This window comes from Georgenia sp. Z1344 (assembly GCF_057652375.1).
The window spans coordinates 1,654,311-2,106,560 of record NZ_CM172728.1; the positions used below are offsets into that span (position 1 = coordinate 1,654,311).

A 452,250-nucleotide genomic window follows, 5' to 3' on the forward strand; every position below is an offset into this window, starting at 1 on the left:
CTCGTGGGGCGCGCCGAGTCGTGCACGCTCGTCCTCGAGGACGACTACGCCTCCTCGCGCCACGCCCGGTTCTTCCCGCGGGACGGCAAGTGGTTCCTCGAGGACCTCGGCTCCACGAACGGCACGACCGTGGCCGGCCAGCGGATCGGCACGGCGATCCAGGTGCCCGCCGGCGTCCCGGTGCGCATCGGTCAGACCGTCATCGAGCTGAGGCGGTAGCGGATGCCCATCGTCACCCGCTTCGCCGCCCGCTCCGACGTCGGGCTGCTGCGCTCGAGCAACCAGGACTCCGGCTACGCCGGGGAGCATCTGCTCGTCCTCGCGGACGGCATGGGCGGGCCCGCGGGCGGCGACATCGCGAGCTCCGTCGCGGTGGCCCACCTCGCACCGCTCGACGACGAGCACGGGGCCGACGAGCTCCTCGGCCTCCTCCGTGGCGCGGTGGCGGACGCGCACGCCGACCTCGTGGCCCGTTCGACGGCGGACCCCGACCTCGCCGGTCTGGGCACCACGTGCATCGCCATGCTGCGCACGGGCACCAAGCTCGCGATGGTGCACATCGGCGACTCGCGCGCCTACCTCCTGCGCGACGGCGAGCTCACCCAGATCACGACCGACCACACGTTCGTCCAGTACCTCGTCTCCACCGGCCGCCTCACCCTGGAGGAGGCCGAGCGCCACCCGCAGCGCAACATGATCCTGCGCGCGCTCGGCGACACCGACGGCGAGGTCGACCTCGACGAGTCGATGCGCGAGGCCCGACCCGGTGACCGGTGGCTGCTGTGCTCGGACGGCCTGTTCGGGGTGGTCTCGAAGGACACGATCGCCGAGACCCTGCGGGACACCGAGGACCCGGGAGCCGCCGCCCAGGCGCTCGTCGACCTCTCGCTGCGCGCCGGGGCGCCGGACAACGTCACCTGCGTGGTCTCCGACTTCCTCGCCACGGCCGACGCCCCCCACCTTCCGTCCGCCGACCCCCAGGTCGTGGGCTCCGCAGCCGAGCGCCCCACGCAGCGACCGGGCACCGGGACGACGAACGGTACCGGGACCGGCACCACCGCGGCGACGGGTGCCGGTGCCTCGTCCGCCGAGCGCGCGGCCGCCCTCCTCGGGCCCGACGGCGACGAGCCGGACACCCCGCGCCGACGCCGGCTGCCGCGCGTCCTGCTCAGCGTCGTCGCCGGCCTCGTCCTCCTCGGCGCGGGCGCGTTCGCCGGCTGGACGTGGACGCAGCAGCAGTACTTCGTCGCGCCCTCGGGCGACCACGTGGCGATCTACCGGGGCATCCCCCAGCACATCGGGCCGCTCGGCTTCTCCGACCTGCACGAGCGCACCGACCTGCGCGTCGACGACCTCACGCCGCTGGCCCAGCAGCGCCTCGACTCCCCCATCACCCGCGGCTCGCTGGCCGGGGCCCGGGACGTCGTCGAGAACCTGCGCGAGTCCGTCGTGCCCGAGGAGCCGCCGGAGGAGTCGCCCAGCGAGTCGCCGAGCGAGTCGTCCAGCGAGTCCCCGAGCGAGTCCGGCAGCGAGTCCGGCACCGGGACCACGTGAGGGGCGCCGTCTGATGGCGGTCGTGCGTCAGCAGTCCGCCCGGTCGGGCCGGTGGCCGGAGCTCGGCCTGCTGGCCCTCGCCGTCGCGCTCGTGCTGCTCGGGTACGTCCAGGTCGCCCTCAACACGACCGAGGCACTCCCGACCGACCTCCACGTCCGCGGCGGGATCTTCGCGGGGATGGCCCTCGTCGCCCACCTCGTGGTGCGCTGGCGCGCCCCGTACGCGGACCCCGTCATCCTCCCGTCGGTGGTCCTGCTCAACGGCATCGGGCTGACGATGATCCACCGCATCGACATCGCGGAGGGCTCCGCCTCGGTCGACCGGCAGCTGATGTGGACGGGCATCGGCATCGGGCTCTGCCTCGCGGTGCTGCTCCTCGTCCGCGACCACCGCGCGCTGCGGGGCCTGACCTACACGTCGATGATCGTCGGCATCGTCCTGCTCCTGCTCCCGATGGTCCCCGGGCTCGGCCGCACCATCAACGGCGCGCGCATCTGGATCGGCGTCGGCCCGCTCAGCTTCCAGCCGGCCGAGGTCGCCAAGATCGCGCTCGCGATCTTCTTCGCCGGCTACCTCGTGGCCAACCGGGACAACCTGGCGTTCGCGGGCCCGAAGGTGCTCGGGATGCACCTGCCCCGCCCCCGGGACCTCGGCCCGATCCTCATCGCGTGGGGCGTCGGCATGGCGGTCCTCGTCCTCCAGCGCGACCTCGGTACGGCCGTCCTGTTCTTCGGCATGTTCGTCGCCCTCATGTACCTCGCGACGGAGCGCATCAGCTGGGTGGTCCTCGGCGGCCTCCTCGCGGTCGGCGGCGCGATGCTGGCCGCGACCCTGTTCCCGCACGTCGGGGCCCGCGTGGACGTCTGGCTCAACGCGCTCGACCCGGCCGTGTACTCCCGCAGCCCGGGCGGCTCCGGCCAGCTCGTCCAGGGCCTGTTCGGCCTCGCGTCCGGCGGCCTCATGGGCTCCGGCTGGGGCCTGGGCTACCCGCAGCTCGTGCCCTACGCCGAGTCCGACTTCATCATGGCCTCGCTCGGCGAGGAGCTCGGCCTGACCGGCCTCATCGCCATCCTGCTCATCTACCTCATCGTCGTGCAGCGCGGCATGCGCGCCTCGATCGCCGTTCGTGACGGCTTCGGCAAGCTCCTCGCCGCCGGCCTCGCGTTCACGATGGCGCTGCAGGTGTTCGTCGTCGTCGGCGGGGTGACCCGGCTCATCCCGCTGACGGGACTGACGACCCCGTTCCTCGCCCTCGGCGGCTCCTCCTTGGTGGCGAACTGGGTGATCATCGCGCTCCTGCTGCGCGTCTCCGACGCCGGCCGCCGCCCGGCGCCGGTCGCCGACCCCTCCGCGGTCGCCGCGCTCGGCGTCGGGTCGACGGCGCCCTCCCCGGACGTCGCCCGCGCCCCGGCCTACGCCGGCGCCGGCCGGCACGACGCGACCGCCACCCAGGGCGCCGTCGCCGCGGGCGGACCCGCACCCGTGTGGGACGTCCCCGACGACGCGGCGGGCGGCAGCGGGACCGCGGGCGCGGACGGAGCGGCGGCGGGATCCGCCTGGGACGCCCCGGCCCCGCCGATCGAGGAGCCCGGCTGGACGACACCCGGGCAGGAGGACTCCCACGGAGCCGGCCCGGACGGCGGCACCCCGGCGCCCCGCGGAGGCTCCGAGGGCGGGTGGCGGGCGACCGGTGACGCCTGGGACGACGCCGCGGACGAGGACGAGAGCGGCGACACGCTCGGCGACCCGCCGCGGTCGGGCTACCGGCCGGTGGCCGGTGCCTCTCGGACACCCGGGCACGACGACGAACGACCGACCGTGGCCGCCGCCCGCCGCGACGCGGACGCGGCACCGACCGCCGGGCCGACCGCGGACGACGTCCGGTCCGACGACCCCGGCGCCACGCTCCTCCCCGAGGACGAGACCGAGGACGACACCGGGAGCGACCCGCGCGAGCAGGAGGACCGGCGATGAACGACCAGATCCGACGCCTCACCGTGGTCATCGCGCTGATGTTCCTCGCGCTCATGGTCTCGGCGACGACCGTGCAGTTCGCCCAGGCGGGCGACCTCAACGCCGACGGCCGCAACGTGCGCACGTTCTACCGCGAGTTCGGCCGGGACCGCGGGCCGATCGTCGTGGCCGGCACGCCCATCGTCACGTCCGAGCCCGTGGACGACGCGTACAACTACCTGCGGCGCTACGAGCAGGGTCCGGCGTACGCGCACCTGACCGGCTACTTCTCCGTGGTGCACTCCTCGATGACGGGCCTCGAGCGCTCCGGGAACGAGGTCCTCAACGGCAACGACCCGGGCCTGCTGGTGGCCCGCATCCAGGCGCTCGTCACGGGCAACCAGCCCCGCGGCGGTGCCCTCGAGCTGACGATCGACCCCGCGGCGCAGGCGGCCGCCATCGAGGGTCTCGGGGACCAGCGCGGCGCCGTCGTCGCGCTCGACCCCCGCACCGGGGCGATCCTCGCGATGTACTCCTCGCCGTCGTTCGACCCGAACCCGCTGGCCTCCCACGTCCGCGAGGAGGCGACGACCGCCTACGACGAGCTCGCGAACGACCCGGACCGGCCGCTGCTCAACCGCGCGATCGGCGGCGACCAGTACGCGCCGGGCTCCACGTTCAAGCTCGTCACGGCGGCCGCGATGGTCGAGAACGGGCTGACGGCCGACTCGATGGTCGAGGCGCCGACCGAGTACCAGCTGCCGCAGACCCAGACCTACATGCACAACCCGGGCGAGGCCGCGTGCGGCGACGGGTCGGGGAGCACCACCCTGCGGCAGGCGCTCGTCCAGAGCTGCAACACGCCGTTCGCCATCGGCGCGGTCGACCTGGGCACGGACGAGATCAACGAGCAGGCGGAGGCGTTCGGGTTCGGTCAGGAGCTCGCCGTCCCGCTGCCCGTGACCCCGTCCCGCTTCCCCGCGGACGCGACGCCGCCCGAGCTCGCCCAGTCCTCGATCGGCCAGTTCTCGGTGCGCACCCACCCGCTGCAGATGGCGATGGTGTCCTCCGCGATCGCCAACGACGGCGTGCTGATGACCCCCTACCTCGTCCAGCGCACCCTGACGGCGGACCTCGAGGAGGTCGACACCCACGACGAGGAGGTCTTCTCGGAGCCGATCTCCGAGCGCACGGCCGAGGAGATGACGTCGATGATGATCGACGTCGTCGAGCAGGGCAGCTCGAACCCGGGCGCGATCCCCGGGGTGAGCGTGGCCGGCAAGACGGGCTCCGCCGAGATCGACGCGAACACGCCGCCGCACGCCTGGTACACCGGCTTCGCCCCGGCGGACGACCCCCAGGTCGCGGTCGCCGTCATCGTCGAGAACGGCGGGAACGTGGGCTGGGGGGTCGGCGGCGCGCAGATCGCGGCCCCGATCGCCGCCTCCGTGATGGAGGCGGTGCTCCAGTGACGGACCAGTCACATCGCCCGCCCTCGCCGCAGCCGGGCGACGTCCCCGGGCCCCGCCTCGCGGTCGGCGACCTCGTGGTGGACCGCTACGAGCTGACCGTGCACCTCAACACCGGCGGGTCCGGCGAGGTGTGGGTGGCGCGGGACCGGCGGCTCGAGAGGCAGGTGGCCATCAAGTGCCTCCGGCCGGACCTCGCCGCCCAGCCGCACTTCCTCGAGCGCTTCCGCAAGGAGTCCCAGAACACGGCCCGGCTGCGGCACGTCAACATCGCCGCGCTCCTCGACCACGGCCGCGCGGCGGACGGCGGCGCCTACCTCACCCACGAGCTCGTCGTGGGCGACGACCTGGCGGACATCCTCGCCCGCGAGGGCAGCCTGACGCCGAGCTCGGTCGTCCGCATCCTCGTCCAGGTCCTCGACGGCCTCCAGGCCGCGCACGCCGCCGGGGTCGTCCACCGGGACGTCAAGCCGGCGAACGTGCTCGTCTCCACGCGCGGCACCGTGAAGATCACCGACTTCGGGATCTCGCGCGCCGTGGGGCAGGAGACGATGACGTCCGCCGGCATGGTGATGGGCACCCCGGATTACCTGGCGCCCGAGCTCGCGCGGGGCGGCACCGCGAGTCCCGCGGCCGACCTGTACGCGGTCGGGGTCGTCGCCTTCGAGGCGCTGACCGGTCAGCGGCCCTTCGGCGGCGAGCGACCGCTCGACGTGCTGCTCGCCCACGTGGGCGAGCCCGTGCCCGAGGTGACGGCCGCGCCCGAGCCTCTGGCCGCCGTCGTGCAGGACCTGCTGGCGAAGGACCCGGCCGTCCGGCCGGCGTCCGCCGCGGCCGCCGCCGGCCGGCTGCGCGACGCGCTGAACGAGATCCGACGCCCTCGTCGGGCGACCGACGGAGGCGTCGGTAGAGTGGACGGCACCGCGCCCGCCGCGGGAGACCGGGCGGAGAACGCGAAGGAGGACGCACGTGAGTGACCACGGGACCGACGGACCCCTCGTGCTGGCGGACCGGTACGAGCTCGGCGGCCTCATCGGGCGCGGTGGGATGGCCGAGGTGCACGTCGGCCGGGACACCCGGCTCTCGCGCACGGTGGCCATCAAGATGCTCCGCGCGGACCTCGCGCGAGACCCCTCCTTCCTCGCCAGGTTCCGCCGCGAGGCGCAGTCCTCGGCGGGGCTCAACCACCCCGCGATCGTGTCCGTCTACGACACCGGCGAGCACGTGGTAGGCGCGGGCAGCACCGACGAGCGGCGCATCCCGTTCATCGTCATGGAGTACGTCGAGGGCCACACGGTCCGCGAGCTCCTCGGCGACGGCGACCCGGTACCGATCAGCGAGGCCGTCGAGATCGTGGTCGGCGTGCTCAACGCGCTCGAGTACAGCCACCGCGAGGGCATCGTCCACCGGGACATCAAGCCCGGGAACATCATGATCACGCCCACGGGGGACGTGAAGGTGATGGACTTCGGGATCGCCCGGGCGCTCTCGGACAACTTCGCCACGATGACGCAGCCCCACTCCGTCGTGGGCACGGCGCAGTACCTCTCCCCCGAGCAGGCGCGCGGCGAGGTGGTCGACACCCGCTCCGACCTCTACTCCACGGGCTGCCTGCTCTTCGAGCTCCTCACCGGGCGCCCGCCGTTCTCGGGCGACTCGGCCGTCGCCGTCGCCTACCAGCACGTGCGGGAGATCCCGCCGACCCCCTCGACGATCGCCTCGGACATCCCCGAGACGCTCGACCGGGTCGTCATGCAGGCCCTCGCCAAGGACCGCGACGAGCGCTACGCCGACGCCGCGCACTTCCGCAGCGACCTGCTCGCCGCCTCCCGCGGGAGCGACGTGAGCGCCCCGCCGACCTCGGCCTGGGCCGCCGCCGGCGCGGGCGCGGCCGTCGCCACCGCCGAGCCCACCCGCGTGGTCCCGAAGACCGCCGGGGTGGCCGCGGCCCCCGCCGGGGAGCCGGAGCCCTACCGGCGCACGCCGCAGCCCGTCGAGGACGAGCCGAAGCGCTCCTGGGCGTGGCTGTGGATCCTCCTGGCCGCGCTGCTCGTGGTGGGCGGCGTCGTCACCTACCTGCTCGTCACCGGCAACGGCGGTGGCGACGAGGAGACGACACCGTCCGTGACCATGGTCGAGATCCCCGACCTCGAGGGGCTCGACGAGGACGGGATCACCGCCGCGCTCGACGACCAGGACCTCGTCCCCAACTTCCTCGACCCGGAGCCGTCCGACGAGGTCGAGGAGGGCCTCTTCCTCAGCGCCAGCCCGGAGACCGGGACCTCGGTCGAGTCCGGCAGCGCCGTCGACATCGTCCTGTCCTCCGGACCGGAGGAGGTCACGGTGCCCGACCTCGAGGGTCTCGACCGCGCCGAGATCGTCGAGGCCCTGCAGGAGGTCGAGCTCCAGCCCGAGTTCGTCGAGCTGCAGAACGACGACGAGGTCGAGGCCGACCTGTTCCTCAGCTCGACCCCGGCACCCGGCGACTCCACGCCCCGCGGGAGCACCGTGGAGATCGTCCTGTCCGCCGGCCCCGGCGACGTGCTGATCCCCGACGTGTCCGGGCTCAGCCAGGAGGACGCGCGCAACATCCTCCAGGAGGCCGGGCTCAGCGTCGGCAACACGCGGACCGTCGACGAGCCCGGGGCCGCGGCCGACCATGCGCTGCGCACCGACCCCGCTGCCGACACGTCGGTGCCGCGCGACACGGAGGTCACCCTCTTCCTCGCGTCCGGCAACGTCGAGCTCCAGGACCTCACGGGCCTGTCCCGTGAGGAGGCGGAGACGATCCTCGGGGACCTCGATCTCAGCTCCCAGTTCACCGAGGAGTTCTCCGACGACGTGCCCGACGGGGAGGTCATCAGCCAGTCGCACAACGGGCTCATCCCCCAGGACACCCGGGTCGACGTGACGATCTCCCGCGGTCCCGAGGAGACCGAGGAGCCGACGACGACGGAGCCGCCGTCGGAGTCCCCCACCGACGAGGGCTGACCCCAACCCCGTCGTCGAGATTGCGGTTGGTGCACGTCGAGATTGCGGTTCGTACTCACCGAGATTGATCCTTCTATGTTTCGTCAAGCGGCCATGGTGGGTTCGGGGGTGCTGTTGAGGGTGCGGTAGATGCGGCGGGCGAGGTAGCGCTTGAGGCAGCGGCGGATCTCGGCCTTGGTGCGGTGCTCGCCGGCGCGGCGTTCGACGTAGGCGCGGGTCTCGGGGTCGTGACTCATCCGGGTCACGACCGCGGTATGCAGGACGCGGTTGAGTTGCCGGTCGCCCCCGCGGTTGAGGCGGTGTCGCACGGTGTTGCCCGAGGAGGCCGGGATCGGGCTGACCCCGGCCAGGGCCGCGAACGCGGCCTCGGAACGCAACCGGCCCGGGTGGGAGAACACGGTCAGTGACACGGCCGCGGTGATCGGCCCGACACCATGCATCTCGAGCAGCGGCGCGGCCAGGCTGGACTTGACCAGAACGGTGATGCGCTTCTTGTTCGTGGCGAGCTCGACGTCCAGGGCCAGGATCTGGGCGGCCAGGCGGACGGCCTCGCTGCGGGCGGTCGCGGTGGCGATGTCCTCATCGCGCTCGCGCCACCGGCTGATCATGGCGATCACCTTCTTGCCCGGGGCCCGGCGCGCATCGATACCCAGGTCGCTGACGCGCAGCAGCGCGGTCAGCGCGTTCGTGGCCGCGGTACGTTCGCTGTTCATCTGCTCGCGGGCGGTGAGCAGGACCCGCAGCGCGGCCCGGACCCCACTAGCGGCGCGGAGGTGCCGCAGCCGGCTGACCTGAAGCGGGAGGACGGCGGCCGCGATGCGGTAGGCATCCAGGGCATCGGACTTACCCACGCCCCGGTTCCCGCGCGGGTTCATCCGCGCGGCCTCCACGACCTGATAGCCGGCGTCCTGGACAACGCCGGCCAGGGTCGCGCCGTAGGACGCGGCGCCCTCGATGACCCACAACGCGGCCATATCGGCCCCGGTGCGGCGAGCGGCCCAGGCGATCGCGCGGGCCATGCCCGCAGGCGTGGTCGGGAACTGGGCAGAATCGATCAGCTCGCCGCGGGCGGCCAGCACCGCCAACGAATGGGTCTGGGCGTGGGTGTCGACCCCGATGACGAACGGATGGGAGTGCGCGACGATAGCCATAGCGGCCTGGTGTCCTTCCTACCAATGAGTGGATGGTCTGGTCGCTGGTGGCCGGTGCCGTTCTGGGTAGGAGTCACCTCGGGACAACACTGTGACGAGTCACGCCACACCAGTGGCGGACAACCTTCTGATCAGGTCTCCGAGATGGGCCAGGACGGTGCCGGCCACCCCACCCATGGGCGGACAGATCAATCTCCAGACACCCCCAACAAGGGGTCTGCGGTTCGCCGAGTCACACCCACGAGCGGAACGACCAGCCACCACCCTGCCAGCCAGTCCCAGACCAGCCACCCCCACACTCACAGCGGTTCGTGCCCGGAGGGACGGAGCACGCACCGGGCGCGCGGCTCGTCGTCGTGCTCGAGAGTGCGGGTCAGCACCCGCCCCCGATGTCGAGAGTGCGGCTCAGGCCCGGACGAGGGGCGCGAGCCCCGCGGCGGAGGCGACGGCCCCGCCCTGCCCGGCCAGCTCGAGCCAGTTGGCCAGCAGCCGGTGCCCGCCCCGCGTCATCACGGACTCGGGGTGGTACTGCACGCCGTGCAGGGGCAGCTCGCGGTGGGCGAGCCCCATGATCACCCCGCCGGGCGTGCGCGCGGTGACGACGAGCTCGTCCGGGGCGGACTCCGGCACCACGGCCAGCGAGTGGTAGCGGGCGGCGGTGAAGGGGCTGTCGAGGCCCTCGTGGACCCCGGTCCCGTCGTGCTCGACCTCGGAGGTGCGACCGTGCATGAGCTCGGGCGCGTGCGTGACCACCCCGCCGTAGAGCTCGGCGAGCACCTGGTGCCCGAGGCACACGCCGAGCATGGGCACCGCGGCCGCGGCGCACGCCTCGATCACCTCGCCGGACCTGCCGGCCTCCTTGGGCACGCCGGGGCCGGGCGAGACGAGCACGCCGTCGTACCCCGCGACGTCGAGGTCGGCGTCGTCGTTGCGTCGCACGTCCGTCTCCGCGCCGAGGTGCTGGAGGTAGCCGACGATCGTGTGGACGAAGCTGTCGTAGTTGTCCACCACGAGGATGCGGGCCACGGTCACTCCACTGTCAGGTCGGCGCTGGGGAGCATCGACTCTACCCACGGGAACACCCAGACGAAGAGGGCGGCCACGGCCGCGAGGATCAGCACCGCCATGAGCACGGCCCGCAACCAGCGGGGCCCCGGCAGCGCGCGAAAGATGGCGGCGTACATCAGGCCTCCTCGGACGCCGCGACGAGCTCGGCGGGCATCCCGTCGGAGCGGTCGACCCAGTGGTCGAGCTCGGTGTAGGTGATCCAGCGGTGGGTCGAGTAGTTGAAGGGGTGGCAGGTCGTCAGGGTCATCAGCCGTTCGCTCGGCTCCGCGGACGGGTCCCCGGGCACCGGCGCGACGACCTCGACGTCCCAGGGCCGCACGATCTCCGAGCCCGTGACCCGGTAGACGTAGAAGGTGTCGGCGGTCTCGACGACGATCGGGTCCCCCACCTCGAGGTCGGCGACCTGGCCGAGCGGGGAACCGTGGGTCTGCCGGTGCCCGGCGACCGCGTGGTTGCCGATCTCGCCCGGCAGCGCCGTGCCCGGGTAGTGCCCGAGCGCACCGAAGTCTATGACGTCCATGCCGACCCCCTCGAGCAGCGGCAGGGCGTGGTCCTCCCCCCACGCGGGGACGTGCACGACCCCGAGCGCGGTCATCCCGTCGGGAAGCTCGAGGTCGGCGGACGCGAACGGGGGCGCGTCGTCGGTCCGTGCCTCGCCGACCCCGTCCGCCGCGGCACCGATCGCGCCCGCGATGGCGGCCACGGACTCCTCCTGACGGGCGTGCCCCTCGAGGTCGGTCCACCAGAGCTGCCACACGACGTACAGCCCGAGCACGACCCCGGCCGTGAGCAGCAGCTCGCCGAGCACGCCGACGGCGCCCCACACCCGCGACGGCCGTCGCCCCCTGCCGCGCCGTGTCCCCCGCGCCTTCCCGGCGGTCGCCGGCGCATCCCCGGTGGACGAGCTCGGCGCCGTCACGACCCGGACTCGGCGTCGTCGGACCCGGCGCCACGCGCGTCGTCCGCGCCCGGATCGGTGGACGCGCCCGGATCGCCGGTCTCGAGCGGCTCGGCGTACCTCGTCGACACCGACGTCGACGGCGGGACGTCGAGCTGGTCGTGGACCGTGACGGTGTAGCCCAGCCCGATGAGCTCGACCCACTGCCGGTAGACGTCGACGGCCTCGGACTCCTCGAGGGCGTCGGTGAGCTCGTCGGGGTCACCCACGGCCCCGACGACGAACGGCGGCGAGTAGACGCGCGTGCCGACGTAGAGGACGTTCCCGACGCACCGCACCGTGGTCGTGGGCAGGAGGCGCTGCCCCTGGACGGTGAGCGCCTCCGCGCCCCCGGCCCGCAGCGCGTTGATGACCCCCTCGACGTCCTGCTGGTGGACCACGTAGTCGTCCGCCACCCGGTCGGCGGGCATCCCGGACTCCGGGACCGGCGCGTCGTCGAGCGCGACCTCCACCCCGGGACCGCTCACGGGCGCGGCACCGGCGGCGACCAGCACCTCGTCCGGGGGCGCGCCGACCTCGGCGTCGTGGCTCTCGAGGTAGGGCTCGATCTGCTCGCGCAGCTCCTCGTTCTCGCCCTCGAGCGTCTCGATCCGCGTGGTCTGCGCGCGGGCGAGCGAGACGAGGTCGGTGGCGGCGCGCGCGGGGTCCTCCCCGGCGTCGCGGGCGTTGACGGCGATGACGAGTCCGGCGAGCACGCCGACCGCCGCCACGCGGAGCGACGCGGGCGGCACGCGGAACCCGGCCATCGGGCCACCTCCTCGACGTCGCCGCTGCTCTCGAAGACTAGGCTAGGTCCGGGTCGCGCCGCGTGCGCGCACAGACATTCCGCAACCCGCCCCGACGGCGGGACACCACTGGAGGACGACGTGCCGGTCTCGAAGAAGCGCAAGCGCAAGGACGGCTCCCCGGTCAGCCGCACCCCGCAGGAGGAGGCCGAGCTCGAGGCGGCCGCCGCGGGCGAGCCGAGCCCCAGCTGGTGGGCGCCCACGATGGTCACGCTCATGCTCGTCGGCCTCGTCGTCCTCCTCGTCACCTACCTCACGTCCGCCGCGTACCCGGTCCCGGGGATCGGCAACTGGAACCTCGCGATCGGCTTCGGCATCGCGATGATCGGGTTCCTCATGACGCTGCGCTGGCGCTGACGCCGGCACCCGCTCCCCGCTCCTCCGGAGAACGTTCCCGCCGAGCAACCGGTCGATCGACCCCTCCCCGTCCACAGGGATACCCACAGGTGGGGAGGAATGACAGCCGTGTCGTTCGCCCCGACCCCGCCGCTGGGGACGAACGAACGACAAACGTGTGATTCCCACAGGGATACTCACACCTGGGGACGAATGACAGCCGTGTAGTTCCACAGCTGTGAGTTCACATGTGGACGGCGAGCACGGTGCCCGACGACGACGCACGGCCCGGCGTCGAACTGCGTCAGGGCGCCCGCAGGCTCGGGGCGGCGAGGAGTCGCGATCGTCCGACGGCGGCGTCGCAGGTGTGTGTTCCCCGCCCGCGCGGACGCACGGGAGCGTGGAGGCGGCGGGGCTCAGGCCCCGACGGCGCCGAGGTAGACGAGGCAGGCCGCGACGAGTGCGGCAGCGACGGCCACCGACGAGAGCACGGCGACGGCGGTCGGCCGGCGTCGCCAGGTCGACCAGGTCAGGCCGAGCGCGAGCCCGACCACCATCCCGCCGAGGTGCGCCTCCCACGAGATGTTCCACCCGGGGACGAACCCGATGGCGATGTTGATGACGAGGAGCACGAGGAGCTGGCTCGACTCCTGGCCGACGCTCCGCTGGATCGCGAGGACGGCGGCGAACAGGCCCATGACGGCGCCGGAGAACCCGACGACGCCGGTGACCCACCCCTCCGCACCTGGACCGCCGGACAGGAGGAGGACCGCGGTCGAGCCGCCGAACGCGCTGAGGAGCATGAGGACGGCGAGCCGCCACCGCCCGACGACGGGTTCGAGCGCCTGTCCGGCGATCCACAGCGCGTACATGTTGAACGCGAGGTGGGCGAGGCCGCCGTGGAGGACGGCAGCCGTCAGCATGCGCCAGGGCTCGTGCTCGGTCACGGCCGGCCAGTAGAGGAGGTCGGCCTGCAGGCCGGTGGCCCGCTGGAGCAGGTAGACCACGCCGAGGACACCCATGACGGCGAAGGTGAGGTACGGCGTCCCGCCACGCACGCGGACACCGACGGGCGCCGAGCGCCGGGCGGCGCCGCGCTGCGGCCGGTTGTCGGGGTGCGGGGGTCCCGGCACGGGGTGCGGCGGGGGCTGCTGCCCCGGTGCGACGTAGGCGCCGAACCCGGGTGCTGGCGCGTAGTGCGGGGAGCCGGGCGGGGCGTCGGCCCGCCCGGCGGGGCCGTTCGCGCCGCCCCCGTACGGATCGGCGCCGTGGGCGCTTCTCCCGTACGGATCGGCGCCGTAGGCACCGGCGCCGTACGGGTCGGCGCCGTGCACGCCCGGGCCGTCCGGCCGGCGTGGGTCGCGCGGCTCGTCGGGCCCGGGCGCGGAGGTCACTCGACGATCTCGACGGACTCGATGACGACCGGCTCGACCGGGCGGTCGGCGGCACCGGTCGGGACGGCCCCGATCGCGTCGACGACGGCGCGCGAGGCCTCGTCGGTCACGGCGCCGAAGATCGTGTGCTTGCCCTGGAGCCAGGTGGTCGGCTGGGTCGTGATGAAGAACTGCGACCCGTTGGTGCCGTGGCCCATGCGCTTGCCGGCGTTGGCCATGGCGAGCACGTAGGGCTCGGTGAAGCCGAGCTCGGGGTGGATCTCGTCGTCGAAGGTGTAGCCCGGGCCACCGGTGCCGGTGCCCTCGGGGCAGCCGCCCTGGATCATGAAGTTGGGGATGATCCGGTGGAACGTGAGGCCGTCGTAGAACGGCCGGGTGACCTTCTCGCCGGTCTCCGCGTCGGTGAACTCCTTGGTCCCGCGCGCGAGCTCGACGAAGTTGCTGACCGTCTTGGGGGCGTGGTTCGGGAAGAGTCGGATCGACACGTCGCCGTGATTGGTGTGGAGGATGGCGTCCATGGGTCGATCCTCGCACGGTCGGGGGCCCGCGCACACGACTGCCCCGGTGGGTCGGGGCGTGGCGACACCCCGCCGGGGAGCCACCTGTTGTCCAGGTCCGTGTCCTGACTCACCTGGTCTACTGGCAGCACCGGTCCTGATACGGAACTATGGGGGTGGGGCGGATCCAGGCCCGCCGCGAACGACGCGCAGGTCGGGTCCCGACCGCACGACCGCTACGAATGGAGATACGCACATGTCGCGCAAGACCAAGCGCACGTCCACGACGACGGAGCCCGAGCAGGCCGACGTCGGCGCGAAGCTCGCCGAGCTCGGCACGGCACTCTCCGAGCAGGCGAAGATCACGGGGGCACGCGCCGCCGAGCTCGCGCAGGAGGGCGTCGACTGGGCGACCCCCAAGGTCCAGAAGGCCTTCGAGGACGCCCGGACCGCCGCTGCTCCCACGATCGAGCAGGCCCGCACCTCGGCCGCGACCGCGCGGGACAAGGTGAAGGACGACTACGTCCCCCGCGTCCAGAAGGCGGCCCAGTCGGCCGCCGAGGCCGCCCGGTCCGACGCCCCGATCGCCGACCGCGCGAAGGAGGCCTCGAAGGCTGCCCGCTCGTCGCTGGAGAAGCCCGCCGACAAGAAGAAGGGCGGCGCCGGCAAGGCGCTCGGCTGGGTCCTCGTGGGCACGGCCGTCGCCGGTGCGGGCTACCTCGTGTGGCGTCGCACGCAGCCGGTGGACGACCCGTGGGCCGAGGAGTACTGGGACGACACGACCGTCTCGAGCCCCACCGACTCCTCGGGCTCGCTCGGTGACAAGGCCGCGGGCCTCGCGGGCAAGGCGAAGGACGCCGCCTCGTCGGCCGCCGGCGCCGTCAAGGACAAGGCCGCCGACCTCACCGACCGCGGCTCCTCGGAGACCGGCGAGGTGAGCGACGCGGCTGACGCCGCGGACGACGCCACGGCTGCCGACCTTCCGGTCCAGGCCGCGGGCACCGGCGTGACGACCGAGGACACCCCGGTCTACAACGACACGGTGGACCCGACCACGGGCACCACCCGCTCCTGACCCACCGACGACGGGGGCCGACCACGAGGTCGGCCCCCGTCGTCGTGCCGGGACACGGGTCGCTCCCCCCGGCGGTTCAGGCGGCGCGCGCCCCGGCGAGGACGGCCTCGAGGTCGGCGCGCTCGAGCCGGCGGCCGAACACGGGGCCGGACGGCTCGAGCAGGTGGGCGTCCGACGCGGGGACCGGTAGCGGATCGAATCCCGCGCGGTCGACGACCTCGGCGGCCACGCGCACCGCATCGACGTCGTCGCCGGCCACCGCGAAGGCCCGGCGCCCGGGGGCGCCCACCGGTCGGGCGTCCGCGAGCAGGTCCGCGTAGGCCGCGTGGTTGAAGGTCTTGACGATCCTCGCGCGGGGGTGCGTGGCGGCGAGGGTCGCGGTCGTGCCCACCTCGTGCGCCGTCGTCGCGTCCGTGTCGTACCAGACGTTGGTCGCGTCGACGACGACACCCCGGAACGCCTCGATGTCGAGGCCGCGCGCGGCCGCCATGGGCACGGCGAGGACGACCACGTCGGCCCGCTCGGCAATCTCGTCGAGACCCACCAGCTGCGCCTCCGGCAGCACGCTGCCCACCACGAGCTCGAGGTGTGCGGCGTCGGGGCGGTCGGTGACGAGGAGACGGTAGCCGGCGTCGGCGACGAGCCGGCCGATCGCGGTGCCGAGCCGGCCGGCGCCGACGATGCCGATGGTCGTGGTGCTGCCGCCGACGGGAAAGGTCATGCCGGGGGAACGTCGCCCGCCCGGCGCGCTATTCCGCGCCGGAATAGCCCTGGTGCGCCGCGGGTTGGCGCTGTCATGGCACTCGAGCTCGGGATCGACACCTTCGGCGACGTCACCATGGGGGCGGACGGCGAGCTCCTCAGCCATGCCCAGACGGTCCGCAACGTCGTGGAGGAGGGTGTCCTCGCCGACCAGGTCGGGCTCGACGCGATCGGTGTCGGGGAGCACCACCGGGACGACTTCGCGGTGTCCTCCCCCGAGATGGTCCTGGCCGCGATCGCGGCGCGCACCGAGCGGATCCGCCTGGCGTCCGCCGTCACGGTGCTCAGCTCGGACGACCCGGTCCGCGTGTACGAGCGGTACTCCACGCTCGACGCGATCAGCTCCGGCCGCGCCGAGGTGGTGCTCGGCCGGGGCTCGTTCACCGAGTCGTTCCCCCTGTTCGGGTTCCGCATGGAGGACTACGAGGCGCTGTTCGAGGAGAAGCTCGAGGTGTTCTCCCGGCTGCGCACGGCCCAGCCGGTGACCTGGCGCGGGACGCACGTCCAGAACCTCGACCAGGTCACCGTCTACCCGCCGGTCGAGCACGGGCCGCTGCGGGCCTGGGTGGCCGTGGGCGGCAGCCCGCAGTCGGTGGTCCGGGCCGCCCACCACGATCTGCCCCTCATGCTCGCCATCATCGGCGGGCCGGTCCCCCGCTTCGCCCCGTTCGCGGACCTCTACCGCCGGGCGCTGGAGCAGATGGAGCGCGAGCCGCGGCCGGTGGGCTACCACTCCTACGGGCACGTGGCCGAGAGCGACGATCAGGCAAAGGAGGAGATCTACCCGCACTACGTCGAGCAGGTCGAGCGGATCGGTCGCGAGCGCGGCTGGAGCCGGCCCTCGCGCGCCTCGTTCGAGCACGAGGCCGAGCACGGCGCGATGGCGGTGGGCTCGCCCGAGACGGTCGCGCGGAAGATCGCCGAGGGTGTGCGCGCGCTCGGCGCCGAGCGGTTCGACCTCAAGGTGAGCACGGGCCGGCTCCCGCACGAGAAGATCATGCGCAGCATCGAGCTCTACGGCACGACGGTCGCCCCGATGGTGCGCGACATGCTGGCCTGAGGGTCCGCGCGACACTCCCCCGTGGACCGCTGCCGCGCCCTACTGGACGGCGTCGCCGGTCTCGGCCGGGTCGATCGGGTCGGCGCAGTAGGCCAGCGGCCCGTCACCCTCCCCGTGGAACCGGAACTCCTCGCCGTCGACGGTCAGGACGAGCAGCCGCCCCTCGACGAGCGCCTGCGTGTAGGCCTGGCCCGGGGTCGGGCAGCCGATCGACCCGTCCGACCAGGTGACCTCCTCGAGGGAGACCACCTCGATGTCGGCGTCGGCGCTGCCGGTGTCCGCGGCGAGCTCGTTGATCGCGGCTGCGACGTCGGGGTCCTGGTCCGGGCCGGCCGCTCCGTCCGACGGCGTGCCTCCGGTCCCCTCCGACGGTGCCTCGCCGGTCGGGCTCTCCGCGGTCGGTGACTCCCCGCTCGGCAACTCCTCGCCGGGCCCCCCCGACGGGTCGTCGGGCGCCTGGGTCGTCGTCGGCTCGTCCGGTTCCTCGGTCGGGTCCTCGCTGCACGCGCCGAGCGCGAGGAGCGCGGCGGCCGCCACGGCGAGCAGTCTGGGGTTCGTCCTCATCGTCGATCACCTCCGGTGCTGACACCGTAGGCGGTGGCACTCCGCCTCGCACGGGCCGAGGTCCCCACCTGCGCCCGGGCCGACGGCCGCTGCCGTCAGTCCCGGTTGCGGGCGACCGTCAGCACGCACGCCGAGTCCTCGAGGGCGCGGACGCCGTGCCGCTCGGGCGGGATCTCGGCGAGGTCGCCGGCAGCGAGCTCGACCTCGTCGTCTCCGGCGTGCAGGATCACCCGTCCGCGCAGGACCTGGAGCGTCGCCTCACCGGGGCTCTCGTGCTCGGCCAGCTCGGTCCCGGCGAGGAGCACCATGAGGTGCTGCCGGAGGCGGGAGTCCTTGTCCCCCACCAGCGCGGTCGAGGACCGACGGGCCCGGGCCTCACCGGCGAGGGCGAGGTGCTTCTCGGTCAGCGCGGCAAGGTCGATGCGGTCCATGTGGTCTCCCTGGTGTCGGTCCCGTGTCGTCCAGTCACTGCCCGCGTGCGCCCGCTCCCGGCGGGGCGCCCGCGACGAGCTCGGTGTCCACGCCGAGGCGGCCGAGGCGCTGGGCGCCGCCCGGCGACCCGATGGGCTCGTCCCGGCCGGGCAGAGTGTCGTCGAAGAAGCCGGCGTTCTCCACGAGGTACGGCCGCAGGGTCTCGGGCAGGTCGTCCTCGTAGTAGATGGCAAGGACGGGGCAGACGGGCTCGCAGGCCCCGCAGTCGACGCACTCGTCGGGCTGGATGTACAGCATCCGGTCGCCCTCGTAGATGCAGTCCACCGGGCACTCGTCGACGCACGCCCGGTCGAGGACGTCGATGCACGGCTGTGCGATCACGTACGTCATCCGGCCAGCCTAATGACGCCGCCGGATACTCTCGAGGCATGTCGGCAGGCGGATCGAGGCGTCCACGGGTCGTCACGTCGACGACGTCACTCACCCCCGCGGTCGGCGATCGGCGGGCGACGGGCGCCCTCTGGAACCTCACCGGCCCGGACCGCGGGCTCGACGCCAACGTCGTGCAGCTGCCACCGGGCGGGCGGATCGAGCCCCACGAGGGTCCGGCGCTCGACGTCCTCTGGCACGTCGTCGCCGGCACCGGCACACTTCTCACGGCCGACGACGACGAACCCCCGCTCGCTCCCGGCGACGTCGTCCACCTCCCGCGCGGCACGGTCCGCGGTGTGGCGGCCGGCGCGGAGGGGATCCGCTACCTCACGGTGCACGACCGCAAGCCACCGCTCGGGATCGGCCCCACGCGCGGCTGACGGCCGGCTCCGCGCCTCGGCCGACCCCGCGCCTCGGTCAGGCCGGCGGCGTCCCCGCGACGTTGAACGCCCACATCACCCCGTACCGGTCGAACATCTGCCCGTAGTGGTCGCCCCACGGGGCCTCCTCGAACGGCATCTGGACGCTCCCGCCCGCCTCGAGCATGGCGACGCCGACCCGCTGCGCCTCCTCGACCGAGTCGAAGGTGAGAAGGAACGAGTAGGCAGAGCCGCGCAGGGGGTACTCGCCGTCGTCGACGGCGTCCGAGCCGGCCAGCACCCCTGCCGGCGTGGCGAGCATGGCGTGAGCGACGGCGTCGGCGGGCATGTCCACACCGGGCATCGGCATGTCGCCGTACGTGACGATCTCGAGCTCACCGCCGAACAGGTCGCGGTAGTGCTCGAAGGCCTCGCGGGTCTGGCCCTGGAAGGCGATGTAGGTGGCGATGGTCGAGAGCATCTCGGATCTCCGTCGATCGGGGCGGTCAGCCGCGGGCGCCGCTGCCAGAAGAAGTGTGGCGACCGCGGCCGCAGGAGCGCCAGCCCTTCGGGGGCACATTCCCCACGACGAACCCCTCGTCCGGCACATCCCGACCACCGACAAGCCTCTCCCACGCCCCTCTCCCGAACAGGACCCGGCGTCGCTAGCCTGGGTGCGACGGTCGGGCGTCGCCACCGGCGGCCCGCGGCGCCGAGGAGAGGAACGATCATGGACATCCGCTCGAACGCCGCGGCGGTCCGCGGGCCCGAGGACCGCTTCACCGGCGACGTGTGGCTGACCCCCATCACCACCGGTGACACGCCGTCGAAGGTGCACTCGGCGGTGGTGCGCTTCGCCCCGGGCGCCCGGACGGCCTGGCACATGCACCCGGTGGGTCAGACGATCTACATCACCGAGGGCCTGTGCCTCGTGCAGGTCGCGCAGGGCCAGGTGCAGGTCTTCCGGGAGGGGGACGTCGTCCGCTTCCACGGCGGGCTGTGGCACTGGCACGGCGCCGGCCGCCACACGTTCATGAGCCACATCGCGGTGACCGACGGCCCCGAGGTCGGCGCCGAGACCGAGTGGGGCGCCCTCGTGCGGGACTCGGAGTACAACCAGCACTGACCCGTCCCGCCCACGGGTGCGAGGCTGCGCCCGTCCCGGTCGGCACCGACGAGCACCGGGCCGGCGCGGGTGCCCGGCATCCGTCCTGCTCGAGCGGTCAGTCGCGCTTGACGAGAGCGCGGAGCGTGACCGTCAGCCCGAGCACGCACCACACCCCGAGGACGAGCACGTCACGGCCGCTCGCGTCGTAGCTCTCCGACAGCAGGCCGGCCCGGACGAGATCCCCGGCCGGCTGGACCGGGAGCCATGCGTGCACGTCCTGGAACCAGCCGGGCAGCCGGTCGGCGGGGAACGTGATCGGCGAGAACAGCAGGACGAAGAAGACAAGCACCTGGCTGATCACCTGCGCGAGCATCGGCGGAAGCACCACCGCGATCCCGTACCCGACGGCCGTGGCCGTCAGCGCGGTGAGCACCGACGCCAGCACGAGCACGGGCCAGTCGATCGCGAGGTCGAGGTCGAACCGGAGCTGGGCGACGATCACGGCGACGGCCACGCCCGGCAGCGCGACGAGCAGCCAGACGAGGAGGTCGGCGAGGAGGACGAGGGCGCGCGGCACCGGGAGCGCCCGCTGGTAGGTGAACGTCCCGTTCGCCTTCGCCTGCGCCACTCCCTGCGGGACGACGACGAGCCCCACCGTGAGCAGGAGGACCGTGGGGGCACCCGTCGAGAGGAAGGCCGCCTCACCACCGTCGACGTCGGGGATGAGCAGTCCGAAGCCGATGATGATGCCCGCGGCAAGAAGGGCCTGGACCACGATGATGAGCGGCAGCATCGGGCCGGTCTGCGCGAGCGTCCACCGCAGGAGGGTGCCGAGGATCGTGCCGGTTCCGGCGCGCGGCGGGATCGCCGCCGGGCCGCCGGACGTGCGGGGGGCGAGCGCGGTGTCAGTCATGGTCGGCCTCCGAGCCGGTCGTGGCGAGGGCGCCGGGCCGTTCTTCGGCCGCGTCGTCGTGGTTCGCCGAGGTCAGCCCGAGGTAGGCGTCCTCGAGGGTGACGGGCGCGAGCGTGTAGCCGTCGATCAGGCCGTCGGCGCGCAGGGCGGTGGCCCAGGCGACCGCCCGCTCGGCGTCGTGCGCCCCGATCGTCAGGAGGACGCGCCGCCCCACCCGGACGTGGCGCGTGAAGGTGACCGGGACGTCGCCGTCGGACGGATCCGTGCCCTCCGGCACGAGGGCGAGCTCGAGACGCAGCCCGGAGTCCTCGCCGCCCCGGATGCGGGCGGGCGAGCCGGCGGCGACGACTCGGCCGCGGTCGAGGATTACGAGCTCGTCGACGACGCGCTCGGCCTCGGTCACGTTGTGCGTGACGAGCAGGACCCCGGCGCCCTCGTCGCCGATGCGGCGGACCGTGTCCCACAGGCGGCGTCGGCGGGACGCGTCGACGTCGTTGGTCGGCTCGTCGAGGACGAGCAGCGGCACCGGCGCGACGGCGGCCATCGCGAACGCGGTGAGCCGGCGGACGCCGCCGGACAGCCCGGTCCCGTCGGTGGCGGTGCGCCGCGTGTACCACTCGTGGAGGTCGAGCTCGTCGGCGAGGGCGTCGGCGGCGGCGCGGGCGTGCCGCGGGCTCATCCCTCGGAGGCGCCCGGCGATCTCGATGGCCGAGCGCGGGCTCAGTCCGTCGAGGGGCGCCTGCGACTGGCCCTGGAGGGCGACGGCGCGGCGCGCGACGGCGGGGTGGGCGATCGCGTCCACGCCGGAGACGGTGATCCTTCCGGCGTCGGGCCGCAGGAGGCCGACGACCTGGGAGACGAGCGTCGTCTTCCCGGCCCCGTTGTGGCCGAGCAGGCCGACCACCTCGCCGGGCCGGACCCGCAGGTCGATCCCGTCGTTCGCCACCACCTCCCCGAAGCGTCTCGTGAGGTTCTCGATCTCGAGCACGGCGTCGCCCATGGCTGTCCTTCCGTCGGGCCGCGTCGACATACTCACGGTATGTCGATACTGACAGTATCCACGTACTGTCGGTACGTCAACTAGGTTGAGGGGATGGCGAACGACGAGACGGCGACACCGGGACGACGCACCCGGGCCGAGCAGCGCGAGGACACGCGCCGGCACCTCGTCCTCTCGGCCCTCGCGAACTTCACGAGCGACGGCTACCACGGCGCCAGCCTCGAGAAGATCGCGGCCGACGCCGGCTACTCCAAGGGCGCGGTCTACTCCAACTTCGCCGGCAAGGCGGAGCTGTTCCTCGCCGTCATGGACCACAACATCGCGTTCGCCGACGACGCCGGGTGGGACCCGATGACGTACCCCGGTCGCCACGGGCTCGAGGACCCGCCCTCCCCGTACGACGGGGTCGAGGAGCACGATCCCGACGAGCCGACCCCGGCGGAGGCGGCGCAGGCGTTCGGGCTCGCCACGCTCGAGTTCATCGGCGCGACCGCCCGGGACCCGGCGATGCGCGAGGCGATCGGCGAACGGATCGGCGTCCTCGTGCGGACCTACTCCGGCTACGTGGCCGACCGCCGACCGGTCGGCGAGGACCTGACGGCCGAGGAGGTCTCCTTGCTGCTCACGGCTCTCGACCAGGGCACCGCGGTCCTCTCGCTCGGTGGCGTGGAGGTCGATCCCGCGCTCCTGCGCGTCGGTCTCCACCGGCTGATGGACCCGGCCGCTGCCGCAGCCACAGGACGCGAGGGCGCGGCCGCCGGTGACGACGCGCCGACCTGGAGCAGCATCGAGAAGGTGCGCGAGCTCATCGAGCAGGTGCGGGCGGAGGACCAGGAGCTGCGCGGTCGGCGGGACGCGACCGACGGCACCGGCAACGGCAACGGTCACGGCGACGACGACAACGGCGACGAGCGATCCGGCTGATCACCCCCGTCCGTCACCGTGGGTCGCGCCCGCTACCGTGCCGGGCATGACGCCTCGCCTCAGCCCGGACCAGGCCCGGCGCGCCCGGCTCGACGCCCACCTGCTCGCCGGTTCCGACCTGTCCCCGACCGAGGTCGTCGACCGCGCCGTGGCCCTCCAGGGGCAGGACCTCGCGGGCGTGCTCCGTGCCGTCGCTATCCGCTCCCGCCCAGGGACCACGCTCGACGACGTGCGCGCCGCCTTCGACGCCGGCGAGATCGTGCGGTCCTGGCCGATGCGCGGCACCCTCTTCGCCACCACTCCCGCGCACCTGGCCACGCTCCTCTCGCTCACGGCCGAACGGATCCAGCGTCAGGACGCTCGGCGTCGGGGCGAGCTGGGCCTCGACGACGCGGTGGTCGCACGCGCAAGGGAGGTCCTCGGTGCGGCGCTGGCCGAGCGGCCCCGGACCCGCGCCGAGGTGCTCGAGCTGTGGACGGACGCCGGCATCCCCACCGACGCCGGCCGCGGCTACCACCTCATCGCGCACCTCGCGATCGACGGGGACGTCCACTGGGGCTCGTTCGTCGACGGCGGGTCCGAGCAGCTGCTCACGGCGTCCTCCCCGACGTCGGCGGCGGACCCCGAGCAGGCGCTCGCCCAGGTGCTGCGGGGGTGCGTGGCCGCCCGCGGGCCGGTCGCCGAGGCCGACCTCGCGTGGTGGCTCAAGCTGCCGAAGACCCAGGTCCGGCGGGCAGCGGCCGAGGCTGAGGACGTCGTCGAGGTGGAGGTCGACGGGACGGTGGCGTGGATGATCGAAGGCGCGCTCGGGCGCGACGAACGGGCGTCCGGTCGTGAGGAGGAGTCGTCCGGTCGTGGCGCCCCGCGGGTCGACCTCGCCCCCGCCTTCGACGAGTGGATCCTCGGTTACCAGGACCGCTCCCTCGTCGCTAGCGCGGCGATGCTCGACGCGATCGTGCCGGGCCGCAACGGGGTCTTCCGCCCGACCATCCTCGTGGACGGGGTCGCGGTCGGGACGTGGAGGTTCCCCGCGGGTCGAGGGCGCGCCGACGCCGGGCCGGTCGTCGAGATGGTCGAGCGGGTGCCGGCGCGCACGCGCACCGCGATCGACCGTGCGCTGGCGGGGTGGCCGCACCGGTAGCCGCGCCCGCGCGGTGACGGGCGGGGCAGGGACGCCGGACGTCGACACCGTCAGCCCAGGTGCAGCTCGAGGACGACGGTCTGGAGGTCGGCCTCGTCGGGCTCGTCGTCAGGCTCGTCGTCGGGCTCGTCGTCGGGCTGGTCGTCGTCGTCCGGGAAGGTGCCGGTGGCGACGGGACGCGGGGCCGACCCGGCGTCGTCGTTCTCCGCGACGTCGTCCGTGTCGATCGTCGAACCCTGCCCGACGACGACCAGCCCGTTCGCCCGGGCATGCGTCGCCGCGGCCGCAACCTGGGAGCGGTGGAGCTCGAGGAGGAGCAGTCCGTCCGCGGCGAGGAAGCACGGTGCCTGCTCGACGAGAGCACGGGCGAGGTCCAACCCGTCCGCGCCGCCGAGCAGGGCGGCGTGCGGCTCATGGTCCCGGGCCTCGTGCGGGAGGAGGTCGAGGCGGCCGTCGGGAACATAGGGCGGAACGGCCGCGATGACATCCACGCGTCCGCGCACGTACTGCGGGAGGCCCACGAGGACGTCCCCCCGATGGACGCCGCGACCGGCACCGAGGTTCGTCCGTGCGTGCCGGAGCGCCGCCGGGGAGCGGTCGATCGCGTGGATCTCCGCGTCCGGGAACGCCCGCACGATCGCCGTCGCTACGGGTGCGACGCCGCAGAACGCCTCGACGACCACCACCGACTGCGACGACGCGCGCGGGCGCCGGCCCCGAGCGGACGCCTCACCCACCGCTTGCGCCGCCCGCACCGTGTCGAGAGTGCGGTTGAGGAGCGCCCGCGTGCGCTGCCGGGGGACGAAGACGCCCGGTCCCACCGACAGCTCGAGGCCGGCAAGCTCGACCCGGCCGACGACGTGCTCGAGCGGCTCGCCCCCGAGGCGGCGGCGCACGAGCGACTCGAGGGTGTCGTCGTCGTGCGTGGATCGCCGAAGGAGCGCCGCCTCGTCCTCCGCGAAGACCGAACCCGCCGCGCGGAGCCTGTGGACGATGTCGTCCGACGTCACCGGGTCAGGCCCTCGGCGTGCTCCCCGGCACCTGTGGTCCCGCGCCCATCGGTGTCGCGGACGGCGGCGAGGAGGGCGTCGATCGGCGGCGGGACGGCGTCGAGAGCGACAGCCTCGGCCAGGAGCGCCGCATAGCGCACCTTGTTGCCGCTCCTACCGGCGAGGAACCGCACGAGCTGGTGCGCCTGCGAACGGCCGCGCAGCTGCGGCTGGCGCTGGAGCCGGCGGAAGGAGCCGAGCTCGCCCTGCGCGTCGATGACGGCCTCCACACCGGTGACGCCGAGGGCACGGATGAGCTCGGACTCCAGATCGGGGTCGCAGACGAAGACTCGGTCGATGACGCGCTCGAAGTCGCGGCGCTCGGGGGCGTCGACGAGGCCGAGCAGCCGGTCACCCATGTGGTGGGCAACCGCGCGGCGCGCACCCTTGGACCCGCGGACCGGCAGCACTCGCGGGGCGCTCATGTCCAGGCGCCGGGCGAGGGTGCGGACGGCGACGGCATCGCTCTCGCCCTCGACCAGCACGATCGTCACCTGTGCATCGTGGCATCCCGCCCTCTCGGGCGTGCAACGACCACGCGGCTGCTGCCCCGGAACGGCGAAACGGCCGGACCTCGTGGTCCGACCGCCGTCGTGCCGATGTGCTGGTGGAGCCACGGGGACTCGAACCCCGAACCCCCTGCTTGCAAAGCAGGTGCGCTACCAGTTGCGCCATGGCCCCTCGGTGCCGGTCTCCCGGCCGGCCGACCTGCCGGTCGTGCCGTGCGACGACCCTAGCGGTCGGCGCCGCCACCGAGGAGGACTCGGCGGCGTGAAGCGGGTCAGCCCTCGGTCGGCTGCGTCGGCAGGGTGACGCCCGGGGCGTCCGCCGGGTTGGGCTCGTCCGTGACCTCGGCCCAGATGGCCCGCTCCTCGCGGTCCTGCTGCACCTTGATCCAGACGGCGTATCCGGCCACCGCGGCGGCCAGGACGATCAGAACCTTCTTCATGGTGGTCCTCCGGTGCGACGAGGGTGAGGAGAGTGGGCCTGAATGGACTCGAACCATCGACCTCTTCCTTATCAGGGAAGCGCTCTAACCGACTGAGCTACAGGCCCGTGCCCGCGTCGTGCGGGCGAGGCGCGCACGTGGCGCGCCGACGTGCGAGTTTAGCCCACGTGCGCGGTGCTCCCCAACCCGATCGGGCCGCACCGGTCGTGAGTTCCCGCACTGCCGCTCCGTGCCGAACGTCCGGGTGAGCCTCTGCTCCGCACTCTCGACCCGTCTGATGTCGAGAGTGCGGTCGGGGCCAACCGCACTCTCGACGCGCACCAACCGCAGTCTCGACGAAAGAGCCGGGTCAGTCGTCCGTGAAGGTGACCGAGAGGCCGCCGACCAGGGCCGCCACGAGGTTGTAGAGGAACGCGGCGAGCGCGCCGAGCACGGTGAGCAGGAGGACGTCGAGCACGGCGATGATCGCGGCGAGCGACATCACGCGGTCGAACTCGAGGAGCTGCATGAGCTCGAGGAAGCTCGCCGACCCGATCGTGGCGAGGAGCTCCTCGATCTCCGAGAAGACGTACATCCGGTCGAGCACGAACCACACCGTGGCGACCGCGACGACGAGCATGATGCCCGCCGCGATCGACAGCAGGAACGACAGCCGCATGGCGGACCAGGGGTCGATGCGGGCGAGCGTGAGCCGCGCGGTGCGAGCCCCGGCAAACCTGCCGCTCGGCCGCGAGCTCGAGGAAGGCGCACGACCGGAGCCGGAGGAACGGGCCGGCGCTCCGGAGGAGGACCGCTGCGACCGCTCGTCACCGGGCGGCGGCGGTGCGGTATGCGACCGACCTCCGTCGCGGGTCGATGCCTCGCTCACGCGTCACCTCCGTCGTCGTCGGTGCCGACCCCCGGCACCTGCTCGCCAGACGCTACCCGCTCGTCGTCCGCTGCCGGGGACGGGGTGGCCCCGTTCTCACCGGAGTCGCGGTTCTCGCCGGCGTCGGCAGTCTCGCCGGTCTCGGCGCCGGTCTCGGTCTCGGTCTCCGCGTCCGCCTCGATGCGCTCGACCTCCTCGGCGACCTCGCGCTCAGCGTTCTTCGCCACGGCGATGATGCGGTCCCCGTCGTCGACCCGGGCGAACGAGACGCCCTGGGTGTTGCGGCCGGTGAGCCGGACCTCGTCGACCCGCGAGCGCACGATCTTTCCGCCGGCCATGATGACGAGGACCTCGTCGTCGTCGGTGACCGTGAGGGTGGCGACGAGGTCGCCGCGCGCCTCGACGAGGTTGGCCACCTTGATGCCGAGGCCGCCACGGCCCTGCACCCGGTACTCCTCGACCTCGGTGCGCTTGGCGAAGCCGCCCTCGGTGACGACGAAGACCTGGTCGCCGGGGTGGACGACGTCCATCGACAGCAGGTGGTCGCCGTCCCTGAACTTCATGCCGGTGACGCCGGAGGTGGCGCGGCCGGTGGCGCGCAGGGCGTCGTCGGTGGCCGTGAAGCGCAGGGACTGGCCCTTCTTCGACACGAGCAGCACGTCGTCGCCCTCGTCGACGAGCCGCGCGGCGATCACGCGGTCGGGCTCGCCGTCGCCGTTCTCGCGCAGGTTGATGGCGATGAGGCCGCCCTGGCGGGCCGACTCGTAGTCGGACAGCCGGGTCTTCTTCACCAGGCCCCGCTCGGTGGCGAGCACGAGGTAGTCCGCGGCCTGGTAGTCGGCGATGTCGACCACGGACGCGATCGACTCGCCCGGCTGGAACGCCAGGAGGTTGGCCACGTGCTGGCCCTTGGAGTCACGCCCGCCCTCGGGCAGCTCGTAGCCCTTGGCGCGGTAGACGCGGCCGAGCGTGGTGAAGAACAGCTGCCAGTTGTGCGTGGAGGTGACGCCGAAGTGCTCGACGACGTCGTCCTCCCGCAGCTGCGTCCCACGGATGCCCTTGCCACCGCGCCGCTGCGCCCGGTAGGAGTCCGTGCGGGTGCGCTTGACGTACCCGCCGCGGGTGATCGTCACGACGACGTCCTCGCGCGGGATGAGGTCCTCGACCGTCATCTCACCGTCGAACGGGAGGATGGTCGTGCGTCGGTCGTCGCCGTAGCGCTCGACGATGGCCGCGAGCTCCTCGGACACGATCGTCCGCTGCCGCTCGGGCCTGGCGATGATGTCCTCGAGGTCCTCGATCTTCGCGGCGAGCGCGGCGTGCTCGTCGAGGATCTTCTGCCGCTCGAGCGCGGCGAGCCGGCGGAGCTGGAGGGCGAGGATCGCGTCCGCCTGGTCGGTGTCGATCTCGAGCAGGTCCATCAGGCCCGTGCGCGCGTCGTCCGCGGTGGGCGAGCGGCGGATGAGCGCGATGACCTCGTCGAGAGCGTCGAGCGCCTTGAGGTAGCCGGTGAGGATGTGCATCCTCTTCTGCGCCTCGCCGAGCTCGAACTCCGCACGACGACGAACGACCTCGAGCTGGTGGGTGACCCAGTGGCGCACGAACCCGTCGAGGGAGAGCGTGCGCGGGACACCGTCGACGAGGGCGAGCATGTTCGCCGGGAAGTTCGTCTGCAGCTGGGTGTGCTTGTAGAGGTTGTTGAGCACGACCTTCGCGACGGCGTCCCGCTTGAGGACGACGACGAGACGCGTGCCGGTCCGCGAGGAGGTCTCGTCCCGGACGTCGGCGATGCCAGGGGCACGGCCGTCGCTCACCGACTCGGCGATCTTCTCCAGCAGCCGGTCGGGGTTGACCTGGTACGGCAGCTCGGTGGCGACGAGGCAGGTGCGCCCGTCGATCTCCTCGACCTCGACGACCGCGCGCTGGACGATCGAGCCGCGTCCGGTGCGGTACGCCTCCTCGATGCCGCGCGTGCCGAGGATCGTGGCGCCGGTCGGGAAGTCCGGGCCCTTGATGCGCTGCATGAGCTCGCCGAGCAGCTGCTCCTTGGTGGCGTCCGGGTTCTCCAGGTACCACTGGACGCCGGCCGCCACCTCCCGCATGTTGTGCGGCGGGATGCGGGTGGCCATGCCGACCGCGATGCCCTCGGAGCCGTTGACGAGCAGGTTGGGGAAGCGCGCCGGCAGGACGACCGGCTCGGAGTCGCGGCCGTCGTAGTTCGCCTGGAAGTCGACGGTTCCGGAGGTGATGTCCCGGACCATCTCCATCGCCAGCGGGGCCATCCGGACCTCGGTGTACCGGTGGGCGGCGGCGCCCTGGTCGCCGGGCGAGCCGAAGTTGCCCTGCCCGGCGGCGAGCGGGTACCGCATCGTCCAGTGCTGGACGAGGCGCACGAGCGTGTCGTAGATGGCGCCGTCGCCGTGCGGGTGGAACGTCCCCATGACGTCGCCGACCACGCGGGTCGACTTCGAGAACGCCGACTCGGGACGGTAGCCGCCGTTGTACATCGCGTAGATGACCCGGCGGTGCACGGGCTTGAGGCCGTCACGCACGTCGGGCAGCGCGCGTCCCACGATGACGCTCATGGCGTAGTCGAGGTACGACCTCTGCATCTCGTCCTGCAGGTCGACCTGCGTCACGCCGGTCTGCTCGGGTGTCTCGCTCACTGGTGTCCTTCGGTCGGCTGGTGTGCCAGAGGGTGGGGGCCGCGACGGCGGTGCGCGGCTCGGGGTCCCGGCCCGGCTGGGGCGGACGGGGACCGCGGGGTCAGATGTCGAGGAACCGGACGTCGTGCGCGTTGCGCTGGATGAACCCGCGGCGCTGCTCGACGTCCTCCCCCATGAGGATCGCGAAGATCTCGTCCGCGGCCGCGGCCTCGCCGAGGGTGATCTGCTTGAGGGTGCGCGTGTCCGGGTTCATCGTGGTGTCCCACAGCTCGGAGTCGTTCATCTCGCCCAGACCCTTGTAGCGCTGGATCGGTCCGTCCTTCTCCTTCGGCAGCCGCTTGCCGTTCGCCAGGCCGTCGGCCACCACGGCGTCCCGCTCCTTGTCCGAGTACACGTACTCGTGGGGCGAGTTCGTCCACTTGATGCGGAAGAGCGGCGGCTGCGCGAGGTAGACGTGGCCGCCCTCGAGCAGGGGTCGCATGTAGCGGAACACCAGCGTGAGCAGCAGCGTGGCGATGTGCTGGCCGTCGACGTCGGCATCGGCCATGAGGACGATCTTGTGGTACCTCAGCTTCTCGATGTCGAACTCCTCGCCGACACCCACGCCGAAGGCGGTGATGAGGTTGCGGATCGTCTCCGAGCCGAGGGCCCGGTCGAGGCGCGCCTTCTCGACGTTGAGGATCTTGCCGCGGATCGGCATGATCGCCTGGATCCGCGGGTCGCGGCCGCCCACGGCGGAGCCGCCGGCCGAGTCACCCTCGACGATGAAGATCTCGCACTCGCGCGGGTCCTTGCTCGAGCAGTCCTTGAGCTTGCCCGGCATGGACGCCGACTCGAGCACGGTCTTGCGGCGCGTGGCCTCGCGGGCCTTGCGGGCGGCGAGGCGCGCGGCGGCGGCCGACTGCGCCTTGCGGATGACGTCGCGCCCCTCGTTCGGGTGCTGGTCGAGCCAGTCGGCGACCTGGGAGTACACCTGGGTCTGGACGTAGGTCCGGGCCTCGGTGTTGCCCAGCTTGGTCTTCGTCTGCCCCTCGAACTGCGGCTCGCCGAGCTTGACCGAGATGACGGCGGTGAGGCCCTCGCGGACGTCGTCGCCCGTGAGGTTGTCGTCCTTCTCCTTGAGCAGGCCCTTGTCGCGGGCGTACTTGTTGATGACCGAGGTCATCGCCGAGCGGAAGCCCTCCTCGTGGGTGCCGCCCTCGGTGGTGTTGATCGTGTTCGCGTACGTGTGGACGGACTCGCTGTAGCCGCCGGTCCACTGCATGGCGAGCTCGAGGGAGATCTTCTTGTCCGTGTCCTCGGACTCGAACGCGACGACCTCGGGGTGCACGACCTCGACCCGCTTGGCCGCGTTGAGGTGCTTGACGTAGTCGACGAGCCCGTCGTCGTAGCGGTAGGTCACGGTGCGGAAGCCGGGCACCGGGTCGTCCGCCGTGCCCTCCTCGTCCCCCGTCACCTCGTCGCCGGAGTCGACCGCCTCGGGGCGCTCGTCGGTCAGCGAGAGGGTGAGGCCCTTGTTGAGGAACGCGTACTGCTGCAGGCGCGAGCGGAGCGTCTCGTAGTCGTGGTCGACCGTCTCGAAGATGTCGGCGTTGGGCCAGTACCGGACCGTCGTCCCGGTCGCGGTGGTCTCCTCGCCCTTCTCCAGCGGGCCGGTCGGTACTCCGTCGACGAACGACATCCGCCAGACGTGCCCCTCGCGGCGGACCTCGACCTCGAGACGGTGGGACAGCGCGTTGACCACCGAGACGCCGACGCCGTGCAGGCCGCCGGAGACCGCGTACCCGCCGCCGCCGAACTTGCCGCCGGCGTGCAGGACGGTGAGCACGACCTCGACGGCGGGCTTGCCCTCGGTCGGGTGGAGGTCGATCGGGATGCCGCGGCCGTCGTCCACCACGGTCACCGAGCCGTCGCCGCCCAGGGTCACCGAGATCTCGCCCGCGTAGCCGGCGAGGGCCTCGTCCACCGAGTTGTCGACGACCTCGTACACGAGGTGGTGGAGCCCCCGGGGGCCGGTCGACCCGATGTACATGCCGGGCCGCTTGCGGACGGCCTCGAGCCCCTCGAGCACCTGGATGTTCTCGGCGCCGTACTGCCCCTGGGGACGCGCGGAGCCGGCCGGGTCCTGGCCGGGGGTCGACGGGGAGCCCGGTGCAGCTGCGGCCGTCCCGTCGGCAGGGGTCTCGGGGGACGATGCGCTGCTCTCTGCTGCCACGGTCGACGGTTCTCCTCGGCTCTCGAACGACACGGGGACGGGTGCCCGCCCCCTCGGTCGCCTCGTGTCCGACCCCGGGGCGCGCTGCCCCGGACGACGCCGGACCGGTCAGGGGATTCTACCGCGGACAGCGCTCACCACCCAATCATCCACAGGCTGTGTCCACAGGCTGTGGGGTGTTATGTCCCACGCCGGTCCGCGGGATCGTCGGGACCGCGCGCCACCGCGCCGCGAGCCCCGCCGCCCCGCGTCCCCGCCACTGCTCGCAGCCGCATCCACGGTGTCGCACGCCGCTGCCGGCGAGCGAGGGTCAGCCGTACGTGTCGCGTGGCCCCCGCCCCCCGCGCACGGCGAACCGGCCGTGCTTCCAGCTCGGGCCGCCCGGTCCGAGCACGGTGATCGACGTGACCGTCCCGGCGCCGGCCTCCTCCTCGATCCGCCGCTCGAGCTGCGGGAGCAGCAGCCGCACCTGGGTCGCCCACGCGGTCGACGACGTGCGCAGGACGAGCTCCCCCTCGGCGAAGGTCTCGACCTCGCAGTGGTCCGCGACCTGTTCGCCGACGATCTCCCGCCACCTGGTGACGACGGTCGCGAGGGAGAGCTCGCGTCCCCAGCCCCGACGTCGCACGAGCTGCGCCCCGATGCTGCCGAGGAGCTGGGGGTCCCGGCGGGACGGCGAGGATCCTGAGCCGGCCCACCCGAGTCCGGGCCCCGGGCGCCACGGCCGGCCGGACCCGCTCTCCTGCGGCGCCGTCCCGTCGTCGGTGTCGTCCGTGTCGTCCGGCCCTCCGCGCACCCACCCCCCACGACGACGAGGGGCGGGCGTGGTGCGCAGCCCCTTGTCCCATGCTGCAGCGCGCGCACGCGCGAGCACGGCGTGCGCGAGCGCGTCGGGCGAGGCGGGCAGGACGTCCGCCGCGTCGACGTCTTCGCCCGTGGTCGGCCCGTCGGCGCTCATGCCGCACCTCGCACGGTCGCGGTCCCGTCGGCGACGTCGACCCGGGTGCCGGCGAGCTCCTCGGGAACGTCCTCGTCGACGGCGGCGGTCAGCAGCACCTGCTCGGCCTCGGCGACCATGCCGGCGAGCCTGCTGCGCCGGCGGGAGTCGAGCTCGGCGAAGACGTCGTCGAGGACGAGTACCGGGTCGCCCCCACCGGTCTCGGCCGCGGCGTCGCGCAGGACCCGCCAGGCGGCCAGCCGCAGCGCGAGGGCGTAGGACCAGGACTCGCCGTGGCTCGCGTACCCGCGCGCCGGCAGCGGACCGAGGGCGAGGGCGAGGTCGTCGCGGTGCGGGCCGACGAGGCACACGCCCCGCTCGACCTCCCGCGGGCGGGCCTCCCCCAGGGCGGCGAGCATCCGCTCGGCGACGGCGGCCGGTTCCATGAGCGCGGCCTCGAGCTCGGCCGCGCGGTCGCGAGCCGCGCGGGCGGCGTCGTCGTCGACGGTGTCCGGCCCCGTGACCCCGGCGAGGACTGCCGCGTCCGGGTCGGGCCCGCCCTCGGCACCCACCAGCGAGGTCCGCGCGTCGATCCGCGCCTCCCCCTGCCCGCCCGAGACCTGCTCGTACGCCTCGGCGACGTGGGGACGCAGGCGCGCGACGAGGTCCGCGCGCGCGGCGACGATCTCGGCACCGGCCTCGGCGAGCTGGGCGTCCCACACGTCCAGTGTGGACAGGTCGACGCTGCGACCCGCACGGGCGGCGGCCCCGGCGGACTTCAGCAGCGCGACGCGTTGACGCAGGACCCGGTCGTAGCGCTGACGCACCTCGGACAGTCGCGGGCGCAGCTGGACGAGGAGGTCGTCGAGGTACCGCCGCCGCCCCGAGGGGTCGCCGCGGACGAGCTCGAGGTCCTCGGGCGCGAACACGACGAGCCGCAGGTGCCCGAGCAGGTCCCGCGGGCGGGCGGGGTGCCGGTCGAGCCGCGCGCGGTTGGCCCGGCCGGCGATGATCTCCACCTCGAGGAGGGTGTCCCGGTCGTCGTCACGCACCTTCGCCCGCACGACGGCGCCGGGCGTCCCTCGGCGGACGAGCGCCGTGTCCGCCGCGACGCGGTGCGAGCTGAAGGTGGCGAGGTAGCCGACGGCCTCGACGATGTTCGTCTTGCCCTGCCCGTTGGGTCCGACGAACGCCGTGACTCCCGGCTCGAGGGCCAGCACGAGCTCGCGGTAGGAGCGGAAGTCGCTCAGCGCGAGGTCGGTGACCCGCACCTAGCTCGTGGCGGGCCCCACCGGCGGTTCCCCGGCGGGGTCCTGCGCCGGCTTGGTGGCGTGCGCGCCGAACTGGTTGCGCATCGCCGCGACCATGCGCATCGCGGGCGAGTCCTCCTGGCGGGAGGTGAAGCGGGCGAACAGCGAGGCCGAGATCGCGGGGACCGGGACCGCGGCGTCGATGGCGGCGTCGATCGTCCACCGGCCCTCGCCGGAGTCCTCGACGTAGCCGCGGATGTCGTCGAGGTCCGGGTCGCTGTCGAGCGCGAGCACCATGAGGTCGAGGAGCCAGGACCGTACGACCGTGCCCCGGCGCCAGGCGTTGAGGACCGCGCCCGGGTCGTCGACGAGGTCGTCGCGGGCGTGCATGAGCTCGTAGCCCTCGGCGTAGGCCTGCATGAGGCCGTACTCGATGCCGTTGTGGACCATCTTGGTGAAGTGGCCGGCGCCGACCGGGCCGGCGTGGACGAAGCCCTCCTCGCGGGGACCCTCGGGGCGCAGCGCGTCGAAGACCGGCATGAGCCGCTCGACGTCCTCGGGCGAGCCGCCGACCATGAGCCCGTAGCCGACCTCCTTGCCCCAGACGCCGCCGGAGACCCCGGTGTCGACGTAGTGGATGCCGTTCTCCGCGAGCCGGGCGGCGTTCGCCTGGTCCTCCTCGAAGTGCGAGTTGCCGCCCTCGACCACGAGGTCGCCCTCGTCCAGGAGCTCGGCGAGCTCGGCGAGGGTGCCGCGCGTCGGGTCGCCGGCCGGGACCATCACCCACAGGTTCCGCGGGGCGGGCAGGGCCTCGACCAGCTCGGCCAGGGTGGCGACGTCGGACACCTCCGGGTCGCGGTCGTAGCCCGTGACGGCCAGTCCCGCGGTACGCAGCCGCTCGGCCATGTTGCCGCCCATGCGGCCCAGACCGATCATCCCGAGGTGCATGCGAACTCCTTCGTCTGACCGGCCGATCAGCCGGCGAAGCGGATGGGCATGAGGAGGTAGCGGAACTCTCCGGAGTCCTCGCCGTCGGCCTCGTCCTGTCCCGTGAGGGTCGCCGGCTTGGAGGGGTGGGTGAAGGAGAGGCGGGCGAGCGGGCGCGTGAGCGCGCCGAGGCCGTCGAGCAGGTAGACCGGGTTGAACGCGGTCGTGATCGGCTCGCCGACGAGGGTGGCCTCGAGGGCCTCCGACGCCTGCGCGTCGTCCCCCTGCCCGGCCTCGAGGACGACCTGCCCCTCGGTGAACGACAGGCGGATCGGGGTGTTGCGCTCGGCCACGAGGCTCACGCGCTTGGCGGCGGCGATGAGCTCGGCCGCGTCGACGACCGCGTGGGTCGGCGTCTCGTCGGGGAAGAGGCGGCGCACCGGCGGGTAGTCGCCGTCCACGAGCAGCGAGGTCGTGCGGCGGCCGCCGGCCTCGAAGCCGATGAGCGATCCGGCGCCGGAGGTGTCGAGGTCGACCTCGACCGCCCCCGCGGAGGTCAGCGACTTCGCGACGTCGGAGAGCGTGCGGGCGCGGACGAGCGCGACGGCGGAGACCGGCTCGTCCCCGGCGGGGTGCCAGGGCAGCTCACGCATCGCGAGCCGGTACCGGTCGGTGGCGAGCAGCGTGATCGTGTCGCCCTCGATCTCGACGCGGACGCCGGTGAGCAGCGGCAGCGTCTCGTCGCGGGACGCTGCGGTCGTCACCTGGGCCACGGCCTCGGCCAGCACATCGGCGTCGATGGTGCCCGCCGTGTCCGGCATCGCCGGCAGCGCCGGGTACTCCTCGACGGGCATGGACGTCAGGGTGAACCGCGAGGCGCCGCAGGTGAGCGTGACGCGGGTGCCGTCGACGTCGACGTCGACCGGCCGCGCCGGCAGCGAGCGGCAGATGTCGGCGAGCAGGCGCCCCACCACGAGGACCGTCCCGGGCGTCTCGACCTCGGCCTCGACCACCGACCTCGCGGAGATCTCGTAGTCGAAGGTGGCGAGCGTCAGCTGCCCGTCGGCCGCCTCGATGCGGACACCGGCGAGGACGGGGACGGGGGGACGTGCCGGCAGCGAGCGTGCCGTCCAGGACACGGCCTCGGCCAGGACGTCGCGGTCAACCCTGAACTTCACGGTGGATCACTTTCTCTCAAGACTGGTTGCGCTCTCCATCGGCGAGGGTGCGGCGCACCGCACACCTTACGTGCTCGGGAGCTCCTTGCGGTCGGTGGCGGGGGCGGCTGGGGAGAGGGACGGTCGATGTCGGTCCGAGGGGGGATCGTCGGCATGTGCGGATGAACGACAAAGTCCGAGATCTAGGGTTCGTCATCGTCATCGCACCTGTGGAACCTGGGGATCATCGTCGTCGTGCCTGGTCAGAGGCTTGTCATTCATGTGGACGACGCTGCGGACGGCGGCGTGGACGAATGACACGGTCCGTGGATGTCATTCGTCCGTCCACGGGGACGGCGCCGTCGTCCCCAGCTCGTGCACGGATCGGGGCCCGCTCGTCCACGCCGACCCACAGGCTCGTCCACACGGCCGGCCGGTGGTGTGGTTCTCACCGCCGCGGCCGACGTCACCCCTCGCGGGCGCGGGTCTTGATGCGGGCGGTGAGCTCGGAGACCTGGTTGTAGATCTGGCGCTTCTCCGCCATGAGGTCCTTGATCTTGCGGTTGGCGTGCATGACGGTCGTGTGGTCGCGCCCGCCGAACAGCTGGCCGATCTTGGGCAGCGAGAGCTGGGTGAGCTCGCGGCACAGGTACATCGCGATCTGCCGCGCGGTGACGAGGACGCGGGAGCGGTCGGCGGAGGTGAGGGCCTCGAGCGAGATCGAGAAGTAGTCCGCCGTCTGCGCCATGATGAGGCTCGGCGTGATCTCCTCGCTCGCGGGGTCCGTGATGATGTCCTTGAGGACCATCTCGGCGAGCGGCCGGTCGACGTCCTGCCCGTTGAGGTTGGCGAATGCGGTCACGCGGATGAGGGCGCCCTCGAGCTCGCGGATGTTGGTCGAGATCCGGGACGCGATGTACTCGAGCACCTCGGGCGCGGCGTTGAGGCCGTCGTTCTCCGCCTTCTTGCGCAGGATCGCGATGCGCGTCTCGAGGTCGGGCGGCTGGACGTCCGTGAGCAGCCCCCACTCGAAGCGCGAGACGAGCCGCTGCTCGAAACCGTTGAGCTGCTTGGGCGGGACGTCCGAGGTGATGACCACCTGCTTGGAGTCGTTGTGCAGCGTGTTGAAGGTGTGGAAGAACTCCTCGACCGTCTGCTCCTTGCCGCCGAGGAACTGGATGTCGTCGATGAGCAGGACGTCGACGTTGCGGTAGCGACGCTGGAACGACTCGGCCTTGTCGTCCCGGATCGAGTTGATGAAGTCGTTCGTGAACTCCTCGGAGTTCACGTAGCGCACCCGGATCCCGGGGTAGAGGTTGCGGGCGTAGTGGCCGATCGAGTGCAGCAGGTGCGTCTTGCCCAGCCCCGACCCGCCGTAGATGAACAGCGGGTTGTAGGCCTTCGCCGGCGACTCGGCGACGGCCGTCGCCGCCGCGTGGGCGAACCGGTTCGACGAACCGGACACGAAGGTCTCGAACGTGAACTTGGGGTTGAGACGCGAGGCCTGCTCGCCGTTGTCCTCGGCGTGCGAGATGCCCCGGCTCTGCGAGGACCGGTCCGGGGTGGGGCGCTGCTCGTTCCCCCGGTCGGCGGGCGGGACCGACCGCGGCGGGGTGGCCGCGCTCGGCGGGACCGGGAGCTCGGTGACGGTGGGCCGCGGGGGCGTGGGCTCGTCGAGCAGCGAGGGGTCGACCGTGACCGCGATCCGGACCGTGCTGCCGTGGATCTGCGACATCGCGGCGATGATCTGCTCGCGCGCCTGCATCTCGAGGTAGTCCTTGGCGAGGTCCGAGCCGACGGCGAGCAGCAGCGTGTCGTCGATGATCCCCAGGGCCCGGGCCTGACGGACGAAGGCGAGCTGCGCCGGGCGGATGTCGCCGCTGTCCGAGAGACGCGAGACGGCGAGCTGCCATGCCTCGGCGATGGATTCCGCCACGCCCACACCACTCCTTGCGCACCAGTCGCCCGACCGGTGCCGGACGGGTCCCTTACTGTGTCACGGAACGGCCACATCCACATAGTTCTCCACAGTTGTGCGCATCCGGTCGGGGCGCACGAGGCGCGGCACCGTGCCGATCCCGGAGCCGGGCGCCGGCGGGCGGGGGGCAATCCGTGGACGACGACGTTCCACAGGTCACGCCCGCACGCCGTTGACCGGGTGCGGCCGCCGCCCGTAGCCTGGGGCGTCCACTCGTGTGGACACCACTCAAACCTGGGCCCGAGGTCGGGCCCGTGCGCGCGCCCGTCAGGGCTCGAGCGCGGGGGTCGGATCCTCCAGGGCCAGCCAGCACGTCGAGACACGTCAGGGGTACCAGCCGTGAGCAAGCGGACTTTCCAGCCGAACAACCGTCGCCGGTCCAAGGTGCACGGCTTCCGTCTGCGGATGCGCACCCGCGCCGGCCGCGCCATCCTTTCCGCGCGCCGTTCCAAGGGCCGCGCGAAGCTCTCCGCCTGAGTCGTGCTTCCGGCGCACCACCGGATGCGCCGCGCGGCCGACTTCACCGCGACCGTCCGGAAGGGCGTGCGGGCCGGCAGCGACCGACTCGTCGTCCACAGGCGACCGACCGCCGACGAGGACCCCGTCCTCGTCGGCTTCGTCGTCTCCAAGGGGGTCGGCGGGGCTGTGGTCCGCACGGAGGTCAAGCGGCGCCTGCGGCACCTGATGGCTGACCGGGTCGCCGGCCTCGAGCCGGGCACGCGGGTCGTCGTCCGCGCCCTGCCGCGCGCCGCCGGGGCGACCTCCGCCGAGCTCTCGGTCGACCTCGAGCGGGCGCTGCGCGGCACCGCCCGGAAGATCGAGCGGACGCGGACCACCGACGCCGTGGCACCGGGGCATGCCTGAGGAGGGCCCGGGCCGGGAGCGATCTCCGGGAGGCGGTGCACAGCGGCGGGCCGACGACGATCGCCGGCGCGTGGTCGGCGGGGACCAGCACGCCGAGGGTGACGACCGAGGGGGCAGCCGCTTGGAGCGCGGCCGGGTCGGGCCGATCACGTGGCTGCTCCTCAAGGCGGTCCGTGGCTACCAGCTGATCGTCTCCCCCTGGTTCCCGCCGACGTGCCGCTACTACCCCTCGTGCTCGGCGTTCGCCGTCGGGGCCCTGCGGACGCATGGTGCGGGCAAGGGTTTGCTCCTCGCCGTGTGGCGGGTGCTGCGGTGCAACCCCTGGTCACGGGGCGGGGTCGACCACGTGCCCGAGCGCGGAGCCTGGGTCGGCAGGCGTGTCCCGCTGCCCGACCCGGACGAGCCGGGTGAGCAGCCTCACCAGGCGGGCACGGGTGGCCCCGGGCACCCGACGACGCCCGGACCTCCCGGTGCGTCTACCCTCGGGGGGACAGATCGAGGGGCGTGCGACGGCACGCCGCAGGACCTATAGGGAGTCACCGGGCTGATGGATGCCATTCTCGCGCCGATCAGGTGGGCCGTTGCCTGGGTGATGGTGCTGATCCACGACGGCGCCGTCGCCGTCGGGTTCCCCGAGGGGTCCGGCTGGGCCTGGATCATCTCGATCGTCGGCCTCACGGTCGTGGTCCGGATCCTCATCATCCCGCTCTTCTTCCGGCAGATCCGTGCCTCGCGGGCGATGCAGCTCGTGCAGCCGGAGCTGAAGAAGCTCCAGGACAAGTACAAGAACAAGAAGGACCCGGCCTCCCGGCAGCGCTTCCAGGAGGAGATGCAGGCGCTCTACAAGGACGCCGGCACGTCCCCGTTCGCCTCCTGTCTGCCGCTCCTGCTGCAGATGCCGATCTTCTTCGGTCTGTTCTCGGTGCTCAACTCGCTCGACAACATCGCGGCCGGCACCTCCGACGCCATCGGCCCGCTGACCCAGGACCTCGCCCGCGAGGCCGAGAACTCCCTGCTCTTCGGCGCACCGATCTCGTCGACCTTCATGCAGACGTTCGGCGACAGCGCGGCGAACCTCGACGCCGACCTCACGTCGGTCCGGGTCGTCACGGTCGTCCTCATCATCGCGATGTCGCTGTCGACCTTCTTCACGCAGCGTCAGCTGACGATGAAGAACATGCCGCCGGCGGCGCTCGAGAGCCCGATGTTCCGGCAGCAGCAGATCCTGCTGTACATCCTCCCGGTCGTCTTCGCCGTCACCGGCGTCAACTTCCCGATCGGTGTCCTCATCTACTGGTTCATCTCGAACCTGTGGTCGATGGGCCAGCAGTTCTACACGATCAAGCGGCAGCCGACCCCGGGCTCCGACGCCTACAAGGCGATGGTGGAGAAGAAGAACGCCAAGCGTGCGCGCAAGGGACTTCCCCCGCTCGAGGAGGAGATCCCGACCCTCAAGCGGAGCGCGTCTGCCGGTCAGCGCAAGCCGCAGCCCAAGCGTGGGACCGAGGTGGCGGGCGCGACGGCCGCCGACGACGCGGCAGGCTCCGCCGATGAGGCCGGCGACGACGGCGAGTTCGAGGTCCGCGGCAAGGATGGTCTGACCGCCGCCGAGCGCGCGCAGAAGCGGTACGAGCGCAGGCAGGCCGAGCGCAGGCTCGCGGCCGAGAAGCGGCGCAAGCGCGAGGGCGGCTCGTCCTCCGGCGGCGCGAAGAAGAACTGACACCACCGGCCCGGACCGGGGTTGGACACCCGGGCGAGGCCCCACCACATGGCAGGCGCCCCCGAGGGCGTCGGACGAAGGAGCACATCGTGAACGACGACCTCACCACCGAGGAGACCGCTGCCGGCGACGACGCCGGTACCACGCAGGAGACGACGACGCCGGATGAGCAGGCGACGGCGGCCCCGACGAAGGAGACGGCCGACGACGGGCAGACGGCCGACGACGCGAAGGACGCAGAGCCCACCCGGTCCTCTCGGGTGAGCCGGCTCGAGGAGGAGGGGGACGTCGCGGCGGACTACCTCGAGGAGCTCCTCGACATCGCCGACCTCGACGGCGACATCGACATCGAGGTCGACCACGGCCGCGCGGCCGTCTCGATCGTGTCCGAGGAGGACGGCGACCGCTACCTCTCGCGCCTGGTCGGCGACGACGGCCACGTGCTCGATGCCGTCCAGGAGCTCACCCGGCTCGCCGTGCAGGCGAAGCTGGGTGACCGGTCGCGGATCATGGTCGACATCGCCGGTTACCGGGAGGGTCGACGGGTGTCGCTGACCGCGCTGGCGGAGGAGGCGATCGAGCGGGTCCGTACGAGCAAGGAGGACGTGGCCCTCGAGCCGATGAACCCGTTCGAGCGGAAGATCGTGCACGACGCGGTCTCCGCCGCCGGGCTCGTGTCGGACTCCGAGGGCGTGGAGCCGCGCCGGCACGTGGTCATCCGACCTGCCTGATCCCGTGCGTCACGACGACGAGCAGCCCGACCGCTCCCTCGCCGGCGCCCCTGCGGGTGACGGACCCGAAGGTGTCGAGAGTGCGGCTCAGACGGCCGGCGCCGGTTCACCGGCTGCTGTCCCTTCCGGTGTCGCGAGTGCGGCTGAGGACGGTGATCCGGTGTCGTCTGACGTCGACCTCGAGGCTGCCGAGAGTGCGGTTGAGGTCCCGGGCGCCGGGGTCGCCGAGCTGTTCGATCTTGCCTGGGCACCCGCCCAGCACTTCGCCCAGATGCTCGCCGAGGAAGGTGAGCTCAGAGGTCTCATCGGCCCGCGGGAACTACCGCGCCTGTGGAGTCGGCACATCGTCAACTCCGCCGCCGTTGCTCAGTTCGTGTCCGAGGACGACTCGGTCGTCGACGTGGGCTCAGGTGCGGGGTTCCCCGGTGTGGTCGTGGCGATGTTGCGACCGGACGCAGCGGTCCACCTCGTGGAGCCGATGGAGCGGCGGGTCGACTGGCTGCACGACGTGGTCGATGAGCTCGGTCTCGACAACGTCGAGATTCATCGGGCTCGTGCGGAGGAGATGCACGGGGTCCTCAAGGCGTCGGTGGTGACGGCGCGTGCAGTCGCGGCTCTCGACAGGCTCTCCCGATGGACGATGCCGCTGGTGGCAGGTGGCGGGCGTCTGGTCGCGCTCAAGGGTGAGCGGGCGAGCATCGAGGTGGAGAAGGCGCGGAAGGTCCTGCGCAAGCTTGGTGCCGCGAGCACGACCGTCGAGTCGGTGACTCCGGTCCCGGGCGGCGAGAGCACGACCGTGGTAGTTGTCAACAAGCGTTGACTATCTTGCGTCCCCGGAACGCGCGGACGGGCCGCGCGGTTGGCCTCGTCGATCTCGGTGGATCGATGCCTATGCATGGTTTGTGTGACTGCATGAGTTTTGCGCTCGGCCAGTTGAGTGGTGCCGCGAGGCTGCCTTCTGGGAGTGCTGCTGGCCACGGAGCCGCCTCCAGGTTGGGGGGCGTCCCGAGAGATCGCGGTTGAGTTGTCTCGGCTCTGCACTCCGCAATGTCGACCCATGGTGGTGTGCATGCCACAGGTGCGCCGGGTGGCCGGCGCCGAGGCGCGCTGCGTGCGGATCGTGGGGGTGCGTCGGTGCCGGGTACTGGTTCTCAAGAGGGTGGTGCGGCGGTCCCCCGGTCTCGGCCCGGATCCCTGTGGGCATCCTTTGCCGGCAGGCACGTGCGCTGCTTCTGCTGTTGAGCTCCCCGGGTCGCCAGCAATCCTGGCCCATAGGTCGGAGGCCATGTGTCTTCCAGGAGTCCGTCGATGAGGCGTGGCTCCGCTAAGCCGCCTGGTTCAGTGCTGGGCCCGAGCGGTCAAGTGGCGATCTCGAGTTTCACGTGAAACCGGTGTCGCCCAAACTCTGAAGCGAATCAAGCTGCAGATGCGCTGTCGAACGTCCGGTGACCGCGTCGATGACTCGGTGGTGGCACGACAGAAGTAGTGCTCGTGCTGGCACCTGACCATGAGTGCTCACGGTGCTCGAGGCGCTGCCTCGCGACGGACGGTGGAACCAGGCACGACGCGGTTGGTCGATGTAGGCACGACAGCACGGTTTCACGTGAAACGGGATCAATCCATTGGAGCGGTGCTCGAGCACTGAGAGTAGAACTCCGAACGGGCGAGCCAGGTGGTCCCCGAGTGAACGCCGCAAGAGGCCGGCACCCTGCTTCTGGCGTGGCCGATATATCGCATCGTTGCTGGATGTTCGAGGCGGCGAAGACCTGAGCATGCGTCCCGTCCCGTCGCGTTTCACGTGAACCAAGTACGCACAGTGTCGTTGTGCAACCTCGGAGCTTGGTCGGCGGCTACGCAACGACAGATGGTTCATGCTGCACTAGCTCGAGGTACAGGCGGGGGCGACGGATGTGTCCATACGACGGTGAACAACACTCTGGTGGCGGCCGATAGGTGCCCTCGGCCGGAAGGATTCACGTGAAACAGCCGGCGAGCACAAAGCCGCGACTAGTAGCCAGCGGAACGCGACGCCTGGCTGCAGAGGTGCACTCACCATATGTGGTCGGTGCGCTCATGTTGTCGACCGATTGCGCGCATCAAGTGCCCCACCACCGAACGTCCTACATCCTCGTGCGCACAGCTACGGCGATGCGTGCCAAGACGGGTGCCCGGCGAACGGACAGATTGGTGGGTGACAACAGTGCCGTCACCACCTCTGTGCACGATGACGACTACACGGGGGTGGTGTTCCACGTGGAACACCACCCCATGGAGCTGCTCCTCCGTGAGTGGCAAGCCACGGGACAGGCTGTGGACGGACATCAGTTATCGCCAGAACCGGCATAGACTCGGACAGCCTTACACCTCAGGGTCTGGAGACAGGACGCATGGCAGATCGTACGACCGACGCCGCTCAGGACGACGTCCACGGACTTGCGGCCGTGCCGGAGGACGACCAGGACGACGCTCTCTCGCACACCACGTTCGATGCCGACGAAACGACGCCGCTCGCACAGGAGCTCGCTCAGCAGGCGGAGCGCCGACGGCGCCTGTTCGGCAAGGACATGCCAGAGCCCACACAAATGCGGACCATAACGGTAGCCAATCAGAAGGGCGGTGTGGGAAAGACCACAAGCGCCGTGAATCTGGCTGCTGCGTTGGCCGAGGGCGGCCTGCGGGTTCTCGTCGTCGACAACGACCCCCAGGGAAACGCCTCGACGGCGCTCGGCGCCGGGCACGACCCCGGGACGCAGTCGCTGTACGACGTCCTCATGGGGGAGCTGACCATCGCCGACGTCGTGGTGCCGGCACCGTTGCTGCCGGGCGTCGAGGTCGTGCCGTCGACGATCGACCTGTCGGGTGCCGAGATCGAGCTGGTCTCCGAGGACAACCGCGAGCGTCGGCTTGCCGATGCGCTCGACGCCTACGTTCAGCATCGCAAAGACGCAGGTCAGGAGAACATCGACTACATTCTTGTCGACTGTCCCCCGAGCCTCGGGCTGCTGACGATCAACGCCTTCGTCGCGGCTCGCGAAGTTCTCATCCCGATCCAGTGCGAGTACTACGCGCTCGAGGGACTGACGCAGCTCGTCCGTAGCATCGGCCTCATCACCGAGCACCTCAATCCTGACCTCGTCGTCTCGACGATCCTGTTGACGATGTACGACAAGCGCACCAACCTCTCGCGGGAGGTCGAGCACGAGGTCCGGACGCACTTCCCGGACCAGGTCCTCACGACGGCCGTCCCGCGCTCCGTGCGAATCTCCGAGGCGCCGAGTTTCGGGCAGACCATCATCACGTACGACCCGACGTCGTCGGGAGCCCTCACCTACCGTGAGGCCGCGCTCGAGATCGCCGTACGCGGCGCTGCACCGAAGGAGTAGGGCATGGCGGAGAAGCGACGCGGCCTGGGCCGCGGAATCGGCGCGCTCATCCCCACCGGACCGCCCGCAGGTACCCGTGCGGCACGACCGGCGGACATCTTCTTCGATGGACCTGGAACGGCGCAGGCTGAGACGAAACAGCAGGTCACGGGCCCGGCTGACGCGCTCGAGACGATGCCTGGTGCAGCGCCCGACGAGTCGGTATCCGCCGAGTCGCCGGTGACCGCCGCTCCGGACAAGGCGACGGCGGGTTCCATGCGCACGAGCACGACGGTCGACGCAGCAGCGACGCCGGCGGAGCTCGAGCAGTCCCGCTCCGGCAGGACCGCGATACCTGACGACGCGGGGACGTCGACCGGAGCGATCGGCACCCCGAGCTCGGACGGTGACCGCACCTATCCGGATGCTGGTGCCACCGCAGTGCGCCGGTCGGAGGACGCCTCGGTGGCGGTCGACGACGATGGCCTCCGGCCGGTACCCGGGGCGACCTACGCCGAGGTGCCCGTCTCCTCGATCGTCCCCAACGCCCGCCAGCCTCGGCAGGTCTTCGACGAGGACGACCTCGACGAGCTCGCCGCATCCATCCGTGAGCTGGGCGTGCTGCAGCCGGTGGTCGTCCGTCCGATCGCGACCCAGGACCCGCGGCGGAGCGACGACGTCCGGTACGAGCTCGTCATGGGTGAGCGGCGCCTGCGCGCATCGATGCAGGCGGGCCTGACCGACATCCCCGCGGTCATCCGCTCCACGGATGACACCGACCTGCTGCGCGACGCGCTCCTCGAGAACCTGCACCGCGCTCAGCTCAACCCGTTGGAGGAGGCCGCGGCGTACCAGCAGCTGCTCGACGACTTCGGCGGCACGCACGACGAGCTCGCCCGGCGGATCGCCCGGTCCCGGCCGCAGATCTCCAACACGCTGCGGCTCCTCAAGCTGCCCGCGCTCGTTCAGCGGAGGGTGGCAGCGGGCGTCCTGTCGGCCGGTCACGCCCGGGCTCTGCTCGGTCTCGAGGACGGTGCCGCCATGGAGCGGCTGGCGCAACGGATCGTGGCCGAGGGGCTGTCGGTGCGTGCGACGGAGGAGGCTGTCGCGATGGGCGAGGGGCCGACGAGACCCGAGCTGCGTCGGCGTCGGGCGCCTGCTGCCCACTCTGAGCAGCTCGACCGTCTCGCCGGCCGGCTGTCCGACCGGCTCGACACCCGCGTCAAGGTCTCGATGGGTCAGCGCAAGGGTCGGATCACGGTCGACTTCGCCTCGGTCGAGGATCTCGACCGGATCCTGGCGACGTTGGCTCCGGGCGAGCAGGTCGACTCGGACTAGTCCTCCGTGCTGGACCGCGGGCAGACAGATCTGCCCGCGGCCTGACGTCAGATCTCGACGTCGAAGCAGGTCAGGGGGATGGCTGGCGACATTCTGTCGCCATTACCGCCGGTAGGGCCCTGCGTCAGCCGTTCGCCCCGCGCTCCACGGCGCGGCGGGCCAGTGCCAGGTAGAGCTCTTCCGCCGTCGTCGGGCCCTTGGACGCCGCCTGGGGGAACAGCGAGGTCTCCGTCATGCCGGGGGCGACGTTGATGTCGATGACCCAGGGGCGCCCGTCGTGGTCGACGATCAGGTCGATCCGGGAGAGGTCACGCAGCCCCAGGGCGGTGTGCACGGTCGTCGCGGTCCGGGCAACCTCGGCCGCCACGTCGGCGGAGAGCCGGGCAGGGACGAAGAACTCGGCGCGGCCGGGGTTGTACCGGGCGTCGAAGTCGTAGGGGCCGTCCGATGTCGCGATCTCGACGGGCGGCAGGGCGACAGGCCCGTCCCCGAGGTCGACCACCGAGACGGCGACCTCGGTCCCGTCGACCGCACGCTCGATGAGCGCGTCAGGGCCGTAGGCGAAGCAGGCCACCATCGCGCCCGGCAGCTGAGCCCGGTCCTCGACGAGGGTGACGCCCAGGGCGGAGCCACCGGCCGCCGGTTTGACGACGAGCGGCATTCCGAGGCGGCCGACCACGGCGTCGAGCACTCGGCGCGGACCGACCTCACGGAACAGCGACTGGGGCAGTGCCACGTACGACGGCGTGGCGACCCCGGCGTGCTCGAGGACCGCCTTCGACACCGGCTTGTCTGACGCGAGGCGGGCCCCGGCGGCACTCGAGCCGACGAACGGCAGGCCGAGCACGCCCAGGAGGTCCTGGAGCGAGCCGTCCTCACCCTCGGCGCCGTGGACCACGGGCCACACGACGTCGGGGTCGAGGGCCGCGAGCCGCTCGAGCAGGGCGCCGTCGAGGTCGAGGATCTCGACGCGTGCGCCGGCGGACCGCAGGGCACCGCCCACGCGCCGTCCCGACCGGATCGAGACGTCACGCTCGTGGGTGAGCCCCCCGCTCACCACGGCGACGGTCAGCTCCTCGGGGTTTCCTGCACCTCCGGGCGCCGGTGCGGCGGCCGCGTCGTCCATCTCCTGCTCCTCGTCTCCGTGCGGTCCTTCGACCGTCGTCGCTGTGGGCTGTCGTGGGTTGCCCGGGCCGGCCCGGGCGTAGGGTCAGCTGGCGTCGGCGCCCGGGACGTCGATCGTGCGCTCACCGGGGGTGGGGATGTCGTCCGCCGTCCCGAACATCTCGACGAGGTCGCTCTCCGCGCGGACCACGTCCGCGAGGCGACGGACCCCCTCCCGGATGCGTTCCGGCGTCGGGAAGCAGTAGGACAGTCGGATGTGGTCCTGGCCGGTGCCGTCCGCGAAGAAGGCGGTGCCCGAGGTGTAGGCGACCCGGTTGGTGACCGCGCGGGGCAGCATCGCCTTGGCGTCGAGTCCGCGGGGGAGGGTGAGCCACGTGTAGAAGCCGCCGGTCGGGACCGTCCAGGACAGGTGCGGCAGGTGCTCGCCGAGCGCGCCGAGCATCGCGTCGCGCCGCTCGCGGTACATCTCGCGGAACGACTTGACCTGCCCGTACCAGTCGAACTCCTGGAGGTAGCGCGTCACGATCATCTCGTTGATGACCGACGGCGAGAGGATCGCGGACTCCGCGGCGAGCACGAGCTTCTCGCGCACGGCGAGCGGGGCGTACGCCCACCCGACCCGCAGGCCGGGGGCGAACGTCTTGGAGAAGGAGCCGAGGTAGACGACCGCGTCCTCGTCGTACGACTTGAGCGCGGGCAGCGGGTCGGAGTCGAAGCCGAGCAGCCCGTACGGGTCGTCCTCCATGATGAGGACACCGTGCCGGCGCGCGATCTCGACGATGCGGGGGCGCCGCTCGAGGGTGAGCGTGACGCCGGCCGGGTTGTGGAAGTTCGGCACCGTGTAGAGGAGCTTGACGGTGCGGCCGGCGGCCTTGAGCTCGCCCAGGATCCGCTCGAGCTCCTCGGGGATGAGCCCGTGGTCGTCCATCGGCACGTGCACGACGTCGGCCTGGTAGCTCCGGAACACGCCGAGCGCACCGACGTAGCTCGGCGCCTCGGCCACGATGACGTCGCCCGGGTCGATGAAGATTCCGGTGACGAGGTCGAGCGCCTGCTGCGACCCGGTGGTGACGACGACGTCGTCCGGGTGCGCGTGCATCGCGGAGTACCGCATGACCTCGACGATCTGCTCGCGCAGCTCCTCCTCGCCCTGCCCGCCGCCGTACTGCAGCGCACGGGTACCGGACTCGGCGACGATCCGGCCGATCATGTCGCCCAGGTTCCCCAGCGGGAGGTCGGCGATGTTCGGCATGCCCCCGGCGAGGGAGACCACCTCGGGCCGGTTCGCGACGGCGAAGAGCGACCGGACCTCGGACGCGCGCAGGTGGTGGGCGCGACCCGCGTAGCTCGAGCGCCACGGGTCGAGCCGGGTGCCGGCGGCCGCAGCAGCGGCGGCAGCCGCGCGCTGCTCCTGCTGCTCGACCTGGCCGTCCTGGCTGTCCGTGGTGCTCATCGCCTGCTCCTCGTGGCTCGGTGCGCTTCCGCGCGGAGGTGCCAGTGTGCCACCGCGTGCCCCGGCGGCCCGGGACGGCTCACGTGCGGGTGCTCGACGGGTCGGTCGGCGGGGGGCGATGGAGCAGCGGGACGGGAGCCGACGACGAAGGGCAGCCCTCAGCCGCACTCTCGACCACACAGGGGTCGGCGGCGATGAGCGGCGCCTCCCAACCGCAATCTCGACGACGACGAACCGCAATCTCGACGAGGCGGGGGTCAGGGGGTGAGGGCGTCGTCGATCGCGGACAGCAGCGCCGGCTTGGTCTGCGCGCCGACGAGGACGCCCACGCCCTCGCCGGCCCGGCGCAGGTGGTAGGTCGGGATCGTGCGCACGCCCCAGCGTTCGGCGATCTCGGGGTGCTCGGCGGTGTCGACGGAGACGACGCGGACGCCCGGTCGCGCGCCGGCGACCTCCTCGAGGACCGGGGTCATCAGCCGGCACGGGCCGCACCACTCGGCCCAGAAGTCGACGACGACGAGGCCGTCCGACGCGAGGGCACTCTCCAGGCCCTCGGCGTCGACCGGGGTGACGTGCACGCGCTCAGCCGGCGACGGGCGTGGCCGAGCCGACGGCGCGGGCGGCCGGCTCCGCGTCCTCGACGGTGGCGGACTCGACCTCGGGAGCGCCCGGGGACACGGTCCCGTGGGCGAGGTCGCCGAGGTAGCGCTCGGCGTCGAGGGCAGCCGAGCAGCCGGTACCGGCGGCGGTGATCGCCTGGCGGTAGGTGTGGTCGACCGCGTCGCCGCACGCGAAGACGCCCGGCAGGTTGGTCGCCGTCGTCGGGTGGTCGACGACGATGTAGCCGTCGGTGTCGAGCCCGACCTGGCCGGCGACGACGCCCGTGCGGGGGAGGTGCCCGATGGCGACGAACATGCCGGTGACGGGGAGGTCACGCTCCTCGCCGCTCGTCGTGTCGCGCAGCGTGAGCGACTCGAGCCGCTGGTCACCGTTGATCTCGGCGACCTCGGAGTTCCAGGCCATCTGGATCTTCGGGTGGGCGAGCACGCGGTCTGCCATCACCTTCGAGGCGCGCAGCTCGTCGCGGCGGTGGATCATCGTCACCTTGTCGGCGAACTTCGTGAGGAAGAGTGCCTCGGTGGCCGCGGAGTCGCCGCCCCCGACGACGGCGATGTGCTGCTCCTTGAAGAAGAACCCGTCGCACGTGGCGCAGTAGGAGACGCCCCGACCGGAGAACGTCTCCTCCTTCTCGAGGCCGATGTGCTTGTAGGCGCTGCCGAGCGCGAGGATGACGGACCGCGCACGGTAGGTGCCGTCGTCGGTCGTGAGGACCTTGACGTCGCCCGTCAGGTCGGTCTCGACGACGTCCTCGTACAGGACCTCGGCGCCGAACCGCTCGGCCTGCTCCTGCATCTTCGTCATGAGGTCGGGCCCCATCACGCCCTCGGGGAAGCCGGGGAAGTTCTCCACCTCGGTGGTCGTCATGAGCGCGCCACCGGCGTCGATCTGGCCGGCGATGACGAGGGGGGCGAGGTCCGCGCGGGCGGCGTAGATCGCGGCCGTCCAGCCGGCGGGGCCGGAGCCCACCACCACGACGTCGTGGATCTTGTCGGCGGCGCTGGTCTCGGTCATGACTCTCCTCGGATGTGTCGTGTGCTCCTGCGCGGGGCAACAGCGGAGCCGCTCGCGATGTTCCCGCGCGCGGCCGCCGGTGGTGCTCGCCCCGCTACTGGACGGTGATCTCGGCGATCTCCGCCCGGTTGGCCCCGTCGGTCCCGGCGGTCGGGAGCTCGGTGATCCAGACGATGAGGTGGGCGGTCTGCGCGGGCGTGTCCCACGTGAACGTCGTCTCCCCGGCCTCGAGCGGTCCCTCGGCCAGCAGCGCGCCCTCCCCGGGGGTGGCGGGGTCGGAGACGCGGATCTCGACGTGACCGCCCTCGCCGTCGGCGAAGGTGTCGATCGTCAGGCCGCTGACCGCGCTGATGTCCTCGAGCCAGACGAGCAGCCCGGTGCCGGACTTCACCCCGTAGGTGGGGGACTGGTAGGACAGCGACCGCCAGTAGGTGTCGATGTCACCGTCCGCCGCCAGGGGTGCCGTGTCCGCGTTGTCCGTGCCGCCGCCCTCCGGGTCGACGAGCTCGGTGCGCGAGAGGACCGGGGCCGGCAGGTCGGAGTCGGCCCCGGCGGTCGGCGCCTCCGACGGGCTCTCCTCGACCGGGTCGGGTGTGACGACGGGCGGGGTCTCGCTCGGGAGCTCGACCGCGGAGGTGGGCGTCATCAGGGTCCGGGTCGCCCACCAGGCGCCGAGCACGACGACGACGAGGAAGAGCACGACGACCCACGGCATCGGGTCGATGGTCCCGCGGCCGACCTCGCGACCAGCCACCCGGTCGTCCATGAGCGAACCGTCGTCGCGCGCGTCGGCACCGTCGTCGGGCCGGTACGCGGCCGCCCCGCCCCGCGCGGATCGTCCGGAGCGGCCCGCGGCGGAGACGGGGACCTCGCGGGTCCGCTCGTCGACGGCAGGGAGCTCGTCGGAGCCGGACGTGCCGTAGGGGACGTCCAGCGGCTGCTCGCCCGCCTCGTCGTCCTCGAGGCGGCCGGGGTTCGAGAGCCGCTCCTGGATCGAGCTGCGCGCGCGGCCCACCGAGCGGCCGAACGAGGCGGAGGCACCGCCGATCCCGGCCGCAGCCGCTGCCGCGGCGGCGGAGGCCTTGGCCCCGATGGACGGTCCGGCGCCGGCAGCGCCCGGGCCGGCTGCGGTTCCCGCAGCCGCGGGGTGGCCGGACCCGCGGCCGGTGCCGGGCGCGTGCTCGTCCCCGTGGGTGGCGCCCGCACGCTGGACGGTGCCGGTCGTCGCGCCCGGGTGCTCCCCGGGTGGGGGAGGGGGCGCACCGGCCGCGCCGTGCGCGGACGCGGGACCCGCACCCGCTCCGGCAGCGCCGGCGCCTGCGCCGGCTGCACCAGCCGCCCCCGCACGTCGGTCGCGGCCGGCACGGCGCCCGTCGCCCTGCTCGGGGGCGCTCCCCGGTGCGTCGGGATCGGGCAGTGGCAGGTGGGCCGTGGCGACCCGTGCATGCCGGACCGGCGGACGTGCGCCGCCGACGACCCGCCGGGTGAGCGCGTCGAACCGTGCCGCGGTGGTGGTGGGGACGATGCCCTCGAGCGGGTCGGGCGCGCCGTCCTGCCCGGGTCGGCCGTGCGGCGCGGAGCCGTCGGGGGCCCCGGTCGCACCTGCGGCGGTGCCCGACGTGCCACCGGGCGGCGTGCCGTACGGGGTGGGGCCGCGGCGTCCACGCGACGTCCCGTCCGTGGGCCGGGACGTCGGGTCCTGCGAACGGTTCGACGGGTCCTGCGGACCGGCCGGTGCGCTGTGCGGGTCGCGCGGCGCACCGGCCCCCGAGGCAGATCCCTCGGTCGGACCGCCCGAGCGCCCGCCCTGGGCGCGGTCGTGGGAGTCGGTGGTGCCGGACCGGTTCTGAGCAGCGGCCGCACCGGCGGCGAGCGTTCCGGCCGCCGCCGCACCGAGACCGGCGGCACCGGCGGAGGCAGCAGAGCCCGCGGTGGAACCGGAGCCCGCAGCGGCGCCCGCAGGCGCGGAACCCGCGGACCCGTCGCTCGGCGGGATCGACGGCGGTCCCGGGCGGCGGCGCAGGCGGCCGCCGAGCGTCGAGGACGGGCGCTGCTCCGCGGGGGCGGAGGCAGGGGCCTCGGGCCGGTCGTCGTCGACGGCGGAGATCTCCTCGGTGGAGGCGTCCGCGGGCGGAGGCGGAGGGGGCGCGGGTGTCGCCCCAGGGCCGGAGGCCGAGCCGGACGTTCCGCCCGCGGCACCGGTCGCGGCAGCACCCGCAGCGCCGGCAGCACCCATACCTGCAGCGCCCGCACCAGCGCCCGCGGCGGACGCGCGCGAGCTGCGCTCCGGCGTCGTCCCCCCGGCGGGCGGAGGCGGCGGGGGAGCAGCGCCCGCGCCGGCGGACGAAGTCGCGGACGAGCGGCGCACGGACCGCGGTGGCGGGTCGATGTCGCCCCACGGGGCGAGGGTGTGGAAGAGGTCGCCGGCGCTCGACGGACCAGCGCCCTCGTCGAAGGTGCGCACGCACAGGTCGTCGAGGTCGGGCGGGACCCGGTCGACGAGCGTGGCCGGCGGGGGCGGGGCCGAGCCGTCGTCGGTGCCGACGGGACGTCCGGTGAGCGCGAGGTAGAGGAGCCCGACGAGGTCCCCGGCATCCTTCCGGGAGGCGCGGGCCGGGGTGAGGACGAGGTTCTCGCCGAGCGCGTTCGCGACACCGGTTCCGGTGACCATGACCTCGCCGTCGTCGGTCACGCGGACCGACCGCGCGTCGAGGGCGAGGTGCCGGACGCCGTGGCGACGCGCGGAGTCGAGGGCGGCGGCGGCCTCGCCCACGATGGCGCGCGCCTGCTCGGGCGGCACCGGTCCGTGGCTCGCGTAGTCCGCGAGCGTGGTGCCCCGGGCGGGCTCGCCGACGACGAACGCCCGCCCCTCGCTCGTGGCCACCTCGTAGATCCGTCGCAGGCGCTCGTCCTCGACCAGCGAGGCGCGGCGCGCGGCGTCGAGCACCTCCTCGGTGGCCGGCTGCGCCGGGTCGAGGAGCAGGACCTCGACGGGCCGGTCGAGCACGGTGTCCTGCGCCGCGTACCGGGTGGCGCCGGGCGAGGCGGGCTCGAGGGCGTGACCGAGCGCGTACCGCCCCGCGAGCAGCGGGCCGGGTGCGGTGCCCTGGTTCGTGTCCAGGTCTCCCCCTCGATCGTGGCGGGCGGTGCGCCGGTGCGTGGTCCTGCGCGAGTCTAGTTGCCGGAGGTCCAGCCTTCCGGTCGCCTCACCGGCTCGGTGGGTCGGAGCGCCTCGACGGCGGCTCGTCAGGCCCCCGCTCCGGCTCGGGATCGGCGGGTGGTGGGGGTGGCGGCGTCGGGCTCCCGGGTCCTCCCGCGTGGCCGCCCGACCCGGCTCCGCCGTGCCCACGCCCGCTGCCGTCGCCGTCGGTGGGACGCGCGCGGCGTGCGCGGCGCGGGTCGTGGGGCGTTCGTCCCTGCGAGTGCTCACCCGCGGGACGGACCGGGCGGACGACGGTCTCGTCCGGCGCGCCGTCGAGCGCGTCGAGGTGCGTGAGCGGGTCCAGCTCGGCCTCGGTCGGCGAGGGAGGTACGTGGCGCCCCGGCCGCTCACGCCGGTCCGCGCGCTCGCGTCGGGGCATCGTCGGGGACGCGCCGGTGGCGGCGCTCGTCGCCGCGGGCGCGGACGGAGTAGGTCGGGAGGACATCTCGTCCGGGCGGGTGCGCGGCCGGTCGGTCGGCGACGAGGTGCCCGACGACGACGATCCGCCCACCGGTGCGCCGGCGCCCGGTACGGCATCTCGAGGTGCGGCGGACCCGTACCCCGTTCCCGGTGCGACCGCGCCGGGTGTGCCGGTCCCTGGTCCGCCGACGTCGGGCGCGCCGGCTCCCGGGGTCTCGGGGCCCTGATCGGCAGCCTCGGGGCGACGACGCCGCCCCGGGTTCCAGACCGGCTCCCACGCGGACTCGATGTGCGGGGCCCAGGGCAGGTCGCGGGAGGCGTCGACCGCGTCGTCGGCCTGGCGGGAGGCGTCGGCGGCGGACCGTGCCCACAGCGGCCGCTCGTCGTCGGAGCGGGGGTCCGGGCCCCACGTCGACCCTGAGCCGGTCCCGGCACCGCGCATCCGGTGGTCGAGGACGTCGGCCTCGGCCGCGCCCGCGCCAGGACCGCCGGCACCAGGCGCTCCCGGGCCGGACACACCCGCGCCGGGCTCACCAGCACCGGTCCCGCCCGCAGGTCCGCCCGCACGGCCGCCCCGCAGCCCGGGGTTGAGCACCGCCGCGACCCACATGACGCCCGTGCGCAGGGGCCCGGGCAGGCGGCGGGCGATCCCCGCCACCATGTTCCCCAGCGGCCGCGCGACGACCTCGAGCTCGTCGACGTGCAGGGTGCGCAGCGCCACGAAGTAGCCGAGCACCATGAGGACGCCGACGAGCACGACCCGCAGGAACGCGCCGGGCAGGTCGAGGTCGGCCTCGTCGGTGCCGAGGAGGGTGAGCAGGCCCCAGCCGAGCAGCACCGGCCCGGCCGCGGCGATCGTGATCCGCACGTGGGCGCGGACCACGCGGCCTCCGTCGGTGTGGCCGAGCCGGGGCCGCAGGCCGAGGAACGACAGCGCGGCGCCGAACACGTTGGAGACGGCCATCGCCACGCAGGCGCCGACGAGCACCCAGCGCGGGGGCAGCAGCAGGGAGGCGAACGCGCCCACGACCACGACGGCGGTGAGCGGCAGCTGGAGGAAGAACAGCCGGCGCGCGTCCTCGAACGCGTAGTACACGCGCTGGATCACGGTGAACGCGCCCACGCCCACGAGGCCGAGCAGCATGGCCACGAGCACCATCGCGATCGACTCGACCTCGGCGAAAGCGGCCGCGGGCGTGATGACCCGGACGAGCGGCAGCGCGAGCACCATGAGGCCGCCCGAGCAGAACACGGTGAACAGGCCGACCACCCGCAGGCCGAGCGAGAGGTCGGCGCGCACGGCGCCCAGGTCCTGGTGCGCCGCAGACGTCGACATCCGGGTGAACAGCGCGGTGATGAGGGAGACGACGACCAGCGAGGTGGGAAGCGAGTAGAGGAAGTAGGAGTTCGTGTAGGCGGCGTTGCCGGCCACGTCGATCGCGTAGTCGCCCGCCGCCGACGCCGCGGCCGCCACGTTGGAGATCGCGAGCGTGGCGAGCTGCCCGACGAGGAGGGCGGCGAACACCCACATGGCCGTCGAGGTGGCGGAGCCGAGCCCGCGGCCGCGGAACCCGAACCGCGGCCGCAGCCTGACGCCCGCGCTCCGCAGCGGCCACAGGAGCACGAGTGCCTGGGCGGCCACGCCGGCGGTCGCCACGCCCGCGAGCAGGATCGTCCGGTCCTGCGTCCATGCCTGGGCACCCTCGGCGGTGAGGTCGGCGACCGACCCGTGCAGGCCGAGGAACACCACGAGCCCGATGATCGCGACGACGTTGTTGAGGACCGGCGCCCACGTGTACGGGCCGAAGATCCCGCGCGCGTTGAGCACCTGCCCCAGCAGCGTGTACATCCCGTAGAAGAACAGCTGGGGGATGCACCAGTACGCGAACGTCACCGAGAGCGAGTACCAGGGGTCCTCCATCCCGAACGCGAACAGCCGCACGAGCAGCGGCGCCGCGAGCGTGAGCACCACGGTGAGTCCGGCGAGCCCCAGCGTGATCGCGGTGAGCAGCCGGGAGACGTAGTCGTCGCCGCCGTCCTCGTCCTTGGTCATCGCCCGGACGATCTGGGGCACGAGGACCGCGTTGAGCACGCCACCGGCCACGAGGAGGTAGATGAGGTTCGGCAGGCGGTTGGCCACGTCGAACGCGTTGGACGCACCCGTGTTCGCCCCGAGGACCGCGACGAGCAGCACCGGGCCCTTGACGAGCCCGAGCACGCGGGAGACGAGCGTGCCGGCGAACATCGTCACCGACGACCCCGCGAGTCCTCGCCTCCCGTTCATCGCCCGGTCCTCCCGCTCCCGTGGTCCTCGTCGTCGGGCACGTCCGCGTTCTCGCCCGTGCTCCCGTCCGCGTCGGTCCCGACGCGGGGGACATCGTCCGTGACGGCCGGCTGTTCCCCGGTGACGTGCACCGTCGGCGCGCCGGGGTCCCCGGCGATGACGGGGGTGGCGTCCCCGGTCGGGACACGGACACCTCGGCGGATGCGCCGCACGAGCCCGACGACGACGAGCAGCGCGAGCACGAGCCCCGCGATCCGCACGCCGGTGCCCTCCCAGCCCGCGCGGACCCGCACGACGATCGTCGCGGCGTCGCCGATCTGGTCCCCGTCGGGGGTGACGAGCCTGACCTGGACCGGCAGGTCGCCGGACCCGATCGCGGAGACCGGCACGAGGGCGGTCTCCTGACCGCCGGCGGGGACGACGATCTCGACGCCCTCGGGCGCCTCGAGCCGCGGGTCGTCGGGGTCGACGACGACGGTCACCCGCGCGTCGGTCTCGCCGTCGTTGACCACCCGCACCGGCAGGTCGGCGGTCGACGCGATGAGGTTGATGGGGGAGGTGGGGGTCGCGCGGACGGCGTGGGTGGCCGTGGTCAGCGTGTGGAACCAGCCGCCGACCAGCGTCTCCCGGCTCGTCGGGTCGTCGCGCCACCCGGCCGAGACGGCGGTGCGCACGGCGAGCGCGGCGCTCGCGGTCACGGGGTGGGGCGGGTCCGTCATCGTGGCGACCGCGGCGGCCAGACGCTCGGTCGCCTCCGCGCGCTCGAGCTCGGCGCTTCCCAGCTCGCCCGCCCCGACCACCCGGTCGGGGAGCGAGAGCGGGTCGGTCGACGCGGCGGGGGCCAGCCGGAGCTCGGCGAGGGAGGTGAGCTCGACCCACGGCGCGTCCGCGAGCGCGTGCGCGACGTCCCCGACCACCGCCGCCTCGGGAGCGGTGGTGCGGTCGTAGGCCAGGAGGAGCGGGCGCGGGTCGCTGGGCCGCTCGCGGAACACGACGGCGAGGTCGGCGAGGAGGAGCTGGCGGGCCTGGACGTCGGACAGGGAGGTCTCGTCGCCGGTGGACCAGGGCAGCACGGTGCCCTCGAGCAGAGCGCTCGCCCGCTCCTCGGTGACGAGCGCCGGCGCGGGGAGGGCGCGGGCGCCGCCGAGCTCGACGTCCGCCCGGCCGGACACGGTGTACGTGAGGTCCGACGCGGGCGTGAGGACGGGGCCGGGCAGCACGGTGACGCCCGCCGAGGCGTCGTGGGCGAGCTCGACGGTCTCCGTGTCGACCTCCTCGGTCGCGGGCCACGCGAGGGAGGGCACCACGTGGCCGGTGAGGACCCCGATGCGGTCGACCCCGTCGCTCGTCAGTCGCTGGGCGAGGTCGGGCCGGTCGAGGTGCGCGAGCGCGGCGAGGTCCGCGTCGCCGGCGGGCAGCGCGAGCAGACGGTCGTCCTCGGCGAGCTCCGGCAGCGCGGTGCCGGCGGCGGTGCCCGTGCCGTCGAGGAGCACGGGGTCCAGCGCCAGGGTGGCCCCGGTGCCCGCGATCGCGTCCGCGAGGGCGAGCACGCCCCGTCCGGCGGGGGGTGCGTCGGTGTCGGTCGTGGTCCCGGTGCCGGCGGCGTCGCTCGGCGACTCCGCGGGTGGCACCTCGTTCGACGACGGCGCCTCGCCCGAGGGCGACTCCGCCGACGCCGACTCGTCGTCGTCCGGCGGGGGCGTCGCCGGAGCAGTGTCGCTCGCCGCGGGATCGGGACCGAGCCCGGGCACGAGGGAGTCGTCGCCGACGGTTCCCGACGTCGCCGGGACGAGGAGCCCCACGGGCAGCGGCTCGAGCGACCCGGCCGGAGCACCCCAGACGACGGCGGTGCGCAGGACCTCGACGACCTCGCCGGCGTCCGTGAGGACCACCTCGAGCCCGCGGGGACCCCACTCGTGGACGCCCTCGACCAGGCCGAGGTCGTCGGCGGGGACCTCGAGCTCGACCGTGCGGCTCTCGCCGGCGGCCAGCGGCTCGTCGAGCTCGGCGGTCTCGACAGCCGGGTGGCCCGACGGGTCCTCGCCCGACTGCCAGGCCGCGAGCACGGACCGGGAGATGGGGATCGACCGGTCGAGGGCGAGCGTGAGCACGCCGTCGTCGACGTCGGAGGTGGGGGTGAGCGTGACGGTGACGGTGAGGTCCTCGCCGGGGTCGAGCGCGGCGGGCGAGACGTCGTCGAGACCGAGCGGCGGGGCGGGGTCCGCCGGGTCGCCGGGAGCGGTCCGGGCGGTCCTGGCGTTCCGTGGATCGTCCGCCGCGGCGCCCGCGTGCCGTCCGGAGTCGGCGGACCCTGAGGCACCGGCGGACCCGGGGGCACCTGCCGACCGGGCGGCGTCCGCCGCGACGGGTGCCGTGAGCGCGAGGGAGCACAGGAGGGTCGCCGCGAGCGCCGCGACGAGGGCTGCCCCCGCGGCCCGGCCCCGCGGGGCGTCCAGGGTCATGCCCGGCCGGCCAGCACGTCCCGCGCCGTGGCGACCACGCGCCGCTCGTTGGGGTAGGCCAGGCGGGCCGAGACCTTGTCCAGCCGCACCCACGCCACCTGCTCCGCCTCCTGGTCCGGGTCGTTCTCGATGGTCAGCGTGCCGCCGGTGGCCTCGAGGAGGTAGTGGTGCACCACCTTGTGGACGCGGCGGTCGGTGCCGGCGAACCAGTAGTCGATCGTCCCCAGGTGCCGCAGGACCCGGCCGTCGATGCCGGTCTCCTCGGCGATCTCCCGGACCGCGGCCTGCTCGGCGGTCTCGACGCCCTCGAGGTGCCCCTTGGGCAGGCACCACTCGAGGCGGCCGCCCCGGTTGCGACGGGCGATGACGGCGACGTACGCGACGCCGTCGGCGACCTTGACGATGATCCCCCCGGCCGAGGTCTCGTCGACCACGGGCAGGCGGGAGGAGCGGGAGCCCGGGGTCCGCACCCGCAACGGGCGGGGGGCCCGAGGCTGGGGTATCGGTGCGGCAGGCATGCGGTCCACTGTAAGAGACTCCCGCGCCGGTCAGAAGGAGGGCGGGCCGGGCGACAGGGGCGGGAACGGTCAGGAGGCGGTGCCCCGGTCGGCGGGAGGGCTGCTCGGGTGACCAGGACCGCTGCGGCCCGAGGTGGCGGCCGTGGCACCCTTGGTCGGTGCCGGACGACCTCCCTGACGACCTCGCCCTCCAGGTGCGCGCCATGAAGGTGCTCGCCGACCTGCCGCGACCCGTGCTCGACCTCGCCGCGCGGTTCGTCGAGGCGGGCGAGGAGATCGCGCTCGTCGGCGGCCCGGTCCGGGACGCGTTCCTCGAGGTGCCGCCGAAGGACATCGACCTCACCACGTCCGCGAGCCCCGAGGTCACCGAGTCCCTCCTGCGCGCCTGGGGCGCCCGCACGTGGGACATGGGGCGCGAGTTCGGCACGATCGGCGGCGCGCGGGACGGCCTCGAGGTCGAGGTCACCACCTACCGCACGGACGAGTACGAGGTGGGGTCGCGCAAGCCCGTCGTCGCGTTCGGGGACACCCTCGAGGGGGACCTGTCCCGCCGCGACTTCACCGTCAACGCCATGGCGGTGCGGCTGCCCGACCTCGCGCTCGTCGACCCGCACGACGGCCTGGGCGACCTCGCCCGCGGGCTCCTGCGCACGCCCGTCACGGCCGAGCAGTCCTTCGACGACGACCCGCTGCGGATCATGCGTGCCGCCCGGTTCGTCTCGCAGCTGGGCTTCGAGGTGGCCGACGACGTGCGCGCCGCGATGACGGCGATGGCGGCCCGCCTCGAGATCGTCTCCGCGGAGCGGGTGCGCGCCGAGCTCGAGCGCCTCCTGGTCGGCGGCCACCCGCGGGCCGGGCTCCGCCTGCTCGTCGACACCGGTGTGGCCGAGGTCGTCCTGCCCGAGCTCGCCCTCCTGCGCGAGACGGTCGACGAGCACGGCCGCCACAAGGACGTCTACGAGCACACCCTCACCGTCCTCGACCAGGCGATCGCGCTCGAGACCGGTCCGGACGGCCCCGTCCCGGGTCCGGACCTCGTCCTGCGCCTCGCGGCGGTCATGCACGACGTCGGAAAACCCGCCACCCGCCGCTTCGAGCCCGGCGGGGGCGTCAGCTTCCACCACCACGAGCTCGTCGGCGCCAAGCTGACGTCGAAGCGGATGCGCGCGCTGACCTTCGACAAGCAGACGACGAAGGACGTCTCCCGTCTCGTCGAGCTCCACCTGCGGTTCCACGGCTACGGCGACGGGGCGTGGACGGACTCGGCCGTGCGCCGGTACGTCACCGACGCCGGCCCGCTCCTCCAGCGCCTCCACCGCCTCACCCGCGCCGACTCCACGACGCGCAACCGCCGCAAGGCCGCCCGCCTCTCGGCGGCCTACGACGACCTCGAGCGGCGGATCGAGGTGCTCGCCGAGGAGGAGGAGCTCGCCGCGATCCGGCCCGACCTCGACGGCTCGCGGATCATGGAGATCCTCGGAATCACGCCAGGCCCGCTCGTGGGCCGCGCCTACCAGCACCTCCTCGCGCTGCGGATGGATCAGGGGCCGATGGCGACCGAGGACGCCGAGGCCGCGCTCCTGGCCTGGTGGCGCGAGCAGCCCGAGTCCGGGGACTGAGCCCGGGGCCGCGCGAGCAGCTCAGACCGGGGGCCGCGCGAGCGACCGTGCCCGTGACGGGGCGGAGGCTGCCCGCCGGGTCGTCGTCGTCGGGCGTGGGGGTGCCTGAAGAACCGGACAAACGGCAGCGGGACGCCCGGAACTGGCCCCGGAGGGGGACGATGGGGGTATGGCGGACTCCGCACCCCCCGAGCCCCTCCTCGACACCGCGCGACCGGCGATCACGGACCCGTCCGTCCGTGAGCCGGCCGAGATCGCCGACCTCCTCGGCGTCGACCTCGAGACCGGCCTGAGCGATGCCGAGGCGGCCTCCCGCCTCGAGGCCGAGGGGCCGAACGAGCTGCGCGGCACACCGCCCACGCCCTGGTGGCGCACGCTGCTCGCCCAGCTGCAGGACCCGCTCATCTACCTCCTGCTCGTGGCGATCGGGATCTCGCTGGTCGCGTGGATCGCGGACGGTGCCTCGGGCGCGCCGGTCGACGCGATCGTCATCGCGGCCGTGGTCGTCCTCAACGCGGTCATCGGCTACAGCCAGGAGGCGCGGGCGGCCGACGCCGTGGCCGCGCTCGGCCGCATGACCGCCGCGACCTCGACCGTGCTGCGCGAGGGGCGCCTCGTCGACGTCCCCTCCGCCGAGCTCGTCCGCGGGGACGTCCTCGTCCTCGCCGAGGGCGACCAGGTCGGCGCGGACGCCCGGGTGCTGACGGCCACCGCGCTGCGCATCCAGGAGGCCTCCCTCACCGGGGAGTCCGAGGCGGTCGAGAAGTCCGCGGCGGCGCTCGCGGAGCCCGGCCAGATCGGCGACCGCACGTCGATGGTCCACAAGGGCACCGCCGTGGCGCAGGGGGTGGGTCGCGCGGTCGTCACCGCCACCGGCATGGGCACCGAGATGGGCGCCATCGCGGACATGCTCGACCGCACCGAGTCCGAGCCGACCCCGCTCGAGCAGGAGATCGCGGGCGTCTCGCGGACGCTGGGGATCATCGTCGTCGTCATCGCGGTCGTCGTCATGGCGGCGATGCTCCTCGTCAACGGGATCGAGACCTCCGACGACCTCGTCGGCACCCTGCTCCTCGGCGTCTCCCTCGCCGTCGCCGCGGTCCCCGAGGGCCTGCCCGCGATCCTCTCCCTCGTCCTCGCCATCGGCGTGCAGCGGATGGCGTCCCGGAAGGCGGTCGTCAAGGAACTGCACTCGGTCGAGCCCCTCGGCTCCGCGACCGTCATCTGCTCCGACAAGACGGGCACCCTGACGAAGAACGAGATGACGATCGAGCAGGTCGTCACCGCCTCGGGGACGATCGAGATCACCGGGGTCGGCTACCGGCCCGAGGGCGAGGCCGTCCTCGACGTCGCCTCCACCGCGGCCGAGCACGAGGCGCGGCTCCTGCTCAGCGCCGGCTCGCTCGCGAACAACGCCCAGCTCGCCGAGACCGGCGGCGAGTGGCAGATCCAGGGCGACCCCACCGAGGCCGCGTTCCTCGTGGCCGCGCGCAAGTTCCCCGGCGTGACCGACGAGGCGGGGCGGTTCACCCGCGCCGCCGAGGTCCCGTTCACGTCCGAGCGGAAGAAGATGTCCGCCCTCGAGGTCGACGAGGACGGCCGGCGCGTCCTCATGAGCAAGGGCGGACCCGACGTCCTGCTCGCCGACTGCACGCACGTCCAGGTCGGGGACCAGGTCCTCCCCCTCGACGAGAAGAGACGGGCCGACGCCCTCGCCGACGTCGAGTCCCTCTCCGCGCAGGCCCTGCGCACCCTCGGCGTGGCCTACCGGGCCGAGGGTGCGGACCTGGCCGACGGCACGGACGCGATCGACGACGACGCCGAGCACGACCTCGTCTACCTCGGCGTCGTCGGCATCATCGACCCACCCCGTCCCGAGGCCGCCGTCGCGGTGCGGGAGGCCCACCGGGCCGGCGTCCGGGTCACGATGATCACCGGCGACCACCCCGCCACCGCGAGCCGCATCGCCGCCGACCTCGGGATCGCCGAGCCGGGCGCGGCGGCGGTCACCGGAGCCGAGCTCGCGCGGATGGACGACGAGGCGCTCGGTGCGATCGTCGAGGAGACCCGCGTGTTCGCCCGGGTCGCGCCCGAGCACAAGCTGCGCATCGTCGACGCGCTCCAGGCGCGCGGGCACGTGGTCTCGATGACCGGCGACGGCGTCAACGACGCCCCGGCGCTGAAGTCGGCGGACATCGGGGTCGCCATGGGGATCACCGGGACGGAGGTGACGAAGGAGGCGTCGACGATGATCCTCGCCGACGACAACTTCGCCACGATCGTCGCCGCGATCCGTCAGGGCCGCGTCATCTTCGACAACATCCGCAAGTTCCTGCGGTTCCTGCTCTCGTCCAACCTCGGCGAGGTCCTCACCGTGTTCCTCGGGGTGGTCCTCGCCGGCGTCATCGGCCTCACCGACGGCTCCGGCGGGACCGTGGTGCCGCTCCTGGCCACCCAGATCCTGTGGATCAACCTCGTCACCGACTCCGCCCCGGCGCTCGCCCTGGGCATGGACCCCGAGATCGACGACCCGATGGCGCGTCCCCCGCGCCGGCCCGACGACCGCATCCTCGACCGCGGGATGTGGGCGGGGATCCTCTTCGTCGGCGCCGTCATGGCCGTGGTCATGCTGACGACGATCGACATGTTCCTGCCCGGCGGGCTCATCGAGGGATCCGACAGCGTCGAGGTCGCCCGGACGGCCGGGTTCACCACGCTCGTCCTCGCCCAGCTGTTCAACGCTCTCAACTCCCGCTCGGCGACGAGCTCGGCGTTCCACCGGATGTTCGTCAACCCGTGGCTGTGGGGCTCGATCGTCCTCGTGGTCGTCCTCCAGGTCCTCGTCGTCGAGGTTCCGTTCCTCCAGACGGCGTTCGGCACCGCGTCGATGGACCTCGCCCACTGGGCGGCGTGCACCGGGATGGCGGCGCTCGTGCTCGTCGCGGTCGAGCTGCGGAAGCTCGTTCTGCGGGTCAGCGCTCGATCTCGCCGCGGATGAACGCCTCGACGTCGGCCCGGGCGGCGGTGTCCTCCCGCTGCTCGGGCGGCGACTTCATGAGGTAGGCGCTCGCCGCCAGCAGCGGGCCGCCGATCCCGCGGTCGAGGCCGAGCTTCGCCAGCCGGAGCGCGTCGATGACGATGCCGGCCGAGTTCGGCGAGTCCCACACCTCGAGCTTGTACTCCAGGGACATCGGGGCGTCCCCGAACCCGCGGCCCTCGAGCCGGACGTACGCCCACTTGCGGTCGTCGAGCCAGGCCACGTGGTCCGAGGGGCCGATGTGGATGTCCCGCGCCGGCAGGTGACCGGCGATGTTCGACGTCACGGCCCGGGTCTTCGAGAGGCGCTTGGACTCGAGCCGCTCGCGCTCGAGCATGTTGCGGAAGTCCATGTTCCCGCCCACGTTGAGCTGGAACGTCCGGTCGAGCCGGATCCCGCGCTCCTCCAGCAGGCGGGCAAGCACCCGGTGCGTGATCGTGGCACCCACCTGGGACTTCACGTCGTCGCCGACGATCGGCAGCCCGGCGTCCGTGAACTTCTGCGCCCACTCGGGGTCCGAGGCGAGGAAGACGGGCAGGGCGTTGACGAGTGCGCAGCCGGCGTCGATCGCGGCCTGCGCGTAGTGCCGGGCGGCCTCCTCCGAGCCGACGGGCAGGTAGCAGACGACGACCTCGGCGCCGGCCCCGCGGAGCTCGGCGGCGACGTCCACCGGAACGGCGTCGGACTCCTTGATCGTCTCCCGGTAGTACCGCCCCAGCCCGTCGAGGGTGGGGCCGCGCAGGACCTCGACCCCCGTCGGCGGGACGTCGGCGAGGCGGAGGGTGTTGTTCTCGGACGCGCCGATCGCCTCGGCGAGGTCGGCGCCGACCTTGCGGGAATCGACGTCGAAGGCCGCGACGATCTCGACGTCCCGGACGTGGATGCCGCCGAGCTCGACGTGCATGAGGCCGGGCACCGTGCCGCGGGGATCGGCGTCCGCGTAGTACCGCACGCCCTGGACGAGGGAGGAGGCGCAGTTGCCCACCCCGACGACTGCCACCTTGACCACGACGGGACCTCCACCCTTGTTGCCTCCGACGACGGTAACCGGGCCCCGGCGCCGCGATCGACCGCATTCCGGCCGATCCGGTGTGGTGCCGCGCACGGCGCGGCCGGGCGCCCCGTGGCACGCGGGTGGCGGGGCAGGACCCGCGCGATCGTCGTCGTCGGGCCGTGTGATCGCGCACAGCCGCGCGCGCGGGAACGGGAGCGAGCTCCATACTGTTGAGCTCACGTCACGACGAAAGGTTGGCGCGGATGTCGAAGGACACCACGGGCACCGCACGCCGGGCCCCCGAGGACAAGGGTCGCGTGCCGGTGTGGCGACGCATCCTGTTCTGGCTGGTCGGCCTCTTCATCGCCGGGCTCGCCGGTGCCGCCGGCCTGTTCGTCGCCGCCTACGCCTCGATCGACGTCCCCGCCCCGGACGACTTCGCCCTCGCGGAGGGCACGACCGTCTACTACGCCGACGGCGAGACCGTCATGGGCCGCTTCGCCGAGTACGACCGCAGCTCGGTCTCCCTCGACGACGTCCCGGACCACGTGACCGAGGCGATCATCGCGTCCGAGGACCGCCGGTTCTACGAGAACCCCGGCGTCGACTGGCGCGGCATCGCGCGCGCCCTGTGGAACAACATCCAGGGCGAGGCGCGGCAGGGTGGCTCCTCCCTCACGCAGCAGTACGTCGAGCGCTACTACACGGGGACCACGACGTCCTACATCGGCAAGTTCGAGGAGACGATCCTCGCCCTGCGGATCGACCAGGAGCAGTCCAAGGACGAGATCCTGCAGAACTACATGAACACCATCTACTTCGGCCGCGGCACGTACGGCGTGCAGGAGGCCTCGATGGCGTACTTCGGGCACGGCGCCTCGGAGATGACGATCAGCGAGTCGGCGATGCTCGCCGGGATCATCCCCAGCCCGTCCGCGTGGGACCCGGCCAACGACCCGGAGCGGGCCGAGCAGCGGTTCGAGCGCGTCCTCGACCTCATGCTCGAGGACGGGTGGATCACCGCCGAGGAGCACGCGGCCGCCGAGTTCCCCGAGGTCGTCGAGCCCGAGGCGAACGAGACCTACGCCGGACCCAACGGGTACCTCCTCGCGATGGTGCGCGACGAGCTCGTGGCCCAGGGCGACCTCACCCTCGACGAGATCGACACCGGTGGCTACGACATCGTCACCACCATCGACCAGCGCAGCCAGCAGGCCGCGATCGACGCCGTGGGGAACCTCCCGGAGGACCGGCCGGAGAACAACCACGTCGGACTCGTGTCGATGCGCCCGGAGTCCGGCGCGATCGTCGCCCTCTACGGCGGTCCGGACTTCGTCACCGACGCGCGGAACTCGGCCACTCAGGACCGCGCCCAGGCCGGCTCGACGGCGAAACCCTTCACCCTCGTGGCCGCCATCGAGGCCGGCGTGTCCATGGACGAGCGGTTCCCGTCCTACTCGCCGATGGAGGTCGAGGGCTACGACGTCCCGGTCAACAACTACGACTGGCACGACCGCGGCTACATCACCCTGCGCGAGGCGACCGCGCAGTCCGTCAACACGACGTACGCCCTCGTCAACCAGCAGGTCGGCCCGGAGACCATGGTGGACGTGGCGACACGCGCCGGCTGGTCGGAGGAGACGCCCGGCCTCGTGCCGACCGTGTCCAACGTGCTGGGCCCCGCGTCCCCGACGACGCTCGACTCCGCCCGCGCCTACAACACGTTCGCCGCGCGCGGCGTGCGGCACGAGCCGTACATCGTCGAGGAGGTCGTCGACCGGGACGACAACCGGATCTACACCGGCGGCGACGAGGGCGTGCGCGCCTTCGAGGAGGCCGTCATCGACGAGGCCACCTACGCGATGGAGTCCGTGCTCGAGCCCGGCGGCACCGGCGCGACGGCCGGCGAGATCGGGCGGCCCGCGGCCGGCAAGACCGGGTCGTCCAACGCCTACCGGTCGGCGTGGTTCGCCGGCTGGGTCCCCCAGCTGACGACCGTGGTGAGCATGTACCAGGTCGGCGAGGACGGCACCGAGGAGGAGCTGACCGGGTTCGGCGGCGTCGACCTCGTGGCCGGCGGGACCTTCCCCGCCCAGATCTGGCGCGACTACATGATGGTGGCGACCGAGGGCATGCCCGTCGTCGACCTGCCCGAGCGGCCCGACCCGGACGACCTGCCCGGCTCGCAGGGGTGGTCCGACCAGACGCCGACGCAGGCGCCCGACCCGACCGAGGCCCCCACCACGGAGGAGGAGACCACCACCGAGGAGGAGTCGACGACCGAGGAGGAATCCACCACGGAGGAGGAGACCACCGAGGAGCCGACGACGGAGGAGCCCACCACCGAGGACCCGACAACCGAGCCGCCGCCGGAGCCCACTCCCGAGCCGACGCCCGAGCCGACACCCGAGCCGACGACGCCGCCCTCGACCCCGCCCGGCAACGGCGGCGGCAACGGTGGCGGTAACGGCGGCGGCGGGAACGGCAACGGACGCGACCCCGGCGCGGGCGACGGCGGCTGAGGACGCCGGACGCGGGGTGACCCGCGTGCCCGGGGTGAGTGCCGCCGTCGGGCGGTGATGCTCCCGGGGTGAGTGCCGCCGTCGGAGGTGACGGGCGGCACCAGACCTGCCTCTCCACGGGGTGCCCGGAGCGGGTACCGTTGACGGTCGGCCCCGGTACGCACCGGGGACACGCATGACCCTCCTGTCACGGAGAGACCGTGACCGCCCAGTCCGAAGGAGGTGGGGATACCCATGCGGCAGTACGAACTGATGATCATCCTCGAGCCGGAGGTCGACGAGCGCACCGTCGCCCCGTCGCTCGACAAGCTGCTGTCGGTCGTCACGACCGGTGGTGGCACCGTGGACACGATCGACATCTGGGGCAAGCGCCGGCTCGCCTACGAGATCGACAAGCGCACCGAGGGCATCTACGCGGTCGTCGACATGACGACCACGCCCGAGGTCGCCAAGGAGCTCGACCGCCAGCTCGGCCTCAACGAGGCCGTCCTGCGCACGAAGCTCCTGCGCCCCGACGCCAACTGATCCGACCGACAGCCCCCGTACCGACAGCCACCGTCAGGAGCTCTCATGGCAGGCGACACCATCATCACCGTGGTCGGCAACCTCACCGCCGACCCCGAGCTGCGGTTCACCCCGTCGGGGGCTGCGGTCGCGAACTTCACCGTCGCGTCGACCCCCCGCACGTTCGACCGCCAGTCGAACGAGTGGAAGGACGGCGACACGCTGTTCATGCGCTGCTCCGTCTGGCGTGACGCCGCGGAGAACGTGGCGGAGTCGCTGACCAAGGGCATGCGCGTCATGGTCCAGGGCCGGCTCACGCAGCGGTCCTACGAGACCCAGCAGGGCGAGAAGCGGACGGTCGTCGAGATGCAGGCCGACGAGGTCGCACCCTCGCTGCGGTACGCGACCGCCAAGGTCACCCGCACGCAGCGCGGTGGCGGCGGAGGCGGCTTCGGCGGCAACCAGGGCGGCGGAGGCGGCTTCGGTGGCGGCGGCAACCAGGGGGGCGGCTACGGCGGCAACCAGGGCGGCGGCGGCTACGGCGGCGGCAACCAGGGCGGCCAGGGCGGTGGCTACAACGGCCCCGCCGGCGGCAGCCCCGAGGACCCCTGGGCGACCCAGGGCGGCGGCACGGCGTTCCCGAACGACCCGCCGTTCTGATCGATCACCCGCCGAGCTGATCGGCGGACCGCCGCGGGTGCGGCGGACACACACATTCCACGAAGGGCGCTCGCGCGCGAGAGATGCGCGTGAGGGCCGGTACTGATCCACGAGGAGAACCCCATGGCGAAGCCCGTACTTCGCAAGCCGAAGAAGAAGGTCAGCCCGCTCAAGGCTGTCAAGGTCGGAAAGATCGACTACAAGGACACCGCGACCCTGCGGAAGTTCATCTCCGACCGCGGAAAGATCCGCTCGCGCCGCGTCACCGGCGTGTCCGTCCAGGAGCAGCGCCTCATCGCGAAGGCCGTGAAGAACGCCCGCGAGATGGCCCTGCTGCCGTACACCGGCGCCGGTCGCTGAGGAAGGGGATCGAGATGGCAAAGCTGATCCTCACCCACGAGGTCACCGGTCTCGGTGCCGCGGGCGACGTCGTCGAGGTCAAGGACGGGTACGCCCGCAACTACCTCGTCCCGCGCGGTCTCGCGACCCGCTGGACCAAGGGCGGCCAGAAGCAGGTCGACCAGATGACGTCCGCGCGCCGCACGCGTGCGATCGCCACCGTCGAGGAGGCGCAGGCCACGCGCGACCGCCTCCAGTCGGGCCCGGTCACCGTCAGCGTCCGCGCCGGCGAGGCCGGTCGTCTGTTCGGCGCCGTGTCGAGCGTCGACATCGCCGAGGCCGTCGTGGCCGGCGGCGGGCCGCAGCTCGACCGCCGCAAGATCGAGATCCCGGCGCCGATCAAGTCGCTCGGCGAGCACCGCGTGCAGGTCCGCCTGCACGAGGACGTCTCGGCCAGCCTGGTCGTCGAGGTCGTGCCCGAGGCCTGATCCTCGGTCGGCCTCGCGGGTCCGGTCATAGAGACCTGGTCCCGACGAGATCCACCTGTCCGACGCCCCCGGAACCCGCGCGGTTCCGGGGGCGTCGTGCTGTCACACGAGGGCGAGGCGGGTGGCGGCCGCCGCCGCGAGGCCGAGCGCGACGTCGAACGTCACGTTCCAGCCCATGCTCACGCGCTCGGCCTGACCGGGCGTGACCGCGCGGCGCATCATCACGGTGAGCGCCGCGGTCTGGACGGCGCCCGAGAACGCTCCCACCAGCGTGGCGGCGACGACGAACCGGACCGGGTCGTCGTCGGCCACCGCCCAGGCCAGCGCGCCCGCCACCGCGACCGCGGCGACCAGCAGCGTCCCTGCCCCCGACCAGCGGTCCGCCAGCCACCCCGCGACCGGCCGACCGACCGCCACGGCTCCCTGGACGCTGAACGCGGCGACCACGGCCGCCGTCCCGCCGCCGGCCTCCGCCAGGGTGCCCGCGGACGTGAGCATGAGCCCGTAGGCGATCACGGCGAGCGAATGGATCACCAGGGTGGGGGCGACGACGCCGAACGGCCCACGCCGGCGGGGGTGTGCGTCGTCGTCGGCGTGGACGGAGCGCGGGCTGCTGCCGGGATCGTCGGAGTGGACGGAGCCGTCGCGGTCATCCTCGGCGACGCGGGACCGGGCGGGTGGTTCGTCGTCGGAGAGGTAGGTCGTCGCGTCCCCGACCGCGAGGGACGCCTCGGTCTCCGGCGCGGGCCCGGTGCCGGAGCGGGGGAGCGTGGGGACGTGGTCGGTGGGGGCGTCGGTGAGGCCGGGGCGGCCGTGCTCGCCGATGCGCCGCGCGAGGGCCACGGGGACGAGCCCGAGCGCCGTGACCAGGGCGCCACCGGCCGCGACGCCGACGACCCCGACGCCGTCGGCCAGGGCGAGCGCGGCGGGGGCGGCGACCGTCGCGCCGACGGCGGAGGCGAGGCCGTAGATGCCGAGGGCCCGGCCGGCGGTGCTTGCGTCGGCGAGCTCGCGCACCCAGGCCGCGCTGGTCACGACGAACACGCCGAACCCGAGGCCCGTGAGGACGAGGCCCGGCCAGCCGCCGGCAAGCGGGAGCACGGCGAACCCGAGGGCCATCGAGGCGAGCCCGCCGCCCACCGATCGCGAGCGCACGCGCATCCACCGGCCGAGCACCGTGACGAGGGGCTGCACCGCGATGACGCAGGCCATGAAGACGGCGGTGCGGGTGCCCGCGGAGACGCCCCCGCCGGCGAGCGCGACCGGCGCCGAGGTGTACAGGCCGTAGAAGGTGCCGAAGCCGCAGGCCGACGCGATCGCCACGAAGATGACGGCGCGCAGGTCGGGGCGCTCGAGCCTCGTGCGTCCACCGGTGGTCATCCGGCCAGGGTGCCCGACGGGCCGGCCGCGATCAGGTGATCGCCCGGCGACGTCCGTCACCGCCCCTCCCCGAGGACCATCCACCGGGTCCCGCGCGAGCGCAGGTAGGTGGTGACGGCCCGCGCGCCCATGAACACCCCGGCGAAGGCCACCCACAACCAGACGAGGCCCCACGTCCCGCCCGGGCCGAACGCGGCGACCGCCCACGCGGCCGGCAGGTAGACGACGAGCGTGACGATGCCGGACACGGCGAGGAACGGCCCGTCGCCGGCGCCCATGAGGATGCCGTCGAGGATGTAGACGAGCCCGGCCAGACCCATGAGGGCCCCGACGACGACGAGGCACCACACGGCCGCCGAGCGCACGTCGGGGTCGGCGGAGAAGATGCGCACGAGGAGCGGGGAGCTGGCGGCGACGACGATCCCGATGACGATCCCGGCGAGGATGCCCCAGCGCAGGCAGCGGCCGACGAGGCGGCGCACGGCCCCGGCGTCGCCGCGGCCGAGCCCCTGCCCGACGAGGGCCTGCGCGGCGATCGCGACGGCGTCGAGCGCGAACGCGCACAGCGACCAGATCGAGCTCGTCACCTGGTAGGCCGCGAGGCGGGCCGGGCCGAGGGCGGTGGCCACGGCGACGGTCACGAGGATCGCGGCCCGCAGCGAGAGGGTGCGGACGAAGAGGGGGAGGCCGGCGCGCGCGGAGGCGAGGACACCGAGGCCGGAGGGGGCGAGCGGGACGTCGTGGCGCCGGGCGCCGCGAACCACCACGGCCGCGAGCGCCGCGCCCATCCCGAGCTGGGCGATCGCCGTGCCGAGGCCGGAGCCGACGATCCCGAGGCCGGCGCCGTAGATGAGGATCGCGTTGAGCACGGCGTTCGCGACGGCTCCACCGGCGGCGACGTACAGCGGCGTGCGGGTGTCGAGCAGGCCGCGCAGCGTCCCGGTGGCGGCGAGCACGACGAGCATGCCGGGCAGCCCGAACGCCGACGCGCGCAGGTAGGCCACCGCCTCGGACGCCACCTCGCCGCTGCCGCCGAGCGCGCCGACGAGCCACGGCCCGGCCAGCAGCAGGACCACCGCGAGCACCACGCCGAGCCCGACGGCGAGCCACATCCCGTCGATCCCCGCCCGGATCCCGCGGCCCCGCTGGCCGGCCCCGACGAGCCGGGCGGTCGCGGCCGTCGTGGCGTACGCGAGGAAGACGCAGACCCCGACGATCGTCGTGAGCACCGCCTGCGCGATCGCGAGCCCGGCCAGCGACGCCGTCCCCAGGTGGCCGACCATCGCGGAGTCGATGATGAGGAGCAACGGTTCGGCGATCAGCGCGCCGAGCGCGGGGAGCGCGAGGCGGAGGATCTGCCGGTCGACCTCGCGCGGGGTCATCTCCGGCCCGACGCCGGAGCCCGGGTCCGCGGACATCTCTCCTCCTCGGGCGCTCGCCGGCCGGTACCCGGGTCACCGTAGGTCGGCCCCGGGGGCGGGGCGACCCACGCCCGCAGGGCGGGCGCCCGGACGGGCCGGCTTCCCTGCTCACGACTGGCCGGACTTCCTCCGTCCACACGACACGCCCGACTAATTCCGTCCACACCCTGTGCGGGGAGGGGTGGCGTCGTCGTGCGTCCCGGGGCTCCCCGGCGCCGGTCATACCCACACCTTTGTCCACAGCTGTGCACAGGCTCACGGTGTTGGTCCACAGGCCGTCCACGGATGTCGGCCGGTTCGTGCACAGTGTGGGTTTGGCGACGGGGGAGCGGCCCCGTAGCGTCGCCTGGCCGGGCGTTCGACCGGGCACGAGAAGGAGCGAGCGTGGCAGAGGATCCGGGCGCAGCACGGGCCGACTTCGACCGGACCCCGCCGCAGGACGTCGCGGCCGAGCAGTCGGTCCTCGGCGGCATGCTGCTGAGCAAGGACGCGATCGCGGACGTGGTCGAGGAGGTCCGCGGCGTCGACTTCTACAAGCCGGCGCACGCCCTCGTGTACGAGGCCGTCATCGACCTGTTCGGGCGCGGCGAGCCCGCCGACCCGGTGACGGTCGCCGCCGAGCTCACCCGCCGCGGCGAGATGACCCGCGTGGGCGGGGCGCCGTACCTGCACACCCTCGTCTCCTCGGTCCCGACGGCGGCCAATGCGGGCTACTACGCGCGGATCGTGCGCGAGCAGGCCGTGCTGCGCCGGCTCGTCCAGGCGGGCACCCGCATCGTCCAGCTCGGCTACGCGACCGACGGCGGCGACGTCGAGGAGATCGTCAACTCCGCCCAGGCCGAGGTCTACGCCGTGGCCGACCAGCGCAACGCGGAGGACTACCGCCCGCTGCGCGAGCTGGTGGACCCCACGCTCACCGAGCTGCAGCGCATCGAGTCCAAGACGGGCGACGACGGCGCCGTCCCCACCGGCTTCGCCGACCTCGACGGCCTGACGAACGGCCTCCACCCGGGCCAGATGGTCATCATCGCGGCGCGGCCCGCCATCGGTAAGTCGACCCTCGCGCTCGACATCTGCCGCAACGCCTCGATCCGCAACAACCACGCGTCGGTGATCTTCAGCCTCGAGATGGGGCGCACCGAGATCACCATGCGGCTCCTGTCCGCCGAGGCCGGCGTCTCGCTCAAGCACATGCGCGAGGGCTCGATGCGGCAGGACGAGTGGGAGCGGGTGGCCGGCGCGGCGAGCCGTTCGTCGTCGGCCCCGTTGTTCGTCGACGACAGCCCGAACATGTCGCTCATGGAGATCCGCGCCAAGTGCCGGCGGCTCAAGCAGAACCACGACCTCAAGCTCATCGCCGTGGACTACCTCCAGCTGATGAGCTCGGGCAAGCGCGTGGAGTCGCGGCAGCAGGAGGTCTCGGAGTTCTCGCGTGCGCTCAAGCTCCTCGCGAAGGAGCTCGAGGTGCCGGTCATCGCCGTCGCGCAGCTCAACCGTGGACCCGAGCAGCGCGGCGACAAGAAGCCGATGATGTCCGACCTGCGCGAGTCGGGCTCGCTCGAGCAGGACGCCGACGTCGTCATGCTCCTGCACCGCGAGGACGCCTACGAGAAGGAGCACCCGCGGGCCGGCGAGGCGGACATCATCATCGCCAAGCAGAGGAACGGGCCCACCGGCACGGTGACGGTGGCCTTCCAGGGGCACTACTCGCGCTTCGTCGACATGGGGCGGTGACCGAGGGCCGGCAGCGTCGACGTCATCGGACGTCGAGTCGGTGCGGGATCGCGTCGCCGGCCGGACGGTAGGGCGTGAAGCCCATGGCCGCGTAGTAGGACAGGGCGGGCGGGTTGTCGGCGCCGATGGTGGCGTCGATGTGACGGAGTCCGGTGGCCCGGGCAGCGGCAAGGGTGGTGACGAAGAGACGGCGACCGAGACCGCTCCGAGCGGCGTCGGGATGGATGTGCGTGCCGATGATCCCCCACCCCACGGTCACGTCGTAGGGGTTGCCCGGCCACGCCCGAGTGAGGGACTGGAAACCGACCACCAGGCCATCCCGCTCGGCGACGGTGCACGCGACCACGTGCTCGAGCTCGAGGTAGCGCTCGCGAACCGACGCGACGTCGACCGGGCTCTCCCGGAGGCCCGCGCGATGGATCGCGTTCTGCACCTCGGTCATGTCCTCGGCGTCGGAGGGCCGTGCCGGCCGGATCGTGGTCATGGGTCCATCGTGCGCGGGCCCGGCAGTCGGGCCAAGCCGAACGCGTCGCGGCTCCGGCGTGCGCCCCGGAGTCGTTCCGACCCGGCCCGGCGGAATTCCCGGTCGACGGCCGGATTTCTCACAGCAGTGCGCGGCGGCCGAGGATCGCGAGCCGGACCGGTCGTTGCGACGATGGATCTCGGAATCTCGCGGGCTCCAGACCCGAGCCACGTGAGCCCGAGACCGGAAGGGGCGACCCGTGACAGACATACCCGCGCAGGCCGGCGTGATCGGCGAGTGGTTCTCCTCGCGCTCGGGGGAGATGGTCTCCAGCCTCATCAACGTCGTCATCATCCTCCTGGTGGCGATCATCGCGCGCGCCGTCCTCGGCCGGGTGATCATGCGGCTCGCCGAGCGGATCGTCCAGTCGCGGCAACAGCTGGACCGGGCCGCGTCCAACGCCAGGCGCAAGGTCGCCAGGCCGGGCACCGACGAGACCGCTCGCGTCCGTCGCCAGCAGCAGCGGGCGCAGACGATCGGTTCGGTGCTGCGCAGCATCGCCTCGTTCGTCATCTTCGGCGTGGCGTTCATGATGATCCTGGGCGAGTTCGGGATCAATCTCGCTCCGATCCTGGCCAGCGCCGGCGTGGTGGGTCTCGCGATTGGCTTCGGCGCGCAGAGTCTGGTGCAGGACTTCATCTCCGGCCTGTTCATGATGTCGGAGGACCAGATCGGCGTCGGTGACGTGGTCGACGTCGGGGACGCCGTCGGCACGGTCGAGGAGATGACGATGCGGATCACGAAGATCCGCGACCTCGACGGCAACGTCTGGTACGTGCGCAACGGCGAGATCCGGCGGGTCGCCAACATGAACCAGGACTGGGCGAACGCGCTGATCGAGATCCCGCTCGACTACTCGGTCGACCTGCCCCGGGCGAAGCAGGTCATCGAGAGCGGGTTGGAGGAGTTCGCCACGGACCCGGAGTTCGCGGCCGAGATCCTCGACGCCCCCGAGGTCAGCGGCGTGACCGCCATCGGGAACGGCGCCGTGACGATGCGGATGATCATCAAGACCCGGCCCGGCTCGCAGTGGGCGATCGGCCGCGCCGCCCGCGCCCACCTCAAGGTCCGGTTCGATGAGGAGGGGATCCAGGTCGCGGTGCCGATGTTCCCGCAGAGCGGGGCCGGGGCGACCAAGCAGGGGTGATCGCGGGGCGTCACGGCACGGACACCTTCCCTGCCGTGCCCGACGCCGTCGGCACGACCGGATTTCGCTGGCGCCGCCCCTCCGGCCCGGCGACGATCGGAGCATGACCGACACCCCCTACCCCCTGCGGACCGACCGGCTGACCGTGCGCATGGTGGCCGAGCGGGACGTCGACACGCTCACGGCCTACCGCAACGACCCTGAGGTCAGCGCGCTCCAGGACTGGGACCTGCCGTACCCGCGGGAGCGGGCCGAGCGGCTCGCGGCCGCCCACGCGGACCGGACCGACGTCGTGCCCGGCGGCGGCACGCAGCTCGCGATCGAGGCCGGGGGCGAGCTCGTCGGCGACCTCTACGTCGGCCTCGACGCGCACTCCGGGATCGCCGAGATCGGGTTCACCCTCGCGACGGCGCACCAGGGCAAGGGGTACGCCGGCGAGGCCGCGTCCGCCGTCGTCGACGACCTCGTCGACCGGGTCGGCGTCCACCGCCTCGTCGCCGAGCTCTCCCCGGAGAACCGCGCCTCGGCCCGGCTCCTCGAGCGGCTCGGCATGACCTTCGACCACCTCGCGGAGAAGTCCTTCTGGTGGCGGGGTGCGTGGGACGACAACCTCCACTACTCGATGACCGCCGACGACCGCCGGGCCTGGCGCGACCGCCCGCGCACGCCGCCGGAGACGGTCCGCCTCGTCGAGCTCGACCACGAGAGCGTCTGGACCTACCGCCGGCTGCGCACGCACCGCACCCAGGAGCGCTTCGTCGCGAGCGTCGACCAGTCCTTCACCGACGCGCTCTTCCCCGAGCCGGAGGCCGGCCATCCCGTGGTCCCGTTGCTGCGTGGCATCGAGGCCGACGGCGAGCCCGCCGGTTTCCTCATGTGGGCGGACGCCGTCAACGACGGCACGCCGGACCCCTACCTGTGGCGCTTCCTCGTCGACCGCCGCCACCAGGGGAGGGGCATCGGTCGGCGCGCCCTCGAGGCGTGGACCGCGGAGCTCCGCGCTGCCGGGCACACGGCCGTCGAGACGAGCTGGGTGCAGGCCCCCGGCGGGCCCGAGCCGTTCTACCTGGCCGCCGGCTTCGAGCTCACCGGCGAGTACGACGACGGCGAGGCCGTGGCCCGGCTGTCCCTCTAGCCGCTCGTCGGGGTGGCCCGCCCCTGATCGCGCACTGTCGCCCACCGGTCCGCGCGACAAGCCGACCGGCGCCTACCCGCCGCGCAGCACGTCGACGTGCACGTGGTCGAGGTGCCGCAGGATCTCGTTCGCCGGTTCGGGTGCGTCGTAGGGCTGCCACCGCCCGCGCCGGCTGTGCGCGCTCCAGATCCGGTCGTCGAAGATGACGTACTGGATGTCGAGGGTGTCCTCGTGCGCCACGAGCCAGTGCGCGAGGATCCAGCCGCGCCGGCGGTTCTCCTCGGACACCGGCTGGAAGAAGACGTCGATCGCACGGCCGTCGTTGTGGGTCGACTCGCCGGCGCGCTGCACCCCGCCTGGCGCGAACCCGCCGAGCACCTGGTCCCCGAACACGTCCGTCATCGCGTCGAGGACCTCCTGGGCCCGCGGGGTCAGGCCGGTGTCGGTGATCTCCTCCTCCGGCAGGTCGTCGGCCGCCGAGCCGCGGCAGCTGAGGCTCGGTCCGGCGTCGTCGGCCGGTCCGGTGGCGAGGAGCTCGAGCACGGTGTCGTCGACGTCGGAGGTGTCGGGCGCTTCGATCGTCGGACCGTCCTGGGCACCGACGGCGACCGCGGTCGTCGCGCGTCGCGCCTGGTCGCGGGTGAGCTCGACCTCCCCGTCCGGCGTCCGCACGACGCACTCGGCACTCTCGCCAAGAACCGGTACGCCCTCCTCACGCAGGTACTGAGAGACACGCGGGGCAAGGACGACCACGGCCGTGACAACCAGGACGAGCACGACGGCGAACGCCCACCCTCGCCCCGGCCCGCCCGCCCGGGGCGCCTTGCGGTCGCTGTCCGGCCCGTCGGTCACGCCCTCGAGTCAACCATCGGCGCCGGAGTGGGAGGGGAGGGGTTGACGCGCGGCGCGGTGGCTCATAGTCTTCCCAAATCGATTCATGCCAAATCGATTTGAGTCCATCCGCTCAGGTCCCGGTCCAAAGGAGAACCGCATGACCCGATCAGCAGAGGTTCGTACCCCGCATCCCGTCGACGAGATCCCGCCCGCCCGCAAGATCATCCCGTTCGGCCTCCAGCACGTCCTCGTCATGTCGGCCGCTCCGATCTCGTCGGTGTTCCTCGTCGGCGCCAGCCTGCAGCTCGATCCGGACCTCATCGTCCAGCTGCTCAGCATCACGTTCGTCTTCTCGGGGATCGGCTCGATCATCCAGTCGATGGGCCGCTGGGGGTTCGGTGTCCGCCTGCCGTTCATGATGCTGCCCGGTGGTGCGCCGGTGGTGATGTTCATCGCCATCGCCTCCGAGCACGGGCCGGCGACGGCGACCGGCGCGGTGCTGCTCACCGCGGTCTTCTACTTCATCGTGCTACCGGTGTTCAGCCGCATCATCAAGTTCTTCCCGTCCCTGGTGATCGGCACGATGATCGTCATCGTCGGCGTCAACCTCATCCGCATCAACGCGCTGCTCATCACGGGCCAGCCCGACTCCGACGCGTTCGGCGACCCCATGGCCATCGGCCTCGGCGTCATGACGATCGTGCTCATCGTCCTGCTCTTCCGGGTGCTGCGCGGCATGGTGCGCCAGCTCGCGGTGATGATCGGCCTGGTCACGGCGACCGGCATCGCAGCCCTGCTCGGACAGGTGGACGTCCCCGACCTGTCCGGACCGGTCGCCACCGTGCCCGAGCTGTTCCCGTTCGGCCGCCCGGAGTTCGACCTGCTCGCCTCGGTGCCGCTGCTGATCTTCGCCCTCGCCTCGATGGCGGAGGCCACCGGCCAGACCGCGATCAACGCGGAGATCGTCGGCAAGAAGATCGACATCACCAAGGCGGCGCCCCGCACCATCCGCGCCGACGCGCTCGTCTCGCTCTTCGCGGGCATGTTCGGCACCTCGCTCATGGTGACGAGCGGCGAGAACATCGGCATCGTGCGGGTGAGCAACGTCAAGAGCCGCTTCGTCACGGCGGCGGCGGGTGTCATCCTCATCGTCATCGGACTGATCACCCCGGTCGCCCGGATCATCTACGCGATCCCTGCCCCCGTCGTCGGCGGGACCGGCGTGGTCGTGTTCGCGATCCTCACCGTCATCGGCCTGCAGATGCTGGGCCGCTCCGACCTGGGCGACCAGCGGAACATGCTCGTCGTCGCCGCGGGCCTGAGCTTCGGGCTGCTGCCGATCGTGGTGCCGGGTGCGTACTCCGGCCTGGAGTCCACCCTCGGCAGCATCCTCTCGAGCGGTGTCGCCATGGGCGCCCTGGTCGCGGTGCTCGTGAACATCCTGTTCAACCACATCGGCCGGTCGCGCTCTGCCGACGCCGACGAACCGGGCGCGAGCACCGATGACGCGCCCGACGACGACGCACCCCGCGGCGGGCAGGCGGACGAGCGTGCCCACGCCGATCTCCCCGACCACGACGAGGCGCCGACGCATGCTGAAGCGGAGGCCTCCGACCCCGGGCGGTCGAACCCGCGCACGACCGCCGAGCACGACCCACGTCCGCGCACGACCAGCCGCGCAGACCACGACTCACATGGAGGAACTCCGTGACCGACCGCGTCGACCTCGCCGACCTGCACGAGCGGCCCACCGTTCTGCTCCCGGAGCGCACGCTCCTGCACGACGGCATCCGCACGGGTCAGGGCGTCCTCGTCGCCGACGGGCGCGTCGCCGAGGTCGGGGAGGCCGATGTGGTCCAGGAGCGCCACCCGGGGGCGGCCGTCGTCCGACTCCCGCGCCGGCTCCTCATGCCGGGGCTCGTCGACGCCCACCACCACCTCACCCAGTCCTTCGGGAAGTCCCTCGTCTTCGGGGAACCGTCCGAGATCTTCCGCCGGGTCTGGGTGCCGATGGAGGCGCACCTGGACGAGGAGGCCATCGACGTCGCGACCCGGCTGGCGGCGTGGGAGTCGCTCCGGGGCGGCTTCACGACCGTCGCGGACGCGGGGACCAGAGCCACGGTGGACGGCGGGGTCGAGCGGCTCGCCGAGGCGGCCGGCGCGGTCGGCGTGCGCTGCGTGCTCGGCACCATCTGCAACGACCTCGTGGGCGGCGAGCGGGTCGCGGAGGTCGACGACGTCCTCGCCGCCGCCGGCGAGCACCTCCACAAGTGGGAGGGGCACGACCTCGTCCAGCCCTCGCTCGCCGTCTCGATCCCCGAGGTGGCCTCCGACGAGATGCTCACCCGTGTCACCGCCCTCGCGCGGGAGGCCGGTGTGACCTTCCAGACGCACCTCAACGAGCACCTCGCCGCCGTCGAGCGGTCCCTGGAAGCCACCGGGATGCGTCCGCTCGAGCGCCTCGCGCACCTCGGTGCGCTCGGTCCTGAGCTGCTCGCCGCGCACACCACGCTGCTGACTCCGCGCGAGATCACCCTCCTGCGCGACTCCGGGGGAGCGATCTCCTACAACCCGGTCGCGAGCGCGTGGAAGGGTAACGCGGTGGCTCCGGCGCTCCTCATGCACGAGCTCGGCGTACGGGTCGGGCTCGGCACCGACGGGACCCGGGGCGACGCGTTCCGGATGCTCGACGCGGCCGAGACCGCGCAGCGACTCGTCCACGGGCTCCCCTCGGGCGACTCGTCCGTGGGCGGCGGGTGGACGTGGCTCGAGCGCGGGCTCACGGGCGGTGCCGACGCCGTGGGGTTGGCCGGCCAGATCGGCGAGATCTCGGCCGGTGCCCACGCCGACCTGCTCGTCCTCACGCTCGACGTCCCTGAGCTCGTCCCGTCGTGGGACCTGCCGTGGGAGCTCGTCCGGCTGGCCGGTCGCGACCAGATCGAGTCCGTCGTCGTCGGGGGTCGTCTCCGGGTCCGTGACGGCCGGCCGCTCGGTGTCGACGGCGACGCGCTGCTCGACCGGGCGCGCGAGATCGCCGAGCGCGCGGTCGAGCGGGCGCCGATCCACAAGATCCACCCGTTCTCCGCGGACCACCGAGCGTCGGGTCAGGTCGCCCACGCATGAGCGAGACCGCGTTCGTCGTGTCCGCGGTCACGATCCTCGTGGCCGCGTTCGTCCAGGGCTCCACGGGGATGGGCTTCGCGCTCGTGGCGGCGCCGGTGATCGGCCTCGTCGAGCCGCGGCTGATCCCGGTGCTGCTGCTCGTGCTGATGATCCCGCTCAACGCCTACGTCGCCTGGCGCGAGCGGGAGCACCTGGACTGGCACGGCGTGCGGTGGATCAGCGCGGGACGGTTCGCGGGGACGTTCGCCGGGCTGTGGATCCTGGTCGTGGTGACCGAGCACCAGCTCATGCTCCTCATCGGCTGGTCGACGATCATCGCCGCCGTCGTCGCACTCCTCGCCCCCGCGTTCGACCCCAATCGGACCGGCCTGGTCAGCGTCGGCCTCATCACCGGCGTCACCGAGACCTCGACCGGCGTCGGGGGACCGCCGTTGGCGCTCGCCTACCAGCACAAGAGCGGACCGACCCTGCGCGCCACGGTCGCCGTGTGCTTCCTCGTGGGAGAGGTGATCTCGCTCGTCGTGCTCGGTATCGGTGGGCAGATCGAGCTCGGCACGCTCGGGATGAGCGCCGCGCTCGTGCCGTTCGTGGGCATCGGGGCGTTCGTCAGTCGCTGGGTGCACCACCGTCTGGACGGCAAGCTGCTGCGGATGATCGTGCTCGTGTTCGCGATCGTCTCCGGGATCGTCGTCCTCCTCTGAGCGGGGGTAGCCTGCGAGCACCGTGACCAGCTCCCCCGCCCAGAAGCGACCGACGATCGCCGACGTCGCTCGCGTCGCCGGGGTCTCGCGGACCACCGTCTCGCACGCGCTCAACGACCGCGGCCAGGTGCACGCCGGCACCCGCGAGCGCGTCAAGGAGGTCGCGGCCTCGCTCGGCTACCGGCCCAGCGTCCGCGCCCAGCGTCTCCGCTCCGGCCGGTCCCGTGCGATCGCCCTGCTGTCCTCGATGCCGACGGCGGTCTCCGCCGGCCCGGCGCGGCTCGGCTTCTTCACCGAGCTGGCCGTCGGCTGCGCCGAGAACGCCCTCCTGAGGGGCTACAGCCTCGTCCTCGTCCCGCCGTCGGAGGACCCGGGCGCGCTCGGCCTCCTCGACATCGACGGCGCAATCCTCCTCGAGCCGCCGGCCGACGACCCGCTCGCGACCGAGCTCGCCCAGCGCGACATCCCCTTCGTCACCATCGGAGAGGACCTGGACGGCGCCGGGTCCGGCCGCTCGGTGGACCTGCGCCACCACGACGTCGCCGACCTGCTGCTCGCGCACCTGACCGAGCGGGGGGCGCGGACGATCGGCCTCCTCGTCGGGTCGAGCGGGCGCCAGTCCCAGGAGGTCTTCCGCTCGCTCTACCTCGAGCGTGCCGAGGCGTCGGGTGCTTCGCCCGCGATCGCCGTCGCCGACGAACGGGGCGGCGAGCAGGCCGGCTACGAGGCCGCGCGCTCGCTCCTGCGCGAGCGCCCGGACCTCGACGCGTTGTGCGTGCCGATCGACGCCTTCGCCAGTGGTGCCGTCGCGGCCGCGGGCGAGGCGGGGCGCACGGTGGGGGAGGACCTCCTCGTCGCCACCCGCTACGACGGCATCCGGGCGCGGTCGGCCCGACCGCCGCTCACCGCCGTGGACCTCCACCTCGGCGACGTCTCCCGGGTCGCCGTCGACCTGCTGCTCGCGGAGCTCGACCGCGCGGACGGCGGCGACGCCGTCGGCGCCGTGAGCGCGCGCGCCATCCCCGCGCCGGTGCTGCTGCCCCGGGCCTCCACGGGGACCGGGCCTGTCAGCGATAGACGTCCGAGCGGTGCTCGATCGCGGTGATCGTCACCCGGTCATCGATGCGGTAGATGATCCGGTAGTCACCGCGGCGGGCGCTGTGCAGTCCTTCGAGCGTGAAGCGCAGCGCCTTGCCGACCCGCTGAGGATTGACGGCGAGGGGTCCGTAGATGAACTCGATGGCTGCCGTCGCCACCTTCTCCGGCAGTCGTTGAAGCGCGCGCCGGGCGGAAGGGGTCCACGCCACCTCGTACTGCTCGGACATCAGGGCCGAAGCGTCGCGAGGATGTCGTCCTTCGACAGCACCTCGGCCTCGCCCGCAGCAATCTCCTCCAGGCTGTCCCGAACCTGGGCGAGGAGCTTCGGACGGCCCGCGATCTCCAGCGTCTCCTCGAGCGACGCGAGGTCAACGGTGCTGATGACGACTGCTGCAGGCTTGCCGTGCCGCGTGATCACGACGCGGTCGTGCTCCCGTTCGACCTGGTCGACAACCTCGGACAGGCGGTTCTTGACGTCGCGCAGAGCCATCGCATCATCGATAGTCATAGCCACAAGTGTAGCCACACGGAATGTGTGACGACAGGGCGCCCGCCTACCGCTCGGCCTCGTGCTCGGCGAGCAGCTCGGCCGGCACCAGCGAGGCGCCGACCACCCCGCTGAGCAGCAGCGGGTCCACGGGCTCGCCGCGGCGGAGCACGCTGATGGTCCCGGTCGGCTCGAACGTCACCGCCGCCACCTGCCCGTAGTGGCTGATACCGGCGAGCCGGAGCCGGGACTGCAGCTCCCCGGGCAGCACGTGGCACTTGCGCATGTGCTCGTCGATCACCTGCGAGCCGGCCATGAGCAGCACGGGCCGCGCCACGAGCGCCCGGTTCCCGCCACGCAGGTGGCGCACGAGGCCGACGAGCGCCTGCATCGAGATGAGCGTGAGCAGCGCGACGATCCCCCCGGCCAGCACGGGTGCCTCGCCCAGTGCGGCGCGCCCGATGACCGACCCGAACGCGATGACGGCCACGAGGTCGAAGCTCGACATGCTCGACAGCACCCGCTGCCCGAGGACCCGCACGAGCAGAACCATCGCGAGGTACATCCCCGCGGTGGCCACCGCCACCGCGAGCGCCTCGGTCGGGGTGATGAACAACAGGTCGCGCACAGGTCCTCCGTCGACTCGCCCGGGGCTCGGACTCCCGCTCCCGTCGCCCGCGACGCGGCGTCCCGGCCCCCTTCCTGCCCGACATCATGCCTCCGGTCCGCGCCGGGGGACCGCCGCCGGAGGACACCACGCCCGACGACGACGATCGACCCGCCCCCGACCACCGTCGTCGCACGGCGCGCGCCCCGCCGTCCGTGCCACGCTGGCGCCATGGGTGCGAACGCCTCGACCGTCCATGCGCTGTCCGTCCCCGGCTCCCCCGACCGCGAGAACGAGGACGCGTCCTGGGTGGGCGAGCGCGTCGTCGTCGTGGCCGACGGGGCGGGACTCCCGAAGGAGTTCCGCGCCGGCTGCGAGCACACCGTCGCCTGGTTCTCCCACGCGCTCGCGGAGGCGTTCGGCTCGATCCTCGAGCGCGGGGACTCCTCGATGACCGACTCCCTCGAGGCGGCGCTCGCCGACGTCCGCGACCGGCATGCGACGACGTGCGACCTCGCGTCCGGATCACCCAGCGCGACCGTGGTCGCGTGGCGCATCGGGGACGACGACGTCGAGTGCCTCGTCCTGTGCGACTCCTCGATCGTCGTCGTGCGTGAGGACGGCCCGCTCCACCTCACCGACGACCGTCTCGACCAGCTCGTGCACCGCCTCGCCGCCGACCGCGAGGAGGCAGCGAGGGTCGCCGCCGCGGGCGGAACGCCGGCCCCGATCCCCCGCGCGGCCGACCTGCTCAACACGCCCGGCGGCTACTGGGTGGCGAGCCACGACCCGGACGTCGCGCACCGCGCGCTCGTCACCACCGTGCGCCGCGCGGAGGTCCGCCACCTCGTTGCGGCCTCGGACGGCGCGACCCGGTCCTTCCTCGAGGTCGGCACGCACACCCTCGAGGAGTTCGCGCGCGAGTGTGCGGCCGGACGCCTGACCGAGCTCCGTGATGCCGTCCGGGCCGCCGAGACCGCCCGCACCGACGTCGCGCCGGGGGAGAAGCGCCACGACGACCTCACGGTCGTGTCGACCGCCGTGTAGGTGAGGAGACCCGGCCCGGGTGCGGGTCGGAGCGACGTCCCGGCGCCGACCGGTGCGGCGCCGACTAGCCGAACAGGTGGTCGCGCACACCCAGGAGCATCGTGTCGCCGGGCTGCGTCTCGCGCAGGTAGCGCGAGACGAGGTGCTCGGGGATCGCGATGCACCCGGCCGTGGCCACCGGGTTGGCGTGGAGGAAGATCGCGTAGCCCATGCCCTCCCGGATCGGGCTGTCCGGCGGCCGGTTGTAGTTGATGACCGCGCCCTGACGGTAGTCGCCGCCGCGGGTGTGGGCGAGGCGCCACATGTTCTCGTCGGGCATCGTGTTGGCCATGCTCGGCGAGGACGCGTCGTAGTACTGGTTGTAGTTCCGCCCGGGCGTCCCGCCCCAGCGCGAGTACGGCGTGAGGATCCGGTGGTCGAGCGCCGTCCCCGGGTCGTAGAGGCCGAAGGACTCGGTCACGGAGTACGCGCCGGTCGGCGTGCGGTAGGTGTGCCAGGCGGCCGGCTGCCCGGGCCGCGCGGTGCCGTTGGCGCCGATCCGGGCGGAGGTCGACCACCGCTCCCGGTAGGCCTCGGACCCGGGGACCCGCTCGCACACGGTGAACGTGGCCCACGAGGTCGACCAGTTCTCCGCGACTGCCATCGACACGCGATCGGTGAGCCCGGTGTCGTACCGGGACTGCCCGAGGGAGAGCGGCGCGCAGCGGCCCCAGCTCGACCGGTCCGCCGCGCGCGCCCCGATGGTGTCGGTGCCGTTCCCGTCCCAGTCGCCGAGGATCGCCACGTCGTAGGCGGCGGCGAAGGTGAACGTCCGGTCGGCGGTGGTCTCGCCGTGGGAGTCGCTCACGTAGACCGTGCTGCCCCGCCGCACGTGGAACGTGTCCGTGCCGTCGCCGTCCGTGTCGCCCACGAGGACGCTGTCGGTCGCCCGCCCGTAGGGCCACTGGACGCTCGCGGGTCCGCTGGTCAGGGTGTTGCGGACGTGGATCTGGATGCCGCGGCGGATGGCGATCGTGTCGAGCCCGTCGGCGTCGTAGTCGCCCACGTGCACCTCGTCGCCCACCCGGCCGTAGTCGAACGACGACGTCGCGAACCCCGCCGAGTTCTCGTTGCGCACGAGGAACGTGTTGCCGCGCCGCACCGCGGGCGTGTCGACCCCGTCGCCGTCCCAGTCGCCGAAGAAGACCTCGTCCCCGGCCCGCCCGTAGACGAACCGGTGGGTGGTCACGGCGGACCCGCCGGAGCCCGACACGTGGAACTCGGCCCCGCGACGGACGATCATCTCGTCCGTCCCGTTGCCGTCCGTGTCGGCGATGAACACCTCGTCCCCGGTCCGCCCGAAGATCACCTGCCGCGGCGAGGCCCCGGTGGGGGAGTTCGAGAGGTGGAACGTCGGCGAGCTGCCGACCGACCCGATCGTGCCGCCCTGGTCCGGTGCGGCGCCGGTGTCGGTCGCGGCGGACCCGGGCACGACGACGGGTGGCGCGTCGTCGTCGGCCTCCTCCCCGTCCGGCACCGGCGCGGCGCCCGCGGGCAGGCCGAGCGCTGTGACGCCGAGGAGGGCGGAGCCGAGGACGGCGACCAGCCGGTGCGCGAGCGGACGCCGCGATCGGGTGGGCGTGGACGGGTGGGCTGGGTGGCGCACGGGGTGCTCCGATCGGGCCGGGGGAGACGACGTCGACGTGGTTCCGCCGTCAATCTAGCCGTGTCCCGCCGCCCCCGGCCCCGCCGCGCTCATTTGCCGGAGACGAACCCGTGGATCGCGTCCGTGAGGGTCGCGTCGTCGACCCCGTGCCACTCGCCGGGCAGGACCGCGGCGGTCGCGGACGGGACGGCGTCGGCGAGCTCGCGCACACCGTCGAGCATGCCCGGGTCCGTCGCCTCCGAGGCGATGACGAGCGTGGGCGTGGTGATCGAGGCGAACCGCGCCGCGGACGTGCCGGGGAGGAAGGTGAGCTCGTGGACGATCGTGCGGGTGTTCTCGAGGTCCTGCGTGCTCAGGGGCGGCAGCTCGGCAAGGACCTCCGCGGGCACCCCGACCACCTCGACGTTGAACCACCGGTGGGCCGCCTCGAGGTCCTCGTCGATGAGGCGCTGAGCCTCGGCCCGCGCCGCGTGCTCGGGGTCGGCGGGCATGAGCGGCGGCTCGAGCAGGGCGAGGCGGGCCACGGGAGCCCCGGCCTCGGCGGCCAGGAGCAGGAGGGTGGCGCCCGAGGAGAAGCCGTAGGCGGTGACGGGCCGGCCCTCGGCCAACGCGACGATCGCCGCGAGGTCCTCGAACTCGCGCTCGACGGCGTAGGGCTCGGTGGTGCCGCTCTCGCCCGTGCCGCGCCGGTCGTAGGTCCACACGGTGAAGTGCTCGGCGAGGGCGCCGGGCAGGTCGGGCTGCGGCGTGGCGGTGCGGGAGGTGGCCACGCAGTGGACCATGACGAGGTCCGGGCCGGATCCTGTGCGGCTCCAGGCGAGCGTCGTCCCGTCGGCCGAGGTGACGGTTCCGTGGGTGGTGGTCGCGGACGTGGTGGTGCTCGAGGTGGTCACGATGGCTCCTTCGTCGTCGGTGTGTCTCGTGCGGTCGTCGGTCGTGCAGCTGGTGTTCGTGCGGGTCGTACCGGTCGATCGGTCCGTAGGGGTCGCGCGGTCGGGTCCCGGTGGGTGGTCCGGTCTCGGTCGATGGTCGTTCGTGCTGGGTCAGTGGCAGGCGGTCGCGTGCGCGACGGGCTCGTCGGTGCGCAGCCACTGGGCCACGGGGCGGCCGTCGCGGCGCCACCACCCGCCGGCCGGGGTCTGCGGCCAGCCGGCGGGGGAGTCCTCCCACTCCTCCTGCCGCCCGAGGAGTGTCCGGTCGAGGAGCAGGTTCGCCATGTCGAACGGCTCCGTCCCGCGCGCCACGGTCTCGAACGCGAGGTAGACGTCCTCGCCGTCGCGGACGAAGGAGCGCAGCTGCCCGCCGCCGGCCACGGCGGGCTCGTCCAGTGCGTGCTCGACCGAGTACCAGGGCATCGTCCAGCCCATGAAGTCGCGGTAGGCGGCCAGCTCGGCCCACGTCCCCTCGCTGAGGACCGCGAACGCCACGTCGCGCTCGGCGAGGTAGGCCTGGGTGGCCTCGGAGACCTGGCTCATCGAGAACGTGCAGCCCTCGCACTGTCCGTGGTGCGGCCGGCCGTGGTGCCACATGAACGAGTAGGTGACGAGCTGGCGGCGTCCCTCGAGCAGGTCGACGAGCGGGACCTCGCCGGTGGCGCCGACGAGCCGGACCGGCCCGACCCGGGTGACCGGCAACCGGCGGCGCGCGGCGGCCAGCGCGTCCCCGGCCCGGGTGTGCGCCTTCTCGGCGGTGAGGTGCTCGGCCTGCGCGGTCTCCCACGCGGTGCGGTCGACTGCCCTGTCGGCGATGTCCATGGCGATATGTTTAACAGAGCAATCACTACCGTGTCCATAGCGAATGTGGAATGATGAGGTCATGCCGATCAAGCGCAGCTATGCCGAGCTCGGGGACGCGTGCGCCACCGCGCACGCGGTCGAGCTCATCGGCGACCGCTGGACCTATCCGATCCTGCGCGAGCTCATGCTCGGGCCCAAGAGGTTCGTCGAGCTCGCCGAGGGCCTGATCGGCGTCACGCCCGCCGTGCTGACGGCGCGGCTCCGGGCGCTCCAGGACGCCGGCCTCGTCGAGCGCGTCGACCTCCCCGCACCCACCCGCGCCACCGGGTACTGCGTGACGCCGTGGGGACAGGAGCTCCGCCCGCTCCTCAACGCGCTCGGCCGGTGGGCGATGGACTCGCCCACCCGGGACGACGACGGCGGACTGACCCCCGACGGCACCGTGCAGTCGATGCTCACCATGGCGCCGTCGACCCCACCGACCGCTCCGGTCGAGGTCGGGCTGCTCCTCCACGACGCGCGGATCGAGGCCCCCCGGCCGTACGAGTTCCGCCTGACGTGGGACGACGAGCTCGCGATCGTCCGGGAGCCGGCGACCGACGCGCCCGCGCGGGTGACCGGCGACTCGACCACGTGGGCGGGCGTCCTCTACGACGGCGTCCCGCTCGACGAGGTGGATGTCGACGGCGACGTCGACGAGGTCCGCCGCCTGGTCGCGGCCTTCGCCGCCTGACCGGTGACCGGCACCTGCTGACCGGTCTCGACGACCTCTCCCGGCAACCGGCTTGTGCGGCCGGCGCCGTCTCACCGGTCCCGGTGGGCGAGACCGTCGGGCGGGACCACGCGTGGTTCGTCGTCGGGCCGTTAGCGTCCGTCCCCGTACCGGGGTGCCGACGCGCGCCCCGACGACGACCGACGAGGCGCGACGACAGGAGCAGGCCGGATGGCACAGAACGTGATGTTCTCGGGCGGGATCCCCGCCGACGGTGCGGAGGGCGTCTTCACCCTCATCGCCGACACCGTGGGGGACCGCGCGCTGAGCTGGCCCGACGGCGAGACCACCCCCGAGCGGCGCGGCTGGATCGGCGCCGTCAACAACGAGGTGCTCGCGAAGGCCCCGTGCTTCGAGGAGGTCGACGCCGATCTCGGCCAGTCCGAGGACCACGCGTACACGGTGTTCAGGACCCTGCGCATCCGGCCCGGCGAGGCCGTCGACCTGCGCGGTCGCCTGCCCTACGCGAAGGATGCCATCGACTCCTACCGCACGTTCACGCGGCTGCGCGAGGAGGGGCGCATCCCCGAGGGTGTCCGCTTCCAGGTCTCGGTCCCCGGCGCGCACGACGTCGTCTCGATCACCTTCCCCGACGTCGAGGAGTGGCCGGTCGTCGTCGAGGCGTGGCAGCAGGCCCTCCAGGAGGAGTACCGCCGCATCCTCGAGGTGGTCCCGGCCGACGAGCTGTGCGTCCAGGTCGACTACTGCACCGAGCTCATCCACATCGGCGGCGAGTGGTCGAAGCTGTTCTCCTGGGTGCCCGACCTGCCCGCCGAGGAGCTGTTCGCGCAGTACACGTCCGAGGAGTACATCCGGGGCCACCTCGCCGGGCTGCCCGAGGAGGTCCGGATCGGCATCCACGTCTGTTGCGGCACCTCGCCGAGCTTCCCCGTGCAGCCGCTGGACGACATCGCGCTCCCGGTCCGCCTCTCGAACGCCATCCAGCGCGCGTCCGGCGGCGTCGTCGAGTTCTTCCACCTGCCGGCGATGTCCGACTCCGACGAGGCCTACTTCGCCCCGCTCGCGGACCTCGAGACCGGCTCCGCGACGATCTACCTCGGCCTCGAGTGCAACGACGGCATCGAGGCGATGGACCGCCGCATGGTCGCGGCGCGCAAGGCCCTGCCGGACTTCGGGGTGGCGCACTACTGCGGCTACTTCTGGAACCAGGCGGTCATGCCCGAGCTGCTGGCCACGCTGGCCGCGGGGGCCGACCGGCAGGCGGCCGCGGTGAACGCCTAGCGGGCGTCGACGGAGGTCGGCGAGCAGCGGCCTCCGTCGGACGCACCAGGTGCCGACGGGGTGTCCCGAGCGTGGTCAACCGTTCAGCGTTCGATGTATAGTCAGCGCATGCTGACCATTGCCTCGCGTGTGGACGTGATGAACCGGCTCGGCCGAGCGATGGCCGACCCGACCCGTTCGCGGATCCTGCTCGCCCTCCTCGAGGGGCCCGGCTATCCGGCGGTGCTCGCCCGCGAGCTCGACCTGACGCGCACGAACGTGTCGAACCACCTGGCCTGCCTGCGGGGCTGCGGAATCGTCGTCGCCGAGCCGGAGGGGCGGCGGACCCGGTACGAGATCGCCGATCCTCACATCGGCGCGGCGCTCACGGCGCTGGTGGACGTGACGCTGGCGGTCGACGAGAGCGAGCCGTGCATGGACGCCGAGTGCTCGGTGCCCGGCTGCTGCGACCCGGAGGGGGTGCGATGACCGCCGTCGAGCTGTCCGCCGACCGGACCGCGGTGCTGCGGCGACGCATCAGGATCATCGTCGCCGTCACCATCACCTGGAACGTCGTCGAGGCAGTCGTCGCGCTGATCGCCGGCAGCGTCGCCTCGTCCGCCGCGCTCATCGGGTTCGGCCTCGACTCGATCGTCGAGGTGCTCTCGGCGGCGGCGGTCGCCTGGCAGTTCGCCGCGCCCGATCCGGACAGGCGGGAGAGGGTCGCGCTGCGCGTGATCGCCGTGTCCTTCTTCGCCCTGGCCGCCTATGTGACGGTGAACGCGCTGCTGTCGTTGTCCGGCTGGCGCGAGCCGGAGCACTCCCCGATCGGCATCGGCATCGCCGTGCTCAGCCTGCTCGTCATGCCGTTCCTCAGCTGGTTCGAGCGACGCACGGGCCGCGAGCTCGGCTCGGCCTCCGCCGTGGCGGACTCCAAGCAGACCCTCATCTGCACCTACCTCTCGGCCGCGCTGCTCGCGGGTCTGCTGCTCAACAGCCTGCTCGGCTGGGCCTGGGCGGACTCGGTCGCGGCCCTGGTCATCGCCGTCGTCGCCGTCCGTGAGGGGATCGAGGCATGGCGGGGCGATGCCTGCTGCGCCACGCCGGTCGCGGTGCTCACGGGTGAGCACGAGGGCGACTCGTGCGGCGACGCCTGCTGCAGCTGAGACCGGCCGGCGCTTCAACTGATCGACATAAGTACAAATACTCACTTGTGGTACGTTGGCGTTCGTCGATCAGGGAGGCGAGCGATGGGCGCAGCGACGGCGGACAGCCTGGACCTGGCGCTGCGCGCGCTCGCCGACGGGAACCGGCGGGAGATTCTGCGGGTGATCCGGACCGCCCCGCGGCCGGTCGGGGCGATCGCCGAGGAGGTCGGCCTCTCGCAGCAGACGACCTCGCACCACCTCGGCGTGCTCCGCAGGGCGGGCCTCGCCGTCGGCGTTCGCGAGGGAACCCGTCACCTGTTCGCGGTCGACACCGACGGGCTCGCTGCCGTGCGCTCCTACCTCGACGACTTCTGGCCGAGGCGGCTGGCCGACCTCAAGGCCGTCATCGAGTCGAACGAGGGGACGGTTCATGGCTGAGTTCCGGGACTCCATCGACATCGCCGCCGCACCGGAGACGGTGTTCGAGTACCTGACCACCAACGACGGCCTCACGGCCTGGATGGGCCGGCACGCCGATATCGACCCCACGCCCGGCGGGCGGTTCGCCGTCGACATCGCCGGACATCCCGTGCGGGGCGACTTCCTGCACGTCGAGCGCCCGAACCGGGTGGTGGTGTCGTGGGGATTCGTCGGCAGCGACGACCTGCCCGCGGGAGCCTCGACCGTCGAGTTCCGTCTCACCCGGACCGCCGCCGGAACCCGTGTCGACCTGCGCCACTCCGACCTGCCGGACACCGAGGTGCGCGGCCACGCCGACGGATGGGCGAACTTCCTCCCTCGACTCGCCACGGTCGGGGCCGGTGGTGACGCCGGACCCGATCACTGGCAGCCACTCCCGACCTGACCCTCTCCACCGCCGCCCCGACGGCACGACAACAGGAGCACGCCATGACTCCCGAGCAGACCGTCCTCGTCGAGCGCCTCCGCGCACGTCTGACCGACCAGTCCGCGGTGCGCGAGGTGTCGATGTTCGGCGGCAGGTCCGTGATGGTCAACGAGAAGATGATCGTCAGCGCCCTCAAGGACGGCGGCCTCCTCGTCCGGGTCGACAAGGACCGGCACGACGAGCTGCTCGACAGGCCGGGAGCGGCCCAGGCGGAGATGGGGCCGGGCCGCGACATGGGTCCGGGATGGATCGAGGTCTCCTCCGACGTCGTCGACGGCGACGACGCGCTCGACACCTGGGTCGAGATCGCCCTGGAGCACAACCGCCGGGTCACGGGTGGCGGAGGATGAGCGCGTTCCACGGTCTCCCGCCGGGCCTGTTCCAGTTCTTCGAGGACCTGGCGGCCGACAACACGAAGACGTTCTGGCAGGCGAACAAGCGGCGGTGGGAGGAGGACGTCCGCGCGCCGGTGCGGGCGCTGCTCGCCGAGCTCTCCGACGAGTTCGGGACGCTGCGCATGTTCCGACCGAACCGGGACCTGAGATTCTCCGCCGACAGATCGCCCTACAAGCTCTGGACGGGGGCGACCAGCGTGTCTCGTGCGGCCCGCGGGATCGGCTACTACCTCGAGGCCTCCGCCACGGGCATCGTCGCCGGGTACGGCGCCATGCTCATGTCACCCGCGCAGCTCCGCCGATACCGCGCCGCGATCGACGACGACGCGAGCGGCAGCGAGTTCGAGCAGCTGACGCGCACCCTCGAGGCACGGTCGCTCCCGGTCTCGCACGGCGCCGAGGAACCGTTGAGGACAGCCCCGAAGGGCTACAGCGCAGATCATCCCCGCATCCAGCACCTGAGATGGAAGGGTGCCGCCGTCGTCCAGGAATGGGCGAAAGACGACTGGATGCACACGCCTGAGACGCTCGACGCGATCCGCACCGTCTGGCGAGGCGCGGCACCGTTGAAGAGTTGGCTCGAGACGCACGTCAGCGATCCGGTGGAGAGCCGGAGCTGATCGGCCGGTCGCCACCGGAGCTGCGCTCGCCGGCGGTGACCGGAGCGAGGGGCCCGGTGCCGGCGCCACACCTGGTGGGCCGAACTACCCCCGAACGAGGTCCGGGGCCGGCGGGTCGAGCGTGAGCCCGGCCGAGCGGTAGGCGCCGACGCCGGCGGCGTTGTGCCCCTCCGTCTTGACGAGCACGGACGAGGCGCCCAACTCCCGTAGGTGGGCGGCGCACGCGAGCGTGATCGCGCGTCCGTACCCGCGGCCGCGGTGGTTCCGATGGGCACCGAGCGGCTCGATGAGCCCGGGTCGGCCCGGTCCGGCCGACCACACGCTGGCCGCAGCGACGGCAGTCCCGTCTGCGTCGCGGGCCAGCAGGCACGCGGCGTCGGCGTACGGCGGGGACGCCGCGAGCGTGTGCCACTGGTCGAGCGTGAACCTCGAGACGTCGAACGACGCGCGCTGGAGCTCGACCCGCTCCGCCGCGGTCCCCGGACCTACCACCTCGATCGCGATCCCGGGGTCCTCGACGGGGTCCGTGAGGTCGCGGCGCAGGGCCGCCCACGCCGGACCCTCGCGCCACCCGTCGCGGAGCAGCGCGTCCGAGAGCGCCGTGCCGGCCGTCACCTCGACGGCGGCCGCGCCCTCGGCGAGGAGCCCACGGGCGGGGTCGGCGACGTCGTCGGCGATGGTTCTGGCGAGCCCCTCGTCCCCGGCGTGCTCGGGGTCGACCCCCGTGCGCACGAGCCCGGGTCCGTCGAGGAACCCGACGGCGACGAGCCGGCCGTCCAGCCGCCAGGTACGGAGCGCGGCGGCCACGGTCTCCGCGCCGAGCCGCCAGTGCCAGGCGACGTCGCCGGGGTGCAGCTGGATCGGGGCGTCGTCCAGCTGCCAGGGGCGCATCGCCTCGACGATGTCGGGCAGCTCGGCCACGGTCGGGGTGCTCAGCTCCATCGCCATGGGGAGATCACAGCGGACCGCGCGTGCCGGGTCGACGGAAATATGCCGGAACTGGTGGCTGGAGCTGGTCGACGCGGGGGTTGTGCATGACCCTGGTCAGGGTGATAGGAGATGCTATCGTCATCACATGGGTGACCTTGCGGAGCTGGCGAGAGCCAGTGACGAGACTGTCGCTCGAGCTCGTCGTGAGCTCGTCGACGGGGTTCGCCGCGCTGCCGCGCGGGGGATGTCGCAGCGGGCCATCGCGCGCGAGATCGGCCGGAGCCAGCCAGAGGTCTCTCGGCTGCTGCGGTTCCACGCCTCCACACCACTGGGTCTGAGACTGCGGGCGGCGAGGGACGACGTGCGTCAGGCGGTAGCGAATGCCGGAGGGAGCAACGTCCGGGTCTTCGGCTCGGTCGCCCGGGAGTCCGATGTCGACGGCTCGGACATCGATCTGCTGTTCAGTCCGGATCGACCACTCAGTCTGATGGAGCTCAGTGCGTTGGAGGACGAGATCTCCGTACTGGTCGGGCATCCGGTCGATCTGGTCCCCGACACCGCTCTGCGGGAGTCCATGAGGCAGCGCATCCTCGACGAGGCGGTAGCGCTGTGAGCGCGCGCGGGCGGCGCAGCATCTCCGAAGTCCTGACGGACGCCCGAGTTCATCTTGAGGCGATCGACAACGCGCTGACCGAGGGGTGACGGCCGGCTGCCAGGAGCCGGCGCACCTACTCCGTCGAGCCGAGCCGCTCCGGCAGGCCGAGCTCGGCGAACCGGCCGGCGGCGTCGAGCCAGGTGATGGTGCGCCGCACGCGGCCGCCCTCTGCCTCCACGCCGAGCACGGCGAACGGGACCCAGACGGCGCCCTCGGGGCGGTACTGGCCGAACATCGTCGTGCCGCTCGCGGCGAACGGGACGAGCCGGTGGCCCTGGCAGCCGCCCGGTTGCGCGAACGCCTCGAGGACGTCCTCCCGGCCGTCGAGCCACCACGAGAACGGCGGCATCGAGTTGCGCACGTCCTCGTGGAGGAGCGCACGCATGAGGTCGACGTCGTGCGCCTCGAACGCCACCCGGTAGCGCTCGAGGAGGTCGGTGTCGACGGGCGCCCCGTCGACGAGCGCGTCACCCCGGTCACCGGGATCGAGCGCCCGCCGTGCACGCTGCAGGGTGCTGTGGGTGGCGGACTCGCCGAGCCCGAGCGCCTCCGCCGTCTGCCGCGCGCTCAGGCCGTACACGTCGCGGAGCAGGAGCACCGCGCGCTGCTGGGCCGACAGCCGCTGCAGCGCCACGACGAGGGCGATCCGCAGGCTCTCGCGCCCGACCGCGGTCTCGGCGGGATCGACGGCGCGGTCGTCGGCGACCGGCGTCACCCAGCGCTCGGGCTCCGGCTCGCCGATCGCGGTGCCCGGCCGGGCCGGCCCCGTGAGGTCCATCGGCAGTGCGCGCCGCTGGACGCGGCGGTGGAGGTCGATGCACACCCGCGAGGCCGCCGCGTAGGCCCACGTGCGCAGCGACCCGCGGGCGGGATCGAACCGGTCGGCCGCCTGCCACAGGCGCACGAGCGTCTCCTGGGCCGCGTCCTCCGCCTCGTGCGCGTCCCCCAGCATCCGGTAGCAGAAGCCGGTCAGACCTCTGCGGAGGCCGTCGAGGTCCTCCTCGCTCACGGCGGCCGGGCCGGGGCTCGCGTCGGTCGTCACCACTCCCACGACGTTACGCGGCGCCGTTCCGCGCGGGGAAGGGCCGTCGGGCGGTGAGGATCCTGAGCACCTCGGTGACGGGGCGCTCGACGAGGCGCTCGCCGTCGCCGACGCTCACGTCGGCGTCCGTCGCGACGAGCCGGTACCCGGCGAGGTCGACGCCGAAGAACCCCCAGTTCTCGGGCCCGCCGCCGGAGATCGCCCGCTCGACCGCGTCCGTGGCAGGTCCGGGCAGCCCGAGCGGCACGGTGATGTCGAGGCCGTGGATGACGTCGTGCGACAGGGCGCCCTCGAGGCCGCCGCCCTCAGGGGCCCAGCGGCTCTCGATGCCGGAGCGGTAGAGCTCGAGGAGCTCGGCGTCGGTCCGGGCGGCGGCGTCGGACCGCGCCCAGTCGTCGAGCATGGCGTTCATGTCCGCGATCGACGTGATCTCGGCCGACCCGTACTCCTCGTCGGGGTGGATGAGGTGCGCGGTCATGTGGGCCACCACCTCGCGCACGGACCAGTTCTCGCACAGGCTCTGTGCGCGCCACTGCTCGGGGGACAGCCCGGCGAGCAGCTCCGTCAGGCGGGTGCGTTCGGTGACGAGCAGGTCGTAGGTGTCGGTCATCCGTCTCTCCCATCGGTGCCGGGCCGTCGGTCGACGGCCTCATCGGTAGGTACGCGGGCCGGCGCGCGGATTCGTCGCGCTGCCGAGTCGCGCTGGTGCGGAGGACCTGGAGATCGCCCTCGGCATTGCGCGCCGGTACGGATACCGTCGGGAGCACCATGGCCGCCCTGCCCGCAGCTCACGACGCCACGCCCGCCCCGCTCCCGGTCCCGATCTCCCTGCTCGACCGCTCCCGCACCCGCGACGGCGAGCCGGCCGGCGACGCCCTCGCCACCACGATCGAGCGCGCCGTCCGCGCGGAACGCCTCGGCCTGCCCCGCGTGTGGGTCGCCGAGCACCACGCCGTCCCCGGCATCGCGAGCGGCGCCCCGATGCTGCTCATGGCCGCGATCGCCGCGCGCACGGAACGCATCCGGGTCGGCTCGGCCGGTGTCATGCTGCCCAACCACCGCCCGATCGTCGTGGCCGAGCAGGCGCGGATGCTCGAGGCGCTCCACCCGGACCGGATCGACCTCGGCATCGGCCGCTCCCTCGGCTTCACGGCGCCGGTGCGGCACGCCCTCGGGGTCGACGAGTACGCGACCGGCGACCTCGCCCGGGACCTCGCCGAGCTGTCCGCCTACCTCGACGACGACGGACCCGTCACCGCCATGCCCCGCGACGTCCAGGCGCCCCCCCGTGTACGTCCTCGCGACCAGGTCGGGCCTCGCGGTGGCGGCCGAACGAGGGCTGCCCGTCGTCGTCGGGGGCCCTGTCCTGTGGGGCGACCTCTCCGAGATCGAGGGCTACCGCAACGACTTCCGCCCGACGCCGGACAACCCCGAACCTCGGGTGCTCGTCAGCATCGACGTGCTCGTCGCGGAGACGACGGAGCGGGCCCGCGAGCTCGCCCTGCCCGAGGCGTGGGCGATGGTCGAGTCGACCGCCCGCGGCGCGTTCCCGCCGCTGCGCACGGCCCCGCACGCGCGCTTGACCGAGAAGCAGGAGGGGGCCGTGCAGCGGCACCTCGACCAGGGGATCCACGGGACCCAGGCCGAGGTGGCCGCCCAGCTCCGGGCGCTGGTCGAGCGCACGGGAGCGAGCGAGATCGTCGCGTTCTCCTCGACCCACGACCGGGCGGCGCTCGCCGACTCGGACGTCGCGCTCGCCGCGCTCTCGGGACCCTCCGTGTGACGCTGCGACCCGGCCGAGACCGCCGGCCGGTGACCGGTCCGGAATCCGCGCCGGGAGGTGTGAGGCGGAGCCCGGACCTCGGCGCCGACCAGACCGGACCGTCGCATCCACCTGCGCGGACACGTCCGCCCGCCCACCTCATGATGTGACTGAGGGCACTATTACCTCGGGACCTTCGTCCGTGCCACTCTTCCTGGGCATGGCGCGGCGTGGCGTCGAACCCTGTTTCGACGACACCGTGAAGGACCTGCCATGCGCACGCACGACCCTGCCGAGCCCCGCTCGGACGCCCACGACCACGCCCAGCACCACGCCCACGACCTCGAGCCGGAGCGCGTGACCGGACGCGTCGTCGCGGTGCTCGCGGTCCTCGTCCTCGCGGCGCTGGTCGCGATGCTCAACGAGACCGCCCTCAGCGTTGCCCTCCCCGCCGTCATGGGGGACCTGCACGTCTCCGCGGCGGTCGGCCAGTGGCTGACCACCGGGTTCCTCCTGACGATGGCGATCGTCATCCCCACCACCGGGTACCTGCTCCGGCGGTTCACCACGCGCGCCCTGTTCGGGGCGGCGCTCGCCGTGTTCCTCCTCGGCACCGTCACCGCGGCGGTCGCACCGTCGTTCGGGCTCCTCCTCGCCGGACGCGTGCTCCAGGCCGGCGGGACGGCGATCATCCTGCCGCAGCTGATGGCCACCACCCTGTCCACGGTCCCCGCCCGGCACCGCGGCACCGTCATGGGCCTCAACGCGGTGGTGATCTCGGCGGCCCCGGCGCTCGGCCCGACCATCTCCGGGTTCGTCGTCGAGTCGTTCGGCTGGCGCTGGCTGTTCCTCGGCATGATCCCGATCGCCGCGGTCCTCCTCGTCGCCAGCCTGATCGTCCTTCACACCGACGGCGCCACCCGCCGGCCCCCGTTCGACCTCGCCTCCGTCCTGCTCTCCGCCGTCGCGTTCGGCGGCATCGTCTACGCGCTCAGCACCCTCGGCGCGCTCGTCGACGGCGACGTCGTGCCCGCGATCGCCCTCGTCGTCGGGGCCGCCGGCCTCCTCCTGTTCGTACGCCGGCAGCTCGGCCTCGCCCGGACCTCGGGCGCCCCTCTGCTCGACATCGCGCCCCTGTCCGTCGGCGTCTTCCGCCGGTCGACGATCATCATCGGGCTCTGCATGGCCACGATGCTCGGCACCGTCATCGTCCTGCCGCTCCACCTCGTGGGTGCCATGGGCGTCGACGCCCTCACCACCGGCCTGCTGCTCCTGCCCGGCGGGCTGGTCCAGGGCGTCATCTCCCCCCTCGCAGGGCGGATCTTCGACGCGCACGGCCCTCGCCCCCTCGTCATCCCGGGCGCGTTCCTCCTGCTCGGTGGCCAGGCGTGGCTGAGCACGATCGGCGTCGACACCTCGCTGACGGTCGTCGTCGCGGCGCACGTCGTCTTCTGCGTCGGCATGGCGTGCCTGATGACGCCTCTGATGACCGTCTCGCTCGGCTCCCTCCCGCGCGACCTCTACGGTCACGGGTCCGCGATCGTCAACACCGTCCAGCAGCTCTCGGGCGCGGTCGGGACCGGCGTGTTCGTCGCCGTCATGACCATCGGGATCGGCCTGGCCGACGCCGGTGCGAGCGCGGGCGACACCCAGGCGCTCGGCACGCGGGCCGCGTTCGTCGTCGGCATCGTCGCGGGGCTGGTTGCCGTCGCGATGTCGTTCACGATTCGCGCCGGCCGGGACTCGGCGTCAACGACGACGGACGGTCCCGCCGTCGAGGACGGCACGACCGGTTCGACTGGGACGACCGCCGACGACGACGGTGCCGCGCTCGTGGGAGCCGTCGCCGGGCCCGCGACCGACGCCAGGTAGTCCCGCGGGCGAGCTCTCGGACCGGCGCGATCGCCGCAGGAGCCACACCTGTCGTCCTCCGGGTCCGGCGTCGAGCCCGCCGTACGCCGGAGCCCCGGCCGACCGACTCGGGAGCGGCTCGGCCGGGGCTCCGCCGCGTCACCGGCCGAGCCTGCGGAGCAGGAGCAGCGCCACCGGCACGCAGACCGCCACGATCGCCGCGGGCCACGCGAGCGCCATGACCTGGGCGTGCTCGGCGATCCAGGTCGACGCCTCCGGGCCGCCCACGCCGAACAGCTCCCGGGTGGCCACCACCGTGGACGAGAGCGGGTTCCACGCCGCGAGGCCGGCGAGCCAGCCCGGCATGAGTGCGGTCGGCACGATCGTCTCGGCCACCATCGCGAGCGGGAACACGAGCGCGAAGTACTTCATCGCCGCCTCCGGCCCGCTGACGAGGAGGCCGAGCACGATCCCGATCCACGAGAACGCCAGCCGGAGAGCGAGGAGCAGCCCGAGCGCGCCGGCCACGGCCACGGGTCCGCCGTGCCACTGCCAGCCCAGCAGCGCGCCCATCCCGGCGAGCACCGCGAGCTCGACGACGGCGGTGACGAGGTCCGCGAGCGCCCGACCCGCGAGGATCGCCGCGGGCGCCGTCGGCATCGACCGCATTCGGTCCACCACGGAGTCGCGGACGTCGGCGGCGACCGACACGGTGGTCGACCCGATGCCGAACGCCATCGTGAGGACGAAGACCCCGGGCAGGAGGAACTCGCGGTAGTCGACCCCGGGCGCGGCCATCGCGGCCCCGAAGGCGTCGCCGAGGACGAGCCCGAACATCGCGACCGCCATGACGGGGACGAGCAGCGTGCTGAGCAGCTCGTCGGGCCGTCGGCGGAGCCGGCGCAGGTGGCGACCGGCCACGACCCACGTGTCCGACAACGCCCACCCGAGGGCGGACATGCCCGACGACGACGAGCCGACGCCCCGCGCGCGGGCGTGACCGGCTGCGGGACCGGGCGCCGACGCGGCCCCGGCTCCCGAGGTGCGTCCCCGTGCGGGTGCCGGCGCGCGGGAGGCGAGCGCCGCCGTCGGGGAGGGGAGTGTGGGTGGGCTGACGAGGTGCGCGGTCATCGGTGCGGCCCTTCGGAGATGTCGGGTGCGGTGAGGCGGAGGAAGACGTCGTCGAGGTCGGGGCGGCGCAGCGCGAGGTCGTCCACGTGCACACCGAGCCCGGACAGCGCGGCCGCGGCGCGGGCGAGGGCGTCGGTCGCGCCGTCGAGCGGCGCGGAGACCCGGCGGGCGGCGTCGTCGACGTCGGTCGTGACGCCGAGGGCGCCGGCGAGCGTGCGGGAGATGTCGGCCGGTGAGGCGCCCGGCGGGACGGCGACCTCGAGCCGGCTCCCGCCGATGGTCGCCTTGAGCTCGTCGGGCGAGCCCTCCAGGGCGATGCGCCCCGCCCGCAGGAGGGAGATGCGGCGGCAGAGGCGGTCGGCCTCCTCGAGGTACTGGGTGGTGAGCAGCACGGTGGTGCCGCCCGCGGCCAGCTCGCGCACGGCGTCCCACACCTCGCTGCGGCTGCGCGGGTCGAGGCCGGTCGTCGGCTCGTCGAGGAAGAGGACCTGCGGGCTGCGGATCAGGCTGACCGCGAGATCGAGGCGGCGCCGCATCCCGCCCGAGTAGTGGCGCAGCGGGCGGTCGGCGGCCGCCGCGAGGTCGAACCGGTCGAGCAGCTCACCCGCGCGGGCGCGCGCGGCGCGGGGCCGCATCCGGTGGAGGCGGGCGAACATCGTGAGGTTCTCGCGGCCGCTGAGCACCGGGTCGAGGGCCGCGTGCTGCCCCGCCACCCCGATGCGCGACCGGACGGCGCCGGGCTCGCGCGCGAGGTCGTGCCCCGCCACCCGGACCGTGCCCGAGTCGAAGCGCTGGAGGGTGGCGAGGATCCGCACGGTCGTCGACTTGCCGGCGCCGTTCGGGCCGAGCAGGCCGTGCACGGTCCCGGGTGCGACGGCGAGGTCGATCCCGTCGAGCACCGTGCCGCGCCCGGGGTAGGAGGAGCGCAGCCCGACGGCGAGGACCGCGGGCGTCGCCGAGTCGGGGCGTCGATCGGCGGACGACGGCGCGGCGGTGGTTCGGTCGGGGGCGAACCCGACGGACGTGGATCCGACGGGTGCGGACGGGTGCGCAGGAACGGTCCGACGGTCGGTGGCCGTGCTCACGCGGCCCTCACCAGGGTGGTCGTCGCCGCGGTGCCGGCCGGACCGCCGGCCGGGCGGGGGGCCGCAGCCCCCGGCGGCGCGAGCTCGGGCCGGGGGACCGACGTCCCGCCGTCGTGCAGCGTGACCTCGGCGAACCGGCCGAGCGCGATGCGCGCGGCGTTGAGGAGGGACTCGCTGCCCTCGTCGTAGTAGGCGAGGTGGCCCGTGATATCGCCGGTGCCGATGCGGACGGCTCCGAAGGCGGGGTGCAGCGGCGAGCGGCCGAGGCCGAGCGGGCCGAACCTCACGCGTGGGAAGTGGCGGATCCAGTCGGTCGGGGCCTGGGCGGCCCAGATGCGCGCGCGCCGGCCGGTGTCCGTGCGGTGCCTCAGGCCCATGCCGGGGCTGCCGAGCGCCACGACGTCGTCGATCCGCGCGTCGGCCAGCGCGAGGCCGGTGACGGTGGTGCCGTACGAGTGGCCGACCACGGTGAGGTGCGCCGAGCGTGGCAGGTAGTGGGTGAGGCGTGCGAGGTCGCCGGCGCCCTCGCGGGCGTAGCGGATGGCGAACGAGGCGCGCAGGTCCGGGGCGGTCCGGTACCCCACCCACGCGACGACGGCGACTCGCGCCTCCGGGTCGATCCCCGCCGTCGTGGCGAGCATGAGCTGGGCCCGCGAGCGCAGGGCCAGCGGGCCGCGGGCGCGGAAGTAGTTGCCCTGGTGGTGGCCGTTGCCCGGCACCATCACCACGATGTGGTCGGCGGTGACGAGGTCGCCGAACACCTCGACGACCCGCGGGCCGCCCGGCGGGTCGAGGGCGAGCAGCTTGTGCCCCTCGACCGTGCGCGGCGTGTAGGCGAGCGGGGCGTACGGGAAGTCGGGGTCGGCGTTGCGAGGGATGGAGCGGAGCAGGGCCGGCGCGGCGGTGCGGAGCGCCGGCGTGATCGCGCGGGGTTCGGGCAGCGGCATCGCGGCGGGCCGGGAGGTGGCGGGGACCGGCCGGAGCGGGATCGTCGTCGTCATGGCGGTGACGCTAAGGACGCGGATCGGTGCGCCGCGTCACCCGCCAGAGCCATTCGCGCCCCTACCGGGGTACGGGGTGCTGACCCCCGGGTGCTGTCCGCCGCCTCCGGGAACAATGTCACTCGAGGGGCACTTCACTGACATTCTCGTCGGCCGAATGTCTGTCGACGGAAGTTGTCGGAGGTGTCGCCGCCCGTGGCCGCTCCCGCCGCAGCACGACCGCGAGCACGCCGATCGCCGCCCCGAGGAGCACCACGCTCTGCGCGATCTTCGCGCCCATCGTCACCCCGCCGGGCAACGGGGCGAGCATGCCGACGAGCACCCCGCCGACGACGAGCGACGCCCCGAGGATCCCGCCCTCGCGCGCGCCCCACCGGCGCCGGGTGGACACCCGGGCGAGGAGCCACGCAGCGACGACGACCACCGCGACCACGAACGCGAACCCGCCCCACGCGGGCGGCGTGAGGTCGAGCAGCACCTTGCCGAGAATCCCCGCGAGCACGATCACCCAGGTCCTGACCGGGCGCGCTACCGCCGGGTGGCGCTCGCCCTGCTCGACCTCGCTGCCGCGGGAGCCGACCTCTCGGGCCGACCCCCTGCCCCGCGCCCGCAGCGGCCGCCCTGCCGGCGACATCGCGAGCGCGACGAGTGCCGCGACCCCCGCGAGCACGCCGACCACCTGGCCGATCGACGGCGCGTACCCGTACATGTCCCGGCCGTCCGAGTGGATCGCCACGGCGACCGCGACCCACGCGGCGACCGCGACCACCGTCCCGAACCGGCCGAGCAGGGGCCGCCCCTCGTGACGCGGGGCGAGCGCGCGGTGGATCGCCAGCGGCGCCCCGACGCTCATGCTCACGTGCCCGAGGACCCAGACCAGGGTGGCGTACGCGCTGAACCCGAGCGGGGCGATCATCGTCGGCTCGCGCAGCTCGTCCCAGTAGGACACGTCGGGGCGGTCCCCGGCGAACATCGACAGGTCGATCACCCCCGTCATCGCGAGCCCGAACGCGGCGGCGAGCAGGAGGATGCCGGCCCAGCCCCGCCCCGTCCGCACGGCGAGGTCCCGGATCAGCAGCGCCGCCCCGCCGTACAGCGGTGCGAGGAACACGGTGGCGAACGCGAGCTCACCGGGATCGCCGGTCGCGGCCAGGTAGGCCTGGAGCATCTCCGCGCAGACCGGTGCGGCGAGCGCGACGAGGACGATCGAGGCGGCGCGCTGCCGGAGCGGGAGCATGCCGCGACGTTAGCAGAGTGGGCACTCCATTAACTAGGGTGGGGGCATGGCCCGCCCCGTCGACCCCGAGCTGCGCCGCGCCCGGCGCCTCCAGCTCATCGACGCAGGCCTCACCGCGTTCGCCGAGCGGGGTGCTGCCGCGACCACCGCCGACATCTGTCGCATCGCCGGTGTCGGCTCGGGCACCTTCTTCCACCACTTCGCGACCAAGGACGCGCTCGTGGTGGCGATCGTCGAGCTCGGTACCGAGGAGACGCGGGAGCTGTTCGCCTCCCTCGACGACGACAACCCGGAGGATTCGGCCCGCGCGGCGAGCGTGCCCGGCGCCGGGGCGGGCGGCACGACGAGAAGCCGCGGCGCAGGTTCGGGGCACGCGTCGCGCAGCAGTGGTGCCGGAGCCTCACCGCGTGGAACCGTCCTCGGCTTCGTCGACCACGCCGCAGAAGACCTCGCTGACCCCCGCGCGTCCGGGTTCGTGCGTGCCGTCGGCGCGCTGACGCACCGCCCGACGATCGTGGCGGCACTCGAGGCGGACGAACGCGTCACCCGCGAGCTGCTGGGGGAGCGGATGTCGCGCGCCCAGCGGGCCGGGGCCGTGCGCGTGGACGTCCCGGCCGACCGCCTCACGACCTGGGTGCTGCTCCTGCTCGACGGTTTCGCCGCCGGGGTCGCCGGCGGACAGGTCGACGCAGGTCGCGAGCTGCCGATGCTCCACGAGCAGGTGGCTGCGCTCCTTGACGGCCCGGCCGGTCGAGCACCGACCGGTCGCACCTGACCGGCGCGCAGATCCGGAGACGACCGACCCGCACCCGGATCATTCGGAAACTGGTGCCGCGGAGACGGACGACCTGGAATCGGACTATTGGGACAATGCCCCGACCCAGTTTCAGCAATGTGTCCGAGAAATGCATGGTTCCGGACTTTTCCCGCATTTTCGCCATTCCTTTTCGGGAATTGCTCGATACAGTGGGACGGGCCCCCGCACCTGCTCATCGTCGTCGGAGGAACCAGTGGAGGACCCCAACTTTCCCCTGTGGCTGCGCGCCACCCATCTCCTCAACTTCGTGCTCATCGGCATTCTCCTGCGCAGCGGGTGGGAGATGCTCTCCTCGCTGCCGCGCCTGTGGTGGCGGAACGACAGCAAACCTGGCACGGAGTGGCTGAAGTTCACCCGGCAGGAGCTCCCGAAGGAGGAGGGCGTCTACACCTCGCTCATGGACGAGCGGAGCATGAGCCCGGTGTTCGGGCTGCCCGGCCGGAAGAACATCGGGCTCGGCCGGCACTTCCACGGTCTCGGCGTCATGCTCTGGGTGCTCAACGGGATCGTCTACGTCGCTCTGCTGTTCGGCACGGGCCTGTGGCGACGGATCATCCCGACGTCGTGGGACGTGTTCCCCGAGGCCTGGGAGTCGCTCAAGGTCTACCTCGGCCTGGGTGTGCCCGGGATCGAGCACTTCTCGCCCTACGACTCCTTGCAGATGCTCGGCTACACGGCCGTCATCTTCCTGCTCGCACCGTTCCTCATCCTCAGCGGACTCGCGATGGCCCCGGCGATCCGCTCGAGGTTCCCCTGGTACGTCAAGCTGTTCGGCGGCCACCAGGGTGCGCGGTCGCTGCACTTCATCGCCATGGTCTTCATGACGATCTTCATCGTCATGCACGTCGGGCTCGTGTTCCTCGTGCACCCGGAGTACAACCTGCCGCACATGGTCTTCGGCGTCACCGACACCACCCGGTACGCCCAGGCATTCACGACCGTCATCATCACGATCGTTCTCGTGTTCGCCTTCTGGATCGGTCTCAGCTACGCCTCGCTCATCGATCGGCCGCTCACCCAGAAGATCCTCGTCACCCTCACCGAGCCCGCGCGGAAGCTGTTCCTCGGCTGGATGAAGCCCCGGATGCACAAGCAGACGACCTACACCGACGAGGACCTGTCCGAGTTTCACTGGACGAACGGTCTGCCGCCGACCGAGGACGAGTCGCCCGAGTGGCTGCACCACAGGGACACCGACTGGCAGGACTGGCGCCTCGAGGTCGGCAACGCCCTCGACGGCACCTCGATCGAGCTCAGCCTCGACGAGCTCAAGGCCATGCCGAGGACCGAGTACGTCGCGGTCCACACCTGCATGCAGGGCTGGTCGGCCACCTCGAGGTGGGCGGGGGTCAGGCTGACCGACGTCCTCGACCGGCTCGGCCCCCGGCCCGAGGGGGCGAGCTACGTGTTGATCACCTCGCACGGTCTCGCCCAGGAGATGTGGGACCACCGGCCGCGCGAGCCGTTCTACACGGTGCTCGACATGAAGATGCTCGAGGAGGCCAACACGATCCTCGCCTACGAGCGCAACGGCCGACCGCTCGACATCCACCTCGGGGCCCCGCTGCGTCTGCGCGTGGAGTCCAACCACGGGTACAAGATGGTCAAGTGGGTCCGGAGCGTCGAGTGGATCCGTGACTACGCCGAGTACGGTGACGGCCGCGGCGGCACCCGCGAGGACGGCGCCATGCAGGCGTTCAACGGGGTGATCTAGATCGAGGGGGAGCAGTTGATCAGTACGACATTCGCCGTCGACGGCATGCGGACGAACGGGGACGTGCTCGCCGTCCGCGCCGCGATGTACAAGGTGGCCGGGGTCGGCGGGTTCTCGGCGGAGATCGAGGAACAGGGGTCGCAGATCATCCTCAAGCACAAGGACGACGTCGTGCTCGACCCGGACGTCATCGACCGCGCCCTGCGTGCGGCCGGTGACTACTCCGTCATCTGACGCCGGTCGGCGGTGACCGGCACCGGCCGGCCGCTGAAGTCCTTCCTGCTCGGCCTGACCGCCGGTGGGTACATCGCCCTCGGGTTCGTCTTCCACGTGGCCAACTTCGTCGGCGCACCGACGATCGTCGGACTGGTCCACGCCGGCGGGACGTGGCGCCAGGCCGCGTTCGGCGATCTCACCTGCGGTGCGCTGGTCGTCGACAACCTCCTCCCCGTCACGCTCGGTAACGTCGTCTGTGGCGGCGTGATGGTCGGGATCCTCTGCTGGACGATCTTCCACTACGTGGCGGGCCGCAAGGACTCGCCCGAGCAGGGTGGCAAGGGCATCGCCTCCGGAGCCGGCGCCTGAGGACGGACGGCCACGCAGACTCCCGCGCAGGCGGCGTTCCCGAGCCCGGGATCCGTGCCCCTGCCAGAATGGGCGAGATGACTCCCTCGCGTCGCAGCAGCCGCTCCTCCCTCGCCCGCCGCACCGCGCCCGCCGTCGGGGTCGCGCTCGCGCTCGTCCTCGCCGGCTGCTCCGGCGGGGACGACGACCCGGACGACGGCGGGGCGGCGACGGAGTCCTCCTCGCAGACCGGGAGCCCGAGCGAGGGAGCCGAGTCGTCGTCGGGCGAGAGCCCCACCGGGGGTGAGTCCGCCTCCGACGGCGAGACGGCCTCCGACGGCGCCGCCGAGGCCGTCGACCCCGCGGACCACCTCACCGACCCCGAGCTCCTCGAGCACGTCGAGTGGGTGCTCGCCCAGCTCGAGGCGGACGCGGAGGGCCCGGAGGAGAGCGAGGTCGAGGAGCGGTTCTCCGAGGAGATGCTCGCCCAGGTGCCCGCCGACCAGTACACCGGCGTGTTCGCCCAGCTCCGCACCGGAGCCCCCTACACGGTCACCGCGGCCGCCGAGCAGCTCGGCGACATGGCCGGCGCCGAGCTCCGGCTCGACTCCGCCGCGGGCCCCCTGGTGATGACCGTGTTCGTCGGCGAGGACGGCCTCATCGAGGGCCTCCAGTTCGTCCCCGACACCGCGGGCGAGGCCCCCGAGCTCGGTGCCTGGGAGGACCTCGACGAGAGCCTGACCGAGCTCGGTGGGGAGACGCAGGTCGTCGTCGGCACGGTCGAGGACGGGCAGTGCACGATCGAGCACACGACCGCGGGTGTCGAGGAGGGCGGTGTGCCCGCGCCCAGCGGCTCGGTGTTCAAGCTGATCGTGCTTGCGGGGCTGGTCGACGCCGTCGAGGCGGGCGAGATCTCCTGGGACGACGAGCTGACGATCACCGACGAGCTGCGCAGCCTCCCGTCCGGCACCCTCCAGGACCGCGAGGCCGGGTCGACGGTCACGGTGCGCGAGGCCGCCGGGCTGATGATCTCGATCAGCGACAACACGGCCACTGATCTCATCCTCGACGCCGTGGGCCAGGAGCGCGTGGCGGGCGTGGTCGAGGAGGCCGGGCTCGACGCCGACCGGGTCCTGCCGGTGCCGAGCACGCGCGACTTCTTCCAGCTGGGCTGGCAGGTCGAGGACGACGTCCGCGCGCAGTACGAGGCGGCCGCGACGCCCGAGGAACGCCAGGCCGTGCTCGACTCCCTGCCCGCCGAGCTCGACGTGGCGGCCACGGCCGTCACCGTGCCGCGCTGGGACGAGGGCGTCGGCTGGATGCTCACCGGCGGCGAGATCTGCTCCCTCCACGCGCTCCTCCAGCAGCGGGCGGGGACCGAGTCGGGCGAGCCCGTGCGGGAGATCCTCTCGGACAACCCCGGCGTGGGCATCCCCGAGGGGGTGGGCTACCAGGGCTTCAAGGGTGGCTCGGCCCCGGGCGTCCTCGCCTTCGCGTTCTACCTCGAGACCGCCGACGACGACGAGGGGAGCGGCCGCGTGCTCGTCGTCCAGACCCGGTCCGAGGAGGCCGTCGACCAGATGCGGGCGACGACGATCGTCGACGCCGGCGTCGGGCTCCTCGCCGAGCAGTAGTGGGCGACCCGATCAGGCGCCGAGAAAGGTAGATGGGTAGACACGTCGGACGGTAGAATCTACCCATGGGGCTCAACATCAAGAACGAGCGGGTGCACGCGCTCGCGCGCGAGGCCGCCCGGGTGACCGGCAAGTCGCAGACGAGCGCGATCGAGGAGGCGCTCGAGCACCTGCTCGCGCTCCACGGCGCGGACCCGACTCGCGCACGTACGGAGGAACGCATGCGCCGGGTCCGGTCGATCGTCACCGACTACGCCGCGCTCCCGATGGCGGACCGCGCGGACCGGGTGACCGAGATCGAGGACCTGTACGACACGGCAACGGGACTGCCGCGGTGATCGTCGACTCGTCGGCGCTCATCGCCATCCTCCGCCAGGAGCCGGGGTGGGAACAGGTGGCCCGGGTGGTGGTCGAAGGGTCCTGCCGGATGTCGACGGCAACGTGGCTCGAGGCGTCGATCGTCGCGGACCAGCGAGCGCCGGGCGGCGGGGAGCGTCTGGACGACCTCGTCGACGCCCTCGGGATCGAGCTCGTGCCGTTCGACCGGCGGGACGCCGAGGTGGCCCGCCTCGCCTACCGGCGCTTCGGACGTGGCTCGGGATCGCCGGCGCGGCTCAACCTGGGTGACTGCTTCTCGTACGCACTTGCGGCCACATCCGGGGAATCCCTGCTGTTCGTCGGCGACGACTTCGCCAATACGGACGTCGCCTCCGCCATGTGACCGGGTCCTGCCCGGCCGGGGCCGACGCCGGGGGAGGTGTCCGAGGCGGAGCCAGAGCCCCGGTGTGCAGCTGTGGTCAGGACCAGGGCTCGGCGAGGACCGCGTCCCAGAAGTCGGTCATGTAGGCGGGCCGGGCCGGACCGGCCATGCCGCGCCATGTGAGCAGGACCCCGGTCACCCCCTGCTCGGGGTAGGCCCACAGGCTCGTGCCTGTCCCGCCGTCCCAGCCGAAGCCGCCGCGCTCGTCGAGCCCGACGCCCAGACCCCACCCCCAGCCCGGCTCGAGGAAGCCAGACGCCCAGGGGCGGGTGAGGTCGGTGAGGGTGTCCGTGCGCATCGCCAGGACCGACTCGACGGCCAGCACGCGAGGGCTTCCGACGGATGTCGGGCCGTCCGCCGTCAGGTCCTCGGCCGTGCCGTCGTCGGCCACCGGCACGCCGGTCGGTGGCGCCCCGGCCGCCGGCACCCCGGTCGGTGCGGGACCGAGGTACGCGGGCGGGGCGAGTCCGCCGTCGAGCAGCATCTGGCCGAGCCGGACGAGGTCGGCGGCGGTGGAGAGCAGGCCCGCGGCGCCCGAGCAGAACAGCGGCCGGCGGGCCAGTGCCGGCGCAGCGGCGGGCGCGAGCTCAGAGGACTCGCCGTCCCCGCCGACCCAGCGGAACGGGGGCACCCGGTCGAGCCGCGTGCTCGGCACCGAGTACCCCGTCTCGACCATGCCGAGCGGCAGGAGCAGGCGGTCGCGGAGCATGTCGTCGAACCCGCGCCCGGTGGCGGCCTCGACCACGACCGTCAGGGCATCGAACGACGACTGGTAGAGCCACCCCTCGCCGGGCTGGTGGGCCATCGGCAGACCGGCGACCCGCTCCGCCCACTCGGTCGGCGCGAGCGCCGGCCCGGTCCAGCCGGAGAGGACGCCGGCGTCCTGCGTCGCCTCCGCGAGGGCGTCGCCGGGCGCGTCGTCGAGGTCGTAGCCGAGCCCGAGCCCCATGGTCAGCAGGTCGCGGACCGTCAGCTCGCGGGCGGCCGGAACCGTGTCCTCGAGCGCCCCGTGGCGCTCGCGAAGGACCTCGCGACCGGCCCAGGCGGGAACCCACCGGGACAGAGGGTCCTCGAGAGCCAGCGCACCGTCCTCGACCAGTCCGAGCACGAGCGCGGTCGCCGCCGGCTTGGTCACCGACGCGGTACGCACGAGCGCGTTCTCGCGCAGACCGCCGGTCGCCGCCACGGTCACGCGCCGCTCCGTGCGCGGACCGGACGCGACCGCCCACACCGCCCCCGGCGCCGGCCCAGTCCCCGCGTGCTCGCGCATGGCCTCGACGACCTGCGCCGCCCGGACGTCGTGCCTCGTCGCCATGGTGGCGACCCTAACGGTGACCACCGTCGCCGGACCACGGTCGTCGGATCGGGTGGAAGGTGACCGTGGGGCGACGAGGACCGGGCCGCGACCCCGGGACGGAACTCCCGGGTGGCGCCCTGTGGGTGGTGACACGTCGGAGGGGCCTGGCGGGGCCGGACCTACCATCGAGGCCGTGAGCGGCACCCCCTTCGTCGACCTGCGCAGCCTGGTCACCATCGCGCCCAGCCCGCCGCGCCTTGCCGTCGGCCTGCGCGCGGCCGTCGCGATCGGCCTCCCGCTCGTCGTCGCGACCGCGCTCGGACACACGTCCGCGGGGTTCCTCGCGAGCCTCGGCGGCTTCTCCATCCTCTACGGCGCTGGGGCGCCTGCCCGTCGCCGCGTCAAGGTGATCGGCGGCGTCGGCGCCGGGATGTGGATGTGCAGCCTGGTCGGCGTCCTCACGGCGGGCAGCACGTGGGGGTCGCTCGCCGCCCTCGTCGCGGTCAGCTCGGTGGTGGGATTCGGTACGCACGCGCTTCGGGTCGGCCCGCCGGGGGTCTACTTCTTCGCCCTCGGCACGGGAGTCGCCAACCTCGCCGCCGTGGGCGGAACGGACCCGTGGCTCATCCTCGGCATGGCGGCGGTCGGGGCGGTGAGCGCCGTCGTCGTCGGGACCTCCGACATCTGGCTGCGGCGGCGCGGCATCGAGGAGAGCGCCGTCGCGCACGCGGAGGACACGGTGGTGCGCTTCGAGGCGGCCGCCCGCTCGACCGACCCCGATACCGACCCCGACCGGCTCGACCGTCGCCGGGCCGACGCCTCGACGGCGCTGCACGCGGCGTGGACCGCCGTGACCGACGGCGGGACGGCGAGCGACTTCGAGGCGCGCCTCCAGGTCGTCCACGAGCGGTACGCCGCGACGTCGGCCCACCTCTCGGGCCGCGTGTCCGGGATCGACCCCAGCCCGTGGGAGAACGACGCGGACCGGGCCGACGAGCCGGTGCAGGACACGGACGAGCGCGCAGGCGCCGACCTCGGGCGGACCGACGACGAGCAGCGCCAGGTCGAGCGCACGCAGGTCCGGTACTCGTCGCTGGGGCGCCCCGCGGGCGGCTACCTCCTGCGCCAGGCCGCCTGGTGGCCGTCGGAGAGCATGCTCGTCGCCCTGCGCGTGCTCGTGGCCACCGCCGTCGCCGGGTCGATCGCGACGCTCATCGGCAACGAGCACGTGTACTGGGCGGTCGTCTTCGCCGCCCTCATCGTGCAGACCGGCGGCACGCGCTATGCCCAGGCCACCAAGGCGTTGCAGCGCGTGCTGGGCACGGTGCTGGGGCTCGGGGTGTTCGCCGTCGTGCTCGCCGTGGACCCGCAGGCGTGGTGGCTCGTCGCGACGATCATCGTCATGCAGGGCTCGGTCGAGCTGCTCGTCACCCGGAACTACCTGCTCGCGGTCACGCTCATCACGCCGCTCGCCATGACGATCTCGGTCGCGGTGACCGGCATGAGCACCGAGACGGTCGTCGGGGACCGCCTCATCGACACCGCGATCGGCGTGGGCACGGCGATCGTCGTGCTCGTCCTCAGCGGTCTCGGCGGGAAGGAGGTCGTCCTGCGCGCCCACGCCCGACGGGTCGCGATCGCCCTCGATGCCGTGCTCGCCGACCTCGTCGCCGGCGGCCACGACACCGCCGACGGCGTGCGGCGCCGGCAGCACCTCTACGTCGAGCTACTCGAGTCGGACGCCGTGGCCCGGCGGGCGCTCGCCGACGCGCCCGACCAGGTCGCCCCCTTCCAGGAGATGGAACGGGTGCTCTCGACGATCGGCTACCTCGTGCTCGGCGCGGGGTGGCACCAGCACCTGTGGGGCCGCCGCGAGCGGTTCGAGCTCGCCCGGGAGCGGCTGGCCGTCACCCTGGGGCAGCGCGTGACGGTGCGGCGGCCGGCGGCGAACATCACCGAGGAGCTCCGCGGCGTCGAGTCCGCGCTCACCGGTGCGTAGGCGGCGCCGGTCGATGCCTCCCCCCACCCGGACGCCCGCCTCGCGCACACCCGCCGCTGCGCACCTCGTCGTCGCCCCTTGCCACGTACAACTGATCGGTTGTATGTTTGTGACGTGATCGAGGCCGGGGACGAGGACCGGGCGGACGCCCTGTTCCACGCCCTCGCCGACCGGACCCGGCGGGACATCCTGCGCCGGGTCCTCGCCGGGGAGCACTCGGTCTCGGCGCTCGCGGCGGGCTACGACATGAGCTTCGCCGCGGTCCAGAAGCATGTCCGCGTCCTCGAGACGGCCGGTCTGCTCACCAAGCGGCGCAACGGCCGCGAGCAGCTCGCCTCGGGCGACGTCACGGCGGTCCGCTCCGTGGCCTCCATGCTCGGCGAGCTGGAGGGCATCTGGAGGGGCCGCGTCGAACGGATCGACGCGCTGCTCGCGCGTGAGCTCGACCTCGAGGAGGACTGACATGCCCGTCACCGACATCACGACCGACGTCCCCGGCAGGACCATGACGATCACGGCGCACTTCGATGCGCCGGTGGAGCGGATCTGGTCGCTCTACACCGACCCGCGCCAGCTCGAGCAGGTCTGGGGGCCGCCCGGCTACCCGGCCACCTTCGTCGAGCACGACATCCGGCCGGGCGGGCGTAGCAGCTACTACATGACCGGCCCCGACGGCGAGAGGTACGGCGGCTGGTGGGAGATCACCGCCGTCGACGAGCCGAACGGGTTCGAGTTCCGGGACGGGTTCGCCGACGCCGACCTCCGGCCGGTGGACTCCATGCCGGTCTCCCGCAACGTCTACCGGTTCGAGCCCGACGGGTCGGGCACGACGGTGACGGCGACCGCGACCTACGAGTCGGAGGACGCGCTCCGGACCGTCATGGACATGGGCCAGGAAGAGGGTGTGCGGGAGTCGATGAACCAGATCGACGACTTCCTCGCGACCCGCTGACCCGCACCCGGTGGACCGGCCGGGCAGGGACGTTCCCTGCCCGGCCGGCCGCACTCCTCGGGCGCGACGCGCCGGGGCGATCTGTGCGGGCGGCGAGACGGTGCCAGCATGAATGGATGATCGTCTCCACCAAGGCAGCCGCCGCGCTCGGCTGCGCGCTCGTGGCGGCAGGCATGTCGGGCTGCGCGGACGACCAGCGGTCGGTGCCATCGATGGTCGTGGCGTGGCCGGAGCCGGACGTCGTCGACGGACGGCCCGGCGCCGACCCGACGACGGCGGACCCGGTCGAGGACGGAGCCGCCGACTCCGGACCCGCCGACGACTCGGAGAGCGTGACGTACCCCGGCGGCGCCGTGGGCGAGCCCGGAGCGCCCGACGCGGACGCGCTCCGCGAGATCCTCGCCGCGGCCGGTCTCGGCTCGCCGGGGGTCCAGGTGGCCGACGGGCTGCACGAGATTCTCGACCGCATCCAGCCGTAGGCCGGCTGGCCGTGCGCGGGCGACGGAGCTCGGCGGCCGTCCGTCCGGCATCGACCGGCGACCTCCCGATGTCGGTGGTCGCCGGCACCCTCGGGGGATGACGCGCACCGTCTTCTACACGGCCACGACCCTCGACGGATTCATCGCGGACGAGGCGGACTCCCTCGCGTGGCTGTTCGCGCAACGCGGTGACCCGGCGGTGACCGGGGACTACGAGAGCTTCGTCTCCGGGATCGGTGCGCTGCTCATGGGGCGCACCACCTACGAGTGGATCCTGCGCGAGCTCGGCGAGGGGGCCTCGTGGCCCTACGACCTTCCGACGTTCGTCGCGACCCACGCCGACCTCGCGGCGCCGGAGGGGGCCGACGTCCGATTCGTCGCCGGGGACGCGCGCGAGATCCACACCGGCCTCGTGGCCGCGGCCGGCGGGAAGGACATCTGGGTGGTCGGGGGAGGAGACCTGGCCGGTCAGCTCGCCGACGCCGGGCTGCTCGACGAGCTGCGACTCTCGATCGCGGCCGCGACCCTGGGGTCCGGGCGACCGCTGCTCCCGCGCCGGCTGGCGCTCGGGCTGCTCTCCGTCGAGCGGGTCGGCGACTTCGTCTCGGTCGTCTACGACGTCCTCGGCCCGGGGGATCCGGCCTGGGCGGACGCCCCGACGCCGGACGGTCCGGTCCCGGCCTGACCCGCCCGGGCCCGCGGGTGCCCGGTCCGCGGGCCGCGGCCGAGCAGCGCCCGAACTGACCCGACCGCGCCCTCGGGGTGCCCGGCCCCACAGGCCCCGGCCCGACCCGTCAGCCGAGGTCGATCGCCATGCGCACCGAGACCTCGTCGCCGAGGCCGATCCCCTCGGCTCGCTGCACCGCGACCTTGACCGGGAGCAGGTAGCCGCCGTCGCGCGGGAAGAGCGAGGTGGTGAACGTGGTCTCCCCGATGCGCGCGGTCACCGGGATGACGCCCCAGCCGTAGGTGGCCTCGCGCCGGACCTCGCGGACGGCCTCCCGCGGGTCCGGCGGCAGGGGGACGAACAGGAACGGCGCGGGGCCGCGCCAGTGGATGATCTCGCCGGAGAACTCGAGGTCCATCCCGAGAGGCTAGGCGGTACCCCCGTCGCCGGCGTCGTCGTCCCCGTGCTGCGAGCGGTCGCCGAGGCCGGCGAGGAGCTTCTCGAGGAGACCGGCCAGCTGCGCGAGCTCGGCGTCGTCGAGCGCTGCGAGCAGATCCCCCTCGGCGCGGACGTGGCGGGGGGCGACGTCGTCGATGACGGCGCGGCCCCGGGGAGTGAGGCTGACGCGCACGCTGCGGCGGTTGTCCGGGTCCGTCGAGCGGTCGACGAGGCCCTTCTCCTCGAGGCGCGAGAGCCGGTTGGTCATGGCCGCCGCCGTCACCATCATGCTGCCGGTGAGGGCGCCGGGCGTGAGAGTGAACGGGTCACCCGCGCGCCGGAGGGCGGAGAGGACGTCGTACTCGCCCGGCTGGAGGTCGTGCTCGGCGAAGAACTCGCGCATGCCCTGGGAGATGAGGTCGGACGCGCGCGAGACCCGGCCGGTCACGCTCATCGGTGCCAGCTCGAGCTCGGGGCGCTGCTCGCGCCACTGTCCCAGGTAGTCGCTCACGCGGTCACGCATCCGCCAAGAATAGTTCAAGATCGAAAAGTTTGACGAGGCGACCGCGTCACGCTAGACTCTTTCACGTCGAAGCGTTCGGCGTTGAACGGTGTGTGCTCCCGTTCTCGACCGACGGCAGCGGCACCGGGCAGCTCCGGCGCGAGACCTACGCCCGTACACCGACCTCCCCCGCTCCCGGTCGCGTCCCTCTCCCGGACGTCGCCACGCACGACCAACCGCCCCGCGCGGAGAAGAGAGACCCGCATGACCACCGCCGACCTGACCACCGCCGACACCCGCGCCGTCCCTGGCCGGGACGTCTTCCCCGCCACCCACGCGACGCGCCACGAGATGGAGGCCCGGATCGACCGTCACGCCATCGCCCCCGGGCGCGTCGCGATCCTCGACCTCGCGCAGCGCGACGGGAGCGAACCCGTCTCCGGCACGGACCGCGCCGTCGCCGTCGGTGCGATCCTCACGGGCGTCGCGGCCGCGATCGGCCTCGCCCTCGGCCTGGTCTGACGGCTCCCGACCCCCGGCCGGGAATGCCGCGGCGCCCGCGCGCCTTGCACCTCGAGGACCCCACCACCCGAGGAGCATCGTGACCGCACAGCCCCCCATCGCCGTCGACATCTGGTCGGACATCGCCTGCCCCTGGTGCTACATCGGCAAGCGCAAGTTCGAGGCCGGCCTCGCGGAGTTCCGCGAGCAGCACGCGGACGCCCCCGCGGTCGAGGTCACGTACCACTCGTTCGAGCTCTCGCCGGACACGCCGGTCGACTTCACCGGTTCGACGACCGAGTTCCTCGCCGAGCGCAAGGGCATGCCGGTCGAGCAGGTCGAGCAGATGCTCGAGCGCGTGACGGGGATCGCGGCCTCCGTCGGGCTCGACTACGACTTCGACTCGGTCGTGCACATCAACACGCTGCGCGCCCACCAGGTCATCCACCACGCCAAGGCGCACGGCAAGCAGGCCGAGGCCAAGGAACGCCTGCTGCGCGCCTACTTCGTCGAGGGGAAGAACCTCTCCGACGTCGATGAGCTCGCCGCGCTGGCCGCAGAGACCGGGCTCGACGCGGAGGAGGTCGCCGCCGACCTGCGCGCGGACCGCTGGGCGGACGATGTCCAGGCCGACATCGCCAAGGCCCGCGCCTACGGCATCCAGGGTGTGCCCTTCTTCGTCCTCGACGAGAAGTACGGCATCTCGGGGGCGCAGGAGTCCACCGCGTTCGCCCAGGCGCTCGGCCAGGTGGCGACCGAGCGTGGGACGGACGACGCGACGCGGGCCGACGCATGACCGCCGCCGGGACCTCGATGACGAGAGCCGCCGCGGGGGCCTCGTCGTCGGCCACGGCATCGGCGGCGGACCCGGCCTCCGACCCGGCGTCCGACTCGGCCGAGAGGCCGACCGTGGCGCCGCACGAGTCGGCGAGCCCGTTGCCGTCGCCGCCCGCCCCGGTCACGTCTCTCGCGCCGCTCACCCCGCTCGGGGGCCTCGACCTCCCCGGCCTCGACGACGCTCCCGCCTGCGGCCCGGACGGCTGCTGAGGAACTCCGGACCGTCCCGGGGACGGCCGGACGCGTCCGCAGCTCGCCGTCGCGGGGGCACGTCGCACGGCGCCGCAGCGCCGTCGTTCGACGTGCCGTCGCCGCTCAGCGGGTCGCGCGCGCCTGCGCGAGGAGGTCGCGGACCGGCCCCGCGAGGGCCTCGTCGCCGCTCGTGACGAGCACGGCCACCTTTCCGGCGTCGAGGGGGATCCCCGGGTTGTCGGCGAGGTGCGCCCCCGGCCCGGTGTACTCCGTGCCGAAGTACTGCCAGTCGCCGTCTGCCCCGATCGTCCGGCGCTCCGGCTCGAGCCAGCCCACGTGGCCCAGGGCGGTGCGGCCGTGCTCGCCGAGGCGGAGGGGGGCGATCGTCGGCGTCGTCTCGATGCGGTAGCCCGGCGTCATGAACGCGACGGCGAACGACCCCCGGTCCACCACCACCATGCGGAACCGCGCGTCGCCGGTGCCGAGATCCCCGGCGTCGATCTCCTCGAGCAGGCGCTCGGTCATGCGCGGCACGGGCCGGCGGGGCGAGCCCTTCCGGCGCGGCGGCCGGGCGTGCCGACGCAGGTAGAGGTGGAGATGCGCCGAACGGTAGATCCCGACCATCGCAGCGAGGAGCACGAGTGCGCCGATGCCCACGCCGATCCACACCGCCACCGACGGCAGGTTGCCCGGATCGACGGAGAATGTCCGGCGCACGCCCATCGTGACGCCGACGACGACGAGCACCGCGAGCAGCGCCGAGACCAGGGCCGCCGCGAGCAGCTGACGGAGCGCGGCCGTCACCGGGTGGGGGAGCGCCCGGCCCGCGCCGCGCTCGGTCGATCTCGCCATGGCGGAAGTCTCCCAGGTTCGGGCGGGTGCCTCGTCCGCACGGGCGGTCACCCGGGCGGGCTGACCTACGGCAGGTGCCGGGGATCGGGCTGGATGCGCTCGGTCACGTCGAGGTGGATGCCGCCCGGCACCCCGCGGATCCCGCGGCGCTCGACCTCGGCCCGCTCGCGGTCATGGAGCGGGCCGTCGCGGCGCACGGCGAGAGCGATGACCACGGCCCCGACGGCGAGGAGCACCGCCGCCGGGAGCAGCACCCACCATCCCGCCCGGTCCTGCGTCAGGGCGACGAGCAGGAAGAGCCCGACCGCGCCGTAGACACCGACCTGGATGCGGCCGCCGGTCCGGTAGTGGCGCGCCGCGGTCGTCGTCGACTCGACCGCAGCGCGGTTGGGGGTGCGGAGCTGGGCCGCCGCGAGTCGGCGCCACCGGAGCCGCATCCCGAGCCAACCGACCACAGCCGTGACGATCACCGTGAGTGCGAGGCAGCCGGCGAGCACGGCCGTCGCCGTCGCACCGGCTCCGGTCACCATCATCCCGACGAGCAGCCCGACGGCGACGAGCACGAGCAGGCCCGGGATCCACTCCAGCGGCGCCACGCGAGAGGAGCGGCGTCCGCTCGACCCGGAGCGCGTGGGGCCCGCGCCGCCCCCGCCCCCGCCCGCGCCCGCCGGGCCGTCCGCCGCTGACTGCGCGGCCGCCTCGCGCTCCTCGGCCGAGCGGGCCGCGTGCTCGAGCCGGCCGACGTCGAGCAGGAAGATCCCGACCGGACCGGCCAGCGCGTCCGGCCCCGAGACGAGGAGGTGCAGGTCCTCCGGCGTGAGCGACAGCCCCTGGCGTCGGACGCTCGGGTCCCCGGGATCGACGCCGATCCCCGCGAGGATCTCGCGCGCCTGATCGGGCAGCTCCTCGAGCACCAGCGACGGGGTGGTGGCGTGCTCGGTTCCGCGACGCCAGGTCAGCCGCACGGAGTCGGGCCGGTCGCCCCCGCCGCCGAGGACGAGGCGCGTGCGCTCGGCGGAGTCCATCGCCAGCTCGCCGGCCAGCTGGTCGTCGATCCCGTCCTGACCGCTCGGCCTGCTCACGCCCGGCCTGCTCACGTCTGGTCCCCGATCCTGCTCGCTCCTGTCACTCGGACAGGCTCACGCCTGACACGTCATGCCTGGTCCTCGACTCCGCCCGGCCGCCGCACCGCCGGCCCGGTCCCGAGCCGCGCGGCCCGGATGTAGAGGGTGGCGGAGTAGATGTGCAGCGCGGCGCCGACCCACACGAGCACCCGCCCCACGGTCATCGCCTCCGGCCAGACCGAGATGCCGAGGACGATGCCGCAGATGCCGAAGAACAGCACCGCGGTGCGGGCCTTGCCCACGTACGTCACGCGCATCCGCCCCTGCTGCGCGGCGCGCCCGGCGAGGGCGACCACGATGAGGTCGACGAGCACGATGACGGCGACGGGCACCCAGCTCAGTGCATCGGCGACACCGAGGGCGACGACGACGAGCGCGATGCCGATCCGGTCCGCCACCGGGTCGAGGATCTCCCCGGTCCGGGACTGCTGGTTCAGCGCACGGGCGAGCAGACCGTCCACCCAGTCGGTGACGGCCCAGACGCCGACGAGCACCGGGGGCCACCAGCTGCCCTCGGGGTCGTCGACGATCACCCAGCAGGCGGGCCCGAGCAGGAGGAAGCGCAGCAGCGTGACGAGGTTGGGGATGGTCGCCCAGTCCGGCCGTCCCGATGCCCGACGAAGACGGCCGTCCGTCGTCGGATCGGTTGGCATGACCTGAGCCTACGCGTGGCGCGGCCGGGAGCGGGTCCTGATTTCACGTGGACACCGCGCCCTACCGTGGCCGGATGAGTCCTCCTCTGCCCACGATGGTCACCGACCGTCTCGCGCTGCGCGCCTGGGGGCCCGACGACGCCGGCACCGTGCTCGCCATCTACTCGCGACCGGAGGTCGTGCGGTGGTCCGGCGGACCCGGGACGGAGCTCGCCACGCGCGCCGACGCGATCGAGCGGCTCGCCCGGTGGGAGACCCGCATGGCCGGCGGTGCCCCCCGCGGGATCTGGGCGATCACCGATGCCTCCGACGTCGGAACCCCGGCGGCACCCGTCGTCGGCGCCGTCCTGCTCGTCGACCTGCCGGCCAGCTCGCCGGACCGCTCCCGCCCGCCGTCGGGGGACCTCGAGATCGGGTGGCACCTGCACCCCGACCGATGGGGGAGCGGCTACGCGACCGAGGCGGCGCGCGCGGTCCTCGCCCACGCGTGGGCGCACGGGGTGCGCCGCGTGCTCGCGGTGACCCACCCCGACAACGCGGCCTCCCAGGCCGTCGCCCGGCGGATCGGCATGCGGCACGAGGGTCGGACGACCGCCTACTACGACACCGAGGCCGAGCTGTTCGCCATCGAGGCGCCGGCCTGAGCCGGACGGCACCGACCTGAGCCGGATGGCACCGACCTGAGCCGGATGGCACCGGACTGAGCCGGATGGCACCGGACTGAGCCGGATGGCACCGGACTGAGCCGGATGGCACCGGACTGAGCCGGGTGCCACCGGCAGTTCGTGCGGGCGCCCTCCCGGGCGTCCGCACCCCCGCCTGGTTGCCCATCGGCCCCCGCCCGCGCACGATGGGACCACGCGGCGCCCTTGGCGCCGGGCATCGAGGAGAGGTGGCCCGTGAGCAACCTGGAGACCCGGCCGGCGGAGATGCTGCTGTCGTGCCCCGCGGACGACCCGCCCGGTATCGAGGTGATCACCTCCCGGGTGGTCCCGCTCGGCGGTCCGCGCGCGATGCCCGTGCGCCGCACGCTGCCGAGCCGCGAGCGCAGCTTCGTCGGCGCCTGGTGCTTCGCCGACCACTACGGCCCCGACGACGTCGCGGCCACCGGCGGCATGGACGTCGCCCCGCACCCGCACACCGGCCTGCAGACCGTGTCCTGGCTGTTCACGGGCGAGGTCGAGCACCGCGACTCCGCCGGCGTGCACGCGATGGTCCGCCCCGGCGAGCTCAACCTCATGTCCTCGGGCGCCGGGATCTGCCACTCGGAGGTATCCACCGCCGGCACCACGGTGCTGCACGGCGTCCAGCTGTGGCTCGTGCTCCCGCGGGAGGCACGCACGGGCCCGCGCGGGTTCCAGCACCACGCACCGACCCCGGTGCCGTTGCCGGGTGGGTCCGGGACGGTGTCGGTGTTCATCGGCGAGCTGCTCGGCGAGGCCTCGCCCGTCACGACGGCGACCCCGCTGCTCGGGGCCGAGCTGACGCTGCCGCCGGGCGCCGTCGTCGACCTGCCTGTCCGTGCGGACTTCGAGCACGGGGTCCTGCTCGACACGGGGGCGGTCGAGGTCGACGACGTCGCGATCGAACGGGCCGAGCTCGCCTTCCGCGCGCCCTGCGGCGACACGCTGCGGCTCGCGAGCACCGGGGACGAGCCCGCGCGCGTCATCCTCCTCGGCGGTGAGCCGTTCCGGGAGGAGATCGTCATGTGGTGGAACTTCATCGGCGCGGACCACGACGAGATCGTCGCCGCGCGCGACGCCTGGAACGGCGGCGGGGACCCGGCGGGTGAGTACACGGGAAGCGAGCTGTTCGGCCGGGTCGAGGGTTATGTCGGCGAGCGCGCGTGGCTGCCGGCGCCCGACCTCCCGGGCGTGCGTCTGCGGCCGAGGCGCAACCCCAACGCCACGACCGTCGTGGGACGGACGGAGCAGTGATGACCGGAGGAGCAGCGGTGGGCCGGGGCGTGTCCGAGCCGGTGGACATCACCCAGGCGCACCGGCCCGTGTACCGGGCCGCGAGCGGCATGGCGAAGGCGGCGACCGACGCGGCCGAGGCGGTCGGGATCGGCCGCGACGTCGTCGAGCTCGTCGACGTCCGGGTCTCCCAGATCAACGGCTGCGCGCGATGCCTGAGCGTCCACGTGCCGAGGGCGCGCCGCGCCGGGGTCACGCAGCACCGGCTCGACCTGCTGCCGACCTGGCGGGAGTCGTCGGTGTTCACGGACGTCGAGCGGGCCGCGCTCGAGATCGCCGAGCTGACCACGAACCTGCCGCACGGCGCCGCACTGGCCGCGAGCGGCGGTGCCGGGCGCCGCGGCGGACTGACCGACGAGCAGGTCGCCGCGATCGTCTGGGTGGCGATCGCGATCGGCGCCTTCAACCGGATCTCGATCATGTCCGGGCACGACGCGCTCCCGCCGCGCGAGGATTCGGCCGCCGCCCAGGGGCGCGACGAGCAGACCGAACGACCGACGACGACAGGAGCGAGCGATGAGTGACGACGTGCTGGTGGACGGCCAGGTGCCGACGGTCCGCAACGACGCCGAGGGCGGCCGCTACGTGGTGGAGATCGGCGACGAGCTGCTCGGCCGGATCGACTACCGGGTGCGCGGCACGGACGTCGCGCTCACCCACACCGAGGTCAACCCGGAGCGATCCGTCCCGGGTCTGGCCCGCCACCTCGTCGACGAGGCGCTCGCCGACCTGCGCTCCCGCGGCGCCGGCGTGCTGCCGTACTGCCCCTACGTGCGGCGGCTCATCGACAAGAACCGCGCCGAGTATCTCGACCTCGTCCCTGAGGACCGCCGCGCCGAGTTCGAACTCGGGTAGTCACAGGGCCGGGGTTGCACCGAGGTGGAGAGGCTCGCCCCCACGATGATGGGGGCGCGTGGGTCCTGTGACGATCAGGCCGCGGCGGACCGCCGCGCGCCGACGAAGACTCGCCGGAACGGCATGACCACACCCAGGTCCGTGGCCGGGTACGCCTCTCGCAGGCGCGCGCGGTACTCGTCCACGAACCGTTCACGCAGCGGCTCGGGGAGCGCCTGGAGCGTGGGTCGCGCCGCCGTCCCGCTCGCCCAGGTCAGCACGGGGTCCTCGCCGGTGAGCACGTGCAGGTAGGTCGTCGACCAGGCGTCGACGGCGCAGCCCAGCTCCGTCAGCGCCCGCAGGTACTCCTCCGGCTCGTGGTTGACGGGACCGGCGGCCGCCGCCGCGTGCTCCGCGTAGGGCGGCCGCGCGGCCAGCTCGCGCCGGATCGCGTGCATCGGTGTGGTGTTGTTGGCGGGCACCTGGAAGGCCAGGCAGCCACCCGGCCGGACGGCCGCGATCAGCTCCGGCAGCAGCTCGAGGTGCTCCGACACCCAGTGCAGGGTGGCGTTGGAGACGAGGACGTCCACCGGATCGGCGGACGTGAGCCAGTCACGCAGGTCGGCCTGCTCGAACCGCAGCCGGGGCCCCGAGTGGCGCGCGGCCGTGGCGAGCATGGCGGGGCTCGAGTCGACGCCCACCACCTGCGCGGAGGGGAAGCGGCGGGTGAGCCCGTGCGTCAGCTCGCCGGGTCCGCAGCCCAGGTCGACGACGGAGCGCACCTCCGCGTCCGGTCCGTCCGTGCGGACGCGGGCGAGCAGGTCGACGAACGGGCGGGCCCGCTCGTCGGCATGGACGTCGTAGAGCTCGGGATCCCAGGTGTGCGCCATCGGTGCCTCCGTCAGGTGGGGCTCCAGCACACCACCGCAACTATCTCGACGTCAAGATAGTTGTCGACGGAGCACGACGAACGGCCGCCGGCCCCACCGAGCGGTGGGACCGGCGGCCGTCGGTACTGCAGGGGGGCTGGGTCAGCCCGCGTCCTCGGTGATGAGCGGGTACACGCCGTTCTCGTCGTGCACCTCGCGGCCGGTGACCGGCGGGTTGAACACGCACACGGTCTTCATCTCGGTGCGCGGCCGGACCACGTGCTTGTCGTGGTCGTTGAGCAGGTAGAGCGAGCCGGGCGCGAGCTGGTGCACCTCGCCGGTGGCCAGGTCCTCGATCTCGCCCTCGCCCGAGGTGATGAAGACGGCCTCGATGTGGTTGGCGTACCAGAACTCGTTGACGGTCCCGGCGTACAGCGTGGTCTCGTGCACCGAGAAGCCGACGCCCTCCTTGGCGAGGATGATGCGCTTGCTGCGCCAGTTCGGCGTCTTGATGTCGGCGTCGGTGTCGGTGATCTCATCGATCGTGCGGACGAGCATGGGGACCTCCAGGTCTCAGGTGTCGGGTGATCGGTGGTGCGACGTGCGGCCGCGGACGCGACTGCCCGGCCGCCGGCGCGAGGGCCGGCGGCACGGTAGCGCGGTCGGTCAGGCGGCGAGGACGTCGTCGATGCAGGACTCGATGATGTCGAGACCGCGGGCAAGCTCGTCGTCGGTGATCGTCAGTGCCGGCAAGAACTTGATGACCTCGCTCATGGGTCCGGAGGTCTCGACGAGGAGCCCGCGCTCGAAGGCCAGCGCGCAGGCCTCGCCGGCCTTCTCGGCGTCCTCGAACTGGATCCCGCGGGCCAGGCCGCGGCCCTTGGACGTCAGGCCGTGGGCCTCGTGGCGGGCCGCGATGCTGTTGAGCCGGCCCTCGATGTAGAGGCCCTTCGCCGTCGTGGACTTCTCGAGCGTGTCGTCGCCCCAGAACTCCTTGATGGCTGCGGTGGCGGTCGCGAAGGCCGGGCCGATGCCGCGGAACGTGCCGTTGTGCTCGCCCGGCTCCCAGATGTCGAGCTCGGGGCGGATGAGGGTGAGCGCCATCGGCAGGCCGTAGCCGCTGATGGACTTCGAGAGCGTGATGATGTCCGGGACGATCCCGGCCTCCTCGAAGCTGAAGAACCCGCCGGTTCGGCCGCAGCCCATCTGGATGTCGTCGAGGATGAGCAGGATCTCGTGCTCCTTGCACAGTGCGGAGAGCTTGCGCAGCCAGTCCGCACGCGCGGCGTTCATGCCGCCCTCGCCCTGGACGCTCTCGACGATGACCGCGGCCGGCTCGTTGAGCCCGCTGCCGAGGTCCTGGAGCAGCCGCTCGAAGTAGAGGAAGTCCGGGTACTCGTCGTCGAAGTAGTCGTCGTAGGGCATCGGCGTGGCGTGCACGAGCGGGATGCCCGCGCCCCCGCGCTTCATCGAGTTGCCGGTCACGGACAGGGCGCCCAGCGTCATGCCGTGGAAGCCGTTGGTGAAGTTGACGACCGACTCGCGGCCGGTGACCTTGCGGGCGAGCTTGAGCGCCGCCTCGACGGCGTTCGCGCCGCCCGGGCCGGGGAACACGACGCGGTGGTCGAGCCCGCGCGGCTCGAGGATGTGGGAGCGGAAGGTCTGGAGGAAGTCGCGGCGCACGTCGGTGAACATGTCGAGACCGTGGACGACCTTGTCCGACGTGAGGTGCTCGACGAGGACCTTCTTGAGCAGCGGGTTGTTGTGGCCGTAGTTGAGCGCTCCGGCGCCGGCGAAGAAGTCGAGGTACTCGCGGCCGTCCTCGTCGGTCATCGTGCTGCCGGTCGCGGTGGTGAACGTGGTGGGCCAGCTGCGGGAGTAGCTGCGGACCTCTGACTCGAGCTCTGTCGTGGGGGGTGTCGTCGTCGTCATCTTCGCTCCTGTATCGGTGTCGTGCGATGCGGTGTCGGGGGTGCAGGCGGTGCGAGGTCGGGCGTGGTCGAGGGGGCGGGCGGACGGTGGGTGCGGGCGGCGGACGCCGGACGGCCGGTCGGTCGCGCCGCGCGTCGGCGGCGCGGAGGGGGTCAGGTCGCGGCGGGGTGCAGCGGGGCGATCACGTGCAGCACCTCGGCCTCGTGCCCGTCGGGGAAGTCCCCGACGTCGAAACCCCGCTCCGTGCGGTGCTCCGCCCCGCGGCGCTCGGCGAAGGACGCGAAGAGCCGGTTGGAGGCGGCGTTGTCGTCGGTGATCGTGGTCTCGAGGGCGGTGGCCTGCGGGTGCGCCGAGGCGAGCTCGTCGATCAGCCGCGCGGCGACGCCCTGCCCGCGCAGCCGCGAGTCGACGGCGACCTGCCAGACGAACAGGCGGTCGGGGGCGTCGGGCCGGAGGTAGCCGGAGACGAAGCCGACCACCTCGCCGTCCAGCAGGGCCACCCTGCAGGTGGCCGAGAAGTCGCGCGCCCACAACAGGTAGGCGTAGGAGGTGTTGAGCTCGAGGGCTCCCGAGTCGCGCGCCACGCGCCACATGCCAGCGCCGTGCGCGAGCTGCGGGGGGAGAATCTCGACGGGCCCCGTCGAGGGTGGGTTCGTGTCGATCGTCGATGTCGATGGCCTCATAAAGGACCTCCAGGATATCGAGTCGAACTGCGTTATCCCAGACAGTGATGAGAGGTGGCCCACGGTTCGTGTATTCGTGCGGGCAAATCTATTGCCTATCGATAGATTCGCGCCGATACTCGATCCATGCTTCGTGTCACGTGGGTTGTCGCCCTCCTTCGCGCAGGCCTCGTCGCCGCCACCATCTGGCTCACCGTCCTCCAGGTGTTCTCGTTGCCGGGCTCGTTCGCGCACGATGCGGAGGAGCTGCACATCCGGATCCCGACCCAGGCGGTCGCCGTCGTCGTGCTGCTGTGCGTCCAGGTCGTCGTCGTGTGCATCTGGCGCCTGCTCACGCTCGTGCGGCGCGACCGGATCTTCAGCTCGGAGTCCCGCCGGTGGGTCGACGCGATCGTCGTCGCACTGGCGGTCGCCTGGGTGCTCGTGGCGCTGCTCGCGGCCTACGTCTGCGTGCTCGTCTTTCTCGGGCCGGAGCGCGACCCGGGCGTCCCGATGCTGCTGACCGGCGTCGTCGTGCTCTCCGCCCTCCCGGTCCTGCTCATGGTCGTCATGCGTGGCCTGCTCCGGCAGGCGGCCGGCTACCGGGCCGAGCTCGAGGGGGTCATCTGATGGCGATCGTCGTGCGCCTCGATGTCGAGCTGGCCAGGCAGAAGCTCGGCGTGGGCGAGTTCGCGGACCTGGTCGGGCTCACGCCGGCGAACGTCGCCGTGCTGAAGAACGGTCGGGCAAGGGCGATCCGGTTCAGCACCCTCGAGGCGATATGCCGGGTCCTGCAGTGCCAGCCCGGGGACATCCTCGAGCACGTTCCCGGCGGCGATGGCGAGGACGTTCCCGGCGGTGCCGGAGAGGACATGCCCGGCGTCGGGAGCGAGACCGCCGGAGGGGGCGGGGCCCGGACCGGGGTGCCGCAGGACTGAGCGGTCGGCGGACCGGGGGTGCGTCGTCGTCGGGGGTGATGCGTCGGTCGGTGCGTACCGCCGACCCCCGCCGTGACACGTCGTCAGGACATCGTCGGCGGTCGACCGGACCGAGCTCATGACCGGGTGGTCGGACCGAGCTCGCGGGCGCGCCGGCGCACGTCGAGGACGAACGGCCGCAGCGTCTCGAGGACCGCGGGATCCCCGCTGAGCAGCAGGTCGACGACTCGGTGGCCGTCCACCGGCACCGCCGTGGCGTCCGGCCGGGCGGAGCCGACCTCTCCGTTCCGGCACCCCTCGGCCGCGCGGGTGAGGGCGGCGCGACCGGCCTCGGACAGGTGGTCGAGGCCCAGGGCGGGGGAGTCGATCCGGTCCGCGCCCGCCGTCCACGTGAACCTCGCGGAGCTCCCGTCCAGGACGAGCCACCATCGCCCCGTCTCGACGAGTGCGTGCCGTCGGTAGGCGTGGTCGAGCTGCCGCTGCGGGAACGTGCGCACTACGTGGTCACCCATGAGCGCGCGTCGCACCGCGAGCTGCGGAGGGACGACGACGAGCAGCAGGTACGCGGTGCCGGCCGCCCACAGCGCCACGGCGCCGCCGAGGACGACCGCGGTCCGGGCCGTTCCCCAGTCGTCCCAGCCCGTGACCAGGCCGACGAGCGCCGCCGCGAGGGCGGCCCCCAGCACCGCCCAGACGGGCGAGACCGCGAGGGCGCGCCGACGTGGCTCGGGCGGCAGGCCGGGGTGGTCCGTCATCGCGGTGGTGTGCCCTCGTCCGGTGCTGCTCGGGGGGCGTCCGTGTGCCGGTGCACCGCGCGCCATCAGCTGAGCCTGGCTGCGGGCGTCCGCTCGGCGGTGCGGGCGGGATCGCGCTCGACGACGTCCCCGAGCGCGTCGTCGATCCGGGCCATGAGCTCGGGCTCGAGCCGGACGCCGGCGGCCTTGACGTTCTCCGTGACCTGCTCGGGGCGGGAGGCGCCGACGAGCGCCGCGGCGACGTTCTCGTTCTGCAGCACCCACGCGATCGCGAGCTGCGACATCGTCAGCCCGGCCTCGTCGGCGAGCGGGCGCAGCTCCTGGACGCGGGTGAGGACCTCGGGCGTCATCCAGCGGGAGATCGCCTTCTTCGTCGACTCGTGGGCGGCGCGCGACCCGGCGGGCGCCTCGGCGCCCGGGAGGTACTTGCCGGACAGGACGCCCTGCGCCATCGGGCTCCACACGATCTGGGACAGGCCGAGCTCCTCGGAGGTGGGGACGACCTCGTCCTCGATGACGCGCCAGAGCATCGAGTACTCCGGCTGGCTCGAGATGAGCTGGAAGCCGAGCTGGTGGGCGAGCGAGACGCCGTCGCGGATCTGCTCGGCCGTCCACTCGCTCACGCCGATGTAGAGGGCCTTGCCCTGCCGCACGACGTCCGCGAACGCCTGCATCGTCTCCTCGAGCGGCGTCTCCACGTCGTAGCGGTGGGCCTGGTAGAGGTCGACGTGGTCGGTGCGCAGCCGGCGCAGCGAGCCGTCGATCGACTCCATGATGTGCTTCCGCGAGAGCCCGGAGTCGTTCGGACCCTTGGGCCCGGTCGGGTGGTACACCTTCGTGAAGATCTCGAGGGACTCGCGGCGCTCGCCGGCCAGCGCCTCGCCGAGGACGGACTCGGCGGCGGTGTTCGCGTAGACGTCGGCGGTGTCGAAGCTCGTGATGCCGGCGTCGAGGGCGGCGCGGACGCACGCGGAGGCGACGTCGTTCTCCACCTGGGATCCGTGCGTGAGCCAGTTGCCGTAGGTGATCTCCGAGATCTTCAGGCCCGAACGGCCGAGGTAGCGGTGCTTCATGCGGACGAGCGTATGCCCGTCCCGCCCGGCTAGCGTGCTCTCATGCCCCACGACGGCGACAACACCCGCCCGGCGAGCCCCCCCGACGACGACAGGCCGGGTTCGCCGGACGGCCGCGACGCGCACGGTCACGGCGAGGCGGCCGGCGGCCACGACGACACGCACTCCCACGGTGCCGATGACCATGCGGGGCACTCCCACGGAGCGCCGCTCGCGCCCGACGACCCCCGGCTCCTGCGCGCCCAGCAGCGGCTCGACGAGGCCCGCGCCGCCGTGCGGCCGTCCGGGCTGCCGGCCCCCCGCGCGACCGGGACGGTCACGCCGGGCACGACTCCCGGGCGGGTCCACCTCGTGGTCTCCCGACGCCTCCCGGTCCCGCAGTCGGTGGCCTGGTACAACCTCGCCACGAGCGACCGGCTGGCCCGCTGGTACGGGCCCTACGACGGCGATCCGGCGTCGGGCCGCATCGACGTGACGATGCTGGCCGAGGAGGGCCACCCGACGATGCCGATGGACGTCGTCGAGTGCCGGGCGCCCGAGCGGTTCGTCGTGCGCTCGGTCGGCGAGGGTGCCTGGGAGCTCGCGATCGACCTCCAGCCCGACGTCGAGGCCTGCTTCGTCACCCTCACCCACCTCGACCTCGACCCGGCGATGGTCGGCGACGTCGGGCCGGGGTGGGAGTTCTACATGGACCGTCTGCTCGCGGCCGAGAGCGGGGGCGATCCGACGGCCGTCGACTTCGCCGAGTACCACCCGGCGATGGCGGAGCACTTCACCGCCCAGCTCTGACGGCGCCTGGAACGACGACGGGCGCCCGGCCGGTGGCTCGGGCGCCCGTCGGGCGGGGGCGGTGGGGGAGTTGCTCGGGGTTACTTGACGCCGCGGAGGCGGTCGGTGAGCGAGGTGGGCTTCTCGGTGGGCTCGGCCACGATGCGGGCGTGCTTCCCGACGAGGGGGACGACGTCGGCGATCGAGTCGAGGACCCGGGTGGCCTGGTAGGGGAAGCGGTCGACCAAGTCGGGCCGCGTGGAGCCGGTGAGGACGAGGATCGTGCGCATGCCGGCCTCGAGGCCCGACTTCACGTCGGTGTCCATCCGGTCGCCCACCATGACGGTGAACTCCGAGTGGGCGTCGAGGCGGTTGAGCGCGGAGCGCATCATCAGCGGGTTGGGCTTCCCCACGAAGTAGGGCGTCTGGCCGGTGGCCGCCGTGATGAGGGCGGCGACGGAGCCGGTCGCGGGCAGCGTGCCGGCGGGCGAGGGGCCCGAGACGTCCGGGTTGGTGGCGATGAACCGCGCACCGTTCTCGATGAGTCGGATGCCGCGGGTGATGGCCTCGAACGAGTAGGTACGGGTCTCGCCGAGCACCACGTATGCGGGATCGCGCTCGGTGATCGTGTAGCCGGCCTCGTGCAGGGCGGTGGTCAGGCCGGCCTCGCCGATGACGTAGGCGGTGCCGCCGGGGCGCTGCGTGCGCAGGAACTCGGCGGTCGCGAGGGCGGAGGTCCAGATGGACTCCTCGGGGATGTCCAGGCCCGAGGCGAGCAGACGGGCGCGCAGGTCGCGCGGGGTGTAGATCGAGTTGTTGGTGAGCACGGAGAAGGGCAGGTCGGCACTCTTGAGCGCGTCGATGAAGTCGACAGCGCCGGGCAGGGCGCTCTCCTCGTGAACGAGAACGCCGTCCATGTCGGTGAGCCAGCTGTCGACGGGCTTGACCTCGTCGAAGGAGGGCAGGTGGGGCGTGTTCATGCCTCCAGTGTTCCGGGTCCGGCCGCCGGGGGTAAGGACCCAGCGCACCAACAGGCGGTGAACCGAGTCACCAGGAGCGCCGTCGGTAACGCGGACGAATCGTTCACGTTTCGGACGGGCGACCGTGGGGTGACGATCCGGGGCGCCGTCGGGCGACCGGGGTTCCCGTACCCCCGACCTCACACGGTGTGCGCTGACGCAGCCGACGGCGTCGGTGTGGTCGGCACCTGACCTGTGAGGTCGGCGCTGCGACCGCCGACGCCCGCGGGCAGCTCGCACGCCGCGGTGCCGCCCGGCAGCCGTCCGCGGTTCCGTGCGACGAGGCCGTAGACCCACGCCGCGGCCGGTCGAAGTGGTCGGGCGTCGATCACGGCCCCGGCCGCGCGCAGCCAGGCGGGACCCGTCGCGAGCGCGGCGGCGATGCCCCGGGCGCCGTACCGGATCTCGCCGGACGGAAGGACGAACGGGATCTCGCGCGTCGCACGGTCAGGATCGACCCCGAGCTCCGCCAGGCGCGCCGGCCGGATCGGCTCGATCCCGCAGCCCAGACCGCGGCGGCCGAGCCATGCGGCGAGCCGGGTGCAGATCCCGCAGTCGCCGTCGAAGAGGAGGTGTCCGTCGGGCATGCCACCACGGTACGCGGGGCTCCGAACCGCACTCTCGGCCACGACGATCGGCCCAGCCCGGCCCCGTCCGGCTCGCCCGCCCCGCCGTCGGACCTCGACGCGCCTCAGCGCTCGACGAGAGCGAGCGCGCGCGTCGGGGACCCGGACCCGCCGACGATCTTCAGCGGCGACGTGACGATCACGGCCCCGGTGGTCGGCAGCAGGTCGAGGTTGCGCAGCTGGGAGAGCCCGTACTTGCCGTTGCCGAGGAAGAAGTGGTGGCACGGGAACAGCGGGTCGAACCCGCCGGCCGCCCCGGCGTCGGTCCCGACGGTCTCCACGCCGAGCCCCTGCAGCGGCGTCTCCTCGGCGACCCACCGCGCCGCCTCGACCGACAGCCCCGGGGACGTCGGGCCGTCCTCGGTCCGGTTGATCATCTCCTCCTGGGTCTGCCTCGACGACCAGCCGGACCGCACGAGCAGCCAGCCACCGTTCGGCAGCCCGGTCTCCTTCGCGAACGCCTCGACCTGCTCGCGCCCGACCACGTACCCGGGGTCCGCAGCGACCTCCGCCGTGACGTCGAGGACGACCGCCGGTGCCACGAGCGCGCCGACGGGGACCGAGGCGATGTCCGCTCCGTCCTTGCCGCTCGCCCAGTGGTTCGGGGCGTCGAAGTGCGTGCCCGTGTGCTCGCCGGTGCGGAAGTTGTTCCAGTACCAGGCCGGCCCTCGGTCGTCGTAGCGGCTGATCTCCTCGAGCTCGAACCTGGCGGTCTGCCCGAACTGCTCGGGCAGCTCGAGGATCGGGGTCGAGCTCGTCAACGGGGCGGTGAGGTCGACGATCTCGACCGCACCGGAGGTCAGCGCCTCGGTGAGGGCGGCGAGGACGGACGGGCGGGCCTGCTCGGTCATGCGGATCTCCTTGGTGCCGGTGCGCGGACGGGACGGTGCGGGCGGACGGGCCCGGACAGGACGGTGCTGCGGTGCTGCGGTGCCGCGGTGCTCAGGGCACCACGGCGGTGACCTCGATCTCGACGAGCATGCCGGGCACGGCCAGCCCCGTCACGCCGACGATCGACTGCGCCGGGTGCTCGCTCGAGCCCTGGACCTCCTCGATGCCGTCGGTGATGACGGCGTGCTCGGTGGGCCGGGTCGTGAAGACGGTGCGGCGCACCACGTGCTCGAGGCCCGCCCCGACCGAGGCCAGCGCGATCTCGAGGTTGCGCATGGCGGCGACGGTCTGCTCGCGGAGGTCGTCGCCACCGATGATCGAGAAGTCGGGAGCGAGGGCGGCCTGGCCGGCCACGTAGATCGTGCGACCGGGGGGCGCGACGGTCACGTGGCTGAAGCCCGGGGTCGGATGGAGCTCGGTCGGACTGACGAGCTCCCGCTGCTCGGACATGGATCTCCTCCGGGGGGTGAGGTGTGTCCGTCCCGCGAACGCGGGCACGGCACTGTGCGACACGCGTCACCATAGGGCGGGGCGGTCCCCGTGGCTCCCCCGTCTCACAAGTTCACAGGCCACGAGGCGCGACCGCCCACGGGCGGCCCGTCCACCCCACGCCCCCGACGACGACAGGCGGTCCCCGATGGATCCGATCAGCGCACCCGACCTCCCCGCGGGCTCGACCGTGGCCGACCTCGTGGGGTGGGCCCTCGCGCGGCTGGGCGCCGGGCACTGCTTCGGCGTCGTCGGCTCGGGGAACTTCCACGTGACGAACGCGCTGCGGACCTACGGCGTGCCGTTCACGGCGAGCCGGCACGAGGGTGGCGCCGCCGTCATGGCCGACGCGTACGCACGCATGTCCGGCCAGGTCGCCCTCGTCTCGGTCCACCAGGGCTGCGGGCTGACGAACGCGGTGACCGGGATCGTCGAGGCGGCGAAGTCCCGGACGCCGATGATCGTGCTCGCCGCCGAGACCGCGCCCGCAGCGGTGCGCTCGAACTTCGCCATGGACCAGCCGGGCCTCGCCCGCTCCGGCGGAGCCGTCCCGGACCGCGTCCACTCCGCCGCGAGCGCCTTGACCGATGTCGTCCGCGCGTTCCGCACCGCCCGCAACCAGCGCCGCACGGTGGTCCTCAACCTGCCCCTCGACGTCCAGGCCCAGCCCGCCCCGCCGGTCGACCCCACCCTCCTCGACGTCGCACCCCCGCAGGCCGTCCGGCCGTCCGGTGACGCCGTCGTCCGCCTGGCGGACCTCCTCGAGCGGGCGGAGCGGCCGGTCCTCGTCGCGGGCCGCGGCGCCCGCGGGGCCGGGCCGGAGCTCCGTCTCCTCGCGGCGCGCGCCGGCGCCCTCCTCGCCACCTCGGCCGTCGCGAAGGGCCTGTTCGAGGGAGACCCGTTCGACCTGGGGATCTCGGGCGGCTTCTCCTCGCCGACGACGGCGGACCACATCGCCGGCGCGGACCTCGTCGTCGGCGTGGGCTGCACCCTCAACATGTGGACGATGCGCCACGGGCGGCTGATCTCGCGGGGCACGACGGTGGTCCAGGTCGACGTCGAGGACGAGGCCCTCGGCGCGAACCGGCCGATCGACCTCGGCGTGCTCGGCGACGCCGCCGAGACCGCCACGGCCGTGACCGAGGAGCTCGAGCGGCGCGGGACCACCCGGACCGGCTACCGCACGGACGAGGTCCGGGCCCGCATCGCGTTCGGCTCGCGCTGGCGGGACGTCCCGTTCGAGGACGCCTCGACGGGGGAGCGGATCGACGCCCGGACCCTGACCCGCACGCTCGACGACCTGCTGCCCGCCGAGCGGATCGTCTCGATCGACTCCGGCAACTTCATGGGCTACCCGAGCCAGTACCTGTCCGTCCCGGACGAGAACGGCTTCTGCTTCACCCAGGCCTTCCAGTCGATCGGGCTCGGCCTCGGCACGGCGATCGGCGCCGCCCTCGCCCGCCCCGACCGGCTGCCCGTCCTCGGCACCGGCGACGGCGGGTTCCTCATGGCCGTCGCCGAGCTCGAGACCGCGGTCAGGCTGCGCCTGCCCCTCGTCGTCGTGGTCTACGACGACGCCGCCTACGGCGCCGAGGTCCACCACTTCGGGGTCGACGACGACGGACCGACCGGCGCCGACATGTCGACCGTGACCTTCCCCGACGTCGACGTGGCCGCGATCGCCCGCGGGTTCGGTGCCGAGGGTGTCGTCGTGCGCGGGGTCGGCGATCTCGAGGCGGTGCGCGAGTGGGTGACCGGTGATCGGGACCGGCCCCTCGTCGTCGACGCGAAGATCGCGAACGACGGCGGCGCGTGGTGGCTGCAGGAGGCCTTCCGCGGGCACTGACGGGGCGGGATCCCGGCTCGGACTACGGTGTGCGTCGGGATCGACCCGGAGGACCGATGGAACTGACCGAGCTGGCGCTGCTCGCCGTGGTGGCGGTGGCGGCGGGCGCCGTCAACGGCGCCGTGGGCTCGGGGTCTCTCATCACGCTGCCCGCCCTGCTCTCGCTCGGGTTCGCGCCGGCGTCGGCGCTCGTGACGAACACGATCGGCATCCTGTTCTCCGCCGTCGGCGGGTCGTTGCGCTACCGCAAGGACCTGGCGAAGGAGGGGCCGTCCCTCAGGCCTCTCATGCTGATGTCCGCGCTCGGCGCGGCGGTCGGCGCCACGATGCTGCTCGTCTCGCCGCCCGGGGCGCTGCAGGTCGTCGTCCCGTTCCTCATCGTCGCCGCGATCCTGCTCGTCGTGCTCCAGCCCGTGATCGTGCGCGCGGTCGGTCGCCGGCGTGAGCGTCGCGCGGCCGCGGGCGACACCCTCGCGCGGCAGGACCGCGGACCGTACGGCTCGCGCGGCCTCCAGGCCTCGATGTTCGGCGCCTCGATCTACGGCGGCTACTTCACGGCCGCCCAGGGGATCCTCTACATGGGCATCCTCGGGTCGTTCACCGGGAAGCCGCTCGCGGAGGTCAACGGCGTGAAGAACTTCCTCAGCGTCATCGTCAACCTCGTGGCGGCGCTGTTCTACACGGTCGCGTTCTTCACCGGCGACGCCGACGTCGTGTGGGTCGCCTCGGCCGCGATCGGCGTCGGCTCGCTCGTGGGTGGCTACCTCGGGGCCGACGTCGCGAAGCGTCTGCCGTCCGTCGTGCTGCGCGGCATCATCGTCCTCGTCGCGCTGTTCGCGCTCGTGCGCGAGCTGCTCTGAACCGGACGGGCCGGGCCGGACCCCGAGGAGGTCCGACCCGGCCCGGAACGCGCGACCGTCAGCCGTCAGACTTCCCGCGCCGACCCTTGCCGCGCTCCCTGCCGTCGTCCTCGCGACGCTCCTTGCCGCCGCTCGAGCTCCGGGCAGGGCCGCCCTCGCGCCGGTCGAAGATCCCCCGGCTGCGGGAGATCCGGTAGTCGATCCGGTTGTCGACGAACCGCTCGAGCTGGGGCAGCTTGTCGATCTTCCCGGCGATCTCCATGCGGGTGAGCTCGCTGGCGGTGCCGATGCGCTGCATGAGCTCCTCCCGCTCGAGGATCTGGGAGTCGATGCGCAGTGCTCGGATGGTCGCCCACGCCATGAGGAGCAGGACGATGCTGAACGGCAGGGCGGTGGCGAGCGCCGCCGACTGCAGCGCTCCGAGCCCGCCGGCGAGGAGCAGCGCGGCGGCGAGAAGGCCCTCGAGCGCCGCCCACAGCACGCGCGACCAGACCGGGGGGTTCGGGTGCCCGCCGGACGCGAGCATGTCGACCACGAGGGACCCGGAGTCCGAGGACGTGATGAAGAAGATCGCGACCAGCAGGATGCCGACGATCGAGAACACCTGGCCCATCGGCAGGTCGCCGAGCACCTGGAACAGAACTGCCTCGACGCCGACCTCGCCGTTCTCGACGAGGTCGCCCTCGCCGAAGAACTGCCGGAACAGACCCGTCCCGCCGAGGACGGAGAACCAGAGGAAGCCGACGATCGTCGGGACGAGCAGGACGCCGGCGATGAACTGACGGACCGTCCGGCCGCGCGAGATGCGGGCGATGAACACGCCGACGAAGGGCGACCAGGAGATCCACCAGCCCCAGTAGAAGATCGTCCAGTCCTGGTACCAGGTGGAGGCGCCCTCGCCGCGGTAGTAGGCGCCCACGTCGAACGTCATGCCGATGACCCCGGCGAGGTAGGCGCCGAGCGACTCGACGAAGTTCTGCAGGAGGAAGACGGTCGGGCCCAGGAGCAGCAGGCTGATGAGCAGCAGACCGGCGATCGAGAGGTTGACGTTGGACAGGATCTTGATGCCGGCGCCGAGGCCGCTGACGACGGAGAGCGTGGCGAGGAAGGTGATGCCGATGATGAGGATGACGAGCAGCGTGTTGTCGACCTCGTCGACGATGCCGATCCCGGCCATGCCCGCGGAGATCTGACCGACGCCGAGACCGAGCGAGGTCGCGACGCCGAAGACGGTGCCGAAGATGGCGAGGATGTCGATGATGTCGCCCGTCCAGCCCTTGACCCGGTCGCCGAACAGGGGCTCGAGGGCCCAGCGGATCGAGACCGGGCGGCCACGGCGGTGGATCGCGTAGGCGAGGGCGAGGCCGATGACGGCGTAGATCGCCCAGGGGTGCAGGCCCCAGTGCAGGAACGTCTGGGCCATCGCGTGCGCCGACATCTCGGCCTCGTCACCGCTCCAGCCGGGCTTCGGCTCCGTCGTGGCGAAGGTCAGCGGCTCGCCGACGCCGTAGAAGACGAGGCCGATACCCATGCCGGCGGCGAAGAGCATCGCGAACCAGGACAGGAGACCGAACTCGGGCTTCTCGCCGTCGTGGCCCAGCGTGATGCGGCCGTACTTCGACAGCCCGATGCCGATCGCGATGACGACGAAGGCGCCGACCGCGAGCATGTAGTACCAGCTGAGGTTCGTCGTGATCCACGTCTGGACGCTCGTGAAGACGTCGCTGGTGGTGTCCGGGAGGGTCACGGCCATGATCGCGACCGCGAGGATGACCACGAGCGCGGGCCAGAACACCCGGGGCGCCACGAGTCCCCACCCGATGCGGACGCCGTGGGCGCGGAGCTTGTCGGCGATCTCGTCGTCGGAGTCGTCGTCCGCGATCAGCACCTCGCTGGGCAGATGGACCGTCTCGGGGAGGTCGTCGGGTACGCCCGGGAGCGCGATCGTGTGGTCGGTGGTGGCTGTGTCGTCGGCCGTGGGTGCGCCGGTGGGCGGCGTGCCTGGCTCGTTCGTCGTCACGTCATTCCGTTCGTCGCGGTCGTAGGGGGATCGGTCCAGGTTGTCCAGTTCGAGACCGGTGCGCAAGTACTGAGCGTTGTGGAAGTCTCGGACGTGAAGCGGCAATCCCGAGGTCGGTCAGCCTGCCAGGGCCTCGAGCATGTCCTCGAACGTGCGCTCGTCGACGATCGGGATGCCGTACTTCTCGGCCTTTCGCGCCTTTCCGGAGAGAGTGTCCGGGTCGGCAGCGACGAGCAGTCGTACCGCCTTCGTGATCCCGTGGGCGGGGATCAGGCCCCGCTTGGCGGCGGTGGCCTCCCACTCGTCACGTCCACGTCGCATCTGGCCGGTGAAGACCACGCGGTCGCCGGCAGCCAGGGTCACCGACGGTGAGGCTCCGGCATCCGGCGTCGCACCTTGCGGAGTCGCCGCCGGGCTCGACGACACCTGTCGGGCCGGCGAGGTCGTGGCACCACCTTCCCCGCCCCACGGAACGGTCGACTGCTCCGGGGGGTTGAGAAGCGAGAGGGCAGCCTTCGCCTCGGGCACCTCGAGCATTCGTGCCACCCGGCGGAGGTCGACACGTTCCTTCTCGGTCACGTAGCCGTCCTCCCAGGCCGTGACCGCCATCGCCTCGACGTGATCCACGTGCATCCGGGCGACGGTCGCCGGTGCAAGGTCGCACATGCGGGCGACCTCACCGAGCTCGAGGCGCTCGGCATGCGTGAGCACTCCGTCCGCCAGTGCGCGGTCCAGTGTCGCGAGATACGTGCGTTCGGCCTCGGTCCGACCGAGCTCGGGCAGCTCGTCGACGATGCGCGCGAGAAAGTGCTCGGACTCCTGCGGCGACGATCCGTCGTTCGGCACTGCCGCCGACTCGAGGTCGCCGGTCCCGGTGGGCACGCCCGCGGAGCGGGAGCCCGCGCCTCGCACGACGGGGGTGACACGTACTCCGTCGAGACGTGGCCAGGCCGTCCGACCAGCGACGCCCTGTGCGGAGCGCCAGTACGGGAGCTCGCGTGCGCCTTCGTCCGCGTAGCGCCAGAGGAGATCGGCGGTCGCGCGCGCGTCGGCGAGCGCTCGGTGGTGACCGTCGATCGCGATCCCGTACTCGTCGCAGTACGACTCCAGCGACGGCCGGACGCCCGCGAGGAACGTTCCCGCGAGCACCTTCGTGCACAGCGCTCCGGAGGTCGACAGAGCGACGGGCACATCGATGCGGGCCAGCTGTGCCGCGAGGAACGGCACGTCGAAGCCGGCGTTGTGGGCGACGAGCGTCCTGCCGGCGAGAAGATCGACGATGGTCGGCACGACGGCGTGCAGCTCGGGCGCGAGGCGTGCGTCGGAGGCGCGGATCCCGTGGATGTGCTGGGGCCCGAGGTCCCGCATCGGATTGATCAGGGTCTCGAACTCGGCTTCCCGCCTGCCGTCGTCGTCGAGATGGACGACGGCGATCTCGATGATCCGGTCGTTGCGGTGGGAGAACCCCGTCGTCTCGAGGTCGATGACTGCGTATCCGGGCACCGACGGATCGTCTCAGGGATCTGCGACAGCGGGCGGGTCTGCAGCGGTTGGAATCACGGGTGCGTTCGTCAGGTGGACGTCGTCGGTGTCGTGAGCGCCTGCACGAGCGTTGCGGCGACGGCATCGGCGTCGAGGCTCGAGGCCGGTCGACGACGGAGGACGAGCTGACCCCAGACCGCACCCATGCCGAGCGTGAAGGCGTGCGGGACGTGGTCCGGAACCCCCGGCAGGCGGTCGGCATGGTGCGCGAGCAGGGCGCCGAAACCCGCCTCGCGGGCGTCGAACCACTGCCCGACGACGACGTTCACCTCGTCGGACTCGGCGCGGGCTCCGAGCAGCGCGTCGATGACCACCCGATAGCGCGTGACGCCATCCGCGGTGCGGCGCAGGAGCGCGGCGAGGTCGCGCCGGGGGTCGTCGGTCGCCTCGGCGTCGATCTGTCGGCTCGCGGCGTCGGTGATCGCCTCGAGCAGGAGGTCGGCCCGGCTGGGCCACCGGCGGTAGACGGTAGCGCGGTGGACGCCGGCGTGGGCGGCGACGGCGGCATGCGTGACGCCCGGCCAGCCGCCCGTCTGCAGCAGGGCCATGACGGCGGCGCGCACGAGCTCCGGCGTCGCGGTCCGGCGCGTGGGGGAGGGACGCGGGTCTGTTGACATGCTCGCACCCTACTGCGACAGTTGTCGCATGAGCGAGATGCGACAGTTGTCGCAAGTGGGCGATGACGGTCACCGGACCAGCGCGAGGGCAGGGCGGGGCGGATCCACGCGACCCGTGCGACGGCTCCTTGCGGTGGCCATCCCCGTCGCGGTCGTGGCCGGCGCCGTCCTCACCGGGACCGGCCTGGTCGGTGCTCGCGAGGTGCGCGCCGAGCGCTGGGTCGACGCCTCGCCGCAGGAGGTGTGGGAGGTCCTCACCCGACCCGACCGGACCGGGGACCCGTTCCTCGTGCGGCTCGACGGCGAGCTCGTCGAGGGCGCGACCCTCGGCATCACGGTGCAGCCCGTCGACGGCGACGCGATGGACTTCTCGCCCGTCGTCCTCGAGGTGAGCCCCGGCGAGGAGCTGCGCTGGCGCGGGACGTTCGGGGTCCGCGGCATCGTCGACGGAGTGCACGTCTGGGAGCTCGAGGAGGTCGACGGTGGGACGCAGATCGTGCAGAGCGAGCGCTTCACCGGCGTCGCGGTCCCGTTCCTCGGCGGGATGCTCGACGGCACGCAGGCCGGGTTCGAGGCGCAGCTCGAGTGGGTCGCGGAGCAGGTTGGCAGCGACTGAGCCGACCTGCCCCGCGCCCCGCTCAGCGCTCGAGCAGCAGCGCGTCGCCCTGCCCGCCGCCGCCGCACAGGGCCACGGCCGCGCGGCCGGTCCCGGCGCGCACGAGCTCGTGCACGGCGTGCGCGGCCAGTCGCGCACCGGATGCGCCGATGGGGTGGCCGAGCGAGATGGCCCCGCCGTGGGGGTTGATCCGTTCGTCGTCGGGGGCCAGGCCGAGCACGCCGGCGCTGGCGACGGCGACCGCGGCGAAGGCCTCGTTGATCTCGACGTGGGCGAGGTCGTCGACCCCCCAGCCCTGCCGCTCCAGTGCGGCCGCGATCGCGTTGCCGGGCTGGTCGTGCAGCGAGGAGTCCGGGCCGGCGACCTGGCCGGAGGCGCGCACGGTCGCGAGGGCCGCCCACCCGTTGGCCTCGGCGGTGGACCTGCGGGCGAGGACCAGGGCGGCCGCGCCGTCGCTGATCTGGGAGGCGTTGCCCGCGGTGATCGACCCCTCGGGCGTGAAGGCCGGCCGCAGCCGCGCGAGGGACTCGGGGGTGGTGCCGGCGCGCAGCCCGTCGTCGGCGTCGACGACCGTGTCGCCCTTGCGGCCCGTGACGGTGACCGGCGCGATCTCGGCGTCGAACCGGCCCGACTCCTGGGCGGCGGCCGCCCGCTCGTGCGAGGCCGCGGCCACGGCGTCCTGCTGCTCGCGGGTGAGGCCCGGGTGGTCGGCCGCGCTGTAGCGGTCAGTGTCCAGCCCCATGGCGTTGCCCGAGGCCGCGTCGGTCAGGCCGTCGTGGGCGAGGTGGTCGACCGCGGTGCGGTCCCCGTACGCCCACCCCTTGCGGCTCCCGCCGAGCAGGTGGGGGGCCTGGGACATCGACTCCTGGCCGCCGGCGACGACGACCTCGGCCTCGCCGAGGCGGATGAGCCGGGCGCCGTCGATGATCGCGGCCAGCGAGGACAGGCAGACCTTGTTGATCGTCGTCGCGTGCGCGCCCGGGTGGACCCCGGCCGCGAGCCCGGCCTGCCGCGCCGGGTTCTGCCCCGCACCGGCCTGGAGCACCTGGCCCATGAGCACGACGTCGACGGCCTCCCCGCACACGCCCGCCTGGCCCATCGCCGCGCGGATCGCCGTGGCACCCAGCTCGACGGCGGACAGGGTCGCCAGCTGACCGTTGAACCGCACGAACGGCGTGCGTGCCGCGCCCACGACCACGACGTCGTCCGGCGAGGCGCCCGCCCCCTGGGCGGCGCCGGTCGTCGTCGTGCGCGTGTCCGTGCTCTCCGGCCCTGACGCGCCTACGGTGCTCGCCGCGCTCATGCCGTGGCCCGCAGGTGCTCGGCCACGGTGACGTCGGCGCCGGTGGCGGCCACGACCTCGTCCACGGTCACGCCGTCGGCGAGCTCGATCAGGACGAGGCCGTCGTCGGTGACGTCGAGGACGCCGAGGTCGGTGATGACGCGGTCGACCACGCCGGTGCCGGTCAGCGGCAGGTCGCAGGTAGGCAGGATCTTCGGCTCGCCGGCCTTGTTCTGGTGCTGCATGAGCACCACGACCCGGCGCGCGCCCTGGACCAGGTCCATGCCGCCGCCCGGGCCCTTGACCATCTTCCCCGGGATCATCCAGTTCGCCAGGTCCCCGCCGGCCGAGACCTGCATGCCGCCGAGGATCGCCACGTCGATCTTCCCGCCGCGAATCATCGAGAACGACATCGCCGAGTCGAAGAACGCCGCGCCCGGCAGCACCGTCACGGTCTGCTTGCCCGCGTTGATGAGGTCCGGGTCGACCTCGTGCTCGTAGGGGAACGGCCCGACGCCGAGGATCCCGTTCTCCGACTGGAAGCTCAGCTCCACGCCCGCGGGGAGGTAGTTCGGCACGAGGGTCGGCAGCCCGATCCCCAGGTTGACGTAGTCGCCGTCGCTCAGCTCGCTCGCCGCCCGCGCGGCCATCTGCTCCTTGCTCCACGCCATCTCGTCAGGCCTCCTCGTTCTCGGTGCGCACGGTCCGCTTCTCGATCGGCTTCGACCCCTCGGTGGCCGGCGCGTGGACCAGGCGGTGCACGAACACCCCCGGCAGGTGGATGTCGTCCGGGTCAAGCTCCCCGGGCTCGACGATCTCCTCGGCCTCGACGATCGTCACCTTCCCGGACATCGCGGCCAGCGGGTTGAAGTTCCGCGAGGACTTGTTGAACACGAGGTTCCCGTGCCGGTCCGCCACGAGCGCGTGCACGAGCGCGAAGTCCGCCCGGATCGCCTCCTCGAGCACGTACGAGCGAGGCTCCCCGTCGACGACGAACGTCCGCGTCTCCTTGGGCGCCGACGCCTTGGCCACCGACCCGTCCGCGTTGTACACCTGCGGCAGGCCGCCCAGCGCGAACTGCGTCCCCACGCCCGTGGGCGTGTAGAAGGCCGCGACGCCGGAACCCCCCGCGCGCAGGCGCTCCGCGAGGGTGCCCTGCGGGTTGAGCTCGACCTCGAGGGTCCCGCCCAGGTACTGCGACTCGAAGTCCTTGTTCTCCCCGACGTAGCTGGCGACCATCTTCCGCAGCCGCCCCGCGCCGAGGAGCACGCCGAGCCCCACGCCCTCGATCCCGCAGTTGTTCGACACCACCGTGAGGTCGTCCGCGCCCTGCGCCAGCAGCGCGTCGATCAACGACGACGGGTTGCCCGACAGACCGAACCCGCCCACCGCCAGCAACGACCCCGACCCGATGTCCGCGACGGCCTCGGCCGCCGAGCCCACCACCTTGTCCAGACCCCGCCCGGTCGCGGGTCGCTCACTCACCGTCATGCGTCGACTCCCTCGTCGTGTCGTCCTTCTCGGTTCCGACGGAGGGGCTCGTGGGCCCGTCCGCCAAAGGTGAACCGATCGTCAGGTTGGGGAGATCATGCCATTCCGAGGGGTGATCTGGCGAGAGGTGAGCGGTTGGGCGGGCGAGGAGCGGTCGGCGGGGCCGAGGCCCAGCGGCATAGGCTGGATGTGACAGCGACCGCTCGCGTCCCGTCCCGGGGCGCCGTTGGGAGGACCGTCTTGGCCACGTCACGAACGACCGGTAAGCCGACCGGGCAGAGCGAGGCCCCGGCCCCCGCGCGCCCGCGCAGCTACGGCACGGGCGACCCCGCCTGGATCGAGCTCTGCGTCCCCGACACCGAGCGCGCGGCCGAGTTCTACCGTCGGCTGTTCGGGTGGGAGCACAACCGGCCGGCGGGGGAGAAGCTCTCGTTCGGCCTGCTCGAGGGCGAGCGCGTGGCGGGCTTCCGGCCCATCGACGAGGGCGGGTCCGGCCGGTGGTCGGTCTACCTCGCCACCGACCACCTCGAGGGCAGCGTGACGGCGGCGGAGTCGGCCGGGGCTACCGTGCTCGTGCCGCCGCAGGCGTCGGCGTCGTGGGGGCGGTTCGCCGTCCTCACCGATCCCACGAACGGTGAGGTGGGCCTGTGGGAGGCCGAGATCCTCAGGGGCGTCCAGGCTCAGCCGGGCAACGGGACGCCGGTGTGGTTCGAGCTGGCGTCGATCGACCACGACGCCGCCGTGACCTTCTACGGCGACGCGCTGGGTTGGGACTGCCGGGAGCTCGAGCGCTCCGAGGAGCTGACGTACACGGTCCTCGGCGACGCGCCCGACGGCGGCGCGGGGATCACCGGCCTGCAGGACTGGCCGGACGTGCGCTCGCGCTGGGCGATCTACTTCGGCACCCCCGACACCGACGCCTCGGTCCGCCGGGTCGTCGAGATCGGGGGGACCGTCGTCGTCGAGCCCCGGGACACCCCGTACGGGCGGCTCGCCGCCGTCGCCGACGACCAGGGCGCCGTCTTCCACCTCATGGGGCCCGCCGACGACTGAACCAGGGCTGCGCGGGTGCGGTCCGGCGGGGCGTTCGCGTCTCGACGGGTGGCCCGCGCGTGCGACGAGCGCGCCCCGCGGGTGACCGCCGGCAGCGAGACCTCGGTCTCGCTGCCGTCCCCCGGGGTGCCCGTGTGACGTAGTCTGGACCCGCAGTCCGTGCACTCCTCGTCCCGGGCTGCCGGCGCCGCGGGACCACCCGCCGCCAGCGCCCCCGTCGCGACCTGCGCGGGACGAGCGCCCGGACGGGGACGACGACGGACGGACATCACCCCCTCCATGACGACTGCCTTCGCACGCCTCGGCGTGCCCCAGAACCTGCTGACCGTGCTCGAGCGCGCCGGCATCACGACCCCCACGCCCATCCAGGCCGCCACGCTCGCGGACTCCTTCGCGGGACGCGACGTGCTCGGCCGCGGCCGCACCGGCTCGGGCAAGACCTACGCGTTCTGCCTCCCGCTCGTCGGGCGCCTCGCGGCCGTCGACCGGCCCCGCCGTACGTCCGGCGGTCGCCCGCGCGCGCTCATCCTCGCGCCGACCCGCGAGCTCGTCCTGCAGATCACCGAGACCCTCGACCCGCTGGCGAAGGCCGCGGGCCTGACCACCCGCACCGTGTTCGGCGGGGTCGGCCAGAACCCGCAGGTCACGGCGCTGCGTTCCGGTGTCGACATCCTCGTCGCCTGCCCGGGCCGCCTGCTCGACCTCATGGGTCAGGGCGAGGCGCGGCTCGACGGGATCGAGATCGTCGTCCTCGACGAGGCCGACCACATGGCCGACATGGGCTTCCTCCCGATGGTCCGCCGCATCCTCGACACCGTCCCGCGCGCCGCCCAGCACCAGCTGTTCTCGGCCACGCTGGACGCCGGCGTCGACGTGGTGGTGAAGAAGTACCTCACCGACCCGGTCGTCCACGAGGCCGACTCCGCCACCGCGCCGCCCCCCACCTCCGCGCACCACGTGCTGCAGGTCCGCGACGACGAGCGGATCGACGTCGTCGCCGAGCTCGCCGGCAAGGCTGAGCGGGCGATCGTCTTCACCCGCACCAAGCACGGGGCCAAGCGCCTGACCAAGCAGCTCGGCTCGCGCGGGCACCAGGCCGTCGAGCTGCACGGCAACCTCGGCCAGGGCGCGCGGCAGCGCAACCTCGAGGCGTTCCACTCGGGATCGGCCCCCACGCTGGTCGCCACCGACATCGCGGCGCGGGGGATCCACGTCGACGACGTCGCGCTCGTCGTCCACGCCGACCCGCCCACCGAGCACAAGGCCTACCTGCACCGCTCCGGGCGCACCGCTCGCGCCGGCGCGTCGGGCACCGTGGTCACGCTGTCGACCGACGCCCAGACCTCTGACGTGCGCACCCTCATGCGTGCCGCCGGCATCCGGCCCACGCTGCACCGGGTCCGACCGGGCGACGGCGTCCTCGCCGAGATCGCCGACGGCAGCGCGAAGGAGAACCCGGTGGCCGAGGTGCCGGCGGCCGGGGGGCGTGGTGGCGCCGGCGGGGGTGCTGGTGCGGGCGGCGGCCCCGGTGCCGGTGGTGGCGCGCGGGGTGGCCAGGGCGGTGGCCGCGCCGGCCAGGGCTCCGGCGGTGGTTCGGGCTCCGGCTCGGGTGGTGGTCGGCGGCGCGGAGGTCGTGGCCGAGGTCGTGGTCGCTCCGGTGGGCAGGCCCCGCTCGTCGAGCACGGCAACTGGCAGGGTGCGCGTCAGGGCGCGGGCCGAGGCGGCCGGGACGCCGCGCAGCAGGGCGGCGGTCGCTCGGGCGGCGCCGGCCAGGGCGGCGGTCGTCATGGCGGGGCCGGGCAGACCGGTGGTCGCCAGGGCGGCGGGCACGCGAGCAGCGGTGCGCCGGTGCAGCGCCCGGCCGGTTCGGGAGCGTCGCGCCGCGGCCCGCGCCGTGCGACGCGCCCCTCGACCGACCAGGGCTGATGCCCACTCGGCCGACCCAGGTCGAGGCGCACTCGGCCGACCGAGGCTGATAAGCTTGTAGTTGACCCAGGCTGACGAGCTCGCGGCCGTCCAGGCCTGTCTGCCCCTCCTGCGCATCTTCGCCGCGGCGAGATCAGGGGAAGACGGACGAGATCAGGGGAAACAACCCCTGCTCTCGTGACCGATCCCCCCATCTCGTGGGGCAGTCGTTCCCGACCAGCGGCGGTGGTCCGGTCCCCGCACTCGTGGCACGGTCCCCGCACTCGTGGCACGGTCCCCGCACTCGTGGCACGGTCCCCGCACTCGTGGCACGGTCCCCGCACTCGTGCGGCATCCCGCTGATCTCGTCGCTGCCACGCGGACTGCCGCTCCGACGCCGGGCGGTGCAGCTCGGTTCCCGACACAATGGACGCATGGCACGAAGCAACGGGATCCCTGACGCCGTCGGCAAGGCCCTGGTCGCGCTGACGGCCGTGGGGGCCGGCGTCGTCACGGCGGTCTCCGCCCGACGGCTGCGCCGGTCGACCGACATGGCGAACCGGAAGGCGCGGCGCCGCGGCCCGCTCGAGCTCGAGGCCGGCCCGGCGCGCCCCCAGCTCGACGCCCGCGCGCGCGACGAGGCGCCCACCGCACCGACGCCCCCGAGCACGACCACCTCGTCGGCCCCGGGGTCCGCGGCCCCTGGTGGCCTCGCGGGCACACCTGCGGGCACGACGACGCCGCACGGGACCACCACCGAACCGGCACGCTCCTTCGCCCCACGACCCACCGATCCAGCGATCCACCGCGACGACGAGGAGGGCGCTGCCATGACGGCGACGCCGACGCCCACGCCCGGACCGACGAGCGACGACACGACCACCAGCGACGACACGACCTCCAGCGACGACACGTCGGCCTCCGCCACCGGCGAGACGCCCACCCCGGTCGACGAGGCGTCATGGTCCACCGCGACCTACCCGCTCGGGGCCCACGCCGCACTCTCGACCGACACCGACACCGGCACCGGCACCACCACCCCCACCTCGCGCACGACCTTCGCGGTCCACGCGCCCCTCGCCACCCGCGTCCTGCTCGAGATCTACCCGAGCGCGACCGGTGCCGACGCGTCCGCGGAGTTCGACACGCAGCGCGGCGAGGACGGCGTCTGGCGCGCGGCCGTCGCGGGGGCGGGCCACGGCACCCTGTACGGCTACCGCGTCTGGGGTCCCGGTTTCGAGCCGGACGACGCCTGGTCGCGCGGCGGCTCGGCGGCCGGCTTCAGCGCGGACCTCGACGAGGTGGGCAACCGGTTCAACCCCAACAAGGTCCTCCTCGACCCCTACGCCCGCGAGATCACGCACAACCTGTCCTCCCCGCTCATCGGCGAGTCCGGTGGCACGCCGGAGGACTTCGCCGGCGGTCCGGAGCCCCACGCGCAGCAGGGTCGTCCCCGCCGGGAGGTCGACACGGGGCGGATCGCACCGAAGGGGATCGTCGTCGTCGACGAGACGTCCGTCGGCACCCGCCCCCACCTCCCGCCCGAGGGGACGAGCATCTACGAGGCGCACACGCACGCGCTGACGGCGCACCCGTCCGTCGCCACCCTCGGGGACGACCTCGCGGGTCGCCGCGGGTTCGCGGACGTGCGCAACATCGACGACGACGCGCGCGGCACCTACAAGGGCGTCGCCCAGCTCGCGCCCTACCTCAAGGGCCTGGGCCTCACCACGCTCGAGCTCCTCCCGGTGCAGGCCACGGACACCACCGCCCGGCCCGGTGACGACGGGACGTCGAACTACTGGGGCTACATGACGCTCGCGTTCTTCGCCCCCAACCGGGACCTGGCCGCCGACCAGAGCCCCGGTGGGCCGACCCGCGAGTTCAAGGAGATGGTCCGCGCGCTCCACGACCAGGGCATCGAGCTGTACATCGACGTCGTCTTCAACCACACGGGCGAGGGCGGCAGCTGGGGCGGTGACCCGGCCACGTCCGCGTTCGTCTCGATGGGCGGCTTCGCGACCGAGGAGTACTACGTCCAGACGGACGACCACGTCCTCGTCGACGGCGCGACGGGCACCGGCAACCAGGTCAACTTCTCGTCGGAGGTCTCGCAGCGCCTCGTGCTCGACTCCCTCGCGTACTGGACCGACGTCATGGGCGTCGACGGCTTCCGGTTCGATCTGGCGCCGGTGCTCGGTCGCAAGCCCGACGACGCCGCCCGCGAGGACTGGGAGGCGCAGAAGGAGTTCCACACCCTCCACCCGCTGCTCACGTCGATCCGCGACCTGGCGGCGGACCGGAAGGTCGAGGTGATCGCCGAGGCATGGGACCTGTGGGGCTACGAGGTCGGCAACTTCCCCGCCGGCTGGGGGGAGTGGAACGGCCGGTTCCGCGACGCCGTGCGCGACTTCATGCGCGGCGAGGGCTCGACCATGGCGTTCGTCGAGCAGGTCAACGGCGACTGGGCGCACTTCCACGACCAGGGCGGCCCCCCGCGCTCGATCAACTTCGTCACCGCGCACGACGGCTTCACGCTCCTCGACCTCGTCTCCTACAACGACAAGGTCAACGACGGCCCGCCCCCCTTCGGCCCGTCCGACGGCGGTGCGGACGACAACCGCTCGTGGGACTCCGGCGGCGACCAGGCGCTGCGCCGGGCACGCCTGCGCTCGTTCCTCACGGTCCTCTTCCTCGCGCGGGGCGTGCCGATGATCGTCGCCGGCGACGAGCTCGGCCGCACCCAGAACGGCAACAACAACCCGTGGTCCCTCAACTCGGTCGGGATGTGGACCAACTACGGGTTCGCGACGACGAACAGCCCCACGCAGCTGCCCGTCGACCCGAGCGGCGAGGTCGAGGCGGCCTACCACGACAACGTCGGCGAGGCGGCGACCCCCGAGGGCACCAGCCCCTTCCTGCCCTTCACGCAGGCGCTCGCCCACCTGCGGCGCGTCGAGCCGGCGCTGCGGCAGCGCGAGTGGGGCGGCGTGCACCTCGACGACGGCGACGTCACCTACCTCTTCACGGCCCCCGACGCCGAACGGGGCACCGAGGAGGGCGACCGCGCGGTCCGCGTGCACGTCGACGGATCCCCGGTCGGCGGCCACGACTACCTCCTGTGCGTCAACATGACGACCGAGGTGGCGCGGTTCGCGCTCGGCGGCGAGCACGACGATCTGCGGTGGCGCCGGGTCGTCGACACCGCGGCGTGGGCCGAGGAGGACGGCAACGTCTGGCCGACCCCGGTGGCCGAGATCGTCGAGGGGCACTACGCGGTCCAGCCGTGGACGGTGGCGCTGCTCCAGCTCGCCTGACGCGCTCCCGCTTCCCCGATATGCACAGGGGGCGGACACTGGTCCCATGACCACGCCGACCCACGACGACGACCTGCCCATCCTCACCCGCCGCCGGATCGAGGCCGCGATCCTCGCGCCGGTGTACCGCATCCTCGTGCGCGACCTCGGCGAGGAGCGGGCCAAGGAGATCCTCTCCGAGGCGATCCGCGAGGACGCCCGGGCCCAGGGGGCCCGCCTGGCCCAGCGCGAGCCGGGCGGCTCCAACCTGCGGACGTTCATCGACCTGCAGCACCTGTGGCTTGCCGACGACGCCCAGGAGATCGAGACCATCGAGGCCACCGACGAGGTCTACTCCTACGACGTCCACCGCTGCCGCTACGCCGAGACGTACCAGGAGATGGGGCTCGGCGACATCGGTGAGCTGCTCTCGTGCACGCGGGACTTCGAGTTCCCCCACGGCTACGACCCGAGCATCACGCTCGAGCGCACGCAGACGATCATGTCCGGGGCCTCGCACTGCGACTTCCGCTACCGCCGCCCGGCCGGCGCACCGAACGCCCACGCGGTCTCGGGCGCGCACGACTCCGCGGAGGTCGCGCACGTCGCCGCCGAGGAACGGGACCGGTGAACGCCCCCGCTGCCACCCCGACCATCGACGGCGACCGGCTCTGGGCCGACCTCGAGCACGTGAGCACGTTCGGCGCGACCGCGGCGGGCGGGCTCCACCGCCTCGCGGCGGGGCCCGACGACGCCGACGCCCGCGCCTGGTTGCGCGACCGCGCGGGCGAGGCCGGGGCGGTCGCGCGTGTCGACCGGGTGGGGAACGTGTTCCTCCGTCGTCCCGCCGCTGGGGCCGACGACGCCGAGGAGGACCGCCGGGCGATCCTCATCGGCTCCCACCTGGACTCGCAGCCGACCGCGGGGCGGTACGACGGGGTGTACGGCGTCGTCGCGGGCCTGGCCGTCCTCGACGCGCTCGACCGCGCGCGTCACGCGACACGGCACCACGTCGAGCTCGTCGACTGGACGAACGAGGAGGGCGCCCGGTTCGCGCCGATGATGGGCGGCAGCTCCGTGTACGCGGGACGGCTCGCCGCCGAGACCGCCCTCGCCTCCCGCTCGCGCGAGGGGCTCGACGTCCCGGGCGCGCCCGAGGGGCAGACCCTCGCCGAGGCGCTCGCCGACGTCGGCTGGGCCGGTACCGACACGGTCACCCCGGACGAGCACGCCGCCTACCTCGAGGCGCACATCGAGCAGGGCCCGCTGCTGGAGGCCGAGGGCCTGACGGTCGCCACGGTGACCGGCGTGCAGGCGATGTGCTGGCTCGAGGTCGAGCAGACCGGCGCGCCCGCGCACGCCGGCACGTTCCCCATGGAGTCGCGCAGGGACGCCCTCGTCGCCGCCGCGCGGGTGGTGACCGACGTGCACGCGATCGGCCTGGCCCGCCCCGAGGTGGGACGCGCGACGGTGGGCCGCCTGGTGGTCGGGCCCGGCTCCCCGAACGTCGTGCCGGGCAGCGCGAGGTTCACGGTGGAGCTGCGGCATCCCGACGCCGCCGAGCTCGACGCGATGGCCGGCGAGGTGCGTGCCGCCGTCGAGCGCGCCACGGACGGGGGAGTGACCGCCCGGGTGACGGAGACGTCGAGGGCCGAGCCCGTGACGTTCGACCCGCTCGTGCGCGACGCCGTGACGCGGGCGATGAGCGAGCTGGGGCATCCGCCGCGGGAGCTGGTCTCGGGCGCGGGGCACGACGCCGTGCAGGTCGCCTCGCGGGTGCCGACCGGGATGCTGTTCATCCCGTGCGTCGGCGGCGTCTCGCACGCCGAGGAGGAGGCGATCACCCCGGAGTGGGCGCTCGACGGCGCCGAGGTGCTGCTGCGCGCGGTCCTCGACCTCGACGCCCGCCTCCCGTAACGGCGGGCATACCCGGACCGGCCCCGTCTGGCGAGTGAGCGGCAAGCCGCCTGACGAGTGAGCGTGGCAACGCCTCGTCGGCGAGCAATCGCGTCTCAACCTGACGAGTGAGGGGGTTCTTCCGCGAGCACGCGGAAGAACCCCCTCACTCGTGGCGGGTAGTCCCCTCACTCGTCGGTAGGGGACTCCGCCGGTCCTCGGTCAGGCCTCGGTCGGGCCGTAGGACGAGAAGCCGCCGTCGACGAGCTCGTGGGCCTCGTCGCCGTTGATCGGCGGGTTGAAGATCGAGACGAGGATGAGGTCCTCGTCCTCGCCGCCCTGGAGGTAGTGGGCGTCGTGCTCGTCGAGCACGTAGATGACGCCGGGCGTGATCTCGTAGCGCGTCTGACGGTCCTCGCTGACGACGTAGCCCTTGCCCCCGATGCAGTAGCAGGCCTCGAGGTGGTTGCGGTACTGGAGCGCCGCCTCGGTGCCCTTGCGGACGACCGTGTGCGCGACGGCGAACCCCATGCCGTCCTTCTTGGTCAGCACGCGCTGGCTCGTGCCCTGGCCCCACTCGACCTTGGGGACCTCGTCGATCGACCGGATGAACATGCAACCTCCTCGTGATGGGTGGGCGCCCCGGTGCTGCCGCGCCGCGCGCGGCCCGATGCGGGCGCCCCATCGATACTAGGTCCGTCCGGTTCGCCCGTCGGATCCGGTCGTCCGAGCGGCGGGACACGCCGCGGTTGCGTATGACAGCGTGCCGATCGGCAGGCATAGTGGCCGCGCAACCGACCGTCGTCGCCGCCGGCAGCGCGCCGCGCACGTGACCCGGTCCCGTGAGGAGCCCCCCATGTCCACCGACGACGGAACGCACGCAGGCGGCGCACCCGCCTCCGGTGCCCACGGTTCGGGCGGCGCGCACGCCGCGCGACCGGACGGCTCGGCGGCCGCGCGTCCCCACGGCTCGAGCTCCGAGCCCCTGACCGCCGGCGAGGCAGCGACCCAGGCGCCGGGCGCGAAGGTCTCCGGCCGTCGCACCGGCTCGCGGTTCGGTCCGGGCCTCATCATCGCCGCGTCCTTCATCGGCCCCGGCACGATCACCACGTCGATAGTCACGGGCGCCGAGGTCGGGTACGCGCTGGCGTGGACGATCGTCTTCTCGATCGTCGCGACGATCATCCTCCAGGAGATGTCCGCCCGACTCGGCCTCGGCACCCGCCGCGGGCTCGGCGAGGCCATGCGCGAGGTCTTCCACTCACCGGTGGCCCGCCTGCTCATGGCGGTCCTCGTGGTGGCGGCCATCGGCATCGGCGGCGCCTCCTACGCGGGCGGCGACACGTCGGGCACGGCGCTCGCCGTCACCAACGTGGTCGACGTCGACACGCGGATCGTCGTCGTCGTCCTGCTCGGCCTCATCTTCGCCCTGCTGTGGACGGGGAGCTACAAGGTCATCGAGAAGGTGCTGATGGCGATGGTCGCGATCCTCGTCGTCATCTTCGTGGTGACGGCGATCATCGTGAAGCCGAACGTGGGCGACCTGTTCCAGGGCATGTTCGTGCCGTCGGTCCCCTCGGGGGCGATCCTCACCGCGATCGCGCTCATCGGCACCACCGTGGTGCCCTACAACCTCTTCCTCCAGGCGCAGCTGGTCAAGGAGAACTGGGGTGACGTCCCGGTCGACCGGGCGATGAAGGAGGCGCGGACCGACACGGCCGTCTCGATCGGCATCGGCGGGCTCATCACGCTCGCCGTCATGGTCACGGCCGTCGGCTCGATGTTCGTGCGTGGCATCGCCGCCGAGGAGGGGACCGACCTCGCGCAGGCGCTCACCCCGCTGCTCGGCGACGCCGCCCCGTGGGTGTTCGCGCTCGGCCTGTTCGCCGCCGGGTTCACCTCCGCCATCGCGGGCCCGCTCGGCGCCGCCTACGCGATCACCGGGGTGCTCGGGCTCTCGAGCGACCTGCGCTCGCTCCCGGCGCGCATCGTGTGGGTCTCGATCCTCGTGGTCGGCGGGATCATCGCGCTGACCGGGTTCAACCCGATCCAGATCATCGTCGTCGCCCAGGCGGCGAACGGCCTGCTGCTGCCGGTCGTGGCGATCTTCCTCATGATCGTCATGAACAACAAGAAGCTGATGGGTAAGTACCGCAACGGCCCGGTCGCCAACGTGCTCGGCTGGCTCGTCGTCGCCGTCGTCGTGTTCCTCGCCGGCTACCAGTTCGCCGACATCTTCGGATTCCTGCCCGAGTGACCCCCGTCGGTCCCTCGTGGGTGTTGACTGAGCCCATGAGGGACCGACGCGACCCCGTCCGGCAGATCTTCCGGACCTCGTGGCTGGCCACGGCAGGCCGCGGCATCGCCGCGATCGCCGTCGGCGTGGCCGTCATCCTGTGGCCCGGCGCGATGATCGACGCCGTCATCCAGCTTTTCGCGATCTTCCTGATCGTGGACGGGCTGCTCAACATCCTCGGCGCCGCCGGCATCCGGCTCGACGCCCGGGACCAGGAGCCGGACCGGCCCACGCAGAAGATCCTCACGATCGCCCTCGGCGTGGTCGAGCTCGGCGCGGGCATCTTCGGGCTCGTCCGACCCGGCAACGTCGCCACCCTGATGATCACCGTCATCGGGGTGTGGGCCGTCGTCATGGGGCTGTGGGAGCTCGTCACCGCCCTGCGGGCGCGGAAGTACGTCAGCGGGGTCCAGCCGCTCGTCGTCGCGGGGGTGTTCTTCGTGGTGGTGGGCGCGTTCGTCATCTGGCGGCCGTGGGTCTCGCTCGAGGTGATCGCGTGGACGATCGCGATCGCCGCCATCCTGTGGGGCGTCATGCAGATCGTCATCGCCCTGGCGGTGCGACGCTGGATCACCACGATCGACGACCGGCTCGAGGTCGACCGCGAGCCGCCGCGGATGATCGGCTGACGCGCGGTCCCCGTCGCAGTCCCCGTCCCGGTCCTCGCCCGTCCCGGGACCCGCCGCCTCCGCCCCGTCCCGGTCCGCACCCGGGTCGCCGCGCCCGTCCGGGCGGACGAGCGGCCCGTCACACCCGGAATGACCGCGCCGACGACGACGTTGGACGCCGAGGATCGCCCACGGTCCCGCGCCGCCAACCACCTCGGAGGCCCTGTCGATGCTGAGCACCGCCCGCCGCAACTTCGCCCTGTTCACGCTCGCGCTCGGCGGGTTCGGGATCGGCACCACCGAGTTCGTCACGATGGGTCTGCTGCCGCAGATCGCGGGCGAGCTCGTCCCGGGGTTCGGGGCCGACCCGACGGCGGGGATCGCCCACGCGGGCTGGCTCGTCACGGCCTACGCGCTCGGCGTCGTCGTGGGCGCGCCGGTCACGGCGGTGGCGACGGCACGGATGTCCCAGCGCACGCTCGTCCTCGTCCTCGTGGCCGCGCTCGCGGCGGCGAACCTCGCCAGCGCCCTCATGCCGGGCTTCGGGCTCACCGCGGTCGCCCGCTTCGTGGCCGGGCTCCCGCACGGCGCCTACTTCGGGGTGGCCTCGTTGCTCGCCGCCCGGCTGATGGGCCCCGGGCGTCAGGGCGCGGGCGTCGCGATCGCGCTCTCCGGCCTCACGGTGGCCAACGTCGTGGGGGTCCCGCTCGGGACGTGGCTCGGCCAGGAGGCCGGCTGGCGCTGGGCCTACGTGACGGTGGCGGCCATCTTCGCGCTCACGCTCGTGCTCGCCCTGCGGGCGATCCCGGCGGTCCCGGGCAACCCCGACCGGCACCCGTCGCGCGAGCTGCTGGCGTTCCGCAACCCGCGGCTGTGGCTCATGCTCGCCGTCGGCGCGATCGGTTTCGGCGGCTTCTTCGCCGTGTACTCCTACATCTCCGAGGTGGCGACGCGGACCGCAGGCCTGTCCGAGTCGCTCGTTCCGTGGGTGCTCGCCACCCTCGGCACGGGCATGGTGGTCGGCAACATCATCGGCGGCTGGGCGAGCGACCGGGACCTGTCCCGCACGGTCGTCGTCGGATTCTCCGGCCTGACCGCGGCGATGGCCCTGTACGCCCTGCTCGCCTGGCACCCGGTCCTGCTGTTCGTCCTCGTGCTCGCCATCGGGATCACCTCCTCCTCGCTCATCCCGTCGGTCCAGGCGCGGATCATCGACATCGCGGGGGAGGCCGAGCTGCTCGGCGCCGCGCTCAACCATGCGGCCTTCAACGTGGGCAACTCCCTCGGCGCCTGGCTGGGTGGCCTCGTCATCGCCGGCGGGTTCGGCTACCTCGCCCCGGGCTGGGTGGGCGTGGCCCTCGCCGTGTCCGGCGGCGTCCTCGCGCTCGTCAGCATCCACTGGGACCGGGTGAGCCCGCGTCCGGGGGCGGTCCAGGCCGACGAGCCGCAGCCCGCGACGACCTGAGTCGCCGCGTCCCGCGACTCGCCGCGTCATGAGTGGCGCCGGTACGCGACACCCGCCGCGCGGGCGCCGTGCCATCGGCCCGCCACGCCCCGCGGAGACCCTGCCGCCTCAGTGCTCGAGCAGGTCCCGCACGTCCTCGGGCGTGAGCGGGGCGGACAGTGCGCCGCCGTCGCCGACCACGCGTGAGACGAGGTCGCGCTTGCGGTCCTGGAGCGCGAGGACCTTCTCCTCGATCGTCCCGGCGGAGACGAGCCGGTAGACGTTGACCCGCCGGTCCTGGCCGATGCGGTGGGTCCGGTCGACGGCCTGGTTCTCGGCGGCCGGGTTCCACCAGGGGTCGAGGAGGTAGACGTAGTCGGCCTCGGTCAGCGTGAGCCCGAAGCCGCCGGCCTTGAGCGAGATGAGGAAGACGGGGGCCTCGCCGTCGCGGAACGCCTGCACCACGCCCTCGCGGTCGCGCGTGGAGCCGTCGAGGTAGAGGTGGGAGATCCCGGCCTCCTCGAGGCGCGTGCGCACGGCCGCGAGGAACGACGTGAACTGGCTGAACACGAGCACGCGGTGGCCCTCGGCGAGCACGGCACCGAGGTGGTCGAGCAGGGTGTCGATCTTGGTCGAGCGCTCGCCGGCGGTGCCCTCGCGGTCGGCCAGCGCAGGGTCGAGCGCCGCGAGCCGGAGCGTGGTGAGTGACGAGAGGACGCTGACGCGGTTGCGCCCGATGTCGTCGAGCAGCCCGAGGATGCGCTGCCGCTCGCGCTGGAGGTGCCGGTCGTAGCTGCGCCGGTGCGCGGCGGAGAGCTCGACGTAGACGACCTGCTCCTGCTTGGGCGGCAGGTCGCGCTCGACCAGCTCCTTGGTCCGCCGCAGAACGAACGGTCGGATCCTGCGCCGGAGCTCCTCGAGCGGCTCGGGGTCCGTGCCGGCCTCGATGGGGCGCCGGAACGTGGCGGTGAAGACATCGGCCTTCGGGAGGAGGCCCGGCGTGACGAGGGCGAGGATCGACCACAGGTCGGCCACCGAGTTCTCGACCGGCGTGCCCGTCATGGCGAGCCTGCGCGGCGCGCGGAGACGGGAGACGGCGCGGTGGGTCGCGGTGCGGGGATTCTTGACGAACTGGGCCTCGTCGAGCACGAGCGCCGACCACGGGACCGGTGCGAGCTCGTCGATGTCGAGGCGCACGATCGCGTACGAGGTGACGACGACGTCGGCCCGGGTGACGACCTCGGCCAGCTCCTCCTCGCGGCGTGCCCCGGTCGCCCGCAGCGCGACCACTTCGAGGCCGGGCGCGAAGCGCTCGGCCTCGTGCACCCAGGTACCGATGACCGAGGTGGGGCAGACGACGAGAACCGGCCCGACGCCGTCGGGCACCTCGTTCGTGCCCGCGCCGTGGTCGCCGGCCGCACCGGGAACGTGGGTCGCGCCGTGGTCGCCGGCCGCACCCCGTCCCGCGGCCACCGCGAGTCCGCCGACCTCCCCGCGCTCCTTGCCACGCTGGATCGCGGCGAGGGTCTGGAGGGTCTTGCCGAGCCCCATGTCGTCGGCGAGGATGCCGCCGGCGCGGGCATCCCACAGCATCGACAGCCAGGAGTAGCCCTCGCGCTGGTAGGGGCGCAGCGTGGCGTCGAGGCCGGCGGGCGGCTCGGGGGTGGGGCGGCCGGCGATGTCCGCGAGGGCCTGCAACGAGTCGGTCCAGGCGGCGATCTCCTCGTCGAGCAGGTCGAGGTGGGCGAGCTCCTCGAGCTGCTCGGACCGGTACCGGGAGACCTGGACCGTGCCCGGCGGGGCGTCGGTCAGGGCCCGCGACTCCGAGACGAGGCGGCGCAGCGCGTTGAGCTCGGGGGTGTCGAGGGGGAGGTAGGTACCCGAGGGCAGCACCACGAGGTCGGCCCCGGTGGCGAGCGCCTGCAGGAGGTCGTCGACCGGCACCTCCTCCGTGCCCACGTGGACGCTCACGCGAAGGTCGAGCCAGTCGGTCGAGGTGTCGAGGCCCTCGGCGGAGGCGACGCTGACGGTGGCCACCTCGGTCGCGCGTCGGAAGTCCGCGGCGTCCCCGACCACCTCGACGACGATGCCCGCCTCCCGCATCCGCGGCACCACGCGGTCGACGAGGACCGCGGTCTCGGCGGGGGTGAGGTCGACCGTGGCTTGCTCCGGCGGGTGGAGGCGCGGGACCAGGCTGATCTCGCGCGCGACGGCGGTGAGGAGCCCGGACTCGGTCGCCGCGTCGCGCGGAAGGTCGAGCTCCCCGCCGCGCAGGGGGACGTCGACGTGCCGGTCGCCGCCGACGTACCGGAACCCCAGCTCGACCCGGCTGCGGTGCGCCGGGCCCATGGTGACGGTGAGCAGCACGTGCGGCTCGAGCGCGTCGGGGATCTCGACCGACGAGTCCGAGGAGCGCACGGCGATGCGCTGTCGCAGGCGCGGCAGGTACCCGTGGGTGAAGCGCGTGCGGTCGGACTCCGGCACCACGACCGAGGCGAGCGTGAGGTCGCGGAGGTTGGCGTCGATCGCGTGGTCGAGCGGCGCGAGGACGTACGCGCCGTCGGGGTAGCGCACGGACACGCCGCAGGCGGGATCGCCCTCGAGCGTCACCCGGCTCCCGGGGCGCTCGGCGGGCGCGAACGGGCCGACGAGGCTCGAGTGCCCGCCGTTGAGGTCGACCTCGACGTAGGGGGTGACGCGGATGCCGTCGCCGGCCCCCGTGAGGTCGACCCCGAGCGTGGCGCCCGGGGCGAGCTGCAGCTGCTCGACACCCTGGCCCCCGACGAGGTCGACGCCCGCCACGTACGCCTCGACGAGCGCGTGCCAGCCGTTCGCGTCGAGCTCGTCGAGGTAGACCTCCTCGGCACGCTGCCACTCGGGCCGGGTGCCGTGCGCCGAGGCCTTGAGGTGCGAGAGCGCCCGGACGTGGTCCGGCACGTAGTCCTGGGCCGTGTAGCCGGTGGTCACCGACGACCACGAGCGGCCGCCCGTGAGCCAGCGGCCGGAGCGCCCGCGCACGACCGGGCGGAGCCGGAGCCGGGGGACGGCGCCCCGGTCGGACCCGATCGCGAGCCGCTGGGTGCGCAGCCCTGACGATCGCTGCACCTCGCTGACCTGGAGGCCGAGCGGGGCCAGCTCGGAGCCGGCGGCGGCGCCGTCGGCCACGATGGGGGCGAGGATGTCCTCCCATCCCCGGCCGTCCGGGCTGCGACGGGCGCGGTCCCGCAGCTCGAGGAGGACGGCGCCGACGTGCTTGCAGGAGCTCGCGACCGGGCACGTGCACGAGCCGTGCCACACGGTGGCGGACGGACCGATGTCGGCCCGGACGACGACCGTGTACCGGTCCCCCTGGCTGCCGACGACCTGCGCGACGACGACGCTGCCCTCGCCGTTGGTGGTCACGTCCGCGACGTGGCCGGCTCCGGCCAGACCCTGGGCGCGCTCGAGCGCCGCCGAGCCGAGGGCCGCCTCGATCTCGCCGTCGGTCAGCTCAGAGACCCACTCGAGCACGACGTCCTGAGGCACCCCGACACTCTAGGTTGCCGAGCAGACACCCGGGGCCGCGCGGCCGATGCTGAGGCGCGCACGCGCGCGCTCGACCAGGCGCCCGCCCGACCAGGCGCGCACGCCCGCCCAAGCGCCCGCGCCCGACCCGCCGCGCGCCACCACTTGCGCGCCCGGTCGACATGCGGGATGCTCCGCGCGTGGCCCAGGTCACATCATGGCGCGGTTCGGCCGCCTCGACGCGCGTCCGGCCCGTGCCCGTACCCGACACCGATGCCGAGACGACCGCACACCTTCCCGTACCGAGAACTGGAGCGAGCTCATGACGACGGAACCGAGCAGCACGGCGGCCGACCGGCCGCAGGACACGACACGGATGATCTCGATGGTCGCGGTCGTCCTCACGATGGCGTGGGGGATCGGCTGGATCTGGGTCGGGGACACCGGCGCCCAGCCCTACTACCTGTGGATCGGTGCCCCGCTCATCGCGCTGATGTGGATGGCCATCGCCTGGTCGTCGAGGCGCGGCGACCGCCGCTGACCGCGAGGCGCATCGACGGGGGTCCGGGCCGGGGTGGCCCGGGCCCCCGTCCTGGTCCCCTTCACCCCGGCACCCGTCGCGCTCCCGTTGTCCAACGACCTGCACCTGCTAATGTATGAGCATGTCCCAGCTGGAGCGGCGGCTGCAGGTCCTGCTCGATGCCGAGCGGCACGAGCGGCTCGAGCGCGAGGCGCGTGAGTCTGGGCGCAGCGTGGCCTCGATCGTGCGTGACGCGATCGACCTCCGGCTGCGGGGTGCGTACGACGCTCGTGCGGACGCCGGACGGCGACTGATGGCGGAGTACTCCGACGAGGCCGCGACCGAGCCTGACTGGGCCGGGTCGAAGGCCGCCCTCGAGCACGACCTCGACTCGAAGCTGCCATGACGGTGCAGCGCTGCTACGTCGACACATCGATCTTCGCGTACGCCCTCGGCGGGGAGCACGCCGAGCGTGCCCCGTCCCGGCGCGTCGTCGAGCTCGCGACCGCCGGTGAGCTCGAGCTGCATGCCAGCGTCGAGATGCTCCAGGAACTCCTCCACCACCGGATGCGTCGCGTCGATCGCGACGCCGCCCTTCGGCAGGTGCGTGCGGTCAGGGACCTGTGCGTCCTGCACCCGTTCGACACCACCGTCCTCGAGCGGGCGCTCGAGCTCGTCGCGACGACCTCCGTGCGGGGCCGCGACGCCGTCCATGCAGCGACCGCTCTGCTCCACGGACTGCCGACGCTGCTGAGCAGCGACACTGACTTCGACGCGGTCCCCGCGCTGACGCGCGTGAGGCCCGCCGACCTAGAGCGGAACGGGTAGCGCCTGACCGCGCCGCCGTGGCTACCGGCGGGTAGTCACCTGCCACCTGCCGCCAGCCACCGCCCACCGGTCAGCGCGTGTAGGCGCCCTGCCACACCGTGTCGAACGGGGTGGCCGCCGAGACGCGGGCCCGGATGCCCGTGGTGACCATGTCCTTGGCGACCCGCACGGCGTCGTGGATCTCGGTGCCCTTGGCGAGCTCGGCCGTGATCGCCGCGGCGACGGTGCAGCCGGCGCCGGAGACGCGGTGCTCCCCGATCTTGGGCTCGGCGAAGACGTGGATGTCGGTGCCGTCCCACAGGACGTCGACGGCCTCGTCGCCGGGCAGCTCGGCCCCGCCCTTGGCGTAGACGTACTGCGGGCCGTGCGCGCCGATGACCTTGGCCGCCTCGACGAGCTCGTCCACGGTGCCGATCGAGTCCGCGCCGGACAGGATCGTCGACTCGAAGACGTTCGGGGTGATGACCGTGGCGAACGGCAGGATCTGCTCGCGCAGCGCGTTGTCGGTGTCGAGCGCGGCGCCGGGCTCCTGCCCCTTGCAGATGAGCACCGGGTCGACGACGACGTTCTCCCACTCCTGCGAGCCGAGCCCAGCGGCGACGGTGTCGATCGTGGCCGGGGTGCCGAGCATGCCGATCTTCACGGTGCGCAGCGGGTGGGTCGCGGTGGCGGCCTCGATCTGGTCGGCGATGACCTGGGGGTCGACAGGGACGAACCGGTGGCCCCAGCCGTTCGTCGGGTCGAAGCTGACGATGCAGGTCAGCGTGCCGACGCCGTAGACGCCGAGCTGCTGGAACGTCTTGAGGTCGGCCTGGATGCCGGCGCCGCCGGTCGCCTCGGAGCCGGCGATGACGTAGGCGAGGGGGACGGTCACTGAGGACTTCCTTCGGGAGCTGGTCGGGCGGGCGCCGGGCGGCGTCGCGTGTGGCAGGGAACGATACGCCGGGCCGGGCGGGCCGTCATCGCCGGCGCCGCGAGGGCCACCATCCGGGACGACGACCATCCGCGCGACGACAACCACCCCGCACGACGACGAACGACGCCGTGGGCCGACCCCCGGTACGACGACGGGGGCGCCGCCCGCAGGCAGCGCCCCCGATCGGTCGTGGGACGGGACCGGTTGTGTCAGGCCCGGATCTGCGAGCGGTCGAAGACGGCGGGGTCGCCGCCGACGCGGTCCTCGGAGTCCATGGCGTCGAGGACGGCCATCTCGTCCGCCGTCAGCTCGAACCGGAAGAGGTCGAGGTTGGCCTCGATGCGCGCCGGGTTGACCGACTTGGGGATGACGATGTGGCCGTGCTGGACGTGCCAGCGCAGCACGATCTGGCCCGGCGTCACGCCGTGGGCGTCCGCGAGCTCGGCGACCTCCTCGGACTGCAGGTCGGCACCCTGACCGAGCGGCGAGTAGGCCTCGACGGCGATGCCGGCGGTGCGGGTGGCCTCGAGCGTGGCGCGCTGCTGGAAGGTCGGGTGGACCTCGATCTGGTTGACGTCGGGCAGGACGCCCGTCTCGTCCGCGAGGCGCTGGAGGTGCTCGGGGAGGAAGTTCGACACGCCGATCGCGCGGACGGCGCCGCTCTCCTTGATCTCGGCGAGCGCGCGCCAGGTCTCGACGTAGAGGTCCTTGCTCGGGACCGGCCAGTGGACGAGGTAGAGGTCGACGACGTCGACGCCGAGGCGCTGACGGCTGTCGTCGAAGGCGCGCAGGGCGGCGTCGTGCCCCTGCTCGCCGTTGCGGAGCTTGGTGGTGACGAAGATGTCGTCGCGGGCGAGGCCGGACCCGCGCAGGGCGGCGCCGACGCCGGCCTCGTTGTTGTAGGCGGCGGCGGTGTCGATGTGCCGGTAGCCGTAGCCGAGCGCGTGCTCGACGGCGGCCTGGGTCTCCTCCGGCGGGATCTGGAACGTGCCGAACCCGACCTGCGGGATGGTCACGCCCGAGGCCAGAGTGACGTGGTGGTCGTCAGCAGGTGTCATGCCTCTGTTCTAACGGCCGAGCGCCGTCGGGGCGACCCGGGACCACCGATCGGACGCCTCCGACGGCGGGGCGGCTACTGCTGCGCGTCGTCGTCGGGAGCGTCCGGGGCGTCGTTCCCCGGCTCGGTGCCGCCGGGTCCGCGAGCGTCGCGACGTTGCGCGTCGGTCCACCTCGGCCCGCGGGCGTCGCTCCTGCCGGTGCCGGCCGGCTCCTCCGCGCCCGGACCGGCTCCGGCGGCAGCCCGGTCGTCGACGGTCGCGCCGCCCGCCGCGTCGCCCTCCCGTCGGGGCTGGACGCGGACCGGTCGGGTGTCGCCCGCCGTCCCGGCGCCGCCTGAACGGCCCCCGCGCCCCGCGTCACCCGCATGGCCGGCCCGTCCGGCGTCGTCGGAGGGGTGCGTCCCCGGGTGCGTGCCGCGCGACGCGGCCGACCCGGTGGCTCCCGCGGTCCCGGCGCCGTCCACGGAGGTGCGCTGCGTCGTCGGGGCGATGGGGTGGGACCCACCGGACCCGGCGCGTGCCCGTCGGAGCTCGCCGACCGTGATCTCGCCCGACTTGTGACGGCTGCCGGCGAGATCCTCGGCGCCGTCCTCGCCGCTCGGTTCCCGCCGCGCGTTGCGGCCCCGGCGTTCGGCGCGCATGCGGTCGGCGGCGTCGAGCTCGGCCTGGGTGCCGGTGACCTTCTTGTCGCCCGACTGTAGGAACACGGCGAAGACCTTCGTGCGCGGGTCGGAGTCGATGAGGACGGCCTTGGCGAACAGGGTGAGCGGGACGGCGAGGATCGAGCCGAGCGGCCCGACGATCGAGGTCCAGAAGACCAGCGACACGAACGTGACGGTGGAGTTGAGGCCCACGGCGTCGCCGGTGACCTTGGGCTGGATGAACGTCTGGAAGCCGTTGTTGATGACCGTGTAGACGACGATGATCCAGATCATCGTGCTGACGCCGCCGTCGAGCAGCCCGACCAGCGCCGGCGGGATGAGGCCGATGAAGAAGCCGATGTTGGGGATGTAGTTCGTGACGAACGCGAACAGCGCGAACGTCCACGCCAGCGGGACGTCCATGACGGTGAGGGCGATGCCGTCGCCGATCGCGACGATGGCGCCGAAGACCGTGGAGACGATCCAGTACTTGCGGACCTGCGTGGTGAAGCCGGTCAGAGCGTCGGTGAGGTAGGGCGCGGCCTCGCGGAGGGACTCGGTGCGGCCGCGCACGTTGATGGTGTCGAAGCCCATGAACGCGGTGATGACGACGAACAGCACGGCCTGCGACGTGCCCGAGGTGAGCATGTTCGCCGCGCCGCTGACCACGCTGAGGATCTGGTTGAAGTCGATGCCCGAGAGGTACTGCTCGAAGTTCGAGACGTCGACCCCGAGGCTCGACAGCCAGGCGAGCGAGTCCGTGTACATCTGCTGGTACGTCTCGCGGTACTCCTCGCGGGCGAGCAGCGTGCCCGTCTCCGCCACGCCGTACGCGATCCCGCCGATGATGCCGAGCAGGATGAGGTAGACCGCGAGCAGCATGAGCAGGGTCGCGAGCCAGCCGGGCAGGTGGAGGTACTTCCGCAGCCAGACGATGAGCGGCCGAGCGGTGACGACCATGGTCAGGCCGAAGAACGCGGGCGCGATGATCGAGCTGATCGTCTGGACGCCGGCCATCGCGATGACGGTGACCGCGGCGACGCCGAGGACCACCAGCCCGATCGGGAATGACCTCCGGTGGTCGGCCATGTCGCTCGTGCTCATCGATCCTCCACGGGTGCCCGGTGCACCGCCGCGGTGCTCGGCGGGCGAGGCACATCCTGCCAGGCCGAGGGAGCGGCGGTAGCGTGCGGGGATGACTGACGCAGGTCACCACCACGGCCCCGGCGCCGGACGTCACGACGGACAGGACCACGGCTCCGACGACGGACGCGCCGCCGGCCTCGACGAGGCGCTCCGCCGGATGGCCGACGCCGACACCTCCGAGACGGCCCGCCGGGTCTTCGCCGCCCAGTACGACCAGCTGGCCCGCGGCGCGTCCGGCACGCTGCCCGAGTCCACGCTCCACCCGCTCGACGACGTCACGCGGCTCGCCGACGTCGAGGTGGACGAGGCGGCCGCCGACGCCGCGCTGCGCGCCACCGCGCTCCTGCGGCTCAACGGCGGCCTGGGGACGTCGATGGGCATGTCGGGCCCGAAGTCGCTCCTCACCGTGCGCGACGGGCGGACGTTCCTCGACATCGTCATCGACCAGGTCCGCAGCGCGAGGGAGTCCTCCGGGGCGACGCTCCCGCTCGTCCTCATGCAGTCGTTCCGCACCCAGGGCCCCACGCGGGAGGCGCTCGCCGCCCACCCGGACCTCGCGGTCGACGGGGCGCCGACCGACGTCGTGCAGAACCGGGTCCCGCGCCTGCGCGCCGACGACCTCACGCCCGTGGACTGGCCGGACGACCCCGAGCTCGAGTGGGCGCCGCCGGGGCACGGCGACCTCTACACGGTCCTGTACGACACCGGCCTGCCGCGCACGCTGCTCGACGCCGGGTACCGCTACCTCTCGGTGTCCAACATCGACAACCTCGGGGCGACGCCGGACGGCCGGCTCGCCGGATGGTTCGCCGCGAGCGGGGCGCCCTTCGCCATGGAGGTGTGCCGCCGTACCCGGGCCGACCGCAAGGGCGGGCACCTCGCGGTCCGTACGGAGGACGAGCAGCTCGTGCTGCGCGAGGTCGCGCAGACGGCCGAGGAGGACCTGGGCGCGTTCCAGGACGTCGAGCGGCACCGGTACTTCAACACGAACTCGCTGTGGTTCGACCTCGAGGCCCTCGACGCGGCGCTCGCCGAGCACGACGGCGCACTGGGGCTGCCGCTCATCCGCAACGTCAAGACGGTCGACCCGTCCGACAAGGGGTCCACGTCGGTCGTCCAGGTCGAGACGGCGATGGGAGCGGCGATCGAGCTGTTCGAGGGGGCCGTGGCGCTCGAGGTGGGGCGCGACCGGTTCTCGCCGGTCAAGACCACGGACGACCTCCTGCTCGTGCGGTCGGACGCCTACGAGCTCGACGACGACTTCCGGCTCGTCGCGCAGGTCGACCCGGTCCCGTCGGTGGACCTCGACCGCGACGTCTACAAGCTGGTCGACGCCCTCGAGTCGCGGTTCCCGGCCGGCCCGCCGTCGCTGCGCGGGGCCCGGTCGTTCGCCGTCGAGGGGGACGTGACCTTCGGTGGGGACGTGGTCGTCACCGGCGAGGTCGTCGTGCGCGCCGACGAGGTCGGGGACCACGTGCCCGACGGCGCCCGGCTGGGTGGGGAGTAGCCCGGCGGCCGGAGTGGAACGTGCGTCAGGGACGTAGTGACGCGTACCCGACGGCGCCCGGCCGGGCGCCGACGGCGGCGTGCTGTCCGGCCCGGCCGACCGTCCCCCGCACCGTCCTGGCGTCCTGGCGTCCTGGCGTCCTGGTGACGGTCGCGTACCCGCGGTCAGCTCGCGGGCTTGAGACGGACCGACGACCAGGTGTCGGAGAGCGAGATGTTGCCGTTGAGCGTCCAGCCTGACTCCTCGGCGCGCTTCCAGATGCTGTCGCGGTTGATGTCGGCCTTGTTGCCCTTGGGGTAGCCGATCCAGACGGCCTTCGGCGTCGACAGCAGCGGGAAGACGTCGTCGAGCAGCGTGTCCAGCTCGTCGCGGCTGTGGGCGAACATCACCGCGGCACCGGTGGTGTCGCGGTCGATCCCGTCGACGACGGTGACGTCGTCAGGAAGGGGGTCGAGCAGTGCTCGCTGGTCGGGCGTGGCGGGGCCGAGCAGCAGCTCGGTGCCGGGCTTGATCTGAAGCTTCTCCGCGATCGTGCGCGCCATGACGTGACCTTTCGTCGAGTTGCCGCCGGCGGGTGCCGGCCACAGGTGGTGGATTCGGTCCTGCCCCTCCCGGAGGGCAGGCAGGACAGATGGGTCGAGCGGATCAGTGGAGGTGCTGGAGCAGTTCGCTCAGTCGGCGCAGGACGTGGCTGCGCCAGCCGCCGTTCATGAACTTCCGCGCGAGCTGCTGGGTGGGGTCGTCGAGGTCGAAGCCGGCGTGCTCGAGGAACAGGCGGGTGCCCTTCCCCTCGGGCTGCAGCATCCAGGTGACGGTGGTCGCCATCCATTCGGGCTGTTCGGCGTCGGCCCAGCTGATCCGCAGCATCTTCTGTGGTCGCAGGTCGAGCACCCGGCATGCGATTCGTCCGGAGAATCCGGTCTGTGCGATCGGGCGTGCCCAGAAGGTGAACCGGTGACCCGCGACGGGTGCGAAGTCGTTGGGCATCAGCCACTGCGCCATCAGCTCCGGCGTCGTCAGGGCACGCCAGACCTTCGACGGCGGGTGTGGGAAGTACTGGTCGACCTCGATCCGGGTCAGGTCGTCATGTGTCATCGTCGTCCATCTCGTCGAGGACACCGCCGAGCGCGGTCATCCGGTCGCGCCAGAAGCGCTCGTAGGGAGTGAGCCAGTCGATCAGCTCGGCCATCGGCTCGCCCGTGACGCGATAGAAGCGGTGACGGCCCTCCTGCCGCTCCTCCACGAGTCCGGACTCGCGCAACGCGCGGAGGTGCTCGGAGACGCTGGGACGGGCCATGTCGAACTTCCCGGCGAGCTCCCCGGCGGTGCGCTCACCGCCGAGGAGCGCGTCGAGGATGTCGCGACGCGTGGGGTTGGCGAGCGCGCCGAACACCTCGTCCAGCGGACCGCTCTTGAGACGTCGAGGCAATCCGGCGACCTCAGCCCTGCAGGATGTAGCCGTTGCCGTCAGGGTCCGAGAAGGTGGCCTGTCGGCCCCACGGCATCTCGTTCGGGCCGTCGACGACCACACCGGTCTCCTGCAGGCGTGCGACGTCGGCGTCCAGGTCCGAGCTGGCGAACAGGACGCCCTGCCCGCCGCCGGCGCTCATGCCGGGGAACGGCGTGTGCAGCACGAGCGTGGTGCCGCTCGGTGCGCCGACCTCGAGCCAGCGGTTCTCGCCGAAGGTCTGGTCTGTCGTGACCTCGAGCCCGAGCGCGTCGACGTAGAAGTCGCGGGCGCGGTCCTGGTCAGCGACGAACACGGTCACGGTCCTCACGGTGGTGATAGCCATGCCGAGAGAATAGGTAGGAATAAACCTACACGTCAAGGGCCTTGAAGCCGGCGATGCGAAGGGCCGACGCCCGGTAGACGCACGAAGGGCCGGCGGCGGTCTGACGACCGCCACCGGCCCCGGTGACCTCACCACTCCCCCCGGGGTGGTGGATCTCCTTCTGTGCGAGAACCACGGGTCCGTGTACCAGGCGTCCCCATGGCCCTCATCCCCCGTCCCCTGCGAGGCGGCCCACCCGCCTACGCAGCGACGATGCGACGCTCCTTCCGGATCGCCCGACGCTCCGACGGCGTGGTGCCGCCGAAGATGCCGAAGGGCTGATTCGTCCGGAGCGAGAACTCGAGGCACATCTCCGCGACCGGGCAGCTCGCGCAGACCGCCTTGGCCCGGGCCACCTGTGCGTCCACGGCCTTGCCCTGCCCCTCGGGGAAGAAGTCGTCCGTGGGGAGGTCGGTGCACGCACCCTGGACTCGCCAGTTCGGGTCGGTGTCCTCCGGGAAGCTGTTCATGGGTATGACTTCACCGGTCGAACCTGGATGGACCCTGGGAATGGCCGCACAATCATCTGCGAATCCTGGATCGCGCTAGGTTCTCCCTGGCCGGGGAGTCCCCGACCGTCACAGCAGAGTCGATCCTGCAGCGCCGACACGAGGAGATCCCATGGCCAACCCGAAGCTCGCCGCGAAGGTGACGGAGGTGCTCGGGTGCGCCCCCGAGGACGCCGTGCTCATGCTCCCCAGGGACGGCCAGAACTGGGTGGCGCAGAGCATGGACAAGGGGCCGAAGAAGTTCTCGATCGGCGGTCTGGTCGCGGACGCCATCGTCAAGACCGAGGTCCGCCCCGGCGGTCACGTGCTGGGGATGCCGTTCCCGCCCGAGGGCCCGGTCGTGTGGGCGATGACGCCGACCGCGGCCATCTGCATCGACACCCGTGCCGGGTTCGGCAAGTGGATCCCCGAGCGGGTGTTCGCCAGCTTCGACTACTCGGCGCTCGACCGCTTCTGGCACGAGAAGGTCGGCATGGCGTACTACGCCGTCCACGTGACGATGCGCGACGGCAACCACTGGGAGTTCTCCATCGGCAAGCGGGACCTGCCGACCTGGCAGGCGATGGAGCAGGAGATCAACGGCCGGGCGCAGCGCGCCGGGGGCGGTCAGGCGCCGCAGGGGCACGGGCAGCCGCAGGGCAACGGTCAGCCGCAGGGCGCGCCGCAAGGCCAGCCGGCCGGCCAGCCTGGTCAGTGGCAGCCCGGGCCGCCGCAGGGGCAGCCCCAGGGGCAGCCGGCCGGTCAGCCCGGCCAGTGGCAGCCCGGCCCGCCGCAGGGACAGCCGCACGGTCAGCAGGGCCAGCCCGGTCAGTGGCAGCCGGGACCGCCGCAAGGCGCTCCCCAGGGGCGACCGGGCGAGCAGCCCGGGTGGGCCGGCGAGCCCGGCCAGGGACTCCCTCCGGGCTGGGGCTCGCAGCGGTAGTTCCGCGGCCCGTCGGCCTCCCCGGCGGGCGGCCGTCAGAGCGGCGTGACCGCCGCGTAGGCGTCCTCGAGCTGGGCGAGCCGACGCGCGTAGTGCGCGGTGCGGGCCGGGACCGGCTCGCACCGCTCCCCGAGCGGCCCCACGGCCGGCGTGACGTCCGGCGCGAGCACCCGCAGCGCGAGAAGGGCGGAGCCCCGCATCGTCGTGCGCTTGTAGGTCACGGGCGTCACCGGGGCGCCGAGGACGTCCGCGAGGAGCTGGGCGAAGCCCGGGATCGCGCCGATCAGTCCGCCGCTCACCCGGATCTCCGAAGGCATGCCGGCGACCCCGCGCAGCTGCTTGGCGAGGCGCGCGAAGCTGAGCGCCACGCCCTCGAGGAGTCCGCGGGCCAGGTCCGTGGGCGTGTGGGCCGCCGAGATGCCGAGGACGGTGCCGAGCGCCCCGGCCGACCACCCCGTCGAGCGCTCGCCGGACAGGAACGGCAGGACGAGCGGCGTGGAGGACAGCGGCTCGGGTTCGAGGACGGCGTCGAGGTCGCCGTCGATCCGGATGTTCTCCCGGAGCCAGGTCACGGCGCTGCCGACGTCGGTGAGGGCGCCGCCGAGGAGCGAGTGCCCGTCGTCGACCCGGTAGCCCCACAGGCCGGGCGGCAGGGTGGCGGGGATCGTCTCGACGAGCAGGCGCATCGCGCCGGTCGTCGATGCCGCGAGGACGGCGGTCGAGCTGCCCGTGCCGCCGGCGCCGAGGCTCGACCCGAGACCGTCGGGGATCCCGGGGAACCACTGCGCGTCGGCGAGGGCGGGCCACCTCTTCGCGATCGCGCGAGCGGCCTTGGGCTCGAGGACGATCGGCACGCCGGGGTCCTGGACCGGCGAGAGCTGGGCGCGCCGGATCCCGGACAGCCGCAGCAGCTGCGTGTCCCACTCGCCCGTGCGGCGGTTGAGCAGGCCGGTCCAGGAGGCGGTGGGCGTGCTTGCGACGGCGACGCCGAGGAGCCGCAGGTGGACGTACTCCTGCAGCGACATCCACCGGTCGACGCTCGCGAAGAGGTCCGGCTTGGTCTCGCGCAGCCACCGCAGCCGGGGCGCGAGGTAGCTCGTGTGCAGGCGGGTGCCCGTGCGCTGCTGGAGCTCGGACTCGCCCAGCTTGGTGCGCAGCGCGGCGACCTGTGGCCCGCTGCGTGAGTCGGCGTAGGTGTAGCAGGGCGTGACCGCGGCCCCCGACGCGTCGACGCCGACGAGCGAGGCGGCGAAGGCGTCGAGCGAGACGCCCGCGACCTCTCCGTCGACGCCGTCGAGCACCTTCTCGATCACCTCGGAGACCTCGGCGGTGGCCTGGTCGGCGTCGAAGACCGACGTGCCGTCGACGTCGGTGGTGAACGCGTGGGAGACCTTGTGCCGGGAGTCGCGCAGGGGTCGGCCCGCCGCGTCGTACAGCCCTCCGCGGGTAGCCGTGGAGCCGACGTCGACGGCGAGGACGAGCGGCCGTTCGGCGTCGGACAAGGTCGTGCGGAAGGCGTCGGACATGTGTCTCCCTGACGGGTGGGCTTCTCCCCACGCGGGTGAACGATGCGGCCACGGTAGCGGCCCGCCGGGAGTGCCGTTCCCGCGACCGTCCACCGATCGCCGCGGATAGCCTGTGAGGCGTGACGGACGAGACGCGTGACGCGGTGCCGGGTGCCCTGTTCGACCGGCTGTGGCCGGAGCCGGGTGAGGTGACGGCCGACGAGCTCGCGGCGACCTACCTCGAGCCCGGGGTGCGGTCGAACATGGTCACCTCGATCGACGGGTCGCTGACGATGGACGGCCGCGCGGGCGGCCTCTCGGACCCGGTCGACCAGGCGCACCTCCACCTGGCCAGGAGCGCGGCCGACGTCCTGCTCGTCGGCGCCGGGACGCTGCGCGCCGAGGGCTACGGGCCGGTGCGCACCGACGAGACCGGGGTCGCCCGCCGCCGCGCCGCCGGCCAGAGCGACCACCCGCGGCTCGCCGCCGTCTCGGCGAGCCTCGACCTCGACGAGTCCTCCCCGATGTTTCGCGACGCCCCCGAGCGTCCGCTCGTGCTCACCGTGACCGGAGCCCCGCGGGAGCGCGTGGCGGCGCTCGAGGAGGTCGCCGAGGTCGTGCTGCTGCCGCCCGGGGAGGGCGGCGGGGTGAGCGGGCGGGCCGCCGTCGACGCCCTGCGCGAGCGCGGGCACGCGCGGATCCTCACCGAGGGCGGTCCGACGCTCCTGGGCGCCCTCGTGGCCGAGGACGCGCTCGACGAGATGCTCGTCAGCTACTCGCCGGTCGTCGCGGGCGGCACCGGGCGCCGGATGGTGCTCGGCGCGGCCGAGGCGGTGCGCGAGGCGGAGCTGGTCTCGCTGCTGCGGTCGGACTCGCTGCTGGTGGCGCGCTATCGCCTGACGTAGGTCGACGTCGGGTCGTGGACCCGGCCGAGTCGCGCGCGGGTGGGCGGCCACCTGCGCGCGCCCGCCCGCCCTGGCCGCGTGCCCTCGACTGCGCGGGGTGCTCGGCCTACGCGGGTGCGGCGCCGTCGTCGGGGGAATCGACCGTGTCGAGCGACCAGTCGACGCCGAGCATCTGCGCGGACATCTCCCAGTGCTGCCGGACGGTCGCGGGGTCCTTCGCCGCGCGGTTGAGCAGACCGGGCCGGCGCCGGTCGTTGTAGTAGCGGCCCGACTCCCACGTGGTGCCGGGCGTGCCGTCGACGAAGTGCGCGAGGGTCGCCCCTCCACGCGCGGGCCGGGTGAGGAGCGGACGGAGTGCGCCGTGGTACATCCGGCGCAGGAGGCCGCTCGTCTCGCCGCCGAAGCTCGTCGCGACCACGCCCGGGTGGAACGCGACCGACGAGACCCCGTGACGGTGGAGGGCGGCGTGCAGCCCGCGCGTGAACAGGATGTTGGCGAGCTTCGCGTTCCCGTATGCGCGATCCGGGCGGAAGTCCGAGAGGCTCTCGATGTCGTCGAGGTCGAGCCGGGCGTAGACGATGTTCGCGACGCTGGCGGTCGCCACCACGCTCGCACCGCTCGCGACGAGCTTCTCCCGCAGCAGGTTCGTCAGCAGGTACGGGGCGAGGTGGTTGACCTGGAACGTCTTCTCGAAGCCGTCCTCGGTGCGGACGGGGCCGGCGAAGAACCCGCCCGCGTTGTTGGCGAGGACGTCGATCCGGTCGAGCGTGCCGTCGAGCTCGGCGGCCAGGTCGCGCACCTCGTCGAGGCGGGTGAAGTCGGCGACGTGGTGCTCGGCGCCCACGCGCCCGGCCACGGAGCGGGTCTTCTCGGGGGAGCGGCCGACGACGACGAGCCGCACCGAGTCTCCGGCGAGCCGTTCCGCGGCGGCCGCGCCGATGCCGTCGCTGGCGCCGGTGAGGACGATCGTGCGCATGGGGTGCCTCCGGGGTCGAGGTGGTCGGGAGAACCGTACCACAAAGCGAAACGAAATAGTTTCGTATCGCTCGGATAGAGTGGCCGCATGGACCTCCCCCGCGCCGGAGACCGCACGCGTCAGGGCCGCCCCGTGGACCCGAGCCTCGGCCCGCGCATCCTCGAGGCCGTCATCGACGTCATCGCCGAGTCCGGGTACGCGGCCATGACGACGGCGGTCGTCGCGCGGCGGGCCGGCGTCTCGACGGCGACGCTCTACCGGCGCTGGCCGACCAGGCGGGACCTCGTGCTGGCCGCCGCGTCGGCGGTGGGCAACGAGGAGAAGGACGTCGACACCGGGTCGACCGCCGGGGACCTGCGCGCGATGCTCGAGCACAAGAACGAGGTCCTCTCGGGCCGGGTCGTCACGGCGCTCCTGTCGCTGATCGCCGAGTCCGCCCACGACGCCGAGCTGGCGGGCGTCGTCCGGGGGATCGTCTACCGCCCGACCCGCGACGCACTGGCGGCGATCCTGGCGCGGGCGCACGACCGCGGGGACGAGCCGGCCGTGGACGCGGACCGGGCGGCGCTCGTCGTCGTCGGGTCGATCATGGCGGCGGCCGCCTTCCGCGGCGACGGAGCAGAGGTCGAGGAGCTGTTCGGCCCGGCGGACATCGACCTGCTCGTGCGCGCGCTCACCAGGACGTAGCGGGCACGGTGGCGGGCGACGACGGGGATGTCGGTGTTCGTCGTCGGGCTGGAAGGGGTTCGTGATCTCCGTGCCGTGATCTCCGTGCCGGGACCTCCGGCCCGGGACTCCGACCGGCGCGGCTCCTAGCGTGGTTCGTGAACCATTCAACGGCTCACGAAGGAGACCCGGATGTCCGCCCAGTCGCTCATGTCTCTCATCGCCCCGTCCCGCTACACGCAGGGCCGCGGCGCCATGGCCTCGATCGGGGAGGAGCTCGCGCGGCTCGGCGAGGTGCCGATGATCGTGGCGGACGACGTCGTGTGGGGAATCGTCCGCGAGACCGTCACCGCCTCGCTCGAGGCGAAGGGCCTGCCGGTGCACCGCGTGCCGTTCGAGGGCTACGCGACGGCGCGCTCGATCGACTCGCTCGCGGCGAGCGCGAAGGAGCTCGGCGCGGACGTCATGGCGGGCGTGGGCGGCGGGTCGACGATCGACGCCGTCAAGGCGGCCGGTCACCTCGCCGGGATCCGCTGGGCCTCGGTCCCGACGATCGCGTCGACGGACGCCCCGTGCTCGGCCCTGTCCGTGGTCTACACGGAGGAGGGGGCGATGGAGGAGTACCGGTTCTTCCCGCGCAACCCCGACCTCGTGCTCGTCGACACGCAGCTCGTGGCGAACGCCCCGGCGCGGCTGCTCGTGGCCGGGATCGGCGACGCGCTCGCCACCTGGCCGGAGGCACGGGCCGTCGCCCGCGCGAAGAAGTCCACGATGGCCGGCGGTCAGGCGACGATGTCCGCGAAGGCGCTCGCCCGGCTGAGCTGGGACATCCTCCACGAGGACGCGCTGCCGGCGATCGCCGCCGTGGGGCGGAACGTCGTCACGCCGGCGGTCGACCGGGTCGTCGAGGCCAACACGCTCCTGTCCGGGCTCGGCTTCGAGTCGAGCGGGCTGGCGGCCGCGCACGCGATCCACGACGGGCTGACGGCCGTGCCGCAGACGCACCACCTCACGCACGGCGAGAAGGTCAACGTCGGGACCACCACGCAGCTCGTCCTCGAGTCGGCGCCCACCGAGGAGCTCGACGAGCACATCCGGTTCACCACGCGCGTCGGCCTGCCGAACACGCTGGTCGAGGCCGGGATCGACGTCGACGACCTCGACTCGCTGCGGACCGTCGCCGAGGCTGCCACCGCCGAGGGGGAGACGATCCACAACATGGACGTCGAGATCACGACGACGACGCTCGTCGACGCCCTCCGCTTCCTCGACGACTACGCGGCGCGGGTGCGCGAGGAGGCCGGGCTGCCTGCGCCTGCGCCGATGCACCAGCACTGAGAAGGCGGGCCGGCGAGCGTCGGTGGGGCGCCCGGTGGCCGTGCGGCGAGCGTCGGTGGGGCGCCCGGTGGCCGTGCGGCGGGCGCGGCGCCCGAGAAGGCGCCGCGCCCGTGCCGTCGTCCGTGCCGGTTGGCCCGCGCCGACGGGCGGGCGCAGGACCGCAGGGTGCGTCAGCCTGCCGGAGCCGTCGCGGGGTCCGCGTAGGTCGCCGTCTCCTCGTCGGCCAGCGACGGCGGGGTGCCGAGCTCGGGGTGGACGCCCACCTTGTCGGCGTAGAAGGCCCGGAATCGGTCCATGTCCGCGCGGACGTCGCCGGTGAGGCGGATCGTGGGGCCGAGACCCGTGGTGCGCGTGACCGAGTCGAGGAAGCCGAGCACCACGGGCAGGTCGGCGGCCAGCGCGATCCTGTAGAAGCCGGACTTCCAGTGCTCGCGGCGCCCGCGCGTGCCCTCCGGGGTGATGACGAGGTGGAACCGCTCGCCGCGCTCCGCCCGGGCGACGAGGTCGGCCACGAGTCCATCCGGGTTCCCGCGGTCGACCGCGATACCGCCGAGCGCCCGGAAGAACGGGCCCGCGATGCCGTCGAAGTACTCCCTCTTCATCAGCACCTTGGGCGTGAGGTCGCGGGACCAGGCGATGCCGAGCATGAGCACGAAGTCGAGGCGGGCGGTGTGCGGGGCGCCGATGAAGATCGCGCGTGGCTCCCGGACGTCGGGTGCGACGAGTCGGTAGCGGACGGCGGCGAGGAGAGCCTTGCCGAGGGCGCGGCGCAGCATGCGGGGGGCGGACACACGGCCACGGTAATCGCCGGTCCGCGCCCGCGCGCGCCCGAGCCGTTCTCTCGGAGGGCGCGCACCAGAACCGCACTCCCGGCAAGTGATGGGGTGGGCGCCTGAGCCGCACACTCGACCGGTCACGGGTTCCCAACCGCAATCTCGATGGGAGGGGGCTCAACCGCAATCTCGATGGGAGGGGTTCCCAACCGCAATCTCGATGGGAGGGGTTCCCAACCGCAATCTCAACGGAGTGGCGCACCAGAACCGCACTCTCGACCGGTCGCGGGGCGGGGTCCCGTGCGTCGGCGGGGGCGGGCAGTAGGTTCGGGTCATGAGCGACACCGGCTACGGGGACTTCGAGTTCGAGCGCAAGTTCGTCTGCGCGGGCCTGCCGGAGATCGTCGCCGCCGAGGCGGACCCCGTCCTCATCGTGCAGGCCTACCTGCTGGCCGACGAGGGCTACGCGGTGCGCGTGCGCGTCCAGGGTCCGGGGGCGGGACTGACCGCGGCGGACCTCGGGCGGACCGACGAGGTGCTCGACGAGCTGGCGCCGCGCGTCGAGTTCGCCGCGCTGACGGCCAAGGGTCCGCACGTCGGGGGGACGCGCTACGAGGCGGAGCGGGAGCTGGACCCGGGCGTCGCCGTCGAGCTCGTGAGACGCGGTCGGCACCACGTGGTCAAGCTCCGGCACGCGGTCTGGCTCGGCGACGACGGGTGGGTGATCGACGAGTTCGCCGGCGCCAACGCGCCGCTCGTCGTGGCGGAGTGCGAGCGCGGGGGCCCGGTCGTCGACCTCGTCGTGCCCGACTTCTGCGTGAGCGAGGTGACGGCGGACGCGCGGTTCGGGAACGAGCACCTCGCCGTCGAGCCGTACTCGACCTGGCGCTCGACGTTCGAGCGGGAGCTCGCCGTCACCGGCCCCGTGTTCTCGCAGGAGTTCGGACAGAACCGGCTGCCGAGCCAGGGGTAGCGTCCGTCACCGCCCGGCCGCCCGGCCGCCCGGCCGCCCACCCGCTACGGCCGGACCATCACCTTGATCTCGCGTCGCTCGTCCATCGCGGCGTACGCCTCGGCCACGTCCTCGAGCGGCACGCTCGCGGTGAACACGGCGCCGGGCTCGATCCGACCGGCCGTGACCTCCGCAAGCAGCTCGGGCAGGTAGGCGCGGGCGGGAGCGACCCCGCCGGCGAGCGCGACGTTGCGGCCGAACAACGAGCGCGGCCGGATGCCTCGGGTGACGCCGTTGGGCACGCCGACGTACCCGACTGTCCCGCCGGGCCGGGCGCACGCGATCGCCTGGTCCATCGACTCGTCGGTGCCGACGGCCTCGAGGACGACGTCGGCGCCCGGGACGCCGAGCAGCTCGCCCAGCTCCTCTGCGGCCTCGTCGCCGCGGGTGGTGAGGATGTCGGTCGCGCCGAAGCGGCGCGCGAGAGCCTGCCGGTCGGCGTAGCGGGAGAAGGCGACGACCCGGGACGCGCCGAGCCGGGACGCGGCGAGCACGGCGGACAGCCCGACGGCGCCGTCCCCCACCACGGCGACCGTCGCTCCCTCGCGCAGCCCGGCCGCGCGGGCGGCGTGCCAACCGGTTCCCATGACGTCGGACAACGTGAGGAGGTGGGCGAGCAGGGTGTCGTCGACGTCGGCGGCGTCGAGGCCTGCGCCCACGAGCGTGCCGTCCGCGAAGGGGACGCGCACGGCCTCGGCCTGGAGGCGTCCGGTGGGCAGTCCGTCGCCGTCGGGGGCGCCCCAGAACCCGCCGCGCTCGCACGAGGTCTGGATGCCGTTCCGGCACGAGAAGCACTCGCCGCACGAGAACGCGAAGGGCACGACGACGACGTCCCCCGTGCGAACCGTCGTCACCTCCCCGCCCGCCTCCTCGACGACGCCGACCGCCTCGTGCCCGATCGTGCGGGGCTCCTCGACGGGGACGATCCCCCGGTAGTGCCACAGGTCGGAGCCGCAGACGCACGCGGCCGTGATGCGGACGACGGCGTCGGTGGGGGCGAGGAGGGCGGGGTCGGGGCGGTCCTCGACCCGTATGTCGCGGGCGGCGTGGAGGACGGTGGCGCGCATGGCACCAGCGTGCCACCCGGTGGGTTGGGGTGCTGCGCGCGACGCCTCTGGCGCCACCCTGCGGGTACGTGCGGCCCGGGGTGCCGCGGGCGTCACCCGCCCGGTGGGTTCGGGCGCCGCGCGACGCCTCAGGCGCCGCCGGACGGCGGCGCGCCGGACGTGCCGGCGTCGTCGTCGTCGAGCCGCCAGAGCGGCGGGGCCTCGATCTGCTCGCCGTGGGTCTCCCACGTGCGCCACCACGAGTCGGCGTGGGCGGGGACGTGCCCGGCGGGCAGGATCTCGAGGAGGGCGCGGATCTCGGTCTTCACCGCGGTCAGCTCCTCGACGAGACCCGTGCGGGAGTCGCCCGCCGGCTCGCGGTGGAGGAGGCGGCGGAGCTCGGTGCGCAGGTCCGTGCGATGCGCGGGCGGGCGGCCGGCCTCGGGGGTGCGGGCGGCGGAGGTGCGGCCCGCCTCGGGAGTGCGTGTGGCCGGTGTGGCCGTGGGCGCCCGTGCGCCGGCCGACGAGGGACGCGCGAGGCTCGCGAGCCCCGAGGCGCCGTCGGGGGGCTGGACGCTCCCGGACCCGTCGGGCGCGAGCATGAGCTCCTCGATCTCCCACGCGCGGCGTCGGGCGCGGATGAGCGCCGAGCCGGCGTCCTCGTCCGCCTCGCTCGCCCCGAGATGGGTCTGCGCGGCCCGGATCCAGCCGTGGTCGGCCATGAGCGCCGTCAGGCCCCGGTCCACCGTCATCGTGTCGTGGACGTCGACGGTCGCGTGGACGACTCGCGCACCCGCCCTGCGGGCGAAGACGACCTCGTCGCGGAGCTGCTCGTCGGACATGATCGAGGTTCCCGTGCGCATCATGACGGAGACGATGTCGGTGCCGACCGGGGAGTCGCCGGCGTCGGCGCCGGGCGGGTGGCAGACGATCGCCCAGACGTCGGGCACGCCGAGCTTGTCGATGACGACGTCGGCGGGCAGGTTCTCGCGCACGCCGCCGTCGATGTAGTGCTCGCCGGCGATGGGGATCGGCTCGAAGACCGCGGGGATCGCGCACGAGGCCCACACGGCGAGGGCGAGGTCGGCGGCGGTCACCGGCTCGCCGTCGTCCCCAAGGAGCGGGACGTCGCCCCGGTCGCGGATGACCCCGTCCTGGTCGGCGAAGCGCAGCTCGCCGGACTGCAGTCCCACCATCGCGATGCGGAGCACGACGCCGGAGGCTCGCACGCGCGCAGGATCGAACGTCTCGGTGTCGATGAGTGAGTCGACGACGAGTCCCGGCGTGTACATCGACCTCGCCTCGGAGGCGCTGCGCAGGATCGCGGCGAGATCGCCGCCCGCTCTCCCGAGCGCCGGGAGGTTGCCGATCATCTGGACGATCTGGGCGGCGCTCCAGCCCCGCTCGGGCTCCTCGCCCTGCGTGGCCCGTGCGGCGCGCGCCTCGGCCGCGGTCTCCGGGACCGTGCCCGGGGGCGTGGATGTGCGCTGGGTGCTGCCGCGGTTGACCGGGTCGAGGAGCTGGAGGTAGCCGGGACCGCGCTCGCTGAGGGCCTTCCACCAGGGGAGCGGCCGGAACATGGCGTCGGGGGAGTCCATCGAGCGCCACAGCGTGTCGAGGTGGTCGAGCCAGGCGCGCTGCTCGTCCCGGGTGCGGCCCTGGGAGAGGATCGCCGCGACGATCGCGCCCGCGGAGGCGCCCGCCATCACCTTGGGCTCGATGCCGACCTCGTCGTAGAGGTAGCGCAGCGCGCCGAGGTGGAAGTCGGCACGCGAGCCTCCGCCGGACAGTACGAGGCCGGTCGTGCGGGCGCGGCGCCGGCCGACGCTCGGCACCCATCGGCCGGGCGGGAGGCGGCGACTCATGCCCTCCAGGGTAGGGCGAGAGGACGGGAGGCCGCGATGGGACTCGGGGCGGCCTATCTCGTCGGCGGTCCGAGGACGGCGTCGACCATCCGCTGCGCCTCCGCGGGCTCCGGCGGCGTGCGGCTGATGACCCTGAGGACCACCGTGCCGACGAGCGACTCGGCGATCTCGTCCAGAGGCGCGCCGGGGTAGAGGTTGGCCGACGTTCCGGTCGCGGCCTGCAGGCGGGACGCGAGGGACTCCTCGCCGGTCAGGCTGTCGCGCACGCGCAGGCCGATGTCGGCGCTCTCGATGCTGGCGGAGATGAGCGAGCGCACAGTGCCCTCGCCCTCGGGCCGGCCGACGGTGCGGAAGATCGCGAGGATCCAGCTGACGAGGTCGGCCCGCAGGTCGCCGGTGTCCGGGACGACGACGTCGACGGGAAGCAGCATCCCCTCGACGAGGCACTCGGCGACCAGGTCGGCCTTCGAGCTCCACCACCGGTAGATCGTCTGCTTGCCGACGCCGGCCTCGGTCGCGATCCTGGCCATCGTCATGGCGTCGTACCCGTGCTCGTCGAAGAGTCGGGCGGTCGCCTCGAGGATCGCGAGCCGGGCCGTCTCGGACCGGACGGGTCCGCTGCGGGTCGAGGTCATGGCGTCGGCGTCCTTCCTGCTGTGGCCGTCACCATAGGCGGCCGGATCTCGTTGACGAGACGAAACGTCTCGTCTTATCCTAACGCAGGCCGATCCGTGCCTGCGGCGGCCTGTCGACGTCGGGGAGTGGCACGTTCATGGCCGGATGGTTGTTCGGGGTAGGAAGGTTCGCCGCGCGGCACGCGAAGGCGGTGCTGGGGGCGTGGCTCGCAGTGCTGATCCTGGCCGGTGGTGCGTTCGCCGCGTTCGCCGGCACGCTGACCGGATCGTTCGACATGCCGGACACGGCGTCGTCGGAGGTCATCGCCGAGCTCGAGGAGGAGCTGCCCGACCAGAGCGGCGCCACCGGCACGGTGGTCCTGCGCTCGGAGGACGGGGCGTTCACCGAGGAGCAGATCTCCGCCGTCGCCGACCTCGGTGCGGAGATCGAGCAGCAGGACGACGTGGCCGCCGTCGTCGATCCCTTCGCCACCCAGGAGCAGCTCGCCGGCAGCGCCGCCGAGCTCGAGTCCGGGGCCGCCGAGGTCGAGTCGGGTCAGGCGGAGCTCGACGCCGGCCGCACCGAGCTCGAGGACGGCCAGGCGCTCCTCGACGAGGGGCGTGCCGCGCTGGACGAGGAGCAGACCAGGCTCGACGGGGCGCGCGAGCAGGCGGAGGCCGCGGGCGCCCCGACGGACGAGATCGACGCCGGACAGACCCTCCTCGACGAGCAGCGCGCCGAGCTCGACGCCGAGCAGGAGCGCATCGACGACGGGCTCGCCGAGCTCGAGACCGGGCAGGCCGAGCTCGACGCCGGCCGCACGCAGACGGAGCTGGGCGCCGAGCTCCTCGAGCACTCCGAGGGCATCGGGGTCGTCTCCGAGGACGGCTCGACCGCGCGCCTCACCGTCTCCTTCAGCGAGCCCATGCTCGAGCTCGACGACGCCTCGCGGCAGGCGGTCGTCGACGTCGTCGAGTCCGCCGAGATCGAGGGCGTGGAGATCGTCCCCGCCTCCGACCTGTCGCAGACCGTCCCGGAGATCCTCGGGATCGGCGAGGTCATCGGTGTCGTCATCGCCGGCATCGTCCTGGTCGTCGTGCTGGGCTCGGCCCTGGCCGCCTCGTTCCCGATCGTCACCGCGGTCATGGGCGTGGCGATCGGCTCGCTCGCCACCCTCGCGTTCTCGGGGGTCGTGCAGATGTCCTCGGTGACGCCCGTGTTCGGCGTCATGCTCGGGCTGGCCGTCGGTATCGACTACTCGTTGTTCATTATCAATCGGCACCGCACGCAGCTGCTCGAGGGGGTCGACGTGCGCCGGTCGATCGCTCTCGCGAACGGGACCGCGGGGACGGCGGTCGTGTTTGCCGGCGCGACCGTGGTGCTCGCGCTGCTCGCGCTCAACGTCGTCGGCATCCCGTTCCTCGGGATCATGGGCACCGCCGGTGCCGTGAGCATCGTCGTGGCCGTGCTGCTCGCCGTCACGGCGACGCCGGCCCTCCTGTCGATGGCCGGCCTGCGCATGCTCGGTCGCAAGGGGAGGGCGCGCCGCGAGGCGGCGCTCGCCGAGAGTGCGGGCGGGGTCGCGGTCGAGGGACCCGGAGACACCGGTACGACGACGAACGACGCAGCGACGAGCCCGTCGTCGTCCGGCAGGAAGGCTGTGCGACCGATGTCGATGGGCTCGGCGGTCGGCCGGGTGCTCGTCGGCGTCGTCGCTCTGCTCGTGCTCGCGATCCCGGCGCTGGACATGCGCCTCGGCCTGCCGACGGGTGAGAACGAGCCGGTGGACTCCGACGCCTACCGCGCGTACGAGATCGTCTCCGAGGAGTTCGGGGAGGGCGCGAACGGGCCGCTGCTGGTCACGGCGGACCTGCCCGGCGGCCTCGACGAGAACGAGCTGCTCGAGGCCCAGGTCGAGGTCGTCCGCGAGATCGGTTCGCAGGAGGCTGTGGTCGCCGTCGCGCCGATCGCCGTGTCCGAGGACGGCACGCTCGCCTCCTTCCAGGTGCTGCCGGAGGAGGACGCCAACGGCGAGTCGACGGCGGAGCTCGTCAACGACCTGCGCGCCCTGCCTCCGGTGAGCGGCGAGTACGAGCTCGGTGTCGCCGGGCAGTCGGCCATCAACATCGACATCTCCGAGGGGCTCTCGGACGCGCTGCCGGGCTACCTCGCGGTCGTCGTCGGACTGTCGTTCCTCATCATGGTCGCGGTGTTCCGCTCGCTCCTCGTGCCGCTGGTGGCGACCGCCGGGTTCGTGCTGTCGCTGTTCGCCACCTACGGCGTGGCCACCGCCGTGTTCCAGTGGGGATGGCTCGCCGAGCTGATCGGGGTCCACACGACGGGCCCGATCCTCAGCTTCCTGCCCGTGATCGTCGTGGGCGTGCTGTTCGGGCTGGCGATGGACTACCAGCTGTTCCTCACCACGGGCATGCGCGAGGCGTACGTGCACGGAGCGAGCGCACGGGAGGCGGTGGCCGAGGGCTTCCGTGCGGGCCGGCGCGTGGTGACGGCGGCCGCGCTCATCATGATCGCCGTGTTCGCGGGCTTCATCACCTCGGACTCGGTGATGATCAAGTCGTTCGGCGTGGGCCTCGCGGTCGGCGTCGCGCTCGATGCGTTCGTCGTGCGGATGCTCATCGTGCCGGCATCCCTGCACATCCTCGGGCGCTCGGCCTGGTGGCTGCCGCGCTGGCTCGACAAGGTCGTGCCGAACGTCGACGTCGAGGGATCGGCGCTCGTCGAGGAGGTCGAGCACGGTGCGGCGCCGGCCGGGGACGGGGACGGGGCCGTGGCCGTGGCCGGGGACATGGACGGGGACATGGACGGGGCTCGGTCAGGTTCCGCCACTGGCGCCGGTGGGAAGCACGTGCGTGATGCCGAGGACGGCGACACCCGACGTGCTGACGCCAGGGCCGGGCGCCACTCCGCGCCGACTACCGATGCCGACGCGAGCTCGGGGCCGTAGGCCCTCGGCCTGACATCTGACACCTGACACCTGAGGCCCGACGGCGCGCTTGACGCCCGGTCCACCAGCGGCAGATGTGCCGTTGGGGGCCGGGCGTCCTGCTGTGTGTGGGCGTGGAGGTGCTAGTCGGGAACGAGTTCGTCTGCGCGGTCCTGTTCCTGCTTCCGTTCCCGTTCCCGTTCCCGTTCTCGTTCTCGCTCTCGTACTCGTTTGCGTTCCCGTTCTCGTTCTCGCTCTCGTACTCGTTTGCGTTCCCGTTCGCGTTCGGGAGCGCGATTGTTGGCCACGCGGGCGGCAATGCGATCCTTCATCTCCCGGTACTTCTCGGGGGAGATCTCTGGCGCGGGTGTGTGGCGGTAGGGGAAAGGAGAACGGGGGACGGTGTACCGGTGGCCGGTCGGGGTACGCACCTCGTGGCTGCCGTCGGGGCTTGTGGTGTGGTGCCACTGGGGGTTCTGCTTGGCGTAGTTGCAGGTGGCGCAGAGCCCTGTGCCGTTCTCGGCCGTGGTGCGTCCGCCGCGGGCATGGCTGGTGGTGTGGTCGGCGTGCTCGGCGGGGTTGGAGCAGTAGGGAGTCCGGCAGGTGTCGTCCCGGCTGAGGATGAGCTGTCGGAGGCGGCCGGTGAAGGCGCGGGAGCGGGACTCGGTGGTCAGCACGCCGCCGTGGGCGGGGTCGGTCCACAGTCGGGTGAACCAGACGGAGCCGGCGTCGCGGACCTGGTCGCGGGCGATGGCGGCGGGGAGCGGGCCGACGCCGGGGATCCAGGCGGGCTCGTTCCCGCCGACCAGAGTGCCGGCGGGCATGACGATGTTCAGCTCGATGTCGCGGGGTTCGGTGACAGCAGTGCCGGTGACGTGCTCGACGAGGAGGTCGGCGGCGATCTGGTGCCGGGTCCGGCCGTCGGCTGCCCCGTCGTTGGTGATCGCGTGGGCCTGGGTGACGAGGGAGGCGTGGACCCGGACGGCGTCGGCCATGGGGAGATGGGCGGTGACGTAGGCCATCGAGCCCTTTCCACCGCGGATCGTGACCCGGCGCTGGGCGGCTTCGTGCTTCCGGCGGGCGCTCTCGTGCTCGGTGTCGAGCTCCATGGCGTGCTTGCGCGTGTGGGTGTGGGCCTGGTGATCGCTCATGGTGGGCAGGTCGGGGGCCAGCCGGGCATCGACGTCGCGCCGGTCGGCGGGGTCGAGGCCGAACGTCTCGCGCATGACGATGGCCGCCCGGTGCTCGGTGACCTGGCCCTGTTCCATGAGGTCGAGGGTGTGGGGGAGGTCCTCGTCCAGAGCCCGGGCTAGAGCGAGTGCTTGTTCTCCGCGACCGCCGGTGGTGCGGCGGGCGAGCGCGATCTCCTGCGCCAGGCCGGCGCCCTGTTTCGCAACCGGGACACCTCTGGCGCGCTCGGCTTCGATGCGCGTGTGTCGCAGGTCCGCGGCAGCCCGGGCCTGGGCGGCGTGGGCGGCGGCAACGAGCTCGTCCAGGGCGGTGATCTGCTCGATCGCGTCGGCCTCGTTATCGCGGCGGAGCCCGACCAGCGCGTCGCGCATCGCGCGCACGTCCGTCGCACCCAGCACCGGCAGCGCCGAACCTCGTGCGTCTGTCGAGCCGGCGTCCTTGGGATGGTCGCCCGTGCTCGTGCTCGTGCTCGTGCTCGTGCTCGTGCTCTTGCTCGTAATTATTCTGCCGCTGCCGCTGCCGCTGCCGCTGCCGCTGCCGCTGCCGCTGCCGCTGCCGCTGCCGCTGCCGCTGCCGCTGCCGCTGCTCGGTGGGAGCGGTGGCTGCCTGGTTGCTGTCGGCGAGTCCATGACGGTGACCGGAGCCGACGAGGGGGTGGCAGTGGTGGTGTCGGCGTCGGAGTCGTGGGTCGTCATTGCTGCTGCCTCCCTCGTCGTCGAGCCGGAACTATCCGAACGCGTGTTCGAACAGTCTTCACTCTACCGGTATCAAACGACACATGGAAGGACTCAGCGTAAATCTGTGGACAGGCTGGTAATAGACCTGCATGTAGAGGCATTGACCGCAAGCAAACAGCAGTATCGGGGTGTGACCGGGGGACCGCCCAGCGGCGCAAAGGTCCGGGAGTGTGGCGCGGTGGTGTGGCCGTCCAGCGCGTCGAGGTCTGGGTCTGCGGTGCGGCGGCGTGGAGGTCTGGGTCTGCGGTGCGGCGCCGCGGAGGTCGCGAGGGTGCGACGTCGCGGTGCGCGCAGGCGCGGACGTAGAGCACCCGAGGCGCGCGGCACGCCGACGAAGAGCGGAGCTTTGGCCTCGTGGGGGGCGAGGTGGCGACCTGTGAGGTCGCGCCGGCTTGCGGTAGGTGCGCTTCGGCGTCGTGTGCGGTGAGGTGGCGACCTGGGAGGGTGCGCCGGCCTACGTGGGCCGCGCCGCGGCGTCGTGCGATGTGAAGGGCCCGTCAGCGAGAGCGCGCCAGGTGAGACGCGTTGCGACGACGTGGGAGGCGAGGTGGCGACCGCGAGGGCGCGCCGACGTGCGACACCCGCGTCAGGCCGTCGTGGGAGGTGAGAGGACCGCCCGCGAGGGCGCCACGCGCCTACGGGACCTGCGCGACGAGTCCTGCGCTAAGAGACCCGAGCTACAACCCCGTGCGAGGCGAGACGACCCCAGGCATCTCGACCCCGGGCATCTCGACCCCAGGCATCTCGACCCGCAGCCACGCCTCCAGGGCATCGACGAGCCGCACGACCGCACCGACCACCGAGGTGGGATCGGCGGCGGAGGTGAGGACCGCCGTCGTGCGCTCGGAGAAGCCCTCGGGGAGCGAGCGGCACAGCTCCGGCACGCGCGTGCCGAGCCGCTTCTCCCCGGGGTGCGGCACGCGGTTGACAGCGAGCACGACGTCGTGGACGACGGCCAGCAGCTCGGCCACGCGATGGTTGAGTGCGACGAGGTCCTCGCGCGCCGCTGCGGTGGCGATCTGCGCGGGGAAGCTCGTGATCGTCCCGCGCACGAGCGGCCAGCAGTGCCGCACGACGGCCGCCCGCAGCTCCTCCGGGTACTCCGCCAGCGCACGCTCCCGGGCACGCGTGACCCACCCGTCGGGGTCGGCCACGGGCAGCCAGTGCCGCACCGTGTGCCAGTGCGCCGTCGTGTACCCCGCGGACGGTTCGTGGCGCTCGAGCACGGCGTCGAGGCGGTCGGTCACCCGGCTCGTCTCCCAGAACATGACGTCGAGGTCGGTGCCGCTCGCGTGCGTCCACACGTCGGTGACGTCCCAGTAGCGCTGGTCGAGGTCGAGCCGGCGCGCACCGCCGAGCGCCTCGACGACCGCGCGGCGCAGCTCGACGGGCGGGGGCCCGCCGTCGGAGAGGACGTACAGGTCGACGTCGGAACGCGCGTCCTCCTGACCCGTCGCGAGGGAGCCGCCGGCCGCGACCCCGACGACGCCGGGCAGCGCCGCGTATGCCTGCGCCGCGGTGATGACCAGCCGCGTGGTGGGGGAGAGGCCGGAGGCGGGCGAGGTCCCGTCGGCTCGGGAGCCGCCGACGTCGGGGGCGGACCCGTCGGCCGGGGAGGCGCCGACGTCGGGTGCGGGCCCGTCGGCTCGGGAGCCGCCGTCGTCGGGTGCGGACCCGTCGGCTGGGGAGCCGCCGACGTCGGGTGCGGGCCCGTCGGCCGGAGCGGCGCCGTCGGACGCGGTGTTCACAGCAGCATCCCCAGCACGCCGCTCCCGAGCGTGAGCCGCTCGATCCGCATGTGCGAGCGCTCCATCCGGTCCTCGAGCCCGGCGCGGTCGGAGGCGCGCGCGAGGTCGATGCCGACGAGCGCGGGGCCGGTCTCCCGGTTGTTCTTCTTCGTGTACTCGAAGTGGATGATGTCCTCGTCGCCGGTGAGCGTCTCCTCGAGGAAGCTCCGCAGAGCCCCGGGCTCCTGCGGGAACGTCACGAGGAAGTAGTGCCGCAGCCCCTCGTGGATCGCCGAGCGTTCGACGATCTCGGCATACCGCGACACGTCGTTGTTCCCGCCCGAGACGATGCAGACGACCGGCCCGGCGTCCCCGACCTCGACGAGCCCGTTCGCGACCGCCGCCGTCGCCAGCGCCCCGGCCGGCTCGGCGATGATCCCGTCGGTCTGGTACATCGCGAGCATCTCGGTGCACACGGCGCCGGTGGGGACGGAGATGATGTCGTCGACCAGGTCGCGCGCGATGTCGAAGCCGACCTGCCCCGCGCGCGCGACGGCCGCACCGTCGACGAACGCGTCGACCTCGGGGAGCCGCACCGGCCCGCCCGCGGCCAGCGCCGCCTGCATCGACGCCGCCCCCTCCGGCTCGACGCCGACGATCCGCACCCCCGGCACGCGGTTCTTCAGCGCGAGCGCGACACCCGCGAGAAGACCGCCACCACCCACGGGCACGACGACGACACCCGGCCGCTCGCCCCGGTCCGCGCTCTGCTCGGCGATCTCGACACCGACGCTGCCCTGCCCCGAGATCGTCAGCGGGTGGTCGAACGGGTGGACGTAGGTCAGGCCCTGCTCGGTGACGAGCTCGCGGGCGCGGGCGTCGGCGTCCTCGAACGGACCGTCGACGACGACGGTCGTCACCCAGCTGCCGCCGATCTCCGCGATGCGGGCGCGCTTCTGCCGCGGCGTCGTGCCCGGGAGGACGACCGTGCCGTGGATCGACAGGCGCGCGCACGCGAGCGCGACGCCCTGCGCGTGGTTCCCGGCCGACGCGCACACGACCCCCGCGGCGCGCTGCTCTTCGGTGAGCCCCGCCATCACCGTGTAGGCGCCACGGACCTTGTACGAGCGGGTCAGCTGGAGGTCCTCCCGCTTGAGGAGGACCCGGTGGTCGACCGCCTCCGACAGGCGCGGGTTCGTCTCGAGCGGGGTGCGGCGCACGACGGGGCGCAGCAGGTGCGCGGCCCGGCTCACCGCGGTCGCGTTGGGAACGTCCATCCCCCCATCGTGGCACCGCGCCGGGGTCGGCGGCGTGGGCGGTCAGCGGGTGGCTGGCGCCGGCGACGGTGGGTGGTCAGCGCGCGCGGAGCGGATGCGTGCCGTGGGTGGAGCGGGTGCGCGAAGGTCAGAACACCTGGTCGTCGGACTCGTCGCGGCGGTCCTTGGCGTCGGTCTCCTTGCCGCGGTTGCGGACCGCGAAGAACCACACGGCGGCCGCGACGGCGACGACGAGCGCAAGACCGCCGATGATCCACGCGTTGCGGCTGCCGGGGAGCCAGGAGTCCTCGTCGGAGCCGGCCTCGTCGGAGCCGTCGCCGGCGTCGTCGGAGGAGTCATCGGACGTGTCGTCGTCGGCCCCGGCGTCGTCGGACGTGGTCTCGCCGGAGCCGTCGGCGGCGGCCGCGGGCGCAGAACCGGTGTCCTGCGCGTCGTCCGCGTCGTCGTCAGCGCCGTCCTCGCCGGCGTCGTCGTCGGAGCTGCCCGCCGCGCCGTCGGTGTCGTCGGCGTCGTCTGCTGCGTCGTCGTCAGCGCCGTCCCCGTCAGCCGCGCCGTCGCCCGAGGTCTCGACGGTGAAGGGGAGCTCGCCCTCGATGCGGTGCCCGTCGGAGGAGATGACCGACCACACGAGCACCTGCTCGCCGGCCTCGACCTCGGGGAGCTCCCAGACGGCGTCGCGGCCGTCGTACTCGGGCTCCTCGAGCTCGATCTCCTCGCCGCCCGGGCCCTGGAGCACCGCGACGGCGCCGCTCGAGGTGAGGTCGGCCGAGAAGGTCAGGACCGCCTCCTCCGGCGCCTCCGTGAGCGTCGCGCCGTCGGCGGGGTCCGACTCGACGAGGGTGTCGTGCGCGAGGGCCGGCGTGGCCGCGAGCCCGAGGCCGAGCGAGGCGAACGTGGCGACCGCGACGGCGCGCACGGCCAGGGCTCGCCGTCGGGGCGAGGTCCGGGAGGCGGCCGTGGCGCCGTCACCGCCCGGTACGTCGTGCCTGGTCGCTGCGCCGCCCCCGCCCGTTGCGCCGTGCCGGGCCGCCGGGGAGATCGACGAGGTCGTTGCGGTGCGGGCGGACGGGCGTGACATCGGTGGGTTCCTCCTCGACGAGCCGGCGCCCGGACTCCGGACGCTCGCCCCCACCATAGGACCGCGGCCCTCCGGTGCGCCGCGAGGTCCGTGCGCCGCCACGTCAGTCGCGCGGCCCGACCAGCGCCGCGACCGCGTACCCGAGCTCGTCCTGGACCACCTCGAAGTCCCAGCCCGGGAACTCGCGCTCGGCGACGACCTCGACGTCCTGATCGCCCGGCTCGCGCCGCCACGTGTCGAGCACGACGGCGTCCGGCACGGGGTTCCCCTCGTTGCCGATCCAGTGCACGTCGGTCGTGGGGACGAGGTGCGCGAGCAGGAAGATGTCGCCGACGACGAGCGGCTCGTCGCCGTGGCGGGGCGTGACCGCGCCGGCGGCCGCGACGGCCGCGTGCGCCGCGTCGATGCGCATGCTCGGCTCCGGCGGCCCGTCCCCGAACGTGGTGACGAGCGGGAGCGTCGGCCACACCGCGAGCGTGCTCGCCACCGAGGCCACCACCGCGACCGACCGGGCGAGGTCGGGCCACTGCGGCCGGCGGACGACGTCGATCAGTGCCGCCGCCACCACCGGCATGAGGATCGCCGAGTAGTGCCACTCCCAGCCCCAGTAGTACTCGACGTTGCCGACGAAGCGCCACGCGAGGGTGGGAAGCAGCAGCCAGGCCAGCGGCGAGCGGACGCCGACGATCCCCGCGGCGAGCACGAGCAGCACGAGCGTGACCACCTTGACCGGCGGCCACAGGATCGTCACGACCGTCGCGAACCAGTCGGAGTGCTCCTCGCCGATCCGCCCGACGTAGTCGTACTCGCCGCCGGGGTTGAGCAGGGGAAGGATGACGACGACGGCGAGCACCACCCATACGACGCCCCAGATCGTCAGCACGGCGCCGATCCGGCCGTCGCGGGTGTCGAGTGCCGTGGTCGTGCGGGTGACGAAGGAGCGGGCGCGCTCCCGCAGGCCGGGCGGCGACGAGGTGCGTGGTTCGGCCGGCGCGCCGGGCCGTGAGTCGGACAGGGCGGCTTGCCGAGCAGGGGGTTCGTCGTCGGGCGCGTGGTCCGACCGATGCCCGGGCGGCGCCGCCCGCCACACCAGCACGAGGCCGAGCGCGGCGACCGTCAGGCCGAGATCCTCCTTGACGAGCACGAGCGGCGCGGCCCACAGCGCCGTGGCGAGCGCGCGGCCGCGGAGGAACGCGGCGAGCGACATCGCGACCAGCGGGACGGCGAACGCGATCTCGTGGAACTGCGCGAGCACGGCGCCCTGCAGCCCCCACGAGAACGCGTACCCGACGCCGAGGACCGTGCCCACCGCGCGCCCCAGCATCTGCCGGGCGACCGACGTGATCGGCACCGCCGAGAGCGCGAGCAGCACCGCCTGCGTGACGAGCAGCGTCCACCCCGACGGGTGCAGCCGGTAGAGCGGCCCGAGGAGGACGAGCAGGGGGTGGAAGTGGTCGCCGAGCAGGTTGAACCCGTGCCCCTTGATGTCGACGACCGGCGGACCGCCCTCGCTGTACGCGCGCGCGAGCTGGGTGAAGATCCCGAGGTCCCACGACGGCGTCGCGACGTCCCGCCACGCAGGCCATGCGAGGGCGACGTACGCGAGCGCGGCCGCGGCCGCCACGAGCCACGGCACGAGGTGGTCGTCCCAGCGGCGCGGCGATGACCCGACGGGCCGGCCGCGCTGCGCCCGACCCGTCACACGAGGTTCTTCCGCCGCAGGTAGGTCAGGGCGCCCCAGCCGATCGGGACGCGGCCCCACATCGTCAGCAGCCGGTAGAGCAGCGCGACGGACAGCGCCGTGGCAGGCGGGATCCCCGCCACGGTGAGGCCGCCGGTGAGCGCCGCCTCGACCGGCCCGATGCCGCCCGGGGAGGGGATGAGCGCGCCGACCGAGTTGGAGACGAGGTAGGTGAGCGCGAGCGTCGTCAGCGGCAGCGACTCGCCGTACGCCGCGAGGCAGAATCCGAACGTCGCCACGTAGAACGCGGTGAGCAGGAGGTTGCCGGACACGCCGACGATCAGCCGCTGCGGGCTCGAGACGAGCCACATGATGCGCGGCCCGATCTGCTTGATCGTGGGCGCCGTCTTCGACCACACCCAGCGCCGCACCGGCGGCACCGCGAGCGCGACCGCCACGACCACGATCACCGCCCCGGCGCCCCACAGCACCGAGCCGCTCGGCAGGCTGAGCGTCCCCACCGAGCCGGTCGTCAGCCCGACGAGGACGAGCAGGAGGATCGTCGCCACGAACTGGAAGACCTGCACGAGCGCGACCGAGGCGACCGCGAGCGGCGTCGACACCTTGTGCTTGGCGAGGAACCGCATGTTGACCGCGGCCGGACCGATGCCCGCCGGCGCGACGAGCGCGACGATCGCCCCCGCCGCCTGCGCGAGGACGGTCTGCCCGAACGGCAGCCGGTTCGGCGAGAACGCCATGAGGGACATCGCCGCGCCGATGTAGGTGGCCAGGCCGAGCACGTAGGCGATCGCCATGAGGGTGGGGTCGGCCGACGTCAGGGTCGTCCAGACCTCCTGGAAGTTGAGCGAGGTGATGAGGACGTACACGACCACGAGGAGCAGCGTCGTCATGACGACCCGCGAGACCGAGAACCGCGCGAGCTGGATCGGGGGGACGTCCGCCGTCGGGACGAGGGCCACGAGCGTGTCCCGCAGGGAGCCGAGCAGCTGGGGGCTGCGCCGGAGCTCCTGCCGCGTGGAGACCGGGAGGGCGACCCGCTGGAGGACGGGCGCGACGGCGGCCATCTGCTCGCGGGTGAGCGCGCGGCCGGCGGACGCGAGCGCCCGCTCGGGACCGGCGACGACGCCGAGCAGCGCGAGGGTCTGCGCGAGGTCCATCCGGCGGGAGAGCTCGGTGGAGGCGACCTCGCCCGCCTCCCAGCCGACGAGCCACACCGCGCCCGAGCCGTCGACGAGCACGTTCTCGGTGGTGAGGTCGCGGTGCGTGAGGCCGGCGGCGTGGGCGCGGCGGAGCTGGCGCCACACGTCGTCGAGGACGTCGTCCTGGAGGTCCTCGGCGGGCACCTCGTCGATCGGGGTGATCTCGTCGACATGATCCTCGACGACGAGGACCGAGTTCCGCGCCGTCGTCACCGAGGAGATCGCCGGCGTGCGCACCCCGGCCGCCGTCGCGGCGAGCGACATGAGCGACGTGCGCCCCGCGGCGTCCTTGAGCGAGGTGACCGGGCGGCGGTCGATCCCGCGCAGCCGGATCGCCTCCCAGATCGAGGACAGCAGGCCGACGACCTGCCGGTCGCCGTCGAGCAGGCGGAGGTCGTGCCGCGCGCCGGCGGTGTCCCACACGGCGTACTGGCGGCCGGGCGCGGAGTCGCCGCGGCGCGCGGGGTGGGCCTCGGAGCCCACGCGCTCGAGCAGCGCGGGCACGTCGGTCACGGGGTCCGGGCGGATCGTGTCGGTCCCCGCGGCGTCGACGGCCGCCATGAGGGACTCGGCGCTCGGCGGCTCCTCGGCGTCGAGCATGCCGGCGGTGGTGGCTGCTGCGTCGTCGTCCGTGCGTCCGGTCCGTCCCGTCCGTCCGGTGTCGGCGCCGACGCGTCCCGGGGTGGCGGGCTCGATGTAGCCCAGCGGCGCCTCGGTGGTCACCGTGTAGGCCGCGACGGCGGAGCGGCTCGGCCGGTCCATGCGGATGACCGAGACGGCGTCGATGCCCGCCCGGCGCAGGCCGCGCACGAGCGAGGTGCCGTCCGCGCGCTCGTGCGTGACCCCGTCGACGTACCGCACGGTGTAGCCCGCGATCGCGCCGAGCAGGACGGCGATGATGGCGCCCGGCAGGGTCTGCGCTCCCTGGATGATCTCGAGGGCGAGCACCACCCACAGCAGGTTCCACGACCACCGCGCGACCCGGTTCGTGGTCGCCGGACCCACCGCCGTGAGCACGCCGGCGAGCCCCGCGATGAAGGGCGAGAGGACCACCGTGGCGCGGCCGACGCTCGTGATCGTCAGCGACGTGAACAGCTCCGAGCCCGTGAGCGCGTCGAGCAGCTCGAGCGAGCCGAGCGCGAGGCCGACGCCGAGCGCGCCGGCGACGAGGCCCTGGAGGGCGGACCGCCATCGTCGCCGCCAGGCGCGCTCGGCGAGCACTGCGATCGGGACGAAGAATGTCAGCAGGCCGCCGAGCGCCGTGACGGGCAGCTGGAAGAGCTGCCGGAAGAACCCGGTGACGGCGTCCTGCACGTCCTCGGTCACCGCCAGTGTGGTGCCGCGCGCGTAGACCGCGAGGACGAGGACGAGGGCGAGGCCCAGGACCGCGGTGAACAGGCGGAGCAGGTCGACCGGGCGCCGTACACGGCTCTCGAGCGCGTCGACGAGGAGGACCTCGCGGCGCGGTGCGCGGGCGGTCGGCGGCGGCACCGGCGTGCGGAGGTAGACGGGGCGGCCGCTGACCGGGTCGATCTGTGGGCCGTCGCCGTCCTCGTCCGGCGTGACCGCCGTGATCGCCGTGCGGTCACGGGTCTCGTCCGCGGCTCCGGGGAGGGGGACGGGCGCCGGTTCGCCCGAGGGGGCGCGGCTCTGGCTGGGCGCCGCGTCCTGCGTGTGGTGCGCGGCGTCGTCGGCCCCGTCCCGTGCGGCCCCGCCCGCCCGGGGCGCCGCGTCCTGCGTGTGGTGCGCGGCGTCGTCGGCGGGTGTGTCCGGGGTGTCGGGCGTGGTGGTCCCGGCGGGGGATGCCGGACGGCCCGTCGCCTCGGGCACGCTCGTGCCCGGCTCCTCGGCCGGTCCGGTCATGCGGGGAGTCTAGGACCGACCCGCCGCGCCCGCCGGGACCTCCTGATCAGCGGCGACCGCGATCCCGGCCACCCCCGGGGACGTCCCCGGGTCCGTCGAACGGCTCGTCGGCCTGCTGCTCGTCGCCGAGCCGCCGGGACAGGACGGCCTGGGCGGCCCGGGCCATGTCGTCGACGTCGCCCTGGTCGGGGCCGGGCCGGCGCGTGGACGGGTCGGGGCGCGGTCCGCGACGACCCGTCTCCATGCCCGGCAGGATCTGCGCGAGCAGGAGCGTGGAGAGCGCGGAGGTGTCGGTCGAGGCGCCGTCCGTGCGGACGAGGACCGGGCGCGGGGCCTGCGAGGTGAGCTCGGAGCCGACCTCGAGCCGGCGCCGGGCGAGCTCGTAGCCGAGCACCGCGCGGTTGTCCCGGTAGGACGTGGCGAGCTGCTCCTGCGCGCGGGCCTCACCCTGGGCGGCCACGAGGTTCGTCCGCCCCTTCGTCTCGATCTCCCACTTGATCTTCTGGGCCTCGGTCTCCTGCTCCTCGAGCATCTGGGCCACGTTCTTGCGGGCCTCGTTGAGGGAGGCGTTGACCTCGACGATCTTCGCGTCGCGCACCTTCTTCGACCGCTCGATGTCCATGAGGAGCGTGTCGATGCGGCGCTTGCGGGTGAGGTCCCACTCCTTCTCGTACGCCTGGAGCTCCTTGGCCACCCGCTCGCGGGTCGCGATGTGCTGCTGGTACTGCTCGGGCAGCTGCACGTCCGGGATGTTGCAGCCCATGATCTGCACGCCGTAGCGGGCGAGCTGGCGGTTGAGCAGGGCCTGCATGTCGGCGACGTCGGATCCGCGCAGGTCGTGCGCCCGCTCCGTGCGCACGAGCCGCGAGCGCTGGCGGATCGCGTCCTGGACCGCGTTGGACAGGACGAGGTCGAAGTTGCCGGCGCCGATCGTGCGGACGAACTGGATCGCGTCGTGGATGCGGAACTTGAGGAAGAACTCGATCGAGCGCAGCGGGACGGACTCGGCCGTGGGGCAGGCGAGGACGGGTGCCGTGTAGGGGATCTCCGTGCTGACGTCGACCACGTAGTCCACGCGCGTCCACGGGTGCCACAGGTAGTGGCGGCCCGGGCTCAGCGGGGCGGCCGTGATCGCGCCGAAGCGCGAGCGGACGCCGACGGTGCCCTCCTCGATCTCGATGATCGACGAGCGCCACCACCACACGACCGACAGCGCGATGACGAGCGCCCCGACGATCCACAGCCACATCGCGCGGCCGCCGTGGCCGTCGATCGCGGTGAGTACCCCGCCGACGACGAGCCACAGCCCGATGCCCGCGAGGAACAGCCAGCGCAGCCCGCGCTGGTCCTTGGGGATGACGACGGGGACGAGCGCCCCGCGGTCGCCGCCGCGCAGCAGCTGGGCGACGTCGCTCCACGACGCGAGCGACTCCTTGATCGACGACATCGACCGGGCGACGGGTGCCTCAGACATCGCGGTTCTCCTCGGTTGTGTCGGTGGCCGGGTGGTCGGTGGCGGCCTGGTCGGTGCCGGCCGTGTCGGGCGGGCTGCCCGGGCCGGTGGCGGCCGCGTCGTCGGTGGCGCTCGCGCCGCCCCCGCTGCGCACGCGCGCCGCGAGGGCGGCGGCGTCGGAGGCGAACGCGGAGGTCGTGCGGTCCGCGGTGTCGGAGCTGTCGGGGCCGGTGCTGCCGGTGGAGTACTCCTCGGCGGTCCGTTCCGTGCCTGCCGGGTACGGCGGGAGGTCGCCGCCGAAGTCGGGGGCCGGATCGCGCGGTGCGTCGGCGTCGGACCCGGCGGGTGTCACAGGAGCGGCGTGCGCACCACGACGGCGCCGCTCGTCGTCGTCGGGTCTCCCCTCCGCGCCCGGCTCGTCGATCTCCTGCGCGACCGAGCGGCGGATCTCCTCGAGGCGGTCGGCGCCGGGGAGCTCGTCCTCGTCGGACGGGGCGACGATCGCCACCTCGGTCTCCTCCGGCGGCTCGAGCAGCTCGGCGATGCGGTCCTGCCGCTCGGCCACGCGGGACTCGATCGCGGCGGCACGCTCGCGGATCTGGGCGAGCTCGTCCTCGGAGAACAGCTCGAGGTCGCTGCCGCCCACGAGCTCGGAGGCGATCTTGAGGAAGTCGACGCCGCCGCCGTGCTCGCCCACCTGGACGATCTGCGGCAGGGACTCGGCCACCTGCTCGAGGCGGTCGAGGAGGTCCTGCTGGTAACGGAAGGAGAGGATCTCCGGGGCGTTCGCGGCCGAGAGGGCGCGGATATCGAGCGCCTGGGCCTCGAGGAGGGCGGCGTTCGCGTGGGCCGTCGACTCGGACTCGACGAAGCGCTGGCGGGCCATGGCATCCGCGCGGTTCGTCTCGCGCTCGAGGGCGGTGTCCATCTGTGCCTGGTACTTGGCGATGTCCGCCTGGATCGAGCTCAGCGTCTCCCGCAGCGAGGCGAGGTCCTTGTTGAGGTCACCCTCGTTCTGCTCCTTCTTCAGCTGGAGCTCGTACTCGTAGGTGTAGGCCTCCTTCGCCACGCGGATCATCTCCGGCGCGCCGAGGTCCGCCCGGTACTCCGCGCTCGAGGGCTCGGCGTGCGTGATGTTCGCGTGCGTGAGCTCGACCGCGGGGCGGAACTGCTCGTTGAGCTGGTCAAGGAGGATCTGCGTGGACTCACCGACCAGGTCGTAGATGTCCGCCGCCTCCTGCTCGTAGATGAGCGAGCGCGTGGTCTCGGAGATCGCGTTGTTCAGCTTGTCCTGGAAGCCCTGGACGGCGCCGAGCACGAAGATGAACTCGCGCGGGTCGTTGATCCGGAACTGGAGGAAGAGGTCGACCGAGGCCTGAACCCCGGAGCGCGTGGGCGCCTGGTGGATCGGCGCGTTGAAGGGATACTCGCGCGTGGTGTTGACGATGTAGGAGACGCGGCGCCACGGGTTGAGCAGCGTGACGAGCCCGGGCCCGACCACGCGCTCGACCTTCCCGAACCGGGAGATGAGCGCCTGGCAGCCGTCCGGGACCATGACCATCCCCGCGCGCCACCACAGGAACAGCGCGAGCGCGAGCAGCAGCACCCAGTAGTGGATGCCGAACAGCGTGGTCGCGAGTCCGCCGGTCAGTCCGCCGTCGCCGGCGATGCGGGTGACGTCGACGACGTTCGTCGCCGCGAGGAGCCAGTACCCGACCGCGCCGACGATCGCGAGCACGACGACGGGGACGAGCGCCCGCACGCGACCGCCGCTCGGCATGACCATCGGCGTGATGACGTGGACCGGGCCCGACGGGCCGTTCTCGTACTCGGACCGGTTGAGCGTCTGCCCGGCGTCGTTGAGCGAGGACCGCTTCGACGTGATCCGCGTGCCGACGCCGCCCGTGGTCTTCGCCGTGCTGAACGCGTCGATGTCGACGCTGAACGAGTCGGAGCCGCCGCCACCGAGTGCGGTCGCTGCCTCCTCGACGCTCTGCAGGCCCTGCTGGGCCTTCTGCGCGAGGCCGCGGGCTCGCCCGACCCAGCCGCTGTCCTGTGACATGGGGTACCTCTCCTGGGGAACCTGGACCGGGGGTGGGCCCCGGCGGGTTCAGTGTCCCAGGAGAGTGCGGCGCGGGTCACGGTCCGAGCGGGGAGATCGGCCCGGGTGCATCGCCGTGCGTTCGGAGTGTCGACGTCGTCCGACGGCGCCGCTCGCCCCGGGCGCATCGCAGTGCGTCCGGAGCGTCGACCTCGCCCGACGGCGCCGCTCGCCCCGGGCGCGTACGCGCCTCAGTCGGTGGTGCCGGCGGAGAGGTGCTCCTGCCACCAGTCCGGGATGTTCTCCGGCGCGCGCGGGTGGCGCTCGAGCTCGAGGCGGTAGTCGGTCTCGGCGGGCTTCGTGCGCCAGGTCGGCTGGATGTCGTGGTCCGTGGCGAGCTTGACCGACCCGGCGGGCTCGACCGTGATGACCGCTGTGAGCCACGCGCCCTTGCCGCCGTTGTCCGCCGAGTCGACGCGGAGCTTGGCGACCGCCTGCGCGACCTCCTTGGTCAGGCCCGTCAGGGTGACCTCGGTGCCGTCGGCGGTCGTGGCGCCGGAGCGGATCTCGCCGCGCGTGCCGAGCATGACGGCGACGAGGCGGGCGCGCTTCCAGTCCGCGGGGACCACGTCGACCATGCCGCGCACGATCGTCTGCAGCTCGGCGCGGTGCTTGACGGCGGGGTGGGAGTCGTCGGCGCCCTCGGGCGTACCGAGCGAGACCTGCGTGTTCGCGCCGGCGACCGAGTGCGGGGCGGGCGTGGCCGAGGTTCCCGACCGGCGCTCGCGCTGGTACTCCTCGCCCTTGGCCAGCTGCTCCTCGGTGGCCCACTGCTTGGGGATGCGCTGCGCGTAGACGACGTCGCTCAGCTCGTCCCACTCGACGGTCTTCTCGTAGACCCCGGCGTCGAGCTTGTCCATCTTGTGCCGCTCGTTGACGTTGGCGTCGCGGGCGATGGAGAAGATCCGGGCGCGGCGGGTGCCCTGCGGGTCGACCTGGTCGTCGACCACGCGGACCGGCACGCCGTTCCAGCGGGCGGTGCAGTGCATGGAGAACAGCTCGTCGACCTCGGAGCGGACGACCTGCTTGGCCCACGTCCCGGCCTCGGTCATCGTGAAGCCCTGCTCCTCGGCGTCCTTGCTCGGCGAGACGAGGGTGATGAGGGAGGGCTTGTTGTCGTCGTCGAGCCGGACGTCCGCGGCCCAGGCGGTGCCGTCGACCCGCGCGACGTAGCCGACGAGCTTGGACGGCACGGCGGTGGCGAAGAGGTCGCCGGCCGCGTGGTTCTGCCAGCCGTACGCGGGGCCGTGGTAGGTCCCCAGGTGCTCCGGCTCGGCCTGGCCGGGCAGGAAACGCCAGAGGCGGGCGCCCACGGTGAGGCGGTCGTGCTCGATCCACGCGAGCGGGGCGCGGACGTCGCCGACCTGGCTGAACCCGGAGCCGTCGAAGGGCTCGCGCTCGAGGAAGTTGCCGCGGACCTTGGCGCGCTCGGCCTCGGTGCGGCCGCCGGTCGCCGGGACCATCTGCCAGGTCGGGGACAGCGGGACGTGGAGGACGTCGATGGGCTGGTCCGGCGAGAAGGGCGAGCCGGTGAAGCCCAGGGCGTGCAGGCGGAACAGGTCCTCGGTGTTTCCGAGGGTGGCGACCTCGGCCGCCGGGACGACGAAGCCGGAGACCCGGTCGAGGCCCTTCTCGAGGTAGACCTTCGCCATCGCGGGGGTGACGGCCTTCTGCAGGACGAGCTGGGACATGGGGGCCTTCCGGGTCGGGATCCTGGTGGCAACGGTACGTGAGTCGGCGGGGGCCGGTGGGTGGTGCTCGGGCGGCTCGGTGGTGGGCGGGCGAGCATTCGGCCGCGGATCGGCAGTTTCAGGCATTGCTGATATCAGTCAGCACTGATATAAATGGCGCGTGGACGCCTTCGCCCTTCTCGCCGACCCGGTCCGACGCCGGATCGTCGAGGTGCTCGCCGACGGCGAGAGTGCGGCCGGCGAGGTCGGGGCGCTCGTCCAGGGCGAGTTCGGGATCGGCCAGCCGGCCGTGTCCAACCAGCTGCGCGTGCTGCGGGAGGCGGGGGCCGTCCAGGTCGAGGCCCGCGGCTCCCGGCGCATCTACCGGCTCGCCGACGGGGCGTTCGACGAGGTCGACGCCTGGGCCGAGCGGTACGCACGCCTGTGGCCCCAGCGCCTCGACGCCCTCGAGACCGAGCTCGCCCGTGGGAGGCGCGACTCGCGGGACGCCGACCGGCAGAGCACCGGCCGCACGTCCGACACGCACCGCCGACCGACCATCCACCGGAACGCACGCACCGACAAGGAGACCGACCGTGGACCAGAGCATCGTCCGGGCGCTGACCGGACCGCGTGACCAGCCCGTCCTCACCTTCGCCCGTACCTACCGCGCCGGCGCAGCCGACCTGCGCGACGCCTGCACGGACATCGGCCGACTCGCGCGCTGGTTCGGCACGGTCACCGGCGACCCGGCCCGCGTGGGCGACGCCTTTGAGGCCGCCCTGTCCGAGGACCCGGACGACCGCGCGACCGGCCGCGTGCTCAGGTGCACGGACGACGAGGTCGCGGTGGAGTGGGCCTGGCAGGGCGAGGCCACGAGCGTGATCTCCGCGCGCTTCCGGGAGGTCGACGCCGACCGCTCCGAGCTCACCCTGCGCCACGAGCTCGCCGAGCCCGGCCACGCCGTGGGCTACGGCGGCGGCTGGGAGCAGGTCCTCCAGTCGCTCGCCCGCGCGCTCGGCGCCGTGGAGGAAGGTGCTGCCGGCGCGGTGGTCGCGAGCGACGAGGTTCAGGGCGCGAACCTCCCGGGCGGGGAGGTCGCGGGCGAGGGCGTTCCGAGCGACGACGAGATCGAGGCCGCCGCGGTGGAGGTCTGGCGCACGATCACGCGAGCGCCGCTCGAGCTGGGACGCGCCGTCGACGCCGACCCGTCGCGCGTGTGGACCGCCCTGGCCACGGCCGACGGCCTGCGCAGCTGGTGGTGGAACCACTGGGACGACGTCACCGTCGAGGCGGACGTGCGGGTGGGCGGCGCCTACCGGATCGAGGCCCCCGGCGCGGGGCTCGTGCTCGACGGGCGCTACCTCGACGTCGAACCCCCGGCCGCCGGCAGGCCCGGCCGCCTCGCGATGACTTGGCGGTGGGCCGACGCCGACGGCACGAGCGCCGACGAGGCCGTGGAGATCCGGGTCGAGCACGGCAGTGGGGAAGCGGCCGGCAGCGCCGAGGCTGCGGTGGTGGCCGGCGGGCCGGCCGACGGGAGCGATGCGCGGGGCGGCGGGCCGGGTGGGTCGTTCGTCGTCGTGCGGCACTCGGGACCGTGGGCCGACGACGCGCCCGCGTCGAGCTACCGGCAGGGCTGGGAGTTCACCCTCGGCGCGCTCGCCGCGGCTGTCTGATCGGCGCGGCGGTGGGGACTACCGTGTCGGGATGCGCCTGGGAGTCCTCGACGTCGGATCCAACACCGTGCACCTCGTGGTGCTCGACGCCGTGCGCGACGCGCGGCCCGACCCGGAGTCGTCGGACCGGTCGACGGTGCGGCTCATGCAGTACCTCACCGACGACGGCACGATCGACGACGACGGCGTCAAGGCGCTGAAGAAGGCCGTCAAGCGGGCCCGGAAGGCCGCCGAGAAGTTCGGGTGCGAGGAGCTCGTCGGCATGGCGACCTCCGCCATCCGCGAGGCGCGCAACGGTCCCGAGGTGCTGGCCAAGCTCGAGAAGGCGGCCGGCGTGCCGCTGCGGGTGCTCAGCGGCGACCAGGAGGCGGAACTGACGTTCCTCGCGGCGCGGCGGTGGCACGGCTGGGCGTCGGGGCGGCTGCTCGTGCTCGACATCGGCGGCGGCTCCCTCGAGGTCGCGCTCGGCATCGACGAGTCGCCCGAGTACCGGGTCTCGCTGCCGCTCGGCGCGGGCCGGCTCACCCGGCACTTCCTCAAGACGGACCCGCCGGAGAAGAACCAGATGACCACCCTCCAGCGGCGCGTGGACAAGCTGCTTGCGCCGGTCGCGGCGGACCTCGCCGAGCTGCCCGCCCCCGACCACGTGGTCGTCACCTCGAAGACGTTCCGCTCGCTCGCGCGGCTCGCCGGGCACTCGCAGGCGGTGATCGGGCCCGAGGAGCGGCGCCGGATGGCCCTGCGCGACCTCCAGGACTGGGTGCCGAGGCTCGCCCGCATCCCCGCCGAGCAGCGGATGGAGCTGCCCGGGATCACGCCCGAGCGCACGCACCAGATCGTGGCCGGGGCCGTCGTGGCGGAGTCGGCGATGCGGCACCTCGGCGTCGACCGGGTCGAGGTGTGCCCGTGGGCCCTGCGCGAGGGCGCGATCCTGCGCCGCATCGACCACATGTCCGGGCCGGAGAACGGGGACAACCTCGCTCCCGTCGGTGGCGGCGCCTCGGCCGGGGGGCCGCCCGGGGGCGCGCTGCGGTCCTCGTTCGTCTGAGCAGGGGTTCGGAGGCGCGGCGAGAGACCGGCGTCCGTGGCGCCCGGCCGGTGGTATCGAGTTCGGTGACGAGTGCTGCCCGCGGCGGCGAGGGATCAGTCGTCGTGGAGCGGTTCCTCGGCGCCGCGGCCCTGGCGGAGCAGTCCCCAGAACTCCGGGAGCGCGCCGGCGGGCTCGTGCGCCACGACCTCGAAGCCGAAGCGCTCGTACATCGCCACGTTGCGCGCCGTGTTCGTCTCGAGCCAGACCGGCGCACCCGTGCGGTCCGCGCGAGCAAGACCGTGGCGCAGCAGCGCGCCGGCGTAGCCCTTGCCCTGGTCCTCCGGCGCCACCGCGAGGAACGCGAGGTACCAGGCGGCCGATCCCGGGTCGTGCCGCCGGTGCGCGGTCTCGGCCTGGCGCTCGGCGGACGCGAGCCGGCGCACGTCGCCCGGACGGAGCCGGAGAAGCGCGCCGAGGGCGCCGCCACGCAGCTGGTCGACCATCCGCGGCGTCCGCCCCGGCGCGTACCAGAGCGCGATCGAGCCGCCGCCGGCGGTGTCCGCCACGCCGTGCGCGAGCCCGGTCCGCACGCTGGCCGCGGCCCACGCGGGCAGGCGACGGTTCCGCCGCTCCCGGTCCGGGACGGCCCAGGTGAAGAGGGGATCGTCGTCGAAGGCGGTGGCGATGACCGCGCCGAGCCGTTCGACGTCGGACCTCGTGACGGGGACGACCTCGGGCGTGGTCACGGCGCGGGGTCAGGGGTGTCGGTGGCTCCCTGTCCGTCGACCGTGCCCTCGCCCGCGGCCCCGCGCGCCCGGCGCTTGCGGACGTGGCTGACGACGAACCACACGAGCAGGATGACGACGACCGCGATGACCGCGTACTGCAGCCAGCCGGTGTACTGCTCGACCACGTCCCAGTTCTCGCCGAGGTAGTAGCCGGCGAGGATGAGCACCGTGTTCCACACGAGCGAGCCGATGGTGGTGAGCAGGCCGAACATGAGGAGCGGCATCCGGGTGATCCCGGCGGGGATCGAGATGAGCGAGCGGAAGATCGGCAGGCAGCGGCCGAACAGCACCGTCCAGTGGCCGTGCTTGTCGAACCAGTCCTCGGTCTTCGTCACGTCCTCGACGTCGACGAGCGGCAGCCAGTTCATGATCGCCCGTGTGCGCTCGCGGCCCAGCAGCGCGCCCACGCCGTACAGCGCGTAGGCGCCGAACACCGAGCCGACGGTGCACCAGATGATGACCTCGATCAGCCCGAACGAGTTGCCCTGCGACGCGGTGAACCCGGCGAGCGGGAGGATGATCTCCGACGGGATCGGCGGGAACAGATTCTCGATGGCCACGAGCAGCGCCGCCCCGAAGGCGCCGAGGCTCTCCATCATCGACACGGCCCACCCGGCGATACCGGTCAGACCGTCGGTCCCGCCGGCGGAGGCGGCGATCGGCGCGGCGGGCGAGAGCGCCGCGGTGGTCGCGTGGGCGAGGGCTGGGGTCGTCACCGCTCCAACCTATGGCGCGCGGGGTGTGCGCGTGCGGCGGCGTGCCCGTGAGATGGCCGACGGAGGTCAGTCGTTGTCCGCATCCCCTCCTACCGTCGCCTCGACCACAGGACCTCACCGACGACGAGGAGTGCACCATGAACCGCCCGAGCACCGTTCCCGACGGCTACCACACCGTCACGCCCTGGATCATCGGACAGGACACCGCCGGCCTCATCGACTTCCTCGTCGAATCCTTCGACGCGACCGAGCTGGGCCGGACGACGACCGACGACGGCGGGATCGCCCACGCGGAGGTCCGGATCGGTGACTCGGTGGTGCTGATGTTCGACCAGCCTGACTGGCCGCCGACCCCAGGATTCCTCCGGCTCTACGTGAGCGACATCGAGCAGGTCCACGACCGCGCGCTCGCAGCCGGAGCACTGTCGGTGACCCGACCGACCCAGCTGTTCTGGGGCGATATGGCGGCACGCGTGCGTGACCCGTTCGGCAACCTGTACTGGTTGATGGAACGGATCGAGGAGGTCGACGAGGACGAGATGGCACGCCGGGCCGCCGACCCGGAGTTCGTCGCGAACATGGAGTACGTGCAGGGCGCGCTCGTCCATCCCGGCCAGGGCCAGTCGGACTGAGTTCGCGAGGGGCGCTCGGGGGAACTGAGCGCGGTCAGCCCTCGGCGTCCTCGAACCGGGTCAGTGCAACCGTGTGCGGCACCGTCAGTCGGCCGAACGCTTCGACCCGGCGAGCGGATTGATCACGGCGAGTCCGTCAAAACGATGAAAGTCGGCGTCGTTGGACGCGACGGTCGCGCCTTCGAGCGTCGCGTGCGCGGCGATCTGGGCGTCGGTGGTGAGGTTCCCGCCCGCGCCGGACCCGGCGAGCAGGTCGAGACTCTCCTCGACGTGGCGACGGTCCGAGCTGAGGAGTCGGACGTGGGGCTGGTCGAGCCACGACCGGACGACCGCGCTCGCCGCCGGGACGCGCATCGGGCGCTCCGTCAGGCGCGACGACGTCGCGAGGCGGACGAACCCCATCGCCACGACGGGCGGGATGCCCACCATGTCGTCGCCCGACAGGACGTTCTCCCACCAGCCCCGCGCCTCGGCGTGGCGATCGAACCCGTCGATGTGCGCGTAGAGCAGCAGGTTGAGGTCGGGGACGATCACCGGGCGGGCTCCGGGGAGTGTGCGTCATCGGTGTCGATCTCGTCGACGAGCTGGTTGAGCCGCCCGGCGTCGATGCCGGTGCGGATCGCGGAATGGTGGACGTCCACCGTGTAGGGCCGGGCCACTGGCGGCGGAGCGAGGGCGGCGCGCAGCGCGTCGTTGACGACCTCCTTCATCGAGCGCCGGTCACGGTGCACGGCCTCGTCGACGAGGCGGGCGACGTCGTCGTCGAGAGTGAGCGTGGTGCGCATGTGCTCATCATGACTGCATGTGGATCATGCATCAAGATGCACGCTTGTCAGAGGTGGCGGCGCCGTGCCCGCGCGGGGATCGGCCCGCGGTCAGCCCTCGGCGTCGATCGTGCGCGCGAGCTGCGAGGACAGGCCCGTGTACGTGGCCGGCGTGAGGTCCGCGAGGCGCGCCTCGACGTCGGCGGGCAGGCCGAGCGACCCGATGAACTTGCGCATCGCGGGGCCGTCGACCTTCCGGCCCCGCGTGAGCTCCTTGAGCCGCTCGTAGGGGTCCTCCATGCCGGTCGCACCGGCGATCGACGCTGCGCGCATCGCCTGTTGGACCGCCTCGCCGAGGACCTCCCACGCGCCGTCGAGGTCGCGGGCCATCGCCTCGGCGTCGACGTCGAGACCCGCGAGCCCGCGCCGGACGTTGTCGATCGCGAGCAGAGAGTGGCCGAGCGCCGTGCCGATGTTGCGCTGCGTCGTCGAGTCCGTGAGGTCGCGCTGCAGGCGCGAGGTGACGAGCGTCGAGGCGAGGGTGTCGAGCAGGGCGCAGCTGATCTCGAGGTTGGCCTCGGCGTTCTCGAACCGGATCGGGTTGACCTTGTGCGGCATCGTCGACGAGCCCGTCGAGCCCTGCGCGGACAGGCGCTGCGTGAAGTACCCGAGCGAGATGTACGTCCACACGTCGGTGGCGAGGTTGTGCAGGATCCGGTTGAACCGGGCGACGTCGGAGTAGAGCTCCGCCTGCCAGTCGTGCGCCTCGATCTGCGTGGTCAGCGGGTTGAACGACAGGCCGAGCCCGGTGACGAAGCGCTCCGCGACCGCCGGCCAGTCGGTGCCCGGGACCGCGACGCTGTGCGCGCCGTAGGTCCCCGTCGCGCCGTTGATCTTGCCGCGGTACTCGGTGGAGGCGACCCGGTCGAGCTGGCGGCGCAGGCGCGCGACCGTCACGGCCAGCTCCTTGCCGAGCGTCACCGGCGTGGCCGTCTGCCCGTGCGTGCGGGCGAGCATGGGGACGTCGGCCTGGGCCAGCGCCATCTCGGCGAGCTGGTCGGTCACCGCGGTGGCGGCGGGCAGCCACACGTCGACGATCGCGGCGCGAACCGTCAGCGCGTAGGACAGGTTGTTGACGTCCTCCGACGTGCAGAAGATGTGGACGATCTCGTGCGCGCCCGGCAGCGAGGTCTCCGCGCCGAGGGCGTCGGCCGCCTCGTCGAGCCGGCGCTTGAGCAGGTACTCCACGGCCTTGACGTCGTGCCGCGTCTCGGCCTCGATGGCGGCGTGCTCCGCGATCTCGTCGGCGCCGAAGGAGTCCACGAGGCCGCGCAGGTAGGCGCGCTCGGCGTCGGTGAGCGCGGGGGCGCCGGGCAGGGCGCCGGTGTCGCACAGGTGGACGAGCCACTCGACCTCGACGTGCAGGCGGGCCCGGTTGAGCGCGGCCTCGCTCAGGTGGTCCGCCAGCGGCGCGACGACCGACCGGTACCTCCCGTCGAGCGCCCCGAGAGCGATGGGCGGGGTGATCGTCGAGAGGTCGGTGCGCGCCGTCATGGGGCGATTCTCCCTCAGGCCGGGGCGCGCTTGTCCACGAGCCGGGAGACCGCGTCGGCCATGTGCTCGAGCATGAGGGCCTTCGTCCGGGCGGTGTCACCGGAGCGGATCGCCTCGCGCAGCGTCTCGTGCTCGCTCGCCTGCGTGCGCAGGTCGGCGTAGGTGGTGACGAGCTCGCCGAGGCACATGCGGGTCTCGACGAGCAGCGTGCGCATCGCCCGGATGAGCCGTGGACTCCCGGAGCACTCGACGAGGACCTCGTGGAACTCCTGGTCGGCGTCGGACACCGCGGAGGCGTCGCCGCGCTCGGCGGCCGCGCGCATCGCCGCCACGCTCGGGCCCAGTGCCCGGTACGTCTCCTCGCGGCCGGAGGCGGCGGGTGTCTCGTCGTCGAGGATGAGCTCGACGGCCCCGCGTTCGATGACCGACCGGGTGCGGTAGACGTCGAGGACGTCGTCCAGCGTGAGCTCGGTGACGAAGACGCCGCGGTTGCGCACGGCGTGAAGGATTCCCTCGGACACGAGCCGCTGGAGGGCCTCGCGGACCGGGCCGCGCGAGACCTCGAACCGCGTGGCGAGCTCCGCCTCGCCGAGCTGCTCGCCGGGCGCGAGCTCGCCGCGCATGATCGCGGCGCGCAGCTCCTCGGCGAGGTAGTCGACCGTGGACGGCGGTCGGGACGGGCGCAGGTCAGTCAGCGGCACGGGGCCTCCGTTCGTCGAGCAGGGCACCGAGCGACGGGCCGGTGCCCGGGTGGCCGGCCAGGCGCAGCCCCAGCCAGATTGTCACCTGGTTGGCCGTGAGCACCGGCTTGCCCAGGCGGGACTCGAGCCGCGGGAGGACCTCCAGGGTCCGCATCGCGGTGTCGGGGACGAGGAGCGCCTCGGCCCCCGGGTGGTCGTGGGCGGCGGCGAGGTCCTCGACCGCGTCGGCCGCGAGCGTGCCCACCTCGGCGGCGGTGGCGATCCCGGCGTGCGCGGCCGCGACGACCTCGATCCCCGCGTCGCGCAGGTAGGTGGTGAACAGGTCAGCGACGTCGGCCGGATAGGTGGCCGCCACCGCCACCCGCCGGATCCCCAGGTCCCGCAGGGCGGCGACGAAGGCGAGAGACGTGCTCGACGTCGGAACCCCCGTGGCGGTGGCCAGCTCGTCGACCTGCCGCTGGGCGCCGGCCCTCCCGCGCACGAAGCTCCCCGACGTGCACGCCCACATCACCGAGCCGGGCCGGCGCGGGGCGAGCGCGGCGGCGCCGGTGGCGAGGAGGTCGGGGCGGCCGAGGTCGAGCAGCTCGGGGACCGCGTGGAGGTCGGTGCCGTGGACGTGGGCCACGGGGAACGAGGCGCCGAGCAGCTCCGCCGCGCGCGGGTACTCGTCCTCGGCGGCGTGGCCCGGGTAGATGATCCCGACGGTCGGTGACCCGTGTGGCGTCGATGGGGCGCTCATGCCGGGACCTCGCCGTCTGCCGCAGCGCCGCGGTACGCCGCCGTGCCACCGCCTGCCGCCTCACCCGCGGCTCCGTCGTCGAACACGCCGCGCAGCCACCGGCCCGGCCCCGTCATCTGCAGGCCCATCCGGCCCAGGCACGCCCACATCGTCAGCTGGTTCGCCGTGAGCACGGGCTTGCCGAGTCGCTCCTCGAGCGGGTCGACGATGTCGTAGGTCGGCAGGTTGGTGCAGGCCACGACGACGGCGTCCGCGTCGTCGTGGTCCGCCCCCGTGATCCGCTCGGCGACCGTGCGGTAGTTGACCTTCCAGATGCCGCCGCCGAGCCCCAGGTGGTCGGAGCGCACCACCGCGACGCCCAGCTCGCCGAGGAAGTCGTGCAGCCGGTCGGTGAGCGCGGCGTCGTACGGGGTGAGGACCGAGACCCGGCGGAGGTCGAGCGCGCGGACGGCGGTGGCGAGCGCGCCGGAGGTGGTGACGGCGTCGGGCGCCCCGGCCTCGAGGACGGCCGCGCGCAGCCGGGCCTCGTGGGCGAGCCCGTGGATGAAGCTGCCGGACATGCACAGGTAGGCGACGACCTCCGGCTCGACGCCGAGGACGTCCCGGGTGGCCGCGCGCAGGTGCCGCTCCTCGGACACGAGCTCGGCCATCTCGAGGCTGACGGGGACCGGCTCGTAGGGCGTGCGGGCCAGGTGGAGGCTGACCTCGAGCGGCACCCACCGCCACAGCTCGCGCTCGAGGGCGAGGTCGAACGGCGCGATGACGCCGATGCCGCGCTGGGCGAGCGGACCCTCGATGTCGGGCAGCTCCGCCATCGTGCCTCGCTCTCGCACCGACGCAGATCGTCAGATTGTTGACAACAATAGGTGGCGTTCCTAGGTTGTCAACGTGCCCACCCGCCCCGTCGTCGCCGTCCTGCACGACGGCGATCCGCCGTCGCAGGACGCCCTCGCCCCGGTCCTCGAGCGCGCCGAGGTGCGCATGGCCGACGAGGCCGGCCTGGCCGCCGCCCTCGACGGCGCCGAGGTGATGTACGCCTACCACTTCCTCAGCCGCGTCATGCCCGAGGTGTGGCACGCGGCCGGGTCGCTGCGGTGGCTGCACGTGGCCGCCGCCGGGGTGGACGCCCTGCTCACGCCCGAGGTGGCGGCGAGCGACGTGGTCGTCACCAACTCCCGCGGCATCTTCGACGCGTCGATCGCCGAGTACGTCCTCGGCCAGGTCCTCGCCTTCGCCAAGGACCTCCCCGGCTCGGTGCGCCGCCAGGACGCCCACACCTGGGAGCACCGCGAGAGCGACATGGTCGCCGGCAGCCGCGCCCTGGTCATCGGCACCGGGCCCATCGGCCGGTCGATCGCGCGACTCCTGCGCGCCGCCGGCGTCGAGGTCTCCGGCTCCGGCCGCCGCGCGCGCACCGGCGATCCCGACCTCGGGGACGTCACCGACGCCGACGGGCTGCCCGCCGCCCTCGCCGCCGCCGACTGGGTCGTCCTCGCCGCACCCCTGACCCCGGCCACCCGCGGGATGATCGACGCCGCGGCGTTGTCCTCGATGAAGCCGACCGCCCGGCTCGTCAACGTGGGGCGCGGCGAGCTCGTCCGCACCGACGACCTGGTGACCGCCCTGCGGGAGGGGACGATCGCCGGGGCCGCGCTCGACGTCGTCGACCCCGAGCCCCTGCCCGCCGGGCACCCCCTGTGGGACCTGCCCGGCGCGATCATCACCCCGCACAACAGCGGGGACTTCCGCGGCTGGCGCGACGCGCTCACCCACCTGTTCGCGGACAACTTCCTCCGGTGGACGGCGGGCGAGCCGCTGCCGGGCGTGGTCGACAAGTCCCGGGGGTACGTGCCCGGCGAGGGGAGCTGACGTGGAACCCACCGAGATGACGGCGGCGGAGCTCGTGACGGCCTACGGGTCGGGCGAGCTCTCGCCGGTCGAGGCCACGCGGGCCGTGCTCGCCCGGATCGAGGAGCGTGACGGCGAGCTGAACGCCTTCAGCCTCGTCGACGCCGACGCCGCCCTCGAGCAGGCCGCCGCCTCCGAGGAGCGCTGGCGCTCCGGGCACACCCAGGGCCTGCTCGACGGCGTGCCCGTCTCGATCAAGGACATCTTCCTCACCGCCGGCTGGCCCACCCTGCGCGGCTCAAGCGCGGTGGACCCGGACCGGGAGTGGACCGTCGATGCACCCGCCGTCAAGCGGGTCAGGGCCGACGGCATGGTGCTCGTGGGCCAGACGACCTCGCCCGAGATCGCGTGGAAGGCCGTGACGGACAGCCCCCTGCGCGGCATCACGCGCAACCCCGTGGACCCCCGCACGACGGCGGGCGGCTCCTCGGGCGGTGCGGCCGCCGCGGTCGCCGCCGGCATGGGGCCCTGCTCGCTCGGGACGGACGGCGGCGGATCGGTCCGCATCCCCGCCTCGTTCTGCGGCGTCGTGGCCCTCAAGCCCACCCACGGGCGGGTGCCGATGTACCCGGCCAGCCCGTTCGCGCCCCTCGCGCACGCCGGGCCGATCACGCGCACGGTCGAGGACACGGCGCTGCTCATGGATATCCTCTCGCTGCCCGACCATCGGGACCCCACCTCCCTCGCCCCGCCCGTGCGGACCTTCCGCGGCGAGCTCGACCGCGACGTGGCCGGCCTGCACGTGGCGTACTCGCGCGACCTGGGCTTCGCCGACGTGGACCCCGAGGTCGCGCGGGTCGTCGACGAGGCCGTGGCGGCGCTCGGCCGCGCCGGCCTGCACGTGACCGCCGCCGACCCCGGGTTCCCCGACCCGATCGACGCCTTCGAGGACCTGTGGGCCGCCGGCGCCGCGACCCTCCTGCGGACGATGCCCGGCGCCCGCGAGACGGTCGACCCCGGGCTCGGGAAGGTGTGGGACCACGGCGAGACCCTCAGCGCCGTCCAGCTCCTCCAGGCGCGGGGTGTCGCCGCCGCCGTCGGCATCGCCATGGGCGAGTTCCACGAGACGCACAACCTGCTGCTCACCCCGACGATGCCGATCGCCGCGTTCGAGGCCGGCCACGACGTGCCGCCGGGCAGCGGGCTGAGCAGCTGGCCGCAGTGGACCCCGTTCACCTACCCGTTCAACATGACCGGGCAGCCGGCGCTGAGCGTGCCCGTCGGCGAGACCGCGGCCGGGCTGCCCGTGGGCCTGCAGATCGTGGGGCCGCGCCACTCCGACGACCTCGTGCTCGCCGCGGGCCGGTTCGTCGAGCGGGTGCTCGGACGGTAGGGCTGTCTGGTCGACCCGGCGCCTACGCCCGCGCGAACGAGAGGCGCTCGCCGGCGAACCCGTGCCGCCACAGGTCGTTGCACGCCGCCGCCATCTCCGCCAGCCCCTCGACGACGGTGGCGAAGACGTTGCCCGGCACCCACCCGACGTCGCCGTTGAGCAGCAGGTTGTTGCGGTCGTAGAAGAGCGCGAGGTCGGTGGCGCCGAGCTCGGCGTGGGCGGCCGATCCCGGCTCGTACCCGTAGGCGGGGTTGCCGATCTCCCAGGGTTCGAAGTCGAACAGGCACACGTCGCCCGGGATCGGGGTGACGGTCGGGTTCTCGCGGCGCGGGGCGGCGGCGATCCGCGGCAGCAGCGCGTAGACCTCGTTGCGCGCGAACTTGGCGTGGAAGGCGTCGCCGGACAGCGGCAGCGCGTCCCACACGGCGGCGCACGTGGCGGGTGCGTCGTCGTCGAGGAGCCGTGCCCGGCACGCGACCCCGCGCGACTCGAGCGTGATGGTGACGTGCCGGACCACGGTGTCAGACCTCCGCGAGGACCTCGGCCCAGATGCCGAGCGCCTCGTCCACCTGTGCCTCGGTGACGACGAGCGGCGGGATCATCCGGACGACGTTCATGTGGGCGCCGCAGGTGAGCATGAGCAGCCCCTTGGTCGCGGCCAGCTTCTGCGCGGCGGCCGCCTTCGCGGTGTCGGGCCCGCCGTCGGCCGTGACGAACTCCGAGCCGACGAGCAGGCCGAGCCCGCGCACGTCCCCGACCGCGTCCGTCGCGGCCGCGCGCACGCCGTCCAGCAGCTGCGTCCCGCGCTCGGCGGCGTTGGCCACGAGTCCCTCGTCCTGGATGACGTCGAGGGTGGCGACCGCCGCCGCGCACGCCACCGCGTTCCCGCCGTAGGTGCCGCCCTGCGAGCCCGGCCACGCCTTCGACATCAGCTCGGTCGACGCCGCGATGCCCGAGAGCGGGAAGCCGGAGGCGAGGCCCTTGGCGATCGTCATGACGTCCGGGCGCACGTCGAAGTGCTCGTGCCCGAAGAACCGGCCCGTGCGGCCGAAGCCGGTCTGGATCTCGTCGAGCACGAGGAGGATGCCGTGCTCGTCCGCCCGCTCGCGCAGCCCCTGGAAGAATCGCGTGTTCCCGGGGATGTACCCGCCCTCGCCGAGCACGGGCTCGACGACGAACGCCGCCGTCTCGCGGGGCGACGTGACGGTCGCGAACAGGTAGTCGAGCTCCCGCAGCGCGAAGTCGGTCGCCTCCTCCTCGGTCCACCCCCACCGGTAGGCGGTGGGGAACGGGGCGATGTGCACGCCGGCCATGAGCGGGCTGAAGCCGGCGGAGAACCGGGTGCCCGAGGTCGTCATCGACGCCGCCGCGACCGTCCGCCCGTGGAAGCCCCCGTGGAACACGACGACGTTCGGCCGCCCCGTGGCCTGCCGCGCGAGGCGGAGCGAGGCCTCGACGGCCTCGCTGCCGGAGTTGGCGAAGAACAGGGAGTCGAGGCCCTCGGGCAGGACCTCGCCGAGCCGCTCGGTCAGCTCGAGCAGGGGGCGGTGCATGACGGTCGTGTACTGGCCGTGGATGAGCGAGCCCACCTGCTCCTGCGCCGCGGCGACGACGCGCGGGTGGCAGTGCCCCGTGCTCGTCACGCCGATGCCGGCGGTGAAGTCGAGGTAGCGGCGGCCGTCGGAGTCGAACAGCTCGCTCCCGCGGCCGTGGTCGACGACGACCGGGGTCGCCTGGCGCAGGTGCGGTGACAGCGTCGTCATGGAGGACCTCCGTCGAATCATTGTCGGATTGTCGACAATACTTCTATGCTGGGTCGACGGCAAGGAGCGCGCGGGAGCAGACTCGAGGGGCGCGCCGGCTGGCGCGGTGCCCGATCGCGGGTGGCGCACCGGGCGGCACGCCGTTCGTCGTCGGGCCGGCATGCGCGGCTCGCTCGCCCGGTCGTCCGCACCATCCACCCAGGAGCACGGGAGGCACCAGTGACCACCCACGACGAGGCCGCGGCCATCGCGTCCGTCCCCACCGGACTGTTCATCGGAGGCAAGTGGCGCGACGCCGCCCGCACGATGCCGGTCGACGACCCCTCCACCGGGAAGGTGCTCTGCGAGGTGGCAGACGCGAGTCCGGAGGAGGCGATGGCCGCCCTCGACGCCGCCGCCGACGCGCAGGCCGCCTGGGCCGCCACGCCGCCCCGTGAGCGCAGCGAGATCCTCTCCCGCGCCTACGCCCTGCTGATCGAGCAGACCGACCGGCTCGCCCTGGTGATGACCCTCGAGATGGGCAAGCCGCTTCCCGAGGCCCGCGGCGAGATCGCCTACGCGGCGGAGTTCCTGCGCTGGTTCGCCGAGGAGGCCGTCCGCATCGATGGCGGGTACATGACCTCGCCCAACGGGCAGGCGCGGTTCCTCGTCAGTCGCCAGCCGGTGGGGCCGAGCATCCTCATCACCCCGTGGAACTTCCCCATGGCCATGGGCACCCGCAAGATCGCCCCCGCGATCGCCGCCGGGTGCACGAGCATCATCAAGCCGGCCGCGCAGACGCCGCTGTCCACGCTCGCGCTCGTCGAGATCCTCGCGGAGGCCGGGCTGCCCGCCGGCGTCGTCAACGTCGTCACCACGAGTGCCTCCGACGACGTGATGACGCCGCTCATCCTCGACCCCCGCTCGCGCAAGCTCTCGTTCACCGGGTCGACCCCGGTGGGCAAGCACCTGCTCGGCCTCGCCGCGCAGACCGTCATGCGCACGTCGATGGAGCTCGGCGGCAACGCGCCGTTCCTCGTGTTCGAGGACGCGGACCTCGACGCCGCCGTCGAGGGGGCGATGGCCGCCAAGATGCGCAACATCGGCCAGGCCTGCACCGCGGCCAACCGGTTCTACGTCCACCGCTCGGTCGCCGAGGAGTTCTCGCGGCGGCTCGCCGAGCGGATGGGGGCGCTGCCGATGGGGCGGGGCGTGGACGAGGGGGTCGTCGTCGGGCCGCTCGTGGACCAGCGGGCCGTCGACAAGGTCGGCACACTGGTCGACGACGCCGTGCGCCGCGGCGCCACCGTGCGCACCGGCGGCGAGGTCGACGGGCGCGACGGCTACTTCTACCCCGCGACCGTGCTCACGGGCGTGCCGGCCGACGCCGAGATGGGGAGCACCGAGATCTTCGGCCCGGTCGCCGCGATCACCGAGTTCGACACCGAGGCGGAGGCGGTGGCGCTCGCCAACGACACGCCCTTCGGCCTCGTCTCCTACGCCTACACGCGCGACCTCGACCGGGGGCTGCGGGTGAGCGACGCCCTCGAGGCGGGGATGGTGGGTATCAACCAGGGCGTGGTCTCCAACCCCGCGGCGCCGTTCGGCGGGATCAAGGAGTCCGGGCTCGGCCGCGAGGGCGGGCTCGTCGGGATCGACGAGTTCCTCGAGACCAAGTACACCGGCATACCCGTCACGCGGTAGGGCGCCGCGCCGCGCCGCGCCCTCGCGAGGGGCGGGGGCGCGGGCCGCGGGCACGACGACGAGCCGGCCCCGCCGCGGCGGCCTCACGTGGGGCCGGAGCGGCGGAGCCGGCTCGACCGGCCTTCGTCGTCGTGGCGTGCGGACCGCGGGCTACGGGATGACGACCTGCGCCGAGTCGCCGACCGCGATCCGGTGCTCCTCGGCGATCACCAGGGCGACCTCGCGGGGCGTGGCCCCGGTGCGGCGCGACTGCTCGAGCAGGGTGCCCACGAGGGTGCGCATCTCGCGGCGCAGCCGCCTGAGCGAGTCGGCGGGGTCCGGCCCGACCATCCCGAGCAGCAGCCACCACGCGCAGGTGGCCGCGCCGGCGTTGGCCACGAAGTCCGGAACGACCGGCACGTGGCGGGCGGCGAGCATCGGCTCCGCCTCGGGCACCACGGCGGCGTTCGCGGCCTCGACGACGACGCGGGCGTTGACCTCGTCCGCGTTGTGCGTCCCGATCGCGTAGGAGACGGCCGCCGGCACGAGGACGTCGACGTGCATGCGGAGCACGGCGTCGCGCGGGAGCTGCTCGACGTCGTCCGGCACGCGGGTGCGGTCGATCTCGCCGTAGGCGTCGCGGAGCGCGAGCAGCGCCGGGACGTCGAGGCCGCCGGGGTGGTAGAGCGTCCCGGCGGCGTCGGCCAGCGCCACGACGTGCGCGCCGGCCTCGTGCAGGTACCAGGCCGTGCCGCCGCCCATCGTGCCGACGCCCTGGACGGCCACCGTCGTGGTCCCGCCCGGCCCCGGGCCGAGCGCGCGGACGGCCGCGAGGCAGGCCTGCGCCACGCCGTAGCCGCCGATCATGTCGCCGAGGTGCAGGCCCTCGGAGACCGGGGCGTCGATGGCCGCGCGGACGCGGCGGTAGGTCGCCGCAGGGTCGGCCGCGCGGCGGATCGCGGCGCCGTAGGAGTGGATGAGGCCGAGGCGGTCGAACACGGCGTCGAGCCGGTGCTGGTCCACGCCGAGGTCGTCGGCCGTGACCCAGTGCGAGTCGAGCCAGGGCCGCATCGCGTCGTAGAAGCGCTCGAGAACGCCCTCGGCGCGCGGGTCCTTCGGGTCGAGGTCGATGCCGCCCTTCGCGCCGCCGACGGGGATCCCGAACGTCGACGTCTTGAGTGACATGCCGCGGGCCAGGTCCCCGACCTCGCGCATCGTGCAGCCGGCGCGCATCCGGGTGCCGCCCGTGGCGAGCCCGGACAGGAGGGTGTCCACGACGAGGTAGCCGTGGACGCCGGTCACCGGGTCCACCCAGGTCAGCTTCTGGTAGGGCTCGTGGGGCCGGGGCGGCGCAGGCGCGAGCGGGGTGCCGGGAAGCGCGTCGGAGACGCCGTGCTGTGCGCCGAGCGGGCTGGGCAGTGCGCCGCCGTGCCGGGCCGAGATCGGGGTTCCCTGCCGGGGGTCGTCGATGGTGGTCATCGCGGTCCGCCTCCTCACTTCCGTTCGTGGATGTCCGCCCAGAGTGAGTCCGGGGCGGATCGGGCGTCCATCAACGGTTCGTGCACGGTGGCGTGCAGGTTTCCTGCATGTTCACCTCCCCGGCTCAGGGGCGGTGCCGTGGGACTGTGCGGGGCATCTGTGCGCCGGCGGGGTTCCGCGGACCGGCACGGGCACCTGTGGACGAACGCGCGGGTGACGGAGATGTTCGTCGTCGGGCACGTCTCGGGGTGGGCGCCCTACGCTGGCGAGCGTGGAGGTCTCTCTGCGACGACTGCGGATGCTCCGTGAGCTGCGCCGACGCGGCACGGTCACGGCGGTCGCCGATGCCCTGCACTACAGCGCGTCCGGGGTCTCGCAGCAGCTCGCGCAGCTCGAGCGGGAGGTGGGGGCCACGCTCGTCGAGCGGCACGGGCGGCGCGTCCAGCTGACCGAGCTGGGCCTCCTGCTCACCGACCACGCCGACGACATCCTCGACGCGGTCGAGCGCGCGACGACCGCTCTCGAGAGCGCCCAGGGCGGCGTGACGGCGCGGCTGACGGTCGGCGTGTGGGCGTCGGTGGCCGCGGGGCTGCTGCCGTCGGCGCTCGCGGCCCTCGCCGCGGCCCACCCGGGGATCGAGGTGCGTTCGGTCGAGCTCGTCCCGGAGGACACGGCCGGCGCGGTGAGCGACGGCTCGCTCGACCTCTCGTTCGTCATCGACTACTCGGACTACCCGATGGCGCGCGACCCGGGGCTCACGGTGGTCCCGGTGGCGGTCGAGCGGCTCCAGGCCGCGGTGCCGGCGGGGACGTTCACCGCCCCGACGGTGGCGCTCGCCGCGCTGGCCGACCAGCCGTGGATCCTCGCCGGCCGTCGCTCGCACTTCGGCAGCGCGGTGCGCATCGCCTGCCACCGCAGCGGCTTCGAGCCCGCGGCCCGGCACGAGGTGGAGGAGCAGGCAACGGCGTTGGCCATGGTCGCGGGCGGGCTTGGTGTCACTCTGGTGTCGGACCTCGCGACCTTCCAGGTCCCGGACGGCGTCGACATCGTGCCGCTGACCGAGCCCGTCATGCGCACCGTGTCGATCGCCTACCGCACGACGACGACGCGCCGCCCCTCCCTCGAGCTCGTCATCGACGCGGTGCGGACGGCCGCCTCGGAGAAGGGGCTGGGCGCGAGCGGGTCGCTGCCGTGAGGCGGGTGGTCGGGTCCGTGCGTCAGGCCGGGGGGTCGGCGTCCGCCGCCGCGCGGGCCGCGGCGGGCAGGGCGTCGAGGATCCGGGCGAGGGCGTCGTCGTCGTGGGCGGCGGTGAGGAACCACGCCTCGAACGCGCTCGGCGGCAGGAGGACGCCGGAGGCGGCCATCGAGCGGAAGAAGGCCGGGTACCGCCACGTCTCGGAGGCCTTGGCGCCCGCGTAGTCCCGCACGCCGCCCGCCGCGTCCTCCCCGAGGAACACGGAGAAGAGGTTGCCGGCACGGCTGACCAGGTGGGGCAGTCCGGCGGCATCGAGCGCCTCGCCCGCCGCGCGCGCGACCGTCTCGGCGGCGGCGTCGACCGCGGCGTAGACGTCGGCGTCCGCGAGGCGCAAGGTGGCCAGGCCCGCGGCGGTGGCGAGCGGGTTCCCGGACAGCGTGCCCGCCTGGTAGACGGGGCCGCTCGGTGCGAGCTCGTCCATGATCGCGGCCGGCCCGCCGAGCGCCGCCAGCGGCATCCCGCCGCCGAGGACCTTTCCGAAGGTGAGCAGGTCCGGCGCCCATCCCTCGCTCGCACCCTCGAGCCCCCACCAGCCGGCGGGGCCCACGCGGAAGCCGGTGAGCACCTCGTCGAGGATGAGTAGTACGCCGTGGCGGGTGGTGAGCTCCCGCAGCGCGCGGTTGTACCCGGGCCCTGGGGCGACGACGCCCATGTTCGCCGCCGCGCCCTCGACGATGACGGCTGCGATGCGTTCGCCGTGCTCGGCGAACACCGCCTCCGCCGCAGCGAGGTCGTTGTAGGGGACGACCACCGTGCGGGCGGCGATCTCGTCCGGCACGCCGGGCGTTCCGGGGATGCCGAGCGTGGCCACACCGGAGCCGGCGTCGACGAGGAGGGAGTCGGAGTGCCCGTGGTAGTGCCCGGCCACCTTGACGATCAGCGGCCGGCCGGTGACGCCGCGGGCGAGTCGGACGGCGGTCATCGTGGCCTCGGTGCCGGAGCTGACGAACCGGACGCGCTCGGCGGGCGCGACCCGCCCGGTCACGGCCTCGGCGAGCTCGGTCTCGGCGACGGTCGGCGCGCCGAAGGAGAGTCCCGACGACGCCGCCTCCCGCACGGCCTCGACCACCTCCGGGTGCGCGTGGCCGAGCAGTGCCGGGCCCCACGACGCGACGAGGTCGACGTACTCGCGTCCGTCGACGTCGGTGACGTACGCGCCGCGCGCCGAGGCGAGGAAGCGGGGCGTCCCGCCCACCGAGCCGTACGCGCGGACGGGGGAGTCGACGCCGCCGGGGATCGCCACGCGCGCCGCCGCGAAAGCGGCCTCGCTCGCGGGGCCGGCGGACCAGGCGGCCGACGTGGAGGGCGTCGAGCCGATAGCCGTGCCCGTACCCGCGACGGGCACGTGTGGCGTCGACGGATCGTCGTTGGTCGAACCTGTCACCTGCGTCATCGCCTCGTTCACCTCTCTCGCAGCCAGCCGGCCGCCTCGGTCGCCCAGTACGTCGCCACGATCCCCGCGCCCGCGCGCCGGATCGACAGCAGGGTCTCGAGGATCGTCCTGCGCCGGTCGATCCAGCCGCGCTCGGCGGCCGCCTCGACCATCGCCATCTCGCCGGACACGTGGTACGCCGCGACGGGGACGTCGACGGCCTCGGCCACGTCGCCCAGCACGTCGAGGTAGAGGGTGGCCGGCTTGACCATGACGACGTCGGCCCCCTCCTCGACGTCGAGCAGCGTCTCGCGCAGCCCCTCCCGGCGGTTGGCCGGATCCATCTGGTAGGTCGTCCGGTCGCCCGTCAGCTGCGAGTCGACGGCCTCGCGGAACGGCCCGTACATCGCGGAGGCGTACTTCGCCGCGTAGGCGAGGGTGCCGGTGGCGTGGTGCCCGGCGTCGTCGAGCGCCTCGCGCACCGCCTGGACCTGGCCGTCCATCATCCCGGACAGCCCGAGCAGGGTGGCGCCGGCCTCGGCCTGCGCGAGGGCCATCTCGGCGTAGCGCTCGAGCGTGGCGTCGTTGTCGACCGTCCCGTCGGACGCGAGGACGCCGCAGTGCCCGTGGTCCGTGAACTCGTCGAGGCACAGGTCGGAGACGACGACCATCGACTCCCCGACCTCCTCGCGCAGGAGCCGCAACCCGACGTTGGCGATGCCGTCCGGGTCGGTCGCCGCCGTGCCGGTCGCGTCGTGGGTGGCCGGCACGCCGAAGAGCATGACGCCCCCGACGCCGGCCTCCGCCGCCTCCGCCGCCGCCCGTCGGAGGGAGTCGGGCGTGTGCTGGAGGACGCCCGGCATCGAGCCGATCTGCTGCGGCTCGGTCAGGCCCTCGCGCAGGAACACGGGCAGGACGAGGTCGGCCGGGTCCATGCGGGTCTCGGCGACCAGGCGCCGCAGCGCGGGCGAGGTGCGCAGCCGGCGGGGCCGGGTGCTCGGGAAGCTGGTCATCGTGTCCTCCGTGGTGGTGCGGTGAGGTTCGGGGTCGCGCGGATCGCGAGCGCGGACGTGACCGCGTCGACGATCCCGTCGGGCGTGGGGGAGGGGGCAGTCGCGGCGTTGACGAGGCCGGCTGCGTCGATCGCCGCGGCCGTCGTCGGGCCGATCGCGACGAGGCGTGTCGTGGCGGGAGGCGTGCCCGCGGCGTCGACGAGCGCGCGCAGGGTGGACGGTGAGGTGACGACGACCGCGTCCGGCCACGGGGTGGCTGCGGCCGTCGTCGCGGCGGGATCGGCGGGAACGGTCGTGTAGACGGGGACCGCGTCGACGGCCCACCCGGCGGCGCGCAGCCGGTCGGCGGTCGACGGGTCGGCCAGCGCGCTCGCCGGCAGAAGGACACGGGGCTGGGCGGGAGACGCGTCCGGCGCGTCGGCCGCGTCGGGTGCGTCGGGCGCAACCACCGCGTCGGGCCCGGAGCCGGACGGGGTCGGCGCGGGACCGATGGCCCCGACGAGCGCGGCCGCCGTGCCGTCCGGCGACTCGAGGTCGACCGGGACGCCGACCCGCGCAAGTGCGGCGGTCGTCGCGGGACCGACGGAGCCGACCCGGGTGCCGGTCGCGCGCGCGGTGGCGACGGCTGTCGGCCACGTGCGGGGGCCCGGACCGTCGTCGGCACCGGGACCGTGGTCGGAGCCGCCGAAGCTGTCGACCCCGATGAGACCGTCGACCGTGTCGACCGCGTCGACCGCGTCGACCGCGCCGACTACGCCGAGCCGGACGTCCGCGAGCCGCGCCACAGTCCGCGCAGAGGTGACGAGGACCCAGTCGGCACCGGCGGGGTCGAGCAGGGTGGGGTCGGCGTCGAGGGGCTCGGAGCGCGTGACGCGCACCGCTGCGACGTCGGCGCCCGCCGACCGGAGTGCCTCGGCGATCGGGTCGTCGCCGATCCGGGGGACGAGCACGCGGAGCCCCACGAGTGCCCCGTGGTCGGGAAGGTCGGTGCGGGGAGCGCCGGGCGGGTCAGCTGCGGGACCTGTCACGCGGTGTCCATGAGGTCGCCGGCGCCGGCGATGAGGAGCTCGTCGGCGAGGTCGCGGCCGAGGCCGGCGGCGAGCTCGGTGTCCGCCGGGTCGAGCGAGCGGCCGCCTGAGCGCCGCAGGTGGAGCGCGCCGTCGGGGCGGGAGACGAGGGCGTCGAGGGCGAGCCGGTCGCCGTCGAGCGTGGCGAGAGCGCCGACGGGCGCGGCGCACCCGGCCTCGAGCCGGCCGAGCAGGGTGCGCTCGGCGACGACTGCCGCGGCCGAGGGCGCGTGGTGGACGGCCCGCAGGGCGGCGGCCAGTCCGGGCAGCTCGGAGTCGACGTCGTCCCGGGTCTCGACGGCGAGGGCCCCCTGCCCGGGCGCCGGGAGGAATGTCGGGGGGCCGAGGATGTCCGTCGCCCGGTCCTCGAGGCCGAGCCGCCGGAGCCCGGACAGCGCGAGCACCACCGCGTCGAGGTCGTTCTCAGTGCGGGCGAGGCGGGTGGGCACGTTGCCGCGGATGTCGACGATCGTCAGGTCCGGGCGGGTGATGAGGAGGAGGGCGGCCCGGCGCGGCGACCCGGTGCCGACGCGGGCTCCCGGGGGCAGCGTGGCGAGGGTGTGGCCGTCGCGCGCGCACAGGGCGTCCCGGGGGTCCTCGCGCGGAGGGACGGCGGCGATCGTCAGTCCGGGGTGCGGGGCGGTCGGCAGGTCCTTGAGGGAGTGGACGACCACGTCGACCTCGCCGTCGAGGAGCGCCGCCCTCAGGGCGCCGGCGAAGACGCCCGTGCCGCCGAGGGAGGACAGCGGGGCGGTGGAGACGTCACCCTCGGTGCGCACGACGACGAGATCGAGCTCGCCGGCGCCCGCGGCCGTCAGCGCGTCGGCGACCTGACGGGACTGCGTGCGGGCGAGGTCGGAGCCACGCGTGCCCAGGCGCCAGAGGTGGCCGGTGGTGGCGGAGGTCATGCCGACATTCTCGCACCGACCGCCGTCGAGAACGATTCGAATATGCAAGCGAGGCATGACACAAATGCATGAATCGGACATCTGTGAAATCGACCTGACAACGCGTCACTACCATTTGTCGAATATGACGACAAGTCGTCATGTCGTTTGTGGGGAAGCGCATGTTCCGTCGTTGCGTAACGGAGGTAGGTCACATGATGTGCGCAACAGCGCGGGGTGCGGTGCGGCGCAGTGCGGTGCGGTGCGGCGTGGGCCGCGCGTGACGGGGCTCGTGCGTGGCGCGGGTCGCGCGTGGTGCGACGCGGCTCAGACGAGACGCGAGGCCAGCCGTCGGGCGTGGGCGACGACCGCCGGGAGGCCCGTCCCGGCGACCCAGGCCCCGGCGAGGTGGAGGTCGCGCTCCGCCGCCGTCGCCGCGAGGTCCGCGACGGCCTCGCGGGTGTCCGGGGTCTGCGGCGCGAGGGCACCGCCGTGGGAGATCGGTGCCGAGGCGAGCAGCCGACCGGGATCGAGGTCGACGCCCAGCAGGGCGGCGGCGTCGGCGAGGGCCTCGTCGACGCCCGGCACGAACGGCTCCTCGCCCGGTCGCCCGTAGGAGAGCCGCACGGCGTGCCGGCCGCCGAGCGCCGCCGCCACCCACGGCCACTTCGCGCTCGAGTGGGTGAGCGCCTTCGCCCGCACGGGGCGTCCGCCCGGCGCCGCCCCCTCCCCGACGATGACGCCCGACCCGCGCGGCGCCCCGTCGAGCTCCGACGCGTCGAGGACGAGGGTGCGGTGCTCCACCGGTGCGCCGGGCGCGAGCCGGATCCCCTGCGCTGCGGGGAGCTCGGGACGGGCGAGCCGCAGGGCCTCCGGCCCGGGCACGGCGAGCACCACCTCCCGCACGCGCAGGGTGGTCCGGTCGCTGCCGCCGGTCGCGCCGGCGTCCGCGGCGCCCTCCGGGATCCCGACGAGCCAGGCGTCGCCGTCCCGTGCGAGGCGCTCGGCGCGGACCGCCGTGCGGATCTCGGCGCCGGCTGCCCCGGCCGCGCGGGCGAGCGCGGCGGGGAGCAGGTGCATCCCGCCACGGACGGTGGCGACGGCGGGACCCTCGTCGACCAGCGACCCGACGGCGCCGGTCAGCGTCCCGTGCGAGGCCAGGGCCGCGCGCAGGCCGGGTGCCACGACGTCGATCGAGAGCTGCGCCGGGTCGGCGGCGTGCAGGGCGCCGGCGATCGGGCGGACGAGGAGCTCGAGGACGTCCTCCCCCAGCGCGTCCCGCACGAGGTCGGCGAGGGAGGCCGGACCGGGCAGGGCCCCGACCCGGTGCGCGGCGTCCGCCTCCGCCGCCAGCCGCGCCCGGCGCTCGCCGAGGATGCCGACGACGAGCGGGTGGGTGAGGTCCGAGGGGATCCCGAGCAGCGACCGCGGGGGCACGGGCCGCGCGGGGCCGGCTGCCGGCTGCACCCACGAGCCGGCCGCGGGTCGTTCGATCGTGAGTCCCAGGTCCTCGGCCAGCTCGATCGCCGCCGGCCGGCGCGTGCCCATGGCCTCTGCGCCGCCGTCGAGGACGACCGGACCACCGCGCGTCCCGCCGTCGAGCGGGTCCGGGTCGGCGGGGGGTTCGCCGTCGGACGGGGTGGTGAGGTCGAGGGCGAGCGGCGAGACGAGCCCCCCGACCCGGCCCGACGCCTCGACGAGGAGGACCGACCGGCCGGACCGGGCGACGTCGTGTGCGATCGTCAGGCCCGCGATGCCCGCCCCGACGACGGCGACGTCCCAGGACGGGCCGGCTCCGGTCACAGGGAGTGGACGAGCTCGACGACGCGCGTGAGGACGCCCGGGTCGGTGGTCGGCGGGACGCCGTGGCCGAGGTTGACGACGTGCGCGGGCGCGGCTCGGCCGGCCTCGACGACGGCGCGGACGTGGCGCTCGAGGACCTCCCACGGTGCGGTGAGCAGTGCGGGGTCGATGTTGCCCTGGAGCGGGACGCGGCCGCCGAGGCGGTCGTTCGCCACGTCGAGGCGGATGCGGTGGTCGACCCCGACGACCTCCGCGTGCCCGGCCATGACGGTGAGCAGCTCGGACGTGCCGGTGCCGAACGAGACGCGCGGGACCCGGCCGGCGACGTGGTCGAGCGCACGGGCGGAGTACGGGGCGGCCCGCTCGGTGTAGTCGTCGACGGACAGCGAGCCGGCCCAGGAGTCGAAGAGCTGGACGGCGCGGACCCCGGCGTCGACCTGCGCGGCGAGGAAAGCCCCGGTGAGGTCCGCGGTCCAGGTGAGGAGCTCGTCCCACGCCTTCGGGTCCGCGTGCATGAGCGCGCGCGCCGCGAGGTGGTCGCGCGACGGGCGGCCCTCGACCAGGTAGGCGGCGAGGGTGAACGGCGCGCCGCCGAAGCCGATGAGCGGGGTGTCGCCGGGGCGCTCGCCGGTGCCGAGCTCCTCGGTGACGGCGCGGACCGCGGCGGCGATCGGGGCGTGGTCACCGGGCTCGTGGGCGGTGAGGCGCGCGACGTCAGCCCGCGTGCGGACCGGTTCGGCGATGACCGGGCCGGTGCCGGGGACGATCTCGACCTCGACCCCCGCGAGCCGCAGCGGGACGACGATGTCCGAGAAGAGGATCGCCGCATCCACGCCGTGGCGCCGCACCGGCTGGCACGTGATCTCCGCGGCGAGGTCCGGGGTGAGGCAGGCGTCGAGCATCTCGGTGCCCGCGCGGACCTCCTTGTACTCGGGCAGCGACCGGCCGGCCTGGCGCATGAACCAGATCGGCAGACGGTCCGGCGTCCGTCCGGAATAGGCCGTCAGGAGGGCGGGCGCGGCGGGGGTCTCGGCGCCGACGGGGGCGGCCACGGAATTCGTCACCCCGCCATTGTGCACGGACCAGGAAATGCCACGGCGGCGGAATTGCTAGCCTGCAGCGGTGCCGCTCACCCTGCTTTCCGCCGATCACCACTCGGTGACGCTCGGGGACCTCGAGCGCCTCAGCGTGGGCGTCGAGTCCCTGCCGTCCCGGCTCGCCGGACACCCGGCGGTCGACGGCGCGGTCGTGCTGGCCACCTGCAACCGGGTCGAGCTCTACCTCGAGGCCGAGGACCCCGACGCCGCGCTCGACGCCGCCCGCGCCGCCCTGGCTACCGCCTCCGGTGTCGACGCCGCCGAGGTCGACGACCTCACCGGCCGCACCGACGGCCACGACGCCCTGCGCCACCTCTTCGAGGTCGCCAGCGGGCTCGATGCCATGGTGGTGGGCGAGCGCGAGATCGTCGGCCAGGTCCGCCGCGCGCTCGAGGGCGCCCGCGCCGCCGGCTCCACGACGCCTGCGCTCGAGGACGCGCTTCAGCGGGCGTCGCGGGCCTCGCGCCGCATCGCGGTGGACACCGACCTCGCCGCCGCCGGCCGCTCCGTGGTCGCTGTGGCGCTCGACCTCGCCGGCGCGGTCCACGAGCGCCCGGGCTGCCCCCGGGACGCCGAGCCGTGGACCCCGGAGTCCGGCGGTCCGCCGCGCGTCTCGTGGTCCGGCGGGCGCGCCCTCGTGGTCGGCACCGGCGCCTACGCAGGCGCGACCGTCGCCGCGCTGCGTCGCCGCGAGTGCACCGACATCGCCGTGTGGTCCGCCAGTGGACGCGCTCGCCGGTTCGCCGAGACCCAGGAGGTGCGGGAGGCCGGCGACCTCGCGGACGAGCTCGCGTCGGCGGACGTCGTCGTCGCCTGCCGCGGCACCGGCTCGGCGGTCCTCGACGCCGACGTGGTGTTGGCCGCGCTGGCGGCACGGCGGTCGGCAGGACGCGCGGCGCCGCTCGTCGTCGTCGACCTCGCCCTCCGGCACGACGTGACGACCGAGGCTGCTGCGCTGCCGGGCGTCGTCGTCGTCGATCTCGACACCGTCAAGGCGCACGCGCCCGCGGCGACCGACGGGCAGGTGCGACGCGCCCAGGAGGTGCTCGCCGAGGAGGTGCGCGCCGTGCTCGACACCCGCGCCGAGCGCGAGATGGACGACGTGGTGGTCGCCGTGCGCGACCGCGTCGGCTCCGCGTTGGAGGACGAGCTCACCCGACTTCCGATGGCGGGCACCGTCCCCGCCGACCAGGCGGCCCAGGCCCTCAGGCGCCTCGCCGCCCGCCTCGCCCACCCACCCACGGTCGCGGCCCGGGCGGCCGGCCGCGACGGCAGGGGCGAGGAGTTCGTCCGCGCGCTCGAGCTCGTCACCGGCATCTCGGTGACCGACGAGACCGCGGACGCCGGACCGGGCCGCCGACCCACGAGGAGGACCACGACGTGACCGTGACGACCGACCGACCGACGGCCGAGGAGCGGGACGACCTCGGCGCCGCGCCGCAGGCCGCGCCCCCCGTGACGGTCGGCGCGCTCGCGCCCTACGACGCCGTCCTGCTCATGTCCTTCGGCGGCCCCGAGAAGCCCGAGGAGGTCGTGCCGTTCCTGCGCCGCGTCACCGCCGGCCGCGGGATCCCGGACGAGCGGCTCGAGGAGGTCGGCGAGCACTACTACGCGTTCGGCGGGCGCAGTCCGATCAACGACCTCAACCGCGCGCTGCTCGAGGCGCTGCGCGCCGAGGTCGCCGCGCGCGGGCTCGACGTGCCCGTGGCGTGGGGCAACCGGAACTGGGACCCGGACGGCGTCGACGTGCTGCGCGAGCTCCACGACGCCGGTGCCCGCCGCGTGGCCATGGTCGCCACCTCGGCGTACGGCTCGTACTCGAGCTGCCGCCAGTACCGCCAGGACGTGGGGCGGTACGTCCCGCAGCTCGTGGCCGAGGGGCGCCCGCTGGTGGTCGACAAGGTGCGGCCGTACTTCAACGACCCGGGCTTCGTCTCGGCCAACGCCGACGCGGTCGAGGCCTCGATGCGCGAGCTCGGCGGGGAGCCGCACCTCATGTTCGTCACGCACTCCATCCCGACGACGATGGAGGTCGCCTCCGGGCGGGGGGCGGCCGCGACCTACGCCGAGCAGCACGAGGAGGTCGCGCGGCTCGTCGCCGCCGAGGTCGGGGAGCGGCTCGGGCGCGAGCTCGACTGGTCGCTCACCTACTGCTCCCGGTCCGGCGACCCGCGCACCCCGTGGCTCGAGCCCGACGTCAACGACGCCCTGCGGGAGCGCGCCGCGGGCGGCATGGACTCCGTGGTGCTCAGCCCGATCGGGTTCGTCTCCGACCACATGGAGGTCGTCTACGACCTCGACACCGAGGCCGCCGAGACCGCCGAGGAGCTCGGACTGTCCTTCGCCCGCGCGGCGACCGCCGGGACGTATGCCCAGTTCGTGTCCGGGCTTGTCGACCTTCTGCTCGACCGCGCCGCCGAGGCGCGGGGTGTCGAGGCGGGTGGTCCGGGGCGGCGCGGGGTCGTCGGCGACCTGCCCGCGTGGGACTCGGTGTGCGGCGTGGGGTGCTGCGCCGTCCGGGACGGTGTCGACGACGGCAGGCTCGCGCTGTGCGGGCAGCCGAACGACGTGGTGACACCGATCGAGGAGACGGCATGAGCGGCAGCGCGAACGACCTGAGCGAGCACGAGGCGGAGGCGCTCAACGAGACGGTGCGCTACACGATGTGGTCGGTGTTCGCGACCACGCAGCCGCTGCCGGCCGACGCCGCCGAGCGGGACGCCCTCGTGGCCGACGCCGAGCGTGCGGTGCGCGCGACCGGTGTCGAGGTGCGCGGCTGGTACGACGTGGCCGGCCTGCGGGCCGACGCCGACCTCATGGTCTGGTGGCACGCCGAGACGATCGAGGAGGTCCAGGCGGCGTACCACGCGCTGCGGGCGTCCGACCTGGGTGCGGCCCTCGAGCCCGTCTGGTCGGTCGTGGGCCTGCACCGGGCGGCGGAGTTCAACAGGCGCCACGTCCCGGCCTTCCTCGCCGGCGAGCCCGCGGGCGACTACATCTGCGTCTACCCGTTCGTGCGGTCCCTCGACTGGTACGTCCTGCCCGCCGAGGAGCGCTCCCGGATGCTGCGCGAGCACGGCATGGCCGCGCGCGACTACGCGGACGTGCGCGCCAACACCGTGTCCGCGTTCGCCCTCGGCGACTACGAGTGGATCCTCGCCTTCGAGGCGCCCGAGCTGCACCGGATCGTCGACGTGATGCGCGAGCTGCGCGGCGTCGACGCCCGCCTCCACGTCCGCGAGGAGACGCCGTTCTACACCGGGCCGCGGGTCGAGCTCACCGACTGGGCCGCGCGGCAGCCGCTCGCCGCGGACTGAGATCGAGAGAGTCTCTCGGCTGCTCGGCTGCCCGGCTGCTCGGCTGCTCGGCTGCCCGGCTGCCCGGCTGGCCGGGCTGATCGGTCGGTGCGGCCGAGCCGAACCGGCGTCGTCGGCGCGGCGTTGTCGCCGTCCCCACAGGCAGCCCTGCCACGCTCCCGCCCACAGGCCGCCCCGCCACCCCCGGTGCGCCGTCCGGAAGCCCGCCTAGCGTTCCGGTGACGAGAGGGGGGACGGCATGCTCGAGCAGATCGAGGCGGACCTGCAACGGGTGCGTGCGCAGGCCACGGCGCTGGAGGGCGTGCGGGACAGGCTGTCGGCCTGCGCGCCGACCGCGTGGACCGGCGAGGCGGGCACGATCGCTACGAACCGGCGCGAGGAGCTGCGCGGGGAGGTCGAGTCCGCGCTCACCACGTTGCGCGGGATCGAGGGACGGCTGATCGGCCTCACGGTGCGGATCGACCTCGAGGGTGCTCCGGGCGTGGGAGCGCTGCGATGGGTGGGCTGACCCGGCCGGTCGCCGGCGACCGGCCGGACCCTCCGGTCCCGCCCGACCCCGTCGAGGCCGAGCACGTCACCTCGTCCAGGGATGGCATGGACGTCGACCCGGACGAGGTGCGCGGTCTCGCGGACGAGCTCGACGAGGTGGCGGAGGGCCTGCGGGCGGCCGCGGCGCCGCTCCGGCTCGTCGGATCGACCCCGCAGCACGGCGGGCGGATCCTCGTCCCGGTCCCGAACCCCGGGCACGACCCGCTGCTCGCCGCCGACCTCGTGGCCGTCGGGGCGTCGGCGCAGGGGGCGGCGGACACGATCGACACCGTGGCCGGGCGGGTGGCAGACCTCGCGAGCGGCCTGCGGGGGTGGGCAGAAATGGCGGAGCGCGCGGACGGGGGTGCGGGTGCCCGGTTCCGGGTGCTCGGGGCGCTGTCCAACGCCATGGGGCTCCCGCGCGTGATCACGGGGCGGGTGCTCGCGACTCCGAACCCCGCCGGCTGGTTCCTCCCGGGCTACGGCGTGCTGACGAACCCGGGGTGGGCGGCTCGCCCCGGCGGCCCGGGCATCGCCGCGGCGCTCGACGCGGAGGTGGCTGCGGCCGGCGGGGCGATCGATCTCGCGGCCGACGCCACCGGGACCTCGCCGCTGCTGACCGGTGTGCAGGGTGACCCGGCGGCCGGCGAGACGGCCGCGCTCGCGGCGCTTCCCCTGGCCCGGGCCCTCAGCATCGGGTCGCCCGGCGGCGCGAGGGCGGTCCTCGACGACGAGCCGGTGCCCGGCCTCCTGCCGGTGCTCGCGGGGGCGACCGGCCTGCGGGTCGGGGCACCCCCGGGCTCGGTCGTCGCGGATGCCCGAGGAGGCCCTGGTGCGCCGGGAGGCCCGGGAGGTCCGGGCGCGCCGGGCTCCTTGCTCTCGCGCCGACCGGCGCCGGGCCGGACGTCGGCGGTGCTCGACGCCGCCCGGCCCGGTTCGGTGGCCGACCTCGTCCGGCGGGTCGACCCGCTGCACGCCGAGTCCGGGCGCGAGAACCGTCCCCACCTCGAGGTCCTGCGGACGGAGCACGCGGACGGGTCGACGTCGTTTGTCGTCGTCATCCCCGGGACGAGCGGGGACGCGACGGTGGCCGACCCAGACAACCTCATGGACAACGCCTCGAACATCGAGCTCGCCGCCACCGGCAGCTCGGCGCTCATGGAGGGCATCTCGGAGGCGCTCGAGCTGGCCGGCGCGCGGGACGGGGACGCGGTGGGGATGATCGGGCACAGCCAGGGCGGGCTGGGGGTCGCGCACTGGGCGGCCGGGGACGACGCGCGCCGGTACGACCTGCGCACGAGCGTGGCGCTCAACGCGCCGATCGCCCACGCCGGCGCACCCGTGGCCGGGCACCACATGAGCGTCGACGTCGCCGACGACGCCGTGTCCGGCCTCGACGGCGCCCCGGTCCCGCACATCGACCCGAACGCCGCGACCGGCAGCCGGAGCGCCTACACGGTGGACACCTCGACCCGGGACCGGGATCTGTCCGAGGTGTTCCCGTTCGAGGGGCACTACCCCGAGCACTCGGCGGCCGCGTGGGCGGGCGTCGTCGAGCACCGGGGGCACGACCCGGGCGTCGTCGCGGTGCAGGAGGAGTTCGCCTACCTGCTCGGCGCGGGGGAGGAGGGGGCCGTCACGACCTCGGTCGTCGTCGAGCTCGAGCGGGAGGGGTGACGGCGAGGGGCGGACGACGGCGAGGGGCGGGGTTCGTCGTCGGGCCGAGGTGTCGAGAGTGCGGCTCAGGTCCGTCGAGACTGCGGTTCGTCGTCGGGCCGTGTTCGACGCTCCGCCTGGAGCGAACGACGATCGATCACGCACGACGGGTGCGGAGGACTGGGAGAATGGGACGAGTGTCGTCGTCCCCGCGTCGGCACCGCACCGGCAGCCGGTAGGACAGGAGACGACGTGACGACGACCGACGTGACGACCACCCCCTGGGGGCCCCCTCCCTTCCCGGAGCCCCCCGAGCGTGGGGAGGTGGACGTCGTCGCCGGCCGGACCGTGGTCTGGGCGCCCGAGACGGTCCTGCGGGCGGGGCGCGTGGTCCTCGGCGGCTCGCCGTTCTCGGTCACCGTCGTACCCGAGGAGTTCCGCGACTTCGCCGCCCGGGTGCGGGACGCCGACAGATGGGGCACCGAGGCGGCCGACGACACCGAGCGGGCAGCCGCCCGGTTCCTCCTCGACCTCGGCATCGTCCACCCCAAGCCCGTCGCGTACGGCGAGGTGACGGACGTCGAGGTCGTCATCCCGATGTACGGCGACCCGACCCTGCTCGACCCGCTGCTCGAGTCCCTCGCCGTCGAGGGGCACCCGGTCACGGTCGTCGACGACGCCACCCCCGACCCCGAGCACGCGGCCCGCATCGAGGAGATCACCGCTCGGCACGGCGCCCGGCTCATGCGCCAGGAGGTCAACACCGGCCCGGGCGGCGCCCGCAACACGGGGTTCGCCGCGACGAGCGCCCCGTTCGTCGCGTTCATCGACTCCGACGCCCGCGCGAGCGACGACTGGATCGCGCGCCTGCGGCCGATGCTCGACGACGAGCGGCTCGGCGCCGTCGGGCCCCGCGTCCGACCCCGCTTCGACGGCGAGAGCTCGATCGAGCTCTACGAGGAGACGCGCTCGGAGATCGACATGGGGCCGATCCCCAGCCGGGTCGTCCACGGGGTGATGGTCGGTTGGCTGCCGAGCGCCGCCGTCCTCGTGCGCCGCTCCGCCGTCACCGACCCGCCGTTCGAGCCCGGTATGCGGGTCGGCGAGGACGTCGACCTGTTCTGGCGCATGGACGAGGCCGGCTGGAACGTGCTGTACGCCCCGGACGTGGTCGTCCACCACGAGGTCCGGACCACGTGGCGGGCGTTCGTCGGCCGCCGCGCCGACTACGGCGGCTCGGCCGCGCACCTCGAGAAGCGCCACCCGGGCCGGCTCACGCCCGCGTCGCCGAGCCTGTCCGGCCTCGCGTTCATCGGGCTCGCCGCCACGGGGCACAGGTGGCTCGCCGCCGGGGTCGCCGCCTACGAGGTCGCCCGCCAGCGCGCGGTCCTGCCCGACGAGGTCCCGCACACGGTGGTCGCCGAGATGGCCGGCCGGCAGATCTGGTCCGACGGGTTCTGGACCGGGCACCTGCTGCGGCGCGACTGGTGGCCGATCGGCTGGGCGGTGCTCGCCTCGACGCCGCGGTCCGGGCTCGCCCGTGGCTTCGCCGCCGCCATGGCCTGGGAGCCGGTGCGCGACCACCTCCTGCGCCCCACGCGCCTCGGGCCCGTCACGAGCCTGGCCATGCGGCTGCTCGACGACGCCTCCTACGGCACCGGTGTCATCACCAACGCCGTCAAGGAGGGCGTCCCGGAGGTCGTCACGCCGCGCCCGCGCATCCCCTGGTGGCCGCGCAAGGCCTGACCCTCGTTCGTCGAGACTGCGGTTGGTGCACGTCGAGATTGCGGTTCGTCGTCGGGCCCTCGTTCGTCGAGAGTGCGGGTGAGGGCGGGCGCGTTGTTCGTCGTCGGGCCTTCGTGTGTCGAGAGTGCGGGTGAGGCTCGCCCTCGTGACTCCGACACCGACACCGACACCGACTCCGCGTCACGCGCGCCCGACCCGTGGCGCTCCACCACCTCGGAGGGGCGCGCGGGGCATGCTGGACCGATGTCCAGCACGTTCCCGCCCACCCCCGCCCGTCCCGCCGACCTCCTGCGGGCCGACATCGCCTCGCTCCCGGCCTATGTGCCGGGGGAGCGGCCCGCGCACGACCGGCCGGTCGCCAAGCTCTCGTCCAACGAGATGCCCTTCCCGCCGCTGCCCGGGGTGGTCGAGGCGGTCCAGGCGGCGGTCGAGGACTCCGGCCGCTACCCGGACATGGCGGCGGTCGAGCTGACCGAGGCGCTCGCCGGGCGGCACGGCGTCGCGCCCGACCAGGTCGTGGTGGGCGGCGGGTCGACCGCGGTGCTCGAGACGATCCTGCGCGCGACGTGCGGCCCGGGCGACGAGGTCGTCGCGCCCTGGCGAAGCTTCGAGGCCTACCCGATCGCCGTGCAGGTCACGGGGGCGTCGATGGTGCGCGTCCCGCTCGACCCCGAGGGCCGGCACCGCCTCGACGCGATGGCCGACGCCGTCACCGACCGCACCCGCGTCATCCTGCTCTGCTCGCCGAACAACCCGACCGGGACCGCGCTCACGCGCACCGAGGTGGCCGCGTTCCTCGAGGCCGTGCCGCCCACGGTGCTCGTCCTGCTCGACGAGGCCTACATCGACTTCGTCACCGCCGCCGACCCGACCGACGGACCCTCACTGCTCCCGGCGCACCCGAACCTCGTGGTCCTGCGGACGTTCTCCAAGGCGGCCTCGCTCGCCGGCCTGCGCGTCGGGTACGCCCTCGGGCATCCCGAGATCGTGGCGGGCATCCGTTCGGCGTCGACCCCGTTCGGCGTCTCGAGCCCGGCGCAGGCCGCGGCGCTCGCCGCCCTCGACGCGGACCCTGAGATCCGCCGGCGCGTCGCCGAGGTGGTGGCCGAGCGCGAGCGCCTCGTAGCGGGGCTGCGCGGGCTCGGCCTCGAGATCCCGGAGACGCAGGCGAACTTCGTGTGGCTCCGGCTCGGCGACGGTGCGGCGTCGTTCGCGGACGCCGCCCGCGAGGTCGACCTCCTCGTGCGGCCCTTCGCCGGCGACGGCGTGCGCATCAGCATCGGGACGCGTGAGAACACCGACGCCGTCCTCGCGCTCGTGGCGGCGCAGCTGGGGTGAGGCCCGTGCACGGGGGAGCGACAGGCCGTGCCGGGGAGGCACGGACCGTGCTGGGTGAGCGCGGCCCGTGCTGGGTGAGCCTGCCGCGGCGCGTCAGCCCTCGTGGCCGATGAGCCAGCGCACGCCGTAGCGGTCGATCAGCGTGCCGTCGTGGTCGCCCCACGGCCGCCGCTGCAGCGGGTCGATGACGCGGCCGCCGTCGGCGAGCGCCTCGAACCAGGCGGCGAGGGTCGCGGGCTCCGCCGTGCCGAGCAGCGAGAGGAACATGCCGGTCATGGCCACGCCGTCCTCGTCGGCGCCGGCGTCCGCGCCCGCGATCTCGACCTCGCCCAGCAGCATCGCGTGCGCCACCGAGTCGGGCGGCCCGTCGTGGCGGCCGGCGGAGGCGTAGTCCATCAGTTGCAGCTCACCGCCGAACACCGACCGGTAGTGCTCCATCGCCTCGCGGGCGGTGCCGGGGAACAGCAGGTACGGGACGAGTCCGCTCATGCCGCGACCTTAGGGGGCGAGGCCCCGGGCGCGTACGGCCCCGAACGACGACGAACCGCAATCTCGACGTGCACCAACCGTAATCTCGGCGACCAGCGGGGCGCTGAGCCGCACTCTCGACCGGTCGTGGTTCTCCCAACCGCAATCTCGACGTGCACCAACCGCAATCTCGACGACGGGCCGGGCGTGTGGGACAGGCCACCGGGCGCGGCGCTCGCGCCGCAACCTACACATGTGTAGCCTACATGACCGTAGGTAGCTTTCCGGGCACCCGCGGGCGATCCCCACGCGGTGTCCGACGGCTCGGACGAGGTGCGCCGATCGCGTACGGAGTCCTCCGGCCGGCCGCGCCGATCGCGCGGCCGGCCGGACCCCGGGCCACGGGAGGTGCAGGATGGGGCCCCACCGGATCCGCTCCCGCACCGCAGCGTCGGACGACCGAAGGAGGACCACGTGTCCGTGCCCACCACCAGCTCCACGCACGAGTCGGCCACCACGGCCCAGGGTCCGAACGGTGCGAACCACGCCCCGAACGGCGCCGGTCACGCCCCCGCCTCCGGCACCCCCGACGCGACCTCCTCCGTCCCCGCCCCGCGCGGCGCCTCGCTCGACCCGGAGGACGCCCTGGTCCAGCTCCTCACCCCGGCCGGCGAGCGCATCGACCACCCGGTCTACGGGCCGCTCGTCGACGAGCTCGACGAGGACACGCTGCGCGCGATGTACCGCGACATGGTCCTCACGCGGGCCTTCGACACCGAGGCCACCCGCCTCCAGCGCCAGGGCGAGCTCGGCCTGTGGGCGCCGAGCCTCGGGCAGGAAGGCGTCCAGATCGGCTCGGCCCACGCCCAGCGGCCCGCCGACATGATCTTCCCCAGCTACCGCGAGCACGGCGTCGCGCTCGTCCGCGGCCTGCCGCTCACCGACCTGCTGCCCGTCATGCGCAGCACCCGGCACGGCGGTTGGGACCCCCGCGCGCACAACTTCCAGGTCCAGACCTTCGTGCTCGCCGCGCAGACCCTGCACGCCGTCGGGTACGCGATGGGCATCCAGCGCGACGGGCACGTCGGCACCGGCACGGACGCCGACCGCGCCGTCGTCGTCTACCACGGCGACGGCGCCGCCTCCGAGGGCGACTTCAACGAGTCCCTCGTCTTCGCCGCCTCCGCCCAGGCGCCCGTCGTCCTCCTGTGCCAGAACAACTCGTGGGCGATCTCGGTCCCCACCCGTGTCCAGTCGCGCGTCCCGATCGCCCGGCGCGGCCCCGGCGTCGGTATCCCGGCGGTCCGCGTGGACGGCAACGACGTCCTCGCCTCCTACGCCGTCACCGCCGAGGCGCTGCGCCGCGCGCGCTCCGGCGGGGGGCCGACCCTCATCGAGGCGGTCACGTACCGGATGGGCGCCCACACGACGTCGGACGACCCCACGCGCTACCGCCCTCGTTCCGAGGAGGAGGCCTGGCGCGCGAAGGACCCGATCGACCGGATGCGTGCCCACCTGCTCGCCGCCGGGCACGCGGACGACGCCTTCCTCGCCGCCGTCGAGTCCGAGGCCGAGGCGCTCGCCCGGGACGCCCGCACCGCCTGCCTCGCCGAGCGCGCCGACGCACCGGGGTCGATGTTCGACCACGTCCACTCGCTCCCGCACGCGCAGGTCGAGGCCGACCGGGAGGCGATGCTCGCGTTCGAGGCCGGCTTCGCCGACACGGAGACCGGCACGAGCACGGACACCGACAACGCCACCGGCACCGACACCGGCACGACCGCCGAGGAGGCCCGCTGATGCACCCCGCCCCGCCGGCGACGGCGACCACCCTCCCGCTCGCCCGCGCGATCAACGCGGGCCTGCGCGCCGCGATGACCCGCGACGACCGGGTGCTCGTCATGGGCGAGGACGTCGGCCCCCTCGGCGGCGTCTTCCGCGTGACCGACGGCCTGCACGCCGAGTTCGGTGCGGACCGCGTGGTCGACACCCCGCTCGCGGAGTCCGGGATCGTCGGCACCGCGATCGGCCTGGCGATGGCCGGATACCGCCCGGTCGTCGAGATCCAGTTCGACGGCTTCATCTTCCCGGCGTACAACCAGATCACCACGCAGCTCGCGAAGCTCACCTACCGCACGTCGGGCGCGCTCAGCATGCCGGTCGTCGTCCGCGTGCCCTACGGCGGCCACATCGGCGCGATCGAGCACCACAGCGAGTCGCCCGAGGCGCTGTTCGCCCACACGGCCGGCCTGCGCATCGTCAGCCCGGCCAACGCCGCCGACGGCTACGCGATGATCCAGCAGGCCATCGCCTCCCCGGACCCCGTGCTCTTCCTCGAGCCGAAGTCGCGCTACTGGGAGAAGGGGCCGGTCGAGCTCGACGCCCCCGTCGACCTGTCCGCCGACGCCCTCACGCGCGACCTGCACGCCGCCCGCGTGGTGCGTCCCGGCACCGACCTGACGATCGCGTCCTATGGTCCGGGTGTGAAGGTGGCGCTGCAGGCGGCCGAGGTCGCCCAGGATGAGGGGTCGAGCCTCGAGGTCATCGACCTGCGCTCGATCTCCCCGCTCGACGTCGACGCCGTCGCCGCCTCCGTCCACCGTACGGGGCGCCTGGTCGTCGTCCACGAGGCCCCCACCTTCTTCGGTCCCGGCGCCGAGCTCGCCGCCGCCGTCCAGGAGCGGTGCTTCTACGAACTCGAGGCCCCGGTGCTGCGGGTCGGCGGCTACCACACGCCGTTCCCGGCCTCCGCCCACGAGTCCGTCTACCTGCCCTCCCTCGACCGGATCCTCGACGCCGTCGAGCGTTCGCTCGCCGCCTGAGACGCCACCCGAGGAGCCGAGATGAGCGACCAGCGACACCAGACCTTCCGCCTGCCCGACGTCGGCGAGGGCCTGACCGACGCCGAGATCGTCAGCTGGGAGGTGGCCGTCGGCCAGCGGGTCGAGGTCAACCAGACCCTGTGCGAGATCGAGACCGAGAAGTCGGTCGTCGAGCTGCCCAGCCCGTTCGCCGGCGAGATCCGCGCGCTGCTCGTCGAGGAGGGCACGACCGTCGAGGTCGGCGCCCCGATCGTCGAGCTCGACACCCGCCCCGATGAGCCCGCCGCCCCCGAGCCGGCTGCCGGCACCGCGGAGGGGGACGAGGCCGACGACGACGCCGGCGGGTCGGGCGCCGTCCTCGTCGGCTACGGGACCCGGCCGGGCGCCGCCCGACGCCGTCCGCGGCGCGAGCCGGCTGCGGCGCAGCAGGGCGGATCAGCGGCGGGCGCCGCTCGGCCGTCCGCCGCGGCGAGCGCGTCCCCGGCCCCCGCCCCTCTCGTCTCACGCCCGAGCCCGGCCGGCACCCGCGTGGCCCCCGGCCGCCCGCGCACGGCCCCGGGCGGCGAGGCTCCCGGCGCCGCGGGCCCCGGCGTCCCCGGCCGCGCCACCCGCGAGGGTGGCGGCTCGAGCACGAGGTTCGTGCCGGCGTCGGGCGGTCCGACCCGGGCCAAGCCCCCGGTGCGACGCCTCGCGAAGGACCTCGGCGTCGACATCGACTCCGTGCACGGCACGGGGCCCGGCGGCATCGTCACGCGCGAGGACGTCGTGGCGCTCCACCAGCGCTCGGACGTCCAGCAGCTCGCCACGTGGTCGGACGAGGAGCCGTGGCTCGAGGGTGGTTCCGTCTCGCCCGACGGCCGGCGCACGCGCGTCCCGGCGCGGTCGGTGCGCCGCCGGACCGCGGAGGCGATGGTCCAGTCGGCGTTCACCGCCCCGCACGTCAGCGAGTTCCACACGATCGACGTCACGCGGACGATGGAGCTCGTCGCCCGGCTCAAGGCCGACCGCGAGTTCGAGGGCCTGCACGTGACGCCGCTGCTCATCGCCATGCGCGCCCTGCTGCTCGCGGTCAACCGGCACCCCGAGATCAACGCGTCCTGGGACGACGACACCCAGGAGATCGTCTACAAGCACTACGTCAACCTCGGCATCGCCGCGGCGACGCCCCGGGGGCTCGTCGTGCCCAACGTCAAGGACGCGCACCGGCTCAACCTCAAGGAGCTCGCGCAGGCGCTCGGCGAGCTGACCTCGACCGCGCGGGCCGGTCGCACGCAGCCCGCGGACATGGCCGACGGCACGATCACGATCACGAACGTCGGCGCCTTCGGCATCGACACCGGCACGCCGATCCTCAACCCCGGTGAGGCCGCGATCCTCGCGCTCGGCGCCGTGCGGCAGCAGCCGTGGGTGCACGACGGCGAGATCGCCGTCCGGTGGGTCACGCAGCTCGCGCTGAGCTTCGACCACCGGCTCGTCGACGGGGCCCTCGGCTCGTTCGTGCTCAAGGACATCGCGACGATCCTCGAGGACCCCTCGATGGCGCTCGTCTGGGCGTGATCCGGGGCGCCCGCCCGGCGCGTCAGCGCAGCGGGACGAACGCGTAGCTGCCCGGTGCTCGCTCCTCGTCGCGGCCGTCCGGCGTCCTGCGCACCCTCACCAGGTGCCCGCCCGCCGGCACGACCATGACGCCCCCGACCGCGAGCTGCGCGACCAACGGCTCCGGCACCGCGTCCGACATGGCTGACACGAGTATGCGGTCGAACGGCCCGTCGTCGGGGGCGCCGAGCACGCCCGCCTCGGCGACGCGGAACTCGATCCGCGGACGGCCGGTGCGGGGAGAGGCAGGCTTCTCCGTGTCCGTGTCCGTGTCCGTGCCCGTGCCGGTGCCCGTGCGGCCGTGGGGTGCGGCCGTCTCGACGTCCTCCGCCGCCTGCCCCACCGATGCCGCGCCCTCCAGCGCCGCGCGGCTGCGCCGCACGAGCTCGGGGACCAGCTCGACGCCGAGGACGCTGCCGCCCCGGCCGACGAGCTCCGCGAGGATCGCCGTGGTCCAGCCCGATCCGCTGCCGACGTCGAGGACCCGCGCACCCGCGGGCACGTCGAGGAGCTCGAGCATCGCGCGCACGGTCGAGGGCTGGGAGCACGTTGCGCCATGGCCGATCGTCAGCGGGGCGTCGGTGGACGCGTAGGGCCGGGTCGCGCGCGGGAGGAACCGGGCACGGTCCACCCGAGCCATCGCCTCCCGGGTGCGCGACGTCGGAGGTTCCCCGAACATCCCGTCACGCTACGGCCGCGCGGGCGGGACCGGAAGGCCCGCGACCGCCGCGCCTGCCGTGCAGGCTCGGCCGAGCAGATCGGGGCGCTTCACCCGAGCAGGTCGGGCGCCGCCGGCGGCTCCTCGCCGAGGACGTGCTCGGACAGGAAGCCGAGGACCACCTGGTACCAGAGCTTGGCGTGCTGGGGCGTGAGGATCCAGTGGTTCTCGTCGGGGAAGTAGAGGAACCGGTGGGGCGTGTGCCCGGCGTCGTCCATCGCGAGGGCGGACCGGGAGACGAGCGAGCGCCACAGCGCGAGGCCCTCGCCGATCGGGACGCGGTAGTCCTTGTCGCCGTGGATGACGAGCATCGGGGTCGAGATGTCGGCCACCGCGTGGTGCGGGGAGTGCGCGGCACGCATCTCCGGCGTCATCTCGCGCTCCCAGAACCAGCCGACGTCGGTGGTGCCGGAGAAGGTCTCGATGTTCCACAAGGAGGCGTGCGTGACGACCGCGTCGAACCGGTCGGTGTGGCCGGCGATCCAGTTGGCCATGTACCCGCCGAACGACCCGCCCATCGCGGCGGTGCGGGCGTCGTCGATCTCGGGCAGCGACGCGGCCGCGTCGGTGACCGCGAGGACGTCGGTGAACGGGTGGCCGCCCCACGCGCCCCAGCCGCGCTCGATGAACTCCCAGCCGTACCCGGTCGAGAGCGCCGGGTCGGGCAGGACGACGGCATACCCCTGCGCGACGGCGATCCACGGGTTCCACCGCCACGACCAGGTGTTCCACGAGGAGACCGGGCCGCCGTGCACCCACAGCAGGAGCGGCGCGGGCTTCTCGGCGGTGGCGCCGTCCGGGACCGCGAGCCAGCCCCGCAGCGGGTGGCCGTCGGGTGCGAACGCCTCGATCTCCGTGAGCGTGCCCGGCAGGGTCGGCGCCGGCACGGGGGAGGGGACGTCGGTGACCTCGGCGCCGCCGAGCGCGGGCTCGCGCAGCACGGACAGGTCGAGGCGCACGGGTGCGGCCGGCGCCCCGTAGCTCGCGCGCAGGGCGTAGGCGCGCGTCCCGTCGGGGGAGATCCGCACGTTCGAAAACGCGCCGTCGGCGGTGAGGCGGGTGACCTCCGAGCCGTCGAACGGCACGTGGAAGACCGGCGCCCGGCCGCGGTCGTCGGCCACGGCGAGCATGCCGGAGCCGTCCGGGAGGACCGTGGCCTCGCTGATCCAGCGGTCCCAGCCCTCGGCGATCGTCGCGCGCCGGCCGGTGGCGAGGTCGAGGAGCGCGAGGGTGACGATCGGGGGCCGCTCCGGGGTCGAGGGCTGCTCGACGGTGACGACGGCGCGCGCCCCGTCCGGCGTGAGGGCCACGGGCGAGAACTCGTGCTCCGCCGACGGCTCGGCCACCCAGCGGCGAGCGCCGGTCGCGACGTCGATCGTCACGACGCCGGTGCGTAGCTCCCCGCGCGCCGCGGGGACGGACCAGGCCGCGAGGATCGTCGTGCCGTCGTCGGACAGGACGTGGGTGCCCTCGAACAGGGCGGTCCCGGCGTCCGGGGTGAGGTCGACGAGCGTGCCGGGGGCATCGGCGTCGGGCCGTTCGTCGTCGTGCCCGGTCGTGGCGGCGTTCGCGCCGTCCGTCGCCGAACCGGCCGACGGCGGGTCGACCCGGTAGAGGTGCGGGTGACCGGGACCGAGGTCGTGGTCCCAGTAGCGGACCGGGTAGCCCGAGTGGAGGATCGCCGCCACCTTCTTGTCCGTGCGCGCCTTGCGTCGCTCGGTGTCGTCCTTGAGGTCGGTCGAGCCCGGGAGCGGGGAGCCGACGACGACCACCGTGTCCGCGGCGCGCGCCGTGAGGACGCCCTCGACGCCGCCGGGGTGGTCGGCGAGCACGCGCGCCTCGCCGCCGCCCGCGGGCAGGACCCAGGCGCGGGCGCGCGAGCCCTCCTCGTCCGCCGGGTCGGGCCGCGCGGCGGTGAAGACGAGGTCGCCGGACGCGGTGAAGGCCGGGGCGGACTCGCCGGTGCCGCCGCGGGTGAGGCGGCGCGCCGGGCGCTCGGCGTCGGGGTCGATCTCCCAGACCGCGCTCCGGTAGGCCGTCGCCTTGTCGTCGAGCGTGGCGACCGACGTGACGAGCCGCCCGCCGTCCGGGCTCAGCGCGAGCCCGGAGACGCGCCCGAGCGCGACGTAGGTGTCGAGGTCGTGGAATGGGGTGCGGGGCGTGTCGTCATCGGTCACCCTCGTATCCGACCACGGGCACGCCGCCCGTGTCCGCCTGATTCGGAGGTGTTCGCGACGCGCGGACAGCCGCGGCGGCCCCGCCGGGTCAGTAGGTCTCGAGCACCGACGGGCCGAGGCGGAAGCCGCTGCCGGACTCGGTCGACCAGCACTCGACGTCGACCCCTGTCACCGTGCACGCGAGGTCGCCGTTGTAGGCGGACTGGCCGTCGGAGAGCAGCGGGTCGGCGTTCGCGGACCGGTTGCAGTTGACGCCGGCCTCACCCTCGGAGCTGATCTCCACGCTGATGCCGCCGGGCAGGCACCCCTCGGGGGTGTCGAGCGAGTGGTCGACGATCGTGCAGACGACGTCGCTGCCGCTGAGGTTGCACGCCATGTTCGCGCCCTGGACCCAGAACCCGGGCATCTGCTGGGCGTCGGCCGGGATCTCGGGGACCTCGAGCCAGCTCATGTCGGCCTCGATGGCCGTGCGCAGCGCGGGGTTGGTGTCGGAGTCGCCGAGGATCATGTCGACGACCTCCTGGGTGTGCTCGCGCCCGCACTCGTCCATCAGCGCCTCGAGGGAGTCGACGACCCGGTCGCCGTGCGCGGGGTCGCCCCACGTGCCGTCGGGCGCCGCGGAGGCCGCGAAGGCCTGGACCACCTCGGCATCAGGACCCGGGTCGGAGCAGCCGGAGCTCGACGGGAGCGCCTCGAGGGCGGCGAGCGCGTCCGCGATCTCGTCGGTCGCGGGGCTCTCCTCCTCGCCCTCGCTCGGCGCCTCGTCGGTGGCCGGCGGGAAGTCGGGGTCGGGCTCGCCCGCCGAGGTGGTCTGCTGGTCGTCGTTCCCGGGCAGGTTGAAGATCCACAGGGCGCCGAGGACGATGACGGCGAGCGCGGCGGCGACGGCGAGGATCCCGGCCCACGGCACGGCGCGGCGCGGCTCCTCGATCTGTCGCGGCGGTGCGTCGGGCGTGCGGGTGGTGACCGGTGAGCCGTCCGGCGGGGTCGTGGGGCGCGCGAGCTGCTCGCCCTCGACCGCGGGGGACTCGGTGGTCGGCCGCTTGGCGGACCCGGTCGCGGCTGCGCCGGCGGCCCCCGCAGCGCCGAAGCGCTCGGCGGTGGGGCGGCGCACGGGCGCCGTGGCGGGCTCGTCCGGGTCGATGCCCGCGGTGCGCGCGCGGCGCTGGGCGATCGCGTCGTCGACGTCGTCGTCTCCGAGGTTCCCGAGCCACTCGAGCAGACCGGGGTAGGTCGAGGGGTTGCCGGCGATCGCCGGGCGCAGCTCGGGGTGGTGCTCGGCCAGTTCCTGCAGCCGGGTGAGCGGGGTCGCCGGGTCGGCGGCCTCGTTCGCCAGGTCGTTCGTGTCGTCAGTGCCGGTCACGGCCGTGTCCTCCATCGCGCGTCTGCCCGGGAGTGTACGGGCAGCCGTGCCCGCCGCCTCCCAGGTGTGGCGCGCGGCGCAGAGGGTCGTGCCGGCGGTGGCGGTGGTGTCGCCCACGGTCGCCGACCGCTGGCGGGGACGTCCTGAACGGGCACGTCTGACCACCTCGAGGGGCCGCCGAGCACCCTAGGGTTGTCGCGTGCAGCCGGGGACCTCCAACGACGACGACGTGGACCGCTCGTCCGACGTCGACCCGGAGACCCCCGACGGAGCGGCTGCTGCCGGACCTGATGCGGAGCCGGACGCCGGCCCGCACGTGGTCGAGAGTTCGGGTGAGGGGTCGGGCGCTGGCCCACATGTGGTCGAGAGTGCGGGTGAGGGGTCGGATGCCGGGCCGAACGTGGTCGAGAGTGCGGCTGAGCGACCTGACGTGACGCCCACCGACGACGACGCCGGACACCCCGAGCCGCCGACCGCGAGCACGGCCCCGCGCGTGAGCGAACCGCCGTCGGAGGTCCCGGACCTCCCGCCGGTCGCGCTGCCGGTGAACGACACGACCTCGGGCGGCCCGGTGCCCGGCGACCAGGTGGTCGTCCGAGGCGCGGGGGCAGGTGGCCACCAGGCAGACGGCCCCGACTCGCGATCCGCCCCCGACTCGCGACCCGCTCCCGACGCCGGCGAGGCAGATGGCCTCGACTCGCGACCCGCTCCCGACGCCGGCGAGGCAGACACCGCCGAGCTCGACGCCGCAGGACGCACGGCCGCGGTACCGCTCGATCAGGCGACCGCCGCCGGTGCCGCCGACCGGGCCTCCGCCGGCTCGGCCCTCCCCGACGAACCCGCCTCCGTGCCGGCAGGCTCGGCCCCGACGTACGTCGACGAGGGTGGCGCGGGCGCCGCCCCGGACGGCGACGGCGGGGCGGACGGCTCCGCGGCGGTGGGCGCTGACGGGACGGACCGGTCGCGCGAGCGCCGGCCGGACACGGACGACGAGACCCCGGCGGCTCTCGCCGCGGTCCAGGGCGCAGCGATGTCAGTGCGCCGGTGGTGGCGGCGGGCCGGCTCCGGCGTGGTCCAGCGGTGGGTGCTCTCGCTGGTCATCGCATCGCTGGTCATCGTCGTCGGGCTGCTCGTGGCCGACCGGTGGGCGCTCATGCGGGCGCGCGCCGAGGCGGAGGACGCGTTCGAGTCGTTCACCGAGGAGCTCGAGAACCCCGACGTCCGCCTCGACGGCTTCCCCTTCCTCCCGCAGGTGGTCTCCGGCCGCATCGACCGGATCGACTTCGAGGCCGACCGGATGGTCCTCCCGGACGTCGAGCTGCTCGACGTCGAGGGATTCATGACGGGCGTCGGTTACCGGCAGCCGGTCGAGGTGGCGCACCTCGAGGCCAGCGGCACCGTTCCGCTCGAGCTGGTGCAGGAGCAGGTGGCGGAGGCGACCTTCGACGTCCCCGTCCTCGGTGAGCGCAGCTTCGAGGCCGACATCGACGGCAACGACCTGGTCCTCACCACCAGCGTGCTCGGCGGCGACATCCACGTGACCGCCGAGGTCGCACCCACCGAGGACGGCCGCGGCATCCACCTTCACCTCGACCAGGGCACGCTCGCCGGTGTGAGCACGCGCCTGTCGGAGATCCCGCTCGTGGGCAGCCGCCTGCCGCTCGACCACTACGTCGAGCTCGAGGGCCTCCCCGAGGGACTGATCCTCACCGACACGACCGTGGTCGGCGACGGCATCGCAGTCGTGGTCGAGGGGGACGACGTCCGGTTCTGACCGATCGCCGATCGTCGATCACTGCTCATCGGTCAGCGCTGACTGCTGACTGCTGACTGCTGACTGCTCGGCGCGGCCACCGACTCTTCGGCGCGGCCACCGACTCTTCGGCGCGGCTACCGACTTTCGGCGTGGGGGACGCGGTGCGGCGTCGAGACGGGGGTGTCCGTGTCGAGACTCAGGTTGACGTGTCGAGAGGAGGGCCGCCGTCTGTACCTTCGACGCGTTGACCGACTCTTCGGCGCGGCTACCGACTCCTCGGCGCGTTGACCGACTCTTCGGCGCGGCTACCGACTCTTCGGCGCGGCCACCGACTCTTCGGCGCGGCTACCGACTTTCGGCGTGGGGGACGCGGTGCGGCGTCGACACACACCCCTACCGCTCCTGCGACGCCCTCGCCCGGGCCGCGAGCATCTCGTTGTAGGCGGCGAGCTCGGCGTCGCCGTCGGCGTCGGCCCGTCGGTCGATCCGCCGGGCCTCCTTCCGCTCCGACCGGGCCCACTGGACGGCCACGCCGACCGCGAGCGCGAGGGTCGGGAACTCGCCGACGCCCCAGGTGATCGCGCCGCCCACCCCCTGGTCGGCCATCGCGTCGACGCCCCACGGCAGCCCGAGCCAGCCGAAGTGGTCGGCCCCGAGCAGCGCCGTCGACTGCATGACGGCCACGCCGAAGAAGGCGTGGAACCCCATCGTCGCGATGAGCAGGACGAGTCGCAGCGGGTACGGGGGGCGGGTCGGGCCGGGGTCGATGCCGATGAGCGCGTTGGCGAACATGTACCCGGCGAGGGTGAAGTGGACGACCATGAGGATGTGGCCCACGTGGCTCCCGAGCGCCAGGTCGAACAGCGGCGTGAAGTAGAAGACGATGAGCGACCCGGCGAAGTTGATCCCCGCGACGATCGGGTGCGCCCACGCCTGCGCCCACCGCGACCCGAGCAGGGCGAGCAGCCACTCCCGGGGCCCGCGCGAGCCGTCCTGCCGCACGGGCAGGGCCCGCAGCGCGAGCGTGACCGGCGCGGCGAGGACCACGAACAGCGGCACGAGCATCGTCAGCGCCATGTGCATCGCCATGTGCACGCTGAACAGGATGTCGCCGTACACCGCCGGCGCGCCGAGGGTGAGGTAGGCGAACGCCGCGAGCCCGACGTACCAGCAGACCGTCCGGCCCACCGGCCAGGCGATGCCGCGCCGCCGCAGCCGCAGCGCCCAGCGCCCGTAGACCAGCGCGCCCGCGACGACCATGAGCACGAACAGCGGGTCGAGCCGCCACACGGTGAGGTAGGCGACCAGGTCAGGGAACGGTGGGACGGGTGAGCTGGTGATCGCGTAGGTAGGCGTCGGGTCCGGCGGCGGCGCGATCGGCACCGGCGTCTCGGACGACCCGAGCGCCACGGCCACGCCGATGACCGCGGCCATGAGCGCGACCTCGCCGATCGCGAGGCGGAGGAACGCCCCGCGCCGCCCCTGCCCGAGCGCCGGCAGGGTCGAGCGCCGGTGCCACGCGCCCGCCGCGAGCAGGGCGGCGCTCGCGACGACCTTCACCAGCAGCAGCCGCCCCCAGCCCGTGGTGACGAGCTCGCCGAGGTCGTTGATCCGCAGCATCGCACTCGCCGCACCCGACAGGACGACGAGGATCGCCGACCACGCCGCCGTCGACGAGTACCGCTGGGCCGCCGGCGCCAGCTCGCGCGACCTCAGGTGCTGCGCGGCGACGAGCAGCCCGGCGAGCCCGCCCATCCACAGCACGACGCCGGCGAGGTGCAGCCACATGCCGGTCATCGCGATCTCGTGGTTGGCGGCGCCGTTGGCGTGCCCCGTGAACCCGATCGGCGCGAGCGCCACCACGCCCACGACGGCGGTCCACGCCGCCCCGGCCGTGCCCGACGTCGAGACGGCGAGCAGCCCCGTCAGCAGCGCGAGCGCCGAGGCCCACACGAGCGTGACGCCGAGGTCGAGCTCGGTGACGAACTGCCACAGCGACGCGGAGTACAGCTCGCCCGTCAGCGGCTCCCCGACCACGGACGCGTGCGTGAGCAGCAGGTGCGCCACCTGCAGCGGGCCCCACAGTGCGGCCGCGATCATCCCCGCGCGCACCACGCGGGTCCAGGCCCGCGTCGGCGGCCTCGCCGCACGCCGCCTCTCGGCTGCCGACGACGACGAACGTGCCGCCTCCTCGCCCGCCGTGTCGGTCGCCGGACGGCTGGTTGGTGCCGGGAGGGCGGCGGGGTCGGCGGATGCCGGCGAGGGCTCGGCGTCGGAACCGCCGTCGGGGCCGAGGACGGGCGTCGTCGTCGCCGGCGCGTCCGTCGACCGTCCGCCGGCGGCCGCGCGGGCGGCGCGCTCGCGCGCGGAGACGCGCACGGTGTGGGCCTTGGCCGGCCCCACGAGCACGATCGCGGCCACGGCGAAGCAGCCGACGGCCAGCGTCGCGGCGAGGTGGCTCCCGACCGTCACCAGCGGCAGGCCCCAGCGGACGAGCACGCCGGGGTCGGCGAGCAGGGGGGCGTCCGCGGCGCCGGTGGAGAGCAGGCCGAGGACGAGCGCCACGAGGGCGGCGCCGAGCGCGCCGACCCATACCGCGACCGCGCGACCCGTCGACGGCGTCCGCATGGCCGACGCCTGCTCGGTCGACGCCTGCACGGTCGGCGTCCGCCCGGTCGACGGCGTCCGCCCGGTCGACGGCTGCTCTGCCGGGCCGGTCCCGCTCGGCACCTGTCGTCCCGTCGCGCCCCGCTGCGTCCCGGCCTGCTCGGTCGTCAACGAGCTGGCGCCGGCCGTCGCCGACCGGCGGGCATCGGAGGACGGGGGCTGCGGCACCTCGTCAGGGTACGTCGGCGGCGTCACGCGGCCCGGGGTGCGTGCGCGGTCTCACGCGGCGCGCGAGGGGAGCGGGCGGTTCGACGTCGCCGTCGTTCGTCGTCGTCGGACGTTCGTCCCGTCCCGCCCACGTCCCGGCCCCCGCACCAGGTGGGAAGCACTGCCCTGTGCTCCGGCCCGTGGACCGGCCCGCGCGTCGGTAGTCTGCACGGGCCACCCCGCCGGGGCGGCGTCGAGCATCGTGAGGGAGCACCCGTGCCTGAGTGGACCGCCCAGCCCGAGCAGCAGGCGAGGGCCCGCGTCAAGCGGATCAAGGACGACGAGGTCTGGCGCGCCACCGACCTCGTGCGGCAGGTCACCGAGGTGTTCAACACGCGGGTCGTCGGCCAGGACGACCTGCGGCGCGCACTGCTCTCCACGCTCATGGCGGGCGGGCACATCCTGCTGGAGTCCGTGCCGGGCCTCGCCAAGACGACCGCGGCGCAGACGCTCGCCTCCGCGGTTTCGGGCTCGTTCCACCGCATCCAGTGCACGCCGGACCTCATGCCGAACGACATCGTCGGCACGCAGATCTACAACTACGCGACCGGCGAGTTCACCACCCAGCTCGGCCCGGTGCACGCGAACCTCGTCCTCCTCGACGAGATCAACCGCTCGTCCGCGAAGACCCAGTCGGCGATGCTCGAGGCGATGCAGGAGCGCCAGACCTCGATCGGCGGCGAGGTCTACCCGCTGCCGAGCCCGTTCATGGTCCTCGCCACGCAGAACCCCATCGAGGAGGAGGGAACGTACGTCCTCCCCGAGGCGCAGATGGACCGGTTCCTCCTCAAGGAGGTCCTCACCTACCCGACCCCGACCCAGGAGGTCGAGATCCTCTCCGGGATCGCGTCGGGCTCCCTCAACACCCCGATCGACACGCAGCCGATCTCGCTCGAGGACGTCACGCTCCTCCAGGACCTCACGTCGCGCGTCTACGTCGACATGTCGATCAAGCAGTACATCGTGGCGCTCATCAACACCACGCGCGGCGGCGGACCGCGCCCGCTGCCCGGCTTCTCCGACCACGTCCGGGTCGGCGCCTCGCCCCGAGGCGGCATCGCGCTCCTGCGCGTGGCCCAGGCCGTCGCCCTCCAGGAGGGCCGCACGTACGTGGTGCCGGACGACGTCAAGCTGCTGCGGCACGCGGTCCTGCGCCACCGCCTCGTGCGGACGTACGACGCGCTGGCGAAGAACGTCGCGCCCGAGGCGCTCGTCGACGCGGTCTTCGCCGCGGTCCCGACGCCGTAGGGGGCGCGGTGGATCGGTCGAGCTCCAGGCTGGAGCAGATCCGGGCGCGGCTCGAGCTGCCGACGGTGCGCCGCGCGAGCGGCCTCCTCGACGGCCGGCACCGCTCGATCTTCTCGGGGCACGGCCAGGACTTCGACGACCAGGTCGAGTACCACCCCGGGGACGACGTCAAGGACATCGACTGGAAGTCCTCGGCGCGGGCTGGCCACCCGATCATCCGCCGGTTCGTGCGCGAGTCGAACCTGTCCACGGTCCTCGCGTTCGACACCGGCGTCTCGATGGCCGCCACGAGCGCCTCGGGACTGTCGAAGAAGAACGTCGCGATGTTCGCGGCGGACATCATCGCCTACGTCGCGCGCGCCCGCGGCGACCTCGTCGCGCTCGTCGCCGGGGACTCCGAGCGCATGGTCCAGCGCCCCGCCCGCCACGGGACCGCCCACCTCGAGTCGGTCCTCTCCCTGGTCGAGGAGGCGCTCACCCTCGAGGCCCCGCCGTCCGACGTCGGGCGGGTGATGGATCGTGTCCTCACCGGGTTCCCGCAGCGCTCGCTGGTCGTCCTCATCACGGACGAGGCCCGGCCCGGGCCGGAGCACGAGGACTCCCTGCGCCGGCTGCGCACGCGGCACGAGGTGCTCGTCGTGCGCGTCGGGGACGCACTGCCCACGGCCGCGGGGATCGGCCCCACGGCCGACGTCGACGGCTGGGAGCGCCTGCCCGCGTTCGTGCGCGAGGACAGGATCCTCGCCGCGCAGGTCGACCACGCCGCGGCCTCCCGCGCCACCGCCGCCACGCGCCTCCTCGACCGCCGCGGCGTCCACCACGTCGTCGCCTCCTCCGAGGACGAGGTCGTCGGCGCGCTGCTCGACCTGCTGGGGAGGTCGCGCCGTGTCCGTCGATGAGATCGGCACCGACCTCGCCGCGCTGCAGGACTACCCCTGGTGGGTCCTCGTCCTCGGCGTGGTCCTCGTGCTCGCCGCGGTCGCGTGGATCGTCCTCGTCCTCGTGCTCACGTCCGCCCGGCGCGAGCGGTCACGGGCCGACGTGCCGCTGCGCATGGCCGACGCCGAGCGGGAGCGGTTCATCGCCGAGGTCGAGGAGCACTACGCCGCCTACGAGGCCGGGGCGCTCGACCTGCGGGCCCTCCACCTCAAGCTCGCGCGCACGATGCGGGCGTTCGTCTCCGAGCGGGTCGGGCGCGACGTGCGCTCGTGGACGGTCAGGGACATCTCGAGCCACGACCCGACCGCGCGGGCCGGCGGCCTGCTCAGCGTGTGGGAGGAGCCGAGCTTCGCCCACCGCTCCGACGCCGAGGCGCGCGCCGCCCGGGACGGCGCCGTGGAGGTGATCCGGCGATGGTGACCCCCTGGCTCTGGCCGGTCGCGCTCGTGATCATCGCGGCCGCCGCGCTCGCCGGCTGGCTGACGGCGACCCGCGGCGCGCGCCGCCCCGACGACGTCACGTGGGTGGCGAACTCGACCTTCATCCGCTCCCTGCCGCGCTACCAGCAGCGGATGCGGCTCATGCGCCTCCTGCTCGGCGGCGCCGGCGTCCTGCTCGTGCTCACGTCCGTCGCGGGGTCCGCCCTCGCCGCGCGGCCGATCGACCGGGACGTCCGCCACGAGGAGCTGACCAACCGCGACATCGTCCTGTGCCTCGACGTCTCCGGCTCGATGATCGAGTTCGACGCCGAGATCATGGCCGAGTTCCAGCAGCTGGTCGAGTCCTTCGACGGCGAGCGGATCGCCCTCAACATCTGGAACTCGACGACGAGGGTCGTCTTCCCGCTCACCGACGACTACGCGCTCGTCAACGAGGAGCTCGAGCACGGCGCCGAGGTCCTGGGCTCGTACCTCGACTGGAGCAACACCGACTGGGAGTCGATCGACGAGTACATGCGGGGCACCACGTCGACCTCCTCGATGTCCTCCTCCCTCATCGGCGACGGCCTCGCGAACTGCGTCAACAGCTTCGACCTCGAGGACGACGAGCGCTCCCGCTCGGTCATCCTCGCCACCGACAACGAGGTGGCCGGCGACCCGGTCTACGAGCTCGAGGAGGCGGCGGCGCTGGCCCAGGAGCGTGGCGTGACCGTGCACGGCCTGTACGCCTCCACGCTCGGTCCCGACGCCGGCCCGACCCGCGACGAGTACGAGGCCACGATCACCGAGCACGGCGGCCAGTTCTACGAGCTCGGCGACCCCGGCGCCGTCCCCGCGATCGTCGAGCAGGTGCAGGCCCAGCAGGAGGCCGAGCTCGACGCCGACCCCACGGTCGTCGTCACCGACCGCCCCGACCGCTGGCTTCCCTGGCTCACGGCCGGGCTCGCCGGCTTCCTCGTCCTCGTCTGGCGGGTGCGCACATGATCCTGCGCTGGGCCTGGGACTGGTGGGTGGTCGCGCTCGTCGCGCTGCCCCTGCTCGCGATCTGCGTGCACGGGCTGCTGCGGGCGCGCGGCAGCCAGGAGAACACGCAGTGGTCGTGGGTGCGCCGCGCGGCCATGGTGCTGTGCCTCGTCGTCGTCGCCCTCGCTCCCGCCGTCCCCGCCGAGGAGACGGAGGTGGGCACGAACGCGGACGTGTTCTTCGTCGTCGACCGGACGGGGTCGATGGCGGCGGAGGACTACGACGGCGAGGAGCCGCGCCTCGCGGGCGTGCGCGCGGACATGGCGGAGATCGTCTCCTCGATGCCGGGTGCGCGGTTCTCGATCGTCGCGTTCGACTCGCAGGCCACGCGCGAGCTGCCGCTGACCAGCGACGCGCGCGCCGTGGGCACGTGGGTGGACACGCTGCGCCAGGAGGTCACCTACTACTCGGGCGGTTCCTCGATGGACCGTCCCCGCCAGAACCTGTCCGAGGCGCTCGCCCGCGCGGCGGAGAACAACCCCGGCAACGTGCGGCTCGTCTTCGTCCTGTCCGACGGCGAGAACACCGCCGGCGACACCTCGCAGCAGCAGCTCCCGGGCGCGTGGTCCGACTCGGCCGGCTACGTCGACGGCGGAGCGGTCCTCGGCTACGGCACCACCGACGGCGGCCAGATGCGCAGCTACGACGGGACCGAGCGCACCGGCCCGGGCACCACCTCGCCGTACATCACCGACGACTCCACCGGCGAGCCCGCGATCTCCACCATCGACGAGACGAACCTGCGGGCCGTGGCCGAGGAGCTCGGCGTGGAGTACCTGCACCGCACGGAGCCGGGCGGGCTGGACGCCGTCGTCGAGGGCATCGACGTCGAGGCCATCGCGCGCGCCGACGGCCGCCAGAACGTCGACGTCTACCGCGACGTGTGGTGGCCCGCGATGTACGTCCTCGTCCTGCTGCTGGCCTGGGAGGCGTTCGAGATCGCCCGGCGGATGCGCGGCACGTTCGACTCCGGCTCGGTCCGCCGGGCGGCCCTCGCCGCGCGTGCGGGGTCGGGTGCGGGGCCGGGGCGCGGGTCCGGCGGCACGGGAGCCTCGGGAGGTAGGGCATGAGCACGACGACGAACGACGACGTCGCCACGGGTGGGCCGAAGGACGGGAAGCCCGCGGCGGGCCTGCCGGACCGGCTGCGCCGGCGGCGCCGGATGCTCGCGTGGTCGGCGCCGCTGCTGGGGATCGCCCTGACCGCCGGGCCGTTCCTCATCGGGGTGTCGCTGGCCGACGACGGCCACCGGTCCACCGCCGAGGAGGACCCCGCGGGCGCGATCGACGGGTACGCCGCACTGGCCGACGACACCCGGTTCGGCCCGCGGCCCTGGATCGCCGTCTACAACACCGGCACATCCGCGCTCATGGCCGACCAGGCCGCGACCGCGGTGACCGAGCTGACCGAGGCCCTCGAGCTCGTCCCGGAGGGGACCGAGGGGGACGACGGCGAGGTCGACCCCGAGCTGCCGGAGTGCCTCGTGCGGCGCAACCTGTCGCTGTCCTACGAGCTGCTCGCGAGCGAGGCGCTCGCCGACGAGGACCGGCCGATGGTCGAGGAGCACCTCACCGACGCGCTCGAGGCGCTCGGGCCGTGCACGACCGACCCGCCCGAGGACGAGCAGTCCGAGAGTCCGTCGGAGAGCGGGTCGGACGACCCCTCCGAGAGTCCGTCGGAGAGCGGGTCGGACGACCCGTCGGAGAGCCCGTCCGAGAGCGAGTCGGACGACCCGTCCGACGGCGGGGAGGAGTCCGACGAGCCGTCCGAGGGCGAGGAGGAGTCCCAGGATCCCGGCGACGAGGGGGAGGAGTCCCAGGAGCCGGGCGAGCAGGGCAACCCGAACGACGAGATCCAGCGCCGCCAGGACGAGAGCCGCGAGGAGAACCGCGAGGCCCAGCGCCAGGAGGAGGAGGGATCCTCCGGCGACGAGGAGGAGTCCTCGAGCGGCGAGGGCGGCGAGGGCGAGGAGGAGTCGTCCTCCCTGTCCCCGCAGGAGCAGGAGCTCCAGGACCGCAACCGCGAGGCCCAGGAGGACCAGCGCCAGCAGGAGCAGCGCGAGGGCGGCGGGTACGGCGGCGGCCAGAACTGGTAGCCGCGGCGGCGGTCAGCCGACCGGCGCCGGCACCCGCACGCCGACGGCGCGCAGGACGAACTCCTGGGTCGCGCCGATGAAGTCCTCGCGCTCGACCTCGCCGGTGGGCAGGCGGCGGCCGGACAGGCACGCGTGGACGAGCTGGACCGTGACGTCGAAGTCGCTCTCGCCGACCAGGCCCTGGGCGTGGGCGTCGGCGAGGATCTGCCGCAGGAGCAGCTCGACCCGGCCGACGTGCGCGCGCAGTCTCTCCGCCGCGTCGCGCGAGATGATCTCCTTGAGCGCCGGGCCGGGCGCCGAGTGATATGAGCGGTCGAGCTGGAGCTGTTCGCGCACGTAGGTCCGCAGCTGCTCGACCGGGTCGTCGATCGCCTCGAGCCGGGCCGTGAGCGACTCGGTGAAGTCGGCCGTCTCCTGCTCGATGAACCCGAGCAGCAGGGACTCCTTGTCGGCGAAGTGGTTGTACACCGACGTGCGGCCGACGCCGGCGTCCTGGGCGATCTCCGCGAGCGACACCGCGTCGAAGCCGCGCTCGCGCATGAGGCGGTCGAGGGAGGCGAACAGGGCGCGGCGCGTGAGCTCGCGGTGCTCCGCGAGGGAGCCGCCGATGATCCGTGGCATGGAGCGATGATGCCATGTTCTGACGCATCCGGGGAATCCGTCTGATCCGTGGTCGGCGGCGATGCCCGGCCGGACCCGTGGCGCCCGAGGCAGGACGCGGGTGGCGCGCCGGGCGCCGCGCCCGCCGGGGCCGGTAGGTTGATCCGCGGAGAGGGGACCGCCATGCACGACGACGCACGACCCGGCACGTCGGGCATGCCCGCGACTGCTGCGGCGCCCGGCGCGACCCTCGACGACGACGAGGAGCGGCGTGGTCGGCACGGCGGACCCGCCGGCGGCTCCGGGCCGGACGACGGCGATGCCCCCGACGAGGACCGCCGGCGTCGGCGCCGCACGACCGCGGTCGTCGCGGGGGTCTGCCTCCTGCTCGTGCTCGTCATGACGGTCGGCGCGGCCCTGCTCGTGGGCCCGCGGAGCCCGGCGGAGTACGGCGACTGGCTGCCGCTGGATCGCCTCTGGGACGACTGCGCGGCCGGGGACGGGGCGGCCTGCGACGAGCTGTTCGTCGAGTCCCCGATGCAGTCGGACTACGAGCGGTTCGGCAGCTCGTGCGGGGACCGGTTCCCCGGGGCCACGCGGGCGTGCGTCGACCTCATGGAGAACCGCCAGGACGAACGGCAGCGGTAGACCGGCTGCCGGCCAGGAGGCTCGCCCGCATGAGGCGGGCGATCGGGACGTCGCCGTCGAGCCAGTCGAGGCCGGTGAGGTCGCCCGGGCCGACCCAGCGCAGCTCGTCGTGGTCCTGCAGCGGCTCGGGGGCGCCGGCAGTGAGCCGCGACCACCACACGCGCATGACCATGCCCTCGACGATCGGCCAGTACCCACCGGACGGGCCGGGCAGGAGGTCGCCGAGCGCGACGCTCACCCCCAGCTCCTCCGCGAGCTCGCGGTGGAGGGCGTCGGCGGGGTCCTCGCCGGGCTCGACCTTGCCGCCCGGCAGCTCCCAGCGGCCCGCGAGGTGCGCGGGCGCCGAGCGGCGGGCGCACAGCACGCGGGGCTCGGCGTCGTCGTCGAGGATCGCCGCGGCGACGACGAGGCGAGGGCTCACCAGTCCTCGCCCGCCTCGGCGCGGGCCACGAGGTCGGTGAGCTCGGGCTCCTCGACGGGCCACAGGTCGACCCCGACGTCGAGGGTCGAGGCACCCTCGTCCCGGTAGACGATGCCGGACAGCGGCGAGACGTCCCGGAAGTCGCGGCCCCACCCGAGGATCACGTAGCGGGAGTCGACGAACTGGTCGTTCGTGGGGTCGAGGTGGACCCAGCCGCCGCCGGGAACCCACACCGCCACCCACGCGTGCGTGGCGTCGACCCCCCGGAGCTTCTCCCGCCCGGGCGGCGGCCGCGTCTCGATGTACCCCGAGACGTAGCGGGCGGACAGGCCGATCGACCGCAGGCCGGCCACCATGAGGTGGGCGTAGTCCTGGCACACGCCCCGGCGATGGTCGAGGATCTCGTCGAGCGTGGTCCGCACCGTGGTGGTGCCCGGCGCGTAGTCGAGGTCGGTGTAGATCCGGTGGCACAGGTCCCAGGCCGCGGCGACGACCGGCCGGTCGGGCGCGAACGACTCCGCCGCGTAGGAGAGGACGTTCTCGCCGGGGCTCGCGTGCTCCGAGGGCAGGGCGTGGTCGACGATCGACATCACCGCGCTCGCGCCCTCACCGTGCTCGGCGTGCCCGGTCGAGCGCATGACCGCGACCTGGCCGGCGGTGTCCTCCCAGGACACGGTCGGCAGCCGGGCGGGGTCGGTCCGGCGGTCGATGGTGAGCAGCGACCGGGCGACGACCTCGAGCTCGGTGTGGTCCTCGGTGACGTGGAAGTAGGTGACCCGGTTGCCGTGCACGTCGAGGTGCTCGGCGAGCTCGCCGGGGGTGGGGGAGACGTCGAGGGACGTGGCGTGCACGTGCTGCCCGCCGACCTGCCTGGGCAGGATGAGCGCGCGGCCGTAGGAGCTCGTCACCGTGGTGTCGTACGTGTAGGTGGTGCGGTGCTCGAGGCGGTAGTACGAGGTGCCGGACGTGGCCGAGGGGGTCACATCTCCCACCTGCCCTCGGTCCACCGGGCGGCCGGGGTGCGGCGGAAGTGGACCGCGGTGATCTCGCCGGTCAGCTCGCGCAGCCGCCACGAGATCGAGGTGAGGATCTCCGCGAGGTGGGTGCGGGTGCCGTCGTCGCGGACCTCGTCGGCACGCTCGGTGCGCAGCTCGTCGAGGAGCTCGCGGACCTGCCCGAGGAGCTCGTCGCGCTGGCCCGTGGTCCGCGCCAGGGCGGGCAGGTGCTCGAGGTGCTGGGTGAGGGTGGCGACCTGGAACGCGAGCGAGCGGGGGTTGGACTCGTCGAGCAGGAGCAGCTCGAGCGCGGCCCCGAGGCCGCCGGTCGGGTAGCGGCGACGGAACGTGATGACGGAGTCGTGCGCAGTGAGGACCGACTCGAGGACGAGCTCCTCCGTGCCGGCGTCGCGGCGGGTGCTGAGCGGCTCGAGGGCGCCGACCACCCCCTGGGCGCGCTCGAGGCGGCGCCCCACGTCGAGCAGCCGCCAGCCGATGTCCCGCACGAGGGACTCGGTGAAGACGCCGTGCAGCGCCATGAGCGACTCGAGCAGCCGGCTCAGGGTGCTCTGCACACCGGTGAGCTCGTCGGTGGCGCGGCGGCGGCGCTCGCGACCGATCACGCGGTCGAGGCTCGCCATCACCGTCAGGACCTCCGGCGGGAGGTTGTCCCGGACCCCGCGCGCGTCGCGCTGCATCCGGGCCACGCACCACGCGACCGAGCCCGCGAGGGACCGGTCGGTGACGAGCGCCCCGAACGCCGGGTCGTCCGGCGCGAGGCCGAGGGCGCGGACGAGGACGTCGAGGGCCTGGCGGCCGGAGCCGCCGACCGTGGAGTCGTCGGCCGGTTCGTCGGCGGAGTCGGACCCGGTCGTGGTGTCGGACCCGGTCGTGGTGTCGGACCCGGTGGCGGTGCCGTCCGCAGCGGCCGGACCCTCGCTGCCGTCCCCCTCGACGCCGTCGTCGGAGCTCTCCGTCTCGTCGGTCTCGTCGTCGGGGCGCGAGCGGAAGTCGTCCCAGCGGTCGGTGGCCACGGACAGCATGCGGACCATGCCCTCGGCCCGCTCGGTGTAGCGCCCGAGCCAGAACAGGTCCTCGGCGGCGCGGGGCGACACGGCGGTGTCGGGGAAGCGACCCGGCAGGACGTCGCGCCCCGTCGCGCCCGACGCCGTCACCGGCTGCGAGCGGTGCGTGATGACCCAGACGTCCTTGGCACGGCCCGCGAGGGTCCCCCCGAGCGGGGTGGCCGCGTCGTCGTCGGAGGAGATCCCGACCGCTCCGGACATCACCTGGTAGTCGGGGCCGTCGACCGCGGCGAACAGGCGCAGGGAGGTGGGGCGCGGGTGCAGCGTCCCGGAGTCCACGGTGGGGGTGGTCGAGGCGTCGACCGGCTCCTCGCCGACCCACCAGCCCGGGCGCTCGGAGATGCGCGCCGCGAGGGCAGCGCGCTGGGTGACGGTCAGCTCCCAGCCCCGCACGGCGCCCTCGGGGCCGGCGACGGGGCGGACGACGAGGCGGTGGAGGTTGGCGATGACGTGGTTGCACATCGACCGGTCGCCGCACCAGTACGTGACCGCGGAGGGGAGCTCGAGGTCGCCGAGCCCGAGGTAGCGGGCGGCGCGCGGGAGGTGGGCGCGCAGGGCGGGGGACTCGAGGACGCCGGAGCCGATGGGGTTGACCACCGCGACCGAGCCGGAGCGCAGGGCGTGCAGGAGCCCAGGGGTGCCCGTGCCGGCGGTCGAGCGGATCTCGAGCGGGTCGACGTCGCCGGCCGGGACGTGCCGCAGGAGGACGTCGACCGGCTCCTCGCGGCCGAGCGAGCGCATGGTGAGCCGGCCGTCCTCGACCCGCAGGTCGGAGCCGTGCACGAGCTGGAGGCCGAGCATCCCCGCGAGGTAGGCCTGGTCGAAGTACGTGGGGTGCTCGGGGCCGGGGGTGAGGACGGCGATGTGCGGCTCGTCGCCGGCGCCCGGCGGGGCGGCCTCCTGGAGCGAGCGGAGCAGCGCCTGGAAGTACGGGCCCACGCGGCGCACCCGGGAGCGGCGATAGACGCCGGACAGGACCTCGGAGACGACCCGGCGGTCGGCCATCGCGTACCCCGCGCCGACCGGCGTGCCGGTGCGGTCCATGAGCACGGTCCACGTGCGGTCCGCGTTGCGCGCGACGTCGACCGCCAGGTGGAAGAGCCGGTGCTCCCCGTGCTGCGGGAGGGAGTGCGCGTGCCGCGAGTAGCCGGGGTGGGCGAGGACGACCTCCGGCGGGATCGTCCCGGAGGTCAGCAGGCGGCGCTCGCCGTAGAGGTCGTCGAGCACGAGGTCGAGCAGCTGGGCGCGCTGGGCGAGGCCGGACTCGAGCGGCTGCCAGCCGTCGTCGTCGACGAGGACCGGGACCGGGTCGAGGTTCCACGTCTCCGTGGAGTCCGGCTCCCCGTACGTGACCGACTGGTCCTGAAGAAGGTCGACGACCTCCTCGGCCACGGCGTCGAGCGCTGCGGGGTCCGATCCGAACGGGCGGGTGAGGATGCGCGTCCACGCGCGCCGGTGGTCGGGGTGCGAGCCGAGCATCTCGTCGTGCGCGGTCGCCCGGGCGCGGTAGTCGTCGACGAGGTGGCTCACGGTCCTCCTGTCGCTCGACTCCCGCCCGGACCAGGCTCGCCACGAGGCTACCCGCCCGGTCGGAGGGTCTGCTCACAGTCCGGCTGCCGTGGCGCGCGAACGGCCCCGGTCCGGGTACAGTGGTCGGGCGCTTCGGCGCGACGCGGGTGTAGTTCAATGGTAGAACTTCAGCTTCCCAAGCTGACAGCGCGGGTTCGATTCCCGTCACCCGCTCCGCACGGACCGAGCCGCGGCACCGATCATCAGGTGCCGCGGCTCGGTCGTTCCAGGGACGTACCGGACGGGCGCGGGGCGCGCCGCGACGTCCGGCAGCCGAGGCCCCGCCCGCCTACGCTGAGGTTCCGAGCACCCTCGTGACCACGGAAGGCGTCCGTCATGAATCGCGCACCCGACCCCTCCGCCGGCGATCCCACCGTCCCCGGGCGGGCAGCCGACGACGCTCGAGCCCCGGAGAGCCTGGGCGAGTACGTGCCCGGCGACCGTGACCACCCGGGCGGGACGTCCGCGCAGCCGCCCGCGACCTCCTCGACCGGTCCGCGACCTGCGACGGGTTCCTCCCCGGTCCAGGCGCCCCCGCGCCAGGGCCCTGGCATCGCCGTCAGCACCTGGGTCGCGCTCATCCTCGGCGCCGTGATCCTCGTTCTCGTGCTGGTCTTCATCCTGCAGAACAACGTCCCGGCGGACTTCAGCTTCCTCGGCTGGAGCTTCGAGCTGCCGCTCGGCATCGCGATGCTGTTCGCGACGATCGCCGGCCTGCTCGTCATGGCGTTGTTCGGATCGGTGCTGCTCGTGAGGTCCGCGCGCCGGGCGCGCAAGCTGGAGAAGGAGCTCGCCGTGCACCGGCGCGGTCGCTGACCGTCCGAGCGGGCCGGACCTCAGTCGGCGGCCACGGCCTTTGCCGGGACTCGCGCACCGCGGATCGCGGACAGGTTGACGAGCAGGGTGAGCGTGAAGGCGAGCCCGGCTGACGCGAGCATCGCCACGACCATGCCGACCGCGTCGGTGGCGACGGTCGGCACGACGAACGCGGGCAGGTAGGCGGTCGCCTCGGCACCGAACACGCCGACGAGCGCGCCGCCGACGGTCGCGGAGAGGAGGGCGACGCCGAGGATGCGCCGATCGCCGAACATGAACGGGTAGGAGGCCTCGACGAAGGTCCCGAAGAAGAAGTTGACCGCCGACCCGGAACCCGCGAGCGCCCGTTCGCCCGACGTCCGGGGCCGCACGACGTTCGCCAGGGTGATGCCGAACGAGACCATGACGAGCGCGACCATGTCGACGGCGCCGAAGAAGCTGTGCCCCTTCTGCCCCATCTCCAGCAGCACGAGCGGCAGGATCACCGAGTGGTAGACCCCGGCGACGATGGCCGGCCACATCGCCAGCCCGGCGAGGGCACCGGCGAGCAACGGGTTGACGTCGACCGCCCACTCGATCGAGGTCTGCACCCACTCGCCGAGATAGCTGGTCAGCGGGGCGAGCGCGAAGTGCACGAGCAGGCCCGGCAGCAGGCCGGCGAACGCGCCGGTGACGATGTTGGCGGTGGTCGCGGGGAACCGGTGGGCGAGCGTCCAGCGCAGGAGGAACGACGCCGCGAGACCGGCGAGGATCCCGCCGACCAGCCCGCCGAGGATGCCGCCGGGCGCCGAGAGGGTCCCGGCGATCGCACCGGCGACCAGGCCGACCTCGTCGAGGGCACTGATGCGCCGGGCGGCGACGGTGGCCACGATGATCGGCAGCGCGGCGACGAGCAGGTCGAACACCGGGGTGAGGCCGTCGGCGCCCGGGATCCGGCTGACGGCGAGCACGAGCGCGAGGGCGATGAACGCCGGGATCGAGCCGACCATGATGCCGCGCAGGCTGATCCGCCGCCACGCCGGCTCGGACGTCCCGTCCGCGACTCCCGTGGCCGCAGAGCCGCCGAGGGAGGGGCGGTACGGGATTCGCCAGTGGCGGGCGAGCCCGGACACGTACGCCACGGCGCGGGTCGAGCTCGTGGTGCCGGTGGTTCCCGAGGCGGAGACGAGGTCGAGACCCATCCGCTGCGCCGTGGCGATCGAGGTGCCGCCGGTGCCCGCCGCAGGCAGGCCGCGTTCCACCGCGGCCTCGACGGTGCGGCGGTTCGTGTCACCGGGGTCGGCGCTCATGAGGACGAGCGCGTCGACCCGCCCCTCGCGCACGAGCGCGGCCGTGCGCTCGTCCTGCTCGCGCGCCGCGGTATTGACCTCCTCGAGCGTGCCGGTCGCGAGGAGCGACGGCTCGCCCTCGACGAACCCCCACAGCTCGGCGGGCGCGTCCGGTGCGATCCCGTCCATCGACGACGACGCCGCCACGAGCTGCACCGGCCCGACCTGGAGCCCGGCCGCCCCGATCTGCCGGGCCACGTCACGCAGCATCCGCGCGGGGTCGTCCCCGCCGTGGCTGCGCAGGTTGCCTCCGCTGCTGCCCAGCACGGCGACGGTGCGGACCTCCGTGCGTCGGGGCTCGTCGGTGGGCTCGGACATGGTGGGAGGCCTCTCGGGCGGGACGGCGGGACACGGCACCCTAGAGGCGGGGCGGGGCCGCCGCACGTCCCGTCCGGACCGTGGCGCATGCGCATGCGCATGCGCGTGCCAGGCTGGCGCCATGACGACGCGCGCCCAGCTGAGGAAGGCCGCCCTCGCGCAGCCGGAGACCGAGGAGAGCGGCACCCGGGCCGCCGCCGAGTTCCTGGTCGCGGGCACCCGCTTCGCCGCGGTCGAGGACGGCCAGGCCGTGCTGCACCTCCCAACCGCCGACGCCGACGAGGTGCTGCGCGACCACCCGTCGGCGGCGCGGGCCGAGGAGGCGGGCGGCGTCGTCGTGCGTGTCCCGCTCGCCGACATCGGTGGTATGGCGCTCAACCACTGGGTGCGCCGCGCCTGGGCGTCGCGTGCACCGGCCGGGCTCGTGCGGGAGGCCGAGGGTGCGTCGTCGGCCGAGCCGGGCGAGGTCGGCGACCTCCCGCGCGAGATCGGGCGCCCGGCCACGCGCGCGCTCGCCGGGGCGGGCATCACCTCGCTCGCCGAGGTGGCCGCGCGCAGCGACGCCGAGCTGCTCGACCTGCACGGGGTGGGGCCGAAGGCGCTGAGGCTCCTGCGGGCGGCCGCGCCTGCGACGAACGGTTGACCGCGGTCATCCTCCGGTCGTAGCGCAGGCGGGCACTTCTACCCGCAGGACTGATGCCCCGGCGCGCCCGACAGGGCCATGCTCGTGCCATGACCTCGACGCCGTCCGCCGCGCTGCGGCGGACGTGTGCGTCGTCGACCGGAGGGGGCGCGTCATGACCGTCGACGAGCGGACCCGGAGCAGGCACCGAGCGCCTCGACTCCCGCAGCTGCGTCCGGCGAAGGTCGCCCAGGAGCCGACCGAGCCCGAGCGAGCCGACGTGAAGCGCACCGACCCCGCGGGGGAGCACCCCGCGGCGAAGACCACCGCACCGCAGGACGGCAACCCCCGGCCGCCCGCCGCAGAGCCTGCCGCCGGCTCGGCCTCCCTCCCCGTCGTCCCGGAGCCCGCGGACGAGCAGCCGCGCCGCGCTCCGGCCACGACCCGCGTCCGGGCCCGCACCCGCCACCGCCTCGCCCTCATGCTCGGGCTCCCGGGCGCGGGCGTCGTCGTCGGGCTGGCCGTCGCCCTCGTCGTCGAGATCGTCGCCCACCTGACCGTCTTCGACGGCGTGCTCGGATACGCGGACTCGCTCGGCGAGCCGGTGGGCCTGATGATCGGCACGGGCCTCGGGCTCGTGCTCGGCGCGATCGTCGCCGGTGCCGCGCTGCGCGAGACGATGCGCGCCGAGATCTCCGAGCGGTCGCTCCTCGTGGTCTGGGACGACGCACGCGTCTGCGTCCCGCGCGCCCTGGTCGGGCAGATCGTGCTCGCCGACGACCTCGTGGTGCTCGGCCGCGGCGGCGTCGAGCTCGCCCGGGTCCCCATGCGCCTCGCGGAGGAGCCCCTGCGGGCCGCCCTCGCCGAGCACGACTACCCCGAGCCGCGGGCCGACGACCCGCACGAGGACGACTTCCGCCCGTGGGGCGAGGACGACGGCCTCGACGACGCGACCACCCGGCTGCTCGCGGCCCGCGCGGCCGCGGTCCAGGACGGCCAGCCCGGCGACGCCGAGCTCCTGCGCCGCCAGCTCGCGCGCCGCGGCGTCATGGTCCGTGACCGGGGCGGACGGCCGCCGCAGCAGCAGTGGCGTCGCGTGGTGGCGCGTCACCGGCCCGCCGCGGAGTAGGCACCGAGGGTGGCGCGCGGCGCCTCGACGGCTGCCCGCCGAGGGGCGTCCCCGGCCTCCTGCCCTCGATGGCACAATCGGTCCGTGCTGCTCTCCGACCGCGACATCCGCGCGCAGATCGACGCCGGACGCGTGGGCCTGGAGCCTTTCGACCCGTCCGCCGTGCAGCCGGCCAGCATCGACGTCCGCCTCGACCGCCGCTTCCGGCTGTTCGACAACCACCGGTACGACGTCATCGACCCGTCCGCCGACCAGCCCGAGCTCACCCGGCTCGTCGAGGTCGGCCCCGACGAGCCGCTCGTGCTCCACCCCGGAGAGTTCGTCCTCGGCGCGACCTTCGAGCAGGTCACCCTGCCCGACGACGTCGCCGCCCGCCTCGAGGGCAAGTCCTCGCTCGGGCGCCTCGGGCTGCTCACCCACTCGACGGCGGGCTTCATCGACCCCGGCTTCACGGGGCACGTGACGCTCGAGCTGTCCAACACGGCGACCATGCCGATCCGGCTGTGGCCGGGGATGAAGATCGGCCAGCTGTGCTTCTTCCGGCTCAGCTCCGCCGCCGAGCACCCCTACGGGCAGGGCGCGGACGGCTCGCGGTACCAGGGCCAGCGCGGGCCGACGGCGTCCCGCTCCCACCTGCGCTTCAACCGCGTCGACGTCCCATGACCACGCGCCGGGCCCGCCGCGAGGCGGAACGCGAGCGAGAGCGCGCGCAGGCTGCGGCCACGCAGACGCGACGGCGGGATCTTCGCCCGCACGGCACGGACGAGCCGGCCCCCGCCCCGGACACGGACACGGCTGCACCCGCCCGGGCGGCCGGTGCGCGGACGCGACGCCTCGACCGCTCCGTCGCCGCGAACCACCACCTGCTCGTGCTCGAGCGCCCGACGACGGCCGCCGCCCTCGCGGGCGTCCTCGTCGAGCGGCTCCCGGACCTGCGCACCCGCCGGGACGACGAGATCATCCTCGCGCCGGGCGCCGTGCTCACCGGCCCGTGGGAGGTCACGCCCGAGCTGGCCGCCGAGCTCGACCTGCCCGGGGCCTGCGCGTTCGTCCTGCGCGTGCGCCCCGACCGCGGGGACCCGACGCCCCCGGAGCTGCGCGGCCTCTCCCCGCTCGACGACGCCTTCCCGGACGGCTCCCCGCAGGGGGACGAGCTCGCGGCCCTCGAGAACGTCCACGCCCTCGCCCGGCGCCTGGGCGGCGCGATCCGGGTGACCGGCACCGGCGCGGTCGTCGTCCCGGACCCCGCCTCGGTCATCGATCGGCTCGTGCGCAGCGAGGTCGAGCTCGGCGCCACCGAGCTGGCCGTGCTCCTCGACCGCTTCCTCGACGACGTCGTCGTCCTGTCCGACGACATCTGGGGCGGAGGCTCGTCGTCCGTCGGCGGACGCATGGTCGGCGACGGCCCGGAGTGGGCACGCGACATGGTCTCGATCGAGGTGACGACGGTCGCGCCGGTGACCGAGCTGCCGGCGATCCGTCCGCCGCGCCCGACCGACGACGGCTCCCTGCTGGTGCCGCTCCTCGAGGCGCCGGTGCTCGGACGACCCGGCTCCGGCCGGTCCTCGCTCGCCGAGCGCGGGGACGAGGGGGCGACCCCGGACGCGGTCCCCGGGTCCCGCCCGGTGCTCACCTACGAGGTGCGGTTCCGGCCCGGCCGCCCGATGGACGTCCTCGGGACGCACCCCACCCGCGCGGGGCGGCGCTCGCGGCGGGAGGGCCGGCGCGTGGTCGACGGCGTGTCAGCCGACCTCGTCCGGCTCATCGGCGGGCACGTCATCGACGACGACGGGTTCCACCGCAGCACCGGCCCGGCGTCCGACGACTGAGACGGGGCGGATCCCCGACCCGCGGAGTGCCCGACCTGCCTAGCGTCCGTTCCGACACTTCCGGCACCTGGAGAGGACCACCATGTCGACCTACAGCCCCGAGCTGCAGAAGGCCACGCTCGCCGACGTCGCGCCCGACGTCCATGGTCGGATCTCGAAGCGCACGGCCGAGCTCGACGGCGTGTCCGTCACCGAGGTGACGTTCGACGTCGGTGCGAAGTGGTCCGAGGACCTCAAGCCCGACGCCGGCACGGAGCTGTGCGAGCTCCCGCACGTCGCCTACGTGACGGCCGGCGTGCTCAGGATCGTCGCCGCCGACGGAACGGAGGTCGACTACGCGGCGGGCGACGTCATGCTCCTCCCGCCCGGGCACGACGCGTGGACCGTCGGCGACACCGCCGTGACGTTCGTCGAGTTCTCACGCGGCAACGACTACTACGGGGCGTAGGCCGGGCCACCTGTACTACGGGGCGTAGGCCGGGCCACCTGTACTACGGGGCGTAGGCCGGGCCACCTGTACGAGGAGTAGACCGGGTCGCCTGCACCGGGCCCGGACCGGTCACCCGCCGGCGCGCCGCAGCCGCGCGGCCGCGACGACGACGACCACGAGCGCCGGAAGGGTGACCAGGCACAGCGCGCCGAACCCCCAGATCGCCACGACCGGGCCGGACAGGATCGCGCCCGCCGCGGCGACGGCGTTCATCGCCATGTCGCCCGCCCCCTGGACGACGGGCCGCTGCGCGGCCGAGACGGCGCCGGTGAGCATCGCGGCGGCGGGCACGGTGACGACCGACCAGCCGAGGCCCACGAGGAACAGCGCGACGCCGACGACCTCGCGCGAGGGCCCGGCGACGGCCCCGACGACCGCGCCGACCCCGAGGACGGCCAGGCCGCCGAGGATCACCGGGACGGGGCCGAGACGGTCGGACGCGCGGCCGACGAGTGGGGCGAGCCCGAACATCCCCAGCACGTGGACCGAGATGACGAGCCCGACCACCCCGATGTCCGCGCCGTGGTGGTCGAGGTGGATCGGCGTCATCGTCATGATCGAGACCATGACGAGGTGCGCGAGCACCTGGGCCGTGAGCGCGAAGCGGGCGCGGGGGACGTCTCGGACGAGGCGCAGCGCCGCGCGCACGGTCGTCCGGCGGGCGGGGTCCGCGGGCGGGGCCGGCGCCGGCTCGTCGGCGGGGAGCTCGGCGGGCGCGGTGACGTGCCGGGTGTCGTCGTCGTGCTCGTCGACCGGGCGTGAGTCGATCTGGCGCGGGTCGGTCGAGGGTGCGCCGGCCGACGACCGGGTGCTCGCCGTGCGCGCGTCGCGCAGCCGGATCGAGAGCAGGAGCGGGTCGGGGCGGAGCAGCACGAGCAGCGCGAGGGCCGCGACGGCCATGAGCGCGCCCCCGATGACGAACGCCCCGGTGTACTCCGGCAGCCCCCAGCGCGCCTCGAGCGCCTCCCCGGGCAGGCCGAGGTTGGGGCCGAGCACGGAGCCGATCGTCCCGACCCACACCACGAGGGCGATCGACCGCCCGCGACGGTCGGACTCGGCGAGGTCCGCGGCCGCGAACCGCATCTGGAAGTTGGCCGCTGCTCCGCAGCCGACGAGCATCATCCCGACGACGAGGAGCGCCGTGCTCGAGACCACCGCGGCGAGGACGAGCAGGCCGGCCCCGACGGCGGCCGCAGCGTAGGCGGAGGCGAGCGCGCCGCGCCGGCCCCACCGCAGCGCGAGGGTGCCGAGGGGGACGGCGGCGATCGCGGCACCGATCGTCGTCGCGGACCGGGCGACGCCCGCCCACGCCTCCGACTCGACGACGGCGCTCGCGAGCAGCACGCCGATGCTCGGGGCGGCGCCGGCCCCGAGGTTGCCGAGCACCTGACCGAGCGAGAGCGTGGCGAGGGTCCGGCGTCGGGTGCCCCGGACCTCCTGGTCGGACGGCAGCGGGAACGACGACGGCGCTCGGTCGTCGGGGCGTGGCACCGGGACAACCTAGCCCCCTGGTTGGACGACGAGAGCATCGCCACCCGGACGGGCACGGTCCGCACGTGGTCCGGCCTTTACACTGTGGTCAACCCCCGTCGGCCGGTCGCTCCGGCCCGAGCCGTCGCCCGTGCCCAGATACGGACCGGCGTCCAACGGACCGGGGACACGACGGACCGCGACCGGATGGGAGACAGCCCGTGATCGAGCTGCTGACCCTCCACGCGCTCGTGGCCGTCGCAGCTCCGCCGCTCGTCTCCCGGTTCGGACGCCGGATCTTCCTGCTCCTCGCGCTCGCGCCGGCCTCGGCCGCCGCCTGGGCGCTGGCGCACACGAGCGAGGTCCTCGCCGGGGACGGACCCACGCAGCTCGTCACGTGGGTGCCGGGGTACGACCTGCACCTGGACTTCCGCCTCGACACGCTCGCGTGGCTGATGACGATCGTGGTCGGCGGAGTCGGCGCGCTCGTCCTCGCGTTCTGCGCCGCCTACTTCTCCCGGACCGCGAAGGGGCTGCCCCGCTTCGCGGGCGTCTTCGTCGCCTTCGCGGGCGCCATGCTCGGCCTCGTCACCACGGACAGCACGCTGCTGCTGTATGTGTTCTGGGAGCTGACGACCGTCTTCTCCTTCCTGCTCATCGGGCACTCGTTCGAGCGCCAGTCCGCCCGTCGTGCCGCCGTGCAGGCCATCCTCGTCACGACCCTCGGCGGCCTCGCCATGCTCGCCGGCGTCATCGCGCTCGGCGAGATGGAGGGTGGCTCGTACCGCCTCTCCGGCCTGGTCGAGGCCGGGGCGAACGGGCGCCTGGCCGAGGGGCCGCTGCTCACGTGGGCGATCGTGCTCGTGCTCCTGGGCGCGCTGAGCAAGTCGGCGCTCGTGCCGTTCCACTTCTGGCTGCCGGCCGCGATGGCCGCCCCGACCCCGGTCTCCGCGTACCTGCACGCCGCGGCGATGGTCAAGGCGGGCGTCTACCTGGTCGCGCGGCTCGCACCGGGCCTCGCCGACCAGACGGCGTGGCAGGTCATGGTCCTCGGGTTCGGGCTCGGCACCCTCCTCATCGGGGGCTACCGGGCGCTGCGGCAGCACGACCTCAAGCTCGTCCTCGCGTTCGGCACCGTGTCCCAGCTCGGCTTCCTCATCGCCCTGGTCGGCCACGGGCAGCGCGCCGTGGCGCTGGCGGGGCTCACGCTCCTGCTCGCGCACGCGCTGTTCAAGTCCTGCCTCTTCCTCTCCGTCGGCATCATCGACTGGGCGGTCGGCACCCGTGACCTGCGCAAGCTCTCGGGGCTCGGCAAGCAGATGCCGGTCCTCGCCGTCGTCATGGGTATCGCGACCGCCTCGATGGCGGGACTGCCACCCACGCTCGGCTACCTGGGCAAGGAGGCGGCCCTCGAGGCGCTCGTCCACGGCACCGGCTGGGTCGACACCGTCACGCTCATCGGCGTCGTCGCCGGGTCGGTCCTCACGCTCGCCTACGGGCTGCGCCTGTGGTGGGGCGCGTTCGGCACGAAGAAGGGGCTCGAGCCGACAGTGGTCCCGCGCCGCTCGATGCTCATCATGGCGCCCCCGATCGTGCTCGCCGCCCTCTCGCTCGCCGCGGGCCTCGTGCCCGGCCAGGTCGAGCGGATCCTCGCCCCGCACGCCGATCTGCACCCCGGCGAGCCGGGGCACCTCGTCCTGTGGGCCGGGGTCACGCCGGCGTTCCTCCTCACGCTCCTCGTGATCGTCCTCGGCGCCGTCCTGTTCGCGTTCCGGAGGCAGGTCGAGCGCGCCCAGGACCTCCTGCCGGACCACGCCGGCGCCGAGGGCGTGTACCGCCGCTCGCTCGTGGCCCTCGACCACTTCGCCGCCGACGTCACCGCGATGACCCAGCGCGGCTCGCTGCCCGCCTACCTCTCGACCATCTTCGTCACGTTCGTCCTCGCCGCACTGGGCGCGCTCGTGCTCGTCCCGGGCGCGGTGCCGGCCGACCTGCGGCTGGCGGACTCCGCCCTGCAGGCGGCGGTCGCGCTCCTCGTGTGCGTCACCGCCGTGCTCGCCGCCCGCGCGCGCCGCCGGCTCAAGGCCGTCATCCTGCTCGGCGTCGCCGGCTACGGCGTCGCGCTGCTGTTCGTCCTCCACGGCGCTCCGGACCTCGCGCTCACGCAGGCCGTGGTCGAGACCGTCACGCTCGTCGTGCTCATCCTCGTCCTGCGCCGCCTGCCCGCGTACTTCTCCAACCGGCCGCTCGCCGCCTCGCGCTGGACGCGGTTGGCCATCGCCGCGGCGGTGGGCACCACCGTCGCGGTGCTCGCGCTGTACATGACCGGCGGTCGGATCCACGAGCCGGTCACGGTCGACTTCCCCACCGAGGTCTACGAGTACGGGTACGGGCGCAACATCGTCAACGTCACCCTGGTCGACACGCGTGCGTGGGACACGCTCGGCGAGGTCTCGGTCATCGTGGCCGCAGCCACCGGCATCGCCTCGCTCGTCTTCGTCCGCGGCCGGTTCGGGCGCGTCGAGCGCCGCGTCGAGCCGCGGAAGGGGTCGCCCGGCGTGTGGGCGGAGTTCCCGGACCCCGCCGCCGTCGTCCGCAAGGAGCGCCACCGCCCCGGCCCGAGCCCGCGGCTGCGAGACCCGCAGCGGGGTCAGCGCTGGCTCGCGGCGAGCGCGACGCTCGCCCCGGTGCGGCGCTCGGTGATGTTCGAGATCGGCGCCCGGCTGATCTTCCACACGCTCATCATCTACGCGCTCTTCCTGCTGTTCTCCGGCCACAACGCGCCGGGCGGCGGGTTCGCCGGCGGCATCGCGGCGGGCATCGCGCTCATCGTCCGCTACCTCGCGGGCGGCCGGTTCGAGCTCGCCGAGGCGGTGCCGCTGCACCCCGGCCAGCTCCTGGGCAGCGGGCTCGTCGCCATGGTCGCTGCGGCGACGATCCCCATGCTGTTCGGCGGCACGGTCCTGCAGAGCGCGGTCTTCGACTTCACGCTGTGGCCGTTCGGGGACGTGCACCTCGTCACCACGCTCTTCTTCGACATGGGTGTCTTCCTCGTCGTCATCGGCCTCGTGCTCGACATCCTGCGCTCGCTGGGCGCGGAGGTCGACCGCCACGGCGAGCTCGAGGGCGAGCAGGCGCCCGACCTCTCCCACGACGACCCGGCGCGCGCCGCCGACGACCGCGTCGTCGGCGTCGACCACCGCGACGACGTGCCGGACGAGCTCCAGGGCGCCGACGCACCGACCGCGCGTCCCGGTCTCGACGGCTCCGCCGGACGGGGGCGCACATGATCGACGTCAGCCCCTCCCTCGCCCTCGTCGTCGTGATCGCCGTCCTCGTCGGGGCCGGTGTCTACCTCGTGCTCGAGCGGTCCCTGTCGCGCATCGTCATCGGCGCGGGCCTCATCACGCACGGCATCAACCTGCTCATCCTCGTGGCGGGTGGTCGGGCCGGAGAGCCGCCGATCATCGGCCAGTCCGCCACGGAGGACATGTCCGATCCGCTGCCGCAGGCGATGATCCTCACCGCGATCGTCATCAGCCTCGGCATCACCGCGTTCCTCATGGCGCTCGCCTACCGCTCGTGGCAGCTCAACGGGCACGACGAGGTGCAGGACGACCTCGAGGACCGCCGCATCGCGCGCCGCGCCGCCCGCGACGAGCTCGACGCCCGCTCGACCGACGACTCGGGAGCCAGCCTCGAGCAGGAGGCCGAGACGACCTTCGACGAGACCGACACGGACGACTCCGGGGGGCGCGCATGAGCATGGACTGGCTCCTGGCCGTCCCGGTCATGGCCCCGCTGCTAGGCGCGGGCCTCTCGCTCGTGCTCGCGCGGTTCCGCAAGGCGCAGGGCATCATCTCGGTGGTCGTGCTCGCCGCGGTCCTCGCGGTGGCGATCGTGCTGCTCGTGGCCGTGGACTCCGGGCCACTCGTCCTCAACATCGGGGGGTGGTCGGCGCCCGTCGGCATCGTCCTCGTGGGGGACCGGCTCTCGGCGCTGCTGCTCGTGGTCTCCGTGGCCGTCACGCTCGCGGTCCTCGTCTACTCGTTCGCCCAGAACGTGGCCGACGGCGACGAGGGCGCACCGGTGACGATCTACCACCCGACGTTCCTCGTCCTGTCGGCGGGGGTCTCGAACGCGTTCCTCGCGGGCGACCTGTTCAACCTCTACGTCGGCTTCGAGATGCTCCTCGTGGCGAGCTTCGTGCTCATCACGCTCGGCGGCACGCGCGACCGGATCCGCTCGGGGACGGTCTACATCATCGTCTCCTTCAACTCCTCGTTCATCTTCCTCATGGGGCTGGCCTACGTGTACGCCGCCGCGGGGACGGTCAACATGGCCCAGCTCGCGCAGAGGCTCCCGGAGATCGACCCCGGCGTGACGATCGTCCTCGAGGCGGTCCTGCTCATCGCGTTCGGCATCAAGGCGGCGCTGTTCCCGCTGTCCGCCTGGCTACCCGACTCCTACCCGACCGCGCCCGCGCCGGTGACCGCGGTCTTCGCCGGCCTGCTCACCAAGGTCGGCGTCTACGCGATCATCCGGTCGCAGGTCACGCTGTTCGGCGACGGCCGGATGAGCACGGTGCTCATGGTCGTCGCGGCGGCTGCGATGCTCGTCGGTATCCTCGGGGCGGTCGCCCAGGCGGACCTCAAGCGTCTGCTGTCCTTCACGCTCATCAGCCACGTCGGCTACATGATCTGGGGCATCGGTACGGCGACCACCGACGGGCTCTCGGCCGCGATCTTCTACGTGGCCCACCACATCACCGTCCAGACCGCCTTGTTCCTCGTCGCCGGTCTCATCGAGCGCCGCGGCGGCACGACCTCCCTCGTCCGGCTGGGGTCCCTCGCCAGGCTCGCGCCGCTCCTGGCGATCCTCTATCTGGTCCCCGCGCTCAACCTCGCCGGAATCCCGCCGTTCAGCGGGTTCCTCGGGAAGGTCGGGCTCATGCAGGCCGCCGCGACCGAGGGCTCCTGGATGTCCTGGACACTCGTCGCGGCCGGCCTCGTCACCTCGCTGCTCACGCTCTACGCGGTGGTCAAGGCCTGGAACATGGCGTTCTGGCAGGAGGCGCCCGAGGAGCTGCAGGGGCAGTCCACGCCCGCCACGATGACGCTGTCGGCCGGCGCCGTCATCGCGATGTCGCTCGGCATGACCGTGGCCGCGGGGCCGATCGTCGACTACGCGGACACGGCCGCCCGGGACCTCATGCTGCGCACGCCGTACATCGCCGCCGTGCTGCCCGGCGGGGTGCGCGGCGACGGCATCTCCGACGAGGTCGCCGAGGAGGGCGAGCGCTCGGAGGAGGTCCCCGTGGAGACGCCGAGCGAGGACCAGCCCGTCGGAGAGGAGGGAGTGCCGTGACCGAGGACCTCGGACACTTCCGTGCGGGGGCCGCCACGCCCTCGGACCCGCGCACCACCGTCCGTGGCAGCCGCCGGGGCCGGCCGGGCGCCCGCGCCAATTGGGGACGTCGCCGAAGCGCGCGCGGCGCGCCCCCTCGCCTCGTGCCCACGTCGTGGAAGCTCGTCGTCTGGCTCACGGTCGTCTGGGTGCTCCTGTGGGGCGACCTGTCGGTCGGCAACGTCGTGGCCGGCTTCGCCCTGGGCATGTTCGTCACGATCCTCATGCCCATGCCGCGCGCCACGGGTCGGACCACCGTGCGACCGCTCGCGGTGGTGGTGCTCGTCGCCGTCTTCGTCAAGGAGGTGCTGCGTGCCTCCTGGCAGATCGTCGTCCTCACCGTCCGCGGTCGCGCCCCGCGCGGTGCGGTCATCCGCGTGCAGCTCCGCTCCCACTCGGACCTCATCCTCACCGCGACCGGCGGGATGTGCTCCCTCGTGCCCGGCTCGCTCGTCGTCGAGGCGATGCGCCTGTCCGGCATGCTCTACATGCACATCCTCGACGTCGACATCTCGGGCGGGCTCGAGCAGGCGCACATCGACGTCCTCGCCCAGGAGGAGCGGCTGCTGCGGGCCTTCGCCACCGACGACCAGCTCGTCGACGCCGGCTTCCGACCCGGGTGGTCGCGGCGCGCCGGCCGGCTGCCGGCGCCGTCGGTCGAGGGTGCCGCCGCCGACGCGCCGTCGGAGGAGGGGCCCGCCGACGGGGTCCGTAGCGAGGACCGGACGACGGATGGGGGCGCCTCATGATGGAGGCCGTGGTCTACGGCTGCCTCGGCATCGTCGTGCTCGCCGTCTTCGTCGCGCTCGTGCGCATGGAGCGCGGGCCGTCGACGCTCGACCGCGCGGTCTCGACGGACGTCGTCACCGCCTCCGTCGTCGCGCTCGTGGGGCTGCTCATCGCCTGGACCGGGGACGCGGCGTACCTGCCGATGCTCGTCGTCCTCACGCTCGTCGGATTCCTCACGACGGTCACCGTCGCGCGGTTCACCGCCGTCGAGAAGTCCGACGAGGCGCGGATCCTCACCAAGGAGGAGCTCGCCCAGGTCATCGCCCGCGAGCGCGAGCTCGAGGACGACGACGCGCCCGTCCACGGTCCCGACTCCCCGCGCGTCACCGGCGAGGACGTCGACGACGAGGACGCGGACGTCGACGCGCCGACCGGCACCGGCTCCCCGCGCGAGGGTGCGGGCAGCGACCCGGCCGGGAGTGCGGCCGACGGCCGTGCCGACGGAGCGCCCCACGGCGCGGCGACGGGCACCGAGCAGGGGGAGGCGCGCTCATGAGCTGGTCCGACGTCGTCTCCGTGCTCGCGGCGATCCTCCTGGTGGCCGGGTCGCTGCTCGTCCTCGTCGCGGCGCTCGCGCTCGTCCGCTTCCCCGACCTGTTCAGCCGCATGCACGCGGCGGCCAAGCCGCAGGTCCTCGGCCTCGCGCTCCTCATGGCCGGCGTGGCCCTCGAGGTGCGCGACCCGCGGATCGGGTGGACCCTGGTCCTCGTCGTCGCGTTCCAGCTCCTCACGGCGCCCATCAGCGCCCACATGGCAGGGCGCGCCGGCTACCGCACGGGGCGGGTGGACCGGTCCCGGCTCGTCGTCGACGAGCTGGCCGAGGACATCGAGGCCGCGGGCGGCGACATGAACCACCAGCACACTGGGGCATGATCGTCCCCGGGGGACGCGCGGGACGACCGGGCGGACCACCACACGACGACCAGGGCGAGAGGCCCTGACCACGGAGGGCACAGATGGACATCGGTTGGAAGATCGTCAGCACGGGCGCCGGCGTGGTCGCCGGCATCGCGGCGAACAAGATCCTCGCCAAGGGGTGGGTCGCCGCCACCGGGCACGAGCCGCCGGAGGTCGTCGACGGCGACGACTCGGTCTCGCTCGTCGAGATCGTCATCTTCACGGCCGTCTCGGGCGCCGTCGTCGGCCTCGTGCGCCAGCTCGCCATGCGTCAGGCGGCGAAGTGGTACAAGCCGGCCGAGCTCCAGAAGGTCGCGGACGACGTCTTCGACGACTGACCCGCGCGCCGGGACACGAACGTCGGACCCCTGCGCGCCGGGGTAGCATGCCGGTGAACGACAGGGGAGCGCCGAGCCGGCGCTGAGAGTGCGGGAAGCCGCAGACCCTCGAACCTGATCCGGTTAGCACCGGCGGAGGTAGTCGGGACATCTCTCCGTCGTCGCGGCACCCGCCGCGGCGACGAACCCTGCGCACCCACGCAGGAGGTTCGACATGCACAGCACGACCACCCGTCGCGGCGGGGCCGTCCTCGGCCTCGCCTCGGCGATCACCCTCACCCTCGCCGGCTGCTCGCTCGGCGGCGGGGACGACGAGAGCCCCGACGACGGCGCGCCGGCCGGGTCGGACGGGACGACGACGGAGGGCTCGGCGTCCGAGGGCCCGTCGTCGGGCGGGTCCGGGCCCGGCGTGGGCGGCGAGGTCGCGCTCGTCGCGCACGACTCGTTCACGCTGCCGGACGAGCTGATCGAGGCGTTCGAGGCCGAGACCGGCTACACCCTCGTCGTCACCTCGCCGGGCGACGCCGGCAGCGTCGTCAACGACCTGCTGCTCTCCGCGGGCAGCCCGTCGGCCGACGTCGTGTACGGGATCGACAACGCCTACGCGAGCCGGGCCGTCGACGGCCAGGTGCTCGAGGCGTACACGTCCCCCGAGCTGCCCGCCTCCGCCGAGGAGCTCCTCGTCGACGGCGGGGACGAGCTCACCCCGATCGACTTCGGCGATGTCTGCCTCAACGTCGACACCGCCTGGTTCGAGGCCGAGGGCCGCACCCCGCCCGCGACCTTCGAGGACCTCGCCGACCCGGAGTTCGCCGACCTCGCGGTCGTCACCGACCCCAACGTCTCCTCGCCCGGCCTCGCGATGCTCGTCGGGACCGTCGCCGAGAGCGGCGAGGACGGGTTCGCCGACTACTGGCAGCGGCTCCTCGACAACGGGGTCCGCGTCGTCGACTCCTGGTCCGACGCCTACTACGTCGACTTCACGTTCTCGGGCGGGGACCGACCGGTCGTCCTGTCCTACTCCTCCTCGCCGGCGGCGACGCTCACCGAGGACGGCTCGGCCTCGACGACGGCGGCGCTGCCCGAGACCTGCGTCCGGCAGGTCGAGTACGCGGGCGTCGTCGAGGGGGCGGACAACCCCGAGGGGGCGCGCGCGGTCATCGACTGGCTGCTGTCGGAGGACGTCCAGTCGGCACTGCCGGACGCGATGTACATGTACCCGGTCGACGACTCCGTGGCGCTGCCCGAGGCATGGGCCGAGTTCGCCCCGCCCGCGGAGGACCCGATCGAGATGCCGGCGGCCGAGGTCGACGAGCACCGCGAGGACTGGCTCGCCACGTGGGACGAGGTGGTCGGCGGTTGACCGCCCGCCGCGCCGCGCGAGTGGTCGCGGCCGGGGTCCCGATCGCCTTCCTCGCGGCGTTCTTCGTGGCCCCGGTCGTGGCCCTCGTCGTCCACGGCTTGCTGCCCGGCGAGCGGATCCCGGGGATCCCCGCGGGTGACCCGGTCCTGGAGATCCTCGCGCGGCCCGGCACCGGGCGGGCGCTCGTGCGCACCCTCGCGCAGGCTCTCGCGGCCACGGCGTGCGCCGTGCTGCTCGGGGTGCCCGGCGCCTACGTCCTCTACCGGACGAGCTTCCCCGGCCGGAGGCTGCTCCGCGTCGTCGTGGCCGTCCCGTTCGTGCTGCCGACCGTCGTGGTGGGCGTCGCCTTCCGGGCGGTGCTCGCGCCGTCCGGCATCCTCGGCGGCCTCGGGCTCGACCGGACGCCATGGGCGCTGCTCGCGGCCCTCGTGTTCGTCAACTACTCGGTGGTGGTCCGGGTGGTCGGACCCGCGTGGGCGGCGCTCGACCCGCGCCCCGCGCAGGCCGCCCGCACGCTCGGCGCCTCCCCGTGGCGGGCGATGCGCACGGTCACGCTGCCCGCGCTGACCCCCGCGATCGTCTCGGCCGGTGCGCTCGTCGCCCTCTTCTGCGCCACCTCGTTCGGGATCGTCCGCACGATGGCGCCGCTCGGGTGGTCCACCCTCGAGACGGAGATCTGGCGGCTCGGCACGCGCAACCTCGACCTGCGCGGGGCGGCGGTGCTCTCGCTCGTGCAGATCGTCGTCGTCGTCGCCGCGACCGTGCTCGTGGCCCGCTCACGGGGCGTGCCCGGGCGGACGCGGCCGGTGCCGACCCCGCCGCTCGACCTGCGCGTGCCCGGCCAGCTCGCGGCCGCCGCGACGACCGCTCTCGCCGTGGGCGGCCTGCTCCTGCTCCCGATGCTCGGGCTCCTCGAGCGGGCGCTGCGCGCCCCCGACGGGTCCTGGACCTTCGACCACTTCCGTTCCCTCGCGGGCGACGGTGACGGCGCCCTGCCGAGAACCGTGCTCGACGCGGCCGAGCTGTCCCTGCGGGCCGCCGTCGACGCCACGGTCCTCTCGCTGGTGGTCGGGCTCCTCGCCGCGGTCGTCATCGCGGGGCGGCCCGGCGCGGGGCCGCTCGTCACGGCGGGGCGGAGCGCAGGGAGCTCGCGGGTGGGCGGGAATGCCCGGGCAGACGGACGCGGGCAGGCCGACGGAGTCGGCCGGACGGGTCGGCGAGGCCGGATTCTCGGACGCGGCCGGTCCCTGCTCGACACGCTCGTCATGCTCCCGATCGGGGTCTCGGCGGTGACCGTCGGGTTCGGCATGGTCCTGCTCTCGACCTGGCTGCCGGTCGACCTGCGCTCCTCGCCGCTCGCCGTCCCGATCGTCCAGGCGGTCGTCGCGGTGCCGCTCGTGGTGCGCACGGTGGTCCCGGTGCTGCGGGCGGTCCAGGCGCGGCAGCGGGAGGTCGCGGCGACCCTCGGGGCCTCGCCCGCCCGGGTGCTCCGCACGATCGACGGACCGGCGCTCCTGCGGGCCGGCGGCGTGGCGACCGGGTTCGCGTTCGCGGTGTCGATGGGAGAGTTCGGGGCGACGAGCTTCCTCGCCCGCTCGACCGACCCGACGCTGCCGGTCGCGATCGTCCGGCTCCTCGGGCGGCCGGGGGCGGAGACCCACGGGACGGCGATGGCCGCGGCGGTGCTGCTGGCGGCGCTGACGGCCACGGTGATGGCGCTCGCGGAGCGCGCGCGGGCGGAAGGAGATGCGGGATGGTGACGAGCGACGACGGCGCGGGGCCGACGGGCACGGCGGGCACGGGGGCGGACCGGACGACCGCGGAGGGGACGGGGGCGGACCGGGCGACCGTTGACGGGGGCGGCCTCGTCGTCGAGGGGGTCTCGGTCGTCTACCCGGACGGGCACAGGGCGGTCGACGACGTGTCGGTGAGCGTGGCGCCCGGCGAGGTGCTCGCCGTGGTCGGGGCCTCCGGGTCGGGCAAGTCCTCGCTGCTGCGGGCGGTCGCCGGGCTCGAGCTGCTCGCGTCCGGGACGGTGCGCCTCGACGGCGCCGACCTCGCGGGCGTCCCGGTGCACCGCCGCGGCGTCGGCCTCGTCTTCCAGGACGGGCAGCTGTTCGACCACCTCGACGTGGCGGGCAACGTGGCCTACGGGCTGCGCTCGGTGCCGCGGGCGAGGCGGGCGACCCGCGCGCGGCGCGACGCCCGGGTGACCGAGCTGCTCGAGCTCGTCGGGCTCGCGGAGCTGGCCGACCGGCCGGTCACCACGCTCTCCGGCGGCCAGGCCCAGCGGGTGGCCCTTGCGCGGGCCCTCGCGCCGCGGCCGCGGGTCCTCCTGCTCGACGAGCCGCTCTCGGCCCTCGACCGCGGCCTGCGCGAGCGGCTCGCCGTCGACCTGTCGGCGATCCTGCGCACCGCCGGCGCCACCGCCCTGTACGTCACGCACGACCTCGACGAGGCCGCCACCGTTGCCGACCGCATCGCCGTCCTCAGCGACGGGCGCCTGCGGCAGGTCGCGACACCGGGACGGCTGTGGGAGGCGCCGGCCGACCGCGAGGTCGCCGAGCTCCTCGGCCACGGCCCGGTCCTGCCGGCGGCGGCGCTCGGGATGTCGGGTGCGGCCGGTCCGGGCGCCGGTGCCGGCGAGGTGGCACTGACCCCGGGTGCGCTCGTCGTGGGCCCCTCGGACGCCGAGATCGCGGCCGTCCTCCCCGCCCGCGCCACCGCCGTGCGGCAGCTGCGCGGGCGCACGTGGGTCGACGTCGTCCTCGAGGGAGGCGTGCGCGCGCGGGCGCTCGTCGTCGGGCGGGGGTCCGTTCCCGAGCCGGCCGACGTCCGGGAGGTCGCCGTGCTGAGGGCGGGAGTGGTCCTGCTCGGGGCGTCGGAGACGGCGTGAGGGTGCGGGCCGCGGGTGGTCGCGGCGTCGTGCGGGTCGCGGGGACGGTGACGGACCACGGGTGCGACCGCCGGGGGTGCGTCGTCGTGCGGGGGTGTTCCCAGGGCCTCAGGCCGCGCGGGTGAAGCGCTCCTTCAGCGTCTCCACGCCGGGTCCCTCGAGGCGCTCGACGTACGCGGAGCGCCCGGCCATCGCCATGACGAGCTCGAGCGTGCGGCCGGTGACCTCGGGCCCCTCGCCGTACCGGAAGACCCCGTCGGTGGCGACGAGCTCGAGCCCCTCGACGGCGGAGCTCGAGTTGACCGCCCAGTCCTTGGCGACGTAGCTGAGGGCCACCTGCTCGACAGCGTCGTGGTCCGGCTCGGAGGCGATGCCGAGCGGGTGACGGATGTCCATGCCGTGCACGACCACCTCGCCGAGCCACGCCCACGTGGTGGGGGTGGGCTCGACCTGGCTGGGGATCGTCGTGCGGAACAGGAGCAGCGTCTCGGCCGGGGTGGCCCCCTTGTGCCGGTCGAGGAGGCGCTGGTTGTGGACGTTCGTGCGGAAGCGGGCGCCGACCATGCTCCGCAGCCAGGCCAGCGTGCCCGTGCTGCCAGCGGCCGTGAGGTGCGCGAGCGTCTCCTCCACCGTCCAGTCGCTGCTCAGGGAGCGGGTCTGCCACTGCTCGGCGGTGAGGTCGGCGAAGTCGTCGGCGAGGCGCATGCGCTCGGTCCGGATCGCCTGCCAGAGCCGGTTCCGGTCCCAGGTGTCCATGGGGGTCCTCCGCCCGTCGGGAGGGCCAGGATCTCACAGCGGTCCGCGGCGGCTCGCGGGCCGCGGACGACGGTGCGGGTCGTCAGGCCCCGGTGGGCGCGAGGCCGCCGGAGCGGAAGGTCCGCACGAGCTGCGCGGCGTCGTCGGCGATGATGCCGTCCACGCCCTGGTCGAGCAGGCAACGCACGTCGGCGGGGGCATCGACGGTCCAGGCGACGACGCGCAGGCCGAGGTCGTGGGCCATGCCGACGAGGCGGCCGGCGACCCGCGGGTTGCCCATGATGACGAGCTGGTTGAGGCGCCACGCGGCGTGGGCGAACGCGCCGCCCTCGGCGAGCCGGCGCGGCGGGTGGGTGCCGGACATCGCCGCGACGTAGAGGCGGAACAGGGACTGCCAGCCGAGCGCGGAGGTCACGCCCGCGCGGTCGCGGAGCTCGGCGAGCCAGCCGTCGAAGCCGCCGGCGACGCACACCCGGTCGGCCGCGCGCGTGCGGCGGACGGCGGCCACGAGCGGGCCGATCGCCGCCGCCTCCTTGATGTCGATGATGAACCGGGCGTCGGGGAACCAGGCCAGCAGGTCCTCGATGCGGGCGACCGGGCCGCCGCCGAGCACGGGGGTGGCCGCGAGCTCGGCCCAGGTGCGGGTGGAGACCGGGCCGGTGAGCTCGGTGACGCGGTCGAGCGTGGCGTCGTGGAAGGCCACGGCCACCCCGTCGGCGGTGACGCGGACGTCCGTCTCGAGGTAGGTGAGGCCGACGGCCGACGCGCGTGCGAAGGCCTCGGCGGTGTTCTCCGGCGCGTTCGCGAGCCCGCCGCGGTGGGCGATCGCCCACGGGCCGCGGTGCGCGCCGTAGGGGAGCGAGCGGGGGGCCTGCGGCGCCGGGAGCGGCTCGACGTCGACCGGGGCCCATGCCGGCGACGGGGCCGAGGGGTGCCACGGCGGGAGGTCGACCGTGTGCGTGGGGGAGACCGCGCGGGCGGCCGGGGCCGGTGCGGTGCGGGCCCCGGCGACTGCGGGGGCCGGCGGGAGGGGGTGCGCCGGCGGGGCGGCGGTGCGCGCCGGTGGGAGCGTGCGCGCGGGGGCCGAGGGTGCGGCGAGGTCAGCGGACGAGGAAGCCTCGAACGACGTACCGGGGTCCACGAGGATGGCCACGGCTCCATCCTGGGACGGTGCCGGCCGGATCGGCCGTGGCGCGGCTCACGATCACGAACTGTTCACCGAGCCGCCGCCCGGGTGTCGTCGAGGGGTTGCCACGAGGTCGCTCTCGGGGCCGTCCGGGCTGGTCGGGCGGGGCGCCGGGGCGTCGTCGTCGGTGGCGGGGTGGTCGGCGGGGTGGTCGTCGTCGGAGTGGTGTGCGTCGTCGTCGGGGCGGGTGTCCTCGGGCACGGCGGGCCGCTCGGCCACGTGCCGGACCGCGAGGCCGACGGCACGGGTGCGGCGTCGGCGGCGGAGGCGTCGCACGACGAGCACGACGACGACGATCGCGCCGATGATCCCCAGCACGAGCGAGTACGTGGTGACGACCTCGTTGATGAGTTCCGAGCCGCGCTGCCCGAGGTAGTAGCCCGCGACGACGAACACGCCGTTCCACGTGCCGGAGCCGATCGCCGTGGCCAGCCCGAAGGTCAGCGGGTTCATGCGCTGCGTGCCGGCGGGCAGCGAGATGAACGCGCGGAGCATGGGGATCCAGCGCACGAAGATCACCGCCCACGCCCCGTACCGGTCGAAGAACGCGGTCGCCCGGTCGATGTCCGCCGACTCGGTCAGCGGGACCTTGAGGAGGAGCCGCCGGGCGCGGTCCGGGCCGAGGAGGCGGCCGCCCGCGTAGATGACGTAGGCGCCGACCACCGAGCCGAGCGTCGTCCAGCCGAGCGCCCACCAGATCCCGTACCCGTTCTGCTCGGCGAGCATCCCGACGAACGGCAGGAGGATCTCGCCGGGGATCATCGCGACGAGGTTCTCGAGGGCGAGGACGAGCGCGATGCCGGCGCCCCCGAGGGCGTCGACGACGGCGAGCGACCAGCCGACGAGATCCACGGGGCGGCTCAGGCGTGCGTGAGGACGGCGACGAGGAAGTCCGACGACGGGCGCAGGGCGCGCAGGTCCCAGGTGCCGAGGAGGAGGTCGGGGGCGAGCCCGGCGGCTCCGGCGTCGGAGAGGAAGTCGTCGACCGGGTACCCGCGGTCGGGCCCGAAGCCGATCGCCGCGCGGCCGTCGGCGGCCAGGTGCCGTGCGAAGCCCTCGAGGGCGGGACGGCGCTCGGAGCGGGCGAGGAACGTCATGACGTTGCCGGCGCAGACGATCGCGTCGAACGGCTCGGCGGCGCCGGCGCGGTCGGCGAGCGCGGAGTCCAGGTCCGCGATGTCCCCGACCAGCCACTGCGGGCCCGGGTGGAGCGCGCGGGCCTCCTCGACGAGCTCGGGGTCCAGGTCGACGCCGACCACCACGTGGCCGGCGGCCGCGAGGTGCCCGCCGACCCGGCCCGTGCCGGCACCGGCGTCGAGGATCCGTGCGCCGCGGGGGACCAGCGCGTCGACGAGCCGCGCCTCGCCCGCCAGGTCCGCCTCGTTGTCCGCCATGCGTCGGAACCGCTCGATGTACCAGCGGGAGTGGCCGGGATTCTCCGCGAGCATCGCGGTCCAGCCGTTGACGTCGTCCACGTCCCGACACTAGCCGCGGGCCCGGTGCGGCGGGCAACGGTGTGGACGGGGGAGAACTGGCCGGAACGGCAGGTGGTGGGTGTGGCAGGACGCGAGGGCGGCGGCGTAGGTGCCGGTGTGGGTGGCGGTGCCCACGTCGGCGTCGTGCCCCGGGTGGGCGACAATGGCGAGGACATGACGACACCACCAGGGGCCGCGCCCGCACCGGGGGACGAGCCGATGCCGCGGGAGATCTGGGTCCTCGTCGTCGCCTCGTTCATCGTGGCCATGGGGTACGGCCTCGTCGCGCCCGTGCTGCCGACGTACGCGCGGTCGTTCGGGGTCGGGGTGACGGCGGCGACCGTCGTCGTCTCGGCGTTCGCCCTCATGCGGCTCGTGTTCGCGCCGGTCGGCGGAGGACTGGTGGGCCGGCTCGGCCCCCGGATCGTCTACGTGGCGGGCCTCGTCATCGTCGCGCTCTCGACGGGGGCGAGCGCGTTCGCCGGCGACTACTGGCAGCTGCTCGTGTTCCGCGGGCTCGGCGGCATCGGGTCGACGATGTTCACCATCTCCGCCGCGTCGCTGGTCATCGCGCTCGCCCCGGTGGCGAAACGTGGACGGGCGTCGGCGCTGTTCGGGTCGGGCTTCCTGCTCGGGAACGTCTTCGGTCCGGTGCTCGGCGCGGCCCTGTCCGGGCTCGGGCTGCGGGCACCGTTCGTCATCTACGGCGTGGGGCTGCTCGTCGCGGCCGCGGTGGTGGCCGTCTTCGTCCGGCCGTCGCGGGCCGAGCGCGAGGCGGCGAAGGCCCGCGTGGTCGCCGAGCCCGCGCAGCCGCCCATGCGGGTGGCCGAGGCCATGCGCGATCCCGCCTACCGGGCCTCGCTCGTCTCCGGGTTCGTGCACGGCTGGGCCAACCTCGGCGTGCGGATGGCGATCGTCCCGCTGTTCGCACTGACCGTGGCGGGCTCCGGGCAGTGGTCGCCCGGCGTGGCGCTCGCGAGCTACGCGATCGGCACGCTCGTGGCGCTGCGCTGGACGGGGAGCGCGATCGACCGGGTGGGGCGGCGGCCGCTGCTGCTCGGCGGGCTCGTCGTGTCCGCGGTGACCTCCGTGCTCATGGGCCTCTCGCCGCACGTGGTGATGGTGCTCGGGATGTCCGTCCTCGGTGGGCTGTCCGCCGCGGCGATCCAGCCCGCGCAGCAGGCCGTGCTCGCCGACGTCGTGGGGCGCGAGCGCAGCGGCGGGTCCGTCGTGGCGCGCAGCCAGATGGCGATGGACGCCGGCACGATCCTCGGCCCGATCGTCTCGGGCCTGCTCGTCGACGAGCTCGGGTACGCGTGGGCGTTCGGCCTGGCCGGGGTGATGCTGCTCGCCGGTGCGATGCCGTGGCGGACCGCGCCGGAGACGCTGGGGCGGGAGTCGCGGGAGACATGATCGAGACGGGGCGGGCGGCGGACGTCGTGGTGGTCGGGGCCGGCGCCGCCGGATGCGCCCTCGCCGCCCGGCTGGCGGACCTCGGCCGGCGCGTCCTCATCGTCGAGGCGGGCGCGTTCACCTTCGACCCCGTGGTGACGGTCCCCATGGGGTTCGTGCGCACGATGGTGCGGCCGGGCCTGTCGTCGCAGTACGAGGTGCGTCCGGCGCAGGAGGGGGTCGCGCCGGAGCCGGATGGTGCCTGTCCCGGGTCGGCTGGTGAGGAACCTGACCCGGCTGGTGACGACACCGGCGGGAACGCCCACGGCTCCTCCGAGACGTGGCTGCGCGGCCGCGGCCCCGGCGGCTCCACCCTCGTCAACGGCACGATGTACCTCCGCGGCGAGCCGCATCTCTACGACGCGCTCGCGGCCGACCTGGGCGCGCACTGGTCATGGCGCGAGTTCGAGCCGGCGTTCGAGGCGATCGAGCGCCGCCTCCCCGTGCCGCCGCCCGCGAGCGACCCGGGGGACTCGGAGGTGCTTCGGGCACTCGCCGGCGGGCTCGCCTCGACGGGGGTGCCGTTCGTACCCGACGTGCGTGCCGCCGTCGGGCCCCGTGCCGGACGGACGCCCGCGTCGATCGTGCGAGGCCGTCGCGCCGCCGCGTGGCGCCTCGTAGCTCGGCACCTCGCGACGGGGCGGGTGCGGCTGGTGCAGCGGGAGCGCGCGGTGCGGGTGGTCCTCGAGCGCGGCCGGGCGGTCGGGGTCGAGGTTGTCGACGCGAAGGGTCGGCGCCTGCTGCACCGCGGCCGGGAGGTCGTGCTCACGGCCGGTGCCCTGGAGACCCCGCAGCTGCTCGAGCGGTCGGGAGTCGGGGACCCCGACCGGCTCGCGTCGCTCGGCATCGAGCTGCAGGTCGCGTCACCGCAGGTGGGAGAGGGGCTCAGGGAGCAACGGGGCGCGACGGTCAAGGTGCGCGTCCGTGACGGCCTCGGGATGAACGCCGCTCTGCGGGGGCGGGGCCTGCGCCGCTCGGTCCTCGAGTACCTCCTCACCGGCTCCGGACGCCTCGCGCGCGGGCCCTACGACCTCGTGGCGTCCGTCGATTCTCGCGGCGGTCAACACCCTGACCTGCAGCTTCTCCTCACCGAGGTCTCCACCGACGACGACGGGCTGACCCCCAGCGGGCACGCCGGTCTCATGGTGCAGGCGTTCCCGCTGGTCCCGCGCGCCACCGGGTCCGTCCATGTGACCGGGGCGGACGTCGACGCGCCACCCGAGGTTCGCGGCCCGCTGCTCGGCGACCCCGCGGACCGGGAGATGGCCGCCCGGGCGCTCGAGGCCGCGCGCGCCGTCGTCGGGTCGGACGCGGTTGCCGCGATCGATGCCGAGGAGCTGGTGCCGGGACGTCTCGTGCCGTCCGGCGACGTCGCGGCTGCGGCGCGGTACGTGCGGGACACCGGCGGCGCGATCTTCCACTCGGTGGGCACGGCGGCGGCCGGCGGGACGGGCGCGGTGCTCGACGAGCGGCTGCGCGTGCGGGGTGTCGGCGGGCTGCGGGTCGCCGACCTGTCCGCCTTGCCCTCGCACACCTCGGGCGGGACGCAGTCGGTGGCGATGGCTCTCGGGCACCTGGCCGGCGGGTGGATCGGCGAGGACGGTGTGGCTGGCCGCGAGGCGCACCGTTGACGGCGCGGTGGGCGACGGAACTGCTGTGGCCGGCCCTCCGGCCAGGGTCGTTGTTTCCGGCGGAGGGGTGACGCGGGGTTCGTCGTCGTCGGTGATGGTCCTGGGGGCGACGTGCTAACGGGGTGGGTCGAGGCGCGCGGTGAGGGCGGCGGAGACGTCGGCGTCGAGCAGCTCAAGGTCCGTGACCGCGTCGAATGCGGCGTCGATGCAGGTGGCGAGGTCGGCTGAACGCCTCGGGATCCACTGGCGGTAGGCGGCGACGGCGACGGACAGTGCGACCTCGCCGACGAGCTGGGGGCCGAAGGCGGAGGCCTCGGCCTGGAGGCGGCGGGCCGCGAACTCGGCGATCGCGCGTCGCCAGCCCTGGAACTTGAGCAGGGATCGGGCGATGAGGTCGGGCTCGGTGAGGATGAGGCGGAGGCGTGCGCGGTGCTGCGCCATGCCCTCCGGCGGGACGCGGTTGAAGTCGACCACGGCGGTCCGCAGCGCCGCCATCATCGGGACGTCGTCGTCGACCTCGGCGAGGGCGGCACGCAGACGCTCGACCTCCGCCTCGAAGTCGCCCCACACCACGTCCGCCTTTGTCTCGAAGTAGCGGAAGAAGGTGCGCCGGGAGACGCCGGCCGCGGCGGCGATCTGCTCGACCGAGACGTTGGCGTACCCGTGCTCGGTGAAGAGCTCGACGCCGATCGTGGCGAGCTCGTGGTGCGTCGTCGCGCGAGGGCGGCCGGGGGGTCGGTCGGAACCGGTCGCGGCCCGGTCGTCGGGACCGCTCGTCGTCGTGTCGTCGTCTCCGGTGGGCCGTGCCGGGGCGCGCGGGCCGCCGCCCGCCCCGTCGTCGCTGACGTCGTCCTGCATCGCTCCGTCCCCTTCAGGAATCCATTGCAGTGGCACTCAGTGTCATATACGCTCCCATGAGGATCGTGTGGGCTGGCCCACACATCAGGACGAGGCCCTGGCGACCGTTCGAGGAGGAACGCATGACCCAGTCCACCACGGCACCGTCCTCGGCCTGATCCGCCGCCCGCGGCCTCGTGCGCGCGGGACCCGGCGAACGACCGAGAGGCGGGTGCCCTCCTCGGTCGCGCGCACCACCACACCGACGTGAGGAGCACAACCATGGCAGGACGACTCGAGGGCAAGGTCGCCTTCATCACCGGCGCGGCCAAGAGCCAGGGCAGGAGTCACGCGATTCGGCTCGCGCAGGAGGGGGCCGACATCATCGCCGTCGACATCCTCGAGGACATCGCCACGGCGCCCTACGCGATGGGGACCCAGGAGGAGATGGACGAGACGGTCCGGGCCGTCGAGGCGCTCGACCGGCGCATCGTCGCGCGGCAGGCCGACGTCCGGGACTCCGCCCGCCTGACCGAGGTGCTCGACGAGGGTGTGGCCGAGCTCGGGCGGCTCGACATCGTCTCCGCCGGTGCCGGGATCGTCTCGGGCTTCCGGCCGTCGGAGGAGATTGACGAGCAGACCTGGCAGGACATGATCGACATCAACCTCACCGGTGTGTGGAAGACGTGCAACGCGGCGATCCCGCACCTGCGTGCCTCCGGCGGCGGGTCGATCACCATCACGAGCTCTGTCGTCGCGCTCAAGCCGGCCCAGAACGTCGTGCACTACGTCGCCGCGAAGATGGGTGTCATCGGGGTCATGCGGGTGCTCGCGCTCGAGCTCGCGAAGGACAAGATCCGCGTCAACACCATCCACCCGACGACGGTGGCGACGGACATGACGTTCATGCAGCCGATGTACGACCTGTTCCGGCCCGACCTCGAGAACCCGACCAAGGAGGACTTCCTCGAGGTGACGCACACGCTCAACCCGTACCCGGTCGACCTCATCGAGTCGATCGACCTGTCCAACGCGCTGCTGTTCCTCGCGTCGGACGAGGCGCGGTACGTCACGGGCATCGAGTTCCCGGTCGACGCCGGGAACCACATCGGGTGACGTGTGGCCGGGAAGCTGTAGCGGACGGACTCAGCCCGGAATATCCATCCGGATGCATGAGTTGGAGCCGGTGACGACGAGGACAGGCGGCGAGCCGCAGGTGGCGCCCGGCGACCGGCGCGGACCGCCCGCCCCACGTCCGTCATGACCGAGAGATCCGTTTGAGCATCACGACACGAAGGAGTTGATCGATATGGCTGGCCGTCTCGAGGGCAAGGTTGCGCTGATCTCGGGAGGTGCACGCGGGCAGGGGCGCTCGCACGCGGTGCGTCTCGCCGAGGAGGGCGCGGACATCATCACGTTCGACATCGCCGCGCCGGTCGAGGGCGTCAAGTACCCGGCGCCGACCGAGGAGGACCTCGCGGAGACGGTGCGCCAGGTCGAGGCCCTGGACCGCCGGATCGTCGCCCGGGTCGCCGACGCGCGCGACTTCGCGGCTGTGTCCGCCGTCGTCGACGAGGGCGTCGCTGAGCTCGGCGGGCGCCTCGACATCGTGTCGGCCAACGCCGGCATCTTCACCTTCGGCTCCCCGGCGATCGAGGAGTCCGAGGAGGACTGGGACACGATGCTCGACATCAACCTCAAGGGTGTCTGGCACACGGTCAAGGCCGCCGCCAAGCACATGATCGAGGCCGGCAACGGTGGGTCGGTCGTGCTCACGTCGTCGACCGCGGGGATCCTCGGCACGCCGAACGTCGGCTCCTACACGGCGGCCAAGCACGGCGTCGTCGGGCTGATGAAGACGCTCGCCAAGGAGCTCGGCCCGCACCGGATCCGCGTCAACACGATCCACCCGACCTCGGTCAACACCCCGATGGTGCTCAACCAGGCGCTCTACGAGCTGTTCGCCCCGGACCTGGAGAACCCGACCGAGGAGGTCTTCCGCGAGCGGCTGCAGGCGCTGCACGCCCTGCCGATCTCGGCGATCGACCCCGTGGATCTCTCGAACGCCATCCTCTTCCTCTCCTCGGACGAGGGTCGCTACGTCACGGGTACGCAGCTGAAGATCGACGCCGGCTTCACGCTCTGACCGATCGGTGCCCCGGCGTGCGCGGCCGCGCCGGGGCGCCGCCCGCACGGGCCGCAGCACCGCGGCACACGCATTCCCACGACGACGAAGGAGCTTGACGACATGACGGGTCGCCTCGAGGGCAAGGTTGCCTTCATCACCGGTATCGCGCGGGGGCAGGGTCGCAGTCACGCGGTCCGGCTCGCGGAGGAGGGCGCAGACATCATCGGCGTCGATCTCCTCGAGGACGTGCCGCTGATCCCCTACGCGGGCGGCACCCAGGCCGACATGGACGAGACCGTGCGTCAGGTCGAGGCGCTCGACCGCCGGATCATCGCCGCCAAGGTCGACATCCGGGACGAGGCGGCGATGCAGGCGTTCGTCGACTCCTCGGTCGCCGAGCTGGGCGGCCGGCTCGACATCGTCAGCGCCAACGCCGGGATCTCCGGCCCGATGATGCCGACCATCGAGCTCGACCACGAGGCGTGGGCGCAGATGATCGACATCAACCTCACGGGCCAGTGGATCACGACGAAGGTCGCGGCCCCGCACATGATCGCGGCCGGCAACGGCGGTTCGATCGTGCTGACGAGCTCGGGTGCGTCCCTGCGGGCGAACGCGAACATCGCGCACTACTCGGCCGCCAAGGCCGGCGTTGTCTCCCTCATGCAGACGCTCGCCAAGGAGCTCGGTCCGCACTCGATCCGGGTCAACTCGGTGCACCCCACCCAGGTCGAGACGCCGATGATCATGCACGACGCGCAGATCAAGATCTTCCGGCCCGACCTCGAGAACCCGACCGAGGACGACTTCGCCGAGGCGTCGCGATCGCTGCACGTGTTGCCGATCCCGTGGGTCCAGTCGGTCGACATCTCCAACGCGATCGTCTTCCTGTCGTCGGAGGAGGGGCGCTACATCACCGGCGTCCAGCTCCCGATCGACGCCGGCGGTTCGCTCTGACCCATCGGTGCCCCGGCGTAGGCGGCCGCGCCGGGGTGCCGCCCCCAGTTGACAGGTCGCGAACGGTTCACCACTGATCACGACGAAGGAGTCTGGAGTCATGGCAGGACGAGTAGCAGGCAAGGTCGCCTTCATCTCGGGAGGTGCGCGGGGGCAGGGTCGTAGCCACGCCGTGCGCCTGGCCGAGGAGGGCGCCGACATCATCACGTTCGACATCGCGGAGGACGTCCCCAACGTGCCGTACGCCGGTGCCACGGAACAGGACCTTGCCGAGACGGTGAGGCAGGTCGAGGCGCTCGACCGCCGGATCATCGCTCGCAAGGTCGACGTGCGCGACGCGGAGGCCGTCAAGGCGCTGGCCGACGAGGGCGTCGCGGAGCTTGGCAGCATCGACATCGTCTCCGGCAACGCGGGGATCATCTCCGGACTCGCCCCGGCGCACGAGCTGCCGGTCGAGGTCTGGAAGGACATGATCGACATCAACCTCTCCGGCGTGTGGAACACGTGCCGAGCCGCCATTCCACACATGAAGGCCGGACGGCGTGGCGGCTCGATCGTGCTGACGAGCTCGGCCGCCGGCCTCATGCCGTACGCGAACTCCGCGCACTACGTCGCTGCGAAGCACGGGGTGGTGGGACTCATGCGCTCGCTCGCGCTGGAGCTCGGGCCCGACAACATTCGCGTCAACTCGATCCACCCCACCCAGGTGGACACGCCCATGATCCAGAACGACGCGACATGGAAGCTCTTCCTCCCGGCCGAGGAGCATCCCACCCGGGAGCAGTTCGGGGAGGTCTCGAAGGGGATGCAGGTGCTTCCCACCCCCTGGGTAGATGCGCGCGACATCTCCAACGCCCTTCTGTTCCTCGCCTCGGACGAGGCGCGGTTCATCACCGGCGTCCCGCTGCCCGTCGACGCGGGCACCCTCATCAAGTAATCGACCTCGACCACCACACTCACGACGAAGGAGTCACGAATCATGGCAGGACGTATGGAAGGCAAGGTCGTCTTCATCACCGGGGCCGCCCGAGGGCAGGGACGCAGCCACGCGCTGCGCCTGGCCGAGGAGGGCGCCGACATCATCGCGATGGACATCGCCGGACCGGTCGAGGGCTTCTCCCAGTACGAGCCCGCGAGTCCGGATGACCTGGCGCAGACCGTCCGAGAGGTCGAGGCGCTGGACAGGCGGATCATCGCTGAGGAGGGCGACGTCCGGAACCCGGATCGCCTCAAGGAGGTCGTCGACAAGGGCGTGGCAGAGCTCGGTGGCCGCCTCGACGGCATCGTGGCGAACGCAGCAATCGCCAACATCAATCACTGGCACGCCTTCTCGCAGGAGGAGTGGCAGACGACGATCGACATCAATCTGACGGGCGTGTGGAACACGGTCCGCGCAGCCGCGCCGACGATGATCGACGCGGGCAACGGCGGTTCGATCGTTCTCATCTCGTCGGCCAACGGCATCAAGGCCGGTCCGTTCAACGCTCCGTACAACGCGGCCAAGTTCGGCGTCACGGCGCTCGGCAAGTCCTTCGCTATGGAGATGTCGAAGCAGAGAATTCGGGTGAACACCATCCATCCGGGACCGGTGGACACCCTCATGGGCAACGGAGCGATGGGAATCATCGGTGACCTCGATCGGGAGAGCCCGGGCATTCTGCCGATGGCCAACGTGTGGCCGCGGCCGGAGGGTGACCCGAACTTCATGTCGCCGAGGGAGATCTCCAACGCGATTCTCTACCTCCTGTCCGACGAGTCCACCTGGACCACCGGATTGGCGATGAACGTCGACCAGGGCATGTCGCAGTACTGAGAACCAGGAGTGGAGCGCCTTCCCGGTGAGGAGCGAGCTGATGCGGCTCGTCCCCACCGGGAACGCGCGAACGGGCAGGCACCGGACGAGTGCGGCCCCTAGGGCGTGTCTCCTAAGCGGTGGCCCGGGTGTGCGTGAGTCTGGGTGGATGAGTCGCAGAAGTGTGTTGTCCGACGCGCAGTGGGAGACGATCGAGTCGCTGTTGCCTGCTCAACGTCCCTGGTCAGGTAGACCCAGGCGGGATCACCGCCAGGTGATCGAGGGAATCATCTACCGCTACCGGTGCGGTCTGGCCTGGCGAGATCTGCCCGAGGAGTTCGGGCCCTGGCAGACCGTCTGGAAGCGCCATCGAGCCTGGGCTCAGGACGGAACCTGGGACCGGGTCCTCGACGCTCTCCTGGTCCGCGCCGACGCCCAAGGAGAGCTGGACTGGTCGGTCGCGGTCGACTCCACGATCTGCCGCGCTCACCAGCACGGCACGAACCTGGCCCGCACCACAGGGGGAGCTGTGGAATCACAAGAATCTGCGCGTCGAGCCTCCTGATCACGCGTTGGGCCGTTCCCGAGGCGGACTGTCGACAAAGATCCATCAGCTCGTCGACGGGCACGGACTACCCCTGGTGATCCTGTGCGGGCCCGGCCAGGGCGGCGACTCACCCATGCTGCGCCCGTTGCTCGATGCCCTCTCGATCGACCGAGCCGGGCCCGGTCGCCCTCGAACGAGACCGGACATGCTGCGTGGCGACAAGGCCTACTCCTCGCGCGCCACCCGGCAGGCTCTGCGCCGTCGCGGCATCAAATGCGTCATCCCCGAGCCCCGCGACCAGCAGCAACACCGGCGCAACCGCGGCTCACGCGGTGGCCGGCCCGTCGGACTGGACACCGAGGCCTACCGCGGCCGCAACGTCATCGAACGCGGATACAGCGATGTCAAACAATGGCGCGCGCTGGCCACCCGCTACGACAAGCTCGCACTGACCTACCGAGCAGGAGCCGTCCTGCGAGCCGTCACCCAATGGCTCAACCACCTGCTTTAGAGACATGCCCTAGCTGGCGCTGGGGTTGCGGCATGAAGGCGCAGCAGAGCCCCCCGGAATATCCATGCGTCTGCATGCGCTGGAGTGTGTGACAACGAACGTTCAGCGAAGTCGCAGGCCCGACCTCCCAACCTCAGTCTCGACGTGTACCAACCGCAATCTCGACGAGCACGAACCGCAATCTCGACGAACAGAACTTCCACCGAAGGCGAGACATGACCACCCAGTCCACCGGGACCCGAGACACCGGCTACGTCACCCGCATGCGGGACCACGTCGGGCAACGCGTCGTCGGGCGCGAGCACGAGCTCGACCTCGTGCTCGCCGCGGTCGCCGCCGGTCGGGACATCCTGCTCGAGGGCCCGCCGGGCACGTCGAAGTCGACCCTTCTTCGGGCGATCGCGGAGGAGTGGGGGATCCCGTTCGTCCTCGTCGAGGGCAACGCGGACCTCACGCCGAGCAAGCTCATCGGCGGGCACGACCCGTCCCGCGTGCTGCGCGAGGGCTACAAGGACGAGAACTTCGTCGACGGTCCGCTCGTCCGCGCCATGCGCGAGGGCGGCTTCCTCTACATCGAGGAGTTCAACCGCGCCCCCGACGACACCCTCAACACCCTCCTCACCGCGATGGCGGAGCGCGAGGTCACGGTGCCGCGCGTCGGCTCGGTCACCGCGCAGCCGACCTTCCGGATCATCGCCTCGATGAACCCCTACGACAACGTCGGCACCACCCGGTTGTCCTCCTCGGTCCACGACCGGTTCAACCGGCTCGTCGTCGACTACCAGGGGGCCGACGACGAACGGGCCATCGTCGCCCTGCGCACCGGCCTCGGCCCCTCGGACTCGATCGGCACGATCACCACCCCCGACGACGACGACCAGCTCCCCGCGGATCTCGCCGCAGCGCTCGTGGCCGACTCCGTGGCACTCACGCGCGCCACCCGCGACCACGAGGACACCCGCCAGGGCAGCTCGGTGCGCGGGGCGATCGACCTCGCCCTCGTCGGCGCCCAGCTCCTCGCGATGCGGGGGATCGAGACTCCCGGCGAGGGGCGCCTGACCGACGAGGACACCCCGCGCCGTCGGTACGCCGAGTCGATGCGGGACGCCGCGATGGTCGCCCTGTCCGGCCGCCTCCACGTCGACGCCGCGAGCGCGACCACACCGGAGCGCGTCGTCCAGGAGATCTGGGAGGACCACTACCTCCTGCACCCCGCGGCGGCCGCCGGTGGTTGAAGAGAGATCGCGGCCGACTCACCGATCCGTCGCCGGAGCGAGAAGTCCGCGGGGCGTCGTCGTCGGCCGAAGGTCCTCGACGAGGACCCCACCGTCTTCGAGCCGGCCACGGGTGAGGGCGGCGGACAGGTCCTCGTCGCCCGCGGCGAGGGCACCGGGCCGGGCGCCAAGGTGCGCGGTTCCGCCGCGCCCGGCGAGACCGGCGAGGACGGCGTCGTCGTCGCGCTGGAGGACCTCGAGGAGGACGCCGACGCCGAGGCGCTGCGCCGCGCCCGAGAGATCGCCGCGGCCCTCGCCATCCCCCAGCCGCCACGACGCGAGAACGCCCGCCGCGGACTCGGCGACCTCGAGTCGCTGCCGTTCGTGGGCGGGGCCGACGAGATCGACCTCGAGGCCACCGTCGACAACCTCGTCGCCAACCCCGTCCCCGACGCCCGGGACGTCGTGGTCCGCGAACGGATCCGGCAGCGCCGCGCCGTCGTGCTCGTCGTGGACGTCTCCGGCTCGATGCGCGGGGAACGCGTGCGGGCCGCGGCCGCAGCGGTCGGCGCGCTCGTCGGCGAGCTCGGGCGTGACGACCTCTCCGTCGTGGCCTTCTGGTCCGACGCCGCGATCCTCGCGCCGATGGGCAGAGGGGTCTCGTCGTCGGAGATCCTTGAGCTACTCGTGCGGATCCCCGCGCGCGGGCTCACCAACGTCGAGCTGCCCCTGCGGCTCGCACGCGACGAGCTCGCGACCGTCCCGGGCGCGGAGGGACGGGTCCTGCTGCTCTCCGACTGCGTCCACAACGCCGGGCCGGACCCGCGCAGTGTCGCCTCGACCCTCCCGCGCCTCGACGTCCTGCTCGACACGACCGGGGAGAAGGACGTCGACCTCGGCAGGGACCTCGCCGGGCTCGGACGGGGGACACTGGAGACCGTGCGGTCCCACCGGGACCTGCCGGCCGCGCTGTCCCGGATCCTCGCGTCGTGAGAGCGACCCAGGACGACCCGTGACCGACCGGCACCACCCAGACCAGGCCCGCGGCGCCACGCCGTCGGGCACACCGGCGCGAGCATCGCGCCTCGAGAAGTAAGGACAGCAAGCCCATGGCCAACCCGTGGTTCGAAAGCGTCATCGAGGCGCAGCGCCGGGCGCGCAGGCGCCTCCCGAAGTCCGTCTACATGGCACTCGTTGCGGGCTCGGAGCGCGGTACGACCGTACGCAGCAACATCGACTCGTTCTCCGAGCTCGGCTTCGCCCCGAGGATCACGAACAACGCGATGAACCCGGACACGTCGACGACGATCATGGGGGCGCCCGTCGACCTTCCCGTGATGATCTCGCCGACCGGGGTCCAGGCCGTCCACCCGGACGGAGAGCTGGCCGTCGCGCGCGCCGCGGCCAACCGTGCTGCGGCGATGGGCCTGGGGGCATACTCGTCGAAGCCGATGGAGGACGTGATGGACGCCAACCCGGGGCGCACGTTCTTCCAGCTGTACTGGTCAGGAGGGCGCGACCAGATGGCCGCGCTCGCGCAGCGCGCGAAGGACGCCGGCGCCGCGGGCCTCATCGTCACGCTCGACTGGACGTCCGGCTACGGCCGCGACTGGGGCAGCCCCGAGATCCCCGAGCAGATGAACATCAAGACCATCCTCGGGTACATCCCCGAGATCGTCCTCGGCGGCAAGTTCGACTACGCGCTCGACTGGGCGAAGACCCTGCGCCCGCCGGAGCTGTCCGTGCCCAACGCGGTGCTCAAGGGCGAGCGGGCCCCTGGCTTCTTCGAGGCGATGGGTGTCTGGCGCCAGACCGAGATCCCGAGCTGGGACGACATCGCCTGGCTCCGCGAGCAGTGGGACGGGCCGTTCATGGTCAAGGGCATCACCCGGGTCGACGACGCGCGCGCCGCCCGCGACGCCGGCGCGAGCGCCATCTCCGTGTCGAACCACGGCGGCAACAACCTCGACACGACACCCGCGACCATCCGGCTCCTCCCGGCGATCGCCCAGGCCGTGGGGAACGAGATCGACGTCCTCATGGACGGCGGTGTCCGCCGTGGCTCCGACGTCTACAAGGCGCTCGCCCTCGGCGCGAAGGCCGTCCTCATCGGCCGCGCCTACCTGTGGGGCATGAGCGCCAACGGGCAGGCCGGCGTCGAGAACGTCCTCGACATCATGCGGGACGGGCTCAAGGCCGCGATGATGGGCAACGGCGACAAAGCCCTGGCCGACATCTCGATCGACGACCTCGTCATCCCGCCGAACTTCGCGATCACCGCGGGCGGCGACGAGGGCAACGTGTGGGGCGCGCCGGAGCTGCGGCCGCAGTCCGCGATCGACTCGAAGAGCCGCGGGGAGCGCCCGACCGTCTGACCGGGCTGCGGGACTCCCGGGCCCGACCCACCGGTGGGGGGCAGGTGACGCGTACGGAGCCCCCGACGAGTCACTTGCCCCCCACTGGTCGGACGCCAGGCTCGCCGGTGCCAGACGGGCCGGCCGGGACCTGGCCACCACGACCACCGGATCGACACACGAGAGCAAGGAGTCAGAGTTGTCCAACGAGCTGCAGGGCAAGGTTGCCCTTATCACCGGAGCCGCCCGCGGTCAGGGCCGCACGCACGCCGTCAAGCTGGCGTCGATGGGTGCCGACATCGTCGCCTACGACATCGCGGGATCGGCCGGGGAGTTCCTGCCCTACCCCGCGGCGACGACCGAGGACCTCGCCGAGACGCGGCGCCTCGTCGAGGAGCTCGACCGGCGCATCCTCACCGTGCAGGGCGACGTCCGGGACAAGGCTGCGCTCCGGGCGGCCGCCGATCGCGCGGTCGCGGAGCTGGGAAGCATCGACGTCGTCGTGGCGAACGCCGGCATCTGCGAGCCGGCCAAGTGGCAGGACATCACCGACGAGTCGTGGCAGGCCACCATCGACATCAACCTCACCGGCGTCTGGAACACGATCACCGCGACGGCGCAGCACATGATCGACGCCGGCAACGGCGGATCGGTGATCGTCACCTCGAGCTACGCCGGCAAGAAGGTGCAGCCGATGATGATCCACTACACGTCCTCGAAGCACGCCCTCGTGGGCCTGACCCGCGGGTTCGCGATCGAGCTCGGGCTGCACGGCATCCGCGTGAACTCCGTCCATCCGGGAGGCGTCGCCACGCCGATGGGCGGCGGCGGCATGCTCGACGCGATCGCGGAGTCGACCAAGGAGAACCCGAAGGTCAATCAGATGGGGCAGTCCTTCATGGAGCCGGGGTGGCTCGAGCCGGAGAAGATCTCCGACGTCGTGGCCTTCCTCGCGTCCGACGCCTCCGGAGGGATGACGTCGGAGCACCTGAGCGTGGACCTCGGCACGCAGTACTTCTGACCGGGCCTACTCGGCCCACGGATGGGGGGAAAGTGACGCGTTCGGTGCCCCTGGCGCGTCGCATTCCCCCCAGCAGTGAGGGGCAGGTCGGTCCGCCCGTGTCGAGAGTGCGGCTGAGGGACCCAGCCGCACTCTCGACAGAAGCTGGGCGACGTCGCGCTCGTGCCGGGCACGAGGCTGAGCCGCACTCTCGACCGGCGTGGCGCTCTGGACCGCACTCTCGACCGAAACGGCGCTCCCAACCGCAATCTCGACGGGCACCAACCGCAATCTCGATGCGCACCAACCGCAATCTCGACGGGAGCGGGGCTACCGGCCCGGGACGAGGCCGGCGCGGACGACCGCCTGCAGGTCGCTGTGGTCGACGTCGAGCTCGCCGCCGAGGACGGCGGCCCAGCTGGGCAGCAGCTCGGAGTGGTAGCTGTGCGCGGTGCCGCCGTGCAGGGTGACGGACCGGGGCATGTCGACGGCGATCTGCCAGAACGTCACCCACGGGTACCAGTTGACGGCCGTCGAGACCTGGCGGCCGGCCTTCTCCCGGATCCACCGGGGGGCGCGCCACAGCAGGTCCGGCGACCACATGACCACGGGGTCGTTGCTGTGCTGGTGGAACACGAACCTCGGCGACTCCCACTCGACGTACGGCTCGCCGAACGCCCCGTGCGTCAGCTCGCTGGGCCGTGACACGAACCGGACGTGCCGCCCGTGGTCGACGATCGGCAGCACCTCCGGGGACCCGCGGCGGGACGACGCGACGAGCTCGCGCCACATGCGCGTGAACCGGGGCGTGCCGATCCAGACCCCGCCGTCCGTGCGGGCGAGCATGTCGGCGGCCGACGAGAACGCGGCGAGCCCCCCGTCCGTGCCGAGGGACTCCCCGCCGACGAACAGCTTGGGCTGCCTGTCCTCCGGGAGCGCACGCACCGCACGCTCGACGGCCTCGAAGAGCGCGACCCCGGCGCGCCGGGCGGTCTGCCGGTCGTAGACGAACGCGAGCCCGCTCGGCAGGTAGGAGTACTGCATCGAGACGATCGCGCAGTCCCCGCCCGTGAGGTACTCGATCGACGAGCCGTTCCACTCCTGGACCCAGCCGGACCCGGTCCCGGTCAGCACGAACACCGCCGACCGCTCGAGCCCGCCGGCCCGGATCAGCTCGCGGCACGCAGCCGCGGCCGTCTCCTCGATCTCCCGGTCCTCGAGGAACCCGGCGTACGCGCGGATCGGCTCGCGCGCGGGCCGCCCCGTCACCCGCTCGATGTCCGCGCGTCGCGGCCCGTCGCTGACGAACACCTGCCCGTGCCGGCCGAGCGTGTCGAAGGACTCCGCCGACGCCGCCGATCCGGAGCGCTCCGGCTCCAGCGGCTCCGACCGGCCGGGCGCCCGGCGTGCGTTCTGGTCCTTGGCCTGGACGGCGAGCCGGCGCAGCACCCGGCGGACGAGGAAGCGGTCGGAGGCGTAGAGGACGCCGGCCGCCGCGATCCCGGTGGACAGCGCGGGGACGAGGACCTTCGGCGCGACCCGGCGCACGGCCGGCGAGATGGCGTGGGCGCCGGCGGTCGTGGCGCGGGCGGCGAGGAGGACGGCGCCGAACCCCGCCGTGCCGGCCGCGAGCCCCGCGGCCTGCCCCACCGCGGAGACCGGCGCGGTGTCCGCGAGCTCGGCGATCTCCCGCTGCCGGCGCAGCGAGAGCAGGAACGCCGCTCCCGTGCCCACGCCGAGCGCCCCCTGCCACGCGGCCTTGACCCGGCGCTCCGCACGCGGCGACAGGTCCGAGCTGACCCGCGCGAGCCGGCCGGCGCCGCGCGCCACCCCGACCACGCCCTCGCCCACGAGGTAGCCGTAGGCCTGCGAGAGCCCGACGTTGACCGCCGTCATCCACCACTGCCGCGGCAGGAGGGAGGGGCCCAGGGCCACCCAGGTCGCGATCTGCGCCCCGGACGACCCGGCGTTGTCGAGCGCGCGAAGGATCGGGCGGGTGCGGCGCAGCGCGCCGCGAGCAAGTGAGCGCCTGGCCATGGCCCCATCCTCGCAAACCGGTCCGACGCCGTCGTCCGCCGTTCGGCTGACCTCCGCGCCCCGCGTACGGGGCCGGGTCGCACCCGGGACGGGCTGGTCTCCCACCGACGACGGCGGGGGTCCACCCCGTGGGGGATATCCCCCAGGAACCACCTCCGGCAGCACCCTGCCGGGCGGCGCCCGCGGCGCAATAGCGTGACCGTCATGAACACGACCTCTCCCGCCGCAGGTGGCGCCGTCCCGGCCGCGGTCCCGGCCGCCGCCGTGGGCCCCGCCGACCGCACGCCGGCCGCCGAGCGACGCCGCGGCGTCCTCGCCCGCACCGCGGACCTCACGGTCTCCGGGTTCGCCGACCTCGTCTTCTCCGGCGTCGTCAGCCTCTCGCTCACGATCCTCGTCGTCACCCTCGGTGCCACCGGCGTCGGGCTCGCCGTCCTCCTCGTCGGCCTCGCGCTGCTGCTCGGCACCCTCTACCTCCTGCGGTGGAGCGTCGAGCTGCACCGCTGGAAGGCCCGGTCGCTCTACGGCGTCCCGACCGCGATGGGCTGGCGCCGGCCGCCGCCCCACGCCCGCGCCCCCGGGTTCGGCGGCTACCTCGCCCGCCAGTGGGACCACCTCAAGGACGGCGAGCTGTGGCGCGGCCTCGGCCGCATGGTGGCCGGCGCGATCCTCGGTCTCGTCGTCCTCGCGTTCGTCGTCTGGGCCGCCCAGCGCGTCGGCATCCTCGTGGCCGCCCTCGCCCGCGGCTACACGGGCGTCCCGTTCGGCCCGTGGGTGCTCGAGACCTGGGCGCTCGCGCTGGTGACACTCCTCGTCGTCGTGCTCGCCGTCCTCGCCTGCCTGCTGTTCGCCCACATGTCCCGCGCGATGGACGCGGAGCTGCTCGGCGCCGTCACCCGCGCCCAGTACAGCGAGCGCATCGACCGGCTCGAGGGGGCGCGCCACGGCGCGGTCTCGGCCGCCGAGGACCAGCGCCAGCGCATCGAGCGCGACCTGCACGACGGCGTCCAGCCGCAGCTCGTCAACGTGGCGATGACCCTCGACATGGCGCGCCGCGCGTTCGCCACGAACCCGGCCGAGGCGCAGGCGCTGCTCGACGAGGCGCACTCCTCGTCGAAGGAGGCCATCACCTCGCTGCGCCAGACGGTGCGGGGCATCCACCCGGCCGTCCTCACCGACCGCGGGCTCGACGCCGCGCTCTCGGCGCTCGCCGCCCGCTCGACGGTGCCGGTCGACCTGGCCGTCGAGCTCGACGGGCGGCCCGGTCCCGAGGCGGAGGCCACCGTGTACTTCGTCGTCGCCGAGGCTCTCAACAACGTCACCAAGCACGCCTACGCGTCCTCCGCACGCGTGACGGTCCGGCCGATCGGTCCCGAGGGCGAGCACCTCCAGGTCGTCGTCTCCGACGACGGCGGTGGCGGCGCCACCCTCGAGGCCGACGAGACCCACACCGGGCTGCGCGGCATCCGCGACCGGCTCGCCGCGGTCGGCGGCTCGCTCACCGTGACCAGCCCCCACGGCGGCCCGACGACGATCATGGGTGAGCTCCCGTGCGGATCGTGATCTGCGAGGACTCCGTCCTCCTGCGCGCCGGGCTCGAGCGGCTGCTCTCCTCCGCCGGCCACGAGGTCGTCGCCTCGCTGCCGGACACCACCGACCTGCTCGAGGCGGTCCGCCCCGGGGTCGACCTCGCGCTCCTCGACGTGCGCATGCCGCCGACGTTCACGGACGAGGGCGTGCGGGCCGCGGTCGAGCTGCGCCGCCGCGACCCGAGCATCGCGGTCCTCCTGCTCAGCCAGTACGTCGAGCACGCCTACGCGGCGGACCTCGTGGCCCAGCACCCGCAAGGGCTCGGCTACCTGCTCAAGGACCGCGTGGCCGACGTCGGCGACTTCCTCGAGGACGTCGACCGCATCGCCGCCGGGGGCACCGTCCTCGACCCGGAGGTCGTCTCCCAGATCCTCGTCCGGACCCGAAGGAGCCAGCCGTTGTCCGACCTCACCCCGCGCGAGAAGCAGGTGCTCGCGCTCATGGCCGAGGGCCGGTCGAACGGCGCGATCGCGGCCGCCCTCAAGGTCTCGCCCGGATCCGTGGAGAAGCACGTCTCCGCGATCCTCCTCAAGCTCGACATCCCCAACACCCGAGACGAGAACCGCCGTGTCCTGGCGGTCCTGCGCTACCTGGAGTCCTGATGAGCACCGACGACACCACCCGCGAGCTCCCCACCACCCGCACCGACGACCCCGGCCGACCCGGTCGCCCCGGCGAGCCCACCCGCGCCGGCCGACCCGGCCGCACGATCCTCGTCGGCATCTCGGCGCTCCTCGTCGGCGCGTCCGCCGTCGGACCGGCCTTCGGCTACGTCCAGGGCCGCGACGACGGGCAGCCGATCGACGAGAGCGGCACGACCGCGGCGACCAGCTTCGCGATCGACGCCGACCGCGCCGACGTCACCATCGTGCGCACCGACGGCGACGAGATCGAGTGGTCGGTGACCGGCGGCCGGGCCACCACGCGGGTCGAGCTGACCGAGGACGGCGACACCGCGCGGCTCGAGGTCGACGACGCCCGCGAGATCTGGCTCGACGTCGGCCCGTCGTTCGACGTCAGCTGGATGGGCAGCGCGGTCACCCCCACGGCGCGCGTCACGCTGGCCGTGCCCGAGGGCACCGACATCGACGTCGCGAACGACTTCGGGCAGCTCGAGGCGGAGGACGTGGCGCTCGGCGACCTCGGGGTGTCCGCCTCGTTCGGGAGCGTCCGGGTCTCGGGGTCGGCGGAGAACCTCGACCTCGAGCTGGACTACGGCGACGCCACCGCGACCGACCTCGCCGTCACCGGGACGATCGAGATCTACTCCGACTTCGGCGACGTCGAGCTCCGGTCGCCCGAGGTGCCCGCGGCGGTCGACGTCGAGTCCTCCTTCGGGGACGTCACCGTGGCCCTGCCGCCCGCGAACTACTCCGTCTCGCACACGTCCGACCTGGGCGAGGCCAGCGACCGGCTCGAGAAGAACGGGGACGGCGACCCGGTCCCGGTGCGTCTGCACACGAGCTTCGGGGCCGTGACCGCCGAGACCTACTGACGACGGGGCCGCGACCTGCTGACGTCGGGGGCCGCGACCTACTGACCTCCGGCGCCGCGCGTGGCAGGATCTGCCCACCGCGGCGCCGCGAGGGTGCTGCTCGTGGTGGGGGAGCACGGCATGGAACGGATCGAGACCGTCCTCGGCGAGATCAGCGCATTCATCTGGGGGCCGTGGGTCCTCATCCCCCTCCTGGGGCTCACGGGCGTCCTGCTCACGATCCGCCTGCGGGGCATCCAGTTCCGGACCCTCGGCGCGGCGCTCCGGCTCGGCATCGGTCGCCGCAAGGACGAGGGGGCCGAGGACGGTGACCTCTCCCAGTTCCAGGCCCTGACCACGGCCCTCGCCGCCACGGTCGGGACCGGCAACATCGTGGGCGTCGCCACCGCGATCGGCATCGGCGGGCCCGGCGCCCTGTTCTGGATGTGGGTCACCGGCCTGTTCGGCATGGCCTCGAAGTACACCGAGGCGTTCCTCGGCGTCCGCTTCCGCACGACCGACGCCGCCGGCGAGAAGTCCGGCGGCCCGCAGTACTACCTCGAGCGCGGGATCCGCGGGTCGCTGGGGAAGTTCCTCGGCCTGTTCTTCACGATCGCGGCCGCGATCGCCGCGTTCGGCATCGGCAACATGACGCAGGGCAACTCGATCGCCGGCAACATCGAGGGCTCGTTCGGCGTGGACCGGTGGATCACCGGCATCGTGCTCACGGTCTTCGCGCTGATCGTCCTCGTCGGCGGGATCAGGTCGATCGGCCGCGTGACTGCCGCGTTCGTCCCGGTGATGATCGTCTTCTACGTGCTTGGTGCGGTGTTCATCCTCGCGGTCAACGCGGGCGACCTGCCGGCTGCGCTCGGCCTGGTGTTCACCGACGCCTTCACCGGCACCGCGGCGACCGGCGGCTTCGTCGGGTCCACGATCATGCTCGCCGTCCAGTTCGGCGTGGCCCGCGGCATCTTCTCCAACGAGTCCGGCATGGGGTCCGCCGCGATCGCCGCGGCCGCCGCGCGGACGACGCACCCCGTGCGCCAGGGGCTCGTCTCGATGACGCAGACGTTCATCGACACGATGATCGTCGTCACCTGCACGGGTCTGGTCATCGTCACCACCGGCGTGTGGGACGTGGGCGAGGACGGCGCCGACACGATGACCGGCGCCGCGTTCAGCCACGGGCTGCCGGGCGACTGGGGCCACTACATCGTGACGATCGCGCTGGCGATGTTCGCGTTCTCCACCGTGCTCGGCTGGGCCTACTACGGCGAGCGCTGCATGGAGCGGCTCTTCGGCCGCCGGCTCGTCATGCCCTACCGGATCGTGTTCTCGCTCGTGGTCTACGTGGGCTGCACCGTCCCCCTCGCCGCGGTCTGGAACTTCTCCGACGCCGCCAACGGGCTCATGGCCCTGCCCAACCTCATCGGGCTCGTCATCCTGTCCGGCCTCGTGGCCCGCGAGACGCGGCACTACCTCCGCCACGACCCGAGGCTCGAGGCCACGAAGGACGAGGTCGACGCGTTCATGGCGGGTCATCCCGGCGGCATCGACACCTATGAGGAGACCGGGCGGTAGGACCACGCACGACGGCGAACGGCGACGAGCGACGACGCCGGACGACGACGAGCTGCGGGTCGACGTGGGCCGGCGTCGCGCGACGACCCCGCTCCGCAGGTGATCGTGGGCCGACGACGACGGGGCCCGGGCAGCAGCGCTGCCCGGGCCCCGTCGAACGTGCCTCGTGAGGTCAGGCCTCGGTGACCTGGCCCGCGCCGTTGTCGAGGTGCGCGCGGACGAACCACTGGAACTTCTCGAGCTCGGCGGTCTGGCCGATGAGGAGGTCCTCGGTCATCGGGTCGACCTCGCCGGTGGCCGTGATGGCCTTGCGGTGGTCCTCGATGACGCCGGTGTAGACGTGGTCGATCGCGGCGAGGTGCTCCTGCGTGCTCGCGCGGCCCACGGCGTAGTCCTCCCACGTGCGGTCCTTGACGAGCGCGCCGGGGGTGCCGATCGGCTCGGCGCCGAGGGTGGCGATGCGCTCGGCGACCTCGTCCGCGTAGCCGCGCACGAGCTCGATCTGCGGGTCGAGCATCTCGTGCACCGCGATGAAGTTCGGGCCCACCACGTTCCAGTGCGCGTGCTTGAGCGTGAGGTGGAGGTCGTTGAGGGCGTGGAGGCGGTGCTGCAGCTCGTCCGCGACGGAGCGCCCCTCGGTCAGGGAGAGGCCCGGGACGGTGTAGCCGGAGTTCGTGGAGTCAGCCATGATCAACCCTTCCGCGGCGGGTGACGCCGCTTGTCTCTGAGTCCCGCTCGGGGCGCGTCGTGCGGCGTCCGGCGGTGCGGGACGAACAGGTTCCATGCTAGTCGGGGCCGGGCTGAGGCGGCCACCGGAACCGCATGATTCCGCCCCTGGAGAGATGTCTGACCTGACACGCAGGAAAGGCTCACCTGCCCGCGAGGACCGCCGTGACGTCGTCCAGACCGGTGTGTGCGGTGAGGGCGAACCAGATCCCGAGCACGACGCCGAGCACGCCCACGGCGACCGCCCACATCGGTGGGCGACGGGCGGGGTCCTCGCTGCTGCGGAACCGCAGGAGGAGGGCGATGAACGCCCCGAGCAGGAAGCCCGCGGCGACGACCTGGAAGACGTCGAGACGGAAGTACTCGACGACCTGTCCGTTGACCGTGCGCATGTTCTCGATGTGGAAGTTGAGCACGAACGGCAGGACGGCGAAGATCGCGGTCACCCAGGTGGGGGCGGGGATCCTCTGGTGCCACCTCGGGGCGGAGGCAGTGCCGGTGGCGGGGGCGCCGAGTCCTGGGGGCGCGCGGGCAGCGGGGTGGCCATGGCTGCATCGTGCCTGGCCACGGCGGTCGCCGCCGGGCGTGGGCGGGGGAGCGCTGCCCGGTCAGAGGTCCCCGGTCAGCGCTCCCGGGTCCGTCGGTCGCGGACCGGCGGGCCGCTTGCGGCTCCCGGTCAGCGCTACTTCGCGAGCAGCCGCTCGACGCGCGGCCTCACCTCGGTGGCCATGAGCGTGATCGACTCGTGGACGTGCTCGGTCGGCACGCCGCCGAGGTCCATCTGCAGGAAGTGCCGCTCGTGGCCGAGGTGGCGCCAGGCGTCGACGATACGCTCGGCGACGGAGTCCGGGTCGCCGACGACGTACGCCCCCTCGCCCTGCGCCTGCGCGAGGTAGGCCCGCTGGTCGGGCTCGGCCCACCCGCGCAGCCGGCCCATGTCGAGGTTGATCGCGTACCAGCCGGGGTAGTACCGCTCGAGGGCCTCCGTCGTCGTCGGCGCGACGAGGCCGAACGATCCCACGGAGACGCGCGCCCGCTCCGGGGCGTGCCCGGCCTGGGCGGCCGCGCGGCGGTAGAGCTCGACCTGCCGGGCGAACCGCGCGAAGGTGCCGCCGATGATCCCGAACGACAGCGGGAGACCCATCTGCCCCGTGCGCAGGGCGGAGGACGGGTTGCCGCCCGTGGCCACCCAGATCGGCAGCGAGCCGTGCACGGGCCGCGGCACGACCTCGAGGTCGTCGATCGCCGGGCGCGTCCGTCCGGACCAGGTCACCCGGGTGCCGTCCGCCTCGTTGAGCGCGAGCAGGAGGGAGAGGCGGTCCGCGAACAGCTCGTCGTAGTCCTGCAGGTCGTGGCCGAACAGCGGGAACGTCTCGACCGACGAGCCGCGCCCCGCGATGATCTCCACCCGGCCGCCGCCCGCGAAGGCGTCCGCGGTGGCGAACTGCTGGAACACCCGCACCGGGTCGTCGGTCCCGATGATGCTCGCGCCGGACGACAGGACGATGTCCTTCGTGGTCGCCGCCGCGGCGGCGAGGATCGTCCCGGGTGACGACGCCGGCGTCTCCGCCGTGTGGTGCTCCCCGACGGCGAAGAACTCCAGGCCCGCGCGGTCGGCGTGCTGGATCGTTCCCAGCAGCTTGGTCATCGCCTCGTGCGAGGGGTGCGGGGACAGGTCGTCGTTCCGCAGGGCGTCGCCGAAGCTGTAGGCGCCGAGCTGGATCGTGGGTGCGGGCACGGGAGGTCCTTCGTCCGTTGGGGTGCTGAGGGGTGGTGGCGCGGCGACGCGTGGTGCCGGCGCCGCGCGTCGGGTGGGTCGGTCGGCGGTCAGCTCGCCACGGCGTACCCGGCCTCGGCGAGGATCGCGCGGATCTCCGCGGCGTCGTGGCGCCTCCCGTCGAAGATCTCCGTGCCCTGCTGGAGGTGGGCGGCGGCGGCGAGCGGACCGGCGTCGACGGCGTCGAACCCGAGCGCCTCGACGAGGGCGGCGACGCGGGCGGTCGCGGCCGGGTCGTCGGAGGCGACGGCGAGCGCCCGACGCTCCGGGTCGCCCGCGGGGCGGGCGTCCTCCTCGAGCTCGTGGTAGCCGATGTGGTTGAGGGCGCGCACGACGGTGGCGCCGGGCAGGTGCTCCGCGAGGACCTCGCTGGAGGAGCGGGGGTCCTCCTCGAGCCGGGCGATCGTGCCGTCGACGGGCGGCCAGTAGTTCATCACGTCGACGACGGTTCGGCCGGCGAACGTCGCCGGGTCGAGCGTGGCGGCCCGGTGGAGCGGCAGAGCGAGGACGACGAGGTCGCACGCCGCGGCGTCGGGGATGTCGACGGCGCTCGCTCCCGGCGCGCTGACCTCGACGAGGAGAGAGTTCTCCACGGCCGGTCGGTGCGTGGCGACGCGGACCTCGTGGCCGACGGCCACCAGTGCGCGGGCGAGGGCGGTGCCGACGCGACCGGCGCCGACGATGCCGATGGTCGGACGCGCGGTGGGCCCACCGGCGGCGGACGGAGCGCCCGAGGCGCCCGGGGTGGTCGTGCTGTCGTGAGTCACGTGCTGCTCCTGGCGCGGGCGACGGCCCGCTTCGATGCGAAGTGATCTATATCGGGCAACACGTGTCCTGCCCGCGTTGTTCCACGAGGCAGGGAGCGGGTGTGCGGGTGGCGGCGGATGCGCGGTGCGTGGGCGGCGGAGCGGGTGCGCGCGGTGCCGGCGTCGTGCGGGGGATCCGGGGTGCGCGCGAGACGCACGGCGTGAGATCCGCCGTCCGGGCGTCGTCGTCGGGAAGACTGGCCCTCCCGCGGGAGCCGCCCGCGGCGGGAACCCGGCCCGAACCCGGGGTGACCGGGTACGCCCGGACCGGGAGGCCCCCGCAGTGGATGTCGTCATCGTCCCCACACCCGCCGAGGTCGGCGAGCACGCGGCCGCGGTGACGGCGCGCCTCGTCGCCGCCTCCTTCCCGGAGCCCGTCCTCGGGGTGGCGACCGGTTCGAGCCCGCTGGGTCTGTACCAGGGGCTGGCCGCGCGCGTGCGGTCCGGGCAGCTCGACCTGGCCCGCGCCCGGGCGTTCGCCCTCGACGAGTACGTCGGGCTGCCGGACGCGCACCCGGAGTCCTACCGCGAGGTCGTGCGCCGCACGGTCACCGAGCCGCTCGGCATGGACCCTGCCCGCGTCCGGGTCCCGGACGGCAACGCCTCCGACCTCGACGCCGAGTGCAGGGACTACGAACGCGCGATCGTGGAGGCCGGTGGCGTCGACGTCCAGATCGTCGGCGTCGGCGTCAACGCGCACATCGGCTTCAACGAGCCGGCGACCTCGCTCGCGTCACGGACCCGGGTCGAGATCCTCACGGACGAGACGCGGCAGGCCAACGCGCGGTTCTTCGACTCGGTCGACGAGGTGCCCCGGCGCGCGGTCACCCAGGGCCTGGGCACGATCCTCGACGCCCGGAACGTCGTCCTCGTGGCCACCGGCGCGGCCAAGGCGGCGGCGGTGGCGGCCGTGGTCGAGGGGCCCGTCGGCGCGCGTTGGCCCGGATCGGTGCTGCAGCTGCACCCGGCGGTGACGGTCGTCGTGGACGAGGAGGCCGCCGCACGGCTCGAGCTCGCCGACTACTACCGGGAGATGGCGCGGGCGCGGGGCGACGTCGCCGGCTGACCGCCCGTACCCGGGCCGCCCGTACCCGGGCCGCCCGTACCCGAACCGCCCGTCGCTGACGCGCCCGGCCGGCGGAGGCGGCGTGGCCGGTAGGCGCCCCGGGACGCCTGGCCACGGGCCACGTGGGCGGGCGGTGCGGCGGCGTCGAGCTCGGTGTCGACGTCCGCGGTGAGCGCGCACGCAAGGAGCGCGGCGGCGGCGAGCGCGACCCGCGCCGACGCGGTGGGGTGGTCCACGCTGGACACGATCGCCAGCGCGGCGACGGCGGCACCGAGGGGAGCGGCCGAGAGCGACCCGCGGCGGTCGGCCCGCACGAGCACGAGGATCACCGCCGCGCAGAGGGCCAGCAGGCCGAGCAGCGCGAGCACGCCGCCCTCGAGCAGCCAGTGCAGCGCGGTGCTGTGCGCGTGGGCGAGCTGCTCGCCCGTGGCCACCTCGGCGGTGACGAGCGCGCCGCCCCGCCCGAGGCCCACCCCCATCGGGTCGCCCGCGGCGAGCGAGGCGGCGGCGCGCCACACGTCGGCCCGCACGCCGAGCCCGAGACCGGCCACGGCGAGCGCACCGGCGGCGGCTGCGCCCGCGGCGGCGACGACCAGCAGCGCCCGCGGGCGGCGCGTGGGCCGCCAGCCCAGCAGCGCGAGCACGAGGAGCGACGCCGCGGCGGCCGCGAGACCGCCGCGGGACATCGTCTGCCACACGGCGAGGTAGCCCCCGGCGACGACCGCGACGACGAGGGTGGCCCATCCGCGGTCGGGCACGATCCGCCCCGCGGCGCGCACGGTCTCTCGGCTCACCGGGCCCGCGCCGGGCGGCCGCGCGGCGGCGCACAGGGCGAGCGGGAGCAGGACCACGAGCAGCGCGGCGAGCAGGTTGGGGTTGGGCAGCGTGCCGACCACCCGGACCAGCGTGCCGGGGTCCGCGCAGTCGAACGACCCGGCGCCGAGGTCGTCGCGGCAGAAGCCGGTGGGGACGTCGTTGGCCCGCTGCGACAGCGCGACCACGGTGGGGGCGACGACGGCCAGCAGCGCGAGCGGGGACAGGAGCCGCCACGGCAGGGCGCCCGCGCGTCGGACGGCCACCACGAGGTAGTGGACGGCCACGTAGGTGAGCAGCCAGCGCCACGCCGACCAGGTGCCGGCTTGCGCGCTCGCGATCGTGGCGCCGACGACGAGCAGCGCGATCCCCGGGTCGGCGGGCGTGCGCCAGCGGGCCGGCCGCACGGCGGTGGCCGCGCCGACCAGGCCGATGCCGACCACCAGGCGCAGCGGGGTGAGGAGCCAGACGACCGGGTCGTCGGGCAGGACGTCGGCCACGGCCTCGCCGAGCACGACGACGAGCGCCACGAGCGCGACGACGGCGCCCGGGTGCGGATGGGTCGTTCCGCCGCGGGGCGCGGTCCCCGACCGGCCGAAGACGAGGGTGCTCACACCGGCATGGATATCCGCGGACGGTGGACCGGCGGTGTCCGCACGGTGGATGTCGTGCGGCCACCGGTGGTCGAGCGGCGCACCGCTGCCCCGGACGCACGCGAACGGCCCGGCGCCGCCCCCCTCGCAGGGAGACGGCGACGGGCCGTTCGGCGGTGGTGCGGGAGCGTCAGGCGCCGACGGTCGCGCCGCGCAGCGGGGCCAGCGCCGCGCTCATCTCGACGACCGAGCCGATGAGCGCGCCCAGCTCGTCCTCGCGGCGCTCGTTCGGCTGCACGCCGTTCTCGCCGAACTCGGTGAACAGGCCGAGCGAGACCTGGCCGCGGACGGCGACCACGTGGAGGTTGGCGAGGACCTGGCGCCACTGCTCGACGGCGCGCACGCCGCCCTCGGCGCCGTAGGAGACGAGACCGACGGCCTTGTGCGCCCACTCCGGGCCGATGGTGTCGAACGCGTTCTTGAACGCGCCGGGCACGCCGTGGTTGTACTCGGGCGTGACGAAGATGAAGCCGTCGTAGGAGTCGATGGCGGCGCCCCAGGTGCGGGCCTCAGCGGTGCCGTACTCACGGTTGGCCGCGCCGGGCACGACCGGGTCGGTGAGGATCGGCAGGTTGAAGTCCTTGAGGTCGACGAGCTCGAAGGTGGCGTCGTCGCGCTTCCGCGCCACGGCGTCGACCCACTCGGCGACGGACTGGCCCGAGCGACCCTCGCGGACGGAACCGATGATGATGCCGATCCTCATGCGTTCTCTCCTGATCTGCGGTGACGGTGTGCGTCGTTCGCCCCGGACAACGACACCTCCCGTTGTTGCATTCCTTTTCATCGAGTGGGGCGTGTCACGTCCGATCTCCCCGGTGCACCACAGCATCGCGCGCGGGCGCGCTGGCACGATGCTGCTGACCGTGCGGCGGTGGTCGTGCGGCGCCACCCCCCGGGCGCCCCGGCGCCCCCATCCCCGTGGAGCCCCGACATGACGACGACGGACGTCCCCGAGCTGTCCTCCCGCGCGGGTGACGCCGACCCCTCGGGCGAGGCTCCGGCGTCGGGCAGGGTTCTTCCCGGTAGGACGACGGCAGGCGGCGCGACCGAGGGTGGATCCGGGTGGCGGGAGCGTCTCGGCGCCTGGGTGACGTCGGGACCGGTGCAGCGCGTCGTCATCACGCTCATCATCGTCAACGCGGTCACGCTCGGGCTCGAGACCTCCTCGATCGTGATGGACGCGGCGGGCGGCGTCGTCCGCGCGGTCGACACGTTCTGCCTCGCGGTCTTCGTCGTCGAGATCGGGGCCAAGCTCGTCGCCCTCGGCCCGCGGTTCTTCAAGGACGGCTGGAACGTCTTCGACCTCCTCGTCGTCGGGATCGCGCTCGTGCCGTCGGCCGGCCCGCTCTCGGTGCTCCGCTCGCTGCGGGTGCTGCGCGTCCTGCGGCTCGTCTCCGCGCTGCCCAGGCTGCGGTTCATCGTCGAGGCGCTCATGCACTCGCTGCCCGGCATCGGGGCGATCGCGTTGCTGCTCGGGATCATCTTCTACGTCTCGGCGGTGATGGCGACCTCGCTGTTCGGTGGGATCCAGCCCGAGTACTTCGGCGAGCTCAGCGACTCGCTGCTCACGCTCTTCCAGATCATGACGCTCGACAGCTGGGCGGGGGTGATCGTGCGGCCGATCATGGAGACCCAGCCCTGGGCGTGGGTCTTCTTCGTCGTCTTCATCCTCCTCTCGGCGTTCACGATGCTCAACCTCTTCATCGCCGTCATCGTCGACACGATGCAGTCGATCGGGCACGGGGTGCGGGACGAGGATCACGACGACGAGCAGCCCGACGACGCCGACGACGAGGAGCGGGCGCAGCTCGCCGACGTCCTGGCCGAGCTGCGGGCGCTGCGGGCCCAGGTCGAGGCGCTCCCCGGCGCCCGAGGCGACGAGGAGTCCTGACCCCGGTTCGTCCGGGACCGGGTCGATCTCGTCCGGAGCTCGGGCGCTCGTCCCGGACCGCCGGCGCTCCTCACGGAACACGGGCGAGCCGACCGCCCGGGCGCTACGGTGGTGGCCATTCCTCCCCGCACGGAAGCGAGGTCGGCATGTCGCACGACATCGAGGTCACTGTCACCGTCGACGCACCGCGACCCGAGGTGTGGCGCGCGTTCACGGTCGACGTCGGGATGCGCCCGTGGTGGTGGGCGGATGCCGGCGACGTCACCTTCGACCTGCCCGAACGGGTGGACGGTCGGTACCGCATCGCGTCCCGCTCCTGGGGCATCGCCGTCAGCGGATGGCTGCTCGAGAGCGACCCGCCCGCGCGCCAGGTCGTCACGTGGCTGCCCGAGGGTGAGGCGCCGCCGGCCGACCCGGAGTTCGACCAGGTGACCATCTCTCTCGAGCCGGACGGCTTCGGCACCGCGGTCACGGTGCACCACACGACGCACCTGAGCGACCCGAGCGAGGTCGAGAAGGCGTGGCAGCGGCTCCTCGACGCGCTCGTGCACATCTACGACAACACGCACTGAGCGTGCCCCGGGCCCGCTGACCGGTGGCGGCCCGCGCGGTGGCGGGCCACCCGCCCGCCCGACCGGCGCCCGCCCACCGCCCTGTCCGAAAACCGCCGGTAGAGGGTGTCGGTGTCCTGCATGCTTTCCGCATGGACCCCATCGACGACACCGCCGCGTACGCGGCGTGCCGCTCGCGTGACACGCGGTGGGACGGCCGCGTGTACCTCGGCGTGACGTCGACGGGCGTGTACTGCCGGCCCTCGTGCCCGGCCCGGATGCCCCGGCCGGAGAACTGCCGGTTCTTCCGCACCGCGTCCTCCGCCGCGACCGCCGGGTTCCGCGCGTGCCGCCGCTGCCGGCCGGACACGCTCCCCGGTCGGCGCGCGCCGGGGGAGACGTCGGTGCTCGTCGGCCGGGCGCTCGAGATGATCGGCGCGGGGGTCGTCGACGAGGCGGGCGTCCCCGGCCTCGCCGCGCGGCTCGGGCTGACGGAGCGCCGGCTCCACCGGCTGCTGACCGGCGAGCTCGGGGCGAGCGCGCTCGGTCTCGCCCGGACGCGCCGCGCGCAGACGGCACGGACGCTGCTCGAGCAGACGGACCTCGCGGTCACCGACGTGGCGTTCGCCGCCGGGTTCGCGTCCGTGCGGCAGTTCAACGACGTGGTCCGCGCGGAGCTCGGCGGGTCGCCGACCGAGGTGCGGGCGCGGGCGCCGCGGATGTCGGGGTCGTCGCGCGGCGTTGACGACGGAGCCGCAGCCGACCGCCTGCCGCACGGCGGAGCGACCCTCACCCTCCGCCTGCGCGTGCGGCCCCCGTTCGACGGCCCGCGCCTGGCCGGCACGATCGCGCAGCACGCGATCGCCGGCGTCGAGGGGGCGGGAGCCTCGGCGTGGGCGGTACTACGCGCGCCCGGTGGTTCCGCCCGTGTCCGCGTCGCGCTGCCCGCGCTCGCCGCGCCCGCGGACGGGACGCCGTGGGGCGGGGACCGCGTACACGTCGCCCTGCGGGTCGGGCTGGTCGACCTCGCGGACCTGCCGTTCGTCGTCGCGCGCGTGCGGCGGTGGCTCGACCTCGACGCCGAACCCCTCGCCGTCGACGAGCACCTCCGGACCGACCCGATGCTCGCCCCGCTGGTCGCCGCGCGGCCGGGGCTGCGCGTGCTCGGCAGCCTCGACCCGTTTCGCACGCTGGTCGTCGCGATCCTCGGCCAGCAGGTCTCCCTCGCCGCGACCCGGACGTTCTCGAGCCGGCTCGCGGACGCGCTGGGGGAGCGGGTCCCGGGCGCGGAGGACATGGACGAGCCGGCCGACGACGACGCGCCCCCGCGCCTGTTCCCCGCCGCCGAGGCGCTCGCCGCCGCCGGTCCCGAGGCGATCCGCACGGCCGTCCGGATCCCCGCCGCGCGCGCCCGCACCGTGCACGCCGCGGCCGAGCTCGTCGCCGGCGGCCTCGACCTCGGCCCCGGCGCCGACCGGGACGAGGCGCGGGCGCGCCTGCTCGACGTCCCGGGGATCGGGCCGTGGACGGTCGACCTCCTCGCGCTGCGCGGCCTCGGGGACCCCGACGCGCTGCCGCCCGGTGACCTCGTGCTGCGCCGGTCCCTCGCCCGCAGGCTCCACGCGACGCGCGATGCGCGCTCCGATGCGCGCTCCGATGCGCTGTCCGACCTGCGGCCCGAGACCTCGCCTGCCGCGCGCCTGGACCCGCCCGCCGTCACCGCCCGGGCCGAAGCCTGGCGCCCCTGGCGGGCCTACGCCACCACCCACCTGTGGACCGACGACCTGGAGAGATCATGAGCGAAGAGCTGCACGTCCTCACCGTGCCGAGCCCGGCCGGCGACCTGACCGTCGTCGTCGAGGCGACCACCGGCGTCCTGCGGGGCACGTCCTTCTGGGGCGCGGACGACATCCTCGGGCGGCTCGGGCTGGGGCCCGACGACGTCGCCCCGCCCGGCACGCCCACCACGGCGGCGACCGGCCGGGTGGTCGCGGCCTTCGGCCGGTACGCCGCCGGCGAGATCGAGGCGCTCGACGCGCTCGAGGTGCGCCAGCCCGGCGGCGCGTTCACCCAGCGCGTGTGGACGGCCATGCGCGAGGTGCGCGGGGTGGCGACCTACGGCGAGATGGCGGCGGCGGCGGGGAGCCCGACCGCCTACCAGGCGGCCGGCAACGCGTGCGCGGGCAACGTGCTGCCGGTCGTCGTGCCCTGCCACCGGATCCTCAAGGCCGACCACACGCTGGGCAACTACTACTTCGGGCTCGACGTCAAGCACGCCCTGCTCGCCCACGAGGGCGCGCTCGGGGGCGTGCGCGGCTGACCGACAGGGAGCGCGCTCGGCCGACCACGAGTGCGGGGACCCGTGCACGAGTGCAGGGAGCGTGCCCCCTCGTTCGTCGTGGGAAATCCCCTCACGCGTGAAAGAAGGCGGCGCGCCGGGGCGCGACCAGGGTTGACCAGCGGCGGCGCACCGGCTTAACGTTCGCGAGTAATCGATTTCCGAGCGACCGACGGACGTGACGATGACGCACACCGAACGGGCCCAGGTATGCGTGGTGGCCTCCTTCATGTACGACATGGTGGCGACCGCGCCGCGCCGCCCCGCGCCGGGCGAGACCCTCGTCGGCACGGGCTTCGCCACGTTCGTCGGGGGCAAGGGATTCAACCAGGCGGTCGCCGCGGCCCGGGCCGGGGCGCGCACGGCGGCCGTCGGCCGGGTCGGCGAGGACCACTTCGCCACCGAGTTCCGGGACTTCATGTCCGCCGAGGGCATCGACGCCGCCGGGGTGGCGAGCGACGCGGAGAACGGCACCGGCGTCGGCCTGCCCGTGGTCGTCGAGGGTGGCCAGAACTCGATCATCATCGTGCCCAGGGCCAACGAGGCCGTGACCACCGAGGACGTCGAGGGGGCCCGGGCGACCATCGAGAGCGCCGACGTCCTGCTCCTCCAGCTCGAGATCCCGCTCCCCGCGGTGCGCCTCGCGGCCGAGATCGCCCGCGGCGCCGGCACCCGGGTCGTCCTCAACCCCGCGCCGTTCGTCGACGTCCCGCGCGAGATCCTCGACCTCGTCGACGTGCTCGTCCCCAACGAGGTCGAGCTCGGTCAGCTCGTCCCGGGGGAGCCGGACCTCGCGGACGCCGCCCTCGCGCTGCGGCGCTCCTCGGGGTGCGTCGTCGTCGTGACGTGCGGGAGCGCGGGTGTCCTCGTCGTCGACTCCGACGCCGCCCCCCGCCGGCTCGACGCCCACCGCGTCGAGGTCGTCGACACGATCGGCGCGGGGGACGCGTTCTGCGGCAACCTCGCCGCCCGCCTCGCGCTCGGCGATGACCTCGACACCGCCATCGGCCTCGCCAACGCCGCCGGCGCACTGTCCGTCACGCGTCCCGGCGGCGCGCCGTCCGCGCCCACCGCCGCCGAGACCGCACGGCTCGCGGCGGTCGACCCCGTCCAGGGCGGCCCCGCCCAGGTCGACCCCGTCCAGGTCGAACCCGTCCAGGGCGGCCAGGCATGACCCGCATCGTCGACGTCGCCGAGCGCGCCGGTGTGTCGACCGCAACCGTCTCCCGCGTCCTCAACGGCGCGAAGGTGCGGGACGACCTCGCGGAGGCCGTCCGCCGGGCGGTCGACGAGCTCGGCTACAGCGCCAACCGGACGGCTCGTTCCCTGCGTCGGCAGTCGAGCGACGTCGTCGCGCTCATCATCCCCGACGTCGAGAACCCGTTCTTCACGTCCGTCGCCCGCGGCGTCGAGGACGTGGCCCAGGCGGCCGGCCTCTCGCTCGTCCTGTGCAACACCGACGACGACGACGAGAAGGAGCGCCGCTACCTCGCCGTGGCGGAGTCCGAGAACATGGCGGGCATCATCCTCGCGCCCGCGGGCGAGGCCCCCGACCTCTCGCGACTCGTGCGGCGCTCCCGGGCGGTGGTCGTCATCGACCGCGAGGTGGGGTGCGCGGTCGACCACGTGCTGTTCGACAACGTCGCGCTCGGTCGGCAGGCCACCGAGCAGCTCATCGCGCGTGGGCATCGCGACATCGCCTGCATCACCGGGCCGCGCTCGACCACGACGGCGGTCGAGCGCGCCGCCGGCTGGCGGGCCGCGCTCGAGGACGCGGGGTGGCCGGCCGACCGGCTCGTCCACGCGAACTTCCGGGTCGACGGCGGACGCTCGGCGATGACCGAGCTGCTCGCGGGCGACCGGCCCCCGGACGCGGTGCTCGCGACCAACAACCTCGTCGGCGTGGGCGTGCTCCAGATCCTCGCCGGCTGGTCGGGCCCGCGCATCGAGGTCGGCATCATCGGCGATCTCCCCTTCGCGACCTCCGACGTGGCGGACGTGGCCCAGGTCCCGCTCAACCCCAGGGAGATGGGCGTGGCCGCCGCGCAGCGACTCGTCGACCGGATCCGCGGCACCGCGGGCGAGCCCGAGCGGCACGTCCTCGACCTGGGGACATGACCGGGCGGCGCCAGGCGACGCTCCGGCGGAACGTGCTTGCGCCGCACCGGGCGGGAGCGTAACGTGCCAGAAAGTAATCGATTACAGATACCGAACTACCAACGGGGGTAGCGTGCGGTCGACCGACCAGCCGGGTCACGGGACACCAGTCCTCCAGATGACCGGCATCGCCAAGAGCTTCGGGGGCATCCATGCCCTCAAGGGCGTGGACCTCGAGGTCCGCTCCGGCGAGGTGCTCGCGCTGCTCGGGGAGAACGGCGCCGGCAAGTCGACCCTGATGAACGTCCTCGCGGGCGTCGTCGCGCCGGACGCCGGCCGGATCGTGGTCGGGGAGACCGAGCGCCGCTTCGCCTCGCCGTCGGACGCCCAGGACGCGGGCGTCGCGATGATCCACCAGGAGCTCGACCTCGTGCCCGGCGCGAGCGTCACCGACAACCTCTTCCTCGGAGCGGAGAAGCGCCGCCTCGGCCTGCTCGACCGCCGCGGCATGGAGCGCGAGACGAAGGAGCTCCTCGACGAGGTGGGTATCCGCATCTCGCCGTCCCGGCACGTCGGCACGATGCGCGTCGGCGAGCAGCAGATGGTCGCGATCGCCAAGGCGCTGCGCCAGGACGCCCGCATCCTCGTCATGGACGAGCCCACCTCCGCGCTCTCCGAGACCGAGGTGGCCCGCCTCTTCGAGATCGTCCCGGGGCTCCGGCGCCGCGGCGTCGCTGTCATCTTCATCTCCCACCGCATGGACGAGATCGCCCAGATCGCGGACCGCGGCGCGGTCATGCGGGACGGCGAGAACGTCGGCACCTTCGACGTCGCGACGACGAGCCCCTCGGACGTCATCCGCCTGATGATCGGCAAACCCCTCGACCAGGTCTACCCCGACCGCGTCCAGCCCGAGCCGGACGTGCGGCTGCGACTGCGCGACCTCCGGCTCGACGGCGGGGTCGACATCTCCCGCAGCGAGCCCAACGGCATCGGCCTCGAGGTCCGCCGGGGCGAGGTCCTCGGCCTGGCCGGACTGCTCGGTGCCGGGCGCAGCGAGCTCCTCGAGGCGGTCTTCGGCCTCGGCGGCTCACGGCTGCGCGGGGACGTCGAGCTCGACGGCGAGAAGGTGACGATCCGCTCCCCGCGTGACGCCATGGCGCACGGCATCGGGTTCGTCCCCGAGGACCGGCGCGCGGCCGGGCTCAACATGCACGCCACCGTCGGCGCCAACATCGCCATCAGCGTCCTCGAGCGCCTCGCCACCCTCGGCTGGCGCTCGCGGACGAAGGAGCGCGCGGCCGTCACCCGCGCCGTCGAGTCGCTGCGGATCAAGACCCGCTCGCAGGACACGATCGTGCGCACGCTGTCCGGCGGCAACCAGCAGAAGGTCGTCTTCGGCCGCAACATGCTGCGCGAGCCGCGCGTGCTGCTGCTCGACGAGCCCACGCGCGGCGTCGACGTCGGCGCCAAGTCCGAGATCTACCGCCTCCTCGCGGAGCTCTCGGCCGACGGCGTGGCCGTCGTCATGGCCTCCTCGGAGCTCCCCGAGCTCATCGGGGCGTGCGACCGCATCGCCGTGCTGCGCGAGGGGCGCGTGGTCACGGTGGTCGACGCCGACGAGGCCACCGAGGAGTCGTTGCTCGCCGCCGCGGGCATGGAGCACCGCCGGCCCGTGGCCGCCGCGGCCACCACCAGCGTCGAGGAGACGGGGGAGAACCGATGAACGACAGGACAGGTGCAGGTCCGGCGACCGCGGGGGCGAGCGCCGCGGGTGCCACGGCGACGGGATCGTCGGCGGGGGCCGGGGCCGGGGACGGCGGGACGCCGACGACGACGGGTCCGTCGTCGTCGGGCACGTCCGGGTCCTCGGCGGCCCCGAAGCGCCGGCGGATCCGGATCCCGGAGAAGTTCTTCGCCCTCCAGAGCTACGTCGCCCTCCTGCTCGTGTTCGTCGCCGCGATCGCGTTCTCGCCCAGGCGCGGCGGGGAGATCGTCTTCCTCGGCAGCGACAACCTGCTCAACATCGTCCGTGCCACGTCCGAGATCGGGATCATCGCCATCGGGATGACCTTCGTCATCCTCATCGGCGGCATCGACCTGTCCGTGGGCTCGGTGCTCGGCATGTCCGCGACCGGCGTGGCGAGCCTGCTCATGGTCAACCAGATGGGCGTGGTCCCGGCCGTCCTCATCATCCTCGCGCTGGCCACCACGTTCGGCGCGCTGCAGGGGACGATCACCGCGACGTTCGGGATACAGGCCTTCATCGTCACGCTCGCCGGCCTGCAGATCGCCCGCGGCATCGCGCGCATCTGGTCCGGCGGCCAGGGCATCCCCATCGCGTACGGGGAGGGCTCCGGCACGGCCCCGGACTCGTTCGCCCTGCTCAACTCGCGCACGTTCAACGGCACCGTGCCGATCCCGGCGCTCATCTTCCTCGCGGTCGCGGTGATCGCGATCCTCGTGGCCCGCAACACCGTGTTCGGCCGGCACGTCTATGCCATCGGCGGCAACGAGCGCGCCGCCCGCCTGTCCGGCGTGCCGGTCCGCCGGGTGAAGATCGCGGTCTTCGCCATCGCCGGCATGCTCGCCGGCCTCGCCGGGATCATCCAGGCCGGCCAGCTCAACCAGGGCAGTCCCAACGCCGGCATCAGCTACGAGCTCGACGCCATCGCGGCGGTCGTCATCGGCGGCACGAGCCTCATGGGCGGAGTCGGCACGGTCGCGGGCACGGTCGCCGGCGCCCTGCTCATCGGGATCCTCAAGAACGTCCTCGCCCTCAACAACATCGACTCCAACATCCAGCTCCTCATCACCGGATTCATCATCATCGTCGCGGCGGGCATCCAGACCTTCCGTGCGCGCACCTAACAGGAGGTACGTCATGACAACACGCAACACTCTTGCCCGACGGCGCTGGTCGGCGGTCCTCGCGGGCGGCGCGATCATGCTGACCGCCGCGTGCGGCACCGAGTCCGACGCACCCGGCGTGGACGACGGCGGCGAGGCCGGGTCCGGTGGCGGCGGTGGCGGCGGCGAGTGCGCCGGCGCCGACGGCGAGTACCTCATCGGCATGAGCCAGGCCAACGTGGCCGAGCCCTACCGCCAGCAGATGGACGACGACATCCGCGCGGCCGCCGAGGAGATCGACCAGTTCGAGGTCGTCTTCGCCGACGCCGCGCAGGACAACGCGCAGCAGGTCTCCGACGTCGAGAACTTCCTCACCCAGGGCATCGACCTGCTGATGATCAGCCCCAACGAGGCCGCGCCGCTGACCGACGTGGTCCAGCGGGCCTACGACGAGGGCATCCCGGTCATCGTGCTCGACCGCCGGGTCGAGGGCGAGGCCTTCACCCAGTACATCGGCGCCGACAACTTCGAGATCGGCCGCGCCGCGGGCGAGTACGTGGCGTCCGAGCTGCTGCCCGACGGCGGTACCGTCGCCGAGCTCGCCGGCCTGCCCGGCTCGACGCCCGCGCAGGAGCGGGCCGAGGGCTTCCGCGAGGGCATCGCGGGCACGGACGGCATCGAGATCATCGCCGAGGGCACCGGCGACTGGCTGCGCGAGCTCGGCCAGAGCCAGGCCGAGGGCATCCTCCAGGCCAACGAGGACATCGACGTCTTCTACGCCCACAACGACCCGATGGCCGAGGGCGCCTACCTGGCCGCGCAGGCCGCCGGCCGCGAGGGCGACATCGAGTTCATCGGCATCGACGGGCTCCCGATCCCGTCCGGTGGTATCCGGGCCGTCGAGGAGGGCCGTCTCTCGGCCACGTTCGTCTACCCGACCGGCGGCGTCGAGGCCGTCGAGTCGGCCGAGCAGATCCTCATCAACTGCGAGGAGGTCGAGACCGAGCAGATCCTCGAGACCCAGCTCGTCACGCAGGACAACGCCGCCGACGTCTACACCGAGCTCGGCGGGCAGGAGTAGGAGCGCGCCGCGCGGCGGGGCACCGGCGCCCCGCCGCGCGGCACGACATCGCTGGACCACACCCGACGGGGCACCGACGCCCCCGGGACCACCGGGCACCGACGCCCGCGACCACGTACCGACCGACGACGACGCACCGACGGACGCCCCCGCGTCCCGTGCCCCCGGACCGACGCACGCGACCGAGCTCCACGTACCGAAGCACCGACGCACGACCCGACACCGTTCCGATCGAGGGGGATCAGACATGTCCGACCATTCCCGTACCCGAGGGGGCCTGAGGCGGCGCGCAGCCCAGGTCGCCGTCGCCACCGTGGGGGCCATCGGGCTGCTCGCGCCGGTGGCGGCCGCCGTCCCGGGCGCCCAGCCCGCGGCGGAGCCCGCAGCCCCGGCGTCCGCACCGGCGGCGGTCCAGGCGGCCCAGCAGCCTTACGCCCAGACCCCTGCCGTCCAGGAGCCCGCGCCCGAGCAGGACGACGCCGCGCCCACCGGCCCGGCCGCCCCGATCGGCTGGGACATCTACGAGCGTCTCGATCTGCTCCCGACCCTGACCACCGGCGTCGAGACCCGGCAGTTCTCGAGCTTCGACCGCACGGGCGGCAACGACGACGGCTTCCAGGGCACGTACTCCTGCCTGCGCGAGAGCGAGCAGGGCTGCGTCCTGGCCGAGGACACCGGCCCGGGCGAGATCGGCTCGATCTGGTTCACCTGGGACGGCGGCAACGTCTCCGGGGCCGGCAACATCGTCATCGAGCTCGACGGCGAGGTCGTCGTCGACGCGCCCCTGCAGGAGCTGGTGAACGGCGAGCACGGCGACCCGTTCACCTACCCGCTGGTGGCCAACGCCGACCAGAGCTCGGGCGGCGTCTACATCAAGGTCCCCATGGCCTACCGCGAGTCGATGCGGGTGACGACGACGAACAACCCGTTCTTCTACTACGTCACGCACCGCTCGTTCCCCGACGCCGAGGGCGTGACGACCTTCGACCCGGAGGCGGCCCCGGCGGACATCGTCGAGCAGGCCCAGGCGTGGGGCCACGAGGACCCCAAGCCCGCGCACCCGGACGCGGTCGCCGAGGACACGGAGGTCGCCGTCGCCCCGGGCGAGACCCTCCGGCTCGCCGAGCTGAGCGGACCCGGCGTCGTCGACGAGCTCCGGCTCGCGCTGCCGCAGGTCGTCGGCGCGCCGCCGCCCGGCGAGCCGCTGCAGGACGACGGCCGCGCCCACACCGGCACGAGCAGCTTCACCGTGGCGATCGACCCGGACAACGAGGGGGTCGAGCTCACGCGGCGGTGGGACCCGCTCTCGGCGAACCAGCACGCGACCATCACCGTCGACGGCGAGCCGGCCGGCGAGTGGGAGCCCGTGCGCGGGAACTCCGGCCAGTGGACGGACCAGACCGCCGAGCTGACCGCCGAGCTGACCGCGGGCCGCAGCGAGATCACGATCGAGAACACGTTCGTCTCCGCGGGGATCGACTTCAACGAGTTCTACTACTGGGTCGACTCCGTGGTCGGCGGCGAGCTCGTCCGCACCGACGAGCTCGACGTGGGCCCCGGTGACGAGGCGCTCGCCAGCGAGGAGGCGCACGGCTACGAGATCACGGACCAGGCCTGGGAGGGCTCGCACAGCTACTCCTACCCGACCGAGATCGAGAACGAGGAGGAGATCCTCGCCTCCAACGAGCTGCTCCGAGACGTCCGCGTTCAGATGACCTTCGACGGCGTCCAGACCGTCGACGCCCCGCTCGGGGAGTTCTTCGGGTCCGGCCTCGGGGAGGCCGAGGTCCGCGCGCTGATGTACGCGATGGACACCGAGGACGACGGCTCGTACTGGTCCTGGTGGCCGATGCCGTTCGCCGAGTCCGCCACGATCGACCTCGTCAACGGGTCGACGCAGACGATCGAGACCGGCAGTGCCACCGTCACGTCCCACGCGGACCCCGCGATCGCGGACCAGCTGACCGGCGACGACCCGTCGATCGGGTACTTCCAGGCCGAGAGCCGCACCGGCGAGACCGTGGCCGGCGAGGACTGGACGTTCCTCGACACCAACGCGGTCGGCCGGTTCGTCGGCGTCAACCACACGATGGTGGGCCACATCGAGGAGGGCAACATCCGCAACTACCTCGAGGGCGACGAGCGGGTGTTCGTCGACGGCTCGCGGTCGCCGCAGATCCACGGCACCGGTTCGGAGGACTTCTACCACGGCGGCTGGTACTTCAACCGCAACGAGTTCTCCGCCCCGATGAACGGCGCGCCCGCCATGCAGACCGGCATCCTCGACTGCGAGTTCCAGTGCGACGCCGCCTACCGGCTGATGATCGCCGAGTCGGTGAGCTTCGGCTCGGGCATCGAGTTCGGCATCGAGCACGGCCCGCTCGCCAACGAGCCCGGCCTCTACGGGTCCACGGCCTTCTGGTACGGCCACGAGGGCGTGAGCAGCCTGCGCGTCACCGACCGCATCGACGTCGGCGACACGGAGAGCGAGGACGCCCACGACTACCTCGGCGGGGGCGACGTCGCCGAGCTGACGTCGACCTTCGAGGGGACGCACAACCCCACGTCGGTCACCGACGACCTGCGCACCAGCACGGAGCCCGTCTCCTTCACGGTCGCCGTGGCCGAGGACAACGACGGCGTGTGGCTGCGCCGCACGTCCGACCAGGCCGAGGGCTACCAGGCGGTCGAGGTCAGCGTCGACGGCGAGGCCGTGGGCGTCTGGCAGCAGCCGCTGGCCAACGAGACGCACCGGTGGCTCGAGGACTCGATCGTCGTGCCGGCGGCGCTGAGCCAGGGCACCGACGGGATCATCGAGGTCACGCTCACGCCCGTCGAGGGCGCGGCCCCCTGGTCGGCCTCGGAGTACGAGGTCGAGTCGATCGTCGCCCCGGTCGCCGACACCACCCCGCCGTCCGCCCCGGTGAACGTCGCGGCGCAGGGCCAGGAGTCGAACGCCATCGACGTCACCTGGGGCGCGGCCTCCGACGACGTGGGGATCGAGCACTACGAGGTCCACGCCTCCACCGAGCCCGGCTTCGAGCCGAGCGAGGACACTCTCCTGACGACGACGTCGAACCTCGGCCTCGTGCACGACTCCCTCGGCCTCGGCGAGGAGTGGTCCTACCGGGTCCGCGCCGTCGACGTCGGCGGGAACACCGGCGAGTTCTCCGAGGAGGTGACGGCCACCGCCGGCACCACTGTCCGGCTCGAGGCCGAGAGCCTCGAGGTTCTCTCGAGCGACGCCGACGCCGTCCGGCAGGGCACCTGCTGCGGCGCCGACTGGTCCGCCGGGGCGCAGCTGTGGTTCAAGGCCACCGAGGTCGGCCACACGGCCACCCTCGCGTTCGACGTCCCCGCCGACGGCACGTACGACCTCGCCGGGGTGTTCACCCGGGCGGCGGACTACGGGATCGTCGAGGTGCTCGTCGACGGCGAGGTCGTCGGCGAACCCGTCGACGGTTACGGGGCCGAGGGCGTGAGCCTCACCGACCCGATCGGGCTCGGCACCGTCGAGCTCACCGCCGGCACCCACGAGCTGACCCTGCGGGTGACGGGCCAGAACGAGGCGGCCGCCGGCTTCTTCGTCGGGCTGGACTACCTCACGCTCACCGGCACCGAGGGCGAGGAGCCCGAGGAGCCGGAGGAGCCGGGTGAGCCGGTCCCGCCGACCCCGGGTCGCGGGTTCTACCTCAACGACGGCTGGGACGCGTGGGCCGAGCACGAGTTCAGCTTCGGTCGCCGCGGCGACGAGGTCCTCGTCGGCGACTGGGACGGCAACGGGTCCGACACCCTGGCCGTGCGCCGGGGCAACGCCTACTACCTGTCGAACACGCTGTACGGCGGCAACGCCGAGGTCGAGCTGAGCTACGGCCGGGCGAGCGACGTCGTCCTCGTGGGCGACTGGGACGGCGACGGGGCGGACTCCTTCGCCGTGCGCCGCGGGAACAGCTACTTCCTCTCGAACAGCCTCGAGGGAGGCTGGGCGGACGCGGAGCTCGACTACGGCCGCGCCGGCGACGTGGTGCTCGTGGGCGACTACGACGGTGACTCGGTGGACACGTTCACCGTGCGCCGTGGGAACACCTACTACATCTCCAACTCGCTGACGTCCGGCGACGCGGACTCCGAGCTCGACTACGGCCGGGCCTCGGACGAGGTGTACGTCGGTGACTGGGACGGCGACGGCGCGGACACGTTCACCGTGCGCCGCGGCATCACGTTCTTCGTCTCCAACTCGCTGACGTCGACGAACGCCGACGTCGAGCAGGACTACGGGCGTGCGGGCGACGAGGTGTTCGTCGGTGACTGGGACGCCGACGGCTCCGACACCCTCGGCGTCCGCCGCTGACCTGTCCGACGGGTGAGCGGATGTCCGCCTGACGAGTGAGCGCCGCCCGGACCACGGTCCGGGCGGCGCTCACTCGTCGTTCCCCGGTGGCGCGACATCGATGCCGCCGATACATGAGGCCGGTGCACGCGGCCGCCCGCGACCGGCCCCGACCGAACGACCCAACCAGGCAGCAAGGAGGCGCCGACATGGTCGGTGGGAGAAGACAGTGGTGGTCGCGCGTCGTCGCGGCCGCCTTCGGCAGCGCGGTGCTCGTGGGCACCGTCGGCATCGCGGCACCGCCGTCGTCCGGGGCACCGGACGCCGACGACATCGCCATCGAGCCCTTCGAGGAGCGCGTCCCCGCCGTCACCAGCGGCGAGCGCTTCAGGATCTACGACCCCTCGACCGGCATGGACGAGCAGTGGTACATCAACGACCACACGTTCATCCAGGACGACGAGGGCACCTGGCACCTCTTCGGGATCACGCACGAGGAGCCGGCGGCCCCGCTCGACGAGACGTACTTCGCGCACGCCACCGCGGACTCCCTCGAGGGACCGTGGATGCGGCAGGAGCCCGTCATGCACGCCGACCCCGAGGCGGGGGAGACCCACGTCTGGGCGCCGTACGTCATGGAGCACGACGGCACGTACTACATGTACTACGCCGGCGGGAACGACGATCACACGGCGTACCAGATGCAGCTCGCGACGTCGGAGGACCTGTTCACCTGGACCCGGCACGACGCGAACCCGCTGTTCGTCGACGGCTTCGACGCGCGCGACCCGATGATCCTGCGCCTCGAGGACCAGTGGGTCATGTACTACACCGCGAACAGCGAGCCCGACGGCGGCAACCACATCGTCGCCTACCGCACGAGCACGGACCTCGTGAGCTGGGGGCCGCGGGAGGTCGCCTTCGAGCACCCGGTCGAGGGAACGTTCGGCGGACCGACGGAGTCGCCGTTCGTCGTCGAGCGGGACGGCTCGTACTACATGACCGTGTGCTGCACGACCGACTACAGCGACACCCGCGTCTACCGCAGCGACGACCCGCTCCACTTCACCGTGGACCAGGAGGTCGGCCAGATCCGCGAGCACGCGTCCGAGATCGTCCGGGACGGCGACGACTGGTGGGTGAGCGGCGCCGGCTGGGGCCAGGGCGGCGTCTGGCTGCGCCCCCTCGACTTCGACGGCGAGCGGGTCACCACGGGGTACGACGTCACGACGCCGGGCTACCGCGCACGGGTCGAGACGTCACCGCACGCCGCGCTCACCTCGATGGAGGTGCCCGACGGCGAGGACGGCTGGACCCCGGTGCTCGACGACGACTACCGCGCCACCGGCCCCTACCTGGGGGTCGGCAACTTCGGGAACACCGACGTCGCCGGTGAGCCGGCCGAGGCCGTGGTCGACGGGACGACGCTCGACCTCGCCGGGATCCCGTTCGGCGACGAGCCCGTCACCGCCGACTGGTCGCTCGACTTCTCCCAGGAGTGGCTCGACTCGAACCTCGACCTCGCGGTCACGGCCCCGACGACGGCGCCCGTCTGGGAGGTCGGCCTCACCGTCGACTCGGCGATGGACCGCGTCGGCGACGACACCGAACCCGACCGGCCGCAGGGTGACGTCACGGGGTTCGGGCTGTGGACCCAGGCGACCTCCGACGACGCGAGCGTCGCCGCCGCCTACCTGCCGGGCTCGGCGTGGAGCGAGGACAACACGTACTACGCCCCGTCCGGCGCCGTCGTCTGGCAGCCCCACTGGGAGCCGGGCGGGCGGGACCTCCCCGCGGGCGAGTACGCGGCCGGCACCTGGCGGATCGGCGCGAGCCTCGAGGCGCACGACGACGAGCTGGGCGCCGACCTGGTGGCCTCCTTCGACGACGACGAGGAGCCGCCGGTGGATCCGGGTGAGCCGGTTCCGCCGACGCCGGGTCGTGGGTTCTACCTCAACGACGGCTGGGACATCTGGGCCGACCACGAGTTCTCCTTCGGCCGTCCGGGTGACGAGGTCCTGGTCGGTGACTGGGACGGCGACGGCAGCGACACGCTCGCCGTGCGCCGTGGGAACGCCTACTTCCTGTCCAACTCCCTCTACGGGGGCAACGCGGACATCGAGCTGGCCTTCGGCCGGTCCGGGGACACCGTGCTCGTGGGTGACTGGGATGGTGACGGCGTGGACTCCTTCGCGGTGCGTCGTGGGAACTCCTACTTCCTGACCAACGAGCTGGTTGGTGGGGATGCGGAGACCGAGCTGGACTACGGCCGCGCGAACGACCAGGTCCTGGTCGGTGACTACGACGCCGACGGCATCGACACCTTCGCGGTCCGTCGTGGGAACACCTACTACGTGGCCAACTCGCTCAGCTCCGGCTGGGCGGATGCGGAGTTCACCTACGGCCGCGGCAATGACCAGGTGCTCGTGGGTGACTGGGATGGTGACGGCAGCGACACGTTCGCCTCGCGTCGCGGGAACCTCTACCTGGTCTCCAACACCTTCGACGGTGGTTGGGCCGACCGCGAGGTTCGTTACGGCCGCTCGGGCGACGAGGTCTTCGTCGGCGACTGGAACGGCGACGGCGAGGACACGTTGGGTATCCGCCGCTGACCGCCCCGGTCCCGTGGGTGCGGGGATCCACCTGCCAGTGTGGGGATCGGATCCCCGCACTCGTGCTGATCGACGAGTGAGCGGATATCGGTCCGACCAGTGAGCGGGCCCCGCACCCATCAGGGTGCGGGGCCCGCTTCGCTGTCGAGGGGTGTGCGTCGTCGTGAGTGGTACCGGCGTGCTCACTCGCCGGGACGACGTCAGGTGGTCGGGGCGTCCGGCTGGTCGCCGTGGGGGAAGGCGCCGGGACCGGGCAGGCCGGCAGCCTCCGGACCCTCCTCGATGACCGTGCGGAGCATGGTCTCGAGCTCGGCACGCGCCTCGTCGGCCTCGGCGCGGGTGACGTCCCCGCGCTCGACCGCGGCGTCGATCTCCTCGTCGACCGGCCCGAGCCCGAGCTGGACGAGCTCCTCGGGGTCAACGCCCTGCTCGGTGGCGAGCTCCCCGATCGTGGCGCCGGAGCTGAGCTCGGCGAGGAGCTCGCCCGGGCCCAGATCGAGGAGCTCGAGGCCCTCGAGCGCGGCGTCGATCATCGGCTGCATCGACTCCGTGAGCGCGGCCATGCCGCCGTCCTCGAGCTCGCTGGGCAGCTCACCCTCGAGTCCCTCGAGGTCGTCGAGCCCCTCGGGCAGCTGGTCGCCGAGGTCGTCCGGCAGCTGGTCGGCGAGGTCGTCGGGCAGCTGGTCGAGCAGGCCCTCCGGGAGGGCGGGCAGGCCGCTGGGCGGGGTGTCGCCGTCGGGCGCGTCGTCCGGTGCGTCGGTCTCGTCCCCCGTGCCCGAGTCGTCGCCCGCCGCGACCGGCTGCTCCGGTGCGTCCTCGCTGCCGAGCGAGGCCGCGACCGCGACACCGCCGACCCCGACGATGCCGAGCCCGGCGACCGCCGCGACCGTGATGATCCTGCGCCTCATGCTGGTGCTCCCTCGTGGCTCGATCCCGGGGCCGGCCGGCGGCCGGACTCCCGTCCTCTAAAAAACGGTACGTCGGGGTGCTCGGCACGGCAACGAGTTCCGGATGGGGCGGGGGTGCGCCTCTGCCCGTGCACACCTCCCCGTCCGGCGTCCCCGTCCGCGACGCGCGGGCGCCCTAGACTTGCCTCCCGCGCGGAACGGCGCGGCAGGACGGGCGGACTCGCGCCCCCGGGACCATGAGGGATCGGTGTGACCAGCTCGACGCCGGACAAGGACGCCAGCCGCACGCCCGACGAGCCGTCGGACGACGAGACCACGAACCACGAGGTCTCCGACGACGAACGACGCGACGAGGACGGGCGCTCCGACGACGACCGGTACGGCGACTCCTCCGACGACGCGGACGACGACTCCGACGATCCGGACGACGACGTCATCCCGTTCAGCGACAGCGACGACGAGGCGGCGGGCGGCCGGCATCGTCGCCGACGCAAGGGCGGGGGCGGCCGGAAGGCCCTCATCGCCTCGCTCGTCATCGTGCTCGTCCTCGTCGGCGGCGCGTACGGCGCGCTGAGGTACGTCCAGCACCGGATCGAGTCCCAGGTCGAGCGCATCCCGGACGTCTTCGAGTCCGTCACCGACCGGCCCACCCACGTCGAGCCCGAGGAGGGCAGCGGAACGCCGGTCAACTTCCTCGTGCTCGGATCCGACTCGCGGATCTCGGCCGGCGACCCCACCCAGTGGGAGGTCGGCGGGCAGCGCACGGACGCGATCATGATCGTCCACCTGTCCGGCGACCGGCAGTCCGCCGTCGTCATGTCGATCCCGCGCGACTCGTGGGTGCCGATCCCCGGGCACGGGGACAACAAGGTCAACGCCGCGTTCTCGTTCGGCGGGCCGGGCCTCATGGTGCAGACGATCGAGGACCTGACGAACATCCCGATCGACCACTTCGCCGTCACGGACTTCGAGTCGTTCGCCCAGCTGACCGACGAGCTCGGCGGGGTCGAGATCGACCTCCCCAACGGCATGGAGGGGACGACCCGGGACGGCCGCGCGGTCGACCTCGAGCCCGGCACGCACCTCCTCGACGGCGAGGAGGCGCTGTTGTACGCGCGGAACCGCTCGATCCCCGGCGGCGACTTCGGCCGTGTCCAGCGCCAGCAGAACTGGATGCGCGCGATGATGTCCGCCGTCTTCCGGGAGAACCTCCTGCGTCGCCCCGCGGCCCTCTACGACTTCGCGCAGGTGGTGGCGGGGACCGTCGCCGTCGACGAGAACCTCTCCGTGAGCCAGATGACGACCCTCGGGCTGTCGATGCGCGACGTGCGGCCTGACGACGTCACGTTCCTCACCGCGCCCGTGGCCGGCACGGGCTGGAGCCCGGACGGTCGGCAGTCGATCGTCAACCTCCACTACGAGACGTTCGACGAGCTCAACCAGGCGATCGCCGAGGATCGCGCGGCCGAGTACCTCGAGGAGAACCCGGAGGTCGCCGAGCGCCTCGACGAGGAGGTCCTCTAGGCCGGACCGGTCTGTCGGCCGGATTCGGACCGGCGGGCCGGACGAGGTGCGGACCGCGCCGTCAGGCGCGGCCGAGCACCCGGTCGGCGATCGTGTCGACGGCCTCCGCGACCGCGTCGATCGCGACCCGGTACTCCTCCGGGCTGCCGCGGTAGGGGTCCGCGACGTCATCGAGCTCGCGGGGAACCTGGACGCGGTGCCGGGCGGCGAGCGCGGCGAGAGCCTTGAGTCGCGCGGCCGGCGTCGCGTCGTCACCGGCCCTGGCCACGAGGTCGGCCTCGTCGACCTGACCGACGAGGCGGGCGAGCTCGAGCAGCGTGAAGGACCGGCGCACGAGGGCGGGTGCCACCTCGACGACCGCGGCGCGGTGCTCGCGGGTGGCGGTGAGGACGATGTCGCTCGAACTGGCGATGCGCTCGGTCAGCGCCCGGGCGGCGAAGTCCGTCGTGTCGACACCGCGGTCGGTGAGGAGCCGGACGACGGGCTCGTCGATCGGTGCGCCGACCAGGGCTCCGACACCGGCGCTCGTCACCTCGATGCCGGAGCCGGCACCGAACCGGTGGCGCAGGAGCCGCTCGGCCGCGGGCGAGCGGCAGATGTTGCCGGTGCAGACGGTGAGGATGCGCAGCTCGGGCGCGGCGGCGGTGCCCACGTCGGCGGTGCTCACGTCTCCGGTCCTCAGGACGCTGCGCGGGTGCGGCGGTTGCGTCGGGGTGCGGGGGCGGTGGCGCGGCGCGGGGCCACCGCCCGCGGGCCCGAGGCGGCGGTGGTCGTGCCCGCCCTCGGCGCCTCGTCGGCGTCGAGGGGGCGGTACCCCGCGTAGGTGTAGGAGTAGCGGTTGCCGGTGCGGGCGACCCGGTTGAGGACGATGCCGAGCACGTGCGTCTCGACGGCCTCGAGCGACTCGAGGGAGTCGGCGAGCTGGCCCTTGTGGATCTGGTTCGCGCCGGCCACCACGAGCGTCCCGCCGGTCATGCCGCTGAGCACGGTGGCGTCGGTGACGGGCAGGATCGGCGGGCTGTCGAGCAGGACGGCGTCGTAGGAGCTCGTGGCCTCGGCGAGCAGCGTGCGCATCGACTGCGAGCCGAGCAGCTCGCTCGGGTTCGGCGGGATCTGCCCGGTGGGCAGGATGTCGAGCGACGTGTCCTGCCACGGCTGGACGACGTCCTCGAGCGACGCGCGCCCGATGAGCACCGTGGTCAGCCCGACGCCGCCCTCGAGCCCGAGGTAGTCGGCGACCGAGGGGCGCCGCAGGTCCGCGTCGATGAGGAGCACGCGCGCCCCGGTGTCCGCGAGCGAGGCGGCGAGGTTGATCGCCGTCGTCGACTTGCCCTCGCCCGGCAGCGAGGACGTGACGACGATCGAGCTGGGGCCGTCGCCGAGGTCGACGAACTGGAGGTTGGTGCGCAGCCGGCGGACGGCCTCGGCGGAGGGCCCGTGCGGGTCGTCGTGGACGAAGACCCGGTCGCGCTCGGCGTTCTCCTTGATCGCCACTGCGGCGATGACGGGCGTGTCGGTGAGGGGCTCGATGTCCTCCTCGGTGTGCACGCGGGTGTCCGCGAGGTGCCGGACGAACGCGGCACCGAGTCCGAGCAGGAGGCCGAGCACGAGGCCGAGCGCGGCGTTGCGGACGACGTCCGGCGACGACGGCGAGCCCGGGACCTGGGCCGGCGTCATCACGGTGGCCTGGACGGGCGCGGTCTCCCCACCGTCGGGCGAGGACAGCGCGGCGGACGTGCTGGCCAGCTGGTTGGCGACCGCGTTGGAGATCGCGGCGGCGTCGTCGGGGCTCGTCGACGTCGTCGAGACCTCGAGGATCACCGTGTCCTGCGGGACGCTGACGGTGACCATCCCCGCGAGCTCGCCCGGGGTCATGTCGAGGCCGAGCTCCTCGACGACCGGCTCGAGGACGAGCGGGGAGGTGGCGACCTCGGCGAACGAGGTCATCTGTCGCTGGGCGAACGTCGAGCCCTGGGCGAGGTCGCTGACCGAGTCGCCGCCCTGGACCGCGAAGAACACCTCGGAGCTCGACGTGTACCGCGGGGTGGCGAGCAGGCTCGCGGCCAGCGAGGCGGCGAGGCAGAGCAGGGTGACGACCAGGACGATCGGCCACCGTCGTCGGATGACGGCGACGTAGTCGGTCAGCTCCACAGGTCCACCTTCGTCTCGTTCCGCGCGCCGACATTCTCGTCCTACATCCAGTGGGCGCGAGGGGGTGCCGAGCGTGAATTGTGGGGGGAGTTGCGAGAGTACTACGCGAGGCTGGTGTTTCCGTGGGATTCGCGCGCGACGAAAGGCACGTCGACACACGTTCCGAGCACCGGTCGGGGGTGTCGCTGCAGGTCGTCGGTTTGATAACTTTGTGACGTGATCTCTGAGGTCAGGACCGCCGTCGTCGTCGAGGACGACGCCGACATCAGGTTCCTGCTCGAGACGACCCTGCGTCAGGCCGGTTTCGAGGTGCACACCGCGCCCACCGGGCTCGAGGGGGTCGACGCCGTCCGGGCGCACGACCCGCTGGTGACGACCCTCGACATCTCCCTGCCGGACATCGACGGCTTCGAGGTCGCCCGCCGGATCTGGACCTTCTCCTCGACCTACGTCCTCATGCTCACGGGTCGGTCCGACGAGATCGACACCCTGCTCGGCCTCGAGGCCGGCGCCGACGACTACGTGACCAAGCCGTTCCGGCCGCGCGAGGTGCGCGCCCGCATCGAGGCGATGCTGCGGCGTCCGCGCACCGTGGCCGGCTCGGCGGACTCGCCGCCCGTCGCGGCCTCCGCACCGGTGGCCGCCTCGGCGCCGGCCGCACCCGCGGCGTCCGTCCCCCCGACACCCCCGGCGATGCCTCCCGCGCTCGCGACGGTGGCGAGCTCGGCGCCGGTCGCCGGGGTGGTGCAGGTCGCGTGGTCTCCCGATGCGCCGGCCGCAGCACTCCCGGACCCCGACGACGACGGCGTGCTGCGGCACGGGGGCCTGCTCGTCGACGTCGACGCCCGGCTCACCTCGCTCGATGACGCTCCCGTCCACCTCACGCGCAGCGAGTTCGACATCCTCGTGGCGATGGTGGGCGCGGGCCGCCGGGTCGTCGAGAAGGACACCCTCGTGCGCGCCGCCTGGGGCGACGCCGACGACCACGCCCGGGACGTCACCGACCCCGACCGCCGCGCCGTCGAGGTGCACATCGCCAACCTGCGCCGCAAGCTCGGCGACGGCGCGGCCGCCCCGAGGTTCATCGAGACCGTGCGCGGTGTCGGCTACCGGATGGTGCCCGCGCGGTAGGGCCCGGTGCGGCGCCCGGTCTCAGCTGGAGCAGGCGGGCAGGCGGGAGAGCTCGCCGGCCGAGCGGCGCGCCACGTGCTCGAGCCGCTGGAGGGCCTCGGCGCCGTCGCGCTTCTCGCCGTCGGGCAGGGTGATCTCGCCGGGGGCGAGGTCCGCGAGCCGGACCGAGCGCGCGGACGCGGCGAGGGCCTCCGCACCGAGCATCGAGGCGGAGCAGGCGAGACTGAGCACGGCGACGCCCAGCTCCTCCGCGTCCGGCGCGCGGCGGATCCGCAGGAGCCGAGCCTCGAGCAGGTCGAGGAAGCGGTCGACCATGTCGCACGCCGCGTCCGTGCCGACGTCGGAGGCGAGGCGGTGCAGCGCGGCGACGTCGACGACCTGCTCGTCCGTCGTCATCGGCCGGCGTGGGCGTAGGACCGGTGGTGGACCGCGTCCTCGCTGTCGGGGGACAGTGCGGAGATCGCGGGGGCGTCCGGCGAGAGGAGCGGCAGGACGGCGGGGTACTCGTCGTCGGAGGGGACCGTGGTCGCCGCGTCCGCGTCGTCTGTCGGGACGACGCCGGCGCTCGCCTCCGCGTCCCGGCTCGCCTCCGCGGGGGCTGCTGCGCCGAGGACGGGGCTCGACGTCGACGGTTCCGTGCTCGCGTCAGCCGCCGCGTCCTCCTCGGGACGACGGCGGACGGCGCCGACGATCTGGACGGCGGCGTAGGTGAGGAGCACGCCCGCGGCGAGGATCGCGCCGGTGGCCTTCTGACCGCCGTCGAGGAAGGAGGCCACGTAGCCGGCGTAAGGCACGTGGTAGCCGACCTCGCCGCGGATCTGGGTGGCGGTGACGTCCCACTCGTCGGCCGTGTTGTTGGCGTCGCCCTGGGTGACGAAGCTGACGCCGTCGGCGCTGACGCGGCGCTCGACGATCCGGTGCGTGACGAGGGTGGGGTCGTTCGGGTACGGCATGACCGTGATGACGTCGCCGACCTGGAGCTCGCTCGCCTCCTCCTCGCCCTGGACGCGCTCGATGACCACCTGGCTGCCGGTGGGGATCGTCGGCTCCATCGAACCGGTGAGGATCGTCAGCGGCACCCAGCCCATGAGCCGGGGGACGATGACGAGGGCGCCGAGCACGGCGATGATCGCGACGAGCGCGAGGCCGGCGACGATGCGGCCGAGTCGGCGGACGGTCATGGTGGGCTCCTGGTTCTGACGGCGCGGCGTGGGTGGTGTCGAGGGGGACGGGGCGGTGCGCTGCTCAGGAGCAGGTCATGGTCCCGCCGCGTTGGGTCGAGGTGTCGAGGCCGATGGCGTTGCTCGCGACCCGTGTGCCGTCGGTGAGCACGGCGACAATGCGGATGCTGCCGGTGCTGTTCACGCGGAGGCGCTGCGGAAGGTCGTTCCACTTGATCTGGTACGACTGCGCGGACGCTGCGATGCCGTCGAAGATCGTCGTCCAGTCGGAGGCCGCCACGCGGTGCTCCACCCGCCAGCCCTGCACGGACGCGGACCCCGAGGCTCCGGTCAGGGCCCAGCGGAGATCGACGAACTTCTCGTTCGACAGGGGGCCGCAGCGGAACGAGTCGACCTCCGGAAGGGCGGGCAGCGGGGCGGGCAGCTGCTGCGCGGTGGTCCAGCTCTGGCCGGCCGTCCACGTGCCGGTGCCGGACTGGGCGGCGGTGATCGTCGTCGTGACGGAGAGGGCGACGCCCGCGTAGCTCGCCCGCAGGGCGTCGCCGGGGACGAGCGTGACGCAGAGCGTGCGCGTACCGCTGAGGGCGGAGCCGCCGGAGACCGTGAAGCTCGTTCCGGTGCCTGTGGGCGTCGCCGTGAAGAGCGGCGTGCCGGTGGTGGAGCAGGCGGCCCCCGCCGCCGGGACGCGGTACTCGAGGCGTGAGCCGGCCAGCTGGGCGACGGTGAGCGGGACGCCCGCGGCCGCGACCGTCACGGCGGTCGGTGACCAGGTGCTCGCGACCGTCCCGCCGGGCGTGACGACGGCGGAGCCGGTGACGGCGCCGGAGACGGCGAGGGAGAGGGAGCCGGTGGTGCCGGAGGCGCCGGCGACGTCGACGGAGTCGCTCCAGGCCGCCGTGGTGGAGCCCGAGGGCTGGAGGACGAGCACGGCCGCCACGGCGAGGAGCGCCGCGACCAGCGCACGCACCAGGTGGGTGCGGGGGCGTGGGCGCGTGGCGGTCGCGGCGCTCATCGGTTCTCCTTCGGGCAGGTTCTGGGTGGTTCGGGCAGGGCGGGAGTTCAGGACTGCTGGACGAGGGTCCAGCGCAGTCCGCCGGGGGCCACTGACTGGTTCTGCAGTCGCGTGCCCCACCAGTTCGACCGGTCGGCGGCGCGGGGCCGGCCGTCGGTGGTGGCGGGGATCGTCCAGGCGACGGTCGCGGTCGCCGTGGCGCCGTCGTCGGAGCCCGTGACGGCGAAGGAGTGGGTGCCCGCGGACGGGAGCGAGCTGCTCGTGCCGACGTGGGCGCCGGCGGAGAGGTCGACACCACCGACGACGAGCGTGGCGGCCGAGGCGTCGAGCGCGAGGCGCGCGTCGAGGGCGTCGCCGGCCGTGCGGACGCGGACGGTCGACGTGAGGGTGATCGTGTCCCCGGGCTGCACCGCGGTCGTTGCGAGCGGCGTGGGGGTGGGGCTGCCCGGCCGCGTGACGAGGACGGACGAGGAGACGGCCTCGACCTCGAGCCGGCCCGACGAGATCGTCGATCCCGCGCTCGTCACCGAGTCGGACCAGGAGGCGGCGGTGCCGCCGGATCCCGAGAGGAGGACGACGGCGAGTGCCGCTGCGAGTGCCGCGCGGCCGAGCCGGGGGGTGCTGCTCATCGTCGTCCTCCTCTCGGGGGTTCAGGGGGGTTGATCGGTCGGGTGCGTCAGCCGGCCATCGGGGTCTGCGCGACGGTCACCTCGAGGGCGCCGATGTTGACGTGCTGGCCCTGGGCGACCTGCTCGACGGCGTCGAAGGGGATCGTGATCTCGATACCGACCGTCTGCTCGCCGTCGTTCGTCGGGACGATCGCGGACGGACCCTCGGTCTCGGACATCGGCGCGTAGGTCTCGCCGTCGAGGGTGACCGAGAGCGAGGCGGCGTCGCGGAGGGCCGCGACGAGCTCGGGGCCACCGGTGTGGCTCGGGATGTTCGTGCTGACGGTCGCCTCGAGGCCGTCGCCCTCGGCGTCGATCGTCATCGACTCGGTGTAGGTGAGCTCCTCGCCCGGGACGATGACGTATTCGGCCGGGTTGATCTCGACGCCCGCACGGTTCGTCCACGTGCCGTTGTTGTTCGAGCTGATGTCGAGGACGCCGGAGGTGATCGTCGCCGCGTTGTCGGCCGCGGCGGAGGCGCGCCACTCGGCGAACGAGGCCCCGCCACCGGCGAGGATGGCGACGGCGGCGACGCCGGCGGCGACACCCTTCCAGGTCTTCGAGGTGAGGGTGGCGGAAGCGGTCGAGCGCGACATGATGGGCCTTTCGGGAGGGGGCCGGCCCGGCCTGTCCGGGCTGCTGGGAGGAGATTCCCCCGCGCGCCTCAGCGCCCGCCCTCGGTCACCGTTCGTTCACCTCAGGTTCGCCTCAGGACTTGCTCAGGGTTCACCCCCGGTCGTGGTGCGCCTCAAGATTCGTCAGCGCAGACCGTTCCGGGGTCCGGGTATCACTCCCGACGACGGCGAACGACGGCTCGCGACACCAGGGCTGCCGTCGTCGCCGGCCCCGCGTCGTCGGGCCCGCGCGGTCAGTCGCGTGGTGCGCCGATGCTGCGGCCCACGGAGGCCAGGCTCAACTCGCCGTCGTCGACGGAGGCGACGTGCACCTGGTTGCCGCCCCCGGACCGGGAGCTCGCGGCGGCGTCGCGGCTGACCTGGGCGAGGTCGTCGAGGTCGTAGCCCGCCGTGTCGTCGCAGGCCACGCCCGCGCTGATGCGCAGCCGGAGGTGCCCGCCGTCGACGTCGAGGGAGTCCTTCGCCAGCTCCCGGCGGACCTGCTCCGCCCACGTGCGCGCCTCGGCAGGGCCGCGGCGTGGCAGGAGGACGTCGAACCCGGAGCGGTGTCGCTCGCGGCCGATGAGCGACATCGGCGGGGCCAGGCGCCGGACGACCTCGCCCAGTGTGATGACCGCGTGCTCGGCGATCCCCGCGTCGAAGGCGGTCCGCAGGCGGGCGTGGTCGTCGAGGTCGAGGGTGACCATCGACACCGGCCGGTGGGCCTCGCGATCCTCGTCGATCGCCGTGATCGCGCGGGGGCGGAAGCTGACCACCGTGCGCGCGCCGGTCGCCGGGTCGTAGGAGGACCGCTCGACCTCGACGCGCCGGCGGTCCTCCCCGCGCATGCTCACCATGGCGAAGGCGGCGCAGATGACGAGGACCATGATGACGAGCGACGTGACGGACGTGCCGGCCCAGCGCTCGAACACCCCGGACCTCGGACCGGCGCCGAGGAGCAGGACGAGGCGGAAGGCGTAGAACGCCGCGACCGCGAGGAGCAGCACCGCGAGCAGGCGCACGACGGGGGAACGGCCGCGCCACGCCGCGGCCAGTGTGGCGCCGCCGGCGAGGGCGCCGGCGGCGGTCACCGCGAGCATCGCCCAGGCCCCGCCCCACGGCCCGGCGTCCGGACCCGCCACCAGCGTGATGACGAGGACGGACGCGCCGGCCACGCCCGAGACCCACAGCAGGTGGGGTCGCCCGCGCCACGCGCGCAGGCCGTTCCACATGAGCGGGGTCGTCATCGCGGTGGCGGCGTTGCCGAGAGCGTTGGCCCACCACATGGCGGGCGAGGCGGCGGCCACGACGTAGGTGATCGCGCCCGTGATGGCCGCCGCGAGTGCGCCGCCCCAGAGCTGGTCGACGGTGTCCTCCCCCCGGCCGCGGGCGTCGACGACGAACAGGACCGTCACCGTGGCGATGACGAGGCCGGTGACTGCCTGGAGGGTGAAGGTGTCGAGGGTCATGACGCACCCGCCGCGGGCAGCGAGACCTCGACGGTGGTGCCCTCGCCGAGCCGGCTCTCGAGCGTGATCGTGCCGCCGAGGGCCTCGACGAGCCCCTTGGTGATGTGCAGGCCGAGCCCCGTGCCCTGCACGGGGCCGCTGCGCACGGACGGCGCCCGGTAGAACCGGCTGAACAGCCGGATCCGGTCGCCCGCCGAGATGCCGATGCCGGTGTCCACCACCTCGAGATGGACCTGGTCCGGGGTCCGCCAGGTCGAGATCCGCACGCGGTCGCCGGGGCGGGAGTACTTGATGGCGTTCGAGACGAGGTTGTCGACGATCTGGGTGAGGCGGGTCTCGTTCGCCTCGACCTCGCACCGCTCGTCGGCGTCGACCTCGACCGAGATCCGCCCGTCGGCCGCCCGCGGTGCCTGGCTCTCGGCGACGTCCGCGACGATCGCGGAGAGGTCGACCAGGCCGGTGGGCGCCGGGGTGGCCCCGGCGCTCTCGCGGGCGGCGACGAGCAGGTTGGAGATGAGCAGCTCGAGCCGCTCGGAGTTACGCACGGCCACGTCGAGCTGGGTGCGGACGTCGTCGGGCAGGTCGGGGTCCTCGAGCGCGAGGTCGAGGTAGCCGAGGATCGAGGTGAGCGGCGTGCGCAGCTCGTGGGTGACCGAGGAGACGAAGTCGTCGCGCTGCGCGAGGGCCTCCATCTCCTTGGTGAGGTCCTGGTAGACGAGGACCGACCCGGCGGCGGCGCCGCTCTCGTCCGTCAGCCGGGTGGCCGAGACGCGCTGCGCCGAGCGGGGCTCCTGGGCGCCCCACCAGATGATCTCGCGGACGACGCGCTCACCGCGGTCGACCCGCACGCTCGGGAGCTCGTCCGCGCCGAGCTCGGTGACGCCGTCCGCGCCGCGGACGAGGCCGTCGTGCCGCGCCAGGACCTCGGGGTCGTCGACGAGCTCGCCGACCCCGGGCACGGGGGCGTCCTGCTCGACCAGCGTGCGGTTGCGCAGGGTCACCCGACCCTCGGCGTCGAGGACGACCACGCCGACGTCGACGGTGTTGAGGACCGCCTCGAGGAGCCGGCGCTGGCTGCGCGAGTCGGCGAGGGCCTCCTCGACCACCTGGCTCTGGCTGGAGACGAGCTCGAGGCGGGCGGTGGAGCGCCGCTCGGAGCCCGCGACGACGATCGCGGTCGACGCGAGGACCGCCGGGATGATGACGAGCCGCTGGAGCGTGATCGGGTCGACCCTCAGTGCCTTCGACGAGGAGACGAGGTCGACGATCTCCGGGGACCACGCGGCCGCGACTCCCAGCGCGATCGCCGGCGCCACGCCCGTGCGGGGGAACGTGCGCGCGAGAACCATGACCGGCAGCACGAGCATCGAGGACACGACGAGCGACTCGGACAGGAGGAGCGCGACCGCGAGGATGTCGAGGACCGGGACGACGGCCGGCGCCCAGGTGGGCAGTCGGTGCCACGGCATCGCCGCGGCCGTCGTCGTGGCCGCGAGGACGAGGAGGAACGCCCCGAACGTCCGGTCCTGCGTGAGGATCTCGGGGTCCGTCGCCACATGGACGAACCCGACGACGACGGCGACGGCCACGAACGGCAGCTGGCGGACGAGCGGTGAGGAGCGCAGCCGCGGCGAGGTGTCCGTGCCCGCGTCTGCGTCCGCGGTCCACGGGGTCGGTGCCGCGCCTGGCTCGGGCTCCGGGCCGACGTCGCTCCCGGTGGGCGCCGCGAGGCCGGCCGTCACGCCCGGTCGCCGGTCGCCGTCGTCGGGGGCGGTGACCGTCGGCATGAGGCGAGCCTAGGCGCCGGACGCGCGGTTCGCCGCGGGTTCGGGCGAGCGTTCGCGCACGTGGGGCGCGCGACCGGACCACGGCCGCGCGCCCCACGTCAGGGGGTGTCCTATCAGGCGCCGGGGTGCCCCTCCGGGGCGGCCGGGCCCGCCGACGCGGTGCCCGGCGCGGCGGATCCGGCACCGGCCGCGGGCGTCCCGGCGTCGATCTTCCGCTCCGCCTTGCTCAGCGTGCGGGCGGCGGCGTCGCGGCCCCCGAGGCCGAAGGCCAGCGCGGCGGCGAGAGCCCCGCCGACGACGACGGCGCCGAATGCGAGGTTGACGATCGACTCGGCGATGCCCATGTAGCTCAGGCCCATCGCGGCGAACAGCGCGACGGTCGCCCAGTAGACGATCTGGGCCGGGGTGCCGGTGCCGATCGCGCGGCGCAGGAGCGTGGCGACGAGGACGCCGACCGCGACGAACGCGGCACCGAAGAGGATCCGGCCGCCGACGGCGATGATCTCCTCGAGGAACCCGGTGATCTCCGGGAAGCCGAGCATGCGGGTCGCCATGATCGCGAAGAACACGACGATGACCACCTTGACCACCGTGGCGAGGATGCTCGAGGCCCGGCGGCCCTCGGGGACGATGCCCTGCTCGACGGCGATGCGGTCGATGCTCAGCCCGGCGAGCGTGGACTCGAGGAGCTGGGCGACGAACTTGGCGATGACCCAGCCGAGGATGAGCAGCACGGCGGCGGCGAGGATGTTCGGGATCGCGTCGAGGACCGTCTGCAGCATCGAGGTGGCGGGGTCCGAGATCGCCGAGATGCCGAGGATCTGCAGGGCCGAGATCGACACGACGACGAGCACGACGGCGAACGCCAGGTTGGCCAGGACGTTGGTCAGGCTGGTCTGCTGGCCGCCCTGCTGCGGGGCCTGCTGCGGCGCGTGCTGCTGACCGGGCTGCTGCGGCGCGGCGCCGTGGGCGCCCTGCGCGCCGGCAGGAGCACCCGCGGGCGCCGGGTTGCCGGTGGAGTTGCCGCTCAGCTTCGCGACGCGCTGGTCGAGGCCGGCCGAGTAGAGGGCGGTGCCGACGAGCTGGCGGACGATGCGGGCGAGCACCAGCCCGATGAAGAACACCGCTCCCGCACCGATGAGGTTGGGCAGGTAGGACAGGATCGTGTCGAGCATCGACTGGATCGGCGCGAGGACCTGCTCGAGGCGGAAGACCTGCAGGATCGCGATGAGGCCGAACATCCACACGAGCAACGAGGCGATCTGCCCGAGCGAGCTGCCGACGCTCTGTCCGTCACGACCGGCGCGCTGGAGCGCGGGGATCCGTCCGACGAGCTTCTCGAAACCGGCCTTGACCAGCCGGGCGATGATCCACGTGACCAGGAGGATGACGAGGGCGACGAGCACCTTCTCGAGCAGTCCCACCCAGTCGTAGTTCCGGAGTTCGTCCATGTCTCTGCGCTCTCTCTCGATCGATGCATAACGGACGCATGACAACCTAACGACCTGGGCCACACAAGGGAAGACCGGCGGTTGACCGTTCGATGAACCGGTCATGGCGAGGCGATGGCGGCGCTGCGCGTGCTTCGCGCGCCCCGAGGAGGCGGCTGACGGGGTGCCCGGCCGGCGAGTGCCCGGCCTGCCGGGCATTCGTCCGTTGGTGTCAGCCCGTGGCGGCGAGGGCGTCGATCGTCGCGCGCACGGAGTGCAGCGGGAGCTGGCCGGGGGCCGACGACGCGGCGAGGCTCGCGAAGGTGGCCGCCGAGCCGAACCGGCCGCCGACCAGGCGCGTGGGGGCACCGAGCGTGCCCATCGCCATCGTGATGAGGGGGACGCGCGCGACGGCGGCGCGCTCCGCGGTGGCGGTGAGCAGCGCGAGGACGTCCGCGGTGGTGCGCGGCGTGACGGCGATCTTCGCGACGTCGGCGCCCGCGTCCTCCATGGCGGCGAGCCGGTCGACGATCTCGCGGTGCGCCGGGGTGCGGTCGAAGTCGTGGTGCGAGAGGACGACGGCCGGGCGTGCGGGCGCCTCCCGCGCGACAGCCAGCGCGTCGGCCGCGGCGGGGTGGTCCGCCTCGACGTCGACGAGATCGACGCCGTCCACCGCGGCGACGGCGCCCACGAGCCGGACATACGCGTCCGGCGACGCCTCCCCGGCGCCGCCCTCCGACGTCGTGCGCCACGTGACCATGAGCGGCGCGCCCGCGCACGCGGCGACCACGGCCGGCAACGCGGCGAGGACCGAGTCGAGGGTGCGCCCGTCGAGCTCGGCGCGCGCGGGGTCGGTGCCCCCGTCCGTCACCGCGTACGCGAGATCGATGCGCCACTCGACGACGTCCGCCCCGGCCTCGACGGCCTCGGACGCCCGTTCCGCCGCGTCGCCCGCGGTGACGACCGGGACGACGACGAGCGGCCGGTCCGCGGTGAGCGTGACGCCGCGCAGGGCGAGTGCGGCGGTGGGCTCGGGCATGCGGGGAGCCTACGACGGGCGACGACCTCGCGCGGTGCGTCGTCGTCGTTCGCCCCGGGCTGATCCGGGCGGCGACACGCCCGCCCCGGGATGCGGAGGGGCCCGGTACTCGGTTGCATGGAGGTGACCGCGGCCCCGAGCGGGCCGGACCGATCAGACGGGAGGCCGATCATGGCTCCGAGCATCTCCGGCAAGAAGGTCGCGTTCATCGCGACGAACGGCGTCGAGCAGTCCGAGCTGGCCGAGCCCTGGGCGGCGATCGAGAAGGCGGGTGGCGAGCCCACGCTCATCTCGCTCGAGTCCGGCACGATCACGGCGCTGCGGCACGACTGGGACCGGGGCGACGACTTCACGGTCGACCTCGAGATCCTCGCCGCGAACCCGGACGACTTCCAGGCCCTCGTGCTGCCGGGCGGCACGCTCAACGCCGACGCCCTGCGTGGGAACTCGGACGTGCGGACGTTCGTCCGGGCGTTCTTCGACCAGCACAAGCCGGTGTCCGCGATCTGCCACGCGCCGTGGATCCTCATCGACGCGGGCGTCGTCGAGGGGCGTCGCCTCACGTCCGTGCCGACCGTCTCGACGGATCTGAAGAACGCGGGCGCGCAGTGGGTCGACGAGGAGGTCGTCGTCGACGCCGGTCTGATGACCTCGCGCACCCCGGCCGACCTCGCCGCGTTCTGCGCGAAGACGGTCGAGGAGATCGCCGAGGGGAAGCACAGCGACCAGACCGCCTGACGCGGTCGGCAACCGCCTGGCACGGCCGGCGCGGGCGGCGGCGTCCCCATGACGGCGACGCTGCCCGCCGCCGGTCGGCGTGACGTGCACACAGTGTCCGGCAGCGCGCAGGGTGCCTCCGCGCGCTGCAGCTCCTACGGCGCGGGCCTGCGAGGATCGGGGTGTGGACACAGTTGGGGGACCGGGCGCCGAGGAGAGTGACGCTGCGCGAGCGCGTCGTCGTCGGACGGGTCGTCGGCGCGGGTTCGGGCTGATCGCGCTCGGGATCGTGTGGCTCGTGCTCGGGACGCTGGCCGTGTTCGCCGTGGCGATCATCGGCGGCACGCGGGGGGCTCCGCCCGATCTCGTGGCGAGCGAGCCTCAACCCGTCGAGGGCGGGAGTCACCGACTCTCCGGCGACAGCCCCTACGTGCTCGTGTCGTCGGCTCCGATCGACGCGGAGCCCGCGTGCTCGATCACCGGGCCAGACGGCGAGGAGGTCGAGTACGAGGTCGCCGCGAACTGGGAGCACTCCGAGCGACCAGCGATCGCCCGGTTCTACGCGGACGAGACCGGCGACCACGCACTCGGCTGCACCGCGGGCGGGTCGGAGCTCGAGGTCGCCGTCGCCGACGACGGCGCCTGGGAGTGGGACCGCGAGGGCGAGGCGCACGAGCGGCGGATGGTGATCGCGGTGGTCGTCGTCGCCCTCATCGGGACCGCCGTGCTGGTGACCGGGACGTCCCAGATCGTGCGGAACCGCGCCTGACCGAGGTCAGCCCGCCGCCCACGCGAGCGGGTCGCCGCCGTAGGGACGCGGCGGCCACCGGTGGGGGAGGCGCTCGCCGCCGACCGCGAACGGCGGCGGCACGTGGAGCAGCCGGCCGTGCGGCGAGTCGACCTCGACCAGTTCGGGCGCGTCGTCGTCGGGGGTGCCGCCGGGACCGGGCATGGCGAGGAGCTCGGTGGCGGCGTCGACGAGGGCGTGGTGCGCGGACCCGGCGCCCACCTCCTCCCGGGCGGCGAGCAGCCGCATCGCCGAGGTCGCGAGGCGGATGCCCGTAACGTAGTCGAGGGCCTGCACGGGCAGCGCCCCCGGCCGGCCGGCCGTCGACCTCCCGTCGCCCGCCCGCCCGTCGGCATCCTCCGCGTCGCCCGCCCGGTAGACGTCCGCGATGCCCGAGGCCGCCTGCACGAGGCTGTCGAACCCGCGGCGCCCCGCCCACGGGCCGACCGTCCCCCACGCGCTGAGCGAGACGACGGTGAGGTGCGGGTGGCGCGCCCGGACGCCCGGCCCCTCGAGGGCGAACCGCGTGAGCGCACCGGGCCGGTACCCGGTGAGCAGGACGTCGGCACTCTTGAGCAGGTCGTGCACCCGGTCGAGCTCGGCCGGATCGGTGAGGTCGGACTCGGCGGTTCGGAGGCCGAAACCGGTGTCGAGGTGCTGGTCCGGCAGCTCGGGCAGGTCCGGCGGGTCGACCCGCAGCACGTCGGCCCCGAGGCTCGCGAGGAGGCGCGCCGCGCTCGGGCCCGCGAGCACCCGGGTGAGGGTCAGGACGCGCAGGCCGGCCAGGGGCAGGTCGCCGTCGTCGAGCGGGGGCAGGCGTGTGGCGGAGCCGACGCCGGGGCCGCGGTCGGGGCGGTGCCCGGGCGTCCCACGTGTGGCCGCGGCATCCGTGCCGGAGAAGTTCGCGGCGGTGCGCACGGCGACGGTGAGTCCCCCCGCGGCGGTCACGCGCTCCTCGGCCTCGAGCGCCGGCAGGTCGGCGAGCGCGCGGGCGGCGTCGTCCGGTCCCGCGACCTCGGGCAGCGCGAGTGCCGTGCGCAGGGCCGCGGAGTGGTGCGGGTAGTTGGCGTGGGTGCGGACCCAGCCGTCGGCGGCCGAGAAGAACGCCGAGAGCGGGCCGAACCCGATCCGCCGGCGACCGTCGACGCGCAGGTGGTTGGCGGTGGCGATGGCGTCCCACGCCCATCCGGGCCGGGTCGTGACGACCGCGGCGGAGCCCCGCGCGCGGGCGAGCGCGGTGGCGGCGTCCGCGCAGTCGGTCGCTGCCACCTCGGCGAACCCCTCGACGTCGAGGGGTCCGCACCAGGGCCGGCCGCGCATCGTCAGCGATCGAGCACGGTGCAGAAGCAGGCGCGGTTTCCTTCCGCGTCCTCGACCACGACGAACGCGCGGCCGCGCCCCATGTCCTCCACGCGACGGCCGCCGGCGGCGACGGCGGCCTCGACGCGGGCGTCGAGCTCGTCCGCGGGCACCTGGACGTCGAGGTGGAAGCGCTGGCGCGGGGTGTCGTGCGGCTCGGTGCGCTGGAACCACAGGGTCGGTGCGCGCCCCGACGGGTCGACGATCTCGTCGCCGTCGACGTTGTCCGGCGAGCCCGTGAGGACCGAGGACCAGAACGCGTCGATCGCGCCCTGGTCCGCGGTGTCGAGGGCAAGCTCGACCACCGCGACGCCCGACGGCGCCGCCGGGATGCCGTCGGCCGAGGCGATCGTGCTGATCCGGCGGGCGAGGTCGATGTCCTTCGGCGTGATCCCGCCGGAGTCGTGGCTCGTCAGGCTGACGGTCACGGACGGGTAGGTGAGGGTGACGTCGGGGTGGTGGCCGGCCGCCTCCGCGACCTCGCCGATCGCGGCGACGAACGAGAGCCCGCGGGCGAAGTCACCCGTCTCGAACCGGGAGTGCAGCTTGTTCACGAGGTGACGCCAGTCCGTGAGGGCGGCGTCCTGGACCTGATCCGCTGTCAGATTCTCCATGCCTCCAGCGTGGCACCGGTCACCGACATCGGCATCCCGACCGCCGGAGCGCGCGGAGGCCGGGCGCGGCTCGCGCCCGGCCTCCGGTGGTCCGTCGTCGGACGGCCCGGTCCTGCCGTCCTCAGTGCTCGTGGACGACGACGCCGCGGATGTTCTGACCCGCGTACATGTCGTCGTAGGCCGTGTTGATGTCCTCGAGCTTGTACTGACGCGTGGCGAGCTCGTCGAGGTGGAGCTTGCCGTCCTTGTAGAGCTCGATGAGCTTGGGGATCGCCACGCGCGGCGACCAGCTGCCGTACAGCGAGCCCTGGATCCGCTTCTGCAGCATCGAGAACTGGAACAGGTTGATGCCGTCGATCGTCTGAGAATGCGGGTTGATCTGGGAGTCACTTACGGGTGTGGTCGGGAGTCGGTCGCGCCGGCCACCGCAGTGTGCGGACGAACTCAGGAGTCACGAGGTGAGATCGGCGGTAGGGCAGGTCTTGGTGTCACTTGGCGTGCTCAGGCTGCTAGGTACGGGTCGAGGATCTGGTGGAGGTGGCGCCTGACCTGTCCGGCAGGCTCGCTCTCGCCGGTCATGCCCCAGGTGAGGAGGGCGCCGTTGTACGCGGCGTGGACCAGGCGTGGGAGGTCGTCGTCGAGCGGTCCGGAGAGGAGCTCACCGGATGCCTGGCCTGCGGCGAGGACGTCGCTGATCGCGGCTTCGACGGCAAGGGCGTAGGTCCTGGTGAGGTCTCGGAAGTCGGGGTCGCCGAGGTCGAGGAGCAAGAAGGCCAGGTGGTTGGCGAACTCGGAGGACGTGCGGACACCGGCAGCGAGTTCGGCGAACGTGTTCACCATGGCGGCCACGGGAGCTGAGGCTGAGGCGGACTGCCGCAGATCCCGGGGCAGTGTCTGAGCGGCCTGTTGCGCCAGGGCGAGGAGCAGTCCCCGTTTGGAGCCGAACCGTTGCAGCAGGGTGGCCGGTGACAGTCCGACCTGGCGTCCGATCTCGGCGAGGGTGATGGCACCGGGCCCGACTGCGGCCACGGCGTCCGCGGCGGCCGCCAGCACGTCTTCGTCGGCCATAGTGCGGGGTCTGGTCATGAGCGGCACTCTAGCATTAGTAAATGAATGATGGTTTACTAACAATATGAACACACCGCTTCCCAACGTCTGCTCCGTCGACCCAGCGCCACAGTCCACCTCTGCTGGCGTCTTGTCCGACTGTGTGGCGCTGGTAGCCGGCGGCACTCGGGGCGCGGGCCGCGGCATCGCGGTCGAGTTGGGGGCGTTGGGGGCCACGGTCTACGTGACCGGACGCAGCACCCGGGGGGCGGGTTCGGACATGAACCGGCCCGAGACCATCGAGGAGACCGCGGAACTGGTGGCCGCCGCCGGTGGCCACGGAGTCGCGGTCGTCTGCGACCACACTGACCCAAACCAGGTGGCCGCCGTTGTGTCGCAGATCCGGGCCGCGCACGGCCGCGTGGACGTTCTGATCAACGACGTGTGGGGTGGTGACCCGCTGACGCAGTGGGACACACCGTTCTGGGAGCTGGACCTGACCAAGGTCAGAACCCTGTGGGAGCGGGCCGTTCTGACCCATCTGATCACCAGCCAGCAGACGGTGCCGCTGATGCTGCCCCGCCGGGCAGGGCTGATCGTGGAGATCACCGATGGCGCCGGTCCGCAGTACCGCGGCAACCTGGCCTACGACCTGGCCAAGACCGCGGTGAACCGGCTCGCTCTCGCCCAAAGCGAGGAGTTGCGGCCTCACGGGATCACCTGCCTCGCCGTCACTCCCGGATTCCTGCGGTCGGAGGCGATGCTGGACGGCTTCGGGGTGGCCGAGAGCAACTGGACTGATGCCGCCGCCCAAGACCCCCACTTCCTGGCCTCAGAGACCCCTCGGTTCCTTGGCCGGGTCGTCGCCGCGCTGGCCGCCGATCCGCAGGTGGCGAACCGGACCGGGCAGGTGCTGACCTCTTGGGACCTGGCCGAGGAGTACGGCATCGACGACGTCGATGGTCGACGCCCCCACTGGGGCCGCCACATTGCCGAAGCGCTCTAGGCGCTCACGGGACCTTCCACTCGCCCACACCACCCAGCACACCAGAGGAGCTCTTTCGTGTTGCGCATTGCCATCATTGTTGGAACGACCCGGCCGGGCCGACGGGGAGACATCGTGGCCCGTTGGGTCCACGCTCACGCCTCGGGGCGCGGGGACGCCTCCTACGAGCTCGTCGACCTCGCCGACCATCGGCTGCCGGTCTTGGACGAGCCGGTCGCCGCCGCCATGTCCGAGGAGTACGTCCACGCCCATACCCGTCGGTGGGCCGCCACCATCGCCTCCTACGACGGGTTCGTCTTCGTCACCCCCGAGTACAACCACTCGACCACCGCGGCGTTGAAGAACGCCTTGGACTACCTGTATCGGGAGTGGCATGACAAGGCCTGCGGCTTCGTCAGCTACGGCATCAACGGCGGCGTCCGGGCCGTGGAGCACCTCCGCCAGATCGTCGGCGAGCTGCACCTTGCCGATGTCCGTGACCAGGTCGCGCTGTCGGCCTTTGACGACTTCGACGGCTCCCGCCTCGACCCTCCGCAGCACCACCTCGACACCTTGCATCGCATGCTCGATCAGCTCACCGCCTGGGCCGACGCGCTGCGAAAAGCGCGGACGGCCGCCGATGCCGCCTAACCGGGCACCGTCTCCGACGGAGGTGTTCGCCGCCATCCGGCGAGACCTCCGGGCCGGACTGTCCTCCCGCGAGATCCAGCGCACCCGCCACGTGACCTGGCGGACGGTGAAGGCGGCCTCGCAGTCGGCGTGGCCGCCACCCCGGGCGGAGTATCCGCAGCGGGCCTCGAAGTTGGATCCGTTCAAGCCGCTCATCGAGGAGATGCTGGTGGCCGATCTAGACGCGCCACGGAAACAGCGCCACACCGCCACCCGGATCTTCGACCGGCTCGTCGACGAGCACCAGATGAGCGGGGTCTCCTACGACACGCTGCGTGCCTACGTCGCGAAGAGGCGACCCGAAGTCCGCGCCGAGCAGGATCGCGGCGCCTCCGAGGTGTTCGTGCCGCAGACCCATCTGCCCGGCCGGGAAGCCGAAGTCGACTTCGGTGAGATCAGCGTCCGGCTCCGCGGGGACCTGGTCAGCTGCCACTTGTTTGCGCTGCGGATGTCCTACTCGGGCAAGGCGGTTCACCGCGCCTCGGCCACCGGCGGCCAGGAAGCGTTCTTCGAAGGCCATCAACACGCTTTCCGGACCCTCGGCGGAGTACCGGCCGGCAAGATCCGCTACGACAACCTCAAGGCCGCCGTCGCGCAGGTGATCGGCTTCACCCGCCAGCGGGTCGAGACCGACCGGTGGATCGCGTTCCGGTCCCACTTCGACCTCGACGCCTTCTACTGCCAGCCCGGCATCGAGGGAGCCCACGAGAAGGGCGGCGTGGAGGGCGACATCGGCAGGTTCCGCCGCAACCACCTGGTTCCCGTGCCCGAGGTCGACTCCATCGCCGAGCTCAACGACCTGATCGACGGCTACGACACCGCCGACGACGCCCGGCGGATCGGGCACCGGCTGCACACCGTCGGCGAGGCCTTCGCCGCCGAACAGACCCTGCTGAAACCGCTGCCTGTCGAACCGTTCGAGACCGGGCTGTGGCTCACCCCGCGGGTCGACCGCTACGCCCAGGTCACCGTCCGCTCGAACCGGTACTCGGTGCCGTCCCGGCTGATCGGCCGACCGGTGCGGGTGCTGCTAAACGCCTCCGACCTCACCATCTACGACGGCCGCACTCCCACCGCCGATCATCAACGACTGCTCGGTAAAGGCGGCAGCCGACTTGAGCTGGACCACTACCTCGAGGCCCTGATCCGCAAGCCGGGCGCGCTGCCCGGGGCGACCGCGTTGGAGCAGGCCCGCGCCGCCGGCACCTTCACTCCCGCCCACGACGCCTGGTGGGCGGCGGCCCGCAAGGCCCACGGCGACACCGCCGGCACCCGCGCGCTGATCGAGGTGCTGCTGCTGCACCGCCACCTGCACGCCGACCAAATCAGCGCCGGCATCCGAGCCGCCCTGCAGGCCGGTGCGTTCACCGCCGACGCCGTCGCCCTGGAAGCCCGCAAACGAGCCGACACTGACCTGCAGTCTCCGGTCAGGGCGCCGGACGCCCATGCCGCCCCCGCGGTCGGGCAGCAATCAATCCGCTCCCTCACCGAGAAGCGGCTGAGCCACCTCCCGCCGGACACCAGGCCGCTGCCGGACGTGACCTCCTACGACCAGCTGCTCACCCGCCCGAAGGGAACCCCATGACTGCACCTGTTGCCACCCCCGCACGGCGAGGCTTGACCGAGCAGGCCGCCGACACCGCCATCGACCAGGCCTGCCGCATGCTGAGGCTGCCGACCATCCGCACCCACTTCAGCGAAACCGCCGACACCGCCGCCCGCCAGCAGCAGTCCTACCGCGCCTTCCTCGCCGAGCTGCTGCTCGCCGAATGCGACGACCGAGCCCGCCGACGATCCGAGCGCCGCATCCGCGCCGCCGCATTCCCCCGGGAGAAGTCGTTGCGCGCCTTCGACTACGACGCGAACCCCCACATCGACCCGGCAGTGATCAACACCCTCGCCGCCTGCGACTGGGTCCGCCGCGGCCAGCCGCTCTGCCTCATCGGCGACTCCGGCACCGGCAAGAGCCACCTCCTGATCGCTCTCGGCACCGAAGCCGCCATGGCCGGCTACCGGGTCAAGTACGTCCTGGCCACCAAACTCGTCAACGAGCTCGTCGAAGCCGCCGACGATATGGCCCTGACCAAGACCATTGCCCGCTACGGCCGCGTCGACCTGCTCTGCATTGACGAGCTCGGCTACATGGCCCTCGACAAACGGGGCGCCGAACTGCTGTTCCAGGTTCTCACCGAACGGGAGGAGAAGGCGTCGGTGGCGATCGCGTCCAACGAGGCCTTCAGCGGCTGGACCAAGACCTTTACCGACCCGCGGCTGTGCGCCGCGATCGTCGACCGGCTCACCTTCGGCGGCAACATCATCGAAACCGGCACCGACTCCTACCGCCTCGCTCACACCCTCAGCCAACAGCGAACGGCACCCGATCAGTCTTCGAAGGCCGCCCCCAGCGCACTCCCGACCTGAACGCGCAGAACCCGAATCGCCTTACCTCTATCCCGAGCGAAGGATCGCCGACCATGCACCCGCTTCCCACGAAACCCGCCCTCGACCTCCCCGCCGTCGACGCGTTGATCAGCGCAGCCCGACACCGGGCTGTCCAGCTCGGCGGCCGCTTCACTGTCGTCGTGGTCGACGACGCAGCCAACCTGCGCTCCCTGTTCCGAGGCGACGGCGCCGACCCACTGACCGTCGGGCTGGCCAGCGGCAAGGCGCGCCTGTCGGCTTCCAACGGCATGCCGACCCGCGACTGGCGCAGTGTCGTTGGGAATGACCCTTACCTCGGTCTCACCGTGCCCACGGTGCTCGACCAGCTGCTCACCGGTGCGGTGCTGTTCGCCGGCGGCTACCCGATCGTGGTCGAGCAGACCGTGGTGGGCGCGATCGGCGCCAGCGGCGGAACCGAGGACGAAGACGACGACGTGGCCCGAGCCGGCCTCGCGGCGCTGCCCTTCGCTGACCAGTTCACCGCACAACCGGCCAGCCACACCGCACCTTGAGCAGCGACCAGGCCCACACCACCGGCGATCCCGGCATGCTGCGCACCTTCACCGGCGAGTTGCTGCTGCCCGAGGCTGCCAATTACGAGGATGCACGCGTCCCCGCCGTCGCGCGGTTCGCCGCCGTCCGACCGGCGGCCATCCTGCGATGTCGAACCGCCGACGAGGTCGCACAGGCGCTCGGCCTCGTCCACCACACCCAGCTCCCTGTCGCGGTCCGAAGCGGCGGCCACGACTTCGCCGGGCGCTCCTCCACCACCGGCCTGCTGATCGACGTCGGTGCGATGAACAGCATCCACGTCGACGACAACCGGATTGTCGTGGGACCCGGCGCCCGGCTCGGAGACATCTACCGCATCCTGCAGCAACACGGGCGCACCATTCCCGCAGGTTCAGGACCGACCGTCGGCATCGCCGGACTCACCCTCGGCGGAGGGTTCGGCCTCTTGGGCCGACTCCACGGACTCACCTGCGATAACCTCGTCTCCGCCCAGGTCGTGCTCCTCGACGGCCGGATCGTGCGTTGCGATCACGAGCAGGAGCCCGACCTGTTCTGGCTGATCCGGGGCGCGGGCGCCACCGGCTGCGGCGTCGTCACCGAGCTTGTCTTCGACACCATCGCCGAACCGGGCTGCACCGCCTTCGAACTGACCTGGAACCATGAACACACCGCACAAGTGGTCACCGCCTGGCAGAACTGGGCGCCGTCCGCGCCCGACGCCCTCGCCGCCAGCCTCCTCATCACAGCCCCGGCCGACCCTGCGCGACCGCTGCAGTCCAGAGTCCTGGGCACCCTTGCCGGCGACGGTTCCCGCCTCCGGTCGCTGTTGTCCGTACTGGTGGCAGCGGTCGGGCCCCAGCCACGCAGCAGCTGGCAGCGTCGCTCGTCTTGGCTGGACGTCCGCACCTGGCTCAACGGCCCCGACGCCGATTTGGCGCCACCAGATGCGTTCAGCAAGTCCGAGTTCTTCCGCGAGTCGCTGCCAGCCTCGGCCGTCGACAAACTGATCACCGAGCTGGCCGATCACCGGCGACCCGGTGAGGCACGTGAACTCGACTTCTCTCCCTGGGCCGGCGCCTACAACAGAGTCGCCGACGGCCACACCGCCTTCCCTCATCGCCGCGAGCAGTTCCTGCTCAAACACACCGCCACCGTCTACCGCGGAACGAAGATCACGGCCTGCTCGACCGACAAGTGGATCACCCGGTCCTGGCGATCCGTGCAGCCATGGGGATCCGGAGGTGTCTACCCGAACTTCCCTGACCTTGAGCTCGCCCGACTCGACCGCGCCTACTACGGCAGCAACCTCAGTCGGATCGAGCAGATCCTCACCGCCTACACCCCAGACCTGCACCACCAGCAGGCCATCAAATGACTCCCGGATTGGCTCGGACACTCAGCCTTGAAGGCCGCCCGACGACTCCCGAATTCAACCGCGAACGACTCCCGAGATCGCCCGCGGAGCTAATCGTCGAGCTCGTGCTGCCCTGACCCGTGACGACGAGTGTGCCCGCCTTGCGCACGGTCTCGTAGCCTTGGCGGACGTGCTCGCCGGTGGTGACGCCGACGGTGACGATCGTCGAGTCCGTGCCCTGGCCGTTGGTCAGCGACTTCGCGAGCGCGTCGGCCTCCTCGATGGAGTCGAAGACGTCCGTGGCGCCGAGCTTGAGGGCGGTGTCCCGCTTGAACGGCTCCGGGTCGACGACGATGACGCGGCGCGCGCCCGCGTAGTTCGCGCCCTGGACGGCGTTCATGCCGATCCCGCCGGCGCCGAGGATCATCGTCACGTCGCCCGGCTTGACCTCGGCCGCGTTGACGGCGGACCCGAACCCGGTCGGGACACCGCACCCGATGAGGCAGGCGACCTCGAGCGGGAGGTCCTTGTCGATCTTCACTCACGACGTCTGGTCGAGCACCTGCCAGTTGGCGAACGTCCCGAGCATCGCGGCGGCGAAGACCTGCTCGCCGTTCGCGTCGGTCATCCGGGTCGAGCCGTCGAGCTGCGTGCCGTCGAGGATGAGCGCGCCGTAGTCGCAGAGGTTCTGCATGCCCATCGAGCACCACTTGCAGCGTCCGCACGCGGGGACGAAGGACGTGACGATGTGGTCGCCGACCTCGAAGCCCGTGACGTCCTCACCGAGCTCGCGGACGATGCCCGCGCCCTCGTGCCCCGACACGACCGGCAGGTTGGGGAGCGGGGTGTCTCCCTTGGCCATGTGCTCGTCCGAGTGGCACAGGCCGTTGGCGACGATCTCGACGAGCATCTCCCCGCGCCGCGGCCGGGACAGCTCGAGGTCCTCGACCAGCCACTTGCCGGGCTGCTCGCGCAGCAGCGCACCACGAATCTTCATCTGTTCTCTCCTCGTCGAGATCGGCGCGGTGTCACCCGTGACGGCCGCGCTCAGGGTGTCGGTATGCCCCCGATCGACATTGTGGCACCGAGTGCCGTCGCTCGGGCCCAGTTGGGAGCGACCGTGTTGCCGGCTACGGCCCGGTCGGGAGATTCCCGGCGCCGGCCCACGCCGCGCTGCTCTACCGTGCGTCGCATGACGCACCCACGGATGTTCGACGACGACGATCCGGTGCTCGCCCGCGTCCGCGCGGTCTGCCTCGCCCTGCCCGACGCCGCGGAGAAGGTGTCGCACGGGCGGCCCACGTTCTTCACCACGAAGACGTTCGCGACGTACGGCGGCAGCGTGAAGCTCGGCGGGGGCCGGCACGAGCGGCACGAGCAGAGCCTCCTGCTCAAGCCCTCCGACGACGACGAGCTGCGCGGTCTCCTGGCCGACCCGCGCTGCTTCTACCCCGCCTACGTGGGGCCATCGGGCTGGTACGGCATCGATCTCGACGAGGAGACCGACTGGCCCGAGATCGCGGAGCTGGTCGAGGAGTCGTACCGGGTGACGGCGGGCCCGCGCCGGGTCGCGCGCCTCGACAGCGAGCGCACCGACGGCCCGCCCGCGCCCGGCTGACCCCGGGGACGGGATCGGTCCGGCCGCGAGCGGGCCGACAGTGGAAGCGTCGGGTGAGGACGATCAGGCGAGCGCGTCCGCGATGGGGGTGTCGCCGTCGTGGAAGTTGATCGTCCGGCCGATGGCCGACGGCGTCTCGAGCGCCGCTGCGGCGACGGCCGCCACGTTGGCCCGGGACGTCTCGCCCGAGGTGTCGGTGACGGTGATCCGGCCGCTCGGCTCCTCGAGGGTGAGGCCGCCCGGGCCGAGGATGGTCCAGTCGAGGCCGCTCGCTCGCAGGTGCTCGTCGGCGGCGGACTTGGACTCGGCGTACGGGAAGAAGGAGCTGTCCTCGGGGACGCCGTGGTCGGGCCCGGCGCCCACGTAGGACACCATGACGTACCGGCTGACGCCCGCGGCCTTCGCGGCGTCCATCGAGCGGATCGCGGCGTCGCGGTCGACGGCGTAGGTGCGCTGCGGGTTGCCCCCGCCGGCGCCGGCCGAGAACACGACGGCGTCGTGGCCCGAGATCAGGTCGGTGAGCTCCTCGGTCGAGAGGTGCTCGATGTCGGCGACGACGGGGTTGGCGCCGGCCGCGCGGATCTCGTCGGCGTGCTCGGGGTTGCGGATCACCGCGTCGACCGAGTCGCCGCGCTCGACGAGGAGCGGGTGGAGGAGGAGGGCGACCTTGCCGTGGCCACCGAGGACGATCACGTTCGCAGTCATGGCGTCCACGCTAGGCCCGGGGCATGCGCGGTGCACGGGCGTGCGGCCCGGTCACGCTCGTGGCGGAACGAGGAATCGGCGGGACGCGGATCGCGGAGTCCTCGGGACGCGGATCGCGTCGCGTGCGGGAATGTCCCCGCACTCGTCGGGGGTGGTCAGGCGAGGACCTCGTTGAGCGCCTCGGTGGACGACGGGTGGGTCCAGATCCCGTCGCGCAGCTCGCTCGCCGTGATCCCGTGGCGCATGGCGAGGGCGACGAGGTTGACGACCTCCTGCGCGTCGATCGTGTGCAGGGCGGCCCCGACGACGCGGTCGGTCCCGCGCTCGACGAGCACCTTGACCAGCCCGTGCGTCTCCTCGACCGCCTTGGGCCTCGGCATCGCGGCGATCGCGGCCACCGGCTTCGCCTTGACCTCGACGTCGAGCCCCTGCTCGCGCGCCTCGGTCTCGCTGAGCCCGACCCGTCCGAGCGGCGGCGTGAGGAAGATGGTCGTCGGCACGGCGACGCGGTCGGCGGTGGACCGCGTGCCCCTGCCACGCAGGTCGTCCTCGACGATCCGCTGGTCGTCGTAGGAGATGTAGGTGAACTGCGGCCCGCCGTTGACGTCGCCGACCGCGTAGACGCCCGCGGCGCTGGTCCGCAGGTGCTCGTCGACGGTGATCGCGCCGCGCTCGCCGGTCTCGATGCCGGCGGCGGCGAGGTCGAGGTCGGCGGTGCGGGGGTTGCGGCCCGTGACCACGAGGATCGCCTCGGCGGTCAGCGCCCGCTCGGCTCCGTCGACCTCGACGACGAGGTCGGCGCTCGACTCGCCGTCGACGACCCGGCGTGCGGTCGCGCCGAGGACGAAGGTGGTCCCCGCGTCCTCCATGGCCCCGCGCACGCTCGCGGCTACGTCCTCGTCCTCGCGGGGCAGGAGACGCTCGGCGACGTCGACGACCGTGACCTGCGAGCCGAACCGGGTGAACGCGTCCGCGAGCTCGAGCCCGATCGGCCCGGCGCCGAGCACGACGAGGCGCTCCGGCAGGGCGGCGAGCTCCTGGACGCCGGTCGAGTCGACGACGTACTCGCTCTCCCGCAGACCCTCGACCGGCGGGAACGCGGGCTCGGCTCCGGTGTTGACCACGACGTGCGTGCCGCGGACCGTGACGGTCCCGTCTGCCGTGGCGACCTCGACCGTGCGCTCGCCGACGAACCGGGCCGGGCCGTACAGGACGGTCGAGGACTCGTGGTCGTCGACCATCGCGAGGTTGGCGGTGCGGAGCTTGGCGGTGAGGGCGTCCCGGAAGTCGAGGGCGGAGCGGAACCAGCCCTCCGCGTCCTCGCCCCGGCGCCCGGCGGCGCGGTGGACGAGCGCCTTGGTGGGCACGCAGCCGATGTTGATGCACGTGCCGCCGACCATGTTGGGGTCGGTCTCGACGATGACGACCCGCTCCCCGGACGAGGCGTGGGAGCGCGCGAGCGTCTTGCCGCCCTTGCCCCAGCCGATGACGAGCAGGTCCGCCTCGAGCGTGGTTCCGGTGGTCATGGCACAACTCTTGCACCCGACGGTGCGAGGCGACAGCGGCGCGGTCCGCTCCTCGTCGTCGTGCCCGTGGTTGTGGCGGTGGCCGAACCCGTGGCCGAACGTGTCGTCGTGGTCGAGAGTGCGGCTCAGGTCGGCACGGGCGGCCCGTCGTGGTCGAGCGTGCGGGTCAGAGCCGGCCGAGCCGGGCGTCGTCGAGGGCGGTGAGCGCATCGGCGCCGAGCTCGGTGGTGACGCCCTGCCACGCGGCCTCGAGCTGCTCGACGCTCGAGACGCCGACCACCGGGAGCACCGGCCGCACGCGCTGGCTCATCCAGGCGAGCACGGTCTGTCCGGCGTCGAGCCCGGCGCCGGAGGCCACCTCGCTCAGCTTGAGCAGCGCGGGTCCGAGCGCCGCCGTGTGGTACTGCTCGGGGATCGGGCGCTCAGAGCGGGTGTACGCGCCGGACAGCAGCGGCGAGTAGCCGAGCAGCGTGAGGCCGGACCGGACCGACAGGTGCGCGACGGTGTCGTCGAGCAGGACGTGCGGCGAGAGGTCGGCGCCCTCGGCCGGCCGGAGGTAGGTGAAGCGCTGCTGGAGCGCGGTGTACCGGTGCGCGGTGGGGACGGCGAGCGCGTCGCGCAGCCGGACGGCCGAGAAGTTGCTCGCGGCGACCTGCCGGACGAGTCCCTCGTCGACGAGCGCGGACAGCGCCCCGAGGGTCTCGTCGAGCGGGGTGTGGTGGTCGTCGATGTGGGCGTAGAGCACCTCGACCCGGTCGGTGCGCAGCCGCCGCAGGGAGTCGGTGACCTGCCGCCGCACGGCACCGGCCCCGAGCCCCGTGGTCCCGCCCGGGCCGGGGCCGCCGGGCACCGGGAGGTTGCCGATCTTCGTGGCGAGGGTGACGTCGTCGCGGGCGACCGACCCGCGCTCGGCGAACCACGCGCCCAGCGTGCGCTCGGACTCGCCGCCGTCGCGGCCGGCCCAGTGCGCGTAGATGTTGGCGGTGTCCCACGAGGTGGCGCCGAGGTCGCGCGCCCGGTCGAGCACGTCGTGGGCGATCCGCGCCGGCACGTGCGTGCCGAAGTACATCGTGCCGAGCGTGAGCGGGTGGGCGGCGAGCAGCGAGTCGGTCACCAGAGCGATCCTTCCGGGCGGGGTGCGTCGTCGGCGGGTGCGTCGTCGATGGGTGCTGCGCCCTCGGGGACGGGTCCGGGCTCGGTCATGAGACCGACGTCGGGAACGGGCCCGGGCTCGGGGACGAGACCGAGGTCGGCCGCCGTCTGCTCGACCACCCGCGCCCACACCGCGTCGGCGTCCGCCACGCCACCGGTGAGGTGACCGAACAGGTCGAGGGACACGAAGCCCATGATCGTCGACCAGGCGCCGATGCCGCGGGCGATCGCGGCCGGCGAGGGCGGTGTCGGATCTTCGGTGATCGCCTCCGGGACGAGGTCACCGATGAACGAGGTCATCGGGGCGAGGGACCGGGTAAGTGCATCGTCGTCGGGCTCCGTGGCCTCGTCGGACATGGTGATCTCGCCCGGCACGGTGATGTCCGGGAAGAGCGCGATGATCGGGGCGAGGACGCGCAGCGCGGAGGTCGTCGTCGTGTCCGGCGCCGCGTACCCCGGGATGGGGGAGCCGTAGATGAGGGCGTAGTCGTGCGGGTGGGAGACCGCCCAGCCGCGCAGCGCCCTGCACCAGGCTCGCCACCGGTCGGCGGGGTCGGCGTGGTCGGCCAGGGCGGCCACGGCGGCGTCGGTGAGTTCCGCCAGCTCGTCGTAGGCGGCGGTGATGAGCGTGGTGACGAGCTCGTCGCGGCTGGCGAAGTGGCGGTAGATCGCCGACGACGCCATGCCCAGCTCGCGGGCGACGGCGCGCAGCGAGAGCTGTCCCGGCCCGACGATCCCGAGCTGGCGCCGCGACTCCGCGACGATCCGGCGCCGGACCTCCGCGGTGGCCAGGGCGCGGGCGCTCGTGGGCGCGTGCTCGGTGTCCATCGGGCCAGTATGACTCATCCGGTGAGCGCTCGCCCCGTTGGGCGATCATGCGAACTTTTTGTGAGCACTGCTCTTGTGTGATGGGGCAGTGAGGTCTAGCGTGGCTTTCGTGAGCACCGCTCACTGATATGAACACCGCTTCGTCCGGCTCGTCCCTCTCGACCGCAGGAGTCCCTCATGTCCCACCACCTCGTCGTCGGAGCCGGCCCCGTGGGCCGCGCCGTCGCCCGCCACCTCGTCGCCCGCGGCGAGGACGTCACGCTCGCCAGCCGTTCCGGGACCGGTCCGCTGGTCGAGGGGGCGCGCCGCGTCGCCGTCGACGCCACCAGCGCCGCGCAGCTCGGCGAGCTCGCCGACGGCGCCGCCGTCCTCTACAACTGCCTCAACCCCGCCGGCTACCACCTGTGGGAGAAGGAGTGGCCGCCGCTGCACGAGGCGCTCCTCGCCGCAGCCGCCTCGAGCGGTGCCGTGCTCGCGACCGTCGGCAACCTCTACCCGTACGGGCGCGTGACCGACCCGATGACCGGGTCGACCCCGGAGGCGCCCGCCGAGCACAAGGGCGAGCTGCGGGCCCGGATGACCGCCGAGGCCATGGCGGCGCACCGCGAGGGCCGCCTCCGCGCCGTCGAGGTCCGCGCCTCGGACTACATCGGCGCCTCGGTCGGTCAGAACGGGCACGCCACCCGGAACATCGACCGCATCCGCGCGGGCAAGAGCGTGCAGGTCGTCGGGGCCACGGACGAGCCGCACTCGTGGACCTTCGTCGACGACGTCGCGGCAGCTGTCGTCGCGGCCGCCGCCGATCCCGCGCTGCACGGCCGCACCTGGCTCGTGCCGACCAACCCGCCGCGCACCCAGCGCGAGCTCACGGGCGATCTCGCCGCCGCTGCCGGGGTGGGGGTGCCGAAGGTGAGTGCGATGCCCACCTGGCTGCTCGTCGTCGTCGGGTGGTTCGTCCCCCAGATGCGTGAGATCCGAAAGATCGACCACCAGTTCACCGCGCCGTACGTCGTCGACTCGTCCGAGGCGGAGGCCGCTCTCGGGTTCGGCCCGACCCCGTGGGACGAGGTCCTGCGCGCCACCCTCGCCCCGGAACGGACCGCCGACCCGCGTCCCGCCGAGCACTGACGGCGCAGGGGCGCAGGGCCCGAGGGCGAACGACGACGGCGCACCCCGCGATGGGGTGCGCCGTCGTGCGCGTGCCGCCGTTCAGGGGCGGTTCGGGAGGTGCCGGATCAGCTGCCCGCGCGGACCTTGTCCTCGATCGCCTGACCGGTGGCCTGGTCGACCGCCTTGACGTAGAGGAAGACGCGCTCGCGCACCGGCTCGCTCACGCCGCCGAGCAGCGAGCCGGCGATCTGGTCGACGTACTCGGCGCGCTGGGCGTCGTCCCAGACCTCGCGGACCAGGGTCCCCGGCTGGCCGAAGTCGTCGTCGTCCGCCCGGAGCGTGTAGGCCTGGCGGACCATCTCGCCGTCGGACTCCCAGCCCTCGTCCTCGACCCCCTCGTAGTCGGAGTAGTCGCGGCCGTAGGAGTTGGGCACGTAGTTCGGCTGCGCGCCGCTGTGCTCGTACTCCATCGGTCCCGCCTGCCCGTAGTTGTTGACCTCGACGATCGGCTTGTTGACGGGCAGCTGGTTGTAGTTCGGGCCGATCCGGTAGCGCTGCGCGTCGGCGTAGGCGAAGACCCGGCCGAGCAGCATCTTGTCCGGGCTGAAGCCGATGCCCGGGACGGTGTTCGACGGGGCGAACGCGGCCTGCTCGATCTGGGCGTGGTGGTTGACCGGGTTCGTGTCCAGCGTCATCGTGCCGACCTCGATGAGCGGGTAGTCGGCGTGCGGCCACACCTTGGTGAGGTCGAACGGGTTGAACCGGTAGGTCCTCGCGTCCTCGTAGGGCATGACCTGGACGGAGAGCTTCCACGACGGGTGGTCGCCGCGGGCGATCGCGTCGAACAGGTCGCGGCGGTGGTGCTCGGCGTCTGTTCCGGCGAGCTCGTCCGCCTCTGCGTTGGTCAGGTACTCCATGCCCTGGTTGGTGTGGAAGTGGTACTTCACCCAGAAGCGCTCGCCGGCCTCGTTGACCCACTGGTAGGTGTGCGAGCCGTAGCCGTTCATGTGGCGCCACGTGCGGGGCAGGCCGCGCTGGCCCATGAGGTAGGTGACCTGGTGGGCCGACTCGGGGTTGAGCGTCCAGAAGTCCCACTGCATGTCGTTCGAGCGCAGGCCCGAGTCGGGGAGGCGCTTCTGCGAGTGGATGAAGTGCGGGAACTTCATCGGGTCGCGGACGAAGAACACCGGGGTGTTGTTGCCGACCAGGTCGTAGTTGCCCTCGGTCGTGTAGAAGCGCAGCGAGAAGCCGCGGACGTCGCGCCACGTGTCGGGCGAGCCGAGCTCACCGGCGACGGTGGAGAAGCGGGCGAGCATCTCGGTGCTGGCGGCCGGCTGGAAGACGGCGGCCTTGGTGTACGCGGAGACGTCGTTCGTCACCTCGAACCGGCCGAAGGCGCCGGAGCCCTTGGCGTGCGGGCGGCGCTCCGGGACGGACTCGCGGTTGAAGCGGGCGAGCGACTCGACGAGCTTGACGTCGTGCAGGAGGAGCGGACCGTTCGGGCCGACGCTCAGCGAGTTCCGGTCGCTGACGGCGGGCGCGCCGTTCTCGCGCGTGCTGGCTCCGGTGGGCGTGGTGCCCTGCGGGAGCGGACCGAGCGTGTCGATGCTCGGGTCGTGCGGGACAGGTGCGTTGTCTGCAGTCAAGGAAACCCTCTCTCGATGTCGCGACCGGCATGTCCGGTGCCGGTCGTGCTCCTGTCCGGGCAGGCCAGGGCGTGCCCGGTGCGTGCTGTTCTCTCTCGGTTCTTGCTCGGTCGAACCCCGGTGCTGCCCGATCCATTCCCGTTTCCATGATTTGGAATCGATGTGCGGGCCGTGTGGTGCCGTTCTCGTCTGTGGGGGGGAGTGGCGGTGCGGTCAGGGGCCCGCGCCGAGGTGACCCCAGGATATGACGCGGTGACGTGACGTGGGGAGCGGGTCCGATGCGCGGACCGGGTGGTCGGAACGTGCCGGGGCGACCGCGGGTCAGCAGTCGGCGCCGACCTGGACCGGGGCGGTGATCGACGTGACCACGCCGTCCTCGGCGCCGACCGAGACACTCATCTCGGCCGGGCCCCACTCCGTCTGCTCCGTCAGCACGTCGAGGTTGATGTAGTCGTACGCGGTCCCCTCGTGGACGGCCGAGGACGTGGGTGCCTGCGGGTGGGCGGCGATCACGGGGCTGATCGGGTGCCCGAGGGCCACGCCGGTCGGGCCGGTCACCGTCGCGGCGCCGGCCGGTGCCGCGGGGTCGGTGAGGTAGACGCGCCACTCGGTCGCGTCGGGCGCCGTGCCGGGACGGATGAGGTGCAGACCGGCCCAGGTCGTGATCGTGCTGTCGACCGAGCAGTAGCCGTCGCCGGGGACGAACTCCTCGGCGCCGGGGCCGAACAGCTCGGACAGGGCGTCGGTCGCGGCGGTGGCCGGCCCGGCGTAGGGCAGGGAGACGAGCGTGGTGCCGTCGTCGGCGAGGAGGTCGAGGCCGCCGGTCATGATCTGGACGGTCGCCGCCCCGGCGGGCCCGGCCGCGGGGTCGGGCTCCGCAGCCTCGGGGTCCTCCGCCTCGGTCGCTCCCGGCTCGGCCGGCTCGGCCGGATCGACCGGTTCCACCGCCTCGACCGGCTCGACGGGCCCGGACGCGCCCGCGCGGAACAGGGCGACGCTCGTCGTCGACTCGGCGGCCGTGCCGATCTGCTCCCAGGTCTGCAGGTCGGAGCTGCGGTAGACGCCTCCCGCGGCCGGCGGGTCGGTCGTGCTGGCGCCGACGTAGTCGTCGACGGCCAGCCATTCGCCGTCGCCCGGGTTGAGACCGGTGAGCACGAGGCGGTCGGGCTGGGTGGGGCCGATCGCCCAGGTCGTCCCGTCGGGGCTCGTACCGGCCGAGCCGATGGGAAGGTCCCACTCGGCGTTGTTCGCCGGGTCGGCGATGCGCTCGCCCCCGACGAAGCCCCACTGCTGCCCGTCGTGGGCGAGGTCGAGGCGGACGATGTCGTCCTCGAGCGCCGACCGGGTCCACGTGATCGTGTCCGTGCTGGTGAAGAGCACCTGCATGCAGGTCCGGAACTGGCACTCGGTCGCCGTGGCGATCCAGCGTCCGTCGCCGTAGGCCACCGAGTTCATGCCCTGGTACCGCATCTCGCCCGAGCTGCCCATGAAGGGGTTCTCGTACGGGTCGGTCGTGGCGACGCGTTCCCAGGTCTCGCCGTCGTCGCTGCGGTAGATCGCGCCGCTCGACCCGTCGCCCTCGCCGCTCTCCTCGGCGAACGACCGGTCCCCGACGGCGACCCACGTGCCGTCCCCGTAGGCGACCGCGGTCAGCGGGTCGATGACGTCGATCGCCGGTCCCCAGGTCAGCCCGTCCGTGGACGTGTGGATCGCGCCCCCGTACCGGTCGTTCACCCCGACGGCGACGGCCAGTCCCTCACCGGCGGCGACGTCGAGCATGGGTGTGGTCTCGAGGGCGACGCTCCATTCCACGCCGTCGGGGCTGGTCTGGATGGTGCCGGACGCGGGGGCGCCCGACGGGTCGTACTGCGCCTGGACGTGCGTCGAGGACGTCGCGAGGTAGACCGTTGCGCCGGAGTGCGGGCCGACCGTGCGCTCGACGAGCTCGCCGGTGTCGAGGTTGGCGACCGTGAAGGCCGAGACGGCGTCGGCGGCCGGGGTCACGCTGACGACGCGGTCGAGGGCGAGCCCGTCCCAGGCGGCGCCGACCGTCTCGGCCTGCGCGACCGGGCCCGGCAGGTCGGGGGCCACGAGCGGGTTGCCGCACTCGCACCGCACGGCGGGGGCGCCGCGGTCGTCGACCATGACGGCGGATCCCGCCTGCAGCACCGCCTGGTGCGGGGTGGCGGCGCCGCCGGAGAACCCGTGGTTGGTGACGAGCGTGTCGGTGGTCAGCACCACGGAGGTCAGGCCGTCGACGTACTCGGGGATCGCCTCGGCGTCGATGTCGAGGACGCCGGCCCAGGCAGCCGCCTTCTCGTCGTCGTCGGCGAGGAAGGCGACCAGCGACTCCGGGTCGCAGACGTCGCTCACGCTCGACCCGCCGTACAGGCCCGGTGCCGTTCCGGAGACGGTCGAGGTGCTCGTTCCCGGGGTGGTGCTCGCGCCCGTGGTCAGCTCGGCCGTCCGCGCGACGATCGTGTCGACGAAGGGCGAGCTCGTGTCGATCTCCGGGGCGGTGACCGTCTCGGTGAACGGGCTCTCGCCCGGCTCGTCGGCTGGCTCGAGCTTGACGACGTGCACCGCCTCGGTGGCGTCTCCGCCGCTCGCGGCCGGGGCGACTGGGTCGGTGGACGCGCCGTCCGTCTCGTCGAGGAGACGCACCGCGACCAGGGTCGCCGCGACGACCGCGGCCACTGCGACGAGCGCGACGAGGACGAGGACGATCGGGCGGCGTGGTCGGGGGGGCCGTGCGGGCATGGCGTCGGGTGCGGACATGGTGGTGCCCTTCGAGGGGTGCGCGAGAGCCCGTGGGCTGTCCGGGGGGACCGCAGGTGGCGCGAGCGTAGGGCTCGGGTCGGCGCGCGCGACAGCCTCGAGGGCGTCGTTCCCTCATGTCCGGCACAGGTTCGGCACCTGCTCGGCGCCGGCTAGGCACTGCCTCGACGCTCCGGGCGGGGCGGCTCGGGCCGCGAGCTCGGCACGCCCCGGCGAACCCCTCGGCGTATGTTCGAGGTGTCGGCGTCGACCCGATCGGGCGCCGCGCGAGTGGGCGAGGAGGAACGGATGGGACTCCGGATCAAGCGTGTCTACGACGACGCGGCCGAGGCGGACGGGTACCGCGTGCTCGTCGACCGCATCTGGCCGCGCGGCGTGAAGAAGGAGGACGCTCGCATCGACGAGTGGCTCAAGGACGTCGCCCCGTCGACCGACCTGCGGAAGTGGTTCGGCCACGACCCGGACAGGTACGAGGAGTTCGCCGGCCGTTACGAGTCCGAGCTCGACGGGTCCGACGCCCTGAGTCATCTCGAGGACCTGGTCGACGAGCACCGCACGGTCACCCTCGTCTACGCCGCGAAGGACACCGAGCACAGCCACGCGAAGGTGCTCGCCGGCCTGCTCTGAGCGGAGGTGCGGCCTGCACCACCCGTCGTCGACGCCTCGCTCGGGGGCCGAACCAGCGGGACGGGCTCGGGGCTGCAACGCTGGTTGGATGCGAACCGTCGGAGTTGAGGAAGAGCTTCTGCTCGTCGAGGCCGGCACCGGTCGTGCGTTGCCGGTGGCGTCGGAGGTGATCGCCCGCGCCGAGGAGCGAGGCTCGGGCGCGAACGCTGGCGAAGGCGTCGTCGGACTGCTCGAGAGCGAGCTCCAGCAGCAGCAGGTCGAGAGCAAGACGCACCCGACGATCGAGCTCTCCGCCGTCGAGTCCGAGCTCCACTCCCTCCGGCGCGCCGCCGACGACGCAGCCCAGGAGGTCGGTGCCCGGCTCGCGGCGATCGCGGTCTGCCCGACACCCGTCGTCCCCGTGACCACGCCGTCCCCGCGCTACCGGGAGATCGCCGAGCGCTTCGGCCCGATCGCGACCGAGAGCCTCACGTGCGGGCTCCACGTGCACGTGCGGGTGGCCGACGCCGAGGAGGCGGTCGGCGTGATCGACCGGATCCGCGTGTGGTTGCCCGTGCTGCTCGCCCTGAGCGCGAACTCCCCCTACGTGGAGGGGCTCGACACCGGGTACGGCAGCTACCGGTCGCAGGTCCAGCACCGGTGGCCGTCGTCGGGACCGAGCGAGCTGTTCGGCTCGGCGCGCGCGTACGAGGAGACCGTGGCGTCCATGCTCGGCACGGGGGTCCTCATGGACCGCGGGATGGTCTACTTCGACGCCCGGACGTCGGCGGACCACCCGACGGTGGAGCTCCGTGTCGCGGACATCTGCCTGAGCGCCTCCGAGGCGGTCCTCGTGGCCGCGTTCGCCCGCGCCATGGTGGAGACGGCGGCACGACGCTGGGCGGACGGCGAGCCCGCGCCGGCGGTTCCGGCGGCCGTGATCCGGCTCGCGCAGTGGCAGGCGGCCCGGCACGGACTGACCGGCGATCTGCTCGACCCGCGCACCGCCCGGCCCGCACCTGCGTGGGAGGTGCTGGACGGCGTCGTCGACGAGCTCCGGCCTGCCCTGCGCGAGACCGGCGACGAGGAACGTGTCACCGACGGACTCGCGCGCCTGCGCGAGGCCGGGACCGGGTCCGAGCGTCAACGAGCGGAGCTGGAACGGACCGGGAGCATGGAGCGCCTGATGGACTTCGTCGTCCGGGAGACCTCGGCGTCCGGTCCTGCCGGGACGTGACGGGCGCCGTTCCGTCCGCGGCGACTACCCGCGTGCGCCCTCCCACGGGTAGCCCGCCTCGACGAGCACCGCGCGGTGCCGGTCCTTGTCGCCCTCGACCTCGGCGTCGAACAGCGACCGACCCTGCGCGGTCTCGATGACGAGGTGCGAGCCCCGGCGGTAGGTCGCGGCCACGTCGTCGCGGTCGATGACACGCTCGACGTCGCCCCCGCGGACGACCTCGATCTCGCCCGGTCCGACGCGTAGCACCGGGGTGCGCGAGACGACGACCAGGCCGATCAGCAGCCCGACGACGAGGCCCAGCAGCGGCCGCCCCCACACGAGCCACGACTGGTCGAACGAACCGAGGAGCTCGAGCGGGCCCTGGAACGGCATCCACGGCAGGCTCGACGCCCAGCCCGCGAGCACGGGGACCAGCGCGCCGACGATCGCCCCGGCGCCGCCGAAGATGACGAGCACCCACGCGCGGTCGGATCCGCTGAAGCCCCCGATGGTGGTCGTTCCGGAGGGCTGACCTGCCGGTTCGTCGTCGGGCGTCGCTGCGTCGTCCGGGTGTCCCGCGTCCATGGTCGGCAACGGTAGCGAGGTGGGTAGGCCCGCAGGTGGGTGGCACGGGGTGTCGGGATGGATCGGAGAGCGGGGGCACGACGACGAACGGCAGCCGTGATGGCGCTGAGCCGCACTCTCGACCGGTCGGGGGCGATTCCCCACCGCAATCTCGACGTGCACCAACCGCAATCTCGACGACGACGAACCGCAGTCTCGGTGAGGAGTGGCCAACCGCGAACTCGGCGGGAAACCGGCGGGTCGGGCGGCGGGGTGAGCGTCGTCGTGAGAGTTCTGAGGACGGTCTCATCTCGGTAACGAGTCGCGCTCACCTGGGCTTTCTAGCGTCCTGGTCAGTCGCACACATCGGGTGCTGCGGCACGGACAGCACACCGACACATCGACGGCACGGCCCAGCGGCCTTCCCAGACGCACGAGGAGTCACCATGACCACGTTCGACCTTCCCCAGGCCGAGACCCGTTCCGAGCTCGACGCCCGCGCCCTCGTGGCCTCCGCGAAGTGGGCCTACACGACCCGCCGCATCGACCTCGACCGGGGCGCGCAGCTGATCACCGACCCGACCACGGCCCCGCGGATCGGCGACGTCGTCCTCGCCCGCATCACCGCGGTCGGCCAGCACAAGCGCATCGAGCTCCAGACCGGCCGCCGCGCCACGCTCTACCCGGGCGACGTCGTCGGGCTCTGCTACGGCAGCCGCTACGCCCCGGACCAGTTCCTCGCCGAGATCCCCGCGGACATCGGGCCGTGCCACATGGCCGCCGCCGGCGGGATCGCCGCGCAGGTCGAGCTCGCGCACTCCGCCATGGGTGCCGCGACGGCGATCGAGCCGATCGGTCTGCTGGCCGACTCCGAGGGCCGCCGCCTCAACCTGCGCGACGCCGCCATCGCCCCGGTCTCGCCGCTCAGCTCGCACCGGGCACCGACGATCGCGGTCGTCGGCTCCTCGATGAACGCCGGCAAGACGACGACGGCCGCCGAGCTCGTCCGCGGCCTGCGCGCCGCCGGCCTGCGGGTCGGGGCCGCCAAGGTGACCGGGACCGGCGCGGGCGGCGACGTCTGGCTCTTCACGGACTCCGGCGCCGACGTCGTCTACGACTTCACCGCCGCCGGCGCACCCTCGACCTTCGGGCTCGACGACGAGACGATCCGCGAGATCTTCCGGACCCTCACCACGCAGCTGGCCGTCGACCGCACGGACGTCAACGTCATCGAGGTGGCGGACGGGCTGTACCACGAGGAGACGGCCGCGCTCATCACGCACGAGCTGTTCCGCGACCAGGTCGACGGCGTCGTCTTCGCCGCGCGTGACGCGCTCGGTGCCGTCGCGGGCGTGGACTGGCTCGCCGACGCCGGCCTGCCGCTCCTCGCGGTCAGCGGCGTCCTCACCGCGTCCCCGCTCGCGATGCGCGAGCTCGAGCGCCTCGACGGCGAGCTGCCCGTGGTCGACACGATGGTGCTCGAGCAGGCGGACCGCGCTCTCGAGGTGCGCGACGCCGCCCTCGCCGCCCGCACCCGTCACGTCCCGGGTCTCGCGGCGATCGCCGAGGACGCGAAGGCGGTCTGACCATGACCCGTTCGGTTCCCCTCCCGACGGGCGCCCCCACCCCGCACACGGCGCCGACCCCGGCGGAGCACGACGACCTCCCTCACGTGTGGGCGCGGCCCGGCGCACCGGCGTCGGCCGCGGCCTCGGCCGCGAACGAGCGGACGACCTCCGACGACGACACGCGGACCGCGATCGTCGACACCCGGACGAGCTCCGACGACGCGCCGGCCACCGCCGCACCGAGCACCTCCGCCCCGAGCCCCGCCCCCGAGACCCCGAAGCCGATCGGCCACGGCCGCCGACTCCGGTTCGTCCTGCTCATCGGCATCGGCGTGGGCCAGGCAGTCGCCGCGGTCGGCGTCGCGATGCTCACCCAGCGCGGCTTCGACACCCTCCTCGGCAGCGCGACCGGCCAGGGCGGCGCGGCGGGGGCCGGCGCCATGAGCCTCACCGTCCTCGTCCTCGGCCTCCTCGCCTGCGTGCTCATCAGCGCCTGGATGCGCGGCGCCGAGCGCACGGAGTCGGAGAAGCTCGGCCAGCACTACGTCACCGAGGTCCGCGCGGTCCTCTTCCGCCACCTCACCCGTGTCCCGGCCCGCGAGCTCGGCCGGCGCGGCCGCGGGGACATGCTGATGAAGTTCGTCGGCGACCTCTCGGCCCTGCGCCTGTGGGTGAGCCGCGGCCTCGCCCGCCTCACCGTCGCCGGCGTCGCGATCGTCCTCGCGATCGCGGCCGTCGCGTGGATGAACCTCACGCTCGGCCTCGCCGTCGGGGCGGTCCTGGTGATCGGGGCCCTCCTCACCCTCGCGATCACGCCGTGGATGATGCGGACGGCCAAGGTCTCGCGCCGCCGGCGCTCCCGCCTGACCGGCGAGGTCACCGAGCGGCTCACCCAGGTCGCCGTCCTCCAGGCCGCCGGCCAGGAGCGCCGCGAGAGCAAGCGCGTGGGCCGGCACAGCGACAAGGTCGCGGCCGCGATGGTCGACCAGGCCCGGGCCTCCGGCGCCGCGCGCGCCATCGCCGAGGGCACCGCCGTGGCCGCGAGCGCCGCTGCGCTCGTCGTCGGCGGCATCGAGGTCACCGCGGGCCGCGCCTCGCCCGGCACGATCGTCGCCGGCGTGTCCGTGGCCGGCATGCTCGCCGGCTACCTGCGCGACCTCGGCCGGGTCGCCGAGTACGCCTCCCGCGCCACGGTGGCCCGCGCCGCCGTCCGCCGGTTCCTCGACATCCCGCCGCTGCCCGTCCTGCCCGGCGCGCCGGACATCGAGGTCGAGCGCGGCCTCGTCGAGGTCGACTCCGTCCACCTCGGCACCGCCCTGCAGGACGTGACGGTGCGCGCCGAGCCCGGCACGCGGGTCGCCGTCGTCGGCCCCAACGGGGCGGGCAAGTCCACGCTCACCTCGGTCATCGCCCGCCTCGTCGACCCCGACTCGGGCACGGTGCGCATCGACGGCCAGGACGTCGCCACCCACTCGCTGCGGTCGGTGCGCCGGTCGATCGGCATCTCCTCGCCGAGCATGCCGCTGCTCTCGGGCAGCGTCCGCCGCAACGTCACCTACCGGATCCCCAAGGTCGACGAGGCCGAGCTCGAGCGCGTGAGCCGCCTGTGCGGGCTCGACGAGCTCGTCGCCTCCCTGCCCGACGGCTGGGACACGAACGTCGGCCCCGGCGGCGGCCAGCTCTCCGCCGGCCAGCAGGCGCGCATCAGCATCGCGCGCGCCGCCCTGGGCCGCCCCGCGCTCCTCGTCCTCGACGAGGCCGAGGCGCACCTCGACCCCGAGAACTCCAAGGTGGTCGACCGGGTCCTCGCCGACCACCGCGGCACCGCGCTCGTGGTCACGCACCGGCACGAGCTCATGGCGTCCTCCGACGTCGTGTGGTGCCTCGAGGACGGCCGTCTCGTCCGCGTCGCGACGCCGGCGGAGCTCCTCTCCGACGACGACGAGGCCGCCACCGCGCTGCTCGCCGAGGCGGTGCCGGCATGAGCCGCTCGCCGTTCGCGGTCGGCCACGACCCCCTGGTCGCCGGCCGGACCGCCGCCGTGGTCGGGTCGGGGCCCAACGGCCTGGCCGCCGCCGTCGCGCTCGCCCGCGCCGGCGTGGCCGTCACCGTCCACGAGGCCGGGCCGGAGGCGGGCGGGGCCACCCGCTCGGGCCCGGTCCTCGGCGAGGGGACGACCGTCGACCTCGGCTCCGCCGTCCACCCGTTCGGGATCGCGAGCCCGTTCCTCGCCACCCTCGACCTCGGCCGTCACGGGCTCGAGTGGGTCCAGCCCGACATCCCCGTGGGCCACCCGCTCGACGACGGCCCGGCCGCCGTCCAGTATCGCTCGCTGCGCTACACGGCCGCCGACCTCGGGCGCGACGGGGCGGCCTGGCAGCGCCTCTACGCCCCGGTCGTCTCCGACTGGGAGGCGACGACGGCGGGATTCCTCGGCCCGCTGCTGCGCGTCCCGCGCGAGCCGGTGGCCCTGGCCCGGCTCGGCCTCCGGGGCGCCCTGCCCGCGACCGCCGTGGCGAAGGCCCTCTTCCGCGACGAGCGGGCGCGCGCCCTGTTCGCCGGCACCTCCGCGCACTCCGTCATGCCGCTGACCCACCCCCTGACCGCGGCGTTCGGCGTGCTCTTCGGCGCCGCCGCGCACGCGACCGGCTGGCCGGTGGCCCGCGGCGGCTCGCGCGCGATCTCGGCCGCGCTCGTCGCCGAGCTCGAGGCCCACGGCGGCCGGGTCGTCACCGACTCCGAGATCACCGACCTCGACCAGGTCCGGCCCGCCGACGCCATCCTGCTCGATCTCGGCCCCCACGCCGTCGCCGAGCTCGCCGGCGACGAGCTGCCCGCCGGCGTGACCCGCGGGCTGCGCCGCTGGCGCTACGGCACCGCCACCCACAAGGTCGACTACCTCCTCGACGGCCCCGTGCCGTGGAACGACGACCGCCTGGGCCGCGCCGGCACCGTCCACCTCGGCGGCACCCTCGACGAGATCGCGGCCGCCGAGCGCGACGTCCACCGCGGCCGCCACCCCGAGCGGCCCTACGTCCTCGTCGCCCAGCAGAGCGCGCTCGACCCCGGCCGCGCGCCCGCCGGGCAGCAGGTCCTCTACGCCTACGCCCACACCCCGCACGGCTCGACCGCCCCCGTGGGGGACCGGATCGACGCCCAGCTCGAGCGCTTCGCCCCCGGCTTCCGCGACCGCGTGCTCCGCCGCGTCGAGTCCGCGCCCGCGGACCTCGCCGCGTGGAACCCCAACCTCGTGGGCGGCGACGTCGTCGGGGGATCCATGGGTGGCACGCAGCTCCTCCTGCGGCCGCGGGCGACGCTGCGCCCCTACGGCCTCGGGGCGTCCGGCCTGTTCATGTGCTCCGCCTCCACGCCCCCCGGCGGCGGCGTCCACGGCATGAACGGCTACCACGCCGCCCGCGCGGCCCTGACCCACCTGCGCCGCACGGAGACCCGCGGACGCGCCGGACGCAGCAGCTACCGCACGAAGGAGTGGTCATGACCAGCACGAAGGAGACGACATGAGCACGACGACGAGGCCCCCCGTGACCGCGGGCGGGCGCGCGAAGACCCTGACCTACCTCGCGGGGATCGCGCTCACCGCGGTCGTGGCCGCGCCGATCCGGCAGAACCACCGGCCCGACGACGAGAAGGTCGACGGGTTCCCCCTGTCCTACTACCCGATGTTCTCCGTCCGACGCACGAGGAACGGCACCGTCCACCACCTGCTCGGCATCGACGACGACGGCACCGAGCGGATCCTCCACTTCGGCCACGCCGGGACCGGCGGGCTCAACCAGGTGCGCCGCCAGATCAACCGGCGCGTGCGCGAGGGGCGGGCCGAGGAGGTCGCGCGGCTCGTCGCGGCCTCGGTCGCGGCGTCGTCGGCGGAGCAGGACGCCGCCGTCGAGCGCGTCCAGGTCGTCACGTCGGTGCACCGGTTCGACGACTTCTTCGCCGGCGACCGGGCCCCCCGGCGCCGCACCGTCCTCGCCGACGTCCCGGTCCCGCGCACGATGATCTGACGAGGCCGTCGCGCCCCTGAGCTCGTCCCCACCGCCCGGTGACCCGTACCCACCGCCGGGCATCCCCACCCGTACCCCAGCCCACCTGGAGTCCCTCATGCTCAGCCGGATCCGCGACGGCGCCCGCCGCCTCGCGTCCGCCGTCGACAGTCGTATCCTGCCCGCGACCTCGGCCGCCCGCCCCGCCCTCAACCGCGTCGCCACCGGCGCCTACACGGCCTACTACCTCGGTCGGCGGATCAAGATGTTCCGCCGCATCCACCGCACCGACCCGGGCCTGTTCCAGCCGGTCGGCCCGGTCAAGGTGCTCAAGCGGCCGCTGCCCGCCCCCGTGGCCGACGCGCTGATGTACGCGACGATCGCCAGCGACGTCGCCTTCACCCTCGGCGTGAAGCACAAGGTCACCGGTCCGCTGCACGCCGCCCTGCTCACGTGGTCGCTGTCCTACCGCAACTCGTGGTCGATGATCTTCCACAGCGACAACAACCTCGTCCTGCACACGATCGTGCTGGGCGCGACGCCCTCGGCCGACGCCGTCTCCGTGGACGCCCTGCTGGCGCGACGGTCGGCGTCGGTGGTTCCGTCGCCGTCGGTCCGGGCCCTTCCTGCCCGGGTGATCCCGGCGCGTGTGCTGCCCGAGCGGATGGTCCCGGCTCGACCCCGCCCGGCAGTCTCGACCGCGCCGGCGCCGTCGTGGCGGTACGCGGCCCCGGTCCGGGGGATGCAGGCGGTGACGGCGGTCAACTACTTCCTCGCCGGCTACGCCAAGGTCACCGGCCCGCTCGGCTGGAGGTGGGCCGACGGCGAGGTGCTGCGTCGCCAGATCGCCGCCGACGGCCTGCGCAAGGAGCTGCTCGGGAGCGAGGCCGCGGGGCTCGGTATCCGGCTGTACGACCAGACGTTCCTGTTCAAGGTGTCGGCGGCCGGGTCGCTCGTCCTCGAGCTCGCCGCGCCGCTCGCGCTGCTCGACCGGCGGCTCGCCCGGCTGTGGGCGGTCAGCGCGTTCTCGATGCACTGGGGGATCAAGGCGATCATGGGCATCACGTTCCGCCACAACCTCTCCGGCGTGCTCTACCTGCCCTACTTCCCGCTGGAGAAGCTGCTCCCCGCGCGCATGCGGTGACGGTTGCCGTCCGGCTTCGGGTCGAGCGCGGCTCGGCGTCTCTGCGGTCGTCGGTGTGCGTCGTCGCGGGGTACGGTCCGGCGCCGACATCCGGACCATCGGGGAGACAGCCGAGTGTCCGTCGTTCCTCCCGACCTAACCTGGCCGGGTGAACGACACCTGGTCCGCCCGCACCCGCGCCGTCGCGCTCGGCCGCCCCTCCGGCACCGGCGCCCCGCTCAACGTCCCGCCGTCGCTGGCCTCGACGTTCCAGGAGGGCGGCACCGACTACGCGCGGTTCGGCACGGACGGCACCGTCGCCCTCGAGACGGCCCTCGGCTCACTCGACGGCGGCCACGCCGTCACCTTCGCCACCGGCATGGCCGCGGCGGCGGCGATCGTCGAGACGATGCCCGTCGGCACCCACGTCGTCAGCGGCTCGACGATCTACCACGGCGTCCGGTCCCTGCTCGCCGACCTCACGGCGCTCGGCCGCCTGCGCGACGTCCGCGTCGACGCGACCGACCACGGGGCCGTCGCCGCCGCCCTCGACGCCGCGGCTTCCGACGGAGCGCCGGCGCTGCTGTGGCTCGAGACCCCGAGCAACCCGCTGCTCGAGATCCTCGACGTCGAGGCCCTCGCCGCGATCGCCGCCGAGCGCGGCGTACCGGTCGCCGTCGACTCGACCTTCGCCACCCCGCTGCGCCTGCGCCCCCTCGAGCTCGGCGCCACCTACGTGCTGCACTCGGCGACCAAGTACATCGGCGGGCACTCCGACCTCATGATGGGCGCGGTGGTCGCGCGCGACGCCGACGCGCTCGCCCCGATCGTCCGGCAGCGGTCGCTGCACGGCGGCTTCCCCGGCGGCATGGAGACGTTCCTCGCCCTGCGGGGGCTGCGCACGCTCGCCCTGCGGCTCGACCAGGCGGAGGCCAACGCCCAGGTCGTCGCGGAGCGGCTCGCGGCCCACCCCGCGGTCACGTCGGTCGCCTACCCCGGGCTGCCTGACGACCCCGGACACGCGCTCGCCGCCCGCACGATGGGCGGGTTCGGCGCCGTCGTGTCGTTCTGCCTGGCGAGCGAGGACGCGGCCGACCGGGTGCTCGCGCGCACCGAGCTCGTCGTCATGGCGACCTCGCTCGGCGGCGTCGAGACCACCGCCGAGCGGCGCAACCGGTGGAACGAGGGCACCCGCACCGGGCTCGTGCGGATGAGCGTGGGCGTGGAGGACGTCGAGGACATCTGGGCGGACCTCGCAAGGGCGCTCGAGCCGGAGACGGCCGCGTAGGCGGGGCCGGGGCGGCCCGCTACCGCTTCGTGACGGTGACCGCGACCTCGTCGCCGACGCCCTTGCCGAGGGCCTTCCGGACCTTGGCGTTGAGGGAGACCATGTGGCCGCCGGTCCCGGTGACCATCGCGCCCACGTTCTCCAGCACGACGTCGTCGACCGTGGCGTCCACCCGGACCGTCCGGCCGGTGCCGAAGAACTCCGCCGAGCCCGGGATCTCGACGCAGCTCCACGTCTCGCCCTTGACGTCGACCCCGATGGTGGTGGTGAAGCTCAGCCGCTCCGTGTCCATGGCCGCAGCCTAGGGGGCGGCTGCCGCGGGCGAGCGTCGTCCGTGCGGCGGGGCAACGGCTGAGCGCGCCACCGTTGGGGGGAAAGCGGCCTGTTTCGGGGCCCAGAGGCGCCGCAATCCCCCCATTCGTCACGCCGGTCGGGTCAGCGCGAGGCGATGTCCCGGCGTCGGAAACCGAGGAGCCCGACGACGACGAGCACCGCCGCGATGACCGACAGCGCGACGAGCGGGACGATCTCGAGGTCCTCCGCCGGGAGGGCCGGCGTGCTGTCGAACGGCGAGATCGCGAGCGCCCAGTCCGGGATGTCGAGCAGCCCGCCGAGGAAGAGCACGAGCGACGTCCACACGACGAGCAGCCACGCGAGCACCGTGAGCCGCGGCGCGAGGCCGTAGGTGGCGACCGCGAGTCCCGCGATGACGGCGATCGCCGGCAGGTAGACGAGCGCGGCGATGACGAGCTCGCCGACCCGGCCGGCCTCGCCGACGCCGAGTGCCACGCCGATCCCCGTGCCGAGGCCCGCGACCAGCGTGAGCAGGACGGTCTGCAGCGCCACCGTCGTGAGCCAGCCCGCGAGGAACCCGGTGCGCGAGCTGCCGGTGACGATCACCTGCTCGGCCCGGCCCGAGGACTCCTCGGCCTTGAGCCTGAGCACGCCCGAGACGGCGAGGACCATCGGGGCGACGAGCGTGATCGTGAGGACGATGCCCGCGAACTGCGCGGTCATGTCCGTGCCCTCCATCTCGATCCAGCTCTGCAGGGTGGGGTTGTCGTCCAGCATCCCGTCGATGGATCCGGCGAGGGACCCCATGGCGACGGCGAAGAGGAACGTCCCCACGCCCCACGCGACGACCGAGCCGCGCCCGAGCCGCTCGGCGAGGCCGGCGGGGGAGAGCAGGGAGCGCGCCGCGGTGGCGGGACCGGGGGAGGGGCGGCGCAGCCCGGCACCGAGGTCGCGGCGCCTCGCGAGGCCGACCGCAACGACGTAGAGGACGACGACGGCGGCCGCGGAGACCGCGAGCGGCCACCAGCGCAGGTCGACGAACAGGCGGGTCTGCTGCGCCCACGCGAGCGGCGAGAACCACGAGAGCCACGAGCCGGTGGGCTCGATGACGTCGCCGATGCCGCGGACGAGGAACGCGACCGCGAGGACGGCGGAGGAGAGCCCGCTCGCGCCGGCGGCGTGCTCGGTGGTCTGGGCGATGACGGTGGCGATCGCCGCGAAGACCATGCCGGTCAGGGCGGTGGCGACCCCGAGCGCGACCGAGTCGGCGACGGCCATGCCGGGCACGAGCAGCCCGACCGTCACGGCGGCGCCGACGAGGACGTTGGCGATCGCGACCGTGACGACCGACGCCGTCGGGGCGGCGAACCGGCCCACGGGCAGCGAGCGGACGAGCTCGAGCCGGCCCGACTCCTCCTCGGCGCGGGTGTGCCGCACCGCGAGGAGGATCGACATGATGCTCGCCGCGAGGAGCACGTACAGGACGAGCTCGTTCGCGACCATCGCGCCGAACGTGTAGTTGTCGAGCGCGAACGCCGGGCCGCTCATGATGACCGCGGCCGGGCTCGACATGAGATCGGCGCGGCCCTGGAGGGACTCCTGGGTGGGGAAGGCCTCCTCCAGGGAGTAGATCGAGCCGAGGACGACGAGCCCGACGGCGAACGTCCACACCGCGATGCGGACGCGGTCGAGTCGCAGGTTGAGCCGGACGAGGGTGCCCGTCCCCGTGAGGTGCGAGCCGCCGTCGGGCGGGTGGTCGGTCCGTGGGTGAGGGCGGGGCGCGTCGGTGCGGGCCGGGGCGGTGGTGGTCATCAGGCGGCCTCGCTCACGTCGTCGCCGTAGTGCCGCATGAAGAGCTCCTCCAGCGAGGGCGGGGTGATGGTGAGGTTCTCGACGCCGGCGTCCGCGAGCACGCGCAGGACCTCGTTGATGCGAGTGTTGTCGATGTCGAACGTGAGCCGGCCGTCCTCGGCGACGAGGTCGTGGACGCCGTCGATGCGCGCGAACGCCTCGGCCGGGTGGGCGGTGGTCGCGGAGACGGTCGAGCGCGTGAGGTGGCGCATCTCGGCGAGCGTCCCGGACTCGACCGCGCGGCCGGCCCGGATGATCGTCACCGTGTCGCACAGCTTCTCGACCTCGCCGAGGATGTGGCTCGAGAGCAGGACGGTGCGGCCGTCCTCGCGGAGCTTGCGCACCTCGTCGGTGAAGACGGCCTCCATCAGGGGGTCGAGGCCGGAGGTCGGCTCGTCGAGGAGGAAGAGCTCGGAGTCGGAGGCGAGGGCCGAGACGAGGGCGACCTTCTGCCGGTTGCCCTTGGAGTAGGTGCGGGACTTCTTCGTGGGGTCGAGCTCGAAGCGCTCGATGAGCTCGTCGCGGCGCCTCCGGTCGGCGGTCCCGCCGTGCAGGCGGGTGAAGACGTCGATCGCCTCGCCGCCGGTGAGGTTCGGCCACAGGCTCGTGTCGCCGGGGACGTAGGCGAGGCGGCGGTGGACGGCGACGGAGTCGGTCCAGGGGTCCTGCCCGAGGACGGTCGCTCGGCCCGAGTCGGCGCGCAGCATGCCGAGCAGGACGCGGATGGTGGTGGACTTCCCGGCGCCGTTCGGGCCGAGGAAGCCGGTGACCTGGCCCGTCGGGACGGTGAGCTCGAAGCCGTCGAGCGCGCGGGTGGGGCCGAAGGTCTTGACGAGGTCGGCGACCTCGATCGCGTGCGTGGTCATGCGGTGCTCCTGTGGTCGGAGGTGGGAGGTGCGGTGTCGGAGGGGTCGGCGTCGCCGGCCGGTGTGTCGGGTGCGCCGGTGGGTGGGGCGCCGGGGGTGGCGTCGTCGTGCGGGGGTGGAGGTGGCGCGTCGTCGGCGACGGCACGCCTGCCCTCCGGGGAGTCGAGGTACGCGTCGAGCAGGGTGGAGTTGGTGAGCAGCGGCTCGGTGTAGATCTCGAGCAGCGGGAGGACCATCCGGTCGGTGTAGCTGCGCAGCATGTCGGGCATCTCGTCGAGGTCCCACTCGTCACGGTGCCCGGGCAGCTCGAGGAGCAGGGCGCCGAGGGACATGACGGACAGGGCGCGCGCGCGACGGCTCGGGCTCCGGCTCGGCCGCGCGATCCCGTCCCGGACGGCGTCGGCGAGGTACGTCTCGGAGCTGGTCACGAGGGCGTCGAGGAAGTGGTCGGTGAGGGCTCCGCCGGTCTGCATGGCGCGGAGGACGTAGGCGACGAGCTCGAGATAGCCGTCGAGCTCGGCCATCTGGGCGAGCGCGGTCGCGAACCCGACGTCGCCCCGGAGGATCTCGGTCTTGCTGTCCCGGATCCGCGCCAGGACGTGGTCGTCGCACGCCTCGCGCAGGCCGGCCCGCGAGCCGAAGTGGTGGAGGATCAGGCCCGCGCTGACGCCGGCGTCGGCCGCGATGCTGCGCAGGGACGCGTCGAAGCCGTGGGCGGCGAACCGCCGGATCGCGGTGTCCCGGAGGCGGGCCCGGGTGCTGAGATCCTCGGACGTTGAACTCATGTTCAGCACGCTATACGCGTGTTCAGTCGGGTGGCAAGGGGTTTTCGCGACTGCTGTGCACCGGCCCGTGCCACGCTGGAGCCATGGCGCGCACATGGCTGACGGTGACGGTCGAGCTCCTCGGCGGGCGGTGGGAGGAGCTCTGGCCACAGCCGGGGCGGGTGTTCGCCGTCGGGCCGTCCCACACGTTCGAGGCGCTCGCCGACGCGATCAACGACGCCTTCGGGCGCTGGGACCTCGCGCACCTGTCGGTCTTCACGCTCGAGGACGGGCGGGTGGTCTCCGACCCGGAGACCGTCGACGAGGCGGTGAGCTCGATGGCGGGGCCGCTCGTCGGCGGGCTCGACTCCGGTGCCACCAAGGTGGCGAAGGTCGTGGGCACGGGCGACGAGATGAGGTTCGAGTTCGACCTCGGCGACGGCTGGGTGCACCGGTGCGTGGTGGGGGTGAAGGTCGATCCCGACGAGGTGCTCGGGCTGCGGCCGAAGCGCCCCGTGGCGTTCCGGGGCTGGGGCACGCTCCCGGACCAGCACGGCCGCCGGTGGTGGGGCGACGACGGTGAGGGCCGGGTGCCGCGGCGACCGCCGCAGGCGGACCCGATGCTCGCGGGGGAGTGGCCGCCGGCGGACCGGGCGCCGGGGCTCGATCTCCGCGAGGTGCGTGCAGCCGTCGCGGCGCGGGATGCGCAGTGGTTCCTCGACGCGGTCCTCGGCCGCGACGTCGACGACGCGCTCCAGCAGGTGGGCGCCGGACTCCCGTGGGCGCTCGTCGATGATCGCGGGGCCGTGGAGGGGCTCGCGCTGGCGATCGTCAACCGGCTCGGCGTGCGTGACTTCGAGGGGGACCGCGTGCTGGCGGACGACCTGCTCGCCCTGCTGAGGCAGGAGCCGCTGGGTGACCGACTACTCCCGGTCGACCTCGCGACGCTGGCCGAGGTCATGCACGAGGACCCCGAGTCCTCCGAGGCCGGTTACGTCGACCTGGAGACCGGCGCGGTGTTCCACGCCTTCGAGGCGGACGACGGAGTCGTCGGCGACGACGTGGCGATCGACGTCGAGTCCGACCCGGACCGGTACCTCGAGGTCGAGCCGGTCGAGAAGCGGGCCGCCTGGCAGGACATGGCGGCCTTCGCCGAGGCGCAGGCGGGGCGCGAGGGCGGGTCCGAGGTTCAGGATCGGCTCGAGCGGGCGATCGACGGGTCCGGTGCCTTCCGCCGGTTCCGGGACCTCATCGAGAAGGAGGGACTGGTCGAGCGCTGGATGGCGTTCTCCGAGGACCGGCGGATCGGCCGTGCGCGGGCGGTTCTCGCCGACGAGGGCATCCGGGTGGGGGAGCCTGTCAGGGACTGACGGCTGACGGTTGATGGCTGACGGCTGACGGTGGTTGGCCGCTCAGGTCTCGGCGACCGTGACGTGCCTGTCGTGGCCCGGGTGTTCGAGCTCGTCGACAACTGCCGCGGCGAGGTCCTCGGCGGAGATCCGGGAGACGCCGTCGGCATCGGTGAGCAGTGTCGTCGTGCCGCGACGGTAGGAGCCGGTGCGCTCGCCGGGCTCGAGGACGGCCGGGGGGCTGAGGTAGACCCAGTCGCGGTTCGCGTGCCGCTCGCAGATATCGAGCTGGGTGACGCTCGCGCCGGCGATCTCGCGCCACTGCGCCGGGACGTACGCGGGGTCGTCGACCACGACCCGGTCCGCGCCGCGGGGTGATCGCAGCGGACCCGCCCCGCCGACGACGAGGAGTCGCGCGCCCCGGCGCCCTGCGGCGTCGAGCACGGCCTCGGTCACGGGCACGATCGCGCCGGGTCGGCCCGCGGGAGCGCGCACGGTTAGGACCGCCGCGTCCGCCCCGCCGAGGGCGTCCGCCACCTGGTCGGTCGCGGCGGCGTCGAGCGCGAGGGGCTCGACGGTTCCTGTCGGTTGGTGGACGTGCGTGCCGGGATCGAGTGCAGCGTGGACGTGCGTGCCGAGGACGTCCGCGCCGGGAACGTGCGCGCCGTGGGTGTGGCGGTGCCGGCCCGGCGTCCGGGCGGCCGCGGTGACGTGATGCCCACGCGCGGCGGCCTCGGCGACGATCCGCGTGCCCACCATGCCGGTAGCGCCGATGACGAGGATCCTCACGGCGCGACCACCTCCTCGCGGTCCGCGTCCGCGTGTGGGTGCTCCGGCGGCTCCGGCTGTTGCGGAGGCTCCGGCGCCTCCGGCCCCGGCCGGCCACGACGTGTCCGCGGCGAGAGCTGCCCCGTCGCCAGGGCAGCGAGAGCCACGGCGAACCCGACGAGCTGGACCCCGTTCAGCGACTCGCCCGCGAGGAGCGCGCCGAGCGAGGCCGCGACGAGCGGTGAGAGCAGCCCGAGCAGGGCGGTCGGAGCGACCGGGAGCCGCCCGATGCCGCGGAACCACAGCGTGTAGGCGAGCAGCCCGCCGACGAGGCCGAGCCAGAGGTAGCCCGCCACGCCCCCGGCGTCGACGTGGGTGGGAACGCCGTCGATCACCAGCGCGGGGACGAGGAGCACGAGCCCGCCGGCGGTCAGCTGCCACGACGCGAGGCCAACCGCGCTCACCCCCGCCGGCCGCCCCCACCGCTTGGTGAGCACGACCCCGGTGCCCATCGAGGCGGCGCCCGCGATCCCGGCGACCACCCCGACGAGATCCAGCCCTGCTCCCGGTCCGAGGACGACGAGACCCACCCCGACGACGCCGGTCACGCCCCATGTGAGCCGCCATGCGGAGAGCCGCTCGGGAAGCAGCGCAGCCGCAAGGAGGGCGACGAGCAGGGGTTGCGTGGCCCCGAGTGTCGCGGCGACGCCGCCCGGCAGCCGCTCGGCCGCGACGAACAGGAGCGGGAAGAAGATCCCGATGTTGAGCGTGCCGAGGACCGCGGCGCGCCACCACCAGTCGCCGCTGGGGAGCTGCCGCGCGACGAGCAGGCCGAGGAGTCCCGCGGGCAGGGCGCGCATGAGGCCGGCGAAGACCGGGTGGTCCGGCGGCAGCAGCTCGGTCGTCACGATGTACGTGGTCCCCCAGACGGCGGGCGCGACGGCGGTCGCGAGCAGGAGGCCCGCGCGCCGGGCGCCGTGCGGTGCCGGAGGAGAGGTCGTGGCCGGCGCGGACACCGGTGGGGTGACGCCGCGGGTGGGCGTCGTCGTCGGCTGGATCGTCATGTCCTTACCTTCCGCCTCCGACCGGCGATCGGTCCAACACATCGTTGTCATGGGAACGATCGCGCAGCATGATGGATGGATGGAGCTCCAGCAGCTGCGCTACGTCCTCGCCGTCGCCGAGACGCGGAACTTCACGCGCGCGGCGGCGCAGTGCTTCGTCGTCCAGTCGGCGCTCAGCCACCAGGTGGCCGCGCTCGAGAAGGAGCTCGGCGTCCGGCTGTTCGCCCGCACGAGCCGCCGGGTCGAGCTCACGGCCGCCGGCGAGGCATTCCTCCCCGCCGCCCGGGCGAGCCTCGAGGCGGCCGAGCGTGCGGCGGCGCAGGCTTCGGCGGCCGCCGGGGAGGTGCGGGGCACGCTGCGGATCGGCCTCATCCCCACCGTCACCGCCCTCGACGTGCCCGCCACGCTGCGCCGCCTTCACGACGCGCACCCCGCCGTCCGGGTCACGGTGCGGGGCGGGGACAGTGACCGGCACGTCGCGGCGATCCGGGCCGGGGAGCTCGACGTCGCCGTCCTCGGCCTGTCCGAGCGGACGCCGCCGGCCGGGGTCGCCTCGCGCGAGCTCACGCGGGACCGGCTCGTCGCCGTCCTGCCGGCGACGCATCGCCTCGCTCGTCGTCGTCGGATCCGACTGGCGGACCTCGAGGGCGAGACGTTCGCCGACTTCGGCGAGGGCTCGCCCGGGCGGGCCCAGAGCGACCTGGCGTTCGAGGCGGCCGGCCTCGCGCGGTCGGTGACCTTCGAGTCGATGGGCTCGGAGCTCATCCTCGGGCTCGTGGCGGAGGGGCTCGCGGTGGCGCTGCTCCCGCCCGCCGTCGTCCCGGCCGATCGGCGCACGGTCACGGTCGAGGTGACGGACGGCCCGGTCCGGGTCGAGCACCTCGCGTGGAGCGACTTCAACCCCGCCCCGGCGACGACGGCGTTCCTCGAGCTCGTCGGTCCCTGACGGCAGCATCTGACGCACTCATGGTCGCGGTCGTGTCGCCGCGAGGGCCGCGCCTGCCGGTCGACGTGTAGCACATGAAGTGCTACCGTGTGGGGATGGAACGTATCGGTGTCCGCGAGCTGCGACAGAACGCGTCGCGCTACCTGGCGCTCGTCAAGTCCGGATCGACGGTCGAGGTCACCGAACGAGGCGAGCTTGTCGCGCTCCTCACCCCGCCGTCTGGAGCCGTGACCGCACGGGATCGACTGGTGGCCTCCGGCCACCTCCGGCCGGCAGGCAGCCCGAGCGGTCGTGCGCGAACCCCCCGGCCCTTGTCGATCGCGAACGGCGGGCCGACGAACCAGGAGCTGCTCGACGTCGAACGGCAGGAGCTCCTGTGATCTACCTCGACTCGTCGGCGCTCATGAAGCTCGTGCGTCGTGAGGCCGAGACCGATGCTCTGGTCGAATGGATGGGCGCGCGTCCGGACGACCTCCTGGTGACGAGCGAGCTGGGAAGGGTCGAGGTCCTCAGGGCGGCGCGGAGGGCGGGCGATCTGGCCCTCGCCGAGGCCCGGCTCGTGGTCGGTGACCTCGATCTGGTCCCTCTCGGCCGTGACGTTCAGGATCTCGCGTGCGACCTCGGTGTGCCGATGCTGCGCACGCTCGACGCCCTGCACCTCGCGTCAGCACTGGTGCTCGGGAATGCGCTCGGCTCGTTCGTCGCCTACGACCACCGACTTGTCGATGCCGCCGGGGCTGCCGGTCTTGCCGTCGTCGCACCCGGCACCTGATCGGCCCTCCGCTCGCCTGCGTACAGCCGGCTACATCCACCCGGCAGCGGACAGGGCGAGCATCCAGCCCGTCAGCGTGAGGAACGAGCACGCGGTCTGGAGCATCATCGTCGCCGTCGGCACGTCGGTCTCCCCGTACTGCTCGGCGAGCGCCGGCAGCACCGAGTAGGTCGGCAGCGCGCACATGAGCACGGCGGCGGCCCGCAGTTCGTCCGGCAGCGAGGGCAGTCCGGCGGCGTCGAACGCCAGGAGCAGCCCGACGGCGATCGCCGGCATCACCGCGAGCTTCCCGACCACGGTGGCGAGCACGTCGCCGAGCGCCCCGCGGATCCGTAGGCCGACGAACATCCCGCCGACGGCGAACAGCGCCACCCCGGTCGACGCCCCCGCGAGGAGGTCGACGCCGTTGCCCAGCGCGGACGGCACCTCGAGCCCGGCGGCGCTGAGCGCGAGCGCGGCGACGATCGCGACGACCATCGGGTGCAGGAGGACGCCGCGGACGGTCGCGACGAGCCGGTCCCTCACCGTGCCCGTGCCCGTGGCCCGCTCGGCCAGGAGGAGGGTGAGCGGGATGATGAGCGCGTTGTCGACGATCATCCCCATCCCGACGGCGGCTCCCGCCTGCTCCGTGAACAGCAGGAGGAAGACGGGGAACCCGATGAACCCGTTGTTCGTCCCTGCCATCCCGGTGCCCATGAACACCGTGCGCACCCGGTCGCGACCGCGGGCACGGCCGTAGAGGGCCGCGAGGCCGAACATCACCAGCGCGGCGAGGGCGTAGGTGAGCAGGTAGGCGGCGTGGAAGACCTCGGCGGGGGAGCGGCCGGCGAGGTTGGCGAAGATGAGCAGCGGGAGCGCCACCTTGACGACGAACCGCGAGAGCACGCTCGCGTCCTCGCGCCGGAACATCCCGATGCGCGTGAGCACGTAACCGAGCGCGACGACGAGGAACACCGGCACCGTCGCCGCCAGCACGTGCTGCACGTTGCCTCCAGGGTGGTCGACGCGGGGTTCGTCGTCGTCGGGCGATTGTCGCCCTACCCGAAGGTGTCGGTGTGCTTGCTCGACCCGCCGTTGGTCACAGTGCTTGAAGCCGCGACGTGTTCGTCGGTGGCGCAGGATCGGGTGCGGTGATGCGATAGCCCAGCTCGTCGAGGATCGCCACGGCCTCGTCCGGGGCGTCGCGGACGACGGAACGAGTCTGCTGGCGTCGCCAACGTTCGCGACCTCGGCGAAGAGACTCGCGCCCCTCGGGGGACACGTCGACGCCGAGCTCCGAGACGAGCATCTCGAGCAGGTCCTGGAGGCACGGGCGGAAGCGGTGACCGCCGAGTGGAAAGTGCAGCTCCGCGAGCTTCGGGACCTCGGTGGCCGCGGCGCGACGTTTGCCGCGCATCGTGGACGTCCCGGCCTGGGACATGACGTAGGTAGCAGCGTCGCGATGGGCGTGCACCTGCAGGTGGGCGCCCGGCATCTCGGACTTCGGATGACGGACGTAGTCTTAGCGGAACAGGGGCTCGCCGGAGGCCCGCTCACCGGCGTATACCGCGAAGCTCGAATGCTCGACCGCGAGGAACGTCGCTGACGAGTCGAGCTCGCAGTGGAACTTCACCTTGAGGGTGAGGAGGCGACCGCCGTCGACGTTCAGCGGTATCCCGGTCGCGGGAGCCTGTTCAACGGTCACCCGGTTCTCGAGGGCCACGGCGGTGAAGGGTGCGGCGTCCGGTGCGAGCGACCGGACGGTGTCGGAGATGTCTGTGGCGAACGCCTGGGCCTGGCGGACCAGGTCGTCGGACGTCACCTCGACAGGAGGAAGTCGAGGCTCTCGAGCTCGTCGAACAGCGCCAGCTCCTCGGCCGAGAGGAGGTACTCGGACGCGCGCGTCCGGAACGCGTCCTCGTCCTCGCCGACACGGCTGAGGATCGCGTCGCGCCGCGCGTTCGCCTCGACGGCATTCAGGTGGCTGACGACGACCTGGGTCATGGCGTGGGCTCCTTCGGGGATGGAAGGGCCGACGGTATCCGTAGGCACTGACAGTAGCGCTGCGACGGGGCGACTCGGCTGATGCTCGTGTGTGGCGAGGCTGCGGCGGCTCCCGGTCCTGGGCGCGGTGGGCCTCACCTGCGATCTCGACGACGAACCGCAATCTCGACGACGACGAACCGCAATCTCGACGACGACGAACCGCAATCTCGACACCGAGGGGCGGGCGAGGGAATGGATCCCGCAGCGCCAAGGTTGAGCCATGCAGACTCAACTTCACACCCGCGCGGCTGGACAGCGGAACCGCGCACGGTGCAAGGTTGAGTGCATACGACTCAAGACCCAGTCGGGAGTCGCGGCCGCCCCGGTCGCGTCGCCGGCGTGACCACCAAGGAGCACCTCTTATGGCACGAGCAGTCGGGATCGACCTCGGCACCACGAACTCCGTCGTCTCCGTCCTCGAGGGCGGCGAGCCCACCGTCATCGCGAACGCCGAGGGCGCGCGCACCACGCCGTCCGTCGTCGCGTTCAGCAAGTCCGGCGAGGTCCTCGTCGGCGAGATCGCCAAGCGTCAGGCCGTCACCAACGTCGACCGCACGATCTCGTCGGTCAAGCGCCACATGGGCACCGACTGGTCGGTCGACATCGAGGACAAGTCCTACTCGGCGCCCGAGATCTCGGCGCGCATCCTCGGCAAGCTGAAGAAGGACGCCGAGTCCTACCTCGGCGAGCCCGTCACCGACGCGGTCGTCACCGTGCCGGCGTACTTCAACGACGCCGAGCGCCAGGCCACGAAGGACGCCGGCCAGATCGCCGGCCTCAACGTCCTGCGCATCGTCAACGAGCCCACCGCGGCCGCCCTCGCCTACGGCCTGGAGAAGGGCAAGGAGGACGAGCTCATCCTCGTCTTCGACCTCGGCGGCGGCACGTTCGACGTCTCCCTGCTCGAGGTGGGCAAGGACGAGGACGACTTCTCCACGATCCAGGTCCGCGCGACCTCCGGCGACAACCGCCTCGGCGGCGACGACTGGGACCAGCGCGTCGTCAGCTGGCTCGTCGACACGGTCAAGGGCCGCGGCGGCCCCGACCTGTCCAAGGACAAGATCGCGCTCCAGCGCCTCAAGGACGCCGCGGAGCAGGCCAAGAAGGAGCTCTCCTCGGCCACGTCGACGAACATCTCGCTGCAGTACCTGTCGATGACCCCCGAGGGGCCGATCCACCTCGACGAGCAGCTCACGCGCGCCAAGTTCGAGGACATGACCAAGGACCTCCTCGACCGCACCAAGGCGCCGTTCGAGAACGTCATCCGCGACGCCGGGATCCAGCTCTCCGAGATCGACCACGTGGTTCTCGTCGGCGGCTCGACCCGCATGCCGGCCGTCACCGAGGTCGTCAAGTCGCTCACCGGTGGCCGCGAGCCCAACAAGGGCGTCAACCCGGACGAGGTCGTCGCCGTCGGCGCCGCCCTCCAGGCCGGTGTCATCAAGGGCGACCGCAAGGACGTCCTGCTCATCGACGTCACCCCGCTCTCCCTCGGCATCGAGACCAAGGGTGGCGTGATGACCAAGCTCATCGAGCGCAACACGGCGATCCCGACCAAGCGGTCCGAGGTCTTCTCCACGGCCGAGGACAACCAGCCCTCGGTGCTCATCCAGGTCTTCCAGGGCGAGCGCGAGTTCGCGCGGGACAACAAGCCGCTCGGCACGTTCGAGCTCACCGGCATCGCGCCGGCGCCCCGCGGCATGCCGCAGGTCGAGGTCGCGTTCGACATCGACGCCAACGGCATCGTTCACGTGTCCGCCAAGGACAAGGGCACCGGCACCGAGCAGTCGATGACGATCACCGGCGGCTCCGCCCTGCCCAAGGACGAGATCGACCGCATGATCAAGGAGGCCGAGGCCCACGCCGCCGACGACGCCAAGCGTCGCGAGGAGGCCGACACCCGCAACACCGCCGAGCAGCAGGTCTACTCGGTGGAGAAGCAGCTGACCGACAACGCCGACAAGCTCCCCGAGGACGTCTCCTCCGAGATCCAGGCGTCCGTCGACGAGCTGAAGAAGGCGCTCGAGGGTGAGGACGTCGAGGCCATCAAGACGGCCCAGAACGACCTCAACACGAAGGCCATGAAGATCGGCGAGGCGCTCTACGCCGCGCAGGGCGCCGAGGACGTCGGCGCGCAGGACCAGCCGAACTTCGGTGACGCCGGTGCGACCGATGCCGGGGCCGGCGAGGGTTCCGGGTCCGGTTCCGACGAGGACGTGGTCGACGCCGAGATCGTCGACGACGAGGAGGACAAGAAGTGACCGAGCAGCCCGACCGACCGCGGGAGGAGCCGGTGGTCAACGACCGTCGGCGCATCGACCCCGAGACCGGCCGGGTGCGTCCGCCCGCGGCGGGCGGCGCCGGTGCGGCGCCCGAGCCGGGTTCCGGTCCGGGTGCGGCTGCCGGTCCCGACGACGCGGCGAGCGTCCCGGGGCCCGACGGCGCGGGCCAGGTCCCGGGGGAGGCTCCGGCCGCGCAGGGCGCAGGCGGGCCCGACGCCGGGGCGGCAGGTGCCGCCGGCTCGCCTGATGGCGCCGGCGATGCCGGGGACGCCGGTTCCGCCGGTGACGCCGACCCGCTGGCCCAGGCGCAGGCCGAGGTCCTCGACCTGCAGGACCAGGTCGCGCGCCGCAAGGCGGACCTCTACAACGTCGAGCAGGAGTACGCGGCGTTCGTGCGGCGCTCCCGCACGGAGGCCTCGGGCCACCGGCAGGCCGGCGTCGAGTCCGTCGTCGAGTCGCTGTTCGGCGTCCTCGACGACGTCGCGCTCGCGCGGCAGCACGACGACCTCACCGGGCCGTTCGCCTCGATCGCCGACAAGCTCGAGCAGACGCTCCAGCAGCGGTTCGGGCTCGAGCGGTTCGGCGCCGTCGGGGAGGAGTTCGACCCCACCGTGCACGAGGCGCTCATGAGCACCGACAGCGCGGAGGTCGAGGTCACGACGATCGACCAGGTCCTCCAGCCGGGCTACCGCATCGGCGAGAAGGTCGTGCGGGCCGCCCGCGTGGCGGTGCACTCGCCCGCGTGAGGACGGCCGACGATGCCCGTGGGCGCCGCAGCGATGTGGCGCCCACGGGCACGCGCTCGCGGCGGGGCATGTACCCGCCCACGGGCACGCGCTCGCGGAGCGCAACGAACCCGCGGATGCGTGCGAACCCGCGGCGGGAGGACCACAGGTGGAGCTGGGACGAGGGAGGTGGTGAGTGATGGCAGGGCAGGACTGGCTGGAGAAGGACTTCTACCAGGTGCTCGGCGTGTCCAAGGACGCCGACGCCGACACGATCAAGAAGGCGTACCGGAAGCTCGCGCGGAAGTACCACCCCGACCAGAACCCCGGTGACACCAAGGCCGAGGAGACCTTCAAGAAGGTCGGCGAGGCCTACGACGTGCTCTCGGACCCCAAGGACCGCAGCGAGTACGACGCGCTGCGGGCCATGGCCGGCGGGCGGCCCCGGTTCTCCGGCGGCCCCGGCGGGAGCGCGGGGGCCTCGGGCTTCGAGGACGTCTTCTCCTCCGGCTTCGGTGCCGGCGGGCGCGGGCAGTCCTACGCGTCGGCGGGGGACGCCCCCGGGTTCGACGACATCCTCAGCTCGATGTTCGGGTCGGCGGCGCCGTCGGGCTTCGGCTCGCGGCGTCGGGCGCAGCGCGGCCAGGACGTCCTTGCCACCACCACGCTGCCGTTCCGGCAGGCGGTCGACGGGTCGACGGTCGAGCTGACCGTGGACGGGCGCAGCGTCACCACCCGCATCCCGCCGGGCGTGCGCGACGGCCAGAAGATCAAGATCTCCGGCAAGGGGCGCCCCGGCTCCGGCGGGGCTCCCGCGGGCGACCTCATCATCACGGTCGAGGTCACGCCGCACCCGGTGTTCACGCTCGACGGCGCCAACCTCCGCGTGACGGTGCCCGTGACGTTCGACGAGGCCGCGCTCGGGGCCACGATCGAGGTGCCGACGCTCGACGGCGACCCGGTGCGCGTCAAGGTGCCGGCGGGGACGCCGTCGGGCCGGACGCTGCGCGTGCGCAAGCACGGCGTCCAGCGCGCCAAGGGTGCGCCGGGCGACCTCATGGTCACGGTCAACGTGGTGGTCCCCTCGCGGCTGAGCGCAGCGGCGCGGAAGGCGGTCGAGGAGTTCGCCGCCGCGAACGGTGACGCGAGCCCGCGCGAGTTCCTCTTCGAGCAGGCCGCCCGATGAGCGCGGCCCGGGCAGGGGCGGGTCGCGGGCGCGGCCGTGCCCGGGTGCGGGCGGAGGACCAGATCGGGCCCGACTCCGCCGTCCTCACCATCTCGGTCGCGGCCGAGCTCGCCGGCATGCACCCGCAGACGTTGCGCCAGTACGACCGGCTCGGGCTCGTCGAGCCGCACCGCACCCCGGGGCGCGGGCGCCGCTACTCGCTGCGGGACGTCGCGCGGCTGCGGGAGGTCCAGCGGCTGTCCCAGGACGAGGGCGTCAACCTCGCGGGCATCCAGCAGGTCCTCCGCCTGCGCGACGAGCTCGACCGCGTGACCGCCGAGCTGGAGTCGCTCCGCGCGCGCGTCGAGCCCGGCAGCCGGGTGTTCACGGCGAGCCCGACCGGCGTCGTCGTGGCGGGTCCGCGCGGGAGGCGCGTGCGCGGGGAACGGCGCGAGACCGGGGCGCTCGTCCTGTGGCAGGGCTCCCGGTACGGGCGCTGACGCCGTGACCTGCGTCAGCTCCAGCCGGTGAGCTGGGCGTAGACGAGGAACCCGACGGCGACGAGCGCCCAGATCCCCAGCAGCGGCGCGTAGAAGCGCAGCCACTTGTTGTACGGCACGCGGGCCACCACGAGCGAGGCCATGAAGTAGCCGGACATCGGGTAGACCACGTTGGTCAGGCCGTCGCCGAGCTGGTACGCGAGCACCGCGCTCTGCCGCGAGACGCCGAGGATGTCGGACAGCGGTCCGAGGACCGGCAGCGTGACGAGCGCCTGCCCCGAGCCCGAGGGCACGATGAGGTTGAAGAACGCCTGGACGACGAACATGCCGACGACGAACAGCACGGGCGGCAGGACGCCGACCACCTCGAGCCCGTGGACGATCGAGTCGAGGATCTGACCGTCCTCGAGCAGGATCGCCACACCGCGCGCGACGCCGACGACGATCGCCCCCGAGAGCACGTCCCGCATCCCCTGCTCGAACCCGTTCGCGACCTCGCTCGGACGTAGCCCGCCGACCAGCCCGACCACGAGGGCGATGACGATCCACATGCCCGCCATCTCGGGGAAGAACCAGCCCTGCGCGATGATCCCCCAGATCAGCAGGCCGGCCAGCGCGAGGAACGCGATGCCGGCAGCGACCTGGCGGCCGGTGAAGGCGTGGTGCTGGGTCGTGTCGAGGACGACGTCCTTGCCGTCGGCGCGCTGCTCCGCGGTCAGCAGCGAGCGGCTCGGGTCCTTCGCCACCCGGCGCGCGTACCAGGTGACGTAGAGGCAGGCCGTCGTGATGAGGACGACGTAGAGGACGATGCGCAGCCCGATGCCGGAGAACGGCTCGAGGCCGGTGATCTGCTGGCCGAGCCCGGTGTTGATCGGGTTGAGGAAGCCCGCGGCGAAACCGGCGCCGGTCCCGAGCAGGGCGACGGCGGCGGCCACGATGCGGTCGTACCCGAGCGCGAGCATGAGCGGGAGGATCGCGGGGATGTAGACGAGGCTGAGCTCGGGGACGCCGATGAAGCTGGCCACCAGCGAGAACGGCACCATGAGCGCCGGGATGACGAGCGCCCCGCGGTTCGCGAACACGCGGGCCACCCACGAGAGCACCGTGTCGATGAGCCCGGTCCGGCGGACCACCTCGAACATGCCGCCGACGGTGAACACGAAGAAGACGATCTGCCCCGCGTCGATGAGGCCGCGCGGGAACGCCGTGAGGAGCTGCATCGCCGAGACGGGGTCCGCGTCGACCCGCCGGAAGCTGTCCGGGTCGACGACCTCCCGCCCGTCCGGCCCGGGCACGCGGTCGTAGAGGCCGGCCGGGACGAGGTAGCTGAGGATCGCCGCGAGGAGACCCAGGGCCACGAGGACCACGAGGACGTGCGGGAACTCCCGACGGCGGCGCTCGGTGGTGGTGGTCGGCTCGCTCGCGTCGGGACGCGGTGATTCGGACATGCTCCGACCCTAGGAACGTGTGTCTGGTCCCGTGCGGCTCCCGGACTCGGTCTCAGATCCTGGTCCGGCGATGGTGCGGCGCTCCTCACCGGCTCGAGATCAGGTGAGGGTGGCGAGACCAGGGGTGGTGTCACCTGGTCTCGTGCACCTTCCCCTCCTCTCGTCGGGGCGTGCGGCGTAGCGTGGCCGGTGACCGCGCCGCGAGAGGGAGGATCACCGTGATCGAGCCGGAGACGAAGGACTGGACCTGGGTCCTCACGAGGCGCTGCGAGGAGTGCGGGACGGAGTCCTCCGCGTTCACGCCCGCCGACGTCGCGTCCGAGCTCGCCGACGCCGCCCGTCGCTGGGCCGAGGTGCTGCGTCGCGACGCCGTCGCCGACCGCCCGGACGACTCGACCTGGTCGCCCCTCGAGTACGGCGCCCACTCGGCCGACGTCCTCGACGTCATGTCGACCCGGCTCGCGCTCATCCGCGGCGGCGACGGCCCGACGTTCGCCGACTGGGACCAGGACCGCGCTGCCGTCGACGGCAACTACCTCGCGCGCGACCCGGGCGAGGTCGCGCGCACGTTCGCCGAGCGGGCGGAGGAGACCGGCATCGTGTTCGGCGCCGTGCCCGAGGCCGCGTGGGAGCGCCCCGGCTACCGCTCCGACGGCGCCGCGTTCACCGTGCGCACCCTCGCCCAGTACCTGCTGCACGACATCCGCCACCACCTCCACGACGTCGGGAGTGCGGCCTAGCCCCACCCCCTTCCGTCGAGATTGCGGTTCGTTGTCGTCGAGATTGCGGTTGGGAGCCCCACCAACGGTCGAGAGTGAGGCTGAGGCGGCCGTTCGTCGTCGAGAGTGCGGCTGAGGACGGCCGGTCGGCGTCGGCGGTCCGAACCCTTGGCACACTGGGCGGGTGACATCCGCGCCCGGTGAGCAGCCGGACCCCGACGCCGAGCCGGTCCGCGACCCCGAGCCGGAGCCCGACCCGTCCCGCGACGACGCGCGAGGCCCCGACGACGCCGAGCCGGAGCCAGACCAGTCCCTCGACGACGCGCGAGGCCCCGACGACGCCGAGCCGGAGCCAGACCAGTCCCTCGAAGCTGCGCGAGTCCCCGACGACGCCGAACACCCGTCCGCCGACGACCGCGGCACCGGCCCCGCGCCGAGGCGGATTCGCCCGACCACGACCCGCGCGGCGGTCCTCTGGATGATCGTCGGCGTCCTCGTCGGCGCGCTCGTCCCGGCGTTCGCCCTGGCCTGGGGGACGAACTCGGCGACGGGCGTCGTGCGCGAGGCCGTCGACGCGGCGTCGCCCGTCGGCACCGGCCGCCACGAGCTGGCGGGGGAGAGCACGTATCTCATCGTCGGCGAGCGGGGCACGACGGGGCAGTGCGTCGTCACCGGCCCCGACGGCTCCTCGCTCGACATCGAGCTCGAGGAGGTCTTCCAGGCCGGCGGGGGCTCGCGCGAGGTCAGCCTCGGCAGCTTCGCCGCGGGCTCGGACGGGACCTACGACGTCGACTGCGACGCCGGCGGCGCGGACCTCGGCATCACGCAGTCACCGTCGCTCGGCGGCTGGTCGGTGATGGGGGCGCCCCTCGTCGTCGGGATCCTCGGCCTCCTCGCGGGGTTCGCGATCGGTCTCACCGGCCTCTTCGCCTGGATCAAGGCGCGGCAGAACCGCTGGAACCGCTGATCTGCGCAGCGCACCGTTCATCGAGATTGCGGTTGGTGCACGCCGAGATTGCGGTTGGTGCGACGCAACCCAACCTCGGCGACGACGCCGACGAACCGCAACCTCGACCGTGTGCCGACCTGTCCGGCGGTGCTGAGCCGCACTCTCGACACGAGCGAGGCGGAGCTCCCAACCGCAATCTCGACGACGACGAACCGCAATCTCGACGACGACAAACCGCAATCTCGACGACGACAAACCGCAGTCTCGACGACGACGAACCGCAATCTCGACGACGACGAACCGCAATCTCGACGAAGGAGACGAAGGAAGCTGCGCGGTCAGTCGCCGAGCTGCTGCCAGAGGAACTCGTACGCCAGCGCCTGGAGGTAGGCGCGCTGGGCGTTCGTCGCTGCGCCCCCGTGGCCGCCCTCGATGTTCTCGTAGGAGCGGACGTCCTTGCCGGCCTCGAGCATCTGGGCCGCCATCTTGCGGGCGTGGCCGGGGTGCACGCGGTCGTCGCGGGTCGAGGTCGTCAGCAGCAGCGGGGGGTAGTCCTTGTCGGCGTCGAACAGGTGGTACGGCGAGAAGGTCTTGATGAAGGACCACTGCTGCGGGTCGTCGGGGTCGCCGTACTCGGCCACCCACGAGGCGCCGGCGAGCAGGTGCGAGAACCGCTTCATGTCGAGGAGCGGGACCTGCGCGACGACGGCGCCGAACTTCTCCGGGTAGAGAGTGAGCATGACGCCCATGAGCAGGCCGCCGTTCGACCCGCCCTGGATGCCCAGGTGCGCGGGGTCGGTGACCTGGCGGTTGACGAGGTCGTCGGCCACGGCGGCGAAGTCCTGGTATGCGCGGTGTCGCCGGTGGGTGAGGGCGGTGCGGTGCCAGCGCGGCCCGTACTCGCCGCCGCCGCGGATGTTGGCCACGACGTACACGCCGCCGCGCTCGAGCCAGGCCCGACCCACGGAGCCCGAGTAGGACGGCAGCAGGGAGATCTCGAAGCCGCCGTACCCGTAGAGCAGGGTGGGCTGCGGCTTCCCGCCGTCGCGCCGCCACTCCGCCGTGCCGACCCCGGCCTTGCCGACCTGGAAGTACGGGACCTGGGTGCCGTCGTCGGAGGTGGCGAAGAACTGCTCGACGACGAGGTCCTCGTCGTCGAAGAACTGCGGCATCATCTTCAACGGCTCGACGGCCTTGGTCTGGCCCGCGCCGGAGAGCCGCACGAGGTTGAGCGAGCTGGGCTGGAGGAAGTCGGCGGTCGTCAGCCACACGTCGTCGGACTCGAGCTCGTCGACGGCGGCCACCGACATCGACGCCATCCGGGACACGGCCAGGCGCGGCGACCCGGCGGCGGACAGGGCGAGCGGACGCTCGAGCCACTCGCCGTCGGAGGTGGGCGGCGGCGTGCGCAGCTCGAGTCGGTTCGTCACGTCCTCGAGGACGTTGAGCACGAGGTGGTGCCGGGTCCAGGCGTAGCTCGACAACGCCGTGGTCGGCGTCGGCACGAACAGCGTGGAGATCGTGCCCTCGCCGGCGAGGAACTCCTCGAGGTCGACCCCGAGGAGCGTGCCCGCGCGGTACATCGTGCCGCGCAGCTTGCCGGTCTCGCGCAGGAGGATCGTCAGCCACTCGCGGTGGACGTCGACGGACGCGGTGGTCGGGACGTCGATGCGCACGAGCGAGCCGTCCTCGCGCTCGAGGTGGATCTCCTCGTCGAAGAAGCCGACCGCGCGGCTGACGAAGGTGCGCTCGAAGCCGGGCGTCGAGTCGTACGAGGCCGCGACGGCCACGTCCGAGACCTCGCCGGCGAACAGCTCGGGCGCGTCCGCGAGGTCGGTGCCGCGCGCCCAGCGGCGCACCGTGCGGGGGTAGCCGGACTCGGTGAGGGAGCCCTCGCCGAGGTCGCGGCCGACGAGCAGCACGTCCCCGCTCGCGTCGCCCCACGCGGCGAAGCCCTTGGACTCCTCGAGCCGGAAGCCGTCCTCGACGAACTCGCGGGTGGTGAGGTCGAACTCGCGCACGACGTCAGCGTCCGAGCCGCCCCTCGAGAGCGAGACGAGGGCCCGGTCGAAGTCGGGGCGCCGCACCCGCGCGCCGTGCCACACCCACTGCTCGCCCTCGGCCTCGCCGAGTGCGTCGACGTCGAGCAGGACGTCCCACTCGGGCTCGCGCGTGCGGTAGGACTCCCAGGTGGTGCGGCGCCACAGGCCGCGGGGGTGCTCGGCGTCGATCCAGTAGTTGTAGAGGTGCTCGCCGCGCTGGACCACGGCCGGGATCTTCTCGGTCGAGTCGAGGACCTCGAGGATCTCGGACCGGATCTCGTCGAACCGCGTCGTCGAAGCGATCTCCTCGGTGACCTCGGCGTTGCGTTCCTCGACCCAGGCGAGGGCGTCGGCCCCCTCGACCTCCTCGAGCCACTCGTGGGCGTCGTCGGGCTGGGCCTGGGCCGTCGAAGTCATGCGCACATTCCACCACGTCGTCATGCAGGTCACATGGGTACCGCTGCCGGAGATGTCGCCCGGGCCGCCTCACCGGGTCGGCGTGTCACTGTGCGGTCGGCGCGCGGACGGCGGGGTCGGCGCGCGGACGGCGGGGTCGGCGCGCGGACGGCGGTCCGAGCGATCGCACGGCAGACAGAGCGACGGCCGGCCCCCGGACTGGGGGACCGGCCGTCGAGCGTCGGGGGCTAGCTCCCCGAGAGTGTGCTGATCGGTCGCGCTCAGTTCTCGCCGGCGCCCTCGTTGCCGATGCGGCCGTCGGCGCCCTCGCGAGCGCTGTCGATCTTGTCGGAGTACTTCCCACCGGTGGCGTTGTCCGCGGCGTTGCCTGCGGCGTCGAGCCCCTTGTCGGAGAACTCCTCACCCTTGTCGCTGGAGACTGCGTCCTTGGCCTTGTCGAAGATGCCCATACGTGCTCTCCTTCCAGTCGCGTCAACCGTCCGGGTGGCACGGCCGATCTCCATCCTTGCGCATCCCGGGGGGCCCGGGTCAAGCGCGATCGACGACGACGAACGGCGCGTGGGCCCTCCCTGCCGAGACGGGCGACCGCCCCGTGGGCCCACGACAGAAGGGGCCTGGGACGACCCGGTCGGTCCCTCGACCCGACCGCCCCGACCGGTCCCTCTGCCCGGCCCGTAGTCTCGGGTCATGGCCCAGATCCACGAGCTGACCGCCCTCGACCTGGCCGCCGCGATCCGGTCCGGCGACGTCTCGCCGACCGAGGTCGCCGAGCACACGTTGCGCCGCATCGAGGCCCTCGACCATCGGGTGGGGGCGTTCGTCCACGTCGCCGCCGACCGCGCGCTCGCGGACGCGACGGCCGCGGAGCAGGTCCTCGCCTCGGCCTCGCCCGGACCCGGCGGCTCGCCCGACGCCGACTCGCTGCCCCCGTTCCTCGGCGTCCCCGTGCCCATCAAGGACCTCAACCAGGTCGCCGGCCTGCCCTTGCGCCTGGGCTCGGCCGCGTTCGCGGACAACGTGGCCACGCTCGACGACGGCATCGTCACCCTGCTCTCCGACGCCGGCACGACGATGGTCGGCAAGACGACCACCCCCGAGTTCGGCATGCCGCCGTACACGGAGCCGGACGTCGGACCGACCGCCCGCACGCCCTGGGACACGACCCGGTCGGCGGGCGGCTCCTCCGGCGGCGCCGGGGCGGCGGTCGCGGCGGGTCTCGTCCCCGCGGCCCAGGGCTCCGACGGCGGCGGGTCGATCCGGATCCCGGCCGCCGCCTGCGGACTGGTCGGGCTGCTGCCGACCCGGGGTCGCATCTCGTCCGGCCCGCACCAGACCGACGGCGTGGGGCTCACCCGCAGCGGCGTCCTCACCCGCACGGTGCGCGACACGGCGGCGCTGCTCGATGTCCTCGCCGTTCCCCGGCCCGGCGATGTCTATCGCGCGCCCGAGCAGGCCGGTACCTTCCTCGCCGCCTGCGACACCCCGCCGGAGCGGCTGCGCATCGGCGTGCTGCGCGAGCCGATCTCGATCGCGACCGAGGTGCACCGCGAGGCGCTCGCCGGGGTCGACCGCGCGATCGCGCTGCTCGAGGCGATGGGGCACGAGGTCGTCGACGTCGGCGTGCCGTTCGGGGTGGCGGAGTGGGAGGCGTTCCAGCCGGTGTGGGCCACCGGCGCGGCGGCCGCGCCGCTCGAGCCGGAGCAGGAGGAGCTGCTCGTCCCACTCACCCGGTTCCTGCGGGAGCAGGGTGCGTCGGTCACCGGGGTCGAGTACTCGAACGCGGTGACGGCGATGCACCTGCTCACCCGCCGCACCGCACAGGTCTGGGCCGACGTCGACGTGGTGCTCAGCCCCACCCTGTCCGGCCCGCCGGCGCCGGTGGGGTCGATGCGCGACGACGACGACCCGCAGCAGGACTTCCTCGACCAGCGCGCGTACACGCCGTGGACCTCCACCTGGAACATCACCGGCGCCGCGGCGATCTCCGTGCCGCTGCACCGCGCACGGGTGGACGACGCCGGACCCGAGCTCCCGTTCGGCGTCCACCTCGGCGGGAAGGTCGGGTCGGAGGCGCTCCTCCTCGGCCTCGCCGCGGCGCTCGAGGCGGCGGACCCGTGGCCGCACGTCGCACCCGCCTGGGAGGCGTGACGCGTCCCGCGGGGGAGCGGCGAACCGGTCCGACGCACGTGCCCGGACCTTCCGGCGCGCCGGCCGTCGACGGGACCGGGTGACGCGGACGACCCGGCCCGGGGACCTCTGACGCGTCCTCGGCGTCCCGTGGCCATTAGCATGCCGTGGGGCGGCGCCCCGCAGGACGGCGCCCGGCGGTCGCACGACCCACGCTTTTCGAGAGGAACCACTGCATGCGGACGGGCATCGAGATCGCCTCGCCGATGGGGACCGCCACGCGGCCCCCGGGCGGACGGGCACTGGTCGGCAGCGCCCCGCCGGCCGACCTCATCATCGGCCACCCCGCGGTGGCGCCACAGAACCTCGAGATCGCCGAGACACCGAACGGCTGGATGATGCGCGTCGTCGGCGGCGCCGCGTTCGTCGGCGGCCGCCAGCTCACCGCGCCGGCCGCGATCGGGCAGGGCGTCGTCGTGCGGCTCGGGCACCCGGCGCAGGGCCCGGAGATCCGGATCCGTCCCGTCGGCGCGCCCGCCGGTGCGGGTGGCCCGACAGCCGGCCCGTCAGCCGCCTCGGCCCACTCCGCCGGCCCGTCCGCGGCATCGGCCCACTCCGCGGGCCCCTCCGCCGCGTCCGCCCACTCCGCAGGGCCGTCCGCGGCGTCGGCCGCGAGCGCCGGCCCGCCGGCCTCGTCGGTCCCCACGCCTGCCAACCCGCGCTCCACGCAGGCGCCCCCCTCCCCGCAGGGTGCCCCTGCGGCGTCGGGCGCCCGGCCGGCCGACTCCCGACCGCCGGCCGGCCCCCCGACGGGAGCTCCGGCGTCGGGCCCGTCCCGTCCCGCACCCACGCCCTCGAACGCGGAGCCCTTCAGCGGCGCGAGCGGCCCCGATGCCCCCGGCGCCCGCCGGCCGTCCACCCAGGAGCTGACGGTCGGCGCGCCGCTCGCGCCCGCCCCGTCCGGCAGCCCGGCGGCCGGCTCACCCGCGTCCGCCGCTGCGGGCCGACCGCCCGGCACGCTGACCGTCGGCCGCGCCCGCAGCGCCGACATCACGCTCGACGACCCGCTGGTCTCCGGCCGGCACGTCGACCTCGTCCCCACCCAGGGTGGCTTCCGCGTCATCGACCGCGGCTCGCTCAACGGTACGTTCGTCAACGGCGCCCGGGTCACCCAGGGGATGCTCCAGATGGGCGGGATCCTCGGCGTCGGCGGCTCGTTCCTCCAGCTCGTGCCCGGCGGCCTCGTGCCGATCGACATCTCCGGCGGCGAGGGCAGCCTCGAGGCTGAGGACCTCACGGTGCGGGTCGACGCATCCTCGGAGGAGCGGAAGAAGCTCAAGGCGCAGGGCGCGAAGGACCCGTCGAAGAAGACGATTCTCGACGACGTCACCTTTTCGCTGCCCGGGCGCTCGCTGCTCGCCGTCATCGGCCCCTCGGGCGCCGGCAAGTCCACGCTGCTGCGCTCGCTCGTGGGCCGCCCGCCCGCCGACGAGGGCATCGTCCGCTTCTCCGGCCTCGACGTGTACGAGCACGAGGCCACGATGCGCAACCGCATGGGCGTGGTCCCGCAGGACGACGTCGTGCACCGCACGCTCACCGTCCGCAAGGCCCTCGACTACGGCGCCGAGCTCCGGTTCGACGAGTCGGTGCAGCGGCGCGACCGCGAGCAGGCCGTCGAGCGTGTGATGAGCCAGCTCGGGCTCACCGAGCACTCCTCGACCCGGATCGACCGGCTCTCCGGCGGTCAGCGCAAGCGCGTGTCCGTCGCGCTCGAGATGCTCACCCAGCCGGACCTGCTCTTCCTCGACGAGCCGACGTCGGGGCTCGACCCCTCCCTCGACGCCGAGGTCATGCACCTGCTCGCGGAGATCGCCCACGGCGACGACTCCCGGGGCGTGCGCGGCCGCACGGTCGTCGTCATCACGCACAACGAGGTCAACCTCGCCCAGTGCGACAAGATCCTCCTGCTCGCGCCCGGCGGCAAGACCGCCTTCTACGGGGCGCCCCACGAGGTCAAGCCGTACTTCGCCAAGGCGATGCGCTACCTCGGCCGCGAGGTCAAGGACCCCGACGACCTCACCTACGCGCAGATCTACGCGTTCATCAAGGAGGACCCGACCCGGTCCAAGCAGATGTTCGAGGGCGCGTCCGCGCGGCCGCACGTGCGCCGCGTCAACGTGGCCCGGCCCCAACAGCTCGACCGCCGCAGCAAGCAGTCGGTGGGCAAGCAGGTCTCCACGCTCGCGCGCCGCCAGCTCAGCCTGATGTTCGCCGACGGGAAGTACCTGTTCTTCCTGCTCGTGCTGCCGGTGCTGTTCGGCCTGCTCACGGTCGCGGTCGGGGGTGAGCTGGGCCTGCGGCAGCCCGATCCCGGCGAGACCATCACCGGGGAGTCGATGCAGATCCTCACCGTGCTCATGGTGGGGCTCGCGTTCGGCGGCCTCGCCGTCTCGGTCCGAGATCTCGTCGGCGAACGGCACATCTACAAGCGGGAGTCGGCGGTCGGGCTCAGACCGGACGCCTACCTCACCGCGAAGATGGTCGTGCTCGGCGCCTTCGCGGTGTACCAGGGGCTCGTCGCATCGATCATCACGCTCATGCTCCACGACCCGCCGACGAACTCCGCGCTCCTGCCCGACGGAAGCATCGAGATCGTCGTGGCCGCCGTCGTGCTGGCCTTCACCTGCATGGTCATGGGGCTCATGCTGTCCGCGATCGCCTCGAACTCCGAGCAGATCATGCCGCTGCTCGTCGTGGCCGTCATGCTCCAGCTCGTGCTCTCCGGCGGCGTCATCGACGTGGCCGGCCAGCCCGTGTTCGAGCAGATCGCCTGGCTGATGCCGGCGCGCTGGGGCTTCAGCATGGCGATGTCGAGCGTCGGCATCACCGACTGGCACCCGTACCAGGACGACCCGCTGTGGGCGCAGGAGCCGAGCATGTGGTTGCTCGGGCTCGGCATGCTGATCGTGTGGGCGATCGTCTACGCGATCGTCGCGCGCTGGCGGCTCGTCAAGCAGGCGGACTGACAGGAGACCGGATGTGAGCGACGTCGGCGGGGCACAGGGTGGTGCCCCGGGTGGGCAGGCGGGGAGCCGGCGACGGTCGTCACCGGTGCTTCTCGTCGTCGGGCTGCTCGTGGGCGCCGCCCTCGGTGTGGGCGGGACCCTCGCCGTGACGGGCGGGCTGCTGAGCTCGGAGCCGGACGGGGTGACGCTGCCCGCCACGCTCGGCGGGATGCGGCCCCACTCCGAGGTCGCCGCCGACCAGGACGGACCCGCCGAGTTCGCGGCGTTGCGCGAGGAGGCGGTCGCCGAGGTGGCCGACGGCCTGTCCGCGGCGCACGACGGCGCCGCCGCTGCCGGCCAGGTCTACATGTCCGACGATCTGGCGGAGACCGTCACCGTCTACGCGGTCGCTGCCGAGGCGCCGGGTCTGTGGTCGTCGGAGGACTCGCTCGCCGCGGCGGAGACGATGGGGATCGCCACCCCGATGGCGTGGGTGGAGACGGACGGGGAGGCGCAGTGCCTCGTGCGACAGCGCGAGTTCGGCCCGTTGCTCCAGGAGGGCGAGACGCCGTCACGCGATGTCGAGAACGTGGTCGTCTCGATGTGCCAGGAGGTGCGGGACGGCGTGACCGTCCTCGTCGAGGCCCACGGTGAGGTGCCGCTCCCGCGCGGCCTCGAGCTGGTGCGCGAGGCCGCCGACCAGGTGCAGGTCGACTGAGCGGTCGGGCGCGTGACGACGGCGGCGTCGTTGCGGGTGGGATCGCCGATCGATAGCGTCGGGGTGACGGCAGGCGTCCCCACCGTCCGGACCGTGATCGCCCCAGGCTCGCCCCTACCGCAGCGCCCGAGGCCATGGAGGTTCCCCGATGACTGCACCGACGACCCCTCGCTCCGTCCACGACCGGACCGCCCGACTCGTCTACATCGGCCCGCTGCTCGGGTTCCTCGCCGCGGGGGCGCTCGTCCTCACCGGCCTCGATCCGGCGCGCGACGGTGGGAGCACGAACCTGCTCTCGCTGGTTCCCGTGTACATCCCGCCGCTCATGCTCGCGCTCGCCGTCGGCAACCCGCCGAAGAACCACCCGCGCCGCCACGTCCTGCTGACGACGCCCGCCGCCGCCTTCGGTCTGGTGACGGTGACCCTCGTCGTCGGGTCGATCCTGCTCGACACCCTGGCCTGGTGGATCGGGGGAGCGGTCGGCAGTGCGGTGCCGTTCGTCGTCGTGGGGCTCGCGGCGCGGCGCTGACGCACGAGGGGTGACGCCGGGATGCGCCGGGCGTCGTCGTCGACCCCTTGCCGACGCCGGTGGTGACCGGACTCGGACCGGACGGGGCGACCCCTGGGCGCGACGGCGCGCTCTCGGTCAGCGACCGGGGACGACCACCCCGTAGGTCTGCGAGAGGACGTGGAGGAGCACGTCGAGGTTGGCGATCTCGGCGGGGTTGATGATCACCTGGGTGGCGCCCTCCCGGTCGCGCACGTGCAGCGAGAGGTTGTCCTTCTCCTTGACGAGGTTGATCGCGGCCAGCGACCCGGCGTCGAGCTTCTTCTTCCTGAACGTCACCGTGCGGCCCGCGAGCGTGACCGCACGGAAGTCGACGGGCTCGCCGGTCTCGGCGCTGCGCTCGACCCGCGCGCGGGTGAGGGTGTTGATGCGGGCGCGCATCGTCGCGAAGAACTCCTCGTCGTCGATCGAGAGCTGGCGCTTGGACCCCGTCCAGCCGAGCTCCATGAACGACGACGACTGGAGGTCGACGAAGTACTGCATGTCCTCCCATGCCACGTCGTGCGACCGGCTCTGCGTGACGATGCGGACGTGCGAGTCGTAGGCCCACACGAGCGTGCTGCCCTTTGGCCGGGCCATCCACAGGATGACGAGGCCGCTGACGGCGCCCGCCGCCATGATCGCGAGCCCGATCGGATTGAGGTCCGAGACCCCGCGCAGCCAGACCCCCACGCCGAGGCCGCCGGCGCCCACCGCGGCCGCCCCGAGGAAGCCCATGCCGGCGCCGATGCTGGTGGTGGTGGAGTACGAGGTCACCGGGGCCTGCTGGCCGTCGAGGGTGCGGGCGAGCGCGGTGTCGCGGCGCCATCGGATGACGACCAGCACGATGAAGATGACGGCGATGACCGCGACCGCGATCCCCGCCCACACCCATGCCTCGTGGCCGCGGGCGGCCGCCTCGAGCCGCTCCTCGTACGTGTAGGTGGAGGTGCCGCCGCCGGCACGCCTCCGGCGCCGGCCCGACGACATGGTGCACATGTCGCCCGGTGCCATCGTGTCGTCACCGCACATGGCGATCGCCTCGGCCCCGAGGTGGCGGGAGGCGAGGTACAGGCCGGCCGCGACGAAGAGGCCGAGGAAGACGGTGATGCCGACGGGGAACCGGCGGAAGGCGGCCATCGCGTCGGTGGTCGGGCGCGGGGTCGAGGGTGTGGTCACGGCGGATGATGGTAGTGCCTGCCTGGAGCGCGTCGGCCAGCCGCGTCCTGTGCCGAGAGTGCGGTTGAGCGGCGCCTTCCTCGCGCCACTCCACCACCACCCCTGGCGCCCCAACCTTGAGCGGAATAGACTCAACTTTGCGTGCGTTCCATCATCAGCGACCGCACACACCGCATCGAGGAGACCGATGGACACGAAGCTCACCACCCGCTCGCAGGAGGCCGTCGCCTCCGCTCTCCAGCTCGCCACCACCGGCGGCAACCCGCAGATCGAGCCCAGCCACCTGCTCAAGGCGCTCCTCGAGCAGGGCGAGGGCATCGCGCTCGCCCTGCTCGACGCCGTCGGCGCCGACCGCGCGGACCTCACCCGCCGCACCGACGCGGCGCTCGCCGCCCTGCCCGGGGCCTCCGGGGGATCCGTCGCGCAGCCGCAGACCTCGCGCGCCTTCCTCACCGTCATCAGCGGCGCCACCGACGAGGCCCGCGCGCTCGGGGACGAGTACGTCTCCACCGAGCACCTCCTCCTCGGCCTGGCCGCCGCGCCCGGCACGGACCAGGTCCTCGGCCACGCCGGCGCCACCGCGGACGCCCTGCGCGCCGCTGTCCCGTCCGTCCGCGGCAACCGCCCCGTCACGAGCCCCGACCCCGAGAACACGTTCGAGGCGCTCGAGAAGTACGGCCAGGACCTCACGGCCGCCGCGCGCGAGGGCAAGCTCGACCCGGTCGTCGGCCGTGACGCCGAGATCCGCCGCGTCGTCCAGGTCCTCTCCCGGCGGACCAAGAACAACCCCGTCCTCATCGGCGAGCCCGGCGTCGGCAAGACCGCCGTCGTCGAGGGCCTCGCCCAGCGCATCGTCGACGGCGACGTCCCCGAGTCCCTGCGCGGCAAGACCCTCGTCGCGCTCGACATGGCGGGCATGGTCGCGGGCGCGAAGTACCGCGGCGAGTTCGAGGAGCGCCTCAAGGCGGTCCTCCAGGAGATCGCGGACTCCGACGGCCAGGTCGTCACGTTCATCGACGAGCTGCACACCGTGGTCGGCGCGGGCGCCGGCGGCGACTCCTCCATGGATGCCGCCAACATGCTCAAGCCGATGCTCGCGCGCGGCGAGCTCCGCCTCGTCGGCGCCACCACGCTCGACGAGTACCGCGAGCACATCGAGAAGGACCCCGCGCTGGAGCGGCGCTTCCAGCAGGTCCTCGTCGGCGAGCCGTCGGTCGAGGACACGGTGACGATCCTGCGCGGTATCGCCCCGAAGTACGAGGCGCACCACCAGGTGACGATCTCCGACGGCGCCCTCGTCGCCGCTGCCACCCTCTCCGACCGCTACATCACCGGCCGCCGTCTCCCGGACAAGGCCATCGACCTCGTGGACGAGGCCGCGTCGCGCCTGCGCATGGAGCTCGACTCCTCCCCGGAGGAGGTCGACGTCCTGCGCCGCCAGGTGGACCGGCTCGGCATGGAGGAGGCGTACCTCGCGGAGAACATCGACGACGACGACGCCGCCACGGCCGAGCGGCTGGACGCCCTGCGGGCCGAGCTCGCGGACCGGCGCGAGGAGCTCAACGGTCTCACCGCGCGCTGGGAGTCGGAGAAGGCCGGCCACAACCGGGTCGGTGACCTGCGTGCCCGCCTCGACGAGCTCACGACCAAGGCCGAGCTCGCTGAGCGTGAGTCCCGCTACGAGGACGCCGGCCGACTGCGCTACGGCGAGATCCCGCAGCTGCAGTCCGAGCTCGACGCGGCCGTGGCGAGCGAGGAGGCCGAGTCCGCCGACACTTCGTCGTCGGACCCGATGATCGCCGACAAGGTCTCCGCCGAGGAGATCGCCGAGGTCGTGGGCGCGTGGACCGGCATCCCGGTCGGTCGCCTGCTCCAGGGCGAGTCCGAGAAGCTCCTGACGATGGAGGACGAGATCGGGCGGCGACTCATCGGGCAGACCGCGGCCGTGCGCGCCGTGTCGGACGCGGTGCGACGCTCGCGCGCCGGCATCGCCGACCCCGACCGGCCGACAGGCTCCTTCCTGTTCCTCGGCCCCACCGGCGTGGGCAAGACCGAGCTCGCGAAGTCGCTGGCGGACTTCCTCTTCGACGACGAGCGGGCGATGGTCCGCATCGACATGTCCGAGTACTCCGAGAAGCACGCGGTGTCCCGCCTGGTCGGGGCCCCGCCCGGGTACGTCGGGTACGAGGAGGGCGGGCAGCTGACCGAGGCCGTTCGTCGTCGGCCGTACACGGTGGTCCTGCTCGACGAGGTGGAGAAGGCCCATCCCGAGGTCTTCGACATCCTGCTGCAGGTGCTCGACGACGGCCGGCTCACCGACGGCCAGGGCCGAACGGTCGACTTCCGCAACGTCATCCTCGTGCTGACGTCGAACCTCGGGTCGCAGTTCCTCGTCGACCAGACGGTGGCCGAGGAGGCGCGGCGCGAGAAGGTGATGGAGGTCGTGCGCGCGTCGTTCAAGCCCGAGTTCCTCAACCGGCTCGACGACGTCGTCATGTTCGACGCGCTCGGCCTCGACGAGCTGGGTCGGATCGTCGACCTGCAGATCGAGCGGTTCGCCGAGCGGCTCGCGCCGCGGCGGATCACGCTCGAGGTCACCGGTGCCGCGCGGGAGTGGCTGGCGTTCGAGGGCTTCGACCCGGCGTACGGGGCGCGGCCGCTGCGCCGCCTGGTCCAGCGGGAGATCGGCGACCGCCTGGCCCGGCTGCTGCTCGGCGGCGACGCGGCGGACGGCGGGCACGTCGTCGTCGACCATCCGGTCGGCTCCGAGACCCTCGACGTCACGACGACGGAGGCGCCCTCCGCCTGACCCGCCCTCTCGTCGAGATTGCGGTTGGTGCCCGCCGAGATTGCGGTTGGGAGCAGGCGTCCGTTCCGAGAGTGCGGGTGAGGGGTGTAGCCCCGTGTCGAGAGTGCGGGTGAGAGGCCCGCAGCCGGGTGCCCCGGCCCCTCCCACCCGCACTTTCGACCGGGGGCGGGGCCGACGAACCGCAATCTCGACGACGACGAACCGCAATCTCGACGGCGGGTTGGCGGGCTCAGAGGTCCCAGAGTGAGCGGGCGTGCATGTACTCGCCCACGACGGCGGCCCCGAGGTCGTCGAGGTCCGGCGCCACCACGCGGCCGCGGGCCCGGCGGGCCATCGCGTCGAGGAACCGGGCCAGCCCGGGGTCGTCACCGAGCCGGAAGAACGTGGTTTCGGCGCCGAGTCGCACCACGCGGTCGAGCTCGGCGACGGTGAGCTGCAGCGTCCGCGGCATCGGCGGGTAGTCGAACCACGACTCGCCGCCGGGCTCGAGGTGGGCGGTGGGCTCGCCGTCGGTGACCACGAGCAGCACGGGCTGCATCGTCGGGTGCTGCCGGAAGAACCGGGTCGCGAGCATGAGCCCGTGGTGCAGGTTCGTGCCCTGCTCGCGGAACGGCGGCAGGGCGGTGAGCTCGGCGAGGTCGACCCGCTGGGCGTACCGGCCGAACTGGACGAGCTCGAGCCGGTCGCCGCGGAAGCGCGTGGACAACAGCTGGTGCAGGGCGAGCGCGGTGCGCTTCATCGGCAGCCACCGTCCCTCGGCGGCCATGGAGAACGACGTGTCGACGAGCAGCGCCACCGCCGCCTGCGTCCGCGCCTCCGTCTCGGCGATCTCGACGTCCGCCACGTCCAGCCGCAGCCCCCGGCTCGGGTCGCCGCCCTCGCGTGCGGTACGCAGGGTCGCGTTCGTCAGCGACCGGGTGACGTCCCACGGTTCGGTGTCGCCGAATGCCCAGGCCCGGCTCGAGCCTGTCTGCTCGCCGGCCGCCCCCGCCTGCCGGGTGTCCCGCGATCCGCTGCGACCCGACAGCCGGCCCGCGGCGTCCTGGAGCAACGACCGGCCGAGCCGGCGCATGCCACGAGGGGACAGCCGCAGGTCGCCGTCGGAGCCGCGGTGGAGGTAGTCGGACTCCCGCAGCGCGCGCTCGAGCTCGGCGAGGGTCCGCGCGGACACGGCGGCGTCGTCGCCGAGGTGGCGGCCGAGCGCCTCGAGGTCGAGATCGGAGAGCGGGGGGCCCGACGACGCCTGCTCGATCTGTTCGGCGAGGCGATCGAGGTCTGCGAGCTCCTGGAGCGCGCCGGTGCCGTCGCCGAGTCCCAGACCCTGATCGCCGTCGAACTGCTCGGAGCCCGTCCAGTCCTCGCCTGGACGTAGGGCGCGCAGGCCGGCGTCGACGCGGGCGAGCTGCTCCATCAGCTGAGGCGAGCCGAACGCCTGCTGGGAGAGCTGCATGAGCTCGTTGCGCTGCTCCGGCGTCATCGAGTTGAGCATCCGGCGCGCCGCGGCCGAGCGCTTCGCGAGCGTGTCGATGAGCTCGTCGACGTCTCGCGGGTTCTCCGGGAACTGGTCGCCGTGCTTCGACATGAACTGATCGAAGTCCGCCTCCGTGTCCTCGCCGCGCGCGTGCTTCTCGAGCAGGTCGCCGAGGTCGGAGAGCATCTCGCTGATCGCGGCCCGGTCCTCCTCGGTGGCGCCCTCGAGCGCCTGCTTCATCCCGGCGAACCGCTGCTCGAGCACCTCGCGGCCGAGCAGGTCCTTGATCTGCTCGTACGCCTGCCGCGCCTCGGCCGACGCCCAGTCGTAGGTGGCGAGCTCGCTGACCGCGGCGGCCGTCGACTCCGGGAGGTTGTCGAGGACCATCTCGCGGAACGTGCGGTCGGTGTCGTCCATCTCGATGTCCCGCGCGAGCTGGCCGCGCTCGGCGAGCACGGCGGAGTCGAGGAGCTGCTTCACCTCCTGCAGCGTGCCGTCGAGCCGGTGCCGGCCGAGCAGGTCTCGACGCCGCTGCTGGACCCGCCCGGCGAGGTCGTCGAGACCGCGCGTGCCCCTGGTCCCGCGGCGCAGGAGCTCGCGCAGGGCCTGGTCGGGGCTGTAGCCGGACATGACGTCGTCGGCGATCTCGTCGAGCGCCGCCCCGAGGTCGATCGGAGGAGCGAGCGGGTCGGGCCCACCGGCGTAGCGGCCGTACCGCGCGGGGCGCGGCGAGCGGGGCTGCGGGGTCATGGTCTCGCTCCGGTCATCCGTAGACGGTCTCGCCGTCGCCGGTCTCCTTCGAGATCCGGCGGGCGAGGAAGAGGCCCTCGAGCGCGAGCTCGACGGCCGAGGCTCGCGAACCGTCGTCCGTGGCGCCGAGCCGGGCGGCCACCTGGTCGTAGACGTCGCCGGCAGTTTCGTCGTCACCGGTGGTCCGGTCCCCTGACGATCCGTCGCCCGCCGACTCGCCACCGTCGCTCGACCGCCCGTCGTCCCCGGCGGACTCGTCGTCGCCTGCCTGCCCCCCGTCCGCACGACCCGGAATCTCCGGCAGCGAGGCGAGGAACTCGGCGGCGGTCACCTGCTCGCCGGTGGTGACGACCTCGTCGGCGGCCTCGATCGCCGCGACCAGCGGCCCCAGGTCGATGCCCGCGAGGTGGGCGCGCACCGTCTCCGCGGTGGCCGTGCGCAGGACGTGCTCGAGGAGCTCGTCCTCGCGGCCCTCCTCGCCGACCTCGAACTCGACCTTGCCGCCGAGCACGTCGACGGCGGTGCGGACGTCGACGACGCGCGCGACCGCCCGGTCCTCCCCGCGCACGGTGGCGCGGTGCAGGGCGGCGGCCGCCACGGTCTCGGCGCCGGCGATCGCGAAACGCGCCGAGACGCCGGAGGACTGGTCGACGGCGGAGGACTCGCGCAGGTTTCGCGCGAACCGGGAGAGGATCTCGAGGACGGCCGGCGGCACGTCGGCGCCGAGGTGCGCCTCCTGGGTGATGATGGCGATCTCGTCGTCGAGCTCGATCGGGTAGTGCGTGCGGATCTCGGCGCCGAAGCGGTCCTTGAGGGGGGTGATGATCCGGCCGCGGTTCGTGTAGTCCTCGGGGTTCGCCGTCGCGACGACGAGGACGTCCAGCGGGAGCCGCAGCACGTAGCCGCGGATCTGGACGTCGCGCTCCTCCATCACGTTGAGCAGCGACACCTGGATGCGTTCGGCCAGGTCGGGGAGCTCGTTGATGGCGACGATGCCGCGGTGCGAGCGCGGGACCAGCCCGTAGTGGATGGTCTCCGGGTCGCCGAGCCGCCGGCCCTCGGCCACCCGCATCGGGTCGACGTCGCCGATGAGGTCCGCCACCGAGGTGTCCGGGGTCGCGAGCTTCTCGACGTAGCGCTCGTCGCGGTGCCGCCAGACGATCGGCAGGTCGTCGCCCAGCTCCGCGGCCCGCGCGCGCGAGGCGTCGGTGATCGGGTCGAACGGGTGCTCGCCCAGCTCGGAGCCCTCGATGACGGGGGCCCACTCGTCGAGGAGAGCGGCGAGGGTGCGCAGCAGGCGGGTCTTGCCCTGGCCGCGCTCGCCGAGCAGCGCGATGTCGTGCCCCGCGAGGAGTGCGCGCTCCACCTGCGGCAGCACGGTCCGGGAGAACCCGTGCAGGCCGGGCCAGGGGTTCTCCCCGGCGGAGAGCGCGGCGAGCAGGTTCTCGCGGATCTCGGTGCGCAGTGTGCGGAAGGTGTGGCCGGAGGAGCGGAGCTCCCCCACGGTGCTGATGTCTGGGCGATCGCTCACGTCCCCAACGTACGTCGCGCCTACGCTGGCGTCGATGACCGAGGAGAAGGCGCCCCCGCCCACGCTGGTCCTGCTGGTACGACACGGCACGACGCCGACGACCGGACGCGTGATGCCCGGCCGCGCGCCCGGACTGAACCTGTCCGATCGGGGTCGTGACCAGGCTGAACGCGTCGGTGAGCGGGTGGCAGCGGCGTCGCCGTCGGCGATCTACTCCTCCCCTCTCGAGCGCGCGCGGCAGACCGCCGAGCCCCTGGCCCGCCGCACGGGGCTGGCGGTCGTCGAGGAGCCCGGGCTGCTCGAGTCCGACGTCGGCGACTGGACCGGTGAGCCGCTCGCGGACCTCGCGCGGCTGCCCGCGTGGCGCACCGTGCAGGAGAGGCCCGCCGAGTTTCGCTTCCCAGGTGGCGAGAGCCTGCTCGAGATGCAGGAGCGGATGGCGGCCACCCTCGAGTCGGTCCGCGCGGAGCACGCGGGGTCGACCGTCGCGTGCTTCTCGCACGCCGACCCGATCAAGGCGGCCCTGTCCTACGCGTTCGATCTCTCCCTCGACCGGTTCCAGCGACTCACCGTCTCCCCGTGTTCCGTCTCCGCGATCGCGTACCCCGCCGCGGGCGACGGGGTCCACGGCGATCCCGTGGTCCTCACCGTCAACTCCACGCTCGAGTCGCTCGGCGACCTGCGGATCTCCTGAGGGCGGCCCGGTGGAGGCGGAGCGCGCGACGGGGGAGTGTCCGACGACCGACGAGGCCGCGCAGTCGGGCTCGCCCCGAGCCGTTGACCTGACGGCGGCGGGGGAGCCCGCGTCGGGAGCCGCCGATCCGTCGGGATCGCCGGACCGGTCCGCGGTGACCGGCCCGGCCGGATCCGCCGAACCGATCTCCGCGACCGACCTCCTCCTGGACGGCGAGATCTCCCTGCTCGGACAGCTCGCGGACTCGAGCAACGAGACGTTCCTCGTCGAGGTCGCCGGCGCAGGTGACCCGGTCTGGGCCATCTACAAGCCGGAGCTCGGCGAGGCGCCGCTGCGGGACTTCCCCCCGGGCCTCTACCGGCGCGAGCGCGCGGCCTACCTGCTGAGCGAGGCGCTGGGCTGGCACCTCGTGCCACGGACCGTGATCCGCGAGGACGCCCCGTTCGGCGTCGGCTCGCTCCAGCGGTTCGTCGAGCACGACCGGTCCGCCCACTACTTCACGCTCGTCGACGACGACCCCGCGACCCACGACGACCTGCGGCGGATCGCCGTGTTCGACGCGCTGACCAACAACACCGACCGGAAGTCCGGCCACGTGCTCCACGGCGTCGACGGGCGCGTGTGGGGCATCGACCACGGCCTGTGCTTCTCGGCGACACCCAAGCTGCGGACCGTGATCTGGGACTTCGCGGGCGAACGTATCGACGCCGACCTGCTGGCCGCGGTCGCCCCGGTCGTCAGCGAGGTCGACGAGGAGATCGCCGCGCTCCTCGACAACGACGAGGTTGTGGCTCTGCGTCGTCGTGCGCTGCGGCTGGTGACCGAGGGACGCCTACCCGTCGACCTCACCGGGATGGCCTTCCCCTGGCCGCTCGTGTAGCCCAGGGGCGCGGGGGTGAGGCACCCGCCACCGGGTCGAGAGTGCGAGTGAGCCGGCGCGCCCGATGGCCATCGCCGCCTCCCCACCGCACTCTCGACGGGAAGCAGTCCGACAAACCGCAATCTCGATGAGGGGTCTCCCAACCGCACCGTCGGCATACGGGGGAAGGGTGACGCGTCGCCCGGGCGTGGCCGATGCGTCATCCTGGGTGCGTGGCTACCTACGCGGCACTGGACCGGTTCGACTTCGACGTGGCGCTGCTCGTCGCCACGCACGACGACGGCGTCGTCTCCTCCGACGGCGACGTCGCGAAGGTCTTCCCCTGGAAGTCCGTGACGAAGCTGCTCACCGCGACCGCGACACTGATCGCCGTCGAGGCCGGGCACCTCACGCTCGACGAGCCCGCCGGCCCCGAGGGCTCGACCGTCCGCCACCTCCTCGCCCACGCCTCCGGCCTGCCGATGGACGCCGGCGGCCCGACGCAGCCCCCGGAGAAGCGGCGCGTCTACTCCAACCTCGGATTCGAGACGCTCGGCGAGCTCGTCGGGAGCCGCGTGGGCATGCCGATCAACGACTGGGTCCGCGCCCAGGTGGTCGAGCCGCTCGGGCTGACGTCCGTGGTGACCGAGGGCAGCTGCGCGCACGGCTACTCGGGCTCGACCGCCGACCTCATGACCTACGGGTTCGAGCTGCTCGACCCGGCGCTGATCTCGGCCGACCTCCACGCCGACGCCACGGCCACCGTGTTCCCGGGGCTGTCCGGCGTGCTGCCCGGATTCGGCCGGCAGACCCACAACGACTGGGGCCTCGGCTTCGAGATCCGCGCCGACAAGGACCCGCACTGGACCGGACCTGGCGTTTCCTCGACGACGTTCGGCCACTTCGGGCAGTCCGGATCGTTCCTGTGGGTCGACCCGACACGGCGCGCCGCGGCGGCGTTCCTCGGGGACAAGGGCTTCGACACCGAGGTCCACGGCGCTATCTGGCCCGAGCTCAACGAGCAGGTCGTCGCCGCGCTCGACGCGCGCTGAGTCGCTCGCCGCGCGGTAGGACGCGGGGTAGCCGGCGTCAGAGGTCCCGCGGCACCACGACGAGCCAGGCGAGCGTCGCCAGCTGACCGATCACCGCCAGCGCGACGAGGTGGCCGAAGATGATGGAGACCGGGCTGACGAGGGCGATCACGGCCGCGGCACCACCGAGCCCTGCTCGCACACCGTCGATGAGGTTCTCGTCCCGGAGACGCCAGGCGGCCACGGCCGTGACGACCCCCAGCCCGACCGCCGTCGGGTACAGCCACAGGCCGAGCGCCAGGAGGACGAGTACCGAGGGTGCGAGGGCATCCTGCGCCGCGTCGATGTGCGCCGTGCGGTCCACCAGGTGAGCGACCCAGGACACCACGGCGGCCACCGCGGCCGCGCCGCCGGCGAGCAGTCCGCCGACGGCTGCCAGGTCGGGCAGGGAGTCGTGCTCCCCGAACGCCCGTAGGAGGCCGCGCATGCGCAGACCGACCATCGGGAGGAGGAGCCCGAGCGGCAGCAGGAAGGCCGCGGCCTGCCACCGCGGCTCGACGTGCTGGAACTGCTCCAGCACGTCGTCGACCGGCTGCCAGAGGATGTCGAAGGGGCCGAAGATCTGACTGAGGAGGGTGAGCCCTGCGACGACGCAGAACAGCGCGGCCGGGACCGCCCAGGCGGCCGGCGAGGCGCCGGTGTGCTTGCGCTCGACGCGACCCACGCGGGACTCCGTTCATGCAGGCGACAGGTTCGGCCCCACCATAGGCAGCGGCCGTGCCGACGGCGCCGGAGCAGCCGCCCCTACGGCCTCACAACGACAGGTCGACGTCGACGATCACCGGTGCGTGGTCGGATGCCCCCTTGCCCTTGCGCTCCTCGCGGTCGACGTGCGCGTCGGTGACCATCGTCGACAGCTCGGGGGAGGCGTAGACGAAGTCGATGCGCATGCCCTCGCCCTTGGGGAACCTCAGCTGCTGGTAGTCCCAGTACGTGTAGACGCCGGGCGTGTGCGGGCGCGTGACCTCGGCGTAGCCGGCGTCCTCGAACGCCCCGAACGCCGCCCGCTCGGGTGCCGTCACGTGGGTCTTCCCCTCGAAGAACTCCATGCTCCACACGTCCTCGTCGAGCGGCGCCACGTTCCAGTCACCCATGAGGGCGATGCGCCTGTCGCCGTCGTCCTCGAGCCAACCCCGGGCGACGTCCTTGAGCGTGCCCAGCCACTCGAGCTTGTACGCGTAGTGCGGGTGGTCGATCTCCCGACCGTTCGGCACGTAGAGGCTCCACACCTTCACCCCGCCGCACAGCGCGCCGATCGCGCGGGCCTCGGCCACGGGCGGGTCGCCGAACTCGGGCATGCCGGGGAACCCCACGGCCACGTCGTTGAGCCCCACCCGCGACGCGATCGCCACGCCGTTCCACTGGTTGAGCCCGTGCAGCGCGACCTCGTAGCCGGCCTCCTCGAACGCCGCCATCGGGAACTGCTCGGGCTTGCACTTGAGCTCCTGCATGGCCAGGACGTCGACGTCCCACCGCTCGAGGAACGCGACGACGCGGTCGATGCGTGTCCGGATGGAGTTGACGTTCCAGGTGGCGATGCGCATGGCACCACGCTAGCCGCGCCCACCGACGCGCATCACCCCGCGCAGCACCCCTCACCCACCGACGCGCATCACCCCGCGCCGCAGCGCTCACCCCCCATCACAACTCCGACAACCCGGACAACCCCGACACCCGCCCACACCCACCTCGCACATCTGCGCGACCTGCCGACCCGACCTGCCACCGGCCGCCCGACCTCCCTATGCTCGAGGGACCCGCCACACCGACGTGGCACTGACGCCGAAGGAGTCGTGACCCGAATGACCGTCTACGCCAACCCGGGCACCGAGTCGAGCATCGTCAACTACCGCACGCGGTACGACCACTGGATCAACGGCGAGTACCGCGCCCCGGTCAACGGGCGCTACTTCGAGAACCCGAGCCCGCTGACGGGCAAGACCTTCACGGAGGTCGCCCGCGGCGACGCGGACGACATCGAGGCCGCCCTCGACGCCGCGCACGCCGCCGCCCCCGCCTGGGGCAAGACGTCGGCCACGGAGCGCGCGATCATCCTCAACAAGATCGCCGACCGCATCGAGGAGAACCTCGAGGAGATCGCCGTCGCGGAGACCTGGGAGAACGGCAAGCCCGTCCGCGAGACCCTCGTCGCCGACATCCCGCTCGCGATCGACCACTTCCGCTACTTCGCCGGGGCGATCCGCGCCCAGGAGGGCAGCATCACCGAGATCGACGGCGACACGATCGCGTACCACTTCAACGAGCCGCTCGGCGTCGTCGGGCAGATCATCCCCTGGAACTTCCCCATCCTCATGGCGGTGTGGAAGCTCGCCCCGGCGCTCGCTGCCGGCAACGCGATCGTGCTCAAGCCGGCCGAGCAGACGCCGACGTCGATCCTCTACCTGGTCGAGAAGATCGCCGACCTGCTGCCCCCGGGCGTCCTCAACGTCGTCAACGGGTTCGGCGCCGAGGCCGGCAAGCCGCTCGCCTCGAACCCCCGCATCCGCAAGATCGCCTTCACCGGCGAGACCACGACCGGCCGGCTGATCATGCAGTACGCCAGCCAGAACATCATCCCGGTCACCCTCGAGCTCGGCGGCAAGAGCCCGAACATCTTCTTCTCCGACATCGCCCAGGCGAAGGACGACTTCTACGACAAGGCGCTCGAGGGCTTCACGATGTTCGCCCTCAACCAGGGCGAGGTCTGCACGTGCCCGTCGCGCGCGCTCGTCTCGGGGGACATCTACGACTCGTTCATGGCCGACGCCATCGAGCGCACCCGCGCCGTCAAGGCCGGCAACCCGCTCGACACCGAGACGATGGTCGGCGCCCAGGCCAGCAACGACCAGCTCGAGAAGATCCTGTCCTACATCGACATCGGCAAGCAGGAGGGCGCCAAGGTCCTCCTCGGCGGCGAGCGGCTCGAGCACGACGGCGAGCTCGGCGGCGGCTACTACGTGGCACCGACGATCTTCGAGGGCCAGAACTCGATGCGGATCTTCCAGGAGGAGATCTTCGGCCCGGTCGTGTCCGTGGCCAGGTTCGACGGCTTCGACGACGCGATCTCGATCGCCAACGACACGCTCTACGGCCTCGGCGCCGGCGTCTGGTCCCGCGAGGCGACGACCTGCTACCGCGCCGGTCGCGCGATCCAGGCGGGCCGCGTGTGGACGAACACCTACCACCAGTACCCCGCGGGTGCGGCGTTCGGCGGCTACAAGGGCTCGGGCATCGGGCGCGAGAACCACCAGATGATGCTCAGCCACTACCAGCAGACCAAGAACCTCCTGGTCAGCTACGCACCGAAGCGGCTCGGCTTCTTCTGAGCCGCCCGACGGCGGGTGCCCGGCCCGGGCGGGCCGGGCACCCCGGGAAGGACCTGACATGACGACGACGGAGCGGGTCGCGCTCACCGACGACGCGGCGGCGCTGCTGCGGCGGCTGCGCGCCACGCACGGCGAGCTGATGTTCCACCAGTCCGGCGGCTGCTGCGACGGGTCGTCGCCCATGTGCTTCGCGCAGGGCGACTTCCTCACCGGCGACGCCGACGTCCACCTCGGCGACCTCACCGTGCCCGCGGAGGAGGGGGCCGGCGGCGGGTCGGGCGATGCGTTCACCGTGCCCGTGTGGATGAGCCGCAACCAGTTCGAGGTGTGGCGGCACACGCACCTGACGATCGACGTCGTGGCCGGCCGCGGGGCGGGCTTCTCCCTCGAGGCGCCCGACGGCGTGCGGTTCCTCATCCGCTCGCGCCTGTTCACGGACGCCGAGGCCGAGGCGCTCGGCGTCGACGACGCGTCGCGCGTGGGGGAAGCGGCGACCGCGGGCTGAGTCCCGGCGTCGGGGGCGGGCACTCGACCCGCCCCTGACGTCCGGCGCGCGTGCCGCCGCGGGGTGAGCATCGGCGTCGGGCGCGGGCCGGATACCCTCGGCGCGTGACCTCGACGCCCGCCCCCGCCGCGAACGACCCCCAGCGCGCCCGCCTTGCCTCCTACGTCGCCGACCTCGGTGTCGTGCGCGGGCGCGTCGTGCTGTCCTCGGGCAAGGAGTCCGACTACTACGTCGACATGCGCCGCGTGACGCTCCACCACGAGGCGGGGCCGCTGCTCGGGCACGTCCTGCTCGACCTGCTCGAGGAGGAGGGGCTCGGGGTCGGCGAGATCGACGCCGTCGGCGGCCTCACCCTCGGCGCCGACCCGGTGGCGCTCGCGATCATGCACGCGGCGGCGTCGCGGGGGCAGGCGCTCGACGCGTTCGTCGTGCGCAAGGAGGCCAAGGCGCACGGCATGCAGCGGCGGATCGAGGGGCCGGACATCACGGGGCGGCGGGTCGTCGTCGTCGAGGACACGTCCACCACGGGCGGGTCCGCGCTGACCGCCGCGCACGCGGTCCAGGAGGCGGGCGCCGAGATCGCGGCCGTCCTCGTGGTCCTCGACCGGGCGACCGGCGCGCGCGAGGCCGTCGAGGCGCAGGGCCACCGGTACCTCAACGCGCTCGAGCTCGCCGACGTCGGACTTGACTGACGACACCGGCGACGACGACGAGCGGATTGTCGGCGTCGGGCCGTGGGAGGGCGAGCCGCCGGACGACCCGCGCCTGGACCCGGAGCTGCTCGCGGCGGTGGACCGGCGCAACGTGGCCGACCACTACCGGTACTGGAGCGTCGAGGCGATCCGCGCCGACCTCGCCGCCCGCGCGCAACCGCTGCACCTCGCGCTGCTCAACACCGGCCGCGACCTCAACATCGGCTCGCTCGTGCGCACGGCGAACGCGTTCAACCTGGCGTCGGTGCAGATCGTCGGGCGGCGCCGGTGGAACCGCCGCGGCGCGATGGTCACCGACCGCTACCTCACCGTCGAGCACCGCCCCGACGTCGCCGCTCTGTTGACCTGGGCGCGCGACCGGGGGCTTGCGGTGCTCGGCCTCGACAACCTGCCCGGCGCGGTCCCGCTCGAGGGGCGGGCGCTGCCGCGGGAGGCGGTGCTCGTGCTCGGCGAGGAGTCCGCGGGCCTGCCCGACGAGCTGGTGGACGGCTGCGACCTGCTGCTCGAGATCAGCCAGCACGGCTCGACCCGGTCCCTCAACGTGGCCGCCGCCGGGGCGATCGCCATGCACGCGTGGATGTCCCAGCACGCGGCGCCGCCGTCGACGCCCCGGTGACCTGACGCCCCGCCGACCGACGACGAGGGGCCCGATGCTGTTCGTCCCGTCGTCGAGGACCGGAAGGCCCGGACGCGGCACCCCGATCGGTGGGATGATCGGGAGGACAGCACCACGTCCCAGCTCCAGGAGGTCCACGATGCCCATCGCCACCCCCGAGGTGTACGTCGACATGATCGACCGGGCCAAGGCGGGCAAGTTCGCCTACCCGGCCATCAACGTCACGTCCTCGCAGACCCTGACGGCTGCGCTGCGCGGGTTCGCCGAGGCCGAGTCCGACGGCATCATCCAGGTCTCCGTCGGTGGCGCCGAGTACGCGTCCGGCTCCACGGTCAAGGACCGCATCGCCGGCTCCCTCGCGCTGGCCGCGTACGCGAAGGAGGTCGCCAAGGGCTACCCGGTGACCGTCGCCCTGCACACCGACCACTGCGCCGAGTCCAACCTCGACTCCTGGGTCCGCCCGCTGCTCGAGATCGCCAAGGCCGAGGTCGACGCCGGCCGCCTGCCCGCGTTCCAGTCGCACATGTGGGACGGCTCGACGGTCGACCTCGAGACGAACCTGCGGATCGCCGAGGAGCTCCTCGAGAAGTCCGTCGCGGCCCGCACGCTGCTGGAGATCGAGATCGGCGTCGTCGGCGGCGAGGAGGACGGCCATGAGGCCGAGATCAACGAGAAGCTGTACACGACCGCGGAGGACGGCCTGGCCACGGCCCGCGCCCTCGGCACCGGCGAGAAGGGCCGCTACCTCACGGCCCTGACCTTCGGCAACGTGCACGGCGTGTACAAGCCCGGCGCCGTCAAGCTGCGCCCGGAGCTCCTCGGTGACATCCAGAAGGCCGTCGGCGCCGAGGTCGGCAAGGAGAACCCGTTCGACCTCGTGTTCCACGGCGGCTCCGGCTCCACCTCGGAGGAGGTCGCCACCGCGGTGCGCAACGGCGTCATCAAGATGAACATCGACACCGACACGCAGTACGCGTTCTCGCGCCCCGTCGTCGAGCACATGTTCCGCAACTACGACGGCATGCTGAAGATCGACGGCGAGGTCGGCAACAAGAAGCAGTACGACCCGCGCGCGTGGGGCAAGGCGGCCGAGGCCGGCATGGCCGCGCGCATCGTCGAGGCCTGCGAGTGGCTCGGCTCGGCGGGCAAGAAGATCTCCTGACCTGAGGCTGAGGGCGCTCGACGCTGTGGCCCCCGACCGGTATGCACCGGTCGGGGGCCACATGACGTGGGGCGCGACCGCCCAACCTCCCGCATTGTCACACATTGCGATACGCTTCCTCTGTGTATCGCGGGCTGTGGTGGCCAGAGGAGCAGGCCCGATACATCCGTGCTCGCGGTGACCGCTATCCGGGTGCGCTTGGGATCGAACCTCGATGGACGTTGGAGGCCGCCGGCGATCCGTCTGCGGTCGTGCGCGACCCAGACCCCGCAAGCCGAATGGGTGCCGTGCGGATCATCGGTTACTCGCGAAGTGCCGGCTTCGTGGTCACGGTGATCGTCGACCCCGTCGACGGGGCAGGAATCACCGCGTGGAAGACCAACGGAGCTGATCTTCGTTCATACGAGGGAGGGCATGATGACCGCTGACGAGCAGGCACGTGCGCGCCGGCAGGCGATTCGCGACGAGTATGCGGAAGAAGAAGCCGAGGCTGCGGAGATCGAGGTCGCCGAGAGTGGGGCAGCACTCGACGTCGCGCTCAACATTCGAATCACCCGTGGTCTGGATGTGGAACTTCGTCGGCGTGCCGCCGTGGAGCAGATCCCGACTTCCGCGCTGGTGCGACGCCTCCTCACGCGGTCGGTCCAGGAGGATACGACGCCCGTGCTGACGGTGGACCAGGTCGAGGCCATCGCGCGCCGAGTCGCCGATGAGGTCGCCGCCTCGCGGAAGTAGTTGGATCCACGGGCCATCCCGCGGGTGTGCTCGAACGGCCTCCAGGTCCCCTACGCCCGGTCGCTCGCAGGCTCCTCGGAGCGCCGCGCGGCCGCGCGCCGCCGGCGCAGCACCTCGAAGACGGCGGTCAGGATCAGGACCACCGCCAGCACGACGATCCAGCGGACCAGCCTGGGCGGGTCGAGGGTGACGTCGAGGACGAGATTGACGACGAACGCGACCACCACTGCGGCGAGGAACCGGATCGAACCCTCGTGGCGCCGCATGCCGCGAACGTATCAGCGGGCGTCCGCGCACGGGTGGTCGGCTGCTGTCACGATCCTTGCGTGGGCCGGGTGCGGTCGTCCGCGTCCAGTGCGCGTGCCTCCCGGTGCTCGGCGGCGCGCCGCATTCCCGCCGCCTCGAGCTCGACGAGCCGTCGCGTCCGGCCGCCGAGCAGGACGTGCGCGGCCCGCGCCAGCGGGCCGGAGTGTGACAACCGGAGGGCGAGGCGGGTGCGGTCGCGGGTGACCCGATGAACGACGTGCTCGGCCGTCGTCACGACCGCCGGTGCCCGCGAGACCATGGTGAACGCGGCGGGCGGCCGATGGTCGGTCACGGTCCAGACTGCCGGCGGGAGCCCGGGCTGCCTGATCCGCAGGCGTGACCCCGCCTTGAACGTTCCGTCGAGGAGCTCGACGGTACGCATCGACGACGTCCACCGGGGCCACTCCTCCGGGATGGCGAGGACCTCCCACACGGCGGCGCTCGTGGCCTCGATCGACGTCGCGGTTCGTGTCTCGGTCTCCATGGCTCAGGGCCTCCGTCCTCGACCGATCTGTACCGTCCGGTACATCCCGCGTGTACCATACGGTACATGGCGACGACGGCACCACCCTCCGGACGGGACGAGCTGCTCCGAGCCGTCATCGAGCACCTCGCGGACGGCCGCGTGGACAACCAGAGCCTGCGTGGCATCGCCGCGGCGGTCGGGACGAGTCATCGGATGCTCATCTACCACTTCGGCTCGAGGGAAGGACTCCTCGTCGAGGTCGCGGCCGCGGTCGAGCAGATGCAGCGCGACGCGTTCACCGTGGTCGCGGAGGGTGGCATCGGCGGTGCGGGCCCCGCCGACGGCACCTTGCCGACGGCCTCGACCCGTGAGGTGGCCACGCAGTTCTGGGCGCGGGTCGTCGGGCCGGCGATGCGGTACGGGCCGCTGTTCTTCGAGATGTCCGCGCACGCGATGCAGCGGCGACCGTACGCGGCCGACCTCGCGGCGCATCTCGTCGAGCCGTGGATCGAGGTGGTCGCCGAGGAGCAGGTCCACCTCGGGGTGGACGCGGCCCGCGCCCGCACCCGGGCCCGCCTCGGCACGGCGGTCGTCCGGGGCCTGCTGTTCGACCTTCTCGTCACCGGCGACCGGAGCGGGGTCGACGAGGCCTTCGAGCTCTTCCTCGACATCCTCGACGCCGACGCCGACGCCGACGCCGACGCCGACGCCGACGCCGGACCGTGACTCTCGACGAGCCCGCGCTCCGAGGGGCAGCCCGACCCCGTCGCCCCGCGGGTACGCTCGAGCGGTCGTCGGGGCACCCGGCGCCAGCGAGCAGAGGGAGCAGCACATGCCGGCAGTCGTGGTCGTCGGGGCCCAGTGGGGCGACGAGGGCAAGGGCAAGGCCACCGACCAGCTCGGCAGCCGGGTCGACTACGTCGTCAAGTTCAACGGCGGCAACAACGCGGGCCACACGGTCGTCGTCGGCGACGAGAAGTACGCCCTCCACCTGCTCCCGTCCGGCATCCTCAGCCCGGGAGTGATCCCGGTGATCGGCAACGGCGTGGTCGTCGACGTCGACGTGCTGTTCGAGGAGCTCGACGCCCTCGAGGCCCGCGGCGTCGACGTGAGCAAGCTCCGGGTCTCCGCGAACGCCCACCTCATCCCCAGCTACAACCGCACGCTCGACAAGGTGACGGAGCGCTTCCTCGGCAAGCGCCAGATCGGCACCACCGGCCGCGGCATCGGCCCCACCTACGCGGACAAGATGAGCCGCGTCGGCCTGCGCGTCCAGGACCTGTTCGACGAGTCGATCCTGCGCCAGAAGGTCGAGGCCGCGCTCGACTTCAAGAACCAGGTCCTCGTCAAGATCTACAACCGGCGGGCGGCGGAGGTCGACGTGGTGGTCGACGAGCTGCTCACCCACGCCGAGCGGCTGCGCCCGATGGTCGGCGACGTCTCGCTCGAGCTCAACCAGGCTCTCGACGCCGGGAAGATCGTCCTGTTCGAGGCCGGTCAGGCCGCGATGCTCGACGTGGACCACGGCACCTACCCGTTCGTCACGTCCTCCTCGGCGACGGCGGGCGGCGCGAGCACCGGCTCGGGCATCGGCCCCACGCGCATCGATCGCGTGGTCGGCGTCATCAAGGCCTACACGACCCGCGTGGGCGAGGGCCCGTTCCCCACCGAGCTGCACGACGACATGGGCGAGCACCTGCGCAAGACCGGCGGCGAGTTCGGCGTGACCACCGGCCGCCCGCGCCGCACGGGCTGGTACGACGCCGTCATCGCCCGCTACGCCTCCCGCGTCAACGGGCTCACCGACCTCGTCCTCACCAAGCTCGACGTGCTCACCGGCCTGGAGAAGGTCCCCGTGTGCGTCGCGTACGAGGTCGACGGCGAACGGCTCGACGAGATGCCCGCCGACCAGTCCGCGTTCCACCACGCGCGGCCGATCTACGAGGAGCTGCCCGGCTGGTGGGAGGACATCAGCCACGTCCGCGAGTTCGACGACCTGCCGCAGAACGCGCGCGACTACGTGCTCGCGCTCGAGGAGATGTCCGGGACACGGATCTCCGCGATCGGCGTGGGCCCGGACCGCGAGGCGACGATCGTCCGCCACGACCTCATCGACTGAGGACACAACCCCGCACGACGACGGGGCACCGCCCGGCGCGCGACCGCCCTGCCCGCCACGCCCCTCCCCGCCGACCCCACCCGCACGCGACGACGGCCGCCTCCCGAAGGAGGCGGCCGTCGCTGCTACGTGAGAGGTGCTGCGCCCGGGCGAGGTGGGCCGCCCGGGGTGAGCTCCGGCGTCGGGCGGGGCCTTATGACCAGCCCTGCTGCTGCGGCGGGGGCTGCTGACCGCCCGGGCCCCAGCCCTGCTGACCCTGGCCAGGGCTCTGCGCGCCCCAGCCCTGCTGGCCACCGGCGCCCCACTGCTGGCCCTGGTCGGCGCCCCAGCCCTGCTGGCCGCCGGCGCCCCACTGCTGCGGCTGGCCCTGCTGGGCGCCGCCCCACTGCTGGCCCTGGTCCCACTGCGGCTGACCGCCGTAGCCGCCACCGCCGTAGCCACCCGGACCGCCGCCGTAGCCGCCGGACTGCTGCGCGGCCGCGCGCTTCTTCTTCGAGCCGCTGCGCACGACGAGCACGATGATGAGGGCGAGGATCGCCACGACGACGCCGATGCCGACCCACAGCGCCCAGCCCGGCAGGCTGTCGAGGAGGCCCGGGGAGGCGGAGCCGGTGGCGGTGATGCCGTCGCGCATCCACTCGATGCCCTCGAAGGTCACCTCGTTGCCGTTGACCTCGCCGCCGCCGCCGTCGATGACCCCGCCCGGGAAGACGACGGTCGTGGTGAGCTCGGGGGCGCCGCCGAGGGCCGCCATCTCGTCGGGGTTGAGCGTCGGGTCGCCGTGCAGGTCGAACGTGAGGGTGTCGCCCTCCTGGGTGACGACGTAGCTGCCGTCGTCCTCGTTGATCATCTCGTTCGTGGGCCCGGACCCCTCGATCGTGCAGCCCGGCATCCCGTTCTCCTCGTAGTCCTCCGCCGTGATGTTGCCGCCCTCGACGGGGGAGTCACCGCCCTCCGCGAGCGTGGAGCAGTCGACGTCCTCCCGGGTGATGCCCGGCATGGTCGCCACGCCCTGCGCGTGGATCGTCGTGTTGCCGTCGGTCCCGATCTCGTAGGTCGTCTCGGCGCGGAAGCACCCGGTGAGCACGAGGAGGAGGACAGGGAGGGACAGAAGGGCCGTGATGCGGCGGCGCAGGCCACTAGGCTGGGGGTGACGTCTCATGGCGTCACGGTAGCGGTCCACGGGCGGGTCGGACGTGGGTAGATCACCCACGGATGTCTCCGTCGGCAGGACCCGGTGCAGAGCGGCGCCGGGGGAGCGGTACCGGGAGTGGACGGCCGCGAGATCGGGTCCGGTGGCGCGGCACCGGTCGAGCGGCACGGGCGACGAGGCCACGGGGGAGCGGACCCCCGGTAGCGAGGAGGACGATCAGCGATGACCACCCAGACCCCGGCGATCGAGCTGGCCCGAGAAACGGCGCCCGGAGGCGTCCCGGAGGACCTGCTCGAGTGGGTCGCCGGGATCGCGGCCCTGACCAGGCCGGCGCGCGTGCTGTGGGCCGACGGCTCGCAGGAGGAGTGGGACCGGCTGACCGGCGAGATGGTCGAGACCGGCACGCTCATCAGGCTGAACGAGGAGCTGCGCCCGAACAGCTTCCTCGCGCGGTCGGAGCCCTCGGACGTGGCGCGGGTCGAGTCGCGCACGTTCATCTGCTCGGAGAAGGAGTCCGACGCCGGGCCGACGAACAACTGGGCCGAGCCCGCCGCCATGCGCGAGACCCTGCGCGGGGTGTTCGACGGCGCGATGGCCGGCCGCACGATGTACGTGGTCCCGTTCAGCATGGGCCCGCTCGGCGGCGACATCTCCAAGCTCGGCGTCGAGATCACGGACTCGCCCTACGTCGTGGCGAACATGCGGATCATGACGCGGATGGGGGCGCCGGCGCTCGAGCTCATCAAGGGCGGCGAGTACTGGGTGCCGGCGGTGCACTCGGTGGGCTACCCGCTGGTCGACGCCGCGGGGAACGAGCGTGCGGACGTCCCCTGGCCGTGCTCGGAGGACAAGTACATCACCCACTTCCCCGAGACCCGCGAGATCTGGTCCTACGGCTCCGGCTACGGCGGCAACGCCCTGCTCGGCAAGAAGTGCTACGCCCTGCGCATCGCGTCGGTCATCGCCCGCGACGAGGGGTGGATGGCCGAGCACATGCTCATCCTCAAGCTCACCGACGAGCGGACCGGGAAGGCGTACCACGTGACCGGCGCGTTCCCCTCGGCCACCGGCAAGACGAACCTCGCGATGCTCCAGCCCACGATCCCGGGGTGGCGGGTCGAGACCGTCGGGGACGACATCGCGTGGATGCGCCAGGGCGCGGACGGGCGGCTGTACGCGATCAACCCCGAGGCCGGCTTCTTCGGCGTGGCACCGGGGACGGGGCGCTCGACCAACCCCGTCGCGATCGACACCCTGGGCGAGAACATCCTCTTCACGAACGTGGCCCTGACCGACGACGGCGACGTGTGGTGGGAGGGCCTGACGAAGGAGAAGCCGGCGCACCTCGTCGACTGGCAGGGCAACGACTGGACGCCGGACTCGCCCACGCCGGCCGCCCACCCGAACAGCCGCTTCACCGCCCCCGCCGCGCAGGCCCCGACGATCGCGGACGACTGGGAGGATCCGCGCGGCGTGCCGATCGACGCGATCCTCTTCGGCGGCCGGCGCGCGTCCAACGTGCCGCTCGTGTCCGAGGCCTACGACTGGGAGCACGGCGTGTTCATGGGCGCGACGGTGGCCTCCGAGCAGACGGCCGCCGCCGAGGGCACCGTGGGGGCGCTGCGCCGCGACCCGTTCGCCATGCTCCCGTTCTGCGGGTACGACATGGCCGACTACTGGGGCCACTGGCTGGCGATGGGGGAGAAGCTCGGCGAGCACGCGCCCCGCATCTACACGGTCAACTGGTTCCGCAAGGACGCCGACGGGCGCTTCATGTGGCCCGGCTTCGGCGACAACTCCCGCGTGCTCGACTGGATCATCCGCCGCGTGAGTGGCGAGGTCGACGCCGTGGACGGGATCACCGGGCGCATGCCGCGGGTCGAGGACCTCGAGCTGGGCGGGCTCGACCTCGCCCCGGAGGTGCTCGAGGAGATCTTCCGCGTGGACCCGGACGCGTGGGTGGCCGAGTCCGACGCCACCGAGACCTACCTCGAGCAGTTCGGGGACAAGGTACCGGCGGCGGTGCGCGAGCAGCTGGCCAGGCTGAGGGAGCGCATCGCGGCCGCCCGCGGCTGACCGCTGCACCCGCCCCGTACCCTTGCGCGGGTGAAGATCCTCCTGCTCGGCTCCGGCGCGCGCGAGCACGCCCTCGCGCGCGCCCTCGCCGCCGACCCCGCCACCGAGTCCCTCGTCCTCGCCCCCGGCAACCCGGGGTGCGCCGACCTCGGCGAGCGGGTCGACATCGACATCCTCGACGGCGCCGCCGTGGTCCGGCTGGCCATGGACAAGGCGGTGGACCTCGTCGTCGTGGGCCCGGAGGCCCCGCTCGTGGCGGGCGTCGCCGATCCGGTCCGCGCCGCCGGGATCCCCGTGTTCGGCCCCAGCGGCGCCGCCGCACGCCTCGAGGGCTCCAAGGCCTACGCCAAGGAGATCATGGCGCTCGCCGAGGTCCCCACGGCGATGGCGCACGTCTGCGTCACGCGCGAGGAGGTCGAGGCCGCACTCGACGCCTTCGGCCCGCCGTACGTGGTCAAGGACGACGGGCTCGCCGCCGGCAAGGGCGTCGTCGTCACCGAGGACCGCGACGCCGCGCTGAACCACGCGGTCGCCTGCCTCGCGCCGGCCGTCGGCGGGGACGAGTCGACCGGGGGGCGCGCCGCCGTCGTCGTCGAGGAGTTCCTCGACGGCCCCGAGGTCTCCCTGTTCTGCCTGTCCGACGGCGAGCGCGTCCTCCCGCTCGCCCCCGCCCAGGACTTCAAGCGCATCGGCGACGGCGACACCGGCCCCAACACCGGCGGCATGGGCGCCTACTCCCCGCTGCCGTGGGCACCGGCCGACCTCACCGAGCAGGTCGTCGAGCGCGTCGCGCAGCCCGTGATCGACGAGCTCGCGCGGCGGGGGACCCCGTTCGTCGGCCTCCTGTACTGCGGGCTCGCGCTGACCTCGCGCGGCCTGCGGGTCATCGAGTTCAACGTCCGCTTCGGCGACCCCGAGGTCCAGGTCGTCCTCCCGCGCCTGCGCACGCCGCTCGCCGGGCTCCTGCACGCCGCCGCCACGGGGAGCCTGCCCGCCGGTGGCGTCCTCGAGTGGGACGAGGGCGCGGTGGTCGGGGTCGTCGTGGCGTCGTCCGGGTACCCCGGCAAGGTCCGCACCGGCGACCGGGTCGAGGGGCTGACCGAGTGCGAGGCGATCGACGGCGTGCACGTGGTCCAGGCGGGTACTGCTGAGGCCGGGGTCGCGTCCGGGAGCCGGTCCGGGGGCGGGTCCGGGAGCGGGTCCGGAACCGGGGCCGACGACGACGCCGCCTCCCGCGCGGTGGTCTCGGACGGCGGGCGGGTGCTGACGGTGGTCGGACGGGGCGCGGACCTCGCCGCCGCGCGCGACGCCGCCTATGCCGGCGTGGCCGAGGTGCGCCTCGAGGGCTCGCAGCACCGCACCGACATCGCGCTCGCGGCCGTCGAGGGGCGGATCTCGGTGCCGGAGCTCGGCTGACGGGGTTTCGTCGTCGGGCACGTGTGTGTCAGGCCGCCCACCCCTCGGACCCCGGACGGACAGCCCTACTCCCGCCACGCCGCCGGTGGGAGGATGGCGGCATGAGCATCCTGGTCGGTGAGGCGCCGCACCTGCGCGGCTGGACCCACGTCTACAGCGGCAAGGTGCGGGACATGTACGTCCCGGCGGACCAGGAGTCGGGGCGCGGCGGGGACGTCGTGCTGATGGTGGCCTCGGACCGGATCAGCGCGTACGACCACGTGCTGCCGACGACGATCCCCGGCAAGGGCGTCGTCCTCACGCAGCTGACCCTGTGGTGGTTCGAGCAGCTGGCCGACCTCGTGACCAACCACGTCGTCTCCCTCGAGGTGCCGCCCGAGGTCGAGGGGCGCGCGATGATCTGCCGCCGCCTGCAGATGTTCCCGCTCGAGTGCGTGGTCCGTGGGTACCTCACGGGCTCCGCGCTGGCGGAGTACCGGGCCACGGGCGAGGTCTGCGGGATCGCGCTGCCGCAGGGGATGGCCGAGGGCGACCGCATCGACCCGCCGATCTACACGCCGGCGTCGAAGGCGGCGGTCGGGGACCACGACGAGAACATCACGTTCGAGCAGTCCGTCGAGGCGGTCGGGGTCGTGGCCGCGCGCCGGCTGCGGGATCGCTCGCTCGCCGTGTTCGCCCGCGCCTCCGAGATCGCGGCGGAGCGCGGCCTGGTCCTCGCCGACACCAAGTTCGAGTTCGGCCGGGAGAACCGGCCCGGGGACGCCGAGCTCGTCCTCGCCGACGAGGTCCTCACGCCCGACTCCTCGCGCTTCTGGCGGGCCGAGGACCTTGCCCCCGGCGTGACGCCGCCGAGCATCGACAAGCAGTTCGTCCGCGACTGGCTCACCTCGCCGGCCGCGGGCTGGGAACGCACCTCCGACGCGCCGCCGCCCCCGCTGCCGAACGAGGTCGTCGAGCGCACGCGCGAGCGCTACGTCACCGCGTTCGAGACCCTCACGGGGCGGACGGCCGACGTCTGATCCCGCGCCCCGGCCTACGCTGGGGCCAGCCGTCAGGAAGGACACCACATGGGCCGCATCGTCGTCGACGTCATGCCGAAGCCGGAGATCCTCGACCCGCAGGGCAAGGCCGTCGCCCGCGCGCTCGAGCACCAGGGGATCGCCGGCGTCGCCGTGCGCCAGGGCAAGCGGTTCGAGCTGACCGTCGAGGGGGACGTCACCGATGCCCACCTCGAGGCCGCCCGTCGGGCCGCCGCGGACGTGCTGTCCAACCCGGTGATCGAGGACGTGGTGAGCGTGCGCGCGGAGGAGGCTGCGGCGTCGGGCACCGTCCCGGCCGGGACGGCCGGTACCACCACGCCCGACGCCGGCACCCAGGTCGCGCAGTGACCGCTCGCATCGGGGTGGTCACCTTCCCCGGCACCCTCGACGACGTCGACGCCGCCCGCGCGGTGCGCCTCGCCGGTGCGGAGCCGGTGGCCCTGTGGCACGCGGACGCCGACCTCCAGGGGGTCGACGCCGTGGTCCTGCCCGGCGGGTTCTCCTACGGCGACTACCTCCGGGCCGGCGCCATCGCGGCGCTGGCGCCGGTGATCCGGTCCGTCGTCGACGCCGCCCGCGCCGGCACGCCGGTGCTCGGCATCTGCAACGGCTTCCAGGTGCTGTGCGAGGCGCACCTGCTGCCCGGGGCGCTCGTGCGCAACGACCGGCAGCGGTTCGTGTGCCGTGAGCAGCGGCTGCGCGTCGTGTCGGACCGGACCGCGTGGACGAACCGGTTCGAGGCGGGCCAGGAGATCGTCGTCCCGCTGAAGAACGGTGAGGGTCGGTACGTCGCCACCGACGAGACGCTCGACGAGCTCGCCGCCGAGGGGCGCGTGGTCTTCGAGTACGTCGGGGTCAACCCGAATGGCTCGTTCCGCGACATCGCCGGTGTGTCCGACGCGTCCTGCCGCGTCGTGGGGCTCATGCCGCACCCGGAGCACGCCGTGGAGAAGGGCTTCGGGCCGGACACGGCCGCGGGTGTGCGTGCGGGCACCGACGGCCTCGAGCTCTTCCGCAGCGCGATCGAGTCGCTCATCCCCGCCTGACCCCCGCTTCTTTCATCGAGATTGCGGTTGGTGCACGCCGAGATTGCGGTTGGGAGCTGCGCGCCAGTGGTCGAGAGTGCGGCTGAGCCGGGCACCAACGGTCGAGAGTGCGGCTGAGGTGCACCGACACTTCGGTTCTCACAACCCAGGTGGGTGCCCGCTGAGTACCAGGCCTGACTTCCCGGTACCCGAAGGACGTGGATCAGCAATGCGCTGATGTTGCGGGCCCGGCGTCTCAGGACGACCCGTGCAGGGTCCCCTCCAGCGCTCCTCCGGCTGTGCCTGGACGTGCCGGCGGTGTCGCCTTGGCCAGCGCCTTCCGTGTTGAATCGATATCCGACATGAATGTCCAGTGTGCGATGCGGGCCGCGGCAGCGCCAAGCGACCAGGAGGAGATGGCCGTCCCCGCCGAGCGACTGGTGATGATCGCCGAGACCAGCAGCAGAACGATGACGGTAAGCGTCGGAACAAGGGCAACGAGGTTTGACGCACGGTGGAGGAGAACCGCCCCCATCAGTACGGCGGCCGACACCCCCACGCCGATCGCGGCGCTGACGGCGCGGTAGAAGAAGTTCCAGCTGTTATGGCGCCGGAACGACGGAGTTCTTCCTAGAACGAAGGCGAATGCCACGAGAGTTGAGAACACGCCGTACGCCACGAGGCATCTGAGGGTGTGTGGCAGATCGCGCGACGTGTTCTCGAGTCCGAGGAGCATTGCCAGCACGGTCCCAATCATTGCTCCGGCGACGACGTGTGCTGCGATCACATAGAAGGCCTTACGCCCCATGCGAGGGAGTCCCACAAGTGATATTTCGGCATTCCTGATCCGGTTCTCGCGGCGCGCGCGAAGGCTTGAACGGTCGAAGGTCGCAAAGGTGACGGATTGCGCGGTCAGCGCGAGGAGGACCCCCATCGTCGGGATGAGCGCGATCGCCAGGCCCCCGCTCTGCCCGCTCGTCACGGCCCACCAGGTCACTAGCAATGGCGGCGGCAGCATGAGTCCGGCCAGGATCAGCAGGTCGCGTGTGACGTGAGCTCTTCTCGCTTGTTCGTCGTCGCCGCCGACCCGTTGGAGCCCCGCGAGCAACACGTAGCCGCCGAGCAGGAGCGTGGCCCAAAGCGCGACGGACCAGCCGACGTGACCAGAGAGCTGCGACCCCCAGGTTGTAGCGGACGAGCCTGCGCGGGACAGGAGATCCGGGCCGTCTCCGAGTGCCGCCGCCAGACACACCAGCCCCAGCACGGAGCTGAGGGACATGGTGGACGTACCGATGACGGCGTCGACCATGGATGGCTGCCCGAGCTCGGCGTCCGATGTCGGTCGTGGCGATGATGTGTCCTTCGTATCCCCCATGTCTCGAACGTAGGCATGCCCACCGACGTCGGCAGGGAGTGCGTGTTGTCACGAGCTCCGCCGACATTGCGGCTGGGATCCGGAAGAATTTCATTGCGACACGGGTTCGAGCTCCCAACCGCAATCTCGATGAACGGGGCGCGGGAAGTTCGTCGTCGTGCGAATTTCCCCCTGCGCAAGCCCCGCACGAGGAGTACGTTCCTCCGCACGGGACCGCCCACGAACGGACGCCCCGTCACTCGACGACGATCGGAACGGCCATGGGACGGCTCCTCTACTCGATGCAGGTCTCCCTCGACGGCTACGTGCAGGACCCGGCCGGCGACTTCTCCTGGGCTGCTCCCGAGGCCGGCGACCACCAGGCGATGAACGACGCGATGTCCGACGTCGGGACGTACCTCATGGGCCGCCGCATGTACGAGATGATGCACGTCTGGGAGACGGACCCGTCGATCGCCGAGCAGGGCCCCGAGGCCGCGGAGTTCGCGCAGATCTGGCAGCGCGCCGACAAGATCGTCTTCTCGACCACGCTCTCCGACCCCATCACGGCGCGCACCGAGCTGCGCCGCACGTTCGACCCCGCCGAGATCCGCGCGCTCAAGGACGCCTCCGACGAGGACCTCACGATCGACGGCCCCACCCTCGCCGCGCACGCGCTGCGCCACGGCCTCGTCGACGCCGTCATGCCCGTGATCTACCCCGTCTCGATCGGCGGCGGCCTCCGCTTCCTCCCCGACGACCTGCGCCTCGACCTCACGCTGCGCCGCGACCGCGTGGTCGGGCGAGGGATCGTGTTCCTCGAGTACGACGTCGTCCACGCCCGCGACTGAGCACGGCTCACCCCGGGGACACCCCGGACACGCGGGAACGAGCCCGACGACGAACCCCCGCCACCCCACCGCCGCCACGACGGAGTCACCACGATGGGCCGCCTGATCTACTGGATGAACGTCTCGCTCGACGGCTACGTCGCAGGCCCGGACGGCAGCCCCGGGTGGGCCGAGCCGAGCGCCGAGGTGATGGCCGCGTTCAACGCCGACACGGCCGAGGTCGGCACCTACCTCTACGGCCGCCGCATCTACGAGCTGATGAGCGTGTGGGAGACGGATCCCGCGATCGCCGCCGAGTCCGCCGGGAACGCCGAGTTCGCCCGTCTCTGGCAGGCCGCGGAGAAGGTCGTGCACTCCGCGACCCTCGGAGTCGTCCCCACGCGGCGCACGCGCGTCGAGCGGACCTTCGACCCGGCCCGGGTCCGCGAGCTCAAGGACTCGACGACGACGAACATCACCGTCAACGGGCCCACCCTCGCCGCTCAGGCGCTGCGTGCCGGCCTCGTCGACGAGGTGGGGATGTACCTCTGGCCGGTCGCCCTCGGCGGGGGCCTGCGGTTCCTGCCCGACGACGTGGCGCTCGACCTGCGGCTGACGAGCGAGCGGCGGTTCGGCAACGGGACCGTGCGCCTGCGTTACGACGTCGTCCACGGCCGCGCGTAGGGGCGCCTCGTCGGAACGAGCACGACGACGAACCCCACTCTCGACTGGTGTCGGGCTCCCAACCGCAATCTCGACGTGCACGAACCGCAATCTCGACGTGCACGAACCGCACCGGCCGCGATCCCTCGGGTCAGAGGTCGGCGTCCTCGGGGGTCAGCCGGGAGCCCTCCGCCCAGGCGTCGACGAGGTCCGGGCCGGCCTGACCGAGCGGGCCGACGACGAACTCGAGCTCGTCGCCCGTGAGCGGCTCCGCGTCCTCCACGGCGGCCAGTGCGTCCTCCACGGTGTCGACCATCGCGCCGGTGGTGGTGAGGTACTCGGGGACCTCGAGCTCCGCGTCGACCGTCCCGACCAGCGGCGTCCCGATCGCCGCGATCTTGGGGAACACGCTCCCGGGGATGCCGACGGCGACCTCGGCGCGCGCCGCCGCCTCCACCGAACCCTCCTCGGCGATCTCGAACTCCTCCCACAGGGACGCGTCCTCGCGCGGGTGCATCCCGACGAGGATCTCGTACCCCTCGTCGCTCAGCGCGTGCGCGGTGTCCAGCAGGAGCTCGGCGCTCGGCGCGGCTCCACCGGTCTCGTCCGGGTACGTGACGCTGGTGAGGATGAGGACGGTGTCCGGCTCCGGCTCCCACTCGGGTGTCTCGTCCAGCTCCGGGACGCCGACCACCTCGATGTCCTCCTCGTCGACGCCGAGGTACACCGCGAAGGTCTCCTGCTCGGCCGGCGAGCTCGCCGTCACCGCGGTGAGTCGCGGCCGGATGTCGTCGGCGAAGGGGGCCTCCTCGGCCTCGAGGTAAGCGGTGCTGCTGGCCACGACCGGCAGGTCCTCGAACGCCTCGACCACCTCGGCCGGCCACTCTTCGGCACCGTTGACCACCAGCAGGTCGTAGTCGGCGGGATCGGCGTCGTCCAGCGGGACGGAGGCGACCGCGGCCTCCTCGTCCACCTCGGACATGTCGGGGACGATGAGCTCGATCGTGCCGCCCTGGGCCTCGATCTCGTCGGCGACGTGCTCGACGTGGTAGGCGCCCCACGGCTCGTTCGTGGCCACGGCGACCCGCAGCCCGGCGGCGTCGGTCGACCCGGGTTCGGTGCCGGGATCGGCGTCGTCGGACGGGGATTCGTCGGACGCGGTCTCCTCGCTGCCGGCCTCCGACTCGTTCGCGCCGTCGTCCTCGAGGGCGCCGTCGTCGGTGCCCTCCCCGCACGCGGCGAGGAGAAGGGCGAGGGCGGGAATGGTGACGAGGGCCCGGATGCGGGAGGTGGATGCCATGGGGCCGGACTCTGCCCCGGCGACGTGAAGCGGACGCGAACGCCGGGGGATCAGGCCCTGAATCGCGGGAGGTCGCCCAAGAACCTGCACATGCGCGCGGTCTGAACCGCACTCTCGACACGCCGGAGGCGGGCGCCGCGCGGCCTGAGCCTCACTCTCGACCAACTTCTGGCTCCCAACCGCAATCTCGACGACGACGAACCGCAATCTCGACGAACGACGACGAACCCCGCCCGCCTCACGCCCCACCCTGGAATGTCTCGCGTGCCACCCCTGTTGGCGGCGGTATGAAGGCCATCGGACTGACAACGACCGGCGGACCCGACGTGCTCGAGGTCCTCGACCTGCCCGACCCGGCGCCCGGTGAGGGCGAGCTCCTCGTCCGCGTCCACGCGGCGGCGGTCAACCCCACGGACACGACCCGTCGCGCCGGCACGTCCCGGCGCCCCGCCGGGGACATGCCCCTCGTGCCGGGCATGGACGTCGCCGGCATCCTCGAGGAGATCGGGCCGGACACGCAGACCACGCTGAAGGTCGGGGACCGCGTCATGGGCATCGTCGTGCCCAGCGGCACGCACGGCGCCTACGCGGAGAAGGTCGTGCTCCCCGCGGACTCGGTCGTGGCGGCTCCCCGCGACACCAGCCACGCGCTGGCCGCCTCGCTCCCGATGAACGGCCTCACCGCGCGCCTCGCTCTCGACACGCTCGCCCTGCCGCGCGGCGGCGTCGTCGCCGTCTCCGGTGCGGCCGGGGCGATGGGCGGCTACGTCGTGCAGCTGGCGAAGGCCGACGGCCTCACGGTCGTCGCCGACGCCGCCGACAAGGACGAGGAGCTCGTCCGGGAGCTGGGTGCCGACGTCGTGCTGCCCCGCGGGGACGACTTCGCCGACCGCGTCCGCGAGCGGTACCCGGAGGGCGTCGACGGCGCCGTCGACGGTGCGCTCCTCGACGCCGCCCTCGCGCCGGCGGTGAAGGATGGCGCCACGATCGTCACGGTGCGCGGCTACGACGAGAAGGCCGACCGCGGCGTCACGTTCGCCCCGATCTTCGTCGGCGACTACGCCCAGGAGCGGGCGAAGCTCGACCAGCTGCGCAAGCAGGCCGAGTCCGGCACCGTCACGCTGCGCGTGGCGGCAGTGCTGTCGAAGGAGGAGGCGCCCGAGGCGCACCGCCGGCTCGAGGCCGGCGGCGTGCGCGGGCGCATCGTCCTCGCCTTCTGAGTCAGGGGTGGCGCCGGTGGGCCTGCGCGTGGTGGTGCTCGTGGATCCGGGCGTGCAGCTCGAGGTGGAGCTCGGCGAGCCGCAGGTTGTCCGCCCCGCCGACCCACACGACGATCGGCCCCTCGTCGGGCGCGTCGCACAGCCACTCGGACAGCCACGCGCGCACGGCACGTTCCACCCGCGCGCCGCGGGGCAGGAGGCGTGCCTCGTCGCCCACCCGGGCGCGGGTCAGCCACCGGACGCCGACCCGGGCGGGCGCGTCGAGCGCTGCGACGTGCTCGTCGGTGTCGACCTCGAGGTAGACCTGGCCGTACGCATTCTCGGGCAGGCGGTCGAGGACCGAGCGGATATAGGGGATGTCGACCTGCTCGCCGACCAGGAGGACGTGCGGGTGGGGGCCAGCGTCGCAGAGGCACATGACCGACAAGTTAGGTAAGGCTCGCCTCACTGGCAAGGGCGTGTCGGGTTCTGGACGAGATCACGCGACCCGTCGTCTCTCCGGCCCGGTGGCGTCACGACCTGCGCCGACGAGGTCTCTGGACGCGTGCGAGCCCCGTTCTCCCCACGATTCGGAACCGGCTTTCCGCTCAGTGGATTACCCTCGTATGAGGATTTCCGGCAGTCCGTAGGCTGGCCCCATGGCGGCCGCCGCGAGGTGGTGCCGGACCGCCGTGACCGCACCTCGAGCCAAGGAGTCCACGAGATGACGACCGCACAGTCCGCCGGCGCGCCAGGGTCCGACGATCGGGTCGAGCGCGCAGGCCTGGACGTCTACGCGCCGCTGGCCGCCTTCGTCGAGGACGAGGCCCTGCCTGGCACCGGCATCGACGCCGACGCTTTCTGGGGCGGCCTCGCCTCGATCATCGCCGACCTCACGCCGGAGAACCGCCGCCTGCTGGGCGTGCGCGACGAGCTCCAGGCCGCGATCGACCAGTACCACAAGGACCAGCCCGGCCTGCCGGACCCCGCCAAGTACACGGAGTTCCTGCGGGAGATCGGCTACCTCGTCGAGGAGCCGGCGGACTTCACCATCACGACGACGAAGGTCGACACCGAGGTCGCCGACGTCGCCGGTCCGCAGCTCGTGGTGCCCCTCCTCAACGCCCGCTTCGCCATCAACGCCGCGAACGCCCGCTGGGGCTCGCTCTACGACGCCCTGTACGGCACGGACGCGATCGCCGACGAGGGCGAGCTCGCCCGCGGCACGGAGTTCAACACCGCCCGCGCGGCGGAGGTCGTGCGCCGCGGCCGCGAGATCCTCGACCAGTCCGTCCCGCTGGAGAGCGGCTCGCACGCCGACGCCACCGCCTACCGGGTCGAGGACGGCGCGCTGCGCGTCGACATCGCCGGAGCAGACTCCGCCGCCGGCACCACCACCGGCCTCGCCGACCCGAGCGCCTTCGTCGGCTATACGGGCGACGCCGCCGCCCCGGCCACTGTGCTCCTCGTCCACAACAAGCTGCACCTCGAGCTCGTCGTCGACCACTCGGGCGCGATCGGCTCCACCGACTCGGCGGGCGTGCAGGACATCGTCGTCGAGTCCGCGATCTCCACGATCATGGACCTCGAGGACTCGGTGGCCGCCGTCGTGCCGGCGGACAAGGTCCTCGGCTACCGCAACTGGCGCGAGCTCGTCAGCGGCACGCTGACGGAGGAGGTGACGAAGAACGGCCGCACCTTCACCCGTTCCCTCAACCCCGACCGCGAGTACACCGGCGCCGACGGCACGCCCCTGGTGCTCCCGGGCCGCTCCCTGCTGTGGATCCGCAACGTCGGCCACCTCATGCGCACGGACGCGGTGAAGGACGCCGAGGGGCAGGACGTGTTCGAGGGCATCCTCGACGCCGCGATCACCGCGCTCGGTACCCTCCCGGACCTGTCCGGCGAGCGCGCGGGCACGAACTCGCGCGAGGGCTCGATCTACGTCGTCAAGCCCAAGATGCACGGGCCGGCGGAGGTCGCGTTCGCGGCCGAGCTCTTCTCCCGCGTCGAGGCGCTCCTCGGCCTCGAGCACGGCACGATCAAGATGGGCATCATGGACGAGGAGCGGCGCACCACCGTCAACCTCCGCGCCGCGATCGCCGAGGCCGCGGACCGCGTGGCGTTCATCAACACCGGCTTCCTCGACCGCACGGGCGACGAGATCCACACCTCCCTGCACGCCGGCGTCGTCCTGCCCAAGGGGCAGATCAAGGGCCTCGAGCTCATGGCCGCCTACGAGACGGCCAACGTCGACGCGGGCCTGCGCGCCGGGTTCTCGGGCAAGGCGCAGATCGGCAAGGGGATGTGGGCGGCGCCCGACCTCATGGCGGACATGCTCGAGCAGAAGGGCGCGCACCCTCGCACGGGTGCGAACACGGCATGGGTGCCCTCGCCGACGGCCGCGACCCTGCACGCGCTGCACTACCTCGAGGTCGACGTCGACGCCGTGCGCGCCGAGATCACCGGCCGCGAGCCGCAGAGCGTCGACCCGATCCTCGTCCCGCCGCTGACGGACCAGGACCTCTCCGATGACGACGTGCGCTCGTCGCTCGACGACAACGTCCAGTCGATCCTCGGCTACGTGGTGCGCTGGATCGACCAGGGCGTCGGCTGCTCGAAGGTCCCGGACATCAACGGCATCGCGCTCATGGAGGACCGCGCCACGCTGCGGATCTCCTCGCAGCTCCTGGCGAACTGGCTGCACCACGGCGTGATCACGGTGGCCGACGTCGACGACGCCCTGCAGCGCCTCGCCCCCGTGGTCGACGAGCAGAACGCCGGCGACCCGAACTACGAGGCGCTCATCGGCGAGGACGGGCCCGGCGTGGCCTTCCGGGCCGCGCGGGCCCTGATCGTCGAGGGTGCGGACCAGCCCAACGGGTACACCGAGCCGATCCTCCACCGGATGCGACGCGAGAAGCTCGGGGCGCCTCCGCAGGTCTGAGGGTCGTCTGGACGTCGATCGTCTGTGGTCGCCCCCGCTGCTGACCGCCTCCCGGTGAGCAAGCGGGGGCGATCTGCATCGGCCCGATGCCCCTGGGGCCGGTGCACCTGGGTTCGGTGGTTCTGGGCCCAGTGTCCGGGGCTCAGTCCGCCTCGGTGAGCCGGCCGGCGTCCATGTGCCAACGCCGCGTCGCACGCACGCCGCCGAGCATCCGGCGGTCGTGCGTCACCAGCAGGACGGTGCCGCCGAACGAGTCGACGGCCTGCTCGAGCTGCTCGACGGCGGGCAGGTCGAGGTGGTTCGTCGGCTCGTCGAGCACGAGGAAGTTGACCCCGCGCGCCTGGAGGAGCGCGAGCGCGGCGCGGGTGCGCTCGCCGGGGGAGAGGGAGCCTGACGGTCGCGTCGCGCGGTCGCCGGCGAGCCCGAACTTGGCGAGCAGCGTGCGGGACTCCTCGGGCGAGAGGCCGGAGGCGTCGGTGAACGTCCTGGTCAGAGGCTCGTTTCCGTCGAACGTGTCGCGGGCCTGATCCACCTCCCCGACGACGACGCCCGACCCGAGCGATGCCCGTCCCTCGTCGGGGGCGAGCCGCCCGAGCAGGAGCGCGAGCAGGGTCGACTTCCCCGAGCCGTTCGCGCCCGTGAGGACTACGCGGTCGCCCCACGACATCTCGGCGGTGACCGGCCCGAGCGTGAAGGTGCCCGCGGAGGGCTGGTGAGCTGCGTCGTCGCGGGGCGAGTCCGTGGGGCGAGCGGAGCCTGCGGCGCCGGCGAGCGGTGAGGTGGCTGCGGAGCCGAGGGTGACGACGGCGTCGTCGAGCGTGGCGACGACCGTGCCCGAGCGCGGCGCCTCGGCCACCGTCATCCGCAGCTGCCACTCCTTGCGGGGCTCGGGGACCTCCTCGAGGCGTTCGATCGCGCGCTCGGTCTGGGAGATCTTCGCCGCGAGCTTCTCGGTACGGGCCTTGGCCGCGTGGATGATGTGCTTGTCGCCGTCGGTGGCCTTCTTGCGGGCGTTCCGGATGCCCGTGGAGGTCCACTCCTTCTGCTGCTGGTGGCGGGCCTTGAGGCCGGAGACCTTGTCGGCGTAGGCGTCGTAGGCCTCGCGGGCCCGGCGGCGGGCCACGGCGCGTTCGGCCAGGTAGGACTCGTAGCCGCCGTCGTAGACGGACACCTGGTGCTGCGCGGAGTCGATCTCGACGATGCCGGTGGTCGTGCGCGCGAGGAACTCGCGGTCGTGGCTGACGACGACGATGCCCTGCCGCGCCCCCGCCACGAACGTCTCGAGCTGCTCGAGCCCGGCGAGATCGAGGTCGTTGGTGGGCTCGTCGAGCAGGAGGATGTCGTAGCGCTGGAGGAGGAGCACGGCGAGCGACGCGCGGGCCGCCTCGCCGCCCGAGAGCGTGGTGGTCGCGGCGTCGAGCTCGGCGGCCAGCCCGAGCCGTGAGACGACCTCCGCCGTGCGTTCGGCCAGGTCGGCGCCACCGAGGGCGAGCCATCTGTCGAGCGCGGTCGCGTACCGGTCCTCGGCAGCGCGGCCGGGATCGGTGGCGGCGAGCGCGGCCGCGGCGTCGTTCATCTCGGCCTCCGCCGCCGCGACCCCCGTGCGACGCCCGATCATCGCCGCGAGCGTCTCGCCGGGCCGGCGGTCGGGCTCCTGGGCAAGAAGCCCGACGGTCGCCGTCGGGGGTGCGAGCACCACCTGCCCGCTGACCTCCGGCCCCCCGTCGTCGAGATTGCGGTTGGGAGCACCCGACCCGGCCGTGCTGTCGTCGAGATTGCGGTTGGTGGCCCGCGTGCCGGCGCTCTCGTCGAGATTGCGGTTGGGAGCTCGTCCGGTCGTATCGGCATGTCCGCCCCCATGGTCGAGAGTGTGGTCCAGCGAACGCGTGTCGGCCGCGGCAAGAATCTCGAGCAAGGTCGACTTGCCCGCGCCGTTGGGACCCGCGAGGCCCCACACCTCGCCCGGTGCGACGGTCAGGTCGAGGTCCGAGAACAGCTCGCGTGGGCCCCGGAGGGCGCGCAGCCCGATCGCGCGCAGGGTGGCAGACATGGGCGCCAGCGTAGGTCGGGCCCTGCCGGTGGCCGAACTCATTCCGGTGGGGAGCGACTCGGCTCTCACGGACGTGTCGTGAGGTGCTCCAGTGGTGCGGGATACGGGTGTGACTGCCCTGATCAGCAGTGGTGTTCCCGCACCCCGCACGCAGCCATAACGGGGCCGAACGACCAGGTGTCCGGTGGGTGACGGACCGGTGTCGGGCCGTGCTCCACAGGATGTTCGGCTTGTCCACGGGTGTGTGCACACGGGTGTGGACACAGCCTGTGGACAAGCCGGCGGTCGGTCAGCTCCCCGCGGTCGTCACGACGGTCGTCGCGTGGACCTTGCCGCGCTTGGGGTCCCATACCACGCTCCGGGTTGTGATCGGCCCGTTATCAGCCTCGCGATGCTCGACAGCCCCCGCGTAGGGCGCCCCTGATGCCTGCATCACATCGTTGACCTGCGCATACGCCACCTTCGCCGGAAGAATCACCGGCGACCCGAACTCCACGTCCCACGTGGTGGACCCGGGGCGACCGGCCGCGTGGAGCGCCCGCGCGGCCGTGTACATGCCGTGCGCGATGCGCCGCGGGAACCCGAACGCGCGCGCTCCCAAACGGGAGGTGTGGATCGGATTGCGATCCCGCGAGACCTGTGCATAGGTGTGGATGTCGCTCTCGGAGACCGCCCACAGCGCCTGCGGACGGTGCGGGATCTCGACGCGCGGCCGCTCCTCGGCTGCCGGCCCGCGGTCGAGTCCGGTCGGAGCCGAGCCCTTGGCCAGGTACGTCGCTCGTCCGGACCACACGGGCTCGCCCTTCGAGGTGCGTGCGAGGACCGACAGATCGACCGTCGTCCCCCGCTTGTGCTCCCGCGCGTCGTGCGCCCAGGCGGTCACGGTGAGCTCCTCGCCGAGGCGCACCGGCCGCGTCTGCGTGATCCGGTTGGACACGTGGATCATGCCGAGCGGCGAGAACGGGAAGTCCGCCCGCGCCATGAGTGCCACGGCCAACGGGAACGCGAGGACGTGCACGAAGCCCGGGGGCAGCGTGTCGTCCACGGGCGCGCCCACGAGGTGCTGGTACGCGGTGAGGTGCTCGGCGTCGGCCCGGACGGGACCGGCAGCCAGCGCCACCTCGGGCAGCCCCGCCGCCGGCCGCGAGGCGAGGACGGCCTGCGCCGAGCGCCCGAGCACGGTCCGGTAGGTGGCCCCGAGCGGCGGGACGTCCCCGACCTCCTCGACCCGGAACGACGACGGAGGACCGAAGAACGCACCGTCGTCGTCGGAGGTTTCTCCGCTGTTCCGGTCGGAGTCCAGCGTCCCCTCGCGCGTGTACGGCGATGCGCTCGCGTGCCGCGGAGAGGTCTGCTCGCTCGCCGAACGGGGGAGGGAGCCGGACCGATCACCGGCGGACATCCCCTTGTTCGTCGCACCGGGGAGGTCGCCCGACGGCTCCGGGTGGTACGTCCCGTTGGTCATCGCGGGATCACTTCCCCACGAGGAGCTGGCCGCACACGCGCAGCACCTCGCCGTTGACGCCACCGGCCTGCGGGGAGGCGAGGAACGCGATCGCCTCGGCCACGTCGACCGGGAGCCCGCCCTGCTGCAGCGAGGACATCCGCCGGGACATCTGGCGCGGCACCGGCGGGATCTTCGCCGTCATGTCCGTCTCGATGAACCCGGGCGCCACGGCGTTGGCAGTCCCGCCGGATGCCGCCATCAGCGGGGCCAGCGCGCGGGTCATCCCGATGATCCCGGACTTCGCGTACCCGTAGTTCGTCTGGCCGCGGTTGCCGGCGATGCCGGAGGTCGAGGCCAGCGAGATGATCCTTGGAGCGTGCGCGGCGTCGCCGAGCACGCCGGGCTCCACGAACGTCTCGTTCATCGTCACGGGAGCGGCGATGTTGACCGCGAGCAGGTCGGCAAACCGGTCCTCGGTCATGTTGGCGAGCAGCTTGTCCCGCAGGATCCCGGCGTTGTGCACCACCACGTCGAGCCGGCCGTACCGCGCGTGGGCGGCGGCGAGGATCCTCTCAGCGGCGTCCTCGCGCGTGACGTCGAGCTGCACGGCGATGCCGCCGGCCTTGTTGACCGTGGAGGCCAGGGCCTCGCCGGCGGCGGGCACGTCGATGCCGACCACGTGGGCGCCGTCCCGGGCGACCACGCGCGCGATCTCCGCGCCGATGCCGCGCGCGGCACCGGTCACCGCGACGACGAGACCCGTGAGCGGGCGCGCCCAGTCCGCGGGCGCCTCCCCGCCGGGACCGGCCGCAAGGACCTGACCGTCGACGAACGCCGAGCGCGCCGACAGCAGGAACCGGGCGGCACCCGCCGGCGACGGATCGCCCGCAGACACGCCCCCGACCAGGGCGATCGCGTTCCCGGTCGCCCCGGCGCGCAGCTCCTTGGCGAGCGACCGGACGAACCCGTCCACACCCGCTCGGGCGGCCGCGAGCCTCGGCGCGTCCCCCTCCTCGGCGGCCCGGGAGACCACGAGCACCCGGCCGTTCGGCGCGAGGTCACGCAGCGTCCCACCCACCTCGAGCGCCGGGTCGGTGAGGTCGGCGCTCCGCTCGAGCCCGGTCGCCACGAGCACGACGGCGCCGAGCTTCCGCGAGGCCCCCGGACCGGCGTCGCGGCGGACGTCGGCGCCCCAGGCGAGCAGGTGCTCCACCAGGGCCTCGGAGTCGACCCGCGCGGCGTCGGACCCGTCGGTGAGGACGAGAACCGGCCCCGGCGTCAGCGGGGAGTCGACCGCCGTAAGGTCGTCGGTGCGGCGCAGGACCGCGGGCCGGGGCAGGCCGAGCTGCTTGGCGACCGCACTGCCCGCGCCGCCGTTGACGAAGGAGAGGTAGGAGTCGTTCACGCCGCCTCCAGGATCATCGCGACGGCCTGGCCGCCGGCCGCGCACACCGAGATGAGTCCGAGGGCCTTCTCGCCGGGGCGGACCTGGGACTCGCCACGCTCGGCGAGGAGCTTGGACAGCGTGCCGACGATCCGGCCGCCGGTCGCGGCGAACGGGTGCCCGGCGGCGAGCGAGGAGCCCGCCACGTTGAGGCGGCTGCGGTCCACGGTGCCCACGGGCTCGCTGCGGCCGAGGCGCTCGCGCGCGAAGGTCTCGTCCTCGAGCGCCGCCAGGGTGGAGAGCACGGTGGACGCGAAGGCCTCGTGGATCTCGACGAGGTCGAAGTCCGCGAGCGTGAGGCCGGTGCGCTCGAGCAGGGCGGGGATCGCGAACGCGCCGCCCATCAGCAGGCCCTGCGCGCCGTCGACGAAGGAGACCGCGCCGGGCTGCGCGTCGACCACGTGCGCGAGGACGGGCAGGCCACGCTCGGCGGCCCACTCGTCGGAGGAGAGCAGGACCGCGGAGGCGCCGTCGGACAGCGGGGTCGAGTTGCCGGCGGTCATCGTGGCCGGCGGCGCACCCTCGGGCAGGTTCTTGGTTCCGAAGACCGGCTTGAGCTTGCCCAGCTTCTCGAGCGACGTGTCCGGGCGCAGCGCCTCGTCCTTCGTCAGGCCCCGCAGCGGGGTGAGCAGGTCGTCGAAGAACCCGCGCTCGTACGCGGCGGCGAGGTTCTGGTGCGAGGCGAGCGCGAGCTCGTCCTGCGCCTCCCGGGTGATGCCCCACGCGGCGGTGGTCAGCGCCTGGTGCTCGCCCATCGAGAGGCCGGTCCGGGGCTCGTTGACGTCGGGCGCGACGGGCGCGAGGTCCGCCGGGCGGATCTTCGCGAACGCCTTGAGCCGGTCGGTGGTGGAACGGGCGCGCGAGGCCGTGAGCAGGATCCGGCGCAGCCTCTCGCTGACGACGATCGGGGCGTCCGACGCCGAGTCGGTCCCACCCGCGACGCCGACCTCGATCTGGCCGAGCGCGATCTTGTTCGCCACTCCGACCGCGGCCTCCATGCCCGTGGCGCACGCGCGCTGGACGTCGTAGGCCGGCGTGGTGGGGTCGAGCGCGGTGCCGAGGACGGACTCGCGGGTGAGGTTGAAGTCCTTGGGCTGCTTGAGCACGGCGCCGGCCGCGACCTCGTCGAGGCGCTCGCCGGCGAGGCCGGTGCGGGCCACGAGGCCCTCGATCGCGGCCGTCAGCAGGTCCTTCGGGCTCAAGGAGCTGTAGGCCGAGCCGGCCTTGCCGAACGGGGTGCGGTTCGCGGCCACGACGGCGGCGCGGCGCGGGGTGGGCATGGGGATCACGTGGGTCCTCGCTTCGCTGGGACGGACGGGCGGAACGGTAGACAGCCGGTCGGACGGCACGGAGAAAACTGGCCGGTACCGAAAGTACCTGATACTTTGAGTCCATGGTACAGCCCGAGAGCGAGGATGTCGCGGGCAGCGTGGTGCCCGCCGCCGCGCCAAGCGCCGCCGCGCCCGTGGTCGCGCGTCCCGCCAGCGGGGCGCCGCGTGCCGACGGCCGCACGACGAGGTGGGCGGACCACCGCGCCACCCGCACGCTCGAGCTCGTGCGCGCCGCGAGGCGCTGCGTCCACGAGCAGGGCCCCGACGTCTCGATGGACGACCTCGCCGCCCACATGGGCACCTCGAAGTCGATCCTCTACCGCTACTTCACGGACAAGGCCGGGCTGCAGCGGGCCGTCGGCCAGCACGTCCTTCAGCGCATCCTGCGCGAGCTGACCGAGGCCGCCGGCCACTCCGGCGGTCCGCGCGAGCGCATCCACGCGATGGTGGCCGCCTACCTGCGCCTCGTCGACGACGCCCCGCACGTCTACGCGTTCGTCACCTCGCCCACGGCCGAGGCCTCGGGCGACGTCCGCGGGTTCGTCGCCGAGGTCGACGTCATCGTCGCCCGCACGCTCGTGCCCGCGGTCCTCGGGCTCGACGACGACAGTCAGGTCGACCGCATCTCGCCCGCGACGGCCACGCGGGCCACCCTGTGGGCGTCCGGGGTCACCGGCACGGTGCGCTCCGTCGCGGACAGGTGGCTCGCCGCGCGCGCCGAGATCGAGTCACGGTCCGACGACGCCGAACGGCCCGCCGCGGACCCCGTCCCCGGGACGACCCCCGACGAGGCGGACGCAACCGCGGGGCGAGGCTCCGCCGTCGTGCCCGGGACGACCAACGACCAGGGGGACGTGCCCGCGGGGCGAGGCTCCGCCGTCGTGCCCGGTCCGTCCCCCGACCAGGGGGACCCGACGACGCAGCGAGGCGGCGTCGTCGGGGGACTGCCCCTCAGCGAGATCGACGATGCCGTCGCCGGCATCGAGCGGGACGAGCTCGCCGCCTTCATCGCCTCGTGGCTGTGGGACGGGGCCGTCGGCGTGCTGCGCCGCGCCCGGACCGACACCAGACCCCGCACCGTCCCGACCACCAAGACCGACAAGGACGTCTCGTGACCCAGACCCCCATCCGCCCGACGGACAGCACCCCGACGACCACGCCGTCGGCCCACACACCGGCCTCGGTCGACCGGCCCGACCTGCGCATCGACGTCGCCGAGCTCACCCGCCTGGTCGGCGGCCGCTGGTGGCACCTGCGCCAGGGCGCGCGCGACCTCGCGCTCGACCCGCGCATGCGCAAGATCGAGGGCCTGAGCCACCACGAGCACCGCGAGCGTGTGCTCACCCAGCTCCACCTGCTCACCGAGATCGGCGACCCGCTGCGCGCCTTCCCCACGCGCCTGGGCGGGAAGGACGACCACGGCGGCTCGCTCGCGACGTTCGAGGAGCTCGTCGTCGCCGACCCGTCGTTGCAGATCAAGGCGGGCGTGCAGTGGGGGCTGTTCGCGTCGGCGATCCTCCACCTCGGCACCGCCGAGCAGCACGACCGCTTCCTGCCCGGCGCCATGGACCTCACGGTCCCCGGCGCCTTCGCGATGACCGAGCGCGGGCACGGTTCCGACGTCTCCGGCGTGCTCACCACGGCCACCTACGACGCCGACACGGACGAGATCGTCGTGCACACCCCGGTCGAGGCCGCGCAGAAGGAGTACCTCGGCAACGCCGCCCTGCACGGGGTCGCGGCGGTCGTGTTCGCGCAGCTGATCGTCGGCGGCGTCAACCACGGCGTGCACGCGATGTACGTGCCCGTGCGCGAGCAGCGGCCCGACGGCTCGCTCGTGCTCCTGCCCGGCGTGGGCAGCGCGGACGACGGCGTCAAGGGCGGCCTCAACGGCATCGACAACGGGCGCCTGTGGTTCGACCACGTGCGCATCCCGCGCGTCAACCTCCTGCCCCGGTACGGATCGATCACGGAGGACGGGACCTACTCCTCGCCGATCGAGTCGCCCGGGCGCCGGTTCTTCACGATGCTCTCCACGCTCGTCCAGGGGCGGGTGTCGCTGTCGAACGCGGCGTCCGGCTCCGCGCGGATGGCGCTCGCGATCGCGGTGACCCACGCGGAGCAGCGGCGCCAGTTCACCGGCGGCGACCCGCAGGAGGAGGTCGTCCTCCTCGACTACCAGCGCCACCAGCGCCGGCTGCTGCCGAGGATCGCCCGCACGTACGCGCTGTCCTTCCTCGGGGCCGAGCTGCTCGAGCGGTTCGACGACGTCTTCTCCGGCCGGCACGACACCGACGAGGACCGCCAGGACCTCGAGACCCTCGCCGCCGCCACGAAGCCGCTGGCCACGTGGAACGCGCTCGACACGATCCAGGAGGCGCGCGAGGCCTGCGGCGGCGCCGGCTACATGGCGGAGAACCGGCTGACCGGCCTGCACCAGGACCTCGACGTGTACGCCACGTTCGAGGGGGACAACAACGTGCTCCTCCAGCTCGTCGGGAAGCGGCTGATGACCGACGCCGGCAGGGAGATGATGCAGATGGACGTGGCGGGCACCGTGCGGTGGGTCGCCGCGCGCGCCGCCGACACGGCCCTGCACCGCACGCCGCTGCGCCGGGCGGCGCAGTCGATCCGGGACTCCGGTTCGAAGGCGCGCTCCGCCGGGCACCTGCGCTCCGCCGACGTCCAGCGCGAGCTCCTCGAGGAGCGCGTGGAGACGATGGTCGAGGAGATCGTCCTCGGGATGCGCGCCGCCCGCGGCGAGTCCGACGAGAAGGCCTTCGAGGTCTTCAACTCCCACCAGGACCGGATCATCGCCGCGGCGCGTGCGCACGGCGAGCTGCTCGCGTGGGAGGCGTTCACCGACGCCCTGTCGCGCGTGCGGGACAAGGAGACCTTCGAGGTGCTGCGGACCGTGCGCGACCTCTACGGCCTCACCGTCATCGAGGCCGACCTCGCCTGGTACCTCGTCAACGGCCGGATGACCATGCAGCGCGCGAAGACCGTGACCAGCTACGTCGAGCGGCTGCTGGCGCGGCTGCGGCCGCACGCGAAGGCGCTGGTCGACGGGTTCGGGTACTCGCCCGAGCACCTCGGCGCGACGATCGCCGGCCCGGGGGAGGGGGAGCGGCAGCGCGCGACGCGGGAGTACCAGCGGCGGCTGCGCGCTTCCGGCGAGGCGCCCGTGGACGAGAAGACGATGCGGGCGCGGGCGAAGCAGGCGTCCCAGGACGCGACGGCGGAACAGCCCGGCGCGCCTGCCTGACTAGTTCCTTCGCCGACCGTTCCCAACCTTTCGCCGACCTCACCTTTCGACGACCTAACAGGTTGTGCGCTGACCCCGCCGACGCCGTCGGCTGTCTCGGCTGTCGGTGTGTGAGGTCGGCGGAGGGGCGGTCGCCACCGCGCCGACCCAGGGAGTTGTGTGCCGAGCCAAGGTGTTGTGCGCCGACCCAGGTAGTTATGTGCCGAACCAGGTAGTTATGTGCCGAACCCACCGACGCCGTGACCTGGCTCGGCACTCAACCCGCAGGCTCGGCGTTAAACCCCTGGCTCGGCAGTCAATGTCTGAGGTCGTCGGGGGCGAGAGCTTCCGCATCGATAGGCGCATCGAGTCTGCATCACGTACGATGCAGTCATGCGCACCACCGTCGATCTGCCCCCCGCGGTGCATCGACGTGCCGTGGAGCTGGCCCGCTCCCGTGGCACGTCGCTGTCGTCCGTGCTCGCTGAGCTCACCGTCCGCGGCCTCGGGCAGCTCGACGCGCCGGTCGAGATCAGCACGAACCCGCTGACCGGTCTCCCGGTGCTCTCCGTCGGCCGTCGGGTGACGTCGCAGGACGTGGCTGACGCGCTGGACGACGAGCCGTGACCCACCTCCTGGACGCGAACGTGCTCATCGCGCTCGCAGTCGCCGAGCACGAGCACCATGAGCGGGCAGCAGCCTGGCTCGCCGGCGTGGAGACGTTCGCGCTGTGCCCCGTGGTCGAAGGTGCACTCGTGCGGTTCCTCGTCCGGACCGGCGAGGGAACTGCTGCCGCGGCGGCTCTGCTCGACGGGTTCGGCGGTCATCCGGCGTGCCGGTTCTGGAGTGACGATCTGTCGTACCGCGATGTCGAGCTCGACGGGATCCACGGGCACCGCGAGGTGACGGACACCTATCTCGTCGCCCTCGCGCGCCATCACGAAGGCCGCCTCGCCACCTTCGACTCGGCGCTCGCCGCCCGGTTCCCCGACGCGACGACGATGGTCCCGTAGTCGGCCGGACGCCTCCCCTCCACGCGCACCCACGTCCGTTGCGTCTCCAGCGCCCAGAACCACACGAACAGCGCGATCTCGTACCACTCGACGGCGAGCAGCCGGTACTCCCACCCGATCAGGTGCAGCACCCCGAAGATCGGCGCCCCCGCCACCATCAGCCAGAAGATCAGCTGGTAACGGCGGCGCAGGTCGCGGCGGCCCGAGTCGAGGGAGGCGTGCGGCCGCCCGGCCAGCTCCGGCCACGCGTGACTAGCCACCGCGATCGCGAGGTTGACGATGAGCAGCACCGCGGCTGCCACGTGGATTCCCGCGAAGTCGCCTCCCTCGACCACCCGCCAGACCACGAGCCCGACGAACGCCACGAGCACCACGTTCATCGCGTTCGCCGCCACCCGGGTCAGCCGGTGCCGCTCGATCGGCGCCGGCCGCGACGGCGAGAACCGCAGCTCCAGCACGACGAACACCACCGACATCACCAGCACCGTCACGCAGGTGGCCCGCAGGGCGGTGACCATCTCGTGGCGTGCGGCGTCGTCGAGGGCGTCGAGCGTGGGCCCGATCGAGGTCGGCACGAGCGCCACGAAGATCGCGAAGAACCCCGCGACGTCGAGGCTGAAGTCCTCCAGCGCCGACGCGCCGCGGTACGCCACCAGGCACGCCGCGATCGCCATCATCACGCCGACGAACATGTCCCGGATCGGCCCCAGGTAGTACGCGCTGATCGACTCCTCGATCGCGCCAAGCCAGAAGAACGCGAGCACGGACCCGAGCAGCAGCAGCGCCGGCAGCGTCATGAGCATGAGCCGCAGGTACAGGTACGTCACCCGAGACACCGCGCCCGACGCCGGAGCCTCGCCCGCGTTGTCTGCCTCGCCCGGGGCGAGGGTCGGGTCGGTCGCGGGGCGCCGCCCCGATGGTCGACCGTCGCCCGCCCGATCCGCCCCTGCACTCACGGCGTCAGGTTATCCAGCGCCGCCGACGTCGGTCCCACCCGCGCGGTCGCTCAGCGCCGCCGCCAGAGGTCCTGGTCGGGCGGGGTGGCCCAGGGCCGGTCGGCCGGTGCGCTCGGGCGCGCGGTGGCCGGGCGGGGATGTGCGCCGTCGGGCGTGGTCTTGGCGGTTGCGGGGCTGGCGGTTGCGGAGGGAGACGGCGAATCGGGCGGTCCGGCAGGGCGGTGGGAAGCGGGGCGGTGCCGGTCGTCGTCGGGGGCGGTGGTCGTCCCCGCATCGTCGGCGCGGTCCCGCTCCTGCATGACGTGCTCGGCGAGGCGGCGGGCCGTGGCCGCGCGGCGTGCGGGCGAGTTCACCCGCGCGGCGATCGGCAGGAGCAGCAGCGCGAGCAGGATGCCCACGCCGATCGCCTCCTTCCACAGGACCGGCCAGAGCCCGGGGCGCAGGACCGCCCCGTTGTCCGCGAGGCAGACGAAGCTGGTGGAGACGCCTTGTCCGCCGTCGGCGAGGGCGGTGGTCGTCGAGATCGCGCGGACGTCCTCGTAGCCAGGCGGGCAGATGAAGCCGAGGGGTTGCAGCAGCTCGACGTGCCCCGGCCAGATGAACCACAGCGCCATGAGCACGAACGGGACGATCGGCGCGGCGATGAGCACGGCGAGGAGGGGGACGGCGAGCGCGCTGCCGCCGGGGTCGAGTGCGGACGCGGACGCGGACGCGGTTGCGGTTGCCGGGGCGGACCGGGCCGGGGCCGTGCGCGAGTGCGGGGGCGTGGAGGGGTGTCCGGCGTCGGGCATGGTCATTGGACGAGCTCCCCGTCGGCGTCGAAGGTGACGCGCTCGACCGTGCGCCGTGGATCGCTGAACGTGAACGCGATCTCGGGCGCGCAGTGCGGTGGCATGCCGGGTGGGTCGCCGGTGGGGGACATCGCGTGGGCGTCGGTGGCGCGTGGAGGGGCGCAGCTGACGGCGAGGTCGACGGCCATCTCGCCGGGGGCGACGCCGCGGAGCGCGAGGGCCTCGTCGTAGAGCTCGCCGATCCGGTCGAGCGCGGGGACGTCGGAGAGGACGAACCAGCCGTCGACGGCGTCGGTCGGGTAGGGGCCGATGTTCGACGCGTCGTCGAGGCCGCGCACGTTCCACTGGTCCCACAGAGGCTCGGTGGCCGGCGAGGCGAGGACGGTGACGTGCTCGGGGGACGCGTTCATGCGGTTGATGGCGAGCTGGGCGGGGCTCACGTCGAGGGCTCCGGCGACGGCGTCCCGGGCGGACTCGAAGCGCTCCCGGTCGGCGCTCGGGCCGCGGTGGGCGGCCTCGTCGAGGACCTCGTGGTACGGCTCGGCGCCGACGCAGGCGGTGAGCGTGGTGGCGAGCGCGGCGGTGACGATCACGAGCCCGACGGCGGAGCGCACCCCGTGCCTCCGCCTCCCCTGCGTCGTGGTCGAGCCCGGGGGAGTGGGGAGAGGGTCTCTCACGAGGCCAAGGTAAGCGTGATCACAGGTGGCGGGACCCGGCGGCCGGGGGGAGCGGTGCCCATGCGGGTGGCGCTGCGATGTCGTGGTCGTCGTCAGTCCGGCTCCCGAAGTCGGATCGGTCGTGGACCGGTCGCGCCGAGCGACAGCGCCCATGGGCCCGGCCCGAGCTTGACCGCCTGTCGCTGAAGTCGTTGTTCATGCCTGAGGAAGAGATCGACCTGATCGGACGGCGAGAGGTCGCGCTTGGCGCCGATCCACACGGATCGGATGCCGTGCTCCCAATAGACGCGCAGCTCGGCTGGGCGCGTGCGAATCCGGCGGTCGCGACTGAGCACGATCAGGTCGCGGTGAGCGATCACAGGCATCCACTCGGTGTCAGGGGTGCCGAGAGGGACCTCGGGGAGGTCCGGGTGGTCGGGGAAGAGAATGTCGGTCCGTCCCGCGCGATGAAGGAGCAGGCCCAGTCCGAGTGCGTTCTCGTCGGTGAAGTACCTCGGGGCCGGCGGCACCTCCATGTCAGGCGACCCGGTCGGTGCTCGCGATCATCTCGAACCTCAGCGCGGAGTCCACCTGGTCGGGGCTGAGTGAGTAAAGGTCAGCGAGTTCCTCGCGGTTGGAGCCCGCACGGTAGGCCTCAGCAAGAACCTCGGTCCTCACGTTGCGGACCGCAGGCTGGCCGAAGGCATGGCGGGGGTCCATCACGACCTCGGGGGCGTATCGGTGGAGTCGGAGGCGGCCCGCGACCGCGCCCTCGTAGTCGATCGACCGATGGAATCGTTCGGCGGCCTCGGTGAGCACGAACTGTCCGTCTCGGACGACGACCATGCGTAACGGCCGATCCAGGCCCACGTCGTCCTGGACCAGTTGGACCAGCTCTCGGCCCTCGACGTCGAGGAACGGGCGCGCGTGCGCGAGCGGATAGCGCCCGAAGGTCTCCCGGAGCTTCTCGATCGCCGGGCGCATGCGCGCGACGGCCACGTCAGGTGCCCGGAACTCGGCCAGGAGTCGGGCCTCGACCATCTCGCCCCAGGTGACCTCGTCGGAGCCCGTGGGTTCCTCTCGAAGGACCGGTTCGTAGAAGGTCTCGCGCCGTGTGTAGCCCTCGAGCCACCGACGCCCGGTCCCCGGCTGGAGCGCGACCAGTCGGTCTACGTCCGCGTAGGAGTAGAGCGCTCGGTCGAGCAGGGAGGCTGTCATGACCGGATTCTCGCACTCGGGATCCGGCGTTGCTCGCGTTATCAACAGGGTGGCGCGGGGTGCGTCAGCGCTTGCCCCAGAGGTCGTCGACCGGGCCGCTCGCCCAGCCGCCTGAGGTGGGGGTGGCCGGGCCGGCCGGTGCTGTCGGGTAGCTCGAGGTGGTCGGGCCGGCAGACGTGGGGTTGCCGGCCGCCTGGGTGACCGGGGGCTGTGGGGCGGTCGGGCCGGACGACGAGCCTCTCCGCGACGGCAGCACGGCGATGAACACGACGACCGCGACGACCACCAGTCCGATCATCACCGTCTCGCGCCAGATCACGCTCCACCAACCGGGGTCGAGGACGGCGCCGGAGGCGCTCCGGCACAGCTCCCTCGTGTCGATGATCGGATCCTCGCCCACCTCGGAGTACGTGCGGCTGAACTCGTTGGCGAGTGCGTAGCCGTCGGGGCAGAACAATGCGTCGGGGAAGTAGTTGATGTGCGTCGGCCAGACACCCCACGCGAGGATCAGCATCGGGACCACGGCGATGAGGACGAAGCAGACCGACGCGGCCAGGGGGAGGAGGAAGTTCTGCAGGACCTTCAGCGCGGGACGGGGGCGGTCGGCCCGCTCGTTGTGCACGGTCTCATCCTGCGCCACGAGGCGGGCGCGCCCCACGGGTACCGCTCCCCGGTCACCGAGACCGCTCCCCGGTCACGAGAACCGCCCTTTTGCCGCCCAGGTAGATTCGACCCAGCCAGGCCGTAGTCACAGGCCCGCACGTCAGTCCGCCCGCGAGTCCGTGAGGTCGCCAGCATGTCCGCAGACACCCCCGCATCCGGCGCCGGAGCGCCCGACGAGACGCACGGCTCGCCTGCGCCTGCACCAACCGCAATCTCGACGACGAACGACGACGCCGCGCCTGCACCAACCGCAATCTCGACGAACAGCTCCACCACCCCGGCCCCGCGGCACGACGAGACCGTCGACGACGCCGCCGCGACCCCGGCCACCCCGATGCCCTTCGCGGAGCTCGGCCTCAAGGACAACGAGTACGCGCGCATCGTCGAGCTCCTCGGCCGCCGCCCCACCTCCGCCGAGCTCGCCATGTACTCGGTCATGTGGTCGGAGCACTGCAGCTACAAGTCCTCCAAGCGCCACCTGCGCCAGTTCGGCGACAAGACGACGGACGCGATGAAGGAGAACCTCCTCGTCGGCATCGGGGAGAACGCGGGCGTCGTCGACGTCGGCGACGGGTGGGCCGTCACGTTCAAGGTCGAGTCCCACAACCACCCGAGCTACGTGGAGCCGTTCCAGGGCGCGGCGACCGGCGTGGGCGGCATCGTCCGCGACATCATCGCCATGGGCGCCCGCCCGATTGCCGTCATGGACCAGCTGCGGTTCGGCGCGCCGGACCACCAGGACACGTCACGTGTCGCGCACGGCGTCGTCGCGGGTATCAGCTCGTACGGCAACAGCCTGGGCCTGCCGAACATCGGCGGCGAGCTCGACCTCGACCCGGTCTACCAGGGCAACCCGCTGGTCAACGCCCTCGCGATCGGCGTGCTGCGCCACGAGGACATCCACCTCGCGAACGCGTCCGGCGCGGGCAACAAGGTGGTCCTGTTCGGCGCGCGCACGGGCGGCGACGGCATCGGCGGCGCGTCGATCCTCGCGTCGGAGACCTTCGACGAGGGCGGGCCGGTCAAGCGCCCGTCGGTGCAGGTCGGGGACCCGTTCATGGAGAAGGTGCTCATCGAGTGCTGCCTCGAGCTCTTCGCCGGCGAGCTCGTCGAGGGCATCCAGGACCTCGGCGCGGCCGGCATCTCCTGCGCCACCTCCGAGCTCGCGTCCAACGGCGACGGCGGCATGCACGTCGACCTCGAGACCGTCCTCCTGCGCGACCCCAGCCTCACCGCCGGCGAGATCCTCATGAGCGAGTCGCAGGAGCGGATGATGGCCGTCGTCGCGCCGGACAAGCTCGACGCCTTCCTCGCCGTGACCGAGCGGTGGGAGGTCGAGACCTCGGTCATCGGCGAGGTCACCGGCACCGGCCGCCTGACGATCGACCACCACGGCAGCCGGATCGTCGACGTCGACCCGCGCACCGTCGCCCACGACGGCCCCGTCTACGACCGCCCCTACGCGCGGCCGGACTGGCTCGACCCGATCGTCGCGGACACCGCCGCAGATCTTTCACGCCCGACGACGCCGGACACCCTCGCGGCCGACATCCGCGCGGTCGCCCTCGACCCCAACCAGGCGTCCAAGGGCTGGGTGACCGACCAGTACGACCGCTTCGTCCAGGGCCGCACGGCCCTCGCCCAGCCCGACGACGCCGGCGTCCTGCGCATCGACGAGTCGACCAACCGCGGCGTGGCGCTCGCGACCGACGCCAACCACCGCTACGCGTTCCTCGACCCGCGTACCGGCGCCGCCCAGGCCCTGGTGGAGGCGGCCCGCAACGTCGCCACCGTCGGCGCCCGCCCGATGGCCGTCACCGACTGCCTCAACCTCGGCAACCCCGAGGACCCGGGCGCGATGTGGCAGCTCGTCGAGACGGTCACGGGCCTCGCGGACGCCTGCCTCGCGTACGGCATCCCCGTCACCGGCGGCAACGTCTCGCTCTACAACTCGACCGGCGAGCCGGGCACGGCGACCTCCTCGATCCATCCCACCCCCGTGGTGGGCGTCCTCGGCCTGCACGACGACGTCACGCGCGCCACGCCGTCCGGCTGGCGTGGGCAGGGGGAGACCATCGTCCTCCTCGGCACCACCGCGCTCGAGCTCGACGGCTCCGCCTGGGCGCAGACCGTGCACAGCCACCTCGGCGGCACGCCGCCGCGGGTCGACGTCGCGGCGGAGAAGGCCCTTGTCGAGACCCTGCTCGCCATCCACGGCGAGGGGCTCGCCACGGCCGCCCACGACCTCGCGACCGGCGGCCTCGCCCAGGCGCTCGTCGACGCGTCGACCCGCTACGGCGTCGGGGCGGAGATCGATCTCACGCCGGTGACCGAGCGCGACGGGATCGACCTCGCGACGGCCCTGTTCAGCGAGTCGCAGGCGCGGGCGCTCGTCGTCGTCGCGCCGGGGGACGTTGCCCGGGTGGAGGCGCTCGCCGCCGCGCAGGGCGTACCGTGCGCGACGGTCGGAACCACCGGCGGGACCACCCTCGCGGTCGGCGGAGTCACGGGGATCGACGTCGTCGGGCTTGCCGAGGACTCGGCGGCCGTGCTGCCCGCACTCTGGGACTGATCTCGACGCGAGGTGGTCGACGCGGCATCGTGGGGGAACCCACGACCCGCCGTTGGCACGTTGCTGAGACAATCGTGGACGGTGACTGGTGCGTCCCGTGCCCCACGGCCGACGCACCACGCGTGAGCCGCGCGAGCACCACCGAACGCGAGCAGCCCCGAACGACTGTCGCGAGTACCGAACGGACCACCCGCCCGGCGTGAGCCGGGCCCGATGTCAGGAGCCGCATGATCGACGAGCTGCAGGCGGTGTACGACGAGGTCGTCACCCGCGACCCGGGCCAGCCCGAGTTCCACCAGGCCGTGCACGAGGTGCTCGGCTCGATCGGCGACATCGCCCTGCGCGAGGACTACGAGCGGGCCGCGATCCTGCGCCGCA

The 452,250-nt window shown here is 73.3% G+C and carries 416 protein-coding genes, 3 tRNA genes, 3 pseudogenes and 1 riboswitch (2 of these 423 running past the window's edge); of the genes and pseudogenes, 223 read left to right on the forward strand and 199 right to left on the reverse strand.

From position 1 onward, the window contains the following. The 6 genes in view from AC24FB_RS07405 to pknB are tightly spaced (at most 13 nt apart) and all read left to right on the forward strand, a layout consistent with a single transcriptional unit that may run on beyond the window. Positions 1–219, forward strand: the final stretch of a protein-coding gene (locus tag AC24FB_RS07405; RefSeq protein ID WP_425715852.1) for an FHA domain-containing protein FhaB/FipA. 264 nt of this gene lie to the left of the window's left edge; the window shows 219 of its 483 coding nt (coding positions 265–483); the start codon falls outside the window, past its left edge; the stop codon is at positions 217–219. 3 nt (positions 220–222) lie between these two features. Further along, positions 223–1,554 (forward strand): PP2C family protein-serine/threonine phosphatase, encoded by a 1,332-nt coding sequence (locus AC24FB_RS07410; RefSeq protein WP_425715851.1) that lies wholly within the window; start codon positions 223–225, stop codon positions 1,552–1,554. A 13-nt stretch (positions 1,555–1,567) separates the two neighbouring features. Beyond that, positions 1,568–3,529 (forward strand): FtsW/RodA/SpoVE family cell cycle protein, encoded by a 1,962-nt coding sequence (locus tag AC24FB_RS07415; RefSeq protein WP_487561339.1) that lies wholly within the window; start codon positions 1,568–1,570, stop codon positions 3,527–3,529. Continuing rightward, on the forward strand, positions 3,526–4,980 hold the full coding sequence (locus AC24FB_RS07420; RefSeq protein ID WP_425715849.1) for a peptidoglycan D,D-transpeptidase FtsI family protein: 1,455 nt from the start codon (positions 3,526–3,528) through the stop codon (positions 4,978–4,980). Before AC24FB_RS07415 ends, AC24FB_RS07420 begins: the two co-directional genes overlap by 4 nt. After that, on the forward strand, positions 4,977–5,954 hold the full coding sequence (locus tag AC24FB_RS07425; protein ID WP_425715848.1) for a serine/threonine-protein kinase: 978 nt from the start codon (positions 4,977–4,979) through the stop codon (positions 5,952–5,954). Before AC24FB_RS07420 ends, AC24FB_RS07425 begins: the two co-directional genes overlap by 4 nt. Next, entirely contained in the window at positions 5,947–7,968 is a 2,022-nt protein-coding gene (gene pknB / locus AC24FB_RS07430; RefSeq protein WP_425715847.1) for a Stk1 family PASTA domain-containing Ser/Thr kinase, read from the forward strand. The genes AC24FB_RS07425 and pknB overlap by 8 nt, the downstream gene beginning before the upstream one ends. Positions 7,969–8,051: 83 nt before the next feature. On the opposite strand, the gene AC24FB_RS07435 is transcribed toward pknB, so the two are convergent. From AC24FB_RS07435 to AC24FB_RS07455, 5 genes are all read right to left on the reverse strand, one after another. Further along, on the reverse strand, positions 8,052–9,119 hold the full coding sequence (locus AC24FB_RS07435) for an IS110 family RNA-guided transposase (RefSeq protein WP_425715765.1): 1,068 nt from the start codon (positions 9,117–9,119) through the stop codon (positions 8,052–8,054). 405 nt (positions 9,120–9,524) lie between these two features. After that, on the reverse strand, positions 9,525–10,145 hold the full coding sequence (locus AC24FB_RS07440; RefSeq protein ID WP_425714045.1) for an anthranilate synthase component II: 621 nt from the start codon (positions 10,143–10,145) through the stop codon (positions 9,525–9,527). A gap of 2 nt (positions 10,146–10,147) precedes the next feature. After that, positions 10,148–10,303: a hypothetical protein gene (locus AC24FB_RS07445; RefSeq protein WP_425714044.1), complete on the reverse strand. Its 156-nt coding sequence runs from the start codon at positions 10,301–10,303 to the stop codon at positions 10,148–10,150. Continuing rightward, positions 10,303–11,013, reverse strand: a complete 711-nt coding sequence (locus AC24FB_RS07450; RefSeq protein WP_425714043.1) for a class E sortase — start codon at positions 11,011–11,013, stop codon at positions 10,303–10,305. The genes AC24FB_RS07445 and AC24FB_RS07450 overlap by 1 nt, the downstream gene beginning before the upstream one ends. Before the next feature lie 89 nt (positions 11,014–11,102). After that, a complete protein-coding gene (locus AC24FB_RS07455) occupies positions 11,103–11,891 on the reverse strand; it encodes a DUF881 domain-containing protein (protein WP_425714042.1) in 789 nt (262 codons plus the stop codon). Positions 11,892–12,011: 120 nt separating this feature from the next. Here AC24FB_RS07455 and AC24FB_RS07460 point away from each other — a divergent pair, with 120 nt between their 5' ends. Next, positions 12,012–12,287, forward strand: a complete 276-nt coding sequence (locus AC24FB_RS07460) for a cell division protein CrgA (protein ID WP_425714041.1) — start codon at positions 12,012–12,014, stop codon at positions 12,285–12,287. Positions 12,288–12,682: 395 nt separating this feature from the next. Here the strand turns inward: AC24FB_RS07460 and AC24FB_RS07465 are convergent, their stop codons facing one another. Together AC24FB_RS07465 and AC24FB_RS07470 are read right to left on the reverse strand one after the other, a co-directional pair. Next, the gene (locus tag AC24FB_RS07465; protein ID WP_425714040.1) at positions 12,683–13,660 is read right to left on the reverse strand and encodes a rhomboid family intramembrane serine protease; all 978 of its coding nucleotides are present in this window, start codon (positions 13,658–13,660) and stop codon (positions 12,683–12,685) included. Further along, the gene (locus AC24FB_RS07470; protein WP_425714039.1) at positions 13,657–14,178 is read right to left on the reverse strand and encodes a peptidylprolyl isomerase; all 522 of its coding nucleotides are present in this window, start codon (positions 14,176–14,178) and stop codon (positions 13,657–13,659) included. Before AC24FB_RS07470 ends, AC24FB_RS07465 begins: the two co-directional genes overlap by 4 nt. 235 nt (positions 14,179–14,413) lie before the next feature. On the opposite strand from AC24FB_RS07470, the gene AC24FB_RS07475 reads away from it, so the two are divergent. Then, positions 14,414–15,232, forward strand: coding sequence for a hypothetical protein (locus AC24FB_RS07475; RefSeq protein WP_425714038.1), 819 nt, complete (start codon positions 14,414–14,416; stop codon positions 15,230–15,232). 76 nt (positions 15,233–15,308) lie between these two features. Here AC24FB_RS07475 and AC24FB_RS07480 read toward each other — a convergent pair whose 3' ends face one another. After that, positions 15,309–15,953, reverse strand: a complete 645-nt coding sequence (locus tag AC24FB_RS07480; protein WP_425714037.1) for an NADPH-dependent F420 reductase — start codon at positions 15,951–15,953, stop codon at positions 15,309–15,311. Positions 15,954–16,028: 75 nt separating this feature from the next. Between AC24FB_RS07480 and AC24FB_RS07485 the strand changes: the two genes are divergently transcribed. Beyond that, positions 16,029–17,054, forward strand: a complete 1,026-nt coding sequence (locus tag AC24FB_RS07485; protein ID WP_425714036.1) for an LLM class flavin-dependent oxidoreductase — start codon at positions 16,029–16,031, stop codon at positions 17,052–17,054. A gap of 39 nt (positions 17,055–17,093) precedes the next feature. Here AC24FB_RS07485 and AC24FB_RS07490 read toward each other — a convergent pair whose 3' ends face one another. The 3 genes from AC24FB_RS07490 to fdxA all read right to left on the reverse strand — a co-directional run bounded on the left by AC24FB_RS07490 (position 17,094) and on the right by fdxA (position 18,440). Further along, the gene (locus tag AC24FB_RS07490; RefSeq protein ID WP_425714035.1) at positions 17,094–17,618 is read right to left on the reverse strand and encodes a hypothetical protein; all 525 of its coding nucleotides are present in this window, start codon (positions 17,616–17,618) and stop codon (positions 17,094–17,096) included. A 95-nt stretch (positions 17,619–17,713) separates the two neighbouring features. Then, positions 17,714–18,049, reverse strand: a complete 336-nt coding sequence (locus AC24FB_RS07495; RefSeq protein ID WP_425714034.1) for a cupin domain-containing protein — start codon at positions 18,047–18,049, stop codon at positions 17,714–17,716. Positions 18,050–18,083: 34 nt separating this feature from the next. Then, complete coding sequence (fdxA, locus tag AC24FB_RS07500; protein ID WP_425714033.1) at positions 18,084–18,440, reverse strand: ferredoxin; 357 nt, start codon at positions 18,438–18,440, stop codon at positions 18,084–18,086. A gap of 38 nt (positions 18,441–18,478) precedes the next feature. Here fdxA and AC24FB_RS07505 point away from each other — a divergent pair, with 38 nt between their 5' ends. Next, on the forward strand, positions 18,479–18,862 hold the full coding sequence (locus AC24FB_RS07505; protein WP_425714032.1) for a cupin domain-containing protein: 384 nt from the start codon (positions 18,479–18,481) through the stop codon (positions 18,860–18,862). Positions 18,863–18,899: 37 nt separating this feature from the next. On the opposite strand, the gene AC24FB_RS07510 is transcribed toward AC24FB_RS07505, so the two are convergent. Next, positions 18,900–19,322, reverse strand: coding sequence for a VOC family protein (locus AC24FB_RS07510; protein WP_425714031.1), 423 nt, complete (start codon positions 19,320–19,322; stop codon positions 18,900–18,902). Positions 19,323–19,571: 249 nt separating this feature from the next. Here AC24FB_RS07510 and AC24FB_RS07515 point away from each other — a divergent pair, with 249 nt between their 5' ends. Then, entirely contained in the window at positions 19,572–19,967 is a 396-nt protein-coding gene (locus AC24FB_RS07515) for a (R)-mandelonitrile lyase (RefSeq protein ID WP_425714030.1), read from the forward strand. Between the two features lie 97 nt (positions 19,968–20,064). On the opposite strand, the gene AC24FB_RS07520 is transcribed toward AC24FB_RS07515, so the two are convergent. Next, the gene (locus AC24FB_RS07520) at positions 20,065–20,862 is read right to left on the reverse strand and encodes an ABC transporter permease (RefSeq protein WP_425714029.1); all 798 of its coding nucleotides are present in this window, start codon (positions 20,860–20,862) and stop codon (positions 20,065–20,067) included. Further along, entirely contained in the window at positions 20,855–21,862 is a 1,008-nt protein-coding gene (locus tag AC24FB_RS07525; RefSeq protein WP_425714028.1) for an ABC transporter ATP-binding protein, read from the reverse strand. Before AC24FB_RS07525 ends, AC24FB_RS07520 begins: the two co-directional genes overlap by 8 nt. 93 nt (positions 21,863–21,955) lie before the next feature. Here AC24FB_RS07525 and AC24FB_RS07530 point away from each other — a divergent pair, with 93 nt between their 5' ends. Then, positions 21,956–22,786 (forward strand): TetR/AcrR family transcriptional regulator, encoded by an 831-nt coding sequence (locus tag AC24FB_RS07530; protein ID WP_425714027.1) that lies wholly within the window; start codon positions 21,956–21,958, stop codon positions 22,784–22,786. 46 nt (positions 22,787–22,832) lie between these two features. Next, complete coding sequence (locus AC24FB_RS07535) at positions 22,833–23,927, forward strand: DNA glycosylase AlkZ-like family protein (protein WP_425714026.1); 1,095 nt, start codon at positions 22,833–22,835, stop codon at positions 23,925–23,927. Between the two features lie 50 nt (positions 23,928–23,977). On the opposite strand, the gene AC24FB_RS07540 is transcribed toward AC24FB_RS07535, so the two are convergent. The 13 genes from AC24FB_RS07540 to dnaA all read right to left on the reverse strand — a co-directional run bounded on the left by AC24FB_RS07540 (position 23,978) and on the right by dnaA (position 37,887). Continuing rightward, positions 23,978–24,937, reverse strand: a complete 960-nt coding sequence (locus tag AC24FB_RS07540; RefSeq protein WP_425714025.1) for a N5-glutamine methyltransferase family protein — start codon at positions 24,935–24,937, stop codon at positions 23,978–23,980. Beyond that, complete coding sequence (locus AC24FB_RS07545) at positions 24,934–25,470, reverse strand: ATP-dependent endonuclease (protein WP_425714024.1); 537 nt, start codon at positions 25,468–25,470, stop codon at positions 24,934–24,936. Before AC24FB_RS07545 ends, AC24FB_RS07540 begins: the two co-directional genes overlap by 4 nt. Before the next feature lie 111 nt (positions 25,471–25,581). Then, positions 25,582–25,657, reverse strand: a tRNA-Ala gene (locus AC24FB_RS07550). 100 nt (positions 25,658–25,757) lie between these two features. Further along, positions 25,758–25,925: a DLW-39 family protein gene (locus AC24FB_RS07555; protein ID WP_425714023.1), complete on the reverse strand. Its 168-nt coding sequence runs from the start codon at positions 25,923–25,925 to the stop codon at positions 25,758–25,760. Positions 25,926–25,958: 33 nt separating this feature from the next. Then, positions 25,959–26,032: transfer RNA gene (locus AC24FB_RS07560), tRNA-Ile, on the reverse strand. A gap of 242 nt (positions 26,033–26,274) precedes the next feature. Then, positions 26,275–26,583: a DUF3566 domain-containing protein gene (locus AC24FB_RS07565; RefSeq protein ID WP_425714022.1), complete on the reverse strand. Its 309-nt coding sequence runs from the start codon at positions 26,581–26,583 to the stop codon at positions 26,275–26,277. Between the two features lie 206 nt (positions 26,584–26,789). Continuing rightward, complete coding sequence (gyrA, locus tag AC24FB_RS07570) at positions 26,790–29,405, reverse strand: DNA gyrase subunit A (protein WP_425714049.1); 2,616 nt, start codon at positions 29,403–29,405, stop codon at positions 26,790–26,792. Positions 29,406–29,559: 154 nt separating this feature from the next. Next, positions 29,560–31,674, reverse strand: coding sequence for a DNA topoisomerase (ATP-hydrolyzing) subunit B (gene gyrB / locus AC24FB_RS07575; protein ID WP_425714021.1), 2,115 nt, complete (start codon positions 31,672–31,674; stop codon positions 29,560–29,562). A 310-nt stretch (positions 31,675–31,984) separates the two neighbouring features. After that, a complete protein-coding gene (locus AC24FB_RS07580) occupies positions 31,985–32,632 on the reverse strand; it encodes a DciA family protein (RefSeq protein WP_425714020.1) in 648 nt (215 codons plus the stop codon). After that, positions 32,629–33,882 carry a DNA replication/repair protein RecF gene (recF, locus tag AC24FB_RS07585; RefSeq protein ID WP_425714019.1) on the reverse strand — a complete coding sequence of 418 codons (1,254 nt, stop codon included), beginning with the start codon at positions 33,880–33,882 and terminating at the stop codon, positions 32,629–32,631. The genes AC24FB_RS07580 and recF overlap by 4 nt, the downstream gene beginning before the upstream one ends. Beyond that, on the reverse strand, positions 33,883–34,809 hold the full coding sequence (gene gnd / locus AC24FB_RS07590; RefSeq protein WP_425714018.1) for a phosphogluconate dehydrogenase (NAD(+)-dependent, decarboxylating): 927 nt from the start codon (positions 34,807–34,809) through the stop codon (positions 33,883–33,885). 26 nt (positions 34,810–34,835) lie between these two features. After that, on the reverse strand, positions 34,836–35,966 hold the full coding sequence (gene dnaN / locus AC24FB_RS07595; RefSeq protein ID WP_425714017.1) for a DNA polymerase III subunit beta: 1,131 nt from the start codon (positions 35,964–35,966) through the stop codon (positions 34,836–34,838). A gap of 445 nt (positions 35,967–36,411) precedes the next feature. Further along, a complete protein-coding gene (dnaA, locus tag AC24FB_RS07600; protein WP_425714016.1) occupies positions 36,412–37,887 on the reverse strand; it encodes a chromosomal replication initiator protein DnaA in 1,476 nt (491 codons plus the stop codon). Between the two features lie 375 nt (positions 37,888–38,262). On the opposite strand from dnaA, the gene rpmH reads away from it, so the two are divergent. The 8 genes from rpmH (at position 38,263) to AC24FB_RS07640 (ending at position 45,938) form a co-directional block, all read left to right on the forward strand. Next, positions 38,263–38,400: a 50S ribosomal protein L34 gene (gene rpmH, locus AC24FB_RS07605; protein WP_425707255.1), complete on the forward strand. Its 138-nt coding sequence runs from the start codon at positions 38,263–38,265 to the stop codon at positions 38,398–38,400. Positions 38,401–38,403: 3 nt separating this feature from the next. Then, positions 38,404–38,787, forward strand: a complete 384-nt coding sequence (gene rnpA, locus AC24FB_RS07610) for a ribonuclease P protein component (RefSeq protein WP_425714015.1) — start codon at positions 38,404–38,406, stop codon at positions 38,785–38,787. Further along, entirely contained in the window at positions 38,780–39,319 is a 540-nt protein-coding gene (gene yidD, locus AC24FB_RS07615) for a membrane protein insertion efficiency factor YidD (protein ID WP_425714014.1), read from the forward strand. Before rnpA ends, yidD begins: the two co-directional genes overlap by 8 nt. 15 nt (positions 39,320–39,334) lie before the next feature. Next, a complete protein-coding gene (gene yidC / locus AC24FB_RS07620; RefSeq protein ID WP_425714013.1) occupies positions 39,335–40,507 on the forward strand; it encodes a membrane protein insertase YidC in 1,173 nt (390 codons plus the stop codon). 260 nt (positions 40,508–40,767) lie between these two features. After that, on the forward strand, positions 40,768–41,238 hold the full coding sequence (locus tag AC24FB_RS07625) for a Jag family protein (RefSeq protein WP_425714048.1): 471 nt from the start codon (positions 40,768–40,770) through the stop codon (positions 41,236–41,238). Between the two features lie 160 nt (positions 41,239–41,398). Beyond that, complete coding sequence (gene rsmG, locus AC24FB_RS07630) at positions 41,399–42,058, forward strand: 16S rRNA (guanine(527)-N(7))-methyltransferase RsmG (RefSeq protein WP_425714012.1); 660 nt, start codon at positions 41,399–41,401, stop codon at positions 42,056–42,058. A 1,567-nt stretch (positions 42,059–43,625) separates the two neighbouring features. Next, a complete protein-coding gene (locus AC24FB_RS07635) occupies positions 43,626–44,621 on the forward strand; it encodes a ParA family protein (RefSeq protein ID WP_487561354.1) in 996 nt (331 codons plus the stop codon). A gap of 3 nt (positions 44,622–44,624) precedes the next feature. Continuing rightward, the gene (locus AC24FB_RS07640) at positions 44,625–45,938 is read left to right on the forward strand and encodes a ParB/RepB/Spo0J family partition protein (RefSeq protein WP_425714010.1); all 1,314 of its coding nucleotides are present in this window, start codon (positions 44,625–44,627) and stop codon (positions 45,936–45,938) included. A gap of 124 nt (positions 45,939–46,062) precedes the next feature. Here AC24FB_RS07640 and AC24FB_RS07645 read toward each other — a convergent pair whose 3' ends face one another. The 8 genes from AC24FB_RS07645 to AC24FB_RS07680 all read right to left on the reverse strand — a co-directional run bounded on the left by AC24FB_RS07645 (position 46,063) and on the right by AC24FB_RS07680 (position 59,019). After that, positions 46,063–47,064 carry a D-alanine--D-alanine ligase family protein gene (locus tag AC24FB_RS07645; protein WP_425714009.1) on the reverse strand — a complete coding sequence of 334 codons (1,002 nt, stop codon included), beginning with the start codon at positions 47,062–47,064 and terminating at the stop codon, positions 46,063–46,065. 84 nt (positions 47,065–47,148) lie between these two features. Next, a complete protein-coding gene (locus tag AC24FB_RS07650) occupies positions 47,149–48,516 on the reverse strand; it encodes an aminotransferase-like domain-containing protein (RefSeq protein WP_425714008.1) in 1,368 nt (455 codons plus the stop codon). A gap of 257 nt (positions 48,517–48,773) precedes the next feature. Beyond that, positions 48,774–49,094: a thioredoxin family protein gene (locus AC24FB_RS07655; protein WP_425714007.1), complete on the reverse strand. Its 321-nt coding sequence runs from the start codon at positions 49,092–49,094 to the stop codon at positions 48,774–48,776. Between the two features lie 4 nt (positions 49,095–49,098). After that, positions 49,099–50,148 carry a thioredoxin-disulfide reductase gene (trxB, locus tag AC24FB_RS07660; protein WP_425714006.1) on the reverse strand — a complete coding sequence of 350 codons (1,050 nt, stop codon included), beginning with the start codon at positions 50,146–50,148 and terminating at the stop codon, positions 49,099–49,101. Between the two features lie 94 nt (positions 50,149–50,242). Continuing rightward, positions 50,243–53,155, reverse strand: coding sequence for a hypothetical protein (locus tag AC24FB_RS07665; RefSeq protein WP_425714005.1), 2,913 nt, complete (start codon positions 53,153–53,155; stop codon positions 50,243–50,245). A gap of 199 nt (positions 53,156–53,354) precedes the next feature. Continuing rightward, complete coding sequence (gene murJ / locus AC24FB_RS07670; protein ID WP_425714004.1) at positions 53,355–56,054, reverse strand: murein biosynthesis integral membrane protein MurJ; 2,700 nt, start codon at positions 56,052–56,054, stop codon at positions 53,355–53,357. After that, the gene (locus tag AC24FB_RS07675; RefSeq protein ID WP_425714003.1) at positions 56,051–58,516 is read right to left on the reverse strand and encodes a DUF6049 family protein; all 2,466 of its coding nucleotides are present in this window, start codon (positions 58,514–58,516) and stop codon (positions 56,051–56,053) included. The genes murJ and AC24FB_RS07675 overlap by 4 nt, the downstream gene beginning before the upstream one ends. Further along, positions 58,513–59,019: an NUDIX hydrolase gene (locus AC24FB_RS07680; RefSeq protein ID WP_463653321.1), complete on the reverse strand. Its 507-nt coding sequence runs from the start codon at positions 59,017–59,019 to the stop codon at positions 58,513–58,515. The genes AC24FB_RS07675 and AC24FB_RS07680 overlap by 4 nt, the downstream gene beginning before the upstream one ends. A gap of 218 nt (positions 59,020–59,237) precedes the next feature. On the opposite strand from AC24FB_RS07680, the gene AC24FB_RS07685 reads away from it, so the two are divergent. Together AC24FB_RS07685 and AC24FB_RS07690 are read left to right on the forward strand one after the other, a co-directional pair. Beyond that, on the forward strand, positions 59,238–60,653 hold the full coding sequence (locus tag AC24FB_RS07685; protein ID WP_425714047.1) for a CCA tRNA nucleotidyltransferase: 1,416 nt from the start codon (positions 59,238–59,240) through the stop codon (positions 60,651–60,653). A 169-nt stretch (positions 60,654–60,822) separates the two neighbouring features. Continuing rightward, complete coding sequence (locus AC24FB_RS07690; RefSeq protein ID WP_425714001.1) at positions 60,823–63,651, forward strand: cation-translocating P-type ATPase; 2,829 nt, start codon at positions 60,823–60,825, stop codon at positions 63,649–63,651. Here AC24FB_RS07690 and AC24FB_RS07695 read toward each other — a convergent pair. Further along, entirely contained in the window at positions 63,626–64,699 is a 1,074-nt protein-coding gene (locus AC24FB_RS07695) for an inositol-3-phosphate synthase (protein ID WP_425714000.1), read from the reverse strand. The genes AC24FB_RS07690 and AC24FB_RS07695 overlap by 26 nt on opposite strands. A gap of 248 nt (positions 64,700–64,947) precedes the next feature. Here AC24FB_RS07695 and AC24FB_RS07700 point away from each other — a divergent pair, with 248 nt between their 5' ends. The 5 genes from AC24FB_RS07700 (at position 64,948) to rplI (ending at position 69,197) form a co-directional block, all read left to right on the forward strand. Continuing rightward, positions 64,948–67,206: a transglycosylase domain-containing protein gene (locus AC24FB_RS07700; RefSeq protein ID WP_425713999.1), complete on the forward strand. Its 2,259-nt coding sequence runs from the start codon at positions 64,948–64,950 to the stop codon at positions 67,204–67,206. A 234-nt stretch (positions 67,207–67,440) separates the two neighbouring features. Further along, positions 67,441–67,731 (forward strand): 30S ribosomal protein S6, encoded by a 291-nt coding sequence (gene rpsF / locus AC24FB_RS07705; protein WP_425713998.1) that lies wholly within the window; start codon positions 67,441–67,443, stop codon positions 67,729–67,731. A gap of 45 nt (positions 67,732–67,776) precedes the next feature. Further along, positions 67,777–68,370: a single-stranded DNA-binding protein gene (locus AC24FB_RS07710; RefSeq protein ID WP_425713997.1), complete on the forward strand. Its 594-nt coding sequence runs from the start codon at positions 67,777–67,779 to the stop codon at positions 68,368–68,370. A 123-nt stretch (positions 68,371–68,493) separates the two neighbouring features. Next, entirely contained in the window at positions 68,494–68,730 is a 237-nt protein-coding gene (gene rpsR, locus AC24FB_RS07715; RefSeq protein WP_425713996.1) for a 30S ribosomal protein S18, read from the forward strand. Positions 68,731–68,744: 14 nt separating this feature from the next. Next, positions 68,745–69,197, forward strand: coding sequence for a 50S ribosomal protein L9 (gene rplI, locus AC24FB_RS07720; protein ID WP_425713995.1), 453 nt, complete (start codon positions 68,745–68,747; stop codon positions 69,195–69,197). Positions 69,198–69,299: 102 nt separating this feature from the next. Here the strand turns inward: rplI and AC24FB_RS07725 are convergent, their stop codons facing one another. After that, complete coding sequence (locus AC24FB_RS07725; protein ID WP_425713994.1) at positions 69,300–70,577, reverse strand: MFS transporter; 1,278 nt, start codon at positions 70,575–70,577, stop codon at positions 69,300–69,302. 56 nt (positions 70,578–70,633) lie between these two features. Then, complete coding sequence (locus AC24FB_RS07730; RefSeq protein ID WP_425713993.1) at positions 70,634–71,995, reverse strand: MATE family efflux transporter; 1,362 nt, start codon at positions 71,993–71,995, stop codon at positions 70,634–70,636. A 288-nt stretch (positions 71,996–72,283) separates the two neighbouring features. On the opposite strand from AC24FB_RS07730, the gene dnaB reads away from it, so the two are divergent. Next, the gene (gene dnaB, locus AC24FB_RS07735) at positions 72,284–73,732 is read left to right on the forward strand and encodes a replicative DNA helicase (protein ID WP_463653159.1); all 1,449 of its coding nucleotides are present in this window, start codon (positions 72,284–72,286) and stop codon (positions 73,730–73,732) included. A 22-nt stretch (positions 73,733–73,754) separates the two neighbouring features. Here the strand turns inward: dnaB and AC24FB_RS07740 are convergent, their stop codons facing one another. After that, entirely contained in the window at positions 73,755–74,216 is a 462-nt protein-coding gene (locus AC24FB_RS07740; RefSeq protein WP_425713991.1) for a GNAT family N-acetyltransferase, read from the reverse strand. Positions 74,217–74,454: 238 nt separating this feature from the next. Between AC24FB_RS07740 and AC24FB_RS07745 the strand changes: the two genes are divergently transcribed. Further along, on the forward strand, positions 74,455–75,402 hold the full coding sequence (locus tag AC24FB_RS07745) for a mechanosensitive ion channel family protein (protein WP_425713990.1): 948 nt from the start codon (positions 74,455–74,457) through the stop codon (positions 75,400–75,402). A 103-nt stretch (positions 75,403–75,505) separates the two neighbouring features. After that, complete coding sequence (locus tag AC24FB_RS07750) at positions 75,506–76,537, forward strand: GNAT family N-acetyltransferase (protein ID WP_425713989.1); 1,032 nt, start codon at positions 75,506–75,508, stop codon at positions 76,535–76,537. Between the two features lie 72 nt (positions 76,538–76,609). Here AC24FB_RS07750 and AC24FB_RS07755 read toward each other — a convergent pair whose 3' ends face one another. Then, on the reverse strand, positions 76,610–77,389 hold the full coding sequence (locus tag AC24FB_RS07755; RefSeq protein WP_425713988.1) for a VldE C-terminal domain-containing protein: 780 nt from the start codon (positions 77,387–77,389) through the stop codon (positions 76,610–76,612). A gap of 139 nt (positions 77,390–77,528) precedes the next feature. Here AC24FB_RS07755 and AC24FB_RS07760 point away from each other — a divergent pair, with 139 nt between their 5' ends. From AC24FB_RS07760 to AC24FB_RS07775, 4 genes are read left to right on the forward strand one after another with little or no spacing between them, the layout of a single operon-like run. Next, positions 77,529–79,082, forward strand: coding sequence for a uracil-xanthine permease family protein (locus AC24FB_RS07760; RefSeq protein WP_425713987.1), 1,554 nt, complete (start codon positions 77,529–77,531; stop codon positions 79,080–79,082). After that, positions 79,079–80,494 (forward strand): amidohydrolase family protein, encoded by a 1,416-nt coding sequence (locus AC24FB_RS07765; protein ID WP_425713986.1) that lies wholly within the window; start codon positions 79,079–79,081, stop codon positions 80,492–80,494. Before AC24FB_RS07760 ends, AC24FB_RS07765 begins: the two co-directional genes overlap by 4 nt. Next, complete coding sequence (locus AC24FB_RS07770; RefSeq protein WP_425713985.1) at positions 80,491–81,195, forward strand: sulfite exporter TauE/SafE family protein; 705 nt, start codon at positions 80,491–80,493, stop codon at positions 81,193–81,195. The genes AC24FB_RS07765 and AC24FB_RS07770 overlap by 4 nt, the downstream gene beginning before the upstream one ends. A 22-nt stretch (positions 81,196–81,217) precedes the next feature. Further along, positions 81,218–82,300, forward strand: coding sequence for a LacI family DNA-binding transcriptional regulator (locus AC24FB_RS07775; RefSeq protein WP_425713984.1), 1,083 nt, complete (start codon positions 81,218–81,220; stop codon positions 82,298–82,300). Here AC24FB_RS07775 and AC24FB_RS07780 read toward each other — a convergent pair. The 3 genes from AC24FB_RS07780 to AC24FB_RS07790 all read right to left on the reverse strand — a co-directional run bounded on the left by AC24FB_RS07780 (position 82,263) and on the right by AC24FB_RS07790 (position 83,408). Next, complete coding sequence (locus AC24FB_RS07780; RefSeq protein ID WP_425713983.1) at positions 82,263–82,520, reverse strand: type II toxin-antitoxin system RelE family toxin; 258 nt, start codon at positions 82,518–82,520, stop codon at positions 82,263–82,265. The two genes, AC24FB_RS07775 and AC24FB_RS07780, sit on opposite strands and share 38 nt — an antisense overlap. Then, complete coding sequence (locus AC24FB_RS07785) at positions 82,520–82,783, reverse strand: type II toxin-antitoxin system Phd/YefM family antitoxin (RefSeq protein WP_425713982.1); 264 nt, start codon at positions 82,781–82,783, stop codon at positions 82,520–82,522. Before AC24FB_RS07785 ends, AC24FB_RS07780 begins: the two co-directional genes overlap by 1 nt. A gap of 64 nt (positions 82,784–82,847) precedes the next feature. Further along, positions 82,848–83,408 (reverse strand): DUF421 domain-containing protein, encoded by a 561-nt coding sequence (locus AC24FB_RS07790; RefSeq protein WP_425713981.1) that lies wholly within the window; start codon positions 83,406–83,408, stop codon positions 82,848–82,850. Positions 83,409–83,618: 210 nt separating this feature from the next. Here AC24FB_RS07790 and AC24FB_RS07795 point away from each other — a divergent pair, with 210 nt between their 5' ends. Further along, on the forward strand, positions 83,619–84,434 hold the full coding sequence (locus AC24FB_RS07795) for a protein phosphatase 2C domain-containing protein (RefSeq protein ID WP_425713980.1): 816 nt from the start codon (positions 83,619–83,621) through the stop codon (positions 84,432–84,434). Between the two features lie 64 nt (positions 84,435–84,498). On the opposite strand, the gene AC24FB_RS07800 is transcribed toward AC24FB_RS07795, so the two are convergent. The 3 genes from AC24FB_RS07800 to AC24FB_RS07810 all read right to left on the reverse strand — a co-directional run bounded on the left by AC24FB_RS07800 (position 84,499) and on the right by AC24FB_RS07810 (position 87,833). After that, positions 84,499–86,079, reverse strand: coding sequence for a hypothetical protein (locus AC24FB_RS07800; protein WP_425713979.1), 1,581 nt, complete (start codon positions 86,077–86,079; stop codon positions 84,499–84,501). Positions 86,080–86,168: 89 nt separating this feature from the next. Beyond that, complete coding sequence (locus AC24FB_RS07805; protein ID WP_425713978.1) at positions 86,169–86,972, reverse strand: alpha/beta fold hydrolase; 804 nt, start codon at positions 86,970–86,972, stop codon at positions 86,169–86,171. 150 nt (positions 86,973–87,122) lie between these two features. After that, complete coding sequence (locus AC24FB_RS07810; protein WP_425713977.1) at positions 87,123–87,833, reverse strand: DUF899 family protein; 711 nt, start codon at positions 87,831–87,833, stop codon at positions 87,123–87,125. A gap of 61 nt (positions 87,834–87,894) precedes the next feature. On the opposite strand from AC24FB_RS07810, the gene AC24FB_RS07815 reads away from it, so the two are divergent. From AC24FB_RS07815 to AC24FB_RS07850, 8 genes are all read left to right on the forward strand, one after another. After that, positions 87,895–88,548, forward strand: a complete 654-nt coding sequence (locus tag AC24FB_RS07815; RefSeq protein ID WP_425713976.1) for a winged helix-turn-helix transcriptional regulator — start codon at positions 87,895–87,897, stop codon at positions 88,546–88,548. Positions 88,549–88,758: 210 nt separating this feature from the next. Next, positions 88,759–89,829: a hypothetical protein gene (locus tag AC24FB_RS07820; RefSeq protein WP_425713975.1), complete on the forward strand. Its 1,071-nt coding sequence runs from the start codon at positions 88,759–88,761 to the stop codon at positions 89,827–89,829. Positions 89,830–89,937: 108 nt separating this feature from the next. Continuing rightward, positions 89,938–90,297, forward strand: coding sequence for a Cd(II)/Pb(II)-sensing metalloregulatory transcriptional regulator CmtR (gene cmtR / locus AC24FB_RS07825; RefSeq protein WP_425713974.1), 360 nt, complete (start codon positions 89,938–89,940; stop codon positions 90,295–90,297). After that, complete coding sequence (locus AC24FB_RS07830) at positions 90,294–90,974, forward strand: cation efflux transmembrane domain-containing protein (protein ID WP_425713973.1); 681 nt, start codon at positions 90,294–90,296, stop codon at positions 90,972–90,974. The genes cmtR and AC24FB_RS07830 overlap by 4 nt, the downstream gene beginning before the upstream one ends. 84 nt (positions 90,975–91,058) lie before the next feature. Beyond that, positions 91,059–91,394 carry an ArsR/SmtB family transcription factor gene (locus AC24FB_RS07835; RefSeq protein ID WP_425713972.1) on the forward strand — a complete coding sequence of 112 codons (336 nt, stop codon included), beginning with the start codon at positions 91,059–91,061 and terminating at the stop codon, positions 91,392–91,394. Continuing rightward, a complete protein-coding gene (locus AC24FB_RS07840) occupies positions 91,387–91,821 on the forward strand; it encodes an SRPBCC family protein (protein ID WP_425713971.1) in 435 nt (144 codons plus the stop codon). The genes AC24FB_RS07835 and AC24FB_RS07840 overlap by 8 nt, the downstream gene beginning before the upstream one ends. A 44-nt stretch (positions 91,822–91,865) precedes the next feature. After that, the gene (locus tag AC24FB_RS07845) at positions 91,866–92,213 is read left to right on the forward strand and encodes a TfoX/Sxy family protein (RefSeq protein ID WP_425713970.1); all 348 of its coding nucleotides are present in this window, start codon (positions 91,866–91,868) and stop codon (positions 92,211–92,213) included. After that, positions 92,210–92,878, forward strand: a complete 669-nt coding sequence (locus AC24FB_RS07850) for a DUF2461 domain-containing protein (RefSeq protein ID WP_425713969.1) — start codon at positions 92,210–92,212, stop codon at positions 92,876–92,878. Before AC24FB_RS07845 ends, AC24FB_RS07850 begins: the two co-directional genes overlap by 4 nt. Positions 92,879–92,962: 84 nt before the next feature. Here AC24FB_RS07850 and AC24FB_RS07855 read toward each other — a convergent pair whose 3' ends face one another. Further along, positions 92,963–93,826, reverse strand: coding sequence for a GNAT family N-acetyltransferase (locus AC24FB_RS07855; RefSeq protein WP_425713968.1), 864 nt, complete (start codon positions 93,824–93,826; stop codon positions 92,963–92,965). Between the two features lie 127 nt (positions 93,827–93,953). On the opposite strand from AC24FB_RS07855, the gene AC24FB_RS07860 reads away from it, so the two are divergent. Further along, positions 93,954–94,421 (forward strand): nucleotidyltransferase family protein, encoded by a 468-nt coding sequence (locus AC24FB_RS07860; RefSeq protein ID WP_425713967.1) that lies wholly within the window; start codon positions 93,954–93,956, stop codon positions 94,419–94,421. A gap of 115 nt (positions 94,422–94,536) precedes the next feature. Here AC24FB_RS07860 and AC24FB_RS07865 read toward each other — a convergent pair whose 3' ends face one another. Together AC24FB_RS07865 and AC24FB_RS07870 are read right to left on the reverse strand one after the other, a co-directional pair. Further along, a complete protein-coding gene (locus AC24FB_RS07865) occupies positions 94,537–95,508 on the reverse strand; it encodes an RNA polymerase subunit sigma-70 (protein WP_425713966.1) in 972 nt (323 codons plus the stop codon). Positions 95,509–95,518: 10 nt separating this feature from the next. Then, positions 95,519–96,115, reverse strand: coding sequence for a maleylpyruvate isomerase family mycothiol-dependent enzyme (locus AC24FB_RS07870; RefSeq protein ID WP_425713965.1), 597 nt, complete (start codon positions 96,113–96,115; stop codon positions 95,519–95,521). 158 nt (positions 96,116–96,273) lie between these two features. Between AC24FB_RS07870 and AC24FB_RS07875 the strand changes: the two are divergent. Further along, a pseudogene (locus tag AC24FB_RS07875) lies at positions 96,274–97,288 on the forward strand (MsnO8 family LLM class oxidoreductase). A 252-nt stretch (positions 97,289–97,540) separates the two neighbouring features. Then, positions 97,541–99,139: an MDR family MFS transporter gene (locus tag AC24FB_RS07880; protein ID WP_425713964.1), complete on the forward strand. Its 1,599-nt coding sequence runs from the start codon at positions 97,541–97,543 to the stop codon at positions 99,137–99,139. Positions 99,140–99,277: 138 nt separating this feature from the next. Here the strand turns inward: AC24FB_RS07880 and AC24FB_RS07885 are convergent, their stop codons facing one another. From AC24FB_RS07885 to AC24FB_RS07900, 4 genes are all read right to left on the reverse strand, one after another. Then, positions 99,278–100,249 (reverse strand): ABC transporter permease, encoded by a 972-nt coding sequence (locus AC24FB_RS07885; protein WP_425713963.1) that lies wholly within the window; start codon positions 100,247–100,249, stop codon positions 99,278–99,280. Then, on the reverse strand, positions 100,246–101,178 hold the full coding sequence (locus AC24FB_RS07890; protein ID WP_487561440.1) for an ABC transporter ATP-binding protein: 933 nt from the start codon (positions 101,176–101,178) through the stop codon (positions 100,246–100,248). Before AC24FB_RS07890 ends, AC24FB_RS07885 begins: the two co-directional genes overlap by 4 nt. A 152-nt stretch (positions 101,179–101,330) precedes the next feature. Beyond that, a complete protein-coding gene (locus AC24FB_RS07895; RefSeq protein ID WP_425713961.1) occupies positions 101,331–102,335 on the reverse strand; it encodes an alpha/beta hydrolase in 1,005 nt (334 codons plus the stop codon). 118 nt (positions 102,336–102,453) lie between these two features. Continuing rightward, on the reverse strand, positions 102,454–103,572 hold the full coding sequence (locus AC24FB_RS07900) for a hypothetical protein (protein WP_425713960.1): 1,119 nt from the start codon (positions 103,570–103,572) through the stop codon (positions 102,454–102,456). Positions 103,573–103,618: 46 nt separating this feature from the next. On the opposite strand from AC24FB_RS07900, the gene AC24FB_RS07905 reads away from it, so the two are divergent. The 7 genes from AC24FB_RS07905 (at position 103,619) to AC24FB_RS07935 (ending at position 109,022) form a co-directional block, all read left to right on the forward strand. After that, positions 103,619–104,347 carry a TetR/AcrR family transcriptional regulator gene (locus AC24FB_RS07905; RefSeq protein WP_425713959.1) on the forward strand — a complete coding sequence of 243 codons (729 nt, stop codon included), beginning with the start codon at positions 103,619–103,621 and terminating at the stop codon, positions 104,345–104,347. A 235-nt stretch (positions 104,348–104,582) separates the two neighbouring features. After that, positions 104,583–106,103, forward strand: a complete 1,521-nt coding sequence (locus tag AC24FB_RS07910; protein ID WP_425713958.1) for a molybdopterin-dependent oxidoreductase — start codon at positions 104,583–104,585, stop codon at positions 106,101–106,103. A 15-nt stretch (positions 106,104–106,118) separates the two neighbouring features. Then, positions 106,119–106,337 (forward strand): hypothetical protein, encoded by a 219-nt coding sequence (locus AC24FB_RS07915; protein ID WP_425713957.1) that lies wholly within the window; start codon positions 106,119–106,121, stop codon positions 106,335–106,337. Positions 106,338–106,349: 12 nt separating this feature from the next. Next, positions 106,350–106,688: a formate/nitrite transporter family protein gene (locus AC24FB_RS07920; RefSeq protein WP_425713956.1), complete on the forward strand. Its 339-nt coding sequence runs from the start codon at positions 106,350–106,352 to the stop codon at positions 106,686–106,688. Between the two features lie 77 nt (positions 106,689–106,765). After that, on the forward strand, positions 106,766–108,301 hold the full coding sequence (locus AC24FB_RS07925) for a serine hydrolase (protein ID WP_425713955.1): 1,536 nt from the start codon (positions 106,766–106,768) through the stop codon (positions 108,299–108,301). Positions 108,302–108,366: 65 nt separating this feature from the next. After that, positions 108,367–108,639, forward strand: coding sequence for a type II toxin-antitoxin system VapB family antitoxin (locus tag AC24FB_RS07930; RefSeq protein ID WP_425713954.1), 273 nt, complete (start codon positions 108,367–108,369; stop codon positions 108,637–108,639). Continuing rightward, positions 108,636–109,022, forward strand: coding sequence for a type II toxin-antitoxin system VapC family toxin (locus tag AC24FB_RS07935; protein WP_425713953.1), 387 nt, complete (start codon positions 108,636–108,638; stop codon positions 109,020–109,022). The genes AC24FB_RS07930 and AC24FB_RS07935 overlap by 4 nt, the downstream gene beginning before the upstream one ends. A 76-nt stretch (positions 109,023–109,098) precedes the next feature. Here the strand turns inward: AC24FB_RS07935 and AC24FB_RS07940 are convergent, their stop codons facing one another. Beyond that, positions 109,099–110,376 carry a serine hydrolase domain-containing protein gene (locus tag AC24FB_RS07940; protein ID WP_425713952.1) on the reverse strand — a complete coding sequence of 426 codons (1,278 nt, stop codon included), beginning with the start codon at positions 110,374–110,376 and terminating at the stop codon, positions 109,099–109,101. A 175-nt stretch (positions 110,377–110,551) separates the two neighbouring features. Here AC24FB_RS07940 and AC24FB_RS07945 point away from each other — a divergent pair, with 175 nt between their 5' ends. The 5 genes from AC24FB_RS07945 to AC24FB_RS07965 all read left to right on the forward strand — a co-directional run bounded on the left by AC24FB_RS07945 (position 110,552) and on the right by AC24FB_RS07965 (position 114,473). Next, complete coding sequence (locus tag AC24FB_RS07945; protein WP_425713951.1) at positions 110,552–112,357, forward strand: FUSC family protein; 1,806 nt, start codon at positions 110,552–110,554, stop codon at positions 112,355–112,357. A 117-nt stretch (positions 112,358–112,474) separates the two neighbouring features. Then, the gene (locus tag AC24FB_RS07950; RefSeq protein ID WP_425714046.1) at positions 112,475–112,819 is read left to right on the forward strand and encodes an ArsR/SmtB family transcription factor; all 345 of its coding nucleotides are present in this window, start codon (positions 112,475–112,477) and stop codon (positions 112,817–112,819) included. A gap of 1 nt (position 112,820) precedes the next feature. Further along, entirely contained in the window at positions 112,821–113,309 is a 489-nt protein-coding gene (locus AC24FB_RS07955; RefSeq protein ID WP_425713950.1) for an SRPBCC family protein, read from the forward strand. A gap of 116 nt (positions 113,310–113,425) precedes the next feature. After that, on the forward strand, positions 113,426–113,788 hold the full coding sequence (locus tag AC24FB_RS07960; RefSeq protein ID WP_425713949.1) for a hypothetical protein: 363 nt from the start codon (positions 113,426–113,428) through the stop codon (positions 113,786–113,788). 97 nt (positions 113,789–113,885) lie between these two features. Beyond that, positions 113,886–114,473, forward strand: a complete 588-nt coding sequence (locus AC24FB_RS07965) for a dihydrofolate reductase family protein (RefSeq protein WP_425713948.1) — start codon at positions 113,886–113,888, stop codon at positions 114,471–114,473. Between the two features lie 109 nt (positions 114,474–114,582). Here AC24FB_RS07965 and AC24FB_RS07970 read toward each other — a convergent pair whose 3' ends face one another. Beyond that, the gene (locus AC24FB_RS07970; protein WP_425713947.1) at positions 114,583–114,873 is read right to left on the reverse strand and encodes a DUF1905 domain-containing protein; all 291 of its coding nucleotides are present in this window, start codon (positions 114,871–114,873) and stop codon (positions 114,583–114,585) included. 9 nt (positions 114,874–114,882) lie between these two features. Continuing rightward, positions 114,883–115,416, reverse strand: a complete 534-nt coding sequence (locus tag AC24FB_RS07975; RefSeq protein ID WP_425713946.1) for a MarR family winged helix-turn-helix transcriptional regulator — start codon at positions 115,414–115,416, stop codon at positions 114,883–114,885. A 243-nt stretch (positions 115,417–115,659) separates the two neighbouring features. On the opposite strand from AC24FB_RS07975, the gene AC24FB_RS07980 reads away from it, so the two are divergent. The 3 genes from AC24FB_RS07980 to AC24FB_RS07990 all read left to right on the forward strand — a co-directional run bounded on the left by AC24FB_RS07980 (position 115,660) and on the right by AC24FB_RS07990 (position 116,943). Further along, positions 115,660–115,917, forward strand: coding sequence for a hypothetical protein (locus AC24FB_RS07980; RefSeq protein ID WP_425713945.1), 258 nt, complete (start codon positions 115,660–115,662; stop codon positions 115,915–115,917). A 79-nt stretch (positions 115,918–115,996) separates the two neighbouring features. Beyond that, positions 115,997–116,692 (forward strand): DsbA family oxidoreductase, encoded by a 696-nt coding sequence (locus AC24FB_RS07985; RefSeq protein ID WP_425713944.1) that lies wholly within the window; start codon positions 115,997–115,999, stop codon positions 116,690–116,692. A gap of 17 nt (positions 116,693–116,709) precedes the next feature. After that, positions 116,710–116,943, forward strand: coding sequence for a hypothetical protein (locus AC24FB_RS07990; RefSeq protein WP_487560157.1), 234 nt, complete (start codon positions 116,710–116,712; stop codon positions 116,941–116,943). Positions 116,944–117,048: 105 nt separating this feature from the next. On the opposite strand, the gene AC24FB_RS07995 is transcribed toward AC24FB_RS07990, so the two are convergent. The 3 genes from AC24FB_RS07995 to AC24FB_RS08005 form a co-directional block, all read right to left on the reverse strand. Further along, positions 117,049–117,777, reverse strand: coding sequence for a hypothetical protein (locus tag AC24FB_RS07995; RefSeq protein WP_425713943.1), 729 nt, complete (start codon positions 117,775–117,777; stop codon positions 117,049–117,051). A gap of 65 nt (positions 117,778–117,842) precedes the next feature. Further along, complete coding sequence (locus AC24FB_RS08000) at positions 117,843–118,859, reverse strand: hypothetical protein (RefSeq protein WP_425713942.1); 1,017 nt, start codon at positions 118,857–118,859, stop codon at positions 117,843–117,845. Positions 118,860–118,930: 71 nt separating this feature from the next. Further along, on the reverse strand, positions 118,931–119,554 hold the full coding sequence (locus tag AC24FB_RS08005) for a CDP-alcohol phosphatidyltransferase family protein (protein WP_425713941.1): 624 nt from the start codon (positions 119,552–119,554) through the stop codon (positions 118,931–118,933). Positions 119,555–119,628: 74 nt separating this feature from the next. Between AC24FB_RS08005 and AC24FB_RS08010 the strand changes: the two genes are divergently transcribed. From AC24FB_RS08010 to AC24FB_RS08025, 4 genes are all read left to right on the forward strand, one after another. Then, positions 119,629–120,198: a GNAT family N-acetyltransferase gene (locus AC24FB_RS08010; protein WP_425713940.1), complete on the forward strand. Its 570-nt coding sequence runs from the start codon at positions 119,629–119,631 to the stop codon at positions 120,196–120,198. A gap of 255 nt (positions 120,199–120,453) precedes the next feature. Next, a complete protein-coding gene (locus AC24FB_RS08015) occupies positions 120,454–121,491 on the forward strand; it encodes a pirin family protein (RefSeq protein WP_425713939.1) in 1,038 nt (345 codons plus the stop codon). Beyond that, entirely contained in the window at positions 121,491–122,054 is a 564-nt protein-coding gene (locus AC24FB_RS08020; protein WP_425713938.1) for a carboxymuconolactone decarboxylase family protein, read from the forward strand. Before AC24FB_RS08015 ends, AC24FB_RS08020 begins: the two co-directional genes overlap by 1 nt. Then, on the forward strand, positions 122,047–122,385 hold the full coding sequence (locus AC24FB_RS08025; RefSeq protein ID WP_425713937.1) for a GNAT family N-acetyltransferase: 339 nt from the start codon (positions 122,047–122,049) through the stop codon (positions 122,383–122,385). The genes AC24FB_RS08020 and AC24FB_RS08025 overlap by 8 nt, the downstream gene beginning before the upstream one ends. Before the next feature lie 74 nt (positions 122,386–122,459). Here AC24FB_RS08025 and AC24FB_RS08030 read toward each other — a convergent pair whose 3' ends face one another. From AC24FB_RS08030 to ectA, 4 genes are all read right to left on the reverse strand, one after another. Next, on the reverse strand, positions 122,460–123,254 hold the full coding sequence (locus AC24FB_RS08030; protein WP_425713936.1) for a methyltransferase domain-containing protein: 795 nt from the start codon (positions 123,252–123,254) through the stop codon (positions 122,460–122,462). Between the two features lie 141 nt (positions 123,255–123,395). After that, positions 123,396–123,791 carry an ectoine synthase gene (locus AC24FB_RS08035; protein WP_425713935.1) on the reverse strand — a complete coding sequence of 132 codons (396 nt, stop codon included), beginning with the start codon at positions 123,789–123,791 and terminating at the stop codon, positions 123,396–123,398. A gap of 108 nt (positions 123,792–123,899) precedes the next feature. Next, a complete protein-coding gene (gene ectB / locus AC24FB_RS08040; RefSeq protein WP_425713934.1) occupies positions 123,900–125,165 on the reverse strand; it encodes a diaminobutyrate--2-oxoglutarate transaminase in 1,266 nt (421 codons plus the stop codon). 152 nt (positions 125,166–125,317) lie between these two features. Continuing rightward, a complete protein-coding gene (ectA, locus tag AC24FB_RS08045; RefSeq protein WP_425713933.1) occupies positions 125,318–125,848 on the reverse strand; it encodes a diaminobutyrate acetyltransferase in 531 nt (176 codons plus the stop codon). A 126-nt stretch (positions 125,849–125,974) separates the two neighbouring features. Between ectA and AC24FB_RS08050 the strand changes: the two genes are divergently transcribed. Continuing rightward, a complete protein-coding gene (locus AC24FB_RS08050) occupies positions 125,975–126,457 on the forward strand; it encodes a DUF2975 domain-containing protein (protein WP_425713932.1) in 483 nt (160 codons plus the stop codon). Further along, a pseudogene (locus tag AC24FB_RS08055) lies at positions 126,457–126,657 on the forward strand (helix-turn-helix domain-containing protein); the annotation flags it as partial. The gene AC24FB_RS08050 and the pseudogene AC24FB_RS08055, both read left to right, overlap by 1 nt. A gap of 224 nt (positions 126,658–126,881) precedes the next feature. Here the strand turns inward: AC24FB_RS08055 and AC24FB_RS08060 are convergent. Together AC24FB_RS08060 and AC24FB_RS08065 are read right to left on the reverse strand one after the other, a co-directional pair. Further along, positions 126,882–127,520: a hypothetical protein gene (locus AC24FB_RS08060; protein WP_425713930.1), complete on the reverse strand. Its 639-nt coding sequence runs from the start codon at positions 127,518–127,520 to the stop codon at positions 126,882–126,884. 65 nt (positions 127,521–127,585) lie between these two features. After that, positions 127,586–128,593: an aldo/keto reductase family protein gene (locus AC24FB_RS08065; RefSeq protein ID WP_425713929.1), complete on the reverse strand. Its 1,008-nt coding sequence runs from the start codon at positions 128,591–128,593 to the stop codon at positions 127,586–127,588. Positions 128,594–128,635: 42 nt separating this feature from the next. Here AC24FB_RS08065 and AC24FB_RS08070 point away from each other — a divergent pair, with 42 nt between their 5' ends. Continuing rightward, positions 128,636–129,382: an SRPBCC family protein gene (locus AC24FB_RS08070; RefSeq protein ID WP_425713928.1), complete on the forward strand. Its 747-nt coding sequence runs from the start codon at positions 128,636–128,638 to the stop codon at positions 129,380–129,382. 80 nt (positions 129,383–129,462) lie between these two features. Here AC24FB_RS08070 and AC24FB_RS08075 read toward each other — a convergent pair whose 3' ends face one another. The 4 genes from AC24FB_RS08075 to AC24FB_RS08090 form a co-directional block, all read right to left on the reverse strand. Continuing rightward, positions 129,463–130,341, reverse strand: coding sequence for an HAD-IIA family hydrolase (locus AC24FB_RS08075; RefSeq protein WP_425713927.1), 879 nt, complete (start codon positions 130,339–130,341; stop codon positions 129,463–129,465). A 179-nt stretch (positions 130,342–130,520) separates the two neighbouring features. Then, a complete protein-coding gene (locus AC24FB_RS08080) occupies positions 130,521–130,967 on the reverse strand; it encodes a thiol-disulfide oxidoreductase DCC family protein (protein WP_425713926.1) in 447 nt (148 codons plus the stop codon). A gap of 104 nt (positions 130,968–131,071) precedes the next feature. Further along, complete coding sequence (locus AC24FB_RS08085; protein ID WP_425713925.1) at positions 131,072–131,857, reverse strand: cyclase family protein; 786 nt, start codon at positions 131,855–131,857, stop codon at positions 131,072–131,074. A 91-nt stretch (positions 131,858–131,948) separates the two neighbouring features. Beyond that, positions 131,949–132,347: a RidA family protein gene (locus tag AC24FB_RS08090; RefSeq protein ID WP_425713924.1), complete on the reverse strand. Its 399-nt coding sequence runs from the start codon at positions 132,345–132,347 to the stop codon at positions 131,949–131,951. A 187-nt stretch (positions 132,348–132,534) separates the two neighbouring features. Here AC24FB_RS08090 and AC24FB_RS08095 point away from each other — a divergent pair, with 187 nt between their 5' ends. Together AC24FB_RS08095 and AC24FB_RS08100 are read left to right on the forward strand one after the other, a co-directional pair. After that, complete coding sequence (locus tag AC24FB_RS08095) at positions 132,535–134,232, forward strand: thiamine pyrophosphate-binding protein (protein WP_425713923.1); 1,698 nt, start codon at positions 132,535–132,537, stop codon at positions 134,230–134,232. Positions 134,233–134,288: 56 nt separating this feature from the next. Next, on the forward strand, positions 134,289–135,092 hold the full coding sequence (locus tag AC24FB_RS08100; RefSeq protein ID WP_425713922.1) for a sulfite exporter TauE/SafE family protein: 804 nt from the start codon (positions 134,289–134,291) through the stop codon (positions 135,090–135,092). Between the two features lie 58 nt (positions 135,093–135,150). On the opposite strand, the gene AC24FB_RS08105 is transcribed toward AC24FB_RS08100, so the two are convergent. The 3 genes from AC24FB_RS08105 to AC24FB_RS08115 all read right to left on the reverse strand — a co-directional run bounded on the left by AC24FB_RS08105 (position 135,151) and on the right by AC24FB_RS08115 (position 139,271). Further along, a complete protein-coding gene (locus AC24FB_RS08105) occupies positions 135,151–137,112 on the reverse strand; it encodes a BCCT family transporter (RefSeq protein ID WP_425713921.1) in 1,962 nt (653 codons plus the stop codon). A 117-nt stretch (positions 137,113–137,229) separates the two neighbouring features. Continuing rightward, on the reverse strand, positions 137,230–138,615 hold the full coding sequence (locus tag AC24FB_RS08110; RefSeq protein WP_425713920.1) for an exonuclease domain-containing protein: 1,386 nt from the start codon (positions 138,613–138,615) through the stop codon (positions 137,230–137,232). Positions 138,616–138,683: 68 nt separating this feature from the next. Further along, positions 138,684–139,271: a TetR/AcrR family transcriptional regulator gene (locus AC24FB_RS08115; RefSeq protein ID WP_425713919.1), complete on the reverse strand. Its 588-nt coding sequence runs from the start codon at positions 139,269–139,271 to the stop codon at positions 138,684–138,686. A gap of 133 nt (positions 139,272–139,404) precedes the next feature. Here AC24FB_RS08115 and AC24FB_RS08120 point away from each other — a divergent pair, with 133 nt between their 5' ends. Next, entirely contained in the window at positions 139,405–139,887 is a 483-nt protein-coding gene (locus AC24FB_RS08120; RefSeq protein WP_425713918.1) for an SRPBCC family protein, read from the forward strand. A gap of 22 nt (positions 139,888–139,909) precedes the next feature. On the opposite strand, the gene AC24FB_RS08125 is transcribed toward AC24FB_RS08120, so the two are convergent. The 3 genes from AC24FB_RS08125 to AC24FB_RS08135 are packed head-to-tail and all read right to left on the reverse strand — an operon-like array spanning position 139,910 to position 142,660. After that, complete coding sequence (locus tag AC24FB_RS08125) at positions 139,910–141,190, reverse strand: acetyl-CoA C-acyltransferase (protein WP_425713917.1); 1,281 nt, start codon at positions 141,188–141,190, stop codon at positions 139,910–139,912. Beyond that, positions 141,187–141,840: a CoA transferase subunit B gene (locus AC24FB_RS08130; protein ID WP_425713916.1), complete on the reverse strand. Its 654-nt coding sequence runs from the start codon at positions 141,838–141,840 to the stop codon at positions 141,187–141,189. The genes AC24FB_RS08125 and AC24FB_RS08130 overlap by 4 nt, the downstream gene beginning before the upstream one ends. 4 nt (positions 141,841–141,844) lie before the next feature. Beyond that, positions 141,845–142,660 carry a CoA transferase subunit A gene (locus tag AC24FB_RS08135; RefSeq protein ID WP_425713915.1) on the reverse strand — a complete coding sequence of 272 codons (816 nt, stop codon included), beginning with the start codon at positions 142,658–142,660 and terminating at the stop codon, positions 141,845–141,847. Between the two features lie 240 nt (positions 142,661–142,900). Between AC24FB_RS08135 and AC24FB_RS08140 the strand changes: the two genes are divergently transcribed. The 5 genes from AC24FB_RS08140 (at position 142,901) to AC24FB_RS08160 (ending at position 150,831) form a co-directional block, all read left to right on the forward strand. Further along, positions 142,901–143,713 (forward strand): VOC family protein, encoded by an 813-nt coding sequence (locus AC24FB_RS08140; RefSeq protein WP_425713914.1) that lies wholly within the window; start codon positions 142,901–142,903, stop codon positions 143,711–143,713. 279 nt (positions 143,714–143,992) lie between these two features. Then, complete coding sequence (locus tag AC24FB_RS08145; RefSeq protein ID WP_425713913.1) at positions 143,993–145,639, forward strand: DEAD/DEAH box helicase; 1,647 nt, start codon at positions 143,993–143,995, stop codon at positions 145,637–145,639. A gap of 413 nt (positions 145,640–146,052) precedes the next feature. Next, positions 146,053–148,935 (forward strand): alpha-amylase family glycosyl hydrolase, encoded by a 2,883-nt coding sequence (locus AC24FB_RS08150; protein ID WP_425713912.1) that lies wholly within the window; start codon positions 146,053–146,055, stop codon positions 148,933–148,935. A gap of 46 nt (positions 148,936–148,981) precedes the next feature. Beyond that, entirely contained in the window at positions 148,982–149,545 is a 564-nt protein-coding gene (locus AC24FB_RS08155; protein WP_425713911.1) for an L-2-amino-thiazoline-4-carboxylic acid hydrolase, read from the forward strand. Beyond that, entirely contained in the window at positions 149,542–150,831 is a 1,290-nt protein-coding gene (locus AC24FB_RS08160) for a hydantoinase/carbamoylase family amidase (RefSeq protein ID WP_425713910.1), read from the forward strand. The genes AC24FB_RS08155 and AC24FB_RS08160 overlap by 4 nt, the downstream gene beginning before the upstream one ends. Positions 150,832–151,032: 201 nt before the next feature. On the opposite strand, the gene AC24FB_RS08165 is transcribed toward AC24FB_RS08160, so the two are convergent. Then, positions 151,033–151,425 (reverse strand): ectoine synthase, encoded by a 393-nt coding sequence (locus AC24FB_RS08165; RefSeq protein ID WP_425713909.1) that lies wholly within the window; start codon positions 151,423–151,425, stop codon positions 151,033–151,035. Between the two features lie 241 nt (positions 151,426–151,666). On the opposite strand from AC24FB_RS08165, the gene AC24FB_RS08170 reads away from it, so the two are divergent. The 3 genes from AC24FB_RS08170 to AC24FB_RS08180 all read left to right on the forward strand — a co-directional run bounded on the left by AC24FB_RS08170 (position 151,667) and on the right by AC24FB_RS08180 (position 155,179). After that, positions 151,667–153,067 (forward strand): Nramp family divalent metal transporter, encoded by a 1,401-nt coding sequence (locus AC24FB_RS08170; RefSeq protein WP_425713908.1) that lies wholly within the window; start codon positions 151,667–151,669, stop codon positions 153,065–153,067. Between the two features lie 35 nt (positions 153,068–153,102). Then, positions 153,103–153,735 carry an HdeD family acid-resistance protein gene (locus tag AC24FB_RS08175; protein ID WP_425713907.1) on the forward strand — a complete coding sequence of 211 codons (633 nt, stop codon included), beginning with the start codon at positions 153,103–153,105 and terminating at the stop codon, positions 153,733–153,735. Positions 153,736–153,943: 208 nt separating this feature from the next. Next, entirely contained in the window at positions 153,944–155,179 is a 1,236-nt protein-coding gene (locus tag AC24FB_RS08180) for an MFS transporter (protein WP_425713906.1), read from the forward strand. 108 nt (positions 155,180–155,287) lie between these two features. On the opposite strand, the gene AC24FB_RS08185 is transcribed toward AC24FB_RS08180, so the two are convergent. Beyond that, positions 155,288–158,683: a DEAD/DEAH box helicase gene (locus AC24FB_RS08185; RefSeq protein WP_425713905.1), complete on the reverse strand. Its 3,396-nt coding sequence runs from the start codon at positions 158,681–158,683 to the stop codon at positions 155,288–155,290. A 301-nt stretch (positions 158,684–158,984) separates the two neighbouring features. Here AC24FB_RS08185 and AC24FB_RS08190 point away from each other — a divergent pair, with 301 nt between their 5' ends. The 3 genes from AC24FB_RS08190 to AC24FB_RS08200 all read left to right on the forward strand — a co-directional run bounded on the left by AC24FB_RS08190 (position 158,985) and on the right by AC24FB_RS08200 (position 160,010). Next, positions 158,985–159,203, forward strand: a complete 219-nt coding sequence (locus AC24FB_RS08190; RefSeq protein ID WP_425713904.1) for a hypothetical protein — start codon at positions 158,985–158,987, stop codon at positions 159,201–159,203. Between the two features lie 121 nt (positions 159,204–159,324). Then, positions 159,325–159,588, forward strand: coding sequence for a hypothetical protein (locus AC24FB_RS08195; protein WP_425713903.1), 264 nt, complete (start codon positions 159,325–159,327; stop codon positions 159,586–159,588). Next, on the forward strand, positions 159,585–160,010 hold the full coding sequence (locus AC24FB_RS08200) for a type II toxin-antitoxin system VapC family toxin (protein ID WP_425713902.1): 426 nt from the start codon (positions 159,585–159,587) through the stop codon (positions 160,008–160,010). Before AC24FB_RS08195 ends, AC24FB_RS08200 begins: the two co-directional genes overlap by 4 nt. A gap of 70 nt (positions 160,011–160,080) precedes the next feature. On the opposite strand, the gene thiD is transcribed toward AC24FB_RS08200, so the two are convergent. The 3 genes from thiD to AC24FB_RS08215 all read right to left on the reverse strand — a co-directional run bounded on the left by thiD (position 160,081) and on the right by AC24FB_RS08215 (position 163,729). Continuing rightward, positions 160,081–160,884, reverse strand: coding sequence for a bifunctional hydroxymethylpyrimidine kinase/phosphomethylpyrimidine kinase (gene thiD / locus AC24FB_RS08205; RefSeq protein WP_425713901.1), 804 nt, complete (start codon positions 160,882–160,884; stop codon positions 160,081–160,083). Positions 160,885–161,135: 251 nt separating this feature from the next. After that, a complete protein-coding gene (locus tag AC24FB_RS08210) occupies positions 161,136–161,984 on the reverse strand; it encodes an aldo/keto reductase (protein ID WP_425713900.1) in 849 nt (282 codons plus the stop codon). A 74-nt stretch (positions 161,985–162,058) separates the two neighbouring features. Beyond that, positions 162,059–163,729, reverse strand: coding sequence for an AI-2E family transporter (locus AC24FB_RS08215; RefSeq protein WP_425713899.1), 1,671 nt, complete (start codon positions 163,727–163,729; stop codon positions 162,059–162,061). A gap of 199 nt (positions 163,730–163,928) precedes the next feature. Here AC24FB_RS08215 and AC24FB_RS08220 point away from each other — a divergent pair, with 199 nt between their 5' ends. Beyond that, positions 163,929–165,278 (forward strand): UTP--glucose-1-phosphate uridylyltransferase, encoded by a 1,350-nt coding sequence (locus AC24FB_RS08220; RefSeq protein WP_487561444.1) that lies wholly within the window; start codon positions 163,929–163,931, stop codon positions 165,276–165,278. A gap of 164 nt (positions 165,279–165,442) precedes the next feature. Here AC24FB_RS08220 and AC24FB_RS08225 read toward each other — a convergent pair whose 3' ends face one another. The 5 genes from AC24FB_RS08225 to AC24FB_RS08245 form a co-directional block, all read right to left on the reverse strand. Further along, positions 165,443–165,820 (reverse strand): DUF3052 family protein, encoded by a 378-nt coding sequence (locus AC24FB_RS08225; protein WP_425713897.1) that lies wholly within the window; start codon positions 165,818–165,820, stop codon positions 165,443–165,445. 103 nt (positions 165,821–165,923) lie between these two features. Next, a complete protein-coding gene (locus AC24FB_RS08230) occupies positions 165,924–166,373 on the reverse strand; it encodes an SRPBCC family protein (protein WP_425713896.1) in 450 nt (149 codons plus the stop codon). After that, entirely contained in the window at positions 166,363–166,707 is a 345-nt protein-coding gene (locus AC24FB_RS08235; protein ID WP_425713895.1) for an ArsR/SmtB family transcription factor, read from the reverse strand. The genes AC24FB_RS08230 and AC24FB_RS08235 overlap by 11 nt, the downstream gene beginning before the upstream one ends. A gap of 10 nt (positions 166,708–166,717) precedes the next feature. Continuing rightward, positions 166,718–167,071, reverse strand: a complete 354-nt coding sequence (locus tag AC24FB_RS08240) for a VOC family protein (protein WP_425713894.1) — start codon at positions 167,069–167,071, stop codon at positions 166,718–166,720. Positions 167,072–167,310: 239 nt separating this feature from the next. Continuing rightward, positions 167,311–167,580: a WhiB family transcriptional regulator gene (locus AC24FB_RS08245; RefSeq protein WP_425713893.1), complete on the reverse strand. Its 270-nt coding sequence runs from the start codon at positions 167,578–167,580 to the stop codon at positions 167,311–167,313. Between the two features lie 151 nt (positions 167,581–167,731). Between AC24FB_RS08245 and AC24FB_RS08250 the strand changes: the two genes are divergently transcribed. Then, on the forward strand, positions 167,732–168,541 hold the full coding sequence (locus AC24FB_RS08250) for a hypothetical protein (protein WP_425713892.1): 810 nt from the start codon (positions 167,732–167,734) through the stop codon (positions 168,539–168,541). 35 nt (positions 168,542–168,576) lie between these two features. Here the strand turns inward: AC24FB_RS08250 and AC24FB_RS08255 are convergent, their stop codons facing one another. Next, positions 168,577–170,067, reverse strand: a complete 1,491-nt coding sequence (locus AC24FB_RS08255) for a gluconokinase (protein ID WP_425713891.1) — start codon at positions 170,065–170,067, stop codon at positions 168,577–168,579. Between the two features lie 119 nt (positions 170,068–170,186). Here AC24FB_RS08255 and AC24FB_RS08260 point away from each other — a divergent pair, with 119 nt between their 5' ends. After that, positions 170,187–170,951: a dihydrofolate reductase family protein gene (locus AC24FB_RS08260; protein WP_425713890.1), complete on the forward strand. Its 765-nt coding sequence runs from the start codon at positions 170,187–170,189 to the stop codon at positions 170,949–170,951. A 106-nt stretch (positions 170,952–171,057) separates the two neighbouring features. Here AC24FB_RS08260 and AC24FB_RS08265 read toward each other — a convergent pair whose 3' ends face one another. Continuing rightward, a complete protein-coding gene (locus AC24FB_RS08265; RefSeq protein ID WP_425713889.1) occupies positions 171,058–171,927 on the reverse strand; it encodes an SDR family NAD(P)-dependent oxidoreductase in 870 nt (289 codons plus the stop codon). An 87-nt stretch (positions 171,928–172,014) separates the two neighbouring features. On the opposite strand from AC24FB_RS08265, the gene AC24FB_RS08270 reads away from it, so the two are divergent. Beyond that, positions 172,015–172,614: a TetR/AcrR family transcriptional regulator gene (locus AC24FB_RS08270; protein WP_425713888.1), complete on the forward strand. Its 600-nt coding sequence runs from the start codon at positions 172,015–172,017 to the stop codon at positions 172,612–172,614. A 171-nt stretch (positions 172,615–172,785) separates the two neighbouring features. Beyond that, a complete protein-coding gene (locus tag AC24FB_RS08275) occupies positions 172,786–173,931 on the forward strand; it encodes a glycerol dehydrogenase (RefSeq protein WP_425713887.1) in 1,146 nt (381 codons plus the stop codon). A gap of 170 nt (positions 173,932–174,101) precedes the next feature. On the opposite strand, the gene AC24FB_RS08280 is transcribed toward AC24FB_RS08275, so the two are convergent. Beyond that, positions 174,102–174,722 (reverse strand): 1-acyl-sn-glycerol-3-phosphate acyltransferase, encoded by a 621-nt coding sequence (locus AC24FB_RS08280; RefSeq protein ID WP_425713886.1) that lies wholly within the window; start codon positions 174,720–174,722, stop codon positions 174,102–174,104. Between the two features lie 316 nt (positions 174,723–175,038). Between AC24FB_RS08280 and AC24FB_RS08285 the strand changes: the two genes are divergently transcribed. Beyond that, the gene (locus AC24FB_RS08285; RefSeq protein WP_425713885.1) at positions 175,039–175,677 is read left to right on the forward strand and encodes a CYTH domain-containing protein; all 639 of its coding nucleotides are present in this window, start codon (positions 175,039–175,041) and stop codon (positions 175,675–175,677) included. 44 nt (positions 175,678–175,721) lie between these two features. Here the strand turns inward: AC24FB_RS08285 and AC24FB_RS08290 are convergent, their stop codons facing one another. The 3 genes from AC24FB_RS08290 to AC24FB_RS08300 form a co-directional block, all read right to left on the reverse strand. After that, positions 175,722–176,783 (reverse strand): zinc-dependent alcohol dehydrogenase family protein, encoded by a 1,062-nt coding sequence (locus AC24FB_RS08290; RefSeq protein ID WP_425713884.1) that lies wholly within the window; start codon positions 176,781–176,783, stop codon positions 175,722–175,724. Between the two features lie 128 nt (positions 176,784–176,911). Then, on the reverse strand, positions 176,912–178,627 hold the full coding sequence (locus AC24FB_RS08295; RefSeq protein ID WP_425713883.1) for a patatin-like phospholipase family protein: 1,716 nt from the start codon (positions 178,625–178,627) through the stop codon (positions 176,912–176,914). Between the two features lie 53 nt (positions 178,628–178,680). After that, positions 178,681–179,262: a TetR/AcrR family transcriptional regulator gene (locus AC24FB_RS08300; RefSeq protein ID WP_425713882.1), complete on the reverse strand. Its 582-nt coding sequence runs from the start codon at positions 179,260–179,262 to the stop codon at positions 178,681–178,683. A gap of 137 nt (positions 179,263–179,399) precedes the next feature. Between AC24FB_RS08300 and AC24FB_RS08305 the strand changes: the two genes are divergently transcribed. Then, positions 179,400–182,207, forward strand: coding sequence for an MMPL family transporter (locus AC24FB_RS08305; RefSeq protein ID WP_425713881.1), 2,808 nt, complete (start codon positions 179,400–179,402; stop codon positions 182,205–182,207). A gap of 122 nt (positions 182,208–182,329) precedes the next feature. On the opposite strand, the gene AC24FB_RS08310 is transcribed toward AC24FB_RS08305, so the two are convergent. From AC24FB_RS08310 to AC24FB_RS08350, 9 genes are all read right to left on the reverse strand, one after another. Then, entirely contained in the window at positions 182,330–184,072 is a 1,743-nt protein-coding gene (locus tag AC24FB_RS08310) for an HNH endonuclease (RefSeq protein WP_487560158.1), read from the reverse strand. A gap of 719 nt (positions 184,073–184,791) precedes the next feature. Then, positions 184,792–185,862, reverse strand: a complete 1,071-nt coding sequence (locus AC24FB_RS08315; RefSeq protein ID WP_425713879.1) for a hypothetical protein — start codon at positions 185,860–185,862, stop codon at positions 184,792–184,794. Further along, entirely contained in the window at positions 185,859–187,118 is a 1,260-nt protein-coding gene (gene ilvA, locus AC24FB_RS08320) for a threonine ammonia-lyase IlvA (RefSeq protein WP_425713878.1), read from the reverse strand. The genes AC24FB_RS08315 and ilvA overlap by 4 nt, the downstream gene beginning before the upstream one ends. Before the next feature lie 127 nt (positions 187,119–187,245). Continuing rightward, on the reverse strand, positions 187,246–188,196 hold the full coding sequence (locus tag AC24FB_RS08325) for a copper resistance CopC family protein (RefSeq protein ID WP_425713877.1): 951 nt from the start codon (positions 188,194–188,196) through the stop codon (positions 187,246–187,248). A 103-nt stretch (positions 188,197–188,299) separates the two neighbouring features. Next, entirely contained in the window at positions 188,300–189,898 is a 1,599-nt protein-coding gene (locus AC24FB_RS08330; RefSeq protein WP_425713876.1) for a DUF2079 domain-containing protein, read from the reverse strand. After that, complete coding sequence (locus AC24FB_RS08335) at positions 189,895–192,960, reverse strand: lysylphosphatidylglycerol synthase domain-containing protein (RefSeq protein ID WP_425713875.1); 3,066 nt, start codon at positions 192,958–192,960, stop codon at positions 189,895–189,897. The genes AC24FB_RS08330 and AC24FB_RS08335 overlap by 4 nt, the downstream gene beginning before the upstream one ends. A 46-nt stretch (positions 192,961–193,006) precedes the next feature. Then, entirely contained in the window at positions 193,007–194,434 is a 1,428-nt protein-coding gene (locus AC24FB_RS08340; protein ID WP_425713874.1) for an SPFH domain-containing protein, read from the reverse strand. Beyond that, on the reverse strand, positions 194,427–196,475 hold the full coding sequence (locus AC24FB_RS08345; RefSeq protein WP_425713873.1) for an SPFH domain-containing protein: 2,049 nt from the start codon (positions 196,473–196,475) through the stop codon (positions 194,427–194,429). The genes AC24FB_RS08340 and AC24FB_RS08345 overlap by 8 nt, the downstream gene beginning before the upstream one ends. Positions 196,476–196,705: 230 nt before the next feature. Beyond that, positions 196,706–198,205, reverse strand: a complete 1,500-nt coding sequence (locus tag AC24FB_RS08350) for a hypothetical protein (protein WP_425713872.1) — start codon at positions 198,203–198,205, stop codon at positions 196,706–196,708. A gap of 160 nt (positions 198,206–198,365) precedes the next feature. Between AC24FB_RS08350 and AC24FB_RS08355 the strand changes: the two genes are divergently transcribed. Genes AC24FB_RS08355 through AC24FB_RS08365 form a run of 3 tightly spaced genes read left to right on the forward strand, consistent with a single transcriptional unit; the run spans position 198,366 to position 200,911 of the window. After that, entirely contained in the window at positions 198,366–198,821 is a 456-nt protein-coding gene (locus tag AC24FB_RS08355; RefSeq protein ID WP_425713871.1) for an ArsR/SmtB family transcription factor, read from the forward strand. Then, positions 198,781–199,863 carry an SRPBCC family protein gene (locus tag AC24FB_RS08360; protein WP_425713870.1) on the forward strand — a complete coding sequence of 361 codons (1,083 nt, stop codon included), beginning with the start codon at positions 198,781–198,783 and terminating at the stop codon, positions 199,861–199,863. The genes AC24FB_RS08355 and AC24FB_RS08360 overlap by 41 nt, the downstream gene beginning before the upstream one ends. A 31-nt stretch (positions 199,864–199,894) precedes the next feature. Further along, positions 199,895–200,911 (forward strand): Ppx/GppA family phosphatase, encoded by a 1,017-nt coding sequence (locus AC24FB_RS08365; protein ID WP_425713869.1) that lies wholly within the window; start codon positions 199,895–199,897, stop codon positions 200,909–200,911. A gap of 95 nt (positions 200,912–201,006) precedes the next feature. On the opposite strand, the gene AC24FB_RS08370 is transcribed toward AC24FB_RS08365, so the two are convergent. Both AC24FB_RS08370 and AC24FB_RS08375 read right to left on the reverse strand, forming a co-directional pair. Beyond that, entirely contained in the window at positions 201,007–201,639 is a 633-nt protein-coding gene (locus tag AC24FB_RS08370) for a GNAT family N-acetyltransferase (RefSeq protein WP_425713868.1), read from the reverse strand. Continuing rightward, positions 201,636–202,397: a DedA family protein gene (locus tag AC24FB_RS08375; protein ID WP_425713867.1), complete on the reverse strand. Its 762-nt coding sequence runs from the start codon at positions 202,395–202,397 to the stop codon at positions 201,636–201,638. The genes AC24FB_RS08370 and AC24FB_RS08375 overlap by 4 nt, the downstream gene beginning before the upstream one ends. Positions 202,398–202,534: 137 nt before the next feature. Here AC24FB_RS08375 and AC24FB_RS08380 point away from each other — a divergent pair, with 137 nt between their 5' ends. Continuing rightward, entirely contained in the window at positions 202,535–203,029 is a 495-nt protein-coding gene (locus tag AC24FB_RS08380; RefSeq protein WP_425713866.1) for a VOC family protein, read from the forward strand. Between the two features lie 84 nt (positions 203,030–203,113). Here AC24FB_RS08380 and AC24FB_RS08385 read toward each other — a convergent pair whose 3' ends face one another. The 6 genes and pseudogenes from AC24FB_RS08385 to AC24FB_RS08410 form a co-directional block, all read right to left on the reverse strand. After that, complete coding sequence (locus tag AC24FB_RS08385) at positions 203,114–203,563, reverse strand: TA system VapC family ribonuclease toxin (RefSeq protein WP_425713865.1); 450 nt, start codon at positions 203,561–203,563, stop codon at positions 203,114–203,116. Beyond that, positions 203,560–203,814, reverse strand: coding sequence for a ribbon-helix-helix domain-containing protein (locus tag AC24FB_RS08390; RefSeq protein WP_425713864.1), 255 nt, complete (start codon positions 203,812–203,814; stop codon positions 203,560–203,562). Before AC24FB_RS08390 ends, AC24FB_RS08385 begins: the two co-directional genes overlap by 4 nt. A 90-nt stretch (positions 203,815–203,904) precedes the next feature. Beyond that, a complete protein-coding gene (gene purB / locus AC24FB_RS08395) occupies positions 203,905–205,347 on the reverse strand; it encodes an adenylosuccinate lyase (protein WP_425713863.1) in 1,443 nt (480 codons plus the stop codon). Between the two features lie 14 nt (positions 205,348–205,361). Beyond that, positions 205,362–206,048: a GntR family transcriptional regulator gene (locus AC24FB_RS08400; protein ID WP_425713862.1), complete on the reverse strand. Its 687-nt coding sequence runs from the start codon at positions 206,046–206,048 to the stop codon at positions 205,362–205,364. Next, positions 206,035–206,787, reverse strand: a complete 753-nt coding sequence (locus tag AC24FB_RS08405) for a maleate cis-trans isomerase family protein (protein WP_425713861.1) — start codon at positions 206,785–206,787, stop codon at positions 206,035–206,037. Before AC24FB_RS08405 ends, AC24FB_RS08400 begins: the two co-directional genes overlap by 14 nt. A gap of 83 nt (positions 206,788–206,870) precedes the next feature. Beyond that, positions 206,871–207,602, reverse strand: a pseudogene (locus AC24FB_RS08410) (maleate cis-trans isomerase family protein); the annotation flags it as partial. A gap of 73 nt (positions 207,603–207,675) precedes the next feature. Here AC24FB_RS08410 and AC24FB_RS08415 point away from each other — a divergent pair. Both AC24FB_RS08415 and AC24FB_RS08420 read left to right on the forward strand, forming a co-directional pair. Then, positions 207,676–208,656 carry a D-2-hydroxyacid dehydrogenase gene (locus AC24FB_RS08415; RefSeq protein ID WP_425713859.1) on the forward strand — a complete coding sequence of 327 codons (981 nt, stop codon included), beginning with the start codon at positions 207,676–207,678 and terminating at the stop codon, positions 208,654–208,656. 16 nt (positions 208,657–208,672) lie between these two features. Beyond that, positions 208,673–210,028, forward strand: a complete 1,356-nt coding sequence (locus AC24FB_RS08420; RefSeq protein ID WP_487561446.1) for an amidase — start codon at positions 208,673–208,675, stop codon at positions 210,026–210,028. A 22-nt stretch (positions 210,029–210,050) separates the two neighbouring features. On the opposite strand, the gene AC24FB_RS08425 is transcribed toward AC24FB_RS08420, so the two are convergent. Then, complete coding sequence (locus AC24FB_RS08425) at positions 210,051–210,545, reverse strand: DUF3830 family protein (RefSeq protein WP_425713857.1); 495 nt, start codon at positions 210,543–210,545, stop codon at positions 210,051–210,053. A gap of 4 nt (positions 210,546–210,549) precedes the next feature. Next, positions 210,550–211,791: an aspartate aminotransferase family protein gene (locus AC24FB_RS08430; protein ID WP_425713856.1), complete on the reverse strand. Its 1,242-nt coding sequence runs from the start codon at positions 211,789–211,791 to the stop codon at positions 210,550–210,552. 219 nt (positions 211,792–212,010) lie between these two features. Between AC24FB_RS08430 and AC24FB_RS08435 the strand changes: the two genes are divergently transcribed. Continuing rightward, positions 212,011–213,474 (forward strand): NAD-dependent succinate-semialdehyde dehydrogenase, encoded by a 1,464-nt coding sequence (locus AC24FB_RS08435; RefSeq protein ID WP_425713855.1) that lies wholly within the window; start codon positions 212,011–212,013, stop codon positions 213,472–213,474. Between the two features lie 150 nt (positions 213,475–213,624). Here AC24FB_RS08435 and AC24FB_RS08440 read toward each other — a convergent pair whose 3' ends face one another. Further along, positions 213,625–214,932, reverse strand: coding sequence for a Glu/Leu/Phe/Val dehydrogenase dimerization domain-containing protein (locus AC24FB_RS08440; RefSeq protein ID WP_425713854.1), 1,308 nt, complete (start codon positions 214,930–214,932; stop codon positions 213,625–213,627). A 271-nt stretch (positions 214,933–215,203) separates the two neighbouring features. On the opposite strand from AC24FB_RS08440, the gene AC24FB_RS08445 reads away from it, so the two are divergent. Next, complete coding sequence (locus tag AC24FB_RS08445) at positions 215,204–216,127, forward strand: LysR family transcriptional regulator (protein ID WP_425713853.1); 924 nt, start codon at positions 215,204–215,206, stop codon at positions 216,125–216,127. A gap of 22 nt (positions 216,128–216,149) precedes the next feature. Here the strand turns inward: AC24FB_RS08445 and hemL are convergent, their stop codons facing one another. From hemL to hemE, 6 genes are all read right to left on the reverse strand, one after another. Continuing rightward, positions 216,150–217,580, reverse strand: a complete 1,431-nt coding sequence (gene hemL, locus AC24FB_RS08450) for a glutamate-1-semialdehyde 2,1-aminomutase (protein WP_425713852.1) — start codon at positions 217,578–217,580, stop codon at positions 216,150–216,152. A gap of 8 nt (positions 217,581–217,588) precedes the next feature. Beyond that, positions 217,589–218,572, reverse strand: a complete 984-nt coding sequence (gene hemB, locus AC24FB_RS08455; RefSeq protein ID WP_425713851.1) for a porphobilinogen synthase — start codon at positions 218,570–218,572, stop codon at positions 217,589–217,591. Beyond that, positions 218,569–219,600: a uroporphyrinogen-III synthase gene (locus AC24FB_RS08460; RefSeq protein WP_425713850.1), complete on the reverse strand. Its 1,032-nt coding sequence runs from the start codon at positions 219,598–219,600 to the stop codon at positions 218,569–218,571. The genes hemB and AC24FB_RS08460 overlap by 4 nt, the downstream gene beginning before the upstream one ends. Further along, the gene (hemC, locus tag AC24FB_RS08465; protein WP_425713849.1) at positions 219,597–220,547 is read right to left on the reverse strand and encodes a hydroxymethylbilane synthase; all 951 of its coding nucleotides are present in this window, start codon (positions 220,545–220,547) and stop codon (positions 219,597–219,599) included. Before hemC ends, AC24FB_RS08460 begins: the two co-directional genes overlap by 4 nt. 306 nt (positions 220,548–220,853) lie before the next feature. Beyond that, positions 220,854–222,329: a protoporphyrinogen/coproporphyrinogen oxidase gene (locus AC24FB_RS08470; protein ID WP_425713848.1), complete on the reverse strand. Its 1,476-nt coding sequence runs from the start codon at positions 222,327–222,329 to the stop codon at positions 220,854–220,856. Beyond that, positions 222,326–223,393, reverse strand: coding sequence for a uroporphyrinogen decarboxylase (gene hemE / locus AC24FB_RS08475; RefSeq protein ID WP_425713847.1), 1,068 nt, complete (start codon positions 223,391–223,393; stop codon positions 222,326–222,328). The genes AC24FB_RS08470 and hemE overlap by 4 nt, the downstream gene beginning before the upstream one ends. A 58-nt stretch (positions 223,394–223,451) precedes the next feature. On the opposite strand from hemE, the gene AC24FB_RS08480 reads away from it, so the two are divergent. The 7 genes from AC24FB_RS08480 to hisC all read left to right on the forward strand — a co-directional run bounded on the left by AC24FB_RS08480 (position 223,452) and on the right by hisC (position 232,011). Next, positions 223,452–224,810, forward strand: a complete 1,359-nt coding sequence (locus AC24FB_RS08480) for a glutamyl-tRNA reductase (protein WP_425713846.1) — start codon at positions 223,452–223,454, stop codon at positions 224,808–224,810. Beyond that, a complete protein-coding gene (locus tag AC24FB_RS08485; RefSeq protein ID WP_425713845.1) occupies positions 224,807–226,024 on the forward strand; it encodes a ferrochelatase in 1,218 nt (405 codons plus the stop codon). The genes AC24FB_RS08480 and AC24FB_RS08485 overlap by 4 nt, the downstream gene beginning before the upstream one ends. Then, the gene (gene hemQ / locus AC24FB_RS08490) at positions 226,021–226,743 is read left to right on the forward strand and encodes a hydrogen peroxide-dependent heme synthase (protein ID WP_425713844.1); all 723 of its coding nucleotides are present in this window, start codon (positions 226,021–226,023) and stop codon (positions 226,741–226,743) included. The genes AC24FB_RS08485 and hemQ overlap by 4 nt, the downstream gene beginning before the upstream one ends. Positions 226,744–226,981: 238 nt before the next feature. After that, positions 226,982–227,251: a hypothetical protein gene (locus AC24FB_RS08495; RefSeq protein ID WP_425713843.1), complete on the forward strand. Its 270-nt coding sequence runs from the start codon at positions 226,982–226,984 to the stop codon at positions 227,249–227,251. Next, positions 227,239–228,948, forward strand: coding sequence for a hypothetical protein (locus AC24FB_RS08500; RefSeq protein WP_425713842.1), 1,710 nt, complete (start codon positions 227,239–227,241; stop codon positions 228,946–228,948). Before AC24FB_RS08495 ends, AC24FB_RS08500 begins: the two co-directional genes overlap by 13 nt. Before the next feature lie 231 nt (positions 228,949–229,179). Beyond that, a complete protein-coding gene (mftF, locus tag AC24FB_RS08505; RefSeq protein WP_425713841.1) occupies positions 229,180–230,673 on the forward strand; it encodes a mycofactocin biosynthesis glycosyltransferase MftF in 1,494 nt (497 codons plus the stop codon). Positions 230,674–230,916: 243 nt separating this feature from the next. Then, on the forward strand, positions 230,917–232,011 hold the full coding sequence (gene hisC / locus AC24FB_RS08510; protein WP_425713840.1) for a histidinol-phosphate transaminase: 1,095 nt from the start codon (positions 230,917–230,919) through the stop codon (positions 232,009–232,011). A gap of 93 nt (positions 232,012–232,104) precedes the next feature. Here hisC and AC24FB_RS08515 read toward each other — a convergent pair whose 3' ends face one another. After that, positions 232,105–232,500, reverse strand: a complete 396-nt coding sequence (locus AC24FB_RS08515; protein ID WP_425713839.1) for a VOC family protein — start codon at positions 232,498–232,500, stop codon at positions 232,105–232,107. A 453-nt stretch (positions 232,501–232,953) separates the two neighbouring features. Here AC24FB_RS08515 and pdhA point away from each other — a divergent pair, with 453 nt between their 5' ends. Genes pdhA through AC24FB_RS08530 form a run of 3 tightly spaced genes read left to right on the forward strand, consistent with a single transcriptional unit; the run spans position 232,954 to position 236,858 of the window. Then, positions 232,954–234,279 carry a pyruvate dehydrogenase (acetyl-transferring) E1 component subunit alpha gene (pdhA, locus tag AC24FB_RS08520; protein WP_425713838.1) on the forward strand — a complete coding sequence of 442 codons (1,326 nt, stop codon included), beginning with the start codon at positions 232,954–232,956 and terminating at the stop codon, positions 234,277–234,279. Beyond that, positions 234,279–235,301, forward strand: a complete 1,023-nt coding sequence (locus tag AC24FB_RS08525; RefSeq protein ID WP_425713837.1) for an alpha-ketoacid dehydrogenase subunit beta — start codon at positions 234,279–234,281, stop codon at positions 235,299–235,301. Before pdhA ends, AC24FB_RS08525 begins: the two co-directional genes overlap by 1 nt. Positions 235,302–235,322: 21 nt before the next feature. After that, complete coding sequence (locus tag AC24FB_RS08530; RefSeq protein WP_425713836.1) at positions 235,323–236,858, forward strand: dihydrolipoamide acetyltransferase family protein; 1,536 nt, start codon at positions 235,323–235,325, stop codon at positions 236,856–236,858. A gap of 22 nt (positions 236,859–236,880) precedes the next feature. Here the strand turns inward: AC24FB_RS08530 and AC24FB_RS08535 are convergent, their stop codons facing one another. From AC24FB_RS08535 to AC24FB_RS08545, 3 genes are all read right to left on the reverse strand, one after another. After that, positions 236,881–237,537, reverse strand: coding sequence for a protein-L-isoaspartate O-methyltransferase family protein (locus AC24FB_RS08535; RefSeq protein ID WP_425713835.1), 657 nt, complete (start codon positions 237,535–237,537; stop codon positions 236,881–236,883). A gap of 128 nt (positions 237,538–237,665) precedes the next feature. Beyond that, on the reverse strand, positions 237,666–239,792 hold the full coding sequence (locus tag AC24FB_RS08540; RefSeq protein WP_425713834.1) for a prolyl oligopeptidase family serine peptidase: 2,127 nt from the start codon (positions 239,790–239,792) through the stop codon (positions 237,666–237,668). An 88-nt stretch (positions 239,793–239,880) separates the two neighbouring features. Then, positions 239,881–241,155: a variant leucine-rich repeat-containing protein gene (locus AC24FB_RS08545; protein ID WP_425713833.1), complete on the reverse strand. Its 1,275-nt coding sequence runs from the start codon at positions 241,153–241,155 to the stop codon at positions 239,881–239,883. Positions 241,156–241,354: 199 nt separating this feature from the next. On the opposite strand from AC24FB_RS08545, the gene AC24FB_RS08550 reads away from it, so the two are divergent. After that, positions 241,355–242,929 (forward strand): LmeA family phospholipid-binding protein, encoded by a 1,575-nt coding sequence (locus AC24FB_RS08550; protein WP_487560159.1) that lies wholly within the window; start codon positions 241,355–241,357, stop codon positions 242,927–242,929. 375 nt (positions 242,930–243,304) lie between these two features. Here AC24FB_RS08550 and AC24FB_RS08555 read toward each other — a convergent pair whose 3' ends face one another. After that, positions 243,305–245,746: a bifunctional copper resistance protein CopD/cytochrome c oxidase assembly protein gene (locus AC24FB_RS08555; protein ID WP_425713831.1), complete on the reverse strand. Its 2,442-nt coding sequence runs from the start codon at positions 245,744–245,746 to the stop codon at positions 243,305–243,307. A 255-nt stretch (positions 245,747–246,001) separates the two neighbouring features. Here AC24FB_RS08555 and AC24FB_RS08560 point away from each other — a divergent pair, with 255 nt between their 5' ends. Genes AC24FB_RS08560 through AC24FB_RS08585 form a run of 6 tightly spaced genes read left to right on the forward strand, consistent with a single transcriptional unit; the run spans position 246,002 to position 251,530 of the window. Then, positions 246,002–247,033: an AAA family ATPase gene (locus tag AC24FB_RS08560; RefSeq protein WP_425713830.1), complete on the forward strand. Its 1,032-nt coding sequence runs from the start codon at positions 246,002–246,004 to the stop codon at positions 247,031–247,033. 8 nt (positions 247,034–247,041) lie between these two features. Next, complete coding sequence (locus AC24FB_RS08565) at positions 247,042–247,932, forward strand: DUF58 domain-containing protein (RefSeq protein ID WP_425713829.1); 891 nt, start codon at positions 247,042–247,044, stop codon at positions 247,930–247,932. Next, on the forward strand, positions 247,919–248,392 hold the full coding sequence (locus AC24FB_RS08570) for a hypothetical protein (protein WP_425713828.1): 474 nt from the start codon (positions 247,919–247,921) through the stop codon (positions 248,390–248,392). The genes AC24FB_RS08565 and AC24FB_RS08570 overlap by 14 nt, the downstream gene beginning before the upstream one ends. Continuing rightward, on the forward strand, positions 248,386–249,396 hold the full coding sequence (locus AC24FB_RS08575; RefSeq protein WP_425713827.1) for a vWA domain-containing protein: 1,011 nt from the start codon (positions 248,386–248,388) through the stop codon (positions 249,394–249,396). The genes AC24FB_RS08570 and AC24FB_RS08575 overlap by 7 nt, the downstream gene beginning before the upstream one ends. Beyond that, positions 249,393–250,505, forward strand: coding sequence for a vWA domain-containing protein (locus tag AC24FB_RS08580; protein ID WP_425713826.1), 1,113 nt, complete (start codon positions 249,393–249,395; stop codon positions 250,503–250,505). The genes AC24FB_RS08575 and AC24FB_RS08580 overlap by 4 nt, the downstream gene beginning before the upstream one ends. Beyond that, positions 250,502–251,530 carry a hypothetical protein gene (locus tag AC24FB_RS08585; RefSeq protein ID WP_425713825.1) on the forward strand — a complete coding sequence of 343 codons (1,029 nt, stop codon included), beginning with the start codon at positions 250,502–250,504 and terminating at the stop codon, positions 251,528–251,530. Before AC24FB_RS08580 ends, AC24FB_RS08585 begins: the two co-directional genes overlap by 4 nt. Before the next feature lie 12 nt (positions 251,531–251,542). On the opposite strand, the gene AC24FB_RS08590 is transcribed toward AC24FB_RS08585, so the two are convergent. Then, entirely contained in the window at positions 251,543–252,151 is a 609-nt protein-coding gene (locus tag AC24FB_RS08590; RefSeq protein ID WP_425713824.1) for a TetR/AcrR family transcriptional regulator, read from the reverse strand. A gap of 162 nt (positions 252,152–252,313) precedes the next feature. Here AC24FB_RS08590 and AC24FB_RS08595 point away from each other — a divergent pair, with 162 nt between their 5' ends. Continuing rightward, the gene (locus AC24FB_RS08595; RefSeq protein WP_425713823.1) at positions 252,314–252,778 is read left to right on the forward strand and encodes a hypothetical protein; all 465 of its coding nucleotides are present in this window, start codon (positions 252,314–252,316) and stop codon (positions 252,776–252,778) included. Here the strand turns inward: AC24FB_RS08595 and AC24FB_RS08600 are convergent. From AC24FB_RS08600 to AC24FB_RS08610, 3 genes are read right to left on the reverse strand one after another with little or no spacing between them, the layout of a single operon-like run. Continuing rightward, positions 252,744–253,199 (reverse strand): (deoxy)nucleoside triphosphate pyrophosphohydrolase, encoded by a 456-nt coding sequence (locus AC24FB_RS08600; protein ID WP_425713822.1) that lies wholly within the window; start codon positions 253,197–253,199, stop codon positions 252,744–252,746. The two genes, AC24FB_RS08595 and AC24FB_RS08600, sit on opposite strands and share 35 nt — an antisense overlap. Continuing rightward, positions 253,196–254,182: a transglutaminase family protein gene (locus tag AC24FB_RS08605; protein ID WP_425713821.1), complete on the reverse strand. Its 987-nt coding sequence runs from the start codon at positions 254,180–254,182 to the stop codon at positions 253,196–253,198. Before AC24FB_RS08605 ends, AC24FB_RS08600 begins: the two co-directional genes overlap by 4 nt. After that, the gene (locus AC24FB_RS08610) at positions 254,179–256,809 is read right to left on the reverse strand and encodes a circularly permuted type 2 ATP-grasp protein (RefSeq protein ID WP_425713820.1); all 2,631 of its coding nucleotides are present in this window, start codon (positions 256,807–256,809) and stop codon (positions 254,179–254,181) included. Before AC24FB_RS08610 ends, AC24FB_RS08605 begins: the two co-directional genes overlap by 4 nt. 142 nt (positions 256,810–256,951) lie before the next feature. Here AC24FB_RS08610 and AC24FB_RS08615 point away from each other — a divergent pair. After that, positions 256,952–257,022, forward strand: a tRNA-Gly gene (locus AC24FB_RS08615). 162 nt (positions 257,023–257,184) lie between these two features. Further along, on the forward strand, positions 257,185–257,664 hold the full coding sequence (locus AC24FB_RS08620; RefSeq protein ID WP_425713819.1) for a LapA family protein: 480 nt from the start codon (positions 257,185–257,187) through the stop codon (positions 257,662–257,664). Positions 257,665–257,684: 20 nt separating this feature from the next. Here AC24FB_RS08620 and AC24FB_RS08625 read toward each other — a convergent pair whose 3' ends face one another. Beyond that, the gene (locus tag AC24FB_RS08625; protein WP_425713818.1) at positions 257,685–259,310 is read right to left on the reverse strand and encodes a hypothetical protein; all 1,626 of its coding nucleotides are present in this window, start codon (positions 259,308–259,310) and stop codon (positions 257,685–257,687) included. 121 nt (positions 259,311–259,431) lie between these two features. Here AC24FB_RS08625 and AC24FB_RS08630 point away from each other — a divergent pair, with 121 nt between their 5' ends. From AC24FB_RS08630 to AC24FB_RS08650, 5 genes are all read left to right on the forward strand, one after another. Continuing rightward, positions 259,432–259,953, forward strand: a complete 522-nt coding sequence (locus AC24FB_RS08630) for a hypothetical protein (protein WP_425713817.1) — start codon at positions 259,432–259,434, stop codon at positions 259,951–259,953. A gap of 154 nt (positions 259,954–260,107) precedes the next feature. Beyond that, entirely contained in the window at positions 260,108–261,061 is a 954-nt protein-coding gene (locus AC24FB_RS08635; RefSeq protein ID WP_463653283.1) for a YqeB family protein, read from the forward strand. Positions 261,062–261,145: 84 nt separating this feature from the next. After that, the gene (dcd, locus tag AC24FB_RS08640) at positions 261,146–261,724 is read left to right on the forward strand and encodes a dCTP deaminase (RefSeq protein WP_425713815.1); all 579 of its coding nucleotides are present in this window, start codon (positions 261,146–261,148) and stop codon (positions 261,722–261,724) included. Continuing rightward, positions 261,721–262,890 (forward strand): hypothetical protein, encoded by a 1,170-nt coding sequence (locus AC24FB_RS08645; protein ID WP_425713814.1) that lies wholly within the window; start codon positions 261,721–261,723, stop codon positions 262,888–262,890. Before dcd ends, AC24FB_RS08645 begins: the two co-directional genes overlap by 4 nt. 82 nt (positions 262,891–262,972) lie before the next feature. Beyond that, positions 262,973–263,338 (forward strand): cupin domain-containing protein, encoded by a 366-nt coding sequence (locus AC24FB_RS08650; RefSeq protein WP_425713813.1) that lies wholly within the window; start codon positions 262,973–262,975, stop codon positions 263,336–263,338. A gap of 111 nt (positions 263,339–263,449) precedes the next feature. On the opposite strand, the gene AC24FB_RS08655 is transcribed toward AC24FB_RS08650, so the two are convergent. Then, positions 263,450–264,871 carry an MFS transporter gene (locus AC24FB_RS08655; RefSeq protein ID WP_425713812.1) on the reverse strand — a complete coding sequence of 474 codons (1,422 nt, stop codon included), beginning with the start codon at positions 264,869–264,871 and terminating at the stop codon, positions 263,450–263,452. Between the two features lie 200 nt (positions 264,872–265,071). Between AC24FB_RS08655 and AC24FB_RS08660 the strand changes: the two genes are divergently transcribed. The 10 genes from AC24FB_RS08660 (at position 265,072) to AC24FB_RS08705 (ending at position 276,539) form a co-directional block, all read left to right on the forward strand. Next, the gene (locus tag AC24FB_RS08660; protein WP_425713811.1) at positions 265,072–268,140 is read left to right on the forward strand and encodes a Na+/H+ antiporter subunit A; all 3,069 of its coding nucleotides are present in this window, start codon (positions 265,072–265,074) and stop codon (positions 268,138–268,140) included. Further along, a complete protein-coding gene (locus tag AC24FB_RS08665; protein WP_425713810.1) occupies positions 268,137–268,613 on the forward strand; it encodes a Na(+)/H(+) antiporter subunit C in 477 nt (158 codons plus the stop codon). Before AC24FB_RS08660 ends, AC24FB_RS08665 begins: the two co-directional genes overlap by 4 nt. After that, positions 268,610–270,217, forward strand: coding sequence for a Na+/H+ antiporter subunit D (locus AC24FB_RS08670; protein WP_425713809.1), 1,608 nt, complete (start codon positions 268,610–268,612; stop codon positions 270,215–270,217). Before AC24FB_RS08665 ends, AC24FB_RS08670 begins: the two co-directional genes overlap by 4 nt. 143 nt (positions 270,218–270,360) lie before the next feature. After that, a complete protein-coding gene (locus AC24FB_RS08675) occupies positions 270,361–271,005 on the forward strand; it encodes a Na+/H+ antiporter subunit E (RefSeq protein WP_425713808.1) in 645 nt (214 codons plus the stop codon). After that, positions 271,002–271,541: an MrpF/PhaF family protein gene (locus AC24FB_RS08680; protein WP_425713807.1), complete on the forward strand. Its 540-nt coding sequence runs from the start codon at positions 271,002–271,004 to the stop codon at positions 271,539–271,541. Before AC24FB_RS08675 ends, AC24FB_RS08680 begins: the two co-directional genes overlap by 4 nt. After that, positions 271,538–271,918 (forward strand): monovalent cation/H(+) antiporter subunit G, encoded by a 381-nt coding sequence (gene mnhG, locus AC24FB_RS08685; protein WP_425713806.1) that lies wholly within the window; start codon positions 271,538–271,540, stop codon positions 271,916–271,918. Before AC24FB_RS08680 ends, mnhG begins: the two co-directional genes overlap by 4 nt. An 83-nt stretch (positions 271,919–272,001) precedes the next feature. Next, positions 272,002–272,280: a DUF4235 domain-containing protein gene (locus AC24FB_RS08690; protein ID WP_425713805.1), complete on the forward strand. Its 279-nt coding sequence runs from the start codon at positions 272,002–272,004 to the stop codon at positions 272,278–272,280. 52 nt (positions 272,281–272,332) lie between these two features. After that, a riboswitch (TPP riboswitch) is annotated at positions 272,333–272,438 on the forward strand. Positions 272,439–272,494: 56 nt separating this feature from the next. After that, a complete protein-coding gene (locus AC24FB_RS08695) occupies positions 272,495–273,643 on the forward strand; it encodes a thiamine ABC transporter substrate-binding protein (RefSeq protein ID WP_425713804.1) in 1,149 nt (382 codons plus the stop codon). Continuing rightward, positions 273,640–275,403 (forward strand): ABC transporter permease, encoded by a 1,764-nt coding sequence (locus tag AC24FB_RS08700; RefSeq protein WP_487560160.1) that lies wholly within the window; start codon positions 273,640–273,642, stop codon positions 275,401–275,403. Before AC24FB_RS08695 ends, AC24FB_RS08700 begins: the two co-directional genes overlap by 4 nt. Further along, positions 275,397–276,539: an ABC transporter ATP-binding protein gene (locus tag AC24FB_RS08705; protein WP_425713802.1), complete on the forward strand. Its 1,143-nt coding sequence runs from the start codon at positions 275,397–275,399 to the stop codon at positions 276,537–276,539. Before AC24FB_RS08700 ends, AC24FB_RS08705 begins: the two co-directional genes overlap by 7 nt. A 108-nt stretch (positions 276,540–276,647) precedes the next feature. Here the strand turns inward: AC24FB_RS08705 and AC24FB_RS08710 are convergent, their stop codons facing one another. The 4 genes from AC24FB_RS08710 to AC24FB_RS08725 form a co-directional block, all read right to left on the reverse strand. Further along, complete coding sequence (locus AC24FB_RS08710) at positions 276,648–277,295, reverse strand: maleylpyruvate isomerase family mycothiol-dependent enzyme (RefSeq protein ID WP_425713801.1); 648 nt, start codon at positions 277,293–277,295, stop codon at positions 276,648–276,650. A gap of 82 nt (positions 277,296–277,377) precedes the next feature. Next, positions 277,378–278,448 (reverse strand): glycerophosphodiester phosphodiesterase family protein, encoded by a 1,071-nt coding sequence (locus tag AC24FB_RS08715; protein WP_425713800.1) that lies wholly within the window; start codon positions 278,446–278,448, stop codon positions 277,378–277,380. A gap of 51 nt (positions 278,449–278,499) precedes the next feature. Beyond that, on the reverse strand, positions 278,500–279,333 hold the full coding sequence (locus AC24FB_RS08720; RefSeq protein WP_425713799.1) for a DedA family protein: 834 nt from the start codon (positions 279,331–279,333) through the stop codon (positions 278,500–278,502). A gap of 8 nt (positions 279,334–279,341) precedes the next feature. After that, complete coding sequence (locus AC24FB_RS08725) at positions 279,342–279,929, reverse strand: class I SAM-dependent methyltransferase (RefSeq protein ID WP_463653325.1); 588 nt, start codon at positions 279,927–279,929, stop codon at positions 279,342–279,344. Positions 279,930–280,130: 201 nt separating this feature from the next. Here AC24FB_RS08725 and AC24FB_RS08730 point away from each other — a divergent pair, with 201 nt between their 5' ends. Together AC24FB_RS08730 and AC24FB_RS08735 are read left to right on the forward strand one after the other, a co-directional pair. Continuing rightward, the gene (locus AC24FB_RS08730) at positions 280,131–281,369 is read left to right on the forward strand and encodes an MFS transporter (RefSeq protein WP_425713797.1); all 1,239 of its coding nucleotides are present in this window, start codon (positions 280,131–280,133) and stop codon (positions 281,367–281,369) included. Then, complete coding sequence (locus AC24FB_RS08735; protein ID WP_425713796.1) at positions 281,366–283,039, forward strand: GMC family oxidoreductase; 1,674 nt, start codon at positions 281,366–281,368, stop codon at positions 283,037–283,039. The genes AC24FB_RS08730 and AC24FB_RS08735 overlap by 4 nt, the downstream gene beginning before the upstream one ends. A 114-nt stretch (positions 283,040–283,153) precedes the next feature. Here AC24FB_RS08735 and mftR read toward each other — a convergent pair whose 3' ends face one another. Beyond that, the gene (gene mftR / locus AC24FB_RS08740) at positions 283,154–283,897 is read right to left on the reverse strand and encodes a mycofactocin system transcriptional regulator MftR (protein WP_425713795.1); all 744 of its coding nucleotides are present in this window, start codon (positions 283,895–283,897) and stop codon (positions 283,154–283,156) included. Positions 283,898–284,158: 261 nt separating this feature from the next. Here mftR and AC24FB_RS08745 point away from each other — a divergent pair, with 261 nt between their 5' ends. From AC24FB_RS08745 to AC24FB_RS08790, 10 genes are all read left to right on the forward strand, one after another. Beyond that, positions 284,159–284,992: a mycofactocin-coupled SDR family oxidoreductase gene (locus AC24FB_RS08745; RefSeq protein ID WP_425713794.1), complete on the forward strand. Its 834-nt coding sequence runs from the start codon at positions 284,159–284,161 to the stop codon at positions 284,990–284,992. A 193-nt stretch (positions 284,993–285,185) separates the two neighbouring features. Further along, on the forward strand, positions 285,186–286,022 hold the full coding sequence (locus AC24FB_RS08750) for a mycofactocin-coupled SDR family oxidoreductase (protein ID WP_425713793.1): 837 nt from the start codon (positions 285,186–285,188) through the stop codon (positions 286,020–286,022). 102 nt (positions 286,023–286,124) lie between these two features. Further along, complete coding sequence (locus AC24FB_RS08755; RefSeq protein WP_425713792.1) at positions 286,125–286,961, forward strand: mycofactocin-coupled SDR family oxidoreductase; 837 nt, start codon at positions 286,125–286,127, stop codon at positions 286,959–286,961. 100 nt (positions 286,962–287,061) lie between these two features. Continuing rightward, entirely contained in the window at positions 287,062–287,898 is an 837-nt protein-coding gene (locus tag AC24FB_RS08760) for a mycofactocin-coupled SDR family oxidoreductase (RefSeq protein ID WP_425713791.1), read from the forward strand. A gap of 42 nt (positions 287,899–287,940) precedes the next feature. Further along, positions 287,941–288,774 carry a mycofactocin-coupled SDR family oxidoreductase gene (locus tag AC24FB_RS08765; protein WP_487560161.1) on the forward strand — a complete coding sequence of 278 codons (834 nt, stop codon included), beginning with the start codon at positions 287,941–287,943 and terminating at the stop codon, positions 288,772–288,774. Between the two features lie 148 nt (positions 288,775–288,922). Beyond that, positions 288,923–289,811, forward strand: a protein-coding gene (locus AC24FB_RS08770; RefSeq protein ID WP_487560162.1) for an IS5 family transposase whose coding sequence is annotated in 2 segments (ribosomal slippage) — positions 288,923–289,317 and positions 289,316–289,811 — 891 coding nt in all. Because the reading frame shifts where the segments join, the coding sequence is not laid out codon by codon here. A 215-nt stretch (positions 289,812–290,026) separates the two neighbouring features. Further along, positions 290,027–291,046, forward strand: coding sequence for an AAA family ATPase (locus tag AC24FB_RS08775; RefSeq protein ID WP_425715249.1), 1,020 nt, complete (start codon positions 290,027–290,029; stop codon positions 291,044–291,046). 24 nt (positions 291,047–291,070) lie between these two features. Next, positions 291,071–292,018 (forward strand): vWA domain-containing protein, encoded by a 948-nt coding sequence (locus tag AC24FB_RS08780; RefSeq protein WP_487561452.1) that lies wholly within the window; start codon positions 291,071–291,073, stop codon positions 292,016–292,018. 116 nt (positions 292,019–292,134) lie between these two features. Next, complete coding sequence (gene mftD / locus AC24FB_RS08785) at positions 292,135–293,400, forward strand: pre-mycofactocin synthase MftD (RefSeq protein ID WP_425715251.1); 1,266 nt, start codon at positions 292,135–292,137, stop codon at positions 293,398–293,400. Between the two features lie 178 nt (positions 293,401–293,578). Further along, complete coding sequence (locus AC24FB_RS08790) at positions 293,579–294,400, forward strand: mycofactocin-coupled SDR family oxidoreductase (protein WP_425715252.1); 822 nt, start codon at positions 293,579–293,581, stop codon at positions 294,398–294,400. Positions 294,401–294,709: 309 nt separating this feature from the next. Here AC24FB_RS08790 and AC24FB_RS08795 read toward each other — a convergent pair whose 3' ends face one another. Further along, the gene (locus tag AC24FB_RS08795; protein ID WP_425715253.1) at positions 294,710–296,416 is read right to left on the reverse strand and encodes an alpha/beta-hydrolase family protein; all 1,707 of its coding nucleotides are present in this window, start codon (positions 296,414–296,416) and stop codon (positions 294,710–294,712) included. Positions 296,417–296,620: 204 nt separating this feature from the next. On the opposite strand from AC24FB_RS08795, the gene AC24FB_RS08800 reads away from it, so the two are divergent. The 4 genes from AC24FB_RS08800 (at position 296,621) to AC24FB_RS08815 (ending at position 301,064) form a co-directional block, all read left to right on the forward strand. Beyond that, a complete protein-coding gene (locus AC24FB_RS08800; RefSeq protein ID WP_425715254.1) occupies positions 296,621–297,979 on the forward strand; it encodes a sensor histidine kinase in 1,359 nt (452 codons plus the stop codon). Continuing rightward, positions 297,967–298,608 (forward strand): response regulator transcription factor, encoded by a 642-nt coding sequence (locus tag AC24FB_RS08805; RefSeq protein WP_425715255.1) that lies wholly within the window; start codon positions 297,967–297,969, stop codon positions 298,606–298,608. Before AC24FB_RS08800 ends, AC24FB_RS08805 begins: the two co-directional genes overlap by 13 nt. Next, positions 298,608–299,501, forward strand: a complete 894-nt coding sequence (locus tag AC24FB_RS08810) for a DUF4097 family beta strand repeat-containing protein (RefSeq protein ID WP_425715257.1) — start codon at positions 298,608–298,610, stop codon at positions 299,499–299,501. Before AC24FB_RS08805 ends, AC24FB_RS08810 begins: the two co-directional genes overlap by 1 nt. Positions 299,502–299,621: 120 nt before the next feature. Continuing rightward, positions 299,622–301,064: an alanine/glycine:cation symporter family protein gene (locus AC24FB_RS08815; protein WP_425715258.1), complete on the forward strand. Its 1,443-nt coding sequence runs from the start codon at positions 299,622–299,624 to the stop codon at positions 301,062–301,064. A 172-nt stretch (positions 301,065–301,236) separates the two neighbouring features. Here AC24FB_RS08815 and AC24FB_RS08820 read toward each other — a convergent pair whose 3' ends face one another. From AC24FB_RS08820 to AC24FB_RS08835, 4 genes are all read right to left on the reverse strand, one after another. Next, the gene (locus AC24FB_RS08820) at positions 301,237–301,752 is read right to left on the reverse strand and encodes a Dps family protein (protein WP_425715259.1); all 516 of its coding nucleotides are present in this window, start codon (positions 301,750–301,752) and stop codon (positions 301,237–301,239) included. A 181-nt stretch (positions 301,753–301,933) separates the two neighbouring features. Then, positions 301,934–302,236, reverse strand: a complete 303-nt coding sequence (locus AC24FB_RS08825) for a hypothetical protein (RefSeq protein WP_425715260.1) — start codon at positions 302,234–302,236, stop codon at positions 301,934–301,936. Between the two features lie 236 nt (positions 302,237–302,472). Further along, a complete protein-coding gene (locus AC24FB_RS08830; RefSeq protein ID WP_425715261.1) occupies positions 302,473–303,528 on the reverse strand; it encodes an LLM class flavin-dependent oxidoreductase in 1,056 nt (351 codons plus the stop codon). A gap of 89 nt (positions 303,529–303,617) precedes the next feature. After that, a complete protein-coding gene (locus AC24FB_RS08835) occupies positions 303,618–304,334 on the reverse strand; it encodes an NADPH-dependent F420 reductase (RefSeq protein WP_425715262.1) in 717 nt (238 codons plus the stop codon). Between the two features lie 322 nt (positions 304,335–304,656). Between AC24FB_RS08835 and nagB the strand changes: the two genes are divergently transcribed. After that, the gene (nagB, locus tag AC24FB_RS08840; protein ID WP_425715263.1) at positions 304,657–305,439 is read left to right on the forward strand and encodes a glucosamine-6-phosphate deaminase; all 783 of its coding nucleotides are present in this window, start codon (positions 304,657–304,659) and stop codon (positions 305,437–305,439) included. On the opposite strand, the gene AC24FB_RS08845 is transcribed toward nagB, so the two are convergent. Continuing rightward, complete coding sequence (locus AC24FB_RS08845; RefSeq protein WP_425715264.1) at positions 305,397–306,866, reverse strand: hypothetical protein; 1,470 nt, start codon at positions 306,864–306,866, stop codon at positions 305,397–305,399. The two genes, nagB and AC24FB_RS08845, sit on opposite strands and share 43 nt — an antisense overlap. Positions 306,867–307,035: 169 nt before the next feature. After that, positions 307,036–307,608 carry an NADPH-dependent FMN reductase gene (locus AC24FB_RS08850; RefSeq protein WP_425715265.1) on the reverse strand — a complete coding sequence of 191 codons (573 nt, stop codon included), beginning with the start codon at positions 307,606–307,608 and terminating at the stop codon, positions 307,036–307,038. Positions 307,609–307,836: 228 nt separating this feature from the next. Here AC24FB_RS08850 and AC24FB_RS08855 point away from each other — a divergent pair, with 228 nt between their 5' ends. The 11 genes from AC24FB_RS08855 (at position 307,837) to AC24FB_RS08905 (ending at position 324,655) form a co-directional block, all read left to right on the forward strand. Continuing rightward, complete coding sequence (locus AC24FB_RS08855; RefSeq protein ID WP_425715266.1) at positions 307,837–308,796, forward strand: ion transporter; 960 nt, start codon at positions 307,837–307,839, stop codon at positions 308,794–308,796. A 146-nt stretch (positions 308,797–308,942) separates the two neighbouring features. After that, the gene (locus AC24FB_RS08860) at positions 308,943–309,368 is read left to right on the forward strand and encodes an SRPBCC family protein (protein ID WP_425715267.1); all 426 of its coding nucleotides are present in this window, start codon (positions 308,943–308,945) and stop codon (positions 309,366–309,368) included. Between the two features lie 131 nt (positions 309,369–309,499). Continuing rightward, entirely contained in the window at positions 309,500–311,146 is a 1,647-nt protein-coding gene (locus tag AC24FB_RS08865) for a DNA-3-methyladenine glycosylase 2 family protein (protein ID WP_425715268.1), read from the forward strand. After that, a complete protein-coding gene (locus AC24FB_RS08870) occupies positions 311,143–311,667 on the forward strand; it encodes a methylated-DNA--[protein]-cysteine S-methyltransferase (protein ID WP_425715269.1) in 525 nt (174 codons plus the stop codon). The genes AC24FB_RS08865 and AC24FB_RS08870 overlap by 4 nt, the downstream gene beginning before the upstream one ends. Positions 311,668–311,869: 202 nt before the next feature. Further along, complete coding sequence (locus tag AC24FB_RS08875) at positions 311,870–312,859, forward strand: ribokinase (RefSeq protein WP_425715271.1); 990 nt, start codon at positions 311,870–311,872, stop codon at positions 312,857–312,859. Then, positions 312,856–313,803, forward strand: coding sequence for a LacI family DNA-binding transcriptional regulator (locus tag AC24FB_RS08880; protein WP_425715272.1), 948 nt, complete (start codon positions 312,856–312,858; stop codon positions 313,801–313,803). The genes AC24FB_RS08875 and AC24FB_RS08880 overlap by 4 nt, the downstream gene beginning before the upstream one ends. 157 nt (positions 313,804–313,960) lie before the next feature. Further along, positions 313,961–315,508, forward strand: coding sequence for a sugar ABC transporter ATP-binding protein (locus AC24FB_RS08885; protein WP_425715273.1), 1,548 nt, complete (start codon positions 313,961–313,963; stop codon positions 315,506–315,508). Continuing rightward, entirely contained in the window at positions 315,505–316,653 is a 1,149-nt protein-coding gene (locus AC24FB_RS08890; RefSeq protein WP_425715274.1) for an ABC transporter permease, read from the forward strand. Before AC24FB_RS08885 ends, AC24FB_RS08890 begins: the two co-directional genes overlap by 4 nt. A 13-nt stretch (positions 316,654–316,666) precedes the next feature. Further along, positions 316,667–317,713: a substrate-binding domain-containing protein gene (locus tag AC24FB_RS08895; RefSeq protein WP_425715275.1), complete on the forward strand. Its 1,047-nt coding sequence runs from the start codon at positions 316,667–316,669 to the stop codon at positions 317,711–317,713. Positions 317,714–317,960: 247 nt separating this feature from the next. Then, positions 317,961–322,064, forward strand: a complete 4,104-nt coding sequence (locus AC24FB_RS08900) for a glycoside hydrolase family 172 protein (protein ID WP_425715277.1) — start codon at positions 317,961–317,963, stop codon at positions 322,062–322,064. A 188-nt stretch (positions 322,065–322,252) separates the two neighbouring features. Further along, positions 322,253–324,655: a family 43 glycosylhydrolase gene (locus AC24FB_RS08905; RefSeq protein WP_425715278.1), complete on the forward strand. Its 2,403-nt coding sequence runs from the start codon at positions 322,253–322,255 to the stop codon at positions 324,653–324,655. A 200-nt stretch (positions 324,656–324,855) separates the two neighbouring features. On the opposite strand, the gene AC24FB_RS08910 is transcribed toward AC24FB_RS08905, so the two are convergent. Beyond that, a complete protein-coding gene (locus AC24FB_RS08910) occupies positions 324,856–325,563 on the reverse strand; it encodes a hypothetical protein (RefSeq protein ID WP_425715279.1) in 708 nt (235 codons plus the stop codon). 249 nt (positions 325,564–325,812) lie between these two features. Here AC24FB_RS08910 and AC24FB_RS08915 point away from each other — a divergent pair, with 249 nt between their 5' ends. After that, positions 325,813–327,087: an LCP family protein gene (locus AC24FB_RS08915; protein WP_425715281.1), complete on the forward strand. Its 1,275-nt coding sequence runs from the start codon at positions 325,813–325,815 to the stop codon at positions 327,085–327,087. Between the two features lie 61 nt (positions 327,088–327,148). Here AC24FB_RS08915 and AC24FB_RS08920 read toward each other — a convergent pair whose 3' ends face one another. Both AC24FB_RS08920 and AC24FB_RS08925 read right to left on the reverse strand, forming a co-directional pair. Continuing rightward, entirely contained in the window at positions 327,149–327,754 is a 606-nt protein-coding gene (locus AC24FB_RS08920) for an arsenate reductase/protein-tyrosine-phosphatase family protein (protein ID WP_425715282.1), read from the reverse strand. An 11-nt stretch (positions 327,755–327,765) separates the two neighbouring features. After that, complete coding sequence (locus tag AC24FB_RS08925) at positions 327,766–329,238, reverse strand: tyrosine-protein kinase domain-containing protein (RefSeq protein ID WP_425715283.1); 1,473 nt, start codon at positions 329,236–329,238, stop codon at positions 327,766–327,768. A 216-nt stretch (positions 329,239–329,454) separates the two neighbouring features. On the opposite strand from AC24FB_RS08925, the gene AC24FB_RS08930 reads away from it, so the two are divergent. After that, positions 329,455–330,369, forward strand: a complete 915-nt coding sequence (locus AC24FB_RS08930; protein ID WP_425715284.1) for a response regulator transcription factor — start codon at positions 329,455–329,457, stop codon at positions 330,367–330,369. 21 nt (positions 330,370–330,390) lie between these two features. On the opposite strand, the gene AC24FB_RS08935 is transcribed toward AC24FB_RS08930, so the two are convergent. The 9 genes from AC24FB_RS08935 to aroD all read right to left on the reverse strand — a co-directional run bounded on the left by AC24FB_RS08935 (position 330,391) and on the right by aroD (position 339,569). Continuing rightward, positions 330,391–330,765 carry a hypothetical protein gene (locus AC24FB_RS08935; protein WP_425715285.1) on the reverse strand — a complete coding sequence of 125 codons (375 nt, stop codon included), beginning with the start codon at positions 330,763–330,765 and terminating at the stop codon, positions 330,391–330,393. Then, complete coding sequence (locus AC24FB_RS08940) at positions 330,762–331,550, reverse strand: signal peptidase I (RefSeq protein ID WP_425715286.1); 789 nt, start codon at positions 331,548–331,550, stop codon at positions 330,762–330,764. Before AC24FB_RS08940 ends, AC24FB_RS08935 begins: the two co-directional genes overlap by 4 nt. Positions 331,551–331,614: 64 nt before the next feature. Further along, positions 331,615–332,562, reverse strand: a complete 948-nt coding sequence (locus tag AC24FB_RS08945; RefSeq protein WP_425715288.1) for a hypothetical protein — start codon at positions 332,560–332,562, stop codon at positions 331,615–331,617. 47 nt (positions 332,563–332,609) lie between these two features. Then, the gene (locus AC24FB_RS08950) at positions 332,610–333,191 is read right to left on the reverse strand and encodes an alternate-type signal peptide domain-containing protein (RefSeq protein WP_425715289.1); all 582 of its coding nucleotides are present in this window, start codon (positions 333,189–333,191) and stop codon (positions 332,610–332,612) included. A 47-nt stretch (positions 333,192–333,238) separates the two neighbouring features. Continuing rightward, a complete protein-coding gene (locus AC24FB_RS08955) occupies positions 333,239–333,826 on the reverse strand; it encodes an alternate-type signal peptide domain-containing protein (RefSeq protein ID WP_425715290.1) in 588 nt (195 codons plus the stop codon). A 272-nt stretch (positions 333,827–334,098) separates the two neighbouring features. Next, positions 334,099–335,313 carry a GGDEF domain-containing protein gene (locus AC24FB_RS08960; RefSeq protein WP_425715292.1) on the reverse strand — a complete coding sequence of 405 codons (1,215 nt, stop codon included), beginning with the start codon at positions 335,311–335,313 and terminating at the stop codon, positions 334,099–334,101. Beyond that, positions 335,310–337,100: a sensor histidine kinase gene (locus AC24FB_RS08965; RefSeq protein ID WP_425715293.1), complete on the reverse strand. Its 1,791-nt coding sequence runs from the start codon at positions 337,098–337,100 to the stop codon at positions 335,310–335,312. The genes AC24FB_RS08960 and AC24FB_RS08965 overlap by 4 nt, the downstream gene beginning before the upstream one ends. A 113-nt stretch (positions 337,101–337,213) precedes the next feature. Then, positions 337,214–338,551, reverse strand: a complete 1,338-nt coding sequence (locus tag AC24FB_RS08970; RefSeq protein WP_425715294.1) for a mechanosensitive ion channel — start codon at positions 338,549–338,551, stop codon at positions 337,214–337,216. A 211-nt stretch (positions 338,552–338,762) separates the two neighbouring features. Further along, positions 338,763–339,569 carry a type I 3-dehydroquinate dehydratase gene (aroD, locus tag AC24FB_RS08975; protein ID WP_425715295.1) on the reverse strand — a complete coding sequence of 269 codons (807 nt, stop codon included), beginning with the start codon at positions 339,567–339,569 and terminating at the stop codon, positions 338,763–338,765. A 171-nt stretch (positions 339,570–339,740) separates the two neighbouring features. Between aroD and AC24FB_RS08980 the strand changes: the two genes are divergently transcribed. Next, complete coding sequence (locus AC24FB_RS08980; RefSeq protein ID WP_425715296.1) at positions 339,741–340,307, forward strand: type 1 glutamine amidotransferase domain-containing protein; 567 nt, start codon at positions 339,741–339,743, stop codon at positions 340,305–340,307. A gap of 163 nt (positions 340,308–340,470) precedes the next feature. Then, complete coding sequence (locus AC24FB_RS08985) at positions 340,471–341,055, forward strand: hypothetical protein (RefSeq protein ID WP_425715298.1); 585 nt, start codon at positions 340,471–340,473, stop codon at positions 341,053–341,055. A gap of 6 nt (positions 341,056–341,061) precedes the next feature. Here the strand turns inward: AC24FB_RS08985 and AC24FB_RS08990 are convergent, their stop codons facing one another. The 4 genes from AC24FB_RS08990 to AC24FB_RS09005 form a co-directional block, all read right to left on the reverse strand. After that, positions 341,062–342,342, reverse strand: a complete 1,281-nt coding sequence (locus tag AC24FB_RS08990) for a CoA transferase (RefSeq protein WP_425715299.1) — start codon at positions 342,340–342,342, stop codon at positions 341,062–341,064. 53 nt (positions 342,343–342,395) lie between these two features. Next, entirely contained in the window at positions 342,396–343,046 is a 651-nt protein-coding gene (locus AC24FB_RS08995) for a 4a-hydroxytetrahydrobiopterin dehydratase (RefSeq protein WP_425715300.1), read from the reverse strand. 121 nt (positions 343,047–343,167) lie between these two features. Further along, positions 343,168–343,374 carry a hypothetical protein gene (locus tag AC24FB_RS09000; protein WP_425715301.1) on the reverse strand — a complete coding sequence of 69 codons (207 nt, stop codon included), beginning with the start codon at positions 343,372–343,374 and terminating at the stop codon, positions 343,168–343,170. Between the two features lie 173 nt (positions 343,375–343,547). Continuing rightward, on the reverse strand, positions 343,548–344,132 hold the full coding sequence (locus AC24FB_RS09005; RefSeq protein ID WP_425715302.1) for a TetR family transcriptional regulator: 585 nt from the start codon (positions 344,130–344,132) through the stop codon (positions 343,548–343,550). 46 nt (positions 344,133–344,178) lie between these two features. Here AC24FB_RS09005 and AC24FB_RS09010 point away from each other — a divergent pair, with 46 nt between their 5' ends. The 6 genes from AC24FB_RS09010 to AC24FB_RS09035 are packed head-to-tail and all read left to right on the forward strand — an operon-like array spanning position 344,179 to position 350,098. After that, entirely contained in the window at positions 344,179–345,099 is a 921-nt protein-coding gene (locus AC24FB_RS09010) for an SDR family oxidoreductase (protein ID WP_425715303.1), read from the forward strand. A gap of 57 nt (positions 345,100–345,156) precedes the next feature. Further along, on the forward strand, positions 345,157–345,729 hold the full coding sequence (locus AC24FB_RS09015) for an NADPH-dependent FMN reductase (protein WP_425715305.1): 573 nt from the start codon (positions 345,157–345,159) through the stop codon (positions 345,727–345,729). Then, positions 345,719–347,353 (forward strand): IS21 family transposase, encoded by a 1,635-nt coding sequence (istA, locus tag AC24FB_RS09020; protein ID WP_425715306.1) that lies wholly within the window; start codon positions 345,719–345,721, stop codon positions 347,351–347,353. Before AC24FB_RS09015 ends, istA begins: the two co-directional genes overlap by 11 nt. Continuing rightward, on the forward strand, positions 347,350–348,189 hold the full coding sequence (istB, locus tag AC24FB_RS09025; RefSeq protein ID WP_425715307.1) for an IS21-like element helper ATPase IstB: 840 nt from the start codon (positions 347,350–347,352) through the stop codon (positions 348,187–348,189). The genes istA and istB overlap by 4 nt, the downstream gene beginning before the upstream one ends. A gap of 53 nt (positions 348,190–348,242) precedes the next feature. Next, complete coding sequence (locus tag AC24FB_RS09030) at positions 348,243–348,722, forward strand: GlcG/HbpS family heme-binding protein (RefSeq protein WP_425715308.1); 480 nt, start codon at positions 348,243–348,245, stop codon at positions 348,720–348,722. Further along, positions 348,719–350,098, forward strand: a complete 1,380-nt coding sequence (locus AC24FB_RS09035) for an FAD-binding oxidoreductase (RefSeq protein ID WP_425715309.1) — start codon at positions 348,719–348,721, stop codon at positions 350,096–350,098. The genes AC24FB_RS09030 and AC24FB_RS09035 overlap by 4 nt, the downstream gene beginning before the upstream one ends. Here the strand turns inward: AC24FB_RS09035 and AC24FB_RS09040 are convergent. Continuing rightward, positions 350,091–350,618, reverse strand: a complete 528-nt coding sequence (locus AC24FB_RS09040) for a zinc-binding dehydrogenase (protein ID WP_425715311.1) — start codon at positions 350,616–350,618, stop codon at positions 350,091–350,093. The two genes, AC24FB_RS09035 and AC24FB_RS09040, sit on opposite strands and share 8 nt — an antisense overlap. After that, entirely contained in the window at positions 350,619–351,074 is a 456-nt protein-coding gene (locus AC24FB_RS09045) for an alcohol dehydrogenase catalytic domain-containing protein (protein ID WP_425715312.1), read from the reverse strand. A 195-nt stretch (positions 351,075–351,269) separates the two neighbouring features. Between AC24FB_RS09045 and AC24FB_RS09050 the strand changes: the two genes are divergently transcribed. Further along, entirely contained in the window at positions 351,270–351,695 is a 426-nt protein-coding gene (locus tag AC24FB_RS09050) for an MmcQ/YjbR family DNA-binding protein (protein WP_425715313.1), read from the forward strand. A 63-nt stretch (positions 351,696–351,758) separates the two neighbouring features. Here the strand turns inward: AC24FB_RS09050 and AC24FB_RS09055 are convergent, their stop codons facing one another. From AC24FB_RS09055 to AC24FB_RS09070, 4 genes are all read right to left on the reverse strand, one after another. Next, positions 351,759–352,400 carry an SDR family oxidoreductase gene (locus AC24FB_RS09055; RefSeq protein ID WP_425715314.1) on the reverse strand — a complete coding sequence of 214 codons (642 nt, stop codon included), beginning with the start codon at positions 352,398–352,400 and terminating at the stop codon, positions 351,759–351,761. Positions 352,401–352,555: 155 nt separating this feature from the next. Next, complete coding sequence (locus AC24FB_RS09060) at positions 352,556–353,926, reverse strand: FAD-dependent oxidoreductase (protein WP_425715315.1); 1,371 nt, start codon at positions 353,924–353,926, stop codon at positions 352,556–352,558. Between the two features lie 166 nt (positions 353,927–354,092). Continuing rightward, positions 354,093–355,040 (reverse strand): aldo/keto reductase, encoded by a 948-nt coding sequence (locus AC24FB_RS09065; protein ID WP_425715316.1) that lies wholly within the window; start codon positions 355,038–355,040, stop codon positions 354,093–354,095. After that, the gene (locus AC24FB_RS09070) at positions 355,037–355,906 is read right to left on the reverse strand and encodes a TetR/AcrR family transcriptional regulator (protein ID WP_425715317.1); all 870 of its coding nucleotides are present in this window, start codon (positions 355,904–355,906) and stop codon (positions 355,037–355,039) included. Before AC24FB_RS09070 ends, AC24FB_RS09065 begins: the two co-directional genes overlap by 4 nt. A gap of 177 nt (positions 355,907–356,083) precedes the next feature. Between AC24FB_RS09070 and AC24FB_RS09075 the strand changes: the two genes are divergently transcribed. Beyond that, entirely contained in the window at positions 356,084–357,034 is a 951-nt protein-coding gene (locus AC24FB_RS09075) for an NAD-dependent epimerase/dehydratase family protein (RefSeq protein ID WP_425715318.1), read from the forward strand. Between the two features lie 107 nt (positions 357,035–357,141). On the opposite strand, the gene AC24FB_RS09080 is transcribed toward AC24FB_RS09075, so the two are convergent. Further along, complete coding sequence (locus AC24FB_RS09080; protein WP_425715413.1) at positions 357,142–358,623, reverse strand: catalase; 1,482 nt, start codon at positions 358,621–358,623, stop codon at positions 357,142–357,144. A 360-nt stretch (positions 358,624–358,983) separates the two neighbouring features. Beyond that, positions 358,984–361,440: a DUF6777 domain-containing protein gene (locus AC24FB_RS09085; protein WP_425715319.1), complete on the reverse strand. Its 2,457-nt coding sequence runs from the start codon at positions 361,438–361,440 to the stop codon at positions 358,984–358,986. 288 nt (positions 361,441–361,728) lie between these two features. Here AC24FB_RS09085 and AC24FB_RS09090 point away from each other — a divergent pair, with 288 nt between their 5' ends. Further along, positions 361,729–362,067 carry a DUF488 domain-containing protein gene (locus AC24FB_RS09090; protein WP_425715320.1) on the forward strand — a complete coding sequence of 113 codons (339 nt, stop codon included), beginning with the start codon at positions 361,729–361,731 and terminating at the stop codon, positions 362,065–362,067. Between the two features lie 88 nt (positions 362,068–362,155). Further along, a complete protein-coding gene (locus tag AC24FB_RS09095) occupies positions 362,156–363,283 on the forward strand; it encodes a carboxylate-amine ligase (protein ID WP_425715321.1) in 1,128 nt (375 codons plus the stop codon). 24 nt (positions 363,284–363,307) lie between these two features. Here AC24FB_RS09095 and AC24FB_RS09100 read toward each other — a convergent pair whose 3' ends face one another. After that, positions 363,308–363,850, reverse strand: a complete 543-nt coding sequence (locus AC24FB_RS09100) for a YqeB family protein (RefSeq protein WP_425715322.1) — start codon at positions 363,848–363,850, stop codon at positions 363,308–363,310. 425 nt (positions 363,851–364,275) lie between these two features. Between AC24FB_RS09100 and AC24FB_RS09105 the strand changes: the two genes are divergently transcribed. The 6 genes from AC24FB_RS09105 (at position 364,276) to AC24FB_RS09130 (ending at position 371,809) form a co-directional block, all read left to right on the forward strand. Next, positions 364,276–365,415 (forward strand): DUF1611 domain-containing protein, encoded by a 1,140-nt coding sequence (locus tag AC24FB_RS09105; RefSeq protein ID WP_425715323.1) that lies wholly within the window; start codon positions 364,276–364,278, stop codon positions 365,413–365,415. A 2-nt stretch (positions 365,416–365,417) separates the two neighbouring features. Beyond that, on the forward strand, positions 365,418–367,382 hold the full coding sequence (locus AC24FB_RS09110) for an ABC transporter ATP-binding protein (protein WP_425715324.1): 1,965 nt from the start codon (positions 365,418–365,420) through the stop codon (positions 367,380–367,382). Beyond that, on the forward strand, positions 367,379–368,896 hold the full coding sequence (locus tag AC24FB_RS09115; protein WP_425715325.1) for a phytoene desaturase family protein: 1,518 nt from the start codon (positions 367,379–367,381) through the stop codon (positions 368,894–368,896). The genes AC24FB_RS09110 and AC24FB_RS09115 overlap by 4 nt, the downstream gene beginning before the upstream one ends. Before the next feature lie 19 nt (positions 368,897–368,915). Then, positions 368,916–369,419 (forward strand): hypothetical protein, encoded by a 504-nt coding sequence (locus tag AC24FB_RS09120; RefSeq protein ID WP_425715326.1) that lies wholly within the window; start codon positions 368,916–368,918, stop codon positions 369,417–369,419. A 97-nt stretch (positions 369,420–369,516) separates the two neighbouring features. Continuing rightward, positions 369,517–370,542 (forward strand): hypothetical protein, encoded by a 1,026-nt coding sequence (locus tag AC24FB_RS09125; protein WP_425715327.1) that lies wholly within the window; start codon positions 369,517–369,519, stop codon positions 370,540–370,542. A gap of 148 nt (positions 370,543–370,690) precedes the next feature. Then, entirely contained in the window at positions 370,691–371,809 is a 1,119-nt protein-coding gene (locus AC24FB_RS09130; protein ID WP_425715328.1) for a trans-sulfuration enzyme family protein, read from the forward strand. 19 nt (positions 371,810–371,828) lie between these two features. On the opposite strand, the gene AC24FB_RS09135 is transcribed toward AC24FB_RS09130, so the two are convergent. The 4 genes from AC24FB_RS09135 to AC24FB_RS09150 form a co-directional block, all read right to left on the reverse strand. Next, the gene (locus tag AC24FB_RS09135) at positions 371,829–372,101 is read right to left on the reverse strand and encodes a DUF1905 domain-containing protein (protein ID WP_425715329.1); all 273 of its coding nucleotides are present in this window, start codon (positions 372,099–372,101) and stop codon (positions 371,829–371,831) included. A gap of 143 nt (positions 372,102–372,244) precedes the next feature. Then, positions 372,245–373,915, reverse strand: a complete 1,671-nt coding sequence (locus AC24FB_RS09140; protein WP_425715330.1) for an ABC transporter permease — start codon at positions 373,913–373,915, stop codon at positions 372,245–372,247. Then, positions 373,915–374,820, reverse strand: a complete 906-nt coding sequence (locus AC24FB_RS09145; protein WP_425715331.1) for an ABC transporter ATP-binding protein — start codon at positions 374,818–374,820, stop codon at positions 373,915–373,917. Before AC24FB_RS09145 ends, AC24FB_RS09140 begins: the two co-directional genes overlap by 1 nt. Continuing rightward, positions 374,817–375,605, reverse strand: a complete 789-nt coding sequence (locus tag AC24FB_RS09150; protein ID WP_425715332.1) for a TetR/AcrR family transcriptional regulator — start codon at positions 375,603–375,605, stop codon at positions 374,817–374,819. The genes AC24FB_RS09145 and AC24FB_RS09150 overlap by 4 nt, the downstream gene beginning before the upstream one ends. An 83-nt stretch (positions 375,606–375,688) precedes the next feature. Between AC24FB_RS09150 and AC24FB_RS09155 the strand changes: the two genes are divergently transcribed. Beyond that, positions 375,689–376,954, forward strand: a complete 1,266-nt coding sequence (locus AC24FB_RS09155; protein ID WP_425715333.1) for an IS1096 element passenger TnpR family protein — start codon at positions 375,689–375,691, stop codon at positions 376,952–376,954. Between the two features lie 42 nt (positions 376,955–376,996). On the opposite strand, the gene AC24FB_RS09160 is transcribed toward AC24FB_RS09155, so the two are convergent. Together AC24FB_RS09160 and AC24FB_RS09165 are read right to left on the reverse strand one after the other, a co-directional pair. Further along, entirely contained in the window at positions 376,997–377,722 is a 726-nt protein-coding gene (locus tag AC24FB_RS09160; RefSeq protein WP_425715334.1) for an NAD(P)-dependent oxidoreductase, read from the reverse strand. After that, positions 377,719–378,765 (reverse strand): EamA family transporter, encoded by a 1,047-nt coding sequence (locus AC24FB_RS09165; RefSeq protein ID WP_425715335.1) that lies wholly within the window; start codon positions 378,763–378,765, stop codon positions 377,719–377,721. Before AC24FB_RS09165 ends, AC24FB_RS09160 begins: the two co-directional genes overlap by 4 nt. 79 nt (positions 378,766–378,844) lie before the next feature. Here AC24FB_RS09165 and AC24FB_RS09170 point away from each other — a divergent pair, with 79 nt between their 5' ends. The 3 genes from AC24FB_RS09170 to AC24FB_RS09180 all read left to right on the forward strand — a co-directional run bounded on the left by AC24FB_RS09170 (position 378,845) and on the right by AC24FB_RS09180 (position 380,483). Further along, the gene (locus AC24FB_RS09170) at positions 378,845–379,711 is read left to right on the forward strand and encodes a LysR family transcriptional regulator (protein WP_425715336.1); all 867 of its coding nucleotides are present in this window, start codon (positions 378,845–378,847) and stop codon (positions 379,709–379,711) included. 95 nt (positions 379,712–379,806) lie between these two features. Then, the gene (locus AC24FB_RS09175) at positions 379,807–380,091 is read left to right on the forward strand and encodes a type II toxin-antitoxin system Phd/YefM family antitoxin (RefSeq protein WP_425715337.1); all 285 of its coding nucleotides are present in this window, start codon (positions 379,807–379,809) and stop codon (positions 380,089–380,091) included. After that, positions 380,088–380,483 (forward strand): type II toxin-antitoxin system VapC family toxin, encoded by a 396-nt coding sequence (locus tag AC24FB_RS09180; RefSeq protein WP_425715338.1) that lies wholly within the window; start codon positions 380,088–380,090, stop codon positions 380,481–380,483. Before AC24FB_RS09175 ends, AC24FB_RS09180 begins: the two co-directional genes overlap by 4 nt. 30 nt (positions 380,484–380,513) lie before the next feature. Here the strand turns inward: AC24FB_RS09180 and AC24FB_RS09185 are convergent, their stop codons facing one another. From AC24FB_RS09185 to AC24FB_RS09200, 4 genes are all read right to left on the reverse strand, one after another. Further along, positions 380,514–381,467: an AEC family transporter gene (locus AC24FB_RS09185; RefSeq protein WP_425715339.1), complete on the reverse strand. Its 954-nt coding sequence runs from the start codon at positions 381,465–381,467 to the stop codon at positions 380,514–380,516. A 94-nt stretch (positions 381,468–381,561) separates the two neighbouring features. Continuing rightward, positions 381,562–381,957 carry a hypothetical protein gene (locus AC24FB_RS09190; RefSeq protein ID WP_425715340.1) on the reverse strand — a complete coding sequence of 132 codons (396 nt, stop codon included), beginning with the start codon at positions 381,955–381,957 and terminating at the stop codon, positions 381,562–381,564. Positions 381,958–381,984: 27 nt separating this feature from the next. Next, positions 381,985–382,284, reverse strand: coding sequence for a hypothetical protein (locus AC24FB_RS09195; protein ID WP_425715341.1), 300 nt, complete (start codon positions 382,282–382,284; stop codon positions 381,985–381,987). Beyond that, positions 382,281–382,466 carry a hypothetical protein gene (locus tag AC24FB_RS09200; protein WP_425715342.1) on the reverse strand — a complete coding sequence of 62 codons (186 nt, stop codon included), beginning with the start codon at positions 382,464–382,466 and terminating at the stop codon, positions 382,281–382,283. Before AC24FB_RS09200 ends, AC24FB_RS09195 begins: the two co-directional genes overlap by 4 nt. A gap of 404 nt (positions 382,467–382,870) precedes the next feature. Here AC24FB_RS09200 and dnaK point away from each other — a divergent pair, with 404 nt between their 5' ends. From dnaK to AC24FB_RS09220, 4 genes are all read left to right on the forward strand, one after another. Then, entirely contained in the window at positions 382,871–384,769 is a 1,899-nt protein-coding gene (dnaK, locus tag AC24FB_RS09205) for a molecular chaperone DnaK (RefSeq protein ID WP_425715343.1), read from the forward strand. After that, positions 384,766–385,536 (forward strand): nucleotide exchange factor GrpE, encoded by a 771-nt coding sequence (locus tag AC24FB_RS09210; protein ID WP_425715344.1) that lies wholly within the window; start codon positions 384,766–384,768, stop codon positions 385,534–385,536. Before dnaK ends, AC24FB_RS09210 begins: the two co-directional genes overlap by 4 nt. Positions 385,537–385,714: 178 nt before the next feature. Next, positions 385,715–386,701: a DnaJ C-terminal domain-containing protein gene (locus AC24FB_RS09215; protein WP_425715345.1), complete on the forward strand. Its 987-nt coding sequence runs from the start codon at positions 385,715–385,717 to the stop codon at positions 386,699–386,701. Then, complete coding sequence (locus AC24FB_RS09220; RefSeq protein WP_425715346.1) at positions 386,698–387,180, forward strand: heat shock protein transcriptional repressor HspR; 483 nt, start codon at positions 386,698–386,700, stop codon at positions 387,178–387,180. The genes AC24FB_RS09215 and AC24FB_RS09220 overlap by 4 nt, the downstream gene beginning before the upstream one ends. Positions 387,181–387,194: 14 nt before the next feature. On the opposite strand, the gene AC24FB_RS09225 is transcribed toward AC24FB_RS09220, so the two are convergent. Continuing rightward, positions 387,195–388,628: a YfcC family protein gene (locus AC24FB_RS09225; RefSeq protein ID WP_425715347.1), complete on the reverse strand. Its 1,434-nt coding sequence runs from the start codon at positions 388,626–388,628 to the stop codon at positions 387,195–387,197. Positions 388,629–388,846: 218 nt separating this feature from the next. Between AC24FB_RS09225 and AC24FB_RS09230 the strand changes: the two genes are divergently transcribed. Then, complete coding sequence (locus tag AC24FB_RS09230) at positions 388,847–389,368, forward strand: DinB family protein (RefSeq protein ID WP_425715348.1); 522 nt, start codon at positions 388,847–388,849, stop codon at positions 389,366–389,368. A 163-nt stretch (positions 389,369–389,531) separates the two neighbouring features. Further along, on the forward strand, positions 389,532–390,314 hold the full coding sequence (locus AC24FB_RS09235) for a hypothetical protein (protein ID WP_425715349.1): 783 nt from the start codon (positions 389,532–389,534) through the stop codon (positions 390,312–390,314). A gap of 320 nt (positions 390,315–390,634) precedes the next feature. Here AC24FB_RS09235 and AC24FB_RS09240 read toward each other — a convergent pair whose 3' ends face one another. Continuing rightward, the gene (locus tag AC24FB_RS09240; protein ID WP_425715350.1) at positions 390,635–392,755 is read right to left on the reverse strand and encodes a prolyl oligopeptidase family serine peptidase; all 2,121 of its coding nucleotides are present in this window, start codon (positions 392,753–392,755) and stop codon (positions 390,635–390,637) included. A 260-nt stretch (positions 392,756–393,015) separates the two neighbouring features. After that, entirely contained in the window at positions 393,016–393,204 is a 189-nt protein-coding gene (locus AC24FB_RS09245) for an antitoxin (protein WP_425715351.1), read from the reverse strand. A gap of 238 nt (positions 393,205–393,442) precedes the next feature. On the opposite strand from AC24FB_RS09245, the gene AC24FB_RS09250 reads away from it, so the two are divergent. From AC24FB_RS09250 to AC24FB_RS09265, 4 genes are all read left to right on the forward strand, one after another. Further along, positions 393,443–394,903: an amidase gene (locus AC24FB_RS09250; RefSeq protein ID WP_425715352.1), complete on the forward strand. Its 1,461-nt coding sequence runs from the start codon at positions 393,443–393,445 to the stop codon at positions 394,901–394,903. A 215-nt stretch (positions 394,904–395,118) separates the two neighbouring features. Beyond that, complete coding sequence (locus AC24FB_RS09255; RefSeq protein ID WP_425715353.1) at positions 395,119–397,908, forward strand: ATP-binding cassette domain-containing protein; 2,790 nt, start codon at positions 395,119–395,121, stop codon at positions 397,906–397,908. A gap of 85 nt (positions 397,909–397,993) precedes the next feature. Further along, positions 397,994–398,605 (forward strand): hypothetical protein, encoded by a 612-nt coding sequence (locus AC24FB_RS09260; protein ID WP_425715355.1) that lies wholly within the window; start codon positions 397,994–397,996, stop codon positions 398,603–398,605. 148 nt (positions 398,606–398,753) lie between these two features. Beyond that, the gene (locus tag AC24FB_RS09265) at positions 398,754–399,134 is read left to right on the forward strand and encodes a hypothetical protein (RefSeq protein ID WP_425715356.1); all 381 of its coding nucleotides are present in this window, start codon (positions 398,754–398,756) and stop codon (positions 399,132–399,134) included. 117 nt (positions 399,135–399,251) lie between these two features. Here AC24FB_RS09265 and AC24FB_RS09270 read toward each other — a convergent pair whose 3' ends face one another. Further along, a complete protein-coding gene (locus AC24FB_RS09270) occupies positions 399,252–400,331 on the reverse strand; it encodes a hypothetical protein (RefSeq protein ID WP_425715357.1) in 1,080 nt (359 codons plus the stop codon). 187 nt (positions 400,332–400,518) lie between these two features. Here AC24FB_RS09270 and clpB point away from each other — a divergent pair, with 187 nt between their 5' ends. Beyond that, positions 400,519–403,140 carry an ATP-dependent chaperone ClpB gene (gene clpB, locus AC24FB_RS09275; RefSeq protein WP_425715359.1) on the forward strand — a complete coding sequence of 874 codons (2,622 nt, stop codon included), beginning with the start codon at positions 400,519–400,521 and terminating at the stop codon, positions 403,138–403,140. Positions 403,141–403,369: 229 nt separating this feature from the next. On the opposite strand, the gene AC24FB_RS09280 is transcribed toward clpB, so the two are convergent. Together AC24FB_RS09280 and AC24FB_RS09285 are read right to left on the reverse strand one after the other, a co-directional pair. After that, entirely contained in the window at positions 403,370–405,361 is a 1,992-nt protein-coding gene (locus tag AC24FB_RS09280; protein ID WP_425715360.1) for a VWA domain-containing protein, read from the reverse strand. Positions 405,362–405,374: 13 nt separating this feature from the next. Next, a complete protein-coding gene (locus tag AC24FB_RS09285; protein ID WP_425715362.1) occupies positions 405,375–406,892 on the reverse strand; it encodes a sigma 54-interacting transcriptional regulator in 1,518 nt (505 codons plus the stop codon). Positions 406,893–406,926: 34 nt separating this feature from the next. Between AC24FB_RS09285 and AC24FB_RS09290 the strand changes: the two genes are divergently transcribed. The 3 genes from AC24FB_RS09290 to AC24FB_RS09300 all read left to right on the forward strand — a co-directional run bounded on the left by AC24FB_RS09290 (position 406,927) and on the right by AC24FB_RS09300 (position 409,497). After that, a complete protein-coding gene (locus AC24FB_RS09290; RefSeq protein ID WP_425715364.1) occupies positions 406,927–407,586 on the forward strand; it encodes a histidine phosphatase family protein in 660 nt (219 codons plus the stop codon). Between the two features lie 154 nt (positions 407,587–407,740). Then, entirely contained in the window at positions 407,741–408,466 is a 726-nt protein-coding gene (locus AC24FB_RS09295) for an SCO1664 family protein (RefSeq protein WP_425715365.1), read from the forward strand. A 212-nt stretch (positions 408,467–408,678) separates the two neighbouring features. Then, positions 408,679–409,497, forward strand: coding sequence for a serine hydrolase domain-containing protein (locus AC24FB_RS09300; protein WP_425715366.1), 819 nt, complete (start codon positions 408,679–408,681; stop codon positions 409,495–409,497). Positions 409,498–409,534: 37 nt separating this feature from the next. Here AC24FB_RS09300 and AC24FB_RS09305 read toward each other — a convergent pair whose 3' ends face one another. Both AC24FB_RS09305 and AC24FB_RS09310 read right to left on the reverse strand, forming a co-directional pair. Beyond that, positions 409,535–410,200 carry a hypothetical protein gene (locus AC24FB_RS09305; RefSeq protein ID WP_425715367.1) on the reverse strand — a complete coding sequence of 222 codons (666 nt, stop codon included), beginning with the start codon at positions 410,198–410,200 and terminating at the stop codon, positions 409,535–409,537. A gap of 88 nt (positions 410,201–410,288) precedes the next feature. Continuing rightward, positions 410,289–411,080: an exodeoxyribonuclease III gene (locus AC24FB_RS09310; RefSeq protein ID WP_425715368.1), complete on the reverse strand. Its 792-nt coding sequence runs from the start codon at positions 411,078–411,080 to the stop codon at positions 410,289–410,291. Positions 411,081–411,338: 258 nt separating this feature from the next. On the opposite strand from AC24FB_RS09310, the gene exaC reads away from it, so the two are divergent. From exaC to AC24FB_RS09345, 7 genes are all read left to right on the forward strand, one after another. Next, positions 411,339–412,862: an acetaldehyde dehydrogenase ExaC gene (gene exaC, locus AC24FB_RS09315; protein WP_425715415.1), complete on the forward strand. Its 1,524-nt coding sequence runs from the start codon at positions 411,339–411,341 to the stop codon at positions 412,860–412,862. Positions 412,863–412,920: 58 nt separating this feature from the next. Beyond that, positions 412,921–413,367, forward strand: coding sequence for a DUF779 domain-containing protein (locus AC24FB_RS09320; protein ID WP_425715369.1), 447 nt, complete (start codon positions 412,921–412,923; stop codon positions 413,365–413,367). A 104-nt stretch (positions 413,368–413,471) separates the two neighbouring features. Then, positions 413,472–414,059, forward strand: a complete 588-nt coding sequence (pyrE, locus tag AC24FB_RS09325) for an orotate phosphoribosyltransferase (protein ID WP_425715370.1) — start codon at positions 413,472–413,474, stop codon at positions 414,057–414,059. Further along, positions 414,052–414,696, forward strand: coding sequence for a TrmH family RNA methyltransferase (locus AC24FB_RS09330; protein ID WP_425715371.1), 645 nt, complete (start codon positions 414,052–414,054; stop codon positions 414,694–414,696). The genes pyrE and AC24FB_RS09330 overlap by 8 nt, the downstream gene beginning before the upstream one ends. A 139-nt stretch (positions 414,697–414,835) precedes the next feature. Continuing rightward, positions 414,836–415,858, forward strand: coding sequence for a class II fructose-bisphosphate aldolase (gene fbaA / locus AC24FB_RS09335; RefSeq protein WP_425715373.1), 1,023 nt, complete (start codon positions 414,836–414,838; stop codon positions 415,856–415,858). A gap of 122 nt (positions 415,859–415,980) precedes the next feature. Then, positions 415,981–416,286: a hypothetical protein gene (locus AC24FB_RS09340; protein ID WP_425715374.1), complete on the forward strand. Its 306-nt coding sequence runs from the start codon at positions 415,981–415,983 to the stop codon at positions 416,284–416,286. Next, positions 416,273–416,593: a hypothetical protein gene (locus AC24FB_RS09345; protein ID WP_463654050.1), complete on the forward strand. Its 321-nt coding sequence runs from the start codon at positions 416,273–416,275 to the stop codon at positions 416,591–416,593. Before AC24FB_RS09340 ends, AC24FB_RS09345 begins: the two co-directional genes overlap by 14 nt. Before the next feature lie 50 nt (positions 416,594–416,643). Here AC24FB_RS09345 and AC24FB_RS09350 read toward each other — a convergent pair whose 3' ends face one another. Beyond that, the gene (locus tag AC24FB_RS09350) at positions 416,644–416,859 is read right to left on the reverse strand and encodes a hypothetical protein (RefSeq protein ID WP_425715376.1); all 216 of its coding nucleotides are present in this window, start codon (positions 416,857–416,859) and stop codon (positions 416,644–416,646) included. A gap of 47 nt (positions 416,860–416,906) precedes the next feature. After that, a complete protein-coding gene (locus AC24FB_RS09355) occupies positions 416,907–417,383 on the reverse strand; it encodes an SRPBCC family protein (RefSeq protein WP_425715377.1) in 477 nt (158 codons plus the stop codon). Positions 417,384–417,449: 66 nt separating this feature from the next. Between AC24FB_RS09355 and AC24FB_RS09360 the strand changes: the two genes are divergently transcribed. Beyond that, a complete protein-coding gene (locus tag AC24FB_RS09360) occupies positions 417,450–418,091 on the forward strand; it encodes a TetR/AcrR family transcriptional regulator (protein WP_425715378.1) in 642 nt (213 codons plus the stop codon). 106 nt (positions 418,092–418,197) lie between these two features. Continuing rightward, positions 418,198–419,484: an adenylosuccinate synthase gene (locus AC24FB_RS09365; RefSeq protein WP_425715379.1), complete on the forward strand. Its 1,287-nt coding sequence runs from the start codon at positions 418,198–418,200 to the stop codon at positions 419,482–419,484. A gap of 193 nt (positions 419,485–419,677) precedes the next feature. Here AC24FB_RS09365 and AC24FB_RS09370 read toward each other — a convergent pair whose 3' ends face one another. After that, complete coding sequence (locus tag AC24FB_RS09370; RefSeq protein WP_487560163.1) at positions 419,678–420,571, reverse strand: hypothetical protein; 894 nt, start codon at positions 420,569–420,571, stop codon at positions 419,678–419,680. A 288-nt stretch (positions 420,572–420,859) separates the two neighbouring features. On the opposite strand from AC24FB_RS09370, the gene AC24FB_RS09375 reads away from it, so the two are divergent. From AC24FB_RS09375 to purQ, 5 genes are all read left to right on the forward strand, one after another. Continuing rightward, the gene (locus AC24FB_RS09375) at positions 420,860–422,713 is read left to right on the forward strand and encodes a phosphoenolpyruvate carboxykinase (GTP) (RefSeq protein ID WP_425715382.1); all 1,854 of its coding nucleotides are present in this window, start codon (positions 420,860–420,862) and stop codon (positions 422,711–422,713) included. 30 nt (positions 422,714–422,743) lie between these two features. Continuing rightward, positions 422,744–424,129, forward strand: a complete 1,386-nt coding sequence (purD, locus tag AC24FB_RS09380) for a phosphoribosylamine--glycine ligase (RefSeq protein ID WP_425715383.1) — start codon at positions 422,744–422,746, stop codon at positions 424,127–424,129. A gap of 101 nt (positions 424,130–424,230) precedes the next feature. Continuing rightward, entirely contained in the window at positions 424,231–425,148 is a 918-nt protein-coding gene (locus AC24FB_RS09385; protein ID WP_425715384.1) for a phosphoribosylaminoimidazolesuccinocarboxamide synthase, read from the forward strand. Positions 425,149–425,196: 48 nt separating this feature from the next. Then, positions 425,197–425,517 (forward strand): phosphoribosylformylglycinamidine synthase subunit PurS, encoded by a 321-nt coding sequence (locus AC24FB_RS09390; protein WP_425715385.1) that lies wholly within the window; start codon positions 425,197–425,199, stop codon positions 425,515–425,517. Further along, the gene (gene purQ / locus AC24FB_RS09395; protein WP_425715386.1) at positions 425,514–426,215 is read left to right on the forward strand and encodes a phosphoribosylformylglycinamidine synthase subunit PurQ; all 702 of its coding nucleotides are present in this window, start codon (positions 425,514–425,516) and stop codon (positions 426,213–426,215) included. The genes AC24FB_RS09390 and purQ overlap by 4 nt, the downstream gene beginning before the upstream one ends. Before the next feature lie 235 nt (positions 426,216–426,450). Here purQ and AC24FB_RS09400 read toward each other — a convergent pair whose 3' ends face one another. Continuing rightward, positions 426,451–427,569 (reverse strand): hypothetical protein, encoded by a 1,119-nt coding sequence (locus AC24FB_RS09400; RefSeq protein WP_425715387.1) that lies wholly within the window; start codon positions 427,567–427,569, stop codon positions 426,451–426,453. Positions 427,570–427,829: 260 nt separating this feature from the next. Here AC24FB_RS09400 and AC24FB_RS09405 point away from each other — a divergent pair, with 260 nt between their 5' ends. Next, positions 427,830–428,399: a dihydrofolate reductase family protein gene (locus AC24FB_RS09405; protein ID WP_425715388.1), complete on the forward strand. Its 570-nt coding sequence runs from the start codon at positions 427,830–427,832 to the stop codon at positions 428,397–428,399. Positions 428,400–428,492: 93 nt separating this feature from the next. Beyond that, the gene (locus tag AC24FB_RS09410) at positions 428,493–429,062 is read left to right on the forward strand and encodes a dihydrofolate reductase family protein (RefSeq protein ID WP_425715390.1); all 570 of its coding nucleotides are present in this window, start codon (positions 428,493–428,495) and stop codon (positions 429,060–429,062) included. A gap of 130 nt (positions 429,063–429,192) precedes the next feature. On the opposite strand, the gene AC24FB_RS09415 is transcribed toward AC24FB_RS09410, so the two are convergent. After that, positions 429,193–430,341, reverse strand: coding sequence for a hypothetical protein (locus tag AC24FB_RS09415; RefSeq protein ID WP_425715391.1), 1,149 nt, complete (start codon positions 430,339–430,341; stop codon positions 429,193–429,195). Positions 430,342–430,628: 287 nt separating this feature from the next. On the opposite strand from AC24FB_RS09415, the gene AC24FB_RS09420 reads away from it, so the two are divergent. Beyond that, positions 430,629–431,561, forward strand: a complete 933-nt coding sequence (locus AC24FB_RS09420) for an NADP-dependent oxidoreductase (RefSeq protein ID WP_425715392.1) — start codon at positions 430,629–430,631, stop codon at positions 431,559–431,561. Position 431,562: 1 nt separating this feature from the next. On the opposite strand, the gene AC24FB_RS09425 is transcribed toward AC24FB_RS09420, so the two are convergent. Next, a complete protein-coding gene (locus tag AC24FB_RS09425) occupies positions 431,563–431,979 on the reverse strand; it encodes an SIP domain-containing protein (RefSeq protein WP_425715393.1) in 417 nt (138 codons plus the stop codon). 285 nt (positions 431,980–432,264) lie between these two features. Here AC24FB_RS09425 and AC24FB_RS09430 point away from each other — a divergent pair, with 285 nt between their 5' ends. Beyond that, positions 432,265–434,487: a malate synthase G gene (locus AC24FB_RS09430; RefSeq protein ID WP_425715394.1), complete on the forward strand. Its 2,223-nt coding sequence runs from the start codon at positions 432,265–432,267 to the stop codon at positions 434,485–434,487. A 142-nt stretch (positions 434,488–434,629) separates the two neighbouring features. Here AC24FB_RS09430 and AC24FB_RS09435 read toward each other — a convergent pair whose 3' ends face one another. The 4 genes from AC24FB_RS09435 to AC24FB_RS09450 all read right to left on the reverse strand — a co-directional run bounded on the left by AC24FB_RS09435 (position 434,630) and on the right by AC24FB_RS09450 (position 440,708). After that, on the reverse strand, positions 434,630–436,537 hold the full coding sequence (locus AC24FB_RS09435; protein WP_425715395.1) for an ABC-F family ATP-binding cassette domain-containing protein: 1,908 nt from the start codon (positions 436,535–436,537) through the stop codon (positions 434,630–434,632). 289 nt (positions 436,538–436,826) lie between these two features. Further along, positions 436,827–438,002: a MaoC/PaaZ C-terminal domain-containing protein gene (locus tag AC24FB_RS09440; RefSeq protein ID WP_425715396.1), complete on the reverse strand. Its 1,176-nt coding sequence runs from the start codon at positions 438,000–438,002 to the stop codon at positions 436,827–436,829. A gap of 7 nt (positions 438,003–438,009) precedes the next feature. After that, a complete protein-coding gene (locus AC24FB_RS09445; protein WP_425715397.1) occupies positions 438,010–439,389 on the reverse strand; it encodes a 3-oxoacyl-ACP reductase in 1,380 nt (459 codons plus the stop codon). After that, positions 439,386–440,708, reverse strand: a complete 1,323-nt coding sequence (locus tag AC24FB_RS09450) for an acetyl-CoA C-acetyltransferase (RefSeq protein ID WP_425715416.1) — start codon at positions 440,706–440,708, stop codon at positions 439,386–439,388. Before AC24FB_RS09450 ends, AC24FB_RS09445 begins: the two co-directional genes overlap by 4 nt. A gap of 113 nt (positions 440,709–440,821) precedes the next feature. On the opposite strand from AC24FB_RS09450, the gene AC24FB_RS09455 reads away from it, so the two are divergent. From AC24FB_RS09455 to AC24FB_RS09470, 4 genes are all read left to right on the forward strand, one after another. After that, complete coding sequence (locus AC24FB_RS09455) at positions 440,822–441,874, forward strand: TetR/AcrR family transcriptional regulator (protein ID WP_425715398.1); 1,053 nt, start codon at positions 440,822–440,824, stop codon at positions 441,872–441,874. After that, entirely contained in the window at positions 441,871–444,024 is a 2,154-nt protein-coding gene (locus AC24FB_RS09460) for an acyl-CoA dehydrogenase family protein (protein ID WP_425715399.1), read from the forward strand. Before AC24FB_RS09455 ends, AC24FB_RS09460 begins: the two co-directional genes overlap by 4 nt. Before the next feature lie 372 nt (positions 444,025–444,396). Beyond that, positions 444,397–444,630: a hypothetical protein gene (locus tag AC24FB_RS09465; protein WP_425715400.1), complete on the forward strand. Its 234-nt coding sequence runs from the start codon at positions 444,397–444,399 to the stop codon at positions 444,628–444,630. After that, positions 444,627–445,016, forward strand: a complete 390-nt coding sequence (locus AC24FB_RS09470) for a TA system VapC family ribonuclease toxin (RefSeq protein WP_425715401.1) — start codon at positions 444,627–444,629, stop codon at positions 445,014–445,016. The genes AC24FB_RS09465 and AC24FB_RS09470 overlap by 4 nt, the downstream gene beginning before the upstream one ends. Here the strand turns inward: AC24FB_RS09470 and AC24FB_RS09475 are convergent. The 6 genes from AC24FB_RS09475 to AC24FB_RS09500 form a co-directional block, all read right to left on the reverse strand. Next, positions 444,941–445,843: a hypothetical protein gene (locus AC24FB_RS09475; RefSeq protein ID WP_425715402.1), complete on the reverse strand. Its 903-nt coding sequence runs from the start codon at positions 445,841–445,843 to the stop codon at positions 444,941–444,943. The two genes, AC24FB_RS09470 and AC24FB_RS09475, sit on opposite strands and share 76 nt — an antisense overlap. A 179-nt stretch (positions 445,844–446,022) precedes the next feature. Further along, complete coding sequence (locus AC24FB_RS09480; protein ID WP_425715403.1) at positions 446,023–446,769, reverse strand: hypothetical protein; 747 nt, start codon at positions 446,767–446,769, stop codon at positions 446,023–446,025. After that, positions 446,766–447,377, reverse strand: a complete 612-nt coding sequence (locus tag AC24FB_RS09485) for a hypothetical protein (RefSeq protein WP_425715404.1) — start codon at positions 447,375–447,377, stop codon at positions 446,766–446,768. The genes AC24FB_RS09480 and AC24FB_RS09485 overlap by 4 nt, the downstream gene beginning before the upstream one ends. A 155-nt stretch (positions 447,378–447,532) precedes the next feature. Further along, positions 447,533–447,955: a PIN-like domain-containing protein gene (locus tag AC24FB_RS09490; protein ID WP_425715405.1), complete on the reverse strand. Its 423-nt coding sequence runs from the start codon at positions 447,953–447,955 to the stop codon at positions 447,533–447,535. 1 nt (position 447,956) lies between these two features. Next, positions 447,957–448,637: a DUF433 domain-containing protein gene (locus AC24FB_RS09495; protein ID WP_425715406.1), complete on the reverse strand. Its 681-nt coding sequence runs from the start codon at positions 448,635–448,637 to the stop codon at positions 447,957–447,959. 64 nt (positions 448,638–448,701) lie between these two features. Beyond that, complete coding sequence (locus tag AC24FB_RS09500; protein ID WP_425715407.1) at positions 448,702–449,259, reverse strand: hypothetical protein; 558 nt, start codon at positions 449,257–449,259, stop codon at positions 448,702–448,704. 174 nt (positions 449,260–449,433) lie between these two features. Here AC24FB_RS09500 and purL point away from each other — a divergent pair, with 174 nt between their 5' ends. Together purL and gdhA are read left to right on the forward strand one after the other, a co-directional pair. After that, positions 449,434–451,872, forward strand: a complete 2,439-nt coding sequence (gene purL / locus AC24FB_RS09505; protein ID WP_425715408.1) for a phosphoribosylformylglycinamidine synthase subunit PurL — start codon at positions 449,434–449,436, stop codon at positions 451,870–451,872. Positions 451,873–452,099: 227 nt separating this feature from the next. Continuing rightward, positions 452,100–452,250, forward strand: the 5' end (the start) of a protein-coding gene (gdhA, locus tag AC24FB_RS09510) for an NADP-specific glutamate dehydrogenase (RefSeq protein WP_425715409.1). The gene runs 1,184 nt beyond the window's last position; the window shows 151 of its 1,335 coding nt (coding positions 1–151); the start codon lies at positions 452,100–452,102; the stop codon falls past the right edge of the window.

What these genes read in the sequence shown, in the direction of transcription:
- AC24FB_RS07410 (WP_425715851.1), top strand. Translation starts at nt 223, where the DNA reads ATGCCCATCGTCACCCGCTTCGCCGCCCGCTCCGACGTCGGGCTGCTG.
- AC24FB_RS07415 (WP_487561339.1), top strand. Translation starts at nt 1,568, where the DNA reads ATGGCGGTCGTGCGTCAGCAGTCCGCCCGGTCGGGCCGGTGGCCGGAG.
- AC24FB_RS07420 (WP_425715849.1), top strand. Translation starts at nt 3,526, where the DNA reads ATGAACGACCAGATCCGACGCCTCACCGTGGTCATCGCGCTGATGTTC.
- AC24FB_RS07435 (WP_425715765.1), bottom strand. Translation starts at nt 9,119, where the DNA reads ATGGCTATCGTCGCGCACTCCCATCCGTTCGTCATCGGGGTCGACACC.
- AC24FB_RS07445 (WP_425714044.1), bottom strand. Translation starts at nt 10,303, where the DNA reads ATGTACGCCGCCATCTTTCGCGCGCTGCCGGGGCCCCGCTGGTTGCGG.
- AC24FB_RS07455 (WP_425714042.1), bottom strand. Translation starts at nt 11,891, where the DNA reads ATGGCCGGGTTCCGCGTGCCGCCCGCGTCGCTCCGCGTGGCGGCGGTC.
- AC24FB_RS07470 (WP_425714039.1), bottom strand. Translation starts at nt 14,178, where the DNA reads ATGGACGCCATCCTCCACACCAATCACGGCGACGTGTCGATCCGACTC.
- AC24FB_RS07475 (WP_425714038.1), top strand. Translation starts at nt 14,414, where the DNA reads ATGTCGCGCAAGACCAAGCGCACGTCCACGACGACGGAGCCCGAGCAG.
- AC24FB_RS07480 (WP_425714037.1), bottom strand. Translation starts at nt 15,953, where the DNA reads ATGACCTTTCCCGTCGGCGGCAGCACCACGACCATCGGCATCGTCGGC.
- AC24FB_RS07485 (WP_425714036.1), top strand. Translation starts at nt 16,029, where the DNA reads ATGGCACTCGAGCTCGGGATCGACACCTTCGGCGACGTCACCATGGGG.
- AC24FB_RS07490 (WP_425714035.1), bottom strand. Translation starts at nt 17,618, where the DNA reads ATGAGGACGAACCCCAGACTGCTCGCCGTGGCGGCCGCCGCGCTCCTC.
- AC24FB_RS07495 (WP_425714034.1), bottom strand. Translation starts at nt 18,049, where the DNA reads ATGGACCGCATCGACCTTGCCGCGCTGACCGAGAAGCACCTCGCCCTC.
- fdxA (WP_425714033.1), bottom strand. Translation starts at nt 18,440, where the DNA reads ATGACGTACGTGATCGCACAGCCGTGCATCGACGTCCTCGACCGGGCG.
- AC24FB_RS07505 (WP_425714032.1), top strand. Translation starts at nt 18,479, where the DNA reads ATGTCGGCAGGCGGATCGAGGCGTCCACGGGTCGTCACGTCGACGACG.
- AC24FB_RS07510 (WP_425714031.1), bottom strand. Translation starts at nt 19,322, where the DNA reads ATGCTCTCGACCATCGCCACCTACATCGCCTTCCAGGGCCAGACCCGC.
- AC24FB_RS07515 (WP_425714030.1), top strand. Translation starts at nt 19,572, where the DNA reads ATGGACATCCGCTCGAACGCCGCGGCGGTCCGCGGGCCCGAGGACCGC.
- AC24FB_RS07520 (WP_425714029.1), bottom strand. Translation starts at nt 20,862, where the DNA reads ATGACTGACACCGCGCTCGCCCCCCGCACGTCCGGCGGCCCGGCGGCG.
- AC24FB_RS07525 (WP_425714028.1), bottom strand. Translation starts at nt 21,862, where the DNA reads ATGGGCGACGCCGTGCTCGAGATCGAGAACCTCACGAGACGCTTCGGG.
- AC24FB_RS07530 (WP_425714027.1), top strand. Translation starts at nt 21,956, where the DNA reads ATGGCGAACGACGAGACGGCGACACCGGGACGACGCACCCGGGCCGAG.
- AC24FB_RS07535 (WP_425714026.1), top strand. Translation starts at nt 22,833, where the DNA reads ATGACGCCTCGCCTCAGCCCGGACCAGGCCCGGCGCGCCCGGCTCGAC.
- AC24FB_RS07555 (WP_425714023.1), bottom strand. Translation starts at nt 25,925, where the DNA reads ATGAAGAAGGTTCTGATCGTCCTGGCCGCCGCGGTGGCCGGATACGCC.
- AC24FB_RS07565 (WP_425714022.1), bottom strand. Translation starts at nt 26,583, where the DNA reads ATGCGGCTGTCGTTCCTGCTGTCGATCGCGGCGGGCATCATGCTCGTC.
- gyrA (WP_425714049.1), bottom strand. Translation starts at nt 29,405, where the DNA reads ATGCAGAGGTCGTACCTCGACTACGCCATGAGCGTCATCGTGGGACGC.
- AC24FB_RS07580 (WP_425714020.1), bottom strand. Translation starts at nt 32,632, where the DNA reads ATGAGCGCCGACGGGCCGACCACGGGCGAAGACGTCGACGCGGCGGAC.
- gnd (WP_425714018.1), bottom strand. Translation starts at nt 34,809, where the DNA reads ATGCACCTCGGGATGATCGGTCTGGGCCGCATGGGCGGCAACATGGCC.
- yidD (WP_425714014.1), top strand. Translation starts at nt 38,780, where the DNA reads ATGCCTGAGGAGGGCCCGGGCCGGGAGCGATCTCCGGGAGGCGGTGCA.
- yidC (WP_425714013.1), top strand. Translation starts at nt 39,335, where the DNA reads ATGGATGCCATTCTCGCGCCGATCAGGTGGGCCGTTGCCTGGGTGATG.
- AC24FB_RS07635 (WP_487561354.1), top strand. Translation starts at nt 43,626, where the DNA reads ATGGCAGATCGTACGACCGACGCCGCTCAGGACGACGTCCACGGACTT.
- AC24FB_RS07640 (WP_425714010.1), top strand. Translation starts at nt 44,625, where the DNA reads ATGGCGGAGAAGCGACGCGGCCTGGGCCGCGGAATCGGCGCGCTCATC.
- AC24FB_RS07645 (WP_425714009.1), bottom strand. Translation starts at nt 47,064, where the DNA reads ATGGACGACGCGGCCGCCGCACCGGCGCCCGGAGGTGCAGGAAACCCC.
- AC24FB_RS07650 (WP_425714008.1), bottom strand. Translation starts at nt 48,516, where the DNA reads ATGAGCACCACGGACAGCCAGGACGGCCAGGTCGAGCAGCAGGAGCAG.
- trxB (WP_425714006.1), bottom strand. Translation starts at nt 50,148, where the DNA reads ATGACCGAGACCAGCGCCGCCGACAAGATCCACGACGTCGTGGTGGTG.
- murJ (WP_425714004.1), bottom strand. Translation starts at nt 56,054, where the DNA reads ATGAACGGGAGGCGAGGACTCGCGGGGTCGTCGGTGACGATGTTCGCC.
- AC24FB_RS07675 (WP_425714003.1), bottom strand. Translation starts at nt 58,516, where the DNA reads ATGACCCTGGACGCCCCGCGGGGCCGGGCCGCGGGGGCAGCCCTCGTC.
- AC24FB_RS07685 (WP_425714047.1), top strand. Translation starts at nt 59,238, where the DNA reads ATGAAGGTGCTCGCCGACCTGCCGCGACCCGTGCTCGACCTCGCCGCG.
- AC24FB_RS07690 (WP_425714001.1), top strand. Translation starts at nt 60,823, where the DNA reads ATGGCGGACTCCGCACCCCCCGAGCCCCTCCTCGACACCGCGCGACCG.
- AC24FB_RS07700 (WP_425713999.1), top strand. Translation starts at nt 64,948, where the DNA reads ATGTCGAAGGACACCACGGGCACCGCACGCCGGGCCCCCGAGGACAAG.
- rpsF (WP_425713998.1), top strand. Translation starts at nt 67,441, where the DNA reads ATGCGGCAGTACGAACTGATGATCATCCTCGAGCCGGAGGTCGACGAG.
- AC24FB_RS07710 (WP_425713997.1), top strand. Translation starts at nt 67,777, where the DNA reads ATGGCAGGCGACACCATCATCACCGTGGTCGGCAACCTCACCGCCGAC.
- rpsR (WP_425713996.1), top strand. Translation starts at nt 68,494, where the DNA reads ATGGCGAAGCCCGTACTTCGCAAGCCGAAGAAGAAGGTCAGCCCGCTC.
- rplI (WP_425713995.1), top strand. Translation starts at nt 68,745, where the DNA reads ATGGCAAAGCTGATCCTCACCCACGAGGTCACCGGTCTCGGTGCCGCG.
- AC24FB_RS07725 (WP_425713994.1), bottom strand. Translation starts at nt 70,577, where the DNA reads ATGACCACCGGTGGACGCACGAGGCTCGAGCGCCCCGACCTGCGCGCC.
- AC24FB_RS07730 (WP_425713993.1), bottom strand. Translation starts at nt 71,995, where the DNA reads ATGTCCGCGGACCCGGGCTCCGGCGTCGGGCCGGAGATGACCCCGCGC.
- dnaB (WP_463653159.1), top strand. Translation starts at nt 72,284, where the DNA reads ATGTCGGCCGGTTCGTGCACAGTGTGGGTTTGGCGACGGGGGAGCGGC.
- AC24FB_RS07740 (WP_425713991.1), bottom strand. Translation starts at nt 74,216, where the DNA reads ATGACCACGATCCGGCCGGCACGGCCCTCCGACGCCGAGGACATGACC.
- AC24FB_RS07750 (WP_425713989.1), top strand. Translation starts at nt 75,506, where the DNA reads ATGACCGACACCCCCTACCCCCTGCGGACCGACCGGCTGACCGTGCGC.
- AC24FB_RS07760 (WP_425713987.1), top strand. Translation starts at nt 77,529, where the DNA reads ATGACCCGATCAGCAGAGGTTCGTACCCCGCATCCCGTCGACGAGATC.
- AC24FB_RS07770 (WP_425713985.1), top strand. Translation starts at nt 80,491, where the DNA reads ATGAGCGAGACCGCGTTCGTCGTGTCCGCGGTCACGATCCTCGTGGCC.
- AC24FB_RS07780 (WP_425713983.1), bottom strand. Translation starts at nt 82,520, where the DNA reads ATGTCCGAGCAGTACGAGGTGGCGTGGACCCCTTCCGCCCGGCGCGCG.
- AC24FB_RS07785 (WP_425713982.1), bottom strand. Translation starts at nt 82,783, where the DNA reads ATGGCTCTGCGCGACGTCAAGAACCGCCTGTCCGAGGTTGTCGACCAG.
- AC24FB_RS07795 (WP_425713980.1), top strand. Translation starts at nt 83,619, where the DNA reads ATGGGTGCGAACGCCTCGACCGTCCATGCGCTGTCCGTCCCCGGCTCC.
- AC24FB_RS07810 (WP_425713977.1), bottom strand. Translation starts at nt 87,833, where the DNA reads ATGGACATCGCCGACAGGGCAGTCGACCGCACCGCGTGGGAGACCGCG.
- AC24FB_RS07815 (WP_425713976.1), top strand. Translation starts at nt 87,895, where the DNA reads ATGCCGATCAAGCGCAGCTATGCCGAGCTCGGGGACGCGTGCGCCACC.
- AC24FB_RS07820 (WP_425713975.1), top strand. Translation starts at nt 88,759, where the DNA reads ATGGCACAGAACGTGATGTTCTCGGGCGGGATCCCCGCCGACGGTGCG.
- cmtR (WP_425713974.1), top strand. Translation starts at nt 89,938, where the DNA reads ATGCTGACCATTGCCTCGCGTGTGGACGTGATGAACCGGCTCGGCCGA.
- AC24FB_RS07830 (WP_425713973.1), top strand. Translation starts at nt 90,294, where the DNA reads ATGACCGCCGTCGAGCTGTCCGCCGACCGGACCGCGGTGCTGCGGCGA.
- AC24FB_RS07835 (WP_425713972.1), top strand. Translation starts at nt 91,059, where the DNA reads ATGGGCGCAGCGACGGCGGACAGCCTGGACCTGGCGCTGCGCGCGCTC.
- AC24FB_RS07840 (WP_425713971.1), top strand. Translation starts at nt 91,387, where the DNA reads ATGGCTGAGTTCCGGGACTCCATCGACATCGCCGCCGCACCGGAGACG.
- AC24FB_RS07845 (WP_425713970.1), top strand. Translation starts at nt 91,866, where the DNA reads ATGACTCCCGAGCAGACCGTCCTCGTCGAGCGCCTCCGCGCACGTCTG.
- AC24FB_RS07850 (WP_425713969.1), top strand. Translation starts at nt 92,210, where the DNA reads ATGAGCGCGTTCCACGGTCTCCCGCCGGGCCTGTTCCAGTTCTTCGAG.
- AC24FB_RS07855 (WP_425713968.1), bottom strand. Translation starts at nt 93,826, where the DNA reads ATGGCGATGGAGCTGAGCACCCCGACCGTGGCCGAGCTGCCCGACATC.
- AC24FB_RS07860 (WP_425713967.1), top strand. Translation starts at nt 93,954, where the DNA reads ATGGGTGACCTTGCGGAGCTGGCGAGAGCCAGTGACGAGACTGTCGCT.
- AC24FB_RS07870 (WP_425713965.1), bottom strand. Translation starts at nt 96,115, where the DNA reads ATGACCGACACCTACGACCTGCTCGTCACCGAACGCACCCGCCTGACG.
- AC24FB_RS07880 (WP_425713964.1), top strand. Translation starts at nt 97,541, where the DNA reads ATGCGCACGCACGACCCTGCCGAGCCCCGCTCGGACGCCCACGACCAC.
- AC24FB_RS07885 (WP_425713963.1), bottom strand. Translation starts at nt 100,249, where the DNA reads ATGACCGCGCACCTCGTCAGCCCACCCACACTCCCCTCCCCGACGGCG.
- AC24FB_RS07895 (WP_425713961.1), bottom strand. Translation starts at nt 102,335, where the DNA reads ATGACGACGACGATCCCGCTCCGGCCGGTCCCCGCCACCTCCCGGCCC.
- AC24FB_RS07900 (WP_425713960.1), bottom strand. Translation starts at nt 103,572, where the DNA reads ATGCTCCCGCTCCGGCAGCGCGCCGCCTCGATCGTCCTCGTCGCGCTC.
- AC24FB_RS07905 (WP_425713959.1), top strand. Translation starts at nt 103,619, where the DNA reads ATGGCCCGCCCCGTCGACCCCGAGCTGCGCCGCGCCCGGCGCCTCCAG.
- AC24FB_RS07925 (WP_425713955.1), top strand. Translation starts at nt 106,766, where the DNA reads ATGACTCCCTCGCGTCGCAGCAGCCGCTCCTCCCTCGCCCGCCGCACC.
- AC24FB_RS07930 (WP_425713954.1), top strand. Translation starts at nt 108,367, where the DNA reads ATGGGGCTCAACATCAAGAACGAGCGGGTGCACGCGCTCGCGCGCGAG.
- AC24FB_RS07940 (WP_425713952.1), bottom strand. Translation starts at nt 110,376, where the DNA reads ATGGCGACGAGGCACGACGTCCGGGCGGCGCAGGTCGTCGAGGCCATG.
- AC24FB_RS07955 (WP_425713950.1), top strand. Translation starts at nt 112,821, where the DNA reads ATGCCCGTCACCGACATCACGACCGACGTCCCCGGCAGGACCATGACG.
- AC24FB_RS07960 (WP_425713949.1), top strand. Translation starts at nt 113,426, where the DNA reads ATGATCGTCTCCACCAAGGCAGCCGCCGCGCTCGGCTGCGCGCTCGTG.
- AC24FB_RS07965 (WP_425713948.1), top strand. Translation starts at nt 113,886, where the DNA reads ATGACGCGCACCGTCTTCTACACGGCCACGACCCTCGACGGATTCATC.
- AC24FB_RS07970 (WP_425713947.1), bottom strand. Translation starts at nt 114,873, where the DNA reads ATGGACCTCGAGTTCTCCGGCGAGATCATCCACTGGCGCGGCCCCGCG.
- AC24FB_RS07975 (WP_425713946.1), bottom strand. Translation starts at nt 115,416, where the DNA reads ATGCGTGACCGCGTGAGCGACTACCTGGGACAGTGGCGCGAGCAGCGC.
- AC24FB_RS07980 (WP_425713945.1), top strand. Translation starts at nt 115,660, where the DNA reads ATGACCACCGCCGACCTGACCACCGCCGACACCCGCGCCGTCCCTGGC.
- AC24FB_RS07990 (WP_487560157.1), top strand. Translation starts at nt 116,710, where the DNA reads ATGACGAGAGCCGCCGCGGGGGCCTCGTCGTCGGCCACGGCATCGGCG.
- AC24FB_RS07995 (WP_425713943.1), bottom strand. Translation starts at nt 117,777, where the DNA reads ATGGCGAGATCGACCGAGCGCGGCGCGGGCCGGGCGCTCCCCCACCCG.
- AC24FB_RS08005 (WP_425713941.1), bottom strand. Translation starts at nt 119,554, where the DNA reads ATGCCAACCGATCCGACGACGGACGGCCGTCTTCGTCGGGCATCGGGA.
- AC24FB_RS08010 (WP_425713940.1), top strand. Translation starts at nt 119,629, where the DNA reads ATGAGTCCTCCTCTGCCCACGATGGTCACCGACCGTCTCGCGCTGCGC.
- AC24FB_RS08020 (WP_425713938.1), top strand. Translation starts at nt 121,491, where the DNA reads ATGACCGGAGGAGCAGCGGTGGGCCGGGGCGTGTCCGAGCCGGTGGAC.
- AC24FB_RS08025 (WP_425713937.1), top strand. Translation starts at nt 122,047, where the DNA reads ATGAGTGACGACGTGCTGGTGGACGGCCAGGTGCCGACGGTCCGCAAC.
- AC24FB_RS08030 (WP_425713936.1), bottom strand. Translation starts at nt 123,254, where the DNA reads ATGGCGCACACCTGGGATCCCGAGCTCTACGACGTCCATGCCGACGAG.
- AC24FB_RS08035 (WP_425713935.1), bottom strand. Translation starts at nt 123,791, where the DNA reads ATGCTCGTCCGCACGATCGATGAGATCACCGACACCGACGCCGACATC.
- ectB (WP_425713934.1), bottom strand. Translation starts at nt 125,165, where the DNA reads ATGACGACGACGACACCCCCCACGACAGAGCTCGAGTCAGAGGTCCGC.
- ectA (WP_425713933.1), bottom strand. Translation starts at nt 125,848, where the DNA reads ATGAGGCCATCGACATCGACGATCGACACGAACCCACCCTCGACGGGG.
- AC24FB_RS08050 (WP_425713932.1), top strand. Translation starts at nt 125,975, where the DNA reads ATGCTTCGTGTCACGTGGGTTGTCGCCCTCCTTCGCGCAGGCCTCGTC.
- AC24FB_RS08060 (WP_425713930.1), bottom strand. Translation starts at nt 127,520, where the DNA reads ATGACGGACCACCCCGGCCTGCCGCCCGAGCCACGTCGGCGCGCCCTC.
- AC24FB_RS08065 (WP_425713929.1), bottom strand. Translation starts at nt 128,593, where the DNA reads ATGAAGCACCGCTACCTCGGCCGTTCGGGCCTGAAGATCTCGGAGATC.
- AC24FB_RS08070 (WP_425713928.1), top strand. Translation starts at nt 128,636, where the DNA reads ATGCCCCACGACGGCGACAACACCCGCCCGGCGAGCCCCCCCGACGAC.
- AC24FB_RS08075 (WP_425713927.1), bottom strand. Translation starts at nt 130,341, where the DNA reads ATGAACACGCCCCACCTGCCCTCCTTCGACGAGGTCAAGCCCGTCGAC.
- AC24FB_RS08080 (WP_425713926.1), bottom strand. Translation starts at nt 130,967, where the DNA reads ATGCCCGACGGACACCTCCTCTTCGACGGCGACTGCGGGATCTGCACC.
- AC24FB_RS08085 (WP_425713925.1), bottom strand. Translation starts at nt 131,857, where the DNA reads ATGACCGAGCAGGCCCGCCCGTCCGTCCTCGCCGCCCTCACCGAGGCG.
- AC24FB_RS08090 (WP_425713924.1), bottom strand. Translation starts at nt 132,347, where the DNA reads ATGTCCGAGCAGCGGGAGCTCGTCAGTCCGACCGAGCTCCATCCGACC.
- AC24FB_RS08095 (WP_425713923.1), top strand. Translation starts at nt 132,535, where the DNA reads ATGGATCCGATCAGCGCACCCGACCTCCCCGCGGGCTCGACCGTGGCC.
- AC24FB_RS08100 (WP_425713922.1), top strand. Translation starts at nt 134,289, where the DNA reads ATGGAACTGACCGAGCTGGCGCTGCTCGCCGTGGTGGCGGTGGCGGCG.
- AC24FB_RS08115 (WP_425713919.1), bottom strand. Translation starts at nt 139,271, where the DNA reads ATGTCAACAGACCCGCGTCCCTCCCCCACGCGCCGGACCGCGACGCCG.
- AC24FB_RS08125 (WP_425713917.1), bottom strand. Translation starts at nt 141,190, where the DNA reads ATGAGCGCGGCGAGCACCGTAGGCGCGTCAGGGCCGGAGAGCACGGAC.
- AC24FB_RS08130 (WP_425713916.1), bottom strand. Translation starts at nt 141,840, where the DNA reads ATGGCGTGGAGCAAGGAGCAGATGGCCGCGCGGGCGGCGAGCGAGCTG.
- AC24FB_RS08135 (WP_425713915.1), bottom strand. Translation starts at nt 142,660, where the DNA reads ATGACGGTGAGTGAGCGACCCGCGACCGGGCGGGGTCTGGACAAGGTG.
- AC24FB_RS08145 (WP_425713913.1), top strand. Translation starts at nt 143,993, where the DNA reads ATGACGACTGCCTTCGCACGCCTCGGCGTGCCCCAGAACCTGCTGACC.
- AC24FB_RS08150 (WP_425713912.1), top strand. Translation starts at nt 146,053, where the DNA reads ATGGCACGAAGCAACGGGATCCCTGACGCCGTCGGCAAGGCCCTGGTC.
- AC24FB_RS08155 (WP_425713911.1), top strand. Translation starts at nt 148,982, where the DNA reads ATGACCACGCCGACCCACGACGACGACCTGCCCATCCTCACCCGCCGC.
- AC24FB_RS08165 (WP_425713909.1), bottom strand. Translation starts at nt 151,425, where the DNA reads ATGTTCATCCGGTCGATCGACGAGGTCCCCAAGGTCGAGTGGGGCCAG.
- AC24FB_RS08170 (WP_425713908.1), top strand. Translation starts at nt 151,667, where the DNA reads ATGTCCACCGACGACGGAACGCACGCAGGCGGCGCACCCGCCTCCGGT.
- AC24FB_RS08175 (WP_425713907.1), top strand. Translation starts at nt 153,103, where the DNA reads ATGAGGGACCGACGCGACCCCGTCCGGCAGATCTTCCGGACCTCGTGG.
- AC24FB_RS08180 (WP_425713906.1), top strand. Translation starts at nt 153,944, where the DNA reads ATGCTGAGCACCGCCCGCCGCAACTTCGCCCTGTTCACGCTCGCGCTC.
- AC24FB_RS08190 (WP_425713904.1), top strand. Translation starts at nt 158,985, where the DNA reads ATGACGACGGAACCGAGCAGCACGGCGGCCGACCGGCCGCAGGACACG.
- AC24FB_RS08195 (WP_425713903.1), top strand. Translation starts at nt 159,325, where the DNA reads ATGTCCCAGCTGGAGCGGCGGCTGCAGGTCCTGCTCGATGCCGAGCGG.
- AC24FB_RS08200 (WP_425713902.1), top strand. Translation starts at nt 159,585, where the DNA reads ATGACGGTGCAGCGCTGCTACGTCGACACATCGATCTTCGCGTACGCC.
- AC24FB_RS08210 (WP_425713900.1), bottom strand. Translation starts at nt 161,984, where the DNA reads ATGACACCTGCTGACGACCACCACGTCACTCTGGCCTCGGGCGTGACC.
- AC24FB_RS08215 (WP_425713899.1), bottom strand. Translation starts at nt 163,729, where the DNA reads ATGAGCACGAGCGACATGGCCGACCACCGGAGGTCATTCCCGATCGGG.
- AC24FB_RS08220 (WP_487561444.1), top strand. Translation starts at nt 163,929, where the DNA reads ATGGCCGACGCCGACACCTCCGAGACGGCCCGCCGGGTCTTCGCCGCC.
- AC24FB_RS08225 (WP_425713897.1), bottom strand. Translation starts at nt 165,820, where the DNA reads ATGGCGCGCACGATCGCGGAGAAGCTTCAGATCAAGCCCGGCACCGAG.
- AC24FB_RS08230 (WP_425713896.1), bottom strand. Translation starts at nt 166,373, where the DNA reads ATGACACATGACGACCTGACCCGGATCGAGGTCGACCAGTACTTCCCA.
- AC24FB_RS08240 (WP_425713894.1), bottom strand. Translation starts at nt 167,071, where the DNA reads ATGGCTATCACCACCGTGAGGACCGTGACCGTGTTCGTCGCTGACCAG.
- AC24FB_RS08245 (WP_425713893.1), bottom strand. Translation starts at nt 167,580, where the DNA reads ATGAACAGCTTCCCGGAGGACACCGACCCGAACTGGCGAGTCCAGGGT.
- AC24FB_RS08250 (WP_425713892.1), top strand. Translation starts at nt 167,732, where the DNA reads ATGGCCAACCCGAAGCTCGCCGCGAAGGTGACGGAGGTGCTCGGGTGC.
- AC24FB_RS08255 (WP_425713891.1), bottom strand. Translation starts at nt 170,067, where the DNA reads ATGTCCGACGCCTTCCGCACGACCTTGTCCGACGCCGAACGGCCGCTC.
- AC24FB_RS08265 (WP_425713889.1), bottom strand. Translation starts at nt 171,927, where the DNA reads ATGCGCACGATCGTCCTCACCGGCGCCAGCGACGGCATCGGCGCGGCC.
- AC24FB_RS08270 (WP_425713888.1), top strand. Translation starts at nt 172,015, where the DNA reads ATGGACCTCCCCCGCGCCGGAGACCGCACGCGTCAGGGCCGCCCCGTG.
- AC24FB_RS08275 (WP_425713887.1), top strand. Translation starts at nt 172,786, where the DNA reads ATGTCCGCCCAGTCGCTCATGTCTCTCATCGCCCCGTCCCGCTACACG.
- AC24FB_RS08285 (WP_425713885.1), top strand. Translation starts at nt 175,039, where the DNA reads ATGAGCGACACCGGCTACGGGGACTTCGAGTTCGAGCGCAAGTTCGTC.
- AC24FB_RS08290 (WP_425713884.1), bottom strand. Translation starts at nt 176,783, where the DNA reads ATGCGCGCCACCGTCCTCCACGCCGCCCGCGACATACGGGTCGAGGAC.
- AC24FB_RS08295 (WP_425713883.1), bottom strand. Translation starts at nt 178,627, where the DNA reads ATGAGTCGCCGCCTCCCGCCCGGCCGATGGGTGCCGAGCGTCGGCCGG.
- AC24FB_RS08300 (WP_425713882.1), bottom strand. Translation starts at nt 179,262, where the DNA reads ATGACCTCGACCCGCAGCGGACCCGTCCGGTCCGAGACGGCCCGGCTC.
- AC24FB_RS08305 (WP_425713881.1), top strand. Translation starts at nt 179,400, where the DNA reads ATGGCCGGATGGTTGTTCGGGGTAGGAAGGTTCGCCGCGCGGCACGCG.
- AC24FB_RS08310 (WP_487560158.1), bottom strand. Translation starts at nt 184,072, where the DNA reads ATGACGACCCACGACTCCGACGCCGACACCACCACTGCCACCCCCTCG.
- ilvA (WP_425713878.1), bottom strand. Translation starts at nt 187,118, where the DNA reads ATGGACGTTCCCAACGCGACCGCGGTGAGCCGGGCCGCGCACCTGCTG.
- AC24FB_RS08325 (WP_425713877.1), bottom strand. Translation starts at nt 188,196, where the DNA reads ATGTCACGCCCGTCCGCCCGCACCGCAACGACCTCGTCGATCTCCCCG.
- AC24FB_RS08335 (WP_425713875.1), bottom strand. Translation starts at nt 192,960, where the DNA reads ATGACCGGACCGGCCGAGGAGCCGGGCACGAGCGTGCCCGAGGCGACG.
- AC24FB_RS08340 (WP_425713874.1), bottom strand. Translation starts at nt 194,434, where the DNA reads ATGTCTGAGGCACCCGTCGCCCGGTCGATGTCGTCGATCAAGGAGTCG.
- AC24FB_RS08345 (WP_425713873.1), bottom strand. Translation starts at nt 196,475, where the DNA reads ATGTCACAGGACAGCGGCTGGGTCGGGCGAGCCCGCGGCCTCGCGCAG.
- AC24FB_RS08350 (WP_425713872.1), bottom strand. Translation starts at nt 198,205, where the DNA reads ATGTCCCAGCTCGTCCTGCAGAAGGCCGTCACCCCCGCGATGGCGAAG.
- AC24FB_RS08365 (WP_425713869.1), top strand. Translation starts at nt 199,895, where the DNA reads ATGCGCCTGGGAGTCCTCGACGTCGGATCCAACACCGTGCACCTCGTG.
- AC24FB_RS08380 (WP_425713866.1), top strand. Translation starts at nt 202,535, where the DNA reads ATGAACCGCCCGAGCACCGTTCCCGACGGCTACCACACCGTCACGCCC.
- AC24FB_RS08390 (WP_425713864.1), bottom strand. Translation starts at nt 203,814, where the DNA reads ATGCGCACCACGCTCACTCTCGACGACGACGTCGCCCGCCTCGTCGAC.
- purB (WP_425713863.1), bottom strand. Translation starts at nt 205,347, where the DNA reads ATGACGGCGCGCACCGACCTCTCGACGATCACCCCGCCCATCGCTCTC.
- AC24FB_RS08405 (WP_425713861.1), bottom strand. Translation starts at nt 206,787, where the DNA reads ATGAGCGCCCCATCGACGCCACACGGGTCACCGACCGTCGGGATCATC.
- AC24FB_RS08420 (WP_487561446.1), top strand. Translation starts at nt 208,673, where the DNA reads ATGACGGCGGCGGAGCTCGTGACGGCCTACGGGTCGGGCGAGCTCTCG.
- AC24FB_RS08430 (WP_425713856.1), bottom strand. Translation starts at nt 211,791, where the DNA reads ATGACGACGCTGTCACCGCACCTGCGCCAGGCGACCCCGGTCGTCGTC.
- AC24FB_RS08440 (WP_425713854.1), bottom strand. Translation starts at nt 214,932, where the DNA reads ATGACCACCATCGACGACCCCCGGCAGGGAACCCCGATCTCGGCCCGG.
- hemL (WP_425713852.1), bottom strand. Translation starts at nt 217,580, where the DNA reads ATGACGCAGGTGACAGGTTCGACCAACGACGATCCGTCGACGCCACAC.
- hemB (WP_425713851.1), bottom strand. Translation starts at nt 218,572, where the DNA reads ATGACCAGCTTCCCGAGCACCCGGCCCCGCCGGCTGCGCACCTCGCCC.
- hemC (WP_425713849.1), bottom strand. Translation starts at nt 220,547, where the DNA reads ATGACCTCCGCCACCACCGGCCACCTCTGGCGCCTGGGCACGCGTGGC.
- hemQ (WP_425713844.1), top strand. Translation starts at nt 226,021, where the DNA reads ATGAGCGGCAGCGCGAACGACCTGAGCGAGCACGAGGCGGAGGCGCTC.
- AC24FB_RS08495 (WP_425713843.1), top strand. Translation starts at nt 226,982, where the DNA reads ATGCTCGAGCAGATCGAGGCGGACCTGCAACGGGTGCGTGCGCAGGCC.
- AC24FB_RS08500 (WP_425713842.1), top strand. Translation starts at nt 227,239, where the DNA reads ATGGGTGGGCTGACCCGGCCGGTCGCCGGCGACCGGCCGGACCCTCCG.
- hisC (WP_425713840.1), top strand. Translation starts at nt 230,917, where the DNA reads ATGTCCAGCACGTTCCCGCCCACCCCCGCCCGTCCCGCCGACCTCCTG.
- AC24FB_RS08515 (WP_425713839.1), bottom strand. Translation starts at nt 232,500, where the DNA reads ATGAGCGGACTCGTCCCGTACCTGCTGTTCCCCGGCACCGCCCGCGAG.
- AC24FB_RS08525 (WP_425713837.1), top strand. Translation starts at nt 234,279, where the DNA reads ATGCACCCCGCCCCGCCGGCGACGGCGACCACCCTCCCGCTCGCCCGC.
- AC24FB_RS08530 (WP_425713836.1), top strand. Translation starts at nt 235,323, where the DNA reads ATGAGCGACCAGCGACACCAGACCTTCCGCCTGCCCGACGTCGGCGAG.
- AC24FB_RS08535 (WP_425713835.1), bottom strand. Translation starts at nt 237,537, where the DNA reads ATGGCTCGGGTGGACCGTGCCCGGTTCCTCCCGCGCGCGACCCGGCCC.
- AC24FB_RS08575 (WP_425713827.1), top strand. Translation starts at nt 248,386, where the DNA reads ATGGTGACCCCCTGGCTCTGGCCGGTCGCGCTCGTGATCATCGCGGCC.
- AC24FB_RS08580 (WP_425713826.1), top strand. Translation starts at nt 249,393, where the DNA reads ATGATCCTGCGCTGGGCCTGGGACTGGTGGGTGGTCGCGCTCGTCGCG.
- AC24FB_RS08585 (WP_425713825.1), top strand. Translation starts at nt 250,502, where the DNA reads ATGAGCACGACGACGAACGACGACGTCGCCACGGGTGGGCCGAAGGAC.
- AC24FB_RS08590 (WP_425713824.1), bottom strand. Translation starts at nt 252,151, where the DNA reads ATGCCACGGATCATCGGCGGCTCCCTCGCGGAGCACCGCGAGCTCACG.
- AC24FB_RS08595 (WP_425713823.1), top strand. Translation starts at nt 252,314, where the DNA reads ATGCACGACGACGCACGACCCGGCACGTCGGGCATGCCCGCGACTGCT.
- AC24FB_RS08620 (WP_425713819.1), top strand. Translation starts at nt 257,185, where the DNA reads ATGAATCGCGCACCCGACCCCTCCGCCGGCGATCCCACCGTCCCCGGG.
- AC24FB_RS08625 (WP_425713818.1), bottom strand. Translation starts at nt 259,310, where the DNA reads ATGTCCGAGCCCACCGACGAGCCCCGACGCACGGAGGTCCGCACCGTC.
- AC24FB_RS08630 (WP_425713817.1), top strand. Translation starts at nt 259,432, where the DNA reads ATGACGACGCGCGCCCAGCTGAGGAAGGCCGCCCTCGCGCAGCCGGAG.
- AC24FB_RS08635 (WP_463653283.1), top strand. Translation starts at nt 260,108, where the DNA reads ATGACCGTCGACGAGCGGACCCGGAGCAGGCACCGAGCGCCTCGACTC.
- AC24FB_RS08645 (WP_425713814.1), top strand. Translation starts at nt 261,721, where the DNA reads ATGACCACGCGCCGGGCCCGCCGCGAGGCGGAACGCGAGCGAGAGCGC.
- AC24FB_RS08650 (WP_425713813.1), top strand. Translation starts at nt 262,973, where the DNA reads ATGTCGACCTACAGCCCCGAGCTGCAGAAGGCCACGCTCGCCGACGTC.
- AC24FB_RS08665 (WP_425713810.1), top strand. Translation starts at nt 268,137, where the DNA reads ATGATCGACGTCAGCCCCTCCCTCGCCCTCGTCGTCGTGATCGCCGTC.
- AC24FB_RS08670 (WP_425713809.1), top strand. Translation starts at nt 268,610, where the DNA reads ATGAGCATGGACTGGCTCCTGGCCGTCCCGGTCATGGCCCCGCTGCTA.
- AC24FB_RS08680 (WP_425713807.1), top strand. Translation starts at nt 271,002, where the DNA reads ATGATGGAGGCCGTGGTCTACGGCTGCCTCGGCATCGTCGTGCTCGCC.
- mnhG (WP_425713806.1), top strand. Translation starts at nt 271,538, where the DNA reads ATGAGCTGGTCCGACGTCGTCTCCGTGCTCGCGGCGATCCTCCTGGTG.
- AC24FB_RS08690 (WP_425713805.1), top strand. Translation starts at nt 272,002, where the DNA reads ATGGACATCGGTTGGAAGATCGTCAGCACGGGCGCCGGCGTGGTCGCC.
- AC24FB_RS08695 (WP_425713804.1), top strand. Translation starts at nt 272,495, where the DNA reads ATGCACAGCACGACCACCCGTCGCGGCGGGGCCGTCCTCGGCCTCGCC.
- AC24FB_RS08705 (WP_425713802.1), top strand. Translation starts at nt 275,397, where the DNA reads ATGGTGACGAGCGACGACGGCGCGGGGCCGACGGGCACGGCGGGCACG.
- AC24FB_RS08710 (WP_425713801.1), bottom strand. Translation starts at nt 277,295, where the DNA reads ATGGACACCTGGGACCGGAACCGGCTCTGGCAGGCGATCCGGACCGAG.
- AC24FB_RS08725 (WP_463653325.1), bottom strand. Translation starts at nt 279,929, where the DNA reads ATGCTCGCGGAGAATCCCGGCCACTCCCGCTGGTACATCGAGCGGTTC.
- AC24FB_RS08730 (WP_425713797.1), top strand. Translation starts at nt 280,131, where the DNA reads ATGACGACACCACCAGGGGCCGCGCCCGCACCGGGGGACGAGCCGATG.
- AC24FB_RS08735 (WP_425713796.1), top strand. Translation starts at nt 281,366, where the DNA reads ATGATCGAGACGGGGCGGGCGGCGGACGTCGTGGTGGTCGGGGCCGGC.
- mftR (WP_425713795.1), bottom strand. Translation starts at nt 283,897, where the DNA reads ATGCAGGACGACGTCAGCGACGACGGGGCGGGCGGCGGCCCGCGCGCC.
- AC24FB_RS08745 (WP_425713794.1), top strand. Translation starts at nt 284,159, where the DNA reads ATGGCAGGACGACTCGAGGGCAAGGTCGCCTTCATCACCGGCGCGGCC.
- AC24FB_RS08750 (WP_425713793.1), top strand. Translation starts at nt 285,186, where the DNA reads ATGGCTGGCCGTCTCGAGGGCAAGGTTGCGCTGATCTCGGGAGGTGCA.
- AC24FB_RS08755 (WP_425713792.1), top strand. Translation starts at nt 286,125, where the DNA reads ATGACGGGTCGCCTCGAGGGCAAGGTTGCCTTCATCACCGGTATCGCG.
- AC24FB_RS08760 (WP_425713791.1), top strand. Translation starts at nt 287,062, where the DNA reads ATGGCAGGACGAGTAGCAGGCAAGGTCGCCTTCATCTCGGGAGGTGCG.
- AC24FB_RS08765 (WP_487560161.1), top strand. Translation starts at nt 287,941, where the DNA reads ATGGCAGGACGTATGGAAGGCAAGGTCGTCTTCATCACCGGGGCCGCC.
- AC24FB_RS08775 (WP_425715249.1), top strand. Translation starts at nt 290,027, where the DNA reads ATGACCACCCAGTCCACCGGGACCCGAGACACCGGCTACGTCACCCGC.
- mftD (WP_425715251.1), top strand. Translation starts at nt 292,135, where the DNA reads ATGGCCAACCCGTGGTTCGAAAGCGTCATCGAGGCGCAGCGCCGGGCG.
- AC24FB_RS08795 (WP_425715253.1), bottom strand. Translation starts at nt 296,416, where the DNA reads ATGGCCAGGCGCTCACTTGCTCGCGGCGCGCTGCGCCGCACCCGCCCG.
- AC24FB_RS08800 (WP_425715254.1), top strand. Translation starts at nt 296,621, where the DNA reads ATGAACACGACCTCTCCCGCCGCAGGTGGCGCCGTCCCGGCCGCGGTC.
- AC24FB_RS08810 (WP_425715257.1), top strand. Translation starts at nt 298,608, where the DNA reads ATGAGCACCGACGACACCACCCGCGAGCTCCCCACCACCCGCACCGAC.
- AC24FB_RS08815 (WP_425715258.1), top strand. Translation starts at nt 299,622, where the DNA reads ATGGAACGGATCGAGACCGTCCTCGGCGAGATCAGCGCATTCATCTGG.
- AC24FB_RS08820 (WP_425715259.1), bottom strand. Translation starts at nt 301,752, where the DNA reads ATGGCTGACTCCACGAACTCCGGCTACACCGTCCCGGGCCTCTCCCTG.
- AC24FB_RS08850 (WP_425715265.1), bottom strand. Translation starts at nt 307,608, where the DNA reads ATGAGGATCGGCATCATCATCGGTTCCGTCCGCGAGGGTCGCTCGGGC.
- AC24FB_RS08855 (WP_425715266.1), top strand. Translation starts at nt 307,837, where the DNA reads ATGACGACGACGGACGTCCCCGAGCTGTCCTCCCGCGCGGGTGACGCC.
- AC24FB_RS08860 (WP_425715267.1), top strand. Translation starts at nt 308,943, where the DNA reads ATGTCGCACGACATCGAGGTCACTGTCACCGTCGACGCACCGCGACCC.
- AC24FB_RS08865 (WP_425715268.1), top strand. Translation starts at nt 309,500, where the DNA reads ATGGACCCCATCGACGACACCGCCGCGTACGCGGCGTGCCGCTCGCGT.
- AC24FB_RS08870 (WP_425715269.1), top strand. Translation starts at nt 311,143, where the DNA reads ATGAGCGAAGAGCTGCACGTCCTCACCGTGCCGAGCCCGGCCGGCGAC.
- AC24FB_RS08875 (WP_425715271.1), top strand. Translation starts at nt 311,870, where the DNA reads ATGACGCACACCGAACGGGCCCAGGTATGCGTGGTGGCCTCCTTCATG.
- AC24FB_RS08880 (WP_425715272.1), top strand. Translation starts at nt 312,856, where the DNA reads ATGACCCGCATCGTCGACGTCGCCGAGCGCGCCGGTGTGTCGACCGCA.
- AC24FB_RS08885 (WP_425715273.1), top strand. Translation starts at nt 313,961, where the DNA reads ATGACCGGCATCGCCAAGAGCTTCGGGGGCATCCATGCCCTCAAGGGC.
- AC24FB_RS08890 (WP_425715274.1), top strand. Translation starts at nt 315,505, where the DNA reads ATGAACGACAGGACAGGTGCAGGTCCGGCGACCGCGGGGGCGAGCGCC.
- AC24FB_RS08895 (WP_425715275.1), top strand. Translation starts at nt 316,667, where the DNA reads ATGACAACACGCAACACTCTTGCCCGACGGCGCTGGTCGGCGGTCCTC.
- AC24FB_RS08900 (WP_425715277.1), top strand. Translation starts at nt 317,961, where the DNA reads ATGTCCGACCATTCCCGTACCCGAGGGGGCCTGAGGCGGCGCGCAGCC.
- AC24FB_RS08905 (WP_425715278.1), top strand. Translation starts at nt 322,253, where the DNA reads ATGGTCGGTGGGAGAAGACAGTGGTGGTCGCGCGTCGTCGCGGCCGCC.
- AC24FB_RS08910 (WP_425715279.1), bottom strand. Translation starts at nt 325,563, where the DNA reads ATGAGGCGCAGGATCATCACGGTCGCGGCGGTCGCCGGGCTCGGCATC.
- AC24FB_RS08935 (WP_425715285.1), bottom strand. Translation starts at nt 330,765, where the DNA reads ATGACGACGGACGAGCAGGTCGTCGACGTCGCCGCGCTGCACCGCCTC.
- AC24FB_RS08940 (WP_425715286.1), bottom strand. Translation starts at nt 331,550, where the DNA reads ATGACCGTCCGCCGACTCGGCCGCATCGTCGCCGGCCTCGCGCTCGTC.
- AC24FB_RS08945 (WP_425715288.1), bottom strand. Translation starts at nt 332,562, where the DNA reads ATGAGCGCCGCGACCGCCACGCGCCCACGCCCCCGCACCCACCTGGTG.
- AC24FB_RS08950 (WP_425715289.1), bottom strand. Translation starts at nt 333,191, where the DNA reads ATGAGCAGCACCCCCCGGCTCGGCCGCGCGGCACTCGCAGCGGCACTC.
- AC24FB_RS08955 (WP_425715290.1), bottom strand. Translation starts at nt 333,826, where the DNA reads ATGTCGCGCTCGACCGCTTCCGCCACCCTCACCTCGAAGACCTGGAAG.
- AC24FB_RS08960 (WP_425715292.1), bottom strand. Translation starts at nt 335,313, where the DNA reads ATGACCCTCGACACCTTCACCCTCCAGGCAGTCACCGGCCTCGTCATC.
- AC24FB_RS08965 (WP_425715293.1), bottom strand. Translation starts at nt 337,100, where the DNA reads ATGCCGACGGTCACCGCCCCCGACGACGGCGACCGGCGACCGGGCGTG.
- AC24FB_RS08970 (WP_425715294.1), bottom strand. Translation starts at nt 338,551, where the DNA reads ATGGACGAACTCCGGAACTACGACTGGGTGGGACTGCTCGAGAAGGTG.
- aroD (WP_425715295.1), bottom strand. Translation starts at nt 339,569, where the DNA reads ATGCCCGAGCCCACCGCCGCACTCGCCCTGCGCGGCGTCACGCTCACC.
- AC24FB_RS08980 (WP_425715296.1), top strand. Translation starts at nt 339,741, where the DNA reads ATGGCTCCGAGCATCTCCGGCAAGAAGGTCGCGTTCATCGCGACGAAC.
- AC24FB_RS08995 (WP_425715300.1), bottom strand. Translation starts at nt 343,046, where the DNA reads ATGGAGAATCTGACAGCGGATCAGGTCCAGGACGCCGCCCTCACGGAC.
- AC24FB_RS09000 (WP_425715301.1), bottom strand. Translation starts at nt 343,374, where the DNA reads ATGCTGCAGAAGCGGATCCAGGGCTCGCTGTACGGCAGCTGGTCGCCG.
- AC24FB_RS09005 (WP_425715302.1), bottom strand. Translation starts at nt 344,132, where the DNA reads ATGACCAGACCCCGCACTATGGCCGACGAAGACGTGCTGGCGGCCGCC.
- AC24FB_RS09010 (WP_425715303.1), top strand. Translation starts at nt 344,179, where the DNA reads ATGAACACACCGCTTCCCAACGTCTGCTCCGTCGACCCAGCGCCACAG.
- istA (WP_425715306.1), top strand. Translation starts at nt 345,719, where the DNA reads ATGCCGCCTAACCGGGCACCGTCTCCGACGGAGGTGTTCGCCGCCATC.
- istB (WP_425715307.1), top strand. Translation starts at nt 347,350, where the DNA reads ATGACTGCACCTGTTGCCACCCCCGCACGGCGAGGCTTGACCGAGCAG.
- AC24FB_RS09030 (WP_425715308.1), top strand. Translation starts at nt 348,243, where the DNA reads ATGCACCCGCTTCCCACGAAACCCGCCCTCGACCTCCCCGCCGTCGAC.
- AC24FB_RS09045 (WP_425715312.1), bottom strand. Translation starts at nt 351,074, where the DNA reads ATGAAGATTCGTGGTGCGCTGCTGCGCGAGCAGCCCGGCAAGTGGCTG.
- AC24FB_RS09050 (WP_425715313.1), top strand. Translation starts at nt 351,270, where the DNA reads ATGACGCACCCACGGATGTTCGACGACGACGATCCGGTGCTCGCCCGC.
- AC24FB_RS09055 (WP_425715314.1), bottom strand. Translation starts at nt 352,400, where the DNA reads ATGACTGCGAACGTGATCGTCCTCGGTGGCCACGGCAAGGTCGCCCTC.
- AC24FB_RS09060 (WP_425715315.1), bottom strand. Translation starts at nt 353,926, where the DNA reads ATGACCACCGGAACCACGCTCGAGGCGGACCTGCTCGTCATCGGCTGG.
- AC24FB_RS09070 (WP_425715317.1), bottom strand. Translation starts at nt 355,906, where the DNA reads ATGGACACCGAGCACGCGCCCACGAGCGCCCGCGCCCTGGCCACCGCG.
- AC24FB_RS09075 (WP_425715318.1), top strand. Translation starts at nt 356,084, where the DNA reads ATGTCCCACCACCTCGTCGTCGGAGCCGGCCCCGTGGGCCGCGCCGTC.
- AC24FB_RS09085 (WP_425715319.1), bottom strand. Translation starts at nt 361,440, where the DNA reads ATGTCCGCACCCGACGCCATGCCCGCACGGCCCCCCCGACCACGCCGC.
- AC24FB_RS09090 (WP_425715320.1), top strand. Translation starts at nt 361,729, where the DNA reads ATGGGACTCCGGATCAAGCGTGTCTACGACGACGCGGCCGAGGCGGAC.
- AC24FB_RS09095 (WP_425715321.1), top strand. Translation starts at nt 362,156, where the DNA reads ATGCGAACCGTCGGAGTTGAGGAAGAGCTTCTGCTCGTCGAGGCCGGC.
- AC24FB_RS09100 (WP_425715322.1), bottom strand. Translation starts at nt 363,850, where the DNA reads ATGGACGCGGGACACCCGGACGACGCAGCGACGCCCGACGACGAACCG.
- AC24FB_RS09105 (WP_425715323.1), top strand. Translation starts at nt 364,276, where the DNA reads ATGACCACGTTCGACCTTCCCCAGGCCGAGACCCGTTCCGAGCTCGAC.
- AC24FB_RS09110 (WP_425715324.1), top strand. Translation starts at nt 365,418, where the DNA reads ATGACCCGTTCGGTTCCCCTCCCGACGGGCGCCCCCACCCCGCACACG.
- AC24FB_RS09115 (WP_425715325.1), top strand. Translation starts at nt 367,379, where the DNA reads ATGAGCCGCTCGCCGTTCGCGGTCGGCCACGACCCCCTGGTCGCCGGC.
- AC24FB_RS09120 (WP_425715326.1), top strand. Translation starts at nt 368,916, where the DNA reads ATGAGCACGACGACGAGGCCCCCCGTGACCGCGGGCGGGCGCGCGAAG.
- AC24FB_RS09125 (WP_425715327.1), top strand. Translation starts at nt 369,517, where the DNA reads ATGCTCAGCCGGATCCGCGACGGCGCCCGCCGCCTCGCGTCCGCCGTC.
- AC24FB_RS09135 (WP_425715329.1), bottom strand. Translation starts at nt 372,101, where the DNA reads ATGGACACGGAGCGGCTGAGCTTCACCACCACCATCGGGGTCGACGTC.
- AC24FB_RS09140 (WP_425715330.1), bottom strand. Translation starts at nt 373,915, where the DNA reads ATGACCACCACCGCCCCGGCCCGCACCGACGCGCCCCGCCCTCACCCA.
- AC24FB_RS09145 (WP_425715331.1), bottom strand. Translation starts at nt 374,820, where the DNA reads ATGACCACGCACGCGATCGAGGTCGCCGACCTCGTCAAGACCTTCGGC.
- AC24FB_RS09150 (WP_425715332.1), bottom strand. Translation starts at nt 375,605, where the DNA reads ATGAGTTCAACGTCCGAGGATCTCAGCACCCGGGCCCGCCTCCGGGAC.
- AC24FB_RS09155 (WP_425715333.1), top strand. Translation starts at nt 375,689, where the DNA reads ATGGCGCGCACATGGCTGACGGTGACGGTCGAGCTCCTCGGCGGGCGG.
- AC24FB_RS09165 (WP_425715335.1), bottom strand. Translation starts at nt 378,765, where the DNA reads ATGACGATCCAGCCGACGACGACGCCCACCCGCGGCGTCACCCCACCG.
- AC24FB_RS09170 (WP_425715336.1), top strand. Translation starts at nt 378,845, where the DNA reads ATGGAGCTCCAGCAGCTGCGCTACGTCCTCGCCGTCGCCGAGACGCGG.
- AC24FB_RS09175 (WP_425715337.1), top strand. Translation starts at nt 379,807, where the DNA reads ATGGAACGTATCGGTGTCCGCGAGCTGCGACAGAACGCGTCGCGCTAC.
- AC24FB_RS09190 (WP_425715340.1), bottom strand. Translation starts at nt 381,957, where the DNA reads ATGCCGGGCGCCCACCTGCAGGTGCACGCCCATCGCGACGCTGCTACC.
- AC24FB_RS09200 (WP_425715342.1), bottom strand. Translation starts at nt 382,466, where the DNA reads ATGACCCAGGTCGTCGTCAGCCACCTGAATGCCGTCGAGGCGAACGCG.
- dnaK (WP_425715343.1), top strand. Translation starts at nt 382,871, where the DNA reads ATGGCACGAGCAGTCGGGATCGACCTCGGCACCACGAACTCCGTCGTC.
- AC24FB_RS09215 (WP_425715345.1), top strand. Translation starts at nt 385,715, where the DNA reads ATGGCAGGGCAGGACTGGCTGGAGAAGGACTTCTACCAGGTGCTCGGC.
- AC24FB_RS09220 (WP_425715346.1), top strand. Translation starts at nt 386,698, where the DNA reads ATGAGCGCGGCCCGGGCAGGGGCGGGTCGCGGGCGCGGCCGTGCCCGG.
- AC24FB_RS09225 (WP_425715347.1), bottom strand. Translation starts at nt 388,628, where the DNA reads ATGTCCGAATCACCGCGTCCCGACGCGAGCGAGCCGACCACCACCACC.
- AC24FB_RS09240 (WP_425715350.1), bottom strand. Translation starts at nt 392,755, where the DNA reads ATGACTTCGACGGCCCAGGCCCAGCCCGACGACGCCCACGAGTGGCTC.
- AC24FB_RS09245 (WP_425715351.1), bottom strand. Translation starts at nt 393,204, where the DNA reads ATGGGCATCTTCGACAAGGCCAAGGACGCAGTCTCCAGCGACAAGGGT.
- AC24FB_RS09250 (WP_425715352.1), top strand. Translation starts at nt 393,443, where the DNA reads ATGGCCCAGATCCACGAGCTGACCGCCCTCGACCTGGCCGCCGCGATC.
- AC24FB_RS09255 (WP_425715353.1), top strand. Translation starts at nt 395,119, where the DNA reads ATGCGGACGGGCATCGAGATCGCCTCGCCGATGGGGACCGCCACGCGG.
- AC24FB_RS09265 (WP_425715356.1), top strand. Translation starts at nt 398,754, where the DNA reads ATGACTGCACCGACGACCCCTCGCTCCGTCCACGACCGGACCGCCCGA.
- clpB (WP_425715359.1), top strand. Translation starts at nt 400,519, where the DNA reads ATGGACACGAAGCTCACCACCCGCTCGCAGGAGGCCGTCGCCTCCGCT.
- AC24FB_RS09280 (WP_425715360.1), bottom strand. Translation starts at nt 405,361, where the DNA reads ATGACCCCGCAGCCCCGCTCGCCGCGCCCCGCGCGGTACGGCCGCTAC.
- AC24FB_RS09290 (WP_425715364.1), top strand. Translation starts at nt 406,927, where the DNA reads ATGACCGAGGAGAAGGCGCCCCCGCCCACGCTGGTCCTGCTGGTACGA.
- AC24FB_RS09310 (WP_425715368.1), bottom strand. Translation starts at nt 411,080, where the DNA reads ATGCGCATCGCCACCTGGAACGTCAACTCCATCCGGACACGCATCGAC.
- exaC (WP_425715415.1), top strand. Translation starts at nt 411,339, where the DNA reads ATGACCGTCTACGCCAACCCGGGCACCGAGTCGAGCATCGTCAACTAC.
- AC24FB_RS09320 (WP_425715369.1), top strand. Translation starts at nt 412,921, where the DNA reads ATGACGACGACGGAGCGGGTCGCGCTCACCGACGACGCGGCGGCGCTG.
- fbaA (WP_425715373.1), top strand. Translation starts at nt 414,836, where the DNA reads ATGCCCATCGCCACCCCCGAGGTGTACGTCGACATGATCGACCGGGCC.
- AC24FB_RS09345 (WP_463654050.1), top strand. Translation starts at nt 416,273, where the DNA reads ATGATGACCGCTGACGAGCAGGCACGTGCGCGCCGGCAGGCGATTCGC.
- AC24FB_RS09350 (WP_425715376.1), bottom strand. Translation starts at nt 416,859, where the DNA reads ATGCGGCGCCACGAGGGTTCGATCCGGTTCCTCGCCGCAGTGGTGGTC.
- AC24FB_RS09355 (WP_425715377.1), bottom strand. Translation starts at nt 417,383, where the DNA reads ATGGAGACCGAGACACGAACCGCGACGTCGATCGAGGCCACGAGCGCC.
- AC24FB_RS09360 (WP_425715378.1), top strand. Translation starts at nt 417,450, where the DNA reads ATGGCGACGACGGCACCACCCTCCGGACGGGACGAGCTGCTCCGAGCC.
- AC24FB_RS09365 (WP_425715379.1), top strand. Translation starts at nt 418,198, where the DNA reads ATGCCGGCAGTCGTGGTCGTCGGGGCCCAGTGGGGCGACGAGGGCAAG.
- AC24FB_RS09375 (WP_425715382.1), top strand. Translation starts at nt 420,860, where the DNA reads ATGACCACCCAGACCCCGGCGATCGAGCTGGCCCGAGAAACGGCGCCC.
- AC24FB_RS09385 (WP_425715384.1), top strand. Translation starts at nt 424,231, where the DNA reads ATGAGCATCCTGGTCGGTGAGGCGCCGCACCTGCGCGGCTGGACCCAC.
- AC24FB_RS09390 (WP_425715385.1), top strand. Translation starts at nt 425,197, where the DNA reads ATGGGCCGCATCGTCGTCGACGTCATGCCGAAGCCGGAGATCCTCGAC.
- AC24FB_RS09400 (WP_425715387.1), bottom strand. Translation starts at nt 427,569, where the DNA reads ATGGGGGATACGAAGGACACATCATCGCCACGACCGACATCGGACGCC.
- AC24FB_RS09405 (WP_425715388.1), top strand. Translation starts at nt 427,830, where the DNA reads ATGGGACGGCTCCTCTACTCGATGCAGGTCTCCCTCGACGGCTACGTG.
- AC24FB_RS09410 (WP_425715390.1), top strand. Translation starts at nt 428,493, where the DNA reads ATGGGCCGCCTGATCTACTGGATGAACGTCTCGCTCGACGGCTACGTC.
- AC24FB_RS09415 (WP_425715391.1), bottom strand. Translation starts at nt 430,341, where the DNA reads ATGGCATCCACCTCCCGCATCCGGGCCCTCGTCACCATTCCCGCCCTC.
- AC24FB_RS09420 (WP_425715392.1), top strand. Translation starts at nt 430,629, where the DNA reads ATGAAGGCCATCGGACTGACAACGACCGGCGGACCCGACGTGCTCGAG.
- AC24FB_RS09425 (WP_425715393.1), bottom strand. Translation starts at nt 431,979, where the DNA reads ATGTGCCTCTGCGACGCTGGCCCCCACCCGCACGTCCTCCTGGTCGGC.
- AC24FB_RS09430 (WP_425715394.1), top strand. Translation starts at nt 432,265, where the DNA reads ATGACGACCGCACAGTCCGCCGGCGCGCCAGGGTCCGACGATCGGGTC.
- AC24FB_RS09435 (WP_425715395.1), bottom strand. Translation starts at nt 436,537, where the DNA reads ATGTCTGCCACCCTGCGCGCGATCGGGCTGCGCGCCCTCCGGGGCCCA.
- AC24FB_RS09440 (WP_425715396.1), bottom strand. Translation starts at nt 438,002, where the DNA reads ATGACCAACGGGACGTACCACCCGGAGCCGTCGGGCGACCTCCCCGGT.
- AC24FB_RS09450 (WP_425715416.1), bottom strand. Translation starts at nt 440,708, where the DNA reads ATGCCCACCCCGCGCCGCGCCGCCGTCGTGGCCGCGAACCGCACCCCG.
- AC24FB_RS09455 (WP_425715398.1), top strand. Translation starts at nt 440,822, where the DNA reads ATGGTACAGCCCGAGAGCGAGGATGTCGCGGGCAGCGTGGTGCCCGCC.
- AC24FB_RS09465 (WP_425715400.1), top strand. Translation starts at nt 444,397, where the DNA reads ATGCGCACCACCGTCGATCTGCCCCCCGCGGTGCATCGACGTGCCGTG.
- AC24FB_RS09480 (WP_425715403.1), bottom strand. Translation starts at nt 446,769, where the DNA reads ATGACCATGCCCGACGCCGGACACCCCTCCACGCCCCCGCACTCGCGC.
- AC24FB_RS09490 (WP_425715405.1), bottom strand. Translation starts at nt 447,955, where the DNA reads ATGGAGGTGCCGCCGGCCCCGAGGTACTTCACCGACGAGAACGCACTC.
- AC24FB_RS09495 (WP_425715406.1), bottom strand. Translation starts at nt 448,637, where the DNA reads ATGACAGCCTCCCTGCTCGACCGAGCGCTCTACTCCTACGCGGACGTA.
- purL (WP_425715408.1), top strand. Translation starts at nt 449,434, where the DNA reads ATGTCCGCAGACACCCCCGCATCCGGCGCCGGAGCGCCCGACGAGACG.